This window comes from Chryseobacterium sp. BLS98 (assembly GCF_001045445.1).
In the GTDB taxonomy this organism is placed as follows: domain Bacteria; phylum Bacteroidota; class Bacteroidia; order Flavobacteriales; family Weeksellaceae; genus Chryseobacterium.
Map to the genome: position 1 here is coordinate 230,687 of NZ_LFNF01000003.1, position 461,373 is coordinate 692,059.

The window sequence follows — 461,373 nt, forward strand, 5'->3', positions numbered from 1 at the left end:
TTTCATCCCGAAAATATCAATACATAGGGAAGAGGTAAGGGCTGTCATGGCGCCGTCCGCACTTGGAAATAACGCTGATATTAAGGCAATAATGAAGATAATGGAAATAAATCCGGGCATATGATTTAAGGCAACGTCAGGGAAAAGCTGGTCTCCTGAGCTTGCTACATGCTCCTGAGCCCCGTACAGGTGAAGAAGTCCTCCCATATAAAGAAATAGTGAAATTACTCCAAGAAGAACAAACCCCAAAGTCACCATATTTTTCTGCGAATCTTTCAGTTTAGTTACAGATAAACTTTTCTGCATCATTTCCTGATCGATTCCCGTCATCGTAATGGTAATGAAAGCTCCTGCCAGGATCTGTTTGATGAAGAAGCTCTTTTGGTTAGGATCGAAATCAAAAATTTTGGTATAGCCTTTTTCCTGCATAGCCGTGAAACTTTCTCCGAAACTTAAACCTAAATGATTCAACATATAGACCGTACAGATGATCAGTCCTAAAAGCATACACGAAGTCTGCAAAGTATCTGTCCATACGATTGTTTTTACACCGCCTTCATAAGTATAAAGGATGATCATAGCCAAAATAATCAGTGTAGTTACAATAAATGGAACTCCCAAGCTATCCAGAATGGAAATCTGGAGAATATTTACCACCAGATATAATCTTGCCGTAGCGCCTACCAACCTTGAAACAATGAAGATCCATGCTCCCGATTTATAGGAAAGCTGGCCCATTCTCTGCTGAAGATAGCCGTAAATAGAGGTCAGTTTCAAACGGTAATATAAAGGAAGAAGAACGTAAGCTACCACAATATACCCGATAAGATAGCCCAATGTGATCTGAAGATAGGCAAATTTATCATTTCCTACGGCTCCCGGAACACTTACGAACGTTACCCCCGAAAGCGAAGTGCCGATCATTCCGAAAGCTACCAGCATCCAGTTACTCTTGCGGTTCCCGATAAAGAAACTCTCATTATCACTTCCTTTTCCTGTTCTGTAGGCTACCCAAAGCAGTAATGCGAAGTAGACGATAATAATAGACAGTAATATAACTGGAGACATAGTTTTTCAATTAAAATTTTACAAATATAGTTTTTTTATGTTCTGATAAAAAAGAAAAAGCCTTTCAGAATATAACATCTGAAAGGCCTGTATATTGAGGGGTAAAATCATCATTAGTTGACTAAAACATCCTGCAATTCTTCACTTTTCTGAAAACTTGCTTTGGCAAACGGACAAAGCGGGATGATCTTTTTGTGGTTTTTTCTGGCAAATTCCACTGCTGCCAGAAGCATTTCTTTTCCTACGCCTTTGCCGTTGTAGGCTTCTTCCACTTCCGTGTGGTCTATAATAAATCTTTCTTCTCCGGCCCAGGTATACGTCATCATTCCTGCGCGTCTTCCATCTATGAAAGCTTCAAAACTTCCGTGTTTTTCGTCGTTGTTTTGTTTTACTTCGGTCATATTATGAAAATTTGGTTAGTATTTCTATATCGTTGGTTAATATTTTGTGTACCGGGCAGGCATCTGCAATAGTGTGGAGCCTTTTCATCTGCTCGTCATCCAGAAGACCTTCAAAGCTTATTTCTCTTTTAAAAACAGCTCTTTTGGTTAAAGGATAATTTTCAAGCTCAACTTCCACATTAATGTTTTCCACATCCCATTCCTTTCTTTCAATATACATTCTTAAGGTAGCAGCAGTACAGCTTGCCAGAGAGGTTGCTAAGATCTCAAGTGGGTTGAAACCTTTATTCTGACCACCTTTGTCGATAGGTTCATCTGTGATGATCTTGTTTTCGCCGGCCGTTACCTCAGTATAATATTTTGTTTTTCCTAAACTTGCTTTTACAGTTACCGCCATTATTGCTCTGTATTGAATTTATAACTTAATGCTCCAGACGGGCACTGGTCTATCTGGTTTTTGAGTTCTTCAGGACTTGCGTTTTCGGCTTTTATCCAGGGTCTGTCTTTAGGGTTGTAGACTTTGGGAAGCATTTTTACGCAGACAGCCGAGTGGATGCACTTTTTGGGCTGCCAGATAACCGTAATATTACCATTGGGATATTCGTGTGTTTCCATATTAATTTTCTTTTAGGGATTTTTCGATTCTTCTGTCCGGAATCAGCCATATGAGAGCCACGAGATAATAAAAACCTATGGCAATATAAGGATAAAAAAATGAAACAGCGATTCCAAGGACATAAAATACAATCGAGATATATTCTTTAAATTTTGAATTTATTGCTTCTTTGAGTTTAGAATTTTCACCTTCATATTTCAGAATCAGGTTTTCCAGGATAGTATAGGCTACTGCAGACATAATGACACAGATCCCATAGGCTGCCACCGGATTACTTGCAAAATGGGTTGTCCCGATCCATTCTGTAGCAATAGGCATCAGCGAAAGCCAGAACAGCAGGTGGAGATTGGCCCAGAGAATACTTCCGTTCACTTTTTTTACTGCCTGAAAAAGGTGATGATGATTGTTCCAATAGATTCCTACATAAATAAAACTGAAAATATAAGCAAGAAATCTTGGAAGGAGAGGTTTAAGGCTGGCCCAGCTGCTCCCTTCCGGAACCTTCAGTTCAAGAACCATGATGGTGATGATGATCGCTAAAACACCGTCACTGAAAGCTTCCAATCTTCCCTTAGTCATTAGTTTTAATCTCGTTTTTAAAATGTTCTATCTTGTCTTTGAGCTCTTTAAGCATATCAGGATTAATAACACCGCTCTCGAGATCAAAATTTTCATAAAACTTCGGAAGCGAGAAAGTATCTTTGATATCTGCTGCAAACTGAGGGAAAAAAGTCTTGGCCGTATTCATCACATTACCACCGCCATATCCTCCGGGTGAAGTGCTCATCAGGAACATGGGTTTATTCTGAAACACTTTCACATTGATCCTTGACGACCAGTCGAAAACATTTTTAAAAGCAGAGCTGTAAGACCTGTTGTGTTCTGCGAGTGAGCAGATAATGACATCACATTCCTCAATTTGTTTCAAAAAGTTATGGGCCTCGTCCGGGAAACCTTTCTTTTCAAGATCCACAGAGAAAACAGGCATCGTGAAATCATTTAAATCTATTAAATTAATTTCCTTATCCTGAAAATCTTTCAGAACAAATTTTACCAGTTCCCTGTTAATGGAAGTGGAAGAAGTACTTCCTGCAAATGCCAGTATTTTCATGGTTTATTAATACTTAAATGTTATTTTTCTGATGAATCGTTTTTTATTTTTTCCAGATAATCTGCTTCTAATTTTCCAAGCTTTTGAAAATAGGCTTCTTTGTCCACAAATAATCTTGGATTATAAGGATCTCCAACTTTTCTTTTTGTATGAAGGTCAAACTGACTTGCATGAGAGGCTACCCAAATATCAAAATCTACATTTTTCATCGCTTTGAATGTCTCGGCATAATCTTTCTGGATATTTTGATAATCTTTTACATCAGAGAATTTCCTGTCAATAATGATGGAGGGCAGATTGGCAATTAGAACCTTATAAGTCTGATCTTTATCTTTGGTTTCGAATAGAAAGCTGCATGATCCCTTTGTATGCCCCGGATGATGAAGCAAAGTCAGGGTAGTATTCCCGAGTTTTATTTTACCATTGTTTTTCAAAAGATAATCAGGGGTTACAGGTTTAAAAGTTACTCCGTATTTTCCCATTTCGTAATCTGATTTTCCACCGCTTTTTAATTCCCCGGCATCTTTTTCATCAACATACAGCTTTGCACCTGTTTCTTTTTTGATATCAGCCATTGCTCCCATATGGTCAAAATGAGCCTGTGTAAGAGTCAGGATTTTGATATCCATATAATTAAAACCTAGTTTCTTGATATTATTTTTGATGACCGGAAGCGAATCTGCTAATCCCGTATTGATAAGAATATTTCCTTTATCGGTAACAATGAGATAAGATGCCAGATCATAAGTTCCTACATAATAGAGATTTCCTGCAATTCTGAAAGGTTCGTAAATTTTTGACCATTCTTCAGGATTGTTTTTGGGTTCACTTACTGTTTGTGCATGACCTGTAAAAGATATGATCATTAATAATACAAGAATTATTTTTTTCATTATTAAGGTTTTCTGTTTAAAGTAGCTTTAGGAAGCGGAACATATTCGTTTTCATCGCCGGGAACCAGAGGGAAAGCGTCATGATTCTGATCATTCCAGTTCACTTTCGCCTGCTCGATCATTTCTTTATCCGAATTGACAAAATTCCAGAATATAAAACGCTCCTCATCAAAAGGCTCACCACCGAAAAGATAGACCGTACCGTTTTCACTCATATCGAATTCGCAAAGCGTGGTATCTTTGGCAATCATTAATTGTTTTGAACCGTAAGAATTACCTTCAGTGGAAACCGTTCCGTCCAGTACGTACATGGCAGCTTCTCCGTAAAGATCCTTTCCGATGCTTATTTTTTTTGCCTCTTTGGTTTTGATCTCAATGAAAAATAATTTACTGTGAACAGGAACTGCAGATTTTCTTCCGAATGCTTCACCGGCAATCAGTTTATATTGGATACCCTCTTCTTCCCACACCGGGATTTCATCTGCTTCAACATGATGGAATGTAGGCTCTGACTGTTCCAGGTGTTTTGGAAGACCTACCCAGATCTGGAATCCGTGAAGTCTTTTATCGCTGTGTCTTAAATATTCAGGAGTTCTTTCCGAATGCACAACGCCTTTTCCGGCGGTCATCCAGTTAACAGCTCCAGGCTTTATTTCGATAGCACTTCCTATGCTGTCCCTGTGAAAAATAGATCCTTCTAAAAGGTAAGTCAGGGTTGATAATCCGATATGGGGATGTGGCGGAACATCAAGATTCTGATAATCCTTCAATTCAGAAGGTCCCATGTGATCGATAAAAACAAATGGCCCGACTGCTCTTTTTTCACGGAAAGGAAGAAGTCTTCCTACCAGGAAATTTCCTATATCTGCTGCTTTTTCCTCTATGATAAGTCCGATATTTGACATAATAAAATTGGATGTTTTTTAGTTTGCATTAATGAAAATAGATCTTTTAGATGGCAGCTACAATTTGTCGTATCCTTCAAACTTTTCATCAACGATGCGTTTCCACTCCGGATGTTTTCTGATGTAAGCAAAAACATACGGACAGAACGGGAGAAGCTTTTTCTGATTCTCTTCAATATAAGCCAAAGTTTTTTCTACAACAGCAACAGCTGCGCCCGTCCCTGCAAGTTCGGGATCTGCTTCGGTATGTACCAGGGCAATCTGATGCCCCATTTCGCGGTAATCGATAAAGGCGAAATGCCCGTCAATCTCTATTTCAAATCTTTTTCCTGTTTTTACAAGAGGAATATTTTCAAATTCAGGTTTCATAATTCTTTCTGTATGATAAATTAGCCGGCGGATTGCAAAGACACAAGTTTTAAATGATGTCTTTGCAGTTCACCAAACACAAGTATATAAAGTTAATAAAAAAGGAATAATCTAAGATTAAGATAAATTTAATTCTCTTAATCTTCCAGATAACCGAACTTTCCGGTGTTGTAATCTTCGAATGCCTGCATGATTTCTTCCCTGGTATTCATCACAAAAGGTCCGTGAGGATAAATGGGCTCATTGATGGGTTCTCCGCTGATGATCAGCACGATTGCATCTTCCTGAGCCTCGATACTGAATATCTCCCCTTCATTTTTAAACAAGATAAAATGATCTGAAGCAGCTTTTTCTTCTCTGTTTACAGTAATGCTTCCTTCAATCACTAATGCAGCGGTATTAAAATGAGCAGGGAAGCTGAATTCAGCTTTTCCGCCGGCTTTTAATTTGGCATTCATCATGTTCAGCGGTGTAAAAGTATATGCAGGGCCTTTTTGCCCATCATATTCTCCTGCAATGATTTCCACAAAACCGTTCTCACCGAGGTCAACACGCTTCATAGCTGAATTTTCTATAGCCTGATATTTCGGGCAGCTCATTTTATCTTTTGCCGGAAGGTTGACCCATAACTGGACCATCTGGAAAATACCGCCTTTTTTAGACCATTCGGTTTCATGATATTCTTTATGAAGAACTCCTTTGGCTGCGGTCATCCACTGCACATCACCTTCTCCTATGATTCCACCACCGCCGGCACTGTCATGATGTTCTACTTTACCCTGATAAGCTATAGTGACGGTTTCAAAACCTCTGTGTGGATGAACTCCTACACCACGTGGCCTTTCCGAACCGTTGAAATGGAATTTCGAATTGTAATCAAGCATAATGAACGGGTCCATTCTTTTCATGTCCAAACCTTGTACGCCCGGGATAAAATTATGAACTCTAAAACCATCTCCTACAAAATGTGCAGGTTTTGGTGATACCACGATTTCTACTTTTTTCGCTGTCATAATATGTGAATTTTATATAACAAAAATACTGAAGCAGAAAATCGGAGACATTGATCTGTGGTAAGTTCGTAAAAGGTGAAAAGGCCAAATAGTTAAAAGGCAAAGAGGCGAATCAGCAAATTTGCTTTCTTTGCTTTATTGCCTACTTTGTTCTTACAGTTTCGCCCTTTCGTTATTTAGCCTTTTCGCCTAATCCTCCTTCGATTTCATATTCTTCCCGTCCGAAATATGGAGTCTTCTGAAAACAAAGCCGGATATAATCGTCAGGATGCCTACAGTAAGAAAAGTATAGCGGAAAGCGTTGTGTGTTTCTCCTTCGATAAGATCAGAGCTTTCAAACAGTTTTAAAACAATCAGTCCGAAAGCGATCCCGAATCCGATAGCCAGCTGTTGGTTGACCGATATCAGGGAATTCCCGCTGCTGGTTTGGAAATTTCTGAGATCTGCAATGGAAATGGTATTCATTGAAGTAAACTGGATGGAGTTGAAGAATCCTAATATGGCAATAATAGGGACAAACCAGTATAAAGAAGTATGGATATCCGGAATAGCAAGCATACAGATCAGGGTTCCGATAATGAAGGTATTGACCATTAAGGTCTGGCGGTAACCGTATTTATTCAAAATTTTTATAACGGATGATTTCCCGAATATTGCAGTAAGGGCCATAGGAGCAATGATCCATCCTGACGTCACTGCCGACTGCTTGTAAGCAATCTGGATCATCAGGGGAAGCAGTAAAGGAACAGAGCTGATTCCTAAACGTGTGGCAAGGTTACCGACTATTCCTACCCGGAAAGTTCTTACCTGAAACAGATCTAAAGGGAAAATAGGATTTCCGCCTCTTCTGGCATGTTTGTAATAGTAGTACAGAAATAAAAATCCCAGGATAAATACAACAAGAACCGGGGTAATGTTCTGCATATCTCCGAAGAGTTCCAGTGAAATGGACAGTAGAAGCGATGCAGCAGCAAAGATTAAAAACCCTTTCAGGTCAAAATCTACATCCGTAGATTTGTAGTCGGGCATATATTTTAAGCCAAGGATAATTCCTAAAAAACCAATAGGGATGTTGATCAGGAAGATCCAGTGCCATGAAAGATAATCTACCATATACCCTCCGACCAGCGGACCAAGTACAGGGCCAATGAGGGCAGGAATGATGGCGAAATTCATGGCTTTAAGCAATTCGTTCTTATCAAAAGTCTTAATAAGTGCCAATTTTCCGACAGGCGTCATTAAACTTCCTCCCACACCCTGGATAACTCTTGAAATAACAAGATGGGTAAGATTTTGTGACATAGAGCAGAACAGGGAACCCAAGCTGAAGAGGATCAGTGAAAAAATAAATACTTTTTTTGTTCCAAACCGGTCTGCCAGGAAACCGCTTGCAGGCATAAAAACCGCCAGAGTCAGAACGTAGCTGATAATGGCATTCTGCATATTGAGCGGTGATTCATTCAGGTCCTTCGCAATGGAAGGCAGGGAAGTGTTCAGGATGGTAGAATCCAGCATCTGCATAAAAATAGCAGTGGCCAGGATGAGCGGAAGTATTTTTTTTACAGAGATCTGTTGCGGACTTGTTTCTGTCATTGGATGTAGACTGGAGGTATCTTTACTTCCAGATTTTTTTTATTGAAATCAGCTTCCGTGTGAAGCGGTTTAATCTTTAGATAAAGAATTCCCTATAAAATTAAAAAAGTCCTGTGAATTTTCACAGGACTTTTTTAATTATTTTTTTGTTTTTTCTACTCCTTTCCATTCGTCGCCGGCTTTTCTGTACTGGCTTAGGATGTAAGTTTTGAAATCTTTTGTTTTGTATTCAATATTATCGGTATTTTGTTCAAACGGCATAATGTAATAGTAGTCAACGTCTGTTTTGTCCGATTTGTTTCCTTTTTTCACAGATGGAACATATTTGGAAAACTTATAGTTGGGAAGATATTGTTTTAGTCTTGTATAAAAAGCTTTGTCTTCTTTTTCATCAGGGATGATATCTACAATATTGAAATCATCTTTTTTCTTGTCGATCCACAGGTAATAGGTTTTTTCTTCACCCAGGTTTCTGTTTAAGGAGTTGAAGGCAAATAACTCCTTTGGAACCAGTTCTTTGATTTTTTCAGGATCTACTTTAGTATAGTACTGTCCCTTAGACGGATCCACATAGGTTTCAAGGTTGTACATCAAAACTGAATTGTTCTCAAATTTTTTATTTTTAAAGTACTGATTTAAAGATAATTCTGCTGTTGCTCTGAGTTCTTTTCCTCTTTCATCCAGTTTTTTGGTAGGATTCTGAGGGTTTACTTTTTTTACAAACTCATATAAAACGACAGGTTTTACATCTTTCAGGTGAGGATACGTTTTAAGCTGTTCTGCTTTTACCAGCCAGTAAAACTGCTGATAATAGTCGTCCTTATCTACATCTTTCACGCTTTTGTAAGATAGGGCAAGCTTTTTTGAATTTAAGTATTTGCCATATTTTCCCTGTCCAAAAGCAAAACTGATGGATAGTAAGGCAAACAAAACAGTAAGATTTCTTCTCATTTTTTTATAATTGATATTTTCGTTGTCCAAATATAATTATTTATTAGATATTATTTTTGATTGTCAGTTAAATTATATTGATATTATTAACGTTATTCAAAAGAAAATCCCGTATTTCTACAGGATTGATAATTTTGTGTTATTGAGATTATGGGTGGATGTTTAGATTGAAGATAAAACCAAGAACCAAGAGTCAAGAATCAAGATTTCAGATGTGAGATTTAAGATTTCAGACTGTTTTCTAATGATTTGGCCTATAAGCTAAACCTCTCAAACCCTCAAGCTCTCCAACCTTACATCCATCCCGGAACTCCTTACTCATAGCTCGTCTCATGCACTTTCACTGCTCTTCCGCTCGGGTCATTCATTTTTTTGAAAGCTTCGTCCCATTCCAAAGCGATAGGCGTGGAACAGGCTACTGAAGGTACCGACGGAACGGTTGCTGCCGCCGTTTCACTCGGAAAATGTTCTTCGAAAATAGTTCTGTACCTGTATTCCTCTTTGTTTTGAGGAGTGTTCAGAGGGAATCTGAACCTTGCATTAGCCATCATTTCGTCAGTGACCTCTTTTTCAGCGACTTCTTTTAAAGTATCGATCCAGGAATATCCCACACCGTCTGAGAACTGTTCCTTTTGTCTCCAAACGATTGATTCTGGTAAAATATCCTCAAAAGCTTTTCTTAATACCCATTTTTCGATTTTCCCTTCTGCAGTGCTGATCATTTTATCTTTTGGATTAACGGTCATTGCAATGTCCATAAATTCTTTATCCAGGAAAGGAACTCTGCCTTCAATACCCCAGCTCATTAAAGCTTTGTTAGCTCTTAAACAGTCGTAAAGGTGTAGCTTGTTTAATTTTCTTACTGTTTCATCATGGAATTCTTTGGCGTTGGGTGCCTTATGGAAATACAGATAACCTCCGAACAACTCATCTGAACCTTCCCCAGACAGTACCATTTTGATTCCCATGGATTTGATTACTCTTGCCAGAAGATACATAGGGGTGGAAGCTCTGATGGTAGTCACGTCATAAGTTTCCAGATGATAGATCACATCACGTACAGCGTCCAGTCCTTCCTGAACGGTAAAATTTACTTCATGATGCACAGAACCGATATGGTCAGCCGCCTTTCTTGCTGCGGCCAGGTCAGGAGATCCTGTCAGTCCCACTGCAAAACTGTGAAGTCTTGGGTACCATGCTTCCTGAGTATCACCGCTTTCCACTCTCTGTCGTGCAAATTTTGCAGTAACTGCTGAAATAACAGACGAATCCAGGCCTCCGGAAAGAAGGACTCCATAAGGAACATCACTCATCAGCTGTCTGTGGACGGCATCTTCAAGGCCTTTTCTTATTTTGGATATATCGGTTTCGTTATCCTTTACATGGTCAAAGCTTTCCCAGTCTCTTTTGTACCACTGCTGAAGTTCAGTTCCGTCAGTGCTGTATACAAAATGTCCGGGAAGGAAGGTTTCAATGGTTTTGCAAACACCTTCCAGCGCTTTCAGTTCGGAAGCCACATAATAGTTTCCGTTTCTATCCCATCCCTGATAAAGAGGGCAGATTCCCATATGGTCGCGGGCAATCAGATAGATTCCTTTTTCTATATCGTAAAGGGCAAATGCAAAAATTCCGTTAAGTTTTTCAATGAAATCTTTTCCATATTTTCTGTATAGTGCCAGAATCACTTCACAGTCCGACTGGGTCTGAAATTCGAAATCCGGAAATTCTTCCTTTAATTCTCTGTGGTTATAAATTTCCCCGTTCACTGCAAGCACCACTTTTTCATCTTTAGTGAATAAAGGTTGCTTTCCTGAAGTAGGATCTACAATGGCAAGCCTTTCATGAGAAAATACAACTTTGTCATCCTGATATACACCGCTCCAGTCCGGACCACGGTGACGGATTTTTTTCGACATTTCTAAAACCTGAGGTCTTAATATTTCGGTCTTTTGTTTGGCGTCAAACAAACATACAATTCCACACATATTGTTACTTATTTGAAGCAAAATTAGTTTTGATGTTTAAAAATAACAATAAAAAATAAATAAAAGTTAAATTTTTTAATTAATTAAATCGATTAAATGAAAAATATTAACTTTTTGAATCGATTTGAGTGTGTTTAATTGATTTTTTTCGTTGAGTAAAAATGATGCTTATATCCTATACAAAATTAAAATGAAATAATTAATAATATATGGTAATTTATTATATGAATTTTAGCCCTTACTTTGTGGCTCGAAATAATTTTTTTTCATCATTTGTGTTTTTACCTTCTTGCAATTCTCTTTGCAAGAAGGTTTTGTTTTATAGGGACCCTAACAAAGCGCCTGAAACATTTCTGAAGCTGAAACTTGTACCTTCTGCTGTGCCCTGAGGGATTTACCTTGTATGATTAAGAACACAATCTGATCTTCACGAAACGAAAGAAAATGTCATTTTTCCGTCTGAGTAGATGGGATTAGTTTTAGGAACAAATTCATTACCGTTTTCCCAGCCTCCGTTGAATAATGAAAGCAATTTAAAGAGAGTTCTTTTGTGCATAAGCAAAGGTTCCTCAAATAATTTAATTTCTTTATAAGTAGGGATTTGCAATGCAGATGTTACAAATAAATTTATTAATATGAATAAAAATCCATGCTCAACAAAAAAGCTGCCCTGAAATAGAGCAGCTGTATATTTTATTATAGTGGATTTAGATAATTAAGAAACTCTTTCGATCAATGCCATATAGAATCCGTCGTAACCTTGACTTGGCATCACTTTGTCATCTTTAACCAGCTTAAAACCTGCATTGTTTTTCAGGAATTCTTCTACCTGTAAATTGTTTTCAGAAGGCAGGATAGAACATGTAGCATACACCATTTTTCCGCCTACTTTAACCATTTTAGAATAATCCTGAAGAATCTGCTGCTGCTCTTTTTTAATCCTGTCGATAAAATCCTGGTCAATTTTCCATTTGCTGTCCGGATTTCTTTTTAAAACACCAAGTCCTGAACATGGAGCATCAATCAGAAGTCGGTCTGCTTTATCATGAAGACGCTTGATCACTTTATTGTCAGAGATCATTCGGGTTTCAATATTATGGGCTCCCGCTCTTTTTGCACGGCGTTTCAGTTCAGCCAACTTCCATTCGAAGATATCTAAAGCTACAATCTGACCTTTATTTCCCATCAATGCAGCCAAATGTAGCGTTTTTCCACCTGCTCCGGCACATGCATCCACCACTCTCTGGCCTTCTTTTACATCAAGGAAATATCCGATCTTCTGCGAAGAGGCATCCTGCACTTCAAATAAACCTTCTTTAAAAGCTGTTGTAAGGAAAACATTTTTCTTTTCTTCAAGCTGTACGGCATCCGGATAATTTCTTACCGTGTAAGCCACCACACCTTCGTCTGAAAGATCAGAAATAAGTTCTTTTGGTGTTGTTTTCAGGCTGTTTGCCCTTAATACGGTAGGAGCCTGCTCGTTTAAAGCATGCATTTCCTTTTCCCAGCCCGGACCTAATTCTTTTTCCAAAGTTTCAGCCAGCCATTCAGGAATGGAATGTTCAATAGCTTTCGTAGGAACCGAATTTTTTTTAAGTTTGGTAAGGATATCTGCGATTTTAATTCCGTCAAATTCTTCAAACTTTTTGTAATTGGTTTTGCTCCAAAGAAGATAAGCGATGATCAGCTTATAAATATTGTTGGGTTTTACCCCTTCACCCATATAATATTCAAGGCGTTTTTTCCAGCGGATGATATTATAGAAAATCTCAGAAACAACGGCTCTGTCCTGGCTTCCCCATTTTTTATGAGCTTTTAAAAGTCTTTCGATTACCTTATCGGCATATTTGTTTTTCTCGAAAAATGTTTCTTGTAAAGCATCGTGAATTCCGATGGCCAGGTTTCTGTGAATAAGTTCCATAAATTTGCTTCGCTGTTTGAATCTGCAAAGGTACAAATTATAGTTGAGAATTGAATCGGGATTCGGGGCTCGTATTTGGAGTGGGAGAGTTTTAGGGTTTGAGAACCTGATTTATTTGCTAGATGCTAGTTGACACTTAAATTAGTGAGTAAACAGTCTGAAATATGAAATCTAGTATCTGAATTCTTGATTCTTAAGTTTCCATATCCGGTTTCTAACTCTAACTCAAAAATCTTACCTTTGCAAAAATCAAAAATATGAGTGATACTGTACTTTGTCCAAAATGTGGCTCCGAATTTACTTACCCAACTGATAATATGATGACCTGTTCTCAGTGCTTCTACGAATGGAGCCCGGAGGAAACAGCTGCTGAAACAGCTAATGAAGGAAAGATACTGGATTCAAACGGGAATGAACTTCAGGATGGGGATTCTGTAGTGGTTATTAAAGATCTTCCTGTGAAAGGAGCACCAAAACCTGTAAAAGCGGGGACGAAAGTTAAAAATATCCGTCTGAGACCGGACAGCGACCATAATATTGACTGTAAAATTGATGGCTTCGGGTCTATGGCTTTAAAATCAGAATTTGTGAAGAAAGCTTAAGGCTGGAAAATAAAAAAAGGAAAGAATTGGACAGTGTAATCTTTCAAAAGACTTAATTGCAGGGAGGTGCTAATGTCCGTCTTAAGGCAGAAAGAGAATTAACCAAAAATTTCCTTATGCTGTGGAAATACAAATGTAAGAAAAAGTTTCAAACCGCTTCTTAGATTTGTATTTTTTTTATCCACAAATTAACAATAACTATAAGGAAATGTAGAAGTTACAGATTGCTAAATCGTGAAACAGCGAAAAGCAAAAACGTTGGAAGGCGTCCTTATAAGGCGAAGAAAGCTAATAGGCTGAGAGGGTTGATTTGACTTTTTGCCCTTTAGCTTTTCTGAAATGTTGCCTTACTTAAATGATACTTTAATATTTCCTTCTACTTTGGAATCTGTGTAGACAATAAGTTCTTTATTCCTTACTTTAACCTTGTTCCAGTAATGATTACCGGCAAACCTGCTTTCCAGGAGTTCCGCTTCAGTTCCGTTATCTGAAATTTTGATGTCTTTGGGATAATAAGAAAACTTAGAAAGTTGGAATTCTGCTTTTTCCTCTTCACTAAATATATTCACTTCACCAAAAAGCCTGGCAACATAAGTATTATAAGGACTTTTATAGGTTTCCTCCGGGCTGTCGTTCTGGATCAGCCTTCCATCCTTCAGAATAACGATCTGGTCAAGCCAAGGCATAATGTCCTGAAGTTCGTGGGTAGAAATAATCAGGGAAATCCGGTGCTGCTTCACATATCTGAAGAGTCTTTCCCTAAGCTCTATTTTTCTCGGAAAATCCAGATTACTGAAAGGTTCATCCAGAATAAGCAGTTTAGGAAGTACAGAAAGTGCTCTGGCTATGGCCACACGCTGCTGCTGCCCTCCGCTTAAATATTTGGGAAGAACATGGGCGAATTCCTGAAGCCCGACCACTTCCAGAAGCTCCATAACCGTTGCTTTTTTCTGGGCTAAATTGATATTAGAAATGAATTTTCCTACATTTTCAGCAACAGTGGCATAAGGCATCAGATCAAAATTCTGGGCTACCAGCTTCATCTCAGCTTCCCCGGGAACCAGATTTCCTTTGGGGCCTAAAAGCCGGGTTCCGTTAAAAATAATTTCGCCGCTTTCCCAGTCCAGAAGCCCATAAATCAAATTGAGCAATGTAGATTTTCCACAGCCGCTTTCTCCTGCAAGTGCAATGATCCTGCCTTCCTCAAAACCCAGATTAAGGTTCTGAAACAAGGGTTTATCCTTGGTGTGGGAAAAATATAAATTGTTTATTTCTAAAAGCATAATACAAATGTAAGGTTTTTAGGAAAAAATAATTTTTTTTATTATATTAGCAGAAGTAATAAAAATATATCAAAAATGAGAAAAAAACTGTTTTCATTAGCTATTCCTGCTTTATTTGTAGCAGCTGTGGCGGTTTCTTGTAAAAAAGACAAACCGGTGACCAGCGAAAGCAACGAAGTGACTACTACAAAAGACGGGAACCAGTATACACTGGATACATTGAACAGTAAAGTGGAGTGGAAAGGATATAAAATATTCAAGTCAGAAAGTACAAGCCATTTCGGAACCATCAAATTTGAAAGTGGTGATGTAACGGTAAAAGACGGAAAACTTGAAAGTGGAAAATTTGTGGCGGATATGAGTTCTCTGACCTCTGTAGACCTTAAGGACGATGCTGAGCAGCTGGGGAAACTTAACGGGCATCTTAAGAGCGGCGATTTTTTTGAAGTGGAAAAATTCCCTACAGCTTCTTTTGAAATTACTAAAGTAACACCTTCTGCAGAAGGAGATTATAATACGCTTCTTGATGGAAATTTAACGATCAAGGGGATCTCGAAGCCGGTTCAGTTTAAAGCCAATGTTTCTGTAAAAGACGGAGAAGTAAGTGTGGCTACTGAACCTAAGGATATTAAAAGAGAAGAGTTTGGCGTAAAGTTCCAGGCTCCTGCTGAAAACGGAGTGATTAAGGATGAGGTAACTCTTCAGATCAACGTTAAAGCTTTAGAAAAGAAATAATTTTTTTATTTAAGTGAAATAAGTGATTGAAGTCTGCCTCCCGTAAAGGGGCAGATTTTTTTGTCACAGATTCATTATTAAACTTAAAAAACGTATTTTTGCAAAACATTTTGAAAGGGTAAAACAATGATAGAAAAGATAGAAGAACTACTTACCGAAGTAAACAGCTTCAATGCTACATCTAAAGAGGAAATTGAAAACTTCCGGATTAAGTATAATGGTAAAAAAGGTGTTCTGAATGATTTTTTTGAAAAATTTAAAGAAGTTCCAAACGACCAGAAAAAAGAATTCGGGCAAAAGATTAATTCTTTAAAACAGGCTGTTGCAATAAAACTGGAGGATCTGAAAGATGCTTCCCAGGCTGCTATTGTTACCGAAAAAGAAGATCTTACAAGACCTGCTTTTCCATTGGACCTTGGGTCGAGACACCCGATCAATCTGGTGAAAAACAGGATTATTGAAATTTTTAAATCCATAGGTTTCGCAGTAGCGGACGGTCCGGAAATAGAGGACGACTGGCATAACTTTACGGCGCTTAATCTTCCTGAATACCATCCGGCAAGAGATATGCAGGATACGTTCTTTATTGAGCAGAATCCGGATATCCTTTTAAGAACACATACTTCCTCCGTACAGATCCGTTATATGGAAGAAAATCAGCCGCCGATCAGAATTCTTTCCCCGGGAAGAGTGTTTAGAAATGAGGCTATTTCTTCACGTTCACACTGTATCTTCCACCAGATTGAAGGATTGTATATTGATGAGAATGTAAGCTTTGCAGACATGAAGCAGACGATCCAATTCTTTACAACCGAGCTTTTCGGAAAATCAAAGATCAGAATGAGACCTTCCTATTTCCCGTTCACAGAACCTAGTGCTGAAATTGATGTATATTGGGGATTAAACTCTGAAACCGATTACAGAATCACTAAAGGAACAGGATGGCTGGAAATCATGGGATGCGGAATGGTAGATCCTGCTGTTCTGAAAAATGTAAACATCGACTCTGAAAAATATTCGGGATATGCTTTCGGGATGGGTATTGAAAGAATTACGATGCTGCTTTACCAGATGAGCGATATCAGAATGTTCTTCGAAAATGATATAAGAACTTTAGAACAGTTTAAAACACTATAAAAAATCAAACCTCCGGAATTTCCGGAGGTTTTGTTTTTAATTACTGACCTAAGAAACAAAACGTAATTAAAAGCTGATCTTATTGAAATTTACAACGTGATTGTCTTATTCTGTTACAGTGAAACATTACTTTATATTAACTTTTCTTTTTCCAGCTTTGTCATGCTGAGCAGAGTCGAAGCGTGATATGAATATTTTAAACTCTCTCAGTCTTTTACCTCTTCTGTTATTAATAAGACAATCAAAAATTAAAATCTATTACATTCTCAGAATAAAAAAATACCGGCAAAAAAAGTCTGCCGGTATTTTTTAGTTAAAAGACTTGATGGTCTTCTATTTATATTTTAAAGGATATTTCACATTTTTAAGATCATCAATGCTTGCTTTCAGCGATCCAACAGCCAATTCAGCTTTTAGCAGCATAGGAATATGGTTGGCATCATTGGTCACCCACATCGTTACGCCTTCTTTTTCCTTGAAAACCCTTCCGCTTTTTACAGACGGGATAATCTTTAGACAGTTGATGGTGCCGAATTTTGTTTTCAGATCTTCTGTTCCGGTCACTTTTAGCTGGAAAGGAAACATTTCATCATCAATCCATACATTCATGTTGATAACGGTTCCCACCTTCAGCTCACTTGTACTTTTGCTTCTTAAATAATAAAAGCATGAAAGCATATCCTGAACTCCTTTCACAGACTTGATCACTTTTGAGCCGTTGGCAGGCGTTTTTTTATCAGTTAGGATCAGGGTATTATTGCTATGGTTGAAAACGGTTTCAAAATGCTGGCGATAGCTTCCTTCGCGTACATTTCTCACGTAAAAGCTCGGCAGTCCGGTTTCCATATTAATGAAGCTTTCATATAAATCTTCTACTTTAAAGAACGCTTTTACAGCACCTGTAGTCTGTCCTGTACCTTTTACGTAAAGATGCGAAGCGCCCATATAATTGGTTTTTTTTGCAGTAAGATTGGCGGTTCCGGCATTCAGGATTCCGTAGTGGATTCTGAATGTAATAGATTCACCGTCAGCAATATTATCGATCTGGGCATGGCCTAAAAGGAACGTGAATATTGCAAAAAGATTTAAAATTTTCTTCATGGTATGACATTTAACAAAAACATTGCCAAATTTAAGATTCTTAAGTATTTACGGAGATTTGATAAATCTCAGGTTTTTATTTAGAATCAATTAAATATGCTTCGCATTAAAATTAGTAAATTTGCAGTTACATGTATAATTAAATTATCTTATTATTATGATAACCACTGATATATTGATCATAGGGGCCGGACCTACCGGGCTTTTTGCTGTTTTTGAAGCAGGTTTACTAAAAATGAAGTGCCATATTATCGATGCACTTCCGCAGCCGGGAGGACAGCTAGCAGAGCTTTATCCTAAAAAACCTATTTTCGATATTCCGGGATATCCTTCTGTAAATGCCGGAGAATTAGTGGATAATTTAATGGAACAGATCAAGCAGTTTCAGCCTGGATTTACTTTGGGAGAAACGGCAGTTTCCTATACAAAAGTGGACGATGAATGGTTTGAAGTGATTACTAACAAAGGAACGGTTCATAGATGTAGGGCAATTGCCATTGCCGGTGGATTGGGAACTTTTGAGCCAAGAAAGCCTACTTTCGATAATGTTGCTGATTATGAGGAAAAAGGTCTTGAATATTTTGTTAAAGAACCTGAGCATTTCAGAAATAAAAAAGTGGTGATTGCCGGAGGTGGAGATTCTGCTCTTGACTGGAGTGTTTTCCTTTCCAATGTTGCCAGTGAAGTGACTTTGATCCACAGAAGAAATGAGTTCAGAGGTGCCTTGGATTCAGTGGAAAAAGTTCAGGATCTTAAGAATGAAGGTAAAATTAAATTAATTACTCCTGCTGAAGTTACCGGAATCAAAGGTGATGGAAAAGTGGAAGCGATCACGGTACAGATCGAAGGGCAGGAAGCTTATGATATTGAAACGGATTATTTCATTCCTTTATTCGGACTGACTCCAAAACTGGGTGAGATTGGAAACTGGGGATTGAATATCGAGAAAAATGCCATCGTTGTAAACAATGCATTGGATTACCAAACCAATATTGACGGGATTTACGCGATTGGAGATATCAATACTTATCCTGGAAAATTAAAGCTGATCCTTTGTGGTTTCCATGAAGCAACGCTAATGTGTCAGAGTGTTTACAACAGGCTGAATCCAGGGAAGAAATTTGTTCTGAAATATACAACCGTAAGTGGAGTAGACGGATTTGACGGAAGCCGTAAGGAAGCAGAAAAAGCAGTTGTGAAAAAAATTGACTAATTTTGCGGTATTATGTCAGATATCAATATTAAGATCACCGACCGGGAAGGGGTAACCCATGATGTTGTAGCGCCTACAGATATGTCTATGAACCTGATGGAGATCATCCGTTCTTATGAATTGGCGGAAGAAGGAACTATCGGGGTATGCGGAGGAATGGCCATGTGCGCCTCATGCCAGGTATATGTGATCAATGATCCGGGCCTTGAGCCGATGGGCGATGAAGAAGATGCCATGCTGGCGGAAGCTTACCACGTAAAAGAGAACAGCAGACTGGGATGCCAGCTACATATGGTGGATGAAATGGAAGGCCTTGAAGTGGAGATTGCTCCCTATCCTTAGAAAATATTTAATTTAAGTTAATATAAAAAAAACTCCTGAAAATTTACTTTTCAGGAGTTTTTATTTTAATTTTTAGAAGGCTGAAATTTAGGATGCTCTACCTGCCATAAAGCAAAAGAATAAATATCTGCATATTCCTTGAAAACTACATCCATATCACTGGTAAAATGTCCGTTTTCATAATTTACATACAATAAGACCGGTTTTCCTGAACCTGAATTTTTCTGCAATATGGCAGCAAATTTTCCGGGTTCCCAAGGTACGATCCTTGAATCGTTCATTCCGGTACGAATGATTACAGCAGGATACTTAACTCCTTTTTTCACTTTACTCTGGGCGTCCATTTCCAACAGGTGCTTTGCATCTTCTTTATTTTCGATAGATCCTATCTCAGGAATCTGGTTGGGCCCATTTGCTGTAGTTTCTGATCGTAAAGCATTGGTCATTCCCACTTCAGCAATGGCAACTGCAAAAAGGTCTGGTCTTTCGGTAATAGCCCTTCCTATAAGAACACCACCCATACTTACCCCATTTCCGATCAGTTTGGAAGGAGAAGTGTACTTCTGGCTTACCAAATATTCCGAACATGCGATGAAGTCTTTCCAGGTATTGGGCTTATTGGCTTTCATACCTGTTTTATGCCAGTTTTCACCTTTTTCACCTCCGCCTCTTACATGGGCAATAGCAATGATGGTACCTTGCTCCAGCAGTACGGATAGTCTGGTAGAAAAACGAGGTTCGTAGGATATTCCATAACCTCCATAGCCTGTAATATAAGCAGGAGTGCTGCCATCCATTTTTATATTTTTAGGATAAATGATAGAAAGAGGAACCATTACTCCATCATGGCTTTTTACTTCTACTTCTTTTACTTCATAAAGCTGATTATAGTCAGGGTAGGAGGTTTCAGAATTAAGGTATTTACTCTTTACTGCGTTGCCTTTTTCAGGATTATATTCATAAGTTGTCAGCGGAGTCAGCCAGTTTACATTGTTACAATAGATATTGTCATTTTCATGGGCATTTAAGGGTAATGAACTGTTAACACCCGGCGGAAGCTGAACTTTTTTGGGTTCTAAAGTATTGATATTGATCTGGTATTTATCTCTTGTAATACCGTTTCCTAATGAATAAAAAAGATAATTTTTAGAGCTGTGAATCGCTATGATTACAGCATCTTTACTTTCCGGAATAACAGTTTTTGCATTATTAATGTCCGGTTTTGAAAGACTGGTCAGTGTAATTTTATAATTGGGAGCATCCTTATGGGTAAGAAGGAAAAGTTTATCTCCTGAAATATGGATGTCCGTAATATCATCTGTCGGTTTTACGATCTGTCTCCACTTGATCTTTTTATTTTTTAATTCTGAATAAGGAGCCACAAAAATTGGACTTTCAGACCGTACAGAGCTTAATCTCAGGATGATGTACTGATAGTCATCCGTAAAGCCGATGCTGGTGAATTGTTCGGTTAAGGCATTAAGTTCAGGATAATCTTCTCTGGAAGCGAGTACTTTATCTGTTTTTGCATCCGTTCCTATCTCATGGATCATAGCCTTCATGTCTTTTAAAAGCATGTTGCTGTTAGGATCAGCCGTGCTCATTTTGGTATAAATGACAGATTTTCCATCTGGTGTAAACTCAAAAGAAAATTCGCTCCAGATAGGACCTATTTCGTCTTTCAACAGTTTATTTGTAGTAAGGTCTAATATTTTAAGATTACAGATCTCGCCACCTGACTTTGACAATAATATCGCTATTTTCTCAGCTTTTAAATCGAGAGTGAAGTTGGTAATCTGTGTATTTTTACCAAGCGTTTCCGGGTCGAATATCAAAGTTTCTTTTCCTGTAGAAAGATCCCTGGAGTAAAGCTTGGAAAGGCTTTCATTTTTCCTGGTTTTGGCGTAAAAATATAGATTTTTTCTTTGCATTACCACTCCGAAGGAATCTCCATTCATTTCCTGTACCTCTTTCATCCGGTTGAAAAGTGTTTCCCGGTTCGGAATCTTATCAATAATATTATTACTGAAATCCGACTGTGCCTTAAACCAGGATTGTACATCCGGACTTTTAAGGTCCTCCAGCCATCTGTAATTATCGGTTATTTTAGTTCCGAAATAATCGTCAACAACCGGTTTTTCCGGCGTTGCAGGATAATTGTACTGCGCGGAAACTATCTGGGCTAAAAATAATCCTGCAGACCAAAAGAATTTATTCATTATTTTATTTCTTGATTGTGTGAAAAATTTAATACTGCAAATGTACTAAACTTCTTCTTTCGAAATCCATTTCCCTACGGTAGGAGCCTGATAATTTCCCATTTTATCCAAAAGCTCATCAATACTCCCACTTATCAGAAGCATATCACGGTTTACCTGCTTTAGAAATCCTTTATCAACCATCGTCTGAACCAGTTGTATCAGATCGTTATAAAACCCGTCAATGTTTAAAATACCGATAGGTTTTTGATGAAGCCCAAGCTGTGCCCAGGTGATCATCTCAAAAAACTCTTCCAGGGTTCCGTAGCCGCCGGGCAGAACGATGACACCGTCACAAAGATCATTCATCTTCGTTTTTCTTTCGTGCATGGTTTCTACGATAATAAGTTCCGTAAGATTTTTATGGGCAATTTCTTTGGATTGAAGAAAGTGGGGGAGAACTCCTGTCACTTTTCCGTTTTCACTTAAAGCTCCATCTGCTACAGCTCCCATCAAACCTACATCTGCGCCACCGTATATAAGCTGAATGTTTTGTTTTGCCAATGTCTTTCCAAGCAAGGTTGCCTGTTCTTTATAAATTTCATGCGAGCCGAAGCTTGAGCCGCAGAATACTGTTATACTTTTCATTATCATTTATAGTAAACTTTTTCAAAAAGACCGGGATAATTTTCAACCAACCCTGAATTATCAATGGAAATCAAGGCTTCAAAGTTTTTGGGAATATTCTCATATAGATATTCAGACTGACCTATATGGGTGTATTGCTGTTTGACAGGTTTGATTTTGCCCTCTAAAATATTGATATAGATAACATTTATTTCACTGGATTGGCCTTTGGATAAATTTAAATTATTGATAGGTAATGTGTTGGTGAAAGGAGTTAATGAAATATCAATGTATTTGAAATCTGAAAATTCGGGACGATCAGTATCATTAATAGTCCAGTTGTTCCCGTGTTTTAGTCCTGTAACTTTAAATTTTTCCCCATTGACTTCATATTCAACGGTGAAATTTTGAACAAGCCAGTTTTTGTCGATCGTTATCTGATAATGGACGAAATAGGCTGTATTATCAAAAGAACCGATAATTTTTGAGGTCACCATATAATTTTCCTCATTTTCAATCAGATTGAAATATTCAAGAGAATGATAGAGCAGGCCCTTCCAAATTATCGGATCCATTGAGTGTTATTTTAATTTTTAGCAGGAATATTTGCTAAAATATCCTTAGTAAAGCTCCAGAATTTCTGGGCAGAAGGAATATTGGCTTTCTCATCAGGAGAGTGTGCTCCTCTGATCGTAGGGCCAAAGCTTACCATTTCCATTTCAGGATAATTGGCTCCGATGATCCCACATTCCAGACCTGCATGACATGCTACTACGTGAGGTTTCTCACCAAATTTTTCTGTGTAGATCTTTTCCATCAGCTGTACGATTTCAGAACCCGGTTTTGGTTTCCAGCCCGGATAAGATCCGCTGAATTCTACCTTCATTCCTGCCAGTTCTGCAACGGATTTTAACTGTTCTGCAACAGAATATTTGGATGAATCTACAGATGATCTCGTAAGGTTTAAAATTTTAAGCTCGCCGCCTTTTAATTCAACCCGTGCCACATTGTTAGAAGCTTCTACAAGATCTTTCACGTCAGGACTCATCCTGTAAACGCCGTTATGAAGAGATTTTAAAGCCAGAATAATCTTCTTTGAATCTTCTTCGGAAATAGCTTTGTCAGAAGTCGTAGAGTTTTCGATATTGATCTGTAAACCTGGTTCAACCGAAGCAAATTCTTCAAGAATTTCTTTTTTCAGAACAGTAACTTCTTCAATAAACTCATGAGCATTTCTCACAGAAATAAGGGCTACACCTTCTCTTGGAATAGCATTTCTCAATCCGCCGCTGTCTACAGAGATCAATTGGATATTCTGCTTGGCTAAGCCGCTGTAAAAAAGTCTTCCTAGGATGATATTGGCATTTCCGAAGCCTTTATGGATATCCATTCCTGAATGTCCTCCCTGAAGGCCTTTTACCTCAAGTCTTACAATCTGTCCTTTAACAGTTTCTGTTCCGTAATTTTGGGTAATGGTTACATCTACACCACCTGCACAACCGATATCAATCTCATCATCTTCCTCAGTGTCAAGATTTAGTAAGATTTCTCCCGTAAGCTGTCCTGGCTTTAATCCTAATGCTCCTGTCATGCCCGTTTCTTCATCTATTGTGAAAAGCGCTTCCATAGCCGGGTGGGGAATATCTGAACTTTCAAGAATAGACATGATAGTTGCCACTCCTAAACCGTTGTCGGCTCCTAAAGTGGTTCCTTTTGCCTTTACCCAGTCTCCGTCAACCTCCATTTTGATTCCTTCAGTCTCGAAATCAAAGTTTACATCATTGTTCTTCTGGCATACCATATCCAGGTGCGACTGAAGGACAACAGATTTACGGTTCTCCATTCCGGGAGTAGCAGGTTTTTTGATGATGACATTTCCTACCTGATCAACGGTTGTTTCTAATCCCAGATTTTCACCAAATTCTTTGATGAAAGCAATCACCCTTGCTTCTTTTTTAGACGGTCTTGGAACTGTATTTAATTTGGAAAAATTTTTCCAGATTATTTGCGGTTCTATGTTCGATAATTCCATGAAATTTTATTTTTATCAAAATTACAAAATAAAAAATGCTTCCGTGAATCCGGAAGCATTTTTATGTGTTGTATTACGGTGAAAAAGCTAAACAGCAAGAAGGCAGAAAAGCTAATGTGGCTAAGAGAGCAAATTCGCCTTTTAGTCCTTTCGCTCATTATCTCCTAGCATCCGCATTCTCCATAAATAGGCAGCGTTTCCACAGTACCATCCGGTTTCTCAATCGTCAGTGTACCTTCGAATAATAACGCTTCTTCATTTTTTATTTTTTTGCCTTTTACAGAGATCTTGTAGTTGTCGCTTTCAATTTCTTTCGTCAGTTCCTCATCTACTTCCATGTCGCTTGACGAGATAAGATTCATAGCCAGTCTTTTGCCGTCCAGTTTCATATAGGCTGTTTTTCCGGCATCATCGGCGTAAATGTATTTCTCCGCTTCAAAATCCGCTTTATTTCTGGCAAAATAGCAAGAGCACTCTTTAATCTCTTTTGGAAAAGGGATAATGTCTACCTGTATTTTTCCTGATGCTGCTTGTGCTTTTGCTGAATCCTTAACAACGGTTAAAGAATCTGCAGAAGTGGAATTGTGAATGGTCTCCTTGTCTTTTTTACATGCGATTAAAAGAAACGCTGAAAAGAAAATGATTAAATATTTCATTGCCTGTGATTTTTATTTTTTTAGCCTCTTGCTCTTTCTAGAAGAACCATCATCAGTAATGACAGGATCACCAAACTTTCGTCTTCGTCATCAATATCGATCATCCTGTCAAGCTGGAATCTTCTTCCGAAGAATGAAGGCATTTTTTTTAGTTTAAAATATTCCTTTCCGTCTATACCTCTTACAGTATAAGCCGGGTTAAGAAAATAACCTGTGAACATGCCTATGAGTGGAATCTCACTGACCATTCCATCAAAGAATTTTGTCCATGCATTATCTTCTGTAACAGTGAATTTGGGTTGATCATTTTCATCCAGAATGTCATAGGTAGATTTCCAGAGGGAACGCATTCCTTTTCTTGCCAGTCTTCCGTAGTTTTTGTTATCGGTAAGATCATTTAAAGAATAAGAAGCATTGAAATCAATCCACTGATTGGCTTTGATTCTGAAAAGCTCCTTGGTTTTACTTTCGTCATTAAAAACAATAACATCTTCCTTCAGCTTGAACATCTTCTGACGGACATAAGCTACATAGTTTCCATTTCTGTCAGTAATATTGAAATCACTCGCTAGAGTAGAGATTTTGAATTTGAAATCCAAAGGATAATTTAGATTTTTAAGTACCATTAGTTTATTTTTTTCATATTAGAACCCCAAAGATAAAGGTTTTTTTAGAATCAGGGATCAGGAATCAAGAATCAAGAGCCAGGAGCCAAGAATCGAGATTTTAGATATCAGATGCCAGATGTCAGATTTCAGAGATGAGAGGGATGTAACACAGTCTTATTTCGAATCCGCCTCCTGAAACTAAAATCCCGAAACTTGAAACCCGTTCCTACCACACCAATTCTCAACAATATTCCTTATTTTTGTATCTATGGATTATCCTAGTAAAGTTTTGGCAAAAGCGGTGGACGAAATTTCAGGGCTGCCGGGCATCGGAAGAAAAACAGCCTTAAGGCTGGCATTGCATCTGTTGAAACAGCCAAGTTCCAGAGCCGTAATCCTTGGAAACTCATTAATCAATCTTGTTAACGAAATAAAATACTGTAAGGAATGTCATAATTTTTCGGATTTTGATGTCTGTAAAATCTGCAGTAATGAAAAAAGAAACGGTGAGCTGATCTGCATTGTTGAAGATGTACGTGATGTAATTGCCATTGAAAATACAGGAAAGTTTACCGGCAAATACCTCATTCTGGGCGGGAAAATATCCCCGATGGAAGGAATTGGCCCTAACCAGCTGAATATTCCAAGCATCGAAAGAAAACTGAATGAAGGTGGAGTGAAGGAGTTTATTTTTGCATTAAGTGCCACTATGGAAGGGGATACAACAGCGTATTATATCTATAAAAAATTTAAGAATTTCAATGTTAATTTTTCAAGTATTGCCAGAGGAATTGCAGTAGGCGATGAGCTGGAATATGCAGATGAGGTGTCTTTGGGAAGATCCATTATTAACAGGTTGCCGTACAACGAAAAGGATTAATATGAAGCTGTCCATAATTATTGTGAATTATAATGTGACCGGATTGCTGAGAAACTGCCTTCTGTCTATCCAGAAATATACGGAAGGAGAGGATTATGAAGTGATTGTGATAGATAATGCCTCTACAGACGATTCCTGGAGCGATCTTATTCCTGAATTTCCTAAAGTCCGTTTTATATCTTCAGAACATAATGACGGTTTTGCGATTGCCAATAATAAGGCAGTAAAAACAGCGACCGGAGAGTATATTCTTCTTTTAAATCCCGATACCGAGCTGGAAGGATTCTATATGAAAGATCTTTTGGACTTTGCAGATTCAAAGTCTGATTTCGGATGTCTCGGGATAATGATGCATGATGCTGAAGGAAATTTTCTTCCTGAGAGCAAGCGTTCTGTTCCTGATATGTTCAATTCTTTTGAAAAGCTGTTTACCAATTTTAAAAGAAGCAATTCCAAATCCTACTACAGAAGTGATATTGATGAACATGCAATAGCTGAAGTAGATGTAGTTACCGGAGCCTTTTTACTGATAAAAAGAGATGTTTACGAAAAAACCGGTGGTCTTGATGAGAGCTATTTTATGTATGGTGAAGATATTGATCTTTGTTATACACTATTGAGAAACGGTTATAAAAATTATTACTACGGAAAAGCTTCTCTTCTTCATCATAAAGGAGAAAGCACCGTAAAAGATGAAGTGTATCTTGAACGTTTCTATGGAGCAATGCAGATCTTTATTGATAAATATTATAAAGAATCCAAGCCCATGCAGTATTCATTTTTAAAGGCGGGTCTAAAGCTTCGTCACAAAATAGAGAAGATCAAGTTAAAATAAAAAAGCAGTTCAATTTGAACTGCTTTTGTTTTATATAGATCGTGTAATCTTCTATTATTTTGCCGGAGCTACAGGTGTCTGAGCCGGAGTAGTAGTAGTTGCTGCCGGAGCAGATTGTTTTGCAGGAGCCTGGGTCTCTTTCTTCACCGGTTGCTGTGAAGGAGCTGCTACAGTAGGTTTACCTGTGATTACAACGCTTATAAGGATAAGGACGATAATGACCGCGCCTAAAGTCCATGTTGCTTTTTCCATGAAATCGTTGGTTCTCTGTACCCCAAACTGTGCAGATGATGCACCTCCGAAAGTACTGGAAAGGCCTCCTCCCTTAGGATTTTGAGCCATAACGATGATTACCAATAAAACGCTGGCAATCATAATAAGAACCATCAATAGTATAAATATAGTATCCATTAATTCTGATATCTTTTTGAATGGGCAAATTTAATCTTTTTTTATCGAATGACAAAGAAGATATAAGAAATGTTGCTAAAAATAAAAAACGGCAGCATCAGCAGCCGTTTTTTATTATAAAAGTATTCTTATTTAAAATCAGAATCTTTAGCTTGGTTCACTTCGTATGATTTTACATTCATCACCATGTCCATTCCCATTTGATTGACAGAGATGGTGTATGGCATTTTCACCCCGTTTACCTCCTTATAATTAGAGTAAGTGGTAGGAATGGTTATTTCCTGCCCCTGTGCTTTTGCAGTTCTGGTTTCTCCTGTTTTTAATCCTGTAGCTACACTGTAATAATAGGTGACATTATTGCCTTTTACAACATAAGAGTCTTCACCACCAATTTTTTCGATGCCTGCTACCTTGTAATCTGAAGATTTGGCGAAACCTAACTCTTCAAACAGCTCAGTATTTTTCTGCTTTTCTGCAATCTGCTCAGGTTTCATAGGATTTTTCTGTCCCATTTGCTCAGAATATCCCTCTTTTCCGTCGAAAACCTGCTTCTGAACCACCTGTCCCATCGCGGTAACTGACGTTAATTCTTTACCGCCCTGAGCTTTTATGATTTTAAAATCAATATTCTGACCCTGCATAGACATGGAAGCGTTCATCGTGTATGAAGAAATTTTAGCAATATTTGCCTTTCCTCCGATTGCATTGATGTATTTATCCGCGATAGAAGCTACACTTACGGCAGCATCCACTTTTTGTACCGTTGGCTTTGCCACTGGATTGGCTTCTTTATCATAATATTTTACAGGATAGCCCAGTTTTTCAAGTCCAGCAGAAATATCAGATGCTTTACCGGCTATGAAAATCCTGCTTTGATTTGGTAAAATAGTAGTTTTCACAGCATTCGAAATATCTGAAGCAGTTACCTTATCAATTGACTTTAAATAATTGGTATAGAAATCAGAAGGAAGATCCTGAACCTTTTGGTTTAATGCAAATTTTGCGATCGTTTCCGGCTTTTCCAGGGACATGATGAAAGAACCTTTAAGTTTAGCCTTAGCGTTTTCCAGTTCTTCAGGTTTTACGGTAGAAATAGCATTAAGCTCGTTCATGAATTCTTTAACCGCCTTATCTGTAACCTCGTTTCTTACACTGGCATCAGCAGAGAAATCGGAAGAATATTTACCGGCATTCATACTGGAATAAGCGCCGTAAGTGAATCCGTTCTTTTCACGAAGGTTCATGAAAAGTCTCGCTTCACCGCCTCCGCCTAAGATGTAGTTGGCCATTGTGGCAGCAAAATAGTTCGGATCTTTCATTTTAAGATTGTTAAGGTTGTTCACCGAAACTACAGACTGTACAGCTGAAGGAACATCGACTATATTAATTTCCGTTTTGGTAAGATTGGCAGTCGGTTCCAGGGCAGTTGCCGGGGTGTTGGCCTTTTTCCATCCGCTGAAAGCTTTTTCTACCAACGATTTTACCTGATCAAATTTCACATCACCTACAATGACCAAATAAGCATTGTCCGGAGCGTAATATTTTTTATAAACATTCTGTACATCAGCTAACTGGATCTTGTTGATGGTTTCCACGGTTTCAAATTCACCTCTTGCGGTATTTTTACCGTACATTAATGCATTGGAAACTTTAGAAGCAATAGCAGAAGCATTTTTTTCTTCAGATTTTAATCCCTCTATGGCTCTTTCTTTGGAATTTTGGATTTCTTCAGCAGAGAATTTAGGATTAATAATTGCATCGGCCATTAAGCCCAATACTTCAGGGAAATATTTTGAAAGAGAGTTGGCAAAAGCACCATTGGAAGAGAAATTAAGATTAGCTCCCAGATAATCCACTTTTTTGTTGAAGTCTTCTTTACTAAGATTAGTTGTTCCGTTTTCAAACTGTTCAGCCATGATAGAGCTTACTCCGGCTACACTTCCTTCAAGAAAAGGAGGTCTGTCCATGGAAAGAGTAGTATTTACCCGTGGCAATTTATTGTTTTCCACTACCATTACCGTAAGGCCGTTGCTAAGCTGGAAAGTTTTTGGTTTCGCAATGTTGATCGCAGGAGTTGGTCCCGGCTTTGGCATTGCATTAATGTCAATTTTTTGTGCTGAAACCGTTCCTGCGAATAAAAACGCTGCAGCTATATATGTTAATTGCTTTTTCATTTGTAAAAATTTAATTTTTAATAATCATCTTTTAAACCTGAAGTTTTAAATGATTACTTTTTTTCAGGAACGTAATTAATGATAACCCTTTGATTAGAATTCAGATATTTCTTGGCAGCGTTCTGCAGATCCTGTCTCGTGATCGATCTGTAGATGTCAATTTCCTTATTGATCAGATTGGTATCACCCATCAGTACATGATTCGTTGCCAATGAAGCGGCAATTCCCTGAATGCTTGAGTTAGCATTCACAAACTGATTTTCATACTGGTTCTGAAGCTTCTGATAATCTTCCTCAGAAATCAGAGTGGTTTGCAATTTTTTGATTTCAGCATCAATATCGGCCTGTAACGTCTGTTTTGTGGTCTGGCCCATTGGGATCGCGAAGAAAGCAAAAATACTGTAATCTTCAAGTCCTTGGTTGAAAGCCTGTACAGCTAACGCTTTTTTGTCCTGGTCAACTAATTTTTTATATAAAACCGAAGATTTACCGTTGCTTAGGTAAGAAGAAAGCATATCAAGAACATATGCATCTTTTTCTTTGTTGGCAGGAGTTCTGTATGCGAAAATATAGGCAGGAAGCTGGATATTCGGGTCCGTAGCCGTTACTTCTTTTTCCTGTGTGATAGGAGTATCTTTCGGGAAATCTTTCGGGTAAAGCGTTCCTTTCGGAATAGCTCCGTAATATTCCTGGATCCATTTTTTAGTCTGCTCAGGCTTGATATCTCCTGCAACGACTAATGTAGCATTGTTCGGAACATAATATTTTTTATAGAAAGCCTGGAATTCTTCCAGTTTTGCTGAATTCAGATCTTCCATAGAACCGATTGTAGGCCAGTTGTACGGGTGATTCGTAAATAAGTTTTTCTGAATGGTAGGGAAGAGGTTTCCATAAGGCTGGTTGTCCATTCTTAACCTTTTCTCTTCTTTTACAACTTCTCTCTGAGTATCTACTCCTATCTGATTGATTACCGCATGACGCATTCTTTCAGATTCCATCCACAGGCCAAGCTGTTCGTTGTTGGAAGGGAAAGTTTCATAGTAATACGTTCTGTCATTCGTGGTGTTTGCGTTATTTTGACCTCCGTTTGAAGATACAATCTTGAACCAGTCACCCCTCTTGATATTAGGTGTTCCTTCAAAAAGAAGGTGTTCGAAGAAATGGGCAAAACCTGTTCTTCCCTTTACTTCATCCTTTGCCCCTACATGGTACATTACTCCTGTAGTAACTACCGGTGCAGAATTATCCTGGTGAAGAATGACGTGAAGGCCGTTTGGCAGGTCATACTCTTCGAATTTTATTTGCTGTGCATTCAGAATCATTCCGAAGAAAGATGCCGCTGCAGCAGTAAGAAGTCGCTTTTTCATAAAGTAGAAATTGTTTTGCAACAATTAGTAGATAAAATAGGGTATTTGTTACATATTTCTACTCTATTTTTTTTCAATCCTTGTCTATTTGTAAAACGGAGTATCTTATAATGAGAATTTATTATTGGCTGTTTTTATCCTTTTATAAAATAGCAGATACGGGAGATCAGCAATAATAAACCATTAAAGAACTTATATTTTGATTTTTGTTATTTAAGGTAAATGAATAAAAAATGGATATGGGAAAACAAAACAGAAGATAATAAAGACATTTCTGATATTTAATTCTCAGTTCTACACTCCAAAATTTGAATTGTCCTCCGAATACATTAATTTTGTGTTCCCAAAATTTTTGCAGTATGGATTATCTGAAAGGACTCAATGAATCACAATATGAAGCCGTTACCTCTCTACAGGGACCTTTGATGGTACTTGCAGGAGCCGGTTCCGGAAAAACACGTGTGCTTACCATGCGTATTGCCCACCTGATCCACAATGGGGTGGATCCTTTCAATATCCTGGCATTAACCTTTACCAACAAAGCGGCCCGCGAAATGAAAGAGCGTATCGCAAAAGTGGTAGGAGAAAGCAATGCAAGAAGCTTATGGATGGGAACCTTCCACTCGGTTTTTGCAAGAATCCTGAGAATTGAAGGTCATTACCTGGGATATCCTTCCAATTTTACGATCTACGATCAGCAGGATGCACTGAATGTCATCAGGAAAGTGATCAAAGACATGAATATCGATGCTGATCTTTATAAACCTAAAAAAGTTCAGGCAAGAATTTCAACCTACAAGAATAACCTGATTACGGTAAAAGCTTATTTCAACAATCCTGAGCTAATGGAGGCAGATGAAAAGGCGAATATGAAATTCATAGGAAAGATTTACCAGAAATATGTGGAAGAATGCTTCAAAAACGGAGCTATGGATTTTGACGATTTATTGTTAAAAACCAATGAATTACTGACCCGCTTTCCTGAAGTGCTGGCCAAATACCAGGACAGGTTCAGGTATATCATGGTGGATGAGTACCAGGATACTAACCATTCCCAGTACCTTATTGTAAAGGCACTGGCCTCAAAATTTGAAAACATCTGCGTAGTGGGAGATGATGCACAGTCCATCTATTCATTCCGTGGTGCCAATATCTACAATATATTAAACTTCAAGAAAGATTATCCTGATGCCTTAACGGTTTCTCTGGAGCAGAATTACCGTTCAACCCAGAACATCGTTAATGCTGCTAATGTGGTTATTGCCAAAAACCTTCAGCAGTTTAAAAAAAATGTCTTCAGTGATAATGAAGAAGGAGATAAAATCAAGATTTACCGTTCCCTTTCCGATGCGGATGAAGCCAATTTCGTAGCCGGGAATATCTGGGAACTCAGAAATACAGATCAGAGAAAATACAGTGATTTTGCCATTTTGTACAGGACAAACTCGCAGACCAGGGCATTTGAAGATGCACTGAGACGTAAAAATATCCCTTATAAAGTGTATGGAGGGCTTTCTTTCTACCAAAGGAAAGAAGTGAAGGATCTGATTGCTTACCTGCGTCTTCTGGTCAATGAAAATGACTCAGAGGCCCTGATGAGAATCATTAATTATCCTGCAAGAGGAATAGGGGAAACCACACAGAATAAACTGATCGTTTTTGCAGACTCTCAGAATATTGCTGTTTCAAAAGTACTCAGCAATTTGTCTATGTATGCCCCCCAACTAGGTCTTAATAATGGTGTTTTAAATAAACTGAACGACTTCTGGTCTATGATCAAAGCCTTTCAGGTATTGCTGAAAACGGACACTGCCTACAGTGTTGCAATGGAGGTGGCCAAACGAAGCGGACTGATCAAATTTTTAAAAGATGATCAGACTCCGGAAGGGATTTCCCGTGTAGAAAACGTTCAGGAATTAATGAACTCCATGCAGGGATTCATTGAAGAACAGCTGCAGCTGGAGGATGGAGATCCGAGCCTTCCGAACTTCCTTGAAAATATTGCCCTTTCTGCAGATACCCAGGATAAAAATACAGATGAAGATATGGTTTCATTGATGACCATTCACTTATCAAAAGGCCTGGAATTCCCGGTGGTACACCTTGTGGGTCTTGAAGAAAATCTTTTCCCGAGCTTTATGAGCTCAGCAACGAGGGAAGATTTAGAAGAAGAAAGACGTCTTTTCTATGTGGCTCTGACGAGGGCTGAAAAGAAAGTGTTTTTCTCTTACGCGGTTTCACGTTTTCAGTGGGGAAAAATCACTGATGCTGAACCCTCAAGATTCTTAAGTGAAATAGATGACGAATATATCGAATTTCTGAATCCTGCTCTGGAAAAGAGGTTTATCAATAATGCCGGTATCAAATCCAATATTTTTGATGAGCATCCTTCCGAACAAAAAGCATTCAGAAGGGTTGAAAAGAAAACTATTGACAAAGGAGACAGTTCAAAACCGGCACCGGAAGTCAGAAAACTAAAACCTGTAAGTACAGCGAAAATTATCAATCCTAGTGGTGCTTCTTCCCAGGATATTGAGGTTGGTGATAAGGTAAGACATGACCGTTTCGGGATAGGAGAGGTTTCTTTCCTGGATGGTACGGATCCGCAGAATATTAAAGCCAAGGTAATTTTCATTCATGAAGGGGAGAAAAACCTTATCTTAAAATATGCCAAGCTTACGAAAATATAACTGCATTTCTCAGTTGTAAAAACTGGTAATAATATTAAAGCGGATTCCATTTTGGGATCCGTTTTTTAATTGCAGATTTTTTTAACGCAAAGTTTATTTTAATAATGAAAATCTTAAGAATGCAAAGAAGAAATCAATCTTCGATTGATTGATGAAGCGATAACACAACAGCTTAATCAATGGCTTAGCCATTTATCTTTGCTTTCCTCAAAATAGTAAGTGTTAAAAAAAATATTGTAGTTTAAAACAACGGATTTTCTAAAATTAGCATTCATCAACTTATTATAAAACTTTACCATTCTATGTTCAATAGAAGAAGACTATTATCATTTTTTGTAAAACAAAAGTCTATTGATTTTGTAGACTAATAAATTTACTCTACATTTGCCACTCAAAAAAACATAAACTATTAATTGATGTAAGAGTATGAAAAATAAAAAGACTATTTTATCTGCTTCTGTTCTTTTTTTTCTTGGAACGACGTATGCTTTCGGGCAGGAAAAAGAAAAAGACAGCATAAAAACCAATAATGTAGAAGAGGTGGTGGTACTGGGTTCAAGAGCTGGTGCGCGTTCCAAAACAGACAGTCCGGTTCCTGTGGATGTCTTCAATATAAAAGAAACTTCAGTGGTACTTCCACAGTCCAGTATCGGGCAGATTCTGAATGCGGTCGCACCGTCTTTCACATCGACCATTCAAACCAATTCGGATGGAACAGACCATTTAGATCCTGCCCAGCTGAGAGGATTAGGCCCGGATCAGGTACTGGTTTTAGTGAATGGCAAAAGAAGGCATACTTCTGCTTTGGTTAATGTGAATGGAACACCCGGAAGAGGAACGGTGGGAACAGATTTGAACTCCATTCCTTCATTTGCTTTGAACAGAATTGAAGTGTTGCGTGACGGAGCCTCAGCTCAGTATGGATCAGATGCTATTGCAGGTGTAATCAACCTTGAACTGAAAAAGGATATCGGAAAATTAACGGGACAGGTAAGTTATGGTGGAAATTTAACTCCGACAGCCAATGACCATACTGGAAATTTTGACGGACAGAATATTCAGGTAGATCTTAATTATGGAAATAAAATCGGGAATAAAGGAGGTTTTTATAATATCACATGGTCTTCACAATTCAGAAACCCGACCTTCAGAGCCGGAGCCGAAAGCGGAACAATCTATAATGCATATAATGCTATTGAAAAACGTGCCCTGAATGACGGTGTAAATCTTTCCTCACTTTTTTCCAATATCAACAATGTTCCCAATCCGCAGCAGCTTATTAATTATATTCATCAGTATGCCCAGGGAGTAAGCTATTTCTCTCCTCAGTTTCAGAATCAGATTCAGAGCGCCAATACAATCGGTGTTCTGCAAGGTTTATTAAAAGGAGATGTTACAGATCAGGAATTGGCTTACAGAGGGCTGGACAGAAAAGATTTCAATATGCAGGTAGGGCAGTCGAAACTAAATAACCATCAACTTTTTGCCAATATTGAAGTTCCCATTAATGACAACTGGAAAGTATATACGTTCGGCGGATACAGTTTCAGACACGGAAGCTCAGGTGGCTTTTACAGAAAACCTAACCAGAGCAGAACTTTTACAGGGCTTTATTCAGACGGTTATCTGCCGCAAATCGGAACGGATATCCAGGATCTGTCACTTTCAGCTGGGATCAAAGGAAACTGGGATGGCTGGAATGTCGATTTGAGTAATACATTCGGGCAGAACTCATTTAATTATAATATCAGCAATACGGGAAATACCTCTTTACGATTTGCCTCTCCTGATGAATTCAATGCAGGAGGTTTAAGATTTTTCCAGAACACCATCAATTTAGATTTCTCTAAAAAATATGATGTCTGGAATGGGATCAATGTAGCATTCGGGGCAGAACACCGGTATGAGAATTTTAAAATAACACCGGGTGATGAAGCTTCTTACACCACTTATGATGCAGCAGGAAATGTATGGAATAATACCAGCCCGAGAGGTACGGATTTCTTTGGAAATACACTTCCCGGCGGGTCACAGGTTTTCAGTGGGTTCAAACCGGTCAATGCTGTAGATAAAAACAGACAGGCAGTGGCCGCTTATGCAGATGTGGAATTCAATTTTACCAACTGGTTATTGGTAGATGCAGCCGCGAGATATGAAAACTATTCAGATTTTGGATCTACGTTTAATTATAAATTGGCTTCAAGAATTAAGGTGACTCCCGATTTTAACATAAGATTGGCAGGTTCCACAGGATTCAGGGCGCCATCCATCCACCAGATTTATTATAATGTAACATCGACATTATTTGTTACTTCTCCTCAGTTTCCAGTAGGCCGTCTTCTGGATGTGGGAACTTTCAGCAATGATTCAGAAATTGCAGGGTTGCTGGAAATGCCAAAACTAAAGCAGGAAACTTCTAAATCTGCCAGCGTAGGGTTTACTTACAGGATTCCTTCTGCAAGCCTTACTTTTACGGCAGACGGTTATTTTACAAGAATTAATAACAGGATCATTCTTACGGATCAGTTCTTAAGATCAGATGTCCCTGCTGCAGCACAGGCTGCTTTTGATGCACAGGAAGTTAATGGAGCTCAGTTCTTCACCAATGCCATAGATACGGAAACAAAAGGAATAGACCTTGTAATTTCTCATAACGTAAGATTTTCCGGCCTGAAACTGGATAACAGCTTTGCTGCCAATATCAGTGAGACCAGGAAAGTAGGGGATATTCACTCCGCAGGACTTCTGCAGTCTCCGAATCTTGAGAAAATCTATTTTTCTGAAAAGTCCAGAGTCTACCTGGAGGAGGCCGTTCCAAGGGTAAAAGCAAGCTTATCCCACACTCTTACATGGAAGAATGCAAGTTTCTATCTTAGAAATACCTATTTCGGAAAAGTGACCGGTGCAGACATTATTGATGTCAACGGTGACGGAGTTGTAGGGTTCAATGAACATCAGCAAATCGGGCATAAAATCATTACCGACCTTTCACTGGCCTACCAGTTTACAAAGAATGTAGGGCTTACATTGGGAGTAAACAACCTTTTTGATATTTATCCCGATAAAAACCTTACAGCATCTACCAACAATGACCAGTTTATCTATTCCCGTTCAACATCCCAGTTCGGGCAGAACGGAAGGTATGTGTTTACAAGACTCAACTTCAATTTTTAAATAAATAGTAATTAGTGAAAAGCCAGCCCGGATATTCCGGACTGGCTTTGTATTTATCTTAATTTCATTCTGATTATCTTTCTACAAGCTCTTTTACAGGCTCTCCGTAATAATCTGTTTCTGTGGTCTTGATCTGCAGAAGCTGGTACCATTTGATAAAAGCCCCAATGAACACAATAAGCATTAATACCATGGCTGTAACTGCTAAAGTAGCCAGCAGATACTGTTCTTTAGGAAGATAAATAGCTGTCACCTGAATGTATCCCGCCCAGAAAGTAATTCCAGCCATGAAAACTCCGGGAACTGCAGAACATAAAGCATATTTACCTCTGTTCATCCGGATCAGCATGGTTGTACAGACGATCAGGCCGCAGGCTGCCAACAACTGGTTACTGATCCCGAATAACGGCCAGATACTGCTTACGTTGCCTGTAAATACCAGATATCCCCAGGCGAAGGTAAATAAAAGGCTGCTGATAATAATTCCGGGAACCCAGTTTTTATCATTGAATTTAGGAATCACAGAACCCAGCATTTCCTGCAAAAAGAACCGGCCTACTCTTGTTCCTGCATCAATGGCGGTAAGAATAAATACAGCTTCAAACATAATGGCAAAATTATACCAGTATGCAGTCAGCTGGTCCATGTACGGGATCTTGTTGAAAATATGGGCCATTCCCACTGCCAGAGATACAGCCCCGCCGGTTCTTCCGTGAAGCTCGATGCCTATTTTCTGTGAATAATAATCGATATCTACCCCATGAAGAGAAGGGTGGGCAGCAAGGAAAGCATCATAGGACTCTTTCGGGGTATTGATAGCAAAATAATCACCGGGCATTAATGTACAGGCGGCAATTAAAGCCATTAAAGCTACAAAACCTTCTACAAGCATTGCACCGTAACCTACAAATAGAATTTCCTTTTCTTTATTAAGCATTTTAGGTGTTGTCCCAGTTGCGATTACGGCATGAAAACCGGAAATTGCTCCGCATGCGATAACAATAAAGATAAAAGGCAGTACAGGACCTCCTATAACGGGGCCGCCACCTTTTACAAACTCCGTAAGCGCAGGCATTTGGATGGTTGGATGAATGACAATTACCCCTACGGCAAGCATAATGATGGTTCCTATTTTAAGATAGGTTGAAAGATAATCTCTCGGTACCAGAAGCAGCCATACAGGCAGCACGGAAGCGAGGAAACCATACAAAGGAATGGCAATAGAAATGGTTTTGATGTCCCACGAAAACAGATTATTCATTGTTTCGTTCTGCATCAGGCTATGGCCGCCGATAATACCCGCTACCAAAAGTATACCTCCTAAGATACTGGCAAAAAGCACACTGTTTTTTCTGTATCTCATAATAAGGCCCATGATGACTGCAATAGGCATGGTAATTACCACAGTAAAAAGCGACCATGAAGCTTCATGCATTGCATTGATACAAGCTAGTGACAATCCGGCAAGTGTAAGAATCAGGATGAATAAAATGGCAAAACCTGCTACAGTTCCGGTTGCCCTGCCTATTTCTTTGGAGGCTATGGTCGCGAGACTTTGCCCTTTATGCCTCACTGAAGCAAATAAAACAACCATATCGTGCACTCCGCCACCCAGAACACATCCGATTAAGATCCATAATGCGCCGGGCAAATATCCGAATTGGGCGGCAAGAACGGGTCCTACTAAAGGCCCGGCGGCGGCAATGGCAGCAAAATGATGCCCGAAAAGTACATTTTTGTTGGTGGCAACATAATCTTTACCATCGGCAAATTCTACCGCAGGAGTCGTGTTTTTATCATTAAGTTTCAGAACTTTATTGGCAATAAAAATACCATAAAAACGGTAGGCAATTGCAAATACAAGTACTGACACAAAAATCAGCGTAAGCGCATTGGTGTTATTCAGAAAATCCATGTCATCGGTTTTTTAAGGATGAATAATTAAAAATATTGGATGTTTTGTTAAGAATAATTTAAACAAAAGCCAAGTTAATTATTTTATGAATAAAAAATGATGAAATGTATATTAATTTAGCAATTTTGTGCCTTTTAAAACTTATTTATGTATTTTGTAATTTGATTTACAGGTGCTTATTGTTTTTATTAAATGAAAAACTATATATTGTTTATTTTCGTTGAGAGTCAACAAAATCCACCATCTGATCAGTCAGCTTGTCCATATAGTTTTTATCTGTGGTTTTGAAGCCATGCAGGCCGTCTTCAACAATAATCAGAGTATTTTGGATATTTTCTTTTTTAAGCTTTCTGTGGAGTTTTTTAGACTGCTTCATAGGAACAATCTTATCTTTATTTCCCTGAACAATTAATGTAGGAACTCCTTGTGAAACATACGTTATTGGTGAAATAGTTTTAAAATAGTCTATTACTTTGCTTTTATCTTTTTTAATGTCATATCCTGACAGCCCTCTCACAAGATCGCTCCTGAGATCTACGATTTTCTTTGCAGCCAGTCCGAAAAAGAATACGGGTACTTTTCCCAGTCTGGTATGAAGCAGCTTATTCATATCAGAAGGTCCGTAATGATCTATAACATAATTCACCTTTGAGGAATAAGAAGAAAGCTCGGGACTTCCGGGAAATTGATGATCAGGTGTATAGGCTGCAAGCATCGAAAGGTGTGCGCCTGATGAAGCCCCGAAAAGTCCGATATTATCCGGATCGAAATTATATTTTGCCGCATTTTTTCTGACCCATCTTACTGCATCCTTGGTATCTTCCAACGGAAGGGGAAAATGAATGCTGTCGTTCAGAAGAGTATAGGCGATGCTGATGACTGCATATTTTTTGTCGAGCAGCTTTGAAATGAAGGTTTCAATATAGCTGCTATCCGTGATTGCTTTATCACCTTTTACCCACGCACCGCCATGTACATAAATAACGACAGGCATTTTACTGTCGGAAAATGTTTTGGGAATATACATATCCAAAGCAATAGGATTTCCTTTTGCATTGGTTTTATAAATAATATTTTCTGAGACTGAAGAAATTTCAGGAAGAAGAATACTTTTCTTGACGATAGGCTCTGGTGGGCCTTGTGAATAACTTAAATTGAAAAGGCCTAAAAAAAGAACAAAAAACAGGTTTGTGAAAAACCTGTAGATTGATATGTTATTGATTGAAGATTTCATAGTATACTTTTTGCCGTGGAGTATTATTTTACTAACTCCTCAAAAAGTTTACCAAACGTTTTTTCCAGGTCTTTGGATTTTCCCGGATGAGGTCTTGAAGTCTGAATGGAAGAGCTTCTTACAGCCGTAAGCCAGCGGAAACGTTCCGGAATATCCATCAGGGCAATAGGTCCTCCCTCTTTATCACCATTGGCAATTTTTTGAAAACTCTCAAGATTATGGATCACATCATCATAATCCAGTTTGCTGTGCATCAGTCTGAATTTATCCGGACAGAGATAAAATTCCACACGGATAAATTTCTCCTTCTTGGAAAACATCACAAGCCCGATATTGAAAAATTCTTCTCTTTCAACTTTAGGCACCAGGCGTATAACGGCGTATTCGTATATTTTATCCTCTTGCATTTTTAGCTTCGTTTACAAAGATTTGAGAATTTTCCAACCTGGTTTTCAGGAACTGAAAATAAATTTCACGGATTTCTTCAGGAGTTTCATCAGCATCATCCCAATGGAGCCAGGCTTCCGGAATTAAATTGACGATTTCCCTGAACAGGCTATCATTCAGTACTTCATGGGCAAACTGATCTGCCCCATCCAGCATTTTTGCCTTTGGAAGAAGCACATGATCCTTCACATATTTGAACGGTGTTTTTGCAGCGGTATCAAAATTCTGCCATGAATGATGGAAGTAAAACGATGCTCCGTTATCAATCACCCAAAGCTCTTTGTGCCACATCAGGAGATTTGTATTCCTGAAAGTACGGTCAATGTTGGTGATAAATGCGTCTAGCCAGACGATTTTTGATGCCAGAAGCGGGTCTACCTTTACACTGGGATCGTAGGTAATGGAACCTGAAAGATAATGCAGGCCAAGGTTCAGACCTTCCGAAAATTTTAGCAGATCCTGGATTTCCTCATCAGCTTCCGTTCTTCCGAAATCAACATCCAGATTGACAAAAACCAGCTCCGGGATCTTCAGTCCTAAAGCTTCCGTGATCTTGCCACCCAAAAGTTCAGAGATCAGCATCTTGACTCCGTGGCCAGCGCCCCGGAATTTCAGTACATATTTAAAATCATCATCAGCTTCTGCCAAAGCAGGAAGGGATCCGCCTTCTCTCAGCGGCAGGATGTAACGCATGACGGTTACCGTTCTTAAATCCAGCATACCGCAAAAATAAGGTTATTTTTTATACTATTGAACCAAGTGCAGGGCAGAAGATTAACTTTTCCGGGTTAATTTTTTTTTATATATTTAAATTAAAGTGAGGGGTTAAGCTCTGAACGATAACTAAGAACAGCAATTAAAATTTTCATATGGAACTGATAAAAAAGCTTAATATAAAACTGGAAAACAAAGAAACCAGAGATTTTCTGGCCGATGCTCTATATCCTGATACCGGTGAAAAAATGCCGTTAGTGATTTTTGTACATGGCTATAAAGGTTACAAAGACTGGGGAGCCTGGAATATGATGGCGGAAAAGTTTGCAGAGGCAGGTTTTTTCTTTGTTAAATTCAATTCGTCCCATAACGGCACTACTGTTGAAGATCCCCACAATTTTGGCGATCTCGAGGCTTTCGGAAATAATAATTATTCAAAAGAACTTTCAGATCTGGGTGTGGTGATTGATCATTTCGTGAAAGATCCGAATGTGGATGACCAGAGGATCATTCTGATCGGACACAGCAGAGGAGGAGGAATTTCCATCATAAAAACATTTGAAGATGAAAGAATCAACGGCCTTATCACCCTCGCCAGTGTGGATACTCTGGAACGTTTTCCAAAAGATGAGGCGTTGGAGAACTGGAAAAAGGCAGGCGTATATTATGTGCTGAACGGAAGGACAAAACAGGAAATGCCGCATTACTACCAGTTTTATGAAGATTTTGAAAAAAACATTCACCGCTTCGATGTGGAAAGGGCAACGGAAATGGCCAAAGCTTATGTTTTGATCATTCACGGAACTGATGATGAAAGTGTAAGTGTGAAAAATGCGGAACATCTTCATATTCTTAACCCTAACTCAGAGCTGTTTTTAGTTGAAGGTGCAGATCATACTTTTGGGGCAAAAGAACCCTGGCTGGAAAACAGACTTCCTGAAAATCTTAAAATCGTAACCGAAAAATGCATTGATTTTATTAATAAAAATATAAAATAACCTTAATATATGGCATAAAATTTGAGTATCAGGTTTTCACATATTAATGATATATATTATGAAAAAACTGATCTTAAGCGCCTGTGCGTTTTCGTTACTGACAGTAGTTTCCTGTAAAAAAGAGACAAAAATTGATCCATCTTCAGCAATGACTAAAGATTCTGTAACAATAAAAGCAGACTCTGCTACTTCTTCCGCACCATCTTCCACCCGAAATATCATCACGAACAATATAGGAAAATACCCTCATGATATCAAACTGTTTGAAAATAAAGATTTTGCAGACAGGGTTAAGAAAATTACAGGAGCGCAATACGATGAAATTTTTAAAAACTTTAATGTAGAATCCCAAATCGTGTCCGAAAACGGAATCTATAAGGTAACAGGCTGTAAGCAGCATGACTGCCCCGGGTATTCAACATCCATCTTCTATGATTCCAAGAACGATAATCTAAATGTAGCTATTGACAAAAATGGAAAGGTAACAGATTTTATTGAGAAAGAAAGGATTAAGGTTACTGAGGTACTCAAGTCTATGTAAGCAGCTTCAGATCTGTACAAAGAATAAAAAACCAGCCTGATAAGGCTGGTTCTTTTATTGTGGAATCATTGTATTGTTAAAAGTGTCCATGCTTCTTCAATTCTGCTTTCCAGCAGTAATTTCTGAGCATTCAGGTGAATGTTCTCATCTGTATGAAAATCTCCGGGAGGAAGAACTTCTACATTGGCAAGCATTCCAAGGTCGTTTCCTGTAAATACCTTACTGTATTTGATGGAATCCGGTAAAAGATCAAACCCGATTCCTTTTGTTACCAATGGCTTTGGAACTTCAAAAAGGCTGTTTTCATTGCTCCTGGAATACCAATTACTTCCCAAACGGGCTACCATATCCAGCTTGTGCTGATCTAAATTCCCTGCTTCGTTCAGATATTCTTCCCTGATATGGATTTTCTGCACTTCACAGATCACAAGATTTCCTGCACCTCCCTGATCTCCCAATGATTTCACCTCTAAAACTTTACATTCAAAGTTGACGGGGCATTCTTCAATCAGTTTGGGCTGTATCAGATCAGCCTCTTTCATGGTCAAGCCGGATTTAATAAACTCATTGACTCCGGTTTCATATTCTGTGGAAGCTAAAGAAATCTGCTGTACAATCGGGAAATTTACAGTCCCGATTACTACTTCAGGAACTTCCAGTATATTTTCCAAAGTATGTTTTGTTGTATTGTCACGAACTCTTCTCGATGGCGAAAAAATCAAGATCGGAGGAACGGTGCTGAACATATTGAAAAAACTGAACGGAGATAAATTGATGGTTCCGTTTTTATCAACTGTAGAAGCTAAAGCAATTGGTCGCGGCGACACAGCAGTCTGCATAATGGTTTGAAGCTGTACGGGAGATAATTCGGAGGGGATTACTGTTTTCATTGTTTATTATTAACCACAAAAGTCACAAAAGTTTTTAATTAAAATAATTTTTTTAAGTTTAGAGAAGCATATTGTAGTATTTATTTACAAAAGTTTCCTGACCTTCATGATATAAGTTTTTTACATTAAAGTTGACTAAGATTCCTTTTGGCTTTTTCATTAAATTAATATAATTTAAAATTTGGGATCGGTGAATGTCATTGAATTCGGTGATTGACTTCAATTCAACGACAATTAAATCTTCAACAAGAAAATCACAAAAGAAATTACAATTCATTTCTTTTCCTTTATACATTACTGGAACTTTTAGTTCAGATTTAAAACTAATATTTCTTAATCTGAATTCTTCTTCCAAACACTTATGATATACACTTTCAAGTAAACCAGCACCTAAAATTTTATGAACTTCTATGCAGGCACCATTTATCTTATAAGTTAGATCAGTTAGATATGATTGTGTGATCATAGAATCTTTTGTGACTTTTGTGGTGAAAAGATATTAAACTGTTGGAATAATTTTTCCTGAAACCTCACCAAAACCTACTCTCACCCCATCTTTCTCTGCCCAGGCTTTCATGGTAACCGTATCATTGTCTTCAATGAATTTTCTTTCCTGGCCATTGCTTAGCTGTAAAGGATTTTGTCCTCTCCAGGTAAGCTCAAGCATAGAACCGAATGATTTCGGATCGCTTCCGGAGATTGTTCCGCTGGCATACAGGTCGCCAACCTCTACATTACATCCGTTTACGGTATGATGAGCCAGCTGCTGGGTCATATTCCAGTACATAAATTTATAATTACTTTCGGAAATCAGGTTTTCTTCGCCATTTTCCGGCTGTAGATACACTTCAAGATTGATATCGTAATTTTTATCGCCTTCAAATTTTAAATAATCTAAAACTTCAGGATCCTGCTTTGGAGAAGCTGTTCTGAATGGCTCCAGGGCTTCAAGGGTAACGACCCACGGAGAAATAGAAGACCCAAAATTCTTGGCAAGGAAAGGTCCTAATGGAACATATTCCCAGGACTGGATATCTCTTGCAGACCAGTCATTGAAAATAACCATTCCGAAAATAGCGTCTTCAGCATCTTTTGTAGAAATGCTTTCACCCATTTCTGTATTTCTGTTAAGAATAAAGGCCATTTCAAGCTCAAAATCTAGTTGCTTGCTTGGTCCGAAAATAGGTTTTTCTACATCTGCAGGTTTTGTCTGGCCTTTTGGGCGGTTAATATCCGTTCCTGAAACTACGATGGATGAAGCTCTCCCATGGTAACCTACCGGAAGGTGCTTCCAGTTTGGAAGAAGGGCATTAGCAGGATCGCGGAACATTTTCCCCACGTTCGTTGCGTGTTCAATGCTGCTGTAGAAATCCGTATAATTCGGGATGTGTACAGGCATCATCATTTTTACCTTGTCAAGGTCATAGAAAGCATCTGCTATGGTTTTTTCGTCCTTTGACAGGATGGAACCTTCCTGAAGGAATTCCTGAATTCTGGTACGGACTGCATTGGTTACGGGTTTTCCCAGTTCGATGAATTCGTTAATGGTATAGGCTTCAAACACGTTGTCGTCCAATCCTTCAATGTCTTCAAAATATCCAAGATCATAAAGGGTGGCAAGATCGATGATCTGGTCACCAATCCTTGTACAGCATCCGATATACTCTTTATTAAAAACGGCTACCCCGAAAGGAATATTATGTATAGAAAAGTCTGAATCTGAAGAATATTCTACAAATGATTTCATAATTTTTTGGAGTTTAAATTAAAATGGTAAGATAACAAATCTATCCAGATCTGCTAACCTGATTCTTCGGGAATTATTTCTTTTTGGAATAAGAGGCTTCATCTATCCACCTGTCTTTTGTGTTGACATCAATAAGATACAGGATATCATCCTGCTTGGTCAGCAGCAAAGTTTTGGTAACGGGCAGCGGAACTTTTTTATTTTCAAGCTTGTCAGCTCTTAAAGAAAGAATGTTTTTTTTCCTGATGATATCTCCCGTAAAAACATTTGAACTGCTTTCCCCGGTTGCTTTGTCATCAAAAACTTCTACATAAGTGGCTTCTTTACCTTTGATAATAATAAAATCTCTTTCCGTATGATCCTCTGCATCCTTAATGAAGATGAATTTTTTATTATCTACATTCACTTTTTCAAGATGCTGATTGATGCCTTTTCTTTCTTCCAAACGGTTCAGGATCTCATTAAGGGTTCCATACTGAGCTTTAAGCCCCAATGTTCCGAAAAATAAAACCCCGATTAATAATTTTCTCATAAATGTGTGTTTAAAAAAAAGTTTTGCCAAGACTCTTCATCCTGACAAAACTTTGTATTCTATATTTAAATTAAAGATTTCCTCTTCTTTCCTGCTCTCTTTCCAATGCTTCGAATAATGCTTTGAAATTTCCGGCACCAAAACTCTGTGCACCGTGTCTTTCAATGATTTCAAAGAATAGAGTAGGACGGTCTTCTACAGGCTTCGTAAAAATCTGAAGCAAGTATCCTTCTTCATCATGATCAATAAGGATGCCTAAGTCTTGTAATTTCTTAAGATCTTCATCAATATGACCAACTCTTTCGGGAACCATATCGTAGTAAGCCTCTGGTGGAGCGGAAAGGAACTCTACCCCGCGTTTTTTTAATTCAGTTACCGTGTGGATAATATCTTTTGTAGCTACGGCAATGTGCTGTACCCCCTCACCTTCATAAAAATCAAGATATTCTTCTACCTGAGATTTCTTTTTACCTTCTGCCGGCTCATTGATTGGGAATTTTGCAAATCCGTTTCCATTAGACATTACTTTAGACATCAATGCAGAATATTCTGTATTGATCTGCTTATCATCAAAAGAAAGGATATTCACAAACCCCATTACTTTTTCGTACCATTCTACGGTTGGGATCATTCTGTTCCAATCTACGTTTCCTACACAATGGTCTACGTACAATAAACCTGTTTCTTCAGGATTGTAATCGCTTTCCCACTTTTCATATCCTGGCATGAAAGCTCCTTTGTAGTTTTTTCTTTCCACAAACATATGGATCGTTTCTCCGTATGTGTAAATTCCGGACATTCTTATCTCGCCATTCTCATCTGTTAAAGTTACAGGCTCCAGATATGGTTTTCCGCCTCTTTTGGTAGTTTCTTCAAAAGCTTTGTAAGCGTCATCTACCCAAAGTGCTAAAACTTTCACTCCATCACCATGTTTTTTTACGTGCTCGCTGATAGGTGAGTCGGATTTAAGCCCTGTTGTTAATACCAATCTTATTTTCCCCTGCTGAAGAACATAAGAAGCACGGTCTCTTACTCCTGTTTCAGGACCAGCATATGCTACAGACTGAAAACCGAAAGCGGTTTTGTAATAATGGGCAGCCTGTTTAGCATTTCCTACATAAAACTCAATGTAATCTGTACCGTTGATAGGTAAAAAATTCTCAGCTTGAGCAATTTTTTCGGCAAATGTAAGTGTTGACATATTTCTATTTTTACTTTTATTTTAATGAATGCAAATTACAAAAATCTTAGAAATAGCGAAAGTATTGAAACATATTCCTTAAATATACTTAACATAATGTTAAAGAAGAGTTCATTTAAGTATATTTAAGTTTCTTTATACTAAAATTGGATATCTATCTTTGATACACCAATAAGTGAAAAAAAAATATTTTCGAAAAAAGAAAAGCCGTAGAAATTTCTACGGCTTTCTCTATTCTTTTATTCAGGCTTTTCTGTTTAATCTGCCTGCATCGGGATTATAATTATCCCATATTTTCCATGTATTATTTATTTTACGGATAAAATAAATCTGGGTATTAAGCTGATTTACAAAATGTTCCTCTCCGGTTTCACCTACTTTGAACAGAAGATTCCAGAATTCCTGGGTTTCCAGTATTTTTTTTTCAGGTTCGTCGGTAACCAGGTGGATATCAAAAACCTCGTAGTTGGAACGGTTGTTTTTAGTCACCAGGTGAAAGTCTCTTTCACATAATTCTTTACTGAACCCGGAAGTTCTTTCCAGAAACGGAGAGCCATCAAATACCAGGTCTTTGAAAACTTCGGTATTATGCTCCGGGAATTTTTTGTAAAATTCAAATGCAGTAGCGCAATAATCATACACCATTTTGGTAAGGAATTCAAGGTCACCTTCTGCCGGTTGCTTTTCCGGACCTTTTAATTTCATGGACTGTATGTAGTCGCTAAGGTCTTTATAGCCCAGAAAAATACAGATTTTATCCAGTGTTTTCAGGAATCTGAGATCATTATGTGTTTTGTCCTGGTAGTCGTTTTCGAAAAAACGCTGCAGGGTGACATGTGATATTGTATTTCCTATTTCAAATTTTTTTCCCCCTTTTAGTTCTTCAGCTTCAGATAATTCATCTTTTATAATTTCAGAAAGAATAATATAATGGCTTCTTTTCCATTCATCTACATTCCCTAAAACTGAATTTCTTACTTTTTCATGCTTTCCAACTTCTTCTCTTATCGAATTATATATAGTTTTCAATTTCCTTTGGTTTTGAATGAGTTTATCAAAAACACTGCCAAAATGTTAAATTATTTCTAAGACCATTTTTGTTGAGTTATTAATATGCTAACCATAATTTGTAAGAAAAACTGTCGGACGGAATAAAGCAGCAATATCCTTAGTGTTTAAACCGTTCATAAGCAGCTCTTTCCAGCATTTCCCTGTCATCCGGGTGGGCAATGCTGATAAGTTCCTGGGCTCTTTGGCGGAGGTTTTTACCATATAAATAAGCGGTACCGTATTCTGTCACTACATAATGGATATGTCCTCTTGTTGTCACCACACCGGCTCCCTGTTTAAGAAAAGGAACGATCCTTGAGACGCCTTTTTTGGTTCTTGATGTGATGGCAATAATCGGTTTTCCGTCCTCACTCAGCGCTGCACCTCTCATGAAGTCCATCTGGCCTCCTATTCCGCTGTACTGCAATGTCCCGATGGAGTCTGCACATACCTGCCCGGTAAGGTCAATTTCAATGGCAGAATTAATCGCTACCATTTTTTTGTTCCGCATGATATTGATCGGGAAGTTCACATCGCTTACATCTTTGAATGCAAAAACCGTATTGTCATCTACATAATCGTAAAGCTTTCTGGTACCGAAACAGAAACTTGTGATGGTTTTATTATCGTTGTAGCCTTTGTATTTATTGTTGATCACATCATTCTGGATCAGGTCTATAACACCGTCACTCAGCATTTCTGTATGAACGCCAAGATCTTTATGATTGGTTAAACATTTCAGAACAGCATCGGGAATGGTTCCGATACCCATTTGTAATGTCGATCTGTCCTCAATAAGTTCAGCTACATTTTTCCCCACAAGCATTTCTTCGGGACCTACTTTTGAGCCGTAATCTACAGTCGGAAGTTCTTCTTCGTGCCACACCAGCTTATGAATCCTGCTGATGTGAATCATTCCGTCTCCGTGTGTTCTCGGCATTAAAGGATTGACGATGGCAACAATAATTTTAGCGGTATCAACAGCAGCCCTTGCCACATCTACGGAAGTTCCCAAAGTACAGAAACCGTGTTTATCCGGTGGAGAAACAGTTACCAGAGCCACATCCAGAGGAAGTATATTTTTTCTGAACAGAATAGGAATTTCACTTAAGAATACAGGAACAAAGTCTCCTCTGTCCGAATTTACTGCATCCCGCACTGGAGTTGATACAAATAAGGAATTAACGAAGAAACTATCTTTGTATTCAGGTTTTGCAATTTCAACGTTTCCCTGCTGGGTGATGGAAACCATCTCTACATTTTGCAGGCGGTGAGACTGTCTTGCCAATTCGTCAATTAAATAATTCGGAGTACATGCGCTTCCGTGGAAAAATACACGGTTTCCGCTTTTTACAGTATATATCGCTTCTTCTGCACTAATATAATTGTACATAATGAAATTTTTATGGGTGAATTTTTTTATTCCTGGGAACGGTCTTCCATGGTTTTATCAGATTCTTCCAGCCATGATGTTTTATATGAAGGATCTTCCACTTTTAAAGCTTCTTCTGTAATTTTCAACGGACGGAAAGGGTCGACCATTACAGCATATTCTTCCGTGAATTTTTTACCGATACTTCTTTCCATAGCTCCCGGGTGAGGTCCGTGTACGATTCCTCCCGGATGCAGCGTGAAGTCCATCAGGTCGATGTGGTTACGGCTCATAAAATCACCTTCCGTATAGAATAAAACCTCATCAGAATCGATATTTGAGTGATTATAAGGTGCCGGGATAGCTAAAGGATGGTAGTCATACATTCTGGCACAGAACGAGCAGACTACGAAATTGTGGCCTTCAAAGTTCTGGTGTACCGGAGGCGGTTGGTGAATTCTTCCCGTAATAGGCTCAAAGTTTTTAATATTGAATTTATAAGGATAAAAATATCCGTCCCATCCTACGACATCAAAAGGGTGTGTTGCATAGATAAAGTCCGTGATCTGGTTTTCTTTTTTTACTTTAATTAAAAATTCCCCTTTTTCATCTTTAGGTTCTTTAAAAACCGGTGCAATGATATCTCTTTCGCAGAAAGGCGAATGTTCAAGAAGTTGCCCGAATTCGTTTCTGTAGCGTTTCGGGGTATAAATAGGAGAGTGGCTTTCAAGTACAAAAAAAACAGTGTCTTCTGATTTCAGCTCTACCTGGTAGATAGTTCCACGGGGAATAATAAGGTAATCACCGGTAACAAATTCCAGGTCTCCCACAAAAGTTTTCAGGATTCCTGTTCCCTGATGAACATATAAAAGCTCGTCACATTCTGCGTTTTTATAGAAATAGTCCATAGACTTTCTCGGCTTTGACAATCCCATTTTCAGGTCGTTGTTCATCAGAAGAATCTTTCGGCTGTCCATAAAATCGTCTTCAGGCGTTACATTCATTCCTTTAAACATTCTTGGAGCAACGTTTTTTTCTATTGCAATCTTTGGTGTTACATCTTTTGCCGGCCCTATCGATTTAATCTGAGTAGGGCGGTGGGTATGGTATAACAATGAGGAGATTCCGTGAAAGCCTTCTGTTCCGAAAAGCTGTTCATAGTAAAATTTATCTTCCGGCGATTTGAAAATCGTATGTCTTTTTGGTGGGATATTTCCCGCTTGATGATATCTCATTTTACTTTTGTATGTAGTTTCTCAAATTTAATCATTTTTCATGAATTCATTTCAACAACATTTATCATGGTGTTTTGTAATTAAAAAATAATTGTTAGATTTGTCTAACAATTTTAATTTCATGAAGCGAATATTATTTTCTATTACTCTTTTATCCTCTTTTTGTTTTTCTCAGGAGACAGACAGTCTGGATTTACAGCCAACTGTGAAAGCCGATTCTGCAGGAGTTTCGAAAACAAGAATAAAAATGAGTACTATTGAAGATGTTGTCATTACCGGAACCATAAAACCTTTCAGCAGGTCAAAAAGTCCTGTAGCCGTAGAGGTTTATATCCAGAAATTTTTTCAGAAAAATCCTACCCCAAGCATTTTTGAAGCCATAGCAATGGTTAATGGAGTAAAACCACAGCTTAATTGTTCAGTATGCAATACGGGCGATATCCATATCAATGGTCTGGAAGGACCCTATACAATGATTCTGATTGATGGAATGCCTATTGTAAGCTCTCTTTCCACAGTATACGGCTTAAGCGGGATTCCCAACAGCCTTGTGGACAGAATTGAAGTGGTAAAAGGTCCGGCTTCTTCAATCTATGGCTCCGAGGCGATGGGTGGAGTTATTAATATTATTACCAAGAATGCATTGACGGCTCCTAAATTAAGTGTTGACCTGATGACGAGTACCTGGAGCGAAAATAATCTTGATGTTTCAACGAAATTTAATATTGGAAAGAATGCGGCATCTCTGCTGAGTTTCAATTATTTCAGTTTTAAAGAAAAGATAGACCAGAACAAGGATAATTTTACGGATTCAGCATTGCAGAGCAGAGTTTCCGTTTTTAATAAATGGAATTTTAAGAGAAAAGAAAACCGCCAGGCAAGCATAGCATTGAGGTATTTATATGAAGACCGTTTCGGTGGTGAGATGCAGTGGAACAAATCTTACCGGGGAAGCAGTGATGTATATGGCGAAAGTATTTATACCAACAGAGCGGAAGTGTTTGGGCTGTATCAGTGGCCTTTGAAAGAATATATTGTTACCCAGTTTTCTTACAATTACCATGATCAGAATTCTTTTTACGGCAGTAATCCCTATAACGCCCTGCAAAAAGTGACATTTATACAGACCTACTGGAGTAAAAAAGTGAGAAGCCATGATCTTACCGGAGGAATTACCTTCAAAAGAACGTTTTATGATGATAATACGCCTGGAACATTATCTTCGGACGGAATCACCAATGCCCCGATGAAATCGCCGATCTGGGGAGCTTTTATACAGGACCAGTGGGAAATTAACGATCAAAATACATTATTGCTCGGATACAGGTTCGATTATGATAAGATTCACCATGAAGTACATTCGCCGAGGCTGGCATGGAAATACTCCCCCAATCCTTATCATACTTTGCGGTTCAATTTTGGGACCGGTTTCCGTGTGGTGAATCTTTTTACAGAAGATCATGCCGCTCTTACAGGCTCGCGCGAGGTACAGATTAGGTCTGACCTGAAACCTGAAAGATCGGTCAACGGAAATCTGAACTACATCTGGAAAATTCCGGTGGGAAACCGTATGCTGCAATTGGATGCTTCTGCATTTTATACCTATTTCAGCAATAAGATTGTAGGGGATTTCGATACCAATCCGGATAAAATTATTTATGACAATCTCCATGGATACGGGATTTCAAGAGGTGCTTCCCTGAATGTGGATTTCAGCTTTAACTTTCCTTTAAGTGTAGGTCTGGGGGTTACCTATCTGGATGTTTATCAGAAATTTGACGGAGACCATAAAAAGTCGCAGCAATTACATGCACCGAAGTGGAGTGGAACCTACAATCTGTCTTATAAGTTTCCGAATGATCTTAGTGTTGATTTCACAGGACAGTTCTACGGGCCAATGAGGCTTCCGGTATTGCCTGATGATTATCGGCCTGAATATTCACCTTTTTACTCTTTAGCCAATATTCAGGTTTCAAAAAGCTTCCAATCCGGTTTTGAAGTGTATTGCGGGATTAAAAACCTGTTCAATTTTACGCCGAAAGATCCTTTGATGAGGCCTTTCGACCCGTTTGACAAGCATGCGGATGATCCGGTAAGCAACCCGAATCATTATACTTTTGATACGGCCTACGGATATGCACCCATGCAAAGGATCAGAGGTTTTCTGGGTGTAAAATATACTTTAAAATGAAAAATTTTATTTTATTTTTAATGTTAGTGCCCTGTTTTTGTCTGTCGCAGATGAAGACAGGCACTTTTTCTGATCTAGAAACTTTAATGGGAAAAGATCCTAGACCGGTGATCATCCATTTGTACACAGACTGGTGCTCGGTTTGTAAAATGGAAAAAAAGGCTTTGAATAATGATAAAGAAATTACAGATCTTATCAATGCAAATTTTTATCTGATCAATTTTGAGACTGAAAAAACGAAGGAAAATATAAAATTTCAGGGAAGAGAATTTGAATATCTGCCGAATGGAAATTCCGGAATTCACGAGTTGGCGTTGGCTTTGTCTAAAAATAAGGACCAACTTGTTTATCCCTTGTGGATTGTTCTGGATAAGAATCAGAAGTTAGTATATTATCATGAAGGTTTCTGGGTGCCGGAAAATATGAAGCAGAAACTTCTGGAAATTTCTGTTTTGTAATTTTTTTGTCATTGCGAGTAGCGAAGCGACGAAGCAATCTCAAAATTTTAGATTGCTTCACTTAAGGTTCGTAATGAAAGATATTTTCTCTTGCAGATTTTGCAGATTTCTCTATTTGCAGGATAATTTTTCAATCTTTTAATATCTAATGTTTATCAGCATCAATAAGCACTGCGAGCTGAATACACGGCTCCTCCGACCGGTTGCTCCAGGCATGATTGGTTCCCCTCTGAATAACAATATCTCCCGGTTTAAGTAAAGTTTCACCTTCTTCCATGATCAGGTAGAGTTCACCGGAAAGGATGATGATGTAATCTAAAGTCTGCGTCTGATGCATCATGGGATGAGGTTCTCCTGCTTTGAATTCTACTCCGAGATCTTTATCGGGAGGGATGACAACATACCGGAAATAAGTCCCGTTTTTCGGAGTTTGCGGAAATCCTGTATTAGGAATTTTGGTCTCAAGATCCAGTATTGCTGGCATTTCCTGTGTATTCCAGATATCTGAAATGATAAGCCCCGGAAAATGTTCAACTACATTTTCTGTCTGCTGGTCTTCAATAATAACAGATTTCCCGTTTTTGATTCCTGTGACAATGCGTCTGGGTATTTTATTCATGTTTCATGATGAGTTTGTGACCCTGGGTCTGGTTATTTTTAAGAATGGAATGGGCTTTCAAAACTGTTTCCAGAGAAAGGTTTCCGATTGTTTTATATTGAGGCGGGCTGATAATTCCGGTTTCAATAAGCTTAGAGATTTCCTCCAGATTTCCTTTGTAATATTGATAATCCTTGCTCATACTATAGGAATAATTGGAAATATTCACGATTACGGTTCCTTTATTGAAAAGGGTTTCATGGGCATCTTTTGTAATAAGTGCAGTAACATCAGCATAGGTTCCATTAATTTTCAAGACATCTGCAGTGACTTCAGACATATAATTCCCGACGAGGTCTATTCCAAAATCGAAAGGATTATTGTTATTGGCTTTTAAAAGATGGGCAACAAGATTTTCTTCCTTGTAATTAATGATTTGATGATTTTGTAAACCGATTTTCAATAAAATCTGTCTGTTTTCCTCACTTCCAACGGTTGCCACAATATTTCTGAAATGATTTGCCGTTAAATATTTAACCACAAAAGAACCGACTCCGCCTGTAGCTCCGGTTACTAAAATTGTATCATCAGTCTTTAATTTCAAACGTTTGAAGGTCTGCAATGCGGTAAGTCCTGCTGAAGGAATGGCTGCAGCCTGCTCAAAAGAAATTCCTTTGGGCTTCAATGCAACGATAGCTTCCGGAACGGCAATATATTCGGCATAAGTACCATTGCTTCCCATCGATCCACTTCCACAAAATACTTCATCTCCGATATTGAACTGATGGGCAGCGGCGCCTTTCTCTACGACAATACCGGACAGCTCACGGCCTAAAACAGGTGAGCTGAGCAGTTTCCGTTCAAGTTCATTTTCGATCATTTGATAATCAATCGGGTTGAAGCCGCTTGCTTTGATCTGAATTAAAACTTCATGATCTTTTGGAACTGGCTTTTCGAACACAGCATTTTCAAGCTGGAAATTTTTATTTAATGCAATAACTTTCATATCAGTAAATTTGATACACAAATGTAAAATGAGAATAGTTTATATTTGCTACCAGTTAACTATTGGTAACTAGTTACCTTAATGAAACCATTATGGCAAAAATTATTGAAAACGGTATAGAAAGGGAAGCAAGCTGCACGGAAGAACTCTTTGCCATGCGCGACAGCCTGGATGTTTTGGGCGGAAAATGGAAGCTGATGATTTTACGTTACCTGACCAACAGACCAGACCAGCAGATTCATTTTAAAAAGTTACAGCGGGGAATTGATGGGATATCTGCCAAAATGCTCAGCAAAGAACTGAAAGAGCTGGAAATGAATCTTCTTATTACCAGAACCATCCAGGATACAAAACCCATTACAGTAGTGTACGCTGTTACAGAATACGGAAAATCCGTTTTACCGGTTACTGAAACGCTTGTGAACTGGGGGATTATTCACAGGGAGAAGATCAAGGAATCAATGAGTTCTTCTGATGTATAGATAAAAAAATCCTCAAACCCGTGTAGAGAGTTGAGGATTTTAAGTTTGATCAACTGTTTTGTTTATTAATTTTTATTCAACCACGACTTTACCAGTTCAGAGTGATCGTCCACCCATTGCTGGGCAGTGGCTTCTTTGCTTTTACTCTGTTCCATTTTCATTAAAAGATCAGACATGTTCTCGTCATCAAAATGGAGTCTGGAAAAGAATTTTGCAAGCTCGGGATGGTCTTTCGCAAAGCTTTTTCTGGAATAAGTTTTAATCTGTTCCGCTTCACCAAATATCTTTTTGGGATCATCAAGAAACTTAAGCTTCATTTTTCCAAACATCCAGTGGGGCTGCCATCCGGTAACTACAATCCATTCTTTACGCTGTATGGCATTCTGTAATTCGGTGATCATGGCAATGGTAGAGGAGTTGATCTGCTGATAATCCAGCTGATAATCTATAATGGCTTTATCTGTACCGGTGGTTAATCCGGCCCCTTTTTCAATTCCTATAATTCTGTGCCTGGATGGATTTTTGTGCTGATTGAGTTCTTCAATGGAATTAATAGTAACGTATTCCGGCACAACCAATCCTATACGGCCGTTGTCATAATTGGTTCCAAGATGAGTCAATCCCGGAAATTTAGCCAGCTTTTTTGCATGGGTGTAAGGAAGCCATACTCCCATGAAAAGGTCTGTATCTTCATTATTCATTGAAGCCAGGATCATATCCGTAGAGGCTTTTTGAATAATAACATGATAACCCTGTTTGTCCAGAATGGCTTTTGCTACGTGTGTAATCGCAACATCTTCCGCCCAGCCATCTACCATTCCTATGGTGATATATTTTGAGTTTTTTATGTTTTTACACGAGTTTAATACTGTAAATATCAGCATTAAAACGGGAAAAAAAAGATATTTTAATCGCTTCATTTTATTGTTTTTTCTTTACAAATCCCTGCGTAATACGGTCCAGGATAATGGCTAAAATCACGACGGATAAACCACTTTCAAATCCTAATCCGATATCCAGATTATTAATTCCTTCCAGTACTTTTTCTCCCAAACCGCCTGCTGCAATCATTCCTGCAATAACAACCATAGATAAGGATAACAATATGGTTTGATTGATCCCCGTTAAAATCGTTTTCATTGCTAAAGGAAGCTCTACTTTGAAGAGAATCTGACGGTTTGTGGCTCCAAAAGCCCTTGCCGCTTCTACAATATCTTTCGGAACGGCTTCAATTCCCAATGTCGTTAACCGAACAGCAGGCGGCATAGCGAAAATAATCGTTGCAAAAGCACCCGGTACTTTACCGATACTGAAAAACAGCACAGCCGGAATCAGATAGACAAATGCAGGCATAGTCTGCATCAGGTCGAGTAAAGGGCGAATGATTTTGTCTGCTATTTTGCTTTTAGCAGCTAAAATTCCCAAGGGAATAGAAAGAATAAGAGCTGTAATGGTGGAAACAAAAATAAGCGCCAGCGTTTCCATGGTTTCCTTCCAAAGTCCCATTAAAAATATCAGGCTTAATCCCGTTGCGGTTACCACGGCAATGCCTTTTCCGGCTTTCCATAATGCCAGGAGGGTAAAAAAGAGAATGATTACATAAAAAGGAGTGTTTGTTAAAATCCATTCAATCCCCATAATGGAGGAATTTCCCAGATGTTTTATGACATCAAATACAGGCTTTCCGTTTTCTGTGAGCCAATTGATTGCTGTTTCTACATATTGGCCTATATCTATAGTTTTATTCATCTTATTGATTGTTTGCAATTTCTTTTAATTCTATAATCTCTTCTTCGTTAAACTTGGTAGCTTCTATAATGAGTGATAATTGGGTAACAAGACCTAAAAATTTATTATCTTCATTAATTACAGCGATGGCCGATTTGCTTCCGGAAATTAATGGTAACATTTCTTCTACAGTTACTTCTGGATAAACCGACGGAACATTACTGTTGATAATAGATTCTACTGTAGGTTCTTTCTTTTTGGCGATGCGTACAACATCGTTAAGAGTTACAAAACCCAGGAATTTATTTTGAAAATCCACCACAGGCAGGTTTTCTAGTCCGGTAGCTCTCATTTTTCTTAAAGCGCCTTCAGGACCATCTTTTCTGAAACGTACAACCGTCGTTTTGTCGAACATTAAAGATTTTGCGGTGATGATCGTTTTACGGTCTACTTTCTCTACGAATGCTTTTACATAATCACTTACAGGATTGGTTAAAATTTCTTCGGCCGTTCCTATCTGTTCTATGACTCCATCTTTCATAATGACGATACGGTCTCCGATTTTAATCGCTTCATCCAGGTCGTGGGTAATGAAGACAATGGTTTTTTGCAATGTATTCTGCAGTTCAAGCATCTGGTCCTGCATTTCAGATTTTATCAGTGGATCCAGTGCGGAGAAAGCTTCATCCATAAGTAAAACTTCAGGATCATTTGCCAAAGCTCTTGCCAATCCTACTCTCTGCTGCATTCCCCCTGAAAGTTGCGAAGGGTATTGGTTTTCAAAACCGGTTAATCCAACGATGTCCAGGGCTTTTTGTGCTTTTTTATCACGGGAAGCTTTATCTCCTCCTCTTATTTCCAGCCCGAAACCGGCATTGTCTAAAATCGTATGATGGGGCAGCAATCCGAATTTCTGGAATACCATACTCATTTCTGTTCTTCTTACTTCCAACAGCTCTTTGTTGTTTTTGCCGGTAATATCATCGTCATTGATGTATACTTTTCCGGAAGTAGGCTCATTCAGCCTGTTTAGACAGCGCAGCAGGGTAGATTTTCCACTTCCCGACAGTCCCATGATGACAAAAAATTCTCCTTCATAGATTTCAAAACTGGCTTTGTTGATTCCTATGGTACAGCCTGTTTTTTCAAGAATTTCCTTTTTGGAAAAACCTTTGTCAAGAAGTTCCTGTGCTTTTTCTTTGTTTTTACCAAAGATGATCGTCAGGTCTTCCACTTTAAGTTTTACTTTTTTAGTGTTTTCATTTTTTTCCATATTCAGAGTTTTTCAATTAATAATTTGATATAAAGAATTGTACACCAATTCATTATATACGTTTAGCATGAGTTGTCCTGCTGTTGGCAATAGGATAAAATAATTTGCTAAGCCCTTAATGATAAAAGCTTTAAACAAAAAAATAACAGCATAAAGACCGTTATGGTCTTATGTTTATTTTAAATATTTCAATAGATTATACTCTAGAAAAAGAGTGTATTATATAAAAGAAGCTGGTCTTTTATATAGATTCTACAATTAAATTACTGATGAGGTAATTACAGATATGTGTACTGAACAACTTGAATGGCTACATTTGATCAAAATGCTTGCCAGCATCAAAAACTGTATATCAATTTTTATGACGGTGCAAATTTACGGATTTTATATTAAATGGATTTTCACAGATGTAAAGTGGTGATTTTCAATCCTGATTTTAGAGTGATGATTTTACGGAAATTTTTCTCTTATCATTAAAGTTAAGAGAATATGGACGTTCAGATTATTTAAGGAAGTTCTTTTATAATTTAGCTTATAAGCTATTTCAATAAAACAGCAATAATAGCGAGTATCGCCGGTAAAGCCTGCACAAAAAATATCTTCTTTGTTGCAGAAACTGCTCCGTAAATGCCGGCTACAGCAACACATCCCAAAAAGAATAATGCAATATTATCCTGCCACTTCGGATCATCTATTAAGAATGACCAGATTAATCCTGCAGCAAGAAAACCGTTATATAACCCCTGATTGGCAGCCAATCCTTTCGTAGGTTTAAACATTTCTGCCGGTAATGCAGCTTTGAATACTTCTTTCCCTTTGGTTTCCCAGGCGAACATCTCCATCCACAGGATATAAATATGTTCAAGTGCAACGACAGCGATCAGAATTTTAGCAACGAGTTCCATGATTTTATGTTTTTAACATTGTAAAACTAAAAAAATAAAGTTAAGTTTGGTTACTTAATTGCAAAGATGGAGAGCTTCAAAGTACATTTAAATAAATTTATCAAGATTACAGATGGGGAATTTGCTTCCATTTTTTCTTTTTTTAAAGAAGTGGAAGTGAAGAAAAAGCAGAATCTGATGCTCAATGGGGAAATCTGTAAATCGATGTATTTTGTGTCTGTAGGCTGCCTCAGAAAGTTCTTTATCAACGAAAAAGGGGCGGAGCAGACCACTGAATTTGCCATAGAAAACTGGTGGATCACAGATACTTTCGCCTTTGAAAGACAAATCAAATCGGATTTTTGTATCCAGGCGGTGGAGCGTTCTACCATTCTTATGATAGACAATCAGCAGCAGGAGCTTCTGCTGAAAAAGCATCCTGTTATGGAACGTTACTTCAGAATGATCTATCAAAGAGCTTACGCAGCTTCGGAAAGACGGATCCGTTATTTGTATGAGATGTCCAGAGAAGAATTGTATGTACATTTCAGTACACTGTACCCTTGGTTTATCCAGAGAATTCCACAATATTTAATAGCTTCTTTTTTAAACCTTACTCCGGAATACCTGAGCGAAATCAGAGCAAAATTACGTTCTTAAACCAGTTTAAGATTTTTACCGATAATAAGTCGGAGATTTGTCATGTTATTAAAAGCCAGTATCATGACAGACAAAAATGTGAAGTTTCCGCAGTTGTTTTTAAGGCTTGCCATTGCCGTAACCATGCTTTCTGCAGTGGCGGATAGGTTCGGTTTCTGGGGCGCGGGCTCAGCCTGGGGAAACTGGGCAAATTTTGAGGCGTATACCAGAAAACTCACCTTTTTCCTTCCGGAATCTTTAAGTGTTGTTTCTGCTTATGCAGCAACTTTCTTTGAAATCATTTTTCCTTTGATGCTTCTCGTGGGCTGGAAAACCAGGATTGCAGCTTATGGAGCAGGTTTTTTGTTGCTGGTATTTGCATTGTCCATGACCATCGCACTGGGAGCTAAGGCACCGCTTGATTACTCTGTCTGGGTAGGAAGTGCCGGAGCATTTTTACTGGCGGTTCAGCCAAAGTATTTTTTGAGTATAGATCATTTAACCCATAAATAATAATAGTATGAGCGCAAGATTAAATATTGCCAGCGTAGATTCAGCAGCTTACAAAGCTATGCTTGGACTGGAAGGATACCTTCAGACCATTTCACTCAACCATATCCAGAAGGAGCTGATTAAGATCAGGGCTTCACAGATCAACAAATGTGCTTTCTGTCTTGATATGCATACAAAAGATGCCCTTAAATACGGTGAAACAACGCAGAGGATTTTCATTCTTAACGGCTGGAGGGAAGCAAAGGATTTTTTCACGGAAGAAGAGCAGGTTCTCCTGGCAATGACGGAGGAAATTACCCTGATCAGCGATAAAGGTCTTACAGAAGAAACATTCCAGAAGGCAAAACAGTATTTTGATGAGGCAGCCATTGCACAGATTATCATGGCTATTGTAACCATCAACGCATGGAACAGAATTGCCGTAAGTACCCACATGGACGTTCCAAAATAGTTTTTTGTAAAAAATATGATCAGAATAGCCTTGCAAAAACTGAAAGGCTATTTTGTTGTCGTGATCACTGTTAGCGGTTGTTATGTTTAAAATTTTATTCCTGTATTTTGTTGCAAAATAATGTGATTTTGATTTTTTTCATCTTTAAATGTGATGCTATTTGTAACATTTTTGACATTTTACTACTAACTGCTAAATCAATAAAAAAATATGAAAAGAACAACTACAATCATTAAAACTTTAGTCATCACATTGTTTTTTGGATCTGCTCCTTTTGTTTCAGTGCATGCACAGGACAAAGAGACAGAAGTTTCAGTAAAGAATCTACCTAAAATTTCCACTTCCTCTGCAATGGGAAATTTTTATGCAAGTTTTAGCGGACAGAATATTCCCATAGATTTTCTGATGACAAATTTAAAAAAGTGGCTGGGAACAGATGCCAACCATACTTTTGAACTGGTTAGTGCCAAAACGGATGAATTGGGGATCAGACATTCTGTTTTTCAGCATTACTTTAAAAATGTCAGAGTTGCAGATGAATTAATCCTTGTGCACGAAAAAGATGGGAAGGTAACCTATGTAAACGGGGAATTAACTCCGAACATTAACCTGACTGTTCACCAGCCTCTTACCAAAGCAGAAGTTGAAAATATTGTCAATGCTGATCTGAGAACACCGGATGTAACTTTTGCGGATTTTGAGCAGGTAATAACAAAAGTATATGCCGGTAAAGGCGTAGAGCTGCATTCTGTTTCCCAGATAGATGCGCTGTCTCTGAAAACTTTACAGGGATATATGTATTATATAGATAACGGAACAAAGCAGATCGTAAAGAAACTGGAAAAAATTCATCATCATAATATAGCTCCTGTTATTAATAATATTTCAACCGTCAAACCTTCAGCAGGACTGACATCTGTGTTTAGCCCTTTTCTGGATACTTCTTCTACAAGTGCTACCTATTATAAAGGAAACCAGCAGATTACTGTAGATTCTTACAACGGAGCTTTCCGTTTGAAGGATAACGCAAGAAATGTGCATACCCTTGACGGAACCGGATGGGACGGCAACGGAAGCGCCGCTTCAGGTTTGACAGGGACAATTAATGAATATTCCAACAGTACGGCCAACTATACGGCAGCGGCTACTAAACCCGCTGTAGAAGTACATTGGGCAATGGAAAAAGCGCATGACTATTATGTAAACAGACATAACAGGAACTCTTATGACGGCAGCGGATCTATCATAAGAAACTATTATAATATTAATTTTAACAGGAATACAACCACCGGAGCAGGCCAGACACCAATTGACGGGACTAATGCGGCAGCAATTGACCAGCAGGGAATTGTAGCCATGGTGTATGGCAGTGGTTTATATCAGGGACAGGCAGGATATTTTGGCCCAATTGTAGGGATAGATGTCGCAGGACACGAATACTCCCACTTAATGGTCAGCAGAACAGCTAACCTTGCCTATCAGGCCGAATCCGGGGCTTTGAATGAATCTTTTGCGGATATGTTCGGTACAGCTATAGAATTCTATTCCAATGTAAATCCAAACTGGACTATTGCAGAGGGAATTCCTAATCCTGGTTTAGGAGCGAATTATTTCAGAAATATGGCCAATCCTAATGCTGGTTCCAATCAAATTGGCGGGCAGCAGCCTGATACTTATCAGGGGACTAACTGGGCCAATACAGCTCCTCCGTATAACCAGACCAACGATCACGGGGGCGTGCATAAAAACAGTGGGGTGGGAAACTATTGGTTTTATCTGCTTTCTCAGGGAGGTTCAGGGACTAATGATAACGGAACAGCATTCAATGTTACAGGAATTACCATCCAGAAAGCGGAAAAAATTGCATTCAGGACTTTGACTACCTATCTTACTGCGAACAGTGGTTATATTAACGCTTACGATCAGTCAAAGCAGGCAGCTATTGATCTTTATGGAGCAAACTCTAATGAACTGCAGCAGGTAGAAAATGCATGGTGTGCTGTGGGAATTGGTAATTGTGCCAAATTGCTCGCCGTTGATGAAACTGCTAAATCTGAACTTCAAAATATTAAAATTTATCCTAACCCGGCCACCAATGGGCAATTCACTATTGAATCCAATGTAAAAGGTGCTGCAGATTATGAAATTTATGATCTTTCAGGCAAGCTGATTAAACCGGCTGAGAAACTGGAAAAAGGCATTAATAAAGTGAATGGCAGCGGAATACAGCCAGGAGTATACCTTGTTAAAATAAATGCAGAAGGGAATACTGTTTCGAAGAAAATAGTTGTTAAGTAATTGATATTTAATATTAATAAAAATAGCCTTCAGAACTGAAGGCTATTGTATTTTATTTTAGAATCAGGATTCTAATAGATGGCTACAGGATTGATATTCACCTGTGTAGATCCTACATATAATGGCTGTCCTAGAACAAACAGAAATTCCCAGATCTTATCTTTCACCAATGGACGGCTGTCAATCAGTTCAAGATTGTAAATACCTTTTTTGGCCAGCATAAACTGGTTAATAGGGAATTCTTCCTTAGATTTTGGATTGGGATAAACTTCCGATGCCCAGGTATCTCCTCCAAAGGCAACAATTCCCTGCTCAGCAAGCCATTGCGCAGCTTCCATACCAATTCCCGGCTCGGTTTCTAAAAACTTCTGATTATTATTTCCGATGAGTTCCAGCCATCCGGTATTGAACAGGACAATATCGCCTTTTCTCAAAGCCAATTTCTGTTTCTTTAAAACGGATTTGATGTCTTCAACAGTAAACTCTGTTCCTCCGGGTACAATTGATTTCCCATAATGAGATGTCATATCGAGAACTACACCACGGGTAACGAAAGGCGGCACTTTTTCAACTCCCAGTTTTTTTACTCCTTCTACGGTTACAAAGTCGGTAGCTTTGTTTCCATTGTAGTACATATTATCAATTCCGATGTGTCCGATGCCGTTCAGCTGGGTTCCCACTCCGGTCCATCCGTTCACAAGCTCATCATTGAAGGTAAATTGATTGGGACCTATACTTTTTCCTCCCTGTTCTCCGGGCTGGATATTGTATAAGTTGAAACTTCTGTGTCTGAAAGCCGGAAGGTTTTTATTAATAGGAACAGCAAGTGCCAGCGTTTTACCTTGTTTTACCAGTCCTAAAGCTTGTTTTACGACTTCAGGAGTTAACATATTAGCTGCACCGATCTCATCCTGGGCGCCATAAGCAGAAGGATACCAGGATTGGTCTTCCGGATTAACGAGTGTCTGAGCCTTTAATGTGATGCTGTTTATAGTCAATAGGGTTGCTAACCCGAATATTTTGATCAGGTTTTTTTTCATTTTTTAAAGATTTATGATTTAAGAGAAAGGAAGCTGGAAGAGGGGATTTAGGGTTAGGAATCCCTGTTATATTCAGAAAAATACAATAGAAGCCTCTTAATTATTAATACACTAGTAAGCCTTCCATCTTCATGCCTCCCTCTTCCAGCCTTTATATTATATCTCGCTCAACGCTGTGTTGATGAAATTCAATTCGTCGTGAGAAAGATCAATGGACATAGCTTGGGCATTTTCGATAGCCTGCTGAGCATTTCTGGCTCCTGCCAATACAACGGTAATGGCGGGCTGCATAGTTGTCCAGCGTAATACCAGCTGTGAAAGGGAGGCATTTTTTTCCCGGGCAACAGGTTCTATTTTTTCCAGGAAAGTTTTCACTTTATTTAAATCAAACTGTGAAAAATAACCGTTTCTGTGGTCGTTATCCTTTAATTTATCTTCTTTAAAATATTTTCCGGTCAGAAGACCTCTTTCCATCGGGCTGTAAACAATAATTCCCGAATTATTTTCCAAAGAATAAGGGACCAGATTACCTTCAATAGCTCTGTTCAGCATGCTGTAAGAAACCTGGTTGCTTGCCAGATGAAGGGTTCTGTTGGCTTCCTGCATCTGTGAAACGGTATAATTGCTCACTCCTGCTGCAAGAATTTTTCCCTGCTGGATAAGAAGTTCCATAGCATCCATTGTTTCGCAGATCGGGGTGGTGCTGTCCGGCCAGTGAAGCTGTAAAAGGTCGATGTAATCTGTTCCCAGCCTTTTTAAGCTTTCCTCTACTTCTTTTATGATATTGGCTTTTGAAGCATATTTATAAACCGGTAAGGTTTTTCCTTCATCCTCGGCATCAAAGAAAAATTCTCCTTTTCCATTATTGCTTCCGTCCCATACCAGTCCGAATTTGGTCAGCAGCTGGATTTTTGTACGGTCTTTTCCCTTAATAGCTTCTCCGATCATCTCTTCGCTGAGCCCGAATCCATAGAAGGGTGCCGTGTCAATAGAAGTTACGCCGTGATCCAGCGATGCATGAATTGAATTGATGGAATCCTTTTTTTCATTTCCGCCCCACATATTTCCTCCGATGGCAAATGCTCCGTGAGTAATAGCAGACAGTTCAAGTTCTGTATTTCCTAATTTTCTGTATTCCATTTTTTGTTTTGAAAAAATTATATTAAAATTTAACCACAAAAGGCAAGAGCTTTATTCTTTTGTGGTTAATGCTGGATTATTTACTAAGCTCTTTTAAAATAGCCTCACCTACACTTTTTGCAGACTGGGGATTTTGTCCTGTAATCACTCTCTGATCTGTTACGACATGATTCTGCCAAAGTCCTGATTTTTCAAATTTGGCTCCTCTTTCTTTCAGCTTTTCTTCCAGAAGGAAAGGAACTACATTCGTGAGCTTCACTTCAGCCTCTTCTTCGTTGGTAAAAGCATTGATTTTCTTACCGTCTACAAGATATTTCCCATTGCTCAATTTAATATTCACAAGACCGGCCGGGCCGTGGCATACTGCCGATACAATGCCGCCTTTCTCATAAATTTTTGAAGCAATACCTGCCAATTCTGTATTATCTGCGAAATCCCACATAGCGCCATGACCTCCTGCGTAGAAAATCGCAGCGTAATTGTCTGGATTTACCTGAGAAGGCTGTAAAGAATGATCGATCTTATTTTTGTATTCCGTATTTTCCCAGAATTCTTTGTTGACAGGATCTTTTAAATCGAAACCGTCTACCGGAGGAGTTCCGCCTTTTGGACTCACAAAATCAATTTCGTATCCTGCTTTGTGAAGCACTTCCCACGGATGGGAAACTTCGCCAAGATAATATCCGGTATCTTCACCGGTGCTTCCTTTTTTGTCATGACTTGTTACGACAAATAAAATTTTCTTTTTCATAAGTTTAGATTTTTGGTGTTGTGCCTGAATAAGCCCCACAGTAAGCAAGGCTAAAAATAAAATTGCTAATTTTTTCATGTTAAAGAATATGGGTGGTATAAATTTGTGGTTTTTCCTGTAGCTTTTCGTCAACAATGGCTCCGAAAGCCTGAATATAAGGCTGCTGGTTATGCTGTGCCAGCCCTTCTTCACTTTTCCAGATCTCATAGAAAATAAACTGGTTTTTATCTTCAATTCCCTGGTGAAGACTGTAAAGTTCACAGGCTTCTTCTTTTCTTGTTTCCTGCACCATATTCTGAAGGGTTTCCAGTACTTCTGTCTGATATTCTTCTTTGGCTTTTATAACTGCTGTAAGATAAATTTTCATATTAAATAAAATTTTCGATGGATTGATATTGAGGATTCCAGCCCAGTTCTGCTTTGGCCTTATCCGAATTACACAAACTGTTTGAAGCAAATCCAAAATATCCACCTGCAGGTCCAAATGTATTGACTGCTTCCTGTATGCTGACAGACTGTGCCGGCTGTAAATTGTATTGCCTGCTTATATTTTCTGCCAGATTTCTGATGGTGGAAGAGCCGTTTTCTGCATAATAAAGGGAACCTGCTTTTGCTTTTTCCAGTGCAAGTACATACAGATCTGCAAGGTCCTCGATATGTAGGTTCGACCAGATATTTTCACCTTTCCCAAAGTAAGCTCCAAATCCTTTTCCTTTAGAGAAATTGATCAGGGCCGGAAGCTGAATGCTGTCTTTTTTTAAACCCAGACCTTCACCATAAACCATGGTAGGTACAATGACAATGCTCCTTATATTTTTTTTGGCAGCTTGAAGAATGTACTGATTAATCAGCACTCTTGAAGCCATTTCCAGTCTTGGATTCAGGGGAATGTTTTCTGTATAAACAAAATCATTTTTTTCTCCGTTCTCTTTTCCTCCGAAAATAGCGGAACCTGAAGTAAAAATAAATGTTTTACCGGTTCCTTCCAGCGCATTGATAAAACTGTCTGCAGCATAGGCATCATCTGCAGAATCTGCAGTATGGATAATGGCATCAGCATTGGAAATCGCAGCATTTAAAACAGCTTCATCATGTATATTGCCTATAATGGATTCAATTCCTGCCTGCTTTAATTTTTCTGCTGCCTCAGCAGTACGAACCAGCCCTGTAACGCTATAGTTGCGTTCTGTCAGCTTCTTGGCTACGGAACCCCCGATATAACCGGTTATTCCAGTGATCAGTATATTTTTCATTAGGCTAATTGTGGTTTAAGTTCTTTTTCAAAAACCTGTTCAAGGTGATCTCTGTAAAGCTTCATATCACGCTCTATATTGGCGTTTTTCTCTACGTCATGGAAGTGAAAACCTTCCATTTTTTCTAAAGAAACGAAAGCATTCATTCTATGGAATCCAAATAGCGGTCCATTATCTACACTGGTTTCATTGAAAAATTCTCCGGGAAGTGTAAAGGCTGTTTCTGGTGCATTCCAGCTTGTGGTTACCATATATTTTCTTCCGCCCAGCATTCCTCCGGTTCCATAATTAATTTCCGGGTTGTCAGCTTTTCTTCCGTCACTCATGTAGATTCCTTTGGCATGACCGGCTGTGAAAACTTCATCAATATATTTCTTGAATCCGTTAGGAAGCTGGAACCACCAGATCGGAGTATGATAGATGATGAAATCTGCCCAGACAAATTTCTTTACCTCTTCGTCCTTATCGAAACCATCAGCAATATGTGTGGTTTTTACCTCTATATTTTCAAATTTCTTAAGTACTGCAAGTGTATTTTCTGCAATCGTGTTATTATATTTTCCTCCGGAATGTCCGAAATTTTGTCCTGCATTAATGATCAATACTTTTTTCATTTTATGATTGTTTTAAATTTTATGATGCAAAGTTACATCCGGGTATTGTATAATAAAAATAGTATAAATTATAAGTAACTATTAGAATAATGATAGTTGAAACCTCATTCATGGTTAAATATCATATAACCAGTTGATCCTGTTGTCACACTTCTCCTGTAATTTTGTTAGGAAATAAAATGAATATGATACGGATTGCTGTTTTTAGTGATGTACATGGAAACCTTCCCGCACTGAATGCAGTGCTTGAGGATATGGAGAAAAGAGGAGTTACGCAGAAATTCTGCCTGGGTGATCTGGTTGATTTTGCTCCCTGGGGAAATGAAGTGATTGAAAAAATCAGAAATCTGAATATTCCCTGTCTTATGGGAAATCACGATGAAAGAATCGCTTTTAATATCCCCGTTATTCCTTTGTCTAAACATTCACCGGAAGAAACAGAAGCCAGATTGATAGCTATTGATCATTCCAAAAAGTATATTACAGAAAACAATAAAATGTTTTTATCGGAATTACCTTTTCATATAAAATTAAACTATAAAGTAGGAAAGCGATATTGGAATATTCAGCTCGTACATTCAAGTCTCACCAGTAATGATACCTATCTTTATGAGTCTGAGAATGATGAGGTTTTTGTGGATATGCTTAAAGAATCCCAAGCTGATATGGTTGTAATGGGACATACCCATTTATCATTCAAAAAATATTTTGAGTCTGAGGGACGGGCTGTTAACTGTGGATCTGTAGGCCGTTCAAAAGAAGAAAACCGCCTGGCCTCCTATCTGATTATTACGATGACTGATGATCAGATTATTCCTGAAATTATACAGATACCTTATCCACTTGAACAAACTGCCCTGGCTATCGAAGAAAGCGAAATTCCAGATTATTATGCTTCCTTTCTAAAGAATAAAAAAGAATCAGTATTATAATTATTTTGTAATTTTGTATCAGAATATTTATAATTAAAGTTATGGTCAATTTAGAATGGTACCGCACTTTTAAAGCGATATATAAAACCGGAACTCTCACCGGAGCAGCAGATTCCCTGTTCATTTCACAACCAGGTGTAAGTCTCCATTTAAGTTCACTGGAAGCGTATGTAGGATATAAACTATTCGACAGAACCGGAAGGAAAATGATACCTACCGAAAGAGGAAAAGTGTTATTTAATGCCGTATCAGAACCGCTTTCCAAGCTTGAAGATGTAGAGAAAAATTTTCAGAAATCCACGGAAAAACTGACTCCGACCATCAGTGTTGGAATGTGCTTCGAGACCTTTCAGACCACATTGGAACAGTATGTCTCAACTTTGCCTTTCAACCTGATTATCAGCTTCGGGGAATATCCGGAAATGCTGGACCAGCTGGACAAAGGAATTCTGGACCTGATCATTACTCCTAAAAAGGGAGTTTCTCCCAATATTGAACATGAGGCTTTCTCTTCCGAGCAGATCATTCTTGTAGGCGGAAAAGATATCGATACGGAAAGTTTCCGGGAAACACTAGATACCAAAGGAATAGAACACGCCGAAGAATGGCTGAAACAGGAAAAATGGTACGGCACTACGGGGGATATGGAACACCTTTTCCAGTTCTGGATCATGAATTTCGGCCATAAACCGAACTTCCGTCCCAATTATATAGTCCCTAATTTAAATTCCATCATCCGTTGCCTGAAAGGTGGAACCGGACTGGCTGTTATTCCTAATTTTCTGTGCAAAAATGAAATAGAAAGCGGGGAGGTCAAAATGATCTGGGAAGGTGAGAAAAAGCTGGAAAATACGCTCTATTTCGGCTGCAGAAAAAAAACAAATTACCAGTCCGAGATCGATCATATCAAAGGCTTATTCAGAAAGGTCATGGGCAAGAACAACCATGTCGCGCATTTGTAAACCGTTTTCATAAATGGGGAATGGGTAATGGTCTGTAAAGAAATCTTTACGTATTCCTTTTTTTATAAAACCGTTCTTTTCATAGAATCTGATCTGCTGGAATCCCGTATCCGAAGTTCCTACCGTTAAGGTTGTATATCTGTTTTTCCGGGCTATTTCTTTTGCCCTATCTATAAGAATACTGCCTATTCCCTTACTTCTGTAGCTTTCAATGACCGCGATATTCTTGATTTCCAGTTCCTCAGCGCTGTTCGGATGCAGCACCATTACAGCTATATCCTGAAACCCGTCATGTAAAACATAAATAAAGGAATCAAAGATATATTTGTCTATTGCTTCTACAGTTTCGTCGGCAAGCAGCAGCAATTCATATGGAATATCCATTCCTGAACTGATCTTATTAAAAACAAAATTTTCCATTTATAAACTCATATGGATCAGTGGATAATTTTTCCCTGAGCCATCTTTTTCTGATCTCCCGACTCTTTTAAAACCTATTTTTTCATAAAACCCGATGGCTTGAGGATTTTGTTCATTCACATCTACTTTAGTGAGACCTGTGGTTTCTTTCATCCATTCATACAGCTTTTTACCGTAGCCTTTTCCCCGGGCATCATTATGAATAAACAGCATTTCCAGGGTATCCCCGGCTACAGAAGCAAAACCTTTTGCCTCATCATCTTCCGAAATCAGATAAACATTAAGTTGCGGGAGATAATCTTTCGGAATGGCTTCTTTAAAATAATTAAAATCTTCTTCAGTAAGAAAATCATGGGTTGCAGTAACAGCAGATTCCCAGATTTCCATGATTTTGGGATAATCTTCGGTTTCTGCCAGCCTGATCTGATATAACATAGTTTTGGTTTGTCACAAAAATAAGGAAAATAAGAGATTTTCTTAATGTTCTAAAGTGATAGAAGCTTTCCGGGTATAAAAACGGATGGTTAAAAATAGATGAAAAAACTGTAAAATTGGTAGGCAGAATTTCCAATTTTTATCGCAAATTTGTTAAGCTTAGATTTATGTTAAAAAATTAAATTAAAGAATAATGCAAAAGAAAACATATACAGGACAGCCTGTAGTAACATTAAATAACGGAGTGGATATTCCTGCTTTAGGCTTTGGAGTATGGCAGATGGAAAACCTGGAGGAATGTGAAAAAGCTGTGGTAAAAGCCATTCACACAGGATATAGAATGATTGATACGGCAGCTATTTACTTAAACGAAACCGCAGTAGGGCAGGCTGTAAAAGATAGTGGTGTAAGCAGAGACGAGCTATTTATCACCTCAAAAATCTGGGTTCAGGATCACGGCTACGAAAAAGCAAAAAGTGCGTTCCAGAGAACTTTGGACAGATTGCAGATGGATTATCTGGATATGTACCTTCTTCACTGGCCTTTCGGAGATTTTCTGGAAGCCTGGAAAGCGCTGGAAGAGCTTTACTATGAAGGAAAAATTAAAGCTATTGGGGTGTGCAACTTTACCGTTGAGAAATTAGAAGAGCTGAAAGCGAATTCAACGGTTCTTCCTGTGATCAATCAGATTGAGCTTCACCCGGTTTTCCAGCAGAAAGAACTTCAGGTGTATGACAGGGAAAACAACATCATTACCCAGCCATGGAGCCCGCTTGGAAACGGAAATACAGATCTTTTAAACAATTCTGAATTAAAAGCTATTGCAGAAAAATACAATAAAACAGTAGCGCAGGTAATTCTGAGATGGCACCTTCAGGAAGGATTTGTTGTAATCCCGAAATCTGTGACTCCTTCCAGAATTGAAGAAAACTTTAACGTCTTCGATTTTGAACTGACGGAGGATGAGATGAATATCGTCCGCTCTCTTGATACAGGAAAAAGACTGTTCTTTGATCCTAAAGATCCTGAATGGGAACAAAAAATGCTGAAATCTGTAGCAGATATTTAATCGCAGATCTTTATAACACTTCCCGCAAATTAAACGGACAGCAAATTTATAATCATTTGCTCAATCAGTTTAATTTGCGGGATTTTTAATTAGAAAAAAGCGTGAATGCTGAATACTGTGATCAATATCATATCTTATCAATCTGAAGCTGTTGTTAGATTTTGTAAATTCAGGTAAAATTATTCTTATGTTTTGGCCGGACTCCATCAGTAAGCTTTTAGAAGTAAAATATCCTGTTATCCAGGCTCCGATGTTTGGAGTAAGTACACCCCAAATGGCTGTAGCAGCCGCAAAAGCCGGATGTCTTGGATCATTGGCCCTGGCTGATCTCCCTGCGGACAAATCGGCTGAACTGATCAGAGAGACCAGGAAACTTACAGATCTGCCTTTTGCGGTTAATATTTTTGTTCACGATATTCCTGAGCTTACCGACTCTTTGAAAGAAAAATTTATTAAAGCTAAACAGTTGATCACAGATCTGGCAAAGGAAAATCATATAGAAGTTAAGCTCCCGGATCTCGGAGAGATTAAGCTGAACAGTTACCATGATCAGGTAGAGGCTGTTATTGAAGAAGAGTGCAAAATATTAAGCTTTACTTTCGGAAATCTGGATGAGAAAAGTATTGAAAGGCTGAAAGAGAACGGAGTGACGCTTATCGGAACCTGTACTTCATTGCAAGAAGCATTAATCCTGGAAAAATCCGGGATTGATATTATTTGCGTTCAGGGAATTGAAGCCGGCGGACACAGAGGAACCTTTGAAACAGATGATATTCCGGAAATCGGAGGAATGTCTTTATTTTCAAAAATTTATGATCATGTAAAAATTCCCTTGATTTATGCAGGCGGAATTTATAATGGAAAAACATTAAGAGCAGCAAAAGAACTGGGTGCACAGGGCTTTCAGGTAGGAAGTATGTTATTGGCATCGCAGGAAAGCGCTTTACAGCCTTTTGAAAAAGAAAGACTGAAAAATGTAACGGAAAAGGATATTGTTCTGACAAAAAGTTTTTCGGGAAGGTACGCAAGAGGGATAAAAAATAAATTCATAGAAAGCATCGAAGAGTCAGGCTATATCATGCCTTATCCTTATCAGAATAAGCTTACGAATGAATTGCGTAAGGTTTCAAAAACATTGAACAATGCAGATTTTGTGAGCATTTGGGCAGGGCAGTCTGTTCATGAATACGGCAGACTTTCAACGGAGGACATTTTGAAAAAGCTTATCCTGGAAGCAGAATAAAACACTTGTTAAATCCGGAATGAATTCATCGGAAATGTAAAATAAAAAACGTTCTTTGATTAAAGAACGTTTTTAGGGCATATGCAATAAACTCTTTATTTTGTAAGATCCAGACCTCCGAAATTACCGGAGCTCATCATAAGGAAAACACCGTTTGTTTTATCCAGAGTCTCCCAGTAGGCATGCAGGTCTTCAGCATTTGTGAATACTCTTAAAGAATCATTTTTAAACTTTTCTTTAATGAATTCCGGAGAAATAGGTTCCATTCTTTTGATTTTTAAAGCATCCTCAGAATAGAAAACAACAGCTTCATCCAAACCGTCCATAGCATGGTCATACTGTTCAAGAAACACAGGATTTAAGCTTGAATACGTGTGGAGCTCAAGGAAACCGTATTTTTTTTCCTTTTTAAACTGCTCACAGAATGCTTTTACCGTTGCTTTTACTTTACTCGGTGCATGGGCAAAATCTTTGTATAAAACACCTTGATCTTCTCTTTCTACTTTTTCAAGACGCTTTGATGCTCCCTTGAAGCTCATAATGGCTTCATAGAAATCTTCATCCATAATACCCAGCTGTCGGCAGATATGTCTTGCTCCTTCCATGTTCAGCAGATTGTGAGACCCGAAAACAGAAAGAGGAACATCGCCCATTTCAGTTTTTAGATATACTTTTCCGTTGCTGATCTCATATTCAGGAGTTTTGTAAGGGATTTTTCTGAAATAATTTTCAGCGGCCTCCACTACTTTTACCACTTCCGCATCCTCTTCATTGTATACCAGAACACCACCCGGGGTAATGCTTGCAACGAATTTTCTGAACTGCTCTATATAATCATCAAATGTTTTGAATACATTGATATGATCCCATGCAATACCGCTCATTAAAGCAATATTCGGCTGGTAAAGAAGAAACTTGGAACGAAGGTCAATAGGAGAGGAAAGGTATTCATCACCTTCCAGCACCATAAAATCGTTTTCCTGAGTTAGTTTTACCATACAGTCAAAGCCTTCAAGCTGTGCGCCTACCATAAAATCTACCTCTTTCTGATGAAAGTTCAGGACATGAAGAATCATGGAAGTAATGGTCGTTTTACCGTGCGATCCGGCAATGACCACTCTTGTTTTGTTTTTTGACTGTTCGTAAAGGAATTCAGGATATGAATAAATTTTTAAACCCAGCTCTTTTGCCTTTGCCAGTTCAGGATTGTCCTGGTGGGCATGCATACCAAGGATAACTGCGTCAATATCCGGAGTGATCTTTTCCGGAAACCAGCCCATTTCCTGAGGCAGAATACCTTTCTTTTCCAGCCTGGATCGTGACGGTTCAAAAATAGCATCATCCGAACCGGTTACCTGATATCCTTTATCCTTTAATGCAATAGCAAGATTATGCATGGCGCTTCCGCCGATAGCAATGAAGTGGGTTTTCAACTTTATTTACTTTTTTTTACATTGTTATTAATGATCTCCTGAAAAGCATTCAGAATGTTGTTCCAGTTCGTTGTAAAATTAGGCATGATGGTGCTGGCATCCGATTTACTGCCTTCATTCGGGCCTTTTTTTACATTGATGGAAGTGGTCACCTGATCATACAGTTTTTTGTGATCTTCCTGTATTCTTCTGAAATTGTTTTGGGAAAGGGTTTGATCCAGTTTTTTTAAATCTTCATAAGAAATTTTAAAATCCTGTCTGTACTTTTTCCCCCCTTGATCAAAAGAATAGTGGGCAGTATTACCTTTGATCAGTAAATTCTCATACATGGGAGCATAGCCTCCGCTTCTGGAATAGCTTATATCAAAGTCTGAATATACTTTCTGGCTGTTACACGAAACTAATACTATGACCGCGATTATGATCCCTAATATTTTGTTCATAATTTTTCTACTTACTTTAATTATTTGAATCCTTTTGCTCTAATTTTTTAGCTTTAAGTTCTTCATCATAATTGTGTAGTACATTGAAATCTTCTGTCTGCTCAATCGCAGTCATAATCTTCAATAAAATTTCAGGCGCTTTTTCGTTGTCGTAATCTATATCCAGAGGTGCTTTGAACTCCATGGTAGGTTTTACGCCCGTAACCTTTACCCGGAGACCTTTTTTATCAAATGCCCTTCTGAAACCGTTGATCTTGATCGGAATCACAATCGGGCGCTGATTTTTAACCAGCTTGGCTGTACCTCTTCTTCCTTGTGCAAAAGCAGATGTAGTACCCTGAGGGAAGGTTGCTACCCAGCCGTTGTCCAAAGCTTTCATAATATTGTCAACCTCGGTCATGTCCACCATTCTGTTGACGTTTTTACCTTCTGCTCTCCATGTTCTTTTTACCGTTACAGCACCGGCGATCTTGAAAATTTTCGGAAGAATTCCTTTATTCATGGTTTCTTCTGCTGCTACATAATAAAAATCAATTTTGGGGTTGAGCAGATAAATAGGGTTTTTAATTGTATTCAGATAACCATTGTTTACCGCACAGAATGCATGGTACATTGCTGCTACGTCTGCAAAATATGTTTGATGGTTGGATACAAAAAGCACATTGGAATCAGGAAGATCCACAAGATGTTCCGTACCGGTTATCTTTAATTTATTAAAGCCGTTGAACCTTCTGTAAGATACAACCCCTAAAATAAAAATAATAAACCTTTTTAAAAAATAAGGTGTTCCGAATGCATCGGTGAAAATATTTTTCTTCGCCATCTCTCAATTAAACACGGTAGTGCAAAGTTACATTTTTTTCAACAACTGGCTAAACTCGCTCAATATCATTGCTGTAGCGCCCCAGATAATATATCCGTTGAAATTAATGACCGGAACTTCATGTCCGGCCGCACCGGGAATTGCCATGATTTCAGGTTTATCCGGCAGGCTGAGAAAAGAGGTGATAGGAAATTCTATAGTCTCTACCGCTTCGCTCTGCTGAAGAACAAAAAGCGGATTCTTTTTGGTATACGAAATATAAGGATATACATAAAAATTACTTGGCGGGATGTAGATGGGAGACATTTCCCTGATCACTCTGACATAGTGTTTATCTATTCCGATTTCTTCTGAGGTTTCGCGTACTGCGGTTTCTGCGAAATCCCTGTCCATTTCTTCACGCTTGCCGCCGGGTAAAGAGATCTGCCCGCTGTGTCTGTCGTGCTCATTGACGGTTCTTTGAATCAGGGGAAAATACCATTCATTATCTTTTAAATAGAGAACAATATTAACGGCTGCAAATTTCGGATTTTTTGCCAGCACTTCATCATAGGTAAACACCGGCCGGGAAGGAGGCGAGAATACTCCATGGGCATTAATCCCCGGCAGCTCTACATTTGTAATTTTCCTCAATAAATCTTTTCCAAAACTTTCCATACTTCAAATTTAGCAATATATACTGAAGAAAAGAACAGCCATTAACATTAATTAACCATTGGTAAGTCATTTAAAAATGGAATGATTAAAGAAATAAAAAAACGGAGAATCAAAAAATTGGAGAAAATTTTTCAATATAAAAATTAGAGTTATTTATCATATTTGTATGAAAATCAATTTGTAATATACCGTATTTTTACGTAACTGAAACAAGTGATCCGGAGAAAACAGTAAACAGTTACTTTCAAAACGGTAAACAGTGATTTTGAAAATTTACACTTTAGCAGTGGTTTTTTATTTTGGTTTAGCCTATACCTTTGTCATACTATTAACCAATTAATTTTTGTCAAAATGAAAAACTTTATTACTGGTGTATTTACACTAATGGCCATGAGTTTCAGCTTCGCACAATCAAATATTGATGTTACTGCCCAGATCGGAAACTTGAATACCGCTACTGTTAGTCAGACAGGGCTTTTGAATATTAACAGCCTTACACAGGATGGAAACCGTAATACGGCGGATATTGACCAGATAGGAGCTCTGAACGTGAATACTGCTGAAAGTATCGGTAACAGAAACTCAATCGACGTAGATCAAACAGGTCTTGCCAATACCAACGATGTAAGCCAAACAGGAAACAGAAACTTTGCAGTAACCTGGCAGCTTGGTGCATTCAACTCTACAGAACAGACTCAGATCGGAAGAAGAAATGAAGCCTCTTCTACCCAATTGGGCTTAGGAAACGCAGTGGTACAATATCAGGACGGAAGAAGAAATGATGCTTCAGCAATTCAGGTGGGTATCGGAAATGATGCTTACCAGATCCAGCTTGGAAGAAGAAATGATGCAAGTGGCCTTCAGGTAGGTAATGCTAACCTTTTAGTACAATACCAGGACGGAAATGATAACAGTGCCACAAACGATCAGGTAGGTAACAATAATATTGCTGCTGCAGTTCAGGTTGGGGATGATAACACATCCATGGGAGTACAGGTTGGAAACAGCAACCAATTATATCAACTACAGTTAGGGGATTCCAATACAGCAATCGATGTTCAGATGGGTAACAATAACTTTACCTGGGTAGCCCAAAGCGGAGATTCCCACATCCACGTAGGAACTCAGATGGGTAACGGAAACTCAATGGTTATTAACCAATCCAATTAATAATGTACTGTAATTCAGAATAAAAGGAGAGGCTGAGGCTTTCTCCTTTTTTAAGCTTTTCATGATGAACATACCCAGAAACCATGATTTTACATCTGTACCTGCTGGGTGTGTTTTTCTCAATCCTCTATTCATGTACCTTTATTAAAAATTAATACCATGTTTAAACCGGGATGGGGTGCCTTTACACTTTTTGCAGTGCTGTGCGTAAATGCACAACAGCTGGATTGGGACAAGGTCAACAGCAATACGGTTCTTGATCTTATGGCAAAACAGCAGACGGAGCAGCAGGGACTTTATGGCTCCAGCGTTCTCCAGACAGGAGATTACAATAATGCAGAACTTTTTCTTAATCCTAAAACCAATATTGCCGTACAGCAATTGGGAGACTTCAATACACTTTATTTTATCAATTCTTTTACAGATAAAGAAACCCAAACAGCCGTTACTGCCCAGGGAAATAACAATATTATTGATATTACCGGGAGCAACAGCGTCTCAGACGGAATGCAGATCAATGTAAAAGGGGATAACAAAACCATTTTCATGAGAAATTATTAAAACACAAGTGATGAAACTTTTATATTCCTTAAATCTGTGTACTTTACTTATCTTCCTGTCCGCTACAGTGAATGGGCAGGAAGATAAAAAAGTAAATGCAAAGATTGAGAAGAGTATTCTTGAAAACCAGATCAGGCTTAAAGCAGTTGTTACCAATAATACATCAGTCTATAAAGAGCTGAATTACCTGTTGGTTTCCATTAAAAAAGGAAATGCAGGAAACCTTTCCAATAATCAGCAGAGCGGGAAGTTTTCTATTAATCCCAATGAAGTAAAAGTTTTATCCGAGATCAGTGTTAATCTTGAACAGAAAGATGCCCTGAAAGCTTTTCTCTATATAAAAGATGAAGAAACCCAGAAGCTTGTTGCGAAAGACAGTCTTGAAATTAATACTGACCTGTTCAGAAAAAAAACGGCCAAAGTAGAAGAAGATGCCGTCTTTGAACTGAAAGGACTTACTATTGATGAGACCAAAACCAAGGTTGGAAAAGACTTTTATGACCTTTTTTATATTGAATACAGCCAGATTCCCGACAAAAGCAACGGCGCGGTTACCATTTCTGAACTTCCACTTCGCGGTACCAGCGGGCAGATCAATATCCAGATTGATGATAAAGTGATTTACAGCTTTATGACCAACCCAAACGAAGATTACCTGAAAGAACAGCTGGCAGCCAGCCTGAAATATATCAAAGAATTTAATGCCAAGAAAAACCTTATTAAAAATGAATTTATCTACTAAAAACGTCCGCCATGAAAACTTGTATCATTATTTTAACCTTTATTGCGGGTATTTTCTCCGGAAAATCTCAGCAGCTCGTTTATAAGCCCGTCAACCCGGCATTTGGAGGTGATACCTTTAATTACCAGTGGCTTTTAAGTTCGGCAAATGCCCAGAATCAGTTCGATGAAAAAAATGATTTCAGCAGTTTGCTTGATAATGTTAATTCTCTGGACAGTTTCAGCCAGAGTCTGAACAGGCAGATACTGAGTGAACTTTCCAGGAAATTGTTTGAGGATCAGTTCGGGGAGGGCAGCATAAAGCCCGGAAATTATCTTTTCGGATCACTTTACCTGCAGATCACTACTACAGCCCAGGGACTTTTGATCAATATTTTGGATACCAGCACAGGTGATCAGTCCGAGATCGTCATTCCAAAATAAAAAATAACTAAAAAACCAAACTTACCATGAGAACTTACACTTACACCAGAATTTTTTTCTGTACGTTCCTGCTGTGCTTAATGCAGGGCTGCAGTTCGATCCTGGGTCTTCCTTCCGACCCGGAAAGATCCACTATGGGAGAGCTTACACCTTCCACTGCGGAACTGAGGGATCTTCCTCTTCCCAATGAAAAAATCGTCATAGGCGTCTACAAATTCAGGGACCAGACCGGCCAGTATAAACCGTCAGAAAACGGGAACAACTGGAGTACGGCGGTGCCTCAGGGAACTACAACCATACTGATTAAAGCGCTGGAAGACAGCCGGTGGTTTATTCCTATTGAAAGAGAGAATATTGCCAATCTTTTAAACGAAAGACAGATTATCCGGTCCACAAGGCAGGAATATATGAAAGATGCCGATAAAAACAGCCAGTCTCTTCCCCCTCTTCTCTATGCCGGAATTCTTCTGGAGGGTGGTGTGATCTCTTATGACAGCAATACTATGACCGGAGGACTAGGAGCAAGATATTTCGGCATAGGAGCTTCCACGCAGTACCGCCAGGACAGGATCACCATTTATCTTCGTGCCGTTTCTACTCTTAACGGTGAAATTCTTAAAACGGTTTACACTTCAAAAACAATTCTTTCTACCAGCGTGAACGGCAGCTTTTTCAGATATATCGATACGGAAAGACTGCTGGAAGCGGAGGTGGGACTTACCCAAAACGAACCTGTACAGCTTGCAGTAACCGAAGCGATAGAGAAAGCTGTAAGATCCCTGATTATTGAAGGGACCAGAGATAAAATATGGGGTAAAGCATCAGAAAACTTAACCGGATACCAGGCCCTCATTAATGATTACAACAAAGAGCAGGAGGCGAATGTTGGCAGGACGGTTGGTAATAAGTTTCCGGAAAATTACAGGCAGAAAATGTCTGTTTTCGCTAGTGTGGAAGCTCAGAAAATCAAGGATGATTATGTAAATGCTAAAATGAATGTCGGTGGAAAAGTGGGAGTGAAGTATTTTATAAGTCCCAATTTCAATGTTGAAGCCAGCGGCAGTTATTTCACTTTAGAGAACGAAAATATTATTAAAAGAAATTACCTTGTTCCCGAGCTTAATCTTGAATTCCTCCTGTTTCCAAAATACAGACTCAGCCCATATATCTATGGAGGAGCGGGGGCAATGTTTTCAAAATATAAACCTCAGTACAAATGCCAGGTTGGCGGAGGACTGGAATTTATGATCGGAAATAATACCGCAATCCGGGCATCTTCTCAATATGATATCGGTTTTAAAGATGACTGGGAAGGGATGGTGAACGGAAAAAGAAAGGATCAGGCACTCCGGTTTGCCATTGGAATCAATTTTTACCTTGGAAACAAATAAAAACATGAACTATGAAAACTTTAATCAAAATACTCACCATATTCATCCTTGCCTTTTGTCTGTTTTCATGTAATGAAGATCTGATAGAACAGGCTCAGACAGGCTCATTGAAAGGAAAAGTTGTAAAAAGAGGTACCAATGTGCCTATTCCTAATGTGAAAATTTTTACGGCACCTACTACACAGACGGTTTTCAGCGGAACGGACGGTACATTTGAAATTGCCGCAATGCCAATAGGAAATTATTCTGTGAAGGCCGAACTCTCCGGCTATCTCACCAATTTTCAGGGTGTCAATATACAGAATCAAAACCAGGTTGTCACCGTGGTTTTTGAAATGGACGATGATGAATCGCTCAATTCTCCCCCTTCTGCACCGCAGCTGCTAAGTCCGGTAGACAATGCGGTGAATCAGCCTTTAAACGTTGAGCTGACATGGACCGCTACGGATCCTGATACGGCTGATGTTTTAAGATATAGTTTAACAATTAAAAATAACCTTGATACGAATGTGATTCAGGTTAATGATTTGGCAGCGAAACATTATTCGCTGTCCAATTTGAAGTTTGGTGTTAGTTACTTCTGGCAGGTGTCTGTTTCGGACGGCATTCACCCGCCAGTTTTAAGTACCATCAGTAAATTTACCACCAATACGGTTCCTGCCAACCGCTATCATTATGTACAGAAACAGAGCGGGAATTTTGTCATTATGTCAAGCGACGGAGCAGGGAACAGCTTCCAGTTTACCAACTCATCCTATAACAGCTGGAGGCCAAGGAAAAACAACAATGCCGGGCTGATAGCATTTCTACGGACGGAAGGTGGAAGTACTCATATCTATACAGCGAATCCTGACGGATCCAATCCTTTTAAAGTCACTACAGTACCTGCGGCAGGATTTAATAATTATGAAATGGATTTTGCATGGAGTACAAACGGACAGGAAATTCTTTATTCAAACTTTAATAAACTGTACAGGATTAATAAGGACGGAAGCGGATTGACTTTAGTATACACCACGCCGGACGGTAGTATGATTTCTGAGTGCGACTGGAGCTATGACGGAAGCAGGATTGCTTTAAAGACAAATGATTACAGTGGATATGGTACCAAAATCTACATTATTGATATGACAGGAAGTGTATTAAAAACTGTTCTGTCCGGAACGTCAGGAGCAGCCGGAGGACTGAATTTCTCAGTAGACGGCCAGATGCTGGTCTTCACCCGCGACATTTCAGGTTACCAGGACGGAAGCGGGAATTACCGCCAGCTCGATTCCCATATTTTTATCTATAATCTGACCAGCGATACCGTATACGATATTTCCGCAGAAAGCGAAAAACCAATGGGAACCAATGATCTCGATCCAAGATTTTCACCGAACAATGCCCAGGTGGTCTTCATGAATACCTCCAATGACAATATATCCCAGAAAAATGTGATGGTTATCGATCTCAACAGTACACTGACCGATCTTTCAAGGGCTTCTCTTTTCAGTAATGGTGAAATGCCGGATTATGAGTAGGAGATAGGTTTGAGTGTTTGAGAGTTTATGAGTTTAAAGTTTAGGGTTATAGTTTTTGGGATGCTTTAATGGAGAATAGTTTTAAATTGGAAATGACGGATTTGCTACTTAAAAAACTTGAACTGAAATTTTTCAATGCTGAAATATTCAAAAGGAAGGTTGATATCTGGTGGCTGAGGCTCCCGAAGCCACCAGTAATAATGTTGGTATATAATTCACTTTTCACTTGCGAAGCAAAAATTCACCATTGACTTTCTTCACTTTAAAAAAGTTCCAAACCGAAGGTTTGGAACTTTTTTTGGGGAGTAATCGAAATTGTCTTTTTTTTCATCAGTCGATAATGTGGTTTTCTAAGGCGTATTTTACAATCCCTACGGAATTTTTTGCGTTTAATTTTAAGAGAATTCTTTTGCGGTGGGTTTCTACAGTATTGATGCTTATAAAAAGCTTTTCAGAAATGTCTTTGCTGCTGAAGCCGTCGCATATCAGTTTAAGAATCTCCATTTCTCTGCGCGTAAGAGGCTCTTTGATGTGCTGATTGGATTTTCCTTCTTCGCTGCTGATAAAGTTGATCATTCTTTCTTTTGCATTATCGCAGATGTAGATCTCATTTAAAAGCAGGATGTTTATGGATTTCAGGAATTCATCATATCTGCTGTTTTTGTCGAGATAGCTCTTTATGCCTTTGTTAAAGAGCTTCCGGATATCAATCATATCATAACTATTGCCTATAACAATAATCTTGATTTTTTTGTTGGTGGAGGTAATGTCTTCTACAAGCCGGAAAATATCTGTAAGCATCAGCATATTGGAGCTTATGACCAGAATTTCCGGAGGATCCAGTTTTAATTGTTCGAATAAATGTTCATGAGAATTACAAATGTCAATCGTGTTAAAAATTTTACTCTGTGAGAGTAGTTTTGACAAACCCTCTGTATACAGCAATGGCTCATCAAAAATAGTTAATCTTGGTTTCATCATGGTTAGTTTTGTTTATATAAAAATATAAAAAAATATTCACATTATATAAAAAAATAACAATTAATTGTAATTTATTGCAATGATAATGATTAAGAAATTGAATTTTTATTGATTATTTGATAAATAATTCTCTTATTGTGGAGTTTTAAATGATAATTTTAGAGTTATTATAATTTAAATCTAGTATTGATGGTTGTTTTTATGGTGTTATATTTAAAATAAAAATTATTTAACTAACAGGGTAGGGATATGTTCTACCGGGAAATTGACAGACCTGGCAATAAAGCAAAACTGGCCTGCCTTATGATGCAGTTCTTTGGCTTTCTCAATCATTGATTCTTCCGTAACAGTAACTGTAGGGTGTAAAGTAACAGATGTAAAATGTCCGCTTCCATCCGCTGTTTCAGTCATAACGGCGGTAGCTTCATCTTTATAATCGGTAACAATGATGCCTTCTTCGGAACAGAAATGAAGATACCAGAGCATGTGGCACGAAGAAAGGGAAGAGAGAAGCATATCTTCCGGATTATGCCTGGTTTTATCTCCACGAAATGCAGGATCGGAAGAACCTTCAATAAGAGCTTTATTCTCAATTTGAATGGTATGGCTCCTTTCATAATTTCTGTAACCGCTGGTGCCGGTTCCTTTGTTGCCTGTCCAGTGGATAGTTGCTTTGTAATGGTGATCTTTGTTCATTGTAGTTTGGAAATAAAAAAAGTATCTGCTAAAAATAAGCAAATACTTTTTAAAAGAAATTGGTGTTTTTTTTAGTTTTTTATAAGTTTTTTTACCATGATTTTCCCATTTTCAAAAATAACCTTTGCCATATAATTTCCTTTTAGTAATTCTGAAATATCAGTATCGCTGTCTTTCAAGGTTTTTACAATTTTTCCGTCAAGAGAGTAGATTTCTATTTTGCTTATTTTTTCTTTTGATCGATAAACCAGGTTTTGTTTAACCGGATTTTCAATAGAAATATCATTATTGTTTTTTGTGATGTCTGTTGCTGATAAAGTGGCGTTATTAAGCAGATATTTTACAATATACGCATCTCCGTTCACGATAATATTATTGTTATTAACAATCATTTCTTCAACACTGGAAAATGAATTATCTGGATAATAACCAAAATCAGGAGCTATCGAGCCGCTTTGAGTGAGCTTTGTAAAAAAGGTTGGCGATTCATCTGACACATACGGAGTATACGGATGGGATGATTGGTTTCCTCCAACGTAATAATATCCATCTTTTTCAATAATGCTTTTAGCTAAAGCGCTGGGATATATTAAAGATAAAGCACAGTTAAATGTATTATCAAGACTTCCATCCGGGTTTAATCTCAAGATTTCATTGCCGGTAGAATTTGATTTTGAAATAACAATTCTATTATTGCTGTCTATGATTGCAGTACCTAAAGGCGAGAAAACTAAATTCGATTGTAATAGGCCATTATTTCCAAAGCTTGTTACAGGCTGCCCGTCCGGACTGAATTTTTCAATAATACCATTACCATAAGAAGAGTTGATTTTACTGAGACAGATAAGATTGGATTGATTATCTAGCAGTACGAATGCACCATAGTAAAAGTTTCCCTGAGTGGCTACAGATCCATTGTTTCCGAAAGAAGTATCAATACTTCCGTCAATTTTTAATCTATATATAGTAGTGGAGTTATGAACGATGATTTTTCCATTTTGTAAGGTCAGTCCTAAAGAACGTCCATTTGCATCACTACCAATACCATTGGAAATTATCGAAGTGCCATTGTTTCCGAAAGTAGCGTCTAATTGCCCGTTTGGAAGCACTCTATATATTATCCATGCATCACTAGAGCCAGAAACTCCACCATTGGTATTACCATAACCAAAAATTACCAGTTTCCCGTCAGGCTGTACTTTTAATTGACATTGATAGGTATAATAAGGTAACTGAACTTTTCCATTGTTCCCAAAAGCTGAATCCAGAACTCCATTAGCTGTAAGTTTATATACAAATGTTTCGTTACCATTTGGGATAGAATAAGATGAATAAATACTGCCGTTAGAATCCTGGGCCATAGTCCAGGCATACGTATAATTGGCAACGTTAGATACTCCATTGGATGCAAAGGAAGGATCTTTAGAAATAATCTGTGCAGAGATATTCTGGATCACCAGAATAACCAGTAATAAAATTTTTTTCATTTGAGTTTTTAAATTATATATTTTTTATGAATTTATAAATTATTAAATCGTTCAGAGCTTGTAGGTTTAATAATTTTTTTAGAAGAAGATTTTTATCTGAAAATAGTTGAAAAATTTAATTTTTAATAAGTTTTTTAATTACTGTTTTTCCATTTTCAAATGTGACTTTTGCTATGTAAGTGCCTTTTAATAATTCTGAAAGATTGGTATTGTTATTTTTTAGAGTTCTCACGATTTTTCCATCTGTAGAATAGATTTCTATTTTGCTTACTTTTTCATTTGTGCTGAAAACTAAGTTCTGCCTAACAGGATTCTCAAATGAAATAGAAGGGATATTTGTTTTTGTATCATTTGAAACAGATAATGTAGAAGTATTCAGTTTGAATTTTAAAATTTTATTTGCACCTTTTGTAGTAATAATACTGTTGTCGTTAATAACCATTTCACCGATGAAATCTGGTGTTCCTGTTGTTTCAAAATAATGATTAAAGATAGGATCAACTGCTCCTGTCGATGTAATTTTAGAAATAAAGAATGTTTCACCCGTCGATCCGGTTAATCCGGAAATGTAATAATTCCCGTTTTTTTCGGTAATTATGGATGATAATGCCATTACGTTGAAAGGGAAAGTATTGCTATCAAACACAAAATTATTATCGTGATCTCCGTTGGGTTTTATTCTAAAGATTTCATTATTTATATTTGAACATACAATATTGTTATTGCTATCCATAAAAGCAGAACCAATGCCTCCCGGATTTGATGTAAAAGCTAAAATACCATTATTCCCGAAACTCGTAAGGGATTGTCCGTTATAGTCATATTTTTCTAAAGCACCATACGTATATGTGTTTGTATTATTGTGATTACTGATAAAGCTAATAATATTGGATTGATTATCTAAGAATATAAAATTTCCGGGAGTATTAAAAGAACCATTATTTCCAAAAGAGGTGTCAATACTTCCGTTGCTGTTTAATCTGTAAATACTTTTATAATGGATATATGGTCCAGGATCGGATGTTGCTTGCCCGTAAACAATTATTTTATCATTTTGAAGATAAAAACCATAACCTACACTGTTGAAATCTGTACCGATATTATCAATTTTAGCAATTCCGTTTATTCCAAATGTAGGGTCGGGTAGTCCGTTTGGAAGTAATCTTACAATAGCAGATCCATTAGCATAAAAGCACATGACAAGAATTTTACCGTCTGCTTGTTTTTTTAGCTCGCTTTGTATGGCGCTGAAATAATTATTAATTACTGTTTCTCCGTTATTTCCAAAAGAGGTATCAACTGTTCCGTTGGCAGTAAGTTTAGATACAACACATTCAGGACTTGTCAATGAGGGATTGTCCTTTGCATAAGTAAAATAAATGCTGTTGTCTGAATTTTGAAGAATTCTTGTCTCGTAATAATTAGCACCTGTGAAATTATACTTCCCGTTTGAAGCAAAAGAATTGTCGTATGATAGGATTTGTGCAAAGGTAGTCTGTACTGCAAAAAGCAGCACAAGAAATAAATTTTTTATCATTATGTACGTGTGTTTTTAGGATTGCAAATATAACAAAAAAACCTCCGGAAAAACCGGAGGTTAAATTTTATTTTAATTAGAAAACTCGATCAATTCTTCTTTCTTCGAATTGTAAATTTTGTATTCTAAATATTTAAAAGAATCCCTTGGGATGATGGTTACCCATTTTTTGTATTTCATGAACCATTTCATCTGGATACTTTTGATGCCTTTGGTAAGGTAGGCTTCCACGAAAGGGTGTACATGCAGGAAAATTTTTCCTTTCTCCTTCTGCAGGATGCTTCTGAGCGTTTCGCCCATTCTTTCAACGATCACGATCGGAGCTACAATTTCTCCGTCTTTGTTCGGGTTTTCTTCTTTGGTTTCGATCTGTTTTTCCGGACGGTTTCTTTGTCTGGTAATCTGGATCAGGCCAAATTTGCTCGGGGGAAGAATTTTGTGGCGTGCTTTGTCACGCTTCATTTCTTCTTTCAGATGTTCGTACAGATCCCTTCTGTGTTCGGGATTCTGCATATCGATGAAGTCGATTACAATAATGCCTCCCATATCACGGAGACGAAGCTGCCTGGCAATCTCGGTAGCTGCCATTTTGTTCACGTTGAGTGCGTGTTCTTTGTTGGCGGAATTTCCGGTGGTGATATTGTTTCCGGAGTTGACGTCGATTACGTGAAGTGCTTCTGTGTGCTCGATAACGAGATAAGCACCTTTTGAACTTGGAATATTAACGTGTTTTCCAAAACTCTGTTTGAGCTGTTTTTCAACGTTATAATATTCGAGAAGAGGGATGTGTGAATTGTAAAACTGGACAATATTCTTTTTTTCCGGGGCTATAACCTCCACGTAGTTGGTCATTTCACCTACCATCTGTTCATCATCACAGATGATACTTACGAAATCCTGGTTGAAATTGTCTCTTAAAATAGCTGAAGCTTTGTCTTCTTCGCTTAAAACTCTTGCCGGAACTTTACTTCTCTGAATGTTTTTGAATGTGCTTTCCCATTTCTGGATCAGCTGATTCATATCATTGTGAAGGTCTGCCACTTTTTTTCCTTCCGCTACCGTTCTTATAATCACACCGAAACCTTCAGGTTTGATGCTGTCGATAAGTGTCCTCAGTCTTTCTTTTTCCTCAGTGGTTCTGATTTTTTTAGAAATGGAAACTTTGTTGTCGAAAGGGATCAGGACCAGAAACCGTCCTGTTAAAGAAACCTGGGTAGAGATCCTCGGACCTTTTGTGGAAATAGGTTCTTTAGTGATTTGAAGCAGAACAAGATCATCTTTGGCAATGACTTTTTCTACGGTTCCGTTTTTGTCTATTTCGGGTTGTATCTCGAAATTTTTTAAGCTTGAAGTGCTCTGTTTTTTAGAAATAGTGTCTTTTAAAAACTTTCTGTAGGTAAGGTACTGGGGCCCCAGATCCTGGTAATGAAGAAATGCATCCTTATCGTAGCCGATGTTTACGAATGCGGCATTCAGGTTGGGTGCCAGCTTTTTTACTCTTCCTACAAACAGATCTCCAACTATAAATTCGCTTTTGTCCTCTTGCTCATGAAGTTCACATAGTCTTCCGTCTTCCAGCAGTGCAATCTTTGTAAGATCATCTTCATGCGAAACTATTAGTTCTTTCTTCATTTTGTATAAGATAAAAATTTATTAAGATTATAGGAAACTGGCGTATTTTTTAGCAATTAAATAATTTTAAATATAAGAATTTAGAATGAAATTGCTGTATATTTTTAAAAAATATCTGCAAAAGCCTTTATTTTTCCTTTTGAATCTTATCGTTGCAAACAAAAATATAGTCGGTGAACTCTAAATAATTAAAACCACCAACTATATTATTATATTGTAAATCCCGAAAAAAAGAGATTATTTTTTCTTATGTCTGTTTGCTCTTCTTCTTTTCTTTCTTTTGTGAGTTGCAACCTTGTGTCTTTTTCTTTTCTTTCCGCTTGGCATAATTTTAATTTTTTAGTAACTAGTTAATATTCAGTTAATTTTTATTTTACTGCGACTTTTGTTTTTACTTTCTCTACAAAAGATTTTGAAGGTTTGAAAGCAGGAATGTTATGAGCAGGAATCTCAATTGCAGTGTTCTTAGAAATATTTCTTCCTGTTTTAGCAGCTCTTGTTTTAATGATAAAAGATCCAAAACCTCTTAGATAAACGTTATCCCCATTATACATAGAAGTTCTGATCTCCTGCATAAAAGCTTCTACAACTTTCTGTGTTTCATTCTTTTCTGTTCCCAACTTATTTGAGATGGTGTTTACCAATTCTGCCTTTGTCATTTCCTTTTTTAATTTTAAATTTTAGGTGTGCAAATTTAGTTAAAAAAATTGAATACTAGCAAATTAGTGGCAAAATATTTTTGTTTAAAGAGTTGGAGTTTTTGTGTTGAGCCTATATTAATATTACGTTAAATCTTTCTACATGCTGGAATTATAGTATCCATTTTCTACACAGAAACGGATGAGGTGCAGTTTTGTTTTCAGTCCCAGCTTTTCAGTAAGCCTGTTGATATAGGTGTCTATCGTACGGGTGCTGAGGTTCAGCTTTTCTGCAATTTCCTTATTGCTGTAGCCTTCGTAGCAGAATTTCATAAGCTGTATTTCGGTAGGGTTCAGCTCTTCCTGGCCTTTCTTCTGCCTTTCCATATAGTTCTGTACAGCGAGTGGCTGCTGCTCCCATTCCTTGGAATACTTTTCATAATCGAAGCTGTCAGAAGCGATACTTCCTTTGATAAGGTCTTTTATAATGGTGCTTTTTTTCTGGCAGTAATAAATATTGGGAATTTTGGAAAGAATTTCAGCCATGTCTTCCTGGTAGGTGCTGGAATAGGTTACAATAGGGGTTTCCGTATTATTTTTCCTGATGTACTTAATGGCTTCCATACCACTTAATACGGGCATAAACAGTTCTATAATAAACACATCTTCCTGTCTTCTGTAAATCCTGTTCACGAGCTCATGGCCGTTATTACAGTCATTCAGAAGCATATAGAAGGGATTTTCCATAAGCGTTTTGATCATGATTTTTTTAAAATAAAAATCACTGTCAGCTATAGAAAATCGCACTGTATTTGATAATAATTTACTCACTTTTTAATATCGATTTGGTGGTGATATTTAAAATTCAGAGGCCTAATTTATGAAAAACTTATGAAAGTTAAAATTAAACTTCGTTAAATAGGGGTTTTCACGAAACTACATTAGGGAAAATACGTATTGTGCATAAATTTTTTTTTTTATATTTTCACAGGCCAAACAAATCGCAAAAATATGTCTTCTAACAGGGAAAAAAAACTTAACAAATCTGACGTGAGAATAGGCATTTGGAAGTTTATTCTGTCTTTCGCCGTTCTCTCGGTGGTGTCTTTTCTGTGTTTATTCCTCTTTTTTAAAAGCTATAATATACAACGGGAAGGAATTGTCAGACAATCTGATGCTTACAAAGAACTTATGATGCGTGGTGATGTTCTCAGGATTCATGTAGATAAAATCTATGATCAGATGAGCCAGCTAAACATTAATAAGGTGGAAAATGATGTTTTTCTCAGAACCAGAATTATGGATGATGTAAGAGAAGTGAAAAACATTATGGGTAAAGACAGTGTGGATAATTTCAAGCATTATGCCGTTCTGATGAAGCAGATAGAGCCAATGCTGAAATTAAAGAATGATATTATAGGAGTGGAATCCAATAAGAAGATCGTCCTTAGGGATCTTGAAGATTGTATTGCAAAAGTAGGAAGAGCCAATGGACAGCTCAGAAAAGATCCTACAAGAAATTTTACAGGAGGTAGAAGAAGATAATAAAAAAGAAAGCATATGCAGGGATCTATTACACTATCTAAAAAAGAAAGGCATTACCAGTTTCTCTATTTAATACTGATGCTTTTGGCAGCTATGATATTCTTCGGAATCATCTTTTTAAAAGGTTATGACTCTCCGTTCTCGGAAGAAGATGTCAGGGGAATACAAAGCCTGGAACAGAAAGCGGCATTCGATCGCGAACAAAAAGTCTTACAGCCTGAAATGGACAGTACCTATACCATGATCAGCAGAATTGCAGACAAGTCTCCGGAGCCTTTTGCAGAAAATAATATCTTCAATGGGATTAATGGTCTTGCCAGTTATTTTCATGGAAACGACGTCATGGATATCCGCAAGGATGCCTATCCGCAGATCGCTAAATTCTACAAAATGTATTTTGAAGACAAAAAAGTGATTTCCACAACAACTGAAGATGTAAAAAGATTTGAAAAAGAGGTGGAGGAATGCAGGATTGGTTTCAAAGACAAACAAAACCGACTTTACGAAAGACAAAATGCATTAAGGGCAAGGACCCAGTAATCAAGAAATAAACATTCAAGGAACAAACACATCACAATCACTTAACTATGAATTATTTTCAAAAAAACAAAAAGAACATTATTATTGGTGTTATCGCAACGTTGCTGATAGCGGCGCTCGTTGCGTTATGGCTGCAGAAAAAGGTGATCCATTCTGCTGATGATATTGTGGGGGTAGTGTATCCTTCCTCACTATCGGTAGGAGATACGCTTTTATTTGAGGATAAAACCCAGTTCGCAAAAACCAAAAGATGGAATTTCGGGGACGGGACCACTTCTGACAAAAGCACTGGAATCCACTTTTACAACAAACCGGGTTATTATTCGGTAAGCTTGATTATTGATAACAAATATACCAAAACCTTCCCTGTAATGGTTTCGCCAAGATACCAGAAGCCAAAAGACAGCGCGAAGATCAGCACCATTATTGATGCGCCTACACAGGCGATGCAAAATGAAAATGTGCAGTTCCGTGCAGTTTCTGAGGCTACACAGTTTGCCTGGAAGTTTGGCGAAACGGGCAATATAGACGCCAAAGAAAAAATGGCCATCTATTCCTATAAAAGACCGGGTGACTACCGTGTAGCATTGTTTACTGAAGAGAGCCAGGAACCTATTTACCACCTGATCAAGATCCTTCCTGCTTACAACGCTTTACAGGAAGATGAAATTCCGGTGGAAGATTCTTACAAAAAGGTTGATGATGATTTCAAATACCACCTGCAGCAGATTGCCAACGGAAACAGTTTCAACATGCATTATAACTACCTGCTGAGAACGTACCTGTGTAACAATGAAAACACGGTAGTAAAAGTAAGCGACAGTAAAGCCAATAACTTTTATATGTACTGTGCAGGCCTTCAGTTTGACAAAAATGTTGTGATCCAGAGTGTAAAAGTAAACCTGGATGACAAACAGAACTGTGTAACCAAGGTTGACATCAACCAAAGCAAATAATAAGTCCGGGCTCCCGGATACACCACCCAATCATAAAAATAAAATAGGATGAAGAATAAATTTCCTCTAGCAGCATATTATATAGGATTATCAGTATTGTTAGCAAGCTGTCAGGTGAAGCTGCCATCTAAAAGGACCCCTGAACCGTCACAGTACGGCCAGGTAGACAACTCGCCGGTTGTGAACGGATTTCCTAAAAAATCCGTCCCTTGGATCGTTATTTCAGACAGATCCAGAAATACAGCCTATCTTGATAAAAGTGACGAAAAATCTTACAAAGAAGTTAAATTTCTTGAGCCTTTAATGGTTCTGAAGCATAGAGACGGAATGGTAAAAGTAGCGGAATACGTTCCCGATGCTTTAATGAAAAAAGTTTCGTCAAAATCCATTAAAACTTATGGATGGATCCCGGAATCCGACCTTCTTTTATGGAACAATTCTTTAAAAAGCGAAAAAACAGGTTTCCCTGTAAGAGTAGCTGTGGTACCGAATCACAGTGAAGTGATCAGAAGTGCCGAGAGATATTATAAGAACGATTCCATCATGGTGTTCAATTCACCAAGCCTTATAGAAGCCGCCAATGTCAAAATTCCAAACGGACAAATGGTGTATGTCTATAAGCAGGCAGAAAACAACAAGCGGTTTTTGGTAGGTAAAAAACCTTCCATTGATATAGACAGCATCGGTACCAACCTTTACGGATGGGTCAACGCCAATGTCATCTCTGCGTGGGGTGAGCGTTCTGCAGTAAAGCTGAAAAACGATACCAAAGTTACGGAAACGACCTTGGGAATCCATGAAGGATATCCGGGCGCGTCAGATTCAGATAGCAGAACGGCCATTCTCCTTACGGATACCAACAAAAGAACCCCTCTGGAAAATATTTATCCGGTAAGTTTACCTTTGAATGAAGCTCCAACACCGGATTCCAAGACAAAATATTTCACTAATATTTTAGATTACAGTAAAAACTATGTATTCAATGTTTTAGGAGAGGAAATCTATTTCGACCGTTACAGGGAGATCACGGAAAGAGACAAAAATATCAATATTGTATTTGCTCTGGATGTAAGCGGCCCTAACGCTCCTTATGCCCCGATTGTAAAGTCCCTTCTCCAGGATCTGCAGCTTAGATTTGAAAAACCTTCTTATTTCAATGGAGTAAAATACGGTGTTGTTTTGTATAAAAATAATCCGTGTGGGGAAAATGTTCTGGTTTCCAACTTAAGTTCGGATTATAGTAAGATCACCAAATTCATAGACGAAAGAACCAATGAAATGAACTGTGCCAGCAACAGCGGGTACCAGCCGGTGGGAGAGGCGCTTACTGCCGCAGGAAATCTGCTTTCCAATGTTCCGGATGAAACCAATGTAGTGGTGACTGTAGGAACCTCTGCCAACCAGAGCGGCAATATGTATAGTGTAATCAGTTCTCTTACTCAGGCCCAGGCCAGGCTGATCATGTTCCAGACCAGTGCAAGATCATCCGATACCTACAACGATTTCGTATTAATGGCAGAAAATGTAGTCACCAATACTGCAAAGAACATTGCTGAACTTAAAAAACAGAAGATCATCAACCAGAGTGATGTTCTTACTAAAAATAACTTTAACCTTGTAGAGGGCGATGAAGGATTCTTCTCGCTGGATTATCCAAAACAGAGCATGTCTCAGGGATTTGTAATCTTCCCTAAAAAAGGAGACGTAGCAACACCCGGTTACCTGAAAAAATCGGTAGACAGCCTTATTGCACAGGTTACTTTGGATAACCAGACCATTGACAAATCTCTGAATGAATATTTCCATTCTTCAGTAGGGGCAGGAAGAACAGATGTAGACCTGAAATATAAATACCTGTTCCCTGGCCTTACCAATCCGGTTTCTGCAGGAATTGCAGCCCAGCTGATCAACTACGGGAACCCGTTCCTTGTAAAAGGATATATCCCGAAAGAGCTGAAAGATTTCAAACCGGGCATAGAAAAAGGAATTCTTATCTCTGAAACGGAATATGATAACCTGAAGAATTTCTATACGGAAGTTTATCTTAAAACAGAACCGGAAAGAGCAGACTTCAACCAGTCAAGAGCTATAAAAGAATATATCAGGATTCTTAAAAAATACAATCCTACTTTAAAATTCCTGGATAAGTCTGAACTGTATGAAAAACCAATGTCATACGCAGTAGGATTAAGTACAGGATTCGATAATTCTGAAGATGAACTGATGTCAAAATACAAGCTGAAAGGCTGGAAGAAATCCAAGGTTGTTTTAAAAGAAACAGCAAGAGCATACTTCAAAAACTATAAACAGTTGGCAGAACATATGCTTTCCCACCGAAACAATCCGGCTGTGAAAATCCAGCAGAACGGGCAGACCTTCTATTGGCTGAATGAGTATTTTATGCCGACTACCCAAACCGTAGACGAGCCGGAATACACCAAACATTAATCATTCGTTAAATCATATCAAAAGCAGGAGTATTACTTCTGCTTTTTTTATTTCAGGAACTTTCAAAAATCGGTTTGTTATGTTACTTTTAAACATCAGGTCTGAAATCCCGCATTTTAAACCTTAATTTTGTACTTCAAAACACAACTATTTCTCATTTAAGTGTTTAATTTCCACTTTTTGGTATATATCCCTAGGACTTCAAATCCTTTTTTAATGAGATATAGCAAGGATTTTTAAATCAAAAGTCGTAGAATTACTACAAAATATGAAATTTATATTGAAATATTTTTGAGATCAAAATAACCGCTTTATATTTGTTAAACAATCACACCACATCACAAAATATTAATACTGATAAAAGGCACAATCATGACGAATTCAAAGAATCATAAATGAAGGGGAATAACAGAAGTTATTGAAACTGAAATACAATGATGATCTAAGGATTGTGCCACTTAACGAAGACACACTATTACACATCAACATTCATAAAAAAGATCGTCCCCAAAGGCGGTCTTTTTGTTTAAAAAGTAAAAACTATTTGATTTGCCATTAAGAAAACTTATTACTTCTCTGATCAAAGAATTAACTACCTTTATGTTACAAACATTTTATATAAAAAAGATATATTTGTAAAAAGGTAAGCCTTGGCAGATAACACCAAATAATCTGATACAAACCGAAGAAACACAAACATATTAATATTAAAAATTATAATGGGAGTACTAGTAACCAACGAAACAGTAAAGCAGCTATTTCATATTGCCCAGTCAATAGCAAAGGAAAATTATAATGCCACCTATGGCGGCCCGCATATCCTGCAGGCTTTAATGCATAAAGATATCGGCCTTAATGAATTCCTGAAAAATATTGATAAAGATCCAGGGTACTTTTATGAATGGGCAGATGTCCGTATTGAAGAATATCCGAAAACAGCCCATCTTCCGGATGAAGTACGCCCGGATGATGCTGTAGATACACTTAATGAAGAAGCAGACGATATCAGGCTGAAACTAGGGCTGGATGAGATCACTCCGATATGCATCCTTACTGCCATTGTAAAACCTGAAGTTGTCTTTTCACTGCAGCAGCTGAAATCACTCCCGCTTAGAGAACACGAAATTTTCAACTTATATAGAAAAGATACCCCTTTCGCGGTGTCAGAAGACGGTAATTTTTCCTCACTTTTTTCAAACGGGTCGGATTATACGGATTCTTCATTTCCGTCGATTAAAAGCTATTGTGTAGACAGAACAGCACAAGCCAGAAAAGGAGATCTTGAAAATATCATAGGAAGAGACAAAGAACTGAGAATGCTCGTTGAAATCCTTTGCCGCAGAAGCAAACCGAATGTAATCATCATCGGTGAGCCGGGTGTAGGAAAAACGGCATTGGTAGAAGGCTTTGCCATAGAAATTACCAAAGGAAATGTTCCTGAAATGCTTAAAAACGCAACACTTCTGGAGCTGGACACTGGAGCATTATTAGCCGGAACTTCCTATAAAGGTGAAATTGAAGACCGCCTGAAAAAAGTAATCAACGAATGCAAGAAAATTGAAAAAGCAGTTCTCTTCATCGATGAAATTCATACCCTTTTAGACCCTAAAGGAAGTATCGGAAATGTAGCTAATCTTCTTAAGCCGGAATTGGCAAGAGGTGAAATTACAGTAATCGGAGCGACAACTCAGGAAGAATACAGAAAAATTATCGAACCTGAGCAGGCTTTTAACCGTCGTTTTGAAGTCCTGACCGTGAATGAACCGGACGAACAGACGTGCGTGAAAATGATTGATGTCCTTCTTGACGGCTACAAAAAACACCACGGCATCGAAGTAGAAAAAACATCCATTCCTGAATGCGTACGTCTTGCAAAAAGATATGCAAAAGGAAAAAAACTGCCTGATGCAGCCATTGACTTGCTGGACCGTACTATGGCCGCCATCAAAATGCTTGATGAGCTTTCGGAAAAAGAACTCGCAAGCTGGAAAGAAACCTATGAAGCCATTTTAAAAGAAGAGTTTACCGACAGCAAAGACCAGGCGAATGAACTGATCTGGAATTATAACCTTCTGAGAGACAAAATAAGCCCTATTCTTTGGGGTTCATTAAATGAGCAGCCTGTTATTGACAATTCCATGCCTGTGGATCAGATCCACAAGATCATTGATGATACTTATGCCGAACTATTGCAGCATGCAGCCAAAAAAAGAGAAAAAGTAGACCGTCTGGAACTGGCAGCAGTAATGGCGGCAAAAACAAATATTCCGATCGGGAAAATTCAGGCCCAGGAAAAAGAAAAGCTCCTGAATATGGAATCCCTGCTATTAAACAGAGTAGTAGGGCAGGATCATGCCTTGAAAATTCTTTCAGACGCTATTGTTGAAAACCGAAGCGGATTGAACAAACCGGGGCAGCCAATCGGATCATTCTTCCTTCTGGGACCTACCGGTACAGGGAAAACCGAGCTGGCAAAATCTATGGCAGAGCTCCTTTTTAACGACGAAAAAGCAATGGTACGTTTCGATATGTCCGAATTTAAGGAAGAACATTCCGCAGCGTTACTGTACGGAGCGCCTCCGGGCTATGTCGGTTACGAAGAAGGAGGAATGCTCGTTAATAAAATCAGACAGCAGCCTTATACCGTTGTTTTATTTGACGAAATTGAAAAAGCGCACCATTCTGTGTTTGATGTGTTCCTTCAGATCATGGATGAAGGAAAAGTTCATGATAAGTTGGGAAAAGAAGGCGACTTCAGCAATGCCCTGATCCTTTTCACTTCAAACATCGGAAGTGAAGAAATTGTCAAGCAGTTTGAAGAAGGAAAAGTTCCGGAATCCTCTTCACTGATGCAGATTATGTCCAATTCAGGAAGATTCAGACCCGAATTTTTAGCAAGAATTACAGAGATTATTCCTTTTGCGCCGATCACCGAATCCATTGCAGAAAGAATTTTCAACATCCAGCTGAAATCACTTCATACATCTTTAACGAGATTGGGAATGACCTTAAAAATCAGTGACGAAGCTGTGAAAAACCTGGCACTCGGAGGATTCAGCAGCAAATACGGAGCACGACAGATCTCAGGAGTGATTCGCGCACAACTGGCGAGACCGATCTCCAAAATGATCGTGAGAGAAGAAGTGAAATCCGGGCAGACCATTCATGTAGACTGGAATACAGAAGAAGAAAAATTAACCTGGAAAGTAGACGGATAATACACAGAAGGCTCATTGGGGAATTAACCTTTTAGCCTTTCTGCCTTTTAGCCATAAAACATATTAAAAAATGAAAACCGCATTCAGAAATATCTTTACAGCAATGATGCTGACAGGGAGTTTTGCAATGATGAACGCACAGTTTCTGGAACCTTCTGATACTTCAGAGAGTAGTGTAAGGAGGTATAACAATATTATCAATGCCAATAAAGAAATCGTTGAATTCATCGAATATTCCCTGGTACAAAAAGGACTGCCCAGACATTTAAGAAACCTTGCCCTGATAGAGTCCCATTTCAACAGGAATATAACTTCGGGAGCAGGAGCAGTAGGAATATGGCAGTTTATGACTGCACACGCCAATCAATATGGACTTACTGAGCAGAATCGCACAGATGTATATAAAAGTACAAAAATAGCAGTGGTTTCCCTGGGAAATCTCTATAAAAAGTATGGCGACTGGATTACAGTTGTAGCGGCCTATAACTGCGGTGAAGGGAATATTGCCAAAGCAATGCAAAACGCAGGTTCTACGCAGTATCATGTGTATTCTAAATATCTTCCTGCCGAAACCATCAATCACGTTAAAAAATATTTGAATGCCTGCTACGCAACCGGTGAGCTGGAAAGTGTTTTGAATAATTATAATTCTGCAAGGCTTAATAAAGTTTTCTTTACAGAAGGCGGGAGTGGCAGAAACAATGCTGCACCTCTTCAGGAGACCGAAATTAATGCAGGATTCAATCTGGATGTTATTGCTGATGAGCTGGATGTGGAAATGAATGAAATCCTTGCCTGGAACCCCGGAATTACTGAAGAATTACAGAAAAAAGGAGAAAGTCTTTTTTATCTTCCTACCGATCTTATGCCGGATTTTCTTCTGAAAAAGAATAAAATTCTTTCCCGTTCCATAAAAGAAGGTGTTCGGGTACAACAGCAATAAATTAAATGATTATAATCTACAGCCGTCACTATTTTTAGTGGCGGTTTTTTATGATTCAATGGTAAGCTTTGTTAAAGGCGTACTAATTATTCTTAAAAAATTCTTAATATTTCTCTTTTAAGTGTAAAATAATTTTATTAATTGGACGTTTTAATTTGATTTAATATATTGTAAATCAAATATTTGAATGTTGTGCTTAAATCTATTGTCGTAGAATTACTACATCAAATCGTAGAATTACTACAAAATTTCAATTTTACATTCAAAAGATTTTTTATTAAAATATGACGTTCTATCTTTGTTATGTAATCAATCACCAAATCACAAAATATTAACGATTAAAATTTACAAATCATGGCAGCAAATTCAAGAGGAATCTTAAAATTCAACGGAGGAGAAGAGCAGAAATTATTAAAGCTGAACTACAGCGTATCCAGATCTACAGACGTTTCAGGACGTGTAGCATCGGATCCCTCCAATGCACTGATCAAAGTTACAGTAGAAGCTACTGAAAAATCGGACATCCTTGAAAGCTTACTGAACGGAAAGTATAAGCCTACTACAGGTGAAGTTACTTTCAACAAATCTCACGAAGAAGGAACACTCACTACTTTGAAGTGGGAAAACGGATATGTAATCCAGCATGAAGTAGACTTCGACGCTGTAGACGAAAACAGTATGCTGATCAGCTTTGTTATAAGCGCAGAAGTTATCACTTTAGGTAACTCCGAGTACCGCGGAATGTGGCCTTCATCAGGTCATTAATCCTGAACAATCATCTTAGTAAAAATAAATTGGTACAGAATAGTGTATTCGCAAGAATATACTATTCTGTTTTTGCCGTATTTGGACAAATCACGTCCAAAATACTCCTCCGGAACCTTATTATAAGCGTTACGTTAGGATTGGAAGCTGCCTCCGTATTACTGGAAGCTATTCATAATTTATTATAATTTAAACAAAAACACCTATTATGTTTAAAGATGATCAATCGATAAAAGTGCAGAGTCCGAAAGGCAGTATACAAGATACAGCAGCAGAACAGCTTAACCATGCTGAAGATATGGCTATACAAAAAGCAGATGATAAGCTTCGGAAAGCGGATGAAGCCATTAAGAAGTCTGCAAAAAACGCACAGGACATTTATTCGGGCGCTTCCCAAAGCTCCAAAATGTTCATGAACCAGACTATGGTTCCCAATAATCCAGCCATTACTGAAAACAAGGTATGGTCCAAACAGCCTACTTCCAAAATACATAACGCTCAGGCTATCCCGGAAAGCATTATTGCGGGAATAAACCGTGTTGTCATGCTTGATATTGTAGTAGAGGGACAGGTAATCAGGCATTTTAAACATTTTAAGCTGGTGCAGAGTGCTTCAAAGCATCACGAATTCAGCCTTATTCTCGCTCACGACACTTTAGGAGGTGCAGAAAACCATAATTTGCAGGAAGCGCAGAGCTTTTTAGGAAAAAGAATCACAGTAGTATTTAAATATAAAGATATCGAGCAGGGCCCCGAACGTAATTTTGTGGGTGTTATTACAGAAGTAGGGTTCAGCCAGGAAAAAGGAAGCTTGGGAAATATCGTCCTTAAAGGATTCAGCCCGACTGTGCTGCTGGATGCTGCACCGCACATTCAGAGTTTCGGGGGCGGCCAGGAAGTAAGTCTTAACAGTATTGCTGATCATGTCATCAGGGAAGGACTGGGACAGAATAAGTTCGATTTCAGGGTAGATGCCCAGCACGGAAACGTTCCTTACAGCTCCCAATATGAAGAAACCCATTATAACTACCTGGCAAGAATTGCAGAAGCCTATGGCGAACAGTTTTACTATGACGGTGAAGTTCTGCATTTCGGTAAACTTCCGCCACAGGAAAAACCGGTAAAGCTTACCTATGGAAGCAGCGTAAATGATGTTGCGATCAAAATGAGGGCCCAGCATGTAAGTCCGAGTTTTTATGGCTATAACAGCAGTAAAAATGAGAAGCTCGTTACAGGAAGCTCAAAGATCAACCATACTTCAGATATTGCCAAACGGGCTTACGAAATTTCAGAGAAGACCTTTAAAACACCTTCTTTACGGGTAGCTCCTATCAAAGCTACTTCATTTATGGATATTGATGCCTCCCAGAAAGGAACAGCAGGAAGCAAAGCATCGGAGGTTTTTATTACTTCAGGATCTACAACGGTTCCCTTCTTGTATCCCGGATGTACAGCAGATATTGAAATGCGTAAAACAGATACTAACGATACTTCTTATTTTACCAAATTAATGATTGTGGAAGTTACCCATGAAGTCAATGCAAGAGGGTATTATGACGGAACTTTTGAGGCTATTGCTGCAGATACGGGATTTATTCCCCGCCCGGAATTTGAAACCCCGAAAGCAGAACCGCAATTTGCCAAAGTAATTTCCAATACCGATCCTTTAAACCAAGGCAGGGTAAAGGTTCAGTTTGACTGGCAGGGAGGACCGGACACTACCGAATTTATACGGGTAATGACTCCGGATGCGGGAAGCAGTGACAAGGTAAGCAAGAACAGAGGATTTATGGCTGTTCCGGAAGTTGGAGACCAGGTTATTGTCAACTTTGTGCATCAGCACCCGGACCGTCCGTTTGTCATGGGAGGAATGTTTCATGGAGGAATCGGAGGCGGAGGCGGAACCGGGAATAACATCAAAAGCTTAAGCAGCAGAAGTGGAAATAAATTGGAATTGAATGATGGTGAAGGTTCTGTTTTTCTGACCGATCAGGGCGGCGCCAATATGAAATTTGACGGAGCAGGAAATGCACAGACCAATGCCAACAATAATAAAACAGTCAACGTAGGAAACAATAATACGGTTAATGCTGGAAGCACGAGCTCTATTAACGTAGGTGGAAAAGACGGCGGAGCGGCTGAATCGGTTTTAAAAATGGATGCCAGCGGAAACATATCGGTGGAAGGAAAAACAAAAATTGAATTAAAAGTAGGTGAAAACAGCATTACCATCACCAAAGAAGGAATCACTATTTCTGCCAAAGAAGGAATGCTGGATTTGAATTCTTTACAGAATGCTTTATTGGTAACCCAGGATAAACTGAGCATCCACAGTCAATCGATCACTTCAATTAATGCAACAGGAGATCTGTTTATCACCGGAAGTAAAGTTGATATCAACTAGTGTTGGGCAATTTATTCTAAAAACTTAGCAAGGCATGGCATTGGAACCGAATAATGAAGAAAATAATGACTTATCAGGATTTAAATATGCCTGGTATAAAAAAGCAGAATATCAAATCAATATAAAATCCTATCTTACATTAGGAACAGGAAAAGCGAACCAGACAGAAATAGAACAAGACTGGACCGTAATACCGGGAGAATACAACCACATCACTGTAGAATCTTCTGCCCAGAATTATATTCAGTCAGATGGTCAGATGCAACCTTTTTATGAAATTCTTGAAAAAATAAATAAGGCAACAGACATAGTAGAATTATCTTTGAATACGGATAAAAGCATTCATGAAGTTACCAACAAGAATGAAGTTTTAAGGAAGTGGGAGGAGATAAAGAAAGATTTGCATTTTTTTGAGCTGGTAAAAGAGAGTTATAAAACTTTTATTCAGATTTACGATAAAGAGTTTAATAATATAGACCGTAATATTGGACGAAATTTATTGTACCAGATTATGTTTTATCCCTTACCGGCATTCAGCGGAGGAAGTTTTACCGAGGAAATTCCTGTAAGGACCACTTTATCAACGCTTTTCCCCGGAGAAGAACTGAATTACAGCTCTGCCTACAGGATTTACAGAAACGAAGACGGAGGATATACTGTAAAGCTGGAAGGAAAAAGCAAGGAAAGCCAATCCCGGTTTGAAAATGTATATAAGGAAAAGTATCAGAGAACCCTGGTCAATGCTTTGGAATACAAATATGCAATAGAAGGAGAATATATCTATAATCAGGATTCGGTACTGTCAGAAGTTATATTTCATGTGAAGGAAGAGCTTAATGAAAAAATGATTTATGTCTGCAGATATCATATAAGGTTAAATAAAAAGTAACACATTAATTCACGATCACTATGAGTCAGTTATATATCGCACAGGGGACGCCGCTTATTTGTAGTAAAGGCAGAAGGCTTATAGGAATTGGAGTCAGTTCCCAGTCTTCAGTAAACTTGAAAAAAGGGGCCAAGCTAATGGCTACGGAGGACGACCGTTTTAAAGACAATTTTATTTGTCCGGAAATGATGATCGCCGGGGCTTTAGCCGGAGTTGCTGTAGCAGCGGCTTTTTCCGGCGGACTTTTTGTTTTAGCCGCTGCAGCCTGGGCCGGAAGTGCCCTGATTGATGACTGCCTGAATATCTGTTCATTTTTATGTAAGGGAAGCGATTGGAAAAATACCCATCCGAAAGTTAGAATCGAAAATAAAAAACCTTTACTTCAAAATTCCAGTTTACATTGTTTTATAGGAGGAGAGGTTACTTTTCATTTACCGGTTGTCCAATTGCAGGAAGCTGTTACTGCCAGTAAAATGGCACAGGATTCTTACGAAGACAATAAAGGACAAAATACTACTATAGACGGATATACCCGCATCAATACCGATGATCAGAATAAATTAGATGAATTATTCGGACCTGGAGTATTAAAGACAAAAGATTTTAATACAAATAAAGATAATGGATTCTTTTCTTCCCTATACTATAATAAAGAAACTGGAGATTATTTTGTAGCTTTCAGGGGCTCAGAAGCAGGCGATCAGTTTATAAAAGACTGGGTGATAGAAGATGGAGGACAAGCATTTGGCTTTAATACGCCTCAGATAGAAAAGACGAGAAACCTTGCCAAAAAGATGAATGAGGCAACTAACGGAAAAGTAAAATTTACAGGGCACTCATTAGGAGGAGGGAATAGCGCAATGGCTTCCTACTATACAGGACTTCCTGGTTATACTTTTAATGCAAGAGGGGTACATAGTAATACTCTGAAGTATCTTGATGAAAAGAAAGCTGTAGGATCAACTTCAAATATCATCAACTATAGTACAAGTAATGATATCCTTAACGGATTACAAAATAATAGGGAAGGCTTACTTGCTACATTGGCATTTTCAAGAATTCCCGGACTTAATAAAATTGCCTTAGTAGGTGGTCTTACCGGAGCTGCACCAAGAGCTTTAGGAGAACAACATGAAATCTTCGGATATATTGAAGACAATGAAGGGCTTGGTATTAAAACCTTAGGGAGCGGACATGGTGCGTATGCAGATGCACTTCAGGCAATGGTAGCCAATATCAATACAGACGTTGTAGCAAATAATATATAATATGAAACCAATTATTTTAATAATACTTTCGATCATGACATTTTTTTCCTGTTCAGATTTTAACCTTAGGTCGCGTAAAAAAGAAAATAGAAACCAATATCCACCTTCAAAAATGTTTAAAGGAGACGGTTTGTTAGCTGCTCAAAAAATGTTTGATGGTGATCTTACCGGTATGGAACAAACTATTAAAGAAAAAAACATTGATCTTAACAAATTGCAGGAAGAAACAGGATATACATTGCTTATGTATGCTTCTATTATAGAAGATCTTAAAGCAATGGAAAAATTATTGAAGTTAGGGGCGGATCCTAATATTATAGTTCCTAATGAAGGATTAGAATCTCCTTTGAATCATGCAGTTGCCCTTAATAACTATGAAATGCTTCAATTGCTTTTTAAGTATAAAGCTAATCCTAATCATGCTTTAGGAGACTCCCCGTTATGTGACGCTATGATGATTGGAGGGCTTGAGAATACTGAAAGAAAAATGATCGATTATTTGATTCAGAATGGTGCTGATATTAATAATATCTCTTTTAATGGAAGTAATATTATGGAAGCAGCAGCAAGAGATGATCTAAACCTTGCTATTTATTTTTTAGAAAAGGGGGGGCAGCCTGTTATTCCTGGAACGAATATTTGTCCGATGGCTAGCTATATTCAGTTTGAGGAAGAAAATCAAAGGAAATTTAATAAAACTGAAAATTTAAACGAAATATTAGCATTTAAAAAACAGCTGATTGAAAAATACAATGTTAAGTTTCCTTACCAAAAAGATACAGTAGCAGAAGCTAAACTCAGAATAAAATTGTATGAAAATCTAAGTCCTAAAGATAAAATATCCGTAAACTTCAAAAAGAATTACGGTGAAAACCGGTACCAGCAAGATTTGGCTATTGTAAAAGGAAAATAAAAGCAGCGGAAACAATATTTTAATCCCACATCAAAATCAGATCATCAAGGTCTGATTTTGTTTTAATATTTCCCATGATAGTGCAAAATTATAACGGCATTAAATACTTTTAAAGACAAAATTTCTATTGCAGACAGGCATTTACAGCATTATGTTAACTCAAAAGTCGTAGAATTACTACATCAAATCGTAGAATTACTACAATATTTCAGATTTGCATCCAAAAACTTTTTCCTTATCCATATCGGGTCTATCTTTGCTCTGTAATCAATCACTATTCACATAATATATAACATTTAAAATCACCAATCATGGCAGCAAATTCAAGAGGAATCTTAAAATTCAACAACGGAGAAGGTCAAAAATTATTAAAGCTTAACTATAGCGTATCCAGATCTACAGATGTTTCAGGACGTGTAGCATCAGATCCGTCAAATGCTCTTATCAAAGTTACAGTTGAAGCTACTGAAAAATCTGATATCCTTGAAAGTTTATTGAACGGGAAATACAAGCCTACAACAGGAGAAGTTACCTTCAACAAATCTCACGAAGAAGGTACATTAACTACTTTGAAGTGGGAAAACGGATATGTAATCCAGCATGAAGTAGATTTTGATGCAATAGACAGCAACAGTATGCTGATCAGTTTCGTAGTAAGCGCAGAAGTTATCACTCTTGGTAACTCTGAGTACCGCGGAATGTGGCCTTCATCAGGTCATTAATAGACCCAAGTCTTTTAGTAAAAAAATAACAACTGAACGGAACAGCAGAAATGCTGTTCCGTTTTTTATGGGAACTGATTAAGGCCAGGACTTTAGTGGGAAGATATCAGACATGAGAACAATATGTCAATGGTGAATTTTGCTTCGCAAGTGAATAGGTGAATTTTTTAGAGTCAAAAGTCAAAAGTCAAAATTCAAAAGCCAAGAATCAAGAGCCAAGAACCAAGATTTCAGATGTGAGGTTTCAGATTCCAAACTATTTCCTCAATAATTTATCTGTCAACCAGCATCTAGCAACATAAATCAAGCTCTCAAACCCTAAAATTCTCAAACTCTCCAACCCTTACCTTCACCTCAAAACTCACAATTCATCACTTATTACCCCGAAGAAACTTCCTATTTTCTTATATTTGTTCATTATAGACATTATGGACGCAACACAAGATAAAAGACTCTTTCTCATCGATGCTTATGCGATGATTTTCAGAGGATATTACGCACTGATCAGAAATCCAAGGCTTACCAGTAAAGGTTTGGATACCTCTGCTATTTTCGGGTTTACCAATTCCCTTATTGAATTAATCAGAAGAGAAAAGCCGACCCATCTGGCAGTTGTTTTTGATGTTGGGCAGGCAAGCGTAAGAACGGATGATTATTCGGATTACAAAGCTAATAGAAGCGAAACTCCTGAAGCTATCAAGATTGCTATTCCATACATTCACAGAATTCTGGAAGCAATGCATATTCCCATACTGGGAGTTGAAGGATATGAAGCAGATGATGTGATAGGCACCATTGCCTGCAAAGCAGAAAAAGAAGGATATACCACTTTTATGGTTACGCCGGATAAAGATTTTGCCCAGTTGGTAACAGATAAAATTAAAATCTACAAACCCGGCTTAAAAGGGGGCGATATAGAAATCCTTGGAGTAGAAGAAGTAAAAGCAAAATACGAAATAGAAGATCCCAAGCAGGTCATCGATTTCCTTGCCATGATGGGAGATGCCGTAGATAATATACCCGGATTGGAGGGTGTGGGAGAAAAAACAGCCATGAAATTCCTTAAAGAATTCGGAAATATAGAAACTCTGCTGGCCAATACGGATAAGCTGAAAGGAAAGCTGAAAGAGAAAGTAGAAGCTTCTGCAGAAAGAGGAATTTTATCCAAAAAATTAGCAACAATCATTTGTGATGCACCGATAGAATTCCATCAGGAACAGTATGATCTTGATACCCCGGATTTTGAAAAAGTAAAAGAAGTTTTCGATGAAATTGAATTCAGGAGATTGTACGAAAACCTTTACCGTGCATTTGCTTCGGCTCCTGTAGAAACTGTGGTGGTAAGTGAAGTTGAGATAAAGCAGACCGCAGTAGTTACAGAAATAAAAGGGCAGGTAATGCAGCTGGATCTTTTTGCCAATTTTGAAGAACTTGATCAGGCAACTTCCACCAAGAGTTCCATTGAACATAATGACCATCTCTACCAGTTTGTTAATAACCCTAAAGCCCAGAAAGTGCTGGTGGATAATTTGTTAAAGCAGCAAGCAGTCTGCTTTGATACGGAAACCACATCACTGAATGAGCTGGAAGCAGAATTGGTAGGAATGAGCTTTTCCTATAAAAAAGGTCTGGCGTACTATATCCCGTTATCCGAGGATAAAGGAGAAGTACTGCAGACCCTTGAAATTTTCAGACCTTTCTTTGAAAAAGAAGATCTTCTGAAAATTGCACACAATCTGAAATTCGATTATAAAATATTAAAACAGTACGATATCACGGTAAAAGGGGCCATGTTTGATACCATGATTGCCCATTACCTGCTGAACCCGGACGGAAGGCACGGAATGGATTACCTTTCCGAAGTCTATCTCAACTATAAACCGGTTTCCATTGAAACCATTATTGGAAAAAAAGGTAAAAAACAAGGGACTTTCCGGGATGCAGACCTGAGAACACAAACCGATTATGCAGCAGAAGATGCCGACGTAACCTTTCAGCTGTACGAACTTTTTGCCCCGCAACTGAAAAAAGAAAACCTGGAAGAGCTTTTCTTCAAAATCGAAATGCCGCTGATGGAAGTCCTGGCAAAAATGGAACTGGCCGGTATTTCACTTGATGAAAAATGGCTGGCACAGGAAAGCATCGATCTTGAAAACGATCTGAGACAGCTGGAATCTAAAATTTTTGAACTTTCCGGAGAAGAATTCAACATGAATTCACCCAAGCAGCTTGGAGAAATTCTCTTTGAAAAAATGCAGCTTGATCCTAAAGCCAAGAAAACAAAAACAGGACAGTACGCAACTTCAGAAGATGTTCTTCAAAAACTAAGCTCAAAACATGAAATCATCAAGCATATCCTGGAATACAGAACCTATCAGAAATTAAAATCTACTTACGTAGATGCACTTCCTTCACAGATCGACAAGCAGGACAACAGGGTACATACCAATTTCTCCCAGACTACGGCTGCTACTGGACGTTTGGCAAGTGTAAATCCCAATCTTCAGAACATTCCGATCAGGACACTGCGCGGGCAACAGATCAGAGGGGCTTTTGTGTCCGGAGAAGGCAAAAAAATTATCTCTGCCGATTATTCTCAGATCGAGCTTCGTCTGATTGCTGAGATTTCAGGAGAAGAGAATATGATTAAAGCTTTCCAGGATGGAGAAGATATTCACGCTTCAACGGCAGCCAAATTATTTAAAATTCCTCTGGAAGAAGTTTCCAAAACTCAGAGAAGCCAGGCCAAGACTGTTAATTTTGGAATTATCTACGGGCAGGGAGCTTTTGCATTGGCAGAACAGACCGGTCTTTCAAGAACCGAAGCCAAACAGATGATCGAAGCTTATTTTGAAACCTATCCGAAACTCAAGGAATATATGGCGGAACAGGTAAGCAAAGCCCGCCAGGTAGGGTATGTGGAAACAATTTTAGGAAGAAAACGTCATTTGAAAGATATTAATTCCAATAATTTTGTGGTGAGGGGCCATGCGGAAAGAAATGCCGTAAACGCACCGGTACAGGGAAGTGCTGCAGATGTGGTAAAGCTGGCGATGATAAAAATTGATAAGGAGCTTAAAGAACAGCAGCTGCAGACTAAAATGCTTCTTCAGGTGCATGATGAACTTATATTTGAAGCTCCGGTAGACGAAATTGAAGCCGCTTCAAAACTGATCAGAACCGAGATGGAAAGTGCTTTGGAAACCCAGGTGCCTTTACTGGTAGAAGTGGGAGTAGGGAACAACTGGCTGGAAGCACATTAATAAAATATTGCATAATTAAAATAAGGTGGGTTGTTGGCCCACCTTATTTTTTTGATCTTAATTTTATTCAGATAAGTTATTTTAAACAAAAAGAAGACTAAAAATTAGCCTTCTAAAACTTCCTGCATATGCGGAAAATTTTGTGTAATCATTTTTCACCTCATTGATTTTACCTTCGTCTCGGTTTTTTTTAAGGTCTGTATGTCAAAAGAATGACGTTTCATTCAATTCAATACCAGATAAAGATAAGAAATTTTAACTTCCTGTGAAATACTACTTTTGTATTAGTTTTAAAAAAATATTGGTTGATGATTTTCAACAATTGATTTCTATTCAGCTTCCGGATTCTTAATTTTCTTCAGATCATCAATTTCCTTTTTCATCCTGTACTTCCAGTCTTTTCCATTTCTTTTTTCAAGGTAAGAATTGGCAAGTTCTGTATATTTTTCCTGGGCTTTTGTGTCCATTACTTCAATTACACAACCAGTATTTTTTGAAATGATGCCATATTTCTTATAAATTCCATCTATCTTCCGGGTGGTTTCCTCATCATAGGCAGGAATATAAAATCCGCCATATCTCATAACGATCTGATCTCTTTTAGTATCTTTTTCAGCTTCCAGGATATAATGTTTCTCCAGATTGCTCAGCTCTCTTTTGTTTTTTATAAATGCAGTGGATGCAATGTAAATGAGGAATATCAGAATCAGAGAATTTATAACGGCAAGTATCCTCAAAAATTTATCTTTAAAATTTAATTTCTTAAAAACTAAACTGCTGATAAGGTAAGAAATCAAAGCCGTTATAGCAAAGCCAGCCAGCAGGTATTGTAGTTGACATTCTTTAAGTGTATACCATAAATCAAACGGAAAAGGATAATTAATACAATAATATCCCCCAATATAAACTGCAGTAAGCAGAAAGATTACAGTTAAATTAATGCTTATAAGTTTTTTGTACATATCAGAACTTTGCTTATTTAAAAACGACTTTTGTTAATGCTTATTTTATATATACAACTTCTTTATCCGTCAAGCCATAAATATTACAGTCTTCAGGAGTAAGATCAACAAGATCGAAAAGCAGATGAAAACTATAGGCTCTGTCTTTGAGTAACTTGCTGTACTGAATGGTTTCTTTTATAGGAATTGTATACCTGTAGCTTTCTCCTGGTTTTAGTTTTACTGTGCTTTTTATACAATCGGCAAAGCAGTCCACATCAGCGGTATAATCTATTTTATTTTCCTTTTCCCGGATTTTGACAAGCTGTAATCTGTAAGGCGAAAATTCTTTGTTAATTTTAATCTTTTTGTTTCCTGCATTCGTGACAGACAATTCCACAATTCCTTTTTGCTGCAGATAAACGGTACTAGATTCAAGTTTTAACGTGCATTTATTCTGTGCAAATGCAGTTGATGTGTAAAATATCAGCAAAATGAGTAGAATCTGTTTCATCATTGGTTTACTAAACCTAAGATAGTTAAAATTTTATAACCGTCTAAAGTAATGACAGCATAGTCTTTATTTTCAATAAGGATAATTTTTTTTAACTGCTTCAAGCCGTATATCCAGATCTTTTTTTATTTCCTCATTTATAGAAGGCCACTGGTCATGATTTTCAAGTGTGAAACCCTTATATATGCTGAGAAGATCTATAAAATTATTTTTGAAGCTTTCATACGCTTCATTCATATTAAGTTCAATATATTCATCAAGAGAATACAAAAGAAATTGTTCATCAAGAGTAAGCTGCTCTTCATAAGAAATGTAGGTGGCAATTTCAAAAACGGTTTTTAAAACTACTTTTTCATCCTGAAGCATATGATAAAGAACCCCTAGTAAAGCTCTGGAAGTAATTTCCGGATCGGCATCTGCAGAATTTTTGTTTAAAAGCTGTACAGCATCATGCCAATTGGTAACGGTGGAAAGTTCAATGAATGCATATTCAGACTCTTCTTCACGGGTTAAAACAGAATCAGCCCATGCGGCAATATCATTTCTTCTGATCACCCCATAATCCAAAAGGATCATAAAAACCTTCAGAAGATTCTTATAATCCTTAATTGAAGCTCTTTTCATACAGGGTTAGACATTATATTCAATCTCGCCGATGTAGTACAATGCAAATTCTTCATCGTTCACAGAAACGGGGTTGGGAATCACATGTTTATTGGCGAAAATAATAGCATTTACCGGAGTTTCCAGGCCAAGTTGGTTGATCTTTTGTTCCACAATGGGAAGCCATTGGTCGGCATAAGAATAATCTGTGAATTTTTCATAAATACCTAAGCTTTCATCCTCAAAACCATACTCTATAAAATCATAGTCAAACCACTGAATATTTTGTGATTCTGCAAATTTTGACACGTACAGATCTTCATTTTCCTCTTCTGTGTAATATCTTTCGTCCTCCTCCGCAAAATCATTAAATTCATCTTCATTTTTAAAATATCCCAGCCAAAAGTGTGAAATCTCTTTCTCCATAAATTATTTTTTAATGTATTGTATGTTATTTTAATCTCTTAAATTGTTCGCTTTCATGAATAACCTTTTCCAGTCTGGAAAGTCTTGTTTTTTCCTGTTTTGCGCTCATCAGCCAGTGAATGATCGTTCTTTTATATGAAGGAGCCTGTTCTTCAAAAAAAGTCCATGCCTTTTCATGAGCTTTAAACCGTTTCTCATACGCAGGATCAAGAAAAATATTTTCATTTTCATGGGAATAGATCCCTGTTTTGTCTTCTTTTCTTGCCTCGAATGCTTTTTGCCCTTCTGCGGTCATCAGGCCTGCTTTGGTGAGCTCTTCCACTTTTTTAATATTGATGAGGCTCCAGGTACTGTTCGGTTTTCTCGGGGTAAAACGGTTGGTATAGCTCTCTGTATCCAGGGATCTTCTTACGCCGTCTATCCATCCGAAACATAAAGCCTGATCTACAGACTCGGACCAGTTCATAGAAGGTTTTCCGGTTCCTTTTTTGTAAAAGCCGACCAGAATTTCTTTTTCCCTGGCATGATTTTCTTCCAGCCATTTTCTGAATTCTTCCTTCGTCGCAAAAAAGGTAGGCGTCATTGTGAATTTTCTTTATTGATATTAAAATGTAATATTACAAAACTTTTCTTTTAAACCGGAATTTTTAGTGATACAAAGCCCGTACGTTGAAAGATAATTTTTTATTGTAATTTTATTCAGGTAAAACTCTAGACAATGGAATTTCTTCAGGACCATTACACAGTACAAAACGAGCTGCTGCTGATACTCATCTCCGTCCTTCTGGGACTGCTGATCGGTGCAGAACGTGAATACCGGAACAAATCAGCAGGGCTCCGTACCTTTATCCTGGTATGCTTCGGCTCTTGCTTATTTACCATTCTTTCCATTAAAATAGGGGTACAGAATCCGGACCGTCTGGCTGCCAATATCATTACCGGGATCGGATTTCTGGGAGCCGGTGTTATTTTTAAAGGAGATAATAAAATAGAAGGGATCACAACTGCTACAACCATCTGGGCCACCGCTTCAATAGGGATGGCTGTTGGTTCCGGCTATGTTTACCTTTCACTGCTGGGAACTGTTTTGGTACTTTTAATTCTGAATGCGCTTATTTATCTTCAGAATTTTATAGACAGCAGCCATAAGATCAGGGAATACATGATAACTGTTGAAGGATCTGAAGATATTAAGCATTTAGAACAAATATTTGAGGAACATCATCTGAAGTACTTTATGCTCAAGCTGCAGTATACCCAGGGAAATCTTTCCATAACCTGGAGGCTTACCGGGAAAAATACAAGACATGATGAAGTCATAAAAAGCCTTATCAATGACTCTAAAATTACAGCCTATCAATTTTAAGCCAAAACAAAAAATAAAGACCCAGAGCCTTTATTTTTTCTTGAAAACATACAGATTTTTATTCGGACCTGTTATTTCTTTACCGTCCATATCCAGCTGAATAAGAACATTTTCACCTACTTTATATTTATAGCCGGCACTTTTTCCTTTTAAGGTAATGATGCTTCCTGCAGCATCCCATTCAAAGGTTCCTTTATCCTGGTTTTTTGAGTTTCTTTCCAGATACTCCTCCGTAATGCTGAACGTTTTATCATTGTTAATGGTAAGAGAGGTTTTAATTCCGGGACAGTCTGCACACGGAACCACGGCTTCGTAAGTTCCCGGCCAGTCAAGAGCATTTTCCGAAGTATCACCTGGAGCGGTAGGAGTTGCTTTGGCAATGCTGTCAGAAGGTGTAGTTTGTACAGTTGCGGAATCCGTTGTAGCATCTGTAGTTTCAGTAGTTTTTTCTTTAGGGTTACACGATGCTAAAAATGCAGCCGATGCAATTCCCAGAATGAAAATTTTGCTATTCATCATGATGAGGTAATTTAGATATATTAATAATTTAAGTGCTTTATTTGAAACAAAAACCAAGCCATAGAAGGGCGTTGGAGGGATGTAGAGTTTGAGGCTTTGAGAGCTTAATTTATGTTGCTAGATGCCAGTTGCCAGTTAAATGATTGAGGAAACAGTCTGAAATCTGAAATCTCACATTTGAAGCCTTGGCTCTTGATTCTTGGCTATTACTCAAATTCACCATTCACTTGCGAAGCAAAATTCACTATTCACATATTCCAACTCAATCTCAACCTTAGCCTCATGTCTTAAGTCTAGCATCTGAAATCTTGGTTCTTGACTCTAGATTCTGGGCTCTAAATTTTCAACTCTTCATCCCTGCCACTATATTTCCTCACCCACGTAAGGCATATGTACAATATTCTTTGTAAATTGGGGCAAAATTTTGATTATGACAAAAAAGATACTTTTATCTGTATTTCTTTTGCCGGCTGCAATGGCATTTGCGCAACAATATGGAGGAATGTGGATTCCTACAGAGCTGAATGAAAAGGAAATGAAGGATTTGGGAATGAAGATTTCTGCCAAAGACATTTTCAATACCCAGAAACCAAGCATAAAGGATGCAGTGGTACAGTTTAACGGCGGGTGTACGGCAGAGATCATTTCACCTAAAGGATTATTACTGACTAACCACCACTGTGGATACGGACAGATCCAGGCACATTCCACGGTTCAGAATGATCTTCTTTCCAATGGATTCTGGGCTAAAAATCCTGAAGGAGAACTTCCGAATCCGGGAGTAAAAGTAGACTTCATTGTAGATATCAAGGAAGTGACAGATCAGATTCTGGAAGGGACAGATAACCTTGTAGAGCCTGAACTGACCAAAAAAATCAATAAAAATATCGAGGTTTATAAAAACTCTCAGAAGATAGAATCTTACCAGTCAATCATTGTAAAATCAATGTATTACGGTAACAAATACTACGCTTTTACCACGGAAACCTACAAAGATATCCGTCTGGTTGGGGCACCGCCTCAAAGCATAGGGAAATTCGGAAGTGACACGGACAACTGGGTTTGGCCCAGACATACCGGAGATTTCTCCATGTTCAGAATTTATGCAGGGAAAGACAACAAGCCTGCAGAATATTCAAAAGACAACGTTCCTTATGTTCCGAAGCACTACCTTCCCGTTTCTATAAAAGATAAGGCTGAAAACGATTTTACATTCGTATTCGGATTCCCGGGAAAAACTACTGAGTATCTTCCTGCAGTAGCGGTAGAAAAGATCATGACCGATATAGATCCTGCAAGGATCGCCGTACGTGAAGTAGCCTTGAAAACGCTGGACGAGAAAATGCGTACAGACAGCGAAACCCGCATTAAATATGCTTCAAAATATGCTTCAGTAGCCAATTACTGGAAAAAGTGGATTGGTGAGGTAGAAGGCTTGAAAAAGTCGAATGCAGTAGAGAAAAAAGTAATGTACGAAGGTTCTCTGGTTGCCAAAAACCATGAGATTAAAGCTACTTTGGATCAGCTGAATAAACTCTACAACGACCAGGCCCCTTACGCATTGAACAATGCTTATTATACAGAAGTTGTAAGAAACGCTGAAACATTGAAGCTTGCAGGAGATTATTACGACTATATAGCTTCTGTTGAGGCCGGTAAAATGGACGATAAGGATCTTACCAAATTAAAAACAAAACTAACCTCTTTCTACAAAGATTACAGCGCTGAGCTAGATGCCAAAGTGACGGCAAAGTTACTGGCTTTATATGCCAATAAAACAGCTCCACAGTTCCTGCCTGCTGGTTTTGCCAAGTACAAGGACGAGAACCAGAATATCCCAATGATTGAAGAAATGTCTAAAAATTCAATTATCACAGGAAGAAGCCAGGTCAATGGGGCTGCTCTGAACGGAGATATTGAGAAAGCATTCTCTAATCAGGACAAGCTGATCAAAACCTTGAAAAAAGATCCTGTTTATCAGCTGTATGTTTCCATGAAAGAAACATATATGAAAAATGCGGATCCTCAGTTTACCTCACTTCAGGGGAAAATTGATGATCTTCAGAAAAAATTTATGGCCCAGCAGATGGCAACCGATAAAGACAGGAAATTCTTCCCGGATGCCAACTCTACGCTTCGTGTAACGTACGGAAAAGTAAAAGGTTCCACACCAAGAGATGCCGTTTCTTATGGCTACCAGACCCATCTTGCAGGAGTAATGGAAAAATATGTTCCGGGCGATTATGAATTTGATGTTCCTAAAAAACTGATTGATCTTTACAACAAAAAAGATTACAGCATTTATAAAGATAAAACAGGTGATGTTCCTGTAGGATTCACCGCTACCAACCATACTACCGGAGGGAATTCAGGAAGCCCTGCACTGGATGCCAATGGGAACCTTGTGGGACTGAATTTCGACAGACAGTGGGAAGGTACAATGAGTGACATCAACTACGACCCGCGTTTCAGCCGAAACATCATGGTAGATACCAAATACATCCTTTTTATTATCGATAAATATGCCGATTCCAAATGGCTGATCGACGAAATGAAGGTGATAAAATAAGACATAAAAACCATACCTTTAAGAATCTATTTGAATACATTTTGAATAGATTCTTTTTATTTAACAGAGATGAAAGATAAGATCATCAGTATGCTGGCAGCCTTTGAGACAGAAAACATCGGAAAGTCTTTTCCGCTGGACTATTGTCTGCCCGTATATCACTGTGTTTCTGATGAAAATTTACCACACATTCAACACATCATTCAGTATAAAAACACAAAGCAGTTTGAAGAAGATCTGGACTGTCTTTCAAAACATTTCCAGTTTGTCAGCTGGTCAGAATTTAAAGACTTTGTGAAGGGGAATTTTAAGCCTCAGAAAAAGATAGCCCTGCTTACATTTGATGATGGTTTCAGAGAATTTTATGATATTGTACTTCCTGTTCTGGAACGGAAAGGGATCTATTCCTGTAACTTTGTAAATCCTGCTTTTATTGATAATCAGGAACTGATGTTCAGATGTAAAGCGAGCTTAATCATTGATGCAGCAGAAAAGATACGAATAACAGATCCGGAAATCTACAGAATGCTTTCCCTGGAAAATCCATCAAAAGAAGATTTTAAACAACAGGTTTTAAAGATCATTTATCACAAAAGAGATTTGCTGGACAAACTGATTGAAAGAATGGAAATTGATTGCAATGAATATTTAAAAGAGTACACTCCTTACCTCACAACAGCCCAGCTAAAGACACTCACACAAAAAGGGTATGGAATTTCATCCCACAGCTGGGATCATCCAAAATATGGTGAACTTTCATTGAAAGAACAGATGGAAACTACAGACCGGACCTTTAATTATTTGAAAGAAAACGATTTTATGTATGAGAGCTTTGCGTTTCCGTTCACAGATTTTGGGGTAAAGAAAGAGTTTTTTGATGAGTTATTTAAAAATGAAGAACTATTTTGCTGTTTCGGAAGCGCAGGGGCAAAATTAGATAGTGTAGAAAGGCTTTTTCACAGGATTCCGATGGAAATAGGGGCAAGTGCAGAAGAAATATTAAAAAAAGAAACGGCTTATTTCAGATTGAAAAAAATAATCAACAAAAATAAAATAGTGAGAAAATGACAGAGCTGAAGACATTTAATAAAAAACAACTGGAAAATTTCGTTTCTTCAGGAGATTTCAGCAGCTTTGATTTTCTTCCCATTTCAGCACACCGGGCCAAATCCCAGATCAGGAACCTGAAGGCGCTGGATGATCAGACGCTTTTGGTTCTGGCTTTTTACGACGGGAAATTGGCAGGATATGTCGGTTGTTTTCCCGATAATTATTTAATCGACGGAGAAATATTCCATTATGCGTGGCTGAGTACCCTTTTTGTGAGCGAAGAATTCCGTGGGAAAAGAATTGCAAAAGCTTTGCTGAATAAGATGTTCGAAGAATATGACGGCAACATCATCGCAACAGAATTTACCAAAGAGGCAGAAGCCTTATACAATATGCTGGGCGTTTTCGAATATGTTTATCCAAAAGCAGGAAAAAGGTATTATTTCCGCTCAGATGCAGCGGGTATTATTCCTGAAAAGAAGCCTCGGACAAAGGCGCTGGGCCCTCTTTTCCAGGTGGCTGATGCAGTTGTTAATTCCTTAATTTCAGTAAAAAATTCAACTGTAAAAAAGCCTCAATTCAGGTTTGAAACCCTTGATCATATTGATGCTGAAAGCTCAGAATTGTTGTCAAAATTCCAGAGCAAAAGAAGCGCGGATGAAATTAATGTATTTATAAAAAATCCCTGGGTACTGGAAGGTAAGAAAAAAGATGATCATTACCTGTTTTCAAGTTATGCTGAGGTTTTTAAATATATTTGGGTGAAAATCTATGATGACAAAAATACTTTGATAACGGGTTCACTGCTGCAGCTCAGGGACGGAAACCTTAAGATTCCCTATCTGTTTTCGGAAACTTCCGGTTTAGACCGTTTTATTGAATTTCTCAGCTATTTTATTGTCACAAATAAAGTGAAGACCTTAACCAGCTACCAGAAAGAGCTCAATAAAAAGCTGGATGAATCTAAAAAATTCCCAAAGATTTACGAACGTAATTTTGAGAGAAGATATATGTTTCACAAACTTCTGATCCAACATCTTCCTGAAGGATTTGATCCCCGGTATCAGGATGGTGATGGAGATTGTATGATGACATAACCGTAAAGAAGTTTAATATTAAATATAGATTTTCCCTCTTGAAAAATAAATTTCAATTGCATTGATCTATGTAACTTTAACAAAAACTTCTTATGAAAAGTAATACCCTCAGAATGTGCACGGAATGCGGAACACAATATCCAGACAGTTATCCCGGAAATGTATGCATTATTTGTGAAGATGAGCGGCAGTCTGTACCACAGAGCGGGCAATCCTGGACCACTCATGATAAGCTGTTGGAAAAGCACAGCGTTAAAATCAAAAAAATAAACGATAACCTCTATGAGTTTACGGTAAATCCAAGGTTTTCCATAGGCCAGCGGGCTCTTTTTATAATTTCTGAAAACGGGAATATCATGTGGGACTGTATTCCTTTGCTGGATGAAGGTGTCATTGAGTTTATTAAATCAAAAGGGGGACTCAGGAAAATTGCCCTTTCGCATCCCCATTATTATTCCATCATGAGAATGTGGGCAGAGACTTTTGATTGCTCAGTTCTTATTCATGAAAAAGATAAAGAATGGGTTGTTAACGGCGGAAATTCTGTAGAATATTGGAGCGGTGATCAGACAGAGCTTTGGAACGGCCTTAAAATACATAATATCGGCGGTCATTTTGATGGCAGCTCTGTTATTGAAATCCCCTGGATGAATGAAAAAGGAACACTGTTAATCGGTGACACAATGTATCTTTCCCCTTCATTAAAACATTTTGCTGTCATGAGAAGCTATCCCAACCGCATTCCTTTACCCCTGAGTGAAATTAAGAAAATTGAAAAGCGATTTGAAAATATAAATTTTGATGCGATCTATGGTTTTTACTCTTATCAGAATGTAGAAAAAGAAGCGAAAGAAATCCTTCGCAGTTCTTTTTCCAGATATCAATAAAAAAAATCGAGAACTATTCTCGATTTTTTTATTCAGTATATTCTTAGATTAATGCCCGAAAATTTCTTTTAATGTTAATTCTTTAAAGGCTCCCATCTGGTTTACAGCCTCCATGTCCAGATTCTCTTTTTTGCCGATAATAGCGGTGTTAAAATGGATCGGTTTAATCTCTGTTTGGTAGAATTCCTTAAGGTCTTCAAATTTCAGATTTTTAATCTGTGCATAGATATCTTTTCTGAAATCATGATAAATTCCAAGTTTTTTCAGGCGTAATGTATTGAAAAATATATTGTTCCGGGTAATTCTGGTGGATGCAATCTGTTTCAAGGCTGCATTTTTAGCATTTTCAAACTGGATAGGAACTTCGGGAAGCTCATTCATCAGCTCACTCATCGTGTTTACAGCAATCTGGAGCTTATCCGGCTGTGTTCCGATGTAAGTAGTGATATAATCAGGATGCCCCAGTTCAGAATTAGCCGCATAAGAAACATAAGCGGAATAAGCTAAACTTTTGCTTTCACGGATTTCCTGGAAAACAATAGATGAAAGCCCTCTTCCGAAATATTCATTGAAGACATTAATCTTTCCGAAGTTTGAAGTATTTACCTCATGTCCTCTTCCCACTTTGCTCATTTCCATCTGTACCATGTCATAATTCATGAAATAAACATTACCGCTGGTTTCAGGTTCAGGATATTGCTTAGGCTCAGGGATCTGAAAACTCACATTTTCTACATACTTTCCGATGTAATTCTTAAAGTTTTCAAGATCTTTTCCATAGAAAAATATCTCGTAAGGATATTTGAAAAGATTCTTCATCCTGTCCGTAAATACTTCCGCATGACCAGCTTCAAGTTCCTCCTTCGAAATAATATCGGTATAGCGGGAGAAGCTGCCCAGTTTTGTATAATTGGTCAGTGCCGTCATAATGCGGTTCTTGTCTTTTTTCGTAGCCTGACGGTTTTCCAGAACAGTTTCTACAAACTGCTGATAGATTTCCTGATCAGGTTTTACCTCATACATCCAGTGCTGAAGAAGACCAATTCCTTTTTCAATATTTTCTTCCAGCCCGCTGAGTGAAATCAGAAGCTGGTCATTGGTTGTTTTAAAATCATTACTGATCCCGATTTTGAAAAACTCTTTCTTCAAATCCTCGGGCGAAAGGTCTTCGGTTCCGAGGTACTGCAGAAGCTGTGTGGAAATTCCAAGATCCCTGTCGTTATCACTTCCAAAAGGGAAAATAAAGTGCACCTGGGCAATATCATTGTATTTATTGCGGACGAAACTTAGCTTTTTATCCTTTATTGTATCTGTGAGAATTTCTTTCTTATAATCAATGAATTCCGGCTGTATATCATCTGTTTTTTCAGCAGTAATTTCCTTTAAAAACTCAGACTGGGCATCGCGGTTGATTTTAATTGGGGTAATTCCTGGATTTTCAACTCTTACCAACTGGTCATTTACTCCTTTTTCTTTATCAACCACCACATAATTCTCCTTAAAAAATGCATTGGCAAAATTGACCACATCTTCTTTGGTGAAAGCCTGGTATTCATCCAGCTCATTCAGTTCCTGCTCCCAGGATCTTCCTTTGATGTAGGTATCATAAAGGTTCGTGGCCAGTCCATCTGCTGTTTCAAGTCCTTTTAAACGCTGAAGCTTAAAATCGCTGATGATGGCGGGAAGCATCCAATCAGGAAAATCTCCTTTTTTGATTAATTCAAGTTGTTCCAGCACCATTTCTTTTGCTTCTTCTAAAGTCTGTGTTTCCTTTGGAACAGCTACAATAGAAAAATATCCGTATTGCTTCAGGCCGACAGAGAATGCCTGTGCCCAAAGCATTCTTTGCGTCTGGTTGATATTAAGGTCAAGAAGGCCGGCTTCCCCTTTGTTACTGAGAATATTGGCTGTAATATCTGCCAGCATAGCCTCTCTGGTCCCATAACTGTCCGTTCTCCATGCTAACTGAACCCTTGGAGTGGTAGGACTTTTTACCGTCTTTTTTACAATTTCAGTTAAGGGCTGTTCAACCACAGGCGTTTTTTTCGGAAGCTCTTTGTAGGGAATGCTTCCAAAATACTGATCAACAAGCTGTATAGTCTCCTCAAAATCCAGATCTCCTACCAAAACCATGGCATAATTATTCGGAACGTAATATTCATCAAAATATTTATGGATTGCCTTCATAGAAGGATTTTTCAGGTGCTCGGGCTTCCCGAGTGTTGTTTGCTGGCCGTTTGGATGGGTTGGAAAAAGAGCGCTCATCAGCTCATAATTCACAAGCCTTGAATCATTATCCTGCGCCCTGTTAAATTCCTCATATACCGATTCCAGCTCCGTATGGAAAAGACGTAACACAATCTCTGAAAACCTTTCTTTCTCTATTTTAAGCCATTTTTCAAGCTCGTTATTAGGAATATTGTTTTTATAAACTGTTTCATCAAACCAGGTATGGGCATTCGTGCCGCTGGCTCCCAATGAAGAAATAGCCTTATCATATTCATTGGCGATGGCATACTGGCTGGCATCTTGTGAAATGCTGTCTATTTTTTTATAGATTTCCTTCTTCTTATCAGGGTCCTGTTCAGCTTTATGCTCCTCATATAGGGCAGAAATCCGGTCAAGGAGCTCCTTTTCTTTTTCCCAGTTCTGAGTTCCTATTTTTGAGGTTCCTTTAAACATCATATGTTCAAGATAATGCGCAAGACCTGTATTGTCAGCCGGATCGTTATTGCTTCCGGTTCTCACAGGAATGTATGTCTGAATCCTCGGAGCATCGAAATTTTGGGCAAGAAAAACCTTTAAGCCATTCTTTAAAGTATAAATTCTTACCTTATTTTCGTCATTGGAAATGGTGATATATTCGTAGTTGTTTTTATCTGTATGAACTGTTTCTTTGTATCTTTTGTCAATCATAAGCTAACTCATTTCATTCCTGAAAATCAGAATGCATTACAAATGTAAGGAATCAGGATAGAACAAACCCGAATTTCCTTAATATTGCATCTATAGTTTTGATTTATATCATATAAAAACATTATTTACATGATCAGATACTAAAACTATCCCGTAATTACTATTTTACAAATTGAGATGACAATGAATATTCAATACCGAAAACTTTTACCCGAAGAAAGTACCATCTACAGAACAATCAGGCTCGAAAGCTTAAAAAAATTCCCGGAATCTTTTTGCGCAGATTATGAGGAAGCGTTAAAAACTGAAAAATTCAGAATAGAATATGATATTGAAAATCAGTTGGCAGAAAGATTTGTAGTGGGCGCTTTCAATGAAGATCAGGTCATTGGAATCTGCACTTTTGTTAAAGATGAAAATGACAAAGGAAATATTTACCAGATGTATGTTAAAGAAGAATATCAGGGTAAAAATATAGGTCGGCATCTGATTCAGAAGGTTATAGAAGAAGCGAATAAAGAGTTTAAAGACATTGAAATCTATCTTGAAGTCAAAAATACGAATGTCAAAGCACATAGACTTTACCAAAAGATCGGCTTCACAGAAATTCCTGATGTGGAGCTAAATGAAGACGATTCAAGTGTTCTGATGAAATACTCTCCAGTATAAAATGTATTTATTAATTCAACATTCATCAGCTTCTTTCCAAAATAAATTCAATAAGTTTGCAGTAGTTTTCCAAAAACTTACACCATGCACGGAAACATTCTGATCATCGATGACGAGATCAAGCTCCTGAAATTACTAGGAATGATCCTTTCCCAAGAAGATTTTAACGTAAAAGAAGCCTCAACAGCACGTTCAGCAATGACGATGCTTGAGCAGCATGAATTTGATGTCGTTTTGTGCGATGTGCGTCTTCCTGATGCTTTCGGGGTGGAACTGGTAAAATCTGTCAAAACCAAATATCCGCATCTGGAAATTATTCTGATGACTGCTTTCGGGAATATTACCGATGCTGTTCAGGCAATGAGAAACGGGGCTTATGATTATCTGGTGAAGGGGGACGACAATGAGAAGATTATCCCGTTGGTATATAAAGCTTTGGAAAAAGTAAAGGATAATCGCTCTAAAATTGTCCAGAAGACCGGCATATCAAAAGGATTTGAACAAATTATCGGAACTTCGCCTTCAATTTTGCAGTCTAAAAAGTTGGCCGAAAAAGTTGCTTTAACGGATGCAGCTGTTCTTCTGACCGGAGAAACAGGAACGGGAAAAGAAGTCTTTGCCAATGCTATCCATGAAGGAAGCGGGAGAAAGAAAAATAATTTTGTAGCGATTAACTGTTCTGCTTTCAGTAAAGAAATCCTGGAAAGTGAGCTTTTTGGTCATAAACAGGGAGCATTCACCGGAGCTGTAAAAGATAAAAAAGGTCTGATAGAAGAAGCTAACGAAGGAACTCTGTTCCTGGATGAAATAGGAGAGATGCCTATAGATCTTCAGGCAAAACTGCTCCGGGTTTTAGAAACAGGAGAGTTTATTAAAATGGGCGAGACAAAAGTCTCTAAATCGGATTTCAGGCTTATTGCTGCGACCAACAGGGATCTGGAAGATGAAATAAAGCAGGGACATTTCCGGGAAGATCTTTATTTCAGGCTGAATGTTTTTGAAATCCACCTTCCGCCACTCCGGGAAAGAAAAGAAGACCTGAAAGTGCTGGCCAAAAACTTCATTGATGTTTTCTCCCGGAAACTGCACCTTTCCGACCTTCAGGTGAGTCCCGATTATTATAAAACCCTGGAAAAAAACGACTGGAAAGGAAATATCCGCGAACTTAGAAATGCCGTAGAAAGAAGCCTTATTTTAATGGAAAATAATACCCTTGATACAGAAAGCCTTCCGCATTATTCAGATAAACCGATTCCTGAAAGTGATTCTTTAAGCATCCGGTCTCTGGAAAAAATACACATTCAGAAAGTTCTTCAGTATACAAAAGGCAATAAAGCCGAAGCTGCAAGATTGCTGGAGATCGGCATTGCGACGCTGTACCGCAAGCTGGAGGAATACAGTTTGAGGTAAATGAGTTGCGAGTATGGGGTTTGAGCGTCGGAGAGTGTGAGTGTTTTAGGGTTTGAGAGCTTAATTTATGTTGCTAGATGCTGGTTGACAGATAAATTATTGAGGAAATAGTTTGAAATCTGAAATCTCACATCTGAAGTCTTAGCTCTTGATTCTTGATTCTTGGCTCTTGACTTTTGACTCTTGACTCTTGACTCTAAAAAATTCACTTATTCACTTGCGAAGCAAAATTCACCATTCACTACTCACAACCACCATTACAACTTCGACCAACCTTATTCCCTAGTCTCTACAACCTAACGCCTAAACCCTATCATTTCAATAAACGAGCCTATCAAAATGATAAGCTTTTGTGTTTTGGTATGGTTGAGTTATTTACTTTAATTAATTGATTATTAGTATTTTGAGTATTTTTATTTCAGAGTGGGCCTTCTTTTGGCCTATAGGTTTCAAATAAAATATTTTAAAAATGACAATTTCAAGAAAAACGTTCAAAAAACGTGAGCACGCCGTCTTCAGCCGGCTGATGGTATCGTATGTAATTCTTACTCTTTTAATCCTGATAATTTGTATATGATGCTTATTGGTTTAATCCTGCTTTTTGCAGTGATGTTCTGGCTTCTCTATAAATCCGTTGAATTTTTTGATAAAATATAGAGCTATGTGGAGTTTATTTTTTCTTTCAGTTCTGGCCTTTGTGTATATCTGCTATGTTCTGATAAAACCTGAAAAATTTTAACCGGTCATGAATACAGAAATTTTAGGCGTTATAGCCATGTTTGTGATCACATTAGTCATTGGAATATTTCTTGGAAAATATATTGCTAATGTATACGGGTACAAAAAGACCTTTTTAGACCCCGTTTTTGAACCTGTTGAAAAATTAATTTATAAAATATCGGGAATCAACCCGGCCCGTCAGATGACCTGGAAACAGAATATGTATGCCATGCTGACGATCAACCTAGTTTGGTTCATTATAGGATTCCTGATCCTGATGAACCAGTCGTGGCTTCCGCTGAATCCTGACGGAAATCCCAATATGTCTCCGGATCTTGCTTTTAATACAGCCATTTCCTTTTTGGTTAACTGTAATCTTCAACATTATTCGGGAGAAACGGGAGTAAGTTATTTAAGTCAGCTTTATCTGATGTTCCTGCAGTTTGTAACCGCAGCTACCGGAATGGCGGCTATGGCTGTTCTTTTCAAAGCTTTTAAAGATAAAACAACAACAGAGTTAGGGAATTTTTATGATTTCTTTACTAAATCTGTAGTCAGAATACTTGTTCCGATCAGTATCCTCGTTGCTCTGATCCTTTCTGCTAATGGAAGTCCGATGACTTTTGAAGGGAAAGACCATATCACAATGCTGGAAGGACAGAAAGTTGATGTTTCCAGAGGTCCTGTAGCAGCTTTTGTGGCAATCAAGCATTTAGGAACCAATGGAGGAGGTTTCTTCGGAGCCAACTCGGCACACCCGCTTGAGAATCCGAACTATGTAACAAATATGACCGAAATGGTCACTCAGATGATCATTCCGTTTGCATTGGTTTTCGCCTTAGGATTTTATCTGAAAAAGAGAAAGCTGTCATGGGTAATCTTTACCGTAATGACGGTTGGTTTCCTGGCGCTTGCTGTACCGAATATTGTCAATGAAACAAATGGCAATCCTCTGATCACAGAAATGGGTACTGACAGCAGTCTTGGAGCTATGGAAGGCAAAGAAATCCGTTTCGGAAGTGCATCTTCAGGATATTGGAGTATCGCAACGACAGTGATCTCAACAGGTTCCGTGAATTCAATGCATGACAGTACCATGCCACTTTCAGGAATGAATGAGCTGCTGGCGATGATGATCAACTGTTTCTACGGAGGCTGTGGAGTAGGAATTCTGAATTATTTCATATTTATCATTCTCGCTGTATTCATCAGTGGTCTGATGGTAGGAAGGACACCGGAATTCATGGGTAAGAAGATCGAGGCCAAAGAGATGAAGATTGCCATGATTGTGGCTTTGTTCCATCCATTTTTAATACTTGTTGGAACTGCTTTAACGGCCTATTTGCCGGAATTCGGTGCCAAAACATTGAATAATCCCGGTTTCCACGGGTTCAGTGAAATGCTGTACGAGTTCACTTCTTCTTCAGCAAACAACGGTTCCGGATTTGAAGGACTTGGTGACAATACCCCTTGGTGGAATATCTCAACAGGAATTGTATTGCTCTTATCCAGATTTATTCCGATCATAGGACCAATAGCAATTGCCGGATTATTAGCACAGAAAAAATTCATTCCGGAAAGCTCGGGAACCCTGAAAACAGATACAGCCACTTTCGGTTTTATGACGCTGGCGGTAATTCTTCTAATAGCAGCTCTGTCTTTCTTCCCGGCCCTTACATTAGGACCTATTGCAGAACAGATCCAGTATTTCTCTAAATAATATTTAAAATTAAAATCAATAGTCAGCCATTAGGAAGATTAAAATATCAGGAAACCAGTCTCATCAAACATTCACCTGAAAATATTATCCATTTCTACTCCTTACTGTTTTAATCAAATTCTTAATGGTTGTTGTTGATTGACAATTATATAATCCTTTCAAAAAAATGAAAAATCAATCCCAGACATTGTTTCAAAGAGATTTGGTGAACGAAGCGATCAAGCAGTCCTTCGTCAAGCTGAATCCGAAAATTATGTTTAAAAATCCTGTAATGTTCCTGGTGGAAGTCGGAACTGTAGTCATGTTTATCGTAAGTCTTTTCAGTCTTACAGGTGACCATTCACAGGGAAGCTTTGCCTATAACTTTACTGTATTCATCATACTATTCTTTACCGTTCTGTTTGCCAATTTTGCAGAAGCCATTGCAGAAGCCAGGGGAAAAGCTCAGGCAGATACCCTCAGAAAAACCCGTGAAGAAACTCCTGCTAAAGTAATTTTGGAGAACAAACCAGGATTTCAGGTAGAAACTATCCTTAAAATGTCTGCGGACATGAAGTTGGGGGATATTTTCCTTTGCGAAACAGGAGATCAGATTCCTATGGACGGAGAAATTATTGAAGGATTGGCTACCATTGATGAATCTGCCATCACCGGAGAGAGTGCTCCCGTGATCCGTGAATCCGGTGGAGATAAAAGCTCTGTAACCGGAGGGACAAAAGTACTTTCGGACAGGATAAAAGTAAAAGTGACTACCAAACCCGGAGAATCTTTTTTAGATAAAATGATTGCCCTTGTTGAAGGAGCATCCAGACAGAAAACACCTAATGAAATTGCATTAACCATACTTCTGGCTGGATTTACCCTGACCTTTATTATTGTTACCCTTACATTAAAACCTTTTGCAGACTATGCGCAGACTCCCATTACCATTGCGGCATTTATATCACTTTTCGTTTGTTTGATTCCCACAACCATTGGAGGTCTGCTTTCTGCAATCGGAATTGCCGGAATGGACCGGGCTTTGAGAGCTAATGTGATCACCAAAAGCGGTAAAGCAGTAGAAACTGCCGGAGATATTGATGTGTTGCTTCTTGATAAAACAGGAACCATAACCATTGGAAACCGTAAAGCCACGGAATTCCACCCTGCGGACGGAGTCAGACTGCCGGATTTTATTAAAGCTTCTGCATTAAGCTCAGTAGCCGATGAAACGCCGGAAGGAAAATCTATTATAGAATTAAGCCAGCTGAAATCAGAAGATCTTCTGGTTCCGAATCCGGTCTATATTGATTTCTCAGCAGAAACAAGGACCTCAGGAATCGATTTTGAAGATACAAGAATCCGAAAAGGAGCTTATGACACGATAAAAAAACTGACTGAAAAAGCCGGGAACATCTTCCCGAAAGAAACCCAGGATGCCGTTACTAAAATTTCTGAAAACGGAGGAACTCCTCTTGTGGTAAGCGTTAATGAAAAAGTCTGGGGAGTGATTGAGCTTCAGGATATCATTAAAACAGGAATTCAGGAACGTTTCCAGAGACTGAGAAAAATGGGGGTAAAAACGGTAATGGTAACCGGAGATAATCCTCTGACTGCAAAATTCATTGCAGAAAAAGCAGGCGTGGATGATTTCATCGCCGAAGCTAAGCCTGAGGACAAAATGAACTACATCAAAAAAGAACAGCAGGAAGGAAAGTTAGTTGCTATGATGGGAGACGGTACCAATGATGCTCCGGCTCTGGCCCAAGCCGATGTAGGTGTAGCCATGAACAGCGGAACACAGGCCGCAAAAGAAGCCGGAAATATGGTGGATCTTGATAACGACCCTACGAAACTCATCGAGATTGTAGAGATCGGAAAACAGCTGCTGATGACCCGCGGAACCCTGACAACCTTCAGTATTGCAAATGATGTTGCTAAATATTTTGCCATTATTCCTGCACTGTTTATCACTTTCATTCCTTCACTTCAAAAGTTGAATATTATGAATCTTCACAGTCCGGAAACTGCTATATTATCAGCCGTTATTTTCAATGCTGTGATCATTCCATTCCTTATTCCGCTGGCTTTAAAAGGAGTTGCTTACAAGCCAATCGGTGCCAGTGCATTATTAAGACGAAACCTTTTAATTTATGGATTAGGCGGTGTTATTGTTCCGTTCATCGGCATCAAAATCATTGATTTACTGATCAGTTTATTCTATTAAAATTTTAAAAAATGAAAAATCATATTGTTACAGCATTCAGACTTACTCTGGTAATGCTGGCTGTCACCGGAATTTATCTGCTTATCGTGTATGCGGGTTCAAAAGTAATGCCTACAAAAGGAAATGCAGAGATCATTACTCAAAACGGACAGAAATTCTACGCCAATATCGGGCAGGAATTTAAATCAGAAAAATATTTCCATGGACGTCCTTCATCGGTTAATTATAATGCAGCTGGAAGTGGTGGAAGCAATAAAGGACCTAGCAATGAAGAATATCTGGAAACCGTACAGAAAAGAATAGATACCTTAAAAATGACTCATCCGGGAATGGGGAATGCAAAAGTTCCTGTAGAATTGGTTACAGCGAGCGGAAGCGGCCTGGATCCTGATATTTCTGAAGAAGGAGCCTTGTATCAGGTAAAAAAAATAGCCCAGATAAGAAATATTTCTGAGGAAAAATTAAGAGATTTAGTAAAAAATCAAACAGAGAAACCTTTTTTAGGACTTTTAGGTCCGTCAAAAATAAATGTACTGAAGCTTAATATCGCTTTGGATCAATTAAAATAATCCAGCTATCACCGTGAAAAAATATATCATTACCAGTGCCATATTATTCGGGATCTTTTTCCCAAAAGCACAATCAGATTCATTAAAAACAGAAAATAAAGTGACTTTTTCTGCCTATGCAGAACTCTTCTACACTTATGATTTTAATGAACCTGCCAATCATCTCCGCCAGAATTTTTTATATTCTTACAACAGACATAATGAGCTTAATCTGAATTTAGGATTGGTAAAAGCAAATTATCAGAGTGAGAATCTCCGTGCCAATGTTGCTTTAATGGCCGGAACCTATGCACAGGACAATATGGCTGCGGAACAGGAAGCATTACGTTACGTGAATGAAGCGAATGTAGGAGTGAGAATTTCAAAAACTAAAAATTTATGGATCGATGCGGGAATTATGCCCTCCCATATCGGCTGGGAGAGTGCCATTGGAAAAGATAACGTAAACCTGACAAGAAGTCTTGCTGCTGAAAACTCACCTTATTTTGAGACCGGAGCCAAAATTTCATATACCTCAGACAACGGAAAATGGTTTCTTAGCGGGCTGGTCCTTAACGGATGGCAGCGTATTGCAAAACCGGAAGGAAACCAGACTATTTCTTTTGGACACCAGGTAACCTACAAGCCGACAGAAAAAATTACCCTGAACAGTAGCTCATTCATAGGAAACGACAAATCGAAAGCTGAAAAAAGGATGAGATATTTCCATGATCTTTACGGTAATTTTCAGCTGACAGATCAATTTTCAGCTTTGCTTGGGTTCGATATTGGGGCAGAGCAGAAAGAAAAAGGAAGCAGAAGCTATAACATCTGGTATACTCCAAACCTTTTAATGAAATACCAGCTTGACAGCAAATGGGCACTGGCAGGAAGGCTGGAATATTATAATGATAAAAATGGAGTGATCATCAGTGCCAAAACGCCCAATGGCTTCCAAACCTTCGGGTATTCCCTGAATGTAGATTATGCCATTCTGAAGAATGTAGTATTCCGTACAGAAGCAAGAGGATTTACTTCCAAAGATGCCATTTTTGTGAAAAATGATGAGATGAAACAAGGGAATTTCTTCATTACAACAAGCTTGGCCGCCTGGTTTTAAAAAAATGAAGAGTGAAAAATAAAATATAATTAACCACAAAAGTCACAAAAGTTTTTAACACTTAAGTTATTTGAAGTTTAATATTTAAAGTTTAAGGTTAAAATTTCACTTAAGTTCTAAGAAACCGGAGGTATCATTCTACAAAAATTCGTCGGATCAAAATTCCCCTCCTTTGGAGGGGTGGCGAAAATTCAAAGAATTTTTGACGGGGTGGTTTAAAAAAGATCTCAATAATCGTAACTTACTTATGCATTCTACGTGTTAAAAAAACTTTTGTGGTTTTAAAATAATTAAATGAAGAATCAATGTCATCAGCAAAACATTTTTTAGAATTGATCCAGAAGTCCCGCAAAGGAAAATTCAAGATCTATATCGGAATGAGTGCAGGCGTAGGAAAAACTTTCCGGATGCTTCAGGAGGCACAGTCCCTGTTGCGTAACGGCATTGACGTAAAGATCGGATATATAGAAACCCACGGCCGGGAAGAAACGGTAGCTCTTACGGAAGGAATCCCCGAAATACCGAGAAGATCTGTTTTCTATAAAGGCAAAAGCCTGGAAGAAATGGATCTCCAGACTATCATTAATGAACATCCTGAAGTTGTGTTGGTAGATGAACTGGCTCATACCAACGTAGAAGGTTCGAAAAATAAAAAAAGATGGCAGGATGTGCTGGAAATCCTGGATAACGGGATCAATGTTATCAGTGCCATGAATATTCAGCATATCGAAAGCCTGAATGAAGAGGTGAAAAATATTACAGGAATAGAAGTGGCTGAACGTGTTCCTGATAAAATTCTGAGTCTTGCCGATGAGGTAGTTAATATAGACCTTACCGCCGATGAACTTTTAACCCGACTGAAGGAAGGAAAGATTTATAAAAAGGAAAAAATCCAAACGGCACTTACCAACTTTTTTCAGAGCGGTCACATCCTGCAGCTTCGGGAGCTTGCTTTGAAAGAGGTAGCTGCCCATGTCGAAAGAAAGGTGGAAACGGAAATAAAAACGGAAAACTTCAAACCGATCAAATTCCTTGCATGCATCAGCAGTAATGAAAAAATTGCTAAAAATATCATCCGGAAAACAGCCCGTCTGGCAAGTTATTACAATAGCCCGTGGACGGTTTTATATGTTCAGAAGCCATCAGAGAATCCTGAAAAAATAGCCCTTGACAAGCAGCGATATCTGATTAATAATTTTAATTTAGCACAGGAATTGGGGGCAAAAGTGATCCGGGTAAAAGAAAGCAGCGTCCATAAAGGAATTCTGGATTACGTAATTGCCCATAATATCACGACAGTCTGCATCGGTAAGCCCCACGCAAAGCTCTGGCAGCGTATTTCAGGCTACAGCTGGATTTATACACTGATGAACAGACTGAATGAAAAGCAGATAGATATTATTATTTTATCTTAAAAATAATGAAACTTAAAACAAAACTTACCTTAGGCGTAGGTCTTTTATTCTTACTGATCGTTCTTATGTCAGTGATCGGATCCGTCTATATCAATAAACTGAAATCCGATACTGAAAAGATCCTTACCGCCAACTACAACAGCCTGGAATTTTCCAAAAATATGCTCCTTGCTTTAGATAAAATAAGCACGGACAGTGTGGTTGCCGTTTCGGATTTTCAGAAAAACAATAAGCTTCAGGAGAAAAACCTTACTGAATTTGGCGAAAAAGAAGCCACTCAAAGCCTGGATCTTCATTTCAGCAGCTATCTGAAACAGCCTTCTCCGGAAAAGGAAAAACTGATCCGTGAAGATTTGGCTAAAATCATGTCCCTGAATATGAAAGGGATTGAAAGGAAAAGTGATATCGCCATCATTACTGCTGAAAATGCTACTTTCTGGATCGTCAGTCTGGGAACCGTATGTTTCCTGATTGCCTTTATTCTTCTATTTAACCTGCCTCAGACCATTGCGGAGCCTATTAATCAGCTTACATTCAGTATCCGGCAGATTGCAGCTAAAAATTATAACGAAAGGGTACATTTCAAAGGAAGTGAGGAATTTAACAGCCTTGCGGATTCTTTTAATACCATGGCGGAAAAGCTTCAGGAATATGAAAGCAGCAGCCTTTCGAAACAGCTGATGGATAAAAAACGGATCGAAACACTGGTGAATAATATGCATGATGCAGTGATCGGGCTGGATGAAAATCACTTTATCTACATGATCAATGATGAGGCATTGAAGATCACCAATCTGCGTAAGGAAGAAATTATCGGCAAGACCGCTCATGAGGTAGCTGTCAATAATGATCTTATGCGGGAACTGCTTAAAAATATCGATCATCCGGTGAAAGAACCTATTAAAATTGTCCGGGATAATAAGGAAAATTATTTTGAGCAGGATATTATTCCCATCAATATTGTAAAAACGGGTGAAAAAGAAACCAAATATATCGGGAAAGTGATTCTCCTCAGGAATATTACCCCTTTTAAAGAGCTGGATTTTGCTAAAACCAATTTTATAGCTACGATTTCACATGAATTAAAAACCCCTATTTCTGCTATAAAAATGGGTGTACAGCTACTCGGTAACCAAAAATTCGGAGCGTTGAATGACCAGCAGCAAGAACTGCTGAAAAGCATCAATGATGATGGTCAGAGACTGCTGAATATTACCGGAGAGCTTCTTAACCTATCCCAGGTGGAAACCGGAAATATCAGGCTGACCATTGAAAAATGTTCACCAAAAGAGATGGTACAGGCCGCCGTAAAAAATGTTGAAAAGCTGGCAGAGCAGAAAAATATTCCAATCAATATTGAATACCTTGTAGGTGAGAATGTTTGGGTGAATGCAGATTTTGATAAGACGGTATGGGTGATTAATAATTTCCTGACCAATGCGGTAAAACATTCTTTCCAGGATGAAAATATTGAGATCAGGGTAGAAAAGCTTGATTCAATGATCCAGTTCAGCATTACCGATACCGGGAGTGGGATCGATGAGAAATACCACCGCCAGATCTTCGACCGCTATTTTCAGGTTCCCGGGGAACAGCAGAACGGAACCGGCCTCGGCCTTGCTATTTCTAAAAACTTCATTGAAAAACAAAACGGTGAAATAGGCGTAAAAAGTGCTCCGAACCAGGGAAGTACTTTTTATTTCAGGCTGCCGGAAGCATAAAGAAAATTCTTTATTGTTTTTCTTTGAGATATTTATAGTACAGTCCGGCCTTTAACTAAATTTTCATCGATATCATCAACCTGCTTATAACGGATCTCCCTGCTTTCATTGCAGTATCTGACCGAACCAGATTGGATATACCTGAAATATTGTATTGCGATCGGATATTTTGCCTCTAAACGGCTGAACTCTTCTTTCAGTTTAGCGTTGTATTCATAGAATAGACGAACTCCTTTACTGATTGCTTCTTCCTCTTTGCAATTTTCAACTCTTTGGATAATTCGAATAGAATGTGCATAATTTCTGATCTCTTTCTTTTTGGACTTTAATGTATACAAATCGAGCAAAAGCCCTATACTAATGCCTCCATACTCAAAGATTTTTTCAAATTCATCACTATAATACAAAGATGGTGGCATATCATCCTGAGTATACCATGTCAGGGAAAATATGACGTTCATAGCAACATCGAAAGCTCTGTATGAGAGATATTCTTCAAGGGAAACTGTTTTCATCTGTACTTCTATGGTGCGTAGTTTCAGTACGCTTTCCAGATACCTGTTCATTTCCTTTCTGAATATATCTTTTACTTCCGTAGTCCAGTCGGTTCTTGAACAGAATTCGCGGATAGGAACAAATGTTTTTTCAATTTCAGGAGCTTCATTCAGGGTGGCCTGAAAACCTTCAAAGGTTTGGGTAATATTGTCAAGGTCAACGGAATTATCAAAAAACTCATCATCAATCAAAGCCCAATAGCAATAATAGCGGCTAACAGCCTTCACTTTCTCAAGGCCTCCCAAAGGATATATATATGATGAATACAGGGCGCCGGTTGACATATGGTCACCATACAGCCTTGTGTTTTCACTTGATATATTGAAGATTTCGTTTTTATAATATTCTTTTATATCGCCTACAATTACATCCATTTGTGGATGAATCATCTCGGGTATTTGAGATTCTAAAAAAGGTAGATTCATGGTTGGGTATATTTAAATGAAAGAATAAGGAGAAGTATATTCAGTACATTAATCTGTTAGGAAAGTTTCTTTCCTTTACTCAAATGAGAGATTATTAGCTTTTCTATTTTATATTTGTTTGATAGTTCCAGAATTTTAGTTTGATAAGGCCATGATAATATTCTTTATTTATATTGTGCTGATTTTTGTGATAGCAAACTTGTATTATTTCCTATTTCCAGATCGTAATCATTGGAAAAAGAAAATGCTGTATGTTTTATTTTCTTTTTCTTCTCTTTTGCTTGTAACGGACATATCTCTAAGCATTGCAGATTCAGATGATCTTGTGCGTGATATAAAAGACTTCTTTATCTTCTTTTTATTTTCCAATATTTTACTTATTGCCTGTGCATTTTTTCTCTTAGCTGTTCATAACTTAGTACTTGGGATTTTGTTTCCAGCTAGAAGCTATGGGACCTACATTTTTGTTTTTATGGTTACCGCATTTTTTGGATGCCTTTTGTTATTCTTTGTATTATATATACTAGTGTCTGCTCTGTTCGGATTTGCCTCATAAAACAGAGCTGCGAAAAAATTTCACAGCCCTGCAGATATAGATCATGTTATTAGTTTACTTTTTAATGAATTTTTGAATCATCGTTTTGTCTTTTGTAAACAGCCTGATGATATAGTTTCCTTTAGCCAGGTCGGCTACATTTACAGTATTGGCTCTTATACCTGTGCTATTCAGAATTCTTCCGGAAGCATCATAAATTTCAGCTTTGATAATTTCCTCACCGGATTTGATGTAAAGAATATCCTGTACCGGATTCGGATAGATACTCACATTGTCCTTGCCTGCTCTGGTTTCAGAAACTGCCAGTACATTCCTTACCGTAGTGGTGTAAGTGTTGGTAATGATCGGAGCATTATAATCAAAATAAATATTGGCCGTATTGCTGAATGCATCTCCCATATTCAGAGTAGATTTTGTTTTGATCTTGAAGGAGATGTATCCGTCATTATTGGCATCGTCAAACGGGAGCTGTATATTTTCAAAAATAAATTCAGCAGTATTTCCGGTCATTCTCGTTACAAAGCTGTGGCTGGCGTGTAAAGGAGTGAGAGTAGAAATATCAAATTTTGAAGCGTCAATTACATCTTTCACAACAATATTTCTGGCATTAGCAGTTCCCTGGTTTTCAAAGCGGATCAGGTAATGAACATAATCTCCTACCAGGGTCTGTGCGATCATTGTTCCTTCAAGACAGGTTTTATCATTCGGATCCAGAGAGTTCACGACGGTCTGGTTCAGGGTAAAGGTATTGTCTGTCGGTGTATCATCCGGAGCTCCGTTGATCTGTGCGGTATAGTTCAGAACATCTCCATTATTTACCGGTGGAGTATCGGTTGGGGTATTCAGCTCGAATTTAACTTTAATTTCTCTTGTTTCAAAAGGCAGGAGACCCGTAAAATTCCAGGTAAGGTTTCCGGTAGATTGAGCATTAGGCGTAACGGTAGAGCTTACGAAATCCATAATACTGTCATTATAGCTGAATCCAACAGTTCCGGACTGCATGGTAGTACCTTTGTTTTTGTAAACAATTTTATAGTCTGAATTGAATCCCGGCACTGCAGAATCCAATGGAATAATTACAACCTCAAGATCCGGGTGGGATCCGTTGGCTGTGATACAGAAATTCTGAGTCAACGGACTTGCCATTGTCGGGAAATTAGCCGTGAAAGAGGCTGGTGAAATGCTGAAGTAAGCAGGGTTTTCAAGAACCGGAGTGATGGTATGAGCTCCTGCCAGCACCGGAATAGAATAGTTTCCTGAATTATTACTTACAATGCTTCCCGAAGTTCCACCTCCTGTAACATTAAATTTCTGAAATGCCTTATTCTGATCGGCCGGATCACAGCCATTTCCATTAAGATCATATTTTGTATTCCCCTGAATGGTATAGAAAGTTCCGCCGGGAGTGAATGAGCAGTATGAGTTTACCACTACATTATTATAGCCGTACGTTGTATTCTGGCTGATGATATTATTAATTTCCAGATCATCGCAGCAGATATAATGCAAATTGGGATTGTTCTGATAGATACCCGATGTCATTCTGCCGTTCTTCATCAATATGCTCTGTAAATTATTGTTGGGAGCACTGAACGTGTTCAGAACCGTGTTATGGCTGATATCCAGAGAAGTCAGCTGATTATTATTGAGGAAAAGTGTCTGCAGTAAAGGGACCGCAGAAAGATCGATGCTGTTAAGCTGGTTGTTGATGATTCTCAGATAATTTAAGGCCGGACTTTGGCTTAAATTTAAAGTAGAAAGGTTATTAAAGCTGGCTTCAAGGTATTTTAATTTAGGAGTATTCTGAAGGTTGATCGAAGTAAGCTGATTGGCTGGGCAGTTCAGGGTTTCAAGCTTTGTCAGATTGCTTACGTCAAGGCTCGTTAATAAATTTCCTGTAATATTAAAGCTGTACAGATCCACAAGTGAACTTACATCAATACTGGAAATTTCATTGTCACTGCACAGAAGGTATTTCATGGTTGTACTTCCGGCATAGTTGATCGTTTGCAGCTTCCCTCCGTTACAGGTAAGGATATTCATTTTGGGAAGGTTGGAAATATCCAGGTTGACAATTGCGGAATTGGATACATTAATGTTTTCCAGAAGGGGACATCCCGTAAAATTGGCAGAAGACATGTTGATATTATTCTCAAAACTTACCAGTTTTACTTTTTGCATACCGCTGATGTCTACGGAAAGAAGGCTGGGACTGTCGGATACATCCAGGTATTCCAGATTGGTAAAAGACTTTACGCCTTCTATGGAGGAGATCTGGAACGGGCTGCCATTTGAACTGTAGATCGTAATATTCCTGATGTTGGCAGCTTCAGAAACCTGTATTTCCCCATCGTTATTAAGGTCCATAGGTATCCAGTTGCCTGCAAGGTCCTGTGTTATGTGGTTGATAGCCGTTCCGGAAAGAAGTTTGGCCTTAAATTGTAGATCCGGAATGTTGACAATCTGGGCTGTGACGAATAAGTGTGCCAGAAAGAGCACAAAAAAGTAAAGTTTTTTCATGGTTGAGTGATTATTTGTTTTGATAAATATATGAAAAATTATATTATGAAAAATAATTACTTTTTAATTTTTATTATTTTATATAATGTTTGTTTTGTTTGTTTTTATTTAAATAATTTATTTAAATGTTGATTTTGTGTTAATTTTATTTTTAATTGAAATTTTGAATTAGGATGTGTGCTTTTGTATAATTTTAAATTTTAGCTGAAGCTGTACATCATTAAAGATTAGACGGGTTATTTCACCTGTGGGCAATAAAAAGACCATCTCAGAAAATGAGACGGCCTTTGTAAAATTCGAAGTCAAAAAAATTAGGCTTTAATAAATTGATAGGTCATTGTTTTGCTCTTCGTGAATATTTTGATAATATAATTTCCTGTTTTGAGGTCGGAAACGCTTACGGAATTGTTCTTTACACCCGTGGTGCGAAGGATTCTTCCGGTTGCGTCATAGATCTCGGCCTTGGTCACTTCGTCATTCGATCTGATGTACAGAATATCCTGAACAGGATTTGGATAAATGCTGAAATCATTTTTGGTATTGATTACTTCAGATGCAGCCAGAATATTCTGTACCGTTGTGGTATAGGTATTAGTGATGATCGGTGCGTTATAATCAAAATAGATATTCGCCTTATTACTGAAGCTGTCACCAGCTGCTAAAGTAGATTTTGTTTTGATTTTGAAAGAGACATATCCGTCGTTATTGGCGTCATCAAATGGCAGTTGAATGTTTTCAAATATAAATTCCACATTGTTTCCTGTAGTTCTGGTTACAAAGCTGTGACTTCCATTCAGGGCAACCAGAGTAGATACATCATATTTGGAAGTATCAATTTCATCTTTTACCACAATATTCTGAGCATTGGCGGTTCCTGTGTTTTCAAATCTGATCATATAATGTACGTAATCTCCAACTTTCGCCTGAGAAATTAAGGTTCCTTCCAGGCATGTTTTATCATTCGGGTCAAAAGAATTGACAACCGTTTGATTCAACACAAAGGTATTATCCGCCGGAGTATCATCTTGAGCCCCATTGATTTGGCTATTATATTGAAGAATAGCGCCGCTGTTCAGAGGTGGCGTTTGAGTTGGGGTATTTAGGTGAACGGTTACAGTGATTTCTCTTGTTTCAAAAGGAAGAAGGTTACTGAAGTTCCAGTTCAGGGTTCCCGGTGACTGTGAATTCGGAGCCACCGAAGAACTTAAAATATTCATTATGGTATTATTGTAATTGAAAACAAGGGTTCCCGATTGCACGGATGTACCTTTGTTTTTATAAAGAATCTTGTACTGTGCATCAAAACCCGGACGGGCAATGGTGACAGGGAAGATAACTGTTTCTAAATCATGGTGTACACCATTAGCTGTAAGACAGAAATTTTGAGTAAACGGCGTGGCTTGACTTGGGAAATTTACACTCATACTCTGAGGCGAAATATTGAAATAAGCAGGATTCTCAATGACAGGGGTTATAGTATGAGAACCAGTTTGTACAGGCAGCTGATAATTGCCCGAATTATCAGCAGTCAGACTTCCAATACCGCCACTTCCTACAATATTGAACTTCTGGAAAGACTTATTTAAATCATTACTATCGCAGCCGTTGCCGTTAAAATCATGCTTTGTATTTCCCTGAATGGTATAAACAGTTCCACCTGGTGTAAAATTACAATAGGAATTAACTGTAAAATTATTACCACCTTCCACTGCGTGCAGCTGCATATAATGAGGCTCAAGGTAATTATTGGTATCTATACAGACATATTTTAAATTAGGAACACTCTGGAAATTTCGGGCATCCTCATAGCTTCCGTTCTTCATAAAAACGTATTGCAGAGAAGGATTATTCCCAACCATAATTGTTTTTAGATTATACTGGGCATTCAGGTCAACGGTCTGGATATTGGTATACATCGAACTGAAAGCTTTTAGCTTTGTAATTCCAGATAAATTAATAGAAGAAATAGGATTTTGGCTAAAGTCTAAATGTTCCAAGTTTATTAAGCCGGTTACATTAAGAGAGCCCAGATTATTTTGTGCACAATATAAAAGCTTTAAATGAGGCTTGTTACTAAGATTTAAAGAAGTTAATTGATTGCCTGAGCATCGGAAATCTTCCAGATTAGGCAGATTGGAAATATCTAAAGAAGTTAATTGATTAGAACGGCACCAAAGCCATTTCAATTGAAGCAGATTATTGGCACTTAATGACGTGATTGGATTAAAAGAAACATGTAATATCTCCAAATTAGAGAAAGGGGTTGCATCTACTGTTGTTACATTGTTATAGTCAATATTTAAATACTTCAGATTGGTAAATGTTTCAATTCCTGAAAGATTTGTAATAAGGTTTGTTAGTTGGTTAGGGGAATTGCCAAGATTTAAATTATAAACACTGAGCGCCTCACTTACCTCAATCTCATTATTTAAATTCGTGTCAATTTTAATATTATTATTGTTGATATCCTGTGCAATATTATTTGCAGTACTTGCGGCTAACAATTTTGTTTTCAGATTACTGTCAGGAAAAGTAATAATCTGTGCCTGACATACAGCATATAGAATTATCAGGAAGATAAAGTAGATTTTTTTCATGGATTAGTTTTATTAGTTTATTATTCTTTTCGTCGTGAAAAAACAAAAATAAACCATTGAAATTAAATCTCAATGGTTTATTTTTTATTTTTTAAGGCATTACTGTTTCTCTATCAGATCCAGGAATTCCTGTTCATCAAGAATGGTAATAGTTCCAATATCCTGGGCTTTTTTCAGCTTGCTTCCGGCCTTTTCGCCTACTACCAGGAAATTGAGGTTTTTAGAGACCGCAGAAATATTCTTTCCGCCGTGCTTTTCTACCATTTCCTCTGCCTGCTCCCGGGTAAACAAAGATAATTTTCCTGTGAAGAGAAAAGCTTTTCCTTCCAGAATATTCGACAGGATTTCATTCGTGCTTTCTCCCTTTTCAAGCTGTACACCGTAAGATTTCAGGCGTTCGATCATCAGGATATTTTCCGGGTTGCTGAAGAATTCCACGATGCTTATTGCGATCTTGGCACCAATATCTTCCACCTGGCAGAGCTCCTCTACAGTGGCGGCCTTAAGTTCATCAATAGTGGCGAAATTTTTCACCAGCTTCTTGGCCACAGTTTCTCCCACATGCTTGATCCCGATTCCGTACAGGACCTTTTCAAAAGGAATTTCTTTCGACTTTTCAATCCCCGAAATAATATTCTGTGCAGATTTTTCTGCCATTCTTTCCAACGGAAGGATCTGCTCTTTCGTTAAAGCATAAAAATCAGCCGGATTTTCAATTAACTGTTCCCTGTAAAGCTGTTCGATAGTTTCGCTTCCCAGGTTTTCGATGTTCAAGGCCTTTCTGGAAACGTAATGGATCATTCTTCCCACTACCTGAGGCGGACAGTGAAGATCATTCGGGCAGAAATGGATGGCCTGGTCTTCTATTTTTACAAGCTCGGTACCACATTCAGGGCAGTGCTTGATGTATTCTATTTCTTTGCTTTCTTCAGTTCTTTTTTCAGTATTGACGCCTACAATTTTGGGGATAATTTCACCGCCTTTTTCCACATAAACAAAATCGTGTTCGTGCAGATCCAGTTTTTTAATGATATCCTCGTTGTGGAGAGAAGCCCTTTTCACGATCGTTCCGGCCAGTAAAACAGGTTTCAGATTAGCTACCGGGGTAATCGCACCCGTTCTTCCCACCTGGTAAGTAACAGTCTGAAGCTGGGTTTCTACCTTTTCGGCTTTAAACTTATAAGCCATAGCCCACCTTGGAGATTTTGCCGTGTAACCAAGCTGTCTTTGCTGTTGCAAAGAATTCACTTTTAAAACAATTCCATCAATCTCAAAAGGAAGGTTATGCCGTTCTGTATCCCAGAAACTGATGAACTCTTTCACCTCATCCATTGTTGTACAGAGCTTGGCTTGCTGTGAAGTCTTAAAACCCCAGCTTTGAGCTTTCTGAAGCAGTTCCCAGTGACTCTGTGCAGGAACATCATCAGAGATAAACTGATAAAGTACGGATGACAGTCCGCGTTTTCTTACTTCGCCGCTGTCCTGCATTTTTAAACTTCCGCTGGCTGTATTTCTTGGATTCATGAAAGGATCCAGGCCTTCTTCTTCACGCAGTTTATTGATCTTATCAAAGTTTTTACGGGTCAGATAAATTTCACCTCTCATAAAAAAATGGGTAGGAAAATCACCCTTCAAAGTAAGAGGGATATCCGAGATAGTTCGGACGTTGGCAGTAATTTCATCTCCCTGGAAGCCATCACCACGTGTTACGGCCTGAACCAGTTTTCCGTTTTCATACAGGATAGAAATAGAAGCACCGTCATATTTCAGTTCCGCAACAAATTCCACCGGATCATTGATCGTCTTGATGATTCTTTTCTCCCAGTCTTCAAGATCATCAGAATCATAAGAATTATCCAGGGAATACATTCTGAATTTATGTTGAATGGTAGGGAAAACCTTGGTGATCCCGCCTCCTACACGTACGGTAGGCGAGTTTTCATCATAAAATTCCGGATGCTTTGCCTCCAGGTCACGAAGCTCTTCCAGCAGCATATCAAAATCATAATCAGAGATGGTGGCTGCATCCAGAAGGTAATAATTTTCGTTATGCTGGTGAAGCTCTTTCCGGAGCTGTTCTATTTTTTGCTGTATGTTTTCAGGCATTGCTTTCTATCTTTTGAGCAAAAATAGCTAAACTAATTTCATTAAAAAATACCATAATTAAATATTATAGACATATTAAAATACTGTAATATGTTATAAGTTGCTGATTATCTTTATTTTAAAACACTTGTTTAAATTAATTTAACATAACGTTATGATTTAATTGAAAATTTGTTAAAACTCCCTTAAACAGGTAGTGGACAAAGTCAAAATACCTTTGCACATCTAATTTGAAGAGATGAGAAAAGTAAAGATTGTACTAGGATTATTGTTTTTGGGATTTGGAACACTGGCTTATGCGCAGACTACGCAGGCCTCTATTGTGGGAAAAGTAACCGGGCTGGGCAGCACTGCTCAGGAAAAAGTGAAAGTAACGATCGTGAACGAGTCTACAGGGTTCAGGACGGAAACGGAGACCAACTCGAAAGGGGAATACATTTTCAAAGAAATTCCTTTGGGCGGGCCTTATACGGTTATGGTGAACGAGGAAAAGAAAGAAGGGTATAACGTCAATTTTGGAGATCAGGTGACCGTCAATATGAGCCTGGGTGGCAGCGAAAAGCAGATAGAAGAGGTGGTTGTTACCGGAAATCTGAAAAACAAGATCGGAAACCTCGGAGCGGCTACAGCTATTTCGGCAAAAAATATCAGCATGCTGCCGGTAAACGGAAGAAACTTTACCAACCTTACTGAGCTTTCCCCGCTAAGCGGAAAAGGAGGAAACCTTTCCGGCCAGCTAGGATCTTCAACCAACTTTACGATTGATGGGATGACGGCTAAAAATCCAACCTCAGCAGGGTCTACAACCAGCAGAAGTGGTGCCCCGTTTTCTATTTCTATTGAAGCTGTCCGTGAATTTAAAATTACCACCAATCAGTATGATGTAACGCTGGGAAGAAGCGGTGGAGGTACGGTAAGTGCTGTTACTAAATCCGGGACGAATAAATTTTCAGGAAGTGCCTGGGAATATCTAAGGACAAACTGGCTTTCCAGCCCGTATGATATCAGAGGAAACAAAAGAGAGAATGATTTCTCTACTTCCCAGTTCGGATTTTCATTGGGCGGACCGATTATTAAAAATAAACTGCACTTCTTTGTGGCGTGGGATCACCAGCTGGATTCAAGACCGCTGATCATTGCGGATATCAAGTCTCCGGAAGATGAGAAGAGATTTAATACAACTACCCAGACCCTGAACCAGTTTTTAGATATTGCAAGGTCAAAATATGGGGTAGGAAATACCCCGCAGTTCGGAAGTTTTGACAAAGTAAGAAATTCAGATGCAGGATTCCTTCGTTTAGACTGGCAGATCAACGAAAAAAACTTGTTAACGCTTAGAAATAACTTTACTTACGATCTTAATAAAAACGGTCTTGGTGATAATACCAATATCAATTTCTTTGAATCTTATGGGAACGATAAAAACCTGGATAACAGCTTGCTCCTGACTTTAAGAACAAACGTTAAACCAAATATCACGAATGAATTAAAAGCACAGTATTTATATACCTTCCAGGACAGCTACCAAAACAATGAGTTGGGACATCCGGTTCCAAGAGCTGTTGTAGAAGGGGTTGCCTCCAGTGTTGGATCGACTAATATTCAGATCGGAGGACACCGTTTCGGTCAGGAAGGTTTTAGAAATAATGTATTCCAGATTGTAGATAACTTGTATTATAACACAGATAAGATTAAATATACTTTTGGTGCAGACATTATGTACACCAGATCGAAATCCATCTACGGAAGTGAAGTGAACGGAAGATTCCAGTTCCAGGGAATGACAAATTTCGCCAATCTTACCCCTTACCGGTTCTACAGGGAAGTTCCTTTGATGGAGGACCCGTCTGTAAAATCCAGTATCTGGAATGCAGGAATATACGGACAGATTCAAACTAAAATAACAACAGGCCTTGACTTCATGGCTGGATTAAGATTCGACTATGGAGGGTATCCGAAAGCTCAATTCAATCAGAAGCTTTATGACGAAATGGGGATCAGAACAGATAACCAGATCAAATCTTTTGTCATTCAGCCGAGATTTCAGTTTGACTGGAATATTAATGAAGGAAATAAAGATTTCGTAAAATTCGGGGCAGGAATTTTCTCTTCGGATATCAACAACTATATGATCATTAACAACCTTGTATTTGATGGAAATCATCTGGCAACAGTAGATGTGAATCCTACTAAAATTGGGTTGATCCCTGATTTTCCTGCGTACAGAAATGACTACGGAACGGTTCCTTCACTTTCACAGTATCAGATCCCTACCATCAATTACACAGGAAAAGATGCAAAAATTCCAATTGTTTATAAAGCGAATATCTCCTATACTCACTTCTTTAACGAAAGATTCAGAGCTGGAATCGCAGGATATATGGCGCTGGGAAGAAACAATTATTTCTACTATGACAGAAACATGGTGGCCAACCCGTTTTTCACTTTAGCCAATGAAGATGGTAGAGGGGTGTATGTGCCTGCCGGTACCATTATCAATAACGATAATAAAAGTGTGAGTATCGACTGGAAAGAGGGAAGAATCAATAAAAAATTCGGAAGAGTACTTGAGCTTGTAAGTGAGGGTAAAGTCAATCAGTATTCATTCGTGGTGGATACCAGTTACCGTTACTGGAAAGACGGGGAGATTACGGCAAGTTATACCTGGTCTGATATCAAAGACAACACTTCATACAACGGAAACGTAGCCAATTCAGCAACCCTTTCCACTCCGGTTCAGAGCGATCCTAGAGATTTAAGAATGGGTTATTCTGACAACCAGTTCAGGAATAAAATCGTAGTTTACGGTAACTCGCCTACCATTGCAGGATTTACACTGGGAGTTCGTTATTCAGGAATCGGTGGAACACGTTTCTCGGTAACTGCAGGAGGAAATATCAACGGGGATTTTGTAGATTCCAACGATCTTGCCTACATTTTCCCGGAAATCATTACCCAGCCCCTTCTTAATGATCCTGAAGTAGGACAGGCCCTGAAAGATTATGTTGCAAAATATAACAATGCCATTGCAGAACGTAATGGTGGTAAAAATGGCTTCTACGGCGTATGGGATGTTCGTGTTGCCAAAAAAATTAAATTTGAAAAGATTGGAGCATTTGAACTTTCTGTAGATATTTTTAACGTAGCCAATCTTCTTAATAAAGAATGGGGAGTAAATAAATCTTATGGAAATATGGCGCTTTACAGAGTAACAAAATTCAACCAGGAGACCAAACAGTTTGAGTATGTGAAAAATACAAGCGGATTGGCACCTCTTTCAGGGAATCCTTACCAGATCCAGATCGGGGCCAAATATAGTTTTTAACATTTAAACACTACCTTTATCAAACGTTTTTAAGTTTTTTATTAATTTATCAAAATTATATTATGAAAAAATATATCTTAGGGTTAGCAGTTTTAAGCACAGTTGTAATGAAGGCACAAACCCAGATAATTGCACACAGAGGCTTTTTCCAGGCCCAGCCGACCACTACGGAGAATTCTGTGAAGTCTTTGGAAAATGCCCAGAAATTAAGGATATACGGATCGGAGTTTGACGTAAGAATGACCAAAGACGGTGTTCTTGTCATTAATCATGATGAGCATCATGGTGAAATGGAAATCTCTGAAACTTCTTTCAAAGAACTGGAAGCAGTGAAGCTGTCTAATGGAGAAAAGTTTCCAACCTTAAAAGATTACCTGAAGCAAGGCAAAAAAGATCCCTCATTAAAGCTTATTGTTGAGATCAAGCCTGCCAAAACTCCGGAAATAGAAAACGAGATCACTCAGAAAACCCTGAAAATGATCAGGGATATGAAGCTTGAAGGCCAGGCTGAATACATCTCTTTCAGCCTAAACATCTGCAAACAGATCAAAAAGCTGGAGCCGAAATTCAAAGTACAGTATCTGAACGGTGAACTCTCTCCTGAGCAGATCAAAAACGAAGGTCTTGACGGAATGGACTATCATTACAGTGTTTTCCAGAAAAATCCTACATGGATCGCCGAAGCAAAAACTTTAGGCCTTATCACTAACTCATGGACAGTAAATGATCCGGCAGTTTATGAAGAGCTGAAAAAACAGGGGATAGGTTTTGTAACCACTAATATTCCTGATCAGTTAAAGAATAAATAACAGATTTGCCTAAAATAAAGCAGATTTTTAAATGTACAGCCTGTCTCTTTTTAGGGGCAGGCTTTTTATATAATATAAAAACATAGGATAATACGTTCTCAGTCAAATCAATCGAAGATTGATTCCTTCTTTGCATTCTCAAGTCCGCACTGCAAAATTAAACCTTTGCGTTAAAGAAAACTTTAGGTAACGATTTGAAGTAAGTATATTTCTCCTGTTTAAAGGTTTTTCTTATTTTCTCAGAGAAAGACAATAAAGATACAAGAATGAATCTGTAAAATGATATTAAAAATTATTAATTGTTTAAGCTGTTGTTTATCAATGATTTATATTATATGTTAAACTTATGTTCATATTTTGTTTAATAATATTTTAATAAATGTTAAGACCGTGTTAAAACCATAGCCATAATGTCGTTTTAATTTTGCGCAAACAAAAAGGATATGCGTAAAGAGACACAAAAACTGCTTGTATTGTCGCTGTTGGGATTAGTCAGCGTCAATCTGGCAGCTCAGCAGAAAGTAAAAAAAGATACTGTTAAAGGCATTGATGAGGTGGTGGTAACCGCCTTGGGCATCAAAAGACAGGATAAGTCTTTGGGGTACTCTACCCAGACCGTTAAATCAGAAGAGATTCTCAAAACCCAGAATAACAACTGGGCTCAGTCATTGGAAGGAAAAGTGGCCGGGCTGAAAGTTCAGACCGCAGGAGCGGGACCATTGGGTACCAGCCGTATAACACTCCGTGGAGACGTTTCTATGAACATGGGAAATAACGGGGCGCTGATCGTTGTAGACGGTGTTCCTTTAAGTGACAAAAAAACAGGAACCGGAACTTCGGCATACGGCGCCGGTTCGGGAGGAGATCTACCTATCGATTACGGGGACAGTTATAACAGTATCAACCCGGATGATATTGAATCTGTTACTGTCCTGAAAGGACCGAGTGCATCCGCATTGTACGGTTCCAGAGGTTCCAGGGGAGCCATTATGATCACCACCAAATCCGGAAAAACAAAAAAAGGAAAAATACAGATTACCTTAAACTCCTATACCAGCTTTGACAGTGTTCTCAAATGGCCGGATTACCAATATGAGTACGGGCAGGGAACGATGCAGAAAGATAAAAATGGTAACTATTATTACTCATACGGAGCTTCTCCGGACGGAGTGAACACAGGATCTACCAGCAGCGCCTTCGGACCTAAATTTGACGGACAGTATTATTTTCAGTACGATCCCACAGTACAGGGGCAAAGTAAAGAAAGACAGCTCTGGAGACCTTATAAAAATAACATCAAAGATTTCTGGCAGACAGGAAGCACCTACTCAAACAGTTTATCCTTAGAACATTCCAATGAAAACACGGCCTTCAGATCATCTATTTCTTATCTTAAAAATGAATGGATGATGCCGAATACAGGCTTTGACAGGCTGAATGCAGCAGTTTCCGTTGATCATAAGATGAGCAGCAGATTAAGAGTGGGAACCAAGTTGAATTTCAGCCAGACCAAAAGTGATAACCTTCCGGCTACAGGGTACAACAACCAGTCGATTTCCTATTTCATGATTTTCCAGAATCCAAACGTAGATCTGGAGTGGTACAGACCTATCTGGAAGAACGGACAGGAACAGGTAGACCAGATCCATCCATTCAGCTCATATATTGACAATCCGTACATTATTGCTTATGAGAACCTGAATTCCACAAACAAGAGGATTATTACCGGAAATCTTAACCTGAATTACCAGTTTACAAAAAACTTTGATGTTGCTTTCAAATCCGGTCTGGAATGGAGCAATGAGTTCCGTACCCAGAGAAGACCCTGGAGTTCTGCCAATTACCTGAAAGGCTATTACAGGGAGCAGTACATCAGATATTTAGACCTGAATAATGACATTTTATTCACTTATAAAAATAAGTTCGGGGACTTTGGCGTAACTGCTTCTGCCGGAGGAAACATAAGGTATTATGAGCAGACCATGAGCGATTACAGAGCAATAGGACTTAATAAAGCAGGAGTATACCAGCTGACCAACGCCATCGCACTGGATAATAAGCTTCCGAAGCCTAATGACAATCAGGTGAACAGTATGTATGCACTCGCGAATTTCAGCTATAAAGACCTTGTTTTTGTAGATGTTACGGCCAGAAATGACTGGAGCAGTACACTTCCTAAGCACAACAGGTCTTATTTCTACCCGTCCGTGTCATCATCTTTTATCCTGTCTGATATTTTTAAAATGAAATCAGACCAGTTTAACTTCTGGAAACTGAGACTTTCATGGTCAAAAGTAGGAAATGATACCTACAATTATATGCTGGATAAATACTATGAAAACAGCTCATTTACCGGTTCCGTGGAATCTCCTTTGCTGTATCCCAATCCTGATCTGAAGCCTGAAATGATCACCAATATTGAAGGCGGAATGGATTTTACGATCCTTAAAAGCAGATTAAACTTTAATATCACGGCGTATCAGAACAATTCCAAAAATCAGACTATTGTAATCCCCGTATTGTATGAAGTAGGCTATAACAAAAGGATTATTAACGCCGGCGAGATCAGAAACAGAGGAATTGAAATGACCTTAAATGCTTATCCGGTCAAGAATAAAAACTTCTCCTGGAATGTAAGCGCCAACTGGTCCATGAACAGGAATAAAATCCTTTCCCTTCCTGAAGAATTCCACGGTGAACCTTATACCATTGGAAGTGTAGGCGGTGTGGTGTATTACAATGCTGTAGTAGGCGGTTCGCTGGGAGATATGTACGGTTATGGCCTGATGTATTCTCCGGATGGACAGGTCATATACGGCAGCGACGGACTGACGGCAAAACCAACGGAGATGAAAAAGATAGGAAATGCCTATCCAAAATGGAGAGCGGGTCTTCAGAATGAATTTAAATATAAAAATATTACGTTAAGCTTCTCATTTGACGGGCAGTACAAAGGGATAGCCTATTCCCAGTCCCACCACAAAATGTCCGAGCAGGGGAAACTTGAGCACACCCTTTGGGGAAGAGATAATCCGAATGGGCTGATTGTAGGGCAGGGAGTGGTTCAGAATCCTGACGGAAGCTTTTCACCGAACACAAAAGGAGTTCCTGTGCCTACCTATTATGGCGATTATTACAGAAGAGCCAATGTGGAAACCAATTCATTCGATACCTCGTTTATCAAGCTTAGAGATGCCAGAATTTCCTATTCATTCCCTAAATCAATTGTTGATCCTTTGAAGGTGACAGATATTACCCTTGCCTTATTCGGAAGAAATCTGTGGATGTGGACGAAATTCCCATTGTTTGATCCCGAAGCGGCAACCCTTGATGATTCTACCATTACTCCGGGGATAGAAATGGGGCAGCTACCATCTTCAAGAACAGTCGGGATACAGTTAAACGTTAAATTTTAAAAATCAGAACAATGAAAAAACTTATCTATATATCTTCATTTCTCATGCTTTTGGGAACCACAGTGTCGTGTGACAGAAGCCTTGATGAGATCAATAAAGACCAGAGCCGGATCAATAAGCCGGTGGCAAGCTCATTACTGGTTCCTATCCAGTATAATATGGCTGCAGTAGGCTATAACAGGGCCAATGATTTTACATTTGACCTTATGCAGGTGTCTTTGGACTTCCCGAATGAAGGAAACTCGCTGAGCCGTTACTACATCACTGAAAATACAGGTGCCGGATTCTGGAATAATTCTTACCGCTGGCTGAAGCAGGTTGATGACCTGAAAAGAGCCGCTGTTGAAGAAGGAGATAAAAACTATGAAGCCATTGCTTTGGTACTGAATGCCTGGATCTATTCCAACCTTACCGATACGTATGGTGATATTCCTTTCTCTGAAGCTTCCAAACTGGATGAAGGGATTTTGCAGCCTAAATTTGACAAGCAAAAAGATATTTACGTGCAGCTTCTGGATGATCTGAAAACAGCCAATTCCCTTTTTATTACCAACAAAGTCCTTGCAGGAAATGACCTGTTTTATAAAGCCGAATCAGACGCGAACGGAATTATCAACTGGAAAAAATTCTGTAATTCACTTTCCTTAAGGCTGCTGACAAGGATTTTAAGTAAAAACGGCGAAGTGAATGTTTACACAAGAATTCAGGAGATCATCGGTAATCCCACTGTATATCCTGTTTTTCAAAGTAATGCAGATGGTGCGAAACTGGATATCACGGGAGTTTCTCCTCTGATGCCGCCTATTGCCAGACCTCAGGATTTTACTACGGGAAGAGCAGCCTCAGAGTTTTTTGTAACAACACTGAAAGCCAACAACGATCCGCGTTTAGCCATGTTCTTTTCGCAGGCAAAAGATTTGAACAATGTAAACATAGGCTATAAAGGAGCGCCTTCCGGGTATGCTTTTGGAACCACCTTCGACTATCAGCCCTCCAACCTTAATCAGAATCTTGCCAAGGCACCTTTGAAAATCCTTGTATATCCGTATGCCGAGCTTCAGTTTATTTTGTCTGAGCTTGCTTTCAAAGGAATTATCCAGGGAAGTGCACAGGCGTATTACGAGAATGGAGTAAAAGCAGCCATTGAACAGTGGGGAGCTGTAATGCCGGCCAATTATTTCAGCAATGCCAGCGTGGCTTATAAGCCTGAGATGGAAAGGATCATGCTTCAGAAATATGTGGCACTTTTCTTTGTGGACCAGCAGCAGTGGTTTGAAAAAAGAAGAACCGGATTCCCTGTACTTCCTAATAATGGAGGTCTTCTGAACGGGAGTGCTATGCCAAGCAGGTTAATGTATCCGCCCAATCCTAAAGTTTTGAATACGGCCAATTATCAGGCTGCAGTTCAGCAGATGGGCGGTGATGATATCAATGTAAAAATGTGGTGGAATAAATAAGCTAAGAATTAATAAATAAAAATTAAGAAAAGATATGAATATCAGGATAAAACTTCTGATGCCTTGCGTATTGGTTTCGGCAATGGCGTTTGCACAGGATTCCGTTTCAGGATATGTGTTTGAAGACGGTAACAAAAACCAGAAGAAAGAAAAGAGGGAAAAAGGAATTGAAGGGGTTCCGGTTTCCAATGGAGTTCAGGTGGTCCTTACCGATAAAAACGGAAGATACAGCCTGCCGGTTCAGGAAGACCAGACGATCTTTGTGATTAAGCCGTCAGGATACCAGACTGCTTTGAACGGTAATAATCTTCCACAATTTTACTATCATCATAAGCCAAAAGGCTCACCTGCTGATTTTAAGTACAAAGGAACTGCACCTACAGGAGAACTTCCGAAGGAACTGAATTTCCCGCTTTATAAAAAAGACGAAAGCAAAAACTTTGATATTCTTGTTTTCGGGGACCCGCAGCCTTACACAGAAAAAGAGCTTGACTATTTCAAAAGAGCGATAGTGAATGAAGTGAAAAGCACTAAGAAAAATGCAGTATTGGGAATCAGTTTAGGAGATTTGGTGGGTGATAATCTCAGTCTTCAGAAACCTTATGCCGATGTAATGAAAGAAGTTGGGCTTCCGTGGTATAACGTCATGGGGAATCACGATATGAATTACGATGCCAAAGAAGACCGTTTTTCAGATGAAACCTTTGAGTCCAATTTCGGTCCTGCCAATTATTCCTTCAATTATGGAAATGTGCACTTTATTATTCTGGATGATATTCTGTATCCCGACCCGAGAGATGGTAAGGGATACTGGGGCGGCTTCCGTGAAGACCAATTGAAATTTGTTGAAAACGACCTGAAACTGGTTGACAAAAACAAACTGATCGTTGTTTCTTTCCATATCCCTTTAGAGCATAAGAACGAAGATAATTTCAGAAACTCAGACCGTCAGAAATTATTCGATTACCTGACTCCTTTTAAGAATGCTCTGATTTTATCAGCACATACACACATTCAGCAACAAATTTTCTATGGAAAACAGGCAGGCTGGAACGGTTTAAAAGACCTTCATGAATACAATGTGGGAACTACCTGTGGCGACTGGTGGTCAGGGACATCCGATGAGATAGGATTGCCTACTTCAACTATGAGAGACGGAACGGCGAAAGGATACTCTTTCATCAGCTTTAATGACAATCAGTATAAAGTTAAATACAAAACAGCAGGAAAACCGGATGATTACCAGATCAATTTATATGTTCCGAAAGTGATTCCTTTTCCTTCAAAAACGTCTGCGAAAATCCTGGCTAACTTCTTCATGGGAAGTAAAAAAGATAAGGTAGAATACAGAATTGATAACGGAAACTGGGAAGAAATGGAATATGACGAATCTGTAGATCCGAATTTTGCTCTTTCCGTGTTTAAATGGGATTCAACACAAATCCTTTTTCCGGGCAAAAGACCTTCTAATCCCGAATTATCAAAACATATATGGACTGCCGGTTTCCCTAAGAAGCTGACTTTAGGAAAACATACCCTTGAAGTGAAAGCTTATGATATGTACGGAAATCAGTTTACGGCTTCAGAAGAATTCGAGGTACAGAACGCAGTTCTTATCCCATAGCTTTTTATTTTTTACTATACTTTCTATTCAGAAACCGGTTTTTATAAGCCGGTTTTGTTTTTTTTTATTTGAAATGGTTGTGCCTGTAAACCACCCCGTCAAAAATTCTTTGAATTTTCGCCACCCCTCCAAAGGAGGGGAATTTGATCAAACGAATTTTTGTAGAATGATACCCCAGTTTCTTAGGACTTAAGTGAACTTTTATCCTTTTTATGTTTAAAAAGATTCCGTGCTATTAAAATTCTATTAAATATGGTTTCCAAGGGCCTTGTAAAAATGTTCTTTCGTAAATTTGCCTCAACGAAACAATAGTATTATGAATATAAGCGGAAAAAATGCCATCGTAACCGGTGGCGGAAGAGGACTGGGAAAAGCTGTGGCGCTGGCTTTGGCCAATGAAGGAGTACATGTTGCCATTACGGGCAGAAATGAAGAAAACCTTAAAATGACGGTTGAAGAAATCAAAAAGCTGGGCGTGAACTCAACCTATGCAGTTTTTTCTGTAGATAATGAAATTCAGGTAAAAGCCGGGATAGAATCTTTGGCAGAACAATTGGGAGGGATTGATATTCTGGTCAACAATGCAGGGATCGGAGATTTTGGAACTATTGAGGAAATGCCGTCTGAAACCTGGGAGCAGGTCATTAAAACCAATCTGTTTGGAGTATACTATGCTGCAAAAGCAGTGTATCCGTTTATGAAAGCTAAAGGAGAAGGAGATATTGTAAATGTGGCTTCTACAGCGGGTTTGAAGGGTGGCCCCAATATGTCGGCCTATGCAGCATCCAAAGCGGCCGTAGTTTCCCTGTCGCAGTCTATGATGGCAGAATGGAGAAAGCAGAACATCCGTGTGATTACTTTAACGCCAAGCACTATTGCTTCTGATATGAGCATCCAGGGAGGACTTACCGACGGAAACCCTGATAAAGTACTTCAGCCTGAAGATTTTGCAGAATGGGTAAGAGATATTTTAAAGATGAACAGAAGAGCGCTGATTGCGAACGGTTCTATTTTCTCTACAAATCCATAGATGTTGCGGGCTATTGGTAACGATTCGTGATACGAGATCGTTGACCATAGTAATTAAAACGGTAAAATATCAATAGGAGCGGGCTTTAGCCCGCTTTTTTAATGAATATAATAGCCAAAATAAAAAAACTCACCCGTTGCTAAGTGTGACACCTTTGCGGTCTAAAAAATGTCAAGCTTATTAAAAAATTTGCACCCTTGCGATTAAAATCAAAATAATTATCCTCAAAAATAACAATACTCATGTCACTTCAATTTTTTTAACAATAATAACATCCTTATTTTTGCACTAAATTACTTACTACATGCAAAATTATTTAGAATTCAATTTCAAGATTTCTCCATTGCAGCCATGGAATGAGATTCTGATGGCAGAGCTTATTGAAATAGGTTTTGACAGCTTTACCGAAGAAATTGACGGAATTTTAGGATATATTCAGAAAGAACTGTTCAAAGAAGAAGATATGAAATCCCTTCCTATCTTTGAAAACGAAAATGTTCAGATCAGCTATACGTTCGAAGAAATGCCGAACATCAACTGGAATGAAGAATGGGAAAAGAACTTTTCACCTATCAATATTGATGATAAGGTAATGATCCGTGCCGAATTCCATGAATCCGTACCGGGAATGCATGAAATTATCATTCAGCCGAAAATGTCTTTCGGAACCGGTCACCATCCTACCACACACCTGATGATCCAGCAGATGATGGATATTGATTTTAAAGGTAAAAAAGTACTGGACATGGGCTGTGGAACTTCGGTTCTGGCAATTTATGCAAAGCAGATAGGGGCAGGAGATACAAAAGCGATTGATATTGATGAATGGTCTGTGGAAAATTCAAAAGAAAATGCAGCAAGAAACAATGTTGAGCTTGATATTGAGCTGGGAACCGCAGAAAATTTAGGTAAAGAAAACTTTGATATCATTCTGGCCAATATCAACAGAAATATCCTGATTTCTGATATTCCAACCTATGTTTCTGTAATGAATGAAGGAGGAAAATTATTGTTGTCCGGACTTTGTTTCTTCGATGTGGATGATATTCTGGAAGTTTGCAGGGAAAGCGGTTTGGAACTTAAAAAGAAGCTGCAGCGTGAAGAATGGGTAAGCCTGCTACTGGAAAAATAACACAATATAACTATGAAATCTTTACTAACCGCTCTGTTTTTGATGCTGCTGCAATTTTTTTCCGCCCAGGAAGAAAACATGACCTATCCGGACGGAGTTTTTGGCTTTGAAGAGAATAAGCCCCAGAAAATATTTACAGACTGGACAAGAGTAAGAAAGGAGCCGGATGTAAAGTCGCAGGCTACTGACTCGCTGCAGACCAATCAGCAGGTTATGATCCTTAAAAAGGAGGAAACGGTCCTGAGACTAGGAGAAAGAGGCGCCAACTGGTATAAAATATCTTATCAGAAAGGGGAACAGGTCTTAGAAGGTTATGTCTGGGGTGGCAACCTTTGTATTGGCTACCGCAATAAAAACGGGTACGACTTTCTTTTTGGGTTGTCTAAAACCGTAGACCGGAAAAATAAAGAGTATAATGAAACTGTAAAGCAGAACATTGCCGGGATAAAAGTCATTGAAGGAACCAGTTTAATTGATGAAGTGTACTTCGATACCGGGAAAGGTGAGGAGATGAGCTATGCCACCTTCACCATTGAAAGCAATCATAAGCTGCAGAATGTGGAACTGACCCTTAAAGCTATGGTTTCCGGGGAAGCCTGCGGAATTGCAAGCTATACTCAGTATGTTCTTTTCAAAGACAAAAAACTGGTTGCCCTGCCACAGCTGATGAATGTAGGCGATGCTGATGTATACTACCATTCCGAAGAGTTTGTGTTTCCTAACGATAAAGGAGGAATTCCCAATGCATTTATCCTTAAAATTGAAGAAATGGAAAGGGATGATAAAGACAAGGAAAAGAAAAAACGATCCTCCAAAACCTATCTTTGGGACGGAAACTCTTATCAACTTAAGTAAAATTCCAGTTGAAGAATAAAGTAACCGCTGTGGAGATTACAGCGGTTTTTTATTACATTTTGGGGATTTTAAAGTACATATTCTCAAAAGTGAGTGCCCGCATGCCCAGTGCGAAGTCCGTTGGAACAGTGCTGAAATAAGCTGGGACTGTCCGTGCCATGGTTCAAGATTTAATGTCAACGGAAAAATGCTGACCGGTCCTACGGTAAAAGACCTGCAGAGGATTGAGACTGATCCTTCAGCCTAAATAATATCCTGTATTCAGTTTAAAATAGGAGAGGATTAACTCACAAAATTATTCCTTGCTGGTATTCCGTTTCGGATAAAGAATAAGCCGTATGGAAGGGTTGTTGGTAATAAACAATCTGAACCAGTCTAATGCCAGCCTTATCTTACTTCTGAACCCCACCAGAGGAATGATGTGGATGAACAGCCAGGTAAGCCATGCTGTAAAGCCTTTAAAAGAAAAATTAGGAAGATCCACTACCGCATTGTACTTGGAAATAATAGCCATGCTTCCTTTATCATTGTAACTGAACGGAACCAGAACTTTTTCGTCTTCTATCCGTTTGAAATTTTCCGCCAGGTTTTTTGCCTGCTGAATCGCGACCTGTGCCAGTTGCGGATGTCCCTTTGGGAAGTTTTTATCCGTAACCTGCAGACATATATCTCCTACGGCATATATATTTTTTGTTCCTTCCGCTTTATTATAAGCATCTGTTAAAATACGTCTGCCTTTTCCGATGCTCTCCTCCGGAAGACCGGGAACCTCCCTGCCAATGACCCCTGACGTCCAGATCAGCGTTTCCGTTTCTATAGAACTTCCGTCCGACAGGATTACTTTACTGTCCACATAATCTTTTACAGAAACATTCAGGATAATTTTAACGCCTAAATTCTTTAAAGTTTCATAAGCTGTTTTCTGGGCCGTTTCACTCATAGGTCCCAGCAATGTAGGCATAGCATCAATTAAATACAGATTGGAAAAGCTTAGCTTGATTTCCGGATATTCCTTTTTGGCTATATAATTCCCCATTTCGGCAAGCATTCCGGCAAGTTCTACCCCGGTGGGACCACCTCCGGCAATCACAATATTCTGTAATTTTTCCGCCTGGGATACATCTTTATTTCGGGCCGCCTCTTCAAGATTCAGCAGCATATGATTTCTAAGATAAAGGGCTTCTTCAATGTTTTTCATGGGTAATGAACACCTTTGCACATTTTCCATCCCGAAGAAATTGGATTCTGTTCCTAAAGCGACCACCAGATAGTCATAATTTAAGCTTCCTGTATCCGTTTCAATCGTTTTGCTTTCCGGATTCACCCTGAGAAGGCTTCCCATATGAAAATTTACATTTTTATAGTTGGAAAACAACCGCCTGAACGGATAGCTGATATTGGAAGCCTGGATAAAAGAAGTGGCCACCTGATAAATAAGAGGCGGGAAAAAATGATAGTTGTTTTTATCTACCAATGTAATGCGAAACCTTTTGTCGTTTTTTAAAGTTTTGATCAGATTAATACCTGCAAAACCTCCTCCGACAATTACAATGTGCTTTTTCATATCAATTGGTGTTGGGTGACCCTTCATATTATTCAATAATAAGACCAAAAAAGCCTTTTTTATTCATAATTTCTAATAGGTAAATAGAATTGGGTCTTAAATCTGGATAAAATGATAATTATTGTAATCGTTAGTTAAATAGAGTTTCTGGCTGGAATTTATAACTGCGGATTTATGATATAAAAAAAGAGACAATATTAAATAATGTCTCTTTAATTAACTGTTACCTTTTTGCTGGTTTTACTCTAATTCAATTGGATTGTATCCTTTTTTTTCTGCTTCATTTGTTTTTTGTCTGTTTTGCCCCTCTGAAAATACAGTACCCATTTTTTCTAATTCATATTTAATATTATCTCTGTAATTCGTTGTTGCTTGGACTAATTCTTTTTTTGTAACTAACTTAGCATTTTGATAATGCCTTTTATTTACGGTTATTATTTTTCCCTTCAATTTAGCACTTGATACCGATTTTACAAGTTCAAAATCATAATCGCCTGTTTTATCTGTTATTTTCACAATTAAGCCTGGTAGACCACTAAATTTGTATGGTCCATAAGGAAAAGGAATTTCCGTTGAGTACCAAGCGGTCCAATTTCTTCCTTTGTAATTAACTTCTGCTTTTTTACAATTAAAAGAATTAATTACTTTTGTTTCATTAATCAGCTTCCAGTCACTAATTACAGGGGTGTTGTAAAATAGAAGAGCAGTTCCTACTGACTCGTAAAATTCTGAATTGTCATTTGTTTGGATAATTAAAAACTTAAATTTTGATGATGGCATCCCTCTCATGTCAATATTGAAATTACTCCTATTCTTATTGTACTGTTCCATAAAAAGAGAATCAAATTTTAATCTGTTTTCACTAATAAAAAAAGCGCGTTTATCACTTATTTGCATTGTAAAAAGTTCTTTATAAACGTTATCTCGATTTAGAGTATTAGGTCTGTATTGAAGTAAATAAGTAAATTCTCCTTTTAATGAATCACTAGTAGCTGTTTGTGAGAAACAAAAAGAAAAGAAGAATAAAAATAAAATTGTTAAAGTTTGTTTTCTTGTAAAATTCATTTTTTTATAAAACTAACAAATCGTTCAAATAAAGTTTGAACGATTTTTTTGATTAATGTTAATCAGGACTTCTTTCCTGGTGAGCTTGAAGAATTGATTAAGTTATGGTCTGAAATTATAGTTGGCAATAATTATCTTGAATTTTTTCTGCCCACTCTATCCATTGACCAGCAGTCCAGTCCTGACAGGTATAAGCAGATGTACAACTTGCCTGAAAAGTTCCACATTGCATTTGGTTTTTTTTCTTAGCCTTTTTAGTACTTTTAGCAACAGTAACTTCTTTAGCTTTAGAATTTACTTTCTCTACGTTTCCTTTTGCACTTGCAAAACCTGCTACACCAAGCGCAGCAATAAATAAGATTTTTTTCATGATTGTAATAAATTTATAAAATTGAATAGCTAATTTAAGAATATAAATCAATCAAATGAGAAAAATTTTATTATGTTAACTGCTTTGTATAGGGGTGTTATGACGAATATTATAACTGTTTTGAATTATTCACTACTATTATGAATTAATTTATAACAGCAAATAAATTAACATTTTATCTTAGTTTGATTTTATAAGTGTTTTTATTGATTAATCCATCTTTTTTAAATTGGAATGCTATCATTTATGGAGATTATCCTGAAAATTCATCAAGCGCGTCTAAGCTTGGAACAAAAAACAAGGTTCCTGTCTGTGCAGTACTGAAATCAAGAATCCTGTCATAGTTTCCGGGCGGGTTGCCGATGAACATATTGGTCAGCATTTTTTCAACTGTGCTGAATGTACTCGCATAGCAGATAAAATAAGTTCCCATTTCATTGGTTGTTACGTTTCCGAAAGGCATATTGTCGCGCACAACCTTAAAATCATCACCAACATTAGCTAATGCGATGTGTGAGTTTTTGGGTTTTACATCATCATCCATTTCAATATCCTGGTCTTTGGATCTGCCGATTACTTTTTCCTGTTCTTCTACAGAAAGCGATTTCCATGCATCAAGGTTGTGGATATATTTCTGTACAAAAAGATAGCTTCCTCCTTCATAGTGCGGATCAGAACCATCTACGATGGCAAAATGATCACGGTCTTTGCCATGAGGGTTTTCAGTGCCGTCAACAAAACCTAAAATAGACCGGCTGTCCCAATAACGGAATCCCTGAACCTCAACGATACAATCTGCAATTTCCTTCATATATCCGGAAATTACAGAGGCCATATCATAAGCAAAGCTCTTCTCATCGGCCCGGATGTGAAAATGCAGATCTCCTCTTGTACTTATTGCCGTATGTTTGCTGCCTTTTATTTCCTGGAATTTTTTAAATTCTTTAGGCAGCGGTTGAGGTAACTCAAGTTGTTGCCACGCTTCGTAGCCGATCCCCATTACGCAGCTTGCTTTGGAGTCAGGAAAACGGTCAAGTGCCGAATTATTCAGATTAATGACCAAAGCGCAAACTCTTTGGAAAACCGATTTTATTTTATCGGAATCAACATTGACTTTAAAATTCCAAACTAAAAAATAGGTGTTATTATTCGGATAATCTGTAACATTCTGTGCGTTATAATCAGTAGAAAAAGTAGTATTCATTGAAATGGATATATCGTTTTAATGAATCAAATTTAATAAATGCTGCTGGGATATCGGGATTGGTTTTGTAAAATAAACAATTCAGAATATTTTTCTCACAAATTGCGGTAGAAACTTTTTATGATACCTTCGTTTGACGCTCTAAAAATGAGTATTATTGTAAGAAAATTAATTCTGCAAAATATATGGGGCATTGGGAAATTTTTTTATTTTTTTTAATCATCGCTTTCATTTATTCTTCTGTGGGATTTGGTGGAGGATCCAGTTATCTGGCAGTTCTGGCAATGTACAGTCTTCCTTATCAGGAAATCCGGTTAACAGCACTTATCTGTAACGTTATTGTGGTAATAGGAGGAGTATTGATCTACATCAGAAACAAGCAGATTGACTGGAAGAAAATACTGCCGCTTACGATTGTAAGCGTGCCTATGGCATACCTGGGAGCTGTTTTAAAGATAAGCCAGGAAACTTTTTTTCTGATATTAGGGTGTACTTTAATCATTGCTGCACTGTTGCTGTGGATCAAGACAGAAACAAAAAATGATGAAAATTCTCTGGAATATACAGAAACTTCTCTTTTCAAAAACGGGTTTTTAGGAGGGGGAATTGGTTTTTTATCAGGATTGGTGGGCATTGGCGGAGGAATTTTTCTTTCTCCTTTGTTAAACCTCATGAAATGGGATACCCCACGGAAAATTGCAGCGGCGTCAAGTGTTTTCATATTGGTAAATTCATTATCAGGGATTTTCGGTCAGTTATCCAAGCTGTCTGCAGATATGGATTATTTCAGAATAATGAGTTTGTGTTTTGCCGTATTCATTGGCGGGCAGATCGGTTCCAGGATGTCCCTGAAATGGAATCCTTTGGTCATCAAAAGAATGACAGCTGTTCTGGTTCTGGTAGCCGGAATAAACATTTTAATAAAATATTGGTAATAAGCTACATTTAAAAATGATACTTAAAATATTAGCATTCGGAATAACAAAAGATATTTTCGGGATTTCAGAAAAAGAAATAGAAATACATGAAGAGGCAAGCGTCAAAGCACTCAAGGAACTTCTGGAAAAAGACTTTCCGGAATTGAAAAGATTAAAATCCTATTTTATTGCCGTTGACGATGAATATGCAGAGGATGATCAGATCATAACAGTCTCTAACGAAATAGCAATAATCCCTCCAGTAAGCGGCGGATAACAAATATGGTTGATGTAAAAATAACAGAACAAATACTGGATCTTACGGATTGCTTTGCCCTTGCTTCCGATCCTGCATGCGGAGGAATGGCATCGTTTGTAGGAACAGTACGGAATCACACCAAAGGTAAATCTGTTACCCGTTTGGAATATGAATGCTATGAATCCATGGCTGTGAAGGAAATACAGAAAATAACAGATAAAGCTATTTCCTTATTTTCAGTGAAGAATATTGTCGTTCATCACCGCACAGGAGTCTTATTTCCCGGTGATGCCGCTGTGATCATCATAGTGAGTGACGGGCATAGAAATGCAGTCTTCGATGCATGCAGCTTTATAATTGAAAATATAAAAAAAACGGTTCCCATCTGGAAAAAAGAAATTTTTAAAGATGGTGAAGAATGGGTCTCGGCACATCCATAATTTTAGGAATTAAATTTTGTACCTTTACTAGGCCAGTCATTACATTATGAAAGCAAATCTGTTGTCAAATCAATCTGTAAAGCAGATAGAAATCATCAAAGTCAGGGAAAACAGCGGTTTTCCTTATACAGATGATATCTCTGTGGAAGAACCTCTGGAGATCAGGGTTGCTTATGGTGCTAAAGATAAAAAAGAATCCAAAAATATTTCTGTGACTATGCGGACTCCCGGAAATGATGCGGAACTTGCTGCAGGATTTTTATTCACAGAAGGAATTATCTCCGGCCGTGAACAGATTAAAAGCATATATTCTCCGCAGGCAGAATGTTCCAGAAACAGCGAAAATGTTGTCATTGTTGAGCTTACAGAAGATTTTGTTCCTGAGCTAATGAAGGCTGATAGGAATTTTTATACCACTTCCAGCTGCGGTGTATGTGGAAAAGGATCTATAGAATCTATAAGAACAGTAAGTGCTTTCCGTAACCACACAAAAAGGAACACGGAAGTATCCCTGGAAACCCTGTATCAGTTGTCCGAAAAACTGCAGTCATTCCAGAATAATTTCAGTGCTACAGGTGGAATCCATGCTTCCGGTATCTTTGATCTGGAAGGCAACCTTTTGGCACTGCGTGAAGATGTAGGAAGGCATAACGCACTGGACAAACTCATAGGTTATGCGTTATCAGCAGGTTTGCTTCCTCTCGACGATAAAATTTTGGTTTTAAGCGGAAGAGCCAGTTTTGAGCTTATTCAGAAAGCTGCAATGGCGGGAATTACGATTGTTGCAGCAATAGGAGCTCCATCTAGTCTGGCAATAGATCTGGCTAAAGAATTTGATATTACTTTACTAGGCTTTCTCCGGGACAACCGGTTTAATATTTACCATTCCGGCAGCTATTTTAACATTGAAAATCTATTATGAAAATAAGAATTAAAGACAACTCCATAAGATTCCGTCTTACCCAGTCCGAAGTGGCAAAATTAGGGGAAAATGGTGTTATTTCAAGCTTCACGGAATTTGTAGACCGTCCGTTTATTTATGCTATTGAAAGAACCGAAGATGCAGAACTTTCAGCCGCTTTCATCGAGAACAGAATGGTTATGAAGATGCCTGCAGCAATGATAGCCGAATGGATTACCACAGACAGGGTAGGTTTTGAAGGGCAGACCGGAAAAATTAAACTCTTAATAGAAAAAGACTTTGTCTGTATCGATAATACTTTGGAAGATCAAAGCGATAATTATCCCAATCCGAACCTGAAATGCTAATTTTTTCATTTTTTAAAGGTAGAAATCATGGAAGATAAAGATGTATTCGATAAAAAAGAAGAGGACAGCAGATTACCTTCTGCGGAACCGCCTTATAAACTGCTGGATCTTAAGCTGAAACCACCGAAATCCTGGGCGGCCGGTGTTCCTGCAGTAATTCATTCATTGGACCAGTTAGTGCTTAATGCTTCTGTTCTTCGTGGCGGAAGGGCACTTTTCAGCATGAACCAGTTTGACGGTTTCGATTGCCCCAGCTGCGCCTGGCCTGATCCGGATGACGAACGTTCCAGACTTGGTGAATATTGCGAAAATGGTGCAAAAGCCCTGGCAGAAGAAGCTACCTCAAAAAAGATCGGAGCAGAGTTTTTCAGAGAAAATTCAGTGTATGATTTAGCAAAGCTGACAGATTTTGAAATCAGCCAGTTAGGAAGAATCGCAGAACCTATGTATTTGCCAAAGGAAGGAACACATTATCAGCCGATAAGCTGGGATGATGCCTTTAAGAAAATTGCAGAAAAACTAAACGCCCTGGATTCACCTGATGAAGCTATATTCTATACATCAGGAAGAACAAGTAATGAAGCAACCTGGGTTTATCAGTTATTTGCTCGTGAATTCGGAACCAATAATTTTCCGGACTGTTCCAATATGTGCCACGAGACTTCTGGTTATGCACTTTCCAGAAGCATAGGCATCGGGAAAGGAACCGTAAAGCTGGAAGATTTCTATGATACAGACCTTATCATCATCATAGGACAGAACCCCGGAACCAATTCTCCGAGAATGCTTTCCGCATTAACTAAGGGAAAGAAAAACGGGGCAAAAATTATGGCTGTCAATCCGCTTCCTGAAGCCGGGTTAAAAGGTTTCAGGAATCCTCAGGAAGTCCGTGCCCTGCTTAATAAACCCTATGAACTGTCAGAACTGTATCTTCCTGTTAAGATCAATGGGGATATGGCGCTTTTAAAAGCACTGCAAATTCTCGTGCTGGAAGAAGAAGCCCAAAACCCGGGAAAAGTTCTTGACCAGGATTTTATTACGAATAAAACTGCCGGCTTCAATGAACTGGTTGAAGAATTAAAACGGTATGACCTTAATTACTTATCAGAAGAATGCGGCATTTCCGTTGAGAAGCTAAGAGAAGCAGCCCAAATGATTGCCTCCAGAAAACGGATTATCATTTGTTGGGGAATGGGAATCACGCAGCAGCACAACGGGGTGGAAATGATTTACAATATTGTGAATCTCCTGCTGATGAAAGGAAGCATAGGCATCCAGGGTGGAGGAGCCTGTCCTGTTCGTGGCCACAGTAATGTGCAGGGGAACAGAACATTGCTTATTAACCATCATCCTACAACAGAACAATTGGATAGGCTACAGGAATATTATGGTTTTGAAGTACCCAGAAAAGGAGGATATGATGTTGTAAATGCGCTTAAAGCAATGCATGAAGGCAAAGTAAAATTCATGTTCTGCATGGGAGGTAATTTCCTTTCTGCCGCGCCGGATACAACTTTTACAGCTGAAGCGATGCGCAAGCTGGAAATGTCTGCGATTGTTTCTGTAAAATTAAACAGGAATCATCTTATCCATGGAAAAGAAGCCTTGATCTTACCGGTCATTTCCAGAAGTGAAAAAGATATAATTAACGGCGAACTTCAACACGTAAGTACAGAAAATTCAATGGGGGTTGTGGAATGGTCAAGAGGAGTTCTCGATCCTATTTCAAAACACCTGATCAATGAAACACACGTTGCCTGCAGAATGGCAAAAGCGGTTCTGGGTGAGCGTTCCGTAGTGGATTGGGACAAATTTATCAACAGTTATGATGCTGTTCGTAACGATATTGAACAATGCATTCCCGGATTTGAAAACTACAATAAAAGGGTAGTTCAGAAAGGCGGTTTTTATCTTCCGAACGGACCAAGAGACGGGAATTTCAACAGTGAATTTAATCCCGGAAAAGCCGCTTTCAATATAACTGCTGTACCGGATAATTCGCTTGCAGATGACGAATATCTGATGGGAACCACCAGAACACACGATCAGTTTAACACGGTTGTTTATGGTTTGAATGACCGTTATCGTGGGATTTTTAATGAAAGGAGGGTGGTTATGATGAATGAAAAAGATATTGAAAAGGCAGGCCTCAAAGAAGGCGAGCACGTAGATCTTTTCAATTATGATGATGGAATCGAAAGGATAGCACCGCTTTTTATTGTCGTGAAATATCCTATTCCGCAAAAAAGTACCATGACTTATTTCCCGGAAACCAATGTGCTGGTATCCATCAACAACGTTGTGAATGGTGCCAATATGCCGGCTTCCAAATATGTCCGCATTAAAATCCGCAAACACGATCCTGATATTTTTAAAAAGATTGACGATCATGTAATTGCCGCAGCCGGAACAAGCCTCGAACAACCATAAAATATATAATACTTAAACAAATTATCATTCAATAATGATCATAAGAAAAAAGGAACACTGGTTCAGAATGCTTTTTGTATGGCATGGCTCTGTTTTGCCGGCACTGCTTCCCCGTTTGGGATTGCTTTTAATCCTTTCTTTACTGGTGAGCTATTTTCACGGAATAATTCTCTCGTTTAAAGTTCCTTTAAATCCGGCACCACTTACTTTGTTCGGTTTTGTTCTGGCTTTATTCCTTGGGTTCAGAAACAATGCCAGCTACGATAGATTCTGGGAAGGGCGAAAACTATGGGGTGCTCTGCTGAATACCTCCAGAGCACTGACCCGCCAGGCAATCACTCTGAAAAATATAAAAGATGATCAGGCTTCAGTTCATAATTTTATACAGCTGCTTAGTGCCTTTGTGTTTGCGTTGAAACATCAGCTTAGAGGAACGGATGCTTATGAAGATTTAAAATCCAGACTTGATGAAGATCAGCTGAAAATTGTGGCGGAATCAAAATATAAACCGGCTGTGATTATGCGCCTGCTTGCAGAATGGGTTCAGCAGTTAAAAGGTGAAGGTTCTCTGGATTCTATTCAGCAGGCCCGTTTTGATGAAAATTTTGATAAGTTGTCTGACATTCTTGGGGGATGTGAAAGAATCATTTCAACTCCCATCCCTTACAGTTACAGGGTTTTACTTCACCGGACAGTATATATTTATTGTTTTTTGTTACCTTTCGGGCTGGTAGATTCGCTCGGATGGTTTATGCCACTTATTGTAGTCTTTGTAGCGTATACATTTGTTGCATTTGAAGCAATAGCTGATGAAATTGAGGAACCGTTTGGAACTGATGCGAATGATTTAGCCCTTAACAGCATGTGTGTGATGATTGATGAAACCATTCATGAGATGGTGGGAGAACATATTGCTGTTTCTCAGAAAAAGACTCAGAATATTATTGATTAATGTTTAAAAGCAAAAGTGATTGTTACTTCTGAATGATGATGAATTTGGAAATTACTGTCCTGTATGCTTGTATTTTTGAATGCCGTCTTTTAAAGAATATACTTCCTTCTCAGGATAAATGTTCTTGATTTTTCTTACCGCTTCTGTGCTGCGTTTCCCGGAAAGACAATACACTACAATAGATTTTGAACAATTCGAAATATAATCTGAATGGTTCTGTAATTCTTCTACAGGAAAATTGATTCCTCCGATATTAAACTGTTCATGTTCCTGTGGTGTGCGGACATCTATGATTTCAAAATGATCTTTCTTCTCCATGAGTTGCTCAAATGTAATGATCTCAACGGTCTGAGCTAAACCTGTAATCTGCACAGAAGTTTTTCTTAATTTAATGATCTGTGTTTTGCCGTTCAGAACATTCATCATCCAGAGTTTTCCTGCCAATAAATTTTCTGGGTTTGTAAAATATTTTATGGCTTCATTAGCCTGCATGCATCCGACAATTCCTGCCAGTGTAGGTATTACGCCGCCTTCTCTGCAGTTCGGCACCTGTGATTCTTCCGCATTCGGAAAAACATCACGGTAATTGGGAGAGTAGGTGCCATCTTTCTGGAGAACATTCCAGATGCTTACCTGGCCTTCGTATTGGTAAATAGCACCATAGACTACAGGTTTTCCCATTAATACACAAGCATCGTTCAGCAGGCATTTTGTTTCGAAATTATCAGTCCCTTCAATAATCAAATCAAATTCAGAAATTGAATCCATGACATTTTCAGAGGTTACCCGGAAATTAAACGGAATGATTTTCACCGATGGATTTTGTTGCTGTAATTTTGTTGCTGCAATTTCAACTTTTGATTTTCCGATATCTTCCGGAGCATATAAAATCTGCCGGTGCAGGTTGCTTTCAGAGACAGTGTCATCATCAGCAAGACCAATTGTTCCTATGCCTGAAGAAGCAAGATATTGTGCCGAAGGACAGCCAAGCCCTCCCATGCCCACGATCAGAACCTTCGCATGTTTAAGAAGTTCCTGAGAAGAAGCCCCAAATCCGGGTAAAGCCATCTGGCAATGATAACGTTCAAACGGGTTACTCATCTGTTTCTGTTTTCGATTACATCTGTTTTCTTAAAATTTCCTGTGCTTTTGCCATATCTTCAGGCGTATTCACATTCATTAAACAATCCGGGTTGCCTGGTTTCAGGATTAAGGTATCACTGTTGATGAGAACTTTCCTCGGGCAGGTAATTCCTGATCCTAAAAATTTGAGAAGCAACGGATAGCTTTTGGGCTCCCAGATAGTAATCAATGGTTCCGGTAAGCCATCAAAAGGGCTTTCGTAGGTAGTTGCTGCTTTTTCTATATTTCTGTTTTCAATTAAAAATTCTAACGATTTTTCATCCAATAAAGGTAAATCGCAGGCAACGACCAGCCATGCCTTATCTCTCTGGGAACGCAATGCTGAAAGTATGCCGCCGAAAGGGCCCATATTCAGAAACGTATCGGTAAGGGCTTTGTAATTTGGATCAAAATTTTCTAGCTGATCCTGTCTGCAGGAAATAAAAACCTCATCACAAAACCGAGCTAAAAGATCAGCTGCAAAATACTGCTGCTCTTTGCCATGCCAGTCGATTTTATCTTTGGGATTTCCCATTCGCTGGCTTTTTCCTCCAGCCAATACCAATCCGTTGAGTTTGGGAATATCAGTCTCTTTTGAAATCATTTTTTCCTCCTGTTTTTTCGATGAGTTGTATTTCTTTGATTACGATGTCATGACTCATGGCTTTGCACATATCATAAATGGTAAGGGCGGCAACAGATGCGCCTGTCAATGCTTCCATTTCGATGCCTGTTTTAGCTTCGATTTCGGTAGTACAATAGATTTCAATTTCATTTTGAGCATTGATTTCAATATCTATTTCACAGTTATCCATACCAATAGGATGGCAGAGCGGAATCAGGTCACCTGTTTTTTTCGCAGCCATTATTCCTGCAATGATAGCGGTTTGGAAAACAGAGCCTTTTTTAGTTTTAAAGTCATCTTTTTGAAGCGCTTCCAGAATATGTTCAGGAAGTATCACAATAGCCTTGGCAGTGGCTTTCCGGTGGGTAATTTTTTTACCACCCACATTCACCATACCCGGCTGGTCTTTTTTATTAAGATGTGAAAAATTTGTCATGGCACAATTAAAAATTATATTTCCAGATTTTATAGACTTCGCCTCTTTTAAACTCAGTTTTTTCCAGAGGAAGTTCTATAAATGCATTGGTTTCCGCAAGATGGGAAAAATCTCCGGAACCATTAGTATTAACTGATTCTGCGATCAACTGTCCCGATGGGTTCACGCTGAGTTTTACCTGAGCCAAATATTGTAATGAAAAAGGAAAGTTTATATCATTTTGTAAAACGGCATATTGAGGATTTTCCGGGATTTCCAAAGATTTTTCCAACCAGGGAATAAAATACCGGTGCAGACACATAAATACGGAAACCGGATTTCCCGGGAATGCAAAAACCAATTTTTCGTTTTGGCTTTTTCCAAACCAGAACGGTTTTCCCGGCCTTTGTTTTATTTTGTGAAAAAGTTTTTCTATTCCCAGCTCTTCGCAGGCTTTGGGCAGATAATCGAATTTCCCCATGGAAACCCCGCCGCTCATTAATAAAATATCATAATTCTGAATGCATTGGGAAAGTTCATGTTTTATCAATTCAAAATCATCATTCCAATGCAGCCAGTCAGCGTCGATTTTATATTTTTCCAAAACAGATTTTATAGTAATTCCGTTGGAACGTCTCAGCTGAAATGGAGTAGGAGTGTTTTCAGGTGGAACCATTTCGTCACCAGTGGAAATAATGGCTACTTTGGGAAGTTTTTTCACTGTCAGAAATGTTTCCCCGACTGATGCGGCAATCCCGAGAATAGAAGGAGTAATGACCTGATTGGCTTTTACCAGTATTTCTCCGGCTTTTTTATCCCTTCCTTTCAGATGGATATTCTGTCCTTTTTTTATATCAATATTGATGTTTGCAACATTGTTATTGATCAGAATATCTTCATAGCGAATAACCGTATCCATTGAAGAATGCAATGCAGCTCCGGTCATAATTTCTATGCATTCATTTTCTTCATCAATAGAAAACGGAGCTTCTCCTGCTGCCTGTACGGCTTTGATGGTAAAGTCACGGATTCCTTTTTCATACGAATTAAAATTAATTGCAATTCCATCTACCGTCGGTCTGTCAAAAGGCGGTAAATCGCGGTCTGCCAGAATATCTTCTGCTAAAATTCTTCCTGAGGCATTTTCATAGAAAATTTCTTCTGTTCTGAAATTTCTGACCTGTGAAAAGATGATTTCTTCTGCCTGCTGTACACTGATCATTTCCATAATTATCCTCCTATTGTTGCCATTGACTGATGTATTTGGGAGGCAGTCAAATTCAGTTTCTGAGCTTCCCAGCCGTCTTTCGGTTTTTTTTGTATGCTACTGATAATAATACTTTTCAGCTCTTCATCTGTTCTTCCCATACGGATTTCATCTTTCAGATTGATACCGGTTCCTTCATACAAACAGGTTCTGAGGATACCGGAAGGCGTGATTCTAATTCTGTTACAGTCTCCACAAAATGAACGGGTATAAGCGGCAATAATTCCTAAACTCCCTGTAAAGCCAGGGATTTTATAATTGTATGAGGTCGAACTTTTAGGATCCTCTATTTTTTGAATCTCAGGGAAATGATCTTTAATATAGCTGTAAATTTGTGTGAAATTCCATTTCAGGGAAACATCATTATTACCACCGTTAAAAGGCATTTCTTCAATAAAACGGACATCAACAGGAAGCTCTTTTGTAAGCGTTACTAATGGAATAATGTCTTCAATATTTTCCCCTTCCATCACCACTGTATTGATTTTTACTTTTATATCATGTTGTAAGAGACTATCTAATGTTTTCATCACCTTATCAAAACTGTTTCTTCTTGTAATTTTGAAAAAACGGTCCTTATCAAGAGTATCAAGGCTTAGGTTGACAGATTTTATCCCTAATTTTTTTAGTTGCGGAATATATTGTTCGGTAAGAAGACCATTGGTGGTTATGCTGAGATCGGTGAGCCCTGCTAATTGGGATATATTTTGGATAAGTCCAATACTGTTTTTCCTGACAAAAGGTTCTCCTCCTGTTATCCGGATTTTATCTACTCCCATTTCTGTAAATACTGAACAGATTCTGAGCATTTCTTCATCCGTCATTAATTCATTTTGTTTAATCCAGGCAAGACCGTTTTCCGGCATACAATAGGTGCATCGGAGGTTACACCGGTCTACGATAGCAAGCCGAAGATAGTTGATGCTCCTTCCAAATTGATCTGTCAACATTTAAATAGAATAAGTCTTATGACAAATATACTGAATGTTTCTCTCCGAAAGAGGTATTTTTACATTGGCAGATAATAGACCATATTTATTTCACAATTCCGGATATTGATGGTATTAATATCGAATTTAAGTAGCTTTATCGGACATTAAATAAAGGATGCAACAAAAGAATAATTCAGCTGTTTTGAAAGGTGAGGATATGAAAGACATTGATGTTATTTATCAGGGCGAAATAAGTTCTTCTGAGCTTAACCGTTTTCCTGACAATTCTTTCACAATTATTATTTTAGATGAATGTCCTGACGGTAATTGTATTACAGATATTGATACGTATGCTTTACATTCCAAACAATTATTTGTTCATCTTCCCAAAAGGAAATATACATGGGATCTGCCCCTGCAGGCAAGCGGAAGAAGGTTAATCATTAATGACTCCATTCTTGAAACATTTTCCCCAACATTAAAATATACTTTTTCACCTCACAGTACCTACGAAATGATCCAGACCAATGGAGAAGCCTATGAGAAATTCAGTATAGAGTTTGATGCGATCCGTAAAGAAATACATTCGGAAGTTGTATTTCCGGAGCTTATCAATGCAAGGGTGAGGCTTTTGGCGCTGATGATTAATCTTTGGATAGAGCAGATCCATGGAAAATCTGCATTAAATGATCACAATAATCCTGCTTTCCGGTTCCATGAACTTGTTGAAACCTATTATAAAAACCAAAAAGGGGTGGCCTTTTATGCTGAAGAGCTCTGCATTACTCCCAATTACCTCGGGGTGCTGTGCAGAAAGCAATATAAAATATCTCCGTTAGAATTTATAAGACAAAGAATCCTATTGGAAGCCAAGAAATTATTACACAGTTCAAATAAATCAATCAAAGAAATAGCCTTTGAACTTGGATTTAATAATTTCTCCCATTTCTCCTATTTTTTCAGATCCCAAACAGGGTGGACTCCCAAGAATTATAGAATGACGATGAGGAAAAGTTAAATCTAAACTATACGGGTTGGGGGTTTAATAGATAATAAATATAGTTTCAAAGGCTTGGGGACAAATTCAGGATTTATTCAGCTGCGCAATATGTAATAAAGCAAAATTTATTTTAAACTGTTGCGCTGTATTTAGCCACGAATCGTTCAAACTTCCGGTCTGTATTTTGTAAGACAGGTCCGTGGCCGAAGCAGATCATCGAAGGGTTTAGTTCTGCCAACTTCTGGAGTGATCTGATATTGCGCTGCTGATCTGAGGTAAATATGTTTGGTGGAAGATGAAGACCTGTAGCTGTTGTGAGCAGGTTCATATTGGTTGCCGCATCTCCGATGATCAGGACACCATCCCGCTCGCGGAATAAAGAAATATGACCTGCGGAATGTCCGGGTGTCTCTATTACCCGGAAATTTCCGATACTATCGTTTTCGACGATTGTCCGTTCGACTTTATGTCCCTGTCCTGCCCAGTATTTTTGCTGAAGTTTTGCGATCCAATGTTGCGGAGTTGGATAATCGTTGGTTACCATACCTGTTTCGGTCCTGAAGACTTCGTTGGGATGGCAGAATAAAGGGATCACAAATTCATCACATATCTGATCGCTGCAGCCCTGGTGGTCCGCATGCGCATGCGTCAGTATATGTTGATCAACGGGGATTTTCTGAATAGCTTTTTTTACAGTTGTATATGAGCTTCGTATTCCGGAATCTACCAATGCACCTTCTATAATATAGCTGTTGATACTGTTTCGTGGCATCAGCGGAATATGGAAGACTTCAGGAGCAATTTGACGTAACATAATTTTTTTTTTGCAAATCTACTTCGCTGGTCAGGATTGCATAAGGACATTTGTCCTATAATGTATTGGATTTGTGTATTTGTCCCTTTGCCCGTGTAAGCGATCGCTGCGTGATACCAAGATACGATGCCAGATCCTGTGTCGTTGTGTGCTTGATAAGCATCGGTTCGTTAGACAGGACATGAAGGTATTTATCCATAGCCGACCTATTATTGTAATTCAGGAGATAACGTTCCTTTTGATTATACTCCTGCTCCATCACCGATTTTATGACTCCGTTCCAGGCGGGCACCTGATTAAGCAGATGCTGATAATCCGGATAGCTGATTCTATAGATTATGCTGTCTTCTACAGCTCTGATACTTCTTCTGGATTTTTCCTGCGCTACAAACTCCGGAAACGAGGTGGCAAATTCATTTTCAAACTTGAAGCAGGTTATATTTTCCTTTCCTTCCTGGTCGATAGCATATGCTTTTACCGCTCCACTGGCAATAAACCCAATATAACGGCAGGGCTCATCTTCATGAATAAAAAAATCGCCCTTTTTTAAATGGATGGGTTTGAAGAACTGTGTGGAAAAGTTAATTTCCTCGCCTGAGAGTCCTCCCGTTGAGGATAGATAATTTTCAAATACATCAGTCATTTTGCAATTTTATTTTCTTCTAAGCCATCTATGGATTTACCTGCTAAATCCAACATCCAAATCTAACAATTATTTTACATTCAAAGAAAGAGGTATTCTTGTAGGTATAATCAATAAAGACCTCACAATTTTATCATGAGGTCTTTTGAACTAGGCTTCAATATAATAAATATAGAGAAGTTTTATTAAAGAAATAAGCGTCTGTAATCTTTCAGGAGAATGTTAATCTAAGATTTATAATATTGAAAATATCAAAACCCGGAAGGTTTATTTAAAGCCTCCGTGGAACCATTGGTTCCACCAAGATCTTTAGTGTCATCATTAATATTTTGTTTGGTTATAAGATATTTATAAGCCATTAAATACAGATTAACTTTAAAATTGTTGTAAGTGCCATCCGGATTTATATAATCCATTAATTTACTGTTGATAAAATTGGCTCTGATGTGCCAGGTTCCGTTGCTTTTAAACGTATTGATATTGGGAGACCCTTGCTTATTATCATTGACACCATTACTGCCATAATCAAGAGCTACTTTCGTAGAGCCATTATTAAGCTGAAAAGAATAATTATGAACAACTACTAAAAATTTGGTAGCATCTATTTTCGTGTCATAATCTGTGATTCCCGTTGCAGGAACTCCTGAAATGGTAAGCTTTATATAATTAAACAGTCCACTGCTTTCAAGCGTTGGATCATACAGGTCAAGCGTATTTTTGGAAGTGGCAAGAAAATGTCCGCCTGTTTTATCAGGTTCACCGGGATTTCTAAGGTATAAGGAGTTGGTATAGCTTGAGCCGTTTACATCCAGTGTTTCTGTAGGGTTTGCTGTCTTAATTCCTACTTTTGTATTCTGAGCATTAATGAACAATCCTATAAAAATGATTATTACTGTATTTATTTTTCTATTCATGATTTTTTATTGAAGTCCTATGGGGGTGTTGGTTGAAACTCCCGTAAATGAGCTGTTTATATTTCCTGTATAGGTTCCCCAGTCTTTAACAAGTGCTTTTTCATAAACACAAAGGGTGAGTGACCAGGTCCCGTTTTGGGCAGATGTTGTGCCGGCTCCCTGAAAGCTTAAATTAACAGCATTATAAGTTTTTCCTCCGTTTATCACGGAAGTTACTTCTGTAGAATACGCGCCAAATGATTTGATGCTTGTTGTTGTATTGACGCCCGGTGTGGCATCTGTAAAAACGGCACCCGTGATGGCAACGACATATTTGTTTGTTTCCAATCCTGTATTTAAGCTGACAACATCATCCTGGCTTACATTTTTAAGAGTGATGTTATAGGTATTAACAGGGGCCACGTTTCGAAGGGCAATATCAAGGAGTTTTACCTTACCTATTGGCGTTGTATCTTTTGAACGGGTAAGAAGATAATAGTTCCCTGATGCGTATGAATTGACAGTATCAATTACATAAGATTCTATTAATGTTCCTCCTAAAACATCCAGTGTTCCTTGTGGAGTTTTTGTGTTTATCCCAACTTGAGCGCTAATGTTTAGGCTGGTACAAGCAGCAAGTAATATGGTGGTTATTTTTTTCATACTATTTTATTAAATTATTGGATTAGTGGGGCAGATGCAGCCCCTGTTCCGGCTGTATTAACGGTCTGTACAGAATTGAATTCTTTAGCATATGCTCTGTCGAAAACCAGTAAGTTGAGCGTCCATACCCCTTTAGGAAGAGCATCATCGGTTGAGAATCCTACATAATCTGCCCTGATCTTCCAGGTGCCATTTGAACTGTAAGCAAAAATATCGGGCATAGGAGTAATCCACGGTGCAGTAACTGTATATACAGGCTGAGTAAACCCATGGGAAGCTATGACCACTAAAAATTTGCTTGAATTGATTTTAGTATCATACTCATCTATCCAGTCTTTATCATCATCATTGCAGGTGATTTTAAACTGAATAAGATTAATGGGTGCCGGTGTAGTAGGCACAAAAGAATCATTATAAGATGTGATTTTGTTTTGGGGAGCCGGCGATTTAATTAAAAAAGAATAATTTTCATCTGGTCCCAGTTTTTCAATCGGATCTTTTAATGTCATTCCTGACGTTTTCATGGTGCCATTCACCGTCAATTCTTTTTCAGGAAAAGGGGTGTTGATGCCAACATTTCCTGCGCTTTGAGCATGTGCAAAGAAGATAGTACTGCCTAAGAGTACTGTCGAAATAATTTTAATCATAAATTTGTGTTAGATATTTTTTTAAACTTTGAATTTGCTTTTCCACTTAGCAATAGTGTTTCGGCTCATTTTAAAATGAATTGATAGTTGGGTATTACTGAGCTTATTTTTTTTTTGATAATTCAGTATTTTGACAATAGATTCATAATCATAGGAGCGGAGACGTTGATTCTCTGAAAATATTTCATCGTTTCCAAAAATTTTCTGGTTAAGCTGTATGATATCCAAGACACTTAATTCTTCTTTTGATAATATCTTGTTGCATTCATTGAGTTTATCAGGATACTTTTTAGTAAGAATATCAAAATAGATTTTTTTATAATAAGGATGGCTTATTTTCTGTTTTTCTCTATCCATTTGTACAATGTGGTTTTAGGAATATTATACTCTTTGATAATCTGATTCTTTGTTTTTTCTCCCTTTTCAAGCATTTCCAATATAAAGTAGATGACCTCTTTAGTATAGATGTTTTTACGGAAATATGGCATTTGTGAATTTTCCTTGTTCTTTTTATGATCTGCAGAAACTGGAGCATAGAGCAGCAGATTTTGGGAATACAATCTGAAAAAATCATATTCAAGAATTTTACACCATTTTAAGAGAATTTCACAATCAAGGCTTTTACTATTATACATATTTAAAATGTCCTGGGTAGAGCAATCGAAAAAATTACAAAGCCGGGAAGTTTGTATATCGCATTCTAATACTCGCTGATTGATCATCAGACCAATGTTGATATCTTTGAAATTCATTAAATAAGTTATGTTGAAGTAAAAATTATAGAAGCTATATATTAATGTTGATCTGAATATATAGCTGTATAGGGTGTCTGAATATTTGTATAAGAATTAAGACTTATATCCATTCAAAATTCATTTGCATTTTTTTCAGTAAGTGTTTCATTTATTAGTGTTTTTTTTATCCTAATTCTGCTTTGTATAAAAAAGTTGGATCAGTAAAATTGGAAAGCAATTGATCTTTCTGATTTTTTTGATGCACTATTTATTGTTAAATTTGTGGATTACTTTTGCAAATTTAATTGATAAAAACAATCAAAAATTTCATATTTAAATTGAATTTTGAATTTCATTAATATTTATAATGTGTTGTATATCAATATTTTGTATAAGTTATTTTTTAAATACACAATGATGATAATTAACAACGAATTTAGAAATCGGTCTGTAGAGGCACTAAAGAGAAAATTAATTTCTCAATATGTGAATTTAATGTCTGGAATATTACTGGGTTATTCTATAGTATTTTATTTTGTTATTAAAGATTCTTTTTTTGCAGCCTGTACCTTAGCCTATTCGGTTTTAATGTTTTATACATTTATGATCATCCGCAAAAGCTATAATATAAAAGTCCTTGTTCATCTTTATTTGACTTATGCACCGTTATTTGCAGGATTTGTAATGCTTGACTTTTGGAAGTATTCTGCTGCTACTGCTATGTGGCTTTTGCCGGTACCGCTGGGAGCACACATTTTTCTGGGAAAAAAATACGTTTATATTTATTCTGTTTATATATTTCTGATCATTGTAGCAGTGAGTGTGCTTAATAGATTATTTGAGTTTAATTATTTCAGTCTCAGCGATGTCAATGTTATCGTAATTTCTGATACGTTTGTTGGTTTGGTGAATCTTGCTGTATTTCTTATTTTATTGTATTATAATGAAGAAATAAGAAAAGCAGAAATACAGGAGAATAGCTTTAATAAGATGCTTTTTTTTGAAAAAAGTGAAGATGATGAAAGAGTGGTTAATTTCACTGATACTAAAGTTCCAGAATCTGTTGAATTAGCTGAAAATGACAAAGAAATTTTCCCGGAGCATGAGAATATAGATAAGTATGTTTCTTTATTTGAAGATATCAGAAATATTGTGGAAGGAGAAGCTTATTTTAAAGATATCAACTTTACGATTTCTCAATTATCTAATATTCTGAAATCTAACAATTTATATATATACAGAGCAATTAAACTAAATGGTTTTTCAAATTTTAATCATTATCTGAATACCTGTAGAATTGAAAATGTAAAAAAACTGCTTTATGAAAATGATATCAGCAAGGTTACTTTAATGTACATTTATACAGAATCAGGGTTTTCAAATCAATCTACTTTTAATAGGGTTTTTAAAAAGATTGAAGGAATAACACCTTCTAAATTTATAACAATAATGAATGAGGAGAAAAAAAAGGATGGCTTTCATTTATAATTATTGTGTCCTATTAATCATTTAGTCTTCAAATAAAAAGGCCGGTAAACATGTACCGACCTCAGTATTTATTTTTTTTGAATGCTTTTACTTCCAAAAATTCCATTTTAATCCGTCAAACACAGCTATTGTTTTACTCACTGTGTCATAGCATATCGTTCCTGCTACAGGGCTTTTCATGCTTGTAACAGGGTCATTAACCTTGGGCAAAACCAATGCCTTGCTGGCTGATTCAAGGACCAATACACCCTGTGCCGGAGAGCTTGCCGCACCAATGATAACCCCTCCTCCTGCTTCGGCAGATGAATTAGGCATGGTTCCCGTAAGACTACCCGGATCGGATAACGATACCCACAAATCATTTTCACGCATTTTTACTCTAAAATCTGTTTTGTCCAGCAAAAATGTTCCATTGCTTGCCGCTGCTGCTGTAGGAAGAGCGTCTACCATGGGAAGGATAATGCCGGTATTTGATAGAGGAAAATCCAGGATAGCATCTCCGTCTACTGAAGCTTTGCCCATACCCACCTGTGCTGTCAGGAAAGAGAATTTGGCAAGAATAAATGCTAGAATTATTATTTTTTTCATTTTGATTAATTAAAAAGTTTAGTTACAGCTTCTTACTACACAATGCCAGCTTGTTCCGTTATAAAGTTTCATGCATTTGCTTATTGTATCATAAATAAGCATTCCTTCTACAGGATTGGCAATTAAAGAACTTTGTGTACGTGTAATGACAAACCCTTTTGTTTTCGATTCCAGGGCTACTGCGCCATTTGGGATATTCTCCGGCCATCCGCTTTGTTTAGTCTGAATGGTAATGCCGATTTTTGTAATGGTATCAGCAGGAGAGGTGTTTGGGTCTTTTGTACAGAAGCTGAATTTTGCAAACGTAAAGAATTTTCCATTTGGAATTTGAATCCCGGGAGTGGCACCGCTTGTTAGTGGTATATTCACTACATTGGTGGTCATTGCAGCGTCATCGGCAAAGATTAGATGGGTAGCCTGTGCGTCGGAAGTCTTTATATACAGATTCTGTGCAAAACCTGTAGACTGTACCTTCCATATGCGGTTCATCATGTTCTGGGTATTATAAGTCGTTGCTGCACCGTTGTTTCCTGTTATAAAGTAGAACTTATCATTAACAATATCCGTATGGTTCGTGCTTTTGTTTGCGCTTGTAAAATCATTATTTGTACTTATAGTGATAATGTCTGCTATAAGATCCTGTGATTTTGAAATTCTCTGATGTAAACCTTCAATATCATCCCTGGCTATACCAATCACATTGGTCTGATAAGAATTTGCAGCTGTAGACCATACATTTGTACCGTTGGTAGCTGTGTAATCTACAGGAGATGTAAAGGTTCCTAAAGTAATGCCATATTTAATGGCCAGATAACTTTCAATTCTGTTCTGCTCAGCAGAAGTTATCTGTCTTTCGTATCCAATTGTTTCCTGATAATCAAATCCGCCTCTTTCCAGGCCTCCGTCCGTATCTGTATTCAGATGGAAGTTTCTCCCTGTAAATAAAGGCGGGGTATAACTGGCTGGAATATCACTTTTACCATTTATTTTATAGGGATAAGTGCTTGCTACTCCAGTAGTATATGCCCAACCTAAAATATTATTAGTGCTTGGATTTAATAAGTTTGCTATTATTCTGTCTATACTTGTATTCCATGTAAATAGCCCTGCAGTAGTAGCATTGGAGATATAGGGTCCCATTTCTGCGAAATTATAGGGTGAAATCACAGATAAATTTAATGGAGCTGCACTTACATTCATTTGTACATTATACCCTACTGTGGGAGAACCTCCTGCACCTGCTTTAGATACACTATAGAATGTTCCTCCGGTTCCTGATGACGTGGCTGTTGCAGAAAAGGCATTAAGCATTCCTAATCCTGCCCCTGCAACCATTCTTACTGCCGGGTTGAAGTTGGATCCCATATTCATATAAGTAGCACTTGCACTGTGATTGATGAATCCTGATAATGCCTGAAGTTGTCCGCCGGAAGCAGCTGAATTGGTCCAGGATGTTACGGGACCACTTTCGGTTGTTGTATTTGTTCCGAAATCGGCTTTATTCCAAACCTGAAGGTTATTAACAACTCCTCCCGGAGCATATATCTGAGCCGCTAAAGTAAAATACTGTCCATCTGCTAGCGAAACATCGGAATAATTGTAAACAACTCCGTTGATAGTCTGTGTATTGGCCGACATATCAGTAGCTGTATTACCTGTCGTAAAGGTAGGGTCTGAATTATTCTGAACCAGCTTTAAATTTGTAAGCCCTTGGGGCCACATCACTCTTACTGTGCCTACAGAACCGGTATTCTGAACTTTCCAGACACTGCCAAAACGATAATTAACCCCAGGAATGCCATTAATGGCAACCGAAGGTGTTTTTGCCAAACCATTATCACCTGCAACGAGAAACTGCTGATTCGTTAATGCTCCGGAATTGGATGCATTTGTATTGGCCATACCTGTAAGCCCAATCAGAATCTGCTGCCCGGAATTTACGCTCATGGACTGTTTTTGATACAATGCAGAGCCGTCATCTTTACCAATTCCGGCAATGTTATTGAGATATCCTGCATTGGTAGCAGCATTCCAATAATTGGTTGTCCCGTTTGAGGCGACATAGTTTCCGGATTTTGTAATTCCATATTTCAAAGAAAGGTAGCTTTCTATCTGTGGACGTCCCGCTGTTTGTGTTGTATTATAAATTACAATTTCAGCAATATCAGCATTAGTAAACTTGTTGATACTGGTGCCTTCACCTCCGACCCAGAATCTTGCGGATCCTGCTGTATCAGTACTGTTGATAAAAGTACTGGATATTGCACTTCCATTAAGATATGTTGTAGCTGCATTAGAAGTTCCATTTAATGATTGAAGGCGGGTTTCATTTAGAGCTGGAGCTGTTGTGATGATTTTACGGTTTGTTACCAACATCTCACCGTTTGAATTGCTGCCCACATTCCATGTTCCTCCGGAACCGTCAGAATGATTGTAAAGAGGATTCATTACAGAGCCCAGTTTTCTATAAACAACATATTGCGATGTCGTATAAGGCGCAGAAGCTGTAGTTGTTACAGTTTGTGGGATAGCAGAACCCGTCGCTAAACGGTCATCTATACCGTCAAACCTTACGGACGGGTTAAAATTGATCTGACTTGATGTGGGCAAAGTAGTGCCCGCGCCCTGTTGAGCTAAATTATAAAAAGTGGAAGCACTATTGCTCCATCCGATCACATTGCTCCCGGCAGTAGCTATTCCGGCATCACCTTTATACCATAGCTGTGCTCCGGCGATTCCTCCCGGACTTTGGGCTTTTGTAAGCATGAGCGTATTCAGTATCAGGAATACTCCGATTAAAGTATTTATTTTTTTCACCTTAAGTTTCTTTAAAATTTAAAATAGTAGAATATGTTTCTTTAAAATAAGAATAGAATGGTGGTGGACGGTTTCTGTACTGCGACAAATGATAATCATTTAAAAGAAAGCTATTATTGATTATTTTATGATTATTATTTATCGGATATCTGCGTAATGGCCTTAATCGTATATTGTTAGTTAAAAATTTCGTAGTGTATTTTATATCGGGAATTGATATTGAAATAACTATTCCCGGATGATAAGACAAAAATAAATTGCCCGGACAATGCTTTATGAATTCAACAGGTTTTGTTTTTTTATCAGTTTTAGCCCTCAGCTTATAGAATTTGGATACTGATTTTTTTCTGTTCTTTCTGGTACTGGATTTTTTATTATGGAATACAATCTGTTTTTCATTTGAAGGCTCTCTTCTTACCAAAATTTGTTTTTCAAAATCCCTTAATTTTGCCTGATTGACTTTTCCTGAGTCTGTAATGAAGAATGTTGCAGTTTCATCAATGGTAATTTGGGTGCCTTTTACAAAATAAAAAGACTGAGCATTGAGCGTTATTGTAAATAAAAGCCACACCAATAAAGCTACCTTGTGTAAAGGCAGATTAAGCTTGAGATGATGTAGTAAGGCTTTCATTATTTGCTTGGCTAGTAGAAGACAGTGTTTATTTGTCTTTATACATTCTCACCCAAGATGATATTTTGGGTGAGAATTAGAATGAGGGAATTAAGGTTTTATATACACGAAACTTATAAATGTCAATCCATAGATTTTATTGATTACGGATGGCTTTATTTGATTTTAATGATTATAATGTTGGTTTTTGATATGGTTTTAAAAACATCATAAGTGGATAATTGATTATTGTTCATCTTTAATTGAAAGGTTCAATTATAATCTTATTGTATCCCAACATATAGTCATTATCTTTACGTGCAAAGGTAGCTTCATGAAGTAATCATAATTTATAAGAATAAATCATTTTTTTAAATTGATTTAAAAATGGTAATTATTTAATAATCAGTTATTTATTTAAGTTAAATTTGATATTTATATGATTTTGTACAAAGATGGTATATCTCATAAACCTGAAGATAATTTAAAAAGGCGGTGTTTATCTTTAATTGTATATGTATTATGTGGAGCTTTCTGTCTGTACTCGATCATAGTATATATCAAATTAAAAGATAGGGATCTTGCACTTGCTGTATTTGTGTATTTTCTTGTCTTATTGGGTGGATTTTTTCTGATAAGAAAAAATTATCAGATTAAAACATTAGTGCATTTCTATTTAATTTTTGATCCTCTTTTTGCTGCTTTTGTGATGCTGTATTTTTGGAGATATTCAGCTGGAACAGCATTATGGGTATTGCCGATTCCTGTTGGTGCGTATGTATTTTTAGAAAAAAAATATGTTTATATATATACCTTATATGTCCTGTTAATTGTATTTTTTGTGACGTTTTTGAGTAAGTTTTTGACGCATGAAACTCTACATTTCAAAGAGACTGATTTTTCAGATGCAATAGTAGGAACTGCCAATATCATTATTGTTACCATATTGTTATATTATAATGATAAAATAAAATCTGTAAAAATTATGGCCAATTTTGTACAGGATGTAAATCATAATAATATAAGCAAATTGGAATCGGAGAAAAACAGAAATGAAAACAAAATTTTGAAAGAAGATTTTTCCAGCAATGATAAAGATATCGATAAGTACAATGAGATTTTTCAGAAAGTACAAAGCGTAGTTGAAGAACAGTTTTATTTTAAAGATGCAGATTTTACTACCTCAAGACTATCTTATCTCCTGAAAATTAATAATTTATATATTGCAAAATCAATCAAGCTAAATGGATATTCTAGTTTTAGCCATTATATCAATTCTTGTAGAATACAGTATGTTAAGGAATTAATCGACGAGAATGATCTCAGCAAGATTACTCTTATGTATATTTATACTTCATCCGGCTTTAGCAGCCAATCAACCTTTAATCGGGTTTTTAAACAGATCGAAGGTATAACCCCCACCGAGTATATTTATAATTTGAAAAAGAATACAAAATAGCTTAACCTAAAATCATCTATAAATAAAAAACTCACAATAGAAATTGTGAGTTTTTAAGTGAGCGCGAAAGGATTCGAACCTTTGACCGTCTGCTTAGAAGGCAGATGCTCTATCCAGCTGAGCTACGCACCCATTAAATAATTTTGAAAAATTACTAAAAAAGTCGGGGCGGCAGGATTCGAACCTGCGACCTCCTGGTCCCAAACCAGGCGCGATGACCGGACTACGCTACGCCCCGATTGATGGTCATCTAAGCGAATTTTACTTCGTTTTTGCGAGTGCAAAGATAGAAATTTATTTTTAATAAAAAAGAGAAAATTGAAAAAATATTAAATTATTATTAGATGTTACAAGCGATTATAAGTGTGGAAATTTCTAAATTTTTAGAGCTAAAATGTATTACTTATTATATATCAGTATTTTATATGGAAGTGTTTTTTAGTTTTCTTTAATATATGCTCATTTGATAAATAATATTATTTCATGTGTAAAAAATACCGAGGTAATAAATTAATGATTGCATTTTTAGGTCCAACAATAAATGATAGAATAAAAAGGAAGAATGTTTATCTGTGGGATCCTGCAAAAAGAGCGTAGGAGATATCCCACAGGTAAAAATAATGATAACTACAAACGTTGAAAGATGAATTGAGTAAAGAACGAAGTTTTAAAACAAGCACCCAAAAAGTGTTTAATTGTTCAATAAGGAGATCAATATTAGAGGTAAAACAATTGAACATTTAAGTAAACAATAAAGATAAGGGTATGTTTAAAATTATGATAACTGTTGTTTTTGTGACTTTTATTAATTAATTATAAATTTTTTAATTCTCTATTAGTTTTTAGTTTATATTAATCATTTGTTAATTATAATGTTTTATTTCAATTTAATTTATAGATTTGTTGTGAATTTAATATTTAATTAATTAATAATGGAAGCAAATTTATTTTTTAAAATTGTAGTTAATCGTCAATTTTTAGTGTTTTTATTGGTCTTTTTATCAATGGGTTTTAATGCGCAGATTTCTATATTTCCATGGAGGGAAACTTTTGAAGATAACTCGCCGACAAGAGCTAGCTGGACGCAAATACACGAAACAAATAATGTGGACTGGACCTTTGTTTCCGCTGCAACTACAGGAAGTACAGGAGTTGTTGCTTTTGATGGGGTCAAATTTGCTAATTTTCCGGCGAATACTTCTTCTGCGGATAAAACCAAGCTGGTAAGTCCGCCTTTTAATACAGCCAGTCTTACTTCTCCAAAAATTAGTTTTCGTCTTATTAATCCACAGCTGAATGGAAATGCGAACTGGGTTAGGATCTATTACAGAATGTCAGCTACAGATCCCTGGATAACTTTGTTAGGATTTCAGCCTCCTTTTGCTTCCTGGTACCTTTTTGCCAATATCGGAATGCCTCCTAATATTTACCAGATAGCTATAGAATGTGAAAGCACTCAGGGGTATTCAACATTAATAGATGGTGTTACAATAAGTAATGCCGATTTAAGTACCCATGATATTTTAAAACTGGTGAAAACATCAGTGAAGTATTATCCCAATCCGGCTAAAGAGGTTCTGAATTATACAAGTGATGAAAAAATACACGAAATCAATATTTATGATGCGGCTGGGAAAAAAATACAGACAAGCAGGGTAGATTCGAATAATGGAAATATCAATGTTGCAGCTTTAAGTAAAGGAATGTATATTATTTCAGGCAAAACTGAGAAGGGAAATACAGAACCGTTTAAAATGATAAAAAAATAGAAAAAGCAGGTTGTACTGTAACAATAATCTTTTTTATTACGAAGCATCTCTTAGAGATGCTTTTTAAATTTTAAATAGAAACAAAAATAAAATACGTGCTGGAAAAAGTTTTTAATTTTTAAGGTTCAGGTCTAGGATCGCCACATGAATTGATGGAACGCATGTTAATTTATCATTTGTTATGAATATAATATTACTCCTAATGAAATTTAAAATTTCCTATATTTTTCAAACTGTAAAATGTCCAGTTTATAACTGAAAATGTCCATTTGAACCATTTTATGGTTACATGCTGTTGCAATATGCAATAGGTTTGCTTCATAATCATTTAAAAAAAATATCATGAATGCAATCAGAAAATTTACAATGGCAAGTGCGATATGTGCAAGTCTTTTTTCAGCAGTAACAATCTCCTGTAGTGAAGATAATGATTTTCCAACAGGACAAGAAACACCGGCAGTAAGTCATAACAATGCAAAAACAATGTTTATCAATGTTAAAGGAACTGATTTTGCCTACCGTAGCTGGGGTAAGGAAGGTGGTGTCCCCTTAGTATTATTGCCGGGAACAGGAGGATCAATGGACGATTGGGATCCGGCAGTCACAGATGGCTTGGCAAAGCAGTATAAATTAATCATATTTGATAATAAAGGTGTTGCGAGCTCAAAAGGAACTACTCCCAATACTGTGCAAGCAATGGCGAACGATGCTATTGATTTCATTAAAGCGATGAAGCTTGGAAAGGTCAATATCATGGGATTCTCAATGGGTGGGTTTCTAGCGCAGCGAATCGTTTTGACAGAACCTGAGCTTATTAATAAGATTATTTTAGTGGATAGTGGACCTAAGGGGGCAATCGGTTTGTCTAATCTGCCCAACATCGTTGCTGGAACAACTGGACTTAGCCCGGAAGAGTCATACTTAAAATTTGGTTTTACTGATTCGGAAAAAAGCATTGCTGCAGGAAAAGCGTCCTTTGCAAGGGTGCATTTACGTACGACCGGCAGAGATCTTCTTTTAAGCGATGCTACATCTGCAGCACAGTTTACTGCTGTTTTGGCGTGGGCCCAACCTGATGCGGGTGCGTTGGAAGAGATAAAAATGATAAAAAAGCCTGTTCTAATCATTTATGGTGATAAAGACCTGCCTATATCAGTTCAAAATGCTTATAATATGAAGCAAAATTTAGAAAATTCTGTACTCCTGGAGTTCCCAGATTCTGGGCACGCTGCTTTCTATCAGAATCATGAGGTGTTCTTGGTTAAGGCACTGGAATTTTTGGCGCAATAGATTATATAGGTAATTTAATTATACAGTAGTTGGCAAGTTATTTTAATGATGTGCCAACTATATTTTTTTTGATTCCTGCAGTTGCTCTAAATAAGAGCTGGCAGCAGGATTGAAACTTCTTAGCTGGCTTTATCCAGTGACTGAAAAGTGAAATACTAATTTAAGTTTTTTGAGATTTGGTAAAAATAGATTTGCTTGAAGTTTTGTTGAAAGAGTAGAAGAGTTTGAATGTTTGTCAAGATAATTTTAGATTCTGCTACTATTTATTAAATGCCTAGCCCAGACCTAAGTAAAAATAAAAAAAGTCTTTACAGTAATGTAAAGACTTTCTTGCATTAAGTGAGCGCGAAAGGATTCGAACCTTTGACCGTCTGCTTAGAAGGCAGATGCTCTATCCAGCTGAGCTACGCACCCATTAAATAATTTTGTGAAAATTAATAAAACTGTCGGGGCGGCAGGATTCGAACCTGCGACCTCCTGGTCCCAAACCAGGCGCGATGACCGGACTACGCTACGCCCCGAAGTGTATATTGATGTAAGAAAAAATGCGGAGGGTAAGGGATTCGAACCCTTGCGACACTTTCGCGTCGACAGTTTAGCAAACTGCTCCATTAACCACTCTGGCAACCCTCCTTTTTTCTTATTTTTTAATGATCGTTGTTCCGTTATTGCGAGTGCAAATATAGAACAGATTTCTTTATTTACCAAATAAAATTCAAGAAAAATTTGCGTATTTTTGAGCTGATAAATGATTAAAAAATTAAACGGATGCGTAAGACATTATATATCATCGGATTAAGTACTTTTGTTTTTTCATGTACTTCCCAGCAAAATGTAAAGAAAAATACTTACAAGCCAAAAGCCCCGGTATCACAGGCTAAACCGGCAGTTAAAACACCGGTAGCCGAAACTCCGAAACCTAAAATTACCAATGATCATGGAGTAGAGTTTTTTACAACCAATATAGCTGATGCCGCAAAAAATGATAACACTATAAGCTACGGTTCTATCGTGTCAGCAAAACCGGCAGGATATAAAGTGGTAAAGACCTATTTTCCTGCTATAGGGCAGAACTTCAGACAGCGTTATCTTATACTGCATTATACCGCACTTCCGGACGATAAATCCATCACTGTTCTTACCCAGCAGGGAGTAAGTGCCCATTACCTGGTTAATAATACCGGCGATAACGAGATTTACCAGCTGGTGGATGAAAACAAACGTTCTTATCATGCAGGAGTAAGTAACTGGAGAAATGATAAAAACCTTAACGATACTTCTATAGGTATTGAAATCGTTAATACAGGATATACAACAGATGCTGAAGGAAAGAAAATATTTGCAGCTTTCAGCGATGAGCAGGTGAAAAAAGTAGCAGCATTGGCGAAAGATATTGTCAACAGGTATCAGATTCCTGCAACCAATGTACTGGCCCATTCGGATATTGCACCAACCAGAAAGCAGGATCCGGGCCCGATGTTTCCATGGAAAAAGCTGTATGACGAATACCAGCTTGGGATGTGGTATGATGAAGCGGTTAAACAAAATTTCTTCGCTTTGGCACAGGAAGAGGTGCCTTTAAAATATAACGATCCGTCCTTCATTTTTGCTGTTCAGACAGCATTGCAGAAATTTGGGTATTATCTGGATATGAGCGGAAAATGGGATGATGGAACAAAAAGAACCATCGAGGCTTTACAGTACCATTTCCGTCCTCAGAATTATGACGGGATTATGGATGCTGAAACTTGGGCTGTTCTTCAGGCTTTAAATCAGAAATATCCGGCGAAATAATAATTAGAACGCATCGGTAAAGGTGCGTTTTGCTATATTTAAAAAATAAAAAGTTAAATAATCTGTAATGGAAAATTTCAGAAAAGAAAGTGATCTGCTTGGTGAGCTCAAAGTGCCTGCAGATGCTTATTATGGAGTGCAGACGCAAAGAGCGATCGATAACTTCAAGATTTCAGGGCAGCTTCTGTCAGCATATCCGGACTTTATTAAAGGTCTTGCCTTTGTAAAAAAAGCGGCAGCAAAAACCAATTATGAACTGGGCTTGCTTGATGAGAATTTATATTTCAAAATAGCAGAAGCCTGTGACGAGATTGTAGCGGGAAAATACCACGATCAGTTTCCTGTAGATATGATTCAGGGAGGGGCCGGAACGTCAATCAATATGAATGCAAATGAAGTGATTGCCAATATTGTTCTGGAAAAATTAGGAAAGAATAAAGGCGAATATGAATTCTGCTCACCAAATGATCATATCAACCTTTCCCAATCCACCAATGATGCCTATCCTACAGCCATTAAAATGGGACTTCTGCATATGAATACCGGACTTGTTGACCGACTTGAGAAAATTGTTGAAGCTTTCCGTGCCAAAGGAAAAGAATTCCACGATGTGATCAAAATGGGACGTACCCAGCTTCAGGATGCGGTTCCGATGACTTTAGGACAGGAATTTGAAGCCTATGCTGCTACTCTGGAAGAAGATATTTCTAAACTGAATAATAATGCAAGTCTTTTTGTGGAAGTTAATATGGGAGCCACTGCCATCGGGACGGGACTGAATGCTCCGGTAGGCTACGCAACTCTTTGTGCAAAAAACCTGGCTCAGATTACAGGTTTTCCTGTTGTTTCTGCACCGGATCTTGTTGAAGCAACACCGGATACAGGTTCTTATGTTATTTATTCCTCTGCTACCAAACGTCTTGCCGTAAAGCTTTCCAAGATCTGTAATGACCTGAGGTTACTTTCTTCAGGACCAAGAGCCGGATTGTTCGAGATCAACCTTCCGCCAATGCAGCCGGGATCATCCATTATGCCGGGAAAAGTAAATCCTGTTATCCCGGAAGTGGTAAATCAGGTGTGTTTTAAAGTATTTGGAAATGACCTCACGGTAACTTTTGCGGCAGAAGCCGGACAATTGCAGCTTAATGTCATGGAACCGGTGCTTTCCCATGCCATCATGGAAAACATCAATTTCCTTTGCAATGCCCTGGATACCCTTCGTGAAAAATGCGTAGTGGGAATCACTGCCAATAAAGAGGTCTGCCTGAATATGGTAAAGCACAGCATAGGAATTGTAACCGCACTTAATCCATATATCGGGTATAAAAAGTCTACAGAAATTGCAAAAGAAGCGTTGGAAACCGGAAACAGTGTTTACAACCTCGTTTTGGAAAAGGGAGTTCTTTCCCAGGAAAAGCTGGATGAGATTCTTAATCCTAAAAACATGCTTAAACCGCATAACAAATAAATTATAAATGATAAGTGGTGAATGTTGATTTCATGTCAATAGTTTATCACTTATCATTTTCATTGCTCATTACTTAATCATTACTCATAATAAAAGCGTGAGGTTTTTAATCATAATTCCTGCCCATAACGAAGAAGGCAATCTTCCGTTCACCTTGGATTCTTTACAGCAGCAGAGCTTTAAAGATTTCAAAACTGTAGTGGTTAATGACGGTTCTACGGACCAAACGGCGGAAATCATCAGGAAGTATACAGAAAATGATCCCCGTTTTGAAACGGTAGATCTTCAGAAATCTGCTCATCAGCCTGGATCTAAGGTGGTAAATGCATTCAAAAACGGATTGAAGACCCAAAATATAGATGAATTTGATATCATCTGTAAATTTGATGCCGATATCATTCTTCCTGAAAATTATCTGGAAACAGTATGGAATGCCTTTAAAAACAATCCTGAATATGGACTTGTTGGAGGTTTACTGTATGTAGAAAAGGAGGGGATCTGGGTATATGAAGGAAATTCAAACAAGCATCATGTGCGTGGGCCTTTGAAGGCTTACCGTAAAGAATGCTTCGTTCAGATCGGAGGACTGAGGGAAACCCTGGGCTGGGATAATATTGATTCCATTCTGTTGGAAAATCTTGGCTGGAAAGAAATTGTTCTTCCTGAACTGCACGTAAAGCTGATCAAGGTAAAAGGAGCAGATTACACCATAAGGCCTGCAGATTACTACGGCAGGTATTTTTATTTTTTAGGGCTGAACAGGTTCCTTGCCTATACTGCCTCCGCAAAAGAAGCCGCTAAAAGCAGGTCTGTTTCTTTTTTCTTTAAAATGATTAAAGCCTATGAAGCCTGTAAATCAGAAAAGCTGGAGCTTAAAATCTCAAAAGAAGAGCAAAAAGCCATCAATGACAAACGATGGAAAATGCTGAAGAAAAAATGGCTCAAAATGTAGTAAGATAGAGGCATCACAAAATGTAAAAACTGAAAAAATAATAGTAAAAAACTATAAAAAAACAGTTCGTATTCAACCATACCCTTTACCTTTGTTAAACCCGAAACCCGAAACCCGAAACCCGAAACCCGAAACCCGAAACCCGAAACCCGAAACCCGAAACCCGTTGAAGAAAATCGCCTACATAGAAATAGATACCCACGCAGAAATTGCGCAGGCTTTCATGGACATTATGCATGATTCTTCAGAATTCAGCGTAGATTATTATTTTTCGAAAAAGATAAAGGATTTGGTTCAGGAAAATGGAGAAACCGTGTTTTTATCAGATAGTTCTATGATCCTGGAACAGTTGAAGTTAAAGAAATATGACCTGATTATTATAGGAACGGTTCACCGGTATTTCAATACTTTTCATGCTTTGGTTCGGAAATACAATGCATCGGTCATTGTTCACAATATCAATTTTTCAAAAGCATCAAAAGGAGCTTTAATGAAGAGCATTTTTAAAGGAGATCTGGTTTACAGGCTGAAGCTTTGGTGGAAAGAAGGACTGTTTTACAGTTCTAAAGTCTATAGGAATACTAAAAAATTATGGGTGCTGGATGAAGAGATTTCATCAGAAAAATATCAGTTTCTGCCTCTGTTTTACAATAAATATTTTGAAAATCAGACTAAAGACAGCTTTACCGTTGTCATTCCGGGAGGTGTTTCGCAGAAAAGGAGGGATTATCATCACGTCTTTAAAACAATTGAACATTTAAAAACAGAAGAGAAATGGGAGTTCATATTTCTTGGAAAAGCTAAAGATAATGAGCTGAAACAGCTTGAAAGACTATCCAAAAAACTTCCTGAAAATGTTTCCATCCAGTATTTTTCAGACCGGGTTTCGAATGATGATTTTGAAAAGGGAATGCAGAAAGCAGATGTTTTGTGGTGCCCGATTCAGCAGAAAACAGAATTTTTCAGCAGGGAAGAAGTTTATGGTCTTACGAAAATGACCGGAAACCTTGGTGATGCTGTAAAATATGGTAAAACAGCCGTTTTTCCCAAAGATTACCCTTCGAAATTGGAATTCATTGTTCCTGAGAAAGAAAATATCATCGAGCAGTTTAAAGCGCTTAAAAACACCCGTTTCGATTTCCAGAAAAACTACAGCAGAAAGTCAGTCCTCAAAAAGCTGGAAGACGCTCTATCCGCTATTATTTCTATTTAAATTTAAAGATACTTTTAATAAACTTTGCATTCAGGTAATCCTCGAGCGGGAATACTTTTGTGAAATGATTTCCGATATAAATCAGGATCAGCACAACGGCAGGTTTGTATATCAAGTTGATAAAATTACTGTTAAAATTAGGCAGTACGATAGCCACTGTTATGGCTAAAGTACAGATAATGGAAACAAAGATCATTTCGATTGTCAGCGGAGAAACTTTAAAGACAAAGTAATTGAAAGCTATTTTGATCACATTATAAGTGGTAAGTGAAATAGCTGTAGATAAAGCAATTCCTATCAGTTTAAGATCCGTATTTTTAATGAAATAATAATTCAGGCAGATAGTAAGCCCGGCCAGGAGAAGCATGATCAGGATATTAAACCTGTAATATTTGGAAAGCGAAATGATATTCCCGTTAAATCCTGTCGCCAGGTCAATAAGAACTGCAGATCCCCAGATCCATACAACAGGCTCATATTCCCTTAACATGGTTCCGTTTTTGGGCATAAACTGCGTCAGATAAGGAAACCCGACCATGATGCATGAAAACAGTACTGCGCCTAAAAAATATAATGATAAAGAAGTCTTTTTGTGAAATCTGTCAAGTTCTTCCATATCGCCGTCGGCCAGCGTTTTATTAATGATAGGGGCAGAAATATTGAACAGACCCAGCTGTGGGATAGAAATCAGAGAAATCAGAGCATAAAGAACCGAGTAAATTCCCACTTCCTCCATTCCCAGAAACTCACCGATCATAAAACTGTTAATGGCTAAATAATTCCCGAAAGTTCCCAAAAATCCAAAAAAGCTGTAATTGAAAAACTCTTTCCAGAAACCATCCTTTTTGAAATAATCCGTATTGAAATCAAGTTCTATCCTTTCAAGTTTATTCGTGTAGTAAATATATCCGAAAAGCATTAAGGCGAACATTCCGAAAAAGAAGGCAAACGCGATCTCCTGGGAAAGTAAAAAATAAGCAAAAAGGCAGAAAGCCCCCAGATTCGCTATTTTAGGAAAAAGATTATCAAAGATATTGGAAACTACAATCCTTTTGTAATTAGAAGTATATTTATTAAAGATAGCACAGAAAGAAAGGATAAGGATTAGCGGAAGAATCATTTCCTTTAGTTTCCACGCCTCAGAATGCCTGAATTTTGGAAAAATATAGGGAAGTATAAAAAATACCCCCATAAAAATGATGAAATTAATGAAGACCGTAAGCAAAGACAGCGACAGCATATTCTGCTTCTTACCATCCTTTTCCACTTTATGGAAAAACTTCACATTCGAATAAGAAATCCCTAGTACTACGGCAGGAACCAGCATTTCGGCAGTAGGAAGAATATACCGGAGCTTGCCATAAAATTCAAAATTGTATGGAAAAATAAAAATGGCGGATATGGTACCCAGCAGAAAACCAATATAACCTATGATGGAATATTTGAAGCCCTGTCTCGCTACTACACTCATACTGTTTTTTTAATGGTTTTTTGGCGTAAAAATAATATTGTTTATATAGCTGGTCTTGTTTTTTTCATCGTTGGTGTTATGTATTAAGATCTCTTCCGTCAGGAGTTCCAGCTTAAAACTGTCGCGGTTAAGATATTTTGCTTCGTAACCCCAGCTTTTGACTTCAGAAATGTCTTTCCAGATAGGGCTTTCGTGGTGTCTCTGCTCCATTTCGACCATCAGTGTCGGAAGGAATCTTCTGATGGTTTTCTGGGCGCCGGATAAAGTCTTCATTTCATTGCCTTCCACATCTATTTTTATAAAATCCAGCCTGTCAAAATGTTCTATAGCAGCCCATTCGTCCAGCTTGATCACTTTTACCTTTTCCGTATAGCTTTTTTCTTCGCCTTTTTCTTTATAAGAAGTATTTAAAGTTCCGCGGGAGGCAATCAGTTTGCCATTGATGATCGGGACCTTAAATTCAGCAGTTGTATTTTCGTCAGACAGAGCCAGGGGAAGTATACTCATTCTCGGGAAAAGTCTTTTCAGCCGACGGTAAAGCTTTTTATTGGGTTCAAAGCCATAAATATGTTCATGATTCAGCTTGTGCTCCAACTGATAGAGAAAAGTTCCCACATTGGCTCCTATATCCAATATTACAGCATTTTTTGGAAGATACTCCTTGATCCATACCAGTTCCGGTTCTACATTACGTGCCGAAAAATTATTCTTAGTAAGATTGTTTAAATTCTTAAAATACCTTTTTTTGTAAAAACTCGGACTTATATATTGTAGTTTTTCTGCAATTTTTTGATATAAAGACATTCTTGGGTATTTGACGAAAAGCAAAGATAAACAAAAATGTTAAACTAATGTTAAAAAATAACAAATATAACCGTTTGATTATCAATAGATAACTTTTGGATATTGTTTTTAAGAAAAACTGAATTCCGGCAGATTGGTAGGATGAGTACCATACGGAAGAGTTCCGCCTGAAGTGCATGTAAAGGGAAAAGATAATTTGTCGGCCCAGAATTCCCCTCCTGTGGAGGGGTGGCGAAAATTCAAAGAATTTTTGACGGGGTGGTTTATAACCGCACAAAAAATCCCACAAACTGCACGGAATTCTCTCAAAATCCATACTATCTGTGGGAACTGTAAAAACAACCTATTTAATTTTGGGAATATTTTGCATAAGCCTTCGCAAGCTTTTCATCATATTTGTTTTCCTTATAGCCGGCTCCGTTATAAAGTTTGGCAAATCCTGCCCAGTTTTTACTTCTCAAGTGGATCAGGCAGCCGTTTTTTTCAAGAAATTTTCCAAATGCTTTCAAATGTTCCCCTTCATTGATTTCCATCTTCGAAACAAAGTCACTTACATCAGCATATCCTAAACTTTTGGCATGATAACCCATGATCTGGAAACTTCCCCATGAAGCGGAAGACAGTGCCGCTTCTTTGAATTCAGGATTGGCATCCAGGCTGATGGCTTCATTGAGCCGATCGTATTCTTTTACGCCGCCCTCATAATATGCCCTTGTCCATTTCGGGTAAAGGACGTTCTGGCTTTCTGAATTATAGTAAGAATTGGGATCAATGCCCCTTTTTTTAAGCTCATTCCAGAAAATATGACCTTCAAACAATATTTTTGGTTTATTATTGATCAGAAAACCTTTTCCGCTGCTTTCAATTTCATTAACTGCTTTTACAGCTGCCAATTCAAGGCTGTATTCATCTGCGAAATGGATAAGGTCGGCTTCCTGCAGGAATTTTTGAGTCTGGCTTTCGGGTCTCTCATCCTTTTCAAGAAGAACGGCCCAGGTTTTTACTCCCACAATCCCGTCTACGACCAAAGAGTTTTTTCTTTGAAAATCTTTCACGGCAGCACCCACTTCCAGAGTAAATGAATCTGAGATCTTAATGCTGTATCCAAGTTGATAAAGGATCTCACATAGGGTAAGCACTTCCGGTGCTTTTGTATAATATTTTAAAAGTTTCATGATAGTTTTTTTAAATGATAAATGATAAATGATGAATGATGAATGATGAATGATGAATGATGAATGATATTTTTAGATAAAGTACGATGAGGTATTTTAAGTCTTAATTCTGATATCTGATGTCTTGATTCTTGGCTCTTGGCTCTTTCTCAATTACTAACCGGTATCTTCGGCATTCTCTCACAGATCATTCCAATCAGAAAAAAAGATTTGAATTTCACTTCTTCCCTCTGGAGTTTATAGTCCAGATTAAGCGGCATGGAACTGTTGACACTGAAATTCTGATTTAAAACCGCATAATCATCAATTCTCAGCTCAATGCTGTATTCGCCAATTGGGATCAGTTGGCTGATGATGCCTGCTTCATTGCTTTCAATCTCAAAAATCCTGTTATTGTTGGTTCCTTTAATGGAAATAGCACATTTGTAGATAGGTTCATTATTGACCTTATCAGAGATCCGGAACTGTACGACAGCATCTGTGGGCGGTAGCGGAACGGGCACGGGGATAGGTATTGGTGTTGGCACTGGAGTGGGCGAAGGGGTTGGAGTAGGAGTGGGAATAGTCGGAAACTTTGGACCCCATGATCCCCACGGTGCTTTAATAGGGTTGGTAGGCTGAGGAGCAGGCTGTACCGGGCTGGCTCCATGTGGAGCCGGATTGAGAGGGCTTAAATTCTTAATGTTGTTCAGAATATTTCCCATATTTGTTTTTCCTGCAAATGATGCATTTACTACAGTCTTCATGTTTTCTGCCGGTTCAGGTTCAAGTGCTGTTCTGGCAGAAAAATTATTCATTACATTGGCCTTCTGAGATTCAGCAATCATTGTTTTCTTGGCTAAATAATTCAGCTGGTCAGATTTGATTGTTTTTACATTGGTAATGGCTTTCAGGAACTTCTGGTTGTTATTTTTATTGATAAAGACCTGCTGCTTCATGACCATTGGCCCGAAATAAACCAGCTGTTCAGTGTTGCTCACGTTAGCGCTGTTAATGGAAGGATCCAAAATCACTTTTAGGTTTTTGATCAGGATCATTGTCTTTGGAAATGCTGGAAGCTTGAAATCGTTGGAGATGGTCAGCCCGTCCGATATTTTTTTAGGTTCTTTCCATTCAAAATAATCAGACAGCATAAAATTTTTATTGAACCAGTTCCTTTTCAAATGGACAAACGAATAATCCACTTCCACAGCCTGAATCATGCTTTCGTCATAATCTATGGATAAAATTTCTGAAGGGATATTTTCATTACCATTTTTTGCCTCGGAGTGAAGCCCTTCAAGTTCAGATCTTTCAATACGCATGCTGTTCCATCCCGATTCATTTTCCATGAAATCATATGGAATAAAATGGATGTCGTGAATGGAAGAATTGCTGATCACATCCGTTTTTTCTGCAGCTTCAAAGGTATGTTTGGCATTTTGTGCCATGGCAAGATACAGATCGGCATCGGAAGATTTATTGATCCTTGTCAGTTCTTTTTCAATAAGATCCTTACTGCCTTTTACCTTCCATTCGGAAAAAGCCAGTTCTTTCAGATTATTTAAAGTGATAAGCCTGTCGTTCCAGTTGCTTTTTTCCTCATCAGTTTCAAGGCTGTCGAACAGAAGCAGATGATCAGTCACTTTATTTACGGTATCTTCGTGCAGTGTTCTGTATTTTTTATAAGCTTTGAACTCCTTGGTATCGCTGTTTTTGGTATCAAAAAGAACCGTGCTTTTGGTTTCAAGGACTTTATCCAGGTTTTGCTCTAGGTCCTTCAGATTATTTTTATCCAGGATATCCCTGTAAATATCAAATAGGGAGTTATTGGGATTCAGATCCCAGAAGTTGGGCGAAATAGGAACTGAATTCAGTTCATACGCTACATTTTGCTTTTTAATAATCGAAAGGGCTTTCTTCTGCTCATCATTCAGTAGGCTCTGGGGTTTCAGAAGTTCCAGTTCCTCATTGTCATAAATGCGAAGGGAAGGGCATATCATCGGAAGGTCATTTTCCATTGAGCTTTGAGACATATAAATGTTCTTCAGCTTCTGGTAGACGGCTACGAAATATTTCATGGTTATCGTTTTTAGTTTAGGTGAATAACCGGCAGAAAATATTTCCACCGGTTATTCTTATTGAGAAGGATATAAGTAATCTAAATTCAGGTAAGTGAAATTAAGATTGAAAGATCTGGAAGTTTGAAGACCGGAGCGTGAAGCTCTAGTGGGTACTTGTTTTTTTGAATAGTTACTGCAAAATTTATACTTTCGGCTTTAAGTAACTTCTTTCTTCCGGCTTCAGACTTCTTTATCTGACTACGATTTTCCGTCTGCCCATTTTTTGATTTCAGGGTTCGGGTTTGGAGACTTCGGTACGATGTGGCATTTGTAACCGATAATGTAAATTCCTTTTGAGGTCAGTTTTTTATTATCCCACTCATAGCTGGATTTTACATTCTGATTGTCGTAGCTGTAATTTCCGCCGATGACGAAAGGTCCTATTCCTACAGCACCTCCTGCCGATATGGAATTTTTAGCATCGGTATAAGCCGAGGCGCTGTCTTTGAAATCCAGGGAAACATCTTTGGCAATAATCAGTTCTGTGATGATGGATGGCATTAGTCCTTTTCCGTTTCCATCACTGATCATGTCGCCGTTCAGCGTCTGTGGAGACTGCTCGTGAAGTTTCCAGTATTTTGATTCTATAAACTGCTGATTGAACCAGCCTCTTTCTACTTTTACCTTTCCGATTTTAAAAGAGATATTCATGCTGGAATAATCAGAGTTGATCTGGGTTTTTTCATTTTTTCCTCCTCCTTTTGCTCCAATGGAGAATAATCCCATGCTGAAACCTCCTGCAGCACTCCAGTTATGAATGGTTTTAGAATAATCATAATTAGATTTTCCCTGTGATATGGAGATTTCAGGCCAGCCTTTTGATTCTCTTAATGCATTGGCTGCTACCGGAATACATGGAGAATAGTTGGTATAATCTAAAATTCTTGTTCTCTGGCTGTTCCTGAATTCTGCCTGGATTCTTTTCTTGATCACAAGCATGTGCTTTTCCTCAATTTCGCTCAGGTAATTCTGAATTCTTTCCACAGCTTCTTTGTAGCCTAAAGATTGCCATGCCTTCAAAGCAGCATCTTCGCGCTTTTTCATGTTTTTCCCGTCAATGGATAATTTGGCCATGGCATCAGTATCCCCGTTATCAGCAGCGGTTCTGATCTCGTTATTGGCATCCACGATGTCATAATATTTCATCTGGTACTCTACGTATTTTGCATAAGTAGGTGCTACAAACGTGTGGATCAGTTCAGGCTTGTTCAGGTCATCTACCGGGGCGTTCTCATCAAAATCAGGATTTTTTACCTTTTTTATTTTGAACAATTTGTCTCTCAGAGAGTCCAGTTTCTTTTCTACTTTTTTATCAAAATCTGTATCCACGACTACGGACCATTGTAAAAGATCCTCATATACTTTGGAAACCTTTTTTTCAGAATCAGTCATGATGGTAATGGCTCTTCCTTTTCCGTCTTCAGTAAGCGGAGGTAAATGAGAAGGTACTGAATCTACCATGGCGGCAAACTGTTCCATCTGAAGATATTTTTTGAATTTACTGTTGGATAGGGCAGTCTGGTAGGCTTCCATATCGATTTTCGGATTTCCGTTGGCATCCAGGATAGGTTTTCCTGTTCCGTCCAGCATAGGTTTCGGAGAAGGGGCATCCCCGAACAGGCCATTCAGTGCATAATCGAAAGTGTCTTCTGATAAGGTAATCCCTACCGGATCAAATGCTATAAAATCATCAGTTCCCAGGTATTCAGGATTTCCTCCGTTGGTTAGTGTGTCATAAACCTGCTTTAAAAGCATGCTCATTAATGAAGTTGATTTTGCTTCTTGTGTTAAAGTTGGCATAATTATAAGTTTTTTTTAGTTGCTTACTCTTTATGGTTTTCAGCATCCCCGATTTTCTATGGTACAAATGTATACTGGTTTTAAAATTAATTCATCAGTGGTTTTCCTGTTTTTGAATGGGGTTTTTACTGTTTTTAATTTTATGATGCATATTTTATAAATTAAGATTGATTTTTTGCGAATAATAAAATGCATTAAGATTGAATTTTAAATATTTCGGATAGATTGGAATGTTAAAGTTTGCATATTGTTATAATTTTTTTTAAAATATTGATGTTTTGATAAAATTTTGGCAGATGTTTTGATATCGAAACAATACTTATCGATAAGAACACACCAAACTAATAATCACTTATTTTTTAACAGTTTAAATATTTAATAGTGATGAAACACCTAAATCAAAATCAGGAATTTCGTTTCAACGAAGTTCTTTTTGAGCACCGCAACAAAGAATATGGTGCTTATGTATTAAGAAATGAATCAGATAAAATACTGACCAAAGCCCTTTTTGTAGGCGTTAGTTTACTGGCTGCAATTTCAGTAACGCCGTTTGTGATTTCGGCATTACAAGGACCTAAAATTATAGATAGCATTATAGCTTGCGATTTTGGTCCCTTTGATATTAAAGATGTTGATCAGCCTGATGTTATGCCGCCGGTGGAAGTCAATTTACCTGAGGCTCAACCTGAAAAGGTCAAAACATATGATGCAACCATTCCTGAGCCTAAAGCAACTGTAAAAACGGAAAAAGTGGTAGAAAAAATTGAAGGAGCAGTTGCCGGACCAACAAGTAATCTGGAAGGGACGATTGCAACAACAAATTATCATCCTGTGCCACCTCAGGCAGGAACAGGGCCTGCAGTGCCTTATATTCCGCCTACACCGCCTGCAAAAGTTCCCGATAATCATATTGCAAGCGATAACGAACTTGCTTCTGAAGCGGTATTTGCCGGAGGAATTGATGTATTCAGAAATAAGGTGATGAACAATTTTGACATTTCAGGATTTGAAGGGAATGGAGATACCATGAGAACAATTATAACTTTCGTTGTAGAGAAAGATGGAACAATTTCCGGTTTAAAGGCTAATGGTAAAGATGTTGAATTTAATAATGAAGCGATAAGAACCATTAAGAATGTTAAAGGATTATGGAAGCCGGCTAAAAATAAGCAAGGTGAAACCGTAAGAAGTTATTTCAAATTTCCAATCACAATGAACTTTGAATAATCGGCATAAAAACAAACCTTAAAATAGTTATCCACAAAGAATTTTTTTTGTGGATAATTTTTTTAATTGTTAAACCGTTTATTAACAATACTTTAACTCAATTTTGGATTTCGCCACTCATCGGGAGCAAAGAAAAAAGTGTATTTTTGAAACCTAAAGTTCTAATAATGGCAAAAATCATAGGTATCGCTAATCAAAAAGGAGGAGTAGGAAAAACTACTACGGCTGTAAACCTTGCAGCTGCATTGGGGGTGTTGGAAAAAAGAATATTGATCATTGATGCTGATCCTCAGGCTAATGCAACCTCAGGTCTGGGTGTGGAAGATGTTCAGTACTCTACCTATAATCTTCTGGAGCACAGTGCAGATACAAGAACATGTATCAAAAGAACTGCCAGCCCCAATCTGGATATCATTCCTTCTCATATTGACCTTGTAGCAGCAGAAATTGAGCTCGTGGACAAAGAAAACCGTGAGTATATGCTGAAGAAAGCATTGGCAGAAGTGAGAAATGATTATGACTATATCATTATAGACTGTGCGCCGAGTTTAGGACTTATTACGGTAAATGCCCTTACTGCAGCAGATTCTGTGATTATCCCGATTCAGTGCGAATATTTTGCATTGGAAGGACTTGGCAAGCTTCTGAATACCATTAAAAATGTGCAGAAGATCCACAATAAAGATCTTGGTATAGAAGGGCTGCTTCTTACGATGTACGACAGTAGGTTAAGATTATCCAACCAGGTGGTGGAAGAAGTGAACTCTCACTTCCCTGACATGGTTTTTGAAACCATCATCAGCAGAAACGTAAGGTTGAGCGAAGCACCTAGCTTCGGTGAAAGTATTCTGAATTACGATGCAGAAAGCAAAGGAGCCATTCAGTATATCCAGTTGGCTGAAGAGGTTCTATTGAAAAACGAAAATTTAGTAAAAAATTAATTTAATAAATAAATGCACTCATAAGTGAATGAGCACCATCACTTATCAAACATCATTTATCAATTATATATATGAAGGACAAAAAAAGAGCTATGGGACGTGGTTTGGGCGCCATCTTGAGTGCTGAATCCAAAGCGAGTGTCAACTCCGCTACTGATGAAGGAGCAGACAAGTTTGTAGGAAACATCGTAGAGGTAGCCCTTGAAGATATTTATCCGAATCCCACCCAGCCGAGAACTTATTTTGACGAAAAAGCGTTAAACGAACTTGCCCTGTCAATAAAAAATCTGGGGGTAATCCAGCCTATTACTCTAAGGAAAGACGGCGAGAAATTCGAAATCATATCAGGGGAAAGACGTTACCGTGCCAGTAAAATTGCCGGTCTTCCGACAGTTCCTGCTTATATCCGTTTAGTCAATGACCAGGAGCTCCTGGAAATGGCTCTTGTTGAAAATATCCAGAGAGAAGATCTTGATGCTATTGAGATTGCTCTGACCTACCAAAGGCTTTTGGATGAGATTGGTCTTACCCAGGAAAACCTGAGCCAGAGAGTAGGAAAGGACAGAAGTACCATTACCAACTCGATCAGACTCCTGAGATTGAACCCTGATATTCAGAACGCCATCAGAAGCGGTGAAATTTCTGCAGGACACGGTAGAGCCATCATCAGTCTTGAAAATGAAGAACACCAGCAGATCTTATTTGATCTGATTATTAAAGAAAAACTCAATGTACGTCAGGCCGAGCAGGCTGCTACAGCATTGAAGAATCCTAAATCACCGGCAGCAAAAAAAGTAAATACTGAGCTTTCCAACAACTATAAAAGAGCACAGAAAACGATTGCTGATATTTTAGACGTAAAAGTAGAAATCAAAACCTCCGGAAACGGGAAAAAAGGTAAAATTCTCCTTGACTTCAAAAATGAAGAAGAACTGGAGTATATTTTATCCCATATTAAATAATGAATAAATTATTTTTCACATTCTTTTTGTGCATTTTTGCTTTCACCTATTCGCAGGTTACTCCCGGCGATACCATTCGTGCAGAGCCTCTTCCAAAGGATAGTGTGGTCGTTACTAAAACTGTAAAACCCACAACAAAACCTGTAAAAACGGAAGCGAAGATCATTGAAGATCTTGAAAATGCAAATGGACCTACCAGAAAAACTGTTAAGCTCAATCCTACGAGAGCAGGATTGTACTCTGCCGTACTTCCTGGGTTGGGACAGTATTATAATAAAAAATACATCAAAATTCCTATTGTATGGGGAGCTGTGGGAGCCGGGATCGGATATACGATATGGAGTAACAACCAGTACAAAAAATACAGGGAATATTATGTGGCAAAACTTAACGGAACTCCTAATGAATTTGTAGACAGTCATCCCTGGCTGGATAAAAAAGCTTTCGGAAATGCCCAGGACAGATACAAAAGACAAAGAGATTACGCTATAGCCATTACAGGTCTCATTTACATTCTGAACATTGTAGATGCTGTAGTAGATGCGCATCTTTACGAAAGCCGCCACGATCCGGATCTCAGCTTCAACCCTACAGTAATTCAGGATCAGTATGGGTTTTCTACCCCTAAAACAGGTTTAAGTTTAAGTTACAGATTTTAAAAAAAGAATAATACACATCATGTGAACTGAAAGGTTCATGGATTAAAATAAAATATCATATGAAAATAGCATTAGTTGGATACGGTAAAATGGGGAAGATTATTGATGAAATTGCACAAAAGAGAGGCCACGAAATAGTAGCCCGCCTTAAAGAGACTCCAACAGCTGAAAATCTAAATAATGCCGATGTAGCGATCGAGTTTTCACTGCCTGAAGCTGCATATGATAATATCAAAGCATGCCTTGAAAATAAAATTCCGGTCATTTGTGGCACCACAGGATGGCTGGAGAAAAAAGAAGAGGTTGAAAAAATGGCTGTGGATCATGACAGTGCATTCCTGTACGGCTCAAATTTTAGTTTGGGTGTTAATTTATTTTTTGCATTGAACGAAAAAGTAGCCGAAATCATGAAAAATGTGGATGAATATTCTTGCCAGCTGGAAGAAATTCACCACATACACAAAAAAGATGCCCCAAGCGGAACCGCAATTTCCATTGCCGAAGGAATCATCAAAAATAACCCTAAATTTAACGCCTGGAAGCTGGAAGAAACCCAGGGAAAAGAGCTTGGAATCTTTGCTATCCGTGAAGATGAAGTTCCGGGTACCCACAGCGTTTATTACAAAAGCGAAGTAGACGAAATTGAAATAAAGCATACGGCGTTCAACAGAAACGGGTTTGCCCTCGGAGCGGTAGTCGCTGCAGAATGGATCAAAGACAAAAAAGGAAACTTCACAATGAAGGATGTTTTGGGACTTTAATTGTAACAAATTCTTTAAATTGCAGACCAATTAAAAAGAAAAATGATGACTAGTAAATTATAAATAGCAGAATGCTGTAATCATTTATTACTCATCATTTATCATTTATATATTTAGAATAGGCACAAAAAACTATGAATTATTTTTTAACTTATACAGTATATGTTCTCATTTTGTCTTTACTGATGGGGATTTCCACCTGGAAGCTGTTCAAAAAAATGGGGTACAGCCCCTTATTTGCATTTATACCTTTCTATAATTACTTTATTATATTAAAGGAAACAAAACATCCGAAATGGTGGGCGATTCTGTCTTACCTTCCGATAGTAGGACCTATTATGATGTCTGTTTTCCATATTTATTTAATGAAGAAATTTGGAAAAAGTCTGTTTCAAAATCAGCTTCTCACTGTTATTCTGCCATTTATTTACATGGCTACGGTGAACTATTCCAAAGATGTGGAAATAGAAGATGAAAACGCTGATGATCTCTTCATTACAGACGAAGAAAAAAATGCAAAAAAGAAAGATACATTCATAGGATCTATTACGTTTGCGGTTGTTTTTGCAACCATTATCCACGTTTTTGTAACGCAGCCTTTCGGGATTCCTACAGGATCTATGGAAAGAACACTTCTTGTGGGAGACTTCCTTTTTGTAAACAAATGGAGCTACGGTTACAGAATGCCGATGCGTCCTGTTGCCATACCATTCCTTCAGGGAACCATTATGGATACCGGACAGAAAGGCAATCCAAAAGATGATCCCAAATCTTACGTAGATGCTATCAAGCTTCCTTATACAAGAATTTTCCAGTTCAGTAAGCCTCAGAAAAATGATGTGGTGGTTTTCAACTATCCTCAGGATTCTGTGCATACAGCGATCGACAGAAAAGACCCTTACGTTAAAAGATGTGTAGCTGTTGCCGGTGATACTTTTGAAATGAGAGCCGGAAGACTTTTCGTTAATGGAAAGCCGGAGACCGTTTTAGGCGATCAGGAAGTACAGCACAGATATATTGTAAATACCGGAAGCCAGCTGGATATTCCTGCATTATATAACACCTATGGATTCTTGCCTGTACAGGAGATTCAGGCGGAAAAAGGGTATATTTATGCCTTCCAGGGACTAACCGATAAAACCGCCCAGGAAATAAAACAGCTTCCCCAGGTAATTGACATGAAAGAGGATGTTACGGCAAAAGGTGAAGCAGCGGTATATTATAAAGATGAAGCCAAAACAAAAATAGATACTACACAGTCTATCTTCCCGATCAACAAACCTTGGAACCAGGACTGGTACGGTCCTTTGAAGATTCCTAAAAAAGGAGATGTAGTAGCCATAAACAGCGAAACACTTCCGATGTATCAGTGGATCATTTCTGAGTATGAACACAACAGCCTTCAGAAAAGCAACGGAAAAATTCTGATCAACGGGAAAGAAGCCAGTCAGTATACCATCCAGCAGGACTATTATATGATGGTAGGGGATAACAGGGACGCTTCACTGGATGCAAGATTCTTCGGTTTTGTTCCGGAAGAAAATATTGTAGGAAAACCAATGTTCACATGGATGAGCCTTCAGGGGGCATTCAAGGACAGCAGCTCTTCTTACCAGGCTCCGTTTAAGATCCGTTGGGAGAGAATGTTTAAAGCAACCAATACAGGTGAAGCCAATAAAACTTCATATTGGTGGATCGCTGCAATGATCCTTATATTATTCTTTGGTTGGGAGTATTTCATGAAATTATTCAGAAAGAAAAAAACAGAAGACGAATTATAACTAAATTTAAAATTAAAATAAAATGAAGTATTTGAAAAAATACTTCATTTTTATATGATGAATATGACAAATGTATTATTGCCGGTATTTTATATGCCTCCGGTTTCATGGTTTTCAGTGTTTTTAAATCCTGAAAATGAGATTATATTTGAACAGTATGAAAACTTTCCGAAACAGACCTATAGAAACAGAACCAATATCTACGGGGCAAACGGGAAGCTTTCCCTGATCATTCCCATCAACCATAATGGTAAAAGAGAATATAAAGACATCGAAATTTCTTACAGGGAAGACTGGAGAAACCTGCATTGGAAATCCATCAAAACAGCCTATCAGAGTTCTCCATATTTTGAATATTATGAAGATAAATTCAGGAAAATATATGATCTGAAAGAAAAATTTCTCCTTGATTTCAACCTGAAAGGACTGGAAGTTATTCAGCAGATCCTTAAAACAGAAAAGGCACAGTCTTTGAATAAAGAATATATCAAAAATCCTGAAAGCATTAATTTCAGAGAGAAATTTTCGGCTAAACTTCCTTCTGAATTTCAAATGGAAGAATATTACCAGACTTTCTCTGATAAACTGGGATTTTTGGAAGATTTGTCGGTTCTGGATCTTATTTGTAACAAAGGCCCCGAATCTCTGACTTATATAAAAAGTATTAAACAATTATAATATGGAAGGGCCATTAACCGGAAATGATCCAATCAATTGGCAATGACATATGACCTTAAAAAATAAGTATCAACATATGAAAAAGGTATTATTAGCTGCTGTTTTTCTGGCAGGTTTTAGTTTCTCTTACGCTCAGGAATCTCAGGCGAAGAGCATTGATCCTAAAGAAGATAAAGATCTTATGACCTGGTATCATAAAGATTTTTCTACCTCTAAAGTATACGGAGTAAATACGGCGAACGCATATAAATATTTGGAATCCAAAGGCCTTAAGCCAAAAACTGTTGTAGTAGGGGTTCTGGATAGCGGTGTTCAGGTAGACCACCCGGGTCTTGTTAAAAATATCTGGTCAAATCCCAATGAAGTTCCCGGAAACGGAAAAGATGATGATGGAAATGGATATATCGACGATATCCATGGCTGGAATTTTATCGGCGGAAAAAACGGGGATATTGATATCGACAATATGGAGGTAACAAGAGTTGTTTCTAAATACAAACCCGTTTTCGAAGGAGACGACTCTGCAAAAAACAAAGCCAACCAGGCAAAAATGCCGGAGGAGTTTGCCATGTACATGAAGTCTAAAGAGCTTTTCACTAAAAAAAGTGTAGAGGCAAAGCAGAACCTTCAGACCTATACCATGATCAACACTCTCATCCCGAATATGGTAAAACTGTTAGGAGGTAAGCCTGTTACGGCAGAAACTATTAATGCAATTAAACCTCCGACGGACCAGAAAGATGCTATTGCTCTTAATATTTTGGGACAGGTTTCTCAAAGCCCTGAATTCAAAGGGAAATCTTCAGCAGATTTCGAAAAACTGATGAAAGAGCAGATGAAAGAAGCTATCGACCATTTTGCACCACAATCCAAGCAGTACGATTTGAGTTATGATCCGAGAAAAGAAATCGTTGGTGATAACTATGATGATTATTCCGAAAAAAATTACGGGAATAATGATTATGAAGGACCGGATGCGGAGCACGGGACACATGTTGCAGGAATCATTGCCGGACTTCCTCAGGGAAAAGAAATACAATATGGGGTAGCTTCCAAAATAGCTAAAATTATGTCTGTAAGAACCGTTCCAAACGGTGATGAAAGAGATAAAGACGTTGCCAACGCCATCAGATATGCAGTTGATAACGGTGCTAAAGTATTGAATATGAGCTTCGGAAAACCGGTTTCTCCTGGTAAAAATGTGGTATGGGATGCCTTTAAGTATGCTGAAGACAAGGGAGTTCTTTTGGTAAAAGCAGCCGGTAACGAAAATGAAGATGTGGCTGAGCATCTTGCTTACCCTACCAACTTTAAAAATGTAGCAGATGAAAAACCATTTGTAAACAACGTATTGGTTGTAGGGGCAAGTACCAACAGAAATAATGAGCTTAGAGCAAGTTTCTCCAACTACAATAAGAAAATGGTAAACGTTTTTGCACCAGGGGAAGAAATCTATTCTACAGTTCCTAAAAACGAATACAAATACCTTCAGGGAACTTCTATGGCATCGCCGGTGGTAGCCGGAGCCGCAGCTGTATTATTGGCTTATATGCCTAATCTGAAGCCTTACCAGGTCATTGAAGCATTGGTGAAAAGCAGTAATCCTAATGCAGATAATAAATTCCCGGACTATTCTCAGGCTGGAGGAGTGATCGATCTTCAGAAAGCGGCAGAATATGCTTATACCAACTTTTATGATGGTAAATCATCAAGTAATGCCAAACCTGCGAAATCCGTAAAAAAGGCTGTTAAAAAATAATATATCTCCCTGTATATAAGGAGAAAGCATTTAAAGTCCGAAATTTTCGGACTTTTTTTATTTTTATTATTCAATTTGGCACGGTTTTTTGTAACTTTATAAATAACAAAATAATAAACAACAAAATGAAAAAGTTACTACTTGCAGGGATGATCGGAACATCACTTTTTGCAGTGTCTTGTTCCTCAGTGAAAAAAGCAGAAACATCACAAAACCAGAGAGTCGAATACCTGAAATTAAAAGGTGATTGGCAAATTGTAAGTGTAGATTATGAAAAAGGGTTTAAAATCAAGCCTTTTGATGAAGGAGCAGATGCTCAGTGTTTTGTAGGAAGTCATTGGAGATTAATTCCAAATAACTACACCGGTGCCTATACTTTAAACGGAGGTGGAGCTTGCCCAAGCCTTACACAGCCAATCAAATTTGAAGTAAAAGACGGCAATACTTTCCTGTTTAAAAAAATCGCTGCGGGAACAAAAGCTAAGCAAAATACTGTAGGATACTCTTTAACAATCACTAATCAGTCTACAGACCAGTTTTCACTTGTACAGAACGTTCCTTTCGACGGAAGCACAGTGCAGGTTGTTTACAACTTCCAGAGAACAGGAATGAAATAATTTATCAACATATAAAGATTAAAAAAATGAAATTTACTAAAACATATATAGGAGCTCTATTCTTATCATCAGCATTATTATTAACCAGCTGTGAAGCGGTTCAGAATTCTAACCACCAGCAGAGAGGTACAGCAGTAGGTGTTGCATCCGGAGCTGTCATCGGGGGTATTCTGGGGAATAATGTAGGTAAAGGTAAAAATGCAGCTCTAGGAGCAGTGCTTGGGGGGATTATCGGTGGTGTTGCAGGTAACGTGATTGGTAATAAAATGGATAAGCAGGCTAAGGAGATCAAAGAAACTTTACCGGGAGCTGAAGTAGAAAGAGTAGGAGATGGTATTAAGATTACCATGAACGAAAGCATTGTGAACTTCGCTTTTGACTCTTCAAATCTTACTTCTACCGCTCAGGCAAACCTTGATAAATTGGCAAAAGTACTTGTTGATAACCCGGATACCAATATCAATATCTATGGTCACACAGACAGTAAAGGTACAGATGCTTACAACCTGTCTCTTTCACAAAGAAGAGCAGATGCAGTAAAAGCTTATCTTTCAGGAAAAGGAATTGCATCCAGCAGAATGATTACTAAAGGAGAAGGAGAAGCTATGCCGGTGGCTAGCAACGATACAGAAGAAGGAAGAGCTAAAAACAGAAGAGTGGAATTTGCCATTACTGCTAATGAGAAAATGATTAATGATGCTCAGCAAGGGCAGTAATTAATTTTATATAAATATTTTCGTAAAAGACCGCCTCGGCGGTTTTTTTTGTATTTTTATGGTGTAAATTTTGAATTCCCTATTTTTGTAACCGAAATAGCATAAATGAAGAAATATCTTAAACTCCTCCGTGTGGAGCAATGGGTGAAAAACCTTTTTGTTTTTGTTCCCTTGTTCTTTTCCGGAAACATTACAAATGTAGACTTACTTACGAAAAGCATTTTTGCTTTTATTATTTTTTCCCTTGCAGCAAGTGTGGTTTATATTCTTAATGACTATAACGATATAGAAGCAGATAGAAAACACCCTGAAAAAAGAAGACGGCCTCTTGCAAGCGGAGCTATCTCAAAATCCAAGGCCATAGGAATTCTCACAGGGCTTGTTATCATTGATGTTGCGCTGGTATTCCTTGCCCAGCTTTATTTTTTTGAGCCTTTATGGAAGTTTGCTACAATTATCGGGCTTTATATTGTGATGAATCTGGCATATACCTTCAGGCTTAAGCATGTACCGATTATTGATATTTTTATTATTGCTTTAGGTTTTGTATTCAGAGTTTTAGCTGGAGGATACATTACGGGGATTGGGATTTCACAATGGGCAATATTACTTACTTTTGTACTTGCCCTTGTTTTAGCTATTGGAAAAAGGAGAGGAGAGCTTATCAATGCCCAGGTTTCCGGTAAAACCAGGAAGGCGCTGGATGGGTACAATGTACAGTTTGCAGACATTGCCCTGTCTATTTCAGTGACACTGGCTATTGTCTGTTATCTGATGTTTACCCTTTCCCCTGAAGTTCAGGCAAGATTCCATGAAAGAGTTTTTTATACCGTCATCTTTGTAGTTTTTGCATTCTTAAGATACCTGCAGCAGACATTGGTATACAACAGAACAGAATCTCCTACGAAAATTGTGTACAGAGACCGGTATATTCAGATCACTTTAATACTTTGGGTAGCTGCCTTTTTAATCCAGATTTATTTTAAAAAATGAAGCCGAATTTCATACAGAAAGTTACCAACTGGGGCAATTTCCCGGTGGTAGAGAAAGAAATGAGATCTGAGGACAGCTTCAAAAAAATAAAAGAATTTGTACTCAGTCATAACGAAATTATTGCCAGAGGCAATGGAAGATGCTACGGTGATGCTTCCCTGGGAGAAACCATATTTTCTACCAAAAAACTGAACAAATTTATCAGTTTCGACCGTCTTAACGGGATTATCGAATGTGAATCCGGCGTTTTGCTTTCAGATATACTTGAAATCTCGGTTCCACAAGGCTATTTTTTGTATGTAACACCGGGAACCAAATTTATTTCGGTAGGAGGGGCAATTGCTTCTGATGTTCACGGTAAAAACCATCATGCAGAGGGCTGTTTTTCAGAATATGTGACTGAATTTAAACTGATGACCGAAAATGGAGATATCATCACATGCTCCAGAGAGGAAAATTCAGATAAATTCTGGGCTACCATTGGAGGAATGGGGCTTACCGGAATTATCCTTACTGTAAAATTTAAACTTAAAAATATACAATCCGCCTACATTCGTCAGGAAAGCATAAAAGCAGAGAATCTGGATGAAATTTTCAGGCTCTTTGAAGAAAGCGAAAGCTGGACGTATACAGTGGCCTGGATCGATTGTCTTCAGAAAGGCAAAAACTTAGGAAGAAGTATTTTAATGAGAGGTGAACACGCTTTTCAGCATGAACTTCCTCAAAATCTTGCGAAACAGCCGCTAAGACTGAAGAAGAAGCTACAGCCTACAGTTCCTTTTTATTTTCCAGGCTTTGTCCTGAATGCTTTGACAGTGAAAATCTTCAACCTCCTGTATTATAAAAAGCAGACTAAAAAAGAAGTTAAATCGTTCATTGATTACGAAACATTTTTCTATCCCTTAGATGCCATTACTGACTGGAATAAAATCTACGGGAAATCAGGATTCATCCAGTACCAGATGGTCATCCCGAAAGAAGCAGGTAAAGAAGGAATGAAGCAAATCCTGGAAACCATTGCTGCAAGTGGCAACGGATCGTTCCTGGCGGTTTTAAAGCTATTCGGAAAAAATAATCCTGAGGCTTATAATTCATTTCCGTTCGAAGGATATACTCTGGCACTTGATTTTAAGGTCAACTCTAAACTGAAAAAATTGGTGGATAAATTGGATGATATTGTACAGCAATTCGGAGGAAGGATCTATCTTACCAAAGACAGCATGAGCAGATCTTCGCTTACCAATTACCTTAAGAATATTCAAAGTTCAAAATTTGTGTCTTTACAGCACAAAAGAATCATAAACAACAATTCATAATGATAGTTCTGGGAAGTACGTCTGAAGTGGCACAGGCATTTGTGGAAAAAGCCCTGCAGGAAGGCGAAAAGTTTGAAAGAATATATCTCTTTACTTCAAGTAGGGAAACAACGGAAAGATTCGCAAGACACATTGATGTAAAGTTTCTGCAGCAGTCTGAAGTCATTGAAATTGATCTGATGAAAGAGATTGATTACAATAAATTTGATCATGTCAGTTCAAATGTATTATTTTGTGCTGCAGGATATTTGGGAGATGGTACGGAGGAAGGTCTTTATGATAACAGGAATACAGAAAAGATTATTAATATCAATTATTCGAAGCTGGTTCCCGTGATGAACTTTTTTGCTCAGAAATTTGAAAGCAGAAGGTCAGGAACAATTATCGGGCTATCATCGGTAGCAGGAGACCGTGGGAGACAGAGTAATTTTATCTACGGAAGTGCAAAAGCAGCTTTTACGGCTTATCTTAGTGGGCTCCGTAATTACCTTTTTGATAAAAAAGTACATGTTCTTACCGTAAAACCGGGTTTTATGGCCACAAAAATGACGGAAGGGCTGCCTTTGAATCCTAAACTGACCGCAACCCCGAAACAAGCAGCAGACTGTATTTATAAAGCTTTCAAAAAGCGGAAGAATGTTGCCTATGTATTGCCGGTTTGGGGTATTATAATGATGATCATCAGAAATATCCCTGAATTTATATTTAAAAAATTAAAGCTTTAGTAAAATGAAAAAATTGTATTGTTTTGATTTTGACGGAACTATTACGTATAAGGATACCATGTTTATGTATCTTAAATTCTATGATTCTACCAAATTCCGGATACAATTTTTAAGACACGTTCCTCTTTTTATTTTATTAAAACTAAAGCTTGCTGAAACTGAAAAAGTAAAGAAAAGCTTTATTGGTTCTATCCTGAAAGGCCAGACCCAGGAAAAAATTGAAATGAAATCCAAACAGTTCTTTGAACAGCATTACCCGAAAATTGTAAGGGAAAACGCTCTGGACTTTATTAATAATATCGATAGAGAAAATACACAAAGTTTATTGGTCACTGCATCACTGGATATCTGGGTAAAACCTTTTGCCGAAAAACTTCAGATGCAGCTTGTATCCACGCGTGCAGAGTTTAAAAATGGTGTTTTTACAGGCAATTTCGTTGGCAAAAACTGCAACGGAAAAGAAAAACTTTTAAGAATAAAAGCCGAAATACACGACTCCAAATACGATAAAATAATTGCTTTCGGAGATACTTCCGGCGACCGCCAGATGCTTAAATGGGCAAATGAAGGACATTACCAATTTTTTCACTAATTTTGGGTGGTAAAAATGTAATAATGAAAAGACTGCTTGTTTTATCTACTGCAATCTTAATGAACTGTACCGCTGCGCCGCCTCAAAAAGCATCAGACAGAGCTGAAAATGCTGAGCTGCTTGTTTCTGAATCGCAGGGAGGTACAGATGAAGCTGGATTTACTATTATTAAGAATGAAAAGGAATTCCGTAACTCCATTAAAGGCAGTTTCGGTCTTATAGGTTTAAAAAAAGAACCGTCTGTCAACTATCCGGAATTTCCGCGAAACAAAAAAGTAGTTTTGTACCATATGGGAATTTTCAGATCAGGCAGCCATAGGATTACCAGTATCAAAAATGCATTCGTGGAAAATAACACCCTGTATGTGGAAGTTCCCGCTCAGCCATCAGGCGGAATGGAGATTCAGGTACTTTCTAATCCATGGTTTATTTTTGCCGTTCCTTCAGATTATCAGTTTACCTCAGTAAAATTAAAATATTCCAATTAAAATGAACAAAATATATTTAGATAACGCTGCAACAACACCCCTTGCCGAAGAAGTCATAGATGCAATGGTGAATACCATGAAGATGAATTTCGGAAATCCTTCTTCTACCCACAGCTTTGGTCAGGAAGCAAAGATTCTTATCGAAAATGTAAGAAGACAGGTGGCAGACTATCTTCATGTAACTCCTGCGGAGATTATCTTTACTTCGTGCGGAACAGAGTCAAACAATATGATCATCAAATCCAGTGTAGAAAACCTTGGAGTTGAAAGAATCATCAGTTCTCCACTGGAACACAAATGCGTTTCGGAGAGCATTTTAGATATGAAGAACAGAAAGGGAGTAGAGGTAGTTTATATTCGCCCTAATGAAAAAGGAGATATTGACCTTAATAAACTGGAAGAACTTCTGAAATCTTCAGATAAAAAAACTTTGGTAAGCTTAATGCATGCCAATAATGAGATTGGAAATATTGTAGATATTAAAAAAATTGCAGAATTATGCAAAGCAAACAATGCTCTTTACCACTCTGATACGGTGAAGACTATGGCTCATATGAAATTCGATTTTTCAGATATCCCTGTAGATTTTGCTTCCTGCAGTGCCCACAAATTCCACGGTCCGAAAGGAGTAGGTTTTGCCTTTATTAGAAAATCAACTGGTCTTAAAGGTATTATTACCGGTGGCCCTCAGGAAAGAAGTCTGAGAGCGGGAACTGAAAATGTTGCCGGTATTGTAGGTCTGGGGAAGGCTTTAGAGCTTTGCATCAACAATATGGAGGCATATGCCGGTCATATAAGAGAAATTAAAAAATACGCTATTGAACAACTGTCTGCAAAAGTTCCGAATATTAAGTTCAACGGCCGAAGCGGTGAGATGGAGAATAGTGTAGACAGTGTTTTAAGTGCATTGCTTCCATACAAAGATCCTTTGATTGGGCTTCAGCTGGATATGAAAGGAATTGCAATCTCTCAGGGAAGTGCGTGCTCTTCAGGAGCATCAAAACCATCTATGGTAATGATGATGGTACTTACAGAGGATGAAATGGATCATTGCACTCCATTACGTATTTCTTTCAGCCATCTGACGACAAAGGCAGAAATAGACGCCCTTGCAGACGCTTTGGCGGAAATTTCAAAAGACTTCGCTATAGAAAAAACAAATGTTGAGCATAGATAGTCTTATTGCTTAAAAATCGTAATTTTGAATATCCAATTAAGGATTGAAATAAGAATATAATATTAATTAAAATAAAAGAAACAAAATGGCTTTAGAAATTACGGACAGCTCATTTCAGGAAACGGTTTTAAAATCAGATAAGCCGGTATTGGTGGACTTTTGGGCAGTATGGTGCGGACCATGCAGAACTTTAGGACCAATCATCGAAGAAGTAGCATCAGATTTTGAAGGAAAAGCAGTAGTAGGAAAAGTGGATGTAGACAACAACCAGGAAATTTCTATGCAGTATGGGATCAGAAATATCCCTACAGTTCTGATTTTTAAGAACGGTGAAGTAGTGGATAAATTAGTTGGTGTGGCTCCAAAAGAGGTGATCGCAGAAAAACTAAGTGCACACTTATAAAAAAAATAACTTTGATAATGAATGCCTTCCATTTTTGGGAGGCTTTTTTTTAACAAATAATTTGCAGGGAATTAAAAAAGGTGTAATTTTGCAATCACAAAAAAGAAACAACGTTCTTTACAACAACAGAAAATGATCCGGTAGTTCAGCTGGTTAGAATGCCGCCCTGTCACGGCGGAGGTCGCGGGTTCGAGTCCCGTCCGGATCGCAGAAGTTTATAATTTACTTAAAAAAAAAATTAGATCCGGTAGTTCAGCTGGTTAGAATGCCGCCCTGTCACGGCGGAGGTCGCGGGTTCGAGTCCCGTCCGGATCGCAGAAGTTTTCTCAATTTCTTTTAAAAAAATTGATCCGGTAGTTCAGCTGGTTAGAATGCCGCCCTGTCACGGCGGAGGTCGCGGGTTCGAGTCCCGTCCGGATCGCAAGATCTTAAAACCCCTTCAAATTGTTTGAAGGGGTTTTTGTTTGTCTTCATTTAATTAGGTGAAGAGATGATGAAGGTGAGAAATATTATGGTTACTGGCTTATGAAACTATATACTCTACAATAGCCTCACAATGTATTTTTGTAGTATCAAAAACAGGTATTGTAAAGTCATCCTGGCTGATCAGCAGGGGAATTTCCGTGCAGCCCAGGATAATACATTCTGCACCACGGCTGACAAGATTCTCCACAATGGAAATATATTTAAGCTTGGTCTCAGGATTAATCAATCCAATTCCCAGTTCCTCCTTAACAGTATATTGGATATAATCTCTCGTTTCCTGCTCTTCGGGAATTAGTACCTCAAGCCCGTACTCTCCAAGTTTGCTTCTGTAAAAATCCATTTCCATGGTGAACTTCGTTCCCAGCAGCCCAACTTTTTTTAAACCGGCTTTACGGATTGCTTTTGCAGTTTCTGTTCCGATATGAATAATGGGAATTTGTAAGGCGGCCTCAAGTTTATCTGCGAAGAGATGAGCTGTATTTGCACAGAGAACAATACTTTCTGCATCACTGTTTTTCAGATGTTCACAGGCATTAAGTAACAATTCATAAGAATGAACCCATCCTTTTGCCTGGATATCTCCGAAGTTTAAGGAATAAATGATACATTCGGCAGCATTCAGCCCTCCAACACGGGCATTGACTCCTTCATTGATGAATTTATAATAATCTAATGTAGATACCCAGCTTATACCGCCTACCAGTCCTATCTTTTTCATAAACTCTGTTATTTACTGTTTTAGGACAAATCTAGATAAAAGTTTCCAATGTACTTTATCTGGTTTGATCTATTAATTCTTTTAGTACGGATAAGAATTTTTAATTATTCAGTAATTTTTGTTAGGTCAGCTTTTGGCGTTACCCATTTTTATATTTGCCCGGAAAGATTTTTTAAACATTTAAGTCTTCCAAAACAATAAAAACAAAAATTACTGCCTAAAGACAGTAATAAGATCAGCAGTATGATGTTTCGATCGTTTGTGTGTTTTTTGTAGAAATTCTGGAATGCTGATCATAAGTGCTGCTTTAATTCGGTCGTTATTGCTTATTATTTCAGTCTGAATTAACCTTTTTCAGGTTGAGTTATTTACGATAAAAACTTGATGATGAATCTATTAAACTTGACCGAATCATTTACATGCAGCTTCTTTATTTCATGGTTATTGATTGCATTCTTGAAGTAAAACCTATAGGATGAATGGATAGCAGGATTAAAACTGAATAAAATATATGATTTTCATCTTCAGATTATTAAATTTCTTTTTTTGATATAGAATTGATGGTTAATTTTAACAAAAATAGATCACTGTATTTTGATATCCGCTACACTTTTGTGTAGATTTGCTTATGGATCGAAAATACTACCCTTTTGGGTAGCCATAATCGGCTTATAAAAATATGGAAGAGATCAACAGATTTTTTAATGATAAAAATGAGGTTCGCAGCGATGCAGAAATAGACCGCAGCCAGGCAGGAGAATATCTGGAGGCTGTAAAGGCATTTTCCAGACTTACTTATCAGAGCCTGTACGTTATAGATTATCAGACCAGGGCATTCGAATACGTCTCGGATAATCCATTGTTTTTATGTGGAAAATCTGCAGAGGAAGTAAAAGAAATGGGGTATGCTTTTTATTTTCAGAATGTAAAGCCTGAGGATGTAGAGCTTTTAATTAAGATCAATGAAGCCGGTTTTGAATTTTATGAAAAAATTCCTGTTGAGGAGCGTAAACTTTATTCTATTTCTTACGATTTTCACCTCATGAACGGCAAGAAGAATATGGTATTGGTTAATCATAAACTTACACCGATGTTTCTTACGGAAAAAGGGCAGATCTGGAAATCGTTGTGCATTGTATCACTTTCCGGCAGTACTTCGGCCGGGAATATTGTAGTAAGTAAAGAAGGTTCCGATGAACTCTGGAAGTATGATCCCGAAGCAGACCAATGGGAAAAAGGAGAGAAAATAAGGCTTTCCCAAAGAGAACACGAGATCCTCAGTCTGTATATGAGCGGGCAGACCATTAATGAAATAGGGGAAAAATTATTTATCTCTGCCGATACGGTAAAATTTCACCGTAAAAAGCTCTTTGAAAAAATTGGAGTAAATAATATTGCAGAAGCCCTTGCCTATGCAAAAACCAATAAACTTCTGTAAACCAATATACTTTCATACCGTTTTTTTACGGTATTTTTTATTATGTCTTTGGGGTTTCAATTTTAGGTCTGATATTTGCACAAGATAGCCAAACTAAATAGCCTGTTTTATTTATGAAAAACATATCTGTGAAGAAATCATTTTTATATGCACTTGTTTGTACTGCAATGCTTATTTCGTGTAAAAAAGAAATAGAAAAAATAAGCGATACTTTTAAAGATACGGTTTCATCATCAGAAGCTCCCGGTGTGGAAAAAGATTCCATAAAGAAAGATTCTGTGGTGAAAAAAGAATCTGTTCCGCCTGCAATGCAGGAAAACGGGTTCTATAATGCCCTTGTTCTTCCTAAAAATAAAAAACTCAGAGATTCTGTCTATGCGGAATTCAGTAAAAAATACAATGAGAAAGAACGATATGCTATTCTTGCATTGAACCGACTGGATTCTAAAAATAAATGGAACGCTGATACATTGGTAGTTCCCGCAAAGATAGACACAACCCTGATGGAATATTCACCTTTTCCAATGCAGCTGGACATATTGAGCGGAGTGAAAAAATTCGTGATTTTCTCTTATCCAATACAGGCTTATGGAGTATACTCCAATGGAAGTCTGGTAAAATGGGGGCCAACAAGTATGGGAAAAAAGGCTGCACAGACAACACGCGGACTTACTTTTGCCAATTGGAAAAAGAAACTTTCAATCTCAACGGTAAGCAGCGAGTGGAAGCTTCCCTATAATTTTAATATTCATAATTCAGGGGGTATCGGATGGCATCAGTATGATCTTCCAGGGTATCCTGCATCGCACTCATGCCTGCGTCTGCTGATGAAAGATGCCCAGTGGCTGTATTCTTATGCCGATACCTGGATCCTGAACCCGGGAGGCGCCACCACCAAAGCAAAAGGAACCCCTGTAATGGTTTTCGGTGATTACAAATGGGGCGGCAGAAAGCCATGGAGAAAACTTTTGGATGATCCCAATGCGAATAATATTTCAGTGGAAGAAATGACGAAGCTTCTAGAACCTCATATTGACAAAATGATCAAAGAACAGGACAACAGGGAAAAAGTATCGGATTCAATTAAAGCGGCTAAAGCTATGGCACCTGTTCAGACTGAAAAGCCAGCTGAAATTCCGGCTAATTAACTTTCTTTTCGAACTGGGAAGTAGATTCTTCTGCAAACCGTCTAAGCTTGAGCATTTCTTCTTTACCCTTGTGCTGCCCGAATCTGGCTGCTGCATAAGTAAGAAGAATAAAAAATAACATAACAAATGAAGCGTTGAGAGCCCATGGGAACTCAGCGCTTTTTATTTGCTTTTCTACGTAATACATCGTAAAAAAAGTCATCCATAAGATGGAAAAGGAAAAATAGAGGAACATGAAGAACGTCCATACTGCGGAGCTGGGGCCGAATACTCCCCGTATAGCCGTTTCCCCGTCTTCTATTTCTATCCGTAAAGACAGTCTCGGTTTCCAGTAATTGTCATATTTTGTTTCTACGCATATGGTAGCCACTTCCTTATTGATATTTCCGGAAAATTCATCTTTATGATCGGCGAGATATTTTTTTAAGTTTTCTGCATACTCTTCTTTGGTAAGATGCGTAAACATTTTGAATCTCGGCCGGGTTCTTATTTTATCGATTGTGCTTTCTTCTGTCTTCATATTTTATTCTTGGTATGGTATAGGGTCTTCCAGTACAAAACTAAAAGTCATTTCCTTATTCTTTCTCTGGATTACCATCGTGATATTTTTTCCTTCTTCGGACTTCATCATTTCTATGATCTTTTCCATGGTCATATCGGCGGTTCGGTTTCCGTTGATTGTGATAACGCGGTCATCTTTCTTCAGCCCTGCTTTAAACGCCGGAGAATCTTTCCTTACGCCAGCTACTGAAAAGATAGGTTTTAAGATAAATTTATACTGAAAATTATTGATTACGGAAATTTCAGTATTGGCTTCAGATAATTTTTTAGGTTCAATTTTTATCCGGTCTTCCTGCCATTCCAGCCCATCCTGCTGAAAATCCAGCCCGCTCATATTGAAATGAAAAGGATCATCAAAGTTCTTATTTTTTTTCAAATATAATTTTCCGTTCGGATAATCGAAAACCACAGAAAATCTTCGCATTATTTCGCCACCTACAGATCCTTTCCTGTCCTTTACCAAAGTAACATGCTGAATAGAATATTCGTCAGGCATTGCAGTGAGAGGCATTTCGAATTTAAAATCTCTGAGATAAAAATTGTGAATACGGCTTCGTTTCCCGTAAATATCTCCATTGAAGCCGCGTCCCAGGTAATCATCAATATTCGGCCTGTTGTAGACGAAATCTTTAATGAGGGTAGGGAAGAGCCATATGGCATCACTGTTACCAAGATCGATCAGCAGTTTTGATTCCTTCTTTTCATTCGTCATCTCAACGTCGGCAATGAGGTAAGGTTTATCATTTTCTACGCTTATAGGCAGTTCATCAAACTTCCGGATTTTCTTTTTGAAAACATCGGCATCCTGGTAGACGGTGATTTTTTTAGAGATATAGTCTATCGAAATCGGATGGTTTTTAAAAAAATGATACCCGATAACACCATTCACGGGAATTCCTATATGAGATGAAATGTTGAATTCTTCGTCTATAACGATATACAGAAGCATAGAAGAATTGATGATATGGTCACCTATTTTGGCAGTATTGCGGTCAGATTTAAAGCCGTCAATGCTTATGTTTCCTCCAAGACCTGAAAATTTGATCTTTTCAATGTTCTGTAATTTAACCTCTTTATTGTCCAGACTGAAAAGAATGGTTTCGGCAACGCCGGTATCAAGCATAAAGGTGAGCTCGGCGCCATTTACATTGATGGGAATGAAAATAAGGTTGTTGATAAGTTTAAAAGGGATAACTGCTTTCTTAACGTCAACCAGCTCAAAAGAATTCTGTGCACCGATAAAAATGCTGAAGAATAAGGCCAGTAAAAAAAGCTTAAGTTTCATTTACTGAATTTACTGAAATAATCCTTAATATCCATAAAAAAACATTCCAAAAACAGGAATGTTTGTATAAACTGCAATGAGGCAGTGGTGTTAGTTGAAAATATTTTAAATTGACAGGGGTTATTTCGAGAAGAAATCCATCAAGTCCATATAGTTCTTCTGATTTACACCGTGCCCGCTCATATACTCTCTGAAAGTAAAATAACAGCTCAGATCATAAAGCAGATCTGCGGCTTTTCTTCCCCATTCCATTGGGATAACGGCATCATCGGTTCCGTGCGAAACAAAGAAGCGGAGCCTTTCCAGTTTTTTTTTGTCTTTTACGATACCAGCCAGAAGTTTCTCCTCAGGATAGCTGCTGAGGCAGGCTACATAATTGAACAGCTCCGGATGTTTTAATGCTAAGGCATAGCACAAAATTCCACCCTGGCTGAAACCACACAGATGGACTTTGCTTTCTGTAAGTCCGTAATGGTTTATAATTTTTAATATATTCTCCAGCACACTGTCCAGTGATTCCTTAGCCTGGGAAATGTCGATGAAGTTTTCAGGATTATTGAAATCAATGTCAAACCAGGAATAGCCTTCAAACTGAGTATCTCTGGGGGCTCTGAAGCTTACGATAAGCCAGTCGGCGGGAAGAGTTTCCCTGAAGCTGAAAAGATCCTGCTCATTGCTTCCATAGCCGTGAAGCATAAAAAGAACAGTGGTATTGGGAGTGATATGTTCCGGTTCTCTTACTATATAATCTAAATTCATACAGCAAATATAATTAATAAATCATATTATAAATCCAAAATATGGATGCTGTTTTTTATCCTGATTATCCATAAGCAATGCACGCTCAAAGATAGGCTGTTACTGTTATTATGCTTTTTGCTGATTTGATATTATTTGGAAAACTTTATTGGAAATTTTTCATAAAAGTTATTTTTATATTAATAAAAAACCTATATTTGAAACATTAAAAATCTATTTGGAGAAATGAAGCAATTTTACAAATCAAAAAGTTTACTTAGACTTTCTTTTTTATTCGTTTTATTATTTTCGGTAATTACTGTAGTTAATTCTTGTAAAAAGGATGACGATGAAGATGAGTTCACGGATCACGTTGTTCAGTTTGAAGTGAAAACAACTACCGGAGGAGTGATCAGAGCTATCGTAACACAGGTAGGAACCACAAAAACCGACATTTTCGATCCTGTAGGAACTACATGGGCGAGTGGTGAATTTTTTGTAAATTCAAGTCAGGCACAGTTAAACCTTGATGCTAAAGCAGATCTTCCGGATGCCACCTCTGAACTGGTAGTTAATCTTTGGATAGATGGCGAAATCGTAAGAACCAAAAAGATGGTGGGAGCAGGGCCGCTAGTCGCTTCTATTGATTACAGCTTCTTAGAATTATAGAATACTTACTCATATATAAAAACCGCTTTTAAAAGGCGGTTTTTTTTATTTTTATGAATTGATTTTTCTGTGTTTTCATTAGAATTTTATAATCATTTTATTCCTCAATTAGCTGATGCTGTATAGCACGGTTAATAAGCTCTGTAGAGTTTCTGGCCTGGAACTTTTGTAATAAATTTTTACGGTGGGTATCCACAGTGAGAGGGCTTAGGAAAAGCTCTTCGGCAATCATTGCACTTGTTTTCCCTTCTGCTACCATCCGGAGGATCTGTTTCTCCCGTTTGGTGATCCTTGGCACAGGAAGATCGTTCTGGGAAGGTCTGCTGATGATCTGCTTTGTTTCCTCACAAAAAACAATATTTCCTGAGAGAGCTCCTTTAATGCATATCACCAGTTCATCTATTGACGTATTTTTAAGGATATATCCACTGGCTCCATTCTGTATAGCCTGCATAATAATGCTTCGTTCCGAGCGGTTGCTGAACATAATTACGGAAGTATTGGGTGATATTTTTTTGATTTCCCGGCAAAGTTCTGTTCCGTTGGTATCCGGCAGTGTGATATCCAAAAGAATTATATCTATCTCATTGGACCGGAGAAAACTGATGAGGTCTGAACCGGTTGTAAAAGTTTCCAAAACAGTAAGAAACGATTGGCTTTTCAGCATCATTTTTAATCCTTCAATGACGATGGGGTGGTCATCTACGATAACGATATTTATTTTATGAGACTGCATGGGTATCTAATTCAATATTAATAGTTGTTCCTTCGTCATCTGAATTGATCTCCATTTTGCCTTTCAGATAATCTACTCTGTTTTTAAGATTATGAAGACCCATACTTTGAGATTTTCTGTAATCTTCTTCTTTAAATCCTTTTCCGTTATCTTCTACGGTGATCATGAAGTTTTCATCAGATTGTGAGCATTGCAGCAGTATATTGGTGGCTTCCGAATGTTTAACAGAGTTGGCCAGTAGTTCCTGTGCAATTCTGTAAATATTAAGCTGTATGGATAAAGGAGTATTTTTGCTGATGTTAATAGCCTGAAAGTCTACCTTAAGGTCTTTTCGGATATAGAACTCGCACAGATCTTTAAGGGCGGTTTCCAGTCCGAAGCTCAAAAGGGATTCCGGCATCAGGTTTCTGGCCACATGGCGAAGTTCGGTAACAGAATTATCCAGTTGGTTTAAAATTTTGTAAAAATCCTTATGCCGGTCCGCTTCAAGGTGGGTTGAAGACCAGGTAGAAAAATTTATTTTAACTCCGGCAAGCATTCCGCCAAGGCCATCATGGAGATCTTTGGCAATGCGGGCTCTTTCTCTCTCTTCTCCTTCCAGAATAGCTTTCGTAAGGGCCAGCTCTTCTCTCTGCTGAATTTCCTTTATTTCCTGCTGAAGATTTATTTCGCGCTGTTCCGAAATTTTTTTATTCTTTTTAAAATTTAAAAAACCTAAAATGATAAATCCGGCAGATAACAGGGAAGCGAGTCCCAGAATCCACATATATTTGTTTTTTTTGCTGATCTCCAGCTTTTTTTGTACCAGTTCTTTATCCCTTTCGGATTTTCTGTATTTTGCTTCAAGAACAGCAATGTTTTTATGGATAGAAACCGTGTTGAGGCTGTCAAAAGAATTTATATAACGCTCGGCATACAGGTTGGCTTTAGTTGTATCCTTTAGTGCGGAGTAGTTTTTGGAAAGTTCTTTTAAAACTTCCTGCTTGTTTTTTTGATAGGGTGTCTTGGCATAAACTTCTTTAAAAATTTTATTGGATTTGCTGTAGTCTTTCAGTTCACTGTTAAGTTGTCCTTCAAACAGCTTTATTCTTTCTGCGATAACTGTATTTTTATATTTTTCGGCATTGCTTAATCCTTTGGCAAAAAGCTTTACCGCCTCCGGATAATTTTTTTGCTTCATATGATAATATCCTAAAGTACAGTAATAAAGTGAATAAAAATTGGATTCCGGATAGTCTTTTATGATAGCATAGGTTTTTTCTAATTCTGCCTTTGCCTGAGACATTTTGTTTTCTCTCATCAGAGCATCTGCCTTAAACAAAACAACTTCTCCCTTTATTGCTTTGGCCTGTGCTGTTTGTTTTTTCAGTTTGTTGATAGAATTTTCAGCCAGGCTCATATATTCTATTGCTTTTGGATAGTCTTTTGAGTTATAGAATAAAATACCCATACTTTTGTATAAAGCGCCGGAAAGCTCATAATCTTTTAGAGTCTTAGCCAGCGGTATTGCTTTATTGGTGAGAATGTTCATAGACTCTACTTCCTTATTCTGAATGATCCTGAATAATGCTTTATTCTGGAACATAATGATCCTTATTTTTTTGGCTTCATTACTCTTATACTTTTTCAGAATCGATTCTATGTTTGTGAAATCTTTTTCAAGAAGATTGACGGCATCGGGCTTTGAATAGTTTATAATGGACTGATAGTAAAGTCCTATATCTCTGTACACAGGACTGTTGGACGAATTTTCCAACCCCTGTTTCAGATACTTCTGATAATTTTCAATATCCTGCTTTGTAAAATAGGTTGCGGCAATCTGATAGGACTTAATGGCTTTTACTGTATCAACAGTTTCATTGTTGGCAGCCAGAACCAGACTGTCAAAATTATTATTCTTTTTCTCCAGAGAATAAAAGTAAAGAGACTGCGCCTCAATATTGAGTATGCCAAAAAACAATATTAATAATACAACTAATTTTTTTTTCATGTTTTTTGTGTAATCATGATTTATATTATGAATATTTTATGAATTTATTAAAAAAAATAATATGCATTCGTAAGTTACTTCATTTTTTTAAAGTAGCTATTTGGAGATAGGTACAAAATACCTAAAAATAGGTAGATATAAATACTCTTTTTTATGTATTGTCCTTTCCGGGCATACAGGATAGTTTTGTGAAACATTGCAAGGTTTGATGAAAAAATATAAATAAAGTACAGGTAAGAATTAGTTTATAAATTAAAATATGAGAATTATGAAAAAAATCGGTTTACACAAAACATTCAGAAATGCAGTTGCTTTTTTAATGACAGCGCTTCTCTTAGGCTTTGTATCTTCATGCAGCAAAGATGATGACGATGATGCAGGAGGAGGAGTTATAGGCGGAGGCGCCAATTATAAAATAACTGTTACTTTGAATGGGGTAAATTCTACCGATGATTATGTTTCTGTAGTTGCTTCAGGAAGTGATCATCAAAACAGTACTTCCATATGGAAAATTAATGGAACCGTTCAAAACGGACAAACAGCTGTAGGATTAAACGACAATAGTTTTACCGGTTCTACCAAAACCTATATTATTGAGACCAATTCCCCTATTGCGGCTTTAGCAGCTTCAATTCAGGTGATCAACTATAACTCTTCCATTACAGGAACTTATAAAATTGAAAAAAACGGAACAGCAGTGGTTGATGAGAATATTAATTTAACAACCAACGGGGCCGATTTTACGAAGCAGTATTCATTCAATTAAATGATTATTTATAGACAGTAAGGCTTTATAGTTTTTATCTTTAACTCTCTTCAAAGATGAAGTAACTTTTCAGGTTAGAATTTTGTATTAAAAAGAGCGGCTTTGATTCCAAAGCCGCTCTTTTAAATTATTTAAAGATTTTACTGTACTTTCACAATAAAATAGCTTTTCTTACCCTTTTGAAGCAGTAAGAACTTACCGTCGATAAGATCGCCTTCATTAGCTGTATAAGTATCATTTACTTTTTCTTTGTTTACAGAAACTGCGTTTCCTTTGATTTCTCTCTGGGCCTCACTTTTAGACTTTAAGAATCCTGATTTTTCAGAAAGAAGATCAATAATGCTGATTCCCAGAACATCAGCTTTAGGAAGCTCTTTTTGCGGAACACCGTCAAAAACCTCCAGGAATGTTTCCTCGTCAAGACTTACCAGGTCTTCTGCTGTAGAACGTCCGAAAAGAATTTCTGAGGCTTTCACCGCTTTTTCGTACTCCTCTTTGCCGTGTACCCATACCGTTACCTCTTCAGCTAATTTTTTCTGAAGCTTTCTTTCGTGGGGAGCTGTTTTATGCTCTTCAATCAAAGCTTCAATTTCTTCTTTGCCTAAGAATGTGTAGAATTTAATAAATCTTTCGGCATCATCGTCAGTAGCGTTCAGCCAGAACTGGTAGAATTTGTACGGAGACGTTTTCTTTTTATCCAGCCAGTAATTTTCACCGCTTTCCGATTTACCGAATTTAGAGCCGTCTGCTTTTGTAATCAAAGGAACCGTTAAAGCAAATGCTTCTCCCTGGGCTTTTCTGCGGATCAGTTCTGTACCCGTGGTGATATTTCCCCACTGGTCAGAACCTCCCATCTGAAGCTTTACATTATTATTTTGATACAGATGAAGGAAGTCATATCCCTGAATAAGCTGGTACGTAAATTCCGTAAAGCTCATCCCGTCCGCTCCGCCATCTCCTGAAAATCTCTTTTTCACAGAGTCTTTCGCCATCATATAATTAACGGTAATGTTTTTTCCCACATTTTTGGCAAAATCAAGGAAAGAAATATTCTTCATCCAGTCATAATTATTGACCAGTTCAGCTTTATTTGGCCCGTCAGCATCAAAATCCAGAAATCTTGAAAGCTGGTTCTTTAAACAGTCAACATAATGAAGAAGTGTTGCTTCATCCAGCAGATTTCTTTCTGCAGATTTTCCCGAAGGATCTCCGATCATTCCCGTGGCACCGCCTACCAGGGCAATGGGTTTGTGCCCATGCTGCTGGAAATGTGCCAGAATTTTGATCTGGATAAGACTTCCGATATGCAAAGAATCAGCAGTCGGGTCAAAACCAATATATGCAGTAGTTACCTCTTTATTCAGTTGTTCATCGGTTCCTGGCATCATATCGGCAAAAAGACCACGCCATTTCAGTTCTTCTATAAAGGAATTCATCTATAATTTTCTTTAAAATTTAACGGGGCAAAGATAGTAAATTCAGAAGTATGACGGGTAAAAAAGCGAAAAAGCAAAATAGCAAAAACCGCAAAGCAAAGAAGGCAAAGAGGCTGAGCGGGAAAATGAATAAATCGAGATATATTGCTTTCTTTCCTTCTCAACTGTTAACCCTTTGCTTTTTCGCCCCAAATCTTTATATTTGTTAATAATGAACGACGAACAGCTATTCCTGCTTATTCAAAAGGCAAAAGAAAAGGACCAGAAGGCCCAGACCAAACTCATCAATATTTTTTGGGTGGATGTTTTTGCTTTTGTCATGAAGAAAGTGAAAGATGAAAATGATGCAGATGAAATTACGGTGAATGTTTTTTCAAAAGTGCTGTCGAAACTGGATATGTACGATCCACATTTTCAGTTCAAAACCTGGGTGCTGACCATTGCGCAAAATACCGTTATTGATTTCTGGAGAAAAAGAAGCCGCGAAAACCAGGATCCTACTGAAAACCTTGATGAGGTTAAAAATCAGTTTGCAAAATCTCCGGAAGAGCTAATGATCTCCAATGAAGAACAGAAAAAGATCATCAAGACCATCGAATCGCTGGATGCCAATTATCAGGACATCATCAGATTAAGGTTTTTTGAGGAAAAAAGCATCAAAGAAATTGCGGAAGAACTCGGGATTTCCGTAGCCAATACCAAAGTCAGGGTGATGCGTGCCAAGAAGGTCCTTGCGGAGTTGCTGAAGAATAATGAGTTTGATGATAATTAGTCATTCAGAGTATCAAAATAACCACCGGAGTCTAAAAGGCAAAGTTCATCTTATGGTCTTAAAGATTAGCTAAACTTTAATGGATCAAAATTTTCACAGATAAACTTCCTCTTTTGTTTTAGGAAGAATAATTTTCCTTGGCTCTTTCTGATTCCTGTTCTGCAGGTCTATTTTCAATCCTTTTTTAATGTAAATTTCCTGCATGGATTGACCATATTCAGCAGTATTTTCTACTTCTTTGTTATAATTAAGCTGTCCTGTAGAAAGATTAAAGTCCACTTCTGTCCAATAATCTACCGGCCTGCCATATGTTGAAGAATGGCCTATCAGCTCAAAACGACCGTTCTGAAACCGGTATTTATCTGTGTAGCCCCATTTCCAGCTGCTGCCACCCGCCTGGGTAATGTTCAGGATTCCTTTTTCTATAGTTGTTTCCTGGTAAGGGTCGCCCATCATTCCGCCGCCGGCGCTTTCAAGAATAGCGTTTCTTGATTTACTTAAAACCATCCATGTTCCGCCGCTTTTTTTCTGAATCTGGATCTCACGGATTTTACCTAATTCCCCTTCATCTGTTGTGGTATAAATAACCACTCTTTCAGGAATTTTATCACCATCCAGATCGCCTTCCACAGTGTCAAGGATCTCCGAACCTGCCGGTTGAAGTTCTTTCTGGGCAAAGCAAAATATACTGATAATAACAGATAAGGTAAAAAAGATCTTCTTCATGATTTAATTTTAGTGGTTTAAAATTACTAAATTATATGTTTCATCAATGTTGGTCTTTGATTGTTTCGATAAAAAAATCACTAACTTTGAGGCTCAATTTGAGAAATAAATGGAGAATTTAGTTCAAGATACTACCGTTCAAAAGCCAAAGTGGATCCGTGTAAAACTTCCTACCGGGAAAAATTACAGAGAGCTTAGGACTTTGGTGGACAAATATAAATTAAATACCATATGCCAGAGCGGAAGCTGTCCGAATATGGGTGAATGCTGGGGAGAAGGAACGGCAACGTTCATGATCTTAGGAAATATCTGTACAAGAAGCTGCGGGTTCTGCGGTGTAAAAACAGGAAAACCGCTTGATGTCAATTGGGATGAGCCGGAGAAAGTGGCACGTTCCATTAAGTTGATGAAAATTAAGCATGCTGTACTTACTTCTGTGGACCGGGATGATTTGAAAGATATGGGGTCTATTCTTTGGGCAGAAACCGTGAATGCCGTAAGAAGAATTTCTCCGGGAACAACTATGGAAACACTTATTCCCGATTTTCAGGGAATTACCAAGCATATCGACAGGCTGGTAGAAGTGGCTCCGGAAGTGATCTCTCATAATATGGAAACAGTAAAACGTCTGACAAGAGAGGTTAGAATTCAGGCTAAATATGAAAGAAGCTTAGACGTTCTCAGATATTTAAAGGAAGCAGGCCAGAGAAGAACGAAAACAGGAGTAATGCTTGGTTTGGGAGAAACCAAAGATGAGGTTTTTCAAACCATTGAAGATATCAGAAATGCTAACGTCGATGTCATCACACTTGGACAGTATCTTCAGCCTACCAAAAAACATCTGCCGGTAAAAAAATTCATCACACCGGAAGAGTTTGATGAATTGGGAGACTTTGCAAGAAGCTTAGGATTCAGGCATGTGGAGAGCTCTCCATTGGTAAGAAGCTCTTACCACGCTGAAAAACATATTCACTAAAATATAACCGCTTCCTTTTGAAGCGGTTTTTTCATATTTGTTAAAAAAATAATTTTATTATTGAACTAATTAAGATAGAATTGTGGATTATGGAGAAAAATAACGAAGCAGAAAAGAAACGATTTATCAATAAATTTACTTTTTTCCTTGATTATATTTTTGAAGAGACCAAAAAAGTTGAATACAAATATTTTTCAAATTTAGTTTTAGGAATAAATATAGTTTTAGAATATAAAGAGTATATAAGTAATCAACTTGCTTTCGAGTTAATCAGAAAAGAAGAAGAAAAATCCAATATTTTTTTGACAGATTTGCATAGATCCAATTATGTCAGCTTTTATTCTGATTTTGTTGCCGATTTTGATCCTGATGGATATTGGTCGGATTACCCTAACATATGGAAGGAAGAAATTCCTATATTGGATGATTATTTAAACCAGTTTGAATTTGTAAAAAACCAAAATTTACAAAACGAATTCAAAGCTAAAATTGAACAGTTTAATATTTTATATATAAATTCTCAAGAAGTATAAGATATGATGAGAAAAATTGAAATTTTCTCCGCACTAATTATTTTACTTGGAATTATATTCTATTATTGGATATTGGAAAATCATTTTTCCGGTAGGAAAATAGTACTTTCTGTATTAATTATTTTAAATATTATTGGCCTTATAGTTAATATTAAACATTTTTATTCTTTTAGAAAAGGTACTTATGTATCGTATATTGGATATCTTGCAACAATAGCTTTTATGGCCATTACAATGATGCTGCAGCTTTTAGAACTAGTTAAATAATAGCTCTTAATTCCGTACCTCAATATTCTTCAAATGCTTTTTCCTGAATTCTGAAGGTGTTTCACCAGTATGTTGCTTGAACAATTTATTAAAATACGACAGGCTTTCAAAACCCACCTGAAAACAAACCTCCGTTACAGAATAATCTTTCAATAAGAATATTTTAGCCTGGCTGATCCTGTAATTGTTAACAAAATCGGTGAAAGTCATATTCGTCTGCTTTTTAAAATAACGGCAGAAAGCCGGAGTGCTGAGGCTTACAATCTTGGCAATTTCGTTGACATTTGGTTTTTTATCATAATTTCCATGAATGTAATCGTAGATGGTTCCCATTCTGATCTTATCGTTCAGGAACCATTTTATCCTCGTGTCCTCTTTGTTAAGTTCCTTTACTTCGTCCGAATCGGCAAGAATCTGGAGGATTTCTATCAGTCCTATCAGAGAATCAAAAGAACCTTTATCCTTTATGTCATGAAGTTTTTCAATAACGGTACTTTTGGTTTCTCCAGAAAATGAAAGCCCCAGGTAGGATCTTTCCAGAAGTTTTTTAATGTTTTCAAATTCAGGAACGGGAAGAATAGTATTCTGAAGGAAATTTTCTCTCATCTGTAATACCAATTGCCTGCATTCTGTCTGAATGCCATAATCAAAATTAAGATGAGGTACGTTGGAGCCTATCAGAACCAGATCACTTTCTGTAAAAACGGAAATATCCCGTCCTACGTGCCGTATTCCATTGATTGCTTCTACATAAACAAGCTCTATTTCCGGGTGATGATGCCAGAAAAAGCAGTTTTTCAAAGAAGGTGAAAAAAGCTTGAAAGACTTCCCGTCTTCAAACTCAATAATTTCTTTCTGAATCTTCATCCTGTTCTCATTTGATTGTTTCTGATTTTAAAAATACATAAAAAGGTTAATACGGAGCAAATTATGATCATTTCAAGAGAAGTAAAAAACAATATTTCTGTCGAATTTTGCATTTTCAAACTAAAATAGAGTCCCGCGTCTTTATTTTTTAGAAAAATCACTAAAAAAATTAATTCGAAAAAGAAGTTTACTGACAATGAAGATTGATAAAAGAATAATACCGCTGGCTATAGGCGGTCTTGGAATAGGAACTACAGAGTTTACCGTAATGGGGCTGCTTCCTGATATTGCCAATACCTTAAAGATTACCATTCCTGAAGCCGGTCACCTGATTTCGGCTTACGCGATGGGAGTTGTGATCGGAGCTCCGATCCTGATCGGGTATTCGGTGAAATTTCCACCTAAGAAAGTACTGATGGTTTTGATGATCCTTTTTACACTTTTCAACGGACTTTCTGCGGTAGCTCCTGATTATACGACCATGCTGATCATCAGGTTTATGTCCGGGCTTCCTCACGGGGCATTTTTCGGTGTAGGAACGGTGGTTGCAGCCAGGATGGCCGGAAAAGGAAAAGAGGCTTTTTACATATCTTTAATGTTTACAGGACTTACGATAGCCAACCTGATCATGGTTCCACTGGTTACCTATATCGGTCATGCTTATCATTGGAGACTGTATTTTGCAATTGTAGCATTCATCGGACTTTTTGCCATATTGTTTCTTAAATTATGGCTTCCTGCCACAGAGGCCAACCAGGATACCCACTTTCTGGAGGAACTTAAATTTCTTAAAAACAAACAGTCGTGGCTGGTTTTAGGAATTACGGCAATTGGGTTCGGGGGACTTTTCACATGGCTCAGCTATATCACGCCTTTAATGACAATAGTAGCAGGAATTCAGGCTAATCAGATGGCTTACGTGATGATCCTGGCAGGGGCGGGAATGGTTGTTGGAAATCTGGCCGGAGGATTTATTTCTGACCGGCTGGGACCTGAAAAAACATGTGTACTGTTAATCTTCCTGATGATGATTGCTCTTGCAGGTGTATTTTTCTTTGCAGACCATCAGAATATGGCGCTTATCCTGACCTTTGTATGCGGGGCATTGTCTATGTCTGTTGCCGCACCTATTAACATCATGATGATGAAGGCTGCTCCTAAAAGTGAAATGATGGCTGCAGCATTTATGCAGGCGGCTTTTAATATTGCTAATGCGATGGGTGCATTTTTAGGGGGAATTCCTTTGGAATACGGGTTTTCATTCAAATATCCTTCATTGGTAGGAGTAGGGATGACGTTCATTGGCCTGGCAATAAGCCTGCGATACAGATATCTGTACGGTAAAGGAGCTCCTGACAGTGACGATGCAGTTGTAGAATGTATTCCGTGCGATAAATAGAAGCCTGCGTTGAAAACTTTTAAATACAAAAGAGCCTTTGTTCAATAGTAAACAAAGGCTCTTTCTTTATTAAAGTAATGCTAAACTTCTACTTCATTACCGTTTTTACACCAATAAAGCGCATTATACAAATTTTCTTTAGGGAAAGATTTAAACTCTCCCGGCATCAGAACACTGAATATATCTGTAAAGTTCTGTACCCCTTCTTTGTCTGTAACAATAGCTGTACGGTTCCATTTTGTAAGGTTCTGTAACCCTAAAAATGCATCTTTAAGCCATGCTCCCATGGTAAAATTATCCAGATCAGTATCCAAATACAATAAGTAATTCAGTTCACCAAACTGATCTACCTTTTCTTTTACATGAGGAATGACAAGGTTGTCAAAATCTTCTTTAGTCACTTCTCCGGTCGCATTGAATGCCGCAACATTTTCCGGAGCTTCTGGAATAATCGTTATCATAGTAATTATTTTAGTGGTTGGATTAAAACTGGGTACAATAATTGCACCACAAATTGGCAAAAAATAGTTAAAATACTTATAAATGTTATTATTTTAAATGTAATATTCAATTATGGATCTAAAATCGAATGAACCTTTCTGGCTTTTAAAAAACGGGTTAACAGCTTCGTATCCGTCCCTGAAATCCAACGAAGAATGTGATGTGTTAATTATAGGCGGAGGCATTACCGGAAGCCTGATTGCCCATCAAATGATCAGTGATGGCTATAAAACCATCCTGATTGATAAACGGGAGGTTTGTAACGGAAGTACTTCTGCAACCACTTCAATGCTGCAGTACGAAATAGATGTTCCTCTCTATGAACTTACCGGACTGATAGGGGAAAAAGGGGCAGTGGAAAGTTACAGAGCCTGTTCAGATGCTATTGATATTCTTGAAAAGCTTACAAAAACAATCAGATCCGATGCCGGCTTTAAACGGAAAAAGTCTTTGTATTTTGCTTCAAAAAAGAAGGATGTAAATTGGCTTAAAAAGGAATATGAAGCCAGGAAAAATGCAGGATTTAAGGTTAAATGGCTGAATGCAGACCAAATTGTAAAGCAGTTCGGATTTGAAAATACCTATGGCGGCATTGTATCCGGTCAGGGAGCCAGTATTGATGCCTTTAAATTTGCTCATGATCTGTTTGGATACAATATAAAAAAGGGACTGAAAATCTTCGATAAAACTGAAATGAAAAAAGTGGAATACCATAAAGGTTTTAATCTGGTGACGGTAGACAGCGGTTTCCAGATCAAAGCAAAAAAGGTAATTTATTGTATTGGTTACGAAAGCAAAAACCTGCTGAAAGAGAAATTTGTCAATTTAAAAAGTACCTATGCAATCGTTTCGGAAATAGATGTCGATACATTCAAAAATATAGACAATACATTGGTCTGGAATACGGATGACCCTTATATTTATATGCGGACAACAGATGACGGAAGGCTCCTGATAGGCGGCGGTGACGAAGATTTTTATGATGCTGAAAAACGCGATGTTCTTCTGAGTAAAAAGGAAAAGGAAATCCTGAAAACGTTGAAAAAAATAAAACCTGATTATCATTTCTATACAGATTTTGTCTGGGCCGGAACTTTTGGAGAGACCAAAGACGGGCTGCCTTATATTGGTGAGCATAAAAAGTTTAAGAATTCTTACTTCGTCCTGGGATTTGGAGGAAACGGGATTACTTTCTCAGTAACTGGAATGGAAATGGCTTCCCGATTCATGAAAAACAAAAAACATCTTTTGTCAGAGTATTTTAAATTTGGAAGATAGGCAGATAGGGCAGGTGGCTGAGGCACTCGAAGCCACCAATTTACTTTTTATTGTTGGGATTGAAATACCTTTTTTTCAGCCTGCTTAATGAAACAGGATGCATGCCCAGATAAGTGGCCAGATCTTTAGATTTTACCCGTAAAATTAATCTGGAATTCTGGCTGAGTAAATGGAGGTATCTTTTTTCAGGAGTTAAATGTAGAAAAGCAGAAAAATTAAGATAAATTTCCTTCGCAGTATTCTTCCAAAACATTAAAAGCAGTGTTGAAATATGGGGATATTCATTAATAACATTTTCCAGATCATTATAATTGAATAAAAACACTGTGGTTTCTTCCAGGGTTTCATAGGTAAGTGATGAAGGGCGTTTCTGCATCAAAACCTCCAGCGAGCCATAAACACTATTTTCATGAAAAAACCAGACTGTTTTGTTATTTTTATCATAAGCACGTATTAATCCTCTTTCAATAATGCCTACATACTCTGTTTGTTCCCCTTTATATAATACTATTTTATTGGCGGGGTAATTTATTATTTTTACCATCGCTAACAGTTTCTGTTTATCATTTTCATCTAAATATTTATTTTGCTCAAAATAGATTTTTATAAATTCATCGTAATCCATACCGTGTTTTTTAATTAGGAATTTATAAATTATTATTCGATTTATTTAGACAATAAATGTAGATTTAATTCTATAATTAACATTTGTTAATTAGTGAGTTAACGTTGGATAATAAGTCACTGTTTTTTGAATTTACTTTAAATGTATTCTACCTCTAAAATCTAAATTTGCTTCATAATACAAATCATAAAGATTATGAAAAGCAAAAGAAAAATTTTAGTATTGCTGTTTTTTTTATTAGCAGCAAAAGTTTGGTCCCAGATCGGTATAAATACAGAAAATCCAACGGCAATGCTGGATGTAAATGGTAATTTGAGACTTCGCGTGGCAGAAAAATGTGTAGAAGCAGCCTGTACAGATTCTCTTTTGGTAAGAAACAGCGGCGGGTATGTTCAGACAGTTTCAAGAGATCAGATATTGAATGCAGGTGGAAGATCCTATGTTTCAGGTACCGGAGCAGATCCCACGATTCCCTTGGTTGTTATTGCAGGGTTTACCAACTGGCTAAAGATAGCATTTGATAAAGAGCTTATAGACGAGCATAATGATTTCAATATCTCCAACAATACATTTACAGCACCAAAAGATGGAATTTATGGTGTGCATGTACAGATAAAGGCTTCAACCCTTATTTCTGCAGACGATCTGGGAGTAGGGATTTTTGTGAAGAAAGGAACTGCAGCGCCTGTATTAATGGCAGAAGAAAGTTATATAGTTGCAAGTGTCCTTTCGGTTAATGTGTCGCCGCCTGTAAGGAAGACCCAGACTATAGTCGCTTTGAATGCAGGAGATCAGATGTTCTTTGGCGTTAAAACAACACTTGTTTCTTTAAATTTAGTCTCAGGAGGTTCATCTCTCTTTAATATTTATCAGATAAAATAGAATATGAAGAAAACCTTTACTACATTGTAAACCTTAATGAAAAGCCGTTTCAATACTTTGAAACGGCTTTTTTATTACAAACTGTAGCCATTCTTTTTGGCCAGTTCTATCACAGAGTTTTCGATAGCTTTTCCCAGATCGTCAGAATCTGACGTACCTCGTTTCTTCATTTCGGCATCAATGTAATTCTGCCGTTTTTTAGATAACTCTTCAATCTCCTTCTGGATTTTTCCACGCTCTGCAGATTTTACAGCAACAGCCTTTTTGATCTCTTCCGTACTTTTGCCTTTCAGTTCGGCAGGAAGTGAATCTTCCTTCACCGTAGCGATGAAACCGGCATCTTTTTCAGCCTTGTCTACCAGATCCCAGTGATCATTTTTATAAGCATTTTTCTTAGACTTCGCCACGGTTCTTTCTACGTAATTGGATACTGACTGTACCTCAGCATTTCTATCCTGGGCAGCCTGTTTAAGTTTATATTCGGAACCGTGACTACCGTAGAAAATGTAAGTATCATTTAATTTTGTGTTGCATTCTGAAATTCTCACATCATAAGGTGTTTCAATATAAATCACTTTCCTGTCGCTGTCGATATTGAAATATTTCCCTTCCCCTAATGAAGCACCATTCTGCCAGAAAGTCTGGATTCCCTCATCCCTGCTTCCGCAGAAAATAGTATTGGTGTAGATATTTTTACTTTTAGCTTTGGAAATGACTTCTTTATAATTTACCCTTCCCTGGTCAAACGGCTCATTGCCTGCAATGTAAATCAGTTTCATACTTTTTTCATTGCCGTCCCAGTTCAGGTTCATGGAGGCATCCCGGATTACAGCGCCGCAATATTCACTCCCTCCATTGGTTCTCAAAGCGAATAATTTCTCGGAAACCAAATCCAGGTCCTGGGTAAGAGGGGTTACCTGACGGATATAGTTATCATCACGGATACCGTCGTTCCCGTACTCATACAGGGCAATTTCAATCTGGGGAGCCTGTCCGTTGTATTTCAGCGTGGTTAAGGTATTTACAATGTTCCACAGTCTCGATTTTGCCTGATCAATCAGCCCGTCCATACTGTTGGAAGTATCCAGGAGAAGGGCAACCTGAATTTTATTATCTTTTGAAGAGGCTGTCAGATCTTTCACAGAAGCATTTTGAATGAATGCCGTCATGTCTGCTGTATGGCTGTTTGAGCATCGGATGTCTGATAAGCTGCCGGAGCTTAAAAAAGCGGTACCTGCGGCCAGTGCTAAGATTTTTAAAGGAGTCATAATACTATTTTTTATTGGTTATCTCTTGTAATATTGAATCTGGGATTTTATCAGTTTCTTTCTATTTCCTGAAGTAAAATTATCTGTATTTACAGCTGAAAATCAGCAGACTTGGTGAAACCTTACTTTCACTTGGTGAGTTCAAAGATCAGGGTGGAAAAAGAAAAAACAGCCCTTTCGGACTGTCTTTTAAATCTGTTAATTCTAAAGGATTTCGTATCTTGTTTTGATGCTGTATTTCAGTTTGATATTCTCGATATTGTCAAAAGAAAAATCGACCGGGGCATCTGCTGCTTCCAGCTGTACATTTCTGAGGCTGCTTTTATAGGCTACAGGAAGAACTGTGTCGCTGGTGTAATCTTCAATTTCGATAACCTCCAGCGGGGCTCCTGCCTTTTTGCCCATACTTTCCAACAGGTAGTCTGCCTTTTCTTTAGCGGCTTTCAGAGCATTGATCTTAACTGTTTTTTTGAAATCTGCAATTTTAGTGTTTTTCACTTCTGCCACATTCAGATTGCTTACCCATTTTTGGTTCAGGTCTTCAAATATTTTACTGATATTGGCTTTTGTACCCGCTTTGAACTGATAGCTTTTCGTGAATTTTCCATTCTTTGCATACACATTCTGATACATCGATTTAAATTTGATGTCTTCATTCTTCACTCCGTCATTCTTCAATGTTTCGAACAGCTTTTTCTCATTATCTGCCAGATCATTCTTGTTATCCGCTTTAATGCCGATGTTGAAGATGATTTCATCCGGCTCCACTTCCATTTCTGCAATACCTGTTACTTCAATGGCATTTTTCTTTACTTCCTGTGCATGCGCAAAACTTCCCAGGGTAAAGATTCCGATCAATAAAAAATGTCTCAATTTCATAATTTCTTGTTTTAAATTCTGAAGTAAAATTACCGCGATCCGGAACCCGAAAATGCGAGACTTGGTGAAACAAGGTTTTGACTTGGTGGATGGCTTAAAACAACAAACTTCAGCAGAAGACATTTTAACCATTAAGAAATTTTAAGTAATTAAGGATATTAAGGCAAGCTTTGCTTAAAATTTGAAATCAGAGGGGTTCGTTGAAAAATATAAACCGTTAATATTCTCATTTTTAATCCTCAGAACTTGGTGAAACAGAGTTCTGACTTGGTAAAGAGTAGATAAGGATACATAAAGTTTTACTTACTTTGCAGTAAAGATCCGAAATCCGTGAAATTAGTTTTCAAAATACTGTTTATCTTAATTCTTGCTGCAGGAAATATCTGTACAGCACAGGATTCCACACGGGTTACCAAAGCCTATAAATCTGCTGCAAGGCTAAAAAAAGCTGTTGATAATAATGATAATAAAGGCGTTGCAGATACCTATGTTGGCATTGCCAATGATTATTACAATCAGGGGAACTATGCCAAAAGCGAAGAATTCCTGGTGAAAGCCAGAAATATTTATAAAAATCTCGATGACAAAAAAAATCTGGAATCCGTGACCCGGAAAATTGCCCAGTCACAGGAAAAGCAGAACAAAATAACCCCGGCTATCAGCAATTACAGCAGGGCGGCTGAAATTAGCTACAGCGAAAAAAGCAGGGCAGTCAATACCAACGATGCTGCAAGGCTTTCTTCTCCTTCAGCAGAGCAGAAAGCAGAAGCAATCCAGGATAATATCAATATAAGCCTCAAGGATAAAGATAAAGGTGATCTTGCAACGAGTTATAGCCAGATGGCAGATGTCAATATACAGCAGAAAGACATTCCCAAAGCAGAAAAGAACCTGAATAATGCTTATGTGCTTTCTAAAAAAGAAGCCCCGCAGCAGGCATTGGAAATCAATCAGAAGCTGACCAATTTCTATGTGGAAAACAAGAACTTCGAAAAAGCTATTGAAGCCAAAAAGAAAGTCCTGAAAGAAGATTTTGTTAAAGACAATTCACAGGAAAAAGTCAATCAGATACAGGAATTAGCGGATATTTATATTAAAAAAAATGAGCCTGAAGAAGCTGTAGCCTTATTGAAAAATGCCTACGGAATTGCTCTGGAAAAAGGGCATACCCTGGAAGCCCAGAAAAGTGTAAAAAGATTGGACAGCCTTTACAATATAGCAGGAAATACCGACGCTTCAGTCTCCCTGTACAGGGATTTTCTGGGAAGGCTTCCCGATCTGGTTTCCAAGGACAGGAGTCTGGTAGACAATAAGATATTGGAAGATACAGAACAGAGAATTTCACAGCTTGAAAAAGAAAAAGAGCTGAAAGATGCATTAATCCGAAGAAAAAATATATTTAATTACAGCCTGATCGGAGCCTTGGTTTTGCTTACCGGGCTGATTGTCTTTATTTTCAGGACCCTGAAGAAAGTTCAGATCAAAAATAAAAAAATAGCCCTTCAATCTTTGCGGCGTGAAATGAATCCACATTTTATCTTTAACAGTTTAAACAGTGTCAATCATTTTATCGCGACTAATAATGAGCTGGAAGCCAATCAGTATCTTACAAAATTCTCCAAGCTGATGCGTGGTGTGATGGAGAATTCTGCCGAAGACTTCATTCCTTTTCAACAGGAGCTGGATCTGCTTCAGAATTATCTTGCCCTCGAAAAGACCCGTTTTGCCGATAAATTCGATTATGAAATTGAAGTAGATGAAAGCCTGAATATGCAAAGCCTGAAAGTACCGGGAATGCTTGTTCAGCCGTTCCTTGAAAACGCAGTATGGCACGGATTGCGCTACAGAACTGAGAAAGGATTTTTAAAACTGAGCTTTGAAAAAGAAAGCCAGCATTTAAAGATCACTATCGAAGACAATGGAATTGGTATTGAAGAAAGTAAAAAGCAGAAAACCCTGCACCAGAAAACCAGAGAAGGCAGGGGAATGAAAAATACCCTCGAAAGGATCAGTCTGCTGAACGATCTTTATAAAAAAGAAATCACCTGTTCCATAAAGGATAAGGAGAATAACAGAGGGGTTTTGGTGACTATTAAAATTAATCTGGCCTAAATGAAGAACCGTTTATTCATAGGGATATTGATATTTTCGTCCGTAGGAATTTTCGGACAGGAAATAAACAGTATCCGTTTTGAAAATATAGTGAAAAGCTTAAAACTTGATAAAGCTGCCATTAAAGAAGAATTCTGTACGGAAAAGAAAATGCCGAATGCGGAAGATTCATATATTACCGTTCTTCCCATTCTACAGGGTAAAGAGGAAGACGACTTCTTCACAGTCCGGAACTATATTGTGATCACAGATGAGAATGGAGCTGTAAAGAATCAGTATTTCGATCCTGAGGAAATCACTTCCGATGCTGTCATGCTGAGAAGTATAACCATAGACACCGGGCTATACAACATAAGCAAGAGTATCCGTGCCTTTGGTGTAACGGTAAGTGTGGCCAACGGAAGTCAGCCCAATCCGTATTCCTCGGAGACTATTTCGCTGTATTATTCTGAAGGTAAAACCCTTAAAAAAGTTTTAAATACATTTGAACTAAGTTCTCACGGGGGAGAATGGGACACCAGATGTTCAGGGGAATTCAGCGATGATCATTCAGTAATCATAATGGATAAAACAAAGACCAATAATTTCACAGATCTGAAGATCAAAACCATATCTGTTCAAACCAAAAACCAGGAAGTAAACGGTGACTGTAAAGAACATGAAACATCAAAAACCACCTACCGGACCTTAAAATTTAAAAACGGAAAATATTGATAACCGCCACCTATTACCTGAAAAAAATGAAAATAAAATCCGTAATCGTAGACGACGAGATCATTGCCAGAGAAGTTCTCAGAAACTATCTCACAAAATACTGCCCGCAGGTAGAAATTGCAGGTGAGGCGGAAAACATCAGGGAAGCCGTTCCGTTGATTGCTGAGAAACAGCCGCAGTTAGTCTTCCTGGATGTCGAAATGCCTTTCGGCAACGCCTTCGATGTGCTGGAAGCCACCAGGGAATTTTCCTACGAAACCATCTTTATCACGGCATTTTCCCAATATTCATTGCAGGCACTCAATAAATCTGCAAGTTATTATATTTTAAAACCGATTGATATCCAGGAGCTTATTCTGGCAGTCAATAAAGTAGCCGAAAGCATCGAAAGCAAAGAAGAGCTCAACCGTAATAAAATTCTTCTCGAAAACCTGAAGCTGAAGCCTGAAAAACAGCAGCTTATCCTTCCGACACTTCAGGGATTTGATGTGGTAAAAACCGAAGATATCTTGAGACTTCAGGCAGACGGGAATTTTACCCAGGTCTATCTTACCGACGGTTCGAAAAAAATGGTCTGCCGTTTCCTGAAGCATTTCGATGACCTTCTTGAAAGCCCGTTTGTAAGGGTCCACCGTTCCCACATTATCAATACGGGATTTGTAAAATCTTATCACAAAAGTGGAACCGTCATGCTTTCGGACGATACCGAAATTGAAGTTTCCGGGAGTTTTAAAGATAATTTCCTGAAAGTCTTTTCCTAGAATTTATCGTTCCTTAACAGCTTAAAGGCATTATTTTTGAAGCTTTCACCCCATCACACAAAAATATTCCATTATGAAAACTCTTCAGAAAATTGCCGTTCCGGTCACATTAGGTGTATTGGGGCTGATTATTTTAAATTCCTGTTCCGCGGGAATTCCCAAAGGGGCGACGGCTGTTCATAACTTTGATGCTAAAAAATACTTAGGCAGATGGTATGAAATTGCCCGTTTCGATTACAGGTTCGAGAAAAATATGGACAATGTAACTGCCGAATACTCCGAAAACCCCAATGGTTCCATCCGGGTCAGCAATAAAGGCTACGATTACATTAAAAAAGAATGGAAAGAATCCGTAGGAGAGGCAAAATTTGTAAAAGATAAAACAGAAGCCCGGCTTAAAGTATCCTTTTTCAAACCAATCTGGGCAGGATATAACGTGATTGATATTGATGAAGATTACCAATATGCATTAGTGGCAGGAAGCAGCCTAAAGTACCTGTGGATTCTTTCCCGTACACCAAACCTTCCTGAAAGTATGAGACAGCGCTTCATTGAAAAAGCTAAAAAAATCGGGTACAATACGGATGAACTGATCTGGGTGAAACATAATCAATAGTTAGTCTGGGCAAAAAAGGTTAAACTGCAAAAAGCAAAAAGCAAATTCGCCTTTTAGTCATTTAACCTTTTCACGTTTTAATTCCTTCACAATTTTGCCCTTCTACAATTTTTACCGTCATTTGCAGAAGATTTTTTTTCAAGAATTTAAATATGGAAAAAGCTGTTCTAATTACTATCGGTGATGAAATCCTTTCAGGAAATACCGTTGATACCAATTCTAATTTTATTGCCACAGAGCTTAAAAATATAGGCATACAGGTTATCCAGATCTTCACCATTTCAGATGAGATCGAAACCATTAAAAATACTTTACAAGCAGCCTTCAAATTAGGTGATCTGGTAATAACAACAGGCGGTCTGGGTCCGACAAGGGACGATAAAACCAAAAAAGCGCTGGCAGAGTTTTTCAATGATGAAATTGCACTGGATGAGGTTACTTTCAACCACCTTAAAAACTATATGGAAAGAAGGGGGAGAATTGATATTCTTGAAAGAAACAGGGAGCAGGCTTTCGTTCCCACAAAATCCGTAATATTTCAGAACCATTTCGGAACGGCGCCATGCATAATGATGGAACAGGACGGGAAATTATCCTTTAGCCTTCCCGGTGTTCCTTATGAAGTGAAACCGCTGATCAGAGACCAGATTGTTCCTTATTTAAAAGAAAAATTCAACCTTTACTATATCCATACCAGGATCGTTTCTGTAGTGGGAATTCCTGAGAGTATTCTCGCAGATATGATTGAGGACTGGGAACTTGCACTCCCTGAAAACCTTACCTTGTCTTACCTGCCCGTAGGAACCCGGGTAAAGCTCAGAATTACAGCATCAGGGGATAACGAAACTGTATTGAAACAGCAGACAGAGGATGAGATTCAGAAACTCCTTCTATTGGTTGGAGATCATGTAATCGCTGTTTCAGAAGATAAAATAGAAAAAATCCTTGCAGAAATCCTTAATGAAAGAAAACTCACCATTTCCACGGCAGAAAGCTGTACCGGAGGAGATCTTGCAAAGATGATCACCTCTAATTCCGGAAGTTCCAAACATTTTATTGGAGGTATCGTACCTTATGCTACCGATAAAAAGATCGAAATTTTGAAGGTCTCCCAGGAAACAGTGGATCAGTTTACCGTTGTAAGCGAACAGGTAGCAAGCGAAATGGCCAAAGGATGCCAAAAACTGTTTGATACCGATATTTCATTATCTACAACAGGGGTTGCAGGCCCGGGAAAAGGAGAGGACGGCAAAGAAGTAGGGACTGTTTTCTATACCATCCGGATAAAAGACCAGGAATCTACCTCAAAATTATATATGCCTCATCTGGACCGGCTGGACTTCATGTATTTCGTTTCTCAGAAAATCCTTCAGGATCTGGTAGGACTTCTTATAAATACTTAAAAGCCAATTGATTTTTTAATTTTATTTTAATTAAAATTGAAGCCCTTTTTCACGCTTTTTGAAATCCCTAGATAAATTTCATAACGTGGAAGATTCAAAACAGATTTTTCAGACTGATAATAAAAAACGCTGGAGAAGCGTACAATGGGGCAGCCGCATTTTTATTTTCGTTGCAGTATTGCTTATTCTTGCTTTAGGGTTGATGATGAAGCTCGACAAAAGCCCGAAAATACCTTTCAAAGAAGATTATAAAGCAGTAATGACGGCCAGTAAGCCTTATCTGCAGGAAAATAAAATTTCCAAAGAATACAAAGGTTTCAGAAGCTTTATTTCTGAAAAAACAATGCATACCAATCTGGCTAAAATCCACCAGGCAAGAGTTGAAAGACTAAAAAATCAGAATAAAAGCTGGTCCCAGTTTCCGGGCGGCATCCGTTCGGCATTCTACGTAGCCTGGGACCCGCAGTCGCTGATGTCCCTGAAAAGGAATATCAGGCATATTAATCTCGTTTTTCCCGAATGGTTCTTCCTTGATCCTAAATCTGGAGATCTGAAAACCAATGTAGATCCTGAAGGCTATAAAATTATCAAAAGAACAGGAGTGGCAGCGATGCCTATTTTAAGCAACAATTCTGACAGGGAATTCCGTTCCGAAGGACTTGGAAAAGTATTGAAAGATCCGGAGAAAAGAACCGGACTTATCCGGAAACTTGTGCAGCAATGTCAGAAATTTCATTTCAAGGGGATCAATATTGACTTTGAAGATATGAACCTGGATTCTGACGAATACCTTATTGCCTTTATGAAAGAGCTTTCAGAAACTTTCAAGCAGAATAAGCTATTGGTTACGATGGATATCATGACGGATAATGATGACTACAATATCCGGAAACTGAATCCTTATGTAGATTACTTCATCCTGATGGCGTATGATGAATATGCAGAGGACAGCGATGCCGGGCCGGTCTCTTCACAAAAATGGATAGAAGCCCAAACGGAAAAAATCCTCAAGGAAACCTCTCCGGAAAAAATAATCCTTGGTTTGGGAGCGTATGGCTATGACTGGAGTACCAACAAGGAAGACAATACATCCGTTACCTATATGCAGGCCATCACAAAAGCCAGCGCGAGCAAAGCTGCGATTAACTTTGATGATAATACATTCAATTTAAATTATTCCTACACGGATTCTAAAAACAATACCCACACTGTATTTTTCAACGATGCCGCCTCTATATTCAATACCATGCGTTTTTCCTCCGAATATCCGCTGGCGGGAACTGCACTCTGGAGACTGGGCAGTGAAGACAGCCGGATCTGGAATTTTTATGATAAAAATCTTACCTCTGCTGGTATGTCTAAGCTTAATCTGAAAGAACTGGAAAATGTAAAAGGTCAGACGATGGTAGATTACATCGGCGATGGAGAAGTGCTGGATGTTCTGAATACCCCTCATGACGGAAAAATAGCTTTGGAAATCGATGCCAAAGAAAAAATAATCACAGATGAGAACTACATCACCTATCCAAGCTCTTATGAAGTGAAAAAATACGGAGAAGCACCACAGAAAGAACTGGTGCTGACTTTTGACGACGGTCCGGACGAGACCTACACCCCGCAAATTTTAGATGTACTGTCAAAATACCATGTTCCGGCTGCATTTTTTCTCGTAGGACTCAATGCTGAAAGAAACCTTCCCTTAGTTAAACGCATTTACCGCGAAGGTCACGAAATAGGAAACCATACGTTCACTCATGAAAACGTAGCAAAAGTAAGCCCGGAAAGAGCATTGCTGGAATTGAAACTTACAAGACTGCTTATAGAATGTGTAACAGGTCACAGTACTATTCTGTTCAGGGCGCCTTATAATGCGGATTCCGAACCTACCACTTCCGAGGAAATTATTCCTGTAGCATTGGCAAGACAGCAAAACTACCTTGATATCGGAGAAAATATTGACCCTGAAGACTGGCAGCCCGGCATCAAAGCAGATGAGATCATAAAACGGGTGATGGCAGGGATCAAACAGCAGCGGGGAAATATTATCCTTCTGCATGATGCGGGCGGAGATACCAGAGAAGAAACCGTAAAGGCTCTCAAAACCTTAATTCCGACACTTCAGAAACAAGGCTATCATTTTACGAACCTTGCCAGTATTTTACACAAGAGTAAAAATGTGCTGATGCCGGAAGTTCCTAAAACAAGATCTTATTATATCATGCAGCTCAATCTGATCCTCGCTACGGTAATCTATGGAATAAGTCATTTTCTGGTGGCTCTTTTCACCATTTTTATCGGCTTAGGTCTGATAAGATTGATCTTGATGATGTATTGGGCTTTTAAAGAAAGAAAAAAAGAAAAATTGCTGGGCGATTTTCCTGTTTTGGAAACTTATCCGAAAGTATCCATCATTGTACCTGCCTATAATGAAGAAGTGAATATTGTTTCTTCTCTGAATAATTTATTAAAACAAACCTATCCCAACTTCGACATCATCATGGTGGATGACGGAAGTAAGGATTCAACCTACCAGAAAGCAAAAGAAGCATTCCCCGACCATCCGGAACTGAAAATCTTCACGAAACCGAACGGCGGAAAAGCCACAGCACTGAATTTTGGAATTTCCCAGACTGATGCGGAATATGTGGTTTGTATTGATGCAGACACCAAACTTCAGTATAATGCAGTAAAATATCTGATTGCCCGATTTTTAAATTCAGATCCTGCTGAAAAGATCGCTGCAGTGGCAGGGAATGTAAAAGTAGGAAACACAGTGAACTGGCTCACCAGATGGCAGTCGATAGAATATACTACAAGCCAGAATTTTGACAGGTTGGCCTATGCCTACATCAATGCAGTAACAGTAATTCCCGGTGCGATCGGGGCATTCAAAAAATCCGTGATCATTGAAGCAGGCGGATATTCTACCGATACCCTGGCAGAAGACTGTGATATTACGGTGAAAATTTTAAGAGCTGGATATACGGTTGCCAACGAAAACAGAGCGGTTGCCGTAACCGAAGCCCCTGAAAGTGTGCAACAGTTTTTAAAACAACGTTTCCGCTGGACCTACGGGATTATGCAGATGTTCTGGAAACAGCGCCAGACATTTCTCAATCCTAAATATAAAGGACTCGGGCTTTGGGCAATGCCGAATATATTACTGTTTCAATATATTATTCCGTTCTTTTCACCTCTGGCAGATCTGATCATGTTCTTTGGAATTTTATCCGGAAATGGTGGAAAAATATTCACCTATTATCTGATTTTCCTTTTGGTAGATGCATCTTTGGCTTTGGCCGCTTTCATTATGCAGCGGGAGAAATTATCTAATCTGTTGTATGTTATTCCGCAGAGATTCGGATATAGATGGCTGATGTATATTGTATTATTCAGAAGTCTGAGAAAAGCATTGAAAGGGGAAATGCAGTCCTGGGGATTTTTAAAAAGAACAGGAAATGTAAAAGAGATAGCAGCTTCCTGAGATTTGTTTAAATTTGTTATTGATAAAAAGTAACAAATGATAAAAACAACAGACTTATTATAAAATTTGCTATCATAATGAAAAAACTAACACTTTCTTTGTTTTTATTAGCCGGAGTTTGTGCACTAAACACAGTGAACGGGCAGGCAAAAACTGTAAAAACAATCGCTAACGGTACAGATAACGGTCTGGACCTTAGTCTTATGGATACTTCTGTACGTCCGCAGGATGATTTTTACAACTACGTAAGCGGAACGTGGATGAAAACAGCCAAAATTCCGTCTGATAAGCCAACCTGGGGAAGCTTCAACAAACTGGCTGAAGATACGGATAACAACTCAATGACTATTCTGAACTCCCTTCTGAAAGATAAATTTGCAGACGGAAGTGAAGGTAAAAAAATCCAGGATCTGTATGCTACTTACATGAACATGCAGAAAAGAAATGCAGACGGAATTAAACCTATTCAGGAAAACCTGAATAAAATTGATGCCATCAAAAACATGGCTGACCTTCAGAATTACCTGACTTCTGTAACTAAAGACGGAGAAAATACGCTTTACGGATGGGGTGTAGATGCAGATCTTAAAGACTCTAAAATGAATGCGGTTTATTTAGGAAATGCTTCACTGGGATTAGGAAGAGATTACTATCAGAAAGTAAACGAAAAAAATACGGAAGCTATCGCTGAATACCAAAAGTATGTGGCTTCCATGCTTAAAGAATTAGGTTATAAAAATGCTGATGCCTCTGCCAAAGGAATCGTTGATTTCGAGAAAAGCATTGCAAAGACTTATCTTACCAACGAGCAGAGCCGTGACAATACTTTACAGTACAACCCAAGAACAATGGCTGAACTTTCAACATTGGTAAAAGGCGTTGATATCCCTGCTTACCTGAAAAAAGTAGGCGTAAGTACGGATAAGGTAATCATCGGGGAAATCGGGTATTACAAAGATTTTGATAAACTGGTTAACGCTCAGAACCTTTCTGTGATCAAGGATTATTTAAAATTCCACATGATCCACGGAAGCGCTTCTTATTTAAGTGAGAAATTAGGTGACATGAGATTTAATTTCTATGGTAAATACTTAAGAGGCCAGCAGGAGCAGAGAGCATTGAACAAGAGAGGGTTTGAGCTTATCAACGGTACTCTTGGTGAAGCTTTCGGAAAATTATATGTTGAAAAATATTTCCCTGCTGAAGCAAAAGCTCAGATGGTGGAGCTGATCGATTATTTAAAGAAAAGCTTTGCGGTTCACATCAACAATTTAGCTTGGATGTCTTCCACAACGAAGGAAAAAGCAATGCAGAAATTGAATAAATTCACTGTAAAAGTAGCTTACCCGGACAAATGGAAAGATTATTCAAAGTTGGATATTGTTCCTGAATCTAAAGGAGGAACATTATATTCAAACCTTCAGAACATTACACAATGGCAGTATAACAAAGATCTTGCAAAAATTGGCAAAGCTGTTGATAAGTCAGAATGGGGTATGACGCCGCAAACGGTAAATGCATACTACAATCCGGTAAACAACGAGATCGTATTCCCTGCTGCAATCCTTCAGCCGCCTTTCTTTAATCCTAAAGCTGATGCTGCCGTTAATTTCGGAGGAATCGGTGCTGTTATCGGTCACGAGATGAGCCACGGATTTGATGATTCAGGAGCTCAGTTTGATGCAGACGGAAACCTAGTAGACTGGTGGACACCGGAAGACAAAGCCAACTTCGAGAAAGCAACAAAAGCCCTTGCTGCCCAGTACGACAAATACGAGCCGGTAAAAGGAACTTTCGTAAACGGAACTTTCACAAACGGTGAAAATATTGCCGACTTAGGTGGAGTAAATATCGCTTACGATGCCCTTCAGATGTACTTAAAAGATAAAGGTAATCCAGGGAAGATCAGCGGATTCTCCCAGGATCAGAGATTCTTCCTAAGCTGGGCGACCGTTTGGAGAACCTTATCCAGCGAAAAATATATGGTAAACCAGGTGAAAACTGACCCGCACTCTCCGGGATATTTCAGAAGCTTCGGTCCACTCATCAATGTGGATGCTTTTTACAAAGCGTTTGATGTAAAACAGGGAGACAAATTATACAAAACTCCTCAGGACAGAATCAAAATCTGGTAATCATTACCAAGAAATAACAAAACCGTTCAGCAATGAGCGGTTTTTTTGTTTATAATGCGTCATCTTTTGTCGTGTTCTACTGATATATTTGGTTTAGAAATAAATCTTGCAAGTGTAGTATTTCTTTTTATTAACATCAAATTTCACAAAAAATGAACACAATTGAACTTAATGACCCTTACGTGGGTGAATGGATAACCTTTATAGAAACAGATAAAACCTATAACAATACTAATATCACGGATGCGGATTGTGATAATATTCTTTACAAAAAGGTAGGGAATGTTTATTACAGGAGAGTTTTGGAAGACAGCAGGGTAGATATCAGATGGTTTGGAGCACTACCTGATGGTGTTACAGATTGCTCAGATGCAATTCAGCAGGCTATCATTTCGGCAGATAAGTATAAATTATCGGTAACAGCCGGAAAAGGAACTTATGTTATTTCAAAGAAAATATATATTCCGCAGAATCATGATTTCGGGATGTTTTCTAAAACATATGATTTTAATGAATCTATATTCTTACTGCATACAGATACAACAGTTTTTGAATCGGGATACTACGATGCTAATGGAAATTTAGTAAGTGCAATAGGAACTGATCCTGATTATAAATATTCATTAGGAATTAAATTTGGAAATTTTTCACTTTCAACCAGTTTAAATAATATTACTTCTCCTGCGCTTGTCTTTAAAGACTGGCATCAGGGTTGTGAAATATCTAATATCTCTTCATTTAAATTTTCAACTTTATTAAAGTCAGTCAATAATTATTATACAGTATTTAATGATTTGAGGACAAGTCATGAGAATAATGCCAGATTGGGAGAAAGATTTATCTTTTCTGGGGAGATGAATTTAAACGTTTTTCGTGCATTAGTGGCGGCAAACTCGTTAGTTGGCTACAAGTTTGATGGCCCCTTAAGAGCTTGTCATTTTGATGCTGTTTCTGTAGAAGGAGTTACTACAGGAATGCAGTTTAATTCTGAAATCAATGATTGCTCAGTCGTTAATTCCTATATAGAAAATTTTGATTTAGCTTTTGAATTTAATAGCTACATTGATAGCTTTACATTAGATAATAACTATCTTAATTTTGTAAATGATCCTTCACGCAGACTCATAAAATATACAGGACTGCCATTAAATAATATTCATCTTCTTTCCACCAATAATATGGTTGGTATTACAAACTATGGACAATTATTTGTAAGCACAGAAAATGATTACGGATATGGTATGGAAATGAGTTTCAACCCTATTCAAAGCGGTTCTATCAATGATCTTCTTACCGATGACTTCGGGGCTAATTTTAATATTAATTGGAAAGCAAAATTCCCTACCTACTTAGCCAACATTCAAAATGCGAAAGGGTTGATTCCCGGAAATTATTCAGGTCAATATACCCGTGGTTATGATGGACCTTCAGGTTTTGAAGCTGATTCTACAATATCCAATCTTGTGCACCTTAAAACTAAAATTAAAAACACCTGGACACAACTTGTGTATGTAAATATAAAAATTGAAACTACTTCCGGAACAAAAACATTCAGAGGTTTCTTTGTGGGGAATTCATTTTATGAATTTACAACTTCCGGAATTGCTGCTTCCGGAGTTTTAGAATCTGTAGTAAATCCTGATGGTACGATTGATGTAAAAAGAACAGGTTATGAAAGTGAAAATATCATAGGTATTACCGGCGAAATACGCTTAATTTAATAAAATACAACTCAGGATAGCAATACAGAATTATTTTAAATACCCTGGTTATCCTGAGTTGTTTAAACACTTTTATTATTGCACACACCTTAAACTTACAAACCCGGAACCCTAAACTAGAAACCCCTCCCAAACCACCAACCTTTCATCATTTATCAATTATCATTAATCACTTATCATTAAAGTTTGTATATTTGGTAAGTTTGTGTTAAATCAAAAATTATCTTTAATGAAAAAGCTAAATATTGGAGTACTTGCCCTTTCAGGTATTGTATTTTTAAATTCATGCGGAACGGCTAAGACTGCCGGTACAGAAACTAAAACTGAAACTACAGTTGCCGTTACAGAACCAGTAAAAAAAGAAGAAGTGAAAGAAGAAGGAATCAATTTATCTTATATGGATAAGAGCGTTCGCCCGCAGGATGACTTTTTTAGCTATGTGAACGGAAATTGGGTAAAAACCACTCAGATCCCTTCAGATAAAGCGAGTTGGGGTTCTTTCAATGCTTTGAGAGAAAATGTGGATGATGCTTCCCTGGATATCCTGAACAAAATTTTATCAGAAAGCTATCCCGAAGGATCAGAAGGACAGAAAATTCAGAATCTGTATGCATCTTTCATGGATGTAAATAAAAGAAATGCTGAAGGACTTTCTCCGATTAAAGGAGATCTGGCAAAAATTGATGCCATTAAAAACCTTAATGATCTTCAAAAGTATCTTCTTGAAGCCACAAAATTAGGCGATAACTCATTCTACGGATGGAGAGTAGGAGCAGACATGAAGAATTCCAAAATGAATGCCGTATATCTTGGCGGCCCGGACCTGGGATTGGGAAGAGATTATTATCAAAAAGTAAATGAAGCCAATACCAAAACTTTGGCGGAATACCAAACCTATGTAGGCAAGCTATTTGGTGTTTTAGGGTATAAAAATTCTGAGGCCGCCGCAAAAAATGTGGTTGATTTTGAAAAACAGCTGGCCAATTATCTATTGACATTAGAGCAGAACAGAGACGCCAATTTAAGATATAACCCGAAAAATGTATCTGAATTATCAGGAGTTGTTAAAAATATCAATCTGGCAAAATACCTGTCGGATGCGGGAGTCAATACAGATAAAGTGATCATTGGTGAACTGAAATATTACCAGAACATGGACCAATTTTTGACACAGAACAATCTTCCGCTGCTAAAAGACTACCTGAAATATCACCTGATTAACGGGAACGCCAGCAATCTTGATGATAAGCTGGAACAGATCAGATTCGATTTCTATTCAAAATACCTTCAGGGCCAGAAAGAGCAGCGTCCGATGGATAAAAGAGGTCTTTCTCTTGTCAACGGAGTTCTTGGCGAAGCTTTCGGGAAATTATATGTTGAAAAATATTTCACTCCTGAAGCAAAAGCCCAGATGGAAACCTATATCGATTACCTTTTAAGATCGTTCAAGCAGCATATCAATGATATCGACTGGATGTCTCCTGCCACAAAGGTAAAAGCTCAGGAAAAACTTTCTAAATTTACGGTAAAGATCGCTTATCCGGACAAATGGAAAGATTATTCCCAGCTAAAAGTAGAATCTCCGAAACAGGGGGCTACATTATATTCTAACCTTCAGAATGTATCGGCATGGCAGTACCAGAGAAGCCTTGACAAAGTAGGAAAACCGGTGGACAAAACAGAATGGGGAATGTCTCCTCAAACTGTAAACGCTTACTACAGCGGATCAAACAACGAAATCGTTTTCCCAGCAGCTATTCTTCAGCCACCTTTCTACAATCCTAAAGCTGATGCAGCGGTCAACTTCGGGGGAATCGGAGCGGTAATAGGCCACGAGATTTCTCACGGATTTGATGACAGCGGTTCACGTTTTGACGGTGACGGAAACCTTAACAACTGGTGGACGGATGAAGACCGTAAGAACTTTGATGCGAAAGTAGGTCAGCTTGCTGCCCAGTACAGTGCTTACGAACCGGTAAAAGGAAGCTTTGTGAACGGTAAATTTACAAGCGGTGAAAACATTGGTGACCTTGGTGGAGTAGCAGTAGCTTATGATGCCCTTCAGATGTATCTGAAAGACAAAGGAAACCCTGGAAAAATCAGTGGATTTACTCAGGATCAGAGATTCTTTATGAGCTGGGCAACAGTGTGGAGAACAAAATCTACAGACCAGTATATGATCAACCAGGTGAAAACAGATCCGCATTCTCCGGGAGAATTCAGGGCATTTGGTCCTCTGGTGAATCAGGATGCATTCAACAAAGCATTTGATATAAAACCTGGAGACAAAATGTACAAAGCTCCTCAGGACAGAATAAAAATCTGGTAGAACAACCGAAAATTGTTAGAAAAGAAAGAATCCATCCCCATTAAATGTGGGATGGATTCTCTTTTTAATAGGCTTTCCTGTAATTCCGGATTACAAAATTTATTCCGGTCTCAATAATGTCTCCCATTGTTTTGCAATACTTGAAGTTGACATCGTAGGTAAGCTTTTGTAAAGCTGTTTTCAGCTCGGTAACATTGGCTTCCGGTGCAATATCTTCTTTTTTCATAATAGAAATAAGCTCGTTGAATCTGCTTTTGCTGCTGGTCACTCTTTTTACAATTTGTGAACGTACTTCCTTACGATATTGCTCTATAGAATTAGGTTTCAGTTTTTCCAGTACCATATTAACCATCACGCTGTTTTCCTTGAAATACTGGGGAAGATAAACTTTCAGATTCCCTTCATAGCTTTGCTGATCAAAATCGATAGGACGAATTTTATAAATAACCTGATCGAAATCGTGAATAGGAATAATAACATAATTGTAGGAGCGCATATCACCCAGTAGCCCAATAAGGCAACGTTCATTGAACTTTACAAATTCCTTGGAAATCTGTGCTTTTTCCAATTCTGTACAATTCTGTAAATGATTCTGGATAAAAACATCTCCGGGAATTCCTAAGATATGCTCTTCTATCAGGGTGTTTTTATAAATTAGAAAATTTATACGGTTGGGAGAAAGCAGGTCTTCAATTTCCAGTCCATATATGCGGGAAGCATCGGCTTGTTTAATGTAAAAATTAGTATGATTGTCGTTCAGAATGTTTCTCACCCGGATCCGGAAAGGTTTAGAGTTTCCGAAGGTGCAAAAATCAATCGTATCCACTTTCAGATAAGGTAGAGTAGCCTTATCCCCGTCGGAATGAAGAAGGGTGTAAATCTTATTTAAATTAGCCTCTATTTCTGTAAATTCATGTTCAGAATACAACACACCAAGCCATAAAGTATCCTTGCCGTCCTTATCCAGAATATTTACACTGTCGCTGAATCTCAGCAGGTCCTCATATAAAAACTGGATCTTGGTCGTCCTGTTATGTTTTTCCAGATATTGATTTAATGCTTCGGAAACAGGATATATTGGCTTTCTAAACGCGATATTTACATCTTTCATGACTCTGTTTACTTTGTTTAAATATAAAGAATATTTTTCCTCGCATCGGGGGAATTCTTATTTTTAACATGAGTCTGATGCTTTTTATAAAATGCAAAGCATATAAAGATTTTATTTTATATTCCGATAGCCTGTTTTATTTATTTTTCATAGTTTAGTGATATCGTAAAGTCATGATTTTACGTTATATATAAATTAGGCTAAATTAAATATTTCAAGAAAAATCTTTACAAAATTTTGTATGTTACAGTTTTTTTTTAAATTTAAACATTGGATTGGTAATTTATTCGATTCATCGGTAAATTACTCAAAGACAGATCCGAACCAAAATCAGAAATCTCAAAATAACAATAATATGGCAATGTTTAATTATGGTGTTGGCGGCAACGAGGTAAAAGTAGACGCTAATGAAGCGATTCAGGAAATACAGGAAAACAAATCGCTGATAGTAAGCCAGCTTACAACAGAGGAATCTTATGTTCCTGAAATTGTAACAGGACTAAAAACAGTGGACGACGTCTTCAGACATTTTCAACCATCCGTAGCTGTACAGCACGAAACGGAAGAAGGAAGTATAGTGGAAGAGGAATTCCGTTTTCAGAACCTTGCAGACTTCACACCTAAAAATCTTACTCAGAAATCAGACTATTTACAGCAGCTTAGCATGGAACAGGAGCAGTACAACAAGATTGTGCGCCAGCTGAAAACTAATAAGATTCTGCGTAATATGCTTGAGAATGAACAGACCAGAGCTGCATTCATCGAAGTACTGAAAGATGTGGCACAAGAACTTGAAAAATAATTATTTACACTAAATCAAATCATGGATAGCAAATTACAGGCACAAGAAAGCCAGCAGCAGGGTCAGCAGCAACATTCAGGGCAGCCGAAGGGCAACCCGCTTGCAGAGCTTAATAAAATAGGAGGTTTTGGCTTTGTTGAATCCGTTGTAGACGGTATCGCCAATATGAACCCAACGAGAAAAGCCAGGAAAGAAATTTTCCTGAACGACCATAATAAAGCAGACGAAAGAAAAGAGCTTCTTCAAAAAATAAACCTTTGGGTAAGCCTTTTGGAAGGAAACGAATCTGCAGATAAAATGGCAGATACCTGCAAGGCCAAAGCACAGGCCGCAGACCAGAATTTAAAGACCAATTTAAAAAATACACTCGACGCGGTGCGTTTGTTGGAAACCAACTACAGAACGGTAGCCCAATTCTACAAAAATACAGAACTGGATAAAGTGGATAACGTAAGCATCGTTAATGCAAGCCTTGAACAGGTTTCAGATCTTGATAATCCTTTGTTCATCGATGCTATTTCAGAAGAATTCAAAAACTATTACGACCGTCTGGATCTTAGAGATAACTATTCTATCCTGGCCATACCAGGTTATTTAGGCTCAAATAAAGTCATTGAAAAATGGGCAAAAATCTGTAACGAGAACAAAGTAATGATGGTGACCGACTTTGCCAACCTTGACAAGCCGGATGACGTAGTAGATTTATTCCACTCTGCCAACCTTACCGGAGGCGAGCTTCACAGAAGTAACGTTATTATGACGTGTAACTGGCTGGTAGGAAGAGGAAGAGCAGAAGAAGTAGGAGAAGAGGAAAACGTAGAGCTTCCACCTTCCACTTCATTAGCCGGAAAAATCCACAAAACATTAATGTCTCAGGTAGCTGCAGGTAAAAAACATGGTAACATCAACGAAGTAGATGCTGTAAAATTTGAACTGAAGAAAAGCGAAATTTCTCAGCTGGAAAAAATGGGCCTTGTTCCGATGGTTAACGAATATGGGAAGATCATGGCATTCTCTGCCAAAACATTGTTCACAGGAGATAATATCGGTCTTCAGACCTATTCTGTAGTTCGTGTATTCGACTATGTGACTAAAGTGTTACTGGACTTCCTGAACAGAAGAGCTTTCGAAAACTGGAATGCCAAGAATGAAGACGATTTGAGAAGACAGATCGTAACATTCCTCGACAATATCAAAGGACCGGATAAACTGATTGAAAAGTTCAAGATTGTTCGTTTCGAGCAGGACAGAGTCAATAAAGACAGAGTATGGCTTGATATCCGTATGACCCCTTATTTCCCTACAAAAAGTTTCGTGATCAAGTTAGACGGACACAAAGGAGATGATGGCAACGAATGGGATGCACAATACACTCAGGAATAATAACAAACCCAATTTAAATAGAAAAACCGATGCATTTTTACATCGGTTTTTTACTGCCAATTCATATGAAAATTAATGTGATCAAAAAAAGTTTAACAGGCTTTTTGCCTCTGTTCATTCTGATGGTATTATCGGGATGTGAAAAAAAATATCAGGCGCCGGATCATTATGCCGTGGATCTTTTTAAAGACGAGCGTCAGCAGGGAACAGCTTACATCATGAATGAAGAAGAATGCTTTGACGGCAGCGAGCTGGTTATCGCAAGTTCTGAGGTGAAACTTGCCGACAGCTCGAAAGGAAGAGGGAAAAACTTCTTTCTTTACAAAGTGAGATCCGGAAAAGTATTAAAAACAATAAGAGATTCCGTTGCAGACTATCCTTTTATGTTCCTTTCAGATCAAAGGCTAAAACTTAAAAACGATTCAATTTACCTTTACCTGAAAAAACTGGAAGGTTTCCGCTTTATCGCACCGGAAAGAAATCTCAAATATCAGTGGCTGAAAGCAGCTCCCGTGTATTCGGTCAAAAAGGATAAATAGTTTTATCTTTGCAGGACGGGAATTTGAAGCTTTACCAACTTTTATAATACAAGTTACAAAAATCTGCTTAGACTCCGCTCAGCATGACAATTTTCAATCATACTGTATAAAGCAGTTAGTATCAGAACTGTCATGCTGAGCATAGTCGAAGCATCTAAAAAGCTCACTTAAATTCCACAATAATTTAAACAGACAATACTTTTTTGGAAAAAGATAATAAAAGTTCAGAATTTCTCCATATCGGAAACAAGCTCCTGAACTGGTACGGGAAAAATGCCAGGGATTTACCTTTCAGACAGACCAAAGACCCTTACAAAATATGGATCTGCGAAATCGTTTTTCAGCAGACAAGAATCAGCCAGGGACTCAGCCATTACAACAATTTTATTAACCGGTTTCCGGATGTAAAAACTCTGGCTGAAGCAGAAGAAAATGAAGTTTTGCTTTACTGGAAAGGACTTGGGTACTATTCCAGAGCGATCAATATCCATAAAGCCTCTCAACAGATCATGAACGATTGTCATGGTGTTTTCCCGGCAGACTATGATGAGATTTTAAAATTAAAAGGAGTAGGGAAGTATACTGCAGCTGCGGTTTCGAGCATTTGTTTCGGTGGCAGAATGCCGGCTGTAGATGGTAATTTTTACAGAGTGTTAAGCCGTATTTTTGCTGATGATTTTGATATTTCCAATTCCAGGGCTTTTTCCTATTTCTCACAGCTGGCGGGATTGATTATGCCTGAAAATGTAGGCGATTTTAATCAGGCAATGATGGATCTTGGCTCCGAGATCTGTAAACCTAAAAATCCTCTTTGCAGTGAATGTCCCATAAATAACGACTGTCTTGCATTTTCCCTGGAAAAAACATCAGATTATCCTGTAAAAACCAAAAAGGTTAAAGCATCGGACCTGTCGCTAAAGTATTATTTTGTACACAGAAACGGGAAGTTCCTGATCAGACAGAGAAAAGATGACTTCATCTGGAAGAAATTATTTGAGTTTCCTACCGCTATTTCCGCAGAGCTTGAACCGTTTATCAAAGGTGTCAAAACAATCACCCATAAACTCACCCATAAAAATCTGACGATTGAAATTTCAAGTGTTGAGGTTGATTCAGAAGCGGTTTGGAACAAATTTACATCCGAAAATCAGTATATCATTACCGACTTTGAAGCATCCCATGAAAAATCCTTTCCCAAGCCGCTGGAAAACTATATCCAAAACTCGCTGAAAGACTGAAATTTGTCTCCCAAAATCTGAAATCTAATTTGTACTTTTGCAAAATGATAAAAAACGTCATTTTTATTTTTGTATCACTGCTTTTAATTTCGTGCGGAAAAGATCATGTTCCGAAACCTTATGGAGAACTCCGTCTCGAGTATCCGGAACCGAAATACCAGAAGTTTGAGAATAACTGTGCCTATACTTTTGAATATTCAGATTTTGCATCTATTTCCGATGCTAAAAAGCCGTGCTGGTATTATATCAATTACCCGAAAATGAAAGCCAAGGTTTTTGTGACCTATTACCCAATACAGAATGACTTTGCAGACCACATCAAAGAAGCTGAGAAAATGGTCTATGAGCATACGATTAAAGCAAGCTCCATCGATACCAAATCATTCGAATATCCGGACAAAAAAGTGTACGGAAACTTCTATGAACTGAAAGGGCAGAGTGCTTCCAATCTTCAGTTTTACATTACAGACAGCACAAAACATTTTGTGACTGCTTATTTATACTTTAACACAAGGCCAAAACCCGACTCTCTGGCCCCGGCAGTGAACTATATCAAAAATGATATGAAACACCTGCTGGACACTTTTGAATGGAAAAAATAATTGACTTTTAAAATACATTGAAAAATATATGAAACTTTTAGTTGTAGGAAGCGTTGCATTTGATGCAATCGAAACACCATTTGGTAAAACGGATAAAATTTTAGGAGGTGCAGCCACTTACATTGGTATTACTTCTTCTATTTTAGGCGTTAAATCTGGTATTGTTTCCGTTGTTGGAGGAGATTTTCCACAGGAGCACCTTGATATGTTCACAGACAGAGACATAAATATTGAAGGAATTGAGATCGTAAAAGAAGGAAAAACATTCTTCTGGTCTGGAAAATACCATAATGATCTGAATACCAGAGATACTTTGGCTACAGAAGTGAATGTTTTAGAGAATTTCGACCCTAAGATTCCGGATTCTATGCAGGATGCGGAAATCCTTCTTCTTGGAAACCTGCACCCGGGTGTTCAGCTGTCCGTATTGGAAAAAATGAATAACCGTCCTAAGCTGGTTATCCTTGATACCATGAACTTCTGGATGGACTCAGCCTGGGATATTCTGATGGATATGATTGCCAAAACAGACGTTATTACCATCAATGATGAAGAGGCGAGACAGCTTTCAGGAGAATATTCTCTGGTAAAAGCAGCTAAAAAGATTCATACCATGGGTCCTGACTATGTAATCATTAAAAAAGGAGAGCATGGTGCTTTACTTTTCCACGACAATAAAGTATTTGCAATCCCGGCACTTCCTCTGGAAGAAGTTTTCGATCCTACCGGAGCAGGAGATACTTTCGCAGGAGGTTTTGCGGCTTATCTTGCTAAAAAAGGCAAGTTTGATTTTGAAACTATGAAGTCTGCACTGATCGTAGGTTCAGCGATGGCTTCCTTTACTGTTGAGAAATTCGGAACAGAAAGAATTGAGGAAGTAAATGAATCTGATGTATTCAGCAGATTGAGACAATTCAAAGAATTAACAACATTCGATGTTGAACTGCAATAAATAAGTCTTTTTAAGAAATATTTATAATAAAAAATTTAGACAAATTCGTTAAGAATTCTAAATTTGCAACTTGTTTAAAATAGTAAAATGACAAATAAACTAAAAATCACTTTTCTTCTTGGGATTTTCATGATGATATTCTCTTCAAACATGAATGCTCAGCTAAAACCGGGAGAATTAGTGGATGGTATTGCTGCTGTTATCGGGGATGAAATTGTTTTGGAATCGGATGTGAATGAGCAGATGAACTATGCCAAACAACAGGGAGCCTCTGAAACAGATAAATGTGACTTCCTTGAAAACCTGATCAGCAATAAGCTTCTTGTTTACGAAGCCAAAAAAGATACATTAATTGATAACCGTTCGGCTGCCATTAAAGAACAGGCCAATGCAAAATACCGTCAGTTACTTTCGCAGTTTCCGGATGAAAAAACGATGCTTGCTGCCTATAAATTCAGAAACGGGTATGAAATGAAAAACGCTATCGAAAAGATAGATGTTGACCAATATTACGGTCAGGCGAAATATCAGCGTATCACTGAAAAGGCAGATGTAACGCCCAATGAGGTTACAGACTTCTACAACCTTTATAAAATGCAGCTTCCTGAGGTAAAGGATGAAATATCTTTAGCACAGATCATGGTGTATCCTAAGCTGACAGAAGCCCACAAAGAAGATCTTATCAACAGATTAAAGAAAATCAAGGCAGATATTGCAGCTGGAGAAACCTTCGAAAGCCAGGCAAGAATCTATTCCGAAGATGAAGGATCTGCTGCCAATGGCGGACTTTACAAAAATATTTTCAAAGGACAGATGGTAAAACCGTTTGAAGCAGCTGCTCTGAACCTTCAGGAAAACGAAATTTCAGATCCTGTTGAATCGGAATTCGGATATCATATTATCCAGCTGATCAAAAAATCAGGGAAAGTATATGATGCGAGACATATTTTATTGAAAGCTACCCCTACGGATGATGAAATAAAAACGGCAAAAGCAAAGTTAGACAGTATCAAAGGTCTTATTATTGCCGGGAAAATAACATTTAAGGATGCTGCCTATAAATTTTCGGATGATAAGAAAACGAAATTCAATGCCGGAATTATTTCCGGAGCAGACGGTTCGGACAAAATTGAGAGAGAAAGCATTCCCGGGACTATTACTTACGAATTGGCAGGTCTGAACAAAGGAGATATTACTGCACCGTTCGAAGATGAAGATAACAAAAGAAAAGTTGTGAAGATGATTAAGGTGGAAGACGTTATTCCAGCCCACCAGATCACTCTGGAAACAGATTATAACAGGATCAAGCAGATGGCGCTCAATAAAAAGCGTAATGAAATGATTGAGAAGTTTGTTAACTCCAAACTCCCAACCACCTTTATATCCATTGACGGACGTTACGATAACTGTAAGTTCAAAGCCAACTGGAAAAAAGAATCCATCAAAAAATAAATACTAAACCTTCAGAATTTCTGAGGGTTTTTTTATATCTAAAATTGAAGAAACTTCTTACTTTTGGTAAAAACAATAAAGAATGGATTATAAATTTTACAGGAGAAATTTTGAGGAAGCAGTAGAGGATATTTTCTTCAAACAATTTGATCATCTGGGTCTGAAATTATCTGTCGAAGAAGTTTTAGAATCCGTTGCATTGAAAATTTATAAACCTGAATGGTCAAATGATTTCGACTCTCAATTAAACTCAAAAAGCAGAATATTTTTTTCGGTTTGGGTAAATGATAAAACCATTAAAGAAGGAAAACTATATTATAATATTCATGCTTTAAAGCTCCGTGAATTGAAAGGCTATAAAATTTCAAGCAGAAATTTCGCTGAAAAATTCAGAACTCAATTTATTGAATATAAGGATGAGTGGGAAAATGTAAGTGTGAATTTTGGTCCGTTGATTTTAATGCAAGGCTGGATCAATTTAAATATTGAAACTATTCAAGAGGATATAATTAATTTGTCTTGGGATTTTTTAAAAATAAGTCCTCTCATTGATGATACTTTGGATATATTTAAAACTTAGTAATCCTTTATTTAAAACGATTTTCACATTTTTTATTCATTAAAAACAGCTGTTTTTAGTATTTTTACGCATGAGCAATTTTATAGATTTTAACTCAGCAAAAAAACTTCATGAAATGCAGACAGGGCAAAATAAAATTACAGAGCTTTTTAACATACAGTATCCTATTATCCAGGCCGGAATGATCTGGCATTCAGGATGGAAGCTGGCTTCGGCGGTTTCCAATTGTGGCGGACTGGGACTGATCGGTGCAGGAAGCATGTATCCCGATATCCTAAGAGAAAATATTCAGAAATGCAAGCAGGCTACAGATAAGCCCTTTGGTGTGAATGTACCCATGCTATATCCTAACCTTGAGGAAATTATTCAGATTATACTTGAGGAAGGAGTAAAGATCGTTTTTACATCTGCCGGAAATCCTAAAACCTATACGGAAACCCTGCAGAAAGAAGGAATAAAAGTAGCCCACGTAGTTTCCTCTACCAAATTTGCGGTAAAATGTGAAGAAGCCGGAGTAGATGCTGTTGTAGCTGAAGGTTTTGAAGCAGGAGGACACAACGGGAGAGATGAGACCACTACTTTTTGCCTGATCCCGAATGTGAAAAAGCATATTTCCAAGCCACTGATCGCTGCCGGAGGAATTGCGCTGGGTTCTCAGATCAAAGCTGCCATGATCCTGGGTGCAGATGGGGTGCAGATCGGTTCCCGTTTCGCTGCTACTATTGAGGCAAGTGCCCACGAAAACTGGAAAAAGAAAATCACAGAACTGAACGAAGGCGATACCCATCTTACTTTAAAAGAGCTGGCGCCAGTAAGGATGGTAAAAAACAAGTTTTTCAATGAACTGGAAGACATTTACCAGTCAGGAAGAAACAAAGAAGCCTTGATTGCCTCACTGGGAAGGGCAAGAGCCAAACGCGGAATGTTTGAAGGAGATATGGAAGATGGCGAGCTGGAAATAGGGCAGGTTTCTGCCTTGATCAATGATATATTACCCGTAGAGGCCGTTTTCAGGAATCTGCTGAAAGAATTTGAAGAAGCCAAAGTACCGTCTTTATAGAATCTGAACAGATGGAAGAAAGACTTATTGAAGTAAGGGATCAGAAAATTTATACAGCCTGCACCCATAAATTCAAAAATAAACCGGTTATTATTTTTCTTCACGATTCCTTAGGCTGTACGCAGCTTTGGAGGGATTTTCCGTTAAAACTGTCCGAAATGGTAAACTGTAATGTTTTAATATATGACAGATCAGGCTATGGAAAATCCGGACCCATGGCTACCTACAAAAGACCGGTCAATTATATGGAACTTGAAGCCGATTTGCTGAATGATTTGCTGGTTAAACTTAATATTGATAATGCCATCTTATTTGGGCACAGCGACGGAGGGACTATTTCCCTTATTACAGCTGCAAAATATCCGGAAAAAATAAAAGCCGTCATCTGTGAAGCAGGGCATATCTTTGTAGAAGACCTTACCTTGAAAGGAATTTATGATGCCATGAATGCTTACAAAACAACCAACCTTGCCGAACGTCTTGCCAAATATCATGGTGACAAAGTGGAAACACTTTTTAGGGCCTGGACGGAAACCTGGACCCGTGAAGACTATAGAAGCTGGAATATTGAATACCTGTTAAAAGATATTCACTGCCCGTTATTATTTATTCAGGGAGAGGCCGACGAATACGGTACACTGGATCAGGCTGATAAAACAGTTTCCCAGGTTGGTGGTATGGCAGAGAAATATATCATTCCCGGAATAGGACATACGCCGCATAAAGAAGCTCTGGAGTTGGTTCTCACTAAAGTATCCGGGTTTTTGGAAAAAATATAGCTGTCCGGAAACAAAATCAGCAGTAACAGAAGCATCTTTATTTCAATAAGGTGCTTTTTTTATGCATTATCATAAACCGTACTTAGTTTATTTATACAATTTGTACACACAATTCTTCAATTCAATAGGGAAATACACATTTTTTAAACCCAGAGCTTTATTTTTCAGGCTGTTTATATATTAACCGTGTACAAGTTTTGACAAAAATATGAAAATCAAAAATTTACTTTTCTAATAAAATTTTAAATCTGTTTTTTCAAAAATATGAACCTTTTTTGATTTCAAAATTCAGTTTTCCGGAACTGTAAATCACTTAGAAAAATTACATATAACACACAAATAAAATCACATTTATGTGATATTTTATTTTCTATTTTTGACTTATCAAACAATGATGCAGGAGATTATAAAAATACATTTGATGAAAAAGAATCCCTCTATCAGGAAATTTTCAAGATTTCCTCCCTTTGTTTTAATTCATGGATAAGTTGTGTTTGAATGAATGGTTCCATTCTGGAGATGTGGCTCTGCTGCATCTCCTTTTTCGTCATTATAAAAGCTTAAGTTCCGCAGCTAAATTTTCTCTTGCCTGCTGTTCGTACCTGTCCCTGAAATGCTCTGTTTTAAAAATACTTTCCAGTTCCAGAAAATGTTTCAGCACCTTTTTCCTTCCCGGCTTGTAAAGAATATCAGGATATATCGAATACTCTTTCCTGATCTTCCGGGTGTAATCGGAATAGATATCAAAATCCTTTCCAAGGATAGAAAGATCTGCGTCCAGAAGATAGTTCGTATCCATATCATCAGATTTATGATGAGATTTTGTTGCCAGTATCTGGGCTTCAATCTTTGAAATCATATCAGGATTTAACCCAATTTTCTGAAGCCGCTCAACGGCATAGGAGGCACTTTTTTCTTCATTGGACTTTGAAGTGGCATCATAAATGACATCGTGGTAAAAAACGGAAAATGAAACAGTATGATAATCTTTAATATAACGTTCTGCACTTTCCAGCTCCAAAAACATACTTTCCAGATGGAAAAGATTATGATAATGCCGTCCCTTTCCGGAATATTTCTTTTCAATTTCCAGCCACAAACCTTCAATAAGATTCCGGTCTTTCGTATAGTGAAGACAAAGCTCCGTAAATTTAGCCTGCAGATCCATCATGGAATGGTGTATAAAAAAAGGAACTTAAAAAGTTCCTTGATTTGCTTCCAATACTGCTTTCAGTTCAGCCCAGCCTCCGCCGTTGTAACCGTCCTTCAAGCCCTGGCTGTTAAGATACTCCAATGCTTTTCCGCTTCTATTTCCACTTCTGCAGAATAGGATCACAGGTTTTTCAACAGATAAAATTTCTTCTTTTCTGTCCTCTACCTCACCTAAAGGAATATTTTGAGCCCCGTCTATATTTCCGTCCATTTCAAGCTCCATAGGCTCGCGAACATCAATTAATTTATAATTTCCTGACTGTATAACTTCTATTAAAGACATAATATTTAATTTAGATTAAAAATAATAACGAAAATACGTAATTTTTTGCTTAAAAAACTCTTTATCAAGACTTAAATTTTTCACAAAAAAACCTTAAAAGTTCAGTCTGGTCCACCTTTCATCTGAAATCTTCAGATTGGTAAATTAATCTTAATTTTGCAGAATGGAAATCCTCAATGCCGGTACCGAAAAATATTCCCGACTCATCAAGTCCAAAGCAGAAAAGTTTGGGTTTCAGAGCTGTGGTATATCGAAAGCGGAATTTTTAGAAGAGGATGCTCCTAACCTTGAAAAATGGCTTAAAAATAATTTCCATGGTGAAATGAAATACATGGAAAACCATTTTGATAAAAGATTGGATCCCAGATTGCTTGTAGAAGGCTCAAAATCCGTTATTTCACTATCCTACAATTACTTTCCAAAAGAAAAAATCTCTGACCTGGAAAATTATAAAATTTCAAAATATGCTTATGCGGAAGATTATCATGAGGTTGTAAAAGAAATTCTCAGAGAAATGGTTTCGGAGCTTCAGCAGGAAATAGGCGAGTTCGGATTCCGTGTTTTTGTTGATTCTGCGCCTGTTTTGGAAAGAAGCTGGGCCAGAAAGTCAGGGATAGGATGGGTAGGGAAAAATGCCAATCTGATCACCAAGCAAAACGGCTCTTTCTATTTTTTGGCAGAAATTATCTGTGATCTTGAACTGATCCCCGACCATGCCACCACAGACCACTGCGGGACCTGCAGGAAGTGTATCGATGCCTGTCCTACAGACGCTATTGTTTCGGAAAAGATCATTGACGGAAGCCGGTGCATTTCCTATGCAACCATAGAACTTAAAAACGAAATCCCTGATCATTTTAAAAACAAAATGGAAGACTGGATGTTCGGATGCGATATCTGTCAGGATGTATGTCCCTGGAACCGGTTTTCTTCCCCCAATCTCCAGAACAGGTTTACTCCGAATGATGCATTGAAAAACTTCAAAAAAGGAGAGTGGAAAGAAATTACCCAGGAAATATTTTCCGAGATCTTCAGAAAATCTCCCGTAAAAAGAACCAAATTTGCAGGTCTGAAGAGGAATATCGAGTTTTTGGAACGTTCTGCAGAAAGCAGTAGGATAAATTTTGGGTGACGAATCCTTATCTGGAATGGTAAGGTTCCAAAACTCAGAGGGTAGCCGTCCATCCCTTAAGCTGTAGGTCTTAAGGAGGATAAGATTTAATTCAATATGAGTCCGCAGAAAACTTTTCCTAAAAAGAAAAATTGACTTTCAGGAGACAAATGTCCCACAGAAAATCAACGTTTTTTTTGTACTCTTTTTGGAGCTGTTTTTACTCTTATTTTAAATCTTTTTTGTGATTTTGTATTTTTACGCATATTTGTGAATATTTCGTAACTAAATTTAATCATTTTTTCGATTAAAACAAATACTTTTACGGAAAATTGAAGATTAAATTTTATTAAACATGACTGTGAAAATTGTAATAATATACCTCCTGAAAACACTGGGGATTATTTTGGGAATCGTTGCTCTGTACGTCATTATGGCGCTTCTGCTACCTCTTATAGAAGTTTCTGCGGAAAATGATGGGCAGCCGAAAGATATTCCTATCTATATTTACACCAACGGCGTGCATACGGATGTGGTAATGCCTGTAAAGAATGATCTTCAGGATTGGGGAGCAAAAGTCCCGTTTTCCAATACAAAGTCAAAAAGAACAGATTACAATTATATAGGAATAGGCTGGGGCGATAAAGGATTTTACCTGGATACCCCAACCTGGGCTGACCTGAAATTTTCCACAGCTTTTAAAGCGGCGTTTTGGCTCAGCGATTCAGCGATGCACTGCACGTATTATACAGCTATGAAAGAAGGGGAAGACTGCAAGAAGATTATGGTCAGCAAAGATCAGTACAAGAGGTTGGTAAAATTTGTAGAGGATAAATTCGACAGGGATCAGAACGGAAATTTTATCTTGATTCCCACCGATGCAGTGTATGATGTAAATGATGCATTTTATGACGCCAAAGGAAAATACAGCTTCCTGAATACCTGCAATACCTGGACAAATGATGCGCTGAAAGCTGCAGGGCAGAAGGCAGCTCTTTGGACGGCTTCCGATTTCGGTATCTTCAGACATTATAAATAATTTCAATGAAGTTTTTTGCGGTAATTCTTACATGTTGTTGTCTGCTTTCATGCAGTGATCAATCTGGTAAAGGAAATCATCAGACTTCAGCAAGCCCTGATATTCAGATAGAAAAAAAACCAGAGGCTGATCTTTCTGAAATAACAGCAAAAGCCGAAGAAGCTCTCCAATTCTGTACTTCAAAAAAGCTCAGTACGGATTTCTGTATTCTGATCGATATGAGTCTTCATTCAGGAGTGAAAAGAATGTTTATCTGGGATTTTCAAAAGAAATCAGTGATAAAAAAATATCTTGTAGGTCACGGATGCGGTTCAAATGCGTGGAGTTTAGATGGTTCAAAAGACAATCCGAAGTTCAGTAATGAAGATGGAAGCCATCTTTCATCATTAGGAAAATATAAGCTGCAGGAAAGGGGCTACAGCGAATGGGGAATCAACGTAAAATACCTGATGCACGGCCTGGAAGAAACAAACAGCAATGCCTTAAAAAGATTTATCGTTTTTCATTCCTGGGATATGATGAGCGATGATGAAGTATTTCCAAAAGGTTCGCCTGAGGGATGGGGCTGTCCCACTGTTTCCAACAACGCAATGAGAGAGATTGACCCTATGATAAAAAGTTCTGGCAAACCCATACTCATGTGGATCTATTTGTAAATATATTAAGAAAATTATGAAGCACAGACTTTTTCGGGAACAGCAGCTAAACTGTGATATGGCAACAGTCTGGAAGTTCTTTTCTTCCGCCAATAACCTTTCAGAAATTACCCCGAAAGACATGAACTTCATTGTACTGACCACAATGGAGAATGACGAAATTTATGAAGGAATGTTGATCGACTATTACATTTCGCCGCTATTCGGAATCAAAATGAAGTGGCAGACGGAAATTATTAAAGTAGATTTTCAAAAGAGTTTTATAGACTTTCAGAAAAAAGGGCCTTATAAACTTTGGCATCACCATCATGAATTCATCCCGAATGAAAATGGGGTGTTAATGAAAGATACTGTAGATTATGAGCTTCCTATGGGATTTTTGGGTGAAATAGCCCATCCGGTTTTTGTTAAAAAGAAGCTGAAGCATATCTTTGATTACCGGTATGCCGTGCTGAAGGAAATGTTCAATAAAAAATAAATTATACCCATTATTGTGAATTGGTTCTTACGATAAAAGCCACCTGAAAAGGTGGCTTTTTATTGTCTTACAAATTCTGCTGTTCTCCAGCAGATCTGTTGATTATTTGATTAATTGGATATTAACAGCGGAGAAGCCTTTTGGAGATTTTTCTTTCTCAAAAGATACTTTGTTGCCTTTTTTTACAGGGTGTGCACAGCTGTTGTTGTGAAAGAAAACATTTTCTTTACTGCTGTCCTCAGTAATAAAGCCGTAGCCTTTCTCACTGTGGAAAGTAATGATTCCTGTCTTTCTGATGTCTTCCTCAACAATCGGAGCGGCACCAAGCTGGATATCATCGATATTTACTTCCTGTCTTTCTCTGTTTTCAGGAGGTGTAGAGGTAAGTCTTCCGAATTCATCTACATACATGAAAACATCTTCTGCCCCTTTGTTGTTGTTCGTCTTACGATCTTCGCGTCTCAGCGCTTTTTCTTTTTGTTTTTGAATTTTTTTCTTGAAATTTTCTTTTTTAGAAAAAGAGTCTGCCATAAATTATTGTAGTATTAAATTTTATATTGTAGTTATTGGTTATTGATCTGCCAAATACTTGTAAGTTGCAGTCATCCGTCTGATCTTCCTTGTGAAACGAAACGTCGAAAGCAGTTCTGTTTTGGCCGTTCATCAGTAAAAGAAGTGATTTTTAAAAAATGAGGCGTCTGAAAAAGCGGGAACTGAAAAGAAAGAATGTCTATACTATTACAGAGGGCAAAGGCAGCGGCCTATTAATTAATATACAAATATACGATAATAAACTGAATAAACCTATTTTAAATCATTGATTATCAAAAATGTATTTTATTGTTCAAAGCAGAGAGTAGAGTTTCAGCGGCTGAACTTAATAAAAAAATCCTCAGTTGCCTGAGGATTGTGGAAAATAATATATTATAAAAATGAAGTGGTGTATAATACGATTCGTAAAGTAGCAAATGCTATGCCTAAAAGTCACAAATTTTGGATTTTTTTTGTGCGGATGCCGAATTTCAGGGCAATTGAAGAGTGTATACGGCTGGTATGTAATGGGATATATCCTTTATGTAAGTATCAAAAAAATGAAGTTTTTAGTTTTAACTTATTTTTTGCTGTAAGAAATCCTATGACTGTTGGAAATGTTCCGCCGCCATTCTCTATATATGTTTTCAGGCCTTTTATATACAATAAGTATGATTGTTTTTTGGCCACTCTTCTATTTGATCCTTAATAAAAAACCTCCGGAATTGTTAATCTCGGAGGTTTAAAAATATTTTTATAATTATGAAACTTTTACATTCCTGCTGTCCCGGATGCTTTTAATCATAAAAAACAGTCCCAGAAACAGAAAAGGAATACTTAGAATTTGTCCCATATTCAGGCTCATTCCTTTTTCAAAATCCACCTGGTCCACTTTTATAAATTCAACAAAAAACCGTACAATAAAGATCAGCAGGGTAGTGATTCCAAAGTAAAATCCTTTGCCCACCTTGAAGATATTTTTCTTGTAAACAGAGTATACCAGCAAAAAAATGATCAGATAGCAGATGGCTTCATACAGCTGAGCAGGATGTCTTGGAATGTTGTCGATCTGTTTGAAAATAAAGGCCCATGGCGCATTGGAAGGAGTTCCTATAATTTCGGAATTCATCAGATTGCCCAGCCTGATAAAGGCTCCGGCTAAAGGAGTTGCAATAGCGATGATGTCCAGAACGGTCATAAATTTAATGGAAAATTTTTTGGCATAGATCAAAAGCATGATTATCAGCCCGATTCCTCCGCCATGGCTTGCCAGCCCTGCGTATCCTGAAAAGTGATAAGCCCCGTCGGCCCCTTTTTGAATCGGAAGAAAAATCTCGACCGGATGCTGAGCGTAATAATCAAAATCATAAAACAGGCAGTGACCTAATCTTGCCCCAACTAAAATTCCGATGAATGCATAAGAAAAAAGGGCTTCATGAGCCTGGGTGCTCAGGTTTTCTTTTTTATAGATGTTTTTTAAGATGGTATAGCATAAAACAAGACCGGTAAGAAACAATATACCGTAATATTTTAAAGGAAAGCCGGAAATATTGAAGATTTCGGGACTTACATCCCAGTTAACGTATAATAAATTCATGATGATAAATTGTCGAATTATTTTTTCAGGCAAATATAGCAGGATATAGTCGTTTTTGAGGGACAGATGTCAGACTTTAGGATGTTTTCGGGGAATATATCATGTTTTGCAGGGTGAAAAAATAAGCTTTTATATACCTTTAAGCAGAGATTTTGTTACAACTTCGCTACATTAGGATACTGTTTCATTGAGAGAATTCCGGAACTTTGTCATAGTAAAATCTTCTGTAATAACCGGAAATAAATAAAAAATTATGCAAACCATATTAGGAGCCAATGGACAGATTGGCGAAGAATTAGCCAGAGCACTGAAACAAAAGTACACATCAGATATCAGAATTGTGAGCAGAAATCCTGTGAAAGTAAATGATACGGACACTGTGTTCCCGGCAGATCTTTCAAAACGGGAAGAAGCAATCGAAGCGGTAAAAGGAAGCGAAATTGCTTATTTTACTTTAGGAATGCCAATGAATACAGATTTATGGGAGAAACAATTTTCAGTGATACTGAACAATGTAATCGATGCCTGTAAGATCAACGGAACAAAATTGGTGTTTTTTGATAATACCTATATGTATCCCCAGGACGGCAGGATTCTCACAGAGCAAACGCCATTTGCACCCGTCGGAAAAAAAGGAAAAGTGAGACAACAGATGGCTGAAATGCTTTTGAAAGAAATGAAAACCGGGCAAATAGAAGCTGTCATTTGCCGTGCTCCCGAATTTTATGGCCCCGGAAAGACACAAAGCATTACCAATACCATGATCTTTAATAATATCAAGGCTCATAAAAAACTGAAAGTTCCTTTAAGAGATGATACGGTAAGAAGCCTGATCTGGACACCGGATGCCAGCAGAGCAACGGCCCTGATTGGAAATACGCCGGACGCATTTGGACAGACCTGGCATCTCCCGGTAGACAGCAATAAGCTTACCTATAAGCAGTTTATAGCCTTGGCATCACAGATCTATGGAAGGGAATTAAAATATACTGTCATTCCAAAGTTTGTGTTTAAGATAGGTGCCCTTTTTAATAAGCAGGCAAAAGAGCTGCAGGAGCTGCTTCCTAGATATGGGAATGATAATATATTTGATGACTCAAAATTCAGAACACGTTTCCCGGATTTTAAAATAACTTCATACCAACAGGGGATAGAACAGATAAAAGAAGAACAGAAAAAATAGTAATTTTAGGGATGGAACTTGGGAGGATGAAACCTGTTTATAGTTGTTCATTCCGGCATTAATAACTTCCTATTCCTCAAATAATTAAAAGCTCATGAAATCACCGGAAAAAATATCTTCCATTAGCCATCTTCATCGGTATCTGCAGCTGAAAAAGCCTTCAAATCCTTTGATCAGTGTGTTCGACTTTACAGAAATCTCTGTAGATCCGGCGACTCTGTTAAATGCTATAATAACCGATTTTTATGTGGTAGCCCTTAAAAAAGACTGTGCAGGAAAATTCAAGTACGGACAGCAGTATTATGATTTTGATGAGGGAATCATGTATTTCACGGCACCACAACAGATCATGCAGTTTGAAGATATATTGCTTTCCGAAGTAAAAGGGAGTGTATTGGCCATACATCCTGATTTATTACAGGGATATGCTTTAGCCGGTGAGATCAGGAATTATGGTTTTTTTTCGTATTCCAGCAATGAAGCACTTCATCTTTCTGAGAGAGAAGAAAAGTCTGTGATGGATATTATTGACAATATCAGAAAGGAAATGGAGGCTAATATGGATGCCTTTACCCAGGATCTTCTGGTGTCCAATATTGATCTCTTGCTAAAGTATTGCGACCGATTTTACAGCAGGCAGTTCCTGACCAGGAAAAAAGTGAACAACAATCTCCTTGCTAAGCTTGAGAACTTACTTGATTATTATTTTAAAAGTGATCAGTTAATTATTAACGGAATTCCCACCGTTCAGTTTGTGGCGGGCGAACTTGGCATGAGCTCCAATTATCTGAGTGATATGCTTAGAATTCAAACCGGCCAGACCACACAGCAGTATATACAGAACAGGCTGATTGAAAAAGCGAAGGAATTGTTATCTACGACCTCAATGTCGGTTTCTGAGATTGCTTATCAACTCGGCTTTGAGCATCCTCAGTCTTTTCACCGCTTATTTAAGAACAAAATGTCTGTTTCTCCGCTGGAATTCAGGGATTCTTTTAGCTGAAGATACAGATTTATTCAAACAAAAAACCTCTTACATTAAGCAAGAGGTTGTAACGGACACTGAATAAAGAGTATTGCTACTGATCAGTGAATGTCCGCTTAACGGTATATTCAAATTATGCTAACTTTACGTTAACTGCATTTAAACCTTTATCGCTTTTTTGTACTTCGAAAACTACTTTATCGTTTTCACGGATCGATCTTGTGTCTAATCCTGAAGAGTGTACAAAAATATCTTTTCCTCCGTCTGCTGGAGAAATAAATCCGAAGCCTTTTGCTTCATTGAAAAATTTTACGGTGCCTTCTTGCATTGTAATGGGTATTAAAAAATTATTGTATTGATTATTGGAAGTTTTCTGAATTTTCCAGAAAAAATCCGTTTATATTATTTCTATTGGGTTGTTCAGCATGGTATCTGCAAATCTCCGGACGCTCAATGGCATAGTTGCGGAAAAAAACAGGGTTTGTCTTTTGGGTGAGATCAGCTTTAATATTTTTTTTACGTCGTCTGAAAATCCCATATCAAGCATTCTGTCCGCTTCATCCAGAACCAGTATTTCTATTTTAGAGAAGTCAATATGTCTCTGACTTACCAGGTCCAGTAGTCTTTCAGGGGTGGCAATAAGAATGTCCACTCTTTTTCTCAGAGCTGCCAGCTGGCTTCCTGATAATACACCATCAAAGATGGAAAGTTGTGACAATGGTAAATATTTGCTGTAGATTTTAAAATGTTCTTCGAGTTGTAAAACCAATTCCCGTGTTGGGGTTAATATTAAAATTCGTATTTCTTTATGGTCCGATGTATTTCTTTTTAACAGCTGGAGAATAGGCATAGCAAATGCCGCCGTTTTTCCTGTACCGGTTTGGGCGTGTCCTACAATATCCCTTCCTGCTAAAATATGTGAAACAGCCATGTACTGTAGCTCCGTAGGTTTGGAATATCCGGCTTCTGTAATAGCCCGGACTATGGGATTGATTAAATTTAAACTTTTAAAACTCATCATATTCTACCGGAACATCCGGTTCTGAGTGGCCAGACCGGTTAAGATCTGAATTGTTGTCTTGCATTAAAATAATGAATATCAGTTCTGATAAGCATTTCTTTAATTATTATTTTACTTGCATTAACTTTAACAATACATTCAGTTGGAATATATTTGCTGAGTTTTGCAATATCATATCGTTCTCATTCTCAGGGAGCGGAATTTTAAATCTGTCCCGTTCTGAGCTTTATAACTGCTTTTAACCTGAAAACCAAGGAAGCAGTATTAAAAATTATTAAAAAATAAATTTTAATTGGCAGCTGAAAAAGCAAAACTGAAAGAGAAAAATGAAGATTTTAAACTATTACAGAATAGCAAAAGGCAGTGGCCTGTTTTTATAAATGCTTTGCAAAGCTACAATAAAGAAATTGAATATTGGTTGATTTAAATGATTGATTATCAAAAAATTATTTGTAGATTTCGCACGTTAACTGAATTGTTTGCCATCAAGCGGATGATTTTTAAATCCGTACTTATGCAGACCTCTGTTCCTACAACCAGCCCCCAGACCCAAACTTTAGAATCACACTCATACCAGCATGTAAGAATTGCCTACTTCATTATGGTTCATCATAAGCCGGAAGTATTCAAAGCGATGTTTCAGAAGATCTATACAAGAGATCAGTTTTACCTTATCCATGTAGACCGGAAAGCTAAAGAGGAGTTTACCGATGAGATTCAGAGGTATCTCATCAGGTTTCCCAACGTCTATATTCTGGAAAGCATCAACATTGTTTCCGGAGGATTCAGTATGATTCAGGCTGAACTTGATGCTATGGAATTCCTGCTTAATGTCAGCCAGGAATGGGATTATTTTGTTAATCTGAGCGGTGAAGATTACCCTTTGAAATCACAGAACATCATCAGAAAATTCCTTACAGAGAACAACGGAAGAAATTATCTTTTCTATTATGACCAGAAGTTTTACCGTCCGGATACCCTTAAGAGAATACAGAATCATTTTACGGAGCTGTCTTATAAGATCTCGTCAATTATCTACAAGAGAGAATTTATGAAGGGAGTTACGCCTTACATTGGTGGGAAATGGGTTATTTTTACCAGAGATACCTGCGCTTTTCTTGCCAATAATAAAAGAGTGATGAATTTTGAGGATTACTACCTCCATACGTTTCTCCCTGCAGAATCATTTTTCCAGACTGTTCTTATGAATACTTCTTTTAACGATCTTATTGTAAATGACGATAAAAGAGCCCTCATCGAAAAACCGATATTCGGTAAGAAACAGACATCAGATGAGCTTATTCTTTTTCTGAAAGCTACCAACCACCTTTTCATCAGGAAAGTAAATGAGAAAACAGAAGAACAAGTTATGAAATACATTGAAGAAAGCTACGATCATCCTTTACCGGAAATAGATGAGGTAGAAAGAGAGCTGAAAATGAATAAAAGACAGGATAATTAACTTCTGTATTTCATTAAATATTACCAAAATTTCTTATCAAAGCTTTATTTAACCTCTTGGGATTAACAAGTGTGCTGTTTGAGCATTATGATTCAAATGGAAATACCGTAAAAGATCATCATTCTAAAGTATAGTTTTAGATTTCACCCATTACATACATATTTTCCATAGTAGGAACTGCACTGCCGCCCTGTTTTTCAAGGGTTATGGCAAATGCCTGTGCGTTTGGTATGTTCGCAAGAGCTGTTTTGCTGTCTTTTTCTTCGCTGTACATGCCTGCGCTTACAGGTTTCCCATCAGCAATAGCCCACAGCTGATACTGCATTCCCTTCGGAGCTTTTGGAAGACTTTCAGCGTTAAGGTATACTTCTTTCGTTTTTTTATCCCAGAAAACCATTGCTTTGGAATCAGTGTGCTTTTCCACTCCTTTTAGCATTACCATCTGCATATCAGGATTAGAAAGCATATTCATTTTCTGATTCATTTTTTGCATGGCAAGCTGCTGCGACTTATTCTCAGTCTGCATTTTGGCAATTTCTTTTTTCGTTTCAGCATTGTTGCTCATCCAGAAAAGGTTTCCGGCAGCACTGATCAGAAATAATACGGAAGCGGCAACCGCATAGGTTTTCCAGCTGCTTTTCTCCTGAAGTTGAGTCTCTTCCTGAGGTTTTGCGGCAGGAATATCTGTGACAAAAGGCTGTACTTTTTCAGCAGTCTGCTCCTGTTGCTGGATCTTATTCCAGATTCTGGATTTTAAATCAGCAGGAGGAGTTATAGCCTGGCTTGTTGCCAGATCTTCTAACGTTTTCTGTGCTTCTTCAAAAGCAGCCTTCACTTCAGCATTGTTTTTCATCACACACTCCAAAATCCCTGCTTCCTCAGGAGAAGCAAGACCTAGAATATAAGATTCTATAATTCCGGATGATATGTATTCTTTTGTGTTCAATTTATTGATAATCTTTTAACAAATCCTTTAATTTCATAAGCGCATTCCGCATTTTGGTTTTCACCGTCCCAAGGGGTATCTTCAGTTTTTCGGAGATCTCGTTCTGGGTATATCCCTGGTAATAAGCCAGGTCAATAAGTTCTTGTTTATCTGCTTCCAGACCTTTAAGAACATTATTAAATCCAATAAAATCAGTCGAATGGTTAGTTGTTGAAAGTTCTGCAGAATTATATACGAAATCCGGAAGAGACTGGTTTTTAAGCTCATTCTGAAAGCCTTTTGATTTTAAATAATCTATTGCCGTATTTCTGGCAATATTAATCATCCAGGTATAAAACCTTCCTTTTGATGGATCATACTGATGAACGGCATTCCAGATTTTGACGAAAACATCCTGGATAACTTCCTCCGTATATTCTTTAGACTGTACGATTCGGAAAACTACACCATACAGAGCTCCTGCATAATGATCGTATAAATAGTGAAAGCCTGATTCGTTTCTTTCTTTAAGTAAAACGATAAGCTCTTCTTCCGAATAGGTTGTTTTGATAGTGTGTAATTTTCATTTCAAATGTAATAAAATAAAATATATTACAAAGAACATCCGGAAAATCTTTTATATCGTAAATGATTTTAAGCATTCCATTAAAAGATGTTAATAAATAGTCAATACCGTTGATACTATTATTTCATGGAATTTTAAAAAGATTAAAAAAATAAAAAAAAGTAAATTTTTTAAATCTGATTCTCAACCAACGTCGTAAATGATTCTAAGAACACAATAAAATAGACATTAACTTAAAAAATCAATACAATGAACACAAACTCAAAAATCGCAGCTCTTACAATGGTAGCCTTATCATTTGCTTTCAGTGGGAAGGTAACTGCACAAACGATGAAAGAAAAAACAGTAATGGTAGGCGGCGCAGCCATGTATCCTTCCAAAAATATTATTGAAAATGCCATACATTCTAAAGATCATACCACTTTGGTAGCCGCTGTAAAAGCAGCAGGTTTGGTAGAAACCTTGCAGGGTACGGGACCTTTTACGGTACTTGCTCCTACGGATGCCGCATTTTCTAAACTTCCGAAGGGGACCGTGGAAACTTTGGTAAAGCCTGAGAATAAAGAAATGCTCACCAAAATTTTGACGTATCATGTTCTTGCAGGAAAATACAATGCTAAAGATATCTGGGCTGCCGTAAAAGCAGGAAATGGTAAAAGTATGATGAAAACAGTAGAAGGTGAAGGACTTACTTTCTGGACCAAAGGAAAAGACCTTTATGTACAGGATGCCAAAGGAAATAGTGCCAAAGTGACGATAGTTGATGTGAACCAGTCAAATGGAGTGATCCATGTGATTGATACGGTGCTGATGCCGTAAAGTTTTAGTTTTTAAGCAGCATAATTTTTTATGCTGTTTTTTTCTCTTTTATATTCTCAACACTCAAACCTAATAATATTATGAAAAAAACTATTAATGTTTCTAACCAGGGAGCAACTCTGGATACAAGCAGAAGAAACTTTTTGAAACTGGGTGGTATAGGACTGGCTATGGCAGGACTTACCCTGATCGGTTGTGATGATGATAATGACTTCGAATTCATGGGTGATAAGGTTTTTGACCTTGGAACCGGCGATGTCGGAGTTCTGAACTATGCCTATGCACTGGAACAGCTGGAGGCTGATTTTTATACCAAAGTGGTTAATAATTTTTATTCCGGAATTTCAAGCGTAGAAAAGGAAATCTTTACAGATCTTTATCATCACGAGGTAATTCACCGCGATTTTTTTAAAGCTGCTATCAGTGGAGCAACTTCGAATGTCTTGCCTACGCTTCAATTCCAGTATTCCAATGTAAATTTTAACGACAGAAACTCAGTTCTTGCCACAGCAAAAGCTTTGGAAGATACAGGTGTTGCAGCCTACAACGGTGCCGGAAAGTATATTACAAATCCCGCTTATCTGGTAATTGCCGGAAAAATCGTTTCTGTAGAGGCAAGACATGCTTCTGCAATCAGGAATATCATCAATCCCGGATCAGCAGATTTTTCAGGTGATGATGTGATTGACAGTAATGGACTTGATCTTGCCAAAGAGCCTAAAGATATCGTTATGGCGGCAGGAGGGTTTATCAAAACTCCTTTTACATGGAAAGAAAGAGGGATCAGCTAATTATTCATTTTCAAAATCTACAGTTATGAACATTCTTAAATTACTCGATAAGCTTTCTAATGATAAATTTTTTACCACGGAAGCAACAAGATTAGAAACTCTTACCCATATTTCAGCATTCGGTAAAAAAGCTGCAGTCGCTTCGGTTCCATTAGGTTTTGGGGCGTTGATGACAACACCAGCTAAAGCGGAAACACCAGACCATTCGTCCGGAAGTGTTTTTAAAAATGCCCTTACCGATGCATTACAGCTGGCATTGGTTCTGGAATATCTGGAAAACGAATATTATGCGATGGGACTGGCTGCGGCCGGGCTTATTCCAAATTCGGACCGGCCTGTTTTCATGCAGATCTCAAAACATGAATCGGCACACGTGGCATTCCTTAAAAGCACACTGAACTCTTTAGGAGTAACACCCGGGGCAAAACCAAATTTTGACTTTACAGCTGGCGGAAGTTTCATGCCTTTTACAGATTATAATCAGTTTCTTATTCTTGCACAGGCTTTTGAAGATACTGGTGTCCGTGCTTATAAAGGGCAGGCTGGAAATGTCATGGCCAACGGTGTTGTTTTACAGGCCGCATTACAGATTCATTCTGTAGAAGCAAGACACGCATCGCAGGTAAGAAGAATGAGAGCAAATAAAGGCTGGATAGAACTGGCCAATGGAGGAAGCATGCCTTCAGCAACCGATCCTGTGTATGCAGGGGAAGATAATGTAAATCAGGCCGGATTCAATACCGGAGCAGCTTTCGGAGCAGCGGCAGGATCTGCGGCCTATGATGAAATTTTAACAGGAACAGAAGCCCAGGCGATTGCGGGGCTGTTTATTGTGTGACATAATTTTTTTATTATTTAGGTGTGAATCCTATCTTAGAAATATCTGGGATAGGATTTTTTAAATATTTAATTATCTGGCAGGTCTTGCGCTGTCTGATACTGCTGCGTTGATATTATCGGTACCATCATTACCCGTATTGTTATTGCTGGTTTTTCTGCTGCCTATATGAGTCTTTGTATTGATACAGCTTGTTCGTCGTTCATAATAAAAAATTATTTGGTGTTTAACATAATTTACAATAACCATGCCTGCTGTTTGGAACTTGTGGTAGCAAGATTAAAGAAATAAACAACATCTTGATGGAATCATAAATTTTGAATTGATAATGATGTGAAAGATGCCTGCAGGAAAGAGGAGATGGATAAGCCGGTTGATATCTGATTTTAGGATTGCCATTAATGTATAAATGATTCGTAAATATTTGGTCGATAATTTGTTGTATGATTATGAAATATTATTTATTTAGTTATTTATCACCATTAAAATTTATTATTATGAAAAATTCTGTTTTAACGATGTTTGCGATAATTTCGCTTACAGCCTGCAAAAAAAATGAAACCACGACAGTAAATCAGTCTGCAGACAGCATATCTGAGTCTGCTCCATTAGATTCTCCAATAGCAGTAAGTGATTCCGCAAAAGTCACCAATACACCAGCTTCAAATGTTCTTAGTGATCAGGATAAAAAATTTGCTGATGCTGCCGCCAGGGGAGGCTTGATGGAAGTAATGATGGGAAAGCTGGCTGCTGCTAACGGTACTCATGCTTCCGTAAAAACCTTGGGAGAAATGATGGCTAAAGATCACAGCAAAGCCAATGAGGAACTTAAAAAATGGGCATCGTCAATTAATTACAAACTTCCAGCTGGCTTAGACGCTGATAAACAAAAAAAATACGATGATCTTAAAGCAAAGAAAGGAGCTGATTTTGACAGAATGTATGCTGATTTAATGGTCTCCGATCATAAAGAAGATATTGAAGAGTTTAAAAAAGAAAGCTCTGATGGTCAGCAGGCAGACTTAAAATCGTTTGCCAGTAAAACACTGCCTACTTTGGAACACCACTTAATGGAATCGGAAAAAACAAAGACTGCTGTTAAGTAACTTATATGCAGCTATTAAGCCCTTAATCATAGTAAGAAATGGTATATCGATAATTTGAAATAGAATTACATCATTTTTGCACCCATTTATCTGCTCTCCTACTAATCTAGGAGAGCTTTTTTATTGGTATGATCGATAATTATTCTTAAAATTAATAATCAGAAAAAACCATTAACTTAACTGATAATTGCTAATGACCAGGCTCAAAATAAAATTAACATAACGCTGGTTGACCTCCTCATTACTGATCAGTTTGTTTTTATAATCATAGGAATTCAAGACTTTTGTTATCTGCTGGTAATTATCAAAGTCATTTCCTTTGATTTTTACCCTTGTATGATCGTTTTTTGTTTTAATAATATTATTATCAAGAGTCCTGACCTTAAATAAGGCATAAGATAATTTAGGATTGAAATTCATTCTTCCGCTATACCTTTCTACGATATTGACCTTGAACGAATCAAATACAATTGTGTTGAAAACAACATGAGAACCCGGGTTCTGTGTATTGAGTTCAAGTGTGTAGTTCATTAATTTAATTTTGTGCAAATTTACCGATAAGACGTAAAAATACAAAGTGAAAATAAACTAAACTTAAAAAATGAGTCTCCAATGGATCTGTTTATGATAACAATCACTTTGGAGTTGCTACCTTTGTTCGGACACGATTCTTATACTCTAAACTTTAATGTTATGAAAAAAGTTAGAAAAAATTACAGTTTAGAGTTTAAGATCCAAGCAGTTTCATTAAATGAGCAAAGAGGCAATGTTTCTTCAGTAGCCGAGGAGCTTGGAATCTGTAAAGAAAGTTTGGTCACTTGGAGAAAACTTCACAGAGAGGGTAAACTTACTAAAGAAAAGCAAATTTCCTCTGACCCGATAAGGGAAGAGTTATTGAGGCTTCGCAAGGAACTGGAAGAAACAAAGCTAGAACGTGACATTTTAAAAAAGGCGGTAGGCATCTTCTCCAAGAGAGACGGGTAAGATATAAATTTATCAAGGATCACGTTAGTGTGTTTCCTGTCGGGAAGATGTGTGAGGTGTTAAAAGTAAGCAGGAGCAGTTTTTATCATTGGAAGAAAAGAAAACCTAGTAAACGATCAGAAAGAAGAACCGTTTTATCCGCTGAGATCTTCAGTATTTATCATTGGAGCCGTGGTAGATATGGAAGTTCTCGCATCGCCAGAGAATTAGAAGCAAAAGGGATGAAAGCCTCACGTCCTTTCGTTGCCAGACTGATGAGAGAACGTGGCCTGAGAAGTATAGTAAAGAAAAAATTTAAGAAAACTACCAATTCTTCGCACCGATACCCTGTTGTAGAAAATTATTTGAATCAAAATTTTCAGACTAACAACAGCAAAGAAGTCTGGGTTTCTGATATTACCTATATCCGTACAGGTCAGGGCTGGCTGTACCTCACGACGGTCATTGATTTGTTTGACAGAAAGGTTATAGGATGGTCGCTAAGTGAGACGATGAAGGCTCAGGACACCAGTATTGCTGCCTTGAAAATGGCACGGCTTCACCGTCCTTTACAAAATCATGATAGTTTAATTTTCCATTCGGACAGAGGAATACAGTATGCCTGCACAGAATTTACGTCAATAGTTGGAAAAAACATTACCCGAAGTATGAGTGGAAAAGGAAATTGTTATGATAATGCTGTAGCGGAGAGTTTTTTTAAGACCTTAAAAACAGAACTTATTTATCAAAATAAATATGAAACTAGAGACCATGCTAAAAACTCTGTGTTTGAATATATAGAAACATTTTACAACACTCAGAGAAGGCATTCTGCTTTAGGGAATTTAACCATAAAAGAGTATCAAAATTTAATGTCTAATCAATCTAAAAATGTAGCATAAAGAAGTATATAAATTTTGTCTCAAAAATAGTTGCAAGTTCATATTATCGTTAATCATATCTGAGATTATTTAATACATCATCTTTAAATTGAAGTTTTAAGCTGTTCTAAAAAATAAGATGGTGTGAAGCCTGTTTCCTTTTTAAAGGCAGTTACAAATACATGTGGAGTAGCGTAACCGCATTCTTCAGCAAGGTAATTGATTTTATACTCGCGGTAAATAGGATTTTCATAGAGTTTTTTAGTGATATAAACGATCCGAAGCCCATTGATGTACCTCGTAAAATTTTTATCCCTGTAGATTTTAATAATTTCCGAAAGATACTTAGGGTTGGTATTAAAGTGATTAGCCATCCAGGTAAGACTCATATCTTTCCTGAGGTACTTTTCAGATAATTCAAATTTTCTAAGTTTGGAAAGCAGTACTTTGGCTGTTTCATCGGTAATATTGATAGAGGTTTTGACTTCTGTATCGTTTCTGGTTTTTGCAGATTCTGTTGGAATGTTATTCTGCTCATTTCTTATTTTGGCAATGAGGTCTTCATATTTTTTATGAGTGATTTTATTTTTTCTTTTCCACAAAATAGTTGTAGTTGTTGTGGCAATTAGAATCAAAATTCCAATAATTATTAATTGTTTCTTTGAATTTTCCTTATGCTTGTTTCCTGCTTCATTCACAATTTTTGTCATTCTGGAATCTACTGCGTTCCTCTGAATATAATTCAAGCTATCTTTAAGAAATATATAGTTATCCATATAGAATCGTGATTGAGCTTTTTCGCCCAATTCTCTATAAGAATCAGCAAGAAATTCAAAGGATTCCATTTTGTTATAAGAGTCAGGAAATTGTTTATTCAATTCAAGTGCGTGTTTGGCATAATCAATAGATTTTTGATATTCCTTTTTCTCTAAATATAACCAGCTTACCTGGTTTAACAGGGTAATTTTGTTAGCTAAAGGTATAATATATTTCTCATTTTCGTGTATTTTCAAAGCCTCTAAAAGATATTTTTCAGCTTGCTCTATATTTTCTTTAGTATCTTCCTTCCCAAGAAAGTATGTACCTAAACTCATATCAATAAAGGCAAGTTGGTCATACTTAAGGGCATCTGATATAGTTCCGTTATTATCTTTGACTTTCTTTATTTCATAGAGACTTTTGTTGAGATAATATAAAATTGTATCTATATTTTTTTTATTCTCAAATTGTTTATTGTTATAATATACAGTCATGTTTTCATAACACAAAGAAAGATGATATGATCTTCTATCTTTATTTTCAATATTTTGTGCATATTTAACTGCGGTTTTAAAGTCTTTTATACTTGCAGAATCAAGACCGAGCTGCCCCAAAGCAAGTGCAGTACTGCGATATATACTGGAGATATAATAGGTATTAGTCTTTTTATTATTAATTTTTTTCTTTAGTTGTTCTCCCAGATGAATGACTTTTTGAAACCTGCTTTGATTTCCATATAATCTCATCAGGCTAGTACCACACTGTAAGACTCCATCTTCAAATGCAAATTTTTCTGATGTCGTTTTTAGCTGAAGCAACATAGACTCCAGTTGTTTGGGATCTAGGGAAGATTGATTTTTCTCAAGGTATTTCAGTTTCTCAAGAAGGGCATTCTTTGTAATGGGGGAAGTGCCTGATTGTTCCGTATTTTGAGCAAAAGTACTATAAAATGAAAATAAAATAAAAAATAAGTGAAGTGTTTTTTTCATTGGAAAAAATGAATTGATTCCTTTGGGAGGGTTATGACAAATGATTAATAATTCGATGGATTTATGTATTCATGTTGAAATTGTTAATGAGCCTATACTGATGTTTTTACACATGCAAATTGTAAAAAAAATAGGTTACTATTCCTATGTGAAACTTCTTCATTCCTATTGTAGATGAATTTTATAAAATTAACATAATTGGAGGATTTAATTTTTTTGTTTTCAAATTTAAAATAAATATTTACATTAATATTACAAATACCAACATGGGAAGTTCAAATCTTCTTATAAAAATCAATCATAATCTATATATGATATTGATTATCAGTAATGCTTTGTTTGTAAAACAACTTTCAATAGATACTCTGTTTTCCGAATTCCTTCTTAGCTAATGTTGTGCAGTTTCCTACATAGATATAATATTGCTGTACAAAGGCTGATAAGAAATGTTTCGAGCAGATTCTGAGAATACGATGATGTACAAAATCTTCTCTCTTGTTTAGGGAGAAGATTTCTCTTGTTATAAAAATGAGAATAATGAGAAACAGTAAAATTTACTATTCTGATTTAAAATCAAATAAATTGAAAGCACGTGAAGTAAACAGCAAATTAACAGCAGTTGTTCAGGGTTCTGTGAATACCCTTTTTCGATGGTAAGAAAGTGACGATGCTGTTTTTGAACATTAGTTAATTTGCACAAGGATTGATCTGCTGTATCTGCGTGTAACTGTTCTTTAGGACGTAGGTTTGGTTGGAACCCTCCACTTTGCGGAATCGTACAGAAACCTGTATGTCCTTAGTTGGGGTGATAAATGCCAGCAGATAAGGCTGAATACCAGTAAAATTATTGGAATTGTTTTGAAATACCGTTGCTCTCGGAATATTTTGATTGGATAATGATACCTGATCTGTTTCATTATACCACTCATAAGAGAATGATACATTTTGGGTTGTTGCATTATAACTATTAAAAAAAGCAGCTTCCAGCCGGTAGGTATTTCCTGCTTTAAGTGAAAAATTTCCTCCGCTGAAAATATTTTGTGGATCCATCTTTTTTGATAACGTTATTTCTTTATTTCCCTCCGATAAAACAGTAGAGTTTCCATTTACGTCATCATAAACAAAAGCAAATGTCTGAACACAAGGAACCAGGTTGGGATCACTTACTTTTGAAACGATTACATTTCCGTTACTGTCTACCCCTAAAATACCTGTTTTTATATTACCAACGGGAGTACTGGAGGTAGTTAGTTGGGTGAGGCGCACTCCGGATGTATTAAGGACTCCTGAGTTGATTTCTATTTTGTAAGAAGGAGTAAGGGTGCCTATTCCTACATTTCCTGTTGATTTTATGATCACATCATCAGCGGCCTGCAATAGAGTAGGAACTCCTGTTTCCGCATTGTTTTTTGCCCCGTCTACATGAAGTACTCCCTGCGGATTGGAAGTGTCAATACCTATCTGGCTGAAGATCATCGTATAATTCAAAACTGAGAGAAGGGTCAGTAAAAGTCTGTGAGTACGTTTAGTTTTCATTTTTTGTATTTTTTAGTGGATAAAACTTGTTCAGTCTACAACACCGCATGGATTGATCTGTAAGATAGAGGCATACGAGTAGTATGGTTTGTATTGAGCAGGGCCATTGCTTGAGGTTACAACTAATGAAACTGAAGTTCTTATGATGGGGGTTATGATTGCCATTGCCCGTCCTTGTTCACCATCAGCATAGATACCAGCTGCTGTAAACAGTGTTGATCTGGGCTGACTTCCAAAATAAGTACTGGTATTCCAGTTGTACCACCTTACCTGCTGAAAAGTACCCGTAGCTGTTGCTGTTCCATATAAATAGACACTGCTTTCCAGCCGGTAGGTATGCCCAGGTTCCAATACATAATATCCTTGAGGTGAAATACTGATATTAGGACTGCTCCCTGAAATCTTAATATCATCCAGCTCATTTGAAATATTTGTATTAAGAGAAATATCAGAGACCTGAGTATCCAGAGAGCCTTTGGAAAGAAGATAAGAAGGAACACACTTGGTAGTATTTACAATAACGATATCTCCGTTTTGATTGACTCCTAATCTGGCTTTTGGCCCTGGAGGGACAGGAGATTCTGAATTTAGCTGTATAAATCTGAGACTAGACTGCGTAGCTTCATCTGATGAGTTAATCTCCAGTTTAGCTGCAGGAATTTTACCAATTCCCATTTTACCCTCCGTGGTAATAATGACATCATCTTCTGCATTGATTATATTTCCACCACTTACACTGGTATTTTTCTTTGCATCAATATGAAATTTTCCTAAAGGATTGCTGGTATTGATGCCTACCTGAGAAAATGTATAAATTGAACTCAGGGTAACAACAATATTAAATATTTTTTTCATAACATTTTATTTACAGGAGTTAATTTGTTGGATGAATAGATAGCTGTGTGGATTCCAGAAGCTTATGTTAGGCGATGATTTAGCGGTTATCTTTAAAGATACATCCATATCGGAAGTAGGAGTATAATATGCCAATGTCATCGCCTGATGGCCTCCGGAATTCAGAGTCTGACCACTGTGGGCCAGATTTTGTGACGGGATTTTGAGATAAGTACCATCTCCTTTTTTAGAATACCACTGATATTCCAAATAGGACGAATTAGCATTGGCTGTAAATAATGCCGCTTCGAGCCTGTAAGTATTTCCTTTTTTTAGTCTAAAATCACCGGAACTGTTTTGAATAATCTCCTGAGCTTCTGTATTGCTGTTAAGAATGACATTTGAGCCTATTGGAGTATTGTTGTTTCCGGTTGAACCATTAGTATAATAAAATCCGGGAACACACAGGGTAGATGATGTGGAAACTACAACTCCGTCCTGCTTTACAGCGATATTGGAGGTAGCTCCGTTGTATGAGGGGCTAGACGAAGTAAGATTGGTAAATTTCATTCCGGACTGATTACCGGCTCCCGAATCAATGGTTAGCTTTGAAGTAGAGGTTAGATTACCAATACCCACTGTACCATTGGCAGAAACAATAAAATCATTGAGCTGTTGAGCGGGAGGCACTGCCCCGGAGGAGGGATTATCTTTTGCTCCATCAAGATGGAATATTCCCTGTGGATTTGATGTATTTATTCCTACCTGTGCGAAATATTTTGTACACCAAAATAAAAAACAGGTAACCAGAAAAAAACTATTTAAAGATTTCATGATGTGTTTTTTTATGATTAATAAAAGAAGAATAATATGATTGAAAGTCTGATACAAATGTAGAGGATGGTGATTGTACACCCTATTTTTTGTTGTGAGATATTGTCAATTACTCACAACCTTTTGGAGGATAGCTCTCTTTTTATAGTAATATTTCATTGCTTAATGTCTGGTTATTTAATTGATAGTAAATAGTTATGCTATACCAAAAACATTTTCTTCCATTTTGCAATAGTATTTCTGCTTACATTGAATTGTTTTGCCAATTGGCTATTATTACATTTGTGTATTTTTTGATAATTCAGTATTTCTAGAATGGCTGATTTATTATAAGATTTATGTTTTTGATTACGCAAATTTTCTTTGGTACCGAAAATAATTTCATTAAGTCTTATTATATCTGTTGAAGACAATATTTTTTTGTTTAAAATAGGTAAGCAGTAAGATGTCTTTTCTTTATGTTTTGCGTTTAAAATATCGGAATAAATTCTTTTATAATCAGGATGTTTCATATTTCTTTATCCATATATATAGGGTTGTTCTGGGAATATTATATTCTTTAATAATTTGCTGTCTTGTTTTGCTTCCATTTTTAATTAATTCTAGCATAAATTCTATAATTTCTTTTGTATATATATTTTTTCGGAATGTTGGAAGACCTGTTTCTCTTGAAGAAAAATTAAAATCTACTGAATAAGGTGGAGAATATAATATGAGATGCTGGCTGTATATCCGGAAGAAATCATACTTCAAAAGTTTGCTCCACTTTAGCAATAGCTCAGAATCAATATTTTTAGACTGAAACATTTTTTGTACTTCCTGGTCATCACAATCCAAAAAGTTACATATCCTTGTTATTTCTATCTCACATTCACTGACCCGCTGTTTAAGAAAAAAGCCAATATGAATATCTTTAAAATTTGCTTTGTTAATATTTTTCACTTACTATTGATCCTTCTGAATTTCTAACTATTGAACTCTTTTTAATGAAATACCAATAACTGTATTAGACGCAGTAGTGTCATAAGCTGAATTTGTTGAATAGGCAACAATCGACATTCTATAATATTTTCCATCAGGAAATAGAATTTCCACAAGATCCTGTTCCATATTAGTATCACTGGTGTTAAGCCAGTCATCACCATCAATCGGAGTGCTATAATAATTAGGTATAATTGTCATATTTGGCGAATTCTGTAAAGGATTACTTGTAGATAATGTAGTATAGGAAACAACAATATTGGACATGGTTGTATTATAAAATCGTGGTCTTAAAATATTATTTTCTCCTCCTAAAACATCCAGTCGAAGTCCTTCAAAAAGAGGAAGATCAGAAATATTCACAAATTCAGAAAGAGCCTTTCTCTGAATGGTTCCTGTTTGTGTAGCAGCTCTGCCCGTCATTTGATTTTTATTGGTATTTCCTGAAGAATTTTGAAAAGTTCCCGGGACAACAAATCTGTATCCTCTTTCTTCTCCCACCTGTAAACTCCCACTACCATCAGCAATACTTAATCTGGCCCATTTAGCACCATCCCAATAATAATACCCTTTAGTTGCTAATGTTCCTGTCCCTGAATTGAAAACAAGAAGTCCTGTTGCCGGATTGGGAATTGTAATAACGTCTGTAGTAGAGTTAAGCCCTATTCTTGGTGGAAGGAACCCTTTATTGGAAGTTGAAAGATCTAATATTGCTGAAGAATCAGGATGAGGCGTTCCAATTCCGACATTTGTATTTTGCCCTAAAACCATTGATGAGAATACACTTCCCAATAGAAATAATGTTTTTTTCATAACTTAAAAATGTTAAACTATAATTAATCTAGAATTTTAAAAAGAAGTTGGAGATTATACAGACAGTTGTGTTTTTCTGTTTTATTATTTTATTAATTGTGCATATGATTTTTACAGATAAAAAAAATTATTTAAGAATTTTATGAGCTGTATTTTTATTAAAAAAGAGAAATGGTATCGTTGAAAGTCTTTGCAAATGTAGAGAGGGGGAGTTGCATTACATATTTTTTGTTGTGAAGTATTATCAATTCCTCACAACCTTTAGGGGCATATATTACTAAGGTATAATACTGCTTTATTCCTGATCTTTATAATTTTAAGCACTACTTATTTCAGAAAATGTAGTATGAAAACAGAAAAAATGCATCGACTTGTAGCTTGTAATAATACGTTTAGAGTCTATCTTTGTGTTGTATACCTGTATATAAAATAAAAGCGATTTTTATAGTCGCTTGCTTTCTTATTCAGAAAACTTCTACTTTAAAGAAACACATCTATGAAATCTGTTGTTATATTATTGATTGTTCTGATACCATTTAAGTTACAATCCCAGGATATTTCATCCCCTTTGTCTGTGGATCGTGAGATTAAAATCTATAAAGCAAAGCTTTCTGAAAACCCTAAGGAAACACTTGGGGATCTTAAGAAGCTTAGACAAAAATCCTATAAAATTGACTATAAGACAGGAGCATACAGGTGTACTTATCTTATTATCCACATTTACATAAACTATTTCGGTGATTTTGATAAGGTAATAGGGGAAACTAAAACAGGTGAAGACATAGCCAGAAAATTAAATGATAATGAAGCTATAGCAGATATGTTTCAGCTTAGAGGGATCTCTTATATCGAGTTGGGGATGAATGATGTGGGGCTGGAAAGTCTCAATCAGGCTCTTACCTATGCAAATAAGATTAAAAGTGAGCAGCAAAAGCATAAGACACTGTCATTAATCTATGACAATATAGGAGGTTATTATGATAATGCCCGGAATCTTGAGAAATTTGCAGAATACAAAAGGAAAAGCCTTAACGAAATTATCCGGGTGAAGGAGGTGAATCAAGAAGATATTCAGTTAAAATACAGGGTGATTGCAGCTCAAAATACCAATATTGGCCATCTTTTTCATCAAAAGAATCAGTTGGATTCTGCAGAACATTATTTTCTCAAGGCTTATGAAGTCTATAATACGAAGTTTCAATTGTCAAATTTCCGTGAAAAGGCAGACTTATTAAACCGTTTAAGCCGGCTTTACTATGCCCGTAAGGATTTTTCCAAATCAGTACATTTTGCCCATCAGGGATTAAATGTTCAAAAAGGAGCTACTACCCCCAAACTTCGGAAAGAGTTATATGAGATTCTGTATCTTGCTTTTTTAGGAAGTAAAAATGCTGATTCAGCAGCTTACTATTCAAATAAATATACAGTTCTTAATGATAGCCTGTATGTGATGAATAAAACTAGCGTCAATAAATCACTAGATAGAATAATAACCGAAAAGAAAACTCAGTATTCTGAAAATATAAAAGTGATCATTGTCTCTTTAATACTTATAGTCATTATAATTGTTATCTCCTTCATACTACACATACGGAAAAATAGAATAAAAATGCGAATGAAATATGAAGCCCTTATTCATAAAATAGAAAGTAAAAGTGATGAAGGTCCGAAAGTTAAAAATAGAACCTCCATTACAGATGATACTTTGGAGCAGATTTTGGAAAAGCTGAAGATTTTTGAAGAGAACAATGAATTTATCAATAAAGATACAAGCCTTCCCAAACTATCACATCATTTGAATACCAATACAACGTATTTATCTGAAGTAATCCGGCAGCATAAAAAAAATAATTTTAACAATTATATCAACGGTCTCAGGATAGAGTATATTATTCAACATCTGTATGAGAGTCCCATCTATAGGGAATATAAGATAAGCTATTTGGCAGAAAAATCAGGTTTTTCTTCCAGAGAAGTATTCGCTATTACCTTTAAGAAAGAGACCGGAATTTCTCCTTCACAGTTTATAAAAGAGTTAAAAGCTTCTAATAAGTAAGGTATCTGTTTAATTAGTTATTAGAGTAATGTAATGCCTCAGGCTGTATTGAAGAGAACATTTTTAGCTTTTTAAAAACTGATTGTTTTCACTATCCATTTCATAATAAAAGTCAGAAAGTACAGAATATAGTTTATAGGCATTAATCTTTGCGGTCTCTTAATCTGAATTTAGAATTAATATTTTTATATCAAGCGATCTTGATGTAGGCATGTTTTTTTAATGTATTGATTATCATGTTTGTTTATTTGTAAAACGAAAAATAGTATACAAAATTTTCCGAATTCTTAGGATGTTAACCTTGTACAACTTTCCATGTAGTAATAATATTGCAACAACATGTTGAGGGAATTACTCGATGTAGAATATTTTCAATTTCGTTTAACGGAATAGGTCCTGTTATCTACATAATAAATCAAAAATATAATGAAAAAAACACTACAAATTTTAACTGTATTTTCAGCCTGCACTATCCAGGCACAGGTCGCAATAGGGAAAGAAAGTGTTACCAACACTTCAGTATCCCTTGAGTTTTCCAATACGGAAAACAGAGGGCTTATTCTCCCTTATGTTGAAAATAAAAATGGATTATCTGTTGAAGGAACTTTAATCTATGATATCACAGATCATAAAGTAAAGTATCTGAAGAACGTCGGACAATGGGTAAATCTGAGTGAAGATGATAGTACATCTGCAACCATTGGAATTGCAGATGTGAGCATACAGGGAATAGATAAAACAGAAACGCTCACTGCTAAAACAAGTATAGGAATTCCTTCCCTTACCACAGGAATCCTTGTTCTGGAAACTGCAGATAAAGCGATGATCCTACCAAAAGTCGCCAGTCCACATCTTGCCATCATAAATCCTGCATCAGGGATGATGGTGTATGATACCGTTAAAAAGCATCTTGCTGTATTTAATGGTAAAGTCTGGACATTCTGGAAACCTTAACAAGAGTCCTTAAATTAAAAACTTTTAACCTTCTCATACATGGAAAAACCATCTTTCCATCTCTCATCCTTTTATTTTTTCTGAACATTATCACCAGTGCAGAGTAGGTATTCATGAAAATCTACCCTGATTCCTGAAATTCTGATAAAGAGACAAAACACATAATGTCGAAAACTTATTAAAAATTTATTAACAATGAAAACAAAGACTATCTTTTTAGTCCTATTGCTCTTTTGGGGTAATATGATAATTCATGCACAGTGTAGCGTGAATGCAGGAGGAAATGCTACGATATGTGGTACATCCTATACACTGCAGGGAAGTTCATCGGGCAGTACGGACGGAACTCCGACCTGGAGCATGATATCCAAGCCTGCCGGCGCACCCGACCCGGCAATCAGTAATATTAATTCCTTAACACCGAATGTTACAGGGATGACTTATCCGGGGAATTATGTATTTCAGATTATGCAGAGCTGTAGTCCGTCTGGCTCGGCAACTTCTCAAGTAACTATTACTGCACCGGGAGATGTTTCTAATTTTAGCGCAGGGGCTGATATTACCAATATACCAGCTGCAACAGGCACGGTAACTCTCAATGGTGTTGTACCTGCCGGTTATACGGCATCATGGAGTGCGTATAACATTTACAGATGGGACCGTAGCGGCATAAAAACCAGCCAAAACTCACAGTTTAGCTCTACAACATCAGCAACAACAACGTTTAGTCTTGTCAATAAAGCAAATCATGATATTGATCCGGCTTATGTAGTGACCCTGAGAATAACTTCTATTAACAATCCGAACTGTTGGTACGAAGATACGGCAATCGTGCGTTTTATCCCGAATCCGCAGATACTGCCTGCACTGTCAACTTCCAGATGCACTTCCAGTAGTGGAAGTCAATTTATTTCTCTTCAGAGTACATCCCCTAAGTTTTCTAAGGGATTTGCTTCTTCATCTGGTTCTTCAGGGAACTTTGGTACAACTATTACCATGAATGTTATCAGCCAGCCGGCAGGTGGAAATATCGCCTATTCAAATATTTATGATGATAATATAAATTTTACAGGTGTCAACGTTATAGGAGTCTACAAATTTACTTTAACTGTTACTAATACCAATGGAACTTACACAACACCGGAGATCACCTATACATTCAATGGAATACAGCCTAATCCTGTAAACTTTACGGTATCTTCCAGACCTGAACAAATGATGATTTATCAAAGCGGTAGTTCGGGAGGAGAAGTTCATTGTGGTTATACAGGACTGTCTACACCTATTACATTTTATTACACCATTGATCCTGCCGATAATCCCGTTACAATCAATACAAGTGTAGTTCAATCTGGCATCTCTCCTCCAGGAGGAGCGCCTATTGTGACAAACGGCGGAGCAGGTACTGCAACGAGAACAGCTACTGTAACACCGCCAGCAGGAGGGTGGAGTGTAGGAACATATAAATTTACGGTAAGCAGAAATAATGCAGGAGCCTGTTCAGCTACACAATCTTATTCTATTCACATTTCAGATGGTAACCGTTCAAATGTGGCAGTGCCTGCTACTACTGTATGCTACTCTGGTTCAGGGACAGTAACAGCAACTATTCCGCTTCCTGCTGTGTTCAAAGGTATAGTGAATAGCAGTTATTTTCAGGAATTTGACGGACGTTATGAGCTGACATTGGTCTCCAAACCTACTGGTTCAGCAAATCCTGTATTTGAACCTTTTGCCAATACATTATTTACTAACACATCAACTACGATTTCTAACCTGAATATGCAGGGGGAATATGTATTTAAAATAAAAGCAGCTACCTATAATGCAAGTGTAGCAGCATTCTTAGATAAAGAATATGCCTGCTCAGGAGCTTCTTTAGAAAGTACATTTTCTGTATTTGTATCTGGACAGGTGGGGGCGAATGCAGGATCTGCACAAACATTGATTGGTACTTCACAAACAACTTTCAATGCTAATAATCCAGGGGTAGCTACTGGCGCATGGACGCTATTATCAAAACCTTCAGGAGCTACAGATCCGGTAATTGCAGCACCAACGTCATACAACACTAGTGTTACAGGGTTTAATACTCCGGGAGCATACACATTCCGATGGACAGTGACAACGGGAACATGTTCGAGTACAAGTGATTTAACAGTTAATGTGGTAGCGGCGGTAGCCGGAGGAGTTTCAGGAGTAGATTTCTGGGTGAAATCTGATGATGCAGGTACTATTGCCACTGCATGGAAAGATCAATCTGTAAATGCAGATAATATCCCGAATGTGGGAGGGGTAACGCTTTCTTCTGCAGACAGGGCGCACAATTTCCATCCATATACGACAGGATATTCTGCTTCAAAATTCTTTTATAATACAAATAGTGAGCTAAATTCAACTAATAATTATTTGGATCCGTCAATGAGAAGTTCGGTATCTGTTTTCTCGGCAGTAAGACCAACATCTACGAATGGAACAGGTCGTATTACAGGAATTGATGATGATGCGAATGCATCAGAACCAGGGATTTCTATTAATTCAGGAAACCCTCATATGTATAAATATTTTGGAAATGGCGCAGCTCAGCCAAATAGTAACACGATGAGTACTACTAATGTGTTTATGACAAATAAAAGTTCTGTATTCTCTGCAATTCAAGATCAGGTACTTAATTCGGGAAGAGGAGAAAGACGATTTGGATTAGATGGGACCTATGAAACCTTTAATTTAGGTAGCACAACAAATACCTTTAATGTACTTGGAAAACACTTGAAAATAGGTTATGCTGGTTGGGATTCTCCGGGTGCTTTTCCAGGCGACATTATGGAAGTTTTGTGGTACAAAAGAGCGCTTACAGTTAACGAGCAATCGAGAGTAAACTCTTACCTTGCTGTAAAGAATGGTACTACATTAAACGAAAATTATCTTTCTACAGCCAGTGCTGTAGTTTGGGACAGAACTAATAATGCCGGATATAACAACAATATCTTCGGTATTGCAAGGGATAATATTACAGCATTACACCAAAAACAATCAGGAAGTGTAAATGACGGACAAAAGCTTGTAATTTCTACAACAGGATTTGCAGATAGTAATGCTGCCAACAGCGCAGATCTGGTCAATGATCTGCAATATCTAATGACAGGAGACAATGGTTTGAAGCAAAGCCTTACTATATCATTAGCTTATACAGGTGGTTCAAATGGAATTACCAACTATCGTTTTGAATCTATTTGGAAAGTACAGAATACGAACAATGTAGGAACCATCACAGTTGCATGGCCAAAAAGTGTGAAAAACCTTTACCTGATACAATCTGCTGATGCTGCTTTTGATGTAACGGATACCTTTACACCAATGAGTACGGAGGTTACCGTAAACGGGATAGTATATAACGCAGCCAGTGTAACATTAGGAAACGGACAATTCTTCACTTTTGCAGGCCTTGGAAATGCTCCGGGAGGGGTCATGAATAATCTTTCTTATTGGTACAGAGCTGATAAAGACGCAGTCAATACAGGAGATGGAACAGATGTTACGGCATGGACAGATCAAACATCCGCTATCACATCCGCTCAGATATCTACAGCACCACTTCCAAAATATAAAGTAGGAGCAGCAGATTATTTCAACTTCAACCCGGGTATTAACTTTACAGCGATCCAACAGATGATTGGAAACATAACCAATCCTACACTAGCGAATATAAATTATGATATCTTCACTTTTACGAAAGAAGGTATGGCAGGTACCCGTTTCTTTAATATTGGCTACAATAATACAACATTTAATGGTGCCAATTGGGATCAACCGGGATTCTATACAAATGGAAACATTGTTTCCCGAAATAATGCTGGAGGAGGTATCATATATAACACCAATCCAGGTAATGTTACATTCAATAACAATATTCCTAATATTATGTATCATACCTTTACTGATACATCACTTAGTAAAGGACTGAATGGTGCAGCCAATGGCACAACATTAAATCACGCAGCAATCGGATTAGCATCAGGAGGACATATCTTTGGTGCCAATGGTGGAGTGAATCCTCCGGGAGGAGATGATTTGGGCTTCACAGGTCATATAGGAGAGACCATTATCTATGGAAATGGTAACCTTACAACCACAGAAAGGAGGAAGGTTGATTCCTATCTTGCAATTAAGTATGGTGTCACATTAGGACAGGTGAATACAGACCATTATCTTTCTACAGATGGAGATATTGTATGGGATGGAACAACTGATACAGCTTATAACAATAATATTTTCGGAGTATCGCGGGATGATATAGAAGTATTGGAACAGAAGGTCTCAAAAAGTGTCAATGCAGGAGCAATCCTTACAGTTGCTACCACCAATGATTTCGTCAATCCGAACCAAAATGCAGCACGTACAGGATTTACCAATGATAAAACCTATTTCCTTTTGGGAGATAATGCCAATACAGTTACAACACCATCGGATATTACAGTAGGAAGCAGTATATATAAAAGAATCCCCAAAACCTGGCTGACACAGGAAAAAAATACTGATGCTGGAATTTTGTTCTTTGAAGTAGACCTTGCAGCTTATAACAGTGGGACATTTAATACCGCATCTGGTATGGTGGCTATGCTGATGGCAGACGATGCTGCCTTCACAACCAATGTAACGGTAGTGAATCCTACATTCAATACAGGAGCGAAATGGGTATATCAACAGAATGTAGCTGATGGTAAGTTTATTACATTTGCGAAAATTCCTTGCTATGGCCCTGATACTGATGGAGATGGTATTGCAGATATGTGCGATCTGGATAATGATAATGACGGGATATCAGATCTCAATGAAAATTGTGGAGGGTATTATGCTCAGAACGAAAGTGGGGCATGGAAAGGAGATACTGCGGCTAATTTAACTGTTACTGCTCCGAGTACTTCCCTGCAGACAGCAAGTGGATTTAATGATAATCTGAATCATTTCTATACTGATAGTAATGGAGCTACCAAAAGAATTTTAAGATCTCATAATAATAACTCTGTAAGTTTAACGTATAGTTTTTCACCGGGAATTCCTGCCAATGAACTGGCGTTTTACATCGAAGATGTAGATGGCCTTTCGAATGGTTCTGCATCCGCTAGTTATTCTTTAAAAATTAACGGAGGAAATGTAAATGGTTGGTTGGTTAAAGATATGACCACTAACTATATGGCGAGCTTTCCTACTGCGGTGATGAACTATGATCCGGTAACAGGAGCTATTTCTTCAATAGGTTCTGTGAATAATCAATGGATTCTTCTGAGAGGAGAGGGGACTAATCTGGTTACTTCTGTTACCCTTACCAGTAATAATTTTGGAGCGGGTGATGCTGTTGCCTATAGCTTGTTTGCACACAAATCTTGCGATACAGATGGTGATGGAATTCCTAACCATTTAGATCTGGATTCTGACGGAGACGGTTGTCCTGATGCTATAGAAGGAACAGGAGGTTTCACTACATCGGATCTCGTAAATTCTTCCCTGCCGGGTGGTAATATGGGAGGTAGCTATATCGGAACAGCAGGTCCTGTTATCCAAAACCTTGGTAATACTGTTAATAATAGTGGAGTGCCAACAATTGCTAATACCGGACAAGCTATTGGAAGTTCCCAAAATATTTCTGTTTCAGCCTGTATTCTGCCATTCTGCTACAAACCGGGTATAATATCAGGTGTAACATTAGACACTAAAGTAGGAATCACAGCATTAGGCAGAGCCGGAGCAAACTCAGATAACTGGCCGATGGTAAGAAAAGGAGGCTGGATTGCACTAGAAGCCAAGACAAAAGGTTTTGTACCTAACAGGGTAGTATTTGATGCATCAGGAAATCCGGTGGGTATTCCGGCTGTCAACTTTGTAGAAGGAATGATGGTATATGATACAACAAATAAATGTATGAAAATGTATACACTGAAAGAGGGAGATATTTCTATGGCATGGCATTGTATCTCTACACAGACCTGTCCAGACTAATCGAAACAAAACATTTTAAAATCAACAGCCTTGTTAAGGTTTTGAATCTTAACAAGGCTTTTTTAAATAACTTAATATTATGATTTCAAATTTCAGAAATATTCATATTGGAAAACTGATTCATGTGCGGGTTACAGAAAATAAAATAGATTTGTTCCGTATCTGCAGCTTTATGAACTGTACAGAAAAAGAGATTAGTGAAATGTATTTACAGAAAGATCTTCCTACTGATGTTTTGATGAGATGGAGCAAATTACTTGAATATGATTTCTTCAGACTGTATTCTCAACATTTAATATTATATTCACCACCTTCAGCATTAGCTAGTGGAACAGAGGTGTCAAAATTGCCAAAATTCAGGAAAAATATATATACTCAGGAGATTATAAGCTTTATATTGGAGCTGGTAAAAAGAGGAGAGAAAACCAAACGACAGATTGTGGATGAATACGGAATCCCCAACAGCACTTTAAATAAATGGATCTATAAATATAGTACATCATAGAAATCAGACAAAAAAATGATTGTATTATAAAAAAGATCCCATTGAAAATTTTTGAATAAAATATACACGAAAGATGGAAATACACAGTAAACCTAATTATAAACAAATCTACTCTGATATCATTAACCGAAATTTTCCAGATAAGAAACATGAATGTGAGAAACTATTGAGGAAAAAAGAACTATCGGTAATTGATATTTTAGAACTCAATAAAAGAATTTTCGGAATAAAGGATGAAGAGACCGGAAAACAAAACCAGAAGCACCGTTCTTATGGTAGAGCTGATATTTTAAGGATGCTTGATTATCAGAAAATTAATAAAATGAACAATTCGCAGCTAGCCAAGCATTTTGGAATTAGTAAAAATTCAATAACAAAGTGGAAAAGAATTTTTTTGTAATTAGAAGAAAATTTTGACACTATCCCATAAAGTGTGTAAGTTAATAAGTTAGGGCTTGAATTTTATAATCTGAGTTTTTTTTCAAAAGTAAACATAAATTGGTTGAGAACAATCCCCCAATTTTGAATAGGCATTGTCCATCTTTTAGTAGCTTCTTTTAGTTGTAGATACACTGATTGCATTACGGCATCATCCGTAGGAAAATACATTTTGTTCTTGGTATATTTTCTGATTTTTCCGTTGAGATTTTCAATCAAATTTGTGGTATAAATGATTTTTCGGATCTCTAAAGGAAATTCAAAAAACACAGTCAGCTCATCCCAATTATTCCGCCAGGATGCAATAGCATAAGAATATTTGCTTTCCTATTTTTCCTGCAAAATTACCCAGAGCTGCTTCAGCTGCCTGTTTTGTTGGAGCGGTGTAAATATGTTTCATATCGGCAGAAAATTCTTTTCTGTCCTTCCGAACTACATATTTGCAGGCATTTCTGATTTGGTGTACAACACAAATTTGGGTTTGAGATTCAGGAAAAACAGAACGAATAGTGTGGGTAAATCCGTTTAAATTATCGGTGGCGGTGACGAGAATATCCTCTACACCACAAGCTTTTAAATTTGTGAGAACACCCATCCAGAAAGCTGAACTTTCATTTTTTCCAAGCTACATTCTCAATATATCTTTTCTCACTTCACGGTTTAATCCAACAGCCAGATAAATTGTTTTATTAATGACTTTGGAGTTTTCCCTTACCTTGAAAACAATGCCATCCATCCAAACAATGAGATATAAATCTTCAAGCGGGTGGTTCTGCTAACTCACTAATTACCTCATTTTGGTTTATAGAAGCTTTGAAATTCGCAAGACATTTGCGATATAACTGTCAACTATAGAGTTATCGGTTGCCAGTTGCTTCCTATTTATTCAATATGTAGAAAAATCTGAGACAAATTTGTAAAGACTATACTTTAATTAAATATATCAAAGTGTTGATTACCAAACTAAACAGCTTTCTTTAATTGATTAATAATCAACATTTTTTTCTATTTATTTTTTATCTGTTTTAAGTGCTGAAATTATATGGGTTAATAATCAATTTGTCATTAATAAGTTTTGTTTTTTAGGTGATGTATTTTTAAGGAAGTTGGATAAGAATACTGTGATTACGAAGATTAAAGTTAAAACCGAAATCATGCAACCAAATCTAAGGTATATTATAATATATTGTTACCAAAAAATAAATGGCACCCACTGTCTTTAGTTGGCGCCATTTAGCTTGTGTACCCAGGACCGAACTACCGTATATTTTTAGTTAATTTTAATGTTCTTAAACTATCTAAATATCAGTATATTTGAATAGTGTAGAATTTTGAAATATAATTTTGTCTGATTTTTCATTCACTTAATTTCAAAATAAACCACCTTTTTAGCCACCCTTTAATTTATTTAATTTAGGTTTAATTTAAATGAAAGTAAGTTTTGAATTAAGAAAAGAGAAAATTAATGCAAATGGATTAATACCTGTCCAGTTTGTTGTTAGAGCTGAAGGAGAAAGAATAAGAAAAAATGTAGGCGTTTCAGTACTGGAAAAATATTGGAGTGGTTCCAGAGTTAAACCGAACGCTAAAAAAGAACCAAGTAATAATTATCAATTTTTGAATGATAAACTTCAGAAAGCTGAAGAGAAAATCAATGATATCTTTTTCTTTTTCCGGGCAAATAAGCTCGAGTTCTCCAAAGAACTATTCCTGAAGAAATATGATAGTGAAGAGGAAATTAAAACCGCTCATTTTGACTTCTTTGATTGTTTTAAAGAATTTATTGAAAGTGGTAAACTTTCAAAAGCTTACAATACAACAAAAGCTCAAAATACGGTTAAAAACTTCCTTGAAGAATTTCAAAATGACAAGAATTTCAAAATTGAATTTGATAGTGTTGACGATTATTTTTTTGAAGAATTATCGAAGTATTGTTTTTTTGAAAAGGAGATTAAAAATAACTACTTCGCTAAAATTATTGCTGTAATTAAAACAATGCTTAGATGGAGTATTAAAAAAGGCTATAACGAAAATCGCAAATTCGAAGATTTCAAAGCTTCAGAACATGATATCGATATTGTTTATCTAACTTTTGAAGAGCTGATGATTCTTTATAATAAAGAATTTGACAGTGAGAGATTAAGTCATGTAAGAGATTTTTATTGTATGGGATGCTTTACTGGATTAAGATTTTCCGATCTTTCAAAGCTTCACCTGGCAAATATTTCTGAAGAACATATTATCTTATCAATCCAAAAAACTAAAACTCAAAATCATGCTATTAAGCTAAATAAATACGCAAAAGAGATTTTGAATAAGTATAAAGGTACTATTTATGAGCCATTACCTCATATTTCATCTCAAAAATTCAATGATTATATAAAAGAATGTTGTGAGGAAGCAGAGATAACGCAGCCTTTCACAATACATTGGTTTGTAGGCAATCAAAAAAAATCTTTGACAAAGCCAAAATGTAAATTTATTACAAGCCATACAGCCAGGAAAACATTTATCACAAATTCTCTTCTCTTAGGTATGGAGCCAAAAGCAATTAAAAAAATAGCGAATATTAAGAAAGATGCAGTTTTAGATAAATACATGAAAGTTACTGAAGCTTTTACAGATGATCAAATGGATAAGGCATGGAAATAGACGACTTAACAATATTAAAATATATTACACCTGAATCTGTTAATATTTTAAGGACTTATTTAGAAAAGGATTCACGGACATATTCAATTTTAGAAAAATATGAAGAAATTTCATATTTAGGTCCTTCAGAAAAATTTTTCTTTTTATTCAAAGAGCATGAAAAATTTATAAATAGGAACCATGAAACTATTAATAAACATTCGGATCATCTATTATCAGTGATGGGATTATTATTTATGATAGAAACGAATGGTTATATGACAGGAAACTGTTCAATATTTGATCCGGTATATGGTGAGTATGGTAGAATCATCCCTCCAGATAATTCTTTTCCTGAAGATGTTAATATCGAATACAAACTTACGAATAATGATAGTGTTATATGTATTATTGATATATTTTTTAATATAGAAATTAATAAAATAATGAGACTAGTAATGGAACGATATCAAGATCATTCTTATTACGGAAAAGCAGAATTTTTAAACTATGATATTGCTTTTAATGACTTAGATGTAATTAATCTTTATCCTTTTTTATTCAAAGGCACTAAAGAATTAGAGAGCCATATGAATGTTATTTCGGAGAAATTCAATTTTTCCGATAAAAATAAAATTATTGATAATTTTCAAATTATTAATAATAAAATTCATTTGGTCTTCGAAGAAATCACTTCGAGAACAAAATATAACTATATTAAGTGTTATAACTACTTTAATTTTAGATTTCGTGCATTACGTTATGCAGATGAAAATGATGAACTACTAAAACATTTAGACAGGTTTTTTTTACCACGAAAACTGAGTAAATATGATCCTCAATACTATATTACTTTTTTTATTGTTTCGATAGATTTTGAATTACCTGAGTTGGAATTTGTAAAAGACTATAATAAAAAATATTATTTTCATGATGATATCAATATTTTCCACAGTGTTTATGGTTATAAGGAACTACTTACTCACATTGATGAAGTTGACGAAGAAAACCTTTTAAAAAATGACATTAAAAATATGCTCAACAGTAGTAAATACAAAAATTTACTTAAAGTGAATATCGATCTTAAAAAGACTATTATTTTGTTTGATGGTTTTATTGACAAATGCTTGAACGGTAACAAACAACTGAAAAAAGATTTTAAAGATCTATTTAAGTTTATTACTGATGAATCAATTACAGTATTTCCAACAACCAATGAACTAACTGTTGAAAATATAAAATATATTATGCGTTTTTTTGGAAATTATAAAAGCATTGAGTTTGATTACAATATTTCTGACTTACAGTACTTATTAACACATTTTGCCAATAAACCTGAAGAAGATAAAAATACTTCTATAGATAGAGCGCATAGAATGGATAGATTTAAATTAGACAGAAATGTACAAAACGAGCTTAACTCATTAATCCGATAAAAATTCTATGATTTGAAATTATTTAACTGATAATCATTATTTTATAATATTTTTAAATTCCGTTTTTTAGCGGAATTTATTTTTTTGTCTTTTTAAAATTGAACTTTGGCATTAGAAAAACCAATAAAAGTTTATTAAAATGTCGATACAACTTTATTCACATTCTAAGGGTGATTTAGAAAAAGCAGTTGAGATTATTCTCAATAAAGCACAGAATTTTATAGTTCCTTCAAAAAATGAAGAAAGTCAACCTGAAGATCTAATTTCTCAGACAGAAGCTTCAAAGTTTCTACACGTTTCTATTCCTACGATTATTGACTGGAGAAAAAATAAGAATCTCCCTTATTATAATTTCAGCGGGAGATTTTACTATTCGAAAAAAGAGCTTCTGGAATATGGTAGAAGGAATCGTAAATAGTCAGAATTGTAATGAACGAATTACACAAACTGATTAAACAGCTAGATTCTTTACCTAATAATACAGTCAGGAAAGAATTTTTGAATTCTATTCAAAGAAATCCGGAACTGTCAAGACACCATCTTCGGAGATTAGCTTGTAACATTCTGGTGCAGGAAAATTTCGTAGACAAGTATTACAGAGAAAATTTTATTGAAACGTTAGAGAAATTATTTTCAAAAACAATTTCAATTTTTCAAAAGATTTTTAAAGCGTTAAGGAGAAATTAAAAATGACACATATGGTTTCCGATCAAAGTAGAAAAATTGTTAAGAAAAGCTATGATGACATTGAGAAGGCTGAGTTTATAAGGATAGGTAATCAATTTGCCGATGATTTTTTGTTTCAGGATAATAAAGCAACGGATATACCCATAAATGCATTAAGAATCATTTTTAATATAATATCAATTCTGAGAAATGATCAGTTTATGCCTGAAAAACAGGTGAGACAACTCACTCTTTTTGATGAAGAATTTGAAACTGAAAATAATGTGTTTATCTCAATGAAAATTAGAAATAAAAAGATTTCTGAAAAAAGATCGAATAAACAGATCGTTGAAGCATACGAATATCTTACAAAGTTCAGAATGGGTTGGTACACATCAAAAAATATAGCAGGTAAGGATATTAAAACCTTTGGAGGACTGATCTCTTTGCCTACCTATGAAGAAAGAGGTTACACTTCATTTTTAATAAGTAGTTTTTGGCTTAAAAAACTGATTGTCTTAACAGAATATAATCATGTAATGTATGAATTGGTTTATAAAATCAGAAATAACAAACACGTTTTGTTTGCAATATGGTTATCGAAGATTCCTGAAAACGGTACGACTCTGAAACTTTCGACTTTTAATCAGAAGTTTAATCTTAATTATAAGAGTTCAAATGATTTCTGCATTAAGTTTTTGAAGCCAATCAGATTAAACCTCAATAAATTAAATCATCTATCATTCAATTATAAATATGAACATGATGCAATTTCAATTATCCCGTATTTAAATAAGAATATTGAAGAAAGGCTTTTAACAGAGAAGGCTAATGATGTTAGACTTATAAATCGAAGAATAAGATATTTTAGACAGCGGTATTGTTTAGAAAATACTGACTTAACCAGATTTTTGTATAGTTATTCTAATATTTTAAAAATAAGGCTTCAGATTGAAGAAGCTTACAAAAGATTTATTAAAGAAAATAGGATTAGAGGAAAAACTTCTACCAATATTAAAGGGATTTATTTCCTTCAGAAATTGCAAGAATTTCTTATTGAAGTTTACCGGGAATCAGAAACCGGAAAAAGATTTCCGGAAGCATATCCAGTCATCATATAATTTAGTTTGCGGTATTGCACTCCTGTGTTTGCGGTATTGCGCTCTCTCCAATTGCGGTATTGCACTCTCTGAAGTTAAGAAAATGTTAAAATTTCAGTTTTTACCGTCAGGTTTGCGGTATTGCGCTCTTTTCAACATCAAATTTTTAGTTGAAAAGCAGCAATTAGGAAAAATCTTGGTGAATTCACCAATTGTTTGCGGTATTGCGCTCGGACATAATTGATGTTTTTGCGGTATTGCACTCTTGTTTTTGCGGTATTGCGCTCCTCTCAATTGCGGTATTGCACTCCTGTCATTTTTAACTCAAACGACCACCTGCAAAGGGTTTGCGGGAATTACTAAAATATATATTAAAAGTATTTAAAAGTTTTCTTTTTTATTAAAAGGAATTTTTGCTAATCAAAATAAAAAAAAATGAACTGTAAACAAGTCAATTCGGTACAATTGGAAGAAGTCCTCCTTTCACTTGGACACCTTCCAAAAAAACAAAATGAAAAAGAAGCTTGGTTTCTCAATCCTTTCGGAATGGAAACTGAAGCATCTTTTAAGCTCGATAAGCGCCAAAACATTTGGTATTTACACTCTGAAGGTGTTGGCGGAAATAACATCGATTTTTTAAAGAAATATTTTAATTATTCAATCAATGAAATTCTATCCTGGGCATCCGAGAAAAGTTTTTCTTCTTTTCATCAGCAGACGGAAATTGATAAGCCAAATTACAACATTACAGATGTTGCGGAAATTCAGAATTGGAACCTTAAAAAATATTTATTTGAAAGAGGTCTTACTCAACGATCATTCAAATTTTTAAAAGAGATAAAATTTACAATCAATAATAAGAAATTGTATGCTGTTGGATTCGAAAATTTATCTGGAGGATGGGAACTTAGAAATTCATTTTACAAAGGTTCACTTTTGAAAAAAGATATTTCTATAATTAAAAATGACAGCAATAAAATTGTTGTTTTTGAAGGCTTTTTTGATGCACTTTCTTATATCGAATTTCAAGAAAAATTGAAAGAAGATATTATAACCCTAAACTCGATTTCGATGTTAAACAGAGCCAAAAATTATCTTCAAAACTATTCGGAAATATTACTTTTTCTCGACAATGATTCTGCCGGAAAAAAGACAAAAGATGAACTATTATCTTCTTTTTCCAACGCAGTAGATTGTAGTTTTATATATAAAGATTACAAAGATTTTAATGAGTTTCTCGTGGCTGATAAGGGTGGATTTATCCAGCAAGACGAAACTGGGCAGAGCCACTGTTTCCTCTTGCCCCTTCGGGGAAATGACTGACCGTCAATAAATTAGAATATTTAATCTTTTTGAAACTATATATCAAGGATATATAAATCTCTTGAAGAGCTTTATTCATCGAAATTATTACATATAAATCAATATAATGGAGCCTACTAAAAAGCCAAATACAACAATTGCTATTTCTCAACAAGACCTGAAAAGATTGGAGAACTTTGTAAGAAAAAAAGGAATTTCGAAGAAAGAATTTATTACAGTTTCATTAGATTTTTTTGATAGAACAGGACTCGATCCAGTTAAACATGAATCTCCAAAAGCTGAACTTGAAAAAGTAATAAAAAGAATAGATCAGATTATTGCTTTTATAAAAACTCAAGAGAAAGAAACTATACGTCCAAGTTTTGAAGCAATCGTCTCGAGTGAGGAAAGAATTAAAAATGATCTTTCAAAAATTCTGAAAATTGAACATTTTAATGAGTTCATCAGAGGGTTTAATTCTTTTGCTATGGAAACAAAAAATTCTTTGAAATTATTAAATCAAAGCAATCACAATGAACATTAAAATTCAGGGTGGCGAAAGTGGTAAATATTCAAATTCCGGAAGTTCATCAAACCTGGTTAATTATTTAGAACATGAAGACCTGGAAAGAATGAAGGAGGGGAAACGTGTTGAAGACTTTTTTTCTCATGATCAGGATAGAGTTCCTTCAGCGGAAGTTATTGAATCCCTTGACAACAATAAACAGAAGCTGACAAAAGAAGATGCAAAATTCTTTGTCATCACTGTGAGTCCTTCAGAAAAAGAATTACAACAAATTGGCAAAACCTCCCAAGAAAGAAGTGATGCTCTGAAAGATTATGTTAGAAACGAAGTAATGCAGAGGTATGCGGAAAATTTTGGCAAAGGATTACAGGCTAAAGATATCATGTACTACGCTAAAATTCATCACGAAAGAAACATGAAAAACAATATTGATATGCATGTTCATATAGTTGTTAGCAGAAAATCTTTAGATAAAAGAATGAAGCTTTCTCCAATGACGAACCATAAAAACACAACAAAAGGACAGGTTAAAGGAGGTTTTGACCGTAAAAATTTCATTCAAAAATCCGAAGAAGCTTTTGATAAGAAATTTGCCTTTCAAAGAAACTATAAACAATCTTTTGAATATTGTAATGCGATTAAAAACGGTACAATCGAAGAAAGAAAAAGAGTAATAGAAACAGCAATCAAGCAGGAATCTGCAAAGCAATATGAAATTAAAAAAACTGTCGAACAAAGTAAAAAAAATAGCCAGGGCTTAAGCCTATAAAAAATAATAAAAATGGAAAAAGATCCAATTTTAATGATAAAATTTATCATTGTCGCAATGTCTTTATTTTTATTGTATATGTTAGGAGTGAAGATTATAGGTATTAATTCATTCTTGTACAATATATCTCAGTACGGATTTTCAGTAGTTGTATCTCCTGAAGCAAGTTTCCTGACAAAATTAAAATTTTTAGTTGTGGGAATTTGTTTCGGATATGCAGAACTTTTATACATTCTGATTCAATTCTGGATTGTAAAATCTTTAATTCCGCCAGTGAAAACGCCTTTCAATTTTTATAAAAAACTGATTTTTTATCCTTTTGGGTTTATTAATAAACAATTTACAGGCTTTTCATTATTGAAAGATTCAAAGAAAAAATTCCAGGGATTAACTCTGCAAACCAAAAAAAGAACCGTTCAAATTCCTAATCCTTTCCGTGGAATTTTAGTAATAGGCGGTCCCGGAGCAGGGAAGTCTGAAAGTTTTGCAGTTCCCTTTATACGAGAGTTAGCACAAAAACAGTTTTCAGGTATCTGTTATGATTTTAAATATCCAGCACTTGCAAATGACATAGAACTTTTTTATTCAGATTCGGGTATTAAGCATTATGTTTTGAATTTTAATGATTCACTTAAAAGCCACAGATGTAATCCATTAAATCCAAAATATTTACCTCATTCAGCGTATGCAAGGGAATATGCTTCTGCCATCACTAAAAATTTGATGAAAGAATCTATTAAAAAAGAGGATTTTTGGTCACGTTCTGCAACGGATCTTCTGACAGCGTGTATTTGGTTTCTGAAGAAAGAATATCCTAAATATTGTGATCTTCCGCATACTCTAGCATTGATTGCTACAAATCACACTGATTTAATTGCTTTACTATCTTCAAATTCCGAAACCAAGGCAATGATATTGTCACTTGCTACAGCTTTAGAGAGCGAAGCAAATTCACAATTAGCGGGAGTAGTTGGATCATTACAAGGTGCAGTAGCACAAATTAATACTCCGGAATTCATGTATATTTTCGGAGGAGAGGATTTTGATTTGAATATTAACAATCCGGATAATCCGATTGTTTTAACAGTAGGCAATAATCCTTCCATTGCGACTACTTTAGCTCCTTTGTGTAGTTTGGTTATCTCAGTTGCTGCAAAACAATTGAATCAACCTCGTAAACATCATTCTTTTGTACTACTGGATGAATTTCCAACTGTTTTTATTAACGATATCCAAACTCTTCCAAATACGGGAAGAAGTAATAAAATAGCAAGTATGTTTTTCTGTCAGGATCTTTCACAACTTACAGATGGTTACACGAAAGAAAAAGCAGATGTGTTATTTGCGAGTTGTCTGAATCATTTCTACGGTCAGGTTTCCAGTAGTCATACTGCAGATATTCTCAGTAAACAGTTTGGTAAGAAAGATCAATATTTTGAAAGTAATAATACTTCACGTCATTTTCTAAATCCATTTAAAAGAAATGTCGGTCAAAGCCGATCTGTACAGGAAAGAGACGTTTTCAGAAATTCAGTTTTTATGGAGCTTCCTGTTGGTGAATTCATTGGAAGAGTTGCCGAAAGTTCTGAAGCTTATATTCATGAGAAATTTTTACCTGTTAAAAGAAAACAATTATCGTATCAGATAGACAGTCAGTTTAAAAATCAGCCTGATTTCGTCATTACTGATTATTATGAAAAAGTTCGGGATGAAGTCAATGAAATTATTTCTCTTTTCAAGGGCGAAATTAATAAGAATGAAAGTAAGCAAGACCGATCCAGACAAATGAATCCTGCTCCCGATAATAGTTCTGAAGAATTTAGCGGAATCAATATAATTGAAGATGAAGAAACTAATTCATCAGCTGAGCTTGAAGAGAATGAAAGAAAATTTAAGTTTTCAAGCAGGATTCTATAAATCAAACAATAATTAAATAAATATAAAAACAAAAAAAGTTATGAAAATACTACAGACCAAAATTTCAGTTTGGGGCATTGTAACCCTATTAATTGTAATGATCTTTTTGATCTCAATTGCAATAACAAAAGATTCAGTTAAAACAACAGCAGAAAAGCCGAAAGTAGATTATAAAGAACTTGACAAGGCTTTATTTGGAACTACAGAAAATAATTGAAATCTTTTTTGACAAAAATTAAAAAATTTATTTAAAGAAATAATTTTATAAAAATTTTTAATATGGAAAATACATTCACAATGACCGAAAAACAAATCAATATTTGTAAAAATTCTCTTGAAAACTTGAAAGTTTTACATCTTGAAAATCAACACTTTTATACTCCAGTTGATGTTTACTATAAGCCTTCAGGTGATCAATTTAAAAAGTGGGCTTTACTTAAATGTAATGAGCATGATTGTGAACCTTTTGAGCAGGATATAAAAGATGCAGTAATATTGAGACGTTCTAAAAAATGTCCAGAGTGTCTTTCTATCATTCAAAGTGGGAACAACCGTATTCCTGTTTCAGAACTAAACACTAGAATAATAAGTTCTAAGAATTCTGTTATCCGGGACAAGCAAATTGTAATCAGATATGAAGATCATCTTCATAATGACAAAAACAGTATGGTTCTGGTGAAATGTAATTTGTTTGGTCATCATAAAAAACCTTATCCACAAACAGCAGTTTCAATAGGAAAAAATAATATTTGTCCGGAGTGCGCTAAAACGAGAGAATACAAAAAGAAAGCTGGAGAAAATCTTATTGAAAAAATAAATAATATTTTAATAGAAAAGAACAGCTCTTTTTCATTCTTCGGTTCTATAGATCGAAATGATAAAAGTATTATTTTCTATGAATTAATTTGCAAAAATTGTGGTTGTTCCGAATGGGAAAGAGAAAAGTACGTTTCATCAGTAAAGTGTAAAGTTTGTTATCCAAATGATACGATTGGTGAAAGTAGAGTCATAAAATATTTAAACTTTCTAAAATTGACTTTTAAAAAGCAAAAAAAATTCCCTGGGATGAAAAATGAAAAGGAACTAAAATGTGATTTTTTTATCCCAAAACTGAATTTAATAATTGAGTTTGATGGACATCAGCATTATTATCCGGTTGACTATTTTAAAGGATTTAAAAGCTTTAAAAAAACTATAAAATGCGACTGGATTAAAAATAGATACGCTTTGAAAAATAGGATAAATATCTTGAGAATTCCTTTTTACGAATATGAGAATATTGAGAAATTGATAGATGATTCAATTGCTAAAATAACTAAAGGTCAAGAAGCTTGTGCAAACGACAATAACCTTTTAAATGTTTATAAAGTAAATTATGTTTCGATAATCGTGAAAAAACGAATAAAGTTTAAAAAGAGATTTGAAGCAAACAAAAAAATAAGTTAACAACATAAAATCGATCTAAATGAAACCTCTAGTTCGTGTAATTAAGCACAATACGCATCCTGGAGAAATACTAAAGGATTTAATTATTGAACCAAATAATCTGAATATTGAAGAGGCATCAAAGCTTTTAGGCATTACAAAAGCAATTCTTTCTGATATTATTAATGGTAAAGCATCAATTACGAATATTATAGCAATAAGTATTTCAAAAGCCTTTGGAGGCAGTCCTATTTTTTGGGTTCGTTTACAAGCTGTCTATAATTCAAGAAATGAAAAAGAAAGGGAAGAAAAGGAATTCTTAAAATTATTGCCTGATGAAGAAGATGACTTTTTGATGATTTTGAAAATGATTTTGATAAATCTGAGTGGACATGGTAAAGCCAATTAAAACTGAAAAACAGTACGAAGAATATATTGAAAGAATATATGTGCTGTTGCAGAAGAATATTAAAGCAGACTCAAAAGAGTCAAACGAATTAGAAATGCTTTCAATTTTAGTGAAAAAATACGAAGAAAAATACTATCCAATCGAAAAACCTAAATCTTTATAGTTATACAATAGTATAAATATGGGGTTTAATACTTGAAGCTGTCAAGCTACTTAATTCATTCACATTACATAAACAGATATAATAAAAATTTTGGAAATATCCAGAGTCTGGATTTTTATGTCTCCAAACAAACTCTTTAACGTATTAATTAAAAATTTTTTTAAAATGAAAAACAAAATCAATTTACTAATTACCAGTGCATTACTTCTTTGTTCTAATGTGCTTTACTGCAATTCAATCAATCAGGAAATTACTGATCAGAATTTTAAAATGTTCTTTTCTTGCGGATCAGAAAATTTTGAAAATATTCCTACAAGCTCCAGTTCTTTTGAAACAAACAGCTGGGTAAATAATAATATCACATGGACGGCTTCTGATTCCCGAACCGATCAAACAATTAATAGTAAAGCAATTGTTATCAGAAATGGTAGTCTTACGAGTTCTATTATTACAGGAGGAATTAAAAGTCTTACTGTCACTACACAATTAAAATTTTCAGGAAATCCGGGAAACCTAATTCTGCAAATTAATGATATCCAGGTTGGGACAATACCTTTTAATTCCGAAGTTGTGACAACAACAATTGATAATATAAATGTAGCAGGAAATATTACTGTTAAACTTGTAAATCCTAATACAGGACAGAGAGTTGCTATTGATGATCTTTCTTGGACTTGCTACACAGAAACATTATCAACAAATGAATTTAGTAAGACTAATGACTTCTCATTTTATCCAAATCCTGTTAAAAGCGGTGAAATCCTGCACTTCAAATCAAAAATTGAGAGAATTTTGTTATACAACGCTGAAGGTAAATTAGTGAAAAATTTACTTTTAAATAGTGATGTGTTATTAATAAATGATATTTCGAAAGGAACTTATTTTATCAAAGTTGAAAATAGTTCATATAAACTCATTGTTGAGTGATTTTTTTATTTCATTATCAATCAGTAAATTTGTGAAGCGAATTATCCGCCAATTTTATTTATAAAAATTATTGGATTAGAAATATAGCAGGTAAATCCTAAAGTAAATGTGATGTCATATCATAAGTGTATTTTGAATATACCATTTTTAGGGACTGCTCTTAAATAAAGCTCCTAATTTAGGAGCTTTTGTATTATATAAATTTTTCAGTCGTCACTTCCTCAGACTTCTCGTTTCTTCAAAACGCTTGTCATTCGTTGCTTCTTTGTTCAAAATTTTTTATTTCTTGAGATTTTTTACGCCGTTAAAAATTCCTGAATTTCCACATTTAGATCTTCGAGTGTAGTTAAATAACTATTAATGACATTAAAATGAGCCTGAGTAAGAGCTTGCATATCTAGATAAGCGGAATGTGCATCATTTGCTATATCAAGAACCTCTATGGCAATAGCATCTCTTGGAACATGATTCTTTGATAATTCAATTATAGGTAATAAAAAATTTTCATCAATTTTATTATGACTAGCTGTTGATGTGTCATCATTTGCAATATCAGATTGTGTTAATATAAAATATTCTTGCATGAATATATCATCAGCATTATAAGCCCATTCTATTCTTCCAGCATTTTCTCTATAGTTAACGGCTCTCAAGTTAGAAAATTTAAAAAATTTTGTGTACAAAATTTGTCTATAACCATTTTTGAATTTTGTCTCATGAATGTTATATCTTGAGATAAAGTTATTTAGTTCTGATCTCAAATTTTCCAAAATTGTATCATTAGAATACAAACTAGCTAGCAGGTGATTTAAAGTTCTTATTTCCTGATCAGATCTTTCATTATATAAGGTTTTTACTTTAATAAACTTCAAAAAGTTAACTTGAAGTGTAGGATTGATTTTTAATCTGAAATCTTTGTTTTCTATATATTCTTTTAAAAAACCAATTTGTATTTGAACACTATTTTGTAATTCTAGTAGACTGTTTGTAAACAATTCATTTTCAGATTTTATATTTCTTGCCTCTTCTGAGGCTTTATCATCTTTATCTCTTTTATATGTTTTTTCACCTAAATAATATGCAAACCAGATACTTAAAGATGTTATAGCTATTGAAGAAAAAAGTGATAGCCAACCGAACCAGCCAGGAGAACTACTTTCAAATTCTCCGAATTGAAAATTAATTAGTGACATTTTATAGATTTTTTTTTCTGATCATTTGCCTTTTAAAAAAATCCATTAACTCCTATAAAATTATCCATACCATTGAAAGACATAAGTATTTCTATATTTTCTTCAACCGTATTACTTAAAAGAGATTCAATCGGAAGATAACTTGATTTATGCTCCATATTTCCTTCAAAAATAAGTATCACATTTAATTTATTAAAATTGAAAATAAAGGTATTTTTATTATATCCTTCATGTTTTATCAACTTTCTCATTCTATTAGTTTGACAATCGAAATCATAAAGATCTGCAAATTCATGCTCTTCCTTCAATTTAGTTATCATATTTTTTACAATTTCAAAATATGATATGTTTTTGTCTTCATCAGCTTCTTTAGCTAAAATAAGGTTGTCAATAATTTCTTTAAATCGAGCTCCTGTTTTTGCCGCATTTAATTGAGGTTCAATAAAATTATACTTTGAATTTAAGTATTTTGAATTTATCCATCTCTGTTTATTGACAAAAATGTGATCTTTCAAAATATTAATGATTACATAAGAATTATCTTGATTATACAATGTGAAAATATTTGTTTCATTATTACTAAATCCTTCATCAATTAAAAGTTTGCAGTATTCAGTTAAGATTTTTTGTTGAATATCATTAAAGTTAGTCCAAGTTAAATTTAAATTCATAATATTAGTTTTTAGATGCTATTTTATATTACTAAATATCTCTTGTAGTTAATTGCTAATAAGCTATTTATCGTAAGGTTTCAAATGCAAGGAAAGAGTTTCCAGAATAATAAATTAATTTAATTTTTAGTTATCACTTCTCAGACTCCTTGTTTTTTAAAAATTTATCATTCATTGGTATGAATTTAAACTTCTTTCTACTCATTTAATTGATGTATAGCTTGATTGACTACACTTACATATTAATTTTTGGTTTTTATCTTATATTACTTACCAAATTACTAAAATTTCTTTCAATTACTTTTTCTACTTCATAAGATGAGATTTCCCAAACATTAGAAAGATATTGATATAAATTTTTTACATCAATGGGCTTTGAAATAGCATCATTATTTTTTGTAAATGGACCATCTGTTTCCGTTAGTATTTTATTCATCGGAATTCTTTGTATTATTTTTCTCCCGTTTTCTGACTTAGTCATTGCAATATTAACAGAAAAGTAGTATCCTAACTCAGTTATTTTATCTATAAGATATAATGGTCCGGAATACCAATGAAATATTGCAGATTTTATTTTATATCTGTCCAACAGTTCAATGACTTCTTTTTCAGCTCTCCTAGAATGTATACTTAATATTTTTTTTTGATCCGTAATATTTTCTAAAATTCTAGTAAATGTTTTTATTTGAATTTCTTTTGTGGAATAACCTTCTTTTGAGAAATCTAATCCTATTTCTCCAATGTAAGAAGTTTTAGAAATATTTTTTAGAAATAGTTTAAATTCTTTTTCGTGTAGATTTGCAAATAAAGGGTGCATTCCTAAAGCTATTCTAATTCTTTTTTGTGATTTAAAATGTGGATAACCCATTTCAAAATGGCTAGGTAAATTAGTCACAGAAATTACTGTTAAATTAGCTTTTACACATTCTTGTAATATCTTTTCAGGATTGGGGTATAAATCAATATGGCAATGCGTGTCAATAATCATCTAAGATTCAGTTTTGTTTTGACAAAGGTATTACCTTTATCTCTGAATAAACTTAAAACTTCATCTTTAGATCTTAATACCATTTGTGCATAATTATTTAGAGTCAAATTATCAATATTTCCATTAACTATTAAATCTCTCTCCATTTTCTCTACTGAAATATCTTTTTTTAAATAATTAAAAAGAGCTGGTAAATCATTATTCCCTAGTGAAAGAACTTTAGTAATAAAGTTTCCATATTGTCTCTCATCATCAAGATTTGCTTTATTTAATGCTGCTCTTCTATAAATACAAGGCATACATCGTCCGCAATGATGATTCTCATCAGGATTATCAAGATGATGTTGTCTTCTACCTCTTTTACCACAAGAGACAGAATCCATATATATTTCTCTCAGAAAAATTTGATTAGAACATTCTAAAATCATTTCTCCTTTGGTTTTAAAGGTATAAGGATTTGAAATTATCATATCTATTCCCATAACATCTAGAAGCTCTTGAATCTTCTTCAAAATAAAAGGATGCGTAGTTCTGGTACTTAATGAACTTACCCTCGAAGGTGTTAAAGGATAATTGATTGAAATTGTTCCATTTTCTGGTATAATCAATTTATTAATAGGTGATAGATAGCATCCTAAACCAATAAAAAATAATGATCTACTTCTGTAGTTTTTTTCTACATTGAATTTAATTCCATCATTGTCTTTTCTAGAAAGAGCTAATTTTGACTGTACCCAGTATATTTTGTCGCGATATTCTCTATTTAAATGGGTTAGAAGTTTGAGTTGATCACTGTTTGGCCCTTTTGATTTATTATCGAAATGTGAAACCAACAATATTTTTTTCCCATCTTCTAAAATTTGTAACTCATTGATAATGCCTATAAGTGAATCAAGACCTCCTGAGAATAAACTTACTGATTTTATTAAATTTTTGTTATAATTTATTGGAAGGTTTTTGCTTCTTCTTGACAAAGGACGAGGAGAATAATAATTCTCTTGGGTATTTTGTACAAATGTTACTGTCCAATTATCTCCTGTTAAAAAATTTAAAATTTCTACTAGTCGGTCTTCGTTACCTTGCCAATTATGTAGATTGTTGACAGGCAATTCAACCTCGATATCCCTTGTCCAGCCATCATTAGAGTAAATATTTCTACTTAACAAATTATCAACCCCATATATTATTGCTGAAATTAAGAAAAAATCAAATTTAATAGAAGTATGGTCTGTGATATAATCGAAAACTCTTTCATAATCACTGAATAAAAGTGACACCTGTTTTTCAGTTCCGTCATATTTTGTGTAACAGAGTTTGATGTCAGAAAACTTTCTATACTCGGAATCGTTTATTAATACTGTAACTCTCATAATTATTCAAATACGTTTAATACATCTTGCTGTATGTTTTTTATTAGCCTATCTGCTTCCTCTGTACTCCAGTCAACATTATTTAGCGGAGTTCTTTCATGAACAACAGAAACCCTTTCTACTATAAATCTTTTTATCTGGTTAAAAAGATTATTGCAATCATTTTCATTTTTGTTTTTTATTAAATTCTCATAAAACCATCTTGATAATACTTCGTTTATGTAATAGCTAAAATATTTTACTATGATTTCTGCTAAAGATTTTGATTCCAAAGTTTCTGATAATAATTCTTGTACTTCATCGATAGAATTTGCTTCTCCTATAAATTCTTCTAATAATAGTCTTGTTGCCTCTTTCGCAGCATTATCATCAATTGTGGTAGCGCTTCCAGAGCAGTATTCAATAAGATGATTAATAATATCGCCAACTGTCTTGTTTTCGATATCTGTTAATCCGGTTGCTGTTAATGTGTCTCTAATGTTTCCAGATCCTGAAAAGGCTGAGAAAAATCCCCCTATTTTTTTCGCTGTCTTTATACTACTTCTTCCAGCTACTTTAGATCTTCCTCTTCCTCCTATAGCTGACCCACCAAGAGCTTCTACGAAATTTTTCATTATGTTTTGTAATTTGGTAGTAGGTAGAGTAGAGGCGTCACAATTCCTTGTCATTGAAGAGCTTAATTGTTTCCAATTAGGAACCATTGATTGGCTAGTTTCTGAAAACGATTTTGATGTTCCCATAGTTATTTTATATTAAATGCTTTACTTGCTTTAGATTTTCCATCTTTAAAATATTCACGTAAAAATTCACCTAACTCTGCATCATTTTTATATTTTGAAAGTCTAGTTGCAACTGCTGGTTCAATATTATTGATGCTTATCATCTTGAGAGCTTCAATGTATTGATATCCAGCATTTTCTATTTTTTCTTCAATCATGATATTAAAAATATCATGTAATCGTTTCTGAGTAGAATTTCTTTTTAGATTATCTGACAATAATTTGAAAAATTGATCTTTTTCAATAGCTGTGAGTGGAATAAATTGATCTGTTAAAAGAAGTTTAGTAACAGCTAGTGGCATACTTTCCGGTGAAAGATCATTAAATAATGTTTTAACAATTGGTGGTATGAGACTTGAAGAACTAATAGAGTCATTTAATTTATCTCTTGCTATCCAATAATAATCTCTTAAATCAGTTCCAGTAAGTAATGGTTCGACCTTTAGCCATTTTATTACTTTTGGTCTACTCCAATCTTTATAATCAGAATTTTTTAATTCATCTAAAATATCATTCTCATTTTTATCTTTACACAGAGCTTCAATATCAATAACTTCTTTAGGATTACCTTCTTGATTAATTTGCCAATTAAACAATTCTTTAAAAAGCTTCGGTTCTGAATATTCGAGTATCATTAATTTTGCAAGAATAGCATCATTAAAATTATCTAAAGAAGCAACTTTAGCTAGACGTTTCCGTATAGTATATGTATTTAGAAAACGTTTTATTTGTCTAGGGTTTCCATATAAGCTATTTGTGATTAGAGGTACTAATGATGGAATTGTAATTATATTTGATTTGATTTTTTCAAAATCATCGTTTTCTAATAACTCTTTAAAGTTTGAAAGACCAAAAGCAGAGTATTTATTTTTTTCTCGATATTTATGAAAGGAATCATGTATAATTTTAAATTTATCTGCAGTGATCTCTTTTTTGCATATAAGCATAGAAATATATGTTTCTACTTCTGATTCAGAAAGTCTGGGTAAAGAGTAAGGGAGTTGTATTAGCTTCTCTAGGTAATCAATTACAATCCTATTATTATCTTCTTCAATTTCTTTGTTATTTCGATATTTATTTTCAATAGCATACTTAACAATTCTAGGATCAGCTCCAACTATGAAAGCTGTTTTAGGAACGTTTAAAAATAATTTAATAGCTTCTAAATTCTCAATAATTCTTTCAGGACTACATCTATCTAAATCATCAATGATTACTATTAGTCTTTTAAAGTTTGTTGATTCTAATAGATCTTCAAAGTCTTTTCTGAATTCTGAAACTGCATTTGTTTTGGTTTTACTTTCTTCATTTTGTTCCTTAATGAAAGATTGAAGTAATTCTTTGCCCTCTTCAGATTGTAATCTTTTTATTATTTCATTTGGATCATTACCCCATTCAGAAATTTTTTGTATTGCATATGGTGCTAGACTGATTCCTCCAGTAAAATATGCGGATACTGCAGGTAGTGCGATATTTTTTAGAAGCATTCCAGCTCCACGCATCCAATCAATAGATTTCCATAACTTTTTTGCCTTCTCTTTTATACTTTCTTTTATTTCGGCTGTTATTTTTTTATTATCCTCTAATTCCTTTAAAATAGAATTAAGCAATGCTGCTTTGGCATCATCATATCCTTCAAAAGTCCATCCATTGAAGTAAATGCATAATGAATCTTCATTATCGGGCTTATCAAATTCATTTTTCAGTATTTGAAGGATACTAGACTTTCCACTACCCCAATCGCCAAAAACACCTATTGTGATTGGCAAAACCGTTTCGTCATTTATTATATCAATTAATAAATCCGCATGTACTTTAAATCCTAGTAAATCTTCTGATGTTTCATTATCTGCCCACATATATATTGTGTTTTTTATTAAGTGCCAAAATATTTCAAATATTCTAAAATCCATTACGGTTTTCCGTAAAGTAGATTTTTTATATAAAAAAAAATTTTAAGGACTAAAATCGAAAAAATAATTATAAAACGAATCCGTAAAAACACGGTATTTTCATTAGTAGGGAAAAAAGAGTAATTATAAAATTGAGGGTAATTGAAGTGAGTTAAATTTTTAGCCACCCTTTTGACCACCCTAAAAAGCAAAAACCTCTGAAAATCAAATGATTTCAGAGGTTTTTTGTACCCAGGACCGGGATCGAACCGGTACTCCTAAGAACTGGTGTTTGAGACCAGCGCGTCTACCAATTCCGCCACCTGGGCATGTGTTAAATTGGTGTGCAAATATAGAAACTTTTTTTAATGTTCAAAAGCTTTTTGAAGGAAAAATTTTAAAATTCTATTTCCAAACCATCATAGGCCAGATGCACTCCTTCCGGAAGCTCCTTATCTTCAATATCATGCAATCCCATATGATGGCTGATGTGGGTTAAAAATAATTTTTTAGGCTGAAGTTCCTTAAACAAGGCAATCACATCCGGAAGAACAAAATGGGCAGGATGCGGATCAAATTTCCGGATGCAGTTTAAGATCAGCACATCCAGATTCTTCAGTTTTTCTTTTTCCGTATCTGAAATGAAATTGGCATCGGTAATATAAGCCAGATTTTTAAACTTATATCCAAAGACTGTAATTTTATAATGAATCACTTCAACAGGTGTAATTTCCGTATCCAAAACCTGGAACGGCTTGTTTTCAATTTCATGAAGTTCGAAAGCAGGCGCTCCCGGATATCTTACATCGGTGAAAGCATAGGGAAAGCGTTTTTTGATCTCATGACCAACCCTTTGATAGCAATAAATGGGCATGTCTTTTCCGCTTTTAAAGATCAGCGGGCGCATATCGTCAAGCCCGATCACATGGTCATTGTGTTCGTGGGTGAGAAGAGCAATATCTACGTTATGTTCGTGATTAAGAAGCATCTGTTCCCTGAAATCCGGCCCACAGTCGATTAGTATTTTCCTGCTTTCCTCTGTAGTAATCATTACGGAGGAGCGGAAGCGTTTGTCTTTGGGGTTTTCGGAGGTACATACTTCGCAAGTACAGCCTATAACGGGTACACCTTGGGAAGTACCGGTTCCTAAAAATTTCAACTTCATTTTCTTTTGAGGTTGGTTTAATTTTGGTAAATTTACGAAAAATTTTACGTCCTAATGTATCAGAAACTAACTCCTAAACAAAAAGCATTAACAATTAATCTAGATCCTACTATTTATGGTACTTTCGCAGAAATTGGAGCAGGGCAGGAGACTGTTCGTCACTTTTTTAGAGCAGGAGGGGCTTCAGGTACAATTGCTAAGGCAATGTCTGCTTATGACAAAGATTTTAGTGATGCCATTTACGGAAAAGAAGCAAAAAACAGGTATGTTACCCAGAATCGACTTCGCAAAATGCTCCGGTATGAAGTTGCGTTAATTGAAGAAAGGATTTCGAGGGAAAACAATCCGAACAGAAAATTTTTCTCCTATGCAAATACGGTAACGACTATTAATTTCGACAAAACACTGAAAGGCCACGGCTGGGTAGGAATCCGTTTCCAGACAAAAGAAAACGAAGATTACAATGAAATAGTAATCCACGTAAAGTTTAACGAAAATGATGCTACTCTGCAGCAGGAAACTTTGGGGAATCTGGGAGTAAACCTTATCTTCGGTGCTTTTAACTACTACGACAATCCACGAACTTTAATTGAATCTTTATACGACGACATTGCAAAAGACGGTCTCGAAATTGATATGATCGATTTCAGCGGACCTGCTTTTGACTATGTAGATAACCGACTGATGTCTTTGCAGCTGGTGAAGCATGGAATGACAGATGCTGTGATTTTCAATTCCCAGGGAAGCAACATGCTGCCTGCCGATGTTTTATACAAAAAAAACATATTTGCGGTAAGAGGAAGCTTCAGACCGGTAACGAAGGTGAATATCGATATGCTTAAAAACGGTCTTGAAATGTTTCAGAAAGACGCTACCTGTACCCATGAGCAAACAGAAGTGCTTATTGAAATTACCATTTCAAACCTTAGGGCAGATGGTGACATCGATGAAAGGGACTTTATGGACAGGGTGGACATTCTGGGCAAACTGGGATACACCGTTATCATTTCAAACTTCTCGGAATATTACAGACTGATCGATTATTTTGCCTCTTACACCACCGGAGATATTGGGGTTGCCATGGGAGTGAATAACCTTCTGATGGTATTTGACGAGAAATATTATAAAGATCTTTCGGGAGGGATTCTGGAAGCATTCGGAAAGTTCTTCAGAAATGGCATGAGGGTATACCTTTATCCGTACAAAGATCCTGAAACCCATGAATTACTGGATTCTTCGAATCTTAAAGTGGAAGAGAATTTAAAAGAGCTTTACAAATATTTCAAGCACAATAACCGTATTGTAGATATTACCAACCATAACCCGGAGTTCCTGGAAATCTATTCCAGAGAGATCTTAAGAAAAATTGCATGCTGCATTAAAGGCTGGGAAAACCAGGTTCCTGAAGGTGTTGCAGAAATGATAAAAGAACGTGGAATGTTCGGCTATAAAGAAGAACTTTCCTTCAAACAATTCTCCTAAAAATAAATAAAATGTCAGAAATAAAAAAAAGACTTTCTTCCATTCTTGAAAGTCCCAAACATAATACAGAGGAAAAGCTTGAGAAAGTATGCCACCTGTTGGATCAGGAGATTTCCTACTTCAACTGGACAGGTTTCTACTTTAAGAACGGGGATAAGGATGAACTGAAATTAGGTCCTTACGTAGGAGCCCCTACAGATCATACCATCATCCCTTACGGAAAAGGTATCTGTGGACAGGTTGCCGTTTCCAATGAGACATTCGTAGTTCCGGATGTTCACCAGGAAAGCAATTACCTAAGCTGTTCCATTGATACAAAAGCTGAGATCGTAGTTCCTATCTTTAAAGACGGTCAGAATATAGGCCAGATCGATATTGATTCCCATACTGTGGATCCTTTCACAAAAGAGGACCGCGAATTGCTGGAATGGCTTTGTAATGAGGTTTCCAAGATTTTGTAATTGAATGTTCAATTTGAAATATTAAATATAAGCTCCGATCAAAGATCGGAGCTTTTTTATTGGTTTAGGGTTTGAGGAACGAACCAGCTGGCATATCTGGTGGCTGAGGCACTCGAAGCCACCAGAATGTATGGAAACTATTGACTTCAAGGGCCTCAGTCAACAATTGAGATTGGTTAAAGTTTTTTACCACCCCGTCAAAAATTCTTTGAATTTTAGCCACCCCACCGGGGAGGGGAATTTTGATCCGACGAATTTCTGTCATTAGAAAAATTGAAAATCTTTGATTTTCAATAAACTTAAGTGCTCTTCTCTGCGTTTTTAAACAAACTTAAATATTCTTAAGTGTCTAAATTTTTTTGCTTCTTTACTGCTGCACGGCATGAACTTCTGTCAATAATTCTTTGAAATAATCCCCGCATTTAGCGATATGCGTTCCATACCAGGAAAAAGCTTCTCCATTTACAATCATGATCTTTTTATCAGGATAAAATGCTTTCATCTCTTCAATATGTTTTTCTTTGAAGGGAAATGGTTCGGAAGAGAGCATGATCACATCTGCATCGGCAAGATCTTCCATTTGAATTTCGGGGTATCGGGTTTTATCTTTAAAAATATTTTCAAAACCTATTTCTGTTAAAATCTTATGGATAAAAGTATCCGAACCTATAGTCATATAAGGATTTTTCCAGATGAGGTAAGCTGCTTTTATTGTTGGTGATTCAAGTTTAGACTGTTCCAGAACATCATAAATCTTAAGATTGAACTGTTGGGCTCTTTCTTCTTTATTAAAGATATTTCCGAGGTTTTTAAGCAGATAATAATTATCTTCGATGGTCTCGATATTTGTTACTAAAACCTTATAGTCTTCCATCAGCGCTTTCACCTGCTCTTTGACATTCTCTTCCTTATTGGCCAGGATAAGATCCGGTTTGAGAGCCTTAATTTTATCAATATTGATGTTTTTCGTGCCACCGATAATAGGTACTCCTTTTATTTTACCTTCAGGGTGGATACAGAATTTGGTCCTTCCGATCACTTCATTTTCAGTAAGGCCAAGATCAAATAATGCCTCTGTGATAGAGGGGACTAGAGAAACAACTTTCATATTCAGACTTTGTCTGCCTAAATTACAAAAGTTTTCCTGTCAGGAAAAGTCCCGCAACGGAAAAATAAATAATAAGTCCGGTAACATCGACCAGGGTGGCTACAAACGGGGCAGAAGAAGTAGCAGGGTCGAGATTCAGTTTTTTAAGGATAAAAGGAACCATAGAGCCGGAAAGTGTTCCCCAGAGGACGATCAGAACCAGGGAAACGGCTACACTTAAACCTACATAAGGCCAGTACTCTCCATAATTGAAAAGTCCTATTTTGTGCCAGATCAGGATTCTTAAAAAACCAATAGCTCCAAGAATACCGCCCAGGAATAATCCCGTAAAGATTTCTTTTCTCATGACGTACCACCAGTCTTTAAGACCAATTTCCTGAAGTGCCATAGCCCTGATAATAAGGGTTGCTGCCTGGGAACCGGAATTTCCTCCACTGGAAATAATAAGAGGGACAAACAGTGCAAGAACTACAGCCTTTTGAATTTCATCCTCAAAATAACCCATTGCAGAGGCGGTAAGCATTTCTGAAAAGAAAAGGATAATCAGCCATGTTCCCCTTTTTTTCACCATTTCCATCAGGGATGTTTGAGTATAAGGATCATCCAGGGCTTCAAGTCCCCCGAATTTCTGAATATCTTCCGTATTCTGCTGCTCAATCTGATCAAGGATATCATCGATGGTTACAATACCTACAAGAACACCGGCTTCTGTGATGATGGGAAGGGCAGTTCTGTCATATTTTTCAAAGTAGGTTACTGCGTCTTCCTTGGAAGTCGTTGTGGTAATTGCAACGAAATGATTGTCGGTGATGTCTGAGATCAGCGTATCTTCTTCGGCTAAAAGCAAGCTTCCCAACGCAATATCATCAATGAGGCGGTTTCTTTCGTCTACCACATACAGATGGTTCATGGTTTCCACTCTTTTACCGACTTTTTTGATCTGCTGCAGACATCTTTTTACTGTCCATTCTTTACGGATCTGGATGTAATAAGGAGTCATCAGACGGGCAATGGAATCAGAATCATAGCCTAAAAGCTTCAGGGCGATCCTTCTTTCCTGCGGATTAAGATGGTTGATTGAATACTTGATCAGCTCGTCCGGAAAATCCTCAAAAAGTGAAGTCCTGTCATCCGGTGTCATTCCGTTCAGGATTTCAGAAACTTCTTCGCTTCCGATACTTCTGATGGTTTCTTCCTGGAAATCAGGATCAAGATGGGAAAAAACTTCTGCTTTGTACTCTTTCGGAACTTTTAAAAATGCCAGAAGCCTCTCGTCAGCAGGAAGGTTGCTAAGAGTTTCGGCAATATCGGCAGGATTAAAGATAAGTTCGTCTCTGGAATTCAAAACGTGAAATTTTTTGGATATGCAAAAATAATTCAAATATTTAAGACTATGAAGGAAAGCAGGAAAATTAAGGATTAATTAAACTGTAAAATGCTTTATAATATACTTTTGAAACAAAAAACACCCGCCGGAGCGGATGTTCAAAAATTAAATTTTAATTCATAAAACCTATATTATTCAAGAATAGGTCCACATAAAGGATATTGGGAGGGCATACAGGTCCCCCCTTCACAGCATTCTCCGAATCTGCATTGTTCATGGATCAGGCATTTTCTGGCAGGATTGCCACCATTGATCCTCTGCTGCTCTTTTCTGGTCAGTTTTTTGAGATTTTTCATATTCAGTAATTCTACAGTTAAATGAAAATCTGTCCTTATTCTTCAATACAGGCATACTCCATGCATGCTCCCCAGCAGCAATAGCCAATGAAGCACGGTTGGGATGCGCTACATTTGATAATAGCGCCTCCATTGATCTGTTTCTGTTGCTCTCTATTGAGCTTTTTTAAATTTTTCATATGGAATAAGTTTTAGTTTGTCGACTAAAATTAATAAATTTTATTTAATTATTCACTACATGATGAAAATATTGTTCTAATAATCAGGACGTTTTGAGGTTTATTGAAAATTGTTGGAAAAATAATGAGGTGCGAAAATGTGAATTGTGAAGAGTCAATGGTGAATTTTATAAGCAGCCCCAATTGACCATTGATCTGCTCAGTAGAACTGACCATTTACAGTTAGATATTGATTATAGGCAAGTGGTGAAGGTCAAGGGTGAATTTTATAAGCCGCATCAATTGACTATTGACCTGCGCAGCAGAACTGACCATTCACAGCTAAACAACAATGATTGTGAATAGTGAAAAGTCAATGGTTAATTTATAGACATCCCAATTGACCATTAACTTGCGCAGCAAAATTGACTATTTACCCTTATAACTCTGTTTCAACCGAAGATTTAAGCTTTCTGAGTTTTTTCAGAATATCTTTTATTGCCCCGTCAGTTCCTATCTTGATAGAGTTTTCGGTAGAGCCCAGAAGACGCATGTTTTTACGGTAGGTATCATAATCTGTTTCCGTTAGCAGATTGCCACCTGCATCAAAAAGTTTCATACTGACCACCACCTGGTTGGAAAACACATATTTACCAATTCCTACCTTAAAGTACCTTACTTTGGGAACAACGGCAAAATCAGCATCGTTATTGACACAGTAATCAGTAATAATCTGTTTTTCAATGTTATTGAAAGGAATTTGAACCTCGGCTCTGAGTATTTTATTCTTTCTCCCGCTGAAGTTATCGGAAACAGCACTGAAAAAAGCAAGATTGGTAGGTTCTTTAATTTCTTCAATATCAGGTTCTACCTCGGGATTGAAGTATAAGATCTTTTTTGTTTTACTGTCTGCATTTTTCTGTGCTTTCACTGAAATAACACCGACTAATAAAAAAGTACTGAACGCTGTAAAGAATATAAATTTTTTCATTGTGTAATTCGTATGCAAAATTACTGCCTTTTCATTGGATGACATACAATTTATTAAGAAATTTTTAACATTTTTTTCTATTAATTTTGATACACGAAATCAATAATGTTTGGCCGAATTAAAAAATAGTTGTAATTTTGCACCCGTTACATAATAATCATTAAACAATATTGGAATGTACTTAACAACAGAAAAAAAGCAGGAAATTTTCGCAAAACATGGAAAATCTGCAACAGACACTGGAAGTGCTGAAGGACAAGTTGCTCTTTTCACTTACAGAATCAATCACTTATCTCAACACTTAAAGGCTAACCGTCACGATTTCAACACAGAGAGATCTCTAGTGAAATTGGTAGGTAAGAGAAAAAGTTTACTAGATTACCTTAAAAATAAGGATATCGCAAGATACAGAGCGATCATCGCTGAACTAGGTTTAAGAAAATAATCTACAAAGATTGTCAAGATAAAGCAGTTTCGAAAGAAGCTGCTTTTTTTGTGCACTTATTTCTTTTCTTTTCCAATCTTTCCCAGATGGGTATTCTGGAAACTGTCCGGATATTTCAATCCATAACCCAGTAATCGGTCAAATGCCGAATGGGCAAATAAAATGGCGCCTGCCATCTGAAAATAAGGAAGAGAAAGAGCAGTCCCGGCAAGATAGATGAGAACAGCCAGCCCAAGATGATGGAATAAGTTATAGAAAAATGCCCCTGTTTTATTATTCACGGTATATCCAAGCATCGAAATGTCCGGAGCGAGAAACAGCCCGGCAAACCACCACCATGAAAGTTCCGTCTGCTTGAAAGCCAATATTCCCAGCAGTAAAAAAGCGAAATATTCGAGCTGTAACTGAATCTTCATAATAAAAGGTATTGATTATCCGATAAGTATATTATTTAGTATAAAAGTTACATTTTCTTGACTAAAACAAAAGTGAGACGTTTATGAAACATCTCACTTTATATGATTAATTAAAATATTGCTTTAAAATCTAGTGTCCGGATTTTGCTTCAGTATTTTCCACATGACCTAAATATTTGCTGCAGTATGCTCCAAAGATCAAAATCACTAGGTAACAGAATACAGGAATGATAAATGAATGCTGTACACCTACCTGATCTGCAAGATATCCCTGAAAGATAGGAACAATAGCACCTCCCAGTATAGCCATTACCACTAAAGAAGATCCCTGGCTTGTATATTTGCCCAATCCTGAAATAGCCAGCGTATAGATATTGGAAAACATAATGGAGTTAAAAATTCCGATTCCCAAAATACTGTACATCGCCAGCTCACCGTGATTGACCATGGCTGAAATAAGAAGCACCACATTCACTGCTGCAAAAATAGATAAGGTTCTAGCCGGAGCTGCTTTCCCGATAAAGAAAGCGATAAAATTAAGTACAATAAAACCTATGAAGAAACTGATCTGGGCAAAGCTCAGATCTACGATACTGAAAATCACAAGAAAAACAGCTGCTGCTGCCCCCAGCATATATATTGCCTTTTTGCCCTGGCTTAATGACTGGTTTAAAGAAATGGCCCCAAGAAAACGGCCGATCATGGCACCACCCCAATACAGGGAAAGATAATTTTTGCTGATAATTTCATTAAAGCCCATAATCTGAGGCTGTTCCAAGAAGCTGATGATGAAGCTTCCTACCGCCACTTCTCCGCCCACATAGCAGAACATGGCAAAAACCCCAAATTTCAGATGACTGAACTGAAGAGCTCCCCAGCCTCTTACAATTTCCTCTTCCTGGGTCTGGAAAGACGGCAGTTTTACCCTGGAAATCAATAAAGCAACCAATAAAAGAATACCGGCAAAGATCAGATAAGGAATTCTGGTTGCCACAGCGCTGAATGAACCGTCCGGCGATGAGAAAAATTCAAAGATCAAATGTCCGCCAAGTACCGGGGCAATTGTTGTTCCGAATGCATTGAAAGCTTGCGTCATATTCAGGCGGCTGGAAGCAGATTCTTCACTGCCCAGCAAGGATACATAGGCATTTGCTGTAATCTGAAGCACGGTGAAACCCAGCCCGAGAATAAACAGAGCCCCCAAAAACAGAGGATAATAAGAAAAAGTGGCGGCCGGATAAAATAAGACACAGCCAAAAGCGGCCAGAAAGATACCGAAGATGATTCCTTTCTTATATCCTGCCTTGTTGATAGGATCTCCTTTTGAAATAGAGATCAGGAAATAGATCAGGGAACCGATAAAATAAGCTCCGAAAAAGCAGAACTGCACCAGCATCGATTCGAAAAAAGTGAGTTTGAAAAGCTGTTTCAGGTAGGGGATCAGGATATCATTCATACAGGTGATGAACCCCCACATAAAAAAGAGCAAAGTGATTGTGATTAAAGGAACTGTATAATTCCTGCTCTGTGTTACTTCTTTATTGATCATAAACATTTATTTATTTTGAAAAAGAACGATTAGCTCTTTCAGTTGGTTTCGTCTGCTGCATATCTATTTTGAGAAGCAGGGCAAATATAAGGGAAGTAGGCTGTTTCTGCAACCAATAGCCTTTAATAGGATATAAATATTATTTTCACTTTTTGAGACAATAATACGAAAATGACCGGATTCTTTGTTTAATTTTTTTGAAAAAATGCTTTAAATGATGAAATGGGATGATTAAGCTGAACATTCTGTAAGTAATTTAGGCTGCTTTGTTGAAACATATAAGCGGAATCTTACCATCCGGATTGCTATTTCCGGGATTGAAAATTTAATATTTCATTATTATATGTTACCTTTGCAGACGAAAATTTAAAGAGTTTAAATATTAATTCATACTCAATACGGAGTATTAAGACGACAAATTTATGAGTGTACCTCAAGCGTTTACAGAAACGATTACTCTTGCAGACGGCAGAGAAATCACTATTGAAACGGGGAAATTAGCTAAGCAGGCTGATGGATCTGTTGTAGTAAAAATGGGTGGAACTATGCTTTTAGCAACAGTTGTAGCCAATAAAGAAGCAAATCCTGGTGTAGATTTTTTACCGTTAACGGTAGATTACAGAGAAAAATTCTATGCAGGTGGAAGAATTCCTGGAAATTTCTTCCGTAGAGAAGCAAGACCTTCCGATCAGGAGATATTAACGATGCGTTTGGTAGACAGGGTTCTACGTCCGCTTTTCCCTGAAGACTTCCATGCCGAAGTTCAGGTAATGATCTCTTTAATTTCTTATGACGGAAAAACAATTCCTGATGATTTAGCAGGTTTGGCAGCTTCTGCGGCTATCGCTATTACCGATATTCCTTTCAACGGACCGATGTCTGAAGTAAGAGTGGTAAGATTTGACGGTCAATTGGCCATTAATCCTAGCTATGAAGAACTGAAAAATTCAGAGCTTGATATTATGGTGGGAGCTACCAAAGATTCTATCGTAATGGTGGAAGGGGAGATGAAAGAAATTTCTGAGCAGGAAATGCTGGAAGCGATCATCTTCGGTCATGCTGAAATTAAAAAACAAATTGAAGCTCAGGAAAGATTAGCTGAAAAAGTAGGTAAAGCTTTCCCGAAAAGAGAATACAGCCACGAAACTCACGACGAAGCTATTCGTGAGAAAGTTTGGAAAGAGTGCTACGATAAAGTATACGAAGTGGCAAAAACGCCATCCGGAAAAGAAGAAAGAGGAGAAAAATTCAAGGCTGTCCTTGAAGAATTCCTTGCACAGTATGCAGATGATGCCGAAGAACTGGAAAGAGTAACTCCTTTCGTAAAAGTATATTATCATGATGTAGAGAAAGAAGCAATGCGTCAGATGATCCTTGAAGACAACATCCGTCTTGATGGCCGTGATCCTCAGACGATCCGCCCGATCTGGTCGGAAATTGATTACCTTCCGGGAGCTCACGGTTCTGCAGTGTTTACAAGAGGAGAAACTCAGTCACTGACTGCTGTAACATTAGGTTCTGTAAAAGATGCCAACATGGTGGACAGCGTTATTTCTCAGCACGACGAAAAATTCTTCCTGCATTATAACTTCCCTCCATTCTCAACCGGTGAAGCAAGACCTTTAAGAGGAACTTCAAGAAGAGAAGTAGGACACGGAAACCTTGCCCAGAGAGCATTACAGGCAGTTATCCCTGAAGAAAACCCATATACCATCAGAATTGTTTCCGATATCCTTGAATCAAACGGTTCGTCTTCAATGGCAACAGTTTGTGCAGGAACGTTAGCTTTGATGGATGCCGGTGTACAGATTACAAAACCGGTTTCAGGTATTGCAATGGGACTTATTACTGATGCCAAATCAGGTAAATTCACTGTACTTTCCGATATCTTAGGAGATGAAGATCACTTAGGAGATATGGACTTTAAAGTTACAGGTACTGAGGACGGTATCACCGCTTGCCAGATGGATATCAAAATCCAGGGACTTTCTATGGACATCATGGAAAAAGCTTTGATGCAGGCTAAAGACGGAAGATTACATATCTTAAATAAAATCACAGAAACAATCGCTGAACCAAGAGCAGACGTGAAGCCTCACGCTCCGAAAATGGTGGTAATGGAGATCTCTAAAGACTTCATTGGTGCAGTAATCGGGCCTGGTGGAAAAATCATTCAGCAGATGCAGAAAGATACAGATACTGTGATCGCTATCGAAGAGATTGGTGAGATCGGACGTATCGAAATTGCCGGTACAGACAGAGAAAAAATCAATGCTGCTGTTGCCAAGATCAACGAAATCACTTTTGTTCCTGTAGTAGGAGAGGTTTACAAAGGGAAAGTTGTGAAAGTAATGGATTTCGGAGCTTTTGTAGCGATTGCGAAAGGTACCGAAGGACTTCTTCACATTTCTGAAATAGAATGGGCTCGTTTAGACAAAGTTCCTTACGCAGAAGGTGATGAAGTAGAAGTGAAGTTCATGGGTTATGATGACCGTAAGAAAATGAAACTTTCAAGAAAAGTACTTTTACCAAGACCTCCAAGACCGGAAGGAAAACCAAGACCAGAAGGACAAGGAAGACCTGAAAGACCTGCCAGACAGGAAGAAAATGCAAGACCGGAAGGTGAAAGAAGATCTGCCGAACAAGCTCCACAGGAAAATCAAAATCCTTCAACTGAAGCTTAAGATTAAATCTTATATATAATGAAATCCCTCAAATTGAGGGATTTTTTTTGCTTAATACATAAGCTTTATCAGCTGATATTCCTACAATTAATAATTTTTTTGTCAGGCTGAGCGGAGTAGAAGCCTTTTAAACATCAGCATACCATCTATATCTTTAGGCTCCGATTCTCTGTTTAAGATCATCCGCACCGCCGGTTTTTCTGGGCTGTCCGTTTTTAGAAGAGCCGAAATTATAGGTATAGGAAATTGTTGCCACGCGGGAATCTCTTTTCACCACAAAATTTTCTACATAATTATTGAAAATCGTTTGCGCCTTTGGATTGCTTGTGAAGAAAATGTCATTGAAAGAAAATTTCAGTGTGCTGTTGTTCTTAAATTTCTTCTGAGCCCCGATGTTCAGGTACCAGTTCGGTTTTACATCCATATAGGCATAAACCTCCCTTGCCTGGTAATTTCCGGTAAGTTCAGCACTGAAACCGTTCCCCAGTTTAAAAGAATTAATGCTGTTGAGGTTGAAGGTGAAATTCCCTTTATTATTAATCTGGGTTCCCGAAACATTTCCTGTATAAGATCCGTAATAAAAATTGGCACTGTTATTCATTTCCCACCATTTCGTTACTTTTACAGGAGCAATCAGGTAAAGTCCCACATACGATGCAGAATTAAGGTTTTCATTCGTTTGAACCGTAATATTCTCCCCATTTTCCGTAACAGGTTTAATGACATCCGTGATATTATTTTTTGTTTTGCTGTAGCTTAATGTAGCAAAATACTTACTGTTCAGACCGTAAGTTAGCTCATAGTTCATCGTTGTCTGTGGGTTCAGATCCGGGTTTCCTGCTTTATAAGTGGTTGGATCCAGATAAAATTTGAAAGGATTTAATTGATTGTAGCTGGGTCTCGTAATTCTCCTGCTGAAATTGATCTCCAGGTTGCTTTTATCTGTTATATTATAAGAGAAAACCGCACTCGGGAACAGCTGTGTATAATTCTTTTTGTTTACTTGATTGGTAGTGAGCTGGGTTCCTTTCACAATTGTATTTTCAGCTCTCAAACCGAATGTAGCACTGAACTTCTCCCACTTTTTAGAAACATTTCCATAGGCAGCATTGATGTTTTCTTCATAAATAAAATGATTGGTCTTATTAAGATCCAGTTCAGGAGTTCCTGAGCTTGCATTGAAGAATTTCAGGTCATTGTCTGCTTTTACAAAACTTGTTTTGATGCCGGCTTCCAGTTTCCAGCTGTCTTTCAGATTTTTTGTAAGATCAGATTTCAGAGAATAAATGTTCAGATTTCCGTTGATATCACCCTGCAGAATATCAAGATTTTTCAGACTTCCCGATTTTTCATAATTCCTTGTTTCAAAATTTTGCAGAGAAGTATTCGAATAATTGATGAAGTCAAAATCTGTAGTAATTTCAGATCCCAGTGAATCAATTGTATATTTATGGTTCAGATTGAATGAAATATTTTTCCAGTGGTCATGAGAACGGTTCTGAGTGGTAAAACTACCCGTAGGAAGATGGTCACTTCCCAGTATGAGACTGGAGTTGTCACCTTTTGGATCAAATTTGTTGCTCACAAAGCCTACCGAGAATCCCAAAACATTCTTATCATTCATATAATAATCCATTCCCGTTTTGGCAATATGGTTCCTGAAATTGAACTTCAGGAAATTATCCTGTAGATAAGCCTTATCAAAAGCACCATCACTATAAAAATTCCTGTCCAGAACCAGGTGATTGTAGAATTCCCTGTAGGCAAAGCTGTAATTGGCAAAAATATTCACTTTCTTATTCCTGTGATTGATGCTGAAGCTGTTATTGTTTTTGATGAATTTTCCGGTACCAAGAGCAGTCGAAATACTTCCGTTTGTCCCTTTTCGCTGATCTTTTTTTAGTTTGATATTGATGATTGATGTTCCGGCTGCATCATATTTTGAAGACGGATTGGTAATAAATTCTATTTTCTCTAATGTTGAAGACGGAATTCCGCGCAGATAAGCAGCAAGATCACTTCCTGTCATCGGAGTATTTTTACCGTCGATCTGTACCAGCAGATTTCCTTTTCCGCGAAGACTGATGTTGTCATTGTTGTCCACATTCACACCCGGAGCTTTTTCCAAAACTTCAAAAGCAGAATTTCCGGTACTTGCAATACTGTTTTCAACATTAAGAATCATTTTTCCATCCTGACGTTCAATGTAGGGCCTGGTTTTCGTGATCGTCACTCCTTCGATGGTTTTTACACTAAGGTCTATAGGAGATAGTGTTTTATTTTCTGTTATCTGGATATTTTCCGACTGATATACCTCGGCGCCGTTTCTGCTGATCTTTAAACGGTAACTTCCTTCCTTAAGATCATTGAAGATAAATTTACCATTCTGTTCTGCAATTTCTGTTTTTATCAATGCATTTCCGGAATCAAACAGGTTGATTTCCATTTGCTCGGTTTTTCCTCCGCTGATATTTCCTGAGAGTGAAAAATTCTGTGTACTCTGTGCTGAAAACAGGCTGCTTAGTAAGGCCAGTGTCCATGTTAATAAGAGCAGAAATAATCTGGTCATTGTGTTTATTTTTTAGGATTGATACAGTTTTCTGATATTTTGAGCAGAGCATTATTCATTACTTCCAGCTCTTCTTTTGTTACATTGTTCAGGGCTTTTTTTCTGTTACCTTCTACAATTTTTTGTACATCTTTAATAATTTTTATTCCGGATTCCGTTATCTCAAGATTAGTTTTCCTTCGGTCCACAGAGTGGGTGTGACGGATCACATATCCGGATTTTACCATCAGATCAATAATCCTTGTTACCGATGCATTATCTTTAAAAACCAGATCACCAATTTCGTTCTGGGTAATTCCAGGATTTTCAAGAACAGCTTTAATGATCAACCACTGATCGATGGTAATGATAAATCCGTTAGCTTTAAGCTGGCGCTGGGCATAATTCCTGTAAGACCTGATTGCTTTGTCTATATTGTAGAAGATGATTGAATTTAACTTTTCCATATTTTTCTGCTTTAATTTAAACTGATAAATCAATTATTGATATATCAATTAATTAGTGGTGATTTTTTTTAGTTTGTTACAGATCAAATACATCTTTTTCAAAAAAGTTCAAAAAACTTAAAGCTATATAGTTTGAATAGTAAAAAATATCTACCCGATCTACAAAATCTGCGAGAAAATATTTTTAATAACTCGCAGATTTTGCAGATTAAGCAGATGTTTGCGTCTAATTTAGTTTAAAGAGTTTTGTCCGTGAATGGTTTATATTGCTTTAAACAATTGGTCAATCTGCTTTCTCGTGGCTTCATTAGGACATACTTTATAAAACTCGTTGAGCAGATCCAGAGAAGAAGGTTTCTTGGGATATTGATTGTTCTGTAGAAAGCTCTTCAACGCTTTATTCACTTTTTCTTCCCCGATCAGGTCACTTAACTTTACCATAGCTACAGCCCCTTTTGAATAAGATATGTGCGTGACATCTCCCGTTACTTTGTAAATCGGAATATTTTCAGAAAAACCTTTTTCACTGTCGTAGATCTGCTGGTGCATTGTTATTCTTTGCATCATTTTTTCCTTTCCATGCATTTTTTTGTACAGCATCATTTCCGTGTACATGGCGAGTGTTTCGGTAAGCATTACTGCGCCTTGTCTGTCATCGGGATCAATCTGATTATTTCCCCACCACAGATGAGAAAGCTCGTGCCCAGCAAGCTCGTTGATGACATCCTGCTTCTTATCGGTATGAATGTTGGCATGGAAAACCATATCCTCGGGCATAAAAATGGCAGACGGATAGGCAGTTGCTGCAAATCCTCTCGTAAAAGACGAAATTTCAGCAAAATTGACTGTTTTGAATGGGTATTTTCCGAAGTTTTTTGTACAGTAATCCAATGTAACTTTTGCATTTTCAAGGAGGTGATCTGCGTTTTCAAAATGGTTTTTGTGATAGAAAACCTGTACTTTAATTCCTTTATAGCTCGTACTTTTTACTTCATAATTGGCCGAAGAAACAGCAAAGCGGAACGGAATATTTTCTGCTTTATACTTAAAATAGCTGCGCCCTGACTTTGTCCACTTTCTGACCAGATCTCCGGTACCTATTGCCGTCTGGTTTCTTTCAGTGGAAATGATCATATTCAAATTAATGAAATCCTTTTTAAACACTTCGGGAGCTTCAGGTTTTTCTGATTCTTCCAGCTTTCCAAGGTGATTTTCTTTTCTCAGTTTTTCATCCTGAATTTCTTCTGTTTTCTGGTACCCAATCACCGGATAATATCTGCTGATCCTCATAAAAGAACCATTACCTATGATGGCGTTAAAAGACTGATGTCCATTTACGGCATACCATTGATAAGATAGTTTGAATTCAAGGTGAGCATTTTCATTAGGTTGTAAAGGTTGTTTTAATTCGATTTCAGAGATGTTTTTATTAATTCTCAGACTTTCGGAACCGGATAGGAAAACGGCGGATTCCAATTTGAGATCAGGATTGAAATTAATGAGAATTCTATTGACTGGCTGAGCTGTAAAGTTGGTCAGAGTGTATTTTCCCATAATTTCATATGCATTTTCTGAAGGATACAGTCTGATTTCGGTGGTAATATCTGAAATTTCAGGCTGCGGCAGGTTTTCATATTTTTTAAATTCTTTTTCGTACCGGATAGCTTCTATAACTGCTTTTCTTTCATTTTTAGGAATATAACCTTTCATGAAAAATGTACCGGCAAAAATCCCTGAAGAGAGTAAAAGAATGCCGGCAATAACCATAAAACGACTGCGCTTTTTAGCCCTGAAAATTCTATTGATCATCCATAGAAACGCAATGACTCCGGTACCAAATAAAAGTCTTTCTGCAAAAGTGCGAGCGTAAGGACCATATCCGTTGAAATCACTGTAAGTCCCTTTAAAATCTGAAAATATTCTGAAAAGAGGATAAGGAAGTATTTTACCGGAAGCCGGACCGGTCAGAAGAAATACTGCTAAAACAGAAATGCCCAAAGAAATAAACTTGTTTCTGATGCAAGTATTAACAAAAAGGATAAATCCTGAAAAAAGCATTAACGGAAAAGTATTGAAAAGAAAAACTCCCAGATAGGCGCTCCAGTCGATATGAAGGTAATCATACAATGCCTGAAATACAATGCCTCCGGTTATTAAAATTCCGGTAAAGAAAAAAAGGAGAATGCTGATGGCAATGAAATGGCCTGTGAGCTTGCTTTCCGAAAAAAATGTCGTGTTTTCGATTGGTGAAAAACCCGATGAATCACTTCTCCAGTACAAGTCATTAATAAAATAAGCTGCAAGCAGAAAACCGAACAGGGGAAAATTTTCTGAAATGGTTGTTGCCATAAGACCTGACCCGGCATATTTTTGTGGAAGACGGATGCCTTTTTCAATCTCAGCATACATTTCCATCCCGATAAAAAAGAGCAGAAGTATGGAAACTGCAGGAATGATGATGCCCCTGAAAAGGTAGAGCAGATCAATCTTTGCGAAGGACAGCATGGATCTGAATGTATTTTTCCAGCCAGAATCTGTTTGAGCTACCATATAAGAAAACCCTGACTTGGTTGTGATTTCGGGTTGCTGTAAGGTTTTCTTTACTTTTTGTTTTGAATGATCTGTGAAAGAAAATAAATGGTAGGTAAGTATCAGAAATACGGCAGAAGAGATCAGGTAAATTATCCTGTTAAGTAATAAATATCCCGAAAGAGGCACAATTAATGTGTTTTTCTGATGAACAGAGAATGTTCGTGCTTCAAAGAAATAAGGCGATAATCCGAACGGATCCAAAACAGACGAAATCTGCTGTGTTTCTATTGACTGGGGTAAGCTTCCTGTCATAAACGGAGAATTGGAAAAGACCAAAACGACCATATATATTACGTATAAAAGTAATCCGCTTACAACGACCAACAGTTTTTTCTTAGCGGTGAATGAAACAAAAAACAGGAAGCTGCATACAAAAAAACAGTTGATAAACCCGAAAATCAACATAGGATAAAGATAATATCCAATATTAAAATAATTCTGCATTTCACTTCCGATCCGCAGAACCTGGCCTATGAGAAAGCCTGTCATTAAAAAGGAAAAACTAAGGAAAGTCTGCAGAAAATAGACAAGGAATTTTCCACTCAGGTAAGTCCATCCGGAAAAAGGAAATGAAAATAATAGAAGGTCAAATTTTGAATCATGATCCTTAAAAAGAAACTGAACGGCATAAATTACAGCAATAAACAGGATGGACAGGCTCAGCATTCCTGTCATAAACCCAATCGTATAAGGTGAATTCAGGTAAATCCCGTCTCCAACAGTAAGGTTGAATCTGTTACCACAAAATATACCTATACTTGTCAGAATCAGGGCTATAAGATAGGCTGGCCAGTGCTTGGAGATGCGTCCGGCTTCGAATAAAAATAAGGCATTCATAATTAAGGTTTTTGGGTGAGGGTATGGAAATAAACGTGTTCCAGCAACGGATTTACGGGATCAAAATCTTCAGGCTTTTCTTCTGAAAATACAGTAATGTGGAGCTCTCTTTCAATCAGCTGTCTGCTGATGATCTCATGGCTGGAATGGTAATTTTCAAGCTCATCTTTGCTGATCGGTTTCGACCAGATCCTGTTTTCCAGTTCAGAAATCAATACTGCCGGTTTTCCCTGCCGGAGGATCTGCCCTTTGTTCATGACAGCCATTTCCGAGCAGAGATTTCTGACGTCCTCCACCAAATGGGTGGAAAGAATTACAATGACATCCTGGCTGATTTCGTTCAGAAGGGCATTGAAACGGTTGCGCTCCTCAGGATCCAGACCGGCAGTAGGTTCATCCACGATAATAATCTTCGGATTTCCCAACAGAGCCTGAGCCACTCCGAAACGCTGTTTCATGCCTCCGGAAAAAGTATGGACCTCCTTCTTCATGAATTCTGAAAGGTTAACTTTTTCAAGCAGGCTCAGGATCTGTTTTTTACGTTCTGTACCGTTCGTGATTCCCTTTAATACGGCAATATGTTCCAGGAGATCATAAGCTGAAACTTTTGGATAAACCCCAAAATCCTGTGGAAGGAAACCCAGATTTCGTTTCATATGATCAGGATCTTTTAAAACATCCTTCCCGTTGAAAATGATATTTCCGGAGGTAGGTTTCTGTAATCCTACAATGGTTTTCATCAAAGATGATTTTCCGGCGCCATTGGGCCCGAGCAGACCGAACATTCCGTTCGATATTTCAATAGATATATTTTTAACTGCTTGGTAACCATTTTTATAAATAAGGCTGAGATTGTTGATGGTTAAGGTATTCATATGATAAGGTTTGGATAATAGAAGGGTAGAGCAGACCTGTGAGGTTGCTGAAAAAGAGAGAAGCTGTCGGAGAGAGTCAGGAATTAAGAACCAAGAACCAGGAGCCAAGATTTTTGGTTAAGATTGAGAGATTATTTAAGAGTATAATTAAATCCTATTATTCTCAACCTCATAACTAAAGACCTGAAACCTGAAACCCCGAAACTCGTATCCCGAAACTGAAGCCCTATTCACGGTACTCAAGAATATCACCAGGCTGGCATTCCAGAATTTTGCAGATGGCTTCAAGAGTATCAAAACGGACTCCTTTTGCCTTGCCGGTTTTAAGAATGGAAAGGTTAACGGGGGTGATTCCCAGTTTTTCTGCCAATTCCTTACTCTGCATTTTTCGTTTGGCCAGCATGACATCTAAGTTGACTATAATTGGCATTTTATATAAATAGATCTTGTTCGTTTTGCAAATGTAGTCCTTGCTTAAAGATATTTGCAAGAAACAGACAGAAAATTCCCAACATGAAATGGATAAAAACCAATCCCCAGACAACACTTTCCACTTCCACAAAAAAACTGGCCACAATTACCAACGGCAACGGAATGAAAATATTATATCTGTAAAATATCATTAACAGGCGTATATTGCCCGCTGTAAACAGTTTTTCCTGAAAGAATACCCTGAAAACCAGAGCTGAAACCCAGAAAAATATCCCGTAAGCAAGTAAAACCGCGAAAAAAGAGAAAATAATATAGGCATAATTATCATCAATATTCATAAACGGTTTTTCTGTAAAGGGAAAATTGATGTGAAGATACTTACCCTCTCCATAAGGGGTTACTGCAAAACCCGTCACCAGGCAGAACACAGAATAGGCGGTAATGATAAAATAGCCTGCCGAAACTACGGAGCAAATGTAATAAAGTATCCTCGAAATAATTTTGGTCTGGTTCATGGCAATAATTATTTAACTATTGCAAATGTATAATTAATTATCGTAAAACAATAATTATTTTAAATAAAATTTTATCTATATTAATTAAAGTAAATTATTAACATTGAAAATAAACCTTGTTAAGGTGCTTTTACTAAATTTAATTCTAAAATTATTATATGGCTTACAGTAGAGATCTTGCAGACAGAATCCGGGAAAGACTTTCTGAAGTGCCCGGAATTGAGGTCAGTGAAAAGAAAATGTTCAGCGGATTATCATTTCTGGTGAATGGAAAAATGTGTATTAATGTGAGCCATGACAACCTGATGTGCCGCTATCATCCTGATCTGGAGGAGGAAGTTTCGGAGAAAATAGGTTTTCTTCCAATGATCATGAAGGGAAAGCAGCTTAAAGGCTACTGTTATGTGGAACCCGCAGGCTTTCAAAAAAAGGATGATTTCGAATACTGGATAAAAATATGTCTTGACTACAACTCGATAGCTAAGGCTTCAAAGAAAAAATAATCTTAATATTCCTGACATTTTAAATTTTAACCATTAAGGTGAAGTTTAGTTGTAAGAATATTAAGATTTAAAGATATAATTTTTCCCTTATGTTTATTAGGATTTTCTCTGTCTTTTTGATATCCGGATAATCAGGAAGGCGTGAAACCGAATGATAATACTCGATAGACGAAATTAGTTTTTCTGCTTTTTGCATTACTGATTCATAGGACAGGTTTCCGGCTTTGATATCGAGCAATTCTTCTCTGTTGTCTACACGGATGTGCAAAGAGCCTGTTTTAAAAATTTGTTCGCAGGACTGTAATAAGCGGATGGTGTGCATCATATTCTTACTGTCATAATTCTGGCCATGTTCCTGGTTGACATTATATCGGTCTTCATTGCGTTCGGAAACCCATTTCCAGTACTCCCTATAATCCTTACAGTACGTAGAATAGGCATCCAGATTGCAAAATAAATAAGCCAAAGACTGTTCTTCTTTAAGGATTGAAGATACGGATACCTGGTTGGCTTCTTCATTCTGAATAATTCCTCGGTAACCTGAACTTCCCGATTCATCATAAAAAAGGGCAAACATACCTTTTGTATGATCAATGCTTACCAATCCGCATTTTTCCTGAACTTTTCCGTTATCTGAAAGCCATTTTTTCAATGGAACAGAAGCGTGATTCTGAAGGATATAGCAGAAATCAAGAATAGATTTTCTTTCTTTTTCTACAGGATTGAGGATTTTTTTATTCAGTCCTTTTGCTTTTTTAATCTGTGAAACGGCATAACCTGCGAAAGTATCCTTACACAATTTGGAAAGGAAATCTTCAGGACGAAGAAGGTCCATCAACGGATCTTTATGGATGATACAGTCTTCGGGGCTTGCCAGAACTTCCAGAATATTGGGGTTATTCTTTTGAAGAAGCTCTACAAACCTCCCGATTTCATAATAGGTAATATCATTGGTTTCATTGGAGATCTGAGGGATATAATTCAGTCCGAAAAACTCTTCTTTCGGCAGATAATAAACTCCCCGGATATCTGTATCTGAGTTTTCTGTGGCTAGTCCGAAGGCGCGGCTTCCGGAAATGACTTCGAAGAGGATGAGTTTTTTGGTTTTTAGGCATTCAATGGTCATAACTTAATTTTACTAGTTCTTTATACAGCTTTCCACAATTACTTCCAAAGCTTTCTCTGCGTCGCATGCATACAGTCCGGAACACCATGCAGGATTCGCTTCGATCAACGCCCAGCCTTTTCCTTTGATAATTCCAAAATCGAGAACAATGGCTTTGGGAAGCGTTTCAGCATATTGCTGAATGAAATTACTGAACAATTCAAATAAATCTTTTTGCTCAGTTTCAGAAAGCGGATCTGTGTCGAAAGCATTGTTTCGCCAGTAGGAAGAATGTGTTTTTATTTGCTTATTTAGAACAAAACATCTCACTTCCAGTTCCCATTCTACCACTTCTGAGGTAAAGATCATGCTGCCCAGATCCAGAGAATCAAATCCTTTAATATCTGTTACTTTTTGATAAACACCTGCTTTGAAACTTTTAAAATCAGAACATTTGATGAAAATATTTTCCTGGCTGATAAAGTCTTTCAACTGCCCGTAAGAGATTTTACGTTTTGTAAATTCTTCAGAAACTATAGAAAGCCAGTTGTCATTAGGTTTCATAAGCGTTAATCCGCACTGGTCAGAAACGATTTCAGCATAAATATCTTCACCATAAACTGCAATAACATCGTTCCGGAATTCTTCCGGAACATTCCATTTGGCATTGAAACGGTTCAACGCGTAAGGCGAATTGAGAGATGCTTTTTTCAAATTGTTGCTATCTTCCGTATACATCGGAGATAGGGCGATTATATTTTTCATGCATTTTTATTTATATTCTTCAATTATTTCTTTTATGTTCATAAGAGCATCGCTTGCTTTTTTCTTAATCAGTATATATTTTTTTGTTCTTGAAAAACGTTCAAAAAAATAACTGTTTTCTTCTGTATTAATTTCAATCACATAACCTCCATATTGCAGAACGGTTTCAGTAAGCATTTGTGGTAATGTTGTTGCTCCTGAAGTTCCGATCACAAAAAGAATTCCGGTATTCTTTGCAGACTTTAATGCAGAGTTCAGGAAATATAATTTTTCATTGTACGATTCATCAAACCATAATGTATTTGGGCGAAGCCAGTCTCCGCAATTTTGGCAATGCAGAAGCTCCAGATCTTTTTCTGTAAGGTCTTCAGTCAGTTCTTTAGATTTTATTTCCAATGGTATAGGCATTACATTACCACAACCCGAAACACAACGTACTGTTTGTTTATTTCCGTGGATTTCAAATATATTTTTACTCCCTGCTTTTTGATGAAGCCCGTCTACATTTTGAGTAATCAACTGAAATTTCTTATTAAGTAACTGTTCTATTTTAGAAATAGTAAAATGTCCCTGATTAGGAGTTGCTTGTTCAATTAATTTTTTCCAAAATAAATTATATTGCCAAACCTCTTCTTGATTCTGACTAAAATATCTAAATGTTCCAAATTCTTCTGGTTTATGATATTTTGTTCCCTTTATCCAGATGCCGTCACTTCCACGATAAGTCGGTAATCCGCTTTCGGAGGAAATTCCTGCACCAGTCAGGAAAGTAAATAGATTTCTTTTTTCTTTTTGTAAAGTTTCTTGTATTATTGTTTGTAATGTAGTTTTCATTGTTATAAGTTTAGTATTTCTCTAAAAATCCTTTCCATTTCACTTTTATCTGTTTTTCCCCCTGAAAGACTTTTAGATTTCTCTTCGTTTTCCAGAACAGTCTTCTCTAAAAACCCAAAAAGTTCCCAATCATTCGGGTGGTAATAGGATTCTCCTTTAGTCGCTTTTAAGGCAACAAGATTTTCTATTTTGGTTTTTGTGGCACCATCAACCAAAACAAGCAATTCACTGAAAAGAACCGGAGGAACCGTTCCTTTTTCTATGATCCATTTTCCAGTGAGCGCAGTTCTTAAGCAGTAAAAATAACTTTTCAATTTTACTTCAGCATTTCTGCAGGCTTCCAAGTATTTCTTGCTCATGCTCAGATAGTGGTAAGAAACGGCTATCGGAGAAAAGCAGGCATCTGCCAGTGGCCTGAACAACTTGACAAACTTTTTGTCCTCTTTATATATGATAGGAGAATAGAACCAGCTCAATAAAGCTGCATTCGATTTCAGCAGCAGATGAAAAGTCTTGCGAAGATCCCATCCTGAGCCGTCCAGATCATCCTCAGTCATAAATTCTATGGTTTCATCTTTATCCCAGGGAGAAAGATACCAATCTTTTTCATGACAATAGATAAAGCGTATATCATAATCACTGTCCGGAGAGGCAAAACCCCATGCCCTGCTCCCCGATTCTACGGCCAAAAGAACTTTTACATTCCGTGTTTTCTCTATTTCATTTATTTTTTCTACTATTTTTGTTCTCATTTTGCTCAATTTTAAGGCAAAATAAGATAGCATCTGCGCAGTCTTTTTGCGTAGATTTTTTATATTTTAAATATTATTTTTTGAATTGCTAGATATGGATTACATCTCAATGAATGATCTGATTCTGAATTCCATTACTTGAGTGACAGAAATAAAAAAGAGGCTGTACAAATAATGACGGCCTCTTTTCAATAAAATTAAATTCTAACTACTTCTGCTTTTAAGCAGTAATTTGCTTTGGTTCTTTTCCCTTATCTTCTTTTTTATCTAATTTCTCAGATATTTTTTTTACGATGTATTCTATCGCAATAGGTGCTATAATGGCAATCAATGCTTTAAATATTCTTGATTTCATAGTATGATTTTTTAATGTATAAATTAATACAATTTCTGAGCCATTTTAAAAATGTTAGAATTGATCAGTGTTGGAAAGGGTATGGAGTGATCATTTTTATTTTTGCTAAACCACCCTGTCAAAAATTCAATGAATTTTCGCCACCCCTCCGAGGGAGGGAATTCTGATCCGATGAACTTTAGTCGTCATAAAATTGTATACAAGCTCTCATAAAACTTATTACTTATAACTTAAGTAAAACTTTTTGTGCTTCTGTGGTTTAAAAGATCAGTTTTCATCCGGAATTGTTAAGTTCTCATAGTTTTTTAATCCGGCTTTAAATTTATCCTGTAGCTTCAGCCTCAGTTTTTGGGGCTGATGAACAATCAGACATTCTCCAAAGCCAAGCAGGAGCCTTTCCAGCTCAAAATTGATTTGTACACGGATCTTAAATATTGTCCCTTCCTTAGTTTCACTTACAATTTCCTGACTTCTGTGGAGTGGTTTGGTTTTTACATAAGGTGCATTCGATGAATCTACGAAGAAAATTACATTCCTTGGAGCGAGAGTTTCAGAAACGGTAACCCCCACAATATCTTTAAAGTATTCATCTCCATCAAGGTCTTTATCAATATACTCAATATTTTCCTTCAGATCGATTTTTTCCATTCGGTCCAGCGCCAGGTTATACATTTTGCCTTTATGCAGGCAGATCAGAAACCACCTGTTATTGAATTCCTTCAGAAGCTGCGGATGAACGGTATAATTGCTGGACTCTCTGGCCGTAAAACTGCGGTACAGAATATTCAGGACTTTTTTGTTGGAAATGCTGTCATAAAGGATATCAATATGTTCAAGCCCTTTCAGCTGTTCGTTTTTATCCAGATGTATAATGGATTTCTGCCCTGTAGAGTGGATAGAGTCTTCCAGCTTCTGAATAACCCCGTTCATCTCTTTGAACATAGAGAAATCCTTAAACTGTTTCAGGATCTGAACCGCATTATTCATCGCTTTCAAATCACTTTCATTCACAGAAATGTTGTGGATGCTGTATTCAGGATCGCTGTAGCGGTAGTATTTTCTATCGTATACTTCAATAGGGGCTTCATACCCGAATTTTTCACTGCGCATATTCTGCAGATCCAGCTGAACGGTCCGTCTGCTTACATAGGACTCCTTTCCTTCAAATTCAAAAAGGGCATCAGAGCAGGCATCGATAAGGTCTTCAAGAGTATACTTCCGGTACTTGTTCTTAAGGCATTTATCTAATGTTTTATAGCGAATGAGTGCGTTTTTATTAGATGACATGGTTTTTGTGTTTTGGATGGTGAAATAGTGAATAGTGAATTTGCTTCGCAAGTCAATTTTTTGGTCTATCGGTAGTTTTTCTCAAAATTGACAATTCACCTGCGAAACAAAATTCACCATTGACTTATAATTACTTCTGTTGTAACGATTCTCCTTCAAAAGAAATCCCGTCCCATCCATATCTCATGAAGTTTCTGATGTTTTGGTGATCTGCTGCCTCAGGATTTTTTAATACATCTTCCCTGTAAAACTCTCCAAAAAGAGAAAGCGTCTGATCTTTTGAAAATCCCTGAAGTTTGGCAAAACTGAATACTTTGCACGAACCATTGTTCTGACCAGCTTCATTTACTGTATCTCCATTTTTAAAGGAAGAAGGTGTAAAATCATAATTTTCATCAATATAGGCAATGACCTCTTTAAATTGAATTGTTTCTGGATTGTTTTTTAATTGTTCTAATAACATTTTTTTAAGTTTATATGATCGGGGTAAATAAAGCTAAAAAGCAAATGAGTAGTTCATATTTTAGTTTTTTGCTTTCTCAGCTTTTACAATCAACAATTCCAAAAAGCCGAAAGCCTATTTCCAAATTGCCGAAAAAAGTATAAATTCAAAGATACAAATCGTTTTATTAATTTATCTGATTTTGACTATTAGTAATTGAGATTAAGATTATGCGCTGTGAATTCTCAATGCTTCAGTATTAATAGCTTAGTTTTTTTGTTTTTATTTCTCCCGTTATTTTGAAGATAACTTAAGAAACTATGCATCAAAGAATATAAGGTATATCTTTTCGTATTGAAAATCTCTATTTCCTATTGTTATTTGATATTTACCAGGCTTGGAAAGATCAGAGATCATAGGTGCAACAAATTTTCTTTTCCAATCACAATTCGGCAGGTATCAAAAAAAATGAACAATGCCTATCAAAAGTCAGGCATTGTTCTCAATAAATTAATTTGTATAAATTGAAAGTAAACTTTACAATTATTTTACCTCATCTTTAATTTACATACGTTCGAAATATTTCGTGAATAATTAAGGACAGGTCTGAGTATTAAAACATTTCCATCCGGTTGATGTTCCATTTGTATTGATCTTCAGACAGTCAGCTTCTGCATCATAAACCATCATCCCTTCTACAGGATTTGGAATAGCATTTACCGCTGCTGTTGTAGGAATTCTGTTGATAACAAAACCTTTGGTTTTCGCTTCTAATGCAGTCCAGGCTCCGTTTCTTACCATTGGCCAGTTTCCGTTGCCTAATCCCGCTCTTCCCAATGCTGTGATCCCATAGTTGGTAGGCAAAGATGATCCTACTGTTGTAGCTGGTCTGTAGCAGAAACATGAATTAACTGTTGCGTTTGCTGAGTCTCCTGCACTTTGTCCTCCATTTACAACTGTAGGGACTCCGTTGGCGTTAACTGTATTTCCTAAATTCTGATTATTCGCAGTAGAACCTGTTCCTACCGATACCGTTCCCGTTGCTGCTACAAGTTGTGATGATGTAATCGCTGCCCCACCTTCTATCGCATCTAAGCAACCATCATTATCACTGTCTAAATCTAAATAATCATCAACCCCATCTCCATCTGTATCTTTTTCACAGGTTAAAATACTTACATCTCTCACCAAGACATCATCACCAGATACTCCTGTTCCAGAAACGGTTGAAAGGAATTCTATTACTGTACTTGTTGTAGTTGGTGTAAAAGCAAAGCTTTTGGTTATTAAAATCAAACTCCCTCCTGCTTCTGTTACTATTGACGCAGCCGTTTGGCTGTAATAATTAATTCCACCAATAGAAAAATTCAGCGTATTATCTTTAGGTTCAGTTGAAACCGCCATTACTCGAAATGTAAGAGTGTACGTTTTATTAATTTCCAAACCTGTAACAGTCTGTGTAAGTAAAGAGGTTCCCGAAGTATCGTTACTAGATTCTGCCGCAAAGCCAGAACTTTTTACCCAGCCATTTACAGATCCACTTCTTGTCCATCCTGTCCAATCTGCGACAGTAGCTGTTCCAAAATTACCATTAACAACTTTTTCTACACTATTACATTCATTTACATCCAAAATCCCATCATTATCATCATCCAAATCACAATAATTTAAGACACCATCACTATCACTATCCACAACTCCACATATACTAATTGGTTGTCCGCAAAAGTTACTATTTAAGGTAGTATTTACAAATCTTGTAACACAATTACTCCAAGTAATTTTACAAACGTAAGTTCCGTCATAAGAACTGTTATAATTTGCAATAGAATATATTCTTGTGTTGGAAACTATAGTTCCTTGTGGATTTACCCATTGGTAAGTTGCACCTGCATAATAAGGCATTGCTAATGAATAAGGCGATCCCTGACAAGGTTGAGTCGTATTACTGGCTGACAAGTTACCCATCGTTTTTATTTGGATAGTTGTTGCAGAATTAGTACCACAAGAGTCTAATAAATTCACTTCATAAGTAGTATTGGCAATTAAGTTATTAATCTGTATACTTGGACTTGAAGTATTAATTGTGGTATATGGAGAAGCTGAACCCTGAACCCTGTATTTTATTGTATACGGTGCTACTCCAATAATATCGATATAAGCAGATCCCGTAGAAAGTGGATTACCTGAAGCATCTTCACAAATGACACCTACTGCAGAACCAATAGAAGCACCGGTTGCCTGACTGCTTATAACAACAGTACTCCCGGAAATGTAATAATATGACGAAGGTATATTGCAAGGACGTACAGATAATCTGGTAGTATAAGTTCCAGCCGGTAAATTATTAAAGTTACCCGTAACATTGGAATCGATTACTGTTCCTGCACTATTCAATAATTCAACAGCGTAAGGATAAGCACCGTCGTAAACGCGAGTAGAAGTAATACTTCCGCCACTATTACATGTAGAAACAGCAGTAGAGCTAAGGCTTTGATCTAAAACATCTGCAGAGCTGTTTATGGTAAAAGTTCCTGTATGAGGCATTCCGCAACTGGTATATGAAACAGTGTAGGTTCCTACTTTTAAGTTGGGCCAACCCCAATATTGCCCATCAATACGAACAGCATTTACACCAACGCTTGATGGTCCCGCTGTAATCGTTACCACTGCGTTGTTACTATCCGGGAAATATCCGGAAATTGTTACAACAGCTTGAATTGTTCCTGTTTGCGAAAGTATCATTCCTCCTCCTTCGCATCTCCATTTTGGGGTCGAATCTAAAGACAATACAGGTGCTCCTGCTGCTGTTGGGTTAGCTATAGTTTTTGTCACCGAGTTTGCAGGCGAACAAGAATCCGAAACGGTAATAGTATAAGTATCAAGGGGAAGGCCAGGTAATGTCCAAATAGTTCCGCTAAAGCTTGGCGTAGTACTAACTGTTGTACCTGCAGAATTTTTCACAAATATTGACACCGGGAATTTCCAATAATATTGCGCTCCTAAATTAATTGATAATGTTTCTTTTTCACTTGCTCCACAACCGTTTGTAGATGTTGTTGGAAGAAAATTTAAAAACTCCGGGTTATTTGCAGGATCAAGAAGACTGTGAGTATACGTTACAGAAGCACCACAAGCGTTGGTTGCCGTAATATAGTACGCATGGGAAGCACTTGGTGTATAGGTAAAAGGAGTTCCTGTATAAACACCGTCAAAAAGTATGGCACCCGCAGCGTTATCAGCTCGTATCGTCAGTTTAATACCTGTTGGTAAAAATTCAGATTCATCCACATTTCCGCCGGTAAGCTGATTGGTAGCAAACCAAATAGAACCCTGAACCTGATTGGAACCGCATATTTCTTTTGATCGCCAATAAAATCGAACAGGATCCTGATTGGGTGAAATTGTTCTTGTAAATGTCCTGAAACTTTCACAAGCATCTTTAATACGGATTTGATATGTACCAAATGCAGAGACATTTTTAGAAGGACTGGTAGAATAAGAACTTAATGAATCATCATAACCTGAACTATTATTTAAAATTATCGAATATTGATAAGGAGCTGTTCCTCCCGTAACACCGTTTACCGTAATTGTACCTCCTGGTGTAAAATTAGTACAGACATTCGAAATAGAAATATCGGCATTAGTAATAGGCACATAATTATCCGCGACCGTAATATTTGTATTATTAGAATATACAATACTGTTATCAATGGTACATATTATTTTTACCTGATAATCTGTTCCGGGCTGTAAATTTGTAAATGTGTGCGGACTTGTAGGAGCAATTACAGATTGTAATATTGTCCCTCCTTTCAGCAGCTGGATTGTGGTATTTGAAGCACTGCTAAAAGTCGCTGTGATAGTACCATTTCCGCCACAACTATTAGATGTTGTTGAAATGCTGGTAGTGACACTTCCAGCAGCTGCACATTGTGCATTTACATGTATGCTGAATACCATAAGCAAAGGTATCAGCAGGAAAAAAAAGTTTTTTCTCATTGTGTTATTTGATTAGTTGTATATTTAATTTTTTATTATCTGTTTTATAATTTGTTTACTATCTGTAAGAAAAATTTTCAAAAAATAATTTCCCGGTACGAATTCACTAATATTGATTGTTTTAGAGTAGGATACCTTTATCAGTTTGCCTTCTCTACTATAAATCTGAACAGGAGGTATCATTTTATCAGCTGTAATAGATAAAACATCCTTTATCGGATTGGGATAAACAATGACTTCATTGATTAATGGACTCTCAGAAGCGCTCAAAGTAGATCCTGTAGTTGTAATTTTCACATCATCAACTAACAAAGCCGAAGCCTCCTCTGTAATACAATGAATACCTATTCTAATTGTCTGGCCTGAATAAGCATCCAAATTATACACGAAATTCCGCCAATTGTTATCTATATTGAGATTTTGGCTAACTTGCTGGTAAGGAAGAATATTAATAATTGTAAAGTCTGTACTTGCAGCAGGATTTCCGGTGCCTGTATACACTCCAATTTGAAATTTTTCATCCCCATAAGAGCTAGAAAGAGTTTTAAGATACATTGAAATCTGATTTCCTGTAGATCCCAAAGCAACAGAAGGAGTTATGAGCCAATCATTATTTCCCTGGAAAGACTGTACCATATTCCCCGCCCAGCAAGCTGCATATTTTTGTCCACTTCTTGGATTGAAATTTCGGATATCACCTGTTGCCCCCGTAAAATCATTTGTTGCATTGGATTGAGAAAAATTAAAAATCTGATACGCCATTTTTGCTCCGGCATTGGGCCAGGTTGAGGCCCAGTTTACAGGTGGGGCCGGATCTCCTCCAATAGTCGTTGTAGTATTCAGCTGATCTAAATCCAGAAGCCCCCATTGTCCGAAATTAGTTATAGTAAAATTGGGATAACTCTCAAAGTCTTCATTTAGTAATACAGTTTGTGCATTATTTTGGTTAAAGACCAATAAAAAGAGTAGAGAAAATAAACTTAGTTTCATTCTTATATTGAAAAGTTAGATACTGATGATAATTAAATGATTGTGTGATTAAGATTTTCTAATAAAAAGCCTTCAACTAAAACAGAAATTCTGGGATTTTTAATGCACAAAAGATTTTAGATTGAAGGCTGGATTATTATTTATGGTTTCCAGAATGACCACACGGTACCATTAAAAACAGCAAGCTGTTTTGCGGTGGTGTCATATACCATCATTCCTGCTGCAGGATTTACAATAGCATTGTAAGTGGTTTTAGGAAGAATCATTGCTTTATCTGTTGCTGCCAGTACCAGAATTCCCGGAGTAATATCTGTTGCGGGATTTCCGCCAATTTGTACCTTAGCTTTGGTAAGTTCTGTTAACGAATTTTGTAATGTTGTATCTATAATACCTGTAGTATCAACACTGAGGTCTTTCCATCCGGAAGCCAGTTTTACTTTTACTTTTTTATCTGTGGTATCATATATTAAAGTTCCGTTTACTACTCCGTTTACTGCAGCTGCTGAAGTCACCCAGGGAAGTAAGATACCTCTGTTACCTGTCCCAAATTCCAAAGAAATACTCGGATTGGGGGTAACATTGTCTGATAAGGTGCTTATAGAGGCTTTCCCTATAGCTACTTGTGAGAAGGCAAATACAGATAAGAGTATTGCACTTGACGTAATAATTTTTTTCATTTTTTTCGTTTTTTATCTCATCACCCTCCAAATTTTCGGATTTCTATTTTTTTTAAGAAATTGATAAATCTTTGCTTCCAAAAGGAAGGAGAAACTGATGAGTTTATTAATAATCTTTGATAAATTTTGGAGATTAATTACGGACAGGTTTGAGTATTAAAACATTTCCATCCGGTTGATGTTCCATTGGTGTTAATTTTCAGACAGTCAGCTTCTGCATCATAAACCATCATCCCTTCTACAGGATTTGAAATAGCATTTACCGCTGCTGTTGTAGGAATTCTGTTGATAACAAAACCTTTGGTTTTCGCTTCTAATGCAGTCCAGGCTCCGTTTCTTACCATTGGCCAGTTTCCGTTGCCTAATCCCGCTCTTCCCAATGCCGTGATCCCATAGTTAGTAGGCAAAGATGATCCTGCTGTTGTAGCAGGTTTGTAGCAGAATGAACAAGCCACAGCTTTTACACCAGGATTTTGAGAAGTTCCTATACTTTGACCCCCGTTTGCTACGGTTGGAACACCATTAGCGTCTACTGTATTGCCTAAATTTTGATTGGAAGCCATAGATCCGGTTCCCACGGTTACCGTTCCCCCTGCTGTTACAAGATTTGAAGTGGCTAAATTGGCTCCCCCTTCTAAAGCATCTAAACAACCATCATTATCAGAATCCAAATCTAAATAATCAGAAATCCCATCATTATCAGTGTCTTTCACAACACATCCTCCTAAAAAGTAATATTCTGGGGAACCTGAAATTCTTGCATAGAAATCAAAATCTATTCTGGAAATTTCCGGCAGGACCTTAAAATCTATATAATTTGCAGGATCAAATGAATTGTTAACACCTCCACTACTATTTATTCCTTCTATTAATAAGCTATAACCAGCTCCTGTAGTTGTTTTAACATTAGATCCTCTATAGGTAATATAAGGTGATAAATCAGATATTAAACTTCCATTTTTATCATAAACATATAACCTTATTTTTTCCTGATTATCTATATCTGATATTCTGAAAGCATAGTTCACTAAATTTTTCGAGTAATCTATTCGTAATTTTGAAGGAAATCCTGCAGGATCAAATCCATTATATCCTCCATAGCTGTACATACTTACAGATCCTGATACTTCTGTATAAGTAGCCGTAGTTCCTCCGTAGCTTTCAGATGCAACAGGGGTAGGATCAACACCTACAGAAATAGGAGACAAACATGTTTGTTCATTGTTATCAAGAATACCATCATTATCATCATCTAAATCAGATGAATTTCCCACCAGGTCTCCATCTGAATCCAAATCTACAAGGACTATAATATCTACAAAATTTGAAACAGTAACACCGTTATTGCTGCTGGTAACTGTCAATCTATAGATATATAATCCTGATGTAGTAAGAGTGATACTTCCGGGATTTTGAACGGTAGAACTAAAAGTATAGCCTCCAGGTCCGGTTCCTGTCCAGCTATAAGAAGGAACAGCTGCAGAAAATCCGGAATAGTTTCCAGACAAAACAACAGATTGTCCGGATAAAATAGAAGCCGGGCTCACTGTTGGAACAGAGGTAAAGCTTCCTCCGCCAGTATTGAGTTCTGCAAAAGAAGCATACATCCCACTACCTCCCGAACAAGAGGCATATTGTACAGTCCCTATTTGAATTACTTTAGTTGAGCTACAAGGTGTATCCACTGAAATACTCCCGCCATTAATAATACTTATTTTTGTATTGGCAGGAAGAGCCAGAGTTACATTATTATTAGTGATAGACAAGACTCCTCCATTAATAGTAATTTTAGTGAGATTTACAAGAGTAAGATTAGCTGGTACATTCACTGTATTTCCGGAGTTTATGATAACATTATTGGCTACGGGCGAGGTATTTTGTCCGGGATATGAAGTGGCAGCAACCCAAGCTGTGCCATTGTAATAATTCCAAGTGGAGAGTGTAGCCCAGTTACCTGTAGCAACAGATTTATAATCTCCCATGACTTGTGCTTTAGTTATTTGTGTAGAAATAATTAAAATTAGAATAGAAATAAATTGTTTCATCTTTGTATTTATTGTGTAAAACCTGTTTGCTGAAAATGAGACTACAAGTTTTAATTTTTGTTGATACTATTTCTATAAACCGAACATAGAGTAATGAATACTCTGGTAATATCTTTACTCATAAATATTCTGGGAATAGGCATTAAGCTATCCTTAGATAGTTATAACAGATAAAGAAGATTAGACAAAAATATCTTTTGGGGGCGGTCTAGATAAGAAAAGTAAAATATATTCAGAAGATTGATAATACTCTGCTGAATATATTTTATCAAGATGAAAAAGTAATGAGATGTTTAAATTGATATAATAAAATGTTAGTTCTTTTTTTATTGTATAATTTTGAGTGGAAACGGAGACGTTATCAGCCAATCTATATCCATTGACAATGTCTTGGCCGGATTGAGTATCTGAAACAATAAAATGTACACTATGTCTCTTATAAGCCGGCTTTTTATTCCTGGCTACAGCTAAAGTTTTTTTTATTTTTCCTTTTTTCTTTTTATTTGGAGTTTTTACTTGTTCAGCATTAGAATCTGCTTCGACAATTTTATTTGTAAAAATAGAATCTGAGGAAAATACAATAGTTCCCTCTGCTATAAAAACAGATCCCTCATCTTTAGATTTTTCTATTGATTGTGCGTGGAATTTCATAAAAAAAAAAAAAGCAAAAAAGGATGTCAAAAATTGAATTTTGATATCTTTTTTTATGAATGATACATGTTTTTTTTTCAAGGATATTTTCATTTGTGTTTTAAGCAATTACAAACATAATGGCTCACACAAAAAAATAATGTAAAAGCAGGTATTGACTTTACGCAATAAGTGACTTGATTATACGCGATTTTGTAAGTTGTTGTTTGTGTGATTGTTATAAATTTTATTTACAATAATTTTCAAACCTACATATCTCTGATTTTATCTTTTTAAGTGAAAAATGTATAATGAATTGAGTCAATTAATAAATTTCGAAATCCAGGATGCTATATCTATATCTAAAGAAAGGTTTAATTTTTTCCGAATTCTGTATTTTTTTGCTATCACAGCTTTTAAGGTTAATTTTTTGCTTTCTGCAATTTGTTTATCAGTTAATCCCAATTTCATAAAAGCACAAAATTCTATATCCGAAGTTTTCATGGAAGGATTTATTTGTAAAAACTGGCTTTCAAAATGAGGGAATTTTTTTATATAATTCGGATAGAATGAGGCATCGTCCTGCAATGCCAGTTGGTACAGATCTTCAATATAAAAATTCTTTTCATCTGTGTTCGTTTCAGAATCTGGAAGAGAGTTATCTCCTCCCGGCTGTATTTTAACTTTATCCTTAAGCAAAAAAAACAAAATCGCGAAAAAAATCAATGCTAAGGAAGTAAACAGAGTATATTTTTTAAAAGCATTGTCATTTTTTTCGTTTACATCGAGAGTTAAAGCCTGAAGAGTTTTCCATTCATTTTCAGTAATAATTTCTTTAATTTTCTCTGATTTTCTTAAATAGGTGATCTGACTTTTCGAGTCATTTTTGCTTTTATATACGTTTGCTATTTTAGGATAAATCAGGTTGAGAAGATATTCGTCTTCTATTTTTAGGGCCAAATTTTCAGCTTTTTTCAGGTCTTGAAATGCTGCATGAATATCTTTTGTAGTCTCTGTTTCAAAAATCGCTTTGTTAAGATAATAAAGGGATAGATTTTTTATGTCACTGGTATTTTCAATATATTTTTCTTGAATTTTTAAATAATATGCAGCACTCTTATAATCTTTCAATTCTATAGAGGTAGTACTTAATATATTTGCAGCCTCAATGATCTTTGAATATTTTGTGGGATTTATATCGCTCATCCACTTAGCTTCTGCCATTTGCTTTTTAGAGAAATAGATTACGGAATTCTGCTTGTTCTGGCTCTTATAGAAAAGGGAAAGTGATCCATAATACAGTGTTTTAGCAAAACGTTTATCATCTTCATCCAAAATCTTATTACTCAGAATCCCTTCTTCATCGATGTACTTTTTCGCCTTTTTTTGTAGTCCTAATTTAATTAAAATACTGGATTTTATAGCTTGTGACTCACTTAAAACAAGATAATCATCTTTATCCGCAAGCTGTTCTATTTCTTTGATGTAGGCTAAGACATTGTTATAATTTTGATGACACTCAAAATTTAATTTTGCTAAATTCAATAAGGCGCTGATCTGCCCATGAATGTCATTTTTTTGATTAGACTGCCAGTAGCTTTCCGTATATATTTTAATCTGTTTGCTATTAATATTTTTTTTAAGGGCTGGATCAAAATCAACTTCATTCTTTTCATTTCCTTGTAATGCAGGATTTGTCTGGGTATAAAATTTGGAAATACCTAAGCTCAGAATTAATATAAAAAGCCATTGTTTCATAAATCTATACCTAATTGTGTATACTATAAATGATTTATCCAGATGTGCATATCTTCTTCAGGAGCAATGTTGAATTTTTTTCTGAGCCTATACTTTTTACTTTCTACAGCCCTTACAGAAACATTCTGAATTGCGGAAATTTTCTTAGTATCTATATTCAGTTTAATGAGCGCACAAAGCTCTACCTCAGAAGGTTTCAATGTGGGATTTACTTCATACAGCTTTTTAATGAAATCAGGAAAGTATTCTTCAAATTTTAATAAAAATGAGCCGTCGTCGTTCTTAGAAGCCAGCCCTATAAATTCAGCTACCGGAATAATTTCCGTTTTTATTAAATTCTCTTTGAATAATTGATTCCCATTCTTGTCTGGAGAATCATTTTCATTCACTGTATTTATCCTTTCCTTTTTATTCCGGAACCAGGTTACTAAAACGAAAGATGTTATTATCAATAAGCCGGATAAAATTACATACAGAATATTATTCTTTTTCGGAGATATTTTATTGTTTACCAGCGGTTCTGTTTTCAATACAGGGTCTATTTTATCCAAATATTTTTGTTTCGTTTCATGAAGGCTGTCTTTAATTACAGCTGACTTTTCTAAATATTTTATCTCATTCTTAGTATCCCTCATTTGAGCAAAAACATTAGCCATTTCCGGATAAATTAATTCTAAAAGCATAGCATTATTAATCTCTTTAGCATAATATTCTGCCTTTTTGAAATGGTTATAAGAATCTTGCAAATAATGCGGGTTATTATTAGTATTCATAAACTCAAATTCAGCTTTTAATTTATGATACGTGGCCAAATTAAACTTGTCCTCAGAGTTACGGATATATTTTTCCTGCAGATTCAGATAGTATTCCGCTTCCTTATAATTTTCAAGGGTTAAATTAATTCCTGAAAGTGATTTTATCGAATTAAGAATCCATTTTAGCCGTATCGTTTCATCCTGAATCTTTGTAGCTTCCGAATACATCTTTTTAAGAAAATATTTACAGGAATCCAGATTGTTCCTGTTTTTTGCCAGATCATATTGACCTTCATAATAATTTGCATAACTGGTGTAAATATTTATTTTTGTCAAATGCCTCATTTCTGCACCTTCAATATTGTCACTTATTTTCAGAGCTTCATTGATGTCCTGTTTTGCAAGTTTACTTAATCCTGAATGAAGATAAGCTTTTCCTCTGAGTGCTTTGGCTCCGGAAATCCCTGAATAGTCATTACTTTGATAAGCAAGTTTTTCAGCTTCTGTGGCATCTGTAATCACTTTGTCATAATCTTTTTGGCTGCGTAATCGCAATATGGAAGTTTTCAGCAAAGCATTAATTTGTCCTTTGGAATATTGAATTTCTTTGGACTGGATGTATAACTCTGTATAAAAAGGTATTAAATCTTTATTTTGAAGTATAAAATCCGAGGTATTGTAAATAGCAAATAAACTGTCTATTTTTTTAGTTGAAATGACATTTTGTGAGTAGTAGAAACTCCATAATAAACAGATTAAAAAAGTAAAAATATATTTCATAATTTACTTATATTGATCTTAATTATCAACGATACTGCCATAACATTCACACACATAAATATACCTAAAAATCACAACAAAAAACAATAGCTTTATTTACGATAATACAATTATATTATCATAATTAAACTTAAATAATTTAGTGTTGTAGATTAATAATGGTAAATTAAAAGTATATTGCTTTGCACGTTATAGGTTTTCGTCCATAGGATGGTTTAGCACTTTACTTGATAAATTTTTTTCCATTTCGCTATAGAATTTCTGCTTAGCTTGAAATGATTGGCGACTTGTGTATTATTAAGCCGATACTTCATTTGATAAGTCAGAATTTTTTCGATAGTTTCCTCGTCATAAGACCGTAGCTTTTGATTAAAAACAGATGTTTCCTTTCCGGGAATATCAAAGATCAATTTGTTTACGGTAAAGATATCTAATAAGCAAAAGTTGTCTTTTTCTAAAATAGAAAGGCAAACAGACATTTTCTCAGGAAATTTTTTAAGAATCAGATCTGTATAAATTTTTTTGTAATTAGGCTTAATTACGTTGTTTTGTGTTTTTGAATCCATTTGTATAATGTAGTTTTGGGAATTCCATATTCTTGTGTAATATCACTTTTTGTTTTTTCTCCTGTGTATATTAATTCTAAAATGAAATCTATAATCTCCCGTGTATATAGATTCTTTTTAAATGTGGGTAATGATGAAGCTTGTTTTTTTTGTTTCGCATTTTCTCCATATATATTAGAAGGTGGCCCGAAGAGTATGAGATGCTGAGAATAGATCCTGAAAAAATCATATTCTAATAATTTAGACCATTTTAGCAGCATATCCGTATTAAGCGAATTTTGATGAAACATTTGCATTATTTCATCTTCATTCAATTTAAAGAAATTACATGTTCTTTCTATTGATATTTCTGCCTCTGCCCATTTTGTTTCTATGAGCTCCCCAATGTTTATATTTTTGAAATTCATCATATTGTTTAAATTAGTTCTGTGCAAAATCATTGTTAAAAGTTTACAATTGTCTCTTTTAAATGTTAAAAAAACCAATGTAGTTTATAACCCATTTTCTCTTTCATATGAATACTTAAACTGATACATATAGTGTTTAGAACCATGCATTTATCTGATGATAATAAAATTGACAAAAATATCTATTGGAGAAAGTGTGAGCTGAACAAGAAAAGTAAAGTATGCTTTGTAAAATGAGAATACCTTATTGAGTATATTTTTTCACAATAAATAATAATACTTTTGATGTTGCATTTAATTTTATAAAAAAGCACAGGAAAAAGTAGTGTTAAAAAATTAATTTTAACAATGCTTACTAGTAAGAAAAATTGATTTTTTTTCAAGTTTATGTTCATTTGTGTTTTTAAGCTGTGACAAACATAATTGCTTACCCAAAAGAAATAATAAAAATCAGGGATTAATGCTACGCAATTTTAGTCTTAATTATACTCATTCGCGAATAACACTTACTTTTCTAAGGCGATTACAGCACTCATCAATCATTTTAATTTTTGGCATTTTCGTTTTGAGGGGAGTACTTTTCTACTTTTTTACAAAAATAATTAAAATAATTTCATCTGCGCAAGATTATTGCGTACTTGTATTCTTACTTTGCATCATCAAAATGAAACAAAATGGAATTTAACGGAAATCATTTAATTGAATTAGGATATAGACCAGCCAAATGGTTTAAAGATGCTATTGCTTATATCAACGAAAATAACATGGATGATGTTCAGATCAGAGAATATCTTGAGCAGTTCAGACAGTCTGATATTATTCCGCTTCATGAAACAGCAAAAGATTTTATCATTAACATCAGAGCCGAACACGAAAGTGAAAGTGATAACGTGGAAAAAGTAATCAACACAATGAAAGTCCTGATGAAAACACCTACACTGAGTGCCGGAGCGTTGATGCCGGATGCCTGTCCTACAGGACCTGAAGGACTGATCCCGGTAGGTGGAGTGGTGGTTGCCAAAAATGCCATTCATCCTGGATTTCATAGCGCAGATATCTGCTGTTCTGTAATGCTGACGGATTTTGGAGATGTTGATCCTAAAGAAGTATTGGATGCTGCTCATTCGGTAACGCATTTCGGATATGGAGGAAGACCGAGAGGGGAGCAGATGCCGATGTCTCAGGAGCTGATGGATGCATTCAGAGAAAATGAATTTTTAAATGATGAAAAACTGATCAGCATTGCCCGTTCTCATATGGGAACCCAGGGAGACGGAAACCATTTTCTATTCGTAGGAAAGTCTAAAAATACAGGAAATACGATGCTGGTGACCCATCACGGTTCCAGAGCGCCGGGTGCTGCCCTTTACGATAAAGGAATGAAGGTGGCCAACCGTTTCAGACAGGAGATTTCCCCAGAAACATTGAGGGAAAACGCATGGATTCCCTTTGATACACCAGAAGGACAGGCTTATTGGGAAGCTTTACAGCTGATAAGATCATGGACCAAGGAAAATCATACCAATATTCATGATGCGGTTTTAAATAAGCTTGGAAGAGAAAAGCAGGATAGATACTGGAATGAACATAATTTTGTTTTCAAAGATGGTGATTTGTTCTACCATGCCAAAGGAGCCACTCCGCTGGATGACAAGTTTATGCCGGATATCACCGGACCAAGACTGATTCCACTGAATATGTCAGAACCCGTTCTGATCGTTCAGGGAAAAACCAACGGGAGAAACTTAGGTTTTGCACCACATGGAGCCGGAAGAAATTTCAGCAGAAGTCAGCATAAGAGATCTTTAGCCCATAAAACGACTGAGGAAATCTTCAAAGAGGAAACAGAAGGATTAGATATCCGTTTCTTCTCCAATGAAATTGATATTTCTGAACTTCCAAGTGCTTATAAAAGTGCTAAGAACGTAAGAGCGCAAATTGAAGAATATGGACTTTGCGAAGTCCTGGATGAGGTGATGCCTTACGGTTGTATCATGGCCGGAGATGTTCAGAAGAATGCTCCATGGAAGAAAAAGAAGAAGTTCAGAAAAGCATAATTTTTAATTTAATAAAAAAACTAATAACTAACCTTGCAGGTATAAAAGCCTGTAAGGTTCATGAAAACTTTTTTCATAAGGCAGGGGCAGTAGCTCAGATGGTAGAGCAACAAAATTACTTTTCGCTGCAGGCAAATGAAGTTCCTATGAATCCCAATTGTGTGTCACAGGTTCGAGTCCTGTCTGCTCCTCAAAATAAAAAACTGAAGGCAAAGAAAGTTCCTATAGGTTAGAATTACTTTCCGCCTTTTTTACAAATTATAAGGCAAAGGGAGTTCCTATATTTTCGGTAAATTACTCCCCGCTTTTTATAAACTATAGGTAAAAGGAGTTCCTATACCTTCACTTTTAATGAATCTACTCCTCACTTATTTTTAAAATTAAAAACAATGAAAACACTAAAATTATTCAATGCTGTATTGGCTAAGGAATCGAATGAAGAGCCATTTATTTCTAATGACGGTTTTATCATTGAACCAGATGCTCTATGGGCAAAAAATGAGATCATCTCTTATTATGCAAAGGAAAAATTAAATGGAAATGATTTGAATAAAACCTTTCATAAATCCTGGACAAAAATAAAGAATACTTCCAGAATCGATTTATTTTTTGAACAGATTCAACATTATATTTCAACGTATGGAAGCGACTTCCAGAGCGAAATCTATATTCCTGCTGAACTATTGAATGTTCCGGATACGAAGCTGGTTTTTAAAATCATCAAAGCTTATACTGCAGAAGAAATGCAGGAAAAGTGTCTGTCTCTTCTGAGATCAGGAATTGCTTTAAAAGAAGAAACCATTGATGAATTGCTTTATATTTTGCATACGGAGCTGGAATACGATTTTACAGGAAAAGAAAACATCAGAAATAAGGAAGCTGTTATAAAAATAGCTGATCTGTACGATGTATATCCTGAAAATCCTGTTGAGTTTTTCCGTTATGTTATTTATAAAACAACCAATACCACGCTTTTAATTAAAAGTGATGATTTGATTGATTTAATCAAGCAAAGTAATTTTAATCCAACCTATCTGTTTGAAAACTTCGGAATGGAAAGAATGGCGGAAATTTTTAACAGATTCAAACCATTGTTCCTTGCTTATAAAAACAGAGCTCCGAAAGCAATCAATAAGATTTCAAAACTGTCTAAAGTGCATCATAAGCCTTTGATTTCAAATCCTTTGAATGATGCTACAAATACATTGCTGGAAAACAGCGATTGGCACTGGCTGGAAAATGCAACACCGTTTGCGTTATTTAAGGCTTTGTCAGCATGTTATTCAAGAATGTATGGTCAGGATACTTTTGTTTACAGAGTGAGAAACGGAAAATCGTGGGTGAAAAAAGGTAAGGAAACTTATGTGAACCAATTCAACTATGATTTTATCCTGGATTATCTGAAACTGAAATATGAAAACATATCCGGAAAGAAATTCTATTTCCCGGAGAATATAGAATTTGCATTTCCGACTTCCGAAAAAATGTTTGTTGGAAATATTCCTACCGGAACCCGTTTTTATGGTGACAGACTGGCTGTAGGTATTTATTGGGAAGATAAATGGGGTGCCTGGGATCTCGATCTTTCAGGACTGAATATCGCGGGTAAAATAGGTTGGAATGCCGCTTATAATCAGGGTGATGGACAACTGATGTATTCCGGAGATATAACTTCCGCTCCTCACGGTGCCGTTGAATATCTTTATGCCAACAAAGGACAGTGTATGCCAACACTTGTCATGAATAACGTTTTCAGCGGAGATGCAAATTGCGGTTATAAAATCGTGATCGGAAAAGGAGATGATATTTCCTACGATTATATGATGAATCCTAACAATCTCTTTGCTGAAGCCAGATGTAACTCTGTTCAGAAGCAAACGATCCTGGGAATGCTGGTGACCAAAAACGAAAAACAATGTTTCGTACTATTGAATTTCGGGGCCGGACATTCTCATGTTTCAGGAAATAACCAGGTTTCCATGATGGCAACAAGTGCATTGTATCAGCAATGGTATGAAGCCATGTCTTTCAATGACCTTGTAAAAGAGCTTGGAGCTGAGATTACAACAGAAAAAGCGGAAGCCGATTTCGATTTCTCACTGGAAAATCTTGAAAAAGATAGCTTCATAAAAATCTTTAAGCAGTAAGGTAAAGCAAACATCTGCGACATCTGCGAAGGACTAAAAATCAGGCTTTAAAACTTCAAAGTCTATATAGTAAATTTATACTGCCATTTTGATTGAAAAATCAGAGTGGCAGTTTTATTTCAGATTCAATTATATAAAATCATACACTCCGTTTTTCCAGCCCAAAACTTTGGAGAAATCTGCTTTAAGCCAGTTTTTCAGGATGGTAGCATAGACTTTTCTGAAGTCTTCCGTGTAGATCAGATCCCCTTCATTCAGTTTTTGCAGGTCGGGAAGTGCATTCAGAAGTCCTTTCTTTTTAAGACCTCCACTGATAAAAAACATTTGATTGGCTGTTCCGTGATCTGTTCCGTTACTGGCGTTTTGGGCAACCCGCCTTCCAAATTCTGAAAAAGTCATTAACAGCACATTTTCAAAAACCCCGTTGTTTTTCAGATCGGTGACAAAAGCCTTTACCGCTTCATTGATATCGCTGAACAGCTTTTTTTGTCTGTCATTCTGGTTCACATGCGTGTCAAAGCTTCCTACGGAAAGGTAATAAACCTGGGTGTTGATATCAGATTTAATCAGGGAAGCTACGGTTTTAAAATCCTTTCCCAGCTGAGAGTTCGGATAAGTCTGCTCTGTTTTTTTAGACTTGCTTTTTTCGAAAATATAATCAGCATTATTAATGGTAGAGCCTAAAGTTTGGTATAAATAAGAAACTGTTTCGTCGTCATGATGATGATCGTAAAGAGATTTAAAATACTTCTCCTGGCTCGTTTGGTAAAGCCTTTTCGGATCTTTAAAAGCAAACGCCTTATTGTTTTCCCCTTTCAGTGCCAGGCTCAGCATATCATCAACTTCCAGGGCTTGCGTGGGATGCTCGCAACGGTAGCATTCTTCATCAAGAAAACGTCCCAGCCACCCGGTTTCCAGAAACTCATCACTGCGGCTGGCAGAGTGCCAGATATCCATGCTTCTGAAATGCGACTTATCAGGATCCGGGTAACCCACATTATTCATCACCGAAAGCTCACCGTTGTCGAAAAGTTCTTTAAAATAGGAGAGTGCCGGATTGATTCCTGTTTCATCATTCAGCGGTAAAGAATCTTTGATCGCTATACTGTTCCTTTCTCTGAAATAGATGTCGTTTTTTGTTGGAATAATTGTATTCAAACCGTCATTTCCCCCTGTAAACTGAAGCACCACAAGAATTTTCTGATTAGGCACCAGGGCTTCATCCAATGTCATTGCTTTCAGGAAATTGGGCATCATGAGAGATGCGGTAGCCAATGAACTTATTTTTAGGAATTCTCTTCTTTTGATTAGCATAATTTTGTTTTTAAGGTGGCAGGTGGCAGGGCTGAACTACATCTATTTTTTATCAATATTCTATAACTACAATAAAATTAAAGGCTGTAAGGTTAAATTATGACAGTTATTACCTGCAACCTAAGATCTACTCCCTAACTTAACTGATATTCCGGTGTAGACATTAAATTGATAATATTCATCTTAATACTTTTATCCGAAAAATTCTTCACAGAATCCATATCGAGAGTTTTGGTATTCTGAATCAGGTAGTCCTCACATTTTTTGTCTGCAAATACCTTTTCCAGCTTGCTCCAGTTGATAGTTATATTAGGATTCTTAAACGATTTGTTGAAAGCTGTTTCACGGGATTTCATTCCCATGTCGATATCATCATCTTGTCGGGGGCTGTATTCCAAAGGGCGCAATCCGGACCATATCTGTGGAATCTGCAGTCTCAGCATCAGGGTTGAACTGTCTATCCACAACCTGCCGCTTGGCCATCCTGATACATTGGGTGGATAGAGAAGCATTTGTCCTAGCAATTTCTGATAAACGATGAGGTTTTCCGGATTCTGAATGTTCATAGGAAGCATTCGCATCATTCCTGCCATCAGTTCTATGGGGGATTTTATCCTGTTTCCGATATTTTTTTTGTCATAAAACCACGAACTGGAAAATATTTCGGTCATCAGTTTTGTGATATCGTATCCGGAATTGTAGAAGTTTGTGCTTAATTGCTCCACTATAGTGCTGTCTGCATTCTCGTTAACGAAGAATCTGTAAATTTTTGCAGTAATAAATCTTGCTGTAGCTTTCTGTTCAAGGATCATGTTTAAAATATCACTTCCTGTGAAATTTCCGGTTTTTCCAAGGAATGTTTTAGAACCTGTATCATGAAGGTTTGCTCTTTCCTTAAAATAACCTTCCTTATCATATCCCCAGCCTGTAAAAGCTCTGGCAGCTTCCCTGATATCTTTTTCAGTATAATTTCCCCTTCCCATTGTAAATAATTCCATCACTTCGCGGGCAAAATTTTCGTTCGGATGGCCTTTTTTGTTTTGCTGGTTATTGAGGAAATTCAACATGGCAGGGGATTGGCTCACCTCAAAAAGAAGGTCTTTAAAATTTCCCAGCGCATTTTTCCTTATAGTATTGAGAAGCTGTTTATTAAATTTTGAATTATTGATTCTGGTGGCAAAATGTCCATGCCAGAAAAATGCCATCTTTTCCCTCATCTGATCCTTGCCGTTGACCATTCTTTCCAGGAAATTCAGGTTCAGCTCATTGTTTTGCTGCCTGATCATCTGCTGCATCTCTTTTTTCTTTTCAGCCGGTGTCCTGCTATCCATTGTATAGTCTGCAACATCAGCATCAGGAGTTTCATAAGCAATTTCTGTGAAGTTTTCCTGTGTAAATAAATCACGGACCAGCAATTTTGCATCTTTGTTTTTCAGGCCCTCGATCTGGTTGATTCCAATTCCGAAACCGGCGCGCCAGAGTAGGTGTTTGTTATGTAGTAATGAATCGGACATGGTGAGAGATTTGATTTTTGGATAATGGAGAAAGAAAAAGGTTAAAATGATAAAGGTTAAGAATCCGTAATATTAGCTTTTATTAAGATTATACTTAAACAATCATTTAATTTTAATAAAAAATTAACATATTGATATTCATTATTTTACAAATTAGTTGAGTGTTAAAATCAAAGAAAAACCTTCCCTTGGCACGATTTTTACAGCCTATTGCATTAGTAAAATTTAAAATTAGAGTTATGAAAATGGTAAAACAGGCAATATTACTGGCTGGTATTTTAACAGCAGGTATCGCAAGTGCACAGAGCTCAAAAATGAATAACATGATCAAAGTAGGGGCAAACGCTGGTTTGGCAGTTCCGGCAGATAATCTTTCTGCAGCTGTAGGCGTGGACGTTTCTTACCAGAATTTGATCACTCCTGGATTTGGTTTAGGTATCGCAACAGGATATACCCACTATTTTGGAAAAAGCAATAATGGTTACGATAATAATGATGTAGGAGTAATCCCTGTAGGAGCTTTGATCAGAATTTATCCTAAGCAGACCGGTTTCTACTTTGGAACGGATTTAGGTTACGGTTTTCTTGTTGGAGACGATAAAGTGGCTACCAATAGCTCTGTAAACAGACCGGACGGAGGTTTCTACATTAAGCCGGAAATCGGTTACCACAACAGAGACTGGAACTTCTTCGTACAGTATCAGAAAGTTTTTGTAGGAGACAAAGGCGATTTGGCCGGACAGGACTACAATGTGGGGAACATCGGAGTAGGATTCGGGTACAATATTCCATTAGGAAAGTAGTTAGATTTATATATAAGCAATTATTAACCAAACCTTTTTATGAAAATGAAAAGGTTTTTTGCTTCCCTGCAGGATTTACGAAAACTATTATTATATTTGATAAAATTTGAGGTTATGATTTTGAATCCAAAATTTCCGCTTTATTTACCTGGAGTAGAGAACGCCAATAATGATAATGTAACAATCATTGGTGCAAGTCTCCGTGAAGATATAACAATCTTAGGCTATTTTGCTTCCGCTAACGGAGGGCTTGAGGTAAAAATTCAGAATGAATATAATACGAAAGATTATACTTCATTTTCTGATATATTAAGAAAATTCATTCAGGATAATCAGCTGGCCAATGTAAAACGACTGGCTGTGGCTGTGCCCGGACCTGTAATTGACGGTAAAAGTAGCCCTGCAAGATTAGGCTGGGACTTAGATATTGAAGAATATACCAGGGATTTCGGTTTTGAGAAAGGGGATATGCTGAACGACCTTGAAGCTTCGGCCTACGGAATGGCGCTTCTTGAAGACAGTGATCTGGATCCGATCTATACCAGCGGACATCTTGAAAAAGGAAATGTAGCGATTCTGGCCCCCGGAAACGGACTTGGTGAAGCCGGTTATTTCTTTGACGGGAAGAACCTGAGACCTTTTGCAACGGAAGGCGGACATTCCGAATTCTCCCCGAGAACCAATGTTGAAGTTGAGTTTTATCAGTTTCTGAACAATATCTACGGTATTGTGAGTTGGGAAAATGTACTTTCTAAAACAGGTCTCTTCAATATTTACAGGTTCCTGAGAGACGTAAAAAGACATCCGGAGCCGGAATGGCTGGCAGAACGCCTTGCTCAGGGAAATTTTGTTGAAGAAATTTACAAAGCTGCAGTAGAAGAAGATGTTCTTATCTGTAAAATTGCTTTAGATACTTTTATTGAATTCCTTGCCAGAGAAGCCAATAACCTTGTGCTGAAGCTTAAAGCAACCGGCGGGTTATTGATTTCGGGAGATATTCCGCAAACGATCAGAGAGTATATCGACAAGGACAAATTTTACGATAAATTCAAGATCAGTGATAAAATGGAAGGATTGCTGAAAAACACTCCGATCTACCTGATCAAGCAGAACCACACGGCATTAAAAGGTGCTGCACTATATACCGCTTATTACCAAAATTAAAATACAAAACTCCGAAATTTTCGGAGTTTTTTTATGGAATGATATTATTCATAGAAATAATTGGTTTTATTGATATACATCAATGAAATCTATCGGATAAGTTGGCTACATTTGCACCGTTAAACAAGTAAATAACTTATTCAAATGAAAAAAATATTCTTATTAGCAGTTTTAGCTGGTGGCCTTGCATTCGGACAGTCAAAAAAAGTAGTAGCATCTGATGTTCACTGGTGGGGGTACAAAGTAGCAAAATCTGAAGCAAGCTCTCACGACGGTACTGTGAAAGTAAAATCCGGAGATATGATCATGAAAGGAAACAATCTGGTAGGAGGAAGCTTCGTTTTAGATATGACTTCTATCACTTCAACTGACCTTACCGGAGAATACCAGCAGAAATTAAACGGACACCTTAAGACCGGTGACTTCTTTGAGGTTGAAAAATTTCCTACTGCTTCTTTCAAAATTACTTCGGTAAAGAAAAACAGCGATAAGATCTATAACTCTTTAGTAACAGGAAACCTTACTGTAAAAGGAAAAACCAATACAATTACTTTCCCTGCCAAAATTGCTTACAGCAAAGGGGTGGTAAGCCTGGTTTCTGATAAATTCTCTTTCGACAGACAAAAATTTGATATTGCTTACAAATCTACCATGCAGGATGTTTTTGTGAAAGATGACATTGATATGCTTGTAAAGGTGACTGCTAAATAATTTAATCAAAAAAAGATTGTTAAAAGTGTAGAAGTTCTACACTTTTTTTTATTTTTGTTGAATTGTAAATAAAAAAGAATGAAAAGATTACTATTGTTTGCTATGATGTGTGTGAGCATATCATTTGTTTCTGCACAGAAGAAATTTGATAAGGTTTCAAAAGTGACTTCATCGGAGATCAGGTGGTGGGGATATAAAGTTGTAAAAACTGAGGCTTCTTCGCATTCAGGGACAGTAAAGCTGAAAAGCGGAAAATTCAATTTTGATAAAACTGTTCTTGTAGACGGAGAGTTTATTATAGATATGAGAAGCATGATGGCGGGAGATGTTTCAGAGGAAGATCAGATAAAGCTTACCAACGAGCTGAAAAGCACCAATTTTTTTGAAGTGAAAAAATTCCCGATTGCAAAATTCCATCTGACTAAAATTATTCCTCTGGCAAACAGTGAGTACAATTCAACAGTATACGGTGATGTTACCATCAAAGGAGTTAGAAAAACAATCACTTTCCCAGCGAATGTATACGTAACCCAGTTTACTGTAGTAATGGAATCTGCGAAATTCTCATTAAACAGAAGAGATTTCAAAGTATTCTACCAGTCTTCACTGAAAGATTATTTCATCAAGAACGAGATGGACATCCAGTTTAAAGTTTCTACGGAAAAACTGGATAATGACAACAGAGTTCCTGTAAAGAAAAAGTAGTAAAAAATACTAGAAGAAATATAATGGACGGTTTTTATAAATCGTCCATTTTTTATGGAGAGAATCCGATTGAATCATATTAAATTCTTTACCATGTTTTTCTTAAATTAGTGCTATGAAAATTTATGTAGTAAGCGGTCTCGGAGCAGATTTTAAAGTGCTTGAAAGACTGGAATTTCCCGAAAACTGTGAATTGATTTTTATAGACTGGCTTATCCCCGAAAAAAATGAGCCTTTTCATTCCTACGTAGCGAGAATGGCGGAAAAAGTAGACGATTCCGAGCCGTTCTGCCTGTTAGGGTACTCTTTTGGCGGCATTATGGTACAGGAAATCAATAAGCTGAAGCCGGCACAGAAGGTAGTTATTCTGGGAAGCATTAAATCAGATAAGGAAAAATCCAAATTTATAAAGACCGGCGAGATTACAAAGCTTCCGAGGATACTTCCTGTAGGGATGTTTAATGATAAGGCTGCAAACGTCTATTCTGTAGTCAGAAAAATGTTCGATCCAAAAAATCCCAGGATCCTCGAATATTTCAGGGTCAGAGATCCTTATTACCTGAAATGGTCTGTAGAGAAGGTTTCCGAATGGAAGTTTGAAGAAACACCGGAGGTTATTCAGATATTGGGAGATAAAGACATTGTTTTTCCTATAAAATATTCAAAGCCGGATTATATCATCAAAGGAGGGACCCATCTTTTTCCGGCTACAAAATATAAAGAAGTATCTAAAATATTAAAGGAAGTGTTTGTTGAAAATATTTAATTGGATACTTGTTGTGTTTTTTTTAAGGGTATTTTTTAAAATTATATGTTTTTATAAAATTTATATTTAATTTTGATGGGGTTAAATGTAAATTATATGAAAATTGGTTTAAAGTGGATCGTGTCGTTCTCTGTCATTACCCTTGTGGCATTCGGAGGATTATTCTGGAGTCCTGTTGCAGATCTTCCCAACACAGGAAATTTTCTTAGCGAAGACAAAATTGTAGGAGCAGATGTGGCCTGGATTCTTGCTGCCGCCGGACTTGTATTGCTGATGACACCCGGGCTGTCATTCTTTTATGGGGGAATGGTAGGAAAGAAAAATGTAATTTCCACAATGCTTCAAAGTTTTATTGCGCTTGGTGTTATTTCCATTTTGTGGGTGGTCGTTGGTTTTTCCCTGTCATTTGGAGACTCTTTAGGCTTTGAAATTAATGGAGTACACTACGGAATCATAGGAAACCCGTTGAGTTATCCGTTTTTCAGCCACGTTGGGGCATTACCTCACAAAATGATGGCTTCCACGATTCCTTTCGTCCTTTTTGCCCTTTTTCAGATGAAATTTGCTGTGATTACTCCAGCTCTTATCACAGGCTCTTTTGCCGAACGGGTGCGTTTTATTTCCTATCTGCTGTTCATGGTGCTTTTCAGCTTATTCATTTATACTCCGCTTTGTCATATGGTGTGGCATCCTGACGGGCTTTTGAATAAATATTTTGGAGTAAAAGACTTTGCAGGCGGGACAGTTGTCCATATGAGTGCCGGTTTCGCTGCTTTGGCGGGTGCTTTAGTGCTTGGAAACAGGAAAAATCCGCATCATGAGCCTTCCAATATTCCCTATGTTCTTCTTGGAACCGGTATGCTATGGTTCGGATGGTTCGGTTTTAATGCAGGTTCTGCCTTAAGTGCCAATGCTTCTGCAGCAACGGCTTTTGGAACGACTACTATTGCCTCTGCCTCTGCCATGATGACCTGGATATTCTTTGACAGGATCAACGGAAGAAGTATTTCCGCCTTAGGAGCTTGCATCGGAGCTGTTGTGGGACTTGTTGCCATTACTCCCGGCTGTGGTTTTGTAACGATCCCGGAAAGTCTTTTTATAGGATTTGCAACAGCTATTGTTTCCAATCTGATGGTGAACTGGAAAGCTTTAAAGAAGATAGATGATACCCTGGATGTTTTTGCATGCCATGGAGTAGGAGGTATCATGGGAATGATCCTTACCGCTGTTTTTGCCCATGGTGAAAACGCCAGCCTTCTTCACGGAGGCATTGAGGTTTTTGCCCATCATATGGCTGCTCTGGTGCTTGTGTCGGTTTTTACATTTTTCGGTTCCTTGCTTTTATATAAAATAACCAATGCAATGATTACCCTCAGGGTTTCCGAAGAGTCTGAAAATAAAGGACTTGACATTTCCCAGCACGAAGAAAGCCTGAAATGGTAAATTAAAAAATAAACCTAATTTCAGACTGATGGTATTAATATTTTATCATGTATCTTTGTTTTCAGTGGAAATGAACAGTGATTTATGGAATCAATATCGGTTTTTGAAATTATTAAAGTAGGAATAGGCCCATCCAGTTCACATACGATGGGGCCTTGGAATGCAGCGTCTGCATTCATCAGAATTATAAAAAGAGAAAGGTCAATTGAAGAGGTGAAGGAGGTTTTCCTCGAATTCTTCGGTTCTTTAGCCAAAACTGGGATCGGGCACGGAACAGATATTGCCGGAATGCTTGGGTTGAACGGTGAAGACTTTACCACCATCAATACCTCAAAAATTGATGAAAAAATAGAGAAAATAAAAAGAGACCAGATCATTAACCTGGGTGGAGAAAAAGAAATTCCCTTTATCTATGGGTATCATTTGGTTTTAAATATGCAGAAATCCCTTGATTTTCATCCTAACGGAATGATTTTTAAGGCTGTTTTTGAAGACGGAACCGAGCTTGTTCAGGATTTTTATTCTGTAGGCGGCGGATTCATTGCCAGTCAGGAAAAAAATTCCATACAGAAACACTGTGTGCGGACCCTGTACCCATGCCATCACGGCTCGGATATTATCAAATACTGTGAGAAGTTAGGTTTTGAAAGATTTTCAGACCTGATCCTTGTTAATGAAGAAAGCTGGAGATCCCAGGAAGAAACGAGAAAGGAAGCCCTGAATATCTGGAGAAATATCAAAGAATGCATCTACAAAGGAGTTAACAAAGAAGGCATCTTACCGGGAGGATTAAATGTTACCAGAAGAGCTGCAGGGATTAACAGAAAGCTTCTGGGAGATAAAATTTATAGCAATATTGATGAATGGTTTCAGCAGGTAGTAGATGCGGAAGAGAATTTCACGAATATCAATAAATGGATCGCCTGTTTTGCGCTTGCCGTAAATGAAGAGAACGCCAGTTTCGGAAGGATTATCACAGCACCTACGAATGGGGCCAGCGGTGTGATTCCGGCTGTTTTAATGTATTCACAGGCCTTTACGGAATTCACGAGTGAAGATGATATCGTAAGATTTCTGCTCGTAGCTGGTGAGATCGGAACTTTATTCAAAAAAAATGCAACGATTTCTGCTGCAATGGGTGGATGCCAGGCGGAAATAGGAGTCTCTTCTGCCATGGCAGCAGCGGGACTTACGGAAATTTTAGGAGGAAGTATAGGTCAGGTATTAATGGCAGCGGAAATTGCTATGGAACACCACTTAGGACTTACCTGCGATCCGATCAGAGGACTTGTACAGATTCCATGCATCGAAAGAAATACAATGGGTGCCATGAAAGCAATCACAGCAGCCAATATTGCCCTTGAAAGCGATCCTGCCAAAGCAAAAGTAACGCTGGATGAGGTAATTCAGACGATGTGGGAAACTGCTTTGTCCATGAGTGACCGCTTCAAGGAAACTTCAGAAGGAGGTTTGGCCATTGCAGTAAACGTTCCTGAATGTTAAGAAGCAAAAAGGCTAAATAGTAAAAAGCAAAAGGGCAAAACCGGTTAATACAATCGATTTTGCCCTTTTTTAGTTGAATATTGTAATTATTTAGCGAATCATCAAATCATCGAATTAGCAAATCAACAAATTCGCCTTTTCACCTTTTCGCCAAAAAAATTACCTCAAAATTCCCCTGATCCTGTTGGCATTGCTGATCAGTTCTTCAAGATATTCATAGTTTTCCTTTTCGAGTGCAGCCTTGAATTTCCTAAGCTGGGTGATGTGCTCATTCAGGACGTCCAGTACATTTTCTTTATTTTGCTTAAAGATAGGAACCCACATTTCAGGGTGAGATTTGGCAAGACGTACGGTACTGGAAAAACCAGAGCTGGCAAGTTGAAAAATAGTCTCTTCTTCGCGCTCTTTTTCCAGAACAGTATTAGCTAAAGCATAGGATGTAATATGGGAAATATGGGAAATATAAGCTGTATGAATGTCATGATCCTCTGCATTCATGTAGATCAGGTGCATGTCCAGGCTTTCTGCCACTTTTTCGACCAACTGAAGCGCATCGGCTGCAGATTCTTCCTTATTGCAGATGACTCCGGCCTTTCCGGTAAAACTCTCGGAAACGGCAGATCCGGGGCCGCTGTTTTCCGTACCCCACATTGGGTGGAAAGCTACAAATCTGGAGCGCATCGGATGATCTTTTACGGTATTGACAATTCCGGCTTTAGTAGATCCGGCATCCATCACAGTCTGTTGATCGGATATAAGGTCCAGTACTCCGGGCAATAGCTTTCTGGCTGCATCCACAGGAACAGCAATAATGATAAAGTCGGCATTTTTAACACCATATTCGAGATCTGTACCGGCATCAATAATATTAAGGCTCAGCGCTTCACTGATATGCTGCTGATTATTATCGATCCCGTAGATAAAATCTGCAATGCCTTTTTCTCTTAATTTCAAAGCCATTGAGCCTCCGATTAAACCTGTACCAATAATACTTATTTTCATCTTTTTAAATTTTTAAAATAAAAAACCCCGTCCTGGGACGAGGTTTTAAGTTATGTTCATAAGAATCCTAGCCCAGTTCTGAGTTAAAAATTCTATAATAATATGTTCCGTTATTGAAATTCACAGAGCGAAGGTATAAAATATTTTTTAAACTCGGAATATTTTTGATTTTAATTCTCATTTTGATTCCGGTTTCATTAATCGGCACTGTGGATGATTATTCTTTTTACATCCTTATCAAGCTGTTCCAGGCTTAAAGTTGTTACGCCACCTTCAAACTGAAATTCAATGTCTGTCTTTTTGGGAGTAATGGTGTAGCTTATAGAGATAAGCCCATCCTTATTTATTTCTTTGGTAATGCTTTCTTCCGGCAGATCGGTCAACAGAAGTTCTGCCTTTTCAATTTCCTTGTCTTTGATTGTTCTTTTATAAACCTGCTCAATACTGATATTTTTAAAGACACATTCCTGTTGGGTCTCGTATTCAATCTGTTTTTCTGTACATTCTTTCAGGACAGGAATTTCTTTGGTTTGAGAAGCATAGGCATTTTCTGTAGCTGCTGCCTTAGAAGGAATACTGTCTTTTTGAACAGCTACGGCTGCATTCACTGTTTTTTCTGACTCATTTTTACAGGCCGTAAAAATTAAAAGACTGAGGCAGGCGAAACTTATTTTTTTCATTAATGGAATTTTAAATTTACTTTTTAGAGTGGTTCAAAAATAATGAATATTCTTATTTGAAACTGTCCCAATCTACGATTTTAAATGTTTGTCTTTATAGGTATTGAATATCAGTTGTTTTTTGTTAGGGATTCCTTTTTAATCCGTAAAATACAATTCAATTTTAACCGGCTTTTCCTGTTAGAAGGGTAGTGTAATAGCCGTCTTTTTGTACTTTTGTATGACAAGGCCTTTTTGTGAAAAAATGATTTCACTGAACCCTCTCCATTTTATCATTAAAATCTAATAATATGAACTATCTGAAAAAAATAACATTCATAATATGCTTTGCCACAGGCATCTGTCAAGCTCAGCAAAAGATTACTGATGCGAGTTATAGTTTGAGCGGTCTTATTGACCAAAAAATCCCTGTTGAACTGACCGTCAGCGTTTCAAAGAACGTTGTTTTAGGGAACATCAGATATGTAAAGACCAAAGAAAAGAAACCCATTAAAATAATAGGGACGCTGGATTCTGGAACTCATTATCACCTGGAGGAATTTGAAAAAGATGGGAATATCAGCGGAATTATTGACGCGGTCTTAAAAAATGGAAAATTAGAGGGAACCTGGTCTTCCACAAAGTCTGATGCAGTTTATCCCATGGCACTGGATGTCCAAACTAAAATAAATCCGAAGCCGGAAATATTTTCACCTGTTCTATCTGATCATTTTGAAGGAACGTATACCTATCAATATGGAGAAGATGGGTATCAGGGAAGTATTACTATTAAAAAAATAAAGGGTCAGATATATTCTTATGACATTGGTTCTGTGACCAGTGCTCCGGGGAGAAATATTGCAGATGCATCAGGAGAGGTGATGATTAAAAATAATCAGTTTACTATTGAAATCAATAAATCATGTTCATTCCTCGCGACCTTTTATAATGGATTTATATCAATAACACCAGTTCCGTCTGGGCAGTCGCGTGACTGTGAATTTGGACTGAATGCAACATTAGAAGGAACTTTTCTTAAAGTGAAATAGATTCGTGAACTAACGCAAAACAAACTTATTGAATCACTTCTGAAAAATAAAAGCCAATGGGCTGTCCTCAAAAGTTAGATATTGTTTAGTCTTTATTAGAATACGAGTGTGATCTTTGCGAGAATGGAGGCTTACTGATTCTGTCTCTCTAAAGATAGTAACTCCAGTTTTTAAGTTATGTGAAGTGTGTTATCATGAAGGCTAGCTAGGTTTATTACAGAACAGAATTAATATTACAGCAAAATACAATGATCATGAAGAATTGTTTTTATCCTTTACTGGTAGTAATTGCTGCCATACATTGGAGCAATATGGAAACCTTCATACCCGAAATTGGAAAGCGGAAGCTTCCTTCTTCGTTACAGGTCATACCATCTGATACGATAAAGATCAAAGAATCTTTCAGGGAAAATGATATTGTCGTCAACGAATATTTAACAGACAGGCTGAAACCAATCCGTGCCAATTTTAAAAGGATCAATTCTATTACAAAATGGAGTCCTATTACAAAGAAGGGCATAGAAGGAGAATCCACAGAAGGCGGAGAAGCTATATTTTATGAGCAGAAGGGGCGTTTGGAAAAGATAACGGCAAGACTTTACGGTGAAATGGGGCAGGTACTTACCGAGTATTATCTTCTTAATGGAAATCTATCATTTGTTTTTGAGAAAATATATACCTACAACCGGCCGCTGTTTTATGATGTAAAGGCCATGAAAAAAAATAATGATACGGAAGCTTTTGATTTTAAAAAATCAGAGATTGAGGAAAGCAGAAATTATTTTGAAAAACAAAACCTGGTTCATGTAACCAATAGTCTGGATTGTGGTGCGCCTTTCAGCAGTGATTATATTGCAGGAGAGCAGAAAAGAATTTACGAGGCATTTCAAAAACTTCTACAACTCAGAAAGGAAAAATAATGTAACAATATAACAATGTACCAGTTTATCAGTCATTTAATCAAGCCGTATACTACAAATATCTATTATAATACCCTGGGATTATTCTATTGTTACATTGTTATACTGCTACATTGTTACATTAATTTTATGGGTTTGAGATAATCAGTGTAGAAGGAATATCAGACAGCCAGAGACTCTTAGTATCGATCAGGTTTTTCCAGCTTTTGCTGCTTACCAGCATCAGATCCTGTGAGTTCAGGAATTCTTTCTCAATCTTTTTCTCGTTATATAAAGTGATGTGATTCGGGGCTACCTGTTCAATGCTTCTGATCAGTTCTTTTACCTCGATATTATTGCGGATCTGTCCGGCTGCATCCAAAATGACAATCTGGGAATTGTTATTATTGATCAGTCTTTTCGCATATTCAAGAAGGTAAAAATCACTGAGGTTAAAAATAGGGACAAATACCCGGTCCGCCGATTTGAAATCTTTTTCCACCAGAACTCCTACCGGAATATGGGTTTTATCAAGGATTTGAAGGGTGAAGTCGTCAAAAGGGGAGTTGTTGAAAATATTTCCTTTTCCTTTTACTGTGTTTAGAAGCTTTTCAGGATTGATAATTTTAGTGGTGAATCCCAGCAACCTTCCCAGTAAGCTTCCTTCGTACATTGACTTCCCAAGCATGATTAAAAGGAGATCATAATTTCCTTTGTTTGAAATACCTGCAAGGTCGTTTTGAATATCTGTGGAAGCTTTGAAGAGGGTTGTAACTTCCAGTTTCAGGTCGTGTGATGTTTCAATAACGTTTTTAAACTGGGCATCTTCATATTCATTGATATCATAAGCATGCATTTCATCTACCGGAGCAATATTCATGGCAGTAATGCTTTTATTGCCGTTCATTTTATTGGTGAAATCATGGGCAAGCTTCAGCAGTGTACTTCCGGATTCAGGTTTATCAAAAGAGAGCAGGACACGGTATTTTGAGTCATTATTGTCGTGGATATCTTCATCGGAGCTTTTTTTAGATTTAAAAATAAAATTAATAAAGTCCAAAGCAGGTCCTGTCATAAAAGTGGTAAATAAAGCCATAATCACCAGCATTGCAAAGATCTCCGGGCTTAAAACCCCAAGGTCATACCCGATATTCAGGACAATAAGTTCCATGAGTCCGCGTGTATTCATAAGAGCGCCAATCGTTAAACTTTCCTTCCAGTTAATGCCGACGAACCGTGCTGTGAGAGCACTTCCAATAAACTTTCCTGTAACAGCCGTTAAGATGATGAATCCTGCTGTCATCCATAAATGGCTGTCATTCAATAGTCCGATCTGGGTACGGAGACCCGTAAATACAAAGAATAACGGAAGAAGAAGTACCAGGGCCACATCTTCTACCTTATCGATGAAAAGCGTGCGGAATTTGGCATTTTCCGGCATGATAGCACCTGCCATAAATGCTCCGAATAAAGCATGAATACCAATAACTTCAGTAGCATACGCAGAAAGGATAAGAGTCAGGAAGAAAATAGCGACCATTGGTTTACTGATGGTATTTTTTCCCGCCTGTAAATCTCCGATCCTTTTCAGAAACGGCCTTACGATTTTGATCATAAAAAATACATAGGCAATCGCCATAATGATCACATAGATGGAACTGGTGAAAGATCCGGCCTTTACAATGGCAATCACTGCCGCAAGGATACACCATGCCGTAATATCATCTGCTGCTGCACATGTAATAACAATAGTTCCGAGTTTGGTTTTCTGAAGATTTCTCTCCTGAACAATTCTGGCGAGTACCGGGAATGCCGTAATACTCATTGAAATGGCAATAAACAGGGCAAATGATGTAAACTGAATACCTTCCGGTGCAAATTCCTGATATACAAAATAAGAAAGCCCTATACCCAATGCAAAAGGAATGATGATACTGGCATGGCTGATGACTACCGCATCATGTGCTTTTTTTCTTAAGACACTGAGATCCAGCTCCATTCCTACAATATACATAAACAAGATAAGGCCTATCTGACTCAAAAACTGTAAGTTACCCAAAGATTCTTTCGGAAAAAGAAAAGCAGAGAACTCAGGAAAGTACATCCCGAGTAGGGACGGGCCTAAGACAATCCCTGCGATCATTTCACCAATTACCGTAGGCTGCTTAATTTTCATACAGATCCATCCAAAAAGTCTTGCAACAAGAATAATGGTGACAATCTGTGCCAGAAGAAGGGCCAGCGGATGATGAAGATTCGCTTTAAAAGATTCCTGGAAGTTTTCCCATGTAGAACCTGTGCTGGTGTTTGCAACTATATTTTCCTTGATCTCCAGCGTCTGTCCCTCCATGATGAAGAAGTACATCAGGCAGGAAAAAAAGGCGATGGTTGCTATGTAAAAAATTAAATTTCTGTATTTTCCCCAATTCATGATCCTAATATTTTAATGCAAAGTTGATAAGAATATATTGATGTTAAATACTATTCTTTTTAAAATGTAATAAATGTTCTAAAAAATGTAATAAAAATGATATTAGGTTGGAAGTTATTGTGGTCGTTTTTTTAATTTCTATTTTAAAATTTGATTCTTTACTCGTATAAAGCAGCTCTGGAAATTAATAAAACAGTGTTTAGTTATATTTCAAACCTCAATAACTTCCCTCTTCGGATTTCCATCTTCCTGATTCCAATAAAGTCTATCTGAAAGAATACCCTAATCCTATTCCTACTTTCCAGGTTCCGTTTTCTGTAGCAGTTTTTGTGTTGTAATAGACTGGTATCTGAAGTGCGATTTTTTTATAAACTGCAGTAAGCCCGGCTCCAAGGTTTGGAGTAACAGGACTGTTTTTGGTGCCTGAAGAACGATCCTCTTTGATCCTGAGAGAAGGAAGCATCCCGGCGATTAGTTTAAGACCTTTATGGGTAAAGCTTATATTTGGGCCAGTAAAATTGATAAAAGCTCCATGATCCACATATCCGACCGCTACAATTCCATCGAAAAAGGAAGCCTTAACCTTAAAACCTGTTTCCTGTGACAAGCAAAGTCCGGATATGAGAATTCCTGCTGCATACATAACGTTTTTCATTATAAAATCATTTAATCAGCAACAAAAATACGTTGTAAAGGCAATGTAAAAGGGTAGGATGTAATGAAACCGCCACATTTTGCAGTAAAACCGCAAAGGTCTGAAAGATCTACTTTCCGAATAGTTCCATTAATGAATGCTTGTAAGCCTCTCCGATCTGAAGCTTAAGGAAATTATCTCCTTCCGACTGAATTGTCGTGATAATTTCGTTGGTGGAAAATACTTTGATGGAAGAAAGAGCAATAATCTCCTTTTTATTCACCTGTGCGAAATCTTTAGCAGGAAGCATTTCAAGAAGATTTTTAAAAGTAAGGTTTTTCAGGACGATCGTGGTACCGTCGTTCAGGATAATATCTTTGTCGCGGCTGTCGATCTCTGAGGTTTTTATATATGCGATCTGTTCTGTAAAGATCACGGTTCGGCCAATATTGGTATTCCATTCAATGAGGTCCTTTTTATGAGGAACATCTACCAGTTCTTTTGCTTTTTCAAAGGCCTGGATAAGCCTTTCTTTTTTGATAGGTTTTCTCACATAATCCACCACATTCAGGTCAAAAGCTTCTGCTGCATATTCTTTGTAAGCGGTAGTGAAAATAATTTTTTTGGAACCGGAAATAAGTTCTGCAACCTGAAGTCCTGTCATTCCCGGCATTTCAATATCCAGAATACAAAGATTACAGTCGATATTGTCTATCTCATTCAGAAAAATTTTAGGATCATTAAATACTTTTACCACTTCTACATTTTCGATTTGCTCACATAGAAGTTTTAAATAACTGATAGCCAGTAATTCATCATCAAGAATAACGCATTTTATCATAGAAATCTCCTAAATTGATTTTTAATTCTGCTGTGAATATACCGTTTTTCGAACTTTTTTCGAGGTGATAATGGTTGTTGTAGATCATTTTAAGTCTCTGGTCCAGAGACTGGCTTCCGAAGCCGCTGTTTTCTTTTGCAAGACTGTTTTTTAATGAAGCCTTGTTGCTCACCTTCATCACAAAAATTCTGTTTTCAAGTTCCATATGAATGGAGATAAAAGAATCCTGGGCCAGAAAATCGGTATGCTTAAAAGCATTTTCAATAAGATCAACGGATATCAGCGGGGCAAAAACTTTTTCTTCATAAAGGGTATCGGATTTATCAATCCTTGATTTAATCCTGAAATCAAAAAGTGGATTGACCTTTATTTTATTGATTTCAATAAGACTTAAAGCAAAATCCAGTTCCTCCTTGGGACTCACAAATTTATTATTGCTTTCGTACAGGATATAATCGAGGACATTGGCGAGCTTATCCAGGGACATATACGTCTGGTAGGCATGCGACTGTACAGAATTCAGGATGTTTTTAAACAGGTGCGGATTCAGTTTTGTACCGATATGCTCCAGCTGAACCTCATTCAGTTTCTGTTCGATGAGTTTGTTGGTCTCGGTGAGGCGGGTATTTCTCCGTTTGATCCTGTTGTTTTGACTGAGCAGGTAAATACTGACGGTAAGCAGAAAGAAAATAGCAAAAACTCCAATGAATATCAGATAATCGTGGATCATGTAGTAATTGCCTTCCATAAAAATAGCTTTAATGATCTTTATACAAATTTAGTAAAAGATCTTCAGGATCATTTGAGTTTTTTCAGACTGTTTATATTAACCGTTTCCTCGCACTTTTCAAAGGTAATCTCATAAGAAGGGTTCTTCTCAGGATAGGTCAAAACATAATCAGGACAAGGTTTTTTCTGTGCGTGACTTCTGTCGAAATCTACTTTTCCTTTGGTGATGATACTGTCTTTTATAAATTTTTCATCAATTTTATAAGTACTCATCCCGTTTTTAACGTCTTCGGAATACTTGAATTCTTTGGACAGCGTTTCTGCAATTACACGGCTGTTGGGAAGATACCCACTGCAGCTCGCCCCTTTTTTGTTTAGAATAAAAAATACAAGAATCAGCCCCGGAATAAGGCCTATTAAATAGAATTTAAGTTTTTTCATTAGAAAATTAAAAGATTGATATCATGATAGGTAAGCCCGAAACGATCGCAGATCACTTTTTTAGTGTGTCTTCCTTTGTACATATATAAACTCTGCTTCATTTCGTTTTTGCGGATCAGCATATTTTCAAAACCGCCTTCTTCATCGTAGTTTAGGATATAGGAAAGGAAGAAATTGGAGATGGCTTTTGTAGTCGTTCTCGGCATTCTGGAGGTTAGGTTCGGAAGTCCGCAATGGATTACGCCGTGTTTGATAATGTAAGGATTATCCATCGTCGTAAGCTCGGAGGTTTCGATGACCTTGCCATTGTCTATCGTAATATCAATAATGACGCTGCCTTTTTTCATTTTTGCAACCATTTCTTCTGTAACGATCGGGGTCATATTTAATCTCGGTAAGGCACCGATAACAACATCTGCACGTCTTAATGCTTTGCTTAATTCTTTCGGATCGATAATGGAAGTCGGAACACGGCTGTCTACAAGGGTATGAAGTCTTCTCAGCTTTGAAAGTGAGTTGTCGAAAACCCTTACACTTGCTCCAAGTCCTATGGCTGCTTTTGTAGCGAATTCACCCACGATCCCAGCTCCTAAAATAACAACTTCTGCAGGTCTTACTCCTGTAATGCCACCCAGCATTAAGCCGTTTGACAAAGCAAGGAGCTCTGATGCATATAAAATAGAAACGGTCCCTGCAATTTCACCCACCAGCCTTACCAAAGCAAGCTGCTTGTACTCATCTACAATAAATTCAAACGCAATGGCATTGATTTTTCTTTCTGCCAGCTTTAAAAAGTAATCTTTGTCCCTGAGATTGATCTGAAGGGCCGAAACCAAATAAGTATTAGGCTTCATGTATTCAATTTCTTCTTCCGTGGGAGGATTGATTTTTAAAATAAGATCCTGGCCGAAAGCTTCTTTAGGATCATTAGTAATCTTTGCCCCGGATTCGGAATACTGAAGATCTGTAAAAAAAGAACCTTCTCCTGCACCTGCTTCTATAATGAGCTCGTGGCCATGTTCTACAAGAACCTGCACAGCATCCGGCGTAATGCACGTTCTCCTTTCGTTAAGACAGGTTTCCTTAGGAATCCCAATGCTGAACTGTTTTCCTTTCTTGATAACTTCCAACTTTTCTTCCTTCGGCATCAATTCTTCTTCAGTAAAAGGAGTAAAAATGTTTGTAGTACTCATTCTTTAATTAAATTAGATCTTACAGGTTGTTATTTTACTATGAATTAGGAAGCAAAGATACATAATATTTACTCGAATAAAACTTCTCTTTCATCGCCCGTATTCACAATGCTCATAGTGTGGTACTTAAGCCCGTACAGCTCTTCTTCGTATACTTCCGGCCATTCTATGATGCATAAAAAAGCATTGTCCAGGTACTCTTCAATGCCGATGTCATACACTTCTTCGATGTTTTTTAAACGGTAAAGGTCAAAATGGTAAACCTTTCCTTTGGGTGTATTATATTCGTTGACAATAGAGTAGGTAGGAGAGGTCACTTCATCGTTACTTTCCAGTTTTTTAAGAAGAAACTGGGTAAATGTCGTTTTACCTGCCCCGAGATTCCCTTTAAGTAAAAGGATATTATGTTTTAATTGCGGAATGATCTGTTCAACGATCTGGTCCCATTCATTATAAGACTTTACTTTCATGGAGCAAATTTACTTCTAAATTGTTATTTTTTATTTGTAGCCGTCGCAAAAAAAGCTTTGTCTTCTAATAACAAGTTTTATTATATCAGGAAATCAAAGCTTGTAATGCATTACAATATTAAGTGAATGAAATGATACATGAAAGTATAAAATTCATAAAGTGCTTATTCTTATTTTATTTTCTTTTTTAATCCCCGGATATTTTCTGTTAATTTTTGTTAACGGATTAATTTGCATGTATTTTATTTATTGTATGTATTTGATTATCAATAACTTTAATTATGTGTCGCATGATTGTTTTTGTGAAATATTAATGATTTTCACAGTGGAGTGTATTAATTTTAAGCCTGATAACAATTTAAACTTTTGCGTTATGAAAAAATTTCTGTTTTTATGCTTACTCATTATTTCGGGTAAGTTCTTTACACAACAGCTTCCGTATGCTACTTTACCGGAGCCTCATTTATTATCCCTGAACTATCTTAACAGTCTTGTGGGGAATAATATTTTATATGGAGCTACGCCTCCTAACTACAATGGGAAGACCATACTTTTTACCCATGGTTTTATAGGATCAACAGAATCTCTGCTTATCGGTAACTCGATGTATAAGGAGGCTTATACTGCAGGCTATAAAACTGCTTTTGTAGCTACCAGCAGACTTAAAGGGGATTGGGAAAATGGTGAAATTCTATCTCGTGCCATTGATCAGGTAGGGAATCATTTAAATACAAATACTATGACCATTATAGCACACAGTAATGGAGGAAAAGCAGCAGATGTCGCCTTATTGGAATATCAGAAAATTAATAAAATAAATAAGGTGATTACCTTGGGAACACCTCACTGGGGAACCCAAATTGCAGATTTTGCTAATTATCCGGGATTAGAATGGATAACAGGTGCACTAGGATTAGGTACAGGATCTCAATTGTCCACTACCTATTACTGTGAAACCTATTTCAGGCCTTATATGGACAGTCATCCCCTTAACCAGCCTCAGAAGTTCTATAGCTTAGGTGCCTGGGGATTCAGCAGACCGTTAGGATTGCTGTCTCCAGTAATTATCCCGGCCGGTACTACGATTGCTGCTTTAGGAGGCGGAAAGAATGATGGGGTGACTCCATTCTACAGTTCTACAAGACCAGGAGCAAAGCAACTAATGACAGACACTGATCCCAGAGGATATATTAACCATGTAGATATCATGGAAGGTATTTACGTTTGGGATGAAGCGATCAAGCCTGTATTAGACGGACAGGTTGTTAACACGGGAGTTTCTGGCAGAACAACGCAGTCTGAAAATAAGGAACTTAAAGCTGTCAGCAATTATCAGCTGGTTTCAAGCGAAGAACCAGAGAGTTTACAGCTAAGTAAGGATGCAAAAAATGTTCAGTTTGAAATTATTACAAAGAATTCAAACGCCTCCGTAGATATCACAGACCCAATGACAGGAAAGGCGTTTAGACAGATCAGACCAGAAATAAAAGATAACAGGAATGCAGAAAATCATTTACTGTCATCCAATTATACCTTGGAAAACAGACCAATTAAGCTTAACAGCAATTCTGAATTTATTGCAGTAGTGCAAGATGGAATAGATAATCCGATGGAATATAAAGTAGTCAAAGAAAACGGAAAAACCTATCTGGAAATATCTTTTCCTAAACTTACTTCAGATGATCTTAATAAAGTGGTTCTAAAAAGTTCAGCTTACAGAGTATCAGGTCTAAAAGGAGAGGGAGTAAAAGAAAAATCTGTAAATGTAAAATTCAATCTTCAGGATAATAAATTTTTGGCAGATGTGAGCAATGAGGAATCAGGCGTTTATTCTATCAAATTAAATGCTCAAATAGGGAATGGTATAAAGAGGACATTATTGAATGGTTTTGTTGTATCAACTGTGGGAAATGATGTTAATAAGACTGTTGAATCTGTTAAAAAAGATCTTGTGTTTGCTCTTGATGGAAATCCCGTTATAGAAAGCTCTAAACTTGTAAGCGGAACCGAGCTAAGAGGAAATGTATCGGTTAAGATCTATAACTATGCATCAAAATTGATGAATGAATATACGGTAAAGGCAAAAGGTGAAAGGAATATAGAACTGGGCAAGTACACTAAAGGCTTAGGAAAAGGAAACTATGTGGTTATAGTGGATTATAACAATACAAAAGAAAGTATAAAATTCATAAAGGATTAATTTTTTATTAATGGATTCGTTTGTAAGTATTTTGTTAAATGTATGTATCTGATTTTCAATATGTTTATTTATTTTTAATATAGCGATTTATAGAAAGAATTGATAACTTTCACAGTTGAGTGTATTAATTTTATAACCGATAACAATTTAAAGCAATTACGTTATGAAAAAAATTTTGTTCTTGTGCTTACTTATTATTTCAGGTAAGCTTTTTACCCAGCAGCTTCCGTATGCCACTTTGCCGGAGCCTCATTCATTATCCCTAAACTATCTTAACAGTCTTTTGGGAAATAACATCTTATATGGGACCACGCCTCCTAATTATAATGGGAAAACCATTTTATTTACTCACGGTTTTGTTACTTCAACAGAAATTATGCTTATTGGGAATTCTCTGTATAAGGATGCTTATCAAGCCGGATATAAAACTGCTTTTGTAGCTACCAGTAGGCTTAAGGGAGATTGGGAAAACGGTGAAATTTTATCTCGCTCTATCGATCAGGTAGGGACATATTGTGGAACAGATGTGGTTACTCTCATTACCCATAGTAATGGAGGAAAGGCTGCAGATGTTGCATTATTGGAATATCAAAAAATTGATAAAGTAGATAAGGTGATTACTTTGGGAACACCTCACTGGGGAACCCAGCTTGCAGATTTTGCCAACTATCCGGGATTAGAATGGATAACAGGTGCACTAGGACTAGGTACAGGATCTCAATTATCCACTACCTATTACTGCGAAACCTATTTCAGACCCTATATGGATAATCATCCCCTTAATCAGCCTCAGAAGTTCTATAGCTTAGGTGCCTGGGGATACAGTAGACCGTTAGGGTACCTTTCTGCATTGCTTATTCCATCGGGTGCTGGAATTTCCTTGTTGGGAGGTGGAAAGAATGATGGGGTGACTCCATTCTACAGTTCTACAAGACCAGGAGCAAAGCAGCTAATGACAGACAGTGATCCCAGAGGATATATTAATCACGCAGACATAGTTTTAGGGCAAAATGTTTGGAATCAGGCCATCAAGCCTGTATTAGACGGACAGGTTGTTAACACGGGAGTTTCTGGCAAAACAACGCAGCCTGAAAATAAGGAACTTAAAGCTGTCAGCAATTATCAACTAGTTTCAAGCGAAGAACCGGAGAGTTTACAGTTAAGCAAGGATGCAAAAAATATTCAGTTTGAAATTATTACAAAGAATTCAAACGCCTCTGTAAATATTACAGACCCAATGACAGGAAAGACCCTTAGCCAGATCAAGCCGGAAACAAGAGATAATAGGAATACAGAAAATCACATACTGTCATCCAATTATAGCCCGGAAAACAGACAAGTTAAACTTAGCAGCAACTCTGAGTTTATTGCAATAGTAAAAGACGGAATAGATAACCCGATGGAGTATAAAATGATCAAAGAAAACGGAAAAACCTATCTGGAAATATCTTTTCCTAAACTTAGTTCAGATGATCTTGATAAAGTGTTTTTAAAAAGTTCAGCTTATAGAGTATCAGGCCTAAAAGGAGAGGGATCAAAGGAAAAATCTGTAAATGTAAAATTCAATCTTCAGGATAATAAATTTTTGGCAGATGTTAGCAATGAGGAAACAGGAATTTATTCTATCAGATTGAATGCTCAAATAGGGAATGGTGTAAAGAGGACATTATTGAATGGTTTTGTTGTATCAACTGAGGGAAATAATGTTAACAAGGAGGTTGAATCCGTTAAGAAAAATCTTTTGTTTACTCTTGATGGGAATCCTGTTATGGAAAGCTCTAAACTTGTAAGCACAATTGAGCTTAGAGGAGATGTATTGGTTAAGATCTACAATTATTCATCGAAATTGATGAATGAATATACTATAAAGACAAAAGGTGAAAAGAATATAGAGCTGGGCAGATACACTAAAGATTTAGGAAAAGGAAACTATCTGGTTACGATAGATTATAATAATGCAAAAGAAAGTATAAAATTCATCAAGAATTAGTTTTGTTAATGTGCTTTTTCAGGTCGGGTAAACTCCCGGCCTTTTTTATTGAAGAATAAATAACAGGCTTTTGGGGAGATATTGTAAAATATTGTAAACTAAAAAATTTTGTAGAGTTTCTTTTTTGTTAAAGGAAAAGAAATATCTTAATTTTACATCATGATTTCCAAGCAGACCATAGATAAAATTTTCTCAACGATACGGGTAGAAGAAATTGTAGGGGAGTACGTTCAGCTGAAGAGAGCGGGGTCTAATTTCAAGGGACTCAGTCCTTTTCATGAGGAAAAATCACCGAGTTTTGTAGTGTCGCCAAGCAAGCAGATCTGGAAAGATTTCTCAACAGGTAAAGGAGGAACTGCCATTTCTTTCCTGATGGAAATCGAAAACTTTACCTATCCCGAAGCTCTTCGCCATGCTGCAAAGAAATATGGGATAGAAGTTGAAGAAGATCAGCGCGAGTTTTCTGAAGAAGCAAAACATGCCCAGACAGAGAAAGATCAGCTGTATAAAATTCACGAAGTTGCGAACAGCTATTATCAGGAGATTCTTTGGGATTCGGAAGAAGGGAAAAGTATTGGGTTGGCCTATTTCAGAGAACGTGAGCTGAAAGATGATATCATTAAGAAATTCCAGCTTGGTTATTCTCCTGAAAAGAAAAATGCTTTCACAGCATATGCCGAAGAAAAAGGATATACAAAAGAAATTCTTGAAAAATCCGGACTTTCCATATTTCCTGAAAATACACCGTCAGGTATCGATCGTTTCCGGGAAAGAGTTATTTTCCCGATTCACAGTTTTTCGGGCAGGGTTTTAGGCTTTGGGGCCAGAATTCTTAAAAGCAATGTAAAAACAGCCAAATATCTCAATTCCCCTGAGACGGAAATTTACCACAAATCCAATGTACTTTACGGGTTAAACCAGAGTAAGCAGGCGATTTCAAAAAAAAATATATGTCTTCTTGTGGAAGGATATATGGATGTAATAGCACTTCATATGTCCGGAATAGAGAATGTAGTGGCAAGTTCGGGAACGTCTCTGACAACGGAACAGATAAAACTTATCAAAAGGCTTACAGAAAATGTAACCATTCTTTTTGACGGTGATAATGCAGGAATCAAGGCCAGCTTCAGGAGTATTGACATGCTTCTGACAGAAGGAATGAATATCCGCGTTCTCCTGTTTCCGGATGGTGACGATCCTGATTCCTTTTCCAGAAAACATTCGCAGGAATATGTAGAAAAATTCATCGAAAATGAAGCGATGGATTTCATCGATTTTAAAGCTGAAATTCTTTTAAAGGAAGTCGGGAACGATCCTATCAAAAAAGCTGAAGCCATCAGGGATATTGTAAAATCTGTCGGCTTTGTTCAGAACGCTTTGAAAAGAGAAGTCTATCTGAAAGAGGTTTCCAATAAATTTGGTCTTTCCGAGCAGAGTCTTTTCAATGAGCTGGACGTTCAGAAGCAGATCACACAGAACCAGAATCAGCATGTTCAGCAGCAGAAGGAAAAAATTCAGCCGAAGCTGGAGATTGTTCCTTTAGATGAAGAAAAGGAAGATCCTTATCTGTACGATGTACTGTTTATGGAAAGTAAACTGGTCGATCATATGCTGATGTTCGGAGATATTGTTTTAAAAAGAAGAAACGAAAAGAATGAAGAGTATCAGATCACGGTAATTGAAGAAATCCTGATGCATTTTGAAGAAGAACAGTATAATTTTCTGGTAAAAGGAAATGAAATTATCATCAATCAGGTAAGAGAAGGCATCCAAAAAGATGAGCTGAGAAGCGGTAATTTTTTTGTAACGTTTATGGATGAAGAAATTACTTCCAAGGTAGTTGATGCATTAATGCCGCTGGATGAGCTTGAAAACTGGGGCTCCAGGAATATCTATCCACCCAATTACGGTGACAAAATAGCGGAACAGGTACAAGGCGACGTTCTGCTGCATAAATACAGGTACATTGATTACCTGATTAAAGAAACAGCGCGACAGCTGGATGAGCACAGAGGCACGGATGAGGCCAAATATTATGAACTGATTAAAAAAATAACCCTGCTAAAACAGGCCTCGATCAGATTGAGCAATATTATCGAATATTCACCCATCAAAGGCATCTACGTTGATAGAAAAAGATAAATGACAGACATTCTGCTGATCATCAGGCAGATATTCTGTGACAAAAAGTCCTATAAAATTTTAGGAATAAAAGTTGTAATTTAAACTTTGAAAAAAATAGTTAATAATACATAATAGAAATATGGACATTAAAAAGGACTTCAGAGATTTCTCTGTAAAACATTTAGGAAACAGCGGTCTGGCTACCGATCAGTATATGGGAATGTACGGCCCAACGAACCTTACGCCGTATATCATGGAAGAAAGAAGATTAAACGTTGCACAGATGGACGTATTTTCACGTCTGATGATGGACAGAATTATCTTTTTAGGAACAGGAATTGACGACCAGGTTGCCAATATCGTAACAGCACAGCTTTTGTTCTTAGAAAGTGCAGATCCGTCGAAAGATATCCAGATCTACATCAACTCTCCGGGTGGTAGCGTGTATGCAGGTTTAGGAATTTATGACACGATGCAAATCATTAAACCGGATGTAGCAACCATTTGTACAGGTATTGCAGCTTCAATGGGAGCCGTTTTACTTGTGGCAGGAGAAAAAGGAAAACGTTCGGCGCTTAAGCATTCAAGAGTAATGATTCACCAGCCTTCAGGAGGTGCTCAAGGGGTAGCTTCTGACATGGAGATCAACCTGAGAGAGATGTTAAAGCTTAAAAAAGAGCTTTATGACATTATTGCCCAGCATTCAGGCCAAACTTACGACTGGGTGGAAAAAGCTTCAGACAGAGATTACTGGATGACTTCCGAGGAAGCAAAAGGCTACGGAATGGTAGACGAAGTTTTACAGAGATCTACAGAGAAAAAATAATTTCCTTTTCAGGAATATTGGAAAACGCACCGATGAGGTGCGTTTTTTTATTTTATTCAAAAAAGAAATAAAAAATCTTTTTACACTTTAGTTATTTTGAAGTTAAAAGCTTGAAAACAGAAGATCACTTAAGTTCCATGAAAATCTCTGATTTTCATAATGACAGAATTCGTCGGATCAAAATTCCCCTCCCGTGGAGGGGTGGCAAAAATTCTTTGAATTTTTGACGGGGTGGTTAAAAAAGTCAAAATATTCAAGAAACATTCTTAAAATATAATTATTATTAAATTCAGAATCAGTTTACAATCAATGTATATTTTCGCGGCATAAAAGTAAATATGAAAAAACTGCTGTTATCCGCTATACTGTTCACAGCGCTCGTATCGTGTAAAGAAGACGACAAAATGAACAACCAGGATATCAATTACGCCAAACTTCCTCAGGAATTTCCTTTTTCAAATCTGGTGACCATTAATGGAGTAGATGTCATTAACGGTGGATTCGGTTCCGGTGCAGCCGCACATCCGAATAGAAAAGGAGAATTTTATGTAATCACCGATCGTGGTCCGAATACAGATTACCTGAACGGGAAGAAATTTCCGGCCCCGGATTTTACCCCAACCATTATGCACTTTAAAATCAATGCAGAAGGGAATATTGAAGTGATCAAATATATTAAACTGAAAAATCCTTCAGGCAAACCAATCACCGGTCTTCCAAACCCTGCAGGAATGGGAAGTACAGGAGAAACAGCCTATGATTCATCAGGAAATGTTTTAGGAACGGATAATTACGGACTGGACAGTGAGAGTATTGTAGCTGCAGCAGACGGAACTTTTTGGGTGTCCGATGAATACGGTCCGCACATCGTTCATTATAGTGCAGACGGAGTAGAGCTGGAAAGAATAAGCCCGATAGGAGTGAATACCGGACCAAGAAAACTGCCTGCTGTTCTGGCAAAAAGAAGAGCCAACAGAGGAATGGAAGGATTGTGCATCACTCCGGACGGGAAAACATTGATAGGAACAATACAGTCTACCATGTATGTGCCAACGAAAGCCTTGGCTACAAACACAACCTTAACAAGAATCGTTACTTTCGATATTGCAACCGGACAAACCAAACAGTATCTGTACAAGCAAAACGGTGGCGGTTCAGATTCGGTATGTGATATTACAGCGATCAGCAATACAGAATTCCTGGTCATCGAAAGAGACGGCAACTTCGGATCGCAGGGTGGTACCAAAAAGGTATACAGGATCAATATAGCCGGTGCTTCAGATGTCAACGGAACCGATATTACAGCTGTAGACGGGATGAAAATCAATAATAAAACGCTGGAACAATCGACCTGGGATGAAATTGCCAATGCAGGCATAAAACCGGTGTCCAAAGTTTTAGCAGTAGACCTGGTTGCAAAATTAGGCTATGAGCATGATAAATTTGAAGGCATTGTTTATTTGGGAAATAATAAACTGGCAGTCTTCAATGATGATGATTTTGGGATCTTAGACGACGGGAACGGAAATCCGAAAGCCAAGATCCTTCCTAAAACCGGGAAAGTAGATAAAGGAACAATGTATGTAGTCGATATTCAATAATTAGATTTTTTAAAGAAAACGGCGGCATCGAAGATGCCGCCGTTTTTGATTGTATGGGTTTGTAAAATATTCAATAGGAATGGGCCTTAGCCAAAGTTTACGAATTAAATCCCTCAATAATTTTAGAAAAATCCTCCAGTTTTAAAGCTGCGCCCCCGATTAATCCACCATCAATATCAGGCTGGGAGAAAATTTCTTTAGCGTTATCAGGCTTCACAGAACCTCCGTAAAGGATAGAAACTTCATCAGCAACTTCCTGTCCGTATTTTGCAGCAATAATGCTTCTGATATGGGCGTGGATCTCCTGAGCCTGCTCCGGAGTAGCCGTTTCACCCGTACCGATTGCCCAAACAGGTTCGTAAGCAATCACTACTTTTTTGATCTCTTCAGCAGAAAGGGTGAAAAGAGCAACCTCAGTCTGGTTTTTTACTACTTCAAAATGCTGTCCCGCTTTTCTCTGTTCAAGAGTTTCACCGTTACAGTATACAGGGATCAGTCCTTTATCAAGAGCTAATTTGATTTTTCTGTTGCAGTGGGAATCCGTTTCACCGTGATACTGTCTTCTTTCTGAGTGGCCGATCAGTGAACCGGTTACATCGATAGATTCCAGCATATCTGCTGAAATCTCACCAGTGTAAGCACCGCTTTCATGCTCGCTCATATCCTGAGAAAATACACCGATCTCATCTTTTTCGAAGATATCTTTGGCCATCATTAAATATAAAGAAGGCGGCGCAATCCATACTTCGCAGTTTGTGGTGTTATTGTTTTTATAGCTCAGTAATTGAATCATTAACTGTTGGGCGTCAATGACATTTTTGTTCATTTTCCAGTTTCCTGCAACTATTTTTCTTCTCATAGTCTTATTAAAGTTATTTATTGATATTGTCTGCAGATTCATTTAATAGCATAACAATCTGCTGTCTATTATTTGTTAATTCTTTCAGGTAATCAAACCTTCCTGAATTTTCTATGCTAAATTCCACATATTTTTCAAAAGCTTGTAGAAAGTATGCTCCTCATCGGTTACCTTATTATCAGCTTTGATCAGTGTTTTGGCAAATTGGGCAAACTTTACGCGTTCCTCTTCCGTAGAGTCGTCATGGAAGCATCTGGCATGGAACTCAAAGTGATCTTTCCATTCCTCGGGCTGTAGAAGAGCCAGTATTTCCAGTTCATTGTCAAGATTCATTCTGAACGGAAACTCGTCTGCCATATACTGCTGAATCAGCATTCCTTCCTCAGGAGCAAATTCCCCGTCTACAGAAGAAAGGATCATTAAAAGGTGATAACCGGCGATTGATTTATTTGATTTTTGCATATGAGTAATTCTTTATTAAATGATCTAAATTATTTTTTTCTAAAATCCTGTCGAGATACTTTCCTCTGCTGCTTGTTTCCCTTTGATAAGGAGCAAAACTGGCAGCTACTGCATTAAATTCCTCATTTAATTGGATAAGCTGTTCCTTTTCTTCGGGACTGAGTGTCCTTTGGGAAAATATTGAATTGAATTGTATTAATTTTTTTACAATAACTTCTTTATTGACAATGTCTTCCACACTTGAATGCAAGGTGCATATTCCGTAAATTCCGTTGCAATAAGCTTCCCATTCTTCTTCAAAAATTGAATTAATTTTTTCCTCATCCCTGAAATCATCCTCTGAACTTTGATGATAGGCGAAATGTTTATCAGGATGTTTCATCAGGTCCTGAATAAATTTTTGTTTGAATTCGGCCTTATATTGCAGGGCATCATTGAGATTTTTGTGTTCTTCTATCAATGCAATGCAGTTTTTGCTGAAATACCTGTTGGTGATTTCACTTTCAAATTCATCATTAAGAGGCGAGGTTATTTTGATCGTTCGGTTAACAGTATAAGAAGCATCAGGAACCAATTGTTTTTGAATGAGTGTATTAAGTTCATCCTTGGTTATCCCTGTCATATCACATATATTATCCTCAGTAATGTAATGTTCATTGATATAAGTGAAGTTCTTTTCCATAACTTTATTTGATGTAGTCTTTTGCAGGCTGTTTATCTACAATTTTTCCCTTTTCCAGTGTCAGGACGAATGGATTGCTTCTCGCAATCGTTTTAATTGCGGTTCCGTCCATCATAGCATTTTTAATGGTCTTAAAAGTATTATTATCCGTGGAAATACCATAGATGACAGCTCCTTTCTGAGCATTCACTTTGGCTTCAACCTCCCGGATAAGATCCGCAGAAACCTCTTTCGGATGATAAGAAAACACAAGCACGGCTTTTGGTGCATTGATGATATCGTCCGTAATTTCCATTCCTGTAGGATCTTCAATTTTGAACTTTCCGATTTCCGATTTATAGCCCTCTTTCGTCAGAACAGATTCATTTTTCCCTTCCTCAATTTTCCAGGGAGAACCTTCCGACCAGTATTTTGTTTCTTTGATGTAATCATCCTGATTGACCTTCAGAACCTCTCCGGTTTTTTGGTTTTTAAGCGAATAAAAAGTCTTGTATTCAGAAGGATTCTTATTGATTTTTGCCTTTTCAGCTTTAATATCGGTGCCTACCTTGTAATCACGGAAATCAATAACCGGCTCATGCATAATTCCCTGAGCCATAATGTAGATCATGATCACAGAAAAAAGACCTAAAAGAATATATTTAAACTTACCTGAAGATTCCTTTGCAGTACTTGCGTAAGCATCCTTTTTAGTAAATTCTTTTCTATAAAGGATAAACAGAATAATAAGGCCTGCAAGAAGCACAATATCCTTAATAAAACTCTGCCATGGGGTAAACTTTATGGCATCACCAAAACACCCGCAGTCCGTTACCACGTTGAAATAGGCAGAATAGAACGTAAGAAATCCAAAAAAGATACAAAGTGCAATTAATGCTGAAAGCGTGAACTTAAGCTTCAGTTTCAGCAGCAGCATAAATCCTAAGAAAAGCTCCAGTACGACCACAATAACCGAGAACAGAAGCGCAAATTTTTCCAGGAATGGCATATTGAAAACCGGCGGCGCAAAATATTCTTCCATCTTGAAAGAAAATCCTACCAGGTCCACTGCCTTTACGAAGCCTGAAAGAATGAATATAACAGCAATAATGAAACGTAATAAACCTTTGATCATATTAATTATTTTTTGGATTCGGAAGTTTGTTCTTTTTCAGAGAACTTGATCAGGCAGAAAACGGCATAGTTCAGCATATCGAAATAGTTGGCATCCAGGCCTTCGGAAACAATAGTTTTCCCCTGGTTATCCTCGATCTGCTTCGTTCTCAGTACCTTCTGATAAATAAGATCGGTAATGGAAGAAATTCTCATATCCCTCCACGCTTCACCGTAATCATGATTTTTTCTTTCCATTAAAGCCTGGGCTTCATGAGCATATTGATCATAAAGGCTTAAAATTTCTTCCTTATTTTCATTGAAATCATTGGAAAGACCTTTTTCAAGCTGAATAAGTCCGATGATGGAATAATTCACAATCGCAATAAATTCATCCTCTTCACTTTCATCCACCATTTTTTTATCCGTCATCTGCAGCGTACGGATCCTGTTCACTTTAATGTAAATCTGGTCCGTAATGGAGCTGGGTCTCAAAACCCTCCATGCTGCCCCGTAATCCTGTAATTTTTTGCTGAAAAGATCACGGCACTGACTGATAATTTTCCCGAACTGTACTGATGTTTCTGACATAAATTTTCTTAATCTTCCAAATATACGAATTAGGTTTTAGGTAGCAGGAATCAGGGATTGATTTTTGTCAACGTTTGATCGTGTTTTGCGTTTTGTGTTTTGGGGTGGGAGAGTTTGAGGGGGTTAGGGTTTTGGAGTTGCTGGTTTTTGAGCTTTTGGTTGCCGGCTTAGGGAATAGAAGCAGTATTTCAATCGTAATGTTCAAAGTTTGATATTTAAAGTTCAAGGTTCAAGGTTTAAAGTTTTAATTTTCATAGTTCAAACTCCTTAAACGAAAAACTTTTTAACAACTAATAACCAGCAACTAAAAAATAGCAGCCCTCATTCCCCAATAAGTAGTAATTTTGCAGAATACAGATCAATCATCAATCATCATTTATCACTCATCAACATGCTCTCCAACCCTCCAACTCTTCAACCCTTCAACCCATCCACACAGCATCACTCCATCAACTGCAATGGCAAACTGGTGCAGCTGGATACTCCAAAAATCATGGGAATTCTGAATCTGACACCGGATTCATTCTCCGATGGTGGAAAATTTAACAGTGAAAAATCAGCATTGAAGCATGCTGAAAAGCTTTTGAAAGAGGGGGCAGAGATCATTGATATCGGACCGCAATCTACCCGTCCTCATGCTGAATTTCTGAGCAGCAAACAAGAAATAGAAAGAATAGGAAGCATCATTTCTCAGATTAAGGAAGAATTTCCACAAGCATTGATTTCGCTTGATACCTTCTATTCAGAAACCGTAACATTCGGATTTAATGAAGGAGTTGATATCATTAATGATATTTCCGGAGGACAGTTTGACCCTAAAATGTTTGATACAGCAGCTGAAACAAAGCTTCCCTACATTCTGATGCATGTAAACCCATCTTATGAAACCATGCACGATAAAATAAAATTTGAAGATATTACCCTCCAAGTCAACCGTTATTTTTCCAAAAAAACGAGTGAACTTCTTGAAAAAGGAGTAAAAGATATAATTCTTGATCCAGGGTTTGGCTTTGGAAAAACAGTAGAGGATCAGATGAAAATGATCGGTGAAACTAAGTATTTGGGGTTTGACAAATTTCCTTTATTGATAGGTATTTCAAGAAAATCATTTATCTATAAACCACTTGGGAAATCCCCTATGGACATTAATGAAGAAACCCAGAAGCTCCATATGAAAGTTTTGGAACAGGGGGCCCGGATTTTAAGAGTACATGATGTCGCCGAAGCAGCGCATACGATCAGACAATTTTGTGAAAAAAATAAAAAGCGTTAAAAAAGCTTGCGTAATAATTAAAAGTTTATACATTTGCAGTATGAATTTTACGAATCAGAAAAATATTATGGTCATTTCTACTATTATTGTTGTTATTAACAGCAGTAAAGAAACGGCATTGTAAAATATTTTAATTTAAATTATATAGAAGCCGTTTCATATTGAAACGGCTTTTTTTATTTCAGAAATTATGAATCAGTTATTAGCAGTAATTATTATCGTCATTATTATTCCCTTGCGTGTGTGAGAAGGATAGAATGTGACCGTACATATCTGGGCCCTCTCACATCGTGAGAGGGCTTTTTTTATTCCTTTTTGTTAATTTTTTTAAACCCTATACAATGTATTACAGCGACAACACTATCGTGTATTTTAATGGAAATTTTCTCAAGGCAAGCGAAGCTGGGACGGACCTTTACGGGCAATCCCTGCATTATGGTTATTCCGTTTTTGAAGGCATAAAATCCTATCGCACCGATCAGGGAACCAGGATCTTTAAGGCAGAAGAGCATTATGAAAGACTTAAAAGATCGGCAGAGCTCATGCATATTCCATTTCATTATTCAGTTTCCCAACTTAAAGACCTTACCTATGAACTTTTAGAACGCAATGGATTCAGTGATGCTTATATCCGGCCGCTCGTAACCTGTTCTCCCAATATGTCACTTTCAAAAGGAAAAGAATCCTATCTGTCCCTGCTTGCCTGGGAATGGAGCAACGGCTATCTCGCAGACAAAATGAAAATCATGACTTCAGCTTTTCAGCGCCCGAATCCTAAAGCCTTTAAAGTGGAGGCCAAAGTAGGCGGACATTACGTTAATTCTATTCTCGCCTGTCAGGATGCTAAAGACAAAGGTTATGATGAAGCCCTGTTGCTTGATGAAAACGGAAATGTGGCTGAAAGTTCAGGAGCCAATATATTTTACGAAAAGGATGGAACATTATTTACCCCTGCAAAAGGAAATATATTGCCAGGCATTACAAGGCAGACGGTGTTTGAAATATGCAGCGAACTGAATATTCCCGTTAAAGAAAGCTTCTTTAAACCTGAAGAAATGAGAGGTGCCGATGCTGCTTTTTTCTGTGGTACAGCAGCTGAAATCGTAGCGTTGGATTCTTTGGATGATGTTCCTTTCACCAGGGAATGGAAAGATACGGCAAGTAACAAAGTACAACAGGCATATCTGAAGCGGATAAGACTTCTGTCATTGTAAATTTTTAGATTGTAAATATTTGATTGTCAATTAAATATATCTACATTTTTAATGATTGAATATTGTATTTTTCTTAAAAGCGAAAATGAAAAATATATTACAAGCTATAGCTTTGGACCAAAATTAAATAAAAAACTTCCATTATGGATTCAGGAAAAACTGAAATTTTTGATACTACACTGAAATATGATAAGAACAGTAAATGCAGGATTATATGTTAAATAAATATTCAAAAACATTCACACAAAACAGCGAACAGCCTGCTGCAAAAGCAATGCTTTATGGAATAGGCTTTACAGAAGAAGATATGCAGAAGGCCCAGATCGGGATTGCCAGTATGGGCTACGATGGGAATACCTGCAATATGCATCTCAACGATCTTGCTAAAGTTGTCAAAAAAGGAACCTGGGATCATGGTCTTGCGGGTTTGATCTTCAATACGATAGGGGTAAGCGATGGAATGAGCAATGGTACAGACGGCATGCGCTATTCACTGGTGAGCCGTGATGTTATTGCAGACAGTATTGAAGCCATCTGCGGGGCACAATACTACGACGGAATTATCGCATTACCGGGTTGTGACAAAAATATGCCGGGAACTATTATCGCGATGGGCAGACTGGACAGGCCTTCAATTATGGTGTACGGTGGAACGATAGCTCCGGGGTGTTATAAAAATGAACCACTTAATATTGTTTCTGCCTTTGAGGCCTTAGGAAAAAAAATAGCCGGAGAAATTTCAGAAGAAGATTTTAACGGCGTGATTAAAAATTCCTGCCCCGGTGCAGGGGCTTGCGGAGGAATGTATACGGCCAACACCATGTCTTCTGCCATTGAAGCATTGGGAATGAGTCTTCCGTATTCATCATCGAATCCTGCATTGAGCAAAGAAAAACAGAATGAATGCCTTGAAGCAGGAAAATATATCAAATTACTGCTTGAGAAAGACATCAAACCGTCGGATATAATGACCCGTAAAGCCTTTGAAAATGCACTTCGCCTCATTGTCATTTTAGGAGGAAGCACCAATGCCGTTCTTCATTTTATAGCCATGGCAAAAAGTGTCGGAGTTACGATAACTCAAGATGATTTCCAGAAAATGAGCGACTGTACACCGGTGCTGGCTGATCTTAAACCAAGTGGGAAATACCTGATGCAGGACCTTCATGGGCATGGCGGAACACCTGCCGTAATGAAATACCTGCTGGAAGAAGGACTATTGCATGGCGACTGCCTGACCGTTACCGGAAAAACCATCGCTGAAAATCTTGAAGATGTACAGGGACTAGATTTTACAACACAGAAGATCATCAGACCCTTATCAGACCCTATCAAAGAAACAGGACATCTCAGAATCCTGTATGGCAACCTCGCAGAGAAAGGAAGTGTAGCCAAAATAACAGGAAAAGAAGGCGAAAAATTTTCAGGAAAAGCAAGAGTATTTGACGGAGAAAAAGACCTGATCAAAGGAATTGAAAATGGAAGGGTACAACACGGAGACGTTATTGTAATCCGACATGAAGGCCCAAAAGGAGCCCCCGGAATGCCGGAAATGCTGAAACCAACAAGTGCCCTGATCGGAGCAGGTCTGGGCGGAAGCGTGGCTTTAATTACCGATGGGCGGTTCAGTGGCGGAACCCATGGCTTTGTGGTGGGGCACATTACTCCCGAAGCGTATGAAGGCGGCCTCATCGCTTTTGTAAAAGATAACGACCTGATTGAAATAGACGCCGTAAACAATACCATACAGCTGAAAGTTTCCGAAGAAGAAATACTGGAGAGAAAAAAGGGATGGCAAAAACCTGAACTCAAAGTAAAAAAAGGATTGCTTTACAAATATGCACTTACCGTATCATCAGCTGCTGAAGGCTGTGTAACAGACGAAATCACTTAATAGAACAAAATGAAGAATCTAAATGTATCCAGAGAAAAAGAAATCAGTGGAAGCCGGATCATCCTTGAAGCCTTTCTTCAGGAAGGGGTAAAAACGATATTCGGATATCCGGGAGGAGCTATTATTCCGATTTATGATGCCCTTTACGATTACAAAGATCAGTTGGAACACATTCTGGTCCGCCATGAACAAGGGGCGGTTCATGCGGCGCAGGGATTTGCAAGAGTATCAGGAGAAGTAGGCGTGGTGCTGGCTACCAGCGGTCCCGGAGCCACCAACCTTGTGACTGGTTTGGCCGATGCTTTACTTGATAATACTCCTATTGTATGCATTACAGGGCAGGTTTTTGAACACCTTTTGGGAACTGATGCATTTCAGGAAATTGATGTGATGAATGTAACCAGCCCCGTTACAAAATGGAGTTACCAGATCACCGATGCAGATGAACTTTCTGAAGTACTGGCAAAAGCATTTTACATTGCAAGATCGGGAAGACCCGGTCCGGTAGTGATAGATATTACAAAAAATGCCCAGCTGCAGAAGGTGTTATATAGAGAATATACCCCTTGCAATTCCTTGCGGAGCTACAGGCCGGATCCTGTTCCCGAGATAGAAAATATTGAAAAAGCAAGTATGCTGATCAATAATGCGGAACGACCTTTTATTATTGCAGGTCAGGGGATTATGCTTGGAAACGCAGAAAAAGAATTCTTGCAGTTTGCAGAAAAATCAGGGATTCCCGTAGCGTGGACTGTCCTGGGAATGAGTGCTATTCCAACTGATCACCCACAGGCAGTAGGAATGGTAGGGATGCATGGAAATTACGGACCGAATATTCTTACCAATGAATGCGATGTTTTGATTGCAGTAGGGATGCGTTTTGATGACCGCGTAACCGGGAAGCTGGACCAGTATGCCAGACAGGCCAGAATTATTCATTTAGATATTGACAAAGCGGAAATCAATAAAAATGTAAAAGTTGAAGTGCCCATTCTTGGAAACTGTAAAGAAACCTTGCCTGTTCTTACCCGGTTCATAAAAGAAAGAGAACATGCAGACTGGCATCAGAAATTTAAAGATTGCTATGAAATTGAGCACCACCAGCTGATTAGTCGCGAACTGCATCCTTCAGAAGGTGAAATTACAATGGGAGAGGTGATCCGCCATCTGAACGAGATGACAAAAGGCGAAGCTGTAATTGTCAGCGATGTCGGGCAGCATCAGATGGCAACCTGCAGATACTCAAGTTTCAACCATTCCAGAAGTAATATTACCAGCGGCGGATTGGGAACTATGGGATTTTGTCTTCCAGCTGCAATAGGAGCAGCTTATGGAGGAACCGGCCGGCAGGTTATTGCGGTGATGGGAGACGGAGGCGCTCAGATGAATATTCAGGAGCTGGGAACACTGATGCAGTACGAGCCTGATGTCAAGATTTTAATTCTGAATAACTGCTATCTGGGAATGGTAAGACAATGGCAGGAATTGTTTCATGAAGAAAGATATTCTTCAGTAGATATTCAGAGTCCGGATTTTGTACAGGTGGCCAAAGGTTATCGTATTCCGGGAAAAAGAATTGAAGAAAGGGAAGAACTGGAAGCCGGTCTTAGTGAAATGCTTCATCATAAAGGGGCTTTTCTTCTTGAAGTAATGACAGGAAAGGAACATAATGTTTTCCCGATGATTCCTCAGGGGAAAAGTGTTTCAGAAATTGTACTGACCAACAATAAGACATAACAATATAAATAGGAAAAAGATGAATTCAGAAAACAGGGAATACACGATAACAGCCTACACAGAAGATTATCTGGGGCTGATTGGCAGAATCAATGCTATTTTTTCAAGGAGAAGGATTTCTATTGTGAATTTCAATGCAGGACCTTCTGAGATTGAAAATGTGAAAAAATTTGTGATCATTATCAGGGAACCGGAAGAATCTGTAAGGAAGATTACACAACAGATGGAGAAACAGGTCGATGTTCTGGAAGTTCATTATCACAAAAATCCATATCTGACAGCCATTGTACATGCAAGCTGATCAAAAATCAAACTAAGAATAAATCATTAACAACAATAAAAAAATTAAAGAAATGGCAAAATTGAATTTTGGCGGAGTAGAAGAAAATGTAGTAACAAGAGAGGAATTTCCATTGCAGAAGGCTCAGGAAGTATTGAAAGATGAGGTTGTAGCCGTGATCGGTTATGGAGTACAGGGGCCGGGACAGGCACTTAACCAGAAAGACAATGGGATTAATGTAATTGTTGGCCAGAGGAAAAACTCAAAATCCTGGGATAAGGCATTGGCGGATGGATTTGTACCTGGAGAAACATTGTTCGAAATAGAAGAAGCTCTGCAAAAAGGAACCATTATCTGCTATCTCTTAAGTGATGCGGCCCAGATTGAATACTGGCCGAAAGTAAAGCAGCATCTTACCCCCGGAAAAGCTTTATATTTCTCCCATGGTTTCGGAATTACCTTTAATGAACGTACCGGAATTGTTCCTCCCGCAGAGGTTGATGTGTTTCTGGTGGCTCCAAAAGGATCAGGGACTTCATTAAGAAGAATGTTCTTACAGGACCGCGGACTGAACAGCAGTTTTGCCGTATATCAGGATGCTACGGGAAAGGCAAGGGAAAGAGTAACCGCGTTGGGAATAGCCATAGGAAGCGGTTATTTATTTGAAACAGACTTTAAAAAAGAAGTATTCAGCGATCTTGCAGGAGAAAGAGGAACACTAATGGGAGCCGTACAGGGAATATTTGCAGCACAATACGATGTTTTAAGGAAAAACGGGCACAGCCCTTCTGAAGCCTTTAACGAAACCGTAGAAGAATTGACCCAATCATTAATGCCTTTGGTTGCAGAAAACGGAATGGACTGGATGTATGCCAACTGCAGCACCACTGCCCAAAGAGGAGCGCTGGACTGGTGGAAACGTTTCAGGGATGCCACTTCTCCATTGTTTGAAGAACTGTATGACAGCGTGGCAAAAGGTGACGAGGCCCAGCGATCCATCGACAGCAACAGTAAACCTGATTACAGGGAAAAACTTGAAGTTGAGCTTACAGAGCTTAGGGAAAGTGAAATGTGGAGAGCAGGGAAGACCGTCCGCAGCCTCAGACCGGAGAACAATTAATCCACCAACTATGATGAAAGAAGAAACGTATCCTTCTGTGCTGAACAATGTTTATAAGGCAGCCCGGAGACTCAGAAATGTAGTCGTGAGAACCCCTTTGGCCATGAATAACAATCTGTCCGGTATTTATGAGGCAAAAATAAGCTTTAAAAGAGAAGATCTGCAGCAGGTGAGATCCTACAAAATCAGGGGAGCTTACAATAAAATGGCCGTGATGTCTCCGGAAGACCTTGCAAAAGGCGTGGTTTGTGCCAGTGCAGGGAATCATGCCCAGGGAGTGGCTTTTGCCTGCAATACCATGAAGGTGAAAGGAACTATTTTTATGCCTTTACCTACTCCGGGACAGAAACTGGAACAGGTAAAAATGTTTGGGGGCGATTTTATAGATATTGTTCTTTATGGGGATACTTTTGATGAAGCAAAAGATGCTGCGTTGGAGTTTTGCCGTGATAAGCAAGGGATATTTATTCATCCGTTTGATGATCAGGATATTATTGACGGTCAGGCTACAGTTGCTTTAGAAATTCTTGAACAGTCGGACGAACCTGTAGATTATCTTTTTGTTCCTATAGGTGGTGGTGGCCTGGCTGCTGGAATTTGTACGGTATTCCGGGAATTGTCTCCACAGACAAGGATTATCGGAGTAGAACCTTCTGCAGCAGCCAGTATGAAAAAAGCACTGGAAAACGGAAAACCGGTTCTTCTTGAAAAAATAAGTCGTTTTGTAGATGGTGCTGCAGTGCAGAAAGTAGGTGATCTTAATTTTGAACATTGCAAAAATGTACTCTATGAAATGGCTGTTGTGGATGAAGGAATGGTATGTGAAACCATTCTTTTCCTCTATAATAAAGATGCTGTAGTGGTAGAACCCGCCGGAGCCCTGTCGGTGGCAGCTTTGAAAAAATATGGAGATCTGATTAAAGGGAAAAATGTAGTGTGTATTATCAGTGGAAGCAATAATGATATCACCCGGATGGAAGAGATCAAAGAAAAAGCTCTTTTATATGCAGGTTTGAAACATTATTTCCTCGTAAGGTTTGCCCAGCGTCCGGGAGCTCTGAAGAACTTTGTTCTGAATGTTCTGGGACCCAATGATGATATTACTTTTTTTGAATACACGCAAAAAAATTCAAAAGAGAAGGGGATTGCTGTGGTGGGAATCGGATTGAAACAGAGTGAGGATTTTACGCCACTGTTCAATAATATGAAGAAGCATGATTTTTTTGTCAATTACCTGAATAATGATCCGGCTTTGATGAATCTGCTTATTTAAAAATTTGAACTGATTAATTATTATGTATTTATGTCTCTCGCGGATTTTACAGATTACGCAGATTTTGCAGATTACACAGATTTTTTGAGCTACAGATTTTAAGGATTGGTACAGATGTTTTGAGGATAATTTTTGCAACAGTGGCAATATCGACATCGGAAAATGGAGCGTTAAGAAAATGAATTTTGTGAACGTTAAGAAAATTCTACTGTTTGAGTGCGGCACCATCATTCAACCGAAGCAACAATATTGAATCCGCACGAGTTTTAGAATTTTTAGAGAACAGGATTCATTTTTAGCGGAAGTTTCCCGGTCTTGAACTTTTGATTCTTTTATTTCAAGACAAAAGAATATTTATGTCTCTCACAGATTTTGCAGATTACGCAGATTTTTGAGCTGCAGGTTTTAAGGATTACCACAGATATTTTGATAGTGGTCTTTACAACAGTGGCAATATCGACATCGGAAAATGGAGCGTTAAGAAAATGAATTTTGTGAACGTTAAGAAAATTCTACTGTTTGAGTGCGGCACCATCATTGAACCGAAGCAACAATATTGAATCCGCACGAGTTTTAGAATTTTTAGAGAACAGGATTCATTTTTAGCGGAAGTTTCCCGGTCTTGAACTTTTGATTCTTTTATTTCAAGACAAAAGAATATTTATGTCTCTCACAGATTTTGCAGATTACGCAGATTTTTGAGCTGCAGGTTTTAAGGATTACCACAGATATTTTGATGGTGGTCTTTACAACAGTGGCAATATCGACATCGGAAAATGGAGCGTTAAGAAAATGAATTTTGTGAACGTTAAGAAAATTCTACTGTCCGAAGCGCAGGACTTTATTTGATTCTTAACATAGATTGCTACTGCGCAAGTTTTAGAATTTTTAGAGAACAGGATTCATTTTTAGCGGAAGTTTTCTGGTCTTGAACTTTTGGTTCTTTTGTTTCAGGACAAAAGAATAATATTAAATCTCTACATCATTATAAACCCGGACGTGAAGTTATTTGAATGAAGATTAGAGAATAAAAGATTGCTTCGTCGCTATGCTCCTCGCAATGACAATAAAGTTTCGGCGGCCCATTCGGGCCGCCGAAACTTTATCTTTCAAGCGTAAAATTAGAAATAACTTTCGGACGTTCCGCCTCATTGGCTACTTTCCAGGATGTTCTGTACATCCATTCCGTCATTTTATAAAGCTTTTTGTAGTTGATGTTCTCGGATTCATCCTGCGGGGTATGGTACTGATCGTGCAGCACGCTGGTGAAAAATAGGGCAGGAATACCGATTTTCGCGTAGGGCAGATGGTCACTTCGGAAATAGAAATACTCTGCATGATTCGGAGAATCCCAATCTTTCAGGTATTTGAACTTGGTACTTTCATTATTGGCTTCCTCAGCCATTTTTACAAGTTCTTCAGAGTTTTTGTGGGGTGCATTTCCACCCAGAAGGGCAGCTTCATTATTATCATTTCTTCCGATCATATCACCGTTCAGCACTGCAACAATTTTTTCTTTCGGAACTACCGGATGAGCGGCATGCCACCTGGAGCCCAGTAATCCTCTTTCTTCTGCGCCATGAAAAACAAATAAAATGCTTCTTTTTCCGGGCTGTTTTTTGTAGGCTCTGGCCATGGCCAGCATGGCAACACAGGTGCTGGCATTATCATCTGCACCGTTGTAAATCGTATCATTTTTTACGGGATGCCTGATTCCGTCATGATCCTGATGTCCGCTCAACAGAACATATTCCTCTTTAAGCCTGGGGTCTGTGCCTTCAATTTTACCTATGATATTTACTGAAGGGTATTTATAGGTTTCTGTGATCAGGTTGAGAGAGATTTTAGGATTATTTTTTACCCAGTCTGCATGTTCTCTTTTGATCCATAAAACAGGGATGTTATTCGTGATTTTTTCTCTCAGGCCTTCTACGCCATAGGTTCCTCTTGTCATTTGTGGAAGAACTTCAACCCAGCTTTTTTCAGAAATATCGTCGGTGATGAAGATAACTGCTTTGGCTCCCAGTTCATAGGCTTTATTGTAATATTTGGTCCGTACAAATCCGGGATATCTTCTTACAAAAAGAGTCATTTCCTTATCTATATTTTTATCGGAAGCATTTACAGCAAGAACTTTTCCTTTGATATTCAACTTGGAAAGTTCTTCAGGTTCCGTATTCCCGGCAAAGACTATTTCAGAGTCAATAGAAGAATTGACAGGTTCTGCCACCAGAAAATCTTTCCACAGCTTAAGGGTGTTATCACCAATTTTTAAACTGCTTTGAGGAATCACCTGATGCCTGTACATATCAAAAAACTGGAAAAAAGTACCATTATCGCCAGCCGGCTTCATCCCGGCTTCCCTGGCTTTATCGGCAAGCCACATGGATACTTTTAATTCATCTAAAGTTCCTGCCTCACGTCCCCAGAACTGATCTGCGGCAAGCTCATACATGTCTTTTCTAAGATCAGCTTCTTTGATGGCGGAAACCAGCGGCTTTTTATAATTCTGGGCATTCCCCAAACTAAAGAGAAGAAAACCGAGAATAGAGAATATATAATTTTTATTCATCTAAAATTTTTAATTGAAGTTAGCCAATTTATCTGAAAACTGTTTTGAAAATTCCTTTCTGTCTTCCTCCAGTTTTTCCTGTCCGGCAGGAAGAATATAGTTGAAAAGGATTTTGTCTTCGTTGTCAAGAAATATAATTTCTTTTTCATTGCTGTCGATCATTTGTGAGAAAATTTCCCACATCGAGGTATCTTTTAATTTTAATAATTCAAAAAACTGTTCTGCTTTTATTTCTATTCTCTGCATATTTTGATTTATGTATTTATGTATTTATGTATTTATGTATTTATGATTTTGACTAAAGTCGGGGGATTTTTTAAGTTTAAGGCTTTTAAAATTCCAGAAGCTTCAGTTTAAACTGGATGGCAAAATTCTGTTTAAAATTGGGAGTGGTGTAGTAACCAACCCTGTAAAACAATCCTAAATTGAAATAGCTGGAAAGGAAATTGTTCCATTCAAGGCCGACTTCCTGGTAAAGGTGATCCAGCTTTCTGAATTTAAAATCATGGTATTCGGGATGCTTCATATCTCCGATGGTTCCTCTTAATACAAAATCGAAGCTGGAAATATTCTGTCCAAAACTTTTGAAATATAGAGGAAGCTTGTGGGTAAAATAATAGGCAATGAATTTATCATTATAATACTTTCCGCCCTCCAGTGTGGCAAAACCCAGGTAGGACGTGAGGTTAAAATTAAAATCCTTTTTCGGAGAAGCCAATCCGTTCATGGTAAAATGCTTCCAGATTGGAGCTTCGCCAAAAACCATTCCTCCATATAGCCTGAATCCCGTAGTGCCGAGTATGGTTTTGAAGTTATGGACAAACAAGGCATCAAAACGGGTATAATTGAAATCTCCGCCCAGTATTTTGTAACTCTGTTCATAATTGAAATACAGCTCAGGATATTTCTGGTCAATGATCGATTTTCCCTGAGGGGTCATGATATTGGTAGAATTCGGTGAGTATTTTAAGGTAAATAAAGTATTGAAATTATCAAATTCACCGCCTCTTCCCCTGAAGTCATAATCAAATTTGGCTTCTTCGATGTTCCTTTTTGCAGCAAAAACCAATGTAAGCCCATTGGTAACATCATTCAGATAGGATAGGGAAGCACCTCTGAAATGATAGTATTTATCATTGTTGAGGTTATTTCCGTAATTCATCATCCTCATTTTGAAATTCCATAGTCTTCTGTAAAACTCTCCGGATGCCGTTACATCATCATAATATTCAGCCCTGAAGAATGAATTCTTGTCAAGACTCGTTTTCATGTCAAGGCCAATTCCATATTTCCACTTATCATCCTTAAACCCGTAGGCAAAATAATAGTCCGGTGAAAAGTAAGGGTTGAAAGTTTCATTCAGTTTAGCTTTTAAACCTACTCTGAAGCCTTCATATAAGTTATAGTTCACAATTTCGTCTACTGCAAAATCTACGATGCCCATCCTGATCTGTCCGTTGATAAGGCCGGTCAGTACTTTAGCTTTACTGTCGATATTATACTTTTTCCCAAGGCTGTCGATGGTTGTGTAAGTATTTTTTTCTCTTTCCGTGAGCGGTTCGGTCCTGTACTGGTCCAGGAGATGCCCGTCTGCATTTTTTACAGAAAATGTATAACCTTTAAAATCGTTTTTAGTTTCTTCAGTAGGCGACTTGAAATCAAAATAGGTAGAGGTAAGAAAAGCATACGTTCCGAAACTGGTCCTGTCTTTCTTTTCAGGATGCTCTTCTGTTCTCTTTTTCTTATCCTCTTCCATAGCCACCCTGCTCATCCTGAGTTTTACTTTTTCCTGAGCCAGGAACCATTTATTGTTATAGAAAACCCAGGTACTGGTAATAATACCATCATTTTTATTCTTGCTGAAGTTTTCTATTTTCTGGATCCCGTAAGTCTCTGTGTCTATATAGATGGCGCCGTTGTACTTTCTTTTTTTGTCCTGTTTTTTGTAATTCACTTCACGGAAGCGGATCACGAATGTTTTTCTTCCGTTTACTTCAATAGTATCGGAAAGGAAAAAGCGGTAAAGCCCTCTGTTTTCCTGTTTGATCTGGTTAGGAATTTTATCACGGTTACTTTGCTGAATGGCGATCATTTCATAAATAGGCTGCTTGAGACCTGAAATTCTATTGTCCAGGATATTGATCTTTTCACCGTACTGTTTAGCATACAGAAACTCCTGAGCCCTTTCCCATAAAAAGAGCTTGCTTTTTGAAAAGATTTGTTTTGCCGAGATATTGCTAATGGAGTCTTTCTCCCTCTTTTTCTTGAAAAAATCCGTGTTGTTAAAGAATTTATTAAACTCGCTAATGCTGTCCTGATCTATGTCCAGAGAGATTTTTTCGTACGATTTAAAAGAATAGGAATCCAAACTTTTAGGTGAATTTTCCTTAAATAACCGGTTGACTTTTTTCAGAATCTCCAAGGCTCTTGGATCACTTCGGTCTTCAATGATTACCGTTTCAATATCAGTGGTTTTCGATGTTTTTTTCAGTAAAGAAACTTCCATATCAGCCTCTACAGAGGCCGTTTCTTTCTGGTAGCGTTCTGCCTGGATTTCAATGGTACTGCATGATGCCTTAAATTCCAATGAACCCTGGATATCGGTAAACCCTAAAATTTTACCGTCACAGGATATTTGGGCATTGGATATAGGTTTCTGGTCAGTTTCATCAATGACCCTGATCTTTGATTGGGAATAACCAAAGAAGGACATTAAAAAAAATAGTAAGAGTAAAAACCTTTTCATGCAAAAACTAGATCAAAAGTAATGATATTTCTTGTTGTGAGAAAGTTTTTATGATGAGTTAATAGATGATCCAATCTGTTTGTAGATAGAAAATGCAGTAAAAATACCAATAGAAATTTTTTGGATAATTAGATTAACTGATATGTCTTATTTATCATCCAGTGAATTCATGAAGTCGATAATATGATCAATTTCTTTATCATTAAGATGTAAAGGTGCATCAGAAAGGGTTTGATTTTCTACTTTAAAGCCGAAATTTTTACCCCCTCCTTTATTATAAAAATTCATGACCTCTTTTAAAGTTCTATACCCTCCGTTATGCATATAGGGGGCTGTTTTGCTGATGTTTCTAAGCGTTGGAGTTTTGAAGGAATGCTGAAGGGACTCCACGGTTTCATGGAATTTTCCTCTTCCCGGATCCTGATCAAACGTTTTGTTGTCTCCGTTAACTGCAGTTCCCAGAACTTCCTGTTCTGTTTTTTTGAAATTCGGAGGAACGGTACCATTGAATAAAGGAATAAAGTGGCATAAGGCACATTGGGCCTTTCCTACAAAAAGATTAAATCCCTTTTGCTGGCTTTCTGTCATGGCAGATCTGTTTCCTCTCATATAGTCATCAAAATTAGAATTGAACTTGGCTAAAGAGCGGATGTAGCTTGCCAATACATTCTGCAGCTGCCAAACTTCAGCTTTTTGGGATTTATAGATTTTCCTGAATTCGGGAAGGTATTTTGAGCTCTGATTAATTTTTCCAAGAATAACATTTAGATCACCGTGCATTTCTTCTTTATTGGAGATTACATCGGAGCTTTGCCCTTCCAGATCTTCTTTCCGCATATCCCAGAACTGTCCGTGCTGAAATCCTGCATAATTTAGTGATGGTGCATTTCTCTGTAATTCTGTATTTTCCAAAGACATAGACTTTGCCCTGCCATCTGTAAATGCTTTTTCTGGAATATGACAGGTTGAACAGCTTCTGCTGTTATTATTGGAAAGGATTTTGTCATTAAATAATAATTTTCCCAGACCAGCTTTTTCATCGGAGAAGACAAATTCTTTTCCCGGAGTGAATGCATTGGGATTAAAAGCATTTTTTGAGAAAAAATCAGTGGCATTTTTATGTAAGGCAGAAGTTACCTCAATGTCCGGAATACCTTCCTGTTTTTTAAATTCCAGCAATAAAGAAGAGATTTTATTTAAATGATCCGGAATAAAATGGACATAGTCAAAAGTATTCCTGTCTGTATTTTTTTTCAGAACAGCAATAGCCGAATTCACAGCAGTGCTGAACTTTTTTAAAGCTTTGTCTTTTGACTTGTCAGTAGAAATCTGCTGTAAAGTCAAAAGAGCGGCTTCTATAGAATAAGGCATTTCTTTTAAAAATGTTCCGGAAACTGGTGTGTCAAAACCGGAGATTCCAAGGCTGGAAACTCTGAATATTTCCTGTCTTACAGCATCAAAAACCTGATCTTTGCTGATAGAAATTGCCTGAAAGTTGGTTTTAATGGTATTGCTTTTATTGATCAGCTTCTTCAGATACCGGATGGTTTCGTTTTTGTTTTCAGCGGTATAAGGATAGAAAAGCTCTTCCAAAACCTGGAGACCTTCAGGTTCCAGTTCAGTATGCTCATCCATTTCAATTTCAGGCAGGGCAGGACCGTTGATAAATCTTGCTGAATTGGGGAGGAAATATTCTACTGCCCATTCCATCTTTTTATAGGTTATCCTGAGTTCCTCAAATTTTTTCTGCAACGTTTTTTCATCTGCATTTTTTGAGACCAGAATGATCAGCTCATTGATCTGTTTTTCAAAAGAAGCATTTGTTTTGGCTATTTCACTTTTTACAGCAATAAGATCTTCATTAATAGGCTGATACCGGTCACCTTTGCACTGAGAAAGTACAAAAAGAACAGCTGCTGTGCATACAATGAGAAGGACAGGGTATTTGAAAAGCATTTTCATAGGCATGAAAAAGTATCAACGGAAAATTTCCCGCTGATACTTTGAATTTTTATTGGATACTTAAAAATTATTTTTCTACGTTTCTTATGATTACGATCTGGCCGCCTTCCAGATTGGTATTCACGCCGGCACCATCAGCATTCTTAAACTTATCCTTCTGCCAGGTGTGCGAGTGAATGTTCACAGTGAAGGTATTCGGTACTCCAATGATATCAGAAATGTCAACCATTGCTCCATATTCCCATGAACCGAATTTCTGAAGTTGTCCGGACTGGTTATAGGCTGTTTGCCATGCTGTATCATTTCTGTTATGCTTCATATTTAACCACGGCTTATACTGCTTTGTCGCAATATTCAACTGCCAGATGTAAGAATCGTGAGTTGCTGCCGTATAATAAGAATCACCATCTTCCTGAATGTAAACGAAGTTTTCAGTAACGCATAAATTGTCAGGATTGATCAGGTTATGTCCGGGATTGGAATCTCCTTCTGCTACAACCTCCAGTTTTCCGGTAAGCATGTTATTTTCATTAAGAACAAGCTTGTATACTCTTCCCCACATCGTCAATCCCGGTTTTGGATTCACTCCGTTTGAAGATTCTCCGGTTGCCGTGAAGTAAATTTCTCTTCCTTTTCCGGCTCCTTTTCTGTAATCTACATCTTCAACCCTTGAAAAACGGATGGCGTTGTTATCAATATTTTTCTGGTTGATTTGTGCACCTGTTAAATTTTTGGCATTTGGAATTTCCACGAATTCTACATCGTAAGAGCTTCCCTTTACCATATCAGTTTCTGTATAGTTGCTGTTTGTTCTTTTTAAGGAATATAATTTTCCGTTATCAAGGTCTCCCTGTGTATTGGAAACATACATGATCAATTGTCCTGCTGATTGATGTGAAGAAGAGTAGGATTGGTCCTCACCGATTATGATGTATGTTTTTCCACCTGAAATATCTTTAGGAAGAGGAACGGCATTTTCCATAGAAGCTTTTCCCAAAGCAGGTTTTACTCTACTCTTATCAGATGCCTGAGAAGCTGGCGCCAGCGGATTGATAGCGTGAACCATACTTTCCTCCCCGGATTCCCCGGCAGTAAGAAAAGCACTGAATCCGTGAGTTTCAGGAGTGGCAAGAGTGGCGGAACATAATCTTGTCATACCACCAATTCCGTTCAGGATATATTCTCCTTTAAAAGGCCTGAATGTTTTATCTAAATAAACTCTTGATACAGACTGTGTGATCTCATGGTTGGTAATCATCAGGAAACCGTCAGAATTAGGATCTTTCATAATTCCCATCCCATCCGGCTGGCCCGCAAAAACAAAATTAGGAGTACCGGAAAGAACATCAGAACTTGATATTAAAGTGGTAATGTTAAGGTTTTCAAAACCAGGCATCCCGAAAACAAAGGCCGGCTCCTTCGAGAAATTTTCAATTTTGATATTTTGATTGACAGGATTGGTTTGCTGCCCATCATTGTTGTCATCATTACAGCCATGAAAAACCATGGTTGCAAACAATAAAGCTCCAATACTTTTATTAATTTTCATAATTACTTTTTTGAATTTTGATCGAAACAAAACTAATAGTCTATTGTGAACTATATTTTAATAAGGCGAAACAAATAACTTAAGTTTGGGGAATGGTTTGTTAAGACAAAGTCAATAATTAGAATGGTTATAAATAAAAAAGCTCCTGAAATTTTCAGGAGCTTAGTGTTTATGAGATAGGGATAATCAGTCCTAAATATTCAGGGCTTTTTGATAAGCATTTTCCAAACCGTCAAGGTTTTTACCTCCGGCAGTGGCAAAGCCCGGATTTCCGCCGCCGCCGCCCTGGATCTCTTTCGCAAGATCTTTAACGATAGCTCCGGCCTGGTATTCTGCAGCAAGGTCATCAGACACTCCGACGGTGATCATTGGTTTTCCGTCGGCATCAGAAAGAATAATGGTTACGGATGCGGGGATTTCTCTTTTCAGCTGGAATACAATATCTTTCACAGAACCTGCATCAAGAGAAGTTTTCTTCACCAGCAGCTGTTTGTTTCCTTTCTGCTCGTAAGCATTTTTCCAGTCTCCGATTTCTCCTTTTGCCTTTTCTTTTTTGAATCCTTCCACTTCAGCCTTTAATGATGCATTTTCCTCTATCAGCTTTTCAATGGATTTTACCACATCTTTGGATTTCAGTAATTGGGAAAGCTCGGTAATTTGTTTTTCCAGATTTTTGAAATATTCCTCAGACTTATCTCCGGAAATTGCTTCAATTCTTCTGATTCCTGCAGCTGCAGAACTTTCAGAAACGATTTTGAAATGCCCGATTTCGATGGTGTTTTTTACGTGAGTTCCTCCGCAAAGTTCTTTAGAGCTTCCGAATTGGATCATTCTCACATTGTCGCCGTATTTCTCACCGAACAAAGCCATAGCTCCTTTATCCAAAGCCTCCTGGATAGGAATGCTTCTGAATTCCTGTAAGGCAATGCTTTCCTTGATCTTATGGTTTACTTTTTCTTCTACCAAAGCCAGTTCTTCTTCCGTCATTTTATTGAAATGAGAGAAGTCGAAACGAAGGTAATCAGGGCCTACGTAAGAACCTTTTTGTTCAACATGATTTCCCAGAACCTCTCTCAGAGCTTCATGTAGAAGGTGGGTTACAGAGTGGTTGGCCTGAGAATTTCTTCTGTCGTCAGCATTAACTTTAGCATAGAAAACAGCTCCGGCATCTTTCGGAAGACCATTGATTAAAGAAATAATCAGTCCGTTTTCTTTTTTAGTTTCTAAGACTTCAAAGCTTTCCACAGCATTTTCCAGCACTCCTTTATCTCCAACCTGGCCACCGCCTTCAGGATAGAAAGGCGAGTTGCTTAATACCACCTGGTAAAATTCCCCGTCTTTGTTTTCTACTTTTCTGTATCTTGTAATATAAGTTTCAGCTTCAATCTGATCATAACCTACAAAGTTTTCGCTCCTTTCATCCAGTGTCACCCAATCATATACTTTCTGCGCAGAATCAGCTTTTGAACGAAGTTTCTGTTTTTCCATCTCAGCTTTGAATCCGCCTTCATCAATCGTCAAACCTTTCTCTTCCGCAATGATCCTGGTTAAATCATCAGGGAAACCGTAAGTATCGTATAATTCAAAAACTTCTACACTTGGTAATACTTTTGAATGCTCTGCAATCGTTTGCTGAATTAATTTTTCCACTCTGATCAGTCCGTTTTCAATTGTTTTTAAGAATGAATCTTCTTCACTTTTGATCACCTCAGAAACCAGTTTTCCCTGCTTCTCGATTTCCGGGAAGAAAGGACCCATCTGCTCCTGAAGTACAGCAACCAATTTATAAAGGAAGGGCTCCTTCATATCCAAGAACCGGTAAGAATAAGAAATCGCTCTTCTTAAAATTCTTCTGATCACATATCCGGCTCCTCCGTTGGAAGGCAATTGCCCGTCTGCAATAGCAAAAGCAACCGCTCTGATGTGGTCTACCACAACACGGATCGCAATATCTTTTTCGTCTTCTAAAATTCCGGTATATTTTTTACCTGAAAGTTCTTCCACTTTAGCAATAAGCGGAGTGAAAACGTCTGTGTCATAGTTGGAAGATTTTCCCTGAAGCGCCATACAAAGACGCTCAAAGCCCATTCCTGTATCCACATGCTGTGCAGGAAGCTTTTCCAGAGATTTGTCAGCCTTTCTGTTGAATTCCATGAAAACCAGGTTCCATACTTCCACTACCTGAGGATGGTCGTTGTTGACTAATTCAAGTCCTGAAACTTTAGCTTTTTCTTCTTCACTTCTTAAATCAACATGGATTTCCGAGCAAGGTCCGCAAGGCCCGCTTTCACCCATTTCCCAGAAATTATCTTTTTTGTTTCCGTTGATAATCCTGTCTTCAGAAATATGGGATTTCCAGAAATCATATGCATCCTGGTCCCTTTCGAGGTTTTCGGAGGCATCACCTTCGAAAATGGTTACATATAAATTCTCTTTTGGAATACCGAATACTTCAGTCAGTAATTCCCAGGCAAAAGCAATAGCATCTTTTTTGAAATAATCACCGAAAGACCAGTTCCCCAGCATTTCGAACATGGTATGGTGATAAGTATCTCTACCCACATCATCCAGATCGTTGTGTTTTCCGGAAACTCTCAGACATTTCTGTGTATCGGCAATTCTTGGGGCCGTAGGAGTTTTGTAGCCTAAGAAAAAATCCTTGAACTGCGTCATTCCTGAGTTGGAAAACATAAGGGTAGGGTCGTCTTTCAGCACGATAGGAGCTGAAGGAACGATCAGGTGGTCTTTGCTTTTAAAATAATCTAAAAATTTTTGACGTATCTCTTGTGATGTCATAGTATTGCTTTGCTTTTAAAACTATCAATTTTTGATAAGATGCAAATTTAATGTTTTTAAGCGATTTGTAATAATTTTATGCTATGTTTTGAATGGCGCCGGATACATGAAATAATATTAATCTTATTTTCCAATATGTCATTGCGAACAGCGTAAGCAACGAAGCAATCTCAGTAATATTATTTTAAAAAAGAAGGCCATTTCAATTCTATCTGCAATAACAAATAACGAATATTTTAGAAAAAATATTTACCTTTCTGAAAATATTTAAAACAGATTGAAATCAAAAGCACAAATACTGGCTCAGTGGGTAATAGGAATTTTACTTGCTTATCCTGTCTTAATTATTTTCATCTATTTATTTCATGAATATATTACAGACTCTGTAATGTCTGTATTGGTGAATTTTTGTATTTATATATTAATTCCAATGCTTATTGTAAATTGGGTATTAGCGGTTTGGAGTTTAAAGCTTGAAAGAAAAAATAGGATAGGGTATTTTGCATTACTTCTTACTATACTATACTCCGTACTTTTTCTTCTGGTTTTATACGGAGCTAATCATATTAAAATGTGCTGATGACTAAAAACGAAGTGCTGAAAAGCTGGGTAGAGCAATATTCGGAACCTCTTTTGAAAAGAGCGACCTATCTGCTTTCAGACAGAACTGAAGCTGAAGATATAGTGCAGGAAGTCTTTTTGGCTGCATTTTCGTCTTACGGATCTTTTGAAGGGAAAAGCCAGCCGCTTACCTGGCTGAATGCTATTTTAAACAGAAAAGCTGCTGATTTTTACCGGAAAAAATATAAATCTGAACCTCAGATAAATTTGGATCACTTCTTTGATGAGACAGGATCCTGGAAAAATGACAGCGTTTTGAATGACTGGAATGCCTCGGAAAAAGAAACTGAGCTGCTGGATAATGATGATTTTAATAAAACCCTGGAAGACTGTATTGAGGATTTGCCCGCCAGATGGAAGATTCCGTTGAAAATGTACTACCTTCAGGAGAAAAAAGCACCGGAAGTTAGTCAGGAATTGCAGATTTCTGCGACTAACCTGTGGAAGGTTCTTCAGCGAAGCAGAATGCAGCTGAGGGAATGTCTGGATAATAACTGGTTTGCCAAACTATAACCATACGATAAACATGTTGAGAAAATTAATTCATATTCTGTTCCTGCCATGCAGCAAGGCAACCCTGCTGATGGAAAAGAGGAATGCACAGCTTATCTCCCGAAAGGAAGACAGGCAGCTTTCTTTGCACTTAAAAATCTGCAAGTGGTGCAGGGCTTATGAAGAAAAGCTGAAAATCCTGGATGATATTTTAAAAAGAAAACGTTCCCAGAAAGAAAATATTGAAATAAATGATTCTGATATTCAGTCTTTTAAAAATAAAATTTTAAATAAATTAGATATTTAGACAAAATACTGTCAGGATTTTGAAACGGTTCCGACTATACTTTTGAAAATAATAAAGTATCATTCAAAATCTAAAAGACATGAACGGAACATCAACAATTAACGTTGAATCTGCAACGTACAAATCAGGGTATTATATTTCGCTTTTCGGAGCTGCATTGATTTTGCTCTGGATCGGAATATTCAAATTTACACCCACAGAGGCTGCCGCCATCAAACCTTTGGTGGAAAACCATTTTCTTACTTTCTTCGTATATAAAATAGCAGGGATGCAGACGGTGTCAAATGCTATCGGAGCGATAGAGATAATCATTGCATTACTTCTGGTATTTAGTGTGAAATTTGCATCTCTAAGGAAGTATGCCGCAATCGGGATGATAGCCACCTTCCTGGTAACGCTGAGCTATCTTTTTACAACCCCTGGGGTCTGGAAAGTGGTGGATGGAGTTCCTGTCACAGATTTCTTTATACTGAAGGATGTGATGCTGTTAGGTTTTGGTTTAATGATCTTTCAAAACAATACAAAGTAATGGATAAAAAGAAAAAAATGAAAAATATATTTATCGTGCTCGGAATTATTCTGGGTGTCGCAGTTTTTGCTGCAGGATCGGGACTTTTTAAGAATTCTAAGTCCAAAGAATTAACAAAAGAAAAGGAAAATCAGGAAATTATGGATAATAAAAATGTAAGAGAAATTTATTTTGCAGGTGGATGTTTTTGGGGTACGGAACACTTTTTTCAGCAGATTCGCGGGGTTGTAGGAACTGAAGTAGGCTATGCCAACGGAAATACCCAGAATCCTACGTATGAGGAAGTGGTGAGCCATACCACAGGTTTTGCGGAAACAGTAAAAGTAAAATATGATCCTGACCAGGTTGATCTGAAGTTACTGATCGATCTTTATTTTAAAACAATTGATCCTACAAGCCTTAACAAGCAAGGAAACGACAGGGGAGATCAGTACAGAACGGGTATTTATTTCACCAACAAAAGGGATGAAACTGTGGTGAAGAATGAAGTGTCGAAATTATCTGCCAATTACTCCCAGCCTGTAGTGGTAGAAACTGTTGAGTTGAAAAACTTCTATAAAGCGGAAGATTATCATCAGGATTATCTGGATAAAAATCCCGGAGGTTATTGCCACATTGAACCGGGACTTTTTGAAATGGCTAAAAATGCCAACCCGCTTCCTAAAGCAAAATACCAGAAGCAGGATAAAAAAGTTTTAAAAGAAAAACTGACTGCAGAACAGTATAATGTGACTCAGGAAAATGCAACAGAAAGACCTTTCCAGAATGAATACTGGGATGAAACCCGTGAAGGAATTTATGTGGATATCACAACAGGTGAGCCTTTATTTATTTCGACAGATAAATTTGAATCCGGCTGCGGATGGCCAAGCTTCTCAAAACCGATCACCAAAAAGCTGATCGAGGAGAAAATGGATAAATCTGCAGGAATGGTAAGAGTGGAAGTAAGAAGCAAGACCGGAGACGCCCACCTTGGACATGTTTTCACAGACGGTCCTGCGGATAAAGGAGGTTTACGATATTGTATCAACAGTGCTTCGCTGAAGTTCATACCGAAAGCTGAAATGGAGAAAAAAGGCTACGGAGAATATATTTCTCTGCTGGATAAAAAGTAATAGGAAGGAAGACCGCTGAAAAGCGGTCTTTTTTTATTTTGTTTAATGGGACATTTGAAATCTTTCTTTTATACTGAGCATTGAAAAATTTAAAAGGAAAAGAAATCCAAAGATAATATAATACGCTTCTTTAGGAAGATGGATTAAAAACTGCTGAATCTCATCAAAAAAAGTCACTTTATATACCTCATTTATACCAATAACATCATTGCAAAGGAGACATTCATACTCGAGTTCTCTTACATTTGGATCAATGTAATTTACAGTTGCAAATAAATGGCCTGTCTTTTCCAAATCATATGCATAGGTGTCGTGTTGGGCAATTGCCATATCATTCAATAAAGAAGCAAAATCTCCATAAGTATTGCTTTTGTCTAAAATAAATTCAATTCCTGTATTCTTTTCATTCCTTTTTTGAAGTTTCTTAACTTCTGAAACATAGAATGCTGAATTTTCTTTAGGTTTATCAGGCTCAACTCTTATTTTTTTATACTTCCAGTTTCTGTAAGGCTCAAAGCTTAAAAGTGATTGTTTTTCCCCATTTTTTGCTTTTGCTGGAAGCCATATATCCATAACATTAAGGTTTATTTCTTCAAATTTCTGGCTTCCATAATACCAGAAAATCAGCGGAATGAGTATGGCGCTAATCAAGCCAGGGAAATAATAGATCTTTTTCATACGAATCTCTTTCTTTTGATTTGGAGGTTTTCTTTGATATTAAGCATGGAGATATTGACAAGAAATAAAAAACCAAAAAGTATGTAAAATGACTGTTTGGGAAGGTTTTTTATAAGGCTTTCAAGATCAGAAAAATTGATTTGATCTTTTCTTTTATGATATTCGCCTCCAACTGTTCCTCCGCAAGTAGCATCGTTTTTATTAGGATCTTTATAAAAATGAATCGCAAAAAAATGACCGGTTTTTCCTACATCAATACCAAAGGTTTCCTGTTTGGCGAGTTCCATAGTACTCATTAAAGCTATAAAATCCTGGTAAGTGTTACGATCATCAATAATAAACTCAATTCCCGTTTCTTTTTCATTTTTTGCCTGAAGTCTTTTCAGTTCCGTAACATAATATTGCTGGTTTTGAAGAGCAGTATTAGGCTTTACTACAATTTTTTTGTAGTTCCAGTTCCTATAGGGTTCAAGGGTATTGTCTAAAGTATCATTGTATTTTTGCTTTGCCGGAATTCCCAGGTCCATCACGGTATATTGCGGCTGAACCCTCTTATTTCCATAATACCAGAACAGCAGCGGAATGAGTACAGCGCTAATCAAGCCAGGGAAATAATAGATCTTTTTCATATCAGTCTTTTTCTTTGAATCTGAAGATTTTCTTTAATACTGAACATCGAAATATTCAGGAACAATAGAAATCCAAAGATGATATAATAAGATTTTTCAGGCAGTTCAAGTAAATATTTAAATTTTTCAATGCCTTTATAATGTTCATCTACTGTGTAAAAAATACTTGCATCTCTGGTTCCACAATCAATTCCCTGTCTTTTTTCAATTGTATTGGAATCCTTATACTGATGAATAGCGAAAAGATGATCAGTCTTTTCTATATCTAGGCCATAAGATTCTTGTTTTGCCAATGCCATGGCATCAAATAAAGCAATAAGGTCCTGCAGGTTATTTTTATCCCCAATCACAAATTCTATTCCTGTCTCTTTTTCATTTCCAGCCTGAAGCTTTTTCAGTTCCGAAACATAGTATTGTTGGTTTTGAAGAGCTGTATTAGGGTTTATCACAATTTTTTTGTAGTTCCAGTTCCTGATTGGCTTAAGGGCATCACCTAATTGGTCATTATATTTGTGTTTTGCCGGAAGCCCCAGATCCATCACCGTATATTGCGACTGAATCCTCTGACTTCCATAATACCAGAACAGCGGCGGAATGAGTACAGCGCTGATCAGTCCCGGCAAATAACAGATTTTTTTCATTCCTGTACTTTTGATAAATTTAATGAAAAACTAAATATCTGAACAAGAAAGAGTTCATTTTTAACATTATAGCTCTGTTAAAAACAAAAAAGTGATCCGGGGACCACTTAATCTTTCAATTTTTAAATCTTTTAATTAAATTGTAAATCTACCAATCCCTTTTTCTCAAAATCCAGTAAGAACCCAGAATAAAAACGACAGACCAAATGATACATGCGATCATACTTTCTGTAGGGTAGTGGGCTTCATACTTTACACCCATTACTTTGACAAGATTCAGACGCATTAAGGGGTTTGGGATCAGATTGGACATGCTTTCCAATGGCAAAAGATTGGTAATGAAGAAATCATTCTCAAGTACAGCTTTTCTCTGTTCTCCCTGCATTCCGCTTAGCTTCTGATAAGCTTCAATCCCTGTTAAGATCTTTTCTGCTACCCAATAGGCAAAGAAACCAAGGAATACAAACATGGACTTTCTCAGCAATACGGAAAGAAACATCAGAAAAGTGAAGAACGTAAACAGCTTCACAAAATAATTTCCGATATAATATACCTCCTCATAAATTTTTGCAGGATCAGTTACTTTGGAATATTGATGACCTAAAAACATCGTGATAATAAATACAATCAGCGTAGAAACAGTCGTGAAAATGGTAATCGTTAGAAGTTTTGATTCTATAAACTCTTTTCTGCTCAGTCCATCGATGGTATTTTGCTTAAACATCCTGTTGGTGAACTCCTGGGAGATTGAAAAAACAATGATCAACCCCAGGAAAATTTTCAGCAGCGCAACAATCCATGTAGTGAAATTCCATATTTCAGGGAAATTGTAAATTCCCTGTTCCTTCAGATTGATTGTTCCTCCAAAAATATCCAGATCTACGAGTCCAATGAATAAAAGTGCGATCAGAATGGCAAAATAAAGGATAGTGAAAATCTTGAACGGTCTGTAGTTCAGATTTTTATAATATTCTAGTTTTAGTAATTTAAGCATGGGTATTCGTGTTTTTTACAAGTTCAAGGAATTGGGTCTCCAGCGACAGCTTTTTCTTCGTTAAATGAGAAAGATAAATTCCCTTTTCGGCAAGTTTCTGGTTTAATGTTGAAGCAGATACCGATGCATCTTCACGAATCTGGGCTTTAATGATTTCACCTTCAGTTTTCACGCTACTGAACCATTGAAGTTCTTGCAGAGCGCTTAAAAGCAATGTATTATTGTCAGCTTTTACTTCAAAATACCCGTTATTGGCAGTCATTTCATCCACCCTTCCGCTATAGATGGCATTTCCTTCCTTCAAAACAATGACGTGGCTGCAGATCTTTTCGATTTCGTCCAGAAGGTGGCTGGCGATAATAATGGTAATGCCCTGTCTGGCAATATTGCTGATGATCTCACGGATCTGGATAATTCCTTCCGGATCAAGTCCGTTGGTAGGCTCGTCAAGGATCATCACCTCCGGATTGTTCAGCATGGCCGATGCTATGGACAGGCGTTGCTTCATTCCCAGAGAATAGGTTTTAAAAGCATCTTTTTTTCTGTCCAGGAGACCGACTGTTTTTAAAACTTCGTCAATTCTTGTATAAGGAGTCCCTTTGATCTCGGCTACAATCTTAAGATTGGTTTCAGCGTCCAGATAAGGATAAAAATTGGGCTGTTCTATAATGGCTCCTATCTTCTTCAGGGTATCCGGATCCGTTCCTTTTTTGCCAAACCAGTACCAGTCTCCGCTGGTGGGGTTGATCGTAGACAGCAACATACCGAATGTCGTGGATTTCCCGCTTCCGTTGGGGCCTAATAAACCATAGACATTTCCTTTTTCTACATCAAAGGAAATATTATTCACCACAGTTCTTTTGAATTTTTTGGTTAAATTCTTTACTGACAAAATTTTTTCCATGTAATTTGTTTTACATAGTAGTAGTCTGCATAACTCAGGGATTGTTACAACCCATGTTTTATTTTGAATCATTAAAATACAATGGAATGTAATAACTATCAGTCCGTTATTGTCTTAACGGTGTAACTATTTTCCCTGAATACAGACCCATTGAAAAAACAATTACTTAAAAAAAATAACTATGAATACCATTAAATGGATAAAAAGAATACTGATGGCTCTGCTCTTAATCATCTTCCTGTTGTTGATGGCCGGATTTGTTTTCGAAAGAATATCCCGTTCAATAGCCGAAAAAATAAAGCCTGAAGGACAGTTTGCAGAAGTTGAAAACCATAAAATGCATTACTTACAGCAGGGAAAAGGAGGACCTACAGTAGTTTTTGAAACCGCTTTCGATCCTGCAGGCCATTTGCAATGGTATCATATTCAGCAGGATCTTCCGAAATCCTACACCACGTTTTCCTATGACAGATCAGGGATTTTATGGAGTGAAAGAGGAACGAATCCCAAAACAGGCGATAAAATAGCCGAAGAACTTCATACACTCCTGGAAAAGTCAAAAGCTCCCAAGCCTTACATTCTGGTTGGACACTCTTTCGGAGGAATGCTTACCCGGTTTTTTGTTCAGAAATACCCGCAGGACGTTGCTGGAGTGATTCTGGTAGACAGCCAGTATCCTTCTGATGAAAGATACCTGTCCCCACAATTATATAAAATGGTGAATCAGGGGCTTCCGGGTGGATTTTTAAAATTTGCCAATACATTCGGAGCAGCAAGACTTATGTTTAAAAATATGTTTCCGGCAAATGCCCAATACCAATATCAGAATTCTATAATGCCGGCTCTGCTTTACAAAAGTGCCGATGCTACCCTTGAAGAACAGGATCATATGAAATCTGTTAAAACGGAAGCGGCCGCCATCAATACCTTTGGCTCTGTTCCTTTGTATGTCATTACGGCAGGGAATAAAACAAAATATGACAGCTTTATTAAAGATCAGAAAATAAAAAATGAAATGTTGGGAGCATGGGATAAAATGCAGAAAGATTTGCTGAATTTATCCACCGACAGCAAACAGATTATAGCTGAAAAAAGTGGTCATTATATCAATCAGGACCAGCCGGAAGTGATAGAAAAGGCGGTAAATGATATGGTTGAAAAAGTTTCCGCTCAGTAAAGAACTCCCGGCATATGTTGCCGTTTTCTGTCAGCTTTAGTAGAATATGAATATTTATTTTACCATATTTTCAATAGATTTATAAGATTAAAATATTAAATTTGATTGAATTAATCGGTAGTTTATGAAGTTAATTGAGTTAGCTAAAGAGCTGAATGTTTCCGCAGAAGCCATCAAGCAGTTTATCCAGGATTTTGACCTTGAGCTTGGTGAGTGCATCAGTACCAACTTTGAAGTAAAAGAAGATTTTGAAAAATTTGCCCGTGAGAACATGGATTTTTTGAAGCTTTATGAAGAAGATCTGGACAAAAACAAAACCGTGGAGCAGATCGCTGAGGTGATCAATCAACCCAAGGAGAAAGTGGAAAAAGCCATTAAGGAAACCAACCCCAATATTTTTGATAACGGATTTTTCCGCTCATCGATCTCAAGCTACGGCATTGATAATAAACTCGGCGGGAATTACCAATTTGTCTATGACTATTTTGGACAGAAAACCAGCCTGAAGTACAGAGACTTTATTGGCTACAGGGATTTGTTCTTTTATATATCTGGAGTTTTGGAACCCTTCCTGAACCCTCAGCAGATCAAGGACTGGGGAATTCATAAACCAGCCGGAATTGTCCTGTACGGACCTCCCGGAAGCGGGAAAATTTTCTGGGCAACTAAAATCGCAGAAATTATCGGATACCAATTTAAAGAAGTTAAAAAACACTACCTCGGAACCTCTTTCGTAGACGGAAATAAAACCAATTTCAATGATTTTCTGCTCACCATGATGAAAGAAGAAAAAGTGCTGCTTTTCCTTGAAGATTTTGATGAGATCATGATGGAGAGAAGGGCAGAAACAGACCTTGCTTCCTGTAATCTGGAAACCCAGGAGCTAATCCTGCATTACATTGGCAAATTTGAAAAAGAAGAGCTGCTTATGGTAGGCTCTGCCAATTCCGTTTCGGAAATTGACGAAGAAGTTCTTGCCCCCGGAAGATTTGATGTAATGATTCCCATATTTCCGCCCAATGCAGCAGAACGTTCGGAGATTATTTTATATGCGATGACCAGAGAGCTTGAAGAAGATTCCCTTCTTTACAAGATTCTTAAAAACAACAAAGCCGATAAAGTTCCGTTCTGGCATGAAGTGGCATCCAAAATGAAGGCATTCAGCAATACCATGCTCATAGATTTTACACAAAGTCTTAAAAAGCGGCTTAAAAATCAGTACCAGCGAACCCGGAATGAAAATATTCAGATTGATCAGACGCTTTTAGATGCAGCATTACGGGATGCAGCCGGAAAACTTACTGAAGAATACCTGGATCAGGTCGCAAGATTCCTTGCAGATACGATTATCAATAATTTCGATGAATTCAAATTCAGAATTCAGGCTCTGAAAAAAGAACTGGATACCTACAAAGCCGTTGAAGAACCGCGAAGAGCAATTGGGTTCCAGCATAATGGAGAAGAGGGCGGTGAGTCACAGGGATAACACGGTGTTTGGATTACGGGATTCGAGATGCGAGTTTTAGAGTTGGAGAGTTTAGGGTTGGGAGAGTTTCTAGTATATGCCTGAAACTTTGTAACGCTATAATAACTTTTTTGGTGCCTAAGCTTAAACTTGTACCTGCTATCTTACATCTACTATCGAAATACCTCCAGTCTGAAATCTGAAATCTAGCATTTAACATCTAAATCATCATTAATACATAAATACCTTTTACATTTTACAAAAAAATGAACAGCATCTGGGAACTCGAAACCTTTTACAGGAAAAGAGATATCGTGATCGTTGGAGCCGGATTTTCTGGGCTCTGGACCGCTATATCCATTAAAGAGAAATATCCGGAAAAGACTGTTCTGATTATTGAAAGAAATGCAATCCCGCTGGGAGCATCAACACGGAATGCCGGTTTTGCATGCTTTGGAAGCCTGACAGAAGTGATTGCCGATTCCCAGAAAATGGGATGGGAAAAAACATTGGAGCTGGTTAGGATGAGGTTTGAAGGGCTCCAAAAAATCAGAACTTATTTTAAGAATAACGAAATAGATTTTGAACTGAGCGGGGGATATGAAATTTTGAATAACAGTGAATCCCTTAAACATTTAGATACTGTAAATGAAAAGCTGAAAATGATAACAGGCCTTGAGCAAACCTATATTCTTAACCAGAAAAAAATAGCAGAATTCGGTCTCGGAAAATCTGAATTTTTGATTGAAAATCCGTGCGAAGGAAGTCTGCATTCGGGGAAGCTGTTGCAGAAACTCCTTGAAAAATGCCATGAACTGAAAATCGAATTTCTTTTTGGAACCGGCGTGAAAATGATTGATGAAAATACGGATGAAATAAAGATCCATATTTCAGAAGATCTTGTGGTGAAGGCTGATAAAATAATTTACTGCACGAATGCATTCAGTTCAAAATTTCTTGAAAAAGAGGAGATTATTCCCGCACGCGGACAGATTCTTCTAACAGAACCTATTGACGGACTGAAACTGAAAGGAACCTTCCATTATGATGAAGGATTTTATTATTTCAGAAATCTTGGAAACAGAGTTCTTTTGGGTGGCGGACGAAATCAGGATTTTAAAACTGAGGAAACCATAGATTTCGAAACCACAGAATTTTTACAGAATCACTTAGAAAGTTTTTTACAGGAAGTCATTCTACCCGGTCAGAATTTTAAAATCGCTCTTCGCTGGTCAGGAATTATGGCCATGGGTTCAGAAAAAACACCCATTGTCAAACAGCTTTCAGCAAGACAGTTCTGTGCCGTAAGGCTTTCCGGAATGGGAGTGGCACTGGCGCCGAAAATAGGAGAGATAGTGGCTGAAATGATTTAAAAATAACACATAAACGATGAAAAAAACATTACTTATTTGTGGACTGATCTGTTCAGCCATTTGCTTTTCGCAAAAAAAACAAATGACTGCTGCATTTAAAGCCAAAAACTATAAAGAAGCCGTTTCATTTGGACAAAAAATACTTGAAAGTAATCCCGGCGATTTCGAGTCCAATCTTATTATATCCGCATCCTACAATAGCCTTGGGTATTTTCATGATGCTCTTTCGTATTCAAAAAAACTGAAGAGTTTAGCAGAAAGCGATGAGCAGAAAAGCTGGACATTTATGCAATTAATGGCAGTCAATTATGGTTTGGGGAATAAAGAAGTTTCAAGAAAATATTACGATAAGGCGAAAAATATTAAAGTACCTGAAAGTGTAGCAGCAGAATTATCCTCTTTGGCAAAGGGATTTGGCTTCGACAGTTTTTACGATCAGTGGATCACTGTAGAAACTGAAAATATTATATTTCATTTCGAACCTTCAATCAGTCGGGAGATCAGGAATAAGATAGCAGAAACCAGACAGGATGCTTTTGTAAAAGGGAATGAATTTTTTGGAGCAAAACTTCCTAAGAAAATTGATTTTTTTGTTTGGGGTTCGAATGAGGTCTACAATCAGTTTCTGAAGCGTAATTTAGGATTCACTCTGGCTGCTTATTGTGTTTCTCATAATCGTTTGAACCAGACTGCAGGACATGAAATAGCTCATAACCTCAGTTTTTGGCAGGGAAGCCCGGGAAAAATCAAAACAGAATTCATTAATGAAGGAATAGGAGTTTGCTTCGATCAGAATGGCGATAATAAATTGGAAGTTGCCAGAAAGGCTTACAAAAAATCACCTTTTGACATCAAAAAAGTATGGGCAGAAAACCAGAAAGTCAGCAGTGAAGTTTTATATCCGGTTGCAGGAGCATTTGTACAGTTTTTAGTGAAGCATAATAAAGTCAGGTTTCTTGAATTGAATAATAATCAGACCTATGAAAATGCAAAGAAAATCTATGGAGATGAAATAGATGGTTTAATTGAAAATTTCATGAATAAGCTGAATTAAAAATATTCTATTTTTGAATAAAGCACAGGATAAAGGTTAAATCATATAGTTTAAACTTAGATCCAAATCTTTTAACCCCGCATCCAGGAATCATATCCCGCATTCCAACTCACAAAAGAATTCCGTATTTTTGCATAAAATAAAAATTTCGTGATCAACAACGACCAGATAAAAGAAGTACAGTCAAGAATCGGCGACTTATATAAATACCTTCAGATCGAAAAAAAGAAGATAGAAATAGCGAATGATGATGAAAAAACCGCTGCTCCGGAATTTTGGGATAATCCTAAAGAAGCAGAGGTATTTCTGAAGCAGCTCCGTTCCAAAAAGAGATGGGTGGAAGATTATGAAGAAATCAGCACCCAGTTTGAAGATCTGCAGGTACTGGCAGAATTTGCCAAAGAAGATCCCGACTCTGAAAAAGAGCTGGATGAAACATTTCCACAGCTTGTAGAGAAAATAGAAGACCTTGAATTTAAAAATATGCTTTCCAATGAGGGAGACGAACTTTCTGCGGTGCTTCAGATCACTGCGGGAGCAGGAGGTACGGAAAGTTGTGACTGGGCTTCAATGTTGATGAGAATGTACACCATGTGGGCTGAAAAACAAGGTTATAAGATTCGTGAACTTAACTATCAGGAAGGTGATGTAGCCGGGGTGAAAACTGTTACCCTTGAAATTGATGGTGAATATGCTTTCGGATATCTGAAAGGAGAAAACGGAGTACACAGGCTGGTGAGAATTTCACCATTTGACAGTAATGCAAAACGACATACGAGTTTTGTTTCTGTGTACGTTTATCCATTAGTGGATGATACCATTGAAATCAATATCAATCCTGCCGATATTTCATTTGAGACCATGAGGTCTTCCGGAGCCGGTGGACAGAACGTTAATAAGGTGGAAACCGCTGTACGTCTCCGTCACGCACCGACCGGGATTATCATCGAAAACTCCGAATCCCGATCTCAGCTTCAAAATAAGGAAAAAGCCATGCAGCTCCTTCGTTCAAGGCTCTATGAAATGGAACTTGAAGCCCGTATGAAAGCTAGAAACGAGATAGAAGCCAATAAAATGAAAATAGAGTGGGGAAGCCAGATCAGAAACTACGTGATGCATCCGTATAAATTGGTAAAAGACGTCCGTTCTGCTCACGAAACCTCGGATGTGGACTCCGTTATGAACGGAAATATCACACCATTCCTGAAAGCCTTTCTGATGGCCGATGGAACTGCAGTTTCAGACGATGATATGGACTTGTAAAATATCATGCCCGGATTTTAGTTAAAAACTTATAATTAATTTTTGTTTCAGACTTTTTACACCTATTTTTGTTGTTAATCGTTATATATGGAAGATTTCAATAGCTGGAAGGATTTACTGAATCCCGAGTTTTATATTAAAATGGGTGGGTTCTGGCTTATTTTATTTATTATTTTCGCAGAAACAGGTCTTTTTGTAGGATTTTTCCTGCCTGGAGACTCATTATTATTTGTGTCGGGTATTTATGCAGTTGAAATCATCAAAGAGACTTTTGGCTCCACCGGGAGCGATTTCTTAGATACCACTATTCTTGCTTCGTGTGTGGCACTTGCCGCCATTATAGGAAACGAAATAGGTTATTATTTTGGAGTGAAAACAGGTCCTGCTTTATACAAAAAGCAAGACACGATGCTTTTCAAGAAAAAATACCTTTATCAGGCTCATGATTTTTTTGAAAAACACGGCGCACTGGCAATTATTATGGCCAGATTTTTACCAGTGGTAAGAACATTTACTCCTATTGTTGCCGGGATTGTAAAAATGGATAAAAAAGAGTTTTTAAGAGATAATATTATCGGGGCGGTGCTTTGGTCATTTATCCTGATCTTTGCAGGGCATTATCTGGACAAACTTTTCCAGGAGCAGTTTGGTATCAATTTAAAAGAAAAGCTGGAGCTGATCATCATTGTTATTGTTCTGGTAACGACGCTTCCAGTAATTATTAAATTTGTTTTTGGGAAAAAAGAAGATTTTTCGAAATACGAGGATAAAGATCCTGAATAAGAAATAACATTGAAAATATAGATAACCTGCCTTCCTGCAGGTTATTTTTTTATCCATTCCAGGATATTCGGATAGATGATGCTGTCTCTTTTTATTTTGTTGAAAAACCTTGGAGCATGACCTGTTCTTTTCATAAACACGAGTTTGTGGGGTACATTATTTTTCGTAAGTGCAGAATCCATAGAAAGCCCCTGATGCTGGTTGACAAGAAAATCATTATTCCCCTGAAACAGTAATGTGGGAACATTGGATATATTGGCGATAGGGCTTGCTTCTTTAAAGGCTTCAGATACATTTTTACGGTTAAATTTCGTTCCTACCACTTTCTGGAAGGTTGGAGAAGTGTACTTGGAATAGAATGAATTCAGATATTCCGGGCTGTAAAAATCTGTAGGACCACTCATGGAAACGATCTTTTTGATCTGCTCAGGGTGCCTGTAGCCGTAGAGCAGGGCAAGATGTCCGCCTGCACTTTCTCCCAGAAGAATATAATTGTCCGGCAGAAGTTCAGCCTTTTCGGCAAGAGAATTAAATTTGTTAATTGCCAATCCGATATCCTCCAGCTGCTGTTTGTAAGTAATGCTTTTTCGTTTAGATACCAATCTGTAATTCATGTTGATACTCGGAATTTTGTTTTCAAACAGCATTTTCTGGATCTGGATCATATGTTCCTTTTTTCCGAGGGTCCAGGCGCCTCCATGGACGATAAGAACTACAGGTGTATCTTGTGCATAATCCAACGGAAGAAAAACATCCATTTTCTGTCTTTTATGCTCTCCGTATTTTAGATTGTATATTTTCTGCTGTCCGCCGGTACCTACCCAGACCCTGAATTTTGTATTGCATGACTGCAAAAGGAAGCTGAGGTAGCCTACAACAAAAAAATGGTATCTGAGAACAAGCTTTTTCATTAATTAAATGTAAAGAAAAATTACCGAATAAAAGATTTTTAAAAAATGATGTTTGACAGTTCCGTGGCCTTTTATTCTAGCTTTTCAGCTGTTTGGGATGCAAGTCCCTTTTTGATTGTTATGATATCTTTTTCCCCATTTTTTAGAGTGAATGTAATTTCCGTATCATCATCTGCAAGGAAAAAAACATCTTCTTTTTCAGCCAGCATTCTTACTTTAGGATCATGATTATTCTGAATAAAAAGCTGTCCGTTTTCATATAGAATGTGAATGATGCTGTTTTCCGGAAGAGCATAATCGCCCGCATATCTTTTAAGCAATGAAGCATCCAGAGATACTTCTTTTTTAGGTTTTGGAAGATCAAAAGGCTGGTCTAAAAGTGCGGCTAAAATTGTATTGCCAGCTTTCTCCAGTTTTTTACTCGTAATATTGTTAAGCAGTATAATGCAGATGTCATCCTCAGGAAGCATCGCAAAATAACTTGTTGAGCCTTCTATATTCCCGCCGTGATTGATCAGTTTTTTTCCGTAAAGATCATCGATAAACCATCCGTAACCATAGCCGCTCAGAAAAGGTGTAGTCGCTTTTCTGAATGATTCTTTCGAAACAATCTTATAGTTTTTGAGTCCCTGATAGTATTTGTACAGGTCTTCAACAGTACTGTAGATCTGCCCTGCAGGGCCGGTTAATTCAGGATTCCATATCTCCGTTTTTTCATGCTTTGTTTTCGACAGATAAGAATAAGGGACTGTCTTATAAGGACTTTTTAGTGTTAAATAATCAAAGCCTGTATGAGTCATTTTCAGGGGATTCAAGATCAGTTTTCTTACGGCATCTTCATAAGAAAGGCCTGTTACTTTTTCAATAATAATTCCGAGCAGAATATATCCTGAATTGGTATAGGAGAACTGAGTGCCCGGCTTGAAATCTAAAGGTTCATCCTTAAAAAAAGAAAGTTCCTTATTTTGAGTAATTTTTTCTCTGGTATGAAGCAGCCGGAAGTATTCTTTGTTACGCAATGGCTCATAAATTCCCGAAGTGTGGGTAAGCAGGTTCTCAATCGTAATTTCATTTCCTCTGGGGTAATCTGCAATGTATTTGGAGACAGGATCTTTTACAGAGAGTTTTCCTTCTTCGCTAAGCTTTACAATAGTCAATGCAGTAAAAGATTTAGTTAAAGAAGCAATCTGAAAAATGCTTTCGTTCCGGTTGGGTATCTTATTTTCTGCGTCTTGCCAGCCATAAGGCTTTTCGAAGATGGTGTTGTTGCGATAGTGGATCAATGCGGTTCCGTTGAACTTATTAATCTCTGCATAGGCCCTGATGATGCTATCTGTTTTCTGTTTTTTTCTTTCTACACTCTCTTTTTCTGTAGTTGGTTTATTTTGTGCTTTTAAGGGAAAACAGAATGTAAAGAATATAAAACTTATCCCTGAAAATAGTATACGGAACCTGTTGAGCATGATTATTGTTTTAAAACAGAGTAAAAGTAAGGAGAGTTTTTTCAAATAGTACATTTATCGGCAGAAAATATTTAAAATTAATATACAGAATCAAATAAAAATAGATTTTAATAATTATTTTTGCCCGACTTAACATATATTAAAAAAATATTAAAACAATATGGCATCTGGTTTTTTTGCAATTTTAGATGATATTGCAGCACTGATGGATGATGTGGCCGTTACAAGTAAAATAGCTACGCAGAAAACAGCAGGTATCCTTGGTGATGATCTGGCAGTAAATGCAGAGAAGGCTACAGGTTTTCTTTCCTCAAGGGAAATTCCGGTCTTATGGGCCATTACAAAAGGATCTTTTATCAACAAGCTCATTATTCTTCCTGTTGTGTTCTTTCTCAATTGGCTCTATGCTCCGGCAATCAACTATGTGCTGATTCTGGGAGGTCTATACCTGGCTTTTGAAGGTGTTGAAAAAATCATAGAATTTCTTTTCCACCGGGAGAAAGAAGGTCATGAAGTAGTGGAAGAGATTATAGAAGACGAAAAAAGTGATGAAGAAATAGAAAAGGCAAAGGTAAAATCAGCCATTACTACAGATTTCATTTTATCCATTGAGATTGTTATTATTGCTTTAGGGACAGTTTTGGAAGAAAGCCATCCTTTCATTACACAGATTCTGGTAACGAGTCTGGTTGCCTTTATAGCTACTGTAGGGGTTTACGGTATAGTTGCTTTGATCGTAAGAATGGATGATGCAGGATTCAAATTAATCAAAAAAAGTAACGATAAAGGTTTCTTTGGAAAACTTGGGCATTTATTGGTGAAAGCTTTACCCATTGTAATTAAAGCCTTGGGAGTTATCGGAACGATTGCTTTGATTATGGTTGCCGGCGGTATTTTTGCACACAGAATAGAATTTCTTCACCATGTTTTGCCTTCCTGGTCTTCTAATGAATTCCTTACTATTTTGAAAGAAATTATCCTTGGACTTATAGGAGGCTTAGGCGCTGTTGCCCTTTTTACAATGGGAAAAGGGGTTTTTTCTTTAGTAAAGAAAAAATAGAATTTAAATATATACTAAAGTTTCGGCGCAGCTTCTACGAAGCCGCGCCGAAACTTTTAGATCAAAAAAGAGGCTAAAAAGCCTCTTTTAAAATATCTTAATTGAATAGATCTTTTACTTTATCAAAAAAAGTTTTTTCCTTTCCGGAAGGTTCTGCAACCATTTCGCCGCTTGACATTTGTTTTTCAAAGAAATCTTTCTGATCTTTCGTCAGCTTCTGAGGAGTCCATACATTAATGTGGATGAACATATCACCTTTTCCATAGCTGTCGATGCTTGGAAGGCCTTTTCCTGCCAGTCTGAGGATCTTTCCGGACTGAGTTCCCGGATCAACGGTAATTTTCACTTTTCCGCCTACTGTAGGAACTTCTTTTTTGGTTCCAAGAGCTGCTTCTGCAAAAGAAACATATAATTCCTGATGAAGATTATCACCTTCTCTCTTAATGGTTTTATCTACTTCCTCCTCAATGATCACCAGTAAATCTCCCGGAATTCCACCGAAAGGTGCATCATTTCCTTTTCCTCTTACATTAAGCTGGATGCCGTCTCTTGCTCCTGCCGGAATATTGATGGAAATTTCTTCCTCATCCTTTATTAATCCCTGTGCATTAGCGCCTGCAGGAATTTTATCTGCCACTTTCCCGATTCCCTGGCACGTACCGCAGGTAGTCTGTGTCTGCATCTGTCCGAACATCGTGTTCATTACTTTAAGCTGAACACCGGAACCGTTACAGGTAGGACATACTTTTGAAGTGGCACCTTCTGCCATTTTCATTTTCTTTACTTTGATGGTTTTCTGAGTTCCGTTCACCATTTCTTCAAGATTCAGCTTAATTCTGATTCTCAGATTGGATCCCTTCACCTGCTGGCGTCCGCCACCATTTCCACCAAAGCCTCCGAAGCCTCCACCGAAAATATCTCCAAACTGGCTGAAAATATCTTCCATGTTCATCCCTCCGCCGAAGCCTCCGCCTCCGAAACCTCCGTTACCGCCCATGCCGGCATGGCCAAACTGGTCGTATCTTGCACGTTTCTGATCGTCGCTCAGTACTTCATAGGCCTCTGCAGCTTCCTTAAATTTTTCCTCAGCCTCCTTATCTCCCGGATTTTTATCAGGGTGATATTTAATGGCCATTTTTCGGTATGCTTTCTTTATCTCGTCGGCAGATGCAGATTTACTGATCTCAAGAACTTCGTAATAATCTCTTTTTGACATATTGATTATAATTGATTACTGATAAATGATAATTGAAGCCTATTGCTTATGGTTTGAAACCTGCTGTCAATCAATTATCTCTCATCATTTATCATTTATTTACTATTAGTTTCCTGTTACTACTTTTGCAAAACGGATCACTTTATCACTTAAAGTATATCCTGTTTCAATAACATCTACGATTTTACCTTTCAGATCTTCAGATGGTGCAGGAATCTGGGTAATGGCTTCATGATAGTCTACGTTGAATGTATCACCTGCCTTAACCTCCATTGCTTTTAACCCTTTTTCAGTAAGTCTGTTCTTGAATTTCTGGTAGATAAGCTCTACGCCCTGAAGGTCTGATGCATTACCGTTTTTCGCAATTTCTTTTAAAGCTCTTTCAAAATCATCTAAAACTCCTAGCATAGAGATCATCAGATCCTGGTTGGCATATTGGAAGAACTCCATCTTCTCTTTTGCTGTTCTTTTTTTATAATTTTCAAATTCAGCGTATAATCTGATGTAACGGTCTTTTTCTTCTGCCAAAAGTTCCTCTGCAGAAGGTTTTGCTGTCACATTTTCTTCAGATACCGCTTCGTTCTGAATGTTGTTTTCTTCCTGATTATTGATGCTTTCTTCGTTAATATCCTGATTTTCCATAATTCAATATTTATTTAAAGAATTGTTTGACAAAGAACCTGCCAAATGCAAAAAATGGACATTAAGGCAGAAAAAGGAATAAGGAGTGAGTTGTGAATGGTCAATTTTGCTACGCAAGTGAATAGTGAATTGTTGGACTTAGAAATTCACAATTGATTATTGCCTATTCACGGTATTCATTATTTTTTGATTGTGAATAGTCAATATTACTACACAAGTGAATAGTGAGTTGTTGGACTTAGAAATTCACAATTGACTATTGCCTATTCACGGTATTCATTATTTTTTGATTGTGAATGGTCAATTTTGCTTCGCAAGTGAATAGTGAATTGTTGAGCTTAGAAATTCACAATTGACAGTTGGCTATTCACAACTATACTTCTATCCAGTAAATGTTTGGTAAAGCAGGTAAAGGTTTAGAATAATGATAATAACAGAAATAATCCAGACTGCTATTTTTAATAAAGGTTTGTTTACAAATTCTCCCATTTTAGCCTTGTCGTTGGTAAACATTACCAAAGGAACCACCGCAAAACTCAGCTGCATGGATAAAATGACCTGGCTTAAAACTAATAAATCGGTTGTTCCTTTTTCGCCATAGATGATCGTAACGATTAAAGCGGGAATTACAGCAATCAGTCTTGTGATTAATCTTCTAAGCCATGGTTTTAACCGGATATTGAGAAAACCTTCCATGACAATCTGTCCCGCAAGGGTTCCTGTAAGTGTGGAATTCTGCCCTGATGCTAATAAAGCAATCGCAAAAGCAATACTTGCCATAGACGCTCCTAATATGGGAGTAAGCATCTTGTAGGCATCATGAATATCTGCGACATGTTTATTTCCGGTAGTATGGAAGGTCGCCGCTGCCAGAATAAGAATAGCTGCATTGATAAAGAAAGCCAGCATTAATGAAACCGTACTGTCGATAGTTGCAAATTTTATAGCTTCCTTTTTTCCTTCTTTGTCTCTTGGATAATCTCTTGTCTGAACAATGCTACTATGAAGGTATAAATTATGAGGCATAACGGTAGCTCCCAAAATTCCAATTGCAATATAAAGCATTGCCGGATTTTGAATGATTTCCTTTTGTGGTACCAGTCCGCCAAGAATTTCATTAAAGGCCGGTTGTGAAATGACAATTTCATAAATAAAGCATGCAAGAATGATAAAAATAAGTCCGCCGACAATACTTTCTATCCACCTGAAACCTTTGGCCTGAAGTAAGAGAATGATGAGAACATCTACGGTTGTTATGACAATTCCCCAGGTTAAAGGAATATGAAAAAGCAGATTTAATGCAATGGCAGAGCCAATCACTTCAGCGAGATCACAGGCTGCAATTGCTATTTCACAGAATATCCATAAAATAAAATTGGTTGTAGGATTAAAATGGTCACGGCAGGCCTGTGCAAGATCTCTCTCGGCAACAACCCCTAATTTTACAGATAAATGCTGGAGAACCATTGCAAAAATATTTGAAATAAGAATTACTGAAAGCAGGGTATACCCGAACTGAGCTCCACCTGCAATATCCGTGGCCCAGTTTCCCGGATCCATGTATCCAACGGCAATCATCAGGCCCGGTCCGGCAAAGGCCAGATATTTTCTCCAAAAAGGAGCATTTCGGGGAACTTTTATAGAGGAATATACCTCAGAAAGAGAATGGGATGTTTTATCTTTACGCCAAGCGCTGTTCAATTTTAAATTCATAAATGTTAGAAATGACTAACAAATTTAATTAAATAAATATAAATATGAAAGTCAGGAAATAAAAAAATCCCGGAAACTCAGTTTCCGGGATCTATTTTTAAAGATTCTAAAGATCTTATTTTGCAAATCTTACAGACATTTTTCTGTCCGCTGCTCTTTCTGCATCAGAAGCTTTAGCATCTACTGTAGCAAATTTACTTCCGTAACCTTCAGCTCCTAAAACCTGAGCACCAACTCCTGCTTTTCCTAAAGCATTTTTGATGAAATCAGCTCTGGCCTGAGATAATTTTACGTTGGAAGCTTCATTTCCTGTTTTATCAGTATAACCTCCGATTTTGATTTTTGCATCCGGGAATGCTTTTAAAATAGCTACCAAGTTATCAAGCTGTCCCTGAGAACCTGCCTCCAGCTCAGTAGAACTTCCCATTTTAAAGTTTACATGGTCAAAATCATACCACTTATCTTTTAATGCTGCATCATCAGCTGCATTTTTATAATTACCTGATTTAAGGAAAGTAATCATCTGATCTTCCATACCACCTTTGTAACCTTTCAACATAACACCGTTAAGATCAATGTTATCATCTGTTCTTTTTGCCGGTGCAGCAGCTGTTGTTGCAGCAGTGTCCGTGGTTGTAACGGTAGCAGCTGTATCAGTTGATGCTGCTGTAGAGTCTGTGGTAGTGGTCGTTGTAGTCGTCTGTTTTTTATCACACTGTTTCCAGATGAAATAAGCTGCAGCGATTAAAAGTAAAAGCGGAAGCAACCATTTCCAGATTGAACCTCCGCCATCATTATTATTTCTGTCAGGATTGGTTCCTGCAGATGTAGTACTTCTTGTAACTTCTATTTTCGGCTCTTCACTGGCTGCTGGTCTGATGGCATCATTATCGTTATCAAATTTATACCCTTTTGCCCAATCCCCGATATTAAGAGATGCAAGAGAAAGTCCTGCAGGTAAAAGAGAAGAAATGATTCCTTTTTGCTCACCTAACAGGCTGGAAATACCAGCTTTGCCTAAATTGTTATCAGCAGCATATTTTCCGATAGAACCTACCGTAGCTCCTGTTACTAAATTCAGAAGGGAACTGGAAGTGTTATTGCTGATTCCTGCATAGGTAGCAATAGCATTCACGATTCCACTGATCTTGTCTCCAAAAATAGAGGTCAACAGATTGGAAATTACAGGGCTGCTTGATGAGCCACCTAATAAATTTCCTAAAATTCCGCTTGACGAGGCATTGGTAATAGCATCCAAAACTCCGGGATTATCAGAGTTGTTTGCTAATCCTCCAACAACAGCAGGCAGTAAACCTCCAATTGCTTTTGAAATACCGGACTCACTTTCTCCAAACTGAGAAGCTGCTTGCGAAACTAAAGCGGGACCTAACTGTCCTTTAATTAAATCAATGACATTTAAAGACATAATAAATTATTTTTTTAGATTAATGTTGCATAAATTTAAACAAAAATCTGTCCAAAAGTCATTTTTTTTTGAATATTTATTTAATTTCCCGGCAAACCTTTGGAAATAAGCAAAAAAAATTAGTAAGCTTTTGCGAATAATACACGTCTTTTAGACGGTTTTCCACTTATCATGGAAACTCCTTCCTCAACGTCATCATCCAAAGGAATACATCTTATGGTAGCCTTTGTTTCGTCTTTAATCTGCTCTTCTTCTTCTGCTGTTCCGTCCCAATGGGCATAGATAAAGCCTCCTTTTTCTTCAAGAATTTTTTTGAACTCATCATAAGTGTCAACTCTTGTGATATTGTCTTTTCTGAAGTTTAATGCTTTTTCATGCATATCCTTCTGAATAGTCTGTAGCAGTTCTTCAATATAAGAATCCAGACCGTCAATAGAACGGACTTCTTTCGTTAAATTATCTCTCCTTGCAATTTCAACAGATTTATTTTCAAGATCTCTTGGTCCCATTGCAATCCTTACAGGAACACCTTTCAATTCATATTCTGCAAATTTCCATCCCGGTTTATTGTGCGTATCATCATCGAATTTCACTGAAATTCCTTTTGCCTTTAATTTAGCCTGGATATCAAGAGCCACTTCACTGATCTGTGCAAGCTGCTCATCTCCTTTGAAAATCGGAACAATCACTACCTGAATTGGTGCAAGGGTAGGAGGAAGTACCAATCCAAAATCATCGGAATGGGTCATAATCAAAGCACCCATGAGACGTGTGGAAGTTCCCCATGAGGTTGCCCATGCATGTTCTATCTTTCCCTCCTTGTTGGTGAATTTTACATCAAAAGCTTTCGCGAAATTCTGACCTAAGAAGTGAGATGTTCCTGCCTGAAGTGCTTTTCCATCCTGCATTAACGCTTCGATACAGTATGTTTCATCAGCTCCCGCAAATCTTTCAGAAGGTGTTTTCAATCCTTTAATAACTGGCATTGCCATGAATTTTTCTGCAAAATCTGCATATACATCGTTCATCTTTTCAGCTTCTTCCACCGCTTCATCTTTGGTAGCATGTGCTGTGTGCCCTTCCTGCCATAGGAATTCTGCTGTTCTAAGGAACAGGCGGGTTCTCATTTCCCAACGGACAACGTTGGCCCATTGGTTAATTAATATCGGAAGGTCTCTGTAAGACTGGATCCAGTTTTTATAAGTGTTCCAGATAATTGCTTCAGAAGTAGGACGTACGATAAGCTCTTCTTCTAATTTGGCGTCCGGGTCCACAATAAGTTTGTGAGGATTGTCCGGATCTGTTTTTAATCTATAATGGGTAACTACTGCACATTCTTTAGCAAAACCTTCTGCATTTTTCTCTTCTGCCTCAAACAGACTTTTGGGCACAAAAAGCGGGAAATAAGCATTAACGTGACCTGTTTCTTTGAATCTTTTATCCATTTCATCACGCATTTTTTCCCAGATTGCATAGCCGTATGGTTTAATTACCATGCATCCTCGCACTCCAGAGTTTTCAGCTAAGTCAGCTTTTACCACCAACTCATTATACCATTTGCTGTAATCTTCGCTTCTTGAGGTTAATTTTGCCATTATTTTTTTTAATTTTTTAACTTTTGTACATTATTGTAATCTAAAAATAAAAATCTATTTTTGATAGATTTTTTTACCAGTGTTTTGGTACATTTTTGGTACAGATTGCAAATATAATTTAAATTAAAAATCTTTACGTTATCATGAAAAGAAATATACATAAAAATTTGCTTGGTATGTTAAAATCCAAAGGGGTTTTAACAATAGCAGGCGGATTGCTGCTTGTCTCCTGTGGTGCCCAGATGGGTGGATACACAGAGACTGATGGGGTATACTACGATCCCAACAAAGATACACTGCCGGAAGGCGTGATCATCAATGATGGCGGTAACAGGGTAGGTGAAAACTATGACTACTACCAGGATTCCAACGTGATCCAGAATGCAGAGGCCAATTCCAGAGAGCAGGATAACAGATATAACGAATGGAGCGGAACCAATGCTAACTGGAATATGAATGCTACCGATTCCGATTGGGGCGCATTTGCCGGCTCTCAGACCAACTATTATGATAATTCCTGGGGGTATTCTCCTTGGGGATGGTATGGTTATAGCCCATATTGGGGCATGAACCGCGGCTGGGGCTGGGGTATGAATTTATCCTGGGGTTGGGGCGGATCGTTCGGCTGGGGCTGGGGTGGCTCATTCGGTTGGGGCTGGGGAAGTCCTTACTGGGGCTATTCTCCTTACTGGGGTGGATATTATGACCCGTTCTGGGGCGGTGGTTATGGTTACCCATATTGGGGTGGCGGCTACTGGGGTAACAGCTATAGACCTGTTTACAGAAGAAGCAGTGGCGGAGGATTCAGTAATCCGGGCTTAACGAATGCAGTATACAGAACCAATACCTACAGAGGTGGAAACGGTTTCAGAAATACATCGAGTACTAATAACGGTTTCAGAAACAGCAGTACAAACGGGGGATTCAGAAACAACGGATCGTATAACAACGGAGGATTCAGACAAGGAAATACAAATGGCGGTTACAGAACTCAGCCACAATCTGGAGGATTCCGTAATTCAAATTCTCAACCGAGACCTAACTATAATTCTCAGCCAAACTACAATAACAATGGAGGTTTCAGATCTAATGACGGAGGCTTCAGATCAAGCGGAGGCTTTAATTCAGGCGGTGGTTTCAGAGGCGGCTCTTCCGGAGGTGGAGGCGGTATGAGATCTGGCGGCGGAGGCGGTGGCTTCAGAGGTGGCAGATAATTTTGAACTTAATAACTATTAAAAAAATAATGTTAAAAAAATCTTTAGTATTAATGGGTGTTGCTGCTGCATTTTATGCACAGGCACAGGACGTTTCTATATTGAGAAATACTGTAGATGTTTATTCCACTACTCCTATGGTAGGTTCTTCGAAGTTTAATGCAATGGCAGGAGCTAACGGAGCATTAGGAGGCGATGCCAATTCACTGCTTACCAACCCTGCAGGTTTGGGAGTCGCTATTTCCGGGGAAGTTTCCGGAACGCTATCTATTGCAGGAAATAAAAATAAAAGTACCTGGGCAGGATCTACAATTGATTACAGCAAAACCAATACAGATCTTGGAAATGCAGGAGCTGTAATGGCTTTTCCTCTGATGACTGAAACAGGATGGAAGTTTATCAATATCGGGATCAATTTTTCCAATCAATCATTGGATAATTATGTAGAATCTCCCGGAAGCAGTAATGTTATCAAAGATTTTACTGATAAAAGTGCATCATTGGCGGGACATGCTTATAACAGATATGGAAATCTTTCCAGAACAAGTTTTGGGGTAGGTGCCAATTACAATCATAATCTATACATAGGTGCAGGATTCAATTTTTTAAGCGCATCAATAGATCAGTATGATACGGCAGCCTTCCAGTCATTGGATAATGGCTCCATAGAGTATTTTAACAGACAGAATACTCCTATGAGTGAAAGATCTTCCGGTTTTTCTGCTTCCTTAGGGGTAATCGGAAAACTTAGTCCTAATTTCAGAATTGGTGGTTCCATAGAAACTCCAACTTTCTGGCGTATAGACAGGGCTTATAATTTCTATAATGATCCTGATTACGGAGATGGTACGGGCGGTGAATCCAGAGATCTTACAACACCGCTTAAAGCAACAGTAAGTGCAGCTTTTGTGGCCAGCAAAAATTTCTCATTGAATGTAGACTATACACTTGGACTTACAAAGCCTAAATACAAAGTAGTTACAGGTGCTGAAACTGAAATAAACAATTTCTTTAAAGACAATTATAAGAATCTGTCTGAAGTAAGAATAGGTGCGGAATACAGAATACAGCAGTTCAGACTGAGAGGTGGTTATTCTTATGTATCCAACCCTTTCGATGCTCTAACCGTAAGCCAGGTTAACCCGGATGCTTCCACATCGGATCAATCCTATAGCAATATGATGCTGAATAACAGAAACCTTGCCTCATTTGGTGTGGGATACGATTTCAAATCATTTTATATAGATGCATCTTATCAGTATGTAACGTCTACATACAGCAATCCTTTCCTAAGAGGTATTGAAACAGGTAATCCTTCTACTGATACAGCTTATTACTCTGATACAAGAATTATGTCATCAGATTACTTTGCAGTTTCAGAAGTTAAAAATAACAGGAATAACTTCTTTATTACATTAGGCTGGAAGTTCTAATTCCAGATGTGTAATGAGTGATTAAATTGAAAGGCTCCGGATTTAATTCGGGGCTTTTTTATTTGTATGAGATAGAAAGAAAAGGATTAATGTGAATGGCCGGCCACAGGATGGTGATGGAACAAATGCATTATCAGCGCTAAAGAAACACCAATAATGACAAGTCCGATCTTTACCCAGTCGATATTGTGATTTTTATTGCTTTCGAAAATAATAACAGATGAGATGTGAAGGAAAATTCCTCCTACAATAGCCAGAAAATAAGGCTGCAGATCAGGATTAAAATAATTTCCAAGCAGCATTCCCATTGGAGAAGCAAGAGCAAATAGAGCCACAATCAGCAATGAAGGATAAGGTGAGGTTTTAGATTCATTTTTCCGGTTGAACAAAAAAGCTCCGAGTATAAAAGAAATCGGAAGATTGTGAAACACGATTCCCAGAAGATATGGAGATAAATGTTCTTCTTCATTAGCCAAAGGTATTCCTTCAATAAAAGCATGGATAAATAAACCTACCATTAATGCCACAGGAAGAATGTTGTGCTCATTATGATGATGGAAATGTCCATGTTCAAAACCTTTTGTAAGGGCTTCCAGGATCATTTGAAGCAAAACACCTGCTATAACGAAAATTCCCAGACTGCTTCCTGCTTCAGAAGCATATACCTGTGGAAAAACTTCATTCAGGCAGATCGTGATCAGGAATCCGGCGCTTAGTACCAGAAGATTTTTAGCCAGTTTTTCCTTTTTTCCGAAATGCTTGCCTAAAAAAACGCCTGTAATAACGCTTAATATCAGTAAAACGACCGTTATCATGCCTTTTTCTTAAATAAATTGATGCAGCGTGGTGAAACTTCACGGTCAAATTCATTCAGCTGGTAATCGCCCCAGATTTTAATTCTTTCAAAACCGCATTCAGTTGCATAAGAATTGATGGCTTCCAGGGTATGAAGCTTTACTTTTTCAAAGAAATGAAAAGGTTTTCCGTCCGCTTCAAAACGGATATCTTTGATGATATGTCTTCCTTCGATCTTTTTCAGGATCTTAAAATCAATATTACCGCGGGTTATGGTGGTTTCAGGAACTAAATTTCTTCTTACATATTCTTCATTCAGGTAATCAAGAACAAAATAGCCTCCCGGTTTTAAAACATCATAAACCGACTGAAAAACTTTTTTATCATCGTTTTCGTTGTCGAAATACCCGAAGCTGGTAAATAAGTTGAATACCGCATCCATGGGATCTGCATCAATAGGATTCCGCATGTCGTGCACATTGAAAAGAAGAGTCTGGGTTTCAAACTGCTTATCGAATTCAATGCTTTGTCTGGAAAGATCCAGTCCGAGAACATCGTAGCCTAATTTGTTAAGGAAAACAGAGTGCCTGCCTTTTCCGCACGCCAGATCAATAATCTTGGATGATTGCGGTAACTGAAGGTCTTCAGTAAGCTTTGTAATGAAATTTTCTGCTTCCGTATAATCTCTGTTGCTATAAAGAAGATGATAATAAGGTGTATCAAACCAAGATTCAAACCATTCCATAATGCAAAAATAACTAAATTTGTGCGGTTAAAAGCAAAGTATTTAAATATTGGAAGATCGAAAAATTCAATGGACAGTAAAATTGAACCTGTAATCTTTTAATTATTAAATCATTAAATCTTTTAATATATATTTATGGACACAGAAAATCTAAAGATTCAGATAAAGACATTCTTCGGACTGGAGCAGATTCTTGCTGAAGAAATCAAAAAATTGGGAGGACGAAATGTAGAAATTAAAAACCGGGCGATTAATTGTGAGGGAGATCTGGGTTTCCTTTATAAAATTAATTACTCTGCAAGAACTGCATTAAAAATTCTGATCCCTGTATTTGAATTTAAGGCATTTAACCAGCATCAGTTTTACAGTAAACTTTCTGCTATTGCCTGGGAAGAATATATGGATGTAGATCAGTCTTTCGCGATCGATTCTACCGTAAATTCCGAAACATTCAAACATTCCCAGTTTGTTACCCTGAAAATGAAGGATGCTATTGTTGATTATTTTCAGGATAAATTCAACAGACGTCCTGATGTAGAAACAAAAAGTCCTGATATCAAATTCCACCTGCACATCGACCGGGAACTGGTTACTGTTTCTTTGGATTCATCAGGAGATCCTTTGTTTAAAAGAGGGTATAGAAAAGAGCAGGGCGAAGCCCCTATCAACGAAGTACTGGCAAGCGGAATGCTGCAGCTGGCAGGCTGGGACGGAAAAGGGAACTTTTTAGACCCGATGTGCGGTTCGGGGACTCTTCTTATTGAAGCGGCTATGATTGCCATGGATCTTCCTGCACAGATTTTCAGAAGAAGGTTTGCATTTCAGAACTGGAATAATTATGATGCCGATCTTTTTGCGAAAATTAAAGAAGTCAGAGTTAACAGAGTAAAAGAGTTTACAGGAAAGATCGTCGGCTATGATATTGATGCCAGAATGCTGAATGCAGCCAGGATCAATATTGAAGCGGCTGAAATGGAAGATGTGATTGAAGTAAGAAAACAGAATTTCTTTGACTCCAAAAAAGAACTTTTCCCATTATTGATGGTTTTCAATCCTCCTTACGATGAGAGAATTTCTATTAACGACGATGATTTTTACAAGAAAATAGGAGACACTTTCAAAACAAGTTATCCCAATACCTTAGCGTGGCTGATCTCTTCTGATCTGGAAGCTGTGAAAAAAATCGGGCTCCGTCCTTCAAGAAAGATCAAACTTTTCAACGGAAAACTGGAAACAAGATTCCTTCAGTATGAGATGTACGAGGGCACGAAAAAGGTGCATAAGATTGAAAAGAATTAACTGAATAAAAATATAAACCTTCCATTGCGGAAGGTTTTTGTTTTATTTTAAATTGTTTATTAAAGATCAGCTTCATCAAAGTAACAAAATTGATTTCCTCTTTGCTGTCTTAAATCTGAAGTAATGTTAATGATCTTTGCGTTAATTTTTTGCTCACAGATCTCACAGATTACGCAGATTTTTGCCATCTCAAATTCGGAGTAATACTTATTATATGTGTGAAAAATCTAGCTAATCAGCTTAAAGCGGAAGGTACCAGACCAAATTGTTTTTTAAAAGCATGAGAGAAATGCGAGAAATCCTCAAAACCTACCTCCAGAAATACATCAGAAGGTCTTTTTTGTTTTTCCTTTAAATGATAATAAGCCAGTTCAAGGCGTTTTTGGGTAAGCCAGCGCTGAGGAGTAGTCTGAAAAATCCTTCTGAAATCCCTGTTGAAAGTGGATAAGCTTCTGCCCGTCAGGTACCCAAACCGTTCTAAAGACATATTGAACATATAATTTCTTTCCATAAATCCGGCCAGATCAATTTTTCCCGGTTCTTCAAAATCTGTGAGGACGGCATCTATATCCGGATCAATTTCCCTTAAAATGCTGATGGCTTCAGTAATTTTTAATATGGCAATATTTTCAGGAAAAGGTCCTTCCATTTCAAAATAGGGGATCAGGGAGACAAGGCAGCTTTTCAGTAAAGGATGGCTCTGAAAACTATGAATCTTAGACTCCCGGCTAAAAGCTTTATGTTTCACTTCAACGGAAGCATAAAACTGTTTCAGCCGTTCTGTTGTAAGGTGCATTACTACAGCTTTATGCGGAAGTCCGTCTTTGGGATAATTGATGATCGTGGCGAGATGATTTCTCGGAATCAGGAAGATATCCCCAGCCTTGAATACATATGTTTTATCAGCCTGGATAATCTTTGTTTCCCCTGATATAAACCAGACCAGCATATGGAATTCAAAAACGGTTTCTGTTTTAAAGAGCTTATCATCATAGGTGGAAAGCTTGATATCCGGGGTAATATATTGTATCTGGAAATCCATGATCTGTAGTTTATCAGTACAAATGTATTTAAAAAGAGATTATTCCGTATCAAATTTGAAGTCCAGCATTTCTTCGCTTAATTTCCATAACCTTTCTGCATTCTTCCTGTCGATGGAATAAGGCTGTACACCGCGGATCGTTTCAGGATCGTCATATCTGTGCTCTATCTGTCCAAGATCTATTTCAGCAATATCGCAGTTTTCACAATAAACTCCACCGATATTCTGAAGAGCAGGACTCGTTGCACACCAGACTGTTGTGGCAGCACCTTGTGGAATTGTTTTTAATTTGGCTTCAACTTCAGGTTTTATTTTCCCGTTCTCATCATGAGTTCCCATCTGGATAAAAAGGTCTATCGGTTCTTCTCTTCCAAGATCAGTTCCGTAAACAGATCCGGGATGTATGGAATAGGCTCTGATGTTGAACTTTTTTCCTCTTTCATCCAATTCCGTGGCCAATAAATTACAGGCTGTCTTCGACTGTCCGTATCCCAGCAGGGTCTGGTATTCCCTTTGCTCAAAATTCGGATCTTCAAAATTAAAATCGGACATCTGGTGGCCATATGAAGAAACGCTGAGAACCCTTGCATTGCCTGATTTTTTCAATGCGGGCCATAACCTTGCTGTAAGATGGAACTGGCCCAGGTAATTGGTGGCCAGCTGTGACTCGATACCTCTGCTGTCTCTTCGGAGAGGGACCCACATAATTCCGGCATTATTGATCAGGAGATCGAGCTTTCTGCCGGATGCGAGGAATCTTTGACTAAAGTCATCAATAGACGCGGGGTCCATCAGATCCATTTTTTCAAATTCAATATTCTGTATACCCGCAAGATTTTTTTCTGCTTTTTCAATGTCTCTCGCAGGAATAATTATTTTGGCACCTGCAGATGCAAGTACTTGAGTCGTTTCGAGGCCGATTCCTGCATAGCCGCCTGTGATGATTACTGTTTTGCCCGTAAGGTCAGTTCCTTCTATAATTTCCGATGCTGTAGTCTTTGCATTAAATCCTGAAAGGATAGGATGCTGTAGTGGATTGATGTTGTGTGTCATTTTTTGGGTTTTAAATTTCTATAGCAAAAGTAGTGGCTGTTCATTTTTATGATTTTGTTTAAAATGTCAAATAATTGTGTTAAGAATTTCATGGTATTTATATCCTGCAGTTTATTTAAAAGTAAATTTCTTCCAATAACCTGTTAAACTGTTTGTAGATTCTTCAGCGAATAAGTAATTTTGAAAAATTTTCAATTTGAGACCTACCATTTCCATTGTTGTTGCTATTTTCAATCGAAAAGACGAGCTTTTTGAACTGCTGAATTCTTTGACTTTTCAGACAGACAAGGAGTTTGAAGTGATTATTGTGGATGATGGATCTTTTATTGACCTTAAACCCACCATTCACAACTTTGAAGAAATATTGGATATCAAATATTTCAGAAAGGATAATTCCGGTCCCGGTCTTACCCGGAATTATGGAGCGAAAAGAGCTCAGAATGATTGGCTTCTGTTTGTAGACAGCGACGTGATCGTAGAAAAAGATTATATCGAAAATATTAAAAAAGATATTGAAACCATTCCGTGTGATGCTTTCGGTGGGGCGGATAAAGCGCATAAAGGATTTAACCTGATGCAGAAAGCCATTTCGTACTCAATGACGTCGGTTTTTACAACAGGAGGAATCAGGGGAAGTAAAAAGGCGGTTTCCAGATTTCAGCCGAGAAGCTTTAATATGGGGGTAAAGAAAGAGGTTTTTGAAAAAGTAGGTGGTTTTTCCGAAATGAGGATCGGTGAAGATCCGGATCTGTCCATGACCCTTTGGGAAAATGGTTTTACAACTGCATTTTTTGATGATATTGCCGTATATCATAAGCGTAGGGTAGATTTGGGTAAATTTTCCAAGCAGGTTTATCAGTTTGGTTGTGCAAGGCCCATTCTTAACCAAAGACATCCCAATTATGTCAAAATCTCATTTGCATTTCCTACCCTTTTCATGCTGGGCTATATTTTGGGATTTCTAGAATATTTTATTTTAGGCAGAGGAATTATCCTTGCCTTTTACGGGCTGTACACATTCCTTGTGCTGTTCCATGCCATGATTGTAACTAAAAACATTAGTATCGCCGGAATGGCGGTGATTTCCACTTATATCCAGATGTTTTCCTATGGCTATGGTTTTCTGAAATCATGGGTGCTGCTGAATGTTTTCAGAATGAAGCCCGAAGATGCCTTTCCGAAACATTTCCACCTTAAATAAAAAAAATAAAAGCTGCCGGAAGTTCCAACAGCTTTTATAACAATAAATTAGGATATGAATAAAGTTTCATGGTTGAGAACGTCTGTTTTCAGCATGCATTCCCGCATTTTTTCATAAGTTCTTGCGATGTCGTGATCCAGTCCGATGGAGAATCTGATCAGCCCGTCCGATATACCCATTGCCTCACGCTCTTCTTCCGGAATTTCCGATGAAGTGGAGCTTCCCGAACATGAAAATAAAGTTTTGTAGAATCCTAGGCTTACAGCCAGATATCCGAGATTTTCCTGCTGCATCATTTCCATCAGCTCATTCGCTTTTTCCGTGGTTCCAGCATCTAAAGTTAACAGACCCCCGAATCCGTATTCCTCATGCATCATGCTTTTCATCAGTTCATGATCCTTGTGGGATTTCAGGCCCGGATAAGACACTTTCAGACCGTCCTTTTCGAATCTTTCAGCCAGATACATGGCATTGTGGCTGTGCTGTTTCATCCTGATGTGAAGCGTTCTCAGATTTTTAAGGATACTTGCAGAACGGAAGCTGTCCATGGTGGGACCCAATAGCATGCATGCTCCGTTATTTACATTTTTGGTATCATTAATGAATTCCTGGCTTCCACAGTAAACACCGCCTACCGTATCGCTGCTTCCGTTAATGAACTTCGTTAAGCTATGAATAACGATATCAGCTCCCAGTAACGTTGGTGAAACAGAAAGAGGGGAGAAAGTATTGTCTACGATCAGTTTTAAATGATGTTTTTTACAGATTTCAGAAAGTTTTCTGAGATCCGCTACTTCCAGAAGCGGGTTGCTCACACTTTCACAGTAAATAACTTTTGTATTGGGAGTTATAGCATTTTCTATAGATTCAAAATTGCTGATATCTACAAAAGTGGTATCAATATGAAAAGGAGGCAGGAAATTTTTAAGGAAAGCATAGGTTCCTCCATAAATTGTTCTGCTGGAAATAATATGGTCACCACTCTTGCATATCTGCATCAGGACAGATGTAATGGCTCCCATTCCGGATGCTGTAACGTTGGCGGCTTCAGTATTTTCCATTTTTGCAAGTGCCTGTGCAAGGTAAAGATTCATCGGGGATGAGTGTCTTGAATATAAATAGCATCCTTCCGCATTTCCTTCAAAAGTATCAAACATGGTTTTGGCAGAAAGGAATGTATAGGTAGAACTGTCAGAAATTGATGGATTTACCCCTCCGAATTCGCCAAAATACTGAAGATCCTGGATCTCATTAGCTGCATTAAAATTGTCCATAAGCTTTAGGTTTTATTTATCGGCCTAAATATGCTCTGTTTTCATAATTATTACAAGGTATATTTGAATTTGTAGAATATAAATCTATAATTTATGTTTTATATAGAAAATATGTTTGTTATATTTGAATTTGTTAAACTTTATCCAAAAAAACATCTATGAATTTTGACGAAACCGATAAAAAACTGCTGCTGTACCTCCAGGAAGACTGTAAGCAAACGACCAAAGAGCTGGCTTACAAGCTTAATTTGTCTGTAACAGCTGTGTATGAACGCATCAAAAAGCTTGAAAACTTTGGCGTGATCTCAAAATATGTGGCACTATTGGACCGTCATAAAGTAAACAGGGATTTTATTGTACTGTGCCACATCAAATTAACACAGCACAAAAAAGAATTTGTATTGCAGTTTGAAAGAGAAGTAATGAATCTGCAGGAAGTCACGGAATGCTTTCATGTGAGCGGAGATTACGACTATATTCTTAAAATAGGGGTGAAGGATATGGAGGATTATCGTAATTTTATGCTCAGCAAATTAACGGCCCTTCAGCATATAGCAAGCACTCACAGCTCATTTATGATCTCTGAAGTGAAGAATACAACGGCCATTGTGCTTTAAAATTTATACCAGAACACCGTTTTTAGATGAAATTGCTTCCGGAAGCTCCGTTTCACCTCCCATTTGTAAAAGATCAATTTCTATTGCCCTGCAGATGGAGAGCATCGGGATATCAAACATTAATCCGCCAAAAGGGTTTTCAGAATAATCACCTACCAGCTCCATGATGATATAGATCCATCCGATGATAATACAGAATGGAATAGAGGTCCAGATTCCCCAATCGCCTAATTTGGCAAATTCATTCACCAAACCTAAAGGAAGCAAAAGGATAAAAAGGATATTGAATACGAATGCGGTACTTGCAAACTGCCTTGGTGAAGGGAATTTTTTAATTCTTTCAGCCTGTCCCTGGTAATTATAAAATTCATTTAAAGAATTTTGCAGCTGCATCTGGTTGAATTCGGAAATGATTTTTTTGTTCTTTAATTCATTGATCTCTTTGGCTTGCTTTGAAATCAGGTACGTGGCAAAATTTTTATACTCGGACTGCAGTTCGAATTCCTCTTCGGAAAGATATTTGTGCAAAAATATAGGAGTTCTTCCGTAATCAGGGAACCCGGCTTTGATCACTCTGTGACGTTTGAGGTCAATATTTTTAAAACTATCCTCTTCATCACTGATGTGCTCCCATTCTGCAGGAACCAGAAGCTGTTCGCGGAAAGTATAAAGCCACGCAATATGGCGGTAAATGATTCTTTTTCTTCGGTCTTCCAGTTCAAAAGCCCCGGTTTCTTCATTTTCAGTATCAAAAGCATAGACCATGGCAGCAAATGAGCGGCTTGAATTAACAATTCCACCCCATATTTTTCTGGCTTCCCACAATCTGTCATAAGCCTGGTTATTTTTAAAACCTACCAGGAAAGCTTCTGCCGTACCAATCAATGCCACCGGTACCCAGGGAATGATCATCCAGTGCCAGTTGAAAAAATAAAATAATGCCGTAATCAAGGTGCACCAAACGGAAATCCATATCAGATGGATCCCGGAAAGATTTAAAACCTGTTTGTAGTTGACGTATTTTGTGGTGATCATAATGCTGTGCGGAATTTGGTGTGCATATAAACAAAAGAAATACCAAATAGGATTTTCTAATGCTTATTAAATGTAATAAAAAAAACCTCTAAAAAATTAGAGGTTTCATATAATTTGTAAAGCTAACTAATATTGCAGCATTTCTTCAATCTTTTTACTAAGTTTTTCAGCGTTGGGAAGCATTTCTTTTTCCAGCACCAGATTGATAGGAACCGCCGGAACATCCAGGGAGCCTATGGTTTCTACAGGGGCATCCAGATATTTGAAACAGTTTTTCGAAATACGGTGTGCAAATGCTTCTGCAAATGAATTGTTAAGCTGCTCTTCGGTAAGAACAATACATTTTCCATGGGCTTTTACTCTTTCGAAAACAAGCTCTTCATCAAGAGGAATGATTGTTCTCAAGTCAATGACTTCAACCCTTCCGCCAAAGTTTTTCACGGCTTCTTTGGCCCAGTAAACTCCCATTCCGTAAGTTACAACCAGTAAAGTTCTGCCTTTTTCAATTTCATTCTGATCTGCTTCAATGATCACTTTACCTTTTCCGAAAGGAAGGATATAATCTTCTGCCGGTTCAAGAGTTTTGGCATCTTCGGTTCCCGGAACCTTGCTCCAGTATAAGCCTTTATGCTCAAGCATAATGACAGGGTTCGGATCGTAGTAAGCTGCTTTTAGCAAGCCTTTGAAATCAGCTGCGTTGCTTGGATAGGCTATTTTAATTCCTTTAATATTGGCTAAAATACTTTCAACGCTTCCGCTGTGGTAAGGTCCGCCACCGCCATATGCACCGATTGGGACACGGATAATATTGCTTACAGGGAATTTTCCCTGGCTCAAATAGCTCGATTTTGAGATTTCAGTAATCAATTGGTTGATTCCCGGATAGATATAATCTGCAAACTGAACTTCCACGATAGGCTTTAATCCTACAGCACTCATTCCTGCCGTTGATCCGATGATATATGCTTCCTGGATAGCAGTATTGAATACCCTTTTGCTTCCGAATTTCTTACCTAAAGTTACCGTTTCCCTGAAAACACCTCCGATTCTTTCTCCTACATCCTGCCCGTAAAGCAAAGCTTCAGGATGTTTCCACATCAGCTCCTGAACGGCATGAATAGCAGCGTCCACCATAACGATTTTTTCACCACCGGCAGGTTCGCGTGTTCCTGTTTCTTCCGTGATTGGAGTAGGGGCAAAAACGTGTTGCATCACCGTTTCAGGTTTCGGATCTTCTGCATTTTTAGCTCTTTCAAAAGCTTCTTCTGCCTCAAGACGGGCCTTTTTAGTGATCTGCTTTAAAAGATCTTCGTCAACTCCTGATTCAAGGAGCTGTTTTCTGAGGATCTCACCCGGGTCTTTAGCCCTGTGTTTTGTTAAATCTTCTTCGTCTCTGTAGAACTCTCTTCTTACACCGGATGTATGGTGACCGATAAGAACTGTTTTGGCGCAGACCACTAAAGGTTTTCTTTCATTTCTTACAAAATCTACAGCCTTTTTCATGGCTTCAAAGCTTTCTACGAAATCAGTTCCGTCTACACGCATTCTGCTAAGGCCTGTAAAACCTGCTACAAAATCGTAAGCATCACATGTTCTGGCTTCTTCTTTAGTTACAGAAATTCCCCATTCATTATCCTGTACAAGGAATATAATAGGAAGCTGATGAAGTGCGGCAAACTGTAAAGCCTCGCTTACTTCACCTTCCGTCACAGAGTTGTCTCCAAGGCTGCAGACTACAACCGGATTATTCTCGAAGCTCTGTAAATTAAATTCCTGGATATATTTTATTCCCTGTGCAACACCGGTCGTAGGAATCGTCTGCATTCCTGTTGCGGAACTCTGGTGAATAATTTTAGGTTTGTTTTCGTCTCTGCTGGAAGGGTGGGAATAATAAGATCTTCCCCCTGAAAACGGATCCTCTGCCTTTGCCAACAGCTGCAGCATGAGCTGGTATGGCTCAAAACCGATCCCTAAAAGAATACTTTCATCACGGTAATAAGGAGATACCCAGTCTTCTTTTTTTAACTGATAAGCAGTAGCCAGCTGTATGGCTTCATGACCTCTTGAAGTACTATGAACATATTTACAGATATTTCTGTTTTCCTCATAGATATCCGCCATGGCTTTAGCCAGCATCATATGATTATACGCTTTAAGCAAAATATCCTGAGAAACCTTTTCGTGAAGTGTATTTTCCATAGAAAGCAAATATACACAAAAAAATAAAATACTAACAAGCGTTAGTATTTTGTGAAAATCTTGTTCCGTCAAGATCATTTGCTTGCCAATTTTATCGAAACTGTTCTTTTCTGGCGGAAGATCAATAACGATGTTGACTTATAACTTTATAAGGCAGAAATCTGGAAAAAATGAAGTAACTTTACATTCTCTTTTTTAAAAAAGTTAGAAACTTATATGTATTTAATTTTTGACACAGAAACAACCGGATTACCTAAAAATTTCAATGCTCCGCTTTCAGATTCCGACAACTGGCCAAGAATGGTCCAGATTGCATGGCAGATACATGACGATAACGGTAACTTGATTGAAAATCAGGATTATATAATAAAACCTGAAGGGTATGATATTCCCTTCAATGCCGCAAGGATTCACGGGATTACTACCAAAATTGCCAATGAAGAAGGAAGGGACCTGCAGGAGGTTCTGGAAGAGTTTTCTAAGGTTCTGGACAGGGTAAGGGTAGTGTCCGGGCATAATGTAGAGTTCGATTACAATATTGTAGGAGCAGAATTCTACAGAAAAAGCATAAAAGACAACCTTCAGGACAAGCCTAAAGCTGATACCATGGTTTTAGGGACAGATTACTGTAAACTTGGCGGTGGGAAAGGAGGAAGATACAAGTCTCCTAAGCTGGAAGAGCTGTATGAAAAGCTGTACGGCCACAAATTTGACGAAGCCCACAATGCGGCTGCCGACGTTAATGCAACTGCGCGCGTATTCTTTGAAATGATGAGGATTGGAGTAATTCCTGCTGAAGTTCTGAAAATTTCAGAAGATCAGCTAAGCTACTTCAAAACGCTTTATCCGGATCCGATAAAACCGTTTAATATTGTTATCAGAAGGCAGGTTGCCGATTTTAACAACAAGAAAAAGCAGCAGGATTTCGGAAGTATTGATGAAGTTGATATCGGTAAATATTTCAATTTTAACAGTCACAGTGTTTTTTCTACGCTGATGGCCACTTCAAGCATTAATGATTTGATCAAAAAGGCTTCCGATGACAATTTTCCGGCCGTAGGAATAGTAGACATCGGAAATATGATGGGCGCTTTTAAATTTGTTTCGGCAGTTGAAGCTGCGAATGGGGACCGTGCGAAAAAGTATAAAGAATATCTTGCAAAAAAGCAGGAAGCAGAAGAGAACGAAACGGAATTTACTGAACAGGAACCTGTTTCGGAACCGCTTATTCCTGTTGTTGGCTGTGAATTTTATATTTCAGACCGGTATGAGCAAAAGCAGTTTACGAAAGACGATCCCGACAGGAGAACTCAGGTTGTTCTTTTGGCAAAAGATTTTAACGGCTACAAAAATCTGGCAAAACTTTCGAGTATAGGCTTTTTAAAAGGGTTTTATTTTGGAGTGCCGAGGATCAGCAGGGAACTGATTGCTGAATATAAAGAAGGGCTTATTGCTTTAACTTCAGGAATTTTAGGTGATATTCCGGATGCTATTCTTAATACCGGGGAACAGAAAGGAGAAGAGCTTTTCAAATGGTGGAAAGATACTTTCGGAGATGATTTTTATGTACAGCTTCAGAATCACCAGCTGCCGGAAGAAGAACATTTAAATGAAGTTTTGTTATATCTGGCAGATAAATATAATACTAAGATTCTCGCTCAGAACGAAACTTTCTACACCAACAAAGAAGATGCAAATATTCAGGATATCGTGAGCTGTATCAAAGATGGTGAAAAATTAACGACACCGGTAGGAAAAGGCTTCGGAAAACGAAGAGGATTAACTACAGGAGAATACTATATTAAAAACAGCGACGAGATCAAAGAAGCATTTCTTGCTTATCCGGACGCTTTTGAAGCTTATGATGAATTCCTCGCAAAATTCAGTCCGTATACCTTAAAAAGAGATGTTCTTCTTCCCAAGTTCGATATTCCGCAAGAATTTGTTCATGCAGAAGATGAGGTAGATGGAGGAAAAAGAGGAGAAATGGCTTATCTTACCCACTTGACTTATGAAGGCGCAAGAAAAAGATATCTTGAAACAGGGATTACAGAAGAAATCAAAGAACGTCTTGATTTTGAACTTGATGTAATTGCCAATACCGGTTATCCGGGTTACTTCCTTATTGTACAGGATTTCTGTAACGAAGCCCGGAATATGGGAGTTTGGGTAGGCCCCGGAAGGGGTTCTGCCGCAGGTTCTGCCGTTGCGTATTGCATTGGGATTACTAACGTTGATCCTATTAAATATGACCTCCTTTTTGAGAGGTTCCTGAACCCTGAAAGGGTTTCCATGCCCGATATTGATATCGATTTTGATGATGAAGGACGTGACAGAGTCATTAAATGGGTAATAGAAAAATATGGACAGAGCCAGGTTGCGCAGATCATTACGTACTCAGTTCTTGGGGGGAAATCTGCTATTAAAGATGCCGGAAGAGTTCTGGATGTTCCTATTCCCGATACCAATAATATTGCAAAACTCATCCCTCCAAGTCCGGGAATGAATATTGCCAAAGCTTTAGCTAAATATGATAAGCTGAAACCGGAGGAACAGATGCTGGTAGATGAAATGAGAATGGTTCTGGACAACCCTGAAGATCCCCGTTTTGATGTCCTGGCCAGTGCCAAAAAAATGGAAGGCTGTATCAGGAATACGGGAATCCATGCCTGCGGGGTAATTATCACCCCTGAAGATGTAAGTAACCTTGTTCCGATTACCATTGCGGCAAAAGATGCTGATATCCTGGTTTCCCAGTTTGATAACTCTGTCGCTGAAAGTGCGGGACTTCTGAAAATGGACTTCCTGGGTCTGCGTACCCTGACAATCATTAAGGATGCCATGAAACTGGTTAAGCAGAGACATAATATTGATCTCGATCCGGATGAAATTCCCCTTGATGACGCCAAGACTTACCAGCTTTTTAAAGAAGGAAGAACCGTCGGGATTTTCCAGTATGAAAGTCCGGGAATGCAGAAATACATGAGAGAGCTTAAACCTACTGTTTTTGCCGATCTTATTGCCATGAATGCGCTTTACCGTCCGGGACCGATTAAGTATATCCCGAACTTTATCAACAGAAAGCATGGAATTGAGGAAATCGTTTATGACCTTCCGGAAACCGAAGAATATCTAAAAGAAACTTACGGAATTACCGTTTATCAGGAGCAGGTAATGCTTTTATCCCAGAAGTTGGCCAACTTTACCAAAGGTGAAGCCGATACGCTGAGAAAAGCAATGGGTAAAAAACAGATTGATGTTCTGAATAAAATGTACCCGAAATTCATTGAAGGAGGCAAGAAAAACAACCTTGATGAAGACCGTTTGAATAAAATCTGGAACGACTGGAAAGCTTTTGCTGAATATGCCTTCAACAAATCCCACTCGACCTGTTATGCACTGATTGCTTATCATACTGCTTACCTGAAAGCCAATTATCCGGCTGAATATATGGCAAGTGTAATGAGTAATAACATCAACAATACAGATTCTATTACCATGTTTATGGAAGACTGTAAGAGTATTGGAGTGGATGTTTTGGGACCGGATGTCAACGAATCCCAGTACAAGTTCTCAGTAAACGAAAAAGGGCAGATCCGTTTCGGTCTGGGAGCAATTAAAGGAATAGGGGAAGGGCCAAGTGAGGCTATAACGAAAGAAAGGGCTAACGGAAGATTTAGAAATGTTTATGATTTCTTTGAAAGAATCCTTCCTTCCCAGATGAATAAAAGAGTGGCGGAAAGTTTAGTGCTGGCCGGAGCTTTCGACGAATTGGGCTCTTATCACAGAGGTCAGTATTTTGACGTTGATATGTCCGGGAAAACAAATCTGGAAAGACTTATAAGGTACGGACAGAGTTTCCAGGAAAGTAAAAACGAAATGGAGCACTCTCTTTTTGCTGATTTTGCCGATGAGGTACAGATTGAGCAGCCTAAACTGCTTCCTTGCCCGGAATGGCCTAATATGCATAAGCTTAATAAGGAGAAAGAAATTATCGGATTCTATCTTTCAGCCCATCCGCTGGATGAATTCAAATACCAGTTTCAGTTTATGCAGGGCAGGCTTTCTAAAAAAAGTGTCCTGGAAAAAGACGAGGAAAAGGTAGTGACTGATGAAGTTCCTATTTTAGAGAAAGATTCCCAGGATGAAACGGTAGATCTTATTGAAATTGTTTCCGACGAAATGTCAGTTGGGGAAGGGGACGAGGAAATCATAGAAGAAGTAACGAAAAAGGCTGAACCTAAGGGTAATTTCCTGTTTTTGAACCTGGATGAGGTGGATGCTTACAAAGAACAGGCTTTTTCCAATAAACAGGAAGAGCTTTTTGAAGAAAAGAAAAAAGATTGGAAAACTGTTCAGAAGGAAAGAGAGAATGGTGGCGGCGGAAAAGAATATACCGTAGCCGGATTAATTACCGAATACCGGGTGCAGGATGGTTTCAGGAGTGGTGAAAAAGTAGCTTTCGTTACTTTAGAAGACTATTCCGGATCTTATTCATTCAGATTGGGGGATAGGGATTATATGCGCCTGAAAGAGAAACTGGAAGTCCAGAGATTTGTAATTTTTAAAATAAAATTTGCACAAGTGAAGGACGGAAGAGTTTTTGTGAATGTAATCGATGTGATAGAGCTTCAGGAAGCTTTTGAACGATTTGCAAAAAGTATTTCTCTGGTGATGGACGTAATGGATGTCCGCCCGGAAGACCTTGACTTTTTCAGAACGGTTCTTGAGAGAAATAAAGGGAACCAGAAGCTTAAATTCTTTATTAAAAATATTGAAGATGATTCACAGATTGAAGTTCAGTCCATGAAACATTCCGTTGATCTGAACGGAGATTTGATTAAGGAAATTCAGCTTCTTAATAAGTATGAATTTTATTTGAATTAATTAAATGTAAAAATTAGAGTTATTAAGCGGCATTTTGCCGCTTTTTTAGTTTAATGATAAAAATAAAGTGTAATTGTTGATAAAAAATTACAGAAATTATTTTATGTTAAATCAAAATTTATCTATTATAAGTGACTTTTTATTTTGTATTAACTCACTGTAAAACAATATGTTAATTAAATGTCAGATATTAGTGATTTAACATTGAAATTAAACGTTTATTTAATTTGTGGTATTTATTTTTGAATTTCATAGTAAGGTGTGTAATGTTTTAATGTAATTTGTGATTTTTTATGAAATATTTGTTTACTTTTACCCTCTAATTTTATTTTTACTACATATGAAAAAACTATTTCTACTCTTTTTAGTTTTGACAGGTATGATAACCTGTCAATTGTATCAGGGACAAGCTTACTTGGTAAATACATGTTCAACGAATGTTGATAATATTACGTATTCTGTAATGAGGAGTAATACGACGGCTAATGATAAGCAGCGCATGGCTTTTATTATTCCTGCTTCTCAATTGGATAATATTGCTAACGGTACTATCACATCAACTTACTTTAAGAGATCAACAGCTTCAGGAAGCTTAAACGCAGGAACAAATTTTAGAATTTATTTAAAAAATACTACTGCTACAGATTTTGGCTCTACATCTCCGGATTGGGCTACTGAAACAGGTTCTGCTACCTTGGTTTATGATTCCAATCCTCAAACTGCGGTAGGAAGTACTGCAGGATATAAGCAGTTTCAGCACTCTGCTAATTTTGTTTACACAGCAGGAAGTAACCTTGCTGTTTTTACAGAATATGTACAAACCACTGCTCAGGCATCAACTATTTATTGGCAGTATGAATACAGCAGTCCATGTATTAACACCTCAAACAGTAATACTACAAAGTATGTAAGTACCACAAGTACTTTTGGAGCTACACTTACTTCAACCAATTACAGAAGACCGGTGATTGCGTTCGATGCTAATGTACCGCCACCTACAACAGTTCCTAACTGTACAACAATTTCTGCACCTGCGAATGCTGCAACAGGAATTTCTGTAACACCGACAATTACCTGGTCTGCTACACCAATTACTTCCAGTTATGTAATTAATATGGGAACTACACCCGGTGGAACTGATATTATGAATGGAGTAGATGTAGGAAATGTTACATCATATACTATTCCTGCTGCAACACCATTGGCATATTCAACTCAGTATTATGTAACGGTGATTCCTAAAAATGTTGTAGGCATGGCTACAAGTTGTAATGGGAGTACGTTTACAACTTTGGCAATGCCTTGTCCAAGTGTAAATTCGCCTACTTCAGCTGCAACGGGAGTTTCTACAATCCCTACAATTTCTTGGGGAGCGATTTCAGGAGCTACAGGATATAAGCTTACTGTAGGTACAACTTCCGGAGGTACAGATGTTTTAAACAATGTAGATTTGGGTAATGTGACTTCTTATACATTTGCTTCTGCTTTAGCCTCATCTACAACATATTACTATACAGTTACATCTTATAATGCATCTACAAACTCTGGTACATGTACTGTAAGATCATTTACAACAACTGCAACAGCTCCGCCTGCAAATGATAATTGTGGAGGGGCCATTGCTTTAACGGTTAATCCGGACTTGGCTTGTGGAGCTACAACAGCTGGTAATACATTAGGGGCATCTTTATCTATGGCAGCTACACCTTGTAATGGAAATCCAGATGATGATGTTTGGTATAGCTTCGTAGCAACCAGTGCTTCACACGTTGTTGCATTATCAAATGTAGTTTCAACAGGAACATCTTCAACTACGGATATGTATTTCCAAGTATTAAGTGGAGCATGCGGCTCTCAAACGAGTGTTGTATGTTCAGATCCTAACACGGCTACTGTAAGTGGTTTAACTCCGGGACAAACCTATTATATAAGAGTATATACCTATTCTGGTGCAGGATATAATGCTAGCTTTAATATCTGTGTTGGAACACCTCCACCACCGCCGGCAAATGATAACTGTGCCAATCCAACTCCTTTAACGGTAGGAGGTGTATTCGCTACTCATGCAATTACAACTACAAATGTGGGTGCTACTGCTGATGGTACAGCGCAATCTTGTCAGACAAGTGCTACTAATAATGTTTGGTATTCTGTAGTGGTTCCTGCTTCCGGAACATTGAAAATTGAAACCAATTCAGTTACAGGTTCTACTTATACAGATTCAGTTATTAATGTATTCAGTGGTGCTTGTGGTTCATTAACACCTGTAGCTTGTGATGATGACAGTTCTGCAGATGGTAACTTCTCTCTGGTTTCATTAACAGGCCAGACTCCTGGTGCTACATTATTGGTAAGTGTTTGGAGATACTCTTCAGGAACTGGTACAGATGGACAGTTCAAGATTTCGGCTTACGATGCATCATTATTAGCAACATCTGAAGTTTCACAAGCTAAAAATGACCTTAAGGCATACCCGAATCCTTTCGCAGATGTTTTAAATATTTCAGATATCTCTAAAGTGAAATCAGTATCAATTGTTGATGTTGCAGGAAGAGTGGTAAAAACTATTGAAAACCCTTCTTCAGCTCTTCAGTTAGGAGATTTAAAACAAGGACTATATCTTGTGACTCTTAATATGAAAGACGGATCAAAACAAACGATCAAAGCAATTAAGAAATAATTTTATTGATCATAATTAATCCAATAGCAGCCGAAAGGCTGCTATTTTTTTATGAATTTATATCCTGCTAAGGTTATGGAATATGAAAATTCATTTTAAGACTTCATTTATGAAATTTAAAGTTAAAAATATTAGTAAAAAGACAGTAAAAAGCTGCCTTTTTCTATTTTAATCAATAAGCTGTTGTATTTTTTTTATTAAATTTGTTTAAACCATAAAATAAAATTACATGAAAAAGCTTTTACTTGTGAATTTAATAACGATTAGTACATTTGCCTTTGCGCAGACCTATTGTACGCCGGAATTTGCCAACGGCTGCAGTGGAGGAGATATGATAGACAGTTTTACCATTCCCTCAGCCGGGTTTAGCCATCTTGATACGGGATGTTCTCAGGCAGCATATGCAGATTATACAGCTCAGACCATCAATATGAATGCAGGCGTTAACTATGCCTTCAATATTACTCACGACTACGAAGATCAAAATGTACGGGTCTGGATCGATTTTGATAATAACGGAACCTTTGATGATGCTGCACCAGAGCTGGTAGCTGAAGCTTCCAGTGGAGCTGAACTGTTTACCAACGGGGTCATAGCGATTCCTTCTACAGTTACCCCTGG

General features: G+C 37.4%; 408 protein-coding genes, 10 tRNA genes and 2 pseudogenes (2 of these 420 only partly in view). 209 read left to right on the forward strand and 211 right to left on the reverse strand.

All coding sequences use genetic code 11. The features are described from left to right. The 15 genes from ACM40_RS12240 to ACM40_RS12310 all read right to left on the reverse strand — a co-directional run. A protein-coding gene (locus tag ACM40_RS12240; RefSeq protein WP_048503078.1) for a sodium:solute symporter crosses the window boundary here: on the reverse strand, positions 1 to 1,068 show its 5' portion. 372 nt of this gene lie to the left of the window's left edge; 1,068 of the gene's 1,440 nt are visible here — the first part of the coding sequence; its start codon is at positions 1,066 to 1,068; the stop codon falls past the left edge of the window. Positions 1,069 to 1,181: 113 nt separating this feature from the next. Beyond that, entirely contained in the window at positions 1,182 to 1,469 is a 288-nt protein-coding gene (locus tag ACM40_RS12245; RefSeq protein ID WP_048503079.1) for a GNAT family N-acetyltransferase, read from the reverse strand. 1 nt (position 1,470) lies between these two features. Next, positions 1,471 to 1,866, reverse strand: coding sequence for an OsmC family protein (locus tag ACM40_RS12250; protein ID WP_048503080.1), 396 nt, complete (start codon positions 1,864 to 1,866; stop codon positions 1,471 to 1,473). Continuing rightward, complete coding sequence (locus ACM40_RS12255) at positions 1,866 to 2,084, reverse strand: (4Fe-4S)-binding protein (protein ID WP_048503081.1); 219 nt, start codon at positions 2,082 to 2,084, stop codon at positions 1,866 to 1,868. The genes ACM40_RS12250 and ACM40_RS12255 overlap by 1 nt, the downstream gene beginning before the upstream one ends. A gap of 1 nt (position 2,085) precedes the next feature. After that, entirely contained in the window at positions 2,086 to 2,664 is a 579-nt protein-coding gene (locus tag ACM40_RS12260; RefSeq protein WP_048503082.1) for a TMEM175 family protein, read from the reverse strand. Next, on the reverse strand, positions 2,657 to 3,196 hold the full coding sequence (locus tag ACM40_RS12265; protein ID WP_048503083.1) for an NADPH-dependent FMN reductase: 540 nt from the start codon (positions 3,194 to 3,196) through the stop codon (positions 2,657 to 2,659). The genes ACM40_RS12260 and ACM40_RS12265 overlap by 8 nt, the downstream gene beginning before the upstream one ends. 20 nt (positions 3,197 to 3,216) lie before the next feature. Beyond that, positions 3,217 to 4,089, reverse strand: coding sequence for a subclass B3 metallo-beta-lactamase (bla, locus tag ACM40_RS12270; protein WP_048503084.1), 873 nt, complete (start codon positions 4,087 to 4,089; stop codon positions 3,217 to 3,219). A 2-nt stretch (positions 4,090 to 4,091) separates the two neighbouring features. Continuing rightward, complete coding sequence (locus tag ACM40_RS12275; protein WP_048503085.1) at positions 4,092 to 4,994, reverse strand: pirin family protein; 903 nt, start codon at positions 4,992 to 4,994, stop codon at positions 4,092 to 4,094. Positions 4,995 to 5,051: 57 nt separating this feature from the next. Beyond that, positions 5,052 to 5,363 carry a GNAT family N-acetyltransferase gene (locus ACM40_RS12280; RefSeq protein WP_048503086.1) on the reverse strand — a complete coding sequence of 104 codons (312 nt, stop codon included), beginning with the start codon at positions 5,361 to 5,363 and terminating at the stop codon, positions 5,052 to 5,054. A 137-nt stretch (positions 5,364 to 5,500) separates the two neighbouring features. Next, entirely contained in the window at positions 5,501 to 6,376 is an 876-nt protein-coding gene (locus tag ACM40_RS12285) for a pirin family protein (protein ID WP_048503087.1), read from the reverse strand. A gap of 189 nt (positions 6,377 to 6,565) precedes the next feature. Beyond that, on the reverse strand, positions 6,566 to 7,969 hold the full coding sequence (locus tag ACM40_RS12290) for an MFS transporter (RefSeq protein WP_048503088.1): 1,404 nt from the start codon (positions 7,967 to 7,969) through the stop codon (positions 6,566 to 6,568). A gap of 138 nt (positions 7,970 to 8,107) precedes the next feature. Beyond that, a complete protein-coding gene (locus tag ACM40_RS12295) occupies positions 8,108 to 8,920 on the reverse strand; it encodes a hypothetical protein (protein WP_048503089.1) in 813 nt (270 codons plus the stop codon). A gap of 314 nt (positions 8,921 to 9,234) precedes the next feature. After that, a complete protein-coding gene (asnB, locus tag ACM40_RS12300; protein ID WP_048503090.1) occupies positions 9,235 to 10,905 on the reverse strand; it encodes an asparagine synthase B in 1,671 nt (556 codons plus the stop codon). A 427-nt stretch (positions 10,906 to 11,332) separates the two neighbouring features. Then, positions 11,333 to 11,461 carry a hypothetical protein gene (locus tag ACM40_RS20845; protein ID WP_262483720.1) on the reverse strand — a complete coding sequence of 43 codons (129 nt, stop codon included), beginning with the start codon at positions 11,459 to 11,461 and terminating at the stop codon, positions 11,333 to 11,335. Positions 11,462 to 11,620: 159 nt separating this feature from the next. Then, a complete protein-coding gene (locus ACM40_RS12310; protein WP_048503092.1) occupies positions 11,621 to 12,826 on the reverse strand; it encodes an RsmB/NOP family class I SAM-dependent RNA methyltransferase in 1,206 nt (401 codons plus the stop codon). 257 nt (positions 12,827 to 13,083) lie between these two features. On the opposite strand from ACM40_RS12310, the gene ACM40_RS12315 reads away from it, so the two are divergent. Further along, positions 13,084 to 13,428, forward strand: coding sequence for a zinc ribbon domain-containing protein YjdM (locus ACM40_RS12315; protein WP_040996693.1), 345 nt, complete (start codon positions 13,084 to 13,086; stop codon positions 13,426 to 13,428). A 347-nt stretch (positions 13,429 to 13,775) separates the two neighbouring features. Here ACM40_RS12315 and ACM40_RS12320 read toward each other — a convergent pair whose 3' ends face one another. Next, positions 13,776 to 14,711: a sulfate/molybdate ABC transporter ATP-binding protein gene (locus ACM40_RS12320; RefSeq protein ID WP_048503093.1), complete on the reverse strand. Its 936-nt coding sequence runs from the start codon at positions 14,709 to 14,711 to the stop codon at positions 13,776 to 13,778. Between the two features lie 75 nt (positions 14,712 to 14,786). On the opposite strand from ACM40_RS12320, the gene ACM40_RS12325 reads away from it, so the two are divergent. Next, positions 14,787 to 15,446 (forward strand): YceI family protein, encoded by a 660-nt coding sequence (locus tag ACM40_RS12325; protein ID WP_048503094.1) that lies wholly within the window; start codon positions 14,787 to 14,789, stop codon positions 15,444 to 15,446. A gap of 126 nt (positions 15,447 to 15,572) precedes the next feature. Further along, positions 15,573 to 16,583, forward strand: coding sequence for a phenylalanine--tRNA ligase subunit alpha (locus ACM40_RS12330; protein ID WP_048503095.1), 1,011 nt, complete (start codon positions 15,573 to 15,575; stop codon positions 16,581 to 16,583). A gap of 333 nt (positions 16,584 to 16,916) precedes the next feature. Here ACM40_RS12330 and ACM40_RS12335 read toward each other — a convergent pair whose 3' ends face one another. Further along, the gene (locus ACM40_RS12335; RefSeq protein ID WP_048503096.1) at positions 16,917 to 17,684 is read right to left on the reverse strand and encodes a DUF3108 domain-containing protein; all 768 of its coding nucleotides are present in this window, start codon (positions 17,682 to 17,684) and stop codon (positions 16,917 to 16,919) included. A 157-nt stretch (positions 17,685 to 17,841) separates the two neighbouring features. On the opposite strand from ACM40_RS12335, the gene ACM40_RS12340 reads away from it, so the two are divergent. Beyond that, positions 17,842 to 18,897, forward strand: coding sequence for an NAD(P)/FAD-dependent oxidoreductase (locus tag ACM40_RS12340; RefSeq protein WP_048503097.1), 1,056 nt, complete (start codon positions 17,842 to 17,844; stop codon positions 18,895 to 18,897). A 12-nt stretch (positions 18,898 to 18,909) separates the two neighbouring features. Further along, the gene (locus ACM40_RS12345; RefSeq protein WP_048503098.1) at positions 18,910 to 19,239 is read left to right on the forward strand and encodes a 2Fe-2S iron-sulfur cluster-binding protein; all 330 of its coding nucleotides are present in this window, start codon (positions 18,910 to 18,912) and stop codon (positions 19,237 to 19,239) included. A 65-nt stretch (positions 19,240 to 19,304) separates the two neighbouring features. Here ACM40_RS12345 and ACM40_RS12350 read toward each other — a convergent pair whose 3' ends face one another. The 6 genes from ACM40_RS12350 to ACM40_RS12375 form a co-directional block, all read right to left on the reverse strand. Continuing rightward, entirely contained in the window at positions 19,305 to 21,458 is a 2,154-nt protein-coding gene (locus ACM40_RS12350) for a prolyl oligopeptidase family serine peptidase (protein WP_048503099.1), read from the reverse strand. Positions 21,459 to 21,503: 45 nt separating this feature from the next. Then, positions 21,504 to 22,085, reverse strand: coding sequence for a TIGR00730 family Rossman fold protein (locus tag ACM40_RS12355; RefSeq protein ID WP_048503100.1), 582 nt, complete (start codon positions 22,083 to 22,085; stop codon positions 21,504 to 21,506). A 2-nt stretch (positions 22,086 to 22,087) separates the two neighbouring features. Continuing rightward, entirely contained in the window at positions 22,088 to 22,639 is a 552-nt protein-coding gene (locus ACM40_RS12360) for a putative glycolipid-binding domain-containing protein (RefSeq protein WP_048503101.1), read from the reverse strand. A gap of 11 nt (positions 22,640 to 22,650) precedes the next feature. Then, positions 22,651 to 24,096: an aminoacyl-histidine dipeptidase gene (locus tag ACM40_RS12365; RefSeq protein WP_048503102.1), complete on the reverse strand. Its 1,446-nt coding sequence runs from the start codon at positions 24,094 to 24,096 to the stop codon at positions 22,651 to 22,653. Between the two features lie 164 nt (positions 24,097 to 24,260). Beyond that, entirely contained in the window at positions 24,261 to 24,752 is a 492-nt protein-coding gene (locus ACM40_RS12370; protein ID WP_048503103.1) for a hypothetical protein, read from the reverse strand. A gap of 20 nt (positions 24,753 to 24,772) precedes the next feature. Beyond that, positions 24,773 to 25,378: a hypothetical protein gene (locus tag ACM40_RS12375; RefSeq protein ID WP_048503104.1), complete on the reverse strand. Its 606-nt coding sequence runs from the start codon at positions 25,376 to 25,378 to the stop codon at positions 24,773 to 24,775. A gap of 250 nt (positions 25,379 to 25,628) precedes the next feature. On the opposite strand from ACM40_RS12375, the gene recR reads away from it, so the two are divergent. Then, entirely contained in the window at positions 25,629 to 26,240 is a 612-nt protein-coding gene (gene recR, locus ACM40_RS12380) for a recombination mediator RecR (protein WP_048503105.1), read from the forward strand. After that, complete coding sequence (locus ACM40_RS12385) at positions 26,236 to 27,075, forward strand: glycosyltransferase family 2 protein (RefSeq protein WP_117614879.1); 840 nt, start codon at positions 26,236 to 26,238, stop codon at positions 27,073 to 27,075. The genes recR and ACM40_RS12385 overlap by 5 nt, the downstream gene beginning before the upstream one ends. A gap of 54 nt (positions 27,076 to 27,129) precedes the next feature. Here ACM40_RS12385 and secG read toward each other — a convergent pair whose 3' ends face one another. The 3 genes from secG to ACM40_RS12400 all read right to left on the reverse strand — a co-directional run bounded on the left by secG (position 27,130) and on the right by ACM40_RS12400 (position 31,027). Next, complete coding sequence (secG, locus tag ACM40_RS12390; RefSeq protein WP_048503107.1) at positions 27,130 to 27,486, reverse strand: preprotein translocase subunit SecG; 357 nt, start codon at positions 27,484 to 27,486, stop codon at positions 27,130 to 27,132. Between the two features lie 128 nt (positions 27,487 to 27,614). Then, entirely contained in the window at positions 27,615 to 29,660 is a 2,046-nt protein-coding gene (locus ACM40_RS12395) for a M16 family metallopeptidase (protein WP_048503108.1), read from the reverse strand. Between the two features lie 53 nt (positions 29,661 to 29,713). Then, complete coding sequence (locus ACM40_RS12400; protein WP_048503109.1) at positions 29,714 to 31,027, reverse strand: M16 family metallopeptidase; 1,314 nt, start codon at positions 31,025 to 31,027, stop codon at positions 29,714 to 29,716. Positions 31,028 to 31,386: 359 nt separating this feature from the next. Here ACM40_RS12400 and ACM40_RS12405 point away from each other — a divergent pair, with 359 nt between their 5' ends. After that, positions 31,387 to 33,717 carry an ATP-dependent helicase gene (locus ACM40_RS12405; protein ID WP_048503110.1) on the forward strand — a complete coding sequence of 777 codons (2,331 nt, stop codon included), beginning with the start codon at positions 31,387 to 31,389 and terminating at the stop codon, positions 33,715 to 33,717. 426 nt (positions 33,718 to 34,143) lie between these two features. Continuing rightward, positions 34,144 to 36,891, forward strand: a complete 2,748-nt coding sequence (locus tag ACM40_RS12410) for a TonB-dependent receptor plug domain-containing protein (protein ID WP_048503111.1) — start codon at positions 34,144 to 34,146, stop codon at positions 36,889 to 36,891. Between the two features lie 73 nt (positions 36,892 to 36,964). Here the strand turns inward: ACM40_RS12410 and ACM40_RS12415 are convergent, their stop codons facing one another. The 4 genes from ACM40_RS12415 to ACM40_RS12430 form a co-directional block, all read right to left on the reverse strand. Next, positions 36,965 to 38,806, reverse strand: a complete 1,842-nt coding sequence (locus ACM40_RS12415; protein WP_048503112.1) for a carbon starvation protein A — start codon at positions 38,804 to 38,806, stop codon at positions 36,965 to 36,967. A gap of 211 nt (positions 38,807 to 39,017) precedes the next feature. Next, complete coding sequence (locus ACM40_RS12420; protein WP_048503113.1) at positions 39,018 to 40,040, reverse strand: alpha/beta hydrolase; 1,023 nt, start codon at positions 40,038 to 40,040, stop codon at positions 39,018 to 39,020. A gap of 23 nt (positions 40,041 to 40,063) precedes the next feature. After that, positions 40,064 to 40,447: a DUF3037 domain-containing protein gene (locus ACM40_RS12425; RefSeq protein ID WP_048503114.1), complete on the reverse strand. Its 384-nt coding sequence runs from the start codon at positions 40,445 to 40,447 to the stop codon at positions 40,064 to 40,066. Continuing rightward, positions 40,434 to 41,207: a HipA family kinase gene (locus ACM40_RS12430; RefSeq protein ID WP_048503115.1), complete on the reverse strand. Its 774-nt coding sequence runs from the start codon at positions 41,205 to 41,207 to the stop codon at positions 40,434 to 40,436. Before ACM40_RS12430 ends, ACM40_RS12425 begins: the two co-directional genes overlap by 14 nt. 149 nt (positions 41,208 to 41,356) lie before the next feature. Between ACM40_RS12430 and ACM40_RS12435 the strand changes: the two genes are divergently transcribed. Together ACM40_RS12435 and ACM40_RS12440 are read left to right on the forward strand one after the other, a co-directional pair. Continuing rightward, a complete protein-coding gene (locus tag ACM40_RS12435) occupies positions 41,357 to 42,199 on the forward strand; it encodes an alpha/beta hydrolase family protein (protein ID WP_048503116.1) in 843 nt (280 codons plus the stop codon). Positions 42,200 to 42,257: 58 nt separating this feature from the next. Beyond that, positions 42,258 to 42,740: a hypothetical protein gene (locus ACM40_RS12440; RefSeq protein WP_053077111.1), complete on the forward strand. Its 483-nt coding sequence runs from the start codon at positions 42,258 to 42,260 to the stop codon at positions 42,738 to 42,740. A 65-nt stretch (positions 42,741 to 42,805) separates the two neighbouring features. Here ACM40_RS12440 and ACM40_RS12445 read toward each other — a convergent pair whose 3' ends face one another. The 8 genes from ACM40_RS12445 to ACM40_RS12480 all read right to left on the reverse strand — a co-directional run bounded on the left by ACM40_RS12445 (position 42,806) and on the right by ACM40_RS12480 (position 50,767). Beyond that, on the reverse strand, positions 42,806 to 43,630 hold the full coding sequence (locus ACM40_RS12445; RefSeq protein ID WP_048503117.1) for a flavin reductase family protein: 825 nt from the start codon (positions 43,628 to 43,630) through the stop codon (positions 42,806 to 42,808). A 58-nt stretch (positions 43,631 to 43,688) separates the two neighbouring features. Continuing rightward, positions 43,689 to 44,096: a GxxExxY protein gene (locus ACM40_RS12450; RefSeq protein WP_048503118.1), complete on the reverse strand. Its 408-nt coding sequence runs from the start codon at positions 44,094 to 44,096 to the stop codon at positions 43,689 to 43,691. 33 nt (positions 44,097 to 44,129) lie between these two features. Continuing rightward, positions 44,130 to 45,377 carry a fumarylacetoacetase gene (fahA, locus tag ACM40_RS12455; RefSeq protein WP_048503119.1) on the reverse strand — a complete coding sequence of 416 codons (1,248 nt, stop codon included), beginning with the start codon at positions 45,375 to 45,377 and terminating at the stop codon, positions 44,130 to 44,132. Positions 45,378 to 45,450: 73 nt separating this feature from the next. Continuing rightward, positions 45,451 to 45,909: a hypothetical protein gene (locus tag ACM40_RS12460; protein ID WP_048503120.1), complete on the reverse strand. Its 459-nt coding sequence runs from the start codon at positions 45,907 to 45,909 to the stop codon at positions 45,451 to 45,453. A 70-nt stretch (positions 45,910 to 45,979) separates the two neighbouring features. Further along, positions 45,980 to 47,110, reverse strand: a complete 1,131-nt coding sequence (gene hppD / locus ACM40_RS12465; protein ID WP_048503121.1) for a 4-hydroxyphenylpyruvate dioxygenase — start codon at positions 47,108 to 47,110, stop codon at positions 45,980 to 45,982. Between the two features lie 243 nt (positions 47,111 to 47,353). Beyond that, positions 47,354 to 48,139 carry a hypothetical protein gene (locus ACM40_RS12470; protein WP_048503122.1) on the reverse strand — a complete coding sequence of 262 codons (786 nt, stop codon included), beginning with the start codon at positions 48,137 to 48,139 and terminating at the stop codon, positions 47,354 to 47,356. A gap of 139 nt (positions 48,140 to 48,278) precedes the next feature. Beyond that, a complete protein-coding gene (locus tag ACM40_RS12475; protein ID WP_048503123.1) occupies positions 48,279 to 49,553 on the reverse strand; it encodes an acetyl-CoA hydrolase/transferase family protein in 1,275 nt (424 codons plus the stop codon). Between the two features lie 26 nt (positions 49,554 to 49,579). Further along, a complete protein-coding gene (locus tag ACM40_RS12480; RefSeq protein ID WP_048503124.1) occupies positions 49,580 to 50,767 on the reverse strand; it encodes a homogentisate 1,2-dioxygenase in 1,188 nt (395 codons plus the stop codon). Between the two features lie 121 nt (positions 50,768 to 50,888). Between ACM40_RS12480 and ACM40_RS12485 the strand changes: the two genes are divergently transcribed. Both ACM40_RS12485 and ACM40_RS12490 read left to right on the forward strand, forming a co-directional pair. After that, positions 50,889 to 52,958, forward strand: a complete 2,070-nt coding sequence (locus tag ACM40_RS12485) for a TonB-dependent receptor plug domain-containing protein (protein ID WP_048503125.1) — start codon at positions 50,889 to 50,891, stop codon at positions 52,956 to 52,958. A gap of 86 nt (positions 52,959 to 53,044) precedes the next feature. Continuing rightward, positions 53,045 to 53,416: a thioredoxin fold domain-containing protein gene (locus tag ACM40_RS12490; RefSeq protein ID WP_316932872.1), complete on the forward strand. Its 372-nt coding sequence runs from the start codon at positions 53,045 to 53,047 to the stop codon at positions 53,414 to 53,416. Positions 53,417 to 53,561: 145 nt separating this feature from the next. Here ACM40_RS12490 and ACM40_RS12495 read toward each other — a convergent pair whose 3' ends face one another. Further along, positions 53,562 to 54,035, reverse strand: coding sequence for a cupin domain-containing protein (locus ACM40_RS12495; RefSeq protein ID WP_048503127.1), 474 nt, complete (start codon positions 54,033 to 54,035; stop codon positions 53,562 to 53,564). Continuing rightward, entirely contained in the window at positions 54,028 to 55,020 is a 993-nt protein-coding gene (locus ACM40_RS12500; protein WP_048503128.1) for an NADP-dependent oxidoreductase, read from the reverse strand. The genes ACM40_RS12495 and ACM40_RS12500 overlap by 8 nt, the downstream gene beginning before the upstream one ends. A 92-nt stretch (positions 55,021 to 55,112) precedes the next feature. On the opposite strand from ACM40_RS12500, the gene ACM40_RS12505 reads away from it, so the two are divergent. Then, on the forward strand, positions 55,113 to 55,502 hold the full coding sequence (locus tag ACM40_RS12505) for a winged helix-turn-helix transcriptional regulator (RefSeq protein WP_048503737.1): 390 nt from the start codon (positions 55,113 to 55,115) through the stop codon (positions 55,500 to 55,502). 65 nt (positions 55,503 to 55,567) lie between these two features. Here the strand turns inward: ACM40_RS12505 and ACM40_RS12510 are convergent, their stop codons facing one another. The 4 genes from ACM40_RS12510 to ACM40_RS12525 all read right to left on the reverse strand — a co-directional run bounded on the left by ACM40_RS12510 (position 55,568) and on the right by ACM40_RS12525 (position 59,408). After that, positions 55,568 to 56,422 carry a glycine betaine ABC transporter substrate-binding protein gene (locus ACM40_RS12510; RefSeq protein WP_048503129.1) on the reverse strand — a complete coding sequence of 285 codons (855 nt, stop codon included), beginning with the start codon at positions 56,420 to 56,422 and terminating at the stop codon, positions 55,568 to 55,570. Position 56,423: 1 nt separating this feature from the next. Further along, positions 56,424 to 57,251 carry an ABC transporter permease gene (locus ACM40_RS12515; RefSeq protein WP_048503130.1) on the reverse strand — a complete coding sequence of 276 codons (828 nt, stop codon included), beginning with the start codon at positions 57,249 to 57,251 and terminating at the stop codon, positions 56,424 to 56,426. A 1-nt stretch (position 57,252) separates the two neighbouring features. Then, a complete protein-coding gene (locus tag ACM40_RS12520; RefSeq protein ID WP_048503131.1) occupies positions 57,253 to 58,503 on the reverse strand; it encodes a glycine betaine/L-proline ABC transporter ATP-binding protein in 1,251 nt (416 codons plus the stop codon). 539 nt (positions 58,504 to 59,042) lie between these two features. Continuing rightward, on the reverse strand, positions 59,043 to 59,408 hold the full coding sequence (locus ACM40_RS12525) for a DUF1304 domain-containing protein (protein WP_048503132.1): 366 nt from the start codon (positions 59,406 to 59,408) through the stop codon (positions 59,043 to 59,045). A 66-nt stretch (positions 59,409 to 59,474) separates the two neighbouring features. Between ACM40_RS12525 and ACM40_RS12530 the strand changes: the two genes are divergently transcribed. The 4 genes from ACM40_RS12530 (at position 59,475) to ACM40_RS12545 (ending at position 63,288) form a co-directional block, all read left to right on the forward strand. Next, entirely contained in the window at positions 59,475 to 60,047 is a 573-nt protein-coding gene (locus tag ACM40_RS12530; RefSeq protein ID WP_048503133.1) for a Crp/Fnr family transcriptional regulator, read from the forward strand. 63 nt (positions 60,048 to 60,110) lie between these two features. Beyond that, positions 60,111 to 60,539, forward strand: a complete 429-nt coding sequence (locus ACM40_RS12535) for a DoxX family membrane protein (protein ID WP_048503738.1) — start codon at positions 60,111 to 60,113, stop codon at positions 60,537 to 60,539. A 7-nt stretch (positions 60,540 to 60,546) separates the two neighbouring features. Continuing rightward, entirely contained in the window at positions 60,547 to 60,990 is a 444-nt protein-coding gene (locus ACM40_RS12540) for a carboxymuconolactone decarboxylase family protein (RefSeq protein WP_048503134.1), read from the forward strand. A 210-nt stretch (positions 60,991 to 61,200) separates the two neighbouring features. Next, entirely contained in the window at positions 61,201 to 63,288 is a 2,088-nt protein-coding gene (locus ACM40_RS12545) for a M4 family metallopeptidase (protein WP_048503135.1), read from the forward strand. A gap of 71 nt (positions 63,289 to 63,359) precedes the next feature. On the opposite strand, the gene ACM40_RS12550 is transcribed toward ACM40_RS12545, so the two are convergent. The 6 genes from ACM40_RS12550 to ACM40_RS12575 all read right to left on the reverse strand — a co-directional run bounded on the left by ACM40_RS12550 (position 63,360) and on the right by ACM40_RS12575 (position 68,086). Further along, on the reverse strand, positions 63,360 to 64,328 hold the full coding sequence (locus ACM40_RS12550; RefSeq protein WP_048503136.1) for a cyclase family protein: 969 nt from the start codon (positions 64,326 to 64,328) through the stop codon (positions 63,360 to 63,362). Between the two features lie 156 nt (positions 64,329 to 64,484). Continuing rightward, positions 64,485 to 65,468 carry an aldo/keto reductase gene (locus ACM40_RS12555; protein WP_048503137.1) on the reverse strand — a complete coding sequence of 328 codons (984 nt, stop codon included), beginning with the start codon at positions 65,466 to 65,468 and terminating at the stop codon, positions 64,485 to 64,487. A gap of 76 nt (positions 65,469 to 65,544) precedes the next feature. Further along, positions 65,545 to 66,219: a type 1 glutamine amidotransferase domain-containing protein gene (locus ACM40_RS12560; protein ID WP_048503739.1), complete on the reverse strand. Its 675-nt coding sequence runs from the start codon at positions 66,217 to 66,219 to the stop codon at positions 65,545 to 65,547. Positions 66,220 to 66,298: 79 nt separating this feature from the next. Further along, a complete protein-coding gene (locus ACM40_RS12565) occupies positions 66,299 to 66,586 on the reverse strand; it encodes a putative quinol monooxygenase (RefSeq protein WP_048503138.1) in 288 nt (95 codons plus the stop codon). A 1-nt stretch (position 66,587) separates the two neighbouring features. Continuing rightward, on the reverse strand, positions 66,588 to 67,472 hold the full coding sequence (locus ACM40_RS12570) for an NAD-dependent epimerase/dehydratase family protein (RefSeq protein ID WP_048503139.1): 885 nt from the start codon (positions 67,470 to 67,472) through the stop codon (positions 66,588 to 66,590). After that, complete coding sequence (locus ACM40_RS12575) at positions 67,472 to 68,086, reverse strand: NAD(P)H-dependent oxidoreductase (protein ID WP_048503140.1); 615 nt, start codon at positions 68,084 to 68,086, stop codon at positions 67,472 to 67,474. Before ACM40_RS12575 ends, ACM40_RS12570 begins: the two co-directional genes overlap by 1 nt. A 185-nt stretch (positions 68,087 to 68,271) precedes the next feature. Between ACM40_RS12575 and ACM40_RS12580 the strand changes: the two genes are divergently transcribed. Both ACM40_RS12580 and ACM40_RS12585 read left to right on the forward strand, forming a co-directional pair. Further along, the gene (locus ACM40_RS12580; protein ID WP_048503740.1) at positions 68,272 to 69,018 is read left to right on the forward strand and encodes a metallophosphoesterase family protein; all 747 of its coding nucleotides are present in this window, start codon (positions 68,272 to 68,274) and stop codon (positions 69,016 to 69,018) included. 41 nt (positions 69,019 to 69,059) lie between these two features. Continuing rightward, the gene (locus ACM40_RS12585) at positions 69,060 to 69,980 is read left to right on the forward strand and encodes a LysR family transcriptional regulator (RefSeq protein WP_048503141.1); all 921 of its coding nucleotides are present in this window, start codon (positions 69,060 to 69,062) and stop codon (positions 69,978 to 69,980) included. Here the strand turns inward: ACM40_RS12585 and ACM40_RS12590 are convergent. Together ACM40_RS12590 and ACM40_RS12595 are read right to left on the reverse strand one after the other, a co-directional pair. After that, positions 69,933 to 70,400, reverse strand: coding sequence for a GNAT family N-acetyltransferase (locus tag ACM40_RS12590; protein ID WP_048503142.1), 468 nt, complete (start codon positions 70,398 to 70,400; stop codon positions 69,933 to 69,935). The two genes, ACM40_RS12585 and ACM40_RS12590, sit on opposite strands and share 48 nt — an antisense overlap. Next, positions 70,401 to 70,835: a GNAT family N-acetyltransferase gene (locus tag ACM40_RS12595; protein ID WP_048503143.1), complete on the reverse strand. Its 435-nt coding sequence runs from the start codon at positions 70,833 to 70,835 to the stop codon at positions 70,401 to 70,403. A 193-nt stretch (positions 70,836 to 71,028) separates the two neighbouring features. Here ACM40_RS12595 and ACM40_RS12600 point away from each other — a divergent pair, with 193 nt between their 5' ends. Both ACM40_RS12600 and ACM40_RS12605 read left to right on the forward strand, forming a co-directional pair. Further along, positions 71,029 to 71,904, forward strand: a complete 876-nt coding sequence (locus tag ACM40_RS12600) for an aldo/keto reductase (RefSeq protein ID WP_048503144.1) — start codon at positions 71,029 to 71,031, stop codon at positions 71,902 to 71,904. 187 nt (positions 71,905 to 72,091) lie between these two features. Next, positions 72,092 to 73,147 carry an NAD(P)H-dependent flavin oxidoreductase gene (locus ACM40_RS12605; protein WP_048503145.1) on the forward strand — a complete coding sequence of 352 codons (1,056 nt, stop codon included), beginning with the start codon at positions 72,092 to 72,094 and terminating at the stop codon, positions 73,145 to 73,147. 95 nt (positions 73,148 to 73,242) lie between these two features. On the opposite strand, the gene ACM40_RS12610 is transcribed toward ACM40_RS12605, so the two are convergent. The 4 genes from ACM40_RS12610 to ACM40_RS12625 are packed head-to-tail and all read right to left on the reverse strand — an operon-like array spanning position 73,243 to position 76,503. Next, positions 73,243 to 74,580, reverse strand: coding sequence for a UDP-N-acetylmuramate--L-alanine ligase (locus tag ACM40_RS12610; RefSeq protein ID WP_048503146.1), 1,338 nt, complete (start codon positions 74,578 to 74,580; stop codon positions 73,243 to 73,245). Between the two features lie 2 nt (positions 74,581 to 74,582). Beyond that, complete coding sequence (locus tag ACM40_RS12615) at positions 74,583 to 75,023, reverse strand: hypothetical protein (protein ID WP_048503147.1); 441 nt, start codon at positions 75,021 to 75,023, stop codon at positions 74,583 to 74,585. 16 nt (positions 75,024 to 75,039) lie between these two features. Next, positions 75,040 to 75,846: a lysophospholipid acyltransferase family protein gene (locus ACM40_RS12620; RefSeq protein WP_048503148.1), complete on the reverse strand. Its 807-nt coding sequence runs from the start codon at positions 75,844 to 75,846 to the stop codon at positions 75,040 to 75,042. Positions 75,847 to 75,873: 27 nt separating this feature from the next. Further along, positions 75,874 to 76,503, reverse strand: coding sequence for an NUDIX hydrolase (locus ACM40_RS12625; protein WP_048503149.1), 630 nt, complete (start codon positions 76,501 to 76,503; stop codon positions 75,874 to 75,876). A gap of 351 nt (positions 76,504 to 76,854) precedes the next feature. On the opposite strand from ACM40_RS12625, the gene ACM40_RS12630 reads away from it, so the two are divergent. The 6 genes from ACM40_RS12630 to ACM40_RS12655 all read left to right on the forward strand — a co-directional run bounded on the left by ACM40_RS12630 (position 76,855) and on the right by ACM40_RS12655 (position 82,312). Further along, positions 76,855 to 77,673, forward strand: a complete 819-nt coding sequence (locus tag ACM40_RS12630) for a hypothetical protein (RefSeq protein ID WP_048503150.1) — start codon at positions 76,855 to 76,857, stop codon at positions 77,671 to 77,673. Positions 77,674 to 77,832: 159 nt separating this feature from the next. Continuing rightward, entirely contained in the window at positions 77,833 to 78,234 is a 402-nt protein-coding gene (locus ACM40_RS12635) for a hypothetical protein (protein WP_048503151.1), read from the forward strand. Between the two features lie 10 nt (positions 78,235 to 78,244). Next, the gene (gene csgH, locus ACM40_RS12640; protein WP_048503152.1) at positions 78,245 to 78,976 is read left to right on the forward strand and encodes a curli-like amyloid fiber formation chaperone CsgH; all 732 of its coding nucleotides are present in this window, start codon (positions 78,245 to 78,247) and stop codon (positions 78,974 to 78,976) included. 11 nt (positions 78,977 to 78,987) lie between these two features. Next, a complete protein-coding gene (locus ACM40_RS12645; protein ID WP_048503153.1) occupies positions 78,988 to 79,398 on the forward strand; it encodes a curli production assembly/transport component CsgF in 411 nt (136 codons plus the stop codon). Between the two features lie 26 nt (positions 79,399 to 79,424). Further along, on the forward strand, positions 79,425 to 80,789 hold the full coding sequence (locus ACM40_RS12650) for a CsgG/HfaB family protein (RefSeq protein WP_048503154.1): 1,365 nt from the start codon (positions 79,425 to 79,427) through the stop codon (positions 80,787 to 80,789). 11 nt (positions 80,790 to 80,800) lie between these two features. Beyond that, a complete protein-coding gene (locus ACM40_RS12655; protein ID WP_048503155.1) occupies positions 80,801 to 82,312 on the forward strand; it encodes a carboxypeptidase-like regulatory domain-containing protein in 1,512 nt (503 codons plus the stop codon). Between the two features lie 330 nt (positions 82,313 to 82,642). On the opposite strand, the gene ACM40_RS12665 is transcribed toward ACM40_RS12655, so the two are convergent. The 7 genes from ACM40_RS12665 to ACM40_RS12695 all read right to left on the reverse strand — a co-directional run bounded on the left by ACM40_RS12665 (position 82,643) and on the right by ACM40_RS12695 (position 90,045). Continuing rightward, positions 82,643 to 83,293 (reverse strand): response regulator transcription factor, encoded by a 651-nt coding sequence (locus ACM40_RS12665; protein WP_228376176.1) that lies wholly within the window; start codon positions 83,291 to 83,293, stop codon positions 82,643 to 82,645. 225 nt (positions 83,294 to 83,518) lie between these two features. Further along, positions 83,519 to 83,989, reverse strand: coding sequence for an OsmC family protein (locus tag ACM40_RS12670; RefSeq protein WP_053077112.1), 471 nt, complete (start codon positions 83,987 to 83,989; stop codon positions 83,519 to 83,521). Between the two features lie 71 nt (positions 83,990 to 84,060). Next, on the reverse strand, positions 84,061 to 85,476 hold the full coding sequence (locus ACM40_RS12675; protein WP_048503158.1) for a T9SS type A sorting domain-containing protein: 1,416 nt from the start codon (positions 85,474 to 85,476) through the stop codon (positions 84,061 to 84,063). A 115-nt stretch (positions 85,477 to 85,591) separates the two neighbouring features. Next, complete coding sequence (locus tag ACM40_RS12680; protein ID WP_048503159.1) at positions 85,592 to 87,013, reverse strand: T9SS type A sorting domain-containing protein; 1,422 nt, start codon at positions 87,011 to 87,013, stop codon at positions 85,592 to 85,594. A 72-nt stretch (positions 87,014 to 87,085) separates the two neighbouring features. Next, on the reverse strand, positions 87,086 to 88,645 hold the full coding sequence (locus tag ACM40_RS12685) for a ribonuclease E/G (RefSeq protein ID WP_048503160.1): 1,560 nt from the start codon (positions 88,643 to 88,645) through the stop codon (positions 87,086 to 87,088). A 368-nt stretch (positions 88,646 to 89,013) separates the two neighbouring features. Continuing rightward, positions 89,014 to 89,304, reverse strand: a complete 291-nt coding sequence (locus tag ACM40_RS12690) for an HU family DNA-binding protein (RefSeq protein ID WP_002984212.1) — start codon at positions 89,302 to 89,304, stop codon at positions 89,014 to 89,016. Positions 89,305 to 89,442: 138 nt separating this feature from the next. After that, the gene (locus ACM40_RS12695; protein WP_228376177.1) at positions 89,443 to 90,045 is read right to left on the reverse strand and encodes a response regulator transcription factor; all 603 of its coding nucleotides are present in this window, start codon (positions 90,043 to 90,045) and stop codon (positions 89,443 to 89,445) included. Positions 90,046 to 90,294: 249 nt separating this feature from the next. Here ACM40_RS12695 and tssO point away from each other — a divergent pair, with 249 nt between their 5' ends. The 13 genes from tssO (at position 90,295) to polA (ending at position 109,157) form a co-directional block, all read left to right on the forward strand. Continuing rightward, positions 90,295 to 90,828 (forward strand): type VI secretion system TssO, encoded by a 534-nt coding sequence (gene tssO / locus ACM40_RS12700; RefSeq protein ID WP_048503162.1) that lies wholly within the window; start codon positions 90,295 to 90,297, stop codon positions 90,826 to 90,828. Between the two features lie 15 nt (positions 90,829 to 90,843). Further along, entirely contained in the window at positions 90,844 to 91,368 is a 525-nt protein-coding gene (locus tag ACM40_RS12705; RefSeq protein WP_048503163.1) for a type VI secretion system transmembrane protein TssO, read from the forward strand. 47 nt (positions 91,369 to 91,415) lie between these two features. Further along, the gene (locus ACM40_RS12710; protein ID WP_040996570.1) at positions 91,416 to 92,324 is read left to right on the forward strand and encodes a PKD domain-containing protein; all 909 of its coding nucleotides are present in this window, start codon (positions 91,416 to 91,418) and stop codon (positions 92,322 to 92,324) included. A 48-nt stretch (positions 92,325 to 92,372) separates the two neighbouring features. After that, a complete protein-coding gene (gene tssR, locus ACM40_RS12715) occupies positions 92,373 to 94,772 on the forward strand; it encodes a type VI secretion system protein TssR domain-containing protein (RefSeq protein ID WP_048503164.1) in 2,400 nt (799 codons plus the stop codon). A gap of 719 nt (positions 94,773 to 95,491) precedes the next feature. Further along, positions 95,492 to 97,990 (forward strand): ATP-dependent Clp protease ATP-binding subunit, encoded by a 2,499-nt coding sequence (locus ACM40_RS12720; RefSeq protein WP_048503165.1) that lies wholly within the window; start codon positions 95,492 to 95,494, stop codon positions 97,988 to 97,990. A gap of 70 nt (positions 97,991 to 98,060) precedes the next feature. Continuing rightward, positions 98,061 to 98,933 carry a lytic transglycosylase domain-containing protein gene (locus tag ACM40_RS12725; RefSeq protein ID WP_048503166.1) on the forward strand — a complete coding sequence of 291 codons (873 nt, stop codon included), beginning with the start codon at positions 98,061 to 98,063 and terminating at the stop codon, positions 98,931 to 98,933. A 354-nt stretch (positions 98,934 to 99,287) separates the two neighbouring features. Continuing rightward, the gene (gene tssD, locus ACM40_RS12730) at positions 99,288 to 99,698 is read left to right on the forward strand and encodes a type VI secretion system tube protein TssD (RefSeq protein WP_175548869.1); all 411 of its coding nucleotides are present in this window, start codon (positions 99,288 to 99,290) and stop codon (positions 99,696 to 99,698) included. A gap of 208 nt (positions 99,699 to 99,906) precedes the next feature. Further along, positions 99,907 to 102,102, forward strand: a complete 2,196-nt coding sequence (locus tag ACM40_RS12735; RefSeq protein WP_048503167.1) for a type VI secretion system Vgr family protein — start codon at positions 99,907 to 99,909, stop codon at positions 102,100 to 102,102. A gap of 34 nt (positions 102,103 to 102,136) precedes the next feature. Then, positions 102,137 to 102,991: a hypothetical protein gene (locus ACM40_RS12740; RefSeq protein ID WP_048503168.1), complete on the forward strand. Its 855-nt coding sequence runs from the start codon at positions 102,137 to 102,139 to the stop codon at positions 102,989 to 102,991. Between the two features lie 20 nt (positions 102,992 to 103,011). Next, positions 103,012 to 104,259, forward strand: coding sequence for a PAAR-like protein (locus ACM40_RS12745; RefSeq protein WP_048503169.1), 1,248 nt, complete (start codon positions 103,012 to 103,014; stop codon positions 104,257 to 104,259). A 1-nt stretch (position 104,260) separates the two neighbouring features. Next, the gene (locus ACM40_RS12750; RefSeq protein WP_228376178.1) at positions 104,261 to 105,172 is read left to right on the forward strand and encodes an ankyrin repeat domain-containing protein; all 912 of its coding nucleotides are present in this window, start codon (positions 104,261 to 104,263) and stop codon (positions 105,170 to 105,172) included. Between the two features lie 311 nt (positions 105,173 to 105,483). Then, entirely contained in the window at positions 105,484 to 105,894 is a 411-nt protein-coding gene (tssD, locus tag ACM40_RS12755; protein ID WP_185097194.1) for a type VI secretion system tube protein TssD, read from the forward strand. Between the two features lie 428 nt (positions 105,895 to 106,322). After that, entirely contained in the window at positions 106,323 to 109,157 is a 2,835-nt protein-coding gene (polA, locus tag ACM40_RS12760; protein ID WP_048503171.1) for a DNA polymerase I, read from the forward strand. Between the two features lie 329 nt (positions 109,158 to 109,486). On the opposite strand, the gene ACM40_RS12765 is transcribed toward polA, so the two are convergent. The 5 genes from ACM40_RS12765 to ACM40_RS12785 all read right to left on the reverse strand — a co-directional run bounded on the left by ACM40_RS12765 (position 109,487) and on the right by ACM40_RS12785 (position 112,224). Further along, positions 109,487 to 110,119, reverse strand: coding sequence for a hypothetical protein (locus ACM40_RS12765; protein WP_048503172.1), 633 nt, complete (start codon positions 110,117 to 110,119; stop codon positions 109,487 to 109,489). 40 nt (positions 110,120 to 110,159) lie between these two features. Beyond that, a complete protein-coding gene (locus ACM40_RS12770; protein ID WP_048503173.1) occupies positions 110,160 to 110,615 on the reverse strand; it encodes a hypothetical protein in 456 nt (151 codons plus the stop codon). Between the two features lie 69 nt (positions 110,616 to 110,684). Further along, the gene (locus tag ACM40_RS12775; RefSeq protein ID WP_048503174.1) at positions 110,685 to 111,236 is read right to left on the reverse strand and encodes a hypothetical protein; all 552 of its coding nucleotides are present in this window, start codon (positions 111,234 to 111,236) and stop codon (positions 110,685 to 110,687) included. Between the two features lie 6 nt (positions 111,237 to 111,242). Then, complete coding sequence (locus tag ACM40_RS12780) at positions 111,243 to 111,641, reverse strand: immunity 22 family protein (protein ID WP_048503175.1); 399 nt, start codon at positions 111,639 to 111,641, stop codon at positions 111,243 to 111,245. 25 nt (positions 111,642 to 111,666) lie between these two features. Further along, positions 111,667 to 112,224, reverse strand: a complete 558-nt coding sequence (locus ACM40_RS12785) for a YdeI/OmpD-associated family protein (RefSeq protein ID WP_048503176.1) — start codon at positions 112,222 to 112,224, stop codon at positions 111,667 to 111,669. Positions 112,225 to 112,359: 135 nt separating this feature from the next. Between ACM40_RS12785 and ACM40_RS12790 the strand changes: the two genes are divergently transcribed. Continuing rightward, the gene (locus ACM40_RS12790) at positions 112,360 to 113,007 is read left to right on the forward strand and encodes an MgtC/SapB family protein (RefSeq protein WP_048503177.1); all 648 of its coding nucleotides are present in this window, start codon (positions 112,360 to 112,362) and stop codon (positions 113,005 to 113,007) included. A 30-nt stretch (positions 113,008 to 113,037) separates the two neighbouring features. On the opposite strand, the gene ACM40_RS12795 is transcribed toward ACM40_RS12790, so the two are convergent. Beyond that, positions 113,038 to 113,526, reverse strand: coding sequence for a copper resistance protein NlpE (locus ACM40_RS12795; RefSeq protein ID WP_228376179.1), 489 nt, complete (start codon positions 113,524 to 113,526; stop codon positions 113,038 to 113,040). Between the two features lie 430 nt (positions 113,527 to 113,956). Here ACM40_RS12795 and ACM40_RS12800 point away from each other — a divergent pair, with 430 nt between their 5' ends. From ACM40_RS12800 to ACM40_RS12815, 4 genes are all read left to right on the forward strand, one after another. Beyond that, positions 113,957 to 116,095: a S46 family peptidase gene (locus tag ACM40_RS12800; RefSeq protein WP_083996852.1), complete on the forward strand. Its 2,139-nt coding sequence runs from the start codon at positions 113,957 to 113,959 to the stop codon at positions 116,093 to 116,095. Between the two features lie 69 nt (positions 116,096 to 116,164). Continuing rightward, positions 116,165 to 117,163, forward strand: a complete 999-nt coding sequence (locus ACM40_RS12805; protein ID WP_048503178.1) for a polysaccharide deacetylase family protein — start codon at positions 116,165 to 116,167, stop codon at positions 117,161 to 117,163. Then, entirely contained in the window at positions 117,160 to 118,242 is a 1,083-nt protein-coding gene (locus ACM40_RS12810; RefSeq protein WP_048503179.1) for a GNAT family N-acetyltransferase, read from the forward strand. The genes ACM40_RS12805 and ACM40_RS12810 overlap by 4 nt, the downstream gene beginning before the upstream one ends. 92 nt (positions 118,243 to 118,334) lie before the next feature. Continuing rightward, the gene (locus tag ACM40_RS12815) at positions 118,335 to 119,129 is read left to right on the forward strand and encodes a hypothetical protein (protein WP_048503180.1); all 795 of its coding nucleotides are present in this window, start codon (positions 118,335 to 118,337) and stop codon (positions 119,127 to 119,129) included. A gap of 48 nt (positions 119,130 to 119,177) precedes the next feature. Here ACM40_RS12815 and ACM40_RS12820 read toward each other — a convergent pair whose 3' ends face one another. After that, complete coding sequence (locus ACM40_RS12820; RefSeq protein WP_048503181.1) at positions 119,178 to 122,045, reverse strand: M16 family metallopeptidase; 2,868 nt, start codon at positions 122,043 to 122,045, stop codon at positions 119,178 to 119,180. 183 nt (positions 122,046 to 122,228) lie between these two features. On the opposite strand from ACM40_RS12820, the gene ACM40_RS12825 reads away from it, so the two are divergent. From ACM40_RS12825 to ACM40_RS12860, 8 genes are all read left to right on the forward strand, one after another. Then, on the forward strand, positions 122,229 to 122,714 hold the full coding sequence (locus ACM40_RS12825) for a GNAT family N-acetyltransferase (RefSeq protein WP_048503182.1): 486 nt from the start codon (positions 122,229 to 122,231) through the stop codon (positions 122,712 to 122,714). 84 nt (positions 122,715 to 122,798) lie between these two features. Continuing rightward, the gene (locus tag ACM40_RS12830) at positions 122,799 to 124,124 is read left to right on the forward strand and encodes a sigma-54-dependent transcriptional regulator (RefSeq protein ID WP_048503183.1); all 1,326 of its coding nucleotides are present in this window, start codon (positions 122,799 to 122,801) and stop codon (positions 124,122 to 124,124) included. A gap of 745 nt (positions 124,125 to 124,869) precedes the next feature. Beyond that, positions 124,870 to 126,564, forward strand: a complete 1,695-nt coding sequence (gene kdpA, locus ACM40_RS12835; protein WP_048503184.1) for a potassium-transporting ATPase subunit KdpA — start codon at positions 124,870 to 124,872, stop codon at positions 126,562 to 126,564. A gap of 166 nt (positions 126,565 to 126,730) precedes the next feature. Beyond that, complete coding sequence (gene kdpB / locus ACM40_RS12840) at positions 126,731 to 128,770, forward strand: potassium-transporting ATPase subunit KdpB (protein ID WP_048503185.1); 2,040 nt, start codon at positions 126,731 to 126,733, stop codon at positions 128,768 to 128,770. Positions 128,771 to 128,781: 11 nt separating this feature from the next. Beyond that, positions 128,782 to 129,339, forward strand: a complete 558-nt coding sequence (gene kdpC / locus ACM40_RS12845) for a K(+)-transporting ATPase subunit C (RefSeq protein ID WP_048503186.1) — start codon at positions 128,782 to 128,784, stop codon at positions 129,337 to 129,339. A gap of 13 nt (positions 129,340 to 129,352) precedes the next feature. Beyond that, positions 129,353 to 130,438 carry a porin gene (locus ACM40_RS12850; protein ID WP_048503187.1) on the forward strand — a complete coding sequence of 362 codons (1,086 nt, stop codon included), beginning with the start codon at positions 129,353 to 129,355 and terminating at the stop codon, positions 130,436 to 130,438. Between the two features lie 305 nt (positions 130,439 to 130,743). Beyond that, positions 130,744 to 131,853 (forward strand): histidine kinase, encoded by a 1,110-nt coding sequence (locus ACM40_RS12855; RefSeq protein ID WP_048503188.1) that lies wholly within the window; start codon positions 130,744 to 130,746, stop codon positions 131,851 to 131,853. 5 nt (positions 131,854 to 131,858) lie between these two features. Then, positions 131,859 to 133,574: an ATP-binding protein gene (locus ACM40_RS12860; protein WP_048503189.1), complete on the forward strand. Its 1,716-nt coding sequence runs from the start codon at positions 131,859 to 131,861 to the stop codon at positions 133,572 to 133,574. Positions 133,575 to 133,606: 32 nt separating this feature from the next. Here ACM40_RS12860 and ACM40_RS12865 read toward each other — a convergent pair whose 3' ends face one another. The 4 genes from ACM40_RS12865 to ligA all read right to left on the reverse strand — a co-directional run bounded on the left by ACM40_RS12865 (position 133,607) and on the right by ligA (position 142,333). Further along, the gene (locus ACM40_RS12865; RefSeq protein ID WP_228376180.1) at positions 133,607 to 134,518 is read right to left on the reverse strand and encodes a terpene synthase family protein; all 912 of its coding nucleotides are present in this window, start codon (positions 134,516 to 134,518) and stop codon (positions 133,607 to 133,609) included. Between the two features lie 646 nt (positions 134,519 to 135,164). Beyond that, positions 135,165 to 137,630, reverse strand: a complete 2,466-nt coding sequence (locus tag ACM40_RS12875) for a T9SS type A sorting domain-containing protein (protein ID WP_048503192.1) — start codon at positions 137,628 to 137,630, stop codon at positions 135,165 to 135,167. A gap of 311 nt (positions 137,631 to 137,941) precedes the next feature. Then, positions 137,942 to 140,227 carry a T9SS type A sorting domain-containing protein gene (locus tag ACM40_RS12880; RefSeq protein ID WP_048503193.1) on the reverse strand — a complete coding sequence of 762 codons (2,286 nt, stop codon included), beginning with the start codon at positions 140,225 to 140,227 and terminating at the stop codon, positions 137,942 to 137,944. A gap of 99 nt (positions 140,228 to 140,326) precedes the next feature. Beyond that, the gene (ligA, locus tag ACM40_RS12885) at positions 140,327 to 142,333 is read right to left on the reverse strand and encodes an NAD-dependent DNA ligase LigA (RefSeq protein WP_048503194.1); all 2,007 of its coding nucleotides are present in this window, start codon (positions 142,331 to 142,333) and stop codon (positions 140,327 to 140,329) included. 238 nt (positions 142,334 to 142,571) lie between these two features. Here ligA and ACM40_RS12890 point away from each other — a divergent pair, with 238 nt between their 5' ends. The 9 genes and pseudogenes from ACM40_RS12890 to ACM40_RS20280 all read left to right on the forward strand — a co-directional run. After that, complete coding sequence (locus ACM40_RS12890; protein WP_048503195.1) at positions 142,572 to 145,658, forward strand: TonB-dependent receptor; 3,087 nt, start codon at positions 142,572 to 142,574, stop codon at positions 145,656 to 145,658. Between the two features lie 62 nt (positions 145,659 to 145,720). After that, positions 145,721 to 146,467, forward strand: a complete 747-nt coding sequence (locus tag ACM40_RS12895) for a glycerophosphodiester phosphodiesterase family protein (protein WP_048503196.1) — start codon at positions 145,721 to 145,723, stop codon at positions 146,465 to 146,467. Positions 146,468 to 146,910: 443 nt separating this feature from the next. Continuing rightward, complete coding sequence (locus ACM40_RS12900) at positions 146,911 to 149,883, forward strand: SusC/RagA family TonB-linked outer membrane protein (RefSeq protein WP_048503197.1); 2,973 nt, start codon at positions 146,911 to 146,913, stop codon at positions 149,881 to 149,883. 11 nt (positions 149,884 to 149,894) lie between these two features. After that, a complete protein-coding gene (locus ACM40_RS12905) occupies positions 149,895 to 151,340 on the forward strand; it encodes a SusD/RagB family nutrient-binding outer membrane lipoprotein (RefSeq protein ID WP_117614869.1) in 1,446 nt (481 codons plus the stop codon). 58 nt (positions 151,341 to 151,398) lie between these two features. Beyond that, complete coding sequence (locus ACM40_RS12910) at positions 151,399 to 152,964, forward strand: calcineurin-like phosphoesterase C-terminal domain-containing protein (protein WP_083996883.1); 1,566 nt, start codon at positions 151,399 to 151,401, stop codon at positions 152,962 to 152,964. A 316-nt stretch (positions 152,965 to 153,280) separates the two neighbouring features. Continuing rightward, entirely contained in the window at positions 153,281 to 153,994 is a 714-nt protein-coding gene (locus ACM40_RS12915; RefSeq protein WP_048503199.1) for a 3-ketoacyl-ACP reductase, read from the forward strand. Between the two features lie 304 nt (positions 153,995 to 154,298). After that, complete coding sequence (gene prmA, locus ACM40_RS12920; RefSeq protein WP_048503200.1) at positions 154,299 to 155,126, forward strand: 50S ribosomal protein L11 methyltransferase; 828 nt, start codon at positions 154,299 to 154,301, stop codon at positions 155,124 to 155,126. A gap of 12 nt (positions 155,127 to 155,138) precedes the next feature. Continuing rightward, positions 155,139 to 155,981 (forward strand): SH3 domain-containing protein, encoded by an 843-nt coding sequence (locus ACM40_RS12925; RefSeq protein WP_048503201.1) that lies wholly within the window; start codon positions 155,139 to 155,141, stop codon positions 155,979 to 155,981. 76 nt (positions 155,982 to 156,057) lie between these two features. Continuing rightward, positions 156,058 to 156,228 (forward strand): annotated as a pseudogene (locus tag ACM40_RS20280) (Rieske 2Fe-2S domain-containing protein); the annotation flags it as partial. Between the two features lie 48 nt (positions 156,229 to 156,276). Here ACM40_RS20280 and ACM40_RS12930 read toward each other — a convergent pair. The 4 genes from ACM40_RS12930 to ACM40_RS12945 form a co-directional block, all read right to left on the reverse strand. Beyond that, the gene (locus ACM40_RS12930; protein ID WP_048503746.1) at positions 156,277 to 157,545 is read right to left on the reverse strand and encodes an NAD(P)/FAD-dependent oxidoreductase; all 1,269 of its coding nucleotides are present in this window, start codon (positions 157,543 to 157,545) and stop codon (positions 156,277 to 156,279) included. Positions 157,546 to 157,785: 240 nt separating this feature from the next. Then, positions 157,786 to 158,610, reverse strand: a complete 825-nt coding sequence (locus tag ACM40_RS12935; RefSeq protein ID WP_048503202.1) for a GLPGLI family protein — start codon at positions 158,608 to 158,610, stop codon at positions 157,786 to 157,788. 115 nt (positions 158,611 to 158,725) lie between these two features. Then, the gene (locus tag ACM40_RS12940) at positions 158,726 to 158,980 is read right to left on the reverse strand and encodes a hypothetical protein (protein ID WP_048503203.1); all 255 of its coding nucleotides are present in this window, start codon (positions 158,978 to 158,980) and stop codon (positions 158,726 to 158,728) included. Between the two features lie 253 nt (positions 158,981 to 159,233). Then, positions 159,234 to 160,184, reverse strand: coding sequence for a Dyp-type peroxidase (locus ACM40_RS12945; RefSeq protein ID WP_048503204.1), 951 nt, complete (start codon positions 160,182 to 160,184; stop codon positions 159,234 to 159,236). Positions 160,185 to 160,369: 185 nt separating this feature from the next. On the opposite strand from ACM40_RS12945, the gene ACM40_RS12950 reads away from it, so the two are divergent. The 7 genes from ACM40_RS12950 to ACM40_RS12980 are packed head-to-tail and all read left to right on the forward strand — an operon-like array spanning position 160,370 to position 166,451. Beyond that, positions 160,370 to 161,119 (forward strand): sulfite exporter TauE/SafE family protein, encoded by a 750-nt coding sequence (locus tag ACM40_RS12950; protein WP_048503205.1) that lies wholly within the window; start codon positions 160,370 to 160,372, stop codon positions 161,117 to 161,119. Between the two features lie 16 nt (positions 161,120 to 161,135). Further along, positions 161,136 to 161,378: a MoaD/ThiS family protein gene (locus ACM40_RS12955; RefSeq protein ID WP_048503206.1), complete on the forward strand. Its 243-nt coding sequence runs from the start codon at positions 161,136 to 161,138 to the stop codon at positions 161,376 to 161,378. A gap of 5 nt (positions 161,379 to 161,383) precedes the next feature. After that, positions 161,384 to 161,800 carry a molybdenum cofactor biosynthesis protein MoaE gene (locus ACM40_RS12960; RefSeq protein ID WP_048503207.1) on the forward strand — a complete coding sequence of 139 codons (417 nt, stop codon included), beginning with the start codon at positions 161,384 to 161,386 and terminating at the stop codon, positions 161,798 to 161,800. A gap of 46 nt (positions 161,801 to 161,846) precedes the next feature. After that, entirely contained in the window at positions 161,847 to 162,722 is an 876-nt protein-coding gene (gene fdhD / locus ACM40_RS12965; RefSeq protein WP_048503208.1) for a formate dehydrogenase accessory sulfurtransferase FdhD, read from the forward strand. Continuing rightward, entirely contained in the window at positions 162,719 to 163,069 is a 351-nt protein-coding gene (locus tag ACM40_RS12970; protein WP_048503209.1) for a DUF7009 family protein, read from the forward strand. Before fdhD ends, ACM40_RS12970 begins: the two co-directional genes overlap by 4 nt. Positions 163,070 to 163,096: 27 nt before the next feature. Then, entirely contained in the window at positions 163,097 to 165,499 is a 2,403-nt protein-coding gene (locus ACM40_RS12975; protein WP_048503210.1) for an FdhF/YdeP family oxidoreductase, read from the forward strand. A gap of 34 nt (positions 165,500 to 165,533) precedes the next feature. Further along, positions 165,534 to 166,451 (forward strand): bestrophin family protein, encoded by a 918-nt coding sequence (locus ACM40_RS12980; RefSeq protein WP_048503211.1) that lies wholly within the window; start codon positions 165,534 to 165,536, stop codon positions 166,449 to 166,451. A gap of 51 nt (positions 166,452 to 166,502) precedes the next feature. On the opposite strand, the gene ACM40_RS12985 is transcribed toward ACM40_RS12980, so the two are convergent. Genes ACM40_RS12985 through moaA form a run of 5 tightly spaced genes read right to left on the reverse strand, consistent with a single transcriptional unit; the run spans position 166,503 to position 170,830 of the window. Then, positions 166,503 to 167,552 carry a HesA/MoeB/ThiF family protein gene (locus tag ACM40_RS12985; RefSeq protein WP_048503212.1) on the reverse strand — a complete coding sequence of 350 codons (1,050 nt, stop codon included), beginning with the start codon at positions 167,550 to 167,552 and terminating at the stop codon, positions 166,503 to 166,505. A 16-nt stretch (positions 167,553 to 167,568) separates the two neighbouring features. After that, positions 167,569 to 168,177: an NTP transferase domain-containing protein gene (locus tag ACM40_RS12990; RefSeq protein WP_048503213.1), complete on the reverse strand. Its 609-nt coding sequence runs from the start codon at positions 168,175 to 168,177 to the stop codon at positions 167,569 to 167,571. Further along, the gene (gene moaC, locus ACM40_RS12995) at positions 168,158 to 168,634 is read right to left on the reverse strand and encodes a cyclic pyranopterin monophosphate synthase MoaC (RefSeq protein ID WP_048503214.1); all 477 of its coding nucleotides are present in this window, start codon (positions 168,632 to 168,634) and stop codon (positions 168,158 to 168,160) included. Before moaC ends, ACM40_RS12990 begins: the two co-directional genes overlap by 20 nt. A gap of 7 nt (positions 168,635 to 168,641) precedes the next feature. Next, the gene (locus tag ACM40_RS13000; RefSeq protein ID WP_048503215.1) at positions 168,642 to 169,841 is read right to left on the reverse strand and encodes a molybdopterin molybdotransferase MoeA; all 1,200 of its coding nucleotides are present in this window, start codon (positions 169,839 to 169,841) and stop codon (positions 168,642 to 168,644) included. A gap of 2 nt (positions 169,842 to 169,843) precedes the next feature. Continuing rightward, positions 169,844 to 170,830: a GTP 3',8-cyclase MoaA gene (gene moaA / locus ACM40_RS13005; RefSeq protein WP_048503216.1), complete on the reverse strand. Its 987-nt coding sequence runs from the start codon at positions 170,828 to 170,830 to the stop codon at positions 169,844 to 169,846. A gap of 157 nt (positions 170,831 to 170,987) precedes the next feature. Here moaA and ACM40_RS13010 point away from each other — a divergent pair, with 157 nt between their 5' ends. Continuing rightward, entirely contained in the window at positions 170,988 to 171,830 is an 843-nt protein-coding gene (locus ACM40_RS13010) for a helix-turn-helix domain-containing protein (protein WP_048503217.1), read from the forward strand. Between the two features lie 112 nt (positions 171,831 to 171,942). Here ACM40_RS13010 and ACM40_RS13015 read toward each other — a convergent pair whose 3' ends face one another. From ACM40_RS13015 to ACM40_RS13045, 7 genes are all read right to left on the reverse strand, one after another. After that, positions 171,943 to 172,626, reverse strand: coding sequence for an MBL fold metallo-hydrolase (locus ACM40_RS13015; RefSeq protein WP_048503218.1), 684 nt, complete (start codon positions 172,624 to 172,626; stop codon positions 171,943 to 171,945). A gap of 55 nt (positions 172,627 to 172,681) precedes the next feature. Then, entirely contained in the window at positions 172,682 to 173,269 is a 588-nt protein-coding gene (locus ACM40_RS13020; RefSeq protein WP_048503219.1) for a Crp/Fnr family transcriptional regulator, read from the reverse strand. A 251-nt stretch (positions 173,270 to 173,520) separates the two neighbouring features. Continuing rightward, entirely contained in the window at positions 173,521 to 174,183 is a 663-nt protein-coding gene (locus ACM40_RS13025) for a hypothetical protein (RefSeq protein ID WP_048503220.1), read from the reverse strand. Between the two features lie 6 nt (positions 174,184 to 174,189). Further along, complete coding sequence (locus tag ACM40_RS13030; RefSeq protein ID WP_048503221.1) at positions 174,190 to 174,825, reverse strand: hypothetical protein; 636 nt, start codon at positions 174,823 to 174,825, stop codon at positions 174,190 to 174,192. Between the two features lie 14 nt (positions 174,826 to 174,839). Continuing rightward, positions 174,840 to 175,472 carry a hypothetical protein gene (locus ACM40_RS13035; protein ID WP_048503222.1) on the reverse strand — a complete coding sequence of 211 codons (633 nt, stop codon included), beginning with the start codon at positions 175,470 to 175,472 and terminating at the stop codon, positions 174,840 to 174,842. Between the two features lie 21 nt (positions 175,473 to 175,493). Then, positions 175,494 to 175,829, reverse strand: a complete 336-nt coding sequence (locus ACM40_RS13040) for a hypothetical protein (protein ID WP_048503223.1) — start codon at positions 175,827 to 175,829, stop codon at positions 175,494 to 175,496. Beyond that, positions 175,805 to 176,107, reverse strand: a complete 303-nt coding sequence (locus ACM40_RS13045) for a helix-turn-helix domain-containing protein (RefSeq protein ID WP_316932873.1) — start codon at positions 176,105 to 176,107, stop codon at positions 175,805 to 175,807. Before ACM40_RS13045 ends, ACM40_RS13040 begins: the two co-directional genes overlap by 25 nt. 513 nt (positions 176,108 to 176,620) lie before the next feature. On the opposite strand from ACM40_RS13045, the gene ACM40_RS13050 reads away from it, so the two are divergent. Next, positions 176,621 to 177,694: a helix-turn-helix domain-containing protein gene (locus tag ACM40_RS13050; RefSeq protein WP_083996853.1), complete on the forward strand. Its 1,074-nt coding sequence runs from the start codon at positions 176,621 to 176,623 to the stop codon at positions 177,692 to 177,694. A gap of 87 nt (positions 177,695 to 177,781) precedes the next feature. Here ACM40_RS13050 and ACM40_RS13055 read toward each other — a convergent pair whose 3' ends face one another. Genes ACM40_RS13055 through ACM40_RS13065 form a run of 3 tightly spaced genes read right to left on the reverse strand, consistent with a single transcriptional unit; the run spans position 177,782 to position 181,730 of the window. Beyond that, positions 177,782 to 178,282 carry a hypothetical protein gene (locus ACM40_RS13055; protein ID WP_048503226.1) on the reverse strand — a complete coding sequence of 167 codons (501 nt, stop codon included), beginning with the start codon at positions 178,280 to 178,282 and terminating at the stop codon, positions 177,782 to 177,784. A gap of 18 nt (positions 178,283 to 178,300) precedes the next feature. Beyond that, the gene (locus ACM40_RS13060) at positions 178,301 to 181,099 is read right to left on the reverse strand and encodes a hypothetical protein (protein WP_048503227.1); all 2,799 of its coding nucleotides are present in this window, start codon (positions 181,097 to 181,099) and stop codon (positions 178,301 to 178,303) included. 1 nt (position 181,100) lies between these two features. Further along, positions 181,101 to 181,730 carry a hypothetical protein gene (locus tag ACM40_RS13065; protein ID WP_131705360.1) on the reverse strand — a complete coding sequence of 210 codons (630 nt, stop codon included), beginning with the start codon at positions 181,728 to 181,730 and terminating at the stop codon, positions 181,101 to 181,103. A 418-nt stretch (positions 181,731 to 182,148) separates the two neighbouring features. Here ACM40_RS13065 and ACM40_RS13070 point away from each other — a divergent pair, with 418 nt between their 5' ends. Next, complete coding sequence (locus tag ACM40_RS13070; RefSeq protein WP_048503229.1) at positions 182,149 to 183,168, forward strand: helix-turn-helix domain-containing protein; 1,020 nt, start codon at positions 182,149 to 182,151, stop codon at positions 183,166 to 183,168. 58 nt (positions 183,169 to 183,226) lie between these two features. Here ACM40_RS13070 and ACM40_RS13075 read toward each other — a convergent pair. Then, positions 183,227 to 183,300, reverse strand: a tRNA-Arg gene (locus ACM40_RS13075). 31 nt (positions 183,301 to 183,331) lie between these two features. Further along, positions 183,332 to 183,406 (reverse strand) — tRNA-Pro (locus ACM40_RS13080). A 694-nt stretch (positions 183,407 to 184,100) separates the two neighbouring features. On the opposite strand from ACM40_RS13080, the gene ACM40_RS13085 reads away from it, so the two are divergent. After that, positions 184,101 to 184,937 carry a T9SS type A sorting domain-containing protein gene (locus ACM40_RS13085; protein WP_083996854.1) on the forward strand — a complete coding sequence of 279 codons (837 nt, stop codon included), beginning with the start codon at positions 184,101 to 184,103 and terminating at the stop codon, positions 184,935 to 184,937. Between the two features lie 342 nt (positions 184,938 to 185,279). Beyond that, complete coding sequence (locus ACM40_RS13090; protein WP_048503231.1) at positions 185,280 to 186,227, forward strand: alpha/beta fold hydrolase; 948 nt, start codon at positions 185,280 to 185,282, stop codon at positions 186,225 to 186,227. A gap of 340 nt (positions 186,228 to 186,567) precedes the next feature. Here the strand turns inward: ACM40_RS13090 and ACM40_RS13095 are convergent. From ACM40_RS13095 to ACM40_RS13105, 3 genes are all read right to left on the reverse strand, one after another. Further along, positions 186,568 to 186,641: transfer RNA gene (locus ACM40_RS13095), tRNA-Arg, on the reverse strand. Positions 186,642 to 186,673: 32 nt separating this feature from the next. Then, positions 186,674 to 186,748, reverse strand: a tRNA-Pro gene (locus tag ACM40_RS13100). Between the two features lie 27 nt (positions 186,749 to 186,775). Further along, a tRNA-Ser gene (locus tag ACM40_RS13105) sits at positions 186,776 to 186,860 on the reverse strand. A gap of 135 nt (positions 186,861 to 186,995) precedes the next feature. Here ACM40_RS13105 and ACM40_RS13110 point away from each other — a divergent pair. The 4 genes from ACM40_RS13110 to ACM40_RS13125 all read left to right on the forward strand — a co-directional run bounded on the left by ACM40_RS13110 (position 186,996) and on the right by ACM40_RS13125 (position 191,654). Then, positions 186,996 to 188,021: an N-acetylmuramoyl-L-alanine amidase gene (locus tag ACM40_RS13110; RefSeq protein ID WP_048503232.1), complete on the forward strand. Its 1,026-nt coding sequence runs from the start codon at positions 186,996 to 186,998 to the stop codon at positions 188,019 to 188,021. Positions 188,022 to 188,088: 67 nt separating this feature from the next. Further along, positions 188,089 to 189,489 carry an aspartate ammonia-lyase gene (gene aspA, locus ACM40_RS13115; protein ID WP_048503233.1) on the forward strand — a complete coding sequence of 467 codons (1,401 nt, stop codon included), beginning with the start codon at positions 188,089 to 188,091 and terminating at the stop codon, positions 189,487 to 189,489. 97 nt (positions 189,490 to 189,586) lie between these two features. Then, positions 189,587 to 190,441, forward strand: coding sequence for a glycosyltransferase family 2 protein (locus tag ACM40_RS13120; protein WP_048503234.1), 855 nt, complete (start codon positions 189,587 to 189,589; stop codon positions 190,439 to 190,441). A 91-nt stretch (positions 190,442 to 190,532) separates the two neighbouring features. Beyond that, positions 190,533 to 191,654 (forward strand): hypothetical protein, encoded by a 1,122-nt coding sequence (locus tag ACM40_RS13125; protein WP_228376181.1) that lies wholly within the window; start codon positions 190,533 to 190,535, stop codon positions 191,652 to 191,654. On the opposite strand, the gene ACM40_RS13130 is transcribed toward ACM40_RS13125, so the two are convergent. The 5 genes from ACM40_RS13130 to ACM40_RS13150 form a co-directional block, all read right to left on the reverse strand. Continuing rightward, positions 191,647 to 193,125: a lipopolysaccharide biosynthesis protein gene (locus ACM40_RS13130; protein ID WP_048503235.1), complete on the reverse strand. Its 1,479-nt coding sequence runs from the start codon at positions 193,123 to 193,125 to the stop codon at positions 191,647 to 191,649. The two genes, ACM40_RS13125 and ACM40_RS13130, sit on opposite strands and share 8 nt — an antisense overlap. A gap of 9 nt (positions 193,126 to 193,134) precedes the next feature. Next, positions 193,135 to 193,929: an FkbM family methyltransferase gene (locus ACM40_RS13135; protein ID WP_048503236.1), complete on the reverse strand. Its 795-nt coding sequence runs from the start codon at positions 193,927 to 193,929 to the stop codon at positions 193,135 to 193,137. A 347-nt stretch (positions 193,930 to 194,276) separates the two neighbouring features. Then, positions 194,277 to 195,104 (reverse strand): N-acetylmuramidase domain-containing protein, encoded by an 828-nt coding sequence (locus tag ACM40_RS13140; protein WP_048503237.1) that lies wholly within the window; start codon positions 195,102 to 195,104, stop codon positions 194,277 to 194,279. 149 nt (positions 195,105 to 195,253) lie between these two features. After that, positions 195,254 to 197,164 (reverse strand): hypothetical protein, encoded by a 1,911-nt coding sequence (locus tag ACM40_RS20765; RefSeq protein ID WP_048503238.1) that lies wholly within the window; start codon positions 197,162 to 197,164, stop codon positions 195,254 to 195,256. A gap of 240 nt (positions 197,165 to 197,404) precedes the next feature. Next, entirely contained in the window at positions 197,405 to 199,006 is a 1,602-nt protein-coding gene (locus tag ACM40_RS13150) for a hypothetical protein (protein ID WP_131705361.1), read from the reverse strand. A 384-nt stretch (positions 199,007 to 199,390) separates the two neighbouring features. Between ACM40_RS13150 and ACM40_RS13155 the strand changes: the two genes are divergently transcribed. The 20 genes from ACM40_RS13155 (at position 199,391) to ACM40_RS13250 (ending at position 215,222) form a co-directional block, all read left to right on the forward strand. Continuing rightward, positions 199,391 to 200,233 carry an energy transducer TonB gene (locus tag ACM40_RS13155; RefSeq protein WP_048503240.1) on the forward strand — a complete coding sequence of 281 codons (843 nt, stop codon included), beginning with the start codon at positions 199,391 to 199,393 and terminating at the stop codon, positions 200,231 to 200,233. A 167-nt stretch (positions 200,234 to 200,400) separates the two neighbouring features. Then, on the forward strand, positions 200,401 to 201,174 hold the full coding sequence (locus ACM40_RS13160; RefSeq protein ID WP_040995517.1) for a ParA family protein: 774 nt from the start codon (positions 200,401 to 200,403) through the stop codon (positions 201,172 to 201,174). Positions 201,175 to 201,245: 71 nt separating this feature from the next. Continuing rightward, positions 201,246 to 202,136 (forward strand): ParB/RepB/Spo0J family partition protein, encoded by an 891-nt coding sequence (locus ACM40_RS13165; protein ID WP_048503241.1) that lies wholly within the window; start codon positions 201,246 to 201,248, stop codon positions 202,134 to 202,136. Continuing rightward, positions 202,136 to 202,795 (forward strand): DUF5683 domain-containing protein, encoded by a 660-nt coding sequence (locus ACM40_RS13170; protein WP_053077113.1) that lies wholly within the window; start codon positions 202,136 to 202,138, stop codon positions 202,793 to 202,795. The genes ACM40_RS13165 and ACM40_RS13170 overlap by 1 nt, the downstream gene beginning before the upstream one ends. A 59-nt stretch (positions 202,796 to 202,854) precedes the next feature. Continuing rightward, positions 202,855 to 203,556 (forward strand): 4-hydroxy-tetrahydrodipicolinate reductase, encoded by a 702-nt coding sequence (dapB, locus tag ACM40_RS13175; RefSeq protein ID WP_048503242.1) that lies wholly within the window; start codon positions 202,855 to 202,857, stop codon positions 203,554 to 203,556. A gap of 134 nt (positions 203,557 to 203,690) precedes the next feature. Next, complete coding sequence (lepB, locus tag ACM40_RS13180; RefSeq protein WP_048503243.1) at positions 203,691 to 205,337, forward strand: signal peptidase I; 1,647 nt, start codon at positions 203,691 to 203,693, stop codon at positions 205,335 to 205,337. Positions 205,338 to 205,394: 57 nt separating this feature from the next. Then, a complete protein-coding gene (locus ACM40_RS13185) occupies positions 205,395 to 206,015 on the forward strand; it encodes a WbqC family protein (protein WP_185097199.1) in 621 nt (206 codons plus the stop codon). 76 nt (positions 206,016 to 206,091) lie between these two features. Then, on the forward strand, positions 206,092 to 207,774 hold the full coding sequence (locus ACM40_RS13190; protein ID WP_048503750.1) for a S8 family serine peptidase: 1,683 nt from the start codon (positions 206,092 to 206,094) through the stop codon (positions 207,772 to 207,774). Between the two features lie 125 nt (positions 207,775 to 207,899). Next, a complete protein-coding gene (locus ACM40_RS13195; RefSeq protein ID WP_048503244.1) occupies positions 207,900 to 208,391 on the forward strand; it encodes a lipocalin family protein in 492 nt (163 codons plus the stop codon). Between the two features lie 26 nt (positions 208,392 to 208,417). Beyond that, positions 208,418 to 209,107 carry an OmpA family protein gene (locus ACM40_RS13200; protein WP_048503245.1) on the forward strand — a complete coding sequence of 230 codons (690 nt, stop codon included), beginning with the start codon at positions 208,418 to 208,420 and terminating at the stop codon, positions 209,105 to 209,107. Between the two features lie 105 nt (positions 209,108 to 209,212). Next, complete coding sequence (locus ACM40_RS13205; protein WP_048503246.1) at positions 209,213 to 210,100, forward strand: decaprenyl-phosphate phosphoribosyltransferase; 888 nt, start codon at positions 209,213 to 209,215, stop codon at positions 210,098 to 210,100. Next, a complete protein-coding gene (locus ACM40_RS13210; protein WP_048503247.1) occupies positions 210,097 to 211,416 on the forward strand; it encodes an FAD-binding oxidoreductase in 1,320 nt (439 codons plus the stop codon). The genes ACM40_RS13205 and ACM40_RS13210 overlap by 4 nt, the downstream gene beginning before the upstream one ends. Continuing rightward, complete coding sequence (locus ACM40_RS13215) at positions 211,416 to 212,141, forward strand: SDR family NAD(P)-dependent oxidoreductase (RefSeq protein WP_048503248.1); 726 nt, start codon at positions 211,416 to 211,418, stop codon at positions 212,139 to 212,141. Before ACM40_RS13210 ends, ACM40_RS13215 begins: the two co-directional genes overlap by 1 nt. A gap of 4 nt (positions 212,142 to 212,145) precedes the next feature. Then, a complete protein-coding gene (locus ACM40_RS13220) occupies positions 212,146 to 212,733 on the forward strand; it encodes an HAD-IB family hydrolase (protein ID WP_048503249.1) in 588 nt (195 codons plus the stop codon). A 23-nt stretch (positions 212,734 to 212,756) separates the two neighbouring features. After that, positions 212,757 to 213,221, forward strand: coding sequence for a hypothetical protein (locus tag ACM40_RS13225; RefSeq protein WP_048503250.1), 465 nt, complete (start codon positions 212,757 to 212,759; stop codon positions 213,219 to 213,221). Position 213,222: 1 nt separating this feature from the next. Beyond that, positions 213,223 to 214,398, forward strand: coding sequence for a cysteine desulfurase family protein (locus tag ACM40_RS13230; protein WP_048503251.1), 1,176 nt, complete (start codon positions 213,223 to 213,225; stop codon positions 214,396 to 214,398). Between the two features lie 85 nt (positions 214,399 to 214,483). After that, the gene (gene trxA / locus ACM40_RS13235) at positions 214,484 to 214,801 is read left to right on the forward strand and encodes a thioredoxin (RefSeq protein ID WP_040995543.1); all 318 of its coding nucleotides are present in this window, start codon (positions 214,484 to 214,486) and stop codon (positions 214,799 to 214,801) included. A gap of 134 nt (positions 214,802 to 214,935) precedes the next feature. Continuing rightward, a tRNA-Asp gene (locus ACM40_RS13240) sits at positions 214,936 to 215,009 on the forward strand. A gap of 33 nt (positions 215,010 to 215,042) precedes the next feature. Then, a tRNA-Asp gene (locus ACM40_RS13245) sits at positions 215,043 to 215,116 on the forward strand. Between the two features lie 32 nt (positions 215,117 to 215,148). Beyond that, positions 215,149 to 215,222, forward strand: a tRNA-Asp gene (locus ACM40_RS13250). A gap of 102 nt (positions 215,223 to 215,324) precedes the next feature. Here the strand turns inward: ACM40_RS13250 and ACM40_RS13255 are convergent. Beyond that, positions 215,325 to 216,005 (reverse strand): aspartate/glutamate racemase family protein, encoded by a 681-nt coding sequence (locus ACM40_RS13255; RefSeq protein ID WP_048503252.1) that lies wholly within the window; start codon positions 216,003 to 216,005, stop codon positions 215,325 to 215,327. Positions 216,006 to 216,684: 679 nt separating this feature from the next. Between ACM40_RS13255 and ACM40_RS13260 the strand changes: the two genes are divergently transcribed. Continuing rightward, the gene (locus ACM40_RS13260; protein ID WP_048503253.1) at positions 216,685 to 217,443 is read left to right on the forward strand and encodes a response regulator transcription factor; all 759 of its coding nucleotides are present in this window, start codon (positions 216,685 to 216,687) and stop codon (positions 217,441 to 217,443) included. Positions 217,444 to 217,556: 113 nt separating this feature from the next. After that, a complete protein-coding gene (locus ACM40_RS13265; RefSeq protein WP_083996855.1) occupies positions 217,557 to 218,591 on the forward strand; it encodes a L,D-transpeptidase in 1,035 nt (344 codons plus the stop codon). Here the strand turns inward: ACM40_RS13265 and ACM40_RS13270 are convergent. From ACM40_RS13270 to ACM40_RS13280, 3 genes are all read right to left on the reverse strand, one after another. Next, entirely contained in the window at positions 218,584 to 219,111 is a 528-nt protein-coding gene (locus tag ACM40_RS13270) for a hypothetical protein (RefSeq protein WP_048503254.1), read from the reverse strand. The genes ACM40_RS13265 and ACM40_RS13270 overlap by 8 nt on opposite strands. A 3-nt stretch (positions 219,112 to 219,114) precedes the next feature. Further along, positions 219,115 to 220,437, reverse strand: coding sequence for a PDZ domain-containing protein (locus tag ACM40_RS13275; protein WP_048503255.1), 1,323 nt, complete (start codon positions 220,435 to 220,437; stop codon positions 219,115 to 219,117). 120 nt (positions 220,438 to 220,557) lie between these two features. Further along, positions 220,558 to 221,196, reverse strand: a complete 639-nt coding sequence (locus ACM40_RS13280; protein WP_048503256.1) for an alpha/beta hydrolase — start codon at positions 221,194 to 221,196, stop codon at positions 220,558 to 220,560. A gap of 225 nt (positions 221,197 to 221,421) precedes the next feature. Here ACM40_RS13280 and ACM40_RS13285 point away from each other — a divergent pair, with 225 nt between their 5' ends. Next, the gene (locus tag ACM40_RS13285; protein ID WP_048503257.1) at positions 221,422 to 221,844 is read left to right on the forward strand and encodes a hypothetical protein; all 423 of its coding nucleotides are present in this window, start codon (positions 221,422 to 221,424) and stop codon (positions 221,842 to 221,844) included. A 97-nt stretch (positions 221,845 to 221,941) separates the two neighbouring features. On the opposite strand, the gene ACM40_RS13290 is transcribed toward ACM40_RS13285, so the two are convergent. Together ACM40_RS13290 and ACM40_RS13295 are read right to left on the reverse strand one after the other, a co-directional pair. Beyond that, positions 221,942 to 222,580: a response regulator gene (locus ACM40_RS13290; protein WP_048503258.1), complete on the reverse strand. Its 639-nt coding sequence runs from the start codon at positions 222,578 to 222,580 to the stop codon at positions 221,942 to 221,944. Then, the gene (locus ACM40_RS13295; protein ID WP_048503259.1) at positions 222,567 to 224,570 is read right to left on the reverse strand and encodes an ATP-binding protein; all 2,004 of its coding nucleotides are present in this window, start codon (positions 224,568 to 224,570) and stop codon (positions 222,567 to 222,569) included. The genes ACM40_RS13290 and ACM40_RS13295 overlap by 14 nt, the downstream gene beginning before the upstream one ends. A 268-nt stretch (positions 224,571 to 224,838) precedes the next feature. Between ACM40_RS13295 and ACM40_RS13300 the strand changes: the two genes are divergently transcribed. Beyond that, entirely contained in the window at positions 224,839 to 225,336 is a 498-nt protein-coding gene (locus tag ACM40_RS13300; protein WP_131705362.1) for a hypothetical protein, read from the forward strand. A 140-nt stretch (positions 225,337 to 225,476) separates the two neighbouring features. Here ACM40_RS13300 and tyrS read toward each other — a convergent pair whose 3' ends face one another. Next, positions 225,477 to 226,772, reverse strand: coding sequence for a tyrosine--tRNA ligase (gene tyrS / locus ACM40_RS13305; protein ID WP_048503261.1), 1,296 nt, complete (start codon positions 226,770 to 226,772; stop codon positions 225,477 to 225,479). Positions 226,773 to 226,983: 211 nt separating this feature from the next. On the opposite strand from tyrS, the gene ACM40_RS13310 reads away from it, so the two are divergent. After that, entirely contained in the window at positions 226,984 to 227,544 is a 561-nt protein-coding gene (locus ACM40_RS13310) for an RNA polymerase sigma factor (protein WP_048503262.1), read from the forward strand. Positions 227,545 to 227,637: 93 nt separating this feature from the next. On the opposite strand, the gene ACM40_RS13315 is transcribed toward ACM40_RS13310, so the two are convergent. Next, on the reverse strand, positions 227,638 to 228,270 hold the full coding sequence (locus tag ACM40_RS13315) for a hypothetical protein (RefSeq protein WP_048503263.1): 633 nt from the start codon (positions 228,268 to 228,270) through the stop codon (positions 227,638 to 227,640). 109 nt (positions 228,271 to 228,379) lie between these two features. On the opposite strand from ACM40_RS13315, the gene lipA reads away from it, so the two are divergent. The 3 genes from lipA to ACM40_RS13330 all read left to right on the forward strand — a co-directional run bounded on the left by lipA (position 228,380) and on the right by ACM40_RS13330 (position 230,046). After that, the gene (gene lipA, locus ACM40_RS13320; RefSeq protein ID WP_048503264.1) at positions 228,380 to 229,246 is read left to right on the forward strand and encodes a lipoyl synthase; all 867 of its coding nucleotides are present in this window, start codon (positions 228,380 to 228,382) and stop codon (positions 229,244 to 229,246) included. Between the two features lie 89 nt (positions 229,247 to 229,335). Continuing rightward, complete coding sequence (locus ACM40_RS13325; protein WP_048503265.1) at positions 229,336 to 229,779, forward strand: hypothetical protein; 444 nt, start codon at positions 229,336 to 229,338, stop codon at positions 229,777 to 229,779. A 3-nt stretch (positions 229,780 to 229,782) separates the two neighbouring features. After that, entirely contained in the window at positions 229,783 to 230,046 is a 264-nt protein-coding gene (locus ACM40_RS13330) for a hypothetical protein (RefSeq protein WP_131705363.1), read from the forward strand. 6 nt (positions 230,047 to 230,052) lie between these two features. Here ACM40_RS13330 and ACM40_RS13335 read toward each other — a convergent pair whose 3' ends face one another. Beyond that, positions 230,053 to 230,913 (reverse strand): AraC family transcriptional regulator, encoded by an 861-nt coding sequence (locus tag ACM40_RS13335; RefSeq protein ID WP_048503267.1) that lies wholly within the window; start codon positions 230,911 to 230,913, stop codon positions 230,053 to 230,055. 196 nt (positions 230,914 to 231,109) lie between these two features. On the opposite strand from ACM40_RS13335, the gene ACM40_RS13340 reads away from it, so the two are divergent. Continuing rightward, positions 231,110 to 232,312, forward strand: coding sequence for an MFS transporter (locus tag ACM40_RS13340; RefSeq protein ID WP_185097195.1), 1,203 nt, complete (start codon positions 231,110 to 231,112; stop codon positions 232,310 to 232,312). An 80-nt stretch (positions 232,313 to 232,392) separates the two neighbouring features. Here ACM40_RS13340 and ACM40_RS13345 read toward each other — a convergent pair whose 3' ends face one another. Further along, on the reverse strand, positions 232,393 to 232,773 hold the full coding sequence (locus ACM40_RS13345; protein WP_040995641.1) for an STAS/SEC14 domain-containing protein: 381 nt from the start codon (positions 232,771 to 232,773) through the stop codon (positions 232,393 to 232,395). 112 nt (positions 232,774 to 232,885) lie between these two features. Between ACM40_RS13345 and ACM40_RS13350 the strand changes: the two genes are divergently transcribed. Next, a complete protein-coding gene (locus ACM40_RS13350) occupies positions 232,886 to 234,091 on the forward strand; it encodes an NAD(P)/FAD-dependent oxidoreductase (protein ID WP_048503268.1) in 1,206 nt (401 codons plus the stop codon). Between the two features lie 40 nt (positions 234,092 to 234,131). Here ACM40_RS13350 and ACM40_RS13355 read toward each other — a convergent pair whose 3' ends face one another. Further along, positions 234,132 to 234,716: a Crp/Fnr family transcriptional regulator gene (locus tag ACM40_RS13355; protein ID WP_048503269.1), complete on the reverse strand. Its 585-nt coding sequence runs from the start codon at positions 234,714 to 234,716 to the stop codon at positions 234,132 to 234,134. 195 nt (positions 234,717 to 234,911) lie between these two features. Between ACM40_RS13355 and ACM40_RS13360 the strand changes: the two genes are divergently transcribed. Then, positions 234,912 to 235,598 (forward strand): hypothetical protein, encoded by a 687-nt coding sequence (locus ACM40_RS13360; protein WP_048503270.1) that lies wholly within the window; start codon positions 234,912 to 234,914, stop codon positions 235,596 to 235,598. 74 nt (positions 235,599 to 235,672) lie between these two features. Here ACM40_RS13360 and ACM40_RS13365 read toward each other — a convergent pair whose 3' ends face one another. Together ACM40_RS13365 and ACM40_RS13370 are read right to left on the reverse strand one after the other, a co-directional pair. Further along, positions 235,673 to 236,866 carry a VWA domain-containing protein gene (locus ACM40_RS13365; RefSeq protein ID WP_048503271.1) on the reverse strand — a complete coding sequence of 398 codons (1,194 nt, stop codon included), beginning with the start codon at positions 236,864 to 236,866 and terminating at the stop codon, positions 235,673 to 235,675. A gap of 204 nt (positions 236,867 to 237,070) precedes the next feature. Beyond that, positions 237,071 to 237,745 carry an SIMPL domain-containing protein gene (locus ACM40_RS13370; RefSeq protein WP_048503272.1) on the reverse strand — a complete coding sequence of 225 codons (675 nt, stop codon included), beginning with the start codon at positions 237,743 to 237,745 and terminating at the stop codon, positions 237,071 to 237,073. Positions 237,746 to 238,075: 330 nt separating this feature from the next. Here ACM40_RS13370 and ACM40_RS13375 point away from each other — a divergent pair, with 330 nt between their 5' ends. From ACM40_RS13375 to ACM40_RS13415, 9 genes are all read left to right on the forward strand, one after another. Then, positions 238,076 to 239,857 carry a histidine kinase gene (locus ACM40_RS13375; RefSeq protein WP_228376182.1) on the forward strand — a complete coding sequence of 594 codons (1,782 nt, stop codon included), beginning with the start codon at positions 238,076 to 238,078 and terminating at the stop codon, positions 239,855 to 239,857. After that, positions 239,858 to 240,571 carry a hypothetical protein gene (locus ACM40_RS13380; protein ID WP_048503273.1) on the forward strand — a complete coding sequence of 238 codons (714 nt, stop codon included), beginning with the start codon at positions 239,858 to 239,860 and terminating at the stop codon, positions 240,569 to 240,571. A gap of 26 nt (positions 240,572 to 240,597) precedes the next feature. Next, complete coding sequence (locus tag ACM40_RS13385) at positions 240,598 to 241,332, forward strand: LytR/AlgR family response regulator transcription factor (RefSeq protein ID WP_048503754.1); 735 nt, start codon at positions 240,598 to 240,600, stop codon at positions 241,330 to 241,332. Between the two features lie 73 nt (positions 241,333 to 241,405). Beyond that, complete coding sequence (locus ACM40_RS13390) at positions 241,406 to 241,948, forward strand: lipocalin family protein (protein ID WP_048503274.1); 543 nt, start codon at positions 241,406 to 241,408, stop codon at positions 241,946 to 241,948. 152 nt (positions 241,949 to 242,100) lie between these two features. After that, positions 242,101 to 243,351 (forward strand): CinA family nicotinamide mononucleotide deamidase-related protein, encoded by a 1,251-nt coding sequence (locus ACM40_RS13395; RefSeq protein WP_048503275.1) that lies wholly within the window; start codon positions 242,101 to 242,103, stop codon positions 243,349 to 243,351. A gap of 85 nt (positions 243,352 to 243,436) precedes the next feature. Then, positions 243,437 to 246,835, forward strand: a complete 3,399-nt coding sequence (locus ACM40_RS13400; protein ID WP_048503276.1) for a polysaccharide deacetylase family protein — start codon at positions 243,437 to 243,439, stop codon at positions 246,833 to 246,835. A 77-nt stretch (positions 246,836 to 246,912) separates the two neighbouring features. Next, a complete protein-coding gene (locus ACM40_RS13405; protein ID WP_048503277.1) occupies positions 246,913 to 248,970 on the forward strand; it encodes a M13 family metallopeptidase in 2,058 nt (685 codons plus the stop codon). A gap of 152 nt (positions 248,971 to 249,122) precedes the next feature. Continuing rightward, positions 249,123 to 250,691: a glycosyl hydrolase family 28-related protein gene (locus ACM40_RS13410; protein WP_048503278.1), complete on the forward strand. Its 1,569-nt coding sequence runs from the start codon at positions 249,123 to 249,125 to the stop codon at positions 250,689 to 250,691. A gap of 229 nt (positions 250,692 to 250,920) precedes the next feature. Next, entirely contained in the window at positions 250,921 to 253,020 is a 2,100-nt protein-coding gene (locus ACM40_RS13415; RefSeq protein ID WP_048503279.1) for a M13 family metallopeptidase, read from the forward strand. Positions 253,021 to 253,084: 64 nt separating this feature from the next. On the opposite strand, the gene ACM40_RS13420 is transcribed toward ACM40_RS13415, so the two are convergent. Next, entirely contained in the window at positions 253,085 to 254,131 is a 1,047-nt protein-coding gene (locus tag ACM40_RS13420) for a hypothetical protein (protein WP_048503280.1), read from the reverse strand. A gap of 355 nt (positions 254,132 to 254,486) precedes the next feature. Here ACM40_RS13420 and ACM40_RS13425 point away from each other — a divergent pair, with 355 nt between their 5' ends. The 10 genes from ACM40_RS13425 (at position 254,487) to ACM40_RS13470 (ending at position 263,518) form a co-directional block, all read left to right on the forward strand. Next, entirely contained in the window at positions 254,487 to 254,933 is a 447-nt protein-coding gene (locus ACM40_RS13425) for a type VI secretion system contractile sheath small subunit (protein ID WP_048503755.1), read from the forward strand. A gap of 21 nt (positions 254,934 to 254,954) precedes the next feature. After that, positions 254,955 to 256,316, forward strand: a complete 1,362-nt coding sequence (locus tag ACM40_RS13430; protein ID WP_048503281.1) for a DUF5458 family protein — start codon at positions 254,955 to 254,957, stop codon at positions 256,314 to 256,316. A gap of 29 nt (positions 256,317 to 256,345) precedes the next feature. Beyond that, positions 256,346 to 256,855, forward strand: a complete 510-nt coding sequence (locus ACM40_RS13435) for a hypothetical protein (RefSeq protein ID WP_048503282.1) — start codon at positions 256,346 to 256,348, stop codon at positions 256,853 to 256,855. Positions 256,856 to 257,058: 203 nt separating this feature from the next. Then, on the forward strand, positions 257,059 to 258,093 hold the full coding sequence (locus tag ACM40_RS13440; RefSeq protein WP_048503283.1) for an A/G-specific adenine glycosylase: 1,035 nt from the start codon (positions 257,059 to 257,061) through the stop codon (positions 258,091 to 258,093). 44 nt (positions 258,094 to 258,137) lie between these two features. Beyond that, entirely contained in the window at positions 258,138 to 258,695 is a 558-nt protein-coding gene (gene gldD, locus ACM40_RS13445) for a gliding motility lipoprotein GldD (RefSeq protein WP_048503284.1), read from the forward strand. A 28-nt stretch (positions 258,696 to 258,723) separates the two neighbouring features. Continuing rightward, positions 258,724 to 259,647, forward strand: coding sequence for a PfkB family carbohydrate kinase (locus ACM40_RS13450; protein WP_048503285.1), 924 nt, complete (start codon positions 258,724 to 258,726; stop codon positions 259,645 to 259,647). 87 nt (positions 259,648 to 259,734) lie between these two features. Further along, the gene (locus tag ACM40_RS13455) at positions 259,735 to 261,099 is read left to right on the forward strand and encodes a peptidylprolyl isomerase (RefSeq protein ID WP_048503286.1); all 1,365 of its coding nucleotides are present in this window, start codon (positions 259,735 to 259,737) and stop codon (positions 261,097 to 261,099) included. Positions 261,100 to 261,181: 82 nt separating this feature from the next. Then, entirely contained in the window at positions 261,182 to 261,679 is a 498-nt protein-coding gene (locus tag ACM40_RS13460) for a hypothetical protein (protein ID WP_048503287.1), read from the forward strand. 115 nt (positions 261,680 to 261,794) lie between these two features. After that, entirely contained in the window at positions 261,795 to 262,739 is a 945-nt protein-coding gene (locus tag ACM40_RS13465) for an NAD(P)H-dependent flavin oxidoreductase (protein WP_048503756.1), read from the forward strand. Between the two features lie 11 nt (positions 262,740 to 262,750). Then, positions 262,751 to 263,518 carry an alpha/beta fold hydrolase gene (locus ACM40_RS13470; RefSeq protein WP_048503288.1) on the forward strand — a complete coding sequence of 256 codons (768 nt, stop codon included), beginning with the start codon at positions 262,751 to 262,753 and terminating at the stop codon, positions 263,516 to 263,518. A gap of 550 nt (positions 263,519 to 264,068) precedes the next feature. Here the strand turns inward: ACM40_RS13470 and ACM40_RS13475 are convergent. Both ACM40_RS13475 and ACM40_RS13480 read right to left on the reverse strand, forming a co-directional pair. Beyond that, positions 264,069 to 264,689 (reverse strand): hypothetical protein, encoded by a 621-nt coding sequence (locus ACM40_RS13475; protein WP_228376183.1) that lies wholly within the window; start codon positions 264,687 to 264,689, stop codon positions 264,069 to 264,071. Positions 264,690 to 264,713: 24 nt separating this feature from the next. Continuing rightward, positions 264,714 to 265,013 (reverse strand): rhodanese-like domain-containing protein, encoded by a 300-nt coding sequence (locus ACM40_RS13480; protein WP_048503289.1) that lies wholly within the window; start codon positions 265,011 to 265,013, stop codon positions 264,714 to 264,716. A gap of 163 nt (positions 265,014 to 265,176) precedes the next feature. Here ACM40_RS13480 and queG point away from each other — a divergent pair, with 163 nt between their 5' ends. From queG to ACM40_RS13500, 4 genes are all read left to right on the forward strand, one after another. Then, positions 265,177 to 266,145 carry a tRNA epoxyqueuosine(34) reductase QueG gene (queG, locus tag ACM40_RS13485; RefSeq protein ID WP_048503290.1) on the forward strand — a complete coding sequence of 323 codons (969 nt, stop codon included), beginning with the start codon at positions 265,177 to 265,179 and terminating at the stop codon, positions 266,143 to 266,145. A gap of 334 nt (positions 266,146 to 266,479) precedes the next feature. After that, the gene (locus ACM40_RS13490) at positions 266,480 to 267,163 is read left to right on the forward strand and encodes a TIGR02117 family protein (RefSeq protein ID WP_083996857.1); all 684 of its coding nucleotides are present in this window, start codon (positions 266,480 to 266,482) and stop codon (positions 267,161 to 267,163) included. Positions 267,164 to 267,168: 5 nt separating this feature from the next. Beyond that, positions 267,169 to 267,819, forward strand: coding sequence for a murein L,D-transpeptidase catalytic domain-containing protein (locus tag ACM40_RS13495; RefSeq protein WP_048503291.1), 651 nt, complete (start codon positions 267,169 to 267,171; stop codon positions 267,817 to 267,819). Positions 267,820 to 267,835: 16 nt separating this feature from the next. After that, positions 267,836 to 268,297, forward strand: coding sequence for an SRPBCC family protein (locus tag ACM40_RS13500; RefSeq protein WP_048503292.1), 462 nt, complete (start codon positions 267,836 to 267,838; stop codon positions 268,295 to 268,297). A gap of 102 nt (positions 268,298 to 268,399) precedes the next feature. On the opposite strand, the gene ACM40_RS13505 is transcribed toward ACM40_RS13500, so the two are convergent. Together ACM40_RS13505 and lgt are read right to left on the reverse strand one after the other, a co-directional pair. Beyond that, a complete protein-coding gene (locus tag ACM40_RS13505; RefSeq protein ID WP_048503293.1) occupies positions 268,400 to 268,828 on the reverse strand; it encodes a cold-shock protein in 429 nt (142 codons plus the stop codon). 760 nt (positions 268,829 to 269,588) lie between these two features. Beyond that, on the reverse strand, positions 269,589 to 270,425 hold the full coding sequence (gene lgt / locus ACM40_RS13510) for a prolipoprotein diacylglyceryl transferase (RefSeq protein WP_048503294.1): 837 nt from the start codon (positions 270,423 to 270,425) through the stop codon (positions 269,589 to 269,591). A 253-nt stretch (positions 270,426 to 270,678) separates the two neighbouring features. Between lgt and ACM40_RS13515 the strand changes: the two genes are divergently transcribed. Both ACM40_RS13515 and ACM40_RS13520 read left to right on the forward strand, forming a co-directional pair. Next, a complete protein-coding gene (locus ACM40_RS13515) occupies positions 270,679 to 271,608 on the forward strand; it encodes an NAD-dependent epimerase/dehydratase family protein (protein WP_048503295.1) in 930 nt (309 codons plus the stop codon). A gap of 94 nt (positions 271,609 to 271,702) precedes the next feature. Continuing rightward, positions 271,703 to 272,611, forward strand: coding sequence for a helix-turn-helix domain-containing protein (locus ACM40_RS13520; RefSeq protein ID WP_048503296.1), 909 nt, complete (start codon positions 271,703 to 271,705; stop codon positions 272,609 to 272,611). 115 nt (positions 272,612 to 272,726) lie between these two features. Here the strand turns inward: ACM40_RS13520 and ACM40_RS13525 are convergent, their stop codons facing one another. Continuing rightward, positions 272,727 to 272,921, reverse strand: coding sequence for a cold-shock protein (locus tag ACM40_RS13525; protein WP_034741125.1), 195 nt, complete (start codon positions 272,919 to 272,921; stop codon positions 272,727 to 272,729). A 69-nt stretch (positions 272,922 to 272,990) separates the two neighbouring features. After that, the gene (locus tag ACM40_RS13530; protein ID WP_185097196.1) at positions 272,991 to 273,614 is read right to left on the reverse strand and encodes a DEAD/DEAH box helicase; all 624 of its coding nucleotides are present in this window, start codon (positions 273,612 to 273,614) and stop codon (positions 272,991 to 272,993) included. A 292-nt stretch (positions 273,615 to 273,906) separates the two neighbouring features. Here ACM40_RS13530 and ACM40_RS20850 point away from each other — a divergent pair, with 292 nt between their 5' ends. Both ACM40_RS20850 and ACM40_RS13535 read left to right on the forward strand, forming a co-directional pair. Then, positions 273,907 to 274,041: a hypothetical protein gene (locus tag ACM40_RS20850; protein WP_262483721.1), complete on the forward strand. Its 135-nt coding sequence runs from the start codon at positions 273,907 to 273,909 to the stop codon at positions 274,039 to 274,041. An 87-nt stretch (positions 274,042 to 274,128) separates the two neighbouring features. Further along, complete coding sequence (locus ACM40_RS13535) at positions 274,129 to 275,076, forward strand: beta-1,6-N-acetylglucosaminyltransferase (protein ID WP_048503760.1); 948 nt, start codon at positions 274,129 to 274,131, stop codon at positions 275,074 to 275,076. A gap of 136 nt (positions 275,077 to 275,212) precedes the next feature. Here the strand turns inward: ACM40_RS13535 and ACM40_RS13540 are convergent, their stop codons facing one another. Both ACM40_RS13540 and ACM40_RS13545 read right to left on the reverse strand, forming a co-directional pair. Further along, the gene (locus ACM40_RS13540) at positions 275,213 to 276,022 is read right to left on the reverse strand and encodes an anti-sigma factor domain-containing protein (RefSeq protein WP_048503297.1); all 810 of its coding nucleotides are present in this window, start codon (positions 276,020 to 276,022) and stop codon (positions 275,213 to 275,215) included. Between the two features lies 1 nt (position 276,023). Further along, a complete protein-coding gene (locus ACM40_RS13545) occupies positions 276,024 to 276,572 on the reverse strand; it encodes an RNA polymerase sigma factor (RefSeq protein WP_083996859.1) in 549 nt (182 codons plus the stop codon). A 264-nt stretch (positions 276,573 to 276,836) separates the two neighbouring features. On the opposite strand from ACM40_RS13545, the gene ACM40_RS13550 reads away from it, so the two are divergent. The 4 genes from ACM40_RS13550 to ACM40_RS13565 all read left to right on the forward strand — a co-directional run bounded on the left by ACM40_RS13550 (position 276,837) and on the right by ACM40_RS13565 (position 280,141). Further along, positions 276,837 to 277,406 carry a fasciclin domain-containing protein gene (locus tag ACM40_RS13550; protein ID WP_048503299.1) on the forward strand — a complete coding sequence of 190 codons (570 nt, stop codon included), beginning with the start codon at positions 276,837 to 276,839 and terminating at the stop codon, positions 277,404 to 277,406. A gap of 80 nt (positions 277,407 to 277,486) precedes the next feature. Continuing rightward, positions 277,487 to 278,197 carry a ferritin-like domain-containing protein gene (locus tag ACM40_RS13555; RefSeq protein WP_048503300.1) on the forward strand — a complete coding sequence of 237 codons (711 nt, stop codon included), beginning with the start codon at positions 277,487 to 277,489 and terminating at the stop codon, positions 278,195 to 278,197. Positions 278,198 to 278,222: 25 nt separating this feature from the next. Continuing rightward, positions 278,223 to 279,035, forward strand: a complete 813-nt coding sequence (locus ACM40_RS13560; protein WP_048503301.1) for a ferritin-like domain-containing protein — start codon at positions 278,223 to 278,225, stop codon at positions 279,033 to 279,035. 497 nt (positions 279,036 to 279,532) lie between these two features. After that, positions 279,533 to 280,141 carry a DUF4142 domain-containing protein gene (locus ACM40_RS13565; protein WP_048503302.1) on the forward strand — a complete coding sequence of 203 codons (609 nt, stop codon included), beginning with the start codon at positions 279,533 to 279,535 and terminating at the stop codon, positions 280,139 to 280,141. Positions 280,142 to 280,312: 171 nt separating this feature from the next. On the opposite strand, the gene ACM40_RS13570 is transcribed toward ACM40_RS13565, so the two are convergent. Next, on the reverse strand, positions 280,313 to 280,672 hold the full coding sequence (locus ACM40_RS13570) for a hypothetical protein (RefSeq protein ID WP_048503303.1): 360 nt from the start codon (positions 280,670 to 280,672) through the stop codon (positions 280,313 to 280,315). A 162-nt stretch (positions 280,673 to 280,834) separates the two neighbouring features. On the opposite strand from ACM40_RS13570, the gene ACM40_RS13575 reads away from it, so the two are divergent. Both ACM40_RS13575 and ACM40_RS13580 read left to right on the forward strand, forming a co-directional pair. Then, entirely contained in the window at positions 280,835 to 281,125 is a 291-nt protein-coding gene (locus tag ACM40_RS13575) for a transposase (protein WP_048503761.1), read from the forward strand. A gap of 11 nt (positions 281,126 to 281,136) precedes the next feature. Further along, complete coding sequence (locus ACM40_RS13580; protein ID WP_228376193.1) at positions 281,137 to 282,006, forward strand: IS3 family transposase; 870 nt, start codon at positions 281,137 to 281,139, stop codon at positions 282,004 to 282,006. Between the two features lie 83 nt (positions 282,007 to 282,089). On the opposite strand, the gene ACM40_RS20285 is transcribed toward ACM40_RS13580, so the two are convergent. From ACM40_RS20285 to ACM40_RS13615, 7 genes are all read right to left on the reverse strand, one after another. Continuing rightward, a complete protein-coding gene (locus tag ACM40_RS20285) occupies positions 282,090 to 283,733 on the reverse strand; it encodes a tetratricopeptide repeat protein (RefSeq protein WP_083996861.1) in 1,644 nt (547 codons plus the stop codon). A 687-nt stretch (positions 283,734 to 284,420) separates the two neighbouring features. Then, positions 284,421 to 285,269 carry a hypothetical protein gene (locus ACM40_RS13590; protein WP_131705365.1) on the reverse strand — a complete coding sequence of 283 codons (849 nt, stop codon included), beginning with the start codon at positions 285,267 to 285,269 and terminating at the stop codon, positions 284,421 to 284,423. A 30-nt stretch (positions 285,270 to 285,299) separates the two neighbouring features. Next, complete coding sequence (locus ACM40_RS13595) at positions 285,300 to 286,124, reverse strand: hypothetical protein (protein ID WP_048503306.1); 825 nt, start codon at positions 286,122 to 286,124, stop codon at positions 285,300 to 285,302. A gap of 6 nt (positions 286,125 to 286,130) precedes the next feature. Then, entirely contained in the window at positions 286,131 to 286,937 is an 807-nt protein-coding gene (locus tag ACM40_RS13600) for a hypothetical protein (RefSeq protein WP_048503307.1), read from the reverse strand. 200 nt (positions 286,938 to 287,137) lie between these two features. Then, positions 287,138 to 287,449, reverse strand: coding sequence for a transposase (locus tag ACM40_RS13605; protein ID WP_048503308.1), 312 nt, complete (start codon positions 287,447 to 287,449; stop codon positions 287,138 to 287,140). After that, on the reverse strand, positions 287,436 to 287,744 hold the full coding sequence (locus ACM40_RS13610; RefSeq protein WP_316932879.1) for a helix-turn-helix domain-containing protein: 309 nt from the start codon (positions 287,742 to 287,744) through the stop codon (positions 287,436 to 287,438). The genes ACM40_RS13605 and ACM40_RS13610 overlap by 14 nt, the downstream gene beginning before the upstream one ends. Positions 287,745 to 287,906: 162 nt before the next feature. Continuing rightward, positions 287,907 to 288,731 carry a hypothetical protein gene (locus tag ACM40_RS13615; protein ID WP_048503309.1) on the reverse strand — a complete coding sequence of 275 codons (825 nt, stop codon included), beginning with the start codon at positions 288,729 to 288,731 and terminating at the stop codon, positions 287,907 to 287,909. 496 nt (positions 288,732 to 289,227) lie between these two features. Between ACM40_RS13615 and ACM40_RS13620 the strand changes: the two genes are divergently transcribed. From ACM40_RS13620 to ACM40_RS13640, 5 genes are all read left to right on the forward strand, one after another. After that, positions 289,228 to 290,787 carry a helix-turn-helix domain-containing protein gene (locus ACM40_RS13620; protein ID WP_048503310.1) on the forward strand — a complete coding sequence of 520 codons (1,560 nt, stop codon included), beginning with the start codon at positions 289,228 to 289,230 and terminating at the stop codon, positions 290,785 to 290,787. A gap of 426 nt (positions 290,788 to 291,213) precedes the next feature. Continuing rightward, the gene (locus ACM40_RS13625) at positions 291,214 to 291,741 is read left to right on the forward strand and encodes a hypothetical protein (protein ID WP_048503311.1); all 528 of its coding nucleotides are present in this window, start codon (positions 291,214 to 291,216) and stop codon (positions 291,739 to 291,741) included. A gap of 195 nt (positions 291,742 to 291,936) precedes the next feature. Continuing rightward, on the forward strand, positions 291,937 to 297,738 hold the full coding sequence (locus tag ACM40_RS13630; RefSeq protein ID WP_131705366.1) for a thrombospondin type 3 repeat-containing protein: 5,802 nt from the start codon (positions 291,937 to 291,939) through the stop codon (positions 297,736 to 297,738). Positions 297,739 to 297,817: 79 nt separating this feature from the next. After that, on the forward strand, positions 297,818 to 298,243 hold the full coding sequence (locus tag ACM40_RS13635; protein ID WP_048503313.1) for a transposase: 426 nt from the start codon (positions 297,818 to 297,820) through the stop codon (positions 298,241 to 298,243). Between the two features lie 166 nt (positions 298,244 to 298,409). After that, complete coding sequence (locus ACM40_RS13640; RefSeq protein WP_316932874.1) at positions 298,410 to 298,643, forward strand: helix-turn-helix domain-containing protein; 234 nt, start codon at positions 298,410 to 298,412, stop codon at positions 298,641 to 298,643. 62 nt (positions 298,644 to 298,705) lie between these two features. On the opposite strand, the pseudogene ACM40_RS13645 reads toward ACM40_RS13640, so the two are convergent. Continuing rightward, positions 298,706 to 299,456: pseudogene (locus ACM40_RS13645) on the reverse strand (IS256 family transposase); the annotation flags it as partial. 653 nt (positions 299,457 to 300,109) lie between these two features. Here ACM40_RS13645 and ACM40_RS13650 point away from each other — a divergent pair. The 13 genes from ACM40_RS13650 to ACM40_RS13710 all read left to right on the forward strand — a co-directional run bounded on the left by ACM40_RS13650 (position 300,110) and on the right by ACM40_RS13710 (position 311,952). Further along, on the forward strand, positions 300,110 to 301,333 hold the full coding sequence (locus tag ACM40_RS13650; protein WP_048503315.1) for a site-specific integrase: 1,224 nt from the start codon (positions 300,110 to 300,112) through the stop codon (positions 301,331 to 301,333). Further along, a complete protein-coding gene (locus tag ACM40_RS13655) occupies positions 301,324 to 302,748 on the forward strand; it encodes a hypothetical protein (RefSeq protein ID WP_048503316.1) in 1,425 nt (474 codons plus the stop codon). Before ACM40_RS13650 ends, ACM40_RS13655 begins: the two co-directional genes overlap by 10 nt. Positions 302,749 to 302,887: 139 nt before the next feature. Beyond that, positions 302,888 to 303,166, forward strand: coding sequence for a helix-turn-helix domain-containing protein (locus ACM40_RS13660; protein ID WP_048503317.1), 279 nt, complete (start codon positions 302,888 to 302,890; stop codon positions 303,164 to 303,166). A gap of 280 nt (positions 303,167 to 303,446) precedes the next feature. After that, entirely contained in the window at positions 303,447 to 304,535 is a 1,089-nt protein-coding gene (locus tag ACM40_RS13670; RefSeq protein ID WP_083996885.1) for a hypothetical protein, read from the forward strand. A gap of 414 nt (positions 304,536 to 304,949) precedes the next feature. Then, positions 304,950 to 305,837, forward strand: a complete 888-nt coding sequence (locus tag ACM40_RS13675) for a toprim domain-containing protein (RefSeq protein WP_048503320.1) — start codon at positions 304,950 to 304,952, stop codon at positions 305,835 to 305,837. Positions 305,838 to 305,943: 106 nt separating this feature from the next. Then, on the forward strand, positions 305,944 to 306,360 hold the full coding sequence (locus ACM40_RS13680) for a BfmA/BtgA family mobilization protein (protein WP_048503321.1): 417 nt from the start codon (positions 305,944 to 305,946) through the stop codon (positions 306,358 to 306,360). Beyond that, positions 306,350 to 307,111, forward strand: coding sequence for a DUF5712 family protein (locus tag ACM40_RS13685; RefSeq protein ID WP_053077114.1), 762 nt, complete (start codon positions 306,350 to 306,352; stop codon positions 307,109 to 307,111). Before ACM40_RS13680 ends, ACM40_RS13685 begins: the two co-directional genes overlap by 11 nt. Positions 307,112 to 307,123: 12 nt before the next feature. Then, positions 307,124 to 309,028, forward strand: coding sequence for a type IV secretory system conjugative DNA transfer family protein (locus ACM40_RS13690; RefSeq protein WP_083996862.1), 1,905 nt, complete (start codon positions 307,124 to 307,126; stop codon positions 309,026 to 309,028). A gap of 40 nt (positions 309,029 to 309,068) precedes the next feature. Continuing rightward, complete coding sequence (locus ACM40_RS20600) at positions 309,069 to 309,245, forward strand: hypothetical protein (protein WP_165579308.1); 177 nt, start codon at positions 309,069 to 309,071, stop codon at positions 309,243 to 309,245. A gap of 62 nt (positions 309,246 to 309,307) precedes the next feature. Continuing rightward, the gene (locus tag ACM40_RS13695) at positions 309,308 to 310,474 is read left to right on the forward strand and encodes a hypothetical protein (RefSeq protein WP_048503323.1); all 1,167 of its coding nucleotides are present in this window, start codon (positions 309,308 to 309,310) and stop codon (positions 310,472 to 310,474) included. Between the two features lie 19 nt (positions 310,475 to 310,493). Next, positions 310,494 to 310,862 (forward strand): HigA family addiction module antitoxin, encoded by a 369-nt coding sequence (locus tag ACM40_RS13700; protein WP_053077115.1) that lies wholly within the window; start codon positions 310,494 to 310,496, stop codon positions 310,860 to 310,862. Next, positions 310,846 to 311,025, forward strand: a complete 180-nt coding sequence (locus tag ACM40_RS13705) for a hypothetical protein (protein WP_053077116.1) — start codon at positions 310,846 to 310,848, stop codon at positions 311,023 to 311,025. Before ACM40_RS13700 ends, ACM40_RS13705 begins: the two co-directional genes overlap by 17 nt. A 165-nt stretch (positions 311,026 to 311,190) precedes the next feature. Continuing rightward, positions 311,191 to 311,952, forward strand: coding sequence for a T9SS type A sorting domain-containing protein (locus tag ACM40_RS13710; RefSeq protein ID WP_165579309.1), 762 nt, complete (start codon positions 311,191 to 311,193; stop codon positions 311,950 to 311,952). A gap of 296 nt (positions 311,953 to 312,248) precedes the next feature. On the opposite strand, the gene ACM40_RS13715 is transcribed toward ACM40_RS13710, so the two are convergent. The 8 genes from ACM40_RS13715 to ACM40_RS13750 all read right to left on the reverse strand — a co-directional run bounded on the left by ACM40_RS13715 (position 312,249) and on the right by ACM40_RS13750 (position 320,010). Continuing rightward, a complete protein-coding gene (locus tag ACM40_RS13715) occupies positions 312,249 to 313,145 on the reverse strand; it encodes a hypothetical protein (RefSeq protein WP_048503325.1) in 897 nt (298 codons plus the stop codon). Positions 313,146 to 313,177: 32 nt separating this feature from the next. Beyond that, positions 313,178 to 313,816 (reverse strand): hypothetical protein, encoded by a 639-nt coding sequence (locus tag ACM40_RS13720; protein WP_048503326.1) that lies wholly within the window; start codon positions 313,814 to 313,816, stop codon positions 313,178 to 313,180. A 256-nt stretch (positions 313,817 to 314,072) separates the two neighbouring features. After that, the gene (gene qatD / locus ACM40_RS13725) at positions 314,073 to 314,804 is read right to left on the reverse strand and encodes a Qat anti-phage system TatD family nuclease QatD (protein WP_048503327.1); all 732 of its coding nucleotides are present in this window, start codon (positions 314,802 to 314,804) and stop codon (positions 314,073 to 314,075) included. Continuing rightward, positions 314,801 to 316,174, reverse strand: a complete 1,374-nt coding sequence (qatC, locus tag ACM40_RS13730) for a Qat anti-phage system QueC-like protein QatC (protein WP_048503328.1) — start codon at positions 316,172 to 316,174, stop codon at positions 314,801 to 314,803. Before qatC ends, qatD begins: the two co-directional genes overlap by 4 nt. Positions 316,175 to 316,176: 2 nt before the next feature. Further along, positions 316,177 to 316,788: a hypothetical protein gene (locus ACM40_RS13735; RefSeq protein WP_048503329.1), complete on the reverse strand. Its 612-nt coding sequence runs from the start codon at positions 316,786 to 316,788 to the stop codon at positions 316,177 to 316,179. A 128-nt stretch (positions 316,789 to 316,916) separates the two neighbouring features. Continuing rightward, positions 316,917 to 318,866, reverse strand: a complete 1,950-nt coding sequence (locus tag ACM40_RS13740; RefSeq protein WP_053077117.1) for a P-loop NTPase fold protein — start codon at positions 318,864 to 318,866, stop codon at positions 316,917 to 316,919. A 228-nt stretch (positions 318,867 to 319,094) separates the two neighbouring features. Next, positions 319,095 to 319,174, reverse strand: a tRNA-Leu gene (locus ACM40_RS13745). A gap of 68 nt (positions 319,175 to 319,242) precedes the next feature. Further along, complete coding sequence (locus ACM40_RS13750) at positions 319,243 to 320,010, reverse strand: MBL fold metallo-hydrolase (RefSeq protein WP_048503330.1); 768 nt, start codon at positions 320,008 to 320,010, stop codon at positions 319,243 to 319,245. 54 nt (positions 320,011 to 320,064) lie between these two features. Here ACM40_RS13750 and ACM40_RS13755 point away from each other — a divergent pair, with 54 nt between their 5' ends. Beyond that, positions 320,065 to 321,492, forward strand: coding sequence for a nicotinate-nucleotide adenylyltransferase (locus ACM40_RS13755; RefSeq protein WP_048503331.1), 1,428 nt, complete (start codon positions 320,065 to 320,067; stop codon positions 321,490 to 321,492). A gap of 11 nt (positions 321,493 to 321,503) precedes the next feature. Beyond that, on the forward strand, positions 321,504 to 321,953 hold the full coding sequence (locus tag ACM40_RS13760) for a GAF domain-containing protein (protein WP_040995703.1): 450 nt from the start codon (positions 321,504 to 321,506) through the stop codon (positions 321,951 to 321,953). Between the two features lie 367 nt (positions 321,954 to 322,320). Here ACM40_RS13760 and ACM40_RS13770 read toward each other — a convergent pair whose 3' ends face one another. The 5 genes from ACM40_RS13770 to ACM40_RS13785 all read right to left on the reverse strand — a co-directional run bounded on the left by ACM40_RS13770 (position 322,321) and on the right by ACM40_RS13785 (position 325,893). Further along, positions 322,321 to 323,061: an ABC transporter substrate-binding protein gene (locus tag ACM40_RS13770; protein WP_048503333.1), complete on the reverse strand. Its 741-nt coding sequence runs from the start codon at positions 323,059 to 323,061 to the stop codon at positions 322,321 to 322,323. 22 nt (positions 323,062 to 323,083) lie between these two features. Further along, positions 323,084 to 324,406, reverse strand: a complete 1,323-nt coding sequence (gene mgtE, locus ACM40_RS13775) for a magnesium transporter (RefSeq protein ID WP_048503334.1) — start codon at positions 324,404 to 324,406, stop codon at positions 323,084 to 323,086. Positions 324,407 to 324,579: 173 nt separating this feature from the next. Beyond that, complete coding sequence (locus tag ACM40_RS20910) at positions 324,580 to 324,726, reverse strand: hypothetical protein (protein WP_410492736.1); 147 nt, start codon at positions 324,724 to 324,726, stop codon at positions 324,580 to 324,582. Then, the gene (locus ACM40_RS20605; RefSeq protein ID WP_048503335.1) at positions 324,662 to 324,877 is read right to left on the reverse strand and encodes a hypothetical protein; all 216 of its coding nucleotides are present in this window, start codon (positions 324,875 to 324,877) and stop codon (positions 324,662 to 324,664) included. Before ACM40_RS20605 ends, ACM40_RS20910 begins: the two co-directional genes overlap by 65 nt. 464 nt (positions 324,878 to 325,341) lie before the next feature. Next, positions 325,342 to 325,893 carry a hypothetical protein gene (locus ACM40_RS13785; protein WP_048503336.1) on the reverse strand — a complete coding sequence of 184 codons (552 nt, stop codon included), beginning with the start codon at positions 325,891 to 325,893 and terminating at the stop codon, positions 325,342 to 325,344. Between the two features lie 175 nt (positions 325,894 to 326,068). Between ACM40_RS13785 and rpsO the strand changes: the two genes are divergently transcribed. Next, the gene (gene rpsO / locus ACM40_RS13790; protein WP_040995712.1) at positions 326,069 to 326,338 is read left to right on the forward strand and encodes a 30S ribosomal protein S15; all 270 of its coding nucleotides are present in this window, start codon (positions 326,069 to 326,071) and stop codon (positions 326,336 to 326,338) included. A gap of 56 nt (positions 326,339 to 326,394) precedes the next feature. Here the strand turns inward: rpsO and ACM40_RS13795 are convergent, their stop codons facing one another. Beyond that, positions 326,395 to 326,754, reverse strand: a complete 360-nt coding sequence (locus ACM40_RS13795; RefSeq protein WP_048503337.1) for a DUF4260 domain-containing protein — start codon at positions 326,752 to 326,754, stop codon at positions 326,395 to 326,397. 130 nt (positions 326,755 to 326,884) lie between these two features. Further along, on the reverse strand, positions 326,885 to 328,303 hold the full coding sequence (locus ACM40_RS13800) for a sugar MFS transporter (RefSeq protein ID WP_048503338.1): 1,419 nt from the start codon (positions 328,301 to 328,303) through the stop codon (positions 326,885 to 326,887). A gap of 422 nt (positions 328,304 to 328,725) precedes the next feature. On the opposite strand from ACM40_RS13800, the gene ACM40_RS13805 reads away from it, so the two are divergent. After that, positions 328,726 to 330,987 (forward strand): polyribonucleotide nucleotidyltransferase, encoded by a 2,262-nt coding sequence (locus tag ACM40_RS13805; RefSeq protein ID WP_048503339.1) that lies wholly within the window; start codon positions 328,726 to 328,728, stop codon positions 330,985 to 330,987. 154 nt (positions 330,988 to 331,141) lie between these two features. Here the strand turns inward: ACM40_RS13805 and ACM40_RS13810 are convergent, their stop codons facing one another. The 6 genes from ACM40_RS13810 to ACM40_RS13835 all read right to left on the reverse strand — a co-directional run bounded on the left by ACM40_RS13810 (position 331,142) and on the right by ACM40_RS13835 (position 339,253). Next, positions 331,142 to 333,556, reverse strand: coding sequence for a TonB-dependent receptor (locus ACM40_RS13810; protein ID WP_048503340.1), 2,415 nt, complete (start codon positions 333,554 to 333,556; stop codon positions 331,142 to 331,144). Between the two features lie 5 nt (positions 333,557 to 333,561). Then, positions 333,562 to 334,002, reverse strand: coding sequence for a MarR family winged helix-turn-helix transcriptional regulator (locus tag ACM40_RS13815; protein ID WP_048503341.1), 441 nt, complete (start codon positions 334,000 to 334,002; stop codon positions 333,562 to 333,564). 261 nt (positions 334,003 to 334,263) lie between these two features. Then, positions 334,264 to 337,431 (reverse strand): M1 family aminopeptidase, encoded by a 3,168-nt coding sequence (locus tag ACM40_RS13820; protein ID WP_048503342.1) that lies wholly within the window; start codon positions 337,429 to 337,431, stop codon positions 334,264 to 334,266. A gap of 2 nt (positions 337,432 to 337,433) precedes the next feature. Further along, on the reverse strand, positions 337,434 to 338,306 hold the full coding sequence (locus ACM40_RS13825) for an ABC transporter ATP-binding protein (RefSeq protein WP_048503343.1): 873 nt from the start codon (positions 338,304 to 338,306) through the stop codon (positions 337,434 to 337,436). Between the two features lie 226 nt (positions 338,307 to 338,532). Beyond that, positions 338,533 to 338,736, reverse strand: coding sequence for a helix-turn-helix domain-containing protein (locus ACM40_RS13830; RefSeq protein ID WP_040995723.1), 204 nt, complete (start codon positions 338,734 to 338,736; stop codon positions 338,533 to 338,535). Between the two features lies 1 nt (position 338,737). Then, entirely contained in the window at positions 338,738 to 339,253 is a 516-nt protein-coding gene (locus ACM40_RS13835) for a DUF2975 domain-containing protein (protein ID WP_048503344.1), read from the reverse strand. Between the two features lie 158 nt (positions 339,254 to 339,411). Here ACM40_RS13835 and ACM40_RS13840 point away from each other — a divergent pair, with 158 nt between their 5' ends. Continuing rightward, a complete protein-coding gene (locus ACM40_RS13840) occupies positions 339,412 to 339,756 on the forward strand; it encodes a TfoX/Sxy family protein (RefSeq protein WP_048503345.1) in 345 nt (114 codons plus the stop codon). A gap of 67 nt (positions 339,757 to 339,823) precedes the next feature. On the opposite strand, the gene ACM40_RS13845 is transcribed toward ACM40_RS13840, so the two are convergent. The 15 genes from ACM40_RS13845 to ACM40_RS13915 all read right to left on the reverse strand — a co-directional run bounded on the left by ACM40_RS13845 (position 339,824) and on the right by ACM40_RS13915 (position 357,912). Next, a complete protein-coding gene (locus ACM40_RS13845) occupies positions 339,824 to 340,882 on the reverse strand; it encodes a DNA polymerase beta superfamily protein (RefSeq protein WP_048503346.1) in 1,059 nt (352 codons plus the stop codon). A gap of 12 nt (positions 340,883 to 340,894) precedes the next feature. Then, on the reverse strand, positions 340,895 to 341,626 hold the full coding sequence (locus tag ACM40_RS13850; RefSeq protein ID WP_048503347.1) for an ATP-grasp domain-containing protein: 732 nt from the start codon (positions 341,624 to 341,626) through the stop codon (positions 340,895 to 340,897). Positions 341,627 to 341,632: 6 nt separating this feature from the next. Then, complete coding sequence (locus ACM40_RS13855) at positions 341,633 to 342,460, reverse strand: SIR2 family NAD-dependent protein deacylase (RefSeq protein WP_048503348.1); 828 nt, start codon at positions 342,458 to 342,460, stop codon at positions 341,633 to 341,635. 2 nt (positions 342,461 to 342,462) lie between these two features. Then, entirely contained in the window at positions 342,463 to 343,212 is a 750-nt protein-coding gene (locus ACM40_RS13860; RefSeq protein WP_048503349.1) for a DNA polymerase beta superfamily protein, read from the reverse strand. Between the two features lie 220 nt (positions 343,213 to 343,432). Beyond that, on the reverse strand, positions 343,433 to 343,567 hold the full coding sequence (locus ACM40_RS20855; RefSeq protein WP_262483722.1) for a hypothetical protein: 135 nt from the start codon (positions 343,565 to 343,567) through the stop codon (positions 343,433 to 343,435). Positions 343,568 to 343,834: 267 nt separating this feature from the next. Next, positions 343,835 to 344,854, reverse strand: coding sequence for a helix-turn-helix transcriptional regulator (locus ACM40_RS13865; RefSeq protein ID WP_048503350.1), 1,020 nt, complete (start codon positions 344,852 to 344,854; stop codon positions 343,835 to 343,837). Positions 344,855 to 344,984: 130 nt separating this feature from the next. Further along, a complete protein-coding gene (locus ACM40_RS13870) occupies positions 344,985 to 345,317 on the reverse strand; it encodes a HopJ type III effector protein (RefSeq protein WP_048503351.1) in 333 nt (110 codons plus the stop codon). Positions 345,318 to 345,890: 573 nt separating this feature from the next. Beyond that, complete coding sequence (locus ACM40_RS13875; RefSeq protein ID WP_048503352.1) at positions 345,891 to 349,301, reverse strand: thrombospondin type 3 repeat-containing protein; 3,411 nt, start codon at positions 349,299 to 349,301, stop codon at positions 345,891 to 345,893. 24 nt (positions 349,302 to 349,325) lie between these two features. Next, positions 349,326 to 350,291, reverse strand: a complete 966-nt coding sequence (locus ACM40_RS13880) for a T9SS-dependent choice-of-anchor J family protein (protein ID WP_083996863.1) — start codon at positions 350,289 to 350,291, stop codon at positions 349,326 to 349,328. Positions 350,292 to 350,431: 140 nt separating this feature from the next. Continuing rightward, entirely contained in the window at positions 350,432 to 350,968 is a 537-nt protein-coding gene (locus tag ACM40_RS13885; RefSeq protein ID WP_048503354.1) for a hypothetical protein, read from the reverse strand. Positions 350,969 to 351,105: 137 nt separating this feature from the next. Beyond that, positions 351,106 to 352,950 carry a hypothetical protein gene (locus tag ACM40_RS13890; RefSeq protein ID WP_048503355.1) on the reverse strand — a complete coding sequence of 615 codons (1,845 nt, stop codon included), beginning with the start codon at positions 352,948 to 352,950 and terminating at the stop codon, positions 351,106 to 351,108. 243 nt (positions 352,951 to 353,193) lie between these two features. After that, a complete protein-coding gene (locus tag ACM40_RS13895) occupies positions 353,194 to 353,757 on the reverse strand; it encodes a hypothetical protein (RefSeq protein ID WP_048503356.1) in 564 nt (187 codons plus the stop codon). 207 nt (positions 353,758 to 353,964) lie between these two features. Then, positions 353,965 to 355,188: a helix-turn-helix transcriptional regulator gene (locus tag ACM40_RS13900; RefSeq protein WP_131705368.1), complete on the reverse strand. Its 1,224-nt coding sequence runs from the start codon at positions 355,186 to 355,188 to the stop codon at positions 353,965 to 353,967. A 236-nt stretch (positions 355,189 to 355,424) separates the two neighbouring features. Next, positions 355,425 to 356,936 carry a helix-turn-helix transcriptional regulator gene (locus tag ACM40_RS13905; protein ID WP_048503358.1) on the reverse strand — a complete coding sequence of 504 codons (1,512 nt, stop codon included), beginning with the start codon at positions 356,934 to 356,936 and terminating at the stop codon, positions 355,425 to 355,427. A 538-nt stretch (positions 356,937 to 357,474) separates the two neighbouring features. Beyond that, positions 357,475 to 357,912 (reverse strand): transposase, encoded by a 438-nt coding sequence (locus ACM40_RS13915; protein ID WP_316932876.1) that lies wholly within the window; start codon positions 357,910 to 357,912, stop codon positions 357,475 to 357,477. Positions 357,913 to 359,165: 1,253 nt separating this feature from the next. Between ACM40_RS13915 and ACM40_RS20915 the strand changes: the two genes are divergently transcribed. The 3 genes from ACM40_RS20915 to ACM40_RS13930 all read left to right on the forward strand — a co-directional run bounded on the left by ACM40_RS20915 (position 359,166) and on the right by ACM40_RS13930 (position 362,113). Continuing rightward, positions 359,166 to 359,966 carry an RtcB family protein gene (locus ACM40_RS20915; RefSeq protein ID WP_410492737.1) on the forward strand — a complete coding sequence of 267 codons (801 nt, stop codon included), beginning with the start codon at positions 359,166 to 359,168 and terminating at the stop codon, positions 359,964 to 359,966. Positions 359,967 to 360,049: 83 nt separating this feature from the next. Then, a tRNA-OTHER gene (locus tag ACM40_RS20610) sits at positions 360,050 to 360,157 on the forward strand. A gap of 198 nt (positions 360,158 to 360,355) precedes the next feature. After that, the gene (locus ACM40_RS13930; protein WP_048503362.1) at positions 360,356 to 362,113 is read left to right on the forward strand and encodes a hypothetical protein; all 1,758 of its coding nucleotides are present in this window, start codon (positions 360,356 to 360,358) and stop codon (positions 362,111 to 362,113) included. A 129-nt stretch (positions 362,114 to 362,242) separates the two neighbouring features. Here ACM40_RS13930 and ACM40_RS13935 read toward each other — a convergent pair whose 3' ends face one another. Further along, positions 362,243 to 363,427 (reverse strand): DUF1501 domain-containing protein, encoded by a 1,185-nt coding sequence (locus tag ACM40_RS13935; protein WP_048503363.1) that lies wholly within the window; start codon positions 363,425 to 363,427, stop codon positions 362,243 to 362,245. Positions 363,428 to 363,561: 134 nt separating this feature from the next. Continuing rightward, positions 363,562 to 364,941, reverse strand: a complete 1,380-nt coding sequence (locus tag ACM40_RS13940; RefSeq protein ID WP_048503364.1) for a DUF1800 family protein — start codon at positions 364,939 to 364,941, stop codon at positions 363,562 to 363,564. A 239-nt stretch (positions 364,942 to 365,180) separates the two neighbouring features. Between ACM40_RS13940 and ACM40_RS13945 the strand changes: the two genes are divergently transcribed. From ACM40_RS13945 to ACM40_RS13975, 7 genes are all read left to right on the forward strand, one after another. After that, a complete protein-coding gene (locus tag ACM40_RS13945) occupies positions 365,181 to 365,744 on the forward strand; it encodes a membrane protein (protein WP_048503365.1) in 564 nt (187 codons plus the stop codon). Positions 365,745 to 365,858: 114 nt separating this feature from the next. Continuing rightward, positions 365,859 to 366,908, forward strand: coding sequence for a glucokinase (locus ACM40_RS13950; RefSeq protein ID WP_048503769.1), 1,050 nt, complete (start codon positions 365,859 to 365,861; stop codon positions 366,906 to 366,908). A gap of 144 nt (positions 366,909 to 367,052) precedes the next feature. Beyond that, complete coding sequence (locus ACM40_RS13955) at positions 367,053 to 367,619, forward strand: YceI family protein (protein ID WP_048503366.1); 567 nt, start codon at positions 367,053 to 367,055, stop codon at positions 367,617 to 367,619. A 78-nt stretch (positions 367,620 to 367,697) separates the two neighbouring features. Next, the gene (locus tag ACM40_RS13960) at positions 367,698 to 368,324 is read left to right on the forward strand and encodes a YceI family protein (protein WP_048503367.1); all 627 of its coding nucleotides are present in this window, start codon (positions 367,698 to 367,700) and stop codon (positions 368,322 to 368,324) included. Between the two features lie 115 nt (positions 368,325 to 368,439). Further along, the gene (locus ACM40_RS13965; RefSeq protein WP_048503368.1) at positions 368,440 to 369,090 is read left to right on the forward strand and encodes an alpha/beta hydrolase; all 651 of its coding nucleotides are present in this window, start codon (positions 368,440 to 368,442) and stop codon (positions 369,088 to 369,090) included. Positions 369,091 to 369,186: 96 nt separating this feature from the next. Continuing rightward, positions 369,187 to 370,533 (forward strand): ammonium transporter, encoded by a 1,347-nt coding sequence (locus tag ACM40_RS13970; protein ID WP_048503770.1) that lies wholly within the window; start codon positions 369,187 to 369,189, stop codon positions 370,531 to 370,533. An 84-nt stretch (positions 370,534 to 370,617) separates the two neighbouring features. Beyond that, positions 370,618 to 372,036, forward strand: a complete 1,419-nt coding sequence (locus tag ACM40_RS13975; RefSeq protein WP_048503369.1) for an L-serine ammonia-lyase — start codon at positions 370,618 to 370,620, stop codon at positions 372,034 to 372,036. A gap of 159 nt (positions 372,037 to 372,195) precedes the next feature. Here ACM40_RS13975 and ACM40_RS13980 read toward each other — a convergent pair whose 3' ends face one another. Both ACM40_RS13980 and ACM40_RS13985 read right to left on the reverse strand, forming a co-directional pair. Continuing rightward, on the reverse strand, positions 372,196 to 373,038 hold the full coding sequence (locus ACM40_RS13980) for a prephenate dehydrogenase (RefSeq protein WP_048503370.1): 843 nt from the start codon (positions 373,036 to 373,038) through the stop codon (positions 372,196 to 372,198). A gap of 197 nt (positions 373,039 to 373,235) precedes the next feature. Next, positions 373,236 to 373,718, reverse strand: coding sequence for a hypothetical protein (locus ACM40_RS13985; RefSeq protein ID WP_048503371.1), 483 nt, complete (start codon positions 373,716 to 373,718; stop codon positions 373,236 to 373,238). Positions 373,719 to 374,008: 290 nt separating this feature from the next. Between ACM40_RS13985 and ACM40_RS13990 the strand changes: the two genes are divergently transcribed. Together ACM40_RS13990 and ACM40_RS13995 are read left to right on the forward strand one after the other, a co-directional pair. Next, complete coding sequence (locus tag ACM40_RS13990; RefSeq protein ID WP_048503372.1) at positions 374,009 to 374,746, forward strand: hypothetical protein; 738 nt, start codon at positions 374,009 to 374,011, stop codon at positions 374,744 to 374,746. 254 nt (positions 374,747 to 375,000) lie between these two features. Beyond that, positions 375,001 to 375,666 carry a hypothetical protein gene (locus ACM40_RS13995; RefSeq protein ID WP_048503771.1) on the forward strand — a complete coding sequence of 222 codons (666 nt, stop codon included), beginning with the start codon at positions 375,001 to 375,003 and terminating at the stop codon, positions 375,664 to 375,666. A gap of 127 nt (positions 375,667 to 375,793) precedes the next feature. Here the strand turns inward: ACM40_RS13995 and ACM40_RS14000 are convergent, their stop codons facing one another. The 7 genes from ACM40_RS14000 to tsaE all read right to left on the reverse strand — a co-directional run bounded on the left by ACM40_RS14000 (position 375,794) and on the right by tsaE (position 382,384). After that, on the reverse strand, positions 375,794 to 378,076 hold the full coding sequence (locus tag ACM40_RS14000) for a cation:proton antiporter (protein ID WP_048503373.1): 2,283 nt from the start codon (positions 378,074 to 378,076) through the stop codon (positions 375,794 to 375,796). Positions 378,077 to 378,341: 265 nt separating this feature from the next. Further along, complete coding sequence (locus tag ACM40_RS14005) at positions 378,342 to 378,731, reverse strand: hypothetical protein (RefSeq protein ID WP_048503374.1); 390 nt, start codon at positions 378,729 to 378,731, stop codon at positions 378,342 to 378,344. 109 nt (positions 378,732 to 378,840) lie between these two features. After that, a complete protein-coding gene (locus ACM40_RS14010) occupies positions 378,841 to 379,551 on the reverse strand; it encodes a LytR/AlgR family response regulator transcription factor (protein WP_048503375.1) in 711 nt (236 codons plus the stop codon). Continuing rightward, the gene (locus ACM40_RS14015; protein ID WP_083996865.1) at positions 379,529 to 380,299 is read right to left on the reverse strand and encodes a sensor histidine kinase; all 771 of its coding nucleotides are present in this window, start codon (positions 380,297 to 380,299) and stop codon (positions 379,529 to 379,531) included. Before ACM40_RS14015 ends, ACM40_RS14010 begins: the two co-directional genes overlap by 23 nt. Before the next feature lie 50 nt (positions 380,300 to 380,349). Continuing rightward, the gene (locus tag ACM40_RS14020) at positions 380,350 to 380,721 is read right to left on the reverse strand and encodes a hypothetical protein (protein ID WP_048503376.1); all 372 of its coding nucleotides are present in this window, start codon (positions 380,719 to 380,721) and stop codon (positions 380,350 to 380,352) included. Continuing rightward, complete coding sequence (locus ACM40_RS14025; RefSeq protein WP_048503377.1) at positions 380,721 to 381,914, reverse strand: alanine dehydrogenase; 1,194 nt, start codon at positions 381,912 to 381,914, stop codon at positions 380,721 to 380,723. The genes ACM40_RS14020 and ACM40_RS14025 overlap by 1 nt, the downstream gene beginning before the upstream one ends. Positions 381,915 to 381,982: 68 nt before the next feature. Then, positions 381,983 to 382,384, reverse strand: coding sequence for a tRNA (adenosine(37)-N6)-threonylcarbamoyltransferase complex ATPase subunit type 1 TsaE (gene tsaE, locus ACM40_RS14030; protein ID WP_048503378.1), 402 nt, complete (start codon positions 382,382 to 382,384; stop codon positions 381,983 to 381,985). Positions 382,385 to 382,757: 373 nt separating this feature from the next. Here tsaE and ACM40_RS14035 point away from each other — a divergent pair, with 373 nt between their 5' ends. The 5 genes from ACM40_RS14035 (at position 382,758) to ACM40_RS14055 (ending at position 391,125) form a co-directional block, all read left to right on the forward strand. Next, positions 382,758 to 384,584: a hypothetical protein gene (locus tag ACM40_RS14035; RefSeq protein ID WP_048503379.1), complete on the forward strand. Its 1,827-nt coding sequence runs from the start codon at positions 382,758 to 382,760 to the stop codon at positions 384,582 to 384,584. 163 nt (positions 384,585 to 384,747) lie between these two features. Continuing rightward, entirely contained in the window at positions 384,748 to 386,574 is a 1,827-nt protein-coding gene (locus ACM40_RS14040; RefSeq protein ID WP_048503380.1) for a hypothetical protein, read from the forward strand. A gap of 159 nt (positions 386,575 to 386,733) precedes the next feature. Continuing rightward, positions 386,734 to 388,716: a DNA primase gene (gene dnaG, locus ACM40_RS14045; protein WP_048503381.1), complete on the forward strand. Its 1,983-nt coding sequence runs from the start codon at positions 386,734 to 386,736 to the stop codon at positions 388,714 to 388,716. Positions 388,717 to 388,837: 121 nt separating this feature from the next. After that, a complete protein-coding gene (clpP, locus tag ACM40_RS14050; RefSeq protein WP_040995771.1) occupies positions 388,838 to 389,524 on the forward strand; it encodes an ATP-dependent Clp endopeptidase proteolytic subunit ClpP in 687 nt (228 codons plus the stop codon). Between the two features lie 338 nt (positions 389,525 to 389,862). After that, positions 389,863 to 391,125, forward strand: coding sequence for an esterase-like activity of phytase family protein (locus tag ACM40_RS14055; protein ID WP_048503382.1), 1,263 nt, complete (start codon positions 389,863 to 389,865; stop codon positions 391,123 to 391,125). A gap of 97 nt (positions 391,126 to 391,222) precedes the next feature. On the opposite strand, the gene tpiA is transcribed toward ACM40_RS14055, so the two are convergent. The 5 genes from tpiA to ACM40_RS14080 form a co-directional block, all read right to left on the reverse strand. After that, entirely contained in the window at positions 391,223 to 391,984 is a 762-nt protein-coding gene (gene tpiA, locus ACM40_RS14060; RefSeq protein WP_048503383.1) for a triose-phosphate isomerase, read from the reverse strand. Between the two features lie 111 nt (positions 391,985 to 392,095). Beyond that, positions 392,096 to 392,446 (reverse strand): TerB family tellurite resistance protein, encoded by a 351-nt coding sequence (locus tag ACM40_RS14065; RefSeq protein WP_048503384.1) that lies wholly within the window; start codon positions 392,444 to 392,446, stop codon positions 392,096 to 392,098. After that, positions 392,430 to 393,128, reverse strand: a complete 699-nt coding sequence (locus tag ACM40_RS14070) for a DUF6058 family natural product biosynthesis protein (RefSeq protein ID WP_131705369.1) — start codon at positions 393,126 to 393,128, stop codon at positions 392,430 to 392,432. The genes ACM40_RS14065 and ACM40_RS14070 overlap by 17 nt, the downstream gene beginning before the upstream one ends. A 4-nt stretch (positions 393,129 to 393,132) precedes the next feature. Continuing rightward, positions 393,133 to 394,242, reverse strand: coding sequence for a BT_3928 family protein (locus ACM40_RS14075; RefSeq protein WP_048503386.1), 1,110 nt, complete (start codon positions 394,240 to 394,242; stop codon positions 393,133 to 393,135). A gap of 5 nt (positions 394,243 to 394,247) precedes the next feature. Beyond that, on the reverse strand, positions 394,248 to 394,811 hold the full coding sequence (locus tag ACM40_RS14080; RefSeq protein WP_048503387.1) for a DUF1599 domain-containing protein: 564 nt from the start codon (positions 394,809 to 394,811) through the stop codon (positions 394,248 to 394,250). A 391-nt stretch (positions 394,812 to 395,202) separates the two neighbouring features. On the opposite strand from ACM40_RS14080, the gene folP reads away from it, so the two are divergent. The 7 genes from folP (at position 395,203) to ilvA (ending at position 403,602) form a co-directional block, all read left to right on the forward strand. Further along, positions 395,203 to 396,084, forward strand: a complete 882-nt coding sequence (folP, locus tag ACM40_RS14085; RefSeq protein ID WP_048503388.1) for a dihydropteroate synthase — start codon at positions 395,203 to 395,205, stop codon at positions 396,082 to 396,084. A gap of 341 nt (positions 396,085 to 396,425) precedes the next feature. Beyond that, positions 396,426 to 397,298: a branched-chain-amino-acid transaminase gene (gene ilvE / locus ACM40_RS14090; RefSeq protein ID WP_048503389.1), complete on the forward strand. Its 873-nt coding sequence runs from the start codon at positions 396,426 to 396,428 to the stop codon at positions 397,296 to 397,298. 214 nt (positions 397,299 to 397,512) lie between these two features. Continuing rightward, entirely contained in the window at positions 397,513 to 399,192 is a 1,680-nt protein-coding gene (gene ilvD / locus ACM40_RS14095; RefSeq protein WP_185097197.1) for a dihydroxy-acid dehydratase, read from the forward strand. A 9-nt stretch (positions 399,193 to 399,201) separates the two neighbouring features. After that, the gene (gene ilvB / locus ACM40_RS14100; RefSeq protein WP_048503391.1) at positions 399,202 to 400,929 is read left to right on the forward strand and encodes a biosynthetic-type acetolactate synthase large subunit; all 1,728 of its coding nucleotides are present in this window, start codon (positions 399,202 to 399,204) and stop codon (positions 400,927 to 400,929) included. A gap of 19 nt (positions 400,930 to 400,948) precedes the next feature. Continuing rightward, positions 400,949 to 401,230: an ACT domain-containing protein gene (locus ACM40_RS14105; RefSeq protein WP_053077118.1), complete on the forward strand. Its 282-nt coding sequence runs from the start codon at positions 400,949 to 400,951 to the stop codon at positions 401,228 to 401,230. A gap of 52 nt (positions 401,231 to 401,282) precedes the next feature. Further along, the gene (gene ilvC / locus ACM40_RS14110) at positions 401,283 to 402,329 is read left to right on the forward strand and encodes a ketol-acid reductoisomerase (RefSeq protein ID WP_048503392.1); all 1,047 of its coding nucleotides are present in this window, start codon (positions 401,283 to 401,285) and stop codon (positions 402,327 to 402,329) included. 10 nt (positions 402,330 to 402,339) lie between these two features. Then, the gene (gene ilvA / locus ACM40_RS14115) at positions 402,340 to 403,602 is read left to right on the forward strand and encodes a threonine ammonia-lyase IlvA (RefSeq protein ID WP_048503393.1); all 1,263 of its coding nucleotides are present in this window, start codon (positions 402,340 to 402,342) and stop codon (positions 403,600 to 403,602) included. Between the two features lie 1,102 nt (positions 403,603 to 404,704). Here ilvA and ACM40_RS14120 read toward each other — a convergent pair. From ACM40_RS14120 to alaS, 6 genes are all read right to left on the reverse strand, one after another. Next, positions 404,705 to 406,174: a M20/M25/M40 family metallo-hydrolase gene (locus ACM40_RS14120; protein ID WP_048503394.1), complete on the reverse strand. Its 1,470-nt coding sequence runs from the start codon at positions 406,172 to 406,174 to the stop codon at positions 404,705 to 404,707. Between the two features lie 9 nt (positions 406,175 to 406,183). After that, complete coding sequence (locus ACM40_RS14125) at positions 406,184 to 406,420, reverse strand: hypothetical protein (RefSeq protein WP_048503395.1); 237 nt, start codon at positions 406,418 to 406,420, stop codon at positions 406,184 to 406,186. An 85-nt stretch (positions 406,421 to 406,505) separates the two neighbouring features. Then, positions 406,506 to 408,887 (reverse strand): hypothetical protein, encoded by a 2,382-nt coding sequence (locus ACM40_RS14130; RefSeq protein WP_228376184.1) that lies wholly within the window; start codon positions 408,885 to 408,887, stop codon positions 406,506 to 406,508. Positions 408,888 to 409,067: 180 nt separating this feature from the next. Then, positions 409,068 to 410,876 (reverse strand): cytochrome-c peroxidase, encoded by a 1,809-nt coding sequence (locus tag ACM40_RS14135; RefSeq protein WP_228376185.1) that lies wholly within the window; start codon positions 410,874 to 410,876, stop codon positions 409,068 to 409,070. 73 nt (positions 410,877 to 410,949) lie between these two features. Next, on the reverse strand, positions 410,950 to 412,431 hold the full coding sequence (locus tag ACM40_RS14140; protein ID WP_048503397.1) for a hypothetical protein: 1,482 nt from the start codon (positions 412,429 to 412,431) through the stop codon (positions 410,950 to 410,952). 192 nt (positions 412,432 to 412,623) lie between these two features. Continuing rightward, entirely contained in the window at positions 412,624 to 415,227 is a 2,604-nt protein-coding gene (gene alaS / locus ACM40_RS14145) for an alanine--tRNA ligase (protein WP_048503398.1), read from the reverse strand. 579 nt (positions 415,228 to 415,806) lie between these two features. Between alaS and ACM40_RS14155 the strand changes: the two genes are divergently transcribed. From ACM40_RS14155 to msrB, 4 genes are all read left to right on the forward strand, one after another. Beyond that, on the forward strand, positions 415,807 to 416,361 hold the full coding sequence (locus tag ACM40_RS14155; protein WP_117614871.1) for a sigma-70 family RNA polymerase sigma factor: 555 nt from the start codon (positions 415,807 to 415,809) through the stop codon (positions 416,359 to 416,361). A gap of 13 nt (positions 416,362 to 416,374) precedes the next feature. After that, a complete protein-coding gene (locus ACM40_RS14160) occupies positions 416,375 to 416,647 on the forward strand; it encodes a hypothetical protein (protein WP_048503400.1) in 273 nt (90 codons plus the stop codon). Positions 416,648 to 416,726: 79 nt separating this feature from the next. Continuing rightward, positions 416,727 to 417,176, forward strand: coding sequence for a DUF417 family protein (locus ACM40_RS14165; protein ID WP_048503401.1), 450 nt, complete (start codon positions 416,727 to 416,729; stop codon positions 417,174 to 417,176). A 17-nt stretch (positions 417,177 to 417,193) separates the two neighbouring features. Then, positions 417,194 to 418,291 (forward strand): peptide-methionine (R)-S-oxide reductase MsrB, encoded by a 1,098-nt coding sequence (gene msrB / locus ACM40_RS14170; RefSeq protein ID WP_083996886.1) that lies wholly within the window; start codon positions 417,194 to 417,196, stop codon positions 418,289 to 418,291. Positions 418,292 to 418,333: 42 nt separating this feature from the next. On the opposite strand, the gene ACM40_RS14175 is transcribed toward msrB, so the two are convergent. The 5 genes from ACM40_RS14175 to ACM40_RS14195 all read right to left on the reverse strand — a co-directional run bounded on the left by ACM40_RS14175 (position 418,334) and on the right by ACM40_RS14195 (position 422,137). Then, entirely contained in the window at positions 418,334 to 418,864 is a 531-nt protein-coding gene (locus ACM40_RS14175; RefSeq protein ID WP_228376186.1) for a hypothetical protein, read from the reverse strand. Positions 418,865 to 418,965: 101 nt separating this feature from the next. Next, a complete protein-coding gene (locus tag ACM40_RS14180) occupies positions 418,966 to 419,598 on the reverse strand; it encodes a hypothetical protein (protein WP_048503404.1) in 633 nt (210 codons plus the stop codon). Continuing rightward, on the reverse strand, positions 419,595 to 420,239 hold the full coding sequence (locus ACM40_RS14185) for a hypothetical protein (protein WP_048503405.1): 645 nt from the start codon (positions 420,237 to 420,239) through the stop codon (positions 419,595 to 419,597). The genes ACM40_RS14180 and ACM40_RS14185 overlap by 4 nt, the downstream gene beginning before the upstream one ends. A 148-nt stretch (positions 420,240 to 420,387) precedes the next feature. Beyond that, positions 420,388 to 421,233, reverse strand: a complete 846-nt coding sequence (locus ACM40_RS14190) for an ABC transporter permease (protein WP_048503406.1) — start codon at positions 421,231 to 421,233, stop codon at positions 420,388 to 420,390. Next, on the reverse strand, positions 421,226 to 422,137 hold the full coding sequence (locus ACM40_RS14195) for an ABC transporter ATP-binding protein (RefSeq protein ID WP_048503407.1): 912 nt from the start codon (positions 422,135 to 422,137) through the stop codon (positions 421,226 to 421,228). Before ACM40_RS14195 ends, ACM40_RS14190 begins: the two co-directional genes overlap by 8 nt. Positions 422,138 to 422,318: 181 nt before the next feature. Between ACM40_RS14195 and ACM40_RS14200 the strand changes: the two genes are divergently transcribed. From ACM40_RS14200 to ACM40_RS14225, 6 genes are all read left to right on the forward strand, one after another. Continuing rightward, positions 422,319 to 423,314 carry an alpha/beta fold hydrolase gene (locus ACM40_RS14200; protein WP_048503408.1) on the forward strand — a complete coding sequence of 332 codons (996 nt, stop codon included), beginning with the start codon at positions 422,319 to 422,321 and terminating at the stop codon, positions 423,312 to 423,314. A 124-nt stretch (positions 423,315 to 423,438) separates the two neighbouring features. Beyond that, entirely contained in the window at positions 423,439 to 424,800 is a 1,362-nt protein-coding gene (locus ACM40_RS14205) for an AAA family ATPase (RefSeq protein WP_048503409.1), read from the forward strand. Positions 424,801 to 425,045: 245 nt separating this feature from the next. Beyond that, entirely contained in the window at positions 425,046 to 426,152 is a 1,107-nt protein-coding gene (locus ACM40_RS14210; RefSeq protein WP_048503410.1) for an NAD(P)/FAD-dependent oxidoreductase, read from the forward strand. 16 nt (positions 426,153 to 426,168) lie between these two features. Beyond that, on the forward strand, positions 426,169 to 427,206 hold the full coding sequence (locus tag ACM40_RS14215; RefSeq protein WP_131705370.1) for a tetratricopeptide repeat protein: 1,038 nt from the start codon (positions 426,169 to 426,171) through the stop codon (positions 427,204 to 427,206). Between the two features lie 150 nt (positions 427,207 to 427,356). After that, on the forward strand, positions 427,357 to 428,469 hold the full coding sequence (gene prfB, locus ACM40_RS14220; RefSeq protein ID WP_048503412.1) for a peptide chain release factor 2: 1,113 nt from the start codon (positions 427,357 to 427,359) through the stop codon (positions 428,467 to 428,469). An 87-nt stretch (positions 428,470 to 428,556) separates the two neighbouring features. Then, the gene (locus ACM40_RS14225) at positions 428,557 to 429,252 is read left to right on the forward strand and encodes a DedA family protein (protein ID WP_048503413.1); all 696 of its coding nucleotides are present in this window, start codon (positions 428,557 to 428,559) and stop codon (positions 429,250 to 429,252) included. Positions 429,253 to 429,293: 41 nt separating this feature from the next. Here ACM40_RS14225 and ACM40_RS14230 read toward each other — a convergent pair whose 3' ends face one another. Together ACM40_RS14230 and ACM40_RS14235 are read right to left on the reverse strand one after the other, a co-directional pair. Then, positions 429,294 to 430,163 (reverse strand): alpha/beta hydrolase, encoded by an 870-nt coding sequence (locus ACM40_RS14230; protein ID WP_048503414.1) that lies wholly within the window; start codon positions 430,161 to 430,163, stop codon positions 429,294 to 429,296. A 71-nt stretch (positions 430,164 to 430,234) separates the two neighbouring features. Further along, positions 430,235 to 431,626, reverse strand: a complete 1,392-nt coding sequence (locus tag ACM40_RS14235; protein ID WP_048503415.1) for a serine hydrolase — start codon at positions 431,624 to 431,626, stop codon at positions 430,235 to 430,237. A 160-nt stretch (positions 431,627 to 431,786) separates the two neighbouring features. On the opposite strand from ACM40_RS14235, the gene ACM40_RS14240 reads away from it, so the two are divergent. Further along, complete coding sequence (locus ACM40_RS14240; protein ID WP_048503416.1) at positions 431,787 to 432,686, forward strand: DUF808 domain-containing protein; 900 nt, start codon at positions 431,787 to 431,789, stop codon at positions 432,684 to 432,686. Between the two features lie 97 nt (positions 432,687 to 432,783). Here the strand turns inward: ACM40_RS14240 and dnaJ are convergent, their stop codons facing one another. The 5 genes from dnaJ to proS form a co-directional block, all read right to left on the reverse strand. Continuing rightward, complete coding sequence (gene dnaJ, locus ACM40_RS14245; protein WP_048503417.1) at positions 432,784 to 433,902, reverse strand: molecular chaperone DnaJ; 1,119 nt, start codon at positions 433,900 to 433,902, stop codon at positions 432,784 to 432,786. Positions 433,903 to 434,007: 105 nt separating this feature from the next. Continuing rightward, positions 434,008 to 434,544 carry a nucleotide exchange factor GrpE gene (locus tag ACM40_RS14250; RefSeq protein ID WP_048503418.1) on the reverse strand — a complete coding sequence of 179 codons (537 nt, stop codon included), beginning with the start codon at positions 434,542 to 434,544 and terminating at the stop codon, positions 434,008 to 434,010. A gap of 381 nt (positions 434,545 to 434,925) precedes the next feature. After that, positions 434,926 to 436,257, reverse strand: a complete 1,332-nt coding sequence (locus ACM40_RS14255) for an Nramp family divalent metal transporter (RefSeq protein WP_048503419.1) — start codon at positions 436,255 to 436,257, stop codon at positions 434,926 to 434,928. A 115-nt stretch (positions 436,258 to 436,372) separates the two neighbouring features. Next, a complete protein-coding gene (locus ACM40_RS14260) occupies positions 436,373 to 437,683 on the reverse strand; it encodes an OmpA family protein (RefSeq protein WP_048503420.1) in 1,311 nt (436 codons plus the stop codon). A gap of 119 nt (positions 437,684 to 437,802) precedes the next feature. Beyond that, entirely contained in the window at positions 437,803 to 439,278 is a 1,476-nt protein-coding gene (gene proS / locus ACM40_RS14265) for a proline--tRNA ligase (RefSeq protein ID WP_048503421.1), read from the reverse strand. 176 nt (positions 439,279 to 439,454) lie between these two features. On the opposite strand from proS, the gene ACM40_RS14270 reads away from it, so the two are divergent. Both ACM40_RS14270 and ACM40_RS14275 read left to right on the forward strand, forming a co-directional pair. Continuing rightward, the gene (locus ACM40_RS14270) at positions 439,455 to 440,492 is read left to right on the forward strand and encodes a prolyl-tRNA synthetase (protein WP_185097198.1); all 1,038 of its coding nucleotides are present in this window, start codon (positions 439,455 to 439,457) and stop codon (positions 440,490 to 440,492) included. Between the two features lie 29 nt (positions 440,493 to 440,521). Then, positions 440,522 to 441,925: an OmpP1/FadL family transporter gene (locus ACM40_RS14275; RefSeq protein ID WP_048503422.1), complete on the forward strand. Its 1,404-nt coding sequence runs from the start codon at positions 440,522 to 440,524 to the stop codon at positions 441,923 to 441,925. 86 nt (positions 441,926 to 442,011) lie between these two features. On the opposite strand, the gene ACM40_RS14280 is transcribed toward ACM40_RS14275, so the two are convergent. Further along, positions 442,012 to 442,737 (reverse strand): ZIP family metal transporter, encoded by a 726-nt coding sequence (locus ACM40_RS14280; protein ID WP_048503777.1) that lies wholly within the window; start codon positions 442,735 to 442,737, stop codon positions 442,012 to 442,014. After that, complete coding sequence (locus ACM40_RS14285) at positions 442,737 to 443,465, reverse strand: class I SAM-dependent DNA methyltransferase (protein WP_048503423.1); 729 nt, start codon at positions 443,463 to 443,465, stop codon at positions 442,737 to 442,739. The genes ACM40_RS14280 and ACM40_RS14285 overlap by 1 nt, the downstream gene beginning before the upstream one ends. Positions 443,466 to 443,600: 135 nt before the next feature. Between ACM40_RS14285 and ACM40_RS14290 the strand changes: the two genes are divergently transcribed. After that, the gene (locus ACM40_RS14290) at positions 443,601 to 444,764 is read left to right on the forward strand and encodes a class I SAM-dependent RNA methyltransferase (protein WP_048503424.1); all 1,164 of its coding nucleotides are present in this window, start codon (positions 443,601 to 443,603) and stop codon (positions 444,762 to 444,764) included. 235 nt (positions 444,765 to 444,999) lie between these two features. On the opposite strand, the gene ACM40_RS14295 is transcribed toward ACM40_RS14290, so the two are convergent. Beyond that, positions 445,000 to 445,806 (reverse strand): helix-turn-helix domain-containing protein, encoded by an 807-nt coding sequence (locus tag ACM40_RS14295; RefSeq protein ID WP_048503425.1) that lies wholly within the window; start codon positions 445,804 to 445,806, stop codon positions 445,000 to 445,002. 39 nt (positions 445,807 to 445,845) lie between these two features. Further along, the gene (locus ACM40_RS14300) at positions 445,846 to 446,859 is read right to left on the reverse strand and encodes an SDR family NAD(P)-dependent oxidoreductase (RefSeq protein ID WP_048503426.1); all 1,014 of its coding nucleotides are present in this window, start codon (positions 446,857 to 446,859) and stop codon (positions 445,846 to 445,848) included. A gap of 196 nt (positions 446,860 to 447,055) precedes the next feature. On the opposite strand from ACM40_RS14300, the gene ACM40_RS14305 reads away from it, so the two are divergent. Further along, positions 447,056 to 448,060: a glycosyltransferase gene (locus tag ACM40_RS14305; protein ID WP_048503427.1), complete on the forward strand. Its 1,005-nt coding sequence runs from the start codon at positions 447,056 to 447,058 to the stop codon at positions 448,058 to 448,060. A gap of 47 nt (positions 448,061 to 448,107) precedes the next feature. Here the strand turns inward: ACM40_RS14305 and ACM40_RS14310 are convergent, their stop codons facing one another. Next, positions 448,108 to 449,334: an aminotransferase class I/II-fold pyridoxal phosphate-dependent enzyme gene (locus ACM40_RS14310; RefSeq protein ID WP_048503428.1), complete on the reverse strand. Its 1,227-nt coding sequence runs from the start codon at positions 449,332 to 449,334 to the stop codon at positions 448,108 to 448,110. A 158-nt stretch (positions 449,335 to 449,492) separates the two neighbouring features. Here ACM40_RS14310 and ACM40_RS14315 point away from each other — a divergent pair, with 158 nt between their 5' ends. After that, complete coding sequence (locus ACM40_RS14315) at positions 449,493 to 449,951, forward strand: Lrp/AsnC family transcriptional regulator (RefSeq protein WP_048503429.1); 459 nt, start codon at positions 449,493 to 449,495, stop codon at positions 449,949 to 449,951. 3 nt (positions 449,952 to 449,954) lie between these two features. On the opposite strand, the gene ACM40_RS14320 is transcribed toward ACM40_RS14315, so the two are convergent. Then, positions 449,955 to 450,986 (reverse strand): bestrophin family protein, encoded by a 1,032-nt coding sequence (locus ACM40_RS14320; RefSeq protein ID WP_048503430.1) that lies wholly within the window; start codon positions 450,984 to 450,986, stop codon positions 449,955 to 449,957. Between the two features lie 126 nt (positions 450,987 to 451,112). Beyond that, a complete protein-coding gene (locus ACM40_RS14325; protein ID WP_048503431.1) occupies positions 451,113 to 453,185 on the reverse strand; it encodes a thiamine pyrophosphate-dependent enzyme in 2,073 nt (690 codons plus the stop codon). A gap of 216 nt (positions 453,186 to 453,401) precedes the next feature. Here ACM40_RS14325 and dnaE point away from each other — a divergent pair, with 216 nt between their 5' ends. The 3 genes from dnaE to ACM40_RS14340 all read left to right on the forward strand — a co-directional run. Continuing rightward, a complete protein-coding gene (gene dnaE, locus ACM40_RS14330) occupies positions 453,402 to 458,072 on the forward strand; it encodes a DNA polymerase III subunit alpha (RefSeq protein ID WP_048503432.1) in 4,671 nt (1,556 codons plus the stop codon). Positions 458,073 to 458,412: 340 nt separating this feature from the next. After that, positions 458,413 to 460,752, forward strand: a complete 2,340-nt coding sequence (locus tag ACM40_RS14335; RefSeq protein WP_083996867.1) for a T9SS type A sorting domain-containing protein — start codon at positions 458,413 to 458,415, stop codon at positions 460,750 to 460,752. A gap of 229 nt (positions 460,753 to 460,981) precedes the next feature. Continuing rightward, on the forward strand, positions 460,982 to 461,373 hold the start of the coding sequence (locus ACM40_RS14340) for a GEVED domain-containing protein (RefSeq protein ID WP_048503434.1). Its footprint extends 1,192 nt past the window's final position; only the first 392 of its 1,584 coding nucleotides appear in the window; it begins with the start codon at positions 460,982 to 460,984; the stop codon falls past the right edge of the window.

Coding starts and splice junctions, on each gene's coding strand:
- ACM40_RS12245 (WP_048503079.1), bottom strand. CDS start 1,469: ATGACCGAAGTAAAACAAAACAACGACGAAAAACACGGAAGTTTTGAA.
- ACM40_RS12250 (WP_048503080.1), bottom strand. CDS start 1,866: ATGGCGGTAACTGTAAAAGCAAGTTTAGGAAAAACAAAATATTATACT.
- ACM40_RS12255 (WP_048503081.1), bottom strand. CDS start 2,084: ATGGAAACACACGAATATCCCAATGGTAATATTACGGTTATCTGGCAG.
- ACM40_RS12260 (WP_048503082.1), bottom strand. CDS start 2,664: ATGACTAAGGGAAGATTGGAAGCTTTCAGTGACGGTGTTTTAGCGATC.
- ACM40_RS12265 (WP_048503083.1), bottom strand. CDS start 3,196: ATGAAAATACTGGCATTTGCAGGAAGTACTTCTTCCACTTCCATTAAC.
- bla (WP_048503084.1), bottom strand. CDS start 4,089: ATGAAAAAAATAATTCTTGTATTATTAATGATCATATCTTTTACAGGT.
- ACM40_RS12275 (WP_048503085.1), bottom strand. CDS start 4,994: ATGTCAAATATCGGACTTATCATAGAGGAAAAAGCAGCAGATATAGGA.
- ACM40_RS12280 (WP_048503086.1), bottom strand. CDS start 5,363: ATGAAACCTGAATTTGAAAATATTCCTCTTGTAAAAACAGGAAAAAGA.
- ACM40_RS12285 (WP_048503087.1), bottom strand. CDS start 6,376: ATGACAGCGAAAAAAGTAGAAATCGTGGTATCACCAAAACCTGCACAT.
- ACM40_RS12290 (WP_048503088.1), bottom strand. CDS start 7,969: ATGACAGAAACAAGTCCGCAACAGATCTCTGTAAAAAAAATACTTCCG.
- ACM40_RS12295 (WP_048503089.1), bottom strand. CDS start 8,920: ATGAGAAGAAATCTTACTGTTTTGTTTGCCTTACTATCCATCAGTTTT.
- asnB (WP_048503090.1), bottom strand. CDS start 10,905: ATGTGTGGAATTGTATGTTTGTTTGACGCCAAACAAAAGACCGAAATA.
- ACM40_RS20845 (WP_262483720.1), bottom strand. CDS start 11,461: ATGCACAAAAGAACTCTCTTTAAATTGCTTTCATTATTCAACGGAGGC.
- ACM40_RS12310 (WP_048503092.1), bottom strand. CDS start 12,826: ATGGAACTTATTCACAGAAACCTGGCCATCGGAATTCACGATGCTTTA.
- ACM40_RS12315 (WP_040996693.1), top strand. CDS start 13,084: ATGAGTGATACTGTACTTTGTCCAAAATGTGGCTCCGAATTTACTTAC.
- ACM40_RS12320 (WP_048503093.1), bottom strand. CDS start 14,711: ATGCTTTTAGAAATAAACAATTTATATTTTTCCCACACCAAGGATAAA.
- ACM40_RS12325 (WP_048503094.1), top strand. CDS start 14,787: ATGAGAAAAAAACTGTTTTCATTAGCTATTCCTGCTTTATTTGTAGCA.
- ACM40_RS12330 (WP_048503095.1), top strand. CDS start 15,573: ATGATAGAAAAGATAGAAGAACTACTTACCGAAGTAAACAGCTTCAAT.
- ACM40_RS12335 (WP_048503096.1), bottom strand. CDS start 17,684: ATGAAGAAAATTTTAAATCTTTTTGCAATATTCACGTTCCTTTTAGGC.
- ACM40_RS12340 (WP_048503097.1), top strand. CDS start 17,842: ATGATAACCACTGATATATTGATCATAGGGGCCGGACCTACCGGGCTT.
- ACM40_RS12345 (WP_048503098.1), top strand. CDS start 18,910: ATGTCAGATATCAATATTAAGATCACCGACCGGGAAGGGGTAACCCAT.
- ACM40_RS12350 (WP_048503099.1), bottom strand. CDS start 21,458: ATGAATAAATTCTTTTGGTCTGCAGGATTATTTTTAGCCCAGATAGTT.
- ACM40_RS12355 (WP_048503100.1), bottom strand. CDS start 22,085: ATGAAAAGTATAACAGTATTCTGCGGCTCAAGCTTCGGCTCGCATGAA.
- ACM40_RS12360 (WP_048503101.1), bottom strand. CDS start 22,639: ATGGATCCGATAATTTGGAAGGGCCTGCTCTATCATTCTCTTGAATAT.
- ACM40_RS12365 (WP_048503102.1), bottom strand. CDS start 24,096: ATGGAATTATCGAACATAGAACCGCAAATAATCTGGAAAAATTTTTCC.
- ACM40_RS12370 (WP_048503103.1), bottom strand. CDS start 24,752: ATGAAATATTTAATCATTTTCTTTTCAGCGTTTCTTTTAATCGCATGT.
- ACM40_RS12375 (WP_048503104.1), bottom strand. CDS start 25,378: ATGGTACTTAAAAATCTAAATTATCCTTTGGATTTCAAATTCAAAATC.
- recR (WP_048503105.1), top strand. CDS start 25,629: ATGGATTATCCTAGTAAAGTTTTGGCAAAAGCGGTGGACGAAATTTCA.
- secG (WP_048503107.1), bottom strand. CDS start 27,486: ATGGATACTATATTTATACTATTGATGGTTCTTATTATGATTGCCAGC.
- ACM40_RS12395 (WP_048503108.1), bottom strand. CDS start 29,660: ATGAAAAAGCAATTAACATATATAGCTGCAGCGTTTTTATTCGCAGGA.
- ACM40_RS12400 (WP_048503109.1), bottom strand. CDS start 31,027: ATGAAAAAGCGACTTCTTACTGCTGCAGCGGCATCTTTCTTCGGAATG.
- ACM40_RS12405 (WP_048503110.1), top strand. CDS start 31,387: ATGGATTATCTGAAAGGACTCAATGAATCACAATATGAAGCCGTTACC.
- ACM40_RS12410 (WP_048503111.1), top strand. CDS start 34,144: ATGAAAAATAAAAAGACTATTTTATCTGCTTCTGTTCTTTTTTTTCTT.
- ACM40_RS12415 (WP_048503112.1), bottom strand. CDS start 38,806: ATGGATTTTCTGAATAACACCAATGCGCTTACGCTGATTTTTGTGTCA.
- ACM40_RS12420 (WP_048503113.1), bottom strand. CDS start 40,040: ATGAAATCTTCAATCAATAACATATCAATCTACAGGTTTTTCACAAAC.
- ACM40_RS12425 (WP_048503114.1), bottom strand. CDS start 40,447: ATGCAAGAGGATAAAATATACGAATACGCCGTTATACGCCTGGTGCCT.
- ACM40_RS12430 (WP_048503115.1), bottom strand. CDS start 41,207: ATGCTGGATTTAAGAACGGTAACCGTCATGCGTTACATCCTGCCGCTG.
- ACM40_RS12435 (WP_048503116.1), top strand. CDS start 41,357: ATGGAACTGATAAAAAAGCTTAATATAAAACTGGAAAACAAAGAAACC.
- ACM40_RS12440 (WP_053077111.1), top strand. CDS start 42,258: ATGAAAAAACTGATCTTAAGCGCCTGTGCGTTTTCGTTACTGACAGTA.
- ACM40_RS12445 (WP_048503117.1), bottom strand. CDS start 43,630: ATGAAAACAGTAATCCCCTCCGAATTATCTCCCGTACAGCTTCAAACC.
- ACM40_RS12450 (WP_048503118.1), bottom strand. CDS start 44,096: ATGATCACACAATCATATCTAACTGATCTAACTTATAAGATAAATGGT.
- fahA (WP_048503119.1), bottom strand. CDS start 45,377: ATGAAATCATTTGTAGAATATTCTTCAGATTCAGACTTTTCTATACAT.
- ACM40_RS12460 (WP_048503120.1), bottom strand. CDS start 45,909: ATGAGAAAATTATTAATCGGGGTTTTATTTTTCGGAACATTGGGGCTT.
- hppD (WP_048503121.1), bottom strand. CDS start 47,110: ATGTCAACACTTACATTTGCCGAAAAAATTGCTCAAGCTGAGAATTTT.
- ACM40_RS12475 (WP_048503123.1), bottom strand. CDS start 49,553: ATGTACAATTATATTAGTGCAGAAGAAGCGATATATACTGTAAAAAGC.
- ACM40_RS12480 (WP_048503124.1), bottom strand. CDS start 50,767: ATGAGATATCATCAAGCGGGAAATATCCCACCAAAAAGACATACGATT.
- ACM40_RS12485 (WP_048503125.1), top strand. CDS start 50,889: ATGAAGCGAATATTATTTTCTATTACTCTTTTATCCTCTTTTTGTTTT.
- ACM40_RS12490 (WP_316932872.1), top strand. CDS start 53,045: ATGGGAAAAGATCCTAGACCGGTGATCATCCATTTGTACACAGACTGG.
- ACM40_RS12495 (WP_048503127.1), bottom strand. CDS start 54,035: ATGAATAAAATACCCAGACGCATTGTCACAGGAATCAAAAACGGGAAA.
- ACM40_RS12500 (WP_048503128.1), bottom strand. CDS start 55,020: ATGAAAGTTATTGCATTAAATAAAAATTTCCAGCTTGAAAATGCTGTG.
- ACM40_RS12505 (WP_048503737.1), top strand. CDS start 55,113: ATGGCAAAAATTATTGAAAACGGTATAGAAAGGGAAGCAAGCTGCACG.
- ACM40_RS12510 (WP_048503129.1), bottom strand. CDS start 56,422: ATGAAGCGATTAAAATATCTTTTTTTTCCCGTTTTAATGCTGATATTT.
- ACM40_RS12515 (WP_048503130.1), bottom strand. CDS start 57,251: ATGAATAAAACTATAGATATAGGCCAATATGTAGAAACAGCAATCAAT.
- ACM40_RS12520 (WP_048503131.1), bottom strand. CDS start 58,503: ATGGAAAAAAATGAAAACACTAAAAAAGTAAAACTTAAAGTGGAAGAC.
- ACM40_RS12525 (WP_048503132.1), bottom strand. CDS start 59,408: ATGGAACTCGTTGCTAAAATTCTGATCGCTGTCGTTGCACTTGAACAT.
- ACM40_RS12530 (WP_048503133.1), top strand. CDS start 59,475: ATGGAGAGCTTCAAAGTACATTTAAATAAATTTATCAAGATTACAGAT.
- ACM40_RS12535 (WP_048503738.1), top strand. CDS start 60,111: ATGACAGACAAAAATGTGAAGTTTCCGCAGTTGTTTTTAAGGCTTGCC.
- ACM40_RS12540 (WP_048503134.1), top strand. CDS start 60,547: ATGAGCGCAAGATTAAATATTGCCAGCGTAGATTCAGCAGCTTACAAA.
- ACM40_RS12545 (WP_048503135.1), top strand. CDS start 61,201: ATGAAAAGAACAACTACAATCATTAAAACTTTAGTCATCACATTGTTT.
- ACM40_RS12550 (WP_048503136.1), bottom strand. CDS start 64,328: ATGAAAAAAAACCTGATCAAAATATTCGGGTTAGCAACCCTATTGACT.
- ACM40_RS12555 (WP_048503137.1), bottom strand. CDS start 65,468: ATGGAATACAGAAAATTAGGAAATACAGAACTTGAACTGTCTGCTATT.
- ACM40_RS12560 (WP_048503739.1), bottom strand. CDS start 66,219: ATGAAAAAGAAAATTTTATTTGTCGTAACAAGTCATGACAAAAAAGGA.
- ACM40_RS12565 (WP_048503138.1), bottom strand. CDS start 66,586: ATGAAAATTTATCTTACAGCAGTTATAAAAGCCAAAGAAGAATATCAG.
- ACM40_RS12570 (WP_048503139.1), bottom strand. CDS start 67,472: ATGAAAAATATACTGATCACTGGAATAACCGGTTATATCGGGGGTTCC.
- ACM40_RS12575 (WP_048503140.1), bottom strand. CDS start 68,086: ATGAAAAAAGTATTGATCATTAATGCAGGACAAAATTTCGGACATTCC.
- ACM40_RS12580 (WP_048503740.1), top strand. CDS start 68,272: ATGATACGGATTGCTGTTTTTAGTGATGTACATGGAAACCTTCCCGCA.
- ACM40_RS12585 (WP_048503141.1), top strand. CDS start 69,060: ATGGTCAATTTAGAATGGTACCGCACTTTTAAAGCGATATATAAAACC.
- ACM40_RS12590 (WP_048503142.1), bottom strand. CDS start 70,400: ATGGAAAATTTTGTTTTTAATAAGATCAGTTCAGGAATGGATATTCCA.
- ACM40_RS12595 (WP_048503143.1), bottom strand. CDS start 70,835: ATGTTATATCAGATCAGGCTGGCAGAAACCGAAGATTATCCCAAAATC.
- ACM40_RS12600 (WP_048503144.1), top strand. CDS start 71,029: ATGCAAAAGAAAACATATACAGGACAGCCTGTAGTAACATTAAATAAC.
- ACM40_RS12605 (WP_048503145.1), top strand. CDS start 72,092: ATGTTTTGGCCGGACTCCATCAGTAAGCTTTTAGAAGTAAAATATCCT.
- ACM40_RS12615 (WP_048503147.1), bottom strand. CDS start 75,023: ATGAACAAAATATTAGGGATCATAATCGCGGTCATAGTATTAGTTTCG.
- ACM40_RS12620 (WP_048503148.1), bottom strand. CDS start 75,846: ATGGCGAAGAAAAATATTTTCACCGATGCATTCGGAACACCTTATTTT.
- ACM40_RS12625 (WP_048503149.1), bottom strand. CDS start 76,503: ATGGAAAGTTTTGGAAAAGATTTATTGAGGAAAATTACAAATGTAGAG.
- ACM40_RS12630 (WP_048503150.1), top strand. CDS start 76,855: ATGAAAAACTTTATTACTGGTGTATTTACACTAATGGCCATGAGTTTC.
- ACM40_RS12635 (WP_048503151.1), top strand. CDS start 77,833: ATGTTTAAACCGGGATGGGGTGCCTTTACACTTTTTGCAGTGCTGTGC.
- csgH (WP_048503152.1), top strand. CDS start 78,245: ATGAAACTTTTATATTCCTTAAATCTGTGTACTTTACTTATCTTCCTG.
- ACM40_RS12645 (WP_048503153.1), top strand. CDS start 78,988: ATGAAAACTTGTATCATTATTTTAACCTTTATTGCGGGTATTTTCTCC.
- ACM40_RS12650 (WP_048503154.1), top strand. CDS start 79,425: ATGAGAACTTACACTTACACCAGAATTTTTTTCTGTACGTTCCTGCTG.
- ACM40_RS12655 (WP_048503155.1), top strand. CDS start 80,801: ATGAAAACTTTAATCAAAATACTCACCATATTCATCCTTGCCTTTTGT.
- ACM40_RS12665 (WP_228376176.1), bottom strand. CDS start 83,293: ATGATGAAACCAAGATTAACTATTTTTGATGAGCCATTGCTGTATACA.
- ACM40_RS12670 (WP_053077112.1), bottom strand. CDS start 83,989: ATGAACAAAGATCACCATTACAAAGCAACTATCCACTGGACAGGCAAC.
- ACM40_RS12675 (WP_048503158.1), bottom strand. CDS start 85,476: ATGAAAAAAATTTTATTACTGGTTATTCTGGTGATCCAGAATATCTCT.
- ACM40_RS12680 (WP_048503159.1), bottom strand. CDS start 87,013: ATGATAAAAAATTTATTTCTTGTGCTGCTTTTTGCAGTACAGACTACC.
- ACM40_RS12685 (WP_048503160.1), bottom strand. CDS start 88,645: ATGAAGAAAGAACTAATAGTTTCGCATGAAGATGATCTTACAAAGATT.
- ACM40_RS12690 (WP_002984212.1), bottom strand. CDS start 89,304: ATGACAAAGGCAGAATTGGTAAACACCATCTCAAATAAGTTGGGAACA.
- ACM40_RS12695 (WP_228376177.1), bottom strand. CDS start 90,045: ATGATCAAAACGCTTATGGAAAATCCCTTCTATATGCTTCTGAATGAC.
- tssO (WP_048503162.1), top strand. CDS start 90,295: ATGTCTTCTAACAGGGAAAAAAAACTTAACAAATCTGACGTGAGAATA.
- ACM40_RS12705 (WP_048503163.1), top strand. CDS start 90,844: ATGCAGGGATCTATTACACTATCTAAAAAAGAAAGGCATTACCAGTTT.
- ACM40_RS12710 (WP_040996570.1), top strand. CDS start 91,416: ATGAATTATTTTCAAAAAAACAAAAAGAACATTATTATTGGTGTTATC.
- tssR (WP_048503164.1), top strand. CDS start 92,373: ATGAAGAATAAATTTCCTCTAGCAGCATATTATATAGGATTATCAGTA.
- ACM40_RS12720 (WP_048503165.1), top strand. CDS start 95,492: ATGGGAGTACTAGTAACCAACGAAACAGTAAAGCAGCTATTTCATATT.
- ACM40_RS12725 (WP_048503166.1), top strand. CDS start 98,061: ATGAAAACCGCATTCAGAAATATCTTTACAGCAATGATGCTGACAGGG.
- tssD (WP_175548869.1), top strand. CDS start 99,288: ATGGCAGCAAATTCAAGAGGAATCTTAAAATTCAACGGAGGAGAAGAG.
- ACM40_RS12735 (WP_048503167.1), top strand. CDS start 99,907: ATGTTTAAAGATGATCAATCGATAAAAGTGCAGAGTCCGAAAGGCAGT.
- ACM40_RS12740 (WP_048503168.1), top strand. CDS start 102,137: ATGGCATTGGAACCGAATAATGAAGAAAATAATGACTTATCAGGATTT.
- ACM40_RS12745 (WP_048503169.1), top strand. CDS start 103,012: ATGAGTCAGTTATATATCGCACAGGGGACGCCGCTTATTTGTAGTAAA.
- ACM40_RS12750 (WP_228376178.1), top strand. CDS start 104,261: ATGAAACCAATTATTTTAATAATACTTTCGATCATGACATTTTTTTCC.
- tssD (WP_185097194.1), top strand. CDS start 105,484: ATGGCAGCAAATTCAAGAGGAATCTTAAAATTCAACAACGGAGAAGGT.
- polA (WP_048503171.1), top strand. CDS start 106,323: ATGGACGCAACACAAGATAAAAGACTCTTTCTCATCGATGCTTATGCG.
- ACM40_RS12765 (WP_048503172.1), bottom strand. CDS start 110,119: ATGTACAAAAAACTTATAAGCATTAATTTAACTGTAATCTTTCTGCTT.
- ACM40_RS12770 (WP_048503173.1), bottom strand. CDS start 110,615: ATGATGAAACAGATTCTACTCATTTTGCTGATATTTTACACATCAACT.
- ACM40_RS12775 (WP_048503174.1), bottom strand. CDS start 111,236: ATGAAAAGAGCTTCAATTAAGGATTATAAGAATCTTCTGAAGGTTTTT.
- ACM40_RS12780 (WP_048503175.1), bottom strand. CDS start 111,641: ATGGAGAAAGAGATTTCACACTTTTGGCTGGGATATTTTAAAAATGAA.
- ACM40_RS12785 (WP_048503176.1), bottom strand. CDS start 112,224: ATGACGCCTACCTTTTTTGCGACGAAGGAAGAATTCAGAAAATGGCTG.
- ACM40_RS12790 (WP_048503177.1), top strand. CDS start 112,360: ATGGAATTTCTTCAGGACCATTACACAGTACAAAACGAGCTGCTGCTG.
- ACM40_RS12795 (WP_228376179.1), bottom strand. CDS start 113,526: ATGATGAATAGCAAAATTTTCATTCTGGGAATTGCATCGGCTGCATTT.
- ACM40_RS12800 (WP_083996852.1), top strand. CDS start 113,957: ATGACAAAAAAGATACTTTTATCTGTATTTCTTTTGCCGGCTGCAATG.
- ACM40_RS12805 (WP_048503178.1), top strand. CDS start 116,165: ATGAAAGATAAGATCATCAGTATGCTGGCAGCCTTTGAGACAGAAAAC.
- ACM40_RS12810 (WP_048503179.1), top strand. CDS start 117,160: ATGACAGAGCTGAAGACATTTAATAAAAAACAACTGGAAAATTTCGTT.
- ACM40_RS12815 (WP_048503180.1), top strand. CDS start 118,335: ATGAAAAGTAATACCCTCAGAATGTGCACGGAATGCGGAACACAATAT.
- ACM40_RS12820 (WP_048503181.1), bottom strand. CDS start 122,045: ATGATTGACAAAAGATACAAAGAAACAGTTCATACAGATAAAAACAAC.
- ACM40_RS12825 (WP_048503182.1), top strand. CDS start 122,229: ATGAATATTCAATACCGAAAACTTTTACCCGAAGAAAGTACCATCTAC.
- ACM40_RS12830 (WP_048503183.1), top strand. CDS start 122,799: ATGCACGGAAACATTCTGATCATCGATGACGAGATCAAGCTCCTGAAA.
- kdpA (WP_048503184.1), top strand. CDS start 124,870: ATGAATACAGAAATTTTAGGCGTTATAGCCATGTTTGTGATCACATTA.
- kdpB (WP_048503185.1), top strand. CDS start 126,731: ATGAAAAATCAATCCCAGACATTGTTTCAAAGAGATTTGGTGAACGAA.
- kdpC (WP_048503186.1), top strand. CDS start 128,782: ATGAAAAATCATATTGTTACAGCATTCAGACTTACTCTGGTAATGCTG.
- ACM40_RS12855 (WP_048503188.1), top strand. CDS start 130,744: ATGTCATCAGCAAAACATTTTTTAGAATTGATCCAGAAGTCCCGCAAA.
- ACM40_RS12860 (WP_048503189.1), top strand. CDS start 131,859: ATGAAACTTAAAACAAAACTTACCTTAGGCGTAGGTCTTTTATTCTTA.
- ACM40_RS12865 (WP_228376180.1), bottom strand. CDS start 134,518: ATGATTCATCCACAAATGGATGTAATTGTAGGCGATATAAAAGAATAT.
- ACM40_RS12875 (WP_048503192.1), bottom strand. CDS start 137,630: ATGAAAAAACTTTACTTTTTTGTGCTCTTTCTGGCACACTTATTCGTC.
- ACM40_RS12880 (WP_048503193.1), bottom strand. CDS start 140,227: ATGAAAAAAATCTACTTTATCTTCCTGATAATTCTATATGCTGTATGT.
- ligA (WP_048503194.1), bottom strand. CDS start 142,333: ATGCCTGAAAACATACAGCAAAAAATAGAACAGCTCCGGAAAGAGCTT.
- ACM40_RS12890 (WP_048503195.1), top strand. CDS start 142,572: ATGAGAAAAGTAAAGATTGTACTAGGATTATTGTTTTTGGGATTTGGA.
- ACM40_RS12895 (WP_048503196.1), top strand. CDS start 145,721: ATGAAAAAATATATCTTAGGGTTAGCAGTTTTAAGCACAGTTGTAATG.
- ACM40_RS12900 (WP_048503197.1), top strand. CDS start 146,911: ATGCGTAAAGAGACACAAAAACTGCTTGTATTGTCGCTGTTGGGATTA.
- ACM40_RS12905 (WP_117614869.1), top strand. CDS start 149,895: ATGAAAAAACTTATCTATATATCTTCATTTCTCATGCTTTTGGGAACC.
- ACM40_RS12910 (WP_083996883.1), top strand. CDS start 151,399: ATGCCTTGCGTATTGGTTTCGGCAATGGCGTTTGCACAGGATTCCGTT.
- ACM40_RS12915 (WP_048503199.1), top strand. CDS start 153,281: ATGAATATAAGCGGAAAAAATGCCATCGTAACCGGTGGCGGAAGAGGA.
- prmA (WP_048503200.1), top strand. CDS start 154,299: ATGCAAAATTATTTAGAATTCAATTTCAAGATTTCTCCATTGCAGCCA.
- ACM40_RS12925 (WP_048503201.1), top strand. CDS start 155,139: ATGAAATCTTTACTAACCGCTCTGTTTTTGATGCTGCTGCAATTTTTT.
- ACM40_RS12930 (WP_048503746.1), bottom strand. CDS start 157,545: ATGAAAAAGCACATTGTAATTGTCGGAGGAGGTTTTGCAGGTATTAAT.
- ACM40_RS12935 (WP_048503202.1), bottom strand. CDS start 158,610: ATGAATTTTACAAGAAAACAAACTTTAACAATTTTATTTTTATTCTTC.
- ACM40_RS12940 (WP_048503203.1), bottom strand. CDS start 158,980: ATGAAAAAAATCTTATTTATTGCTGCGCTTGGTGTAGCAGGTTTTGCA.
- ACM40_RS12945 (WP_048503204.1), bottom strand. CDS start 160,184: ATGAATACTACTTTTTCTACTGATTATAACGCACAGAATGTTACAGAT.
- ACM40_RS12950 (WP_048503205.1), top strand. CDS start 160,370: ATGGGGCATTGGGAAATTTTTTTATTTTTTTTAATCATCGCTTTCATT.
- ACM40_RS12955 (WP_048503206.1), top strand. CDS start 161,136: ATGATACTTAAAATATTAGCATTCGGAATAACAAAAGATATTTTCGGG.
- ACM40_RS12960 (WP_048503207.1), top strand. CDS start 161,384: ATGGTTGATGTAAAAATAACAGAACAAATACTGGATCTTACGGATTGC.
- fdhD (WP_048503208.1), top strand. CDS start 161,847: ATGAAAGCAAATCTGTTGTCAAATCAATCTGTAAAGCAGATAGAAATC.
- ACM40_RS12970 (WP_048503209.1), top strand. CDS start 162,719: ATGAAAATAAGAATTAAAGACAACTCCATAAGATTCCGTCTTACCCAG.
- ACM40_RS12975 (WP_048503210.1), top strand. CDS start 163,097: ATGGAAGATAAAGATGTATTCGATAAAAAAGAAGAGGACAGCAGATTA.
- ACM40_RS12980 (WP_048503211.1), top strand. CDS start 165,534: ATGATCATAAGAAAAAAGGAACACTGGTTCAGAATGCTTTTTGTATGG.
- ACM40_RS12985 (WP_048503212.1), bottom strand. CDS start 167,552: ATGAGTAACCCGTTTGAACGTTATCATTGCCAGATGGCTTTACCCGGA.
- ACM40_RS12990 (WP_048503213.1), bottom strand. CDS start 168,177: ATGATTTCAAAAGAGACTGATATTCCCAAACTCAACGGATTGGTATTG.
- moaC (WP_048503214.1), bottom strand. CDS start 168,634: ATGACAAATTTTTCACATCTTAATAAAAAAGACCAGCCGGGTATGGTG.
- ACM40_RS13000 (WP_048503215.1), bottom strand. CDS start 169,841: ATGGAAATGATCAGTGTACAGCAGGCAGAAGAAATCATCTTTTCACAG.
- moaA (WP_048503216.1), bottom strand. CDS start 170,830: ATGTTGACAGATCAATTTGGAAGGAGCATCAACTATCTTCGGCTTGCT.
- ACM40_RS13010 (WP_048503217.1), top strand. CDS start 170,988: ATGCAACAAAAGAATAATTCAGCTGTTTTGAAAGGTGAGGATATGAAA.
- ACM40_RS13015 (WP_048503218.1), bottom strand. CDS start 172,626: ATGTTACGTCAAATTGCTCCTGAAGTCTTCCATATTCCGCTGATGCCA.
- ACM40_RS13020 (WP_048503219.1), bottom strand. CDS start 173,269: ATGACTGATGTATTTGAAAATTATCTATCCTCAACGGGAGGACTCTCA.
- ACM40_RS13025 (WP_048503220.1), bottom strand. CDS start 174,183: ATGAATAGAAAAATAAATACAGTAATAATCATTTTTATAGGATTGTTC.
- ACM40_RS13030 (WP_048503221.1), bottom strand. CDS start 174,825: ATGAAAAAAATAACCACCATATTACTTGCTGCTTGTACCAGCCTAAAC.
- ACM40_RS13035 (WP_048503222.1), bottom strand. CDS start 175,472: ATGATTAAAATTATTTCGACAGTACTCTTAGGCAGTACTATCTTCTTT.
- ACM40_RS13040 (WP_048503223.1), bottom strand. CDS start 175,829: ATGGATAGAGAAAAACAGAAAATAAGCCATCCTTATTATAAAAAAATC.
- ACM40_RS13045 (WP_316932873.1), bottom strand. CDS start 176,107: ATGTATAATAGTAAAAGCCTTGATTGTGAAATTCTCTTAAAATGGTGT.
- ACM40_RS13050 (WP_083996853.1), top strand. CDS start 176,621: ATGATGATAATTAACAACGAATTTAGAAATCGGTCTGTAGAGGCACTA.
- ACM40_RS13055 (WP_048503226.1), bottom strand. CDS start 178,282: ATGAAAAAAATAATAATTCTAGCATTTATTCTTGCCAAATTCTCTTTC.
- ACM40_RS13065 (WP_131705360.1), bottom strand. CDS start 181,730: ATGAAAGCCTTACTACATCATCTCAAGCTTAATCTGCCTTTACACAAG.
- ACM40_RS13070 (WP_048503229.1), top strand. CDS start 182,149: ATGATTTTGTACAAAGATGGTATATCTCATAAACCTGAAGATAATTTA.
- ACM40_RS13085 (WP_083996854.1), top strand. CDS start 184,101: ATGGAAGCAAATTTATTTTTTAAAATTGTAGTTAATCGTCAATTTTTA.
- ACM40_RS13090 (WP_048503231.1), top strand. CDS start 185,280: ATGAATGCAATCAGAAAATTTACAATGGCAAGTGCGATATGTGCAAGT.
- ACM40_RS13110 (WP_048503232.1), top strand. CDS start 186,996: ATGCGTAAGACATTATATATCATCGGATTAAGTACTTTTGTTTTTTCA.
- aspA (WP_048503233.1), top strand. CDS start 188,089: ATGGAAAATTTCAGAAAAGAAAGTGATCTGCTTGGTGAGCTCAAAGTG.
- ACM40_RS13130 (WP_048503235.1), bottom strand. CDS start 193,125: ATGAGTGTAGTAGCGAGACAGGGCTTCAAATATTCCATCATAGGTTAT.
- ACM40_RS13135 (WP_048503236.1), bottom strand. CDS start 193,929: ATGTCTTTATATCAAAAAATTGCAGAAAAACTACAATATATAAGTCCG.
- ACM40_RS13140 (WP_048503237.1), bottom strand. CDS start 195,104: ATGAAACTTTTAAAATATTATACAAAAGCACCGGAAGTGCTTACCCTA.
- ACM40_RS20765 (WP_048503238.1), bottom strand. CDS start 197,164: ATGAAATATTTCGTAGCCGTCTACCAGAAGCTGAAGAACATTTATATG.
- ACM40_RS13150 (WP_131705361.1), bottom strand. CDS start 199,006: ATGCCAACTTTAACACAAGAAGCAAAATCAACTTCATTAATGAGCATG.
- ACM40_RS13155 (WP_048503240.1), top strand. CDS start 199,391: ATGAAACACCTAAATCAAAATCAGGAATTTCGTTTCAACGAAGTTCTT.
- ACM40_RS13160 (WP_040995517.1), top strand. CDS start 200,401: ATGGCAAAAATCATAGGTATCGCTAATCAAAAAGGAGGAGTAGGAAAA.
- ACM40_RS13165 (WP_048503241.1), top strand. CDS start 201,246: ATGAAGGACAAAAAAAGAGCTATGGGACGTGGTTTGGGCGCCATCTTG.
- ACM40_RS13170 (WP_053077113.1), top strand. CDS start 202,136: ATGAATAAATTATTTTTCACATTCTTTTTGTGCATTTTTGCTTTCACC.
- dapB (WP_048503242.1), top strand. CDS start 202,855: ATGAAAATAGCATTAGTTGGATACGGTAAAATGGGGAAGATTATTGAT.
- lepB (WP_048503243.1), top strand. CDS start 203,691: ATGAATTATTTTTTAACTTATACAGTATATGTTCTCATTTTGTCTTTA.
- ACM40_RS13185 (WP_185097199.1), top strand. CDS start 205,395: ATGAATATGACAAATGTATTATTGCCGGTATTTTATATGCCTCCGGTT.
- ACM40_RS13190 (WP_048503750.1), top strand. CDS start 206,092: ATGAAAAAGGTATTATTAGCTGCTGTTTTTCTGGCAGGTTTTAGTTTC.
- ACM40_RS13195 (WP_048503244.1), top strand. CDS start 207,900: ATGAAAAAGTTACTACTTGCAGGGATGATCGGAACATCACTTTTTGCA.
- ACM40_RS13200 (WP_048503245.1), top strand. CDS start 208,418: ATGAAATTTACTAAAACATATATAGGAGCTCTATTCTTATCATCAGCA.
- ACM40_RS13205 (WP_048503246.1), top strand. CDS start 209,213: ATGAAGAAATATCTTAAACTCCTCCGTGTGGAGCAATGGGTGAAAAAC.
- ACM40_RS13210 (WP_048503247.1), top strand. CDS start 210,097: ATGAAGCCGAATTTCATACAGAAAGTTACCAACTGGGGCAATTTCCCG.
- ACM40_RS13215 (WP_048503248.1), top strand. CDS start 211,416: ATGATAGTTCTGGGAAGTACGTCTGAAGTGGCACAGGCATTTGTGGAA.
- ACM40_RS13220 (WP_048503249.1), top strand. CDS start 212,146: ATGAAAAAATTGTATTGTTTTGATTTTGACGGAACTATTACGTATAAG.
- ACM40_RS13225 (WP_048503250.1), top strand. CDS start 212,757: ATGAAAAGACTGCTTGTTTTATCTACTGCAATCTTAATGAACTGTACC.
- ACM40_RS13230 (WP_048503251.1), top strand. CDS start 213,223: ATGAACAAAATATATTTAGATAACGCTGCAACAACACCCCTTGCCGAA.
- trxA (WP_040995543.1), top strand. CDS start 214,484: ATGGCTTTAGAAATTACGGACAGCTCATTTCAGGAAACGGTTTTAAAA.
- ACM40_RS13255 (WP_048503252.1), bottom strand. CDS start 216,005: ATGAAAAAGATAGGACTGGTAGGCGGTATAAGCTGGGTATCTACATTA.
- ACM40_RS13260 (WP_048503253.1), top strand. CDS start 216,685: ATGGAAGAGATCAACAGATTTTTTAATGATAAAAATGAGGTTCGCAGC.
- ACM40_RS13265 (WP_083996855.1), top strand. CDS start 217,557: ATGAAAAACATATCTGTGAAGAAATCATTTTTATATGCACTTGTTTGT.
- ACM40_RS13270 (WP_048503254.1), bottom strand. CDS start 219,111: ATGAAGACAGAAGAAAGCACAATCGATAAAATAAGAACCCGGCCGAGA.
- ACM40_RS13275 (WP_048503255.1), bottom strand. CDS start 220,437: ATGAAACTTAAGCTTTTTTTACTGGCCTTATTCTTCAGCATTTTTATC.
- ACM40_RS13280 (WP_048503256.1), bottom strand. CDS start 221,196: ATGAATTTAGATTATATAGTAAGAGAACCGGAACATATCACTCCCAAT.
- ACM40_RS13285 (WP_048503257.1), top strand. CDS start 221,422: ATGAAGCAATTTTACAAATCAAAAAGTTTACTTAGACTTTCTTTTTTA.
- ACM40_RS13290 (WP_048503258.1), bottom strand. CDS start 222,580: ATGCAGTCTCATAAAATAAATATCGTTATCGTAGATGACCACCCCATC.
- ACM40_RS13295 (WP_048503259.1), bottom strand. CDS start 224,570: ATGAAAAAAAAATTAGTTGTATTATTAATATTGTTTTTTGGCATACTC.
- ACM40_RS13300 (WP_131705362.1), top strand. CDS start 224,839: ATGAAAAAAATCGGTTTACACAAAACATTCAGAAATGCAGTTGCTTTT.
- tyrS (WP_048503261.1), bottom strand. CDS start 226,772: ATGAATTCCTTTATAGAAGAACTGAAATGGCGTGGTCTTTTTGCCGAT.
- ACM40_RS13310 (WP_048503262.1), top strand. CDS start 226,984: ATGAACGACGAACAGCTATTCCTGCTTATTCAAAAGGCAAAAGAAAAG.
- ACM40_RS13315 (WP_048503263.1), bottom strand. CDS start 228,270: ATGAAGAAGATCTTTTTTACCTTATCTGTTATTATCAGTATATTTTGC.
- lipA (WP_048503264.1), top strand. CDS start 228,380: ATGGAGAATTTAGTTCAAGATACTACCGTTCAAAAGCCAAAGTGGATC.
- ACM40_RS13325 (WP_048503265.1), top strand. CDS start 229,336: ATGGAGAAAAATAACGAAGCAGAAAAGAAACGATTTATCAATAAATTT.
- ACM40_RS13330 (WP_131705363.1), top strand. CDS start 229,783: ATGATGAGAAAAATTGAAATTTTCTCCGCACTAATTATTTTACTTGGA.
- ACM40_RS13335 (WP_048503267.1), bottom strand. CDS start 230,913: ATGAAGATTCAGAAAGAAATTATTGAGTTTGAAGACGGGAAGTCTTTC.
- ACM40_RS13340 (WP_185097195.1), top strand. CDS start 231,110: ATGAAGATTGATAAAAGAATAATACCGCTGGCTATAGGCGGTCTTGGA.
- ACM40_RS13345 (WP_040995641.1), bottom strand. CDS start 232,773: ATGATAACGATTATTCCAGAAGCTCCGGAAAATGTTGCGGCATTCAAT.
- ACM40_RS13350 (WP_048503268.1), top strand. CDS start 232,886: ATGGATCTAAAATCGAATGAACCTTTCTGGCTTTTAAAAAACGGGTTA.
- ACM40_RS13355 (WP_048503269.1), bottom strand. CDS start 234,716: ATGGATTACGATGAATTTATAAAAATCTATTTTGAGCAAAATAAATAT.
- ACM40_RS13360 (WP_048503270.1), top strand. CDS start 234,912: ATGAAAAGCAAAAGAAAAATTTTAGTATTGCTGTTTTTTTTATTAGCA.
- ACM40_RS13365 (WP_048503271.1), bottom strand. CDS start 236,866: ATGACTCCTTTAAAAATCTTAGCACTGGCCGCAGGTACCGCTTTTTTA.
- ACM40_RS13370 (WP_048503272.1), bottom strand. CDS start 237,745: ATGAAATTGAGACATTTTTTATTGATCGGAATCTTTACCCTGGGAAGT.
- ACM40_RS13380 (WP_048503273.1), top strand. CDS start 239,858: ATGAAGAACCGTTTATTCATAGGGATATTGATATTTTCGTCCGTAGGA.
- ACM40_RS13385 (WP_048503754.1), top strand. CDS start 240,598: ATGAAAATAAAATCCGTAATCGTAGACGACGAGATCATTGCCAGAGAA.
- ACM40_RS13390 (WP_048503274.1), top strand. CDS start 241,406: ATGAAAACTCTTCAGAAAATTGCCGTTCCGGTCACATTAGGTGTATTG.
- ACM40_RS13395 (WP_048503275.1), top strand. CDS start 242,101: ATGGAAAAAGCTGTTCTAATTACTATCGGTGATGAAATCCTTTCAGGA.
- ACM40_RS13405 (WP_048503277.1), top strand. CDS start 246,913: ATGAAAAAACTAACACTTTCTTTGTTTTTATTAGCCGGAGTTTGTGCA.
- ACM40_RS13410 (WP_048503278.1), top strand. CDS start 249,123: ATGAACACAATTGAACTTAATGACCCTTACGTGGGTGAATGGATAACC.
- ACM40_RS13415 (WP_048503279.1), top strand. CDS start 250,921: ATGAAAAAGCTAAATATTGGAGTACTTGCCCTTTCAGGTATTGTATTT.
- ACM40_RS13420 (WP_048503280.1), bottom strand. CDS start 254,131: ATGAAAGATGTAAATATCGCGTTTAGAAAGCCAATATATCCTGTTTCC.
- ACM40_RS13425 (WP_048503755.1), top strand. CDS start 254,487: ATGGCAATGTTTAATTATGGTGTTGGCGGCAACGAGGTAAAAGTAGAC.
- ACM40_RS13430 (WP_048503281.1), top strand. CDS start 254,955: ATGGATAGCAAATTACAGGCACAAGAAAGCCAGCAGCAGGGTCAGCAG.
- ACM40_RS13435 (WP_048503282.1), top strand. CDS start 256,346: ATGCATTTTTACATCGGTTTTTTACTGCCAATTCATATGAAAATTAAT.
- gldD (WP_048503284.1), top strand. CDS start 258,138: ATGATAAAAAACGTCATTTTTATTTTTGTATCACTGCTTTTAATTTCG.
- ACM40_RS13450 (WP_048503285.1), top strand. CDS start 258,724: ATGAAACTTTTAGTTGTAGGAAGCGTTGCATTTGATGCAATCGAAACA.
- ACM40_RS13455 (WP_048503286.1), top strand. CDS start 259,735: ATGACAAATAAACTAAAAATCACTTTTCTTCTTGGGATTTTCATGATG.
- ACM40_RS13460 (WP_048503287.1), top strand. CDS start 261,182: ATGGATTATAAATTTTACAGGAGAAATTTTGAGGAAGCAGTAGAGGAT.
- ACM40_RS13465 (WP_048503756.1), top strand. CDS start 261,795: ATGCAGACAGGGCAAAATAAAATTACAGAGCTTTTTAACATACAGTAT.
- ACM40_RS13470 (WP_048503288.1), top strand. CDS start 262,751: ATGGAAGAAAGACTTATTGAAGTAAGGGATCAGAAAATTTATACAGCC.
- ACM40_RS13475 (WP_228376183.1), bottom strand. CDS start 264,689: ATGATGGATCTGCAGGCTAAATTTACGGAGCTTTGTCTTCACTATACG.
- ACM40_RS13480 (WP_048503289.1), bottom strand. CDS start 265,013: ATGTCTTTAATAGAAGTTATACAGTCAGGAAATTATAAATTAATTGAT.
- queG (WP_048503290.1), top strand. CDS start 265,177: ATGGAAATCCTCAATGCCGGTACCGAAAAATATTCCCGACTCATCAAG.
- ACM40_RS13490 (WP_083996857.1), top strand. CDS start 266,480: ATGACTGTGAAAATTGTAATAATATACCTCCTGAAAACACTGGGGATT.
- ACM40_RS13495 (WP_048503291.1), top strand. CDS start 267,169: ATGAAGTTTTTTGCGGTAATTCTTACATGTTGTTGTCTGCTTTCATGC.
- ACM40_RS13500 (WP_048503292.1), top strand. CDS start 267,836: ATGAAGCACAGACTTTTTCGGGAACAGCAGCTAAACTGTGATATGGCA.
- ACM40_RS13505 (WP_048503293.1), bottom strand. CDS start 268,828: ATGGCAGACTCTTTTTCTAAAAAAGAAAATTTCAAGAAAAAAATTCAA.
- lgt (WP_048503294.1), bottom strand. CDS start 270,425: ATGAATTTATTATACGTTAACTGGGATGTAAGTCCCGAAATCTTCAAT.
- ACM40_RS13515 (WP_048503295.1), top strand. CDS start 270,679: ATGCAAACCATATTAGGAGCCAATGGACAGATTGGCGAAGAATTAGCC.
- ACM40_RS13520 (WP_048503296.1), top strand. CDS start 271,703: ATGAAATCACCGGAAAAAATATCTTCCATTAGCCATCTTCATCGGTAT.
- ACM40_RS13525 (WP_034741125.1), bottom strand. CDS start 272,921: ATGCAAGAAGGCACCGTAAAATTTTTCAATGAAGCAAAAGGCTTCGGA.
- ACM40_RS13530 (WP_185097196.1), bottom strand. CDS start 273,614: ATGATGAGTTTTAAAAGTTTAAATTTAATCAATCCCATAGTCCGGGCT.
- ACM40_RS13535 (WP_048503760.1), top strand. CDS start 274,129: ATGCAGACCTCTGTTCCTACAACCAGCCCCCAGACCCAAACTTTAGAA.
- ACM40_RS13550 (WP_048503299.1), top strand. CDS start 276,837: ATGAACACAAACTCAAAAATCGCAGCTCTTACAATGGTAGCCTTATCA.
- ACM40_RS13555 (WP_048503300.1), top strand. CDS start 277,487: ATGAAAAAAACTATTAATGTTTCTAACCAGGGAGCAACTCTGGATACA.
- ACM40_RS13560 (WP_048503301.1), top strand. CDS start 278,223: ATGAACATTCTTAAATTACTCGATAAGCTTTCTAATGATAAATTTTTT.
- ACM40_RS13565 (WP_048503302.1), top strand. CDS start 279,533: ATGAAAAATTCTGTTTTAACGATGTTTGCGATAATTTCGCTTACAGCC.
- ACM40_RS13570 (WP_048503303.1), bottom strand. CDS start 280,672: ATGAACTACACACTTGAACTCAATACACAGAACCCGGGTTCTCATGTT.
- ACM40_RS13575 (WP_048503761.1), top strand. CDS start 280,835: ATGAAAAAAGTTAGAAAAAATTACAGTTTAGAGTTTAAGATCCAAGCA.
- ACM40_RS20285 (WP_083996861.1), bottom strand. CDS start 283,733: ATGAAAAAAACACTTCACTTATTTTTTATTTTATTTTCATTTTATAGT.
- ACM40_RS13590 (WP_131705365.1), bottom strand. CDS start 285,269: ATGAAAACTAAACGTACTCACAGACTTTTACTGACCCTTCTCTCAGTT.
- ACM40_RS13595 (WP_048503306.1), bottom strand. CDS start 286,124: ATGAAAAAAATATTTAATATTGTTGTTACCCTGAGTTCAATTTATACA.
- ACM40_RS13600 (WP_048503307.1), bottom strand. CDS start 286,937: ATGAAATCTTTAAATAGTTTTTTTCTGGTTACCTGTTTTTTATTTTGG.
- ACM40_RS13605 (WP_048503308.1), bottom strand. CDS start 287,449: ATGAAACATCCTGATTATAAAAGAATTTATTCCGATATTTTAAACGCA.
- ACM40_RS13610 (WP_316932879.1), bottom strand. CDS start 287,744: ATGTTTCAGTCTAAAAATATTGATTCTGAGCTATTGCTAAAGTGGAGC.
- ACM40_RS13615 (WP_048503309.1), bottom strand. CDS start 288,731: ATGAAAAAAACATTATTTCTATTGGGAAGTGTATTCTCATCAATGGTT.
- ACM40_RS13620 (WP_048503310.1), top strand. CDS start 289,228: ATGAAATCTGTTGTTATATTATTGATTGTTCTGATACCATTTAAGTTA.
- ACM40_RS13625 (WP_048503311.1), top strand. CDS start 291,214: ATGAAAAAAACACTACAAATTTTAACTGTATTTTCAGCCTGCACTATC.
- ACM40_RS13630 (WP_131705366.1), top strand. CDS start 291,937: ATGAAAACAAAGACTATCTTTTTAGTCCTATTGCTCTTTTGGGGTAAT.
- ACM40_RS13635 (WP_048503313.1), top strand. CDS start 297,818: ATGATTTCAAATTTCAGAAATATTCATATTGGAAAACTGATTCATGTG.
- ACM40_RS13650 (WP_048503315.1), top strand. CDS start 300,110: ATGAAAGTAAGTTTTGAATTAAGAAAAGAGAAAATTAATGCAAATGGA.
- ACM40_RS13655 (WP_048503316.1), top strand. CDS start 301,324: ATGGAAATAGACGACTTAACAATATTAAAATATATTACACCTGAATCT.
- ACM40_RS13660 (WP_048503317.1), top strand. CDS start 302,888: ATGTCGATACAACTTTATTCACATTCTAAGGGTGATTTAGAAAAAGCA.
- ACM40_RS13670 (WP_083996885.1), top strand. CDS start 303,447: ATGGTTTCCGATCAAAGTAGAAAAATTGTTAAGAAAAGCTATGATGAC.
- ACM40_RS13675 (WP_048503320.1), top strand. CDS start 304,950: ATGAACTGTAAACAAGTCAATTCGGTACAATTGGAAGAAGTCCTCCTT.
- ACM40_RS13680 (WP_048503321.1), top strand. CDS start 305,944: ATGGAGCCTACTAAAAAGCCAAATACAACAATTGCTATTTCTCAACAA.
- ACM40_RS13685 (WP_053077114.1), top strand. CDS start 306,350: ATGAACATTAAAATTCAGGGTGGCGAAAGTGGTAAATATTCAAATTCC.
- ACM40_RS13690 (WP_083996862.1), top strand. CDS start 307,124: ATGGAAAAAGATCCAATTTTAATGATAAAATTTATCATTGTCGCAATG.
- ACM40_RS20600 (WP_165579308.1), top strand. CDS start 309,069: ATGAAAATACTACAGACCAAAATTTCAGTTTGGGGCATTGTAACCCTA.
- ACM40_RS13695 (WP_048503323.1), top strand. CDS start 309,308: ATGGAAAATACATTCACAATGACCGAAAAACAAATCAATATTTGTAAA.
- ACM40_RS13700 (WP_053077115.1), top strand. CDS start 310,494: ATGAAACCTCTAGTTCGTGTAATTAAGCACAATACGCATCCTGGAGAA.
- ACM40_RS13705 (WP_053077116.1), top strand. CDS start 310,846: ATGGTAAAGCCAATTAAAACTGAAAAACAGTACGAAGAATATATTGAA.
- ACM40_RS13710 (WP_165579309.1), top strand. CDS start 311,191: ATGAAAAACAAAATCAATTTACTAATTACCAGTGCATTACTTCTTTGT.
- ACM40_RS13715 (WP_048503325.1), bottom strand. CDS start 313,145: ATGTCACTAATTAATTTTCAATTCGGAGAATTTGAAAGTAGTTCTCCT.
- ACM40_RS13720 (WP_048503326.1), bottom strand. CDS start 313,816: ATGAATTTAAATTTAACTTGGACTAACTTTAATGATATTCAACAAAAA.
- qatD (WP_048503327.1), bottom strand. CDS start 314,804: ATGATTATTGACACGCATTGCCATATTGATTTATACCCCAATCCTGAA.
- qatC (WP_048503328.1), bottom strand. CDS start 316,174: ATGAGAGTTACAGTATTAATAAACGATTCCGAGTATAGAAAGTTTTCT.
- ACM40_RS13735 (WP_048503329.1), bottom strand. CDS start 316,788: ATGAAAAATTTCGTAGAAGCTCTTGGTGGGTCAGCTATAGGAGGAAGA.
- ACM40_RS13740 (WP_053077117.1), bottom strand. CDS start 318,866: ATGGATTTTAGAATATTTGAAATATTTTGGCACTTAATAAAAAACACA.
- ACM40_RS13750 (WP_048503330.1), bottom strand. CDS start 320,010: ATGAAGTTGAAATTTTTAGGAACCGGTACTTCCCAAGGTGTACCCGTT.
- ACM40_RS13755 (WP_048503331.1), top strand. CDS start 320,065: ATGTATCAGAAACTAACTCCTAAACAAAAAGCATTAACAATTAATCTA.
- ACM40_RS13760 (WP_040995703.1), top strand. CDS start 321,504: ATGTCAGAAATAAAAAAAAGACTTTCTTCCATTCTTGAAAGTCCCAAA.
- ACM40_RS13770 (WP_048503333.1), bottom strand. CDS start 323,061: ATGAAAGTTGTTTCTCTAGTCCCCTCTATCACAGAGGCATTATTTGAT.
- ACM40_RS20605 (WP_048503335.1), bottom strand. CDS start 324,877: ATGGAGGCGCTATTATCAAATGTAGCGCATCCCAACCGTGCTTCATTG.
- ACM40_RS13785 (WP_048503336.1), bottom strand. CDS start 325,893: ATGAAAAAATTTATATTCTTTACAGCGTTCAGTACTTTTTTATTAGTC.
- rpsO (WP_040995712.1), top strand. CDS start 326,069: ATGTACTTAACAACAGAAAAAAAGCAGGAAATTTTCGCAAAACATGGA.
- ACM40_RS13795 (WP_048503337.1), bottom strand. CDS start 326,754: ATGAAGATTCAGTTACAGCTCGAATATTTCGCTTTTTTACTGCTGGGA.
- ACM40_RS13800 (WP_048503338.1), bottom strand. CDS start 328,303: ATGATCAATAAAGAAGTAACACAGAGCAGGAATTATACAGTTCCTTTA.
- ACM40_RS13805 (WP_048503339.1), top strand. CDS start 328,726: ATGAGTGTACCTCAAGCGTTTACAGAAACGATTACTCTTGCAGACGGC.
- ACM40_RS13810 (WP_048503340.1), bottom strand. CDS start 333,556: ATGACCAGATTATTTCTGCTCTTATTAACATGGACACTGGCCTTACTA.
- ACM40_RS13815 (WP_048503341.1), bottom strand. CDS start 334,002: ATGGAAAAGTTAAATTCAATCATCTTCTACAATATAGACAAAGCAATC.
- ACM40_RS13820 (WP_048503342.1), bottom strand. CDS start 337,431: ATGAATGCCTTATTTTTATTCGAAGCCGGACGCATCTCCAAGCACTGG.
- ACM40_RS13825 (WP_048503343.1), bottom strand. CDS start 338,306: ATGAATACCTTAACCATCAACAATCTCAGCCTTATTTATAAAAATGGT.
- ACM40_RS13830 (WP_040995723.1), bottom strand. CDS start 338,736: ATGCCAATTATAGTCAACTTAGATGTCATGCTGGCCAAACGAAAAATG.
- ACM40_RS13835 (WP_048503344.1), bottom strand. CDS start 339,253: ATGAACCAGACCAAAATTATTTCGAGGATACTTTATTACATTTGCTCC.
- ACM40_RS13840 (WP_048503345.1), top strand. CDS start 339,412: ATGGCTTACAGTAGAGATCTTGCAGACAGAATCCGGGAAAGACTTTCT.
- ACM40_RS13845 (WP_048503346.1), bottom strand. CDS start 340,882: ATGACCATTGAATGCCTAAAAACCAAAAAACTCATCCTCTTCGAAGTC.
- ACM40_RS13850 (WP_048503347.1), bottom strand. CDS start 341,626: ATGAAAAATATAATCGCCCTATCTCCGATGTATACGGAAGATAGCAAC.
- ACM40_RS13855 (WP_048503348.1), bottom strand. CDS start 342,460: ATGAAAACTACATTACAAACAATAATACAAGAAACTTTACAAAAAGAA.
- ACM40_RS13860 (WP_048503349.1), bottom strand. CDS start 343,212: ATGAGAACAAAAATAGTAGAAAAAATAAATGAAATAGAGAAAACACGG.
- ACM40_RS20855 (WP_262483722.1), bottom strand. CDS start 343,567: ATGAAATCAAGAATATTTAAAGCATTGATTGCCATTATAGCACCTATT.
- ACM40_RS13865 (WP_048503350.1), bottom strand. CDS start 344,854: ATGTCATCTAATAAAAACGCACTCATTCGCTATAAAACATTAGATAAA.
- ACM40_RS13870 (WP_048503351.1), bottom strand. CDS start 345,317: ATGTTATTAGAACAATTAAAAAACAATCCAGAAACAATTCAATTTAAA.
- ACM40_RS13875 (WP_048503352.1), bottom strand. CDS start 349,301: ATGAGAAAAAACTTTTTTTTCCTGCTGATACCTTTGCTTATGGTATTC.
- ACM40_RS13880 (WP_083996863.1), bottom strand. CDS start 350,291: ATGAAACTAAGTTTATTTTCTCTACTCTTTTTATTGGTCTTTAACCAA.
- ACM40_RS13885 (WP_048503354.1), bottom strand. CDS start 350,968: ATGAAAAAAATTATTACGTCAAGTGCAATACTCTTATCTGTATTTGCC.
- ACM40_RS13890 (WP_048503355.1), bottom strand. CDS start 352,950: ATGGGAGATTATAAATCTGTTGCTACAGGTAACTGGGCTACACTCTCC.
- ACM40_RS13895 (WP_048503356.1), bottom strand. CDS start 353,757: ATGAAAATATCCTTGAAAAAAAAACATGTATCATTCATAAAAAAAGAT.
- ACM40_RS13905 (WP_048503358.1), bottom strand. CDS start 356,936: ATGAAATATATTTTTACTTTTTTAATCTGTTTATTATGGAGTTTCTAC.
- ACM40_RS13915 (WP_316932876.1), bottom strand. CDS start 357,912: ATGATGAATTTCAAAAATATAAACATTGGGGAGCTCATAGAAACAAAA.
- ACM40_RS20915 (WP_410492737.1), top strand. CDS start 359,166: ATGGGAACCCAGGGAGACGGAAACCATTTTCTATTCGTAGGAAAGTCT.
- ACM40_RS13930 (WP_048503362.1), top strand. CDS start 360,356: ATGAAAACACTAAAATTATTCAATGCTGTATTGGCTAAGGAATCGAAT.
- ACM40_RS13935 (WP_048503363.1), bottom strand. CDS start 363,427: ATGCTAATCAAAAGAAGAGAATTCCTAAAAATAAGTTCATTGGCTACC.
- ACM40_RS13940 (WP_048503364.1), bottom strand. CDS start 364,941: ATGTCCGATTCATTACTACATAACAAACACCTACTCTGGCGCGCCGGT.
- ACM40_RS13945 (WP_048503365.1), top strand. CDS start 365,181: ATGAAAATGGTAAAACAGGCAATATTACTGGCTGGTATTTTAACAGCA.
- ACM40_RS13950 (WP_048503769.1), top strand. CDS start 365,859: ATGATTTTGAATCCAAAATTTCCGCTTTATTTACCTGGAGTAGAGAAC.
- ACM40_RS13955 (WP_048503366.1), top strand. CDS start 367,053: ATGAAAAAAATATTCTTATTAGCAGTTTTAGCTGGTGGCCTTGCATTC.
- ACM40_RS13960 (WP_048503367.1), top strand. CDS start 367,698: ATGAAAAGATTACTATTGTTTGCTATGATGTGTGTGAGCATATCATTT.
- ACM40_RS13965 (WP_048503368.1), top strand. CDS start 368,440: ATGAAAATTTATGTAGTAAGCGGTCTCGGAGCAGATTTTAAAGTGCTT.
- ACM40_RS13970 (WP_048503770.1), top strand. CDS start 369,187: ATGAAAATTGGTTTAAAGTGGATCGTGTCGTTCTCTGTCATTACCCTT.
- ACM40_RS13975 (WP_048503369.1), top strand. CDS start 370,618: ATGGAATCAATATCGGTTTTTGAAATTATTAAAGTAGGAATAGGCCCA.
- ACM40_RS13980 (WP_048503370.1), bottom strand. CDS start 373,038: ATGAAAATAAGTATTATTGGTACAGGTTTAATCGGAGGCTCAATGGCT.
- ACM40_RS13985 (WP_048503371.1), bottom strand. CDS start 373,718: ATGAAAAAAATAAGTTTCGCCTGCCTCAGTCTTTTAATTTTTACGGCC.
- ACM40_RS13990 (WP_048503372.1), top strand. CDS start 374,009: ATGAACTATCTGAAAAAAATAACATTCATAATATGCTTTGCCACAGGC.
- ACM40_RS13995 (WP_048503771.1), top strand. CDS start 375,001: ATGAAGAATTGTTTTTATCCTTTACTGGTAGTAATTGCTGCCATACAT.
- ACM40_RS14000 (WP_048503373.1), bottom strand. CDS start 378,076: ATGAATTGGGGAAAATACAGAAATTTAATTTTTTACATAGCAACCATC.
- ACM40_RS14005 (WP_048503374.1), bottom strand. CDS start 378,731: ATGAAAAACGTTATGTATGCAGCAGGAATTCTCATATCCGGACTTTGC.
- ACM40_RS14010 (WP_048503375.1), bottom strand. CDS start 379,551: ATGATAAAATGCGTTATTCTTGATGATGAATTACTGGCTATCAGTTAT.
- ACM40_RS14015 (WP_083996865.1), bottom strand. CDS start 380,299: ATGGAAGGCAATTACTACATGATCCACGATTATCTGATATTCATTGGA.
- ACM40_RS14020 (WP_048503376.1), bottom strand. CDS start 380,721: ATGAAAAAACTTAAATTCTATTTAATAGGCCTTATTCCGGGGCTGATT.
- ACM40_RS14025 (WP_048503377.1), bottom strand. CDS start 381,914: ATGAGTACTACAAACATTTTTACTCCTTTTACTGAAGAAGAATTGATG.
- tsaE (WP_048503378.1), bottom strand. CDS start 382,384: ATGAAAGTAAAGTCTTATAATGAATGGGACCAGATCGTTGAACAGATC.
- ACM40_RS14035 (WP_048503379.1), top strand. CDS start 382,758: ATGAAAAAATTTCTGTTTTTATGCTTACTCATTATTTCGGGTAAGTTC.
- ACM40_RS14040 (WP_048503380.1), top strand. CDS start 384,748: ATGAAAAAAATTTTGTTCTTGTGCTTACTTATTATTTCAGGTAAGCTT.
- dnaG (WP_048503381.1), top strand. CDS start 386,734: ATGATTTCCAAGCAGACCATAGATAAAATTTTCTCAACGATACGGGTA.
- clpP (WP_040995771.1), top strand. CDS start 388,838: ATGGACATTAAAAAGGACTTCAGAGATTTCTCTGTAAAACATTTAGGA.
- ACM40_RS14055 (WP_048503382.1), top strand. CDS start 389,863: ATGAAAAAACTGCTGTTATCCGCTATACTGTTCACAGCGCTCGTATCG.
- tpiA (WP_048503383.1), bottom strand. CDS start 391,984: ATGAGAAGAAAAATAGTTGCAGGAAACTGGAAAATGAACAAAAATGTC.
- ACM40_RS14065 (WP_048503384.1), bottom strand. CDS start 392,446: ATGCAAAAATCAAATAAATCAATCGCCGGTTATCACCTTTTAATGATC.
- ACM40_RS14070 (WP_131705369.1), bottom strand. CDS start 393,128: ATGGAAAAGAACTTCACTTATATCAATGAACATTACATTACTGAGGAT.
- ACM40_RS14075 (WP_048503386.1), bottom strand. CDS start 394,242: ATGATCAAAGGTTTATTACGTTTCATTATTGCTGTTATATTCATTCTT.
- ACM40_RS14080 (WP_048503387.1), bottom strand. CDS start 394,811: ATGTCAGAAACATCAGTACAGTTCGGGAAAATTATCAGTCAGTGCCGT.
- folP (WP_048503388.1), top strand. CDS start 395,203: ATGCTCTCCAACCCTCCAACTCTTCAACCCTTCAACCCATCCACACAG.
- ilvE (WP_048503389.1), top strand. CDS start 396,426: ATGTATTACAGCGACAACACTATCGTGTATTTTAATGGAAATTTTCTC.
- ilvD (WP_185097197.1), top strand. CDS start 397,513: ATGTTAAATAAATATTCAAAAACATTCACACAAAACAGCGAACAGCCT.
- ilvB (WP_048503391.1), top strand. CDS start 399,202: ATGAAGAATCTAAATGTATCCAGAGAAAAAGAAATCAGTGGAAGCCGG.
- ACM40_RS14105 (WP_053077118.1), top strand. CDS start 400,949: ATGAATTCAGAAAACAGGGAATACACGATAACAGCCTACACAGAAGAT.
- ilvC (WP_048503392.1), top strand. CDS start 401,283: ATGGCAAAATTGAATTTTGGCGGAGTAGAAGAAAATGTAGTAACAAGA.
- ilvA (WP_048503393.1), top strand. CDS start 402,340: ATGATGAAAGAAGAAACGTATCCTTCTGTGCTGAACAATGTTTATAAG.
- ACM40_RS14120 (WP_048503394.1), bottom strand. CDS start 406,174: ATGAATAAAAATTATATATTCTCTATTCTCGGTTTTCTTCTCTTTAGT.
- ACM40_RS14125 (WP_048503395.1), bottom strand. CDS start 406,420: ATGCAGAGAATAGAAATAAAAGCAGAACAGTTTTTTGAATTATTAAAA.
- ACM40_RS14130 (WP_228376184.1), bottom strand. CDS start 408,887: ATGTCCTTCTTTGGTTATTCCCAATCAAAGATCAGGGTCATTGATGAA.
- ACM40_RS14135 (WP_228376185.1), bottom strand. CDS start 410,876: ATGCTTTTCAAATACCCTGTCCTTCTCATTGTATGCACAGCAGCTGTT.
- ACM40_RS14140 (WP_048503397.1), bottom strand. CDS start 412,431: ATGAAAATTAATAAAAGTATTGGAGCTTTATTGTTTGCAACCATGGTT.
- alaS (WP_048503398.1), bottom strand. CDS start 415,227: ATGACATCACAAGAGATACGTCAAAAATTTTTAGATTATTTTAAAAGC.
- ACM40_RS14155 (WP_117614871.1), top strand. CDS start 415,807: ATGACTAAAAACGAAGTGCTGAAAAGCTGGGTAGAGCAATATTCGGAA.
- ACM40_RS14160 (WP_048503400.1), top strand. CDS start 416,375: ATGTTGAGAAAATTAATTCATATTCTGTTCCTGCCATGCAGCAAGGCA.
- ACM40_RS14165 (WP_048503401.1), top strand. CDS start 416,727: ATGAACGGAACATCAACAATTAACGTTGAATCTGCAACGTACAAATCA.
- msrB (WP_083996886.1), top strand. CDS start 417,194: ATGAAAAATATATTTATCGTGCTCGGAATTATTCTGGGTGTCGCAGTT.
- ACM40_RS14175 (WP_228376186.1), bottom strand. CDS start 418,864: ATGGATATATGGCTTCCAGCAAAAGCAAAAAATGGGGAAAAACAATCA.
- ACM40_RS14180 (WP_048503404.1), bottom strand. CDS start 419,598: ATGAAAAAGATCTATTATTTCCCTGGCTTGATTAGCGCTGTACTCATT.
- ACM40_RS14185 (WP_048503405.1), bottom strand. CDS start 420,239: ATGAAAAAAATCTGTTATTTGCCGGGACTGATCAGCGCTGTACTCATT.
- ACM40_RS14190 (WP_048503406.1), bottom strand. CDS start 421,233: ATGCTTAAATTACTAAAACTAGAATATTATAAAAATCTGAACTACAGA.
- ACM40_RS14195 (WP_048503407.1), bottom strand. CDS start 422,137: ATGGAAAAAATTTTGTCAGTAAAGAATTTAACCAAAAAATTCAAAAGA.
- ACM40_RS14200 (WP_048503408.1), top strand. CDS start 422,319: ATGAATACCATTAAATGGATAAAAAGAATACTGATGGCTCTGCTCTTA.
- ACM40_RS14205 (WP_048503409.1), top strand. CDS start 423,439: ATGAAGTTAATTGAGTTAGCTAAAGAGCTGAATGTTTCCGCAGAAGCC.
- ACM40_RS14210 (WP_048503410.1), top strand. CDS start 425,046: ATGAACAGCATCTGGGAACTCGAAACCTTTTACAGGAAAAGAGATATC.
- ACM40_RS14215 (WP_131705370.1), top strand. CDS start 426,169: ATGAAAAAAACATTACTTATTTGTGGACTGATCTGTTCAGCCATTTGC.
- ACM40_RS14225 (WP_048503413.1), top strand. CDS start 428,557: ATGGAAGATTTCAATAGCTGGAAGGATTTACTGAATCCCGAGTTTTAT.
- ACM40_RS14230 (WP_048503414.1), bottom strand. CDS start 430,163: ATGAAAAAGCTTGTTCTCAGATACCATTTTTTTGTTGTAGGCTACCTC.
- ACM40_RS14235 (WP_048503415.1), bottom strand. CDS start 431,626: ATGCTCAACAGGTTCCGTATACTATTTTCAGGGATAAGTTTTATATTC.
- ACM40_RS14240 (WP_048503416.1), top strand. CDS start 431,787: ATGGCATCTGGTTTTTTTGCAATTTTAGATGATATTGCAGCACTGATG.
- dnaJ (WP_048503417.1), bottom strand. CDS start 433,902: ATGTCAAAAAGAGATTATTACGAAGTTCTTGAGATCAGTAAATCTGCA.
- ACM40_RS14250 (WP_048503418.1), bottom strand. CDS start 434,544: ATGGAAAATCAGGATATTAACGAAGAAAGCATCAATAATCAGGAAGAA.
- ACM40_RS14255 (WP_048503419.1), bottom strand. CDS start 436,257: ATGAATTTAAAATTGAACAGCGCTTGGCGTAAAGATAAAACATCCCAT.
- ACM40_RS14260 (WP_048503420.1), bottom strand. CDS start 437,683: ATGTCTTTAAATGTCATTGATTTAATTAAAGGACAGTTAGGTCCCGCT.
- proS (WP_048503421.1), bottom strand. CDS start 439,278: ATGGCAAAATTAACCTCAAGAAGCGAAGATTACAGCAAATGGTATAAT.
- ACM40_RS14270 (WP_185097198.1), top strand. CDS start 439,455: ATGTTAAAATCCAAAGGGGTTTTAACAATAGCAGGCGGATTGCTGCTT.
- ACM40_RS14275 (WP_048503422.1), top strand. CDS start 440,522: ATGTTAAAAAAATCTTTAGTATTAATGGGTGTTGCTGCTGCATTTTAT.
- ACM40_RS14285 (WP_048503423.1), bottom strand. CDS start 443,465: ATGGAATGGTTTGAATCTTGGTTTGATACACCTTATTATCATCTTCTT.
- ACM40_RS14290 (WP_048503424.1), top strand. CDS start 443,601: ATGGACACAGAAAATCTAAAGATTCAGATAAAGACATTCTTCGGACTG.
- ACM40_RS14295 (WP_048503425.1), bottom strand. CDS start 445,806: ATGGATTTCCAGATACAATATATTACCCCGGATATCAAGCTTTCCACC.
- ACM40_RS14300 (WP_048503426.1), bottom strand. CDS start 446,859: ATGACACACAACATCAATCCACTACAGCATCCTATCCTTTCAGGATTT.
- ACM40_RS14310 (WP_048503428.1), bottom strand. CDS start 449,334: ATGGACAATTTTAATGCAGCTAATGAGATCCAGGATCTTCAGTATTTT.
- ACM40_RS14315 (WP_048503429.1), top strand. CDS start 449,493: ATGAATTTTGACGAAACCGATAAAAAACTGCTGCTGTACCTCCAGGAA.
- ACM40_RS14320 (WP_048503430.1), bottom strand. CDS start 450,986: ATGATCACCACAAAATACGTCAACTACAAACAGGTTTTAAATCTTTCC.
- ACM40_RS14325 (WP_048503431.1), bottom strand. CDS start 453,185: ATGGAAAATACACTTCACGAAAAGGTTTCTCAGGATATTTTGCTTAAA.
- dnaE (WP_048503432.1), top strand. CDS start 453,402: ATGTATTTAATTTTTGACACAGAAACAACCGGATTACCTAAAAATTTC.
- ACM40_RS14335 (WP_083996867.1), top strand. CDS start 458,413: ATGAAAAAACTATTTCTACTCTTTTTAGTTTTGACAGGTATGATAACC.